Source organism: Catonella massiliensis (assembly GCF_016651435.1).
GTDB classification, from domain to species: Bacteria; Bacillota; Clostridia; order Lachnospirales; family Lachnospiraceae; genus Catonella; species Catonella massiliensis.
The window spans coordinates 2,190,180-2,651,552 of sequence record NZ_JAEPRJ010000001.1 but is presented as its reverse complement, the minus strand read 5'-3'; the positions used below and the strand labels follow the sequence as shown (position 1 = coordinate 2,651,552).

Annotated in this window: 404 protein-coding genes, 2 tRNA genes, 2 pseudogenes and 1 other annotated feature (2 of these 409 running past the window's edge); of the genes and pseudogenes, 322 read left to right on the top strand and 86 right to left on the bottom strand. The window is 38.4% G+C overall.

Translation table 11 applies throughout. The annotated features are described in order from the left end of the window. The 16 genes from rpsG to JJN12_RS14525 all read left to right on the top strand — a co-directional run. Nucleotides 1–331, top strand: partial view of a 30S ribosomal protein S7 gene (gene rpsG, locus JJN12_RS11745; protein ID WP_208429864.1) — the 3' portion only. Its footprint begins 140 nt before the window's first position; the window shows 331 of its 471 coding nt (coding positions 141–471); its start codon lies beyond the left edge, outside the window; it ends in the stop codon at nucleotides 329–331. A 15-nt stretch (nucleotides 332–346) separates the two neighbouring features. Next, nucleotides 347–2,479 (top strand): elongation factor G, encoded by a 2,133-nt coding sequence (gene fusA, locus JJN12_RS11740; RefSeq protein ID WP_208429863.1) that lies wholly within the window; start codon nucleotides 347–349, stop codon nucleotides 2,477–2,479. A gap of 160 nt (nucleotides 2,480–2,639) precedes the next feature. Then, on the top strand, nucleotides 2,640–3,827 hold the full coding sequence (gene tuf / locus JJN12_RS11735) for an elongation factor Tu (protein ID WP_208429862.1): 1,188 nt from the start codon (nucleotides 2,640–2,642) through the stop codon (nucleotides 3,825–3,827). 295 nt (nucleotides 3,828–4,122) lie between these two features. Beyond that, the gene (gene ltrA / locus JJN12_RS11730; protein WP_208429861.1) at nucleotides 4,123–5,274 is read left to right on the top strand and encodes a group II intron reverse transcriptase/maturase; all 1,152 of its coding nucleotides are present in this window, start codon (nucleotides 4,123–4,125) and stop codon (nucleotides 5,272–5,274) included. A gap of 248 nt (nucleotides 5,275–5,522) precedes the next feature. Beyond that, nucleotides 5,523–6,335 carry a TIGR02452 family protein gene (locus JJN12_RS11725; protein WP_236013779.1) on the top strand — a complete coding sequence of 271 codons (813 nt, stop codon included), beginning with the start codon at nucleotides 5,523–5,525 and terminating at the stop codon, nucleotides 6,333–6,335. 147 nt (nucleotides 6,336–6,482) lie between these two features. Beyond that, complete coding sequence (locus tag JJN12_RS11720; RefSeq protein ID WP_208429860.1) at nucleotides 6,483–6,968, top strand: hypothetical protein; 486 nt, start codon at nucleotides 6,483–6,485, stop codon at nucleotides 6,966–6,968. Between the two features lie 59 nt (nucleotides 6,969–7,027). Beyond that, the gene (locus tag JJN12_RS11715; protein ID WP_208429859.1) at nucleotides 7,028–8,026 is read left to right on the top strand and encodes a helix-turn-helix transcriptional regulator; all 999 of its coding nucleotides are present in this window, start codon (nucleotides 7,028–7,030) and stop codon (nucleotides 8,024–8,026) included. 136 nt (nucleotides 8,027–8,162) lie between these two features. Then, nucleotides 8,163–9,014 (top strand): Nmad3 family putative nucleotide modification protein, encoded by an 852-nt coding sequence (locus tag JJN12_RS11710; protein ID WP_208429858.1) that lies wholly within the window; start codon nucleotides 8,163–8,165, stop codon nucleotides 9,012–9,014. A 115-nt stretch (nucleotides 9,015–9,129) separates the two neighbouring features. Further along, nucleotides 9,130–11,895: an exonuclease domain-containing protein gene (locus tag JJN12_RS11705; protein WP_208429857.1), complete on the top strand. Its 2,766-nt coding sequence runs from the start codon at nucleotides 9,130–9,132 to the stop codon at nucleotides 11,893–11,895. Nucleotides 11,896–12,758: 863 nt separating this feature from the next. After that, complete coding sequence (locus JJN12_RS11700; protein WP_208429856.1) at nucleotides 12,759–13,430, top strand: exodeoxyribonuclease X C-terminal domain-containing protein; 672 nt, start codon at nucleotides 12,759–12,761, stop codon at nucleotides 13,428–13,430. Between the two features lie 487 nt (nucleotides 13,431–13,917). After that, nucleotides 13,918–16,053 (top strand): Dam family site-specific DNA-(adenine-N6)-methyltransferase, encoded by a 2,136-nt coding sequence (locus tag JJN12_RS11695; RefSeq protein ID WP_208429855.1) that lies wholly within the window; start codon nucleotides 13,918–13,920, stop codon nucleotides 16,051–16,053. Nucleotides 16,054–16,069: 16 nt separating this feature from the next. After that, complete coding sequence (locus tag JJN12_RS11690; RefSeq protein WP_208429854.1) at nucleotides 16,070–16,666, top strand: AlwI family type II restriction endonuclease; 597 nt, start codon at nucleotides 16,070–16,072, stop codon at nucleotides 16,664–16,666. 95 nt (nucleotides 16,667–16,761) lie between these two features. Then, nucleotides 16,762–18,189, top strand: coding sequence for an IS110 family RNA-guided transposase (locus tag JJN12_RS11685; RefSeq protein ID WP_208428713.1), 1,428 nt, complete (start codon nucleotides 16,762–16,764; stop codon nucleotides 18,187–18,189). A 567-nt stretch (nucleotides 18,190–18,756) separates the two neighbouring features. After that, nucleotides 18,757–20,136, top strand: coding sequence for an AlwI family type II restriction endonuclease (locus tag JJN12_RS11680; RefSeq protein WP_236013778.1), 1,380 nt, complete (start codon nucleotides 18,757–18,759; stop codon nucleotides 20,134–20,136). 135 nt (nucleotides 20,137–20,271) lie between these two features. Beyond that, nucleotides 20,272–22,269 (top strand): ATP-binding protein, encoded by a 1,998-nt coding sequence (locus JJN12_RS11675; RefSeq protein ID WP_208429853.1) that lies wholly within the window; start codon nucleotides 20,272–20,274, stop codon nucleotides 22,267–22,269. A 264-nt stretch (nucleotides 22,270–22,533) separates the two neighbouring features. Further along, nucleotides 22,534–23,445, top strand: a complete 912-nt coding sequence (locus JJN12_RS14525) for an ATP-binding protein (RefSeq protein WP_208429852.1) — start codon at nucleotides 22,534–22,536, stop codon at nucleotides 23,443–23,445. A 274-nt stretch (nucleotides 23,446–23,719) separates the two neighbouring features. Here JJN12_RS14525 and JJN12_RS11665 read toward each other — a convergent pair whose 3' ends face one another. Next, nucleotides 23,720–25,099 (bottom strand): IS4 family transposase, encoded by a 1,380-nt coding sequence (locus JJN12_RS11665; RefSeq protein ID WP_208429851.1) that lies wholly within the window; start codon nucleotides 25,097–25,099, stop codon nucleotides 23,720–23,722. Nucleotides 25,100–25,377: 278 nt separating this feature from the next. Between JJN12_RS11665 and JJN12_RS11660 the strand changes: the two genes are divergently transcribed. The 20 genes from JJN12_RS11660 to JJN12_RS11565 all read left to right on the top strand — a co-directional run bounded on the left by JJN12_RS11660 (nucleotide 25,378) and on the right by JJN12_RS11565 (nucleotide 64,730). After that, entirely contained in the window at nucleotides 25,378–26,334 is a 957-nt protein-coding gene (locus JJN12_RS11660) for a hypothetical protein (RefSeq protein WP_208429850.1), read from the top strand. A gap of 226 nt (nucleotides 26,335–26,560) precedes the next feature. Beyond that, the gene (locus JJN12_RS11655) at nucleotides 26,561–27,613 is read left to right on the top strand and encodes a hypothetical protein (RefSeq protein WP_208429849.1); all 1,053 of its coding nucleotides are present in this window, start codon (nucleotides 26,561–26,563) and stop codon (nucleotides 27,611–27,613) included. Between the two features lie 220 nt (nucleotides 27,614–27,833). Next, nucleotides 27,834–28,664, top strand: coding sequence for a hypothetical protein (locus tag JJN12_RS11650; protein WP_208429848.1), 831 nt, complete (start codon nucleotides 27,834–27,836; stop codon nucleotides 28,662–28,664). 495 nt (nucleotides 28,665–29,159) lie between these two features. Next, nucleotides 29,160–30,677 carry an ABC transporter substrate-binding protein gene (locus JJN12_RS11645; RefSeq protein ID WP_208429847.1) on the top strand — a complete coding sequence of 506 codons (1,518 nt, stop codon included), beginning with the start codon at nucleotides 29,160–29,162 and terminating at the stop codon, nucleotides 30,675–30,677. 83 nt (nucleotides 30,678–30,760) lie between these two features. Beyond that, nucleotides 30,761–31,690 carry an ABC transporter permease gene (locus JJN12_RS11640; protein WP_208429846.1) on the top strand — a complete coding sequence of 310 codons (930 nt, stop codon included), beginning with the start codon at nucleotides 30,761–30,763 and terminating at the stop codon, nucleotides 31,688–31,690. Between the two features lie 9 nt (nucleotides 31,691–31,699). After that, nucleotides 31,700–32,578: a nickel transporter permease gene (nikC, locus tag JJN12_RS11635; protein ID WP_208429845.1), complete on the top strand. Its 879-nt coding sequence runs from the start codon at nucleotides 31,700–31,702 to the stop codon at nucleotides 32,576–32,578. A 13-nt stretch (nucleotides 32,579–32,591) separates the two neighbouring features. Further along, a complete protein-coding gene (locus JJN12_RS11630; RefSeq protein ID WP_208429844.1) occupies nucleotides 32,592–33,578 on the top strand; it encodes an ABC transporter ATP-binding protein in 987 nt (328 codons plus the stop codon). Then, nucleotides 33,571–34,536, top strand: a complete 966-nt coding sequence (locus tag JJN12_RS11625) for an ABC transporter ATP-binding protein (RefSeq protein WP_208429843.1) — start codon at nucleotides 33,571–33,573, stop codon at nucleotides 34,534–34,536. The genes JJN12_RS11630 and JJN12_RS11625 overlap by 8 nt, the downstream gene beginning before the upstream one ends. Before the next feature lie 818 nt (nucleotides 34,537–35,354). Continuing rightward, complete coding sequence (locus tag JJN12_RS11620; RefSeq protein ID WP_208429842.1) at nucleotides 35,355–53,831, top strand: Cna B-type domain-containing protein; 18,477 nt, start codon at nucleotides 35,355–35,357, stop codon at nucleotides 53,829–53,831. 265 nt (nucleotides 53,832–54,096) lie between these two features. Further along, nucleotides 54,097–55,008, top strand: a complete 912-nt coding sequence (locus JJN12_RS11615) for a hypothetical protein (RefSeq protein ID WP_208429841.1) — start codon at nucleotides 54,097–54,099, stop codon at nucleotides 55,006–55,008. Nucleotides 55,009–55,176: 168 nt separating this feature from the next. Continuing rightward, on the top strand, nucleotides 55,177–56,097 hold the full coding sequence (locus tag JJN12_RS11610; RefSeq protein ID WP_208429840.1) for a DUF3737 family protein: 921 nt from the start codon (nucleotides 55,177–55,179) through the stop codon (nucleotides 56,095–56,097). A 2-nt stretch (nucleotides 56,098–56,099) separates the two neighbouring features. Then, nucleotides 56,100–57,281, top strand: a complete 1,182-nt coding sequence (locus tag JJN12_RS11605) for a MalY/PatB family protein (protein ID WP_208429839.1) — start codon at nucleotides 56,100–56,102, stop codon at nucleotides 57,279–57,281. A 50-nt stretch (nucleotides 57,282–57,331) separates the two neighbouring features. Then, nucleotides 57,332–57,595: a type II toxin-antitoxin system prevent-host-death family antitoxin gene (locus JJN12_RS11600; protein WP_208429838.1), complete on the top strand. Its 264-nt coding sequence runs from the start codon at nucleotides 57,332–57,334 to the stop codon at nucleotides 57,593–57,595. After that, the gene (locus tag JJN12_RS11595; protein WP_208429837.1) at nucleotides 57,588–57,890 is read left to right on the top strand and encodes a type II toxin-antitoxin system RelE/ParE family toxin; all 303 of its coding nucleotides are present in this window, start codon (nucleotides 57,588–57,590) and stop codon (nucleotides 57,888–57,890) included. The genes JJN12_RS11600 and JJN12_RS11595 overlap by 8 nt, the downstream gene beginning before the upstream one ends. 127 nt (nucleotides 57,891–58,017) lie before the next feature. Further along, the gene (locus tag JJN12_RS11590) at nucleotides 58,018–58,293 is read left to right on the top strand and encodes a sigma factor (RefSeq protein WP_208429836.1); all 276 of its coding nucleotides are present in this window, start codon (nucleotides 58,018–58,020) and stop codon (nucleotides 58,291–58,293) included. A gap of 41 nt (nucleotides 58,294–58,334) precedes the next feature. Continuing rightward, nucleotides 58,335–58,679, top strand: a complete 345-nt coding sequence (locus tag JJN12_RS11585) for an anti sigma factor C-terminal domain-containing protein (RefSeq protein ID WP_208429835.1) — start codon at nucleotides 58,335–58,337, stop codon at nucleotides 58,677–58,679. A gap of 490 nt (nucleotides 58,680–59,169) precedes the next feature. Then, nucleotides 59,170–60,912 (top strand): ABC transporter ATP-binding protein, encoded by a 1,743-nt coding sequence (locus JJN12_RS11580; RefSeq protein ID WP_208429834.1) that lies wholly within the window; start codon nucleotides 59,170–59,172, stop codon nucleotides 60,910–60,912. Then, a complete protein-coding gene (locus JJN12_RS11575) occupies nucleotides 60,912–62,720 on the top strand; it encodes an ABC transporter ATP-binding protein (RefSeq protein ID WP_208429833.1) in 1,809 nt (602 codons plus the stop codon). Before JJN12_RS11580 ends, JJN12_RS11575 begins: the two co-directional genes overlap by 1 nt. A gap of 62 nt (nucleotides 62,721–62,782) precedes the next feature. Then, complete coding sequence (locus JJN12_RS11570; protein ID WP_208429832.1) at nucleotides 62,783–63,559, top strand: ABC transporter ATP-binding protein; 777 nt, start codon at nucleotides 62,783–62,785, stop codon at nucleotides 63,557–63,559. Continuing rightward, nucleotides 63,549–64,730 carry an ABC transporter permease gene (locus JJN12_RS11565; protein ID WP_208429831.1) on the top strand — a complete coding sequence of 394 codons (1,182 nt, stop codon included), beginning with the start codon at nucleotides 63,549–63,551 and terminating at the stop codon, nucleotides 64,728–64,730. Before JJN12_RS11570 ends, JJN12_RS11565 begins: the two co-directional genes overlap by 11 nt. 180 nt (nucleotides 64,731–64,910) lie before the next feature. Here the strand turns inward: JJN12_RS11565 and JJN12_RS11560 are convergent, their stop codons facing one another. Further along, nucleotides 64,911–65,696, bottom strand: coding sequence for a GTP pyrophosphokinase (locus tag JJN12_RS11560; RefSeq protein ID WP_236013777.1), 786 nt, complete (start codon nucleotides 65,694–65,696; stop codon nucleotides 64,911–64,913). 245 nt (nucleotides 65,697–65,941) lie between these two features. On the opposite strand from JJN12_RS11560, the gene JJN12_RS11555 reads away from it, so the two are divergent. Genes JJN12_RS11555 through JJN12_RS11545 form a run of 3 tightly spaced genes read left to right on the top strand, consistent with a single transcriptional unit; the run spans nucleotide 65,942 to nucleotide 71,182 of the window. Further along, nucleotides 65,942–67,021, top strand: a complete 1,080-nt coding sequence (locus JJN12_RS11555) for a GGDEF domain-containing protein (protein WP_208429830.1) — start codon at nucleotides 65,942–65,944, stop codon at nucleotides 67,019–67,021. A 12-nt stretch (nucleotides 67,022–67,033) separates the two neighbouring features. Continuing rightward, nucleotides 67,034–67,738, top strand: coding sequence for an ABC transporter ATP-binding protein (locus JJN12_RS11550; protein WP_208429829.1), 705 nt, complete (start codon nucleotides 67,034–67,036; stop codon nucleotides 67,736–67,738). 15 nt (nucleotides 67,739–67,753) lie between these two features. Further along, the gene (locus JJN12_RS11545) at nucleotides 67,754–71,182 is read left to right on the top strand and encodes an ABC transporter permease (protein WP_208429828.1); all 3,429 of its coding nucleotides are present in this window, start codon (nucleotides 67,754–67,756) and stop codon (nucleotides 71,180–71,182) included. 195 nt (nucleotides 71,183–71,377) lie between these two features. Here JJN12_RS11545 and JJN12_RS11540 read toward each other — a convergent pair whose 3' ends face one another. Together JJN12_RS11540 and JJN12_RS11535 are read right to left on the bottom strand one after the other, a co-directional pair. Further along, complete coding sequence (locus JJN12_RS11540; protein WP_208429827.1) at nucleotides 71,378–73,129, bottom strand: Na/Pi cotransporter family protein; 1,752 nt, start codon at nucleotides 73,127–73,129, stop codon at nucleotides 71,378–71,380. A gap of 121 nt (nucleotides 73,130–73,250) precedes the next feature. Continuing rightward, nucleotides 73,251–73,946, bottom strand: coding sequence for a class A sortase (locus JJN12_RS11535; RefSeq protein ID WP_208429826.1), 696 nt, complete (start codon nucleotides 73,944–73,946; stop codon nucleotides 73,251–73,253). Between the two features lie 113 nt (nucleotides 73,947–74,059). On the opposite strand from JJN12_RS11535, the gene JJN12_RS11530 reads away from it, so the two are divergent. From JJN12_RS11530 to JJN12_RS11520, 3 genes are all read left to right on the top strand, one after another. Then, entirely contained in the window at nucleotides 74,060–74,602 is a 543-nt protein-coding gene (locus JJN12_RS11530; RefSeq protein ID WP_208429825.1) for a hypothetical protein, read from the top strand. A gap of 54 nt (nucleotides 74,603–74,656) precedes the next feature. Next, entirely contained in the window at nucleotides 74,657–75,817 is a 1,161-nt protein-coding gene (locus JJN12_RS11525; RefSeq protein ID WP_208429824.1) for a class I SAM-dependent methyltransferase, read from the top strand. A 76-nt stretch (nucleotides 75,818–75,893) separates the two neighbouring features. After that, a complete protein-coding gene (locus JJN12_RS11520; RefSeq protein ID WP_268905577.1) occupies nucleotides 75,894–76,490 on the top strand; it encodes a DUF819 family protein in 597 nt (198 codons plus the stop codon). Between the two features lie 184 nt (nucleotides 76,491–76,674). Here JJN12_RS11520 and JJN12_RS11515 read toward each other — a convergent pair whose 3' ends face one another. Then, nucleotides 76,675–77,457 (bottom strand): M28 family metallopeptidase, encoded by a 783-nt coding sequence (locus tag JJN12_RS11515; RefSeq protein ID WP_208429823.1) that lies wholly within the window; start codon nucleotides 77,455–77,457, stop codon nucleotides 76,675–76,677. Nucleotides 77,458–77,645: 188 nt separating this feature from the next. On the opposite strand from JJN12_RS11515, the gene JJN12_RS11510 reads away from it, so the two are divergent. Further along, nucleotides 77,646–78,962 (top strand): IS1380 family transposase, encoded by a 1,317-nt coding sequence (locus tag JJN12_RS11510; RefSeq protein ID WP_208429014.1) that lies wholly within the window; start codon nucleotides 77,646–77,648, stop codon nucleotides 78,960–78,962. A 129-nt stretch (nucleotides 78,963–79,091) separates the two neighbouring features. Here the strand turns inward: JJN12_RS11510 and JJN12_RS11505 are convergent, their stop codons facing one another. Continuing rightward, nucleotides 79,092–79,490, bottom strand: a complete 399-nt coding sequence (locus JJN12_RS11505) for a zinc-binding metallopeptidase family protein (RefSeq protein WP_208429822.1) — start codon at nucleotides 79,488–79,490, stop codon at nucleotides 79,092–79,094. A gap of 382 nt (nucleotides 79,491–79,872) precedes the next feature. Between JJN12_RS11505 and JJN12_RS11500 the strand changes: the two genes are divergently transcribed. The 3 genes from JJN12_RS11500 to JJN12_RS11490 are packed head-to-tail and all read left to right on the top strand — an operon-like array spanning nucleotide 79,873 to nucleotide 80,827. After that, the gene (locus tag JJN12_RS11500) at nucleotides 79,873–80,091 is read left to right on the top strand and encodes a DUF3791 domain-containing protein (protein WP_208429821.1); all 219 of its coding nucleotides are present in this window, start codon (nucleotides 79,873–79,875) and stop codon (nucleotides 80,089–80,091) included. Continuing rightward, on the top strand, nucleotides 80,091–80,594 hold the full coding sequence (locus JJN12_RS11495; RefSeq protein ID WP_208429820.1) for a DUF3990 domain-containing protein: 504 nt from the start codon (nucleotides 80,091–80,093) through the stop codon (nucleotides 80,592–80,594). The genes JJN12_RS11500 and JJN12_RS11495 overlap by 1 nt, the downstream gene beginning before the upstream one ends. Before the next feature lie 2 nt (nucleotides 80,595–80,596). After that, a complete protein-coding gene (locus JJN12_RS11490; protein WP_208429819.1) occupies nucleotides 80,597–80,827 on the top strand; it encodes a hypothetical protein in 231 nt (76 codons plus the stop codon). Here JJN12_RS11490 and JJN12_RS11485 read toward each other — a convergent pair. Next, nucleotides 80,812–81,414: a hypothetical protein gene (locus tag JJN12_RS11485; protein ID WP_208429818.1), complete on the bottom strand. Its 603-nt coding sequence runs from the start codon at nucleotides 81,412–81,414 to the stop codon at nucleotides 80,812–80,814. The two genes, JJN12_RS11490 and JJN12_RS11485, sit on opposite strands and share 16 nt — an antisense overlap. A gap of 271 nt (nucleotides 81,415–81,685) precedes the next feature. Here JJN12_RS11485 and JJN12_RS11480 point away from each other — a divergent pair, with 271 nt between their 5' ends. The 6 genes from JJN12_RS11480 to JJN12_RS11455 all read left to right on the top strand — a co-directional run bounded on the left by JJN12_RS11480 (nucleotide 81,686) and on the right by JJN12_RS11455 (nucleotide 89,675). Next, nucleotides 81,686–82,015 (top strand): hypothetical protein, encoded by a 330-nt coding sequence (locus JJN12_RS11480; RefSeq protein WP_208429817.1) that lies wholly within the window; start codon nucleotides 81,686–81,688, stop codon nucleotides 82,013–82,015. 550 nt (nucleotides 82,016–82,565) lie between these two features. Continuing rightward, the gene (gene galT / locus JJN12_RS11475) at nucleotides 82,566–84,068 is read left to right on the top strand and encodes a UDP-glucose--hexose-1-phosphate uridylyltransferase (protein ID WP_208429816.1); all 1,503 of its coding nucleotides are present in this window, start codon (nucleotides 82,566–82,568) and stop codon (nucleotides 84,066–84,068) included. 18 nt (nucleotides 84,069–84,086) lie between these two features. Further along, a complete protein-coding gene (locus JJN12_RS11470) occupies nucleotides 84,087–84,659 on the top strand; it encodes a phosphatase PAP2 family protein (protein WP_208429815.1) in 573 nt (190 codons plus the stop codon). A 13-nt stretch (nucleotides 84,660–84,672) separates the two neighbouring features. After that, complete coding sequence (locus JJN12_RS11465; protein WP_208429814.1) at nucleotides 84,673–85,530, top strand: DMT family transporter; 858 nt, start codon at nucleotides 84,673–84,675, stop codon at nucleotides 85,528–85,530. Between the two features lie 137 nt (nucleotides 85,531–85,667). Then, entirely contained in the window at nucleotides 85,668–87,461 is a 1,794-nt protein-coding gene (locus tag JJN12_RS11460) for a heme NO-binding domain-containing protein (protein ID WP_208429813.1), read from the top strand. Nucleotides 87,462–87,686: 225 nt separating this feature from the next. Then, entirely contained in the window at nucleotides 87,687–89,675 is a 1,989-nt protein-coding gene (locus JJN12_RS11455) for a methyl-accepting chemotaxis protein (RefSeq protein ID WP_208429812.1), read from the top strand. A gap of 767 nt (nucleotides 89,676–90,442) precedes the next feature. Here the strand turns inward: JJN12_RS11455 and JJN12_RS11450 are convergent. Further along, nucleotides 90,443–91,690: an IS110 family RNA-guided transposase gene (locus tag JJN12_RS11450; protein ID WP_208429811.1), complete on the bottom strand. Its 1,248-nt coding sequence runs from the start codon at nucleotides 91,688–91,690 to the stop codon at nucleotides 90,443–90,445. A 317-nt stretch (nucleotides 91,691–92,007) separates the two neighbouring features. Between JJN12_RS11450 and JJN12_RS11445 the strand changes: the two genes are divergently transcribed. Together JJN12_RS11445 and JJN12_RS11440 are read left to right on the top strand one after the other, a co-directional pair. Beyond that, nucleotides 92,008–93,348, top strand: coding sequence for a DUF4885 family protein (locus JJN12_RS11445; protein ID WP_208429810.1), 1,341 nt, complete (start codon nucleotides 92,008–92,010; stop codon nucleotides 93,346–93,348). Nucleotides 93,349–93,886: 538 nt separating this feature from the next. Further along, a complete protein-coding gene (locus tag JJN12_RS11440; RefSeq protein WP_208429809.1) occupies nucleotides 93,887–94,921 on the top strand; it encodes a M42 family metallopeptidase in 1,035 nt (344 codons plus the stop codon). A 197-nt stretch (nucleotides 94,922–95,118) separates the two neighbouring features. On the opposite strand, the gene JJN12_RS14650 is transcribed toward JJN12_RS11440, so the two are convergent. Both JJN12_RS14650 and JJN12_RS11430 read right to left on the bottom strand, forming a co-directional pair. Further along, nucleotides 95,119–95,844: a TVP38/TMEM64 family protein gene (locus JJN12_RS14650; protein ID WP_334298341.1), complete on the bottom strand. Its 726-nt coding sequence runs from the start codon at nucleotides 95,842–95,844 to the stop codon at nucleotides 95,119–95,121. Nucleotides 95,845–96,414: 570 nt separating this feature from the next. After that, nucleotides 96,415–97,200 carry a YdjY domain-containing protein gene (locus tag JJN12_RS11430; RefSeq protein ID WP_208429808.1) on the bottom strand — a complete coding sequence of 262 codons (786 nt, stop codon included), beginning with the start codon at nucleotides 97,198–97,200 and terminating at the stop codon, nucleotides 96,415–96,417. A 351-nt stretch (nucleotides 97,201–97,551) separates the two neighbouring features. Here JJN12_RS11430 and JJN12_RS11425 point away from each other — a divergent pair, with 351 nt between their 5' ends. The 28 genes and pseudogenes from JJN12_RS11425 to JJN12_RS11290 all read left to right on the top strand — a co-directional run bounded on the left by JJN12_RS11425 (nucleotide 97,552) and on the right by JJN12_RS11290 (nucleotide 126,276). Further along, nucleotides 97,552–98,283 (top strand): TVP38/TMEM64 family protein, encoded by a 732-nt coding sequence (locus JJN12_RS11425; protein WP_208429807.1) that lies wholly within the window; start codon nucleotides 97,552–97,554, stop codon nucleotides 98,281–98,283. Nucleotides 98,284–98,371: 88 nt separating this feature from the next. Then, on the top strand, nucleotides 98,372–99,349 hold the full coding sequence (locus tag JJN12_RS11420) for a (Fe-S)-binding protein (protein ID WP_208429806.1): 978 nt from the start codon (nucleotides 98,372–98,374) through the stop codon (nucleotides 99,347–99,349). Nucleotides 99,350–99,450: 101 nt separating this feature from the next. Then, on the top strand, nucleotides 99,451–100,788 hold the full coding sequence (locus JJN12_RS11415; protein WP_208429805.1) for a TIGR04283 family arsenosugar biosynthesis glycosyltransferase: 1,338 nt from the start codon (nucleotides 99,451–99,453) through the stop codon (nucleotides 100,786–100,788). A 1-nt stretch (nucleotide 100,789) separates the two neighbouring features. Continuing rightward, nucleotides 100,790–101,821 carry an aminoglycoside phosphotransferase family protein gene (locus tag JJN12_RS11410; protein WP_208429804.1) on the top strand — a complete coding sequence of 344 codons (1,032 nt, stop codon included), beginning with the start codon at nucleotides 100,790–100,792 and terminating at the stop codon, nucleotides 101,819–101,821. Between the two features lie 114 nt (nucleotides 101,822–101,935). After that, nucleotides 101,936–103,246 (top strand): ABC transporter substrate-binding protein, encoded by a 1,311-nt coding sequence (locus JJN12_RS11405; RefSeq protein ID WP_208429803.1) that lies wholly within the window; start codon nucleotides 101,936–101,938, stop codon nucleotides 103,244–103,246. After that, nucleotides 103,243–104,118, top strand: a complete 876-nt coding sequence (locus tag JJN12_RS11400) for an ABC transporter permease (RefSeq protein ID WP_208430393.1) — start codon at nucleotides 103,243–103,245, stop codon at nucleotides 104,116–104,118. Before JJN12_RS11405 ends, JJN12_RS11400 begins: the two co-directional genes overlap by 4 nt. Beyond that, on the top strand, nucleotides 104,105–104,914 hold the full coding sequence (locus tag JJN12_RS11395) for an ABC transporter permease (RefSeq protein ID WP_208429802.1): 810 nt from the start codon (nucleotides 104,105–104,107) through the stop codon (nucleotides 104,912–104,914). The genes JJN12_RS11400 and JJN12_RS11395 overlap by 14 nt, the downstream gene beginning before the upstream one ends. A gap of 7 nt (nucleotides 104,915–104,921) precedes the next feature. Next, nucleotides 104,922–105,959 (top strand): ABC transporter ATP-binding protein, encoded by a 1,038-nt coding sequence (locus JJN12_RS11390; RefSeq protein ID WP_208429801.1) that lies wholly within the window; start codon nucleotides 104,922–104,924, stop codon nucleotides 105,957–105,959. Beyond that, nucleotides 105,956–106,831: a nucleoside hydrolase gene (locus JJN12_RS11385; RefSeq protein ID WP_208429800.1), complete on the top strand. Its 876-nt coding sequence runs from the start codon at nucleotides 105,956–105,958 to the stop codon at nucleotides 106,829–106,831. The genes JJN12_RS11390 and JJN12_RS11385 overlap by 4 nt, the downstream gene beginning before the upstream one ends. Nucleotides 106,832–107,132: 301 nt before the next feature. Continuing rightward, nucleotides 107,133–107,345, top strand: a complete 213-nt coding sequence (locus JJN12_RS11380) for a hypothetical protein (RefSeq protein WP_208429799.1) — start codon at nucleotides 107,133–107,135, stop codon at nucleotides 107,343–107,345. 69 nt (nucleotides 107,346–107,414) lie between these two features. Next, complete coding sequence (locus JJN12_RS11375; RefSeq protein WP_208429798.1) at nucleotides 107,415–108,647, top strand: radical SAM protein; 1,233 nt, start codon at nucleotides 107,415–107,417, stop codon at nucleotides 108,645–108,647. Then, the gene (locus JJN12_RS11370; RefSeq protein ID WP_208429797.1) at nucleotides 108,640–109,623 is read left to right on the top strand and encodes a radical SAM/SPASM domain-containing protein; all 984 of its coding nucleotides are present in this window, start codon (nucleotides 108,640–108,642) and stop codon (nucleotides 109,621–109,623) included. The genes JJN12_RS11375 and JJN12_RS11370 overlap by 8 nt, the downstream gene beginning before the upstream one ends. Nucleotides 109,624–109,708: 85 nt before the next feature. Beyond that, nucleotides 109,709–111,535, top strand: a complete 1,827-nt coding sequence (locus tag JJN12_RS11365; RefSeq protein WP_208429796.1) for an ABC transporter permease — start codon at nucleotides 109,709–109,711, stop codon at nucleotides 111,533–111,535. Further along, complete coding sequence (locus tag JJN12_RS11360; RefSeq protein WP_208429795.1) at nucleotides 111,535–112,392, top strand: ABC transporter ATP-binding protein; 858 nt, start codon at nucleotides 111,535–111,537, stop codon at nucleotides 112,390–112,392. Before JJN12_RS11365 ends, JJN12_RS11360 begins: the two co-directional genes overlap by 1 nt. A gap of 159 nt (nucleotides 112,393–112,551) precedes the next feature. After that, the gene (locus tag JJN12_RS11355; RefSeq protein WP_208429794.1) at nucleotides 112,552–113,514 is read left to right on the top strand and encodes a S8/S53 family peptidase; all 963 of its coding nucleotides are present in this window, start codon (nucleotides 112,552–112,554) and stop codon (nucleotides 113,512–113,514) included. After that, nucleotides 113,507–115,267 carry an ABC transporter ATP-binding protein gene (locus tag JJN12_RS11350; protein ID WP_208429793.1) on the top strand — a complete coding sequence of 587 codons (1,761 nt, stop codon included), beginning with the start codon at nucleotides 113,507–113,509 and terminating at the stop codon, nucleotides 115,265–115,267. Before JJN12_RS11355 ends, JJN12_RS11350 begins: the two co-directional genes overlap by 8 nt. Before the next feature lie 61 nt (nucleotides 115,268–115,328). Next, nucleotides 115,329–115,598, top strand: a pseudogene (locus tag JJN12_RS14645) (ABC transporter permease); the annotation flags it as partial. A gap of 7 nt (nucleotides 115,599–115,605) precedes the next feature. Beyond that, nucleotides 115,606–116,637 (top strand): ABC transporter ATP-binding protein, encoded by a 1,032-nt coding sequence (locus JJN12_RS11340; RefSeq protein ID WP_208429791.1) that lies wholly within the window; start codon nucleotides 115,606–115,608, stop codon nucleotides 116,635–116,637. Nucleotides 116,638–116,639: 2 nt separating this feature from the next. Continuing rightward, a complete protein-coding gene (locus tag JJN12_RS11335) occupies nucleotides 116,640–117,515 on the top strand; it encodes a nucleoside hydrolase (protein ID WP_208429790.1) in 876 nt (291 codons plus the stop codon). Nucleotides 117,516–117,810: 295 nt separating this feature from the next. Continuing rightward, on the top strand, nucleotides 117,811–118,752 hold the full coding sequence (locus tag JJN12_RS14515; RefSeq protein ID WP_208429789.1) for a helix-turn-helix domain-containing protein: 942 nt from the start codon (nucleotides 117,811–117,813) through the stop codon (nucleotides 118,750–118,752). Nucleotides 118,753–118,877: 125 nt separating this feature from the next. Next, nucleotides 118,878–120,668, top strand: coding sequence for an ABC transporter ATP-binding protein (locus tag JJN12_RS11325; RefSeq protein WP_208429788.1), 1,791 nt, complete (start codon nucleotides 118,878–118,880; stop codon nucleotides 120,666–120,668). Nucleotides 120,669–120,673: 5 nt separating this feature from the next. Then, entirely contained in the window at nucleotides 120,674–122,389 is a 1,716-nt protein-coding gene (locus JJN12_RS11320; protein ID WP_456298509.1) for an ABC transporter ATP-binding protein, read from the top strand. Between the two features lie 18 nt (nucleotides 122,390–122,407). After that, nucleotides 122,408–123,001 carry an MptD family putative ECF transporter S component gene (locus JJN12_RS11315; protein WP_208429786.1) on the top strand — a complete coding sequence of 198 codons (594 nt, stop codon included), beginning with the start codon at nucleotides 122,408–122,410 and terminating at the stop codon, nucleotides 122,999–123,001. Further along, nucleotides 122,998–123,693 (top strand): energy-coupling factor transporter transmembrane component T family protein, encoded by a 696-nt coding sequence (locus JJN12_RS11310; RefSeq protein WP_208429785.1) that lies wholly within the window; start codon nucleotides 122,998–123,000, stop codon nucleotides 123,691–123,693. The genes JJN12_RS11315 and JJN12_RS11310 overlap by 4 nt, the downstream gene beginning before the upstream one ends. A gap of 6 nt (nucleotides 123,694–123,699) precedes the next feature. After that, nucleotides 123,700–125,220, top strand: coding sequence for an ABC transporter ATP-binding protein (locus JJN12_RS11305; RefSeq protein ID WP_208429784.1), 1,521 nt, complete (start codon nucleotides 123,700–123,702; stop codon nucleotides 125,218–125,220). A 113-nt stretch (nucleotides 125,221–125,333) separates the two neighbouring features. Beyond that, nucleotides 125,334–125,621 (top strand): transposase, encoded by a 288-nt coding sequence (locus JJN12_RS11300; RefSeq protein WP_236013775.1) that lies wholly within the window; start codon nucleotides 125,334–125,336, stop codon nucleotides 125,619–125,621. 4 nt (nucleotides 125,622–125,625) lie between these two features. Continuing rightward, nucleotides 125,626–125,832, top strand: a complete 207-nt coding sequence (locus tag JJN12_RS11295; RefSeq protein WP_208429783.1) for a nuclear transport factor 2-like protein — start codon at nucleotides 125,626–125,628, stop codon at nucleotides 125,830–125,832. Nucleotides 125,833–125,856: 24 nt separating this feature from the next. After that, nucleotides 125,857–126,276 (top strand): nuclear transport factor 2 family protein, encoded by a 420-nt coding sequence (locus tag JJN12_RS11290; protein ID WP_208429782.1) that lies wholly within the window; start codon nucleotides 125,857–125,859, stop codon nucleotides 126,274–126,276. Nucleotides 126,277–126,564: 288 nt separating this feature from the next. Here the strand turns inward: JJN12_RS11290 and JJN12_RS11285 are convergent, their stop codons facing one another. The 3 genes from JJN12_RS11285 to JJN12_RS11275 form a co-directional block, all read right to left on the bottom strand. Then, nucleotides 126,565–127,935: an MATE family efflux transporter gene (locus JJN12_RS11285; protein WP_236013774.1), complete on the bottom strand. Its 1,371-nt coding sequence runs from the start codon at nucleotides 127,933–127,935 to the stop codon at nucleotides 126,565–126,567. Nucleotides 127,936–128,235: 300 nt separating this feature from the next. Continuing rightward, on the bottom strand, nucleotides 128,236–129,189 hold the full coding sequence (locus tag JJN12_RS11280; RefSeq protein ID WP_208429781.1) for an alpha/beta hydrolase: 954 nt from the start codon (nucleotides 129,187–129,189) through the stop codon (nucleotides 128,236–128,238). Nucleotides 129,190–129,234: 45 nt separating this feature from the next. Then, nucleotides 129,235–129,615, bottom strand: a complete 381-nt coding sequence (locus JJN12_RS11275) for a winged helix-turn-helix transcriptional regulator (RefSeq protein ID WP_208429780.1) — start codon at nucleotides 129,613–129,615, stop codon at nucleotides 129,235–129,237. A gap of 532 nt (nucleotides 129,616–130,147) precedes the next feature. Here JJN12_RS11275 and JJN12_RS11270 point away from each other — a divergent pair. The 3 genes from JJN12_RS11270 to JJN12_RS11260 all read left to right on the top strand — a co-directional run bounded on the left by JJN12_RS11270 (nucleotide 130,148) and on the right by JJN12_RS11260 (nucleotide 132,368). After that, nucleotides 130,148–130,507, top strand: coding sequence for a hypothetical protein (locus JJN12_RS11270; protein WP_208429779.1), 360 nt, complete (start codon nucleotides 130,148–130,150; stop codon nucleotides 130,505–130,507). 165 nt (nucleotides 130,508–130,672) lie between these two features. Continuing rightward, on the top strand, nucleotides 130,673–131,629 hold the full coding sequence (locus JJN12_RS11265; RefSeq protein ID WP_208429778.1) for an HTH domain-containing protein: 957 nt from the start codon (nucleotides 130,673–130,675) through the stop codon (nucleotides 131,627–131,629). Beyond that, a complete protein-coding gene (locus JJN12_RS11260; RefSeq protein ID WP_208429777.1) occupies nucleotides 131,613–132,368 on the top strand; it encodes a hypothetical protein in 756 nt (251 codons plus the stop codon). The genes JJN12_RS11265 and JJN12_RS11260 overlap by 17 nt, the downstream gene beginning before the upstream one ends. A gap of 445 nt (nucleotides 132,369–132,813) precedes the next feature. Here the strand turns inward: JJN12_RS11260 and JJN12_RS11255 are convergent, their stop codons facing one another. Beyond that, nucleotides 132,814–134,052 carry a transglutaminase domain-containing protein gene (locus JJN12_RS11255; RefSeq protein WP_208429776.1) on the bottom strand — a complete coding sequence of 413 codons (1,239 nt, stop codon included), beginning with the start codon at nucleotides 134,050–134,052 and terminating at the stop codon, nucleotides 132,814–132,816. A gap of 203 nt (nucleotides 134,053–134,255) precedes the next feature. On the opposite strand from JJN12_RS11255, the gene JJN12_RS11250 reads away from it, so the two are divergent. The 9 genes from JJN12_RS11250 (at nucleotide 134,256) to JJN12_RS11210 (ending at nucleotide 146,299) form a co-directional block, all read left to right on the top strand. After that, nucleotides 134,256–134,552, top strand: a complete 297-nt coding sequence (locus tag JJN12_RS11250; protein ID WP_208429775.1) for a septum formation initiator family protein — start codon at nucleotides 134,256–134,258, stop codon at nucleotides 134,550–134,552. Between the two features lie 54 nt (nucleotides 134,553–134,606). After that, complete coding sequence (gene tilS / locus JJN12_RS11245; RefSeq protein ID WP_208429774.1) at nucleotides 134,607–136,001, top strand: tRNA lysidine(34) synthetase TilS; 1,395 nt, start codon at nucleotides 134,607–134,609, stop codon at nucleotides 135,999–136,001. 11 nt (nucleotides 136,002–136,012) lie between these two features. Continuing rightward, entirely contained in the window at nucleotides 136,013–136,540 is a 528-nt protein-coding gene (hpt, locus tag JJN12_RS11240; protein ID WP_208429773.1) for a hypoxanthine phosphoribosyltransferase, read from the top strand. A gap of 30 nt (nucleotides 136,541–136,570) precedes the next feature. Then, entirely contained in the window at nucleotides 136,571–138,406 is a 1,836-nt protein-coding gene (gene ftsH / locus JJN12_RS11235; RefSeq protein WP_208429772.1) for an ATP-dependent zinc metalloprotease FtsH, read from the top strand. 377 nt (nucleotides 138,407–138,783) lie between these two features. Then, a complete protein-coding gene (gene typA / locus JJN12_RS11230; RefSeq protein ID WP_208429771.1) occupies nucleotides 138,784–140,616 on the top strand; it encodes a translational GTPase TypA in 1,833 nt (610 codons plus the stop codon). 155 nt (nucleotides 140,617–140,771) lie between these two features. Further along, on the top strand, nucleotides 140,772–142,586 hold the full coding sequence (gene thrS / locus JJN12_RS11225; protein WP_208429770.1) for a threonine--tRNA ligase: 1,815 nt from the start codon (nucleotides 140,772–140,774) through the stop codon (nucleotides 142,584–142,586). Nucleotides 142,587–142,682: 96 nt separating this feature from the next. Next, a complete protein-coding gene (locus JJN12_RS11220; RefSeq protein ID WP_208429769.1) occupies nucleotides 142,683–144,911 on the top strand; it encodes a diguanylate cyclase in 2,229 nt (742 codons plus the stop codon). Between the two features lie 17 nt (nucleotides 144,912–144,928). After that, nucleotides 144,929–145,513, top strand: a complete 585-nt coding sequence (locus JJN12_RS11215) for an LptM family lipoprotein (protein WP_208429768.1) — start codon at nucleotides 144,929–144,931, stop codon at nucleotides 145,511–145,513. Between the two features lie 93 nt (nucleotides 145,514–145,606). Further along, the gene (locus JJN12_RS11210; RefSeq protein ID WP_208430391.1) at nucleotides 145,607–146,299 is read left to right on the top strand and encodes a 5'-methylthioadenosine/adenosylhomocysteine nucleosidase; all 693 of its coding nucleotides are present in this window, start codon (nucleotides 145,607–145,609) and stop codon (nucleotides 146,297–146,299) included. A gap of 102 nt (nucleotides 146,300–146,401) precedes the next feature. Here JJN12_RS11210 and JJN12_RS11205 read toward each other — a convergent pair whose 3' ends face one another. From JJN12_RS11205 to glgB, 6 genes are all read right to left on the bottom strand, one after another. Further along, entirely contained in the window at nucleotides 146,402–146,671 is a 270-nt protein-coding gene (locus tag JJN12_RS11205; RefSeq protein ID WP_208429767.1) for a hypothetical protein, read from the bottom strand. A gap of 6 nt (nucleotides 146,672–146,677) precedes the next feature. Next, nucleotides 146,678–149,173 carry a glycogen/starch/alpha-glucan phosphorylase gene (locus JJN12_RS11200; RefSeq protein ID WP_328706803.1) on the bottom strand — a complete coding sequence of 832 codons (2,496 nt, stop codon included), beginning with the start codon at nucleotides 149,171–149,173 and terminating at the stop codon, nucleotides 146,678–146,680. A 397-nt stretch (nucleotides 149,174–149,570) separates the two neighbouring features. Continuing rightward, complete coding sequence (locus tag JJN12_RS11195; protein WP_328706802.1) at nucleotides 149,571–151,619, bottom strand: glycogen synthase; 2,049 nt, start codon at nucleotides 151,617–151,619, stop codon at nucleotides 149,571–149,573. Nucleotides 151,620–151,683: 64 nt separating this feature from the next. Continuing rightward, nucleotides 151,684–152,802, bottom strand: a complete 1,119-nt coding sequence (gene glgD / locus JJN12_RS11190) for a glucose-1-phosphate adenylyltransferase subunit GlgD (protein WP_208429766.1) — start codon at nucleotides 152,800–152,802, stop codon at nucleotides 151,684–151,686. Nucleotides 152,803–152,823: 21 nt separating this feature from the next. Then, a complete protein-coding gene (locus JJN12_RS11185) occupies nucleotides 152,824–154,011 on the bottom strand; it encodes a glucose-1-phosphate adenylyltransferase (RefSeq protein WP_208429765.1) in 1,188 nt (395 codons plus the stop codon). 21 nt (nucleotides 154,012–154,032) lie between these two features. Continuing rightward, the gene (gene glgB / locus JJN12_RS11180) at nucleotides 154,033–155,916 is read right to left on the bottom strand and encodes a 1,4-alpha-glucan branching protein GlgB (RefSeq protein ID WP_208429764.1); all 1,884 of its coding nucleotides are present in this window, start codon (nucleotides 155,914–155,916) and stop codon (nucleotides 154,033–154,035) included. A gap of 471 nt (nucleotides 155,917–156,387) precedes the next feature. Between glgB and dnaX the strand changes: the two genes are divergently transcribed. Beyond that, on the top strand, nucleotides 156,388–157,959 hold the full coding sequence (dnaX, locus tag JJN12_RS11175; protein ID WP_208429763.1) for a DNA polymerase III subunit gamma/tau: 1,572 nt from the start codon (nucleotides 156,388–156,390) through the stop codon (nucleotides 157,957–157,959). Nucleotides 157,960–158,032: 73 nt separating this feature from the next. Further along, on the top strand, nucleotides 158,033–158,521 hold the full coding sequence (locus JJN12_RS11170; protein WP_208429762.1) for a hypothetical protein: 489 nt from the start codon (nucleotides 158,033–158,035) through the stop codon (nucleotides 158,519–158,521). Nucleotides 158,522–158,963: 442 nt separating this feature from the next. Here the strand turns inward: JJN12_RS11170 and JJN12_RS11165 are convergent, their stop codons facing one another. After that, nucleotides 158,964–160,211, bottom strand: a complete 1,248-nt coding sequence (locus tag JJN12_RS11165) for an IS110 family RNA-guided transposase (protein ID WP_208429761.1) — start codon at nucleotides 160,209–160,211, stop codon at nucleotides 158,964–158,966. 317 nt (nucleotides 160,212–160,528) lie between these two features. On the opposite strand from JJN12_RS11165, the gene JJN12_RS11160 reads away from it, so the two are divergent. From JJN12_RS11160 to JJN12_RS11110, 11 genes are all read left to right on the top strand, one after another. Next, the gene (locus JJN12_RS11160; protein WP_208429760.1) at nucleotides 160,529–161,872 is read left to right on the top strand and encodes a DUF4885 family protein; all 1,344 of its coding nucleotides are present in this window, start codon (nucleotides 160,529–160,531) and stop codon (nucleotides 161,870–161,872) included. A 190-nt stretch (nucleotides 161,873–162,062) separates the two neighbouring features. Then, a complete protein-coding gene (locus JJN12_RS11155) occupies nucleotides 162,063–162,419 on the top strand; it encodes a YbaB/EbfC family nucleoid-associated protein (protein ID WP_208429759.1) in 357 nt (118 codons plus the stop codon). Further along, nucleotides 162,420–163,019: a recombination mediator RecR gene (gene recR / locus JJN12_RS11150; RefSeq protein ID WP_208429758.1), complete on the top strand. Its 600-nt coding sequence runs from the start codon at nucleotides 162,420–162,422 to the stop codon at nucleotides 163,017–163,019. A gap of 349 nt (nucleotides 163,020–163,368) precedes the next feature. Beyond that, nucleotides 163,369–164,472 (top strand): hypothetical protein, encoded by a 1,104-nt coding sequence (locus JJN12_RS11145; RefSeq protein ID WP_208429757.1) that lies wholly within the window; start codon nucleotides 163,369–163,371, stop codon nucleotides 164,470–164,472. Nucleotides 164,473–164,485: 13 nt separating this feature from the next. Further along, a complete protein-coding gene (locus JJN12_RS11140) occupies nucleotides 164,486–165,841 on the top strand; it encodes a DUF5711 family protein (RefSeq protein ID WP_208429756.1) in 1,356 nt (451 codons plus the stop codon). A gap of 12 nt (nucleotides 165,842–165,853) precedes the next feature. Next, nucleotides 165,854–166,633, top strand: a complete 780-nt coding sequence (locus JJN12_RS11135) for a CvpA family protein (RefSeq protein ID WP_208429755.1) — start codon at nucleotides 165,854–165,856, stop codon at nucleotides 166,631–166,633. An 8-nt stretch (nucleotides 166,634–166,641) separates the two neighbouring features. Beyond that, nucleotides 166,642–167,235, top strand: coding sequence for a 5'-deoxynucleotidase (yfbR, locus tag JJN12_RS11130; protein ID WP_208429754.1), 594 nt, complete (start codon nucleotides 166,642–166,644; stop codon nucleotides 167,233–167,235). A 9-nt stretch (nucleotides 167,236–167,244) separates the two neighbouring features. Further along, the gene (locus JJN12_RS11125; protein ID WP_236013771.1) at nucleotides 167,245–167,688 is read left to right on the top strand and encodes a GNAT family N-acetyltransferase; all 444 of its coding nucleotides are present in this window, start codon (nucleotides 167,245–167,247) and stop codon (nucleotides 167,686–167,688) included. Nucleotides 167,689–167,783: 95 nt separating this feature from the next. Further along, on the top strand, nucleotides 167,784–168,191 hold the full coding sequence (locus JJN12_RS14735) for a DUF1648 domain-containing protein (protein ID WP_208429753.1): 408 nt from the start codon (nucleotides 167,784–167,786) through the stop codon (nucleotides 168,189–168,191). A gap of 404 nt (nucleotides 168,192–168,595) precedes the next feature. Further along, complete coding sequence (locus JJN12_RS11115; RefSeq protein ID WP_208429752.1) at nucleotides 168,596–169,795, top strand: ATP-binding protein; 1,200 nt, start codon at nucleotides 168,596–168,598, stop codon at nucleotides 169,793–169,795. 153 nt (nucleotides 169,796–169,948) lie between these two features. Then, a complete protein-coding gene (locus tag JJN12_RS11110; RefSeq protein ID WP_208429751.1) occupies nucleotides 169,949–170,530 on the top strand; it encodes a hypothetical protein in 582 nt (193 codons plus the stop codon). 73 nt (nucleotides 170,531–170,603) lie between these two features. On the opposite strand, the gene JJN12_RS11105 is transcribed toward JJN12_RS11110, so the two are convergent. After that, on the bottom strand, nucleotides 170,604–171,521 hold the full coding sequence (locus JJN12_RS11105; protein ID WP_208429750.1) for a helix-turn-helix domain-containing protein: 918 nt from the start codon (nucleotides 171,519–171,521) through the stop codon (nucleotides 170,604–170,606). 1,073 nt (nucleotides 171,522–172,594) lie between these two features. Between JJN12_RS11105 and JJN12_RS11100 the strand changes: the two genes are divergently transcribed. Next, the gene (locus tag JJN12_RS11100; protein WP_208429749.1) at nucleotides 172,595–172,801 is read left to right on the top strand and encodes a hypothetical protein; all 207 of its coding nucleotides are present in this window, start codon (nucleotides 172,595–172,597) and stop codon (nucleotides 172,799–172,801) included. Between the two features lie 114 nt (nucleotides 172,802–172,915). Further along, the gene (locus tag JJN12_RS11095) at nucleotides 172,916–173,395 is read left to right on the top strand and encodes a hypothetical protein (protein WP_208429748.1); all 480 of its coding nucleotides are present in this window, start codon (nucleotides 172,916–172,918) and stop codon (nucleotides 173,393–173,395) included. 416 nt (nucleotides 173,396–173,811) lie between these two features. On the opposite strand, the gene JJN12_RS11090 is transcribed toward JJN12_RS11095, so the two are convergent. Together JJN12_RS11090 and JJN12_RS11085 are read right to left on the bottom strand one after the other, a co-directional pair. After that, complete coding sequence (locus JJN12_RS11090; protein ID WP_236013770.1) at nucleotides 173,812–174,201, bottom strand: putative toxin-antitoxin system toxin component, PIN family; 390 nt, start codon at nucleotides 174,199–174,201, stop codon at nucleotides 173,812–173,814. A 9-nt stretch (nucleotides 174,202–174,210) separates the two neighbouring features. After that, nucleotides 174,211–174,468 (bottom strand): AbrB/MazE/SpoVT family DNA-binding domain-containing protein, encoded by a 258-nt coding sequence (locus tag JJN12_RS11085; protein ID WP_208429746.1) that lies wholly within the window; start codon nucleotides 174,466–174,468, stop codon nucleotides 174,211–174,213. A gap of 252 nt (nucleotides 174,469–174,720) precedes the next feature. Between JJN12_RS11085 and JJN12_RS11080 the strand changes: the two genes are divergently transcribed. The 4 genes from JJN12_RS11080 to JJN12_RS11065 all read left to right on the top strand — a co-directional run bounded on the left by JJN12_RS11080 (nucleotide 174,721) and on the right by JJN12_RS11065 (nucleotide 178,634). After that, entirely contained in the window at nucleotides 174,721–175,236 is a 516-nt protein-coding gene (locus JJN12_RS11080) for a hypothetical protein (RefSeq protein ID WP_208429745.1), read from the top strand. A gap of 289 nt (nucleotides 175,237–175,525) precedes the next feature. Further along, nucleotides 175,526–175,876 carry an HTH domain-containing protein gene (locus tag JJN12_RS11075; protein ID WP_208429744.1) on the top strand — a complete coding sequence of 117 codons (351 nt, stop codon included), beginning with the start codon at nucleotides 175,526–175,528 and terminating at the stop codon, nucleotides 175,874–175,876. 128 nt (nucleotides 175,877–176,004) lie between these two features. Then, nucleotides 176,005–176,502 carry an RNA polymerase sigma factor gene (locus JJN12_RS11070; RefSeq protein WP_208429743.1) on the top strand — a complete coding sequence of 166 codons (498 nt, stop codon included), beginning with the start codon at nucleotides 176,005–176,007 and terminating at the stop codon, nucleotides 176,500–176,502. 17 nt (nucleotides 176,503–176,519) lie between these two features. After that, complete coding sequence (locus JJN12_RS11065) at nucleotides 176,520–178,634, top strand: beta-propeller domain-containing protein (protein WP_208429742.1); 2,115 nt, start codon at nucleotides 176,520–176,522, stop codon at nucleotides 178,632–178,634. A gap of 220 nt (nucleotides 178,635–178,854) precedes the next feature. Here JJN12_RS11065 and JJN12_RS11060 read toward each other — a convergent pair. The 5 genes from JJN12_RS11060 to JJN12_RS11040 all read right to left on the bottom strand — a co-directional run bounded on the left by JJN12_RS11060 (nucleotide 178,855) and on the right by JJN12_RS11040 (nucleotide 183,146). Continuing rightward, nucleotides 178,855–178,942 (bottom strand) — tRNA-Ser (locus tag JJN12_RS11060). 32 nt (nucleotides 178,943–178,974) lie between these two features. Further along, the gene (locus JJN12_RS11055) at nucleotides 178,975–180,534 is read right to left on the bottom strand and encodes a sensor histidine kinase (RefSeq protein ID WP_208429741.1); all 1,560 of its coding nucleotides are present in this window, start codon (nucleotides 180,532–180,534) and stop codon (nucleotides 178,975–178,977) included. 21 nt (nucleotides 180,535–180,555) lie between these two features. Beyond that, on the bottom strand, nucleotides 180,556–181,431 hold the full coding sequence (gene hflC / locus JJN12_RS11050) for a protease modulator HflC (protein ID WP_208429740.1): 876 nt from the start codon (nucleotides 181,429–181,431) through the stop codon (nucleotides 180,556–180,558). A gap of 11 nt (nucleotides 181,432–181,442) precedes the next feature. Next, nucleotides 181,443–182,426, bottom strand: coding sequence for an FtsH protease activity modulator HflK (gene hflK / locus JJN12_RS11045; RefSeq protein WP_208429739.1), 984 nt, complete (start codon nucleotides 182,424–182,426; stop codon nucleotides 181,443–181,445). A 15-nt stretch (nucleotides 182,427–182,441) separates the two neighbouring features. Further along, a complete protein-coding gene (locus tag JJN12_RS11040; protein WP_208429738.1) occupies nucleotides 182,442–183,146 on the bottom strand; it encodes a response regulator transcription factor in 705 nt (234 codons plus the stop codon). 164 nt (nucleotides 183,147–183,310) lie between these two features. On the opposite strand from JJN12_RS11040, the gene JJN12_RS11035 reads away from it, so the two are divergent. From JJN12_RS11035 to JJN12_RS14395, 3 genes are all read left to right on the top strand, one after another. Beyond that, nucleotides 183,311–183,952: an Ig-like domain-containing protein gene (locus tag JJN12_RS11035; protein WP_208429737.1), complete on the top strand. Its 642-nt coding sequence runs from the start codon at nucleotides 183,311–183,313 to the stop codon at nucleotides 183,950–183,952. A 199-nt stretch (nucleotides 183,953–184,151) separates the two neighbouring features. After that, a complete protein-coding gene (locus JJN12_RS11030) occupies nucleotides 184,152–188,861 on the top strand; it encodes an endo-beta-N-acetylglucosaminidase (protein ID WP_208429736.1) in 4,710 nt (1,569 codons plus the stop codon). A 53-nt stretch (nucleotides 188,862–188,914) separates the two neighbouring features. Continuing rightward, on the top strand, nucleotides 188,915–189,028 hold the full coding sequence (locus JJN12_RS14395; RefSeq protein WP_208429735.1) for an LPXTG cell wall anchor domain-containing protein: 114 nt from the start codon (nucleotides 188,915–188,917) through the stop codon (nucleotides 189,026–189,028). Nucleotides 189,029–189,101: 73 nt separating this feature from the next. Here JJN12_RS14395 and JJN12_RS11020 read toward each other — a convergent pair whose 3' ends face one another. From JJN12_RS11020 to JJN12_RS11005, 4 genes are all read right to left on the bottom strand, one after another. Then, nucleotides 189,102–189,398: a hypothetical protein gene (locus JJN12_RS11020; protein WP_208429734.1), complete on the bottom strand. Its 297-nt coding sequence runs from the start codon at nucleotides 189,396–189,398 to the stop codon at nucleotides 189,102–189,104. A 198-nt stretch (nucleotides 189,399–189,596) separates the two neighbouring features. After that, on the bottom strand, nucleotides 189,597–190,361 hold the full coding sequence (locus JJN12_RS11015; RefSeq protein WP_208429733.1) for an ABC-2 family transporter protein: 765 nt from the start codon (nucleotides 190,359–190,361) through the stop codon (nucleotides 189,597–189,599). 1 nt (nucleotide 190,362) lies between these two features. Beyond that, complete coding sequence (locus tag JJN12_RS11010) at nucleotides 190,363–191,154, bottom strand: ABC transporter permease (protein ID WP_208429732.1); 792 nt, start codon at nucleotides 191,152–191,154, stop codon at nucleotides 190,363–190,365. Further along, on the bottom strand, nucleotides 191,151–192,110 hold the full coding sequence (locus JJN12_RS11005; protein ID WP_208429731.1) for an ABC transporter ATP-binding protein: 960 nt from the start codon (nucleotides 192,108–192,110) through the stop codon (nucleotides 191,151–191,153). The genes JJN12_RS11010 and JJN12_RS11005 overlap by 4 nt, the downstream gene beginning before the upstream one ends. A gap of 548 nt (nucleotides 192,111–192,658) precedes the next feature. Here JJN12_RS11005 and JJN12_RS11000 point away from each other — a divergent pair. From JJN12_RS11000 to JJN12_RS10960, 9 genes are all read left to right on the top strand, one after another. Further along, nucleotides 192,659–194,032 (top strand): ATP-binding protein, encoded by a 1,374-nt coding sequence (locus JJN12_RS11000; RefSeq protein ID WP_208429730.1) that lies wholly within the window; start codon nucleotides 192,659–192,661, stop codon nucleotides 194,030–194,032. Nucleotides 194,033–194,348: 316 nt separating this feature from the next. Further along, a complete protein-coding gene (locus tag JJN12_RS10995) occupies nucleotides 194,349–196,175 on the top strand; it encodes a helix-turn-helix domain-containing protein (protein WP_208429729.1) in 1,827 nt (608 codons plus the stop codon). A 368-nt stretch (nucleotides 196,176–196,543) separates the two neighbouring features. Beyond that, on the top strand, nucleotides 196,544–196,711 hold the full coding sequence (locus JJN12_RS10990; RefSeq protein ID WP_208429728.1) for a hypothetical protein: 168 nt from the start codon (nucleotides 196,544–196,546) through the stop codon (nucleotides 196,709–196,711). Between the two features lie 62 nt (nucleotides 196,712–196,773). Further along, nucleotides 196,774–199,494, top strand: a complete 2,721-nt coding sequence (locus JJN12_RS10985) for a thiopeptide-type bacteriocin biosynthesis protein (protein ID WP_208429727.1) — start codon at nucleotides 196,774–196,776, stop codon at nucleotides 199,492–199,494. After that, nucleotides 199,469–200,329, top strand: a complete 861-nt coding sequence (locus tag JJN12_RS10980; RefSeq protein ID WP_208429726.1) for a hypothetical protein — start codon at nucleotides 199,469–199,471, stop codon at nucleotides 200,327–200,329. The genes JJN12_RS10985 and JJN12_RS10980 overlap by 26 nt, the downstream gene beginning before the upstream one ends. Then, nucleotides 200,305–201,069 (top strand): hypothetical protein, encoded by a 765-nt coding sequence (locus tag JJN12_RS10975; RefSeq protein ID WP_208429725.1) that lies wholly within the window; start codon nucleotides 200,305–200,307, stop codon nucleotides 201,067–201,069. Before JJN12_RS10980 ends, JJN12_RS10975 begins: the two co-directional genes overlap by 25 nt. After that, the gene (locus JJN12_RS10970) at nucleotides 201,062–202,216 is read left to right on the top strand and encodes a YcaO-like family protein (RefSeq protein WP_208429724.1); all 1,155 of its coding nucleotides are present in this window, start codon (nucleotides 201,062–201,064) and stop codon (nucleotides 202,214–202,216) included. Before JJN12_RS10975 ends, JJN12_RS10970 begins: the two co-directional genes overlap by 8 nt. Before the next feature lie 17 nt (nucleotides 202,217–202,233). Continuing rightward, a complete protein-coding gene (locus JJN12_RS10965) occupies nucleotides 202,234–203,340 on the top strand; it encodes a hypothetical protein (protein ID WP_208429723.1) in 1,107 nt (368 codons plus the stop codon). Nucleotides 203,341–203,449: 109 nt separating this feature from the next. After that, nucleotides 203,450–205,021, top strand: a complete 1,572-nt coding sequence (locus JJN12_RS10960; RefSeq protein ID WP_208429722.1) for an ATP-binding cassette domain-containing protein — start codon at nucleotides 203,450–203,452, stop codon at nucleotides 205,019–205,021. A 215-nt stretch (nucleotides 205,022–205,236) separates the two neighbouring features. Here the strand turns inward: JJN12_RS10960 and nox are convergent, their stop codons facing one another. The 3 genes from nox to udk form a co-directional block, all read right to left on the bottom strand. Continuing rightward, nucleotides 205,237–206,565: a H2O-forming NADH oxidase gene (nox, locus tag JJN12_RS10955; RefSeq protein WP_208429721.1), complete on the bottom strand. Its 1,329-nt coding sequence runs from the start codon at nucleotides 206,563–206,565 to the stop codon at nucleotides 205,237–205,239. A 176-nt stretch (nucleotides 206,566–206,741) separates the two neighbouring features. Beyond that, entirely contained in the window at nucleotides 206,742–208,082 is a 1,341-nt protein-coding gene (locus tag JJN12_RS10950; RefSeq protein ID WP_208429720.1) for an aminotransferase class I/II-fold pyridoxal phosphate-dependent enzyme, read from the bottom strand. Nucleotides 208,083–208,195: 113 nt separating this feature from the next. Continuing rightward, entirely contained in the window at nucleotides 208,196–208,813 is a 618-nt protein-coding gene (gene udk / locus JJN12_RS10945; protein ID WP_208429719.1) for a uridine kinase, read from the bottom strand. A gap of 308 nt (nucleotides 208,814–209,121) precedes the next feature. Here udk and JJN12_RS10940 point away from each other — a divergent pair, with 308 nt between their 5' ends. Together JJN12_RS10940 and JJN12_RS10935 are read left to right on the top strand one after the other, a co-directional pair. Beyond that, nucleotides 209,122–210,339 carry an iron-containing alcohol dehydrogenase gene (locus JJN12_RS10940; RefSeq protein WP_208429718.1) on the top strand — a complete coding sequence of 406 codons (1,218 nt, stop codon included), beginning with the start codon at nucleotides 209,122–209,124 and terminating at the stop codon, nucleotides 210,337–210,339. 233 nt (nucleotides 210,340–210,572) lie between these two features. Further along, nucleotides 210,573–210,911: a hypothetical protein gene (locus tag JJN12_RS10935; RefSeq protein WP_208429717.1), complete on the top strand. Its 339-nt coding sequence runs from the start codon at nucleotides 210,573–210,575 to the stop codon at nucleotides 210,909–210,911. A 118-nt stretch (nucleotides 210,912–211,029) separates the two neighbouring features. Here JJN12_RS10935 and JJN12_RS10930 read toward each other — a convergent pair whose 3' ends face one another. Beyond that, nucleotides 211,030–211,542 (bottom strand): hypothetical protein, encoded by a 513-nt coding sequence (locus JJN12_RS10930; RefSeq protein WP_208429716.1) that lies wholly within the window; start codon nucleotides 211,540–211,542, stop codon nucleotides 211,030–211,032. 331 nt (nucleotides 211,543–211,873) lie between these two features. After that, nucleotides 211,874–212,035, bottom strand: coding sequence for an antitoxin VbhA family protein (locus tag JJN12_RS10925; RefSeq protein WP_208429715.1), 162 nt, complete (start codon nucleotides 212,033–212,035; stop codon nucleotides 211,874–211,876). Between the two features lie 204 nt (nucleotides 212,036–212,239). Here JJN12_RS10925 and JJN12_RS10920 point away from each other — a divergent pair, with 204 nt between their 5' ends. The 3 genes from JJN12_RS10920 to JJN12_RS10910 all read left to right on the top strand — a co-directional run bounded on the left by JJN12_RS10920 (nucleotide 212,240) and on the right by JJN12_RS10910 (nucleotide 214,182). Beyond that, nucleotides 212,240–213,289 (top strand): macro domain-containing protein, encoded by a 1,050-nt coding sequence (locus JJN12_RS10920; protein WP_208429714.1) that lies wholly within the window; start codon nucleotides 212,240–212,242, stop codon nucleotides 213,287–213,289. Nucleotides 213,290–213,467: 178 nt separating this feature from the next. Beyond that, nucleotides 213,468–213,674: a hypothetical protein gene (locus JJN12_RS10915; RefSeq protein ID WP_208429713.1), complete on the top strand. Its 207-nt coding sequence runs from the start codon at nucleotides 213,468–213,470 to the stop codon at nucleotides 213,672–213,674. Continuing rightward, entirely contained in the window at nucleotides 213,655–214,182 is a 528-nt protein-coding gene (locus JJN12_RS10910; protein WP_208429712.1) for a zeta toxin family protein, read from the top strand. Before JJN12_RS10915 ends, JJN12_RS10910 begins: the two co-directional genes overlap by 20 nt. A 159-nt stretch (nucleotides 214,183–214,341) precedes the next feature. Here JJN12_RS10910 and JJN12_RS10905 read toward each other — a convergent pair whose 3' ends face one another. Next, nucleotides 214,342–215,721 carry an IS4 family transposase gene (locus JJN12_RS10905; protein WP_208428079.1) on the bottom strand — a complete coding sequence of 460 codons (1,380 nt, stop codon included), beginning with the start codon at nucleotides 215,719–215,721 and terminating at the stop codon, nucleotides 214,342–214,344. A 224-nt stretch (nucleotides 215,722–215,945) separates the two neighbouring features. Between JJN12_RS10905 and JJN12_RS10900 the strand changes: the two genes are divergently transcribed. From JJN12_RS10900 to JJN12_RS10805, 21 genes and pseudogenes are all read left to right on the top strand, one after another. Then, the gene (locus JJN12_RS10900; protein WP_208429711.1) at nucleotides 215,946–216,149 is read left to right on the top strand and encodes a hypothetical protein; all 204 of its coding nucleotides are present in this window, start codon (nucleotides 215,946–215,948) and stop codon (nucleotides 216,147–216,149) included. 438 nt (nucleotides 216,150–216,587) lie between these two features. Continuing rightward, nucleotides 216,588–217,967 carry an IS4 family transposase gene (locus JJN12_RS10895; protein WP_208429710.1) on the top strand — a complete coding sequence of 460 codons (1,380 nt, stop codon included), beginning with the start codon at nucleotides 216,588–216,590 and terminating at the stop codon, nucleotides 217,965–217,967. Between the two features lie 287 nt (nucleotides 217,968–218,254). Continuing rightward, nucleotides 218,255–218,950 carry a vWA domain-containing protein gene (locus tag JJN12_RS10890; protein WP_208429709.1) on the top strand — a complete coding sequence of 232 codons (696 nt, stop codon included), beginning with the start codon at nucleotides 218,255–218,257 and terminating at the stop codon, nucleotides 218,948–218,950. 91 nt (nucleotides 218,951–219,041) lie between these two features. After that, on the top strand, nucleotides 219,042–219,818 hold the full coding sequence (locus JJN12_RS10885; protein WP_208429708.1) for a hypothetical protein: 777 nt from the start codon (nucleotides 219,042–219,044) through the stop codon (nucleotides 219,816–219,818). Between the two features lie 52 nt (nucleotides 219,819–219,870). Then, nucleotides 219,871–220,100, top strand: a binding site (T-box leader). 159 nt (nucleotides 220,101–220,259) lie between these two features. Beyond that, the gene (locus JJN12_RS10880) at nucleotides 220,260–221,354 is read left to right on the top strand and encodes an ABC transporter substrate-binding protein (protein ID WP_208429707.1); all 1,095 of its coding nucleotides are present in this window, start codon (nucleotides 220,260–220,262) and stop codon (nucleotides 221,352–221,354) included. Nucleotides 221,355–221,556: 202 nt separating this feature from the next. Continuing rightward, nucleotides 221,557–222,438 carry an ABC transporter permease gene (locus tag JJN12_RS10875; protein WP_208429706.1) on the top strand — a complete coding sequence of 294 codons (882 nt, stop codon included), beginning with the start codon at nucleotides 221,557–221,559 and terminating at the stop codon, nucleotides 222,436–222,438. Next, on the top strand, nucleotides 222,435–223,208 hold the full coding sequence (locus tag JJN12_RS10870) for an ABC transporter ATP-binding protein (RefSeq protein WP_208429705.1): 774 nt from the start codon (nucleotides 222,435–222,437) through the stop codon (nucleotides 223,206–223,208). The genes JJN12_RS10875 and JJN12_RS10870 overlap by 4 nt, the downstream gene beginning before the upstream one ends. A gap of 238 nt (nucleotides 223,209–223,446) precedes the next feature. Then, nucleotides 223,447–224,028, top strand: coding sequence for a rhomboid family intramembrane serine protease (locus JJN12_RS10865; RefSeq protein ID WP_208429704.1), 582 nt, complete (start codon nucleotides 223,447–223,449; stop codon nucleotides 224,026–224,028). A 185-nt stretch (nucleotides 224,029–224,213) separates the two neighbouring features. Continuing rightward, nucleotides 224,214–225,248 (top strand): threonine aldolase family protein, encoded by a 1,035-nt coding sequence (locus JJN12_RS10860; RefSeq protein WP_208429703.1) that lies wholly within the window; start codon nucleotides 224,214–224,216, stop codon nucleotides 225,246–225,248. Between the two features lie 119 nt (nucleotides 225,249–225,367). After that, nucleotides 225,368–226,213 (top strand): MerR family transcriptional regulator, encoded by an 846-nt coding sequence (locus tag JJN12_RS10855; RefSeq protein ID WP_208429702.1) that lies wholly within the window; start codon nucleotides 225,368–225,370, stop codon nucleotides 226,211–226,213. A 134-nt stretch (nucleotides 226,214–226,347) separates the two neighbouring features. Next, nucleotides 226,348–226,611 carry a type II toxin-antitoxin system RelB/DinJ family antitoxin gene (locus JJN12_RS10850; protein WP_208429701.1) on the top strand — a complete coding sequence of 88 codons (264 nt, stop codon included), beginning with the start codon at nucleotides 226,348–226,350 and terminating at the stop codon, nucleotides 226,609–226,611. Then, entirely contained in the window at nucleotides 226,612–226,872 is a 261-nt protein-coding gene (locus JJN12_RS10845; protein WP_208429700.1) for a Txe/YoeB family addiction module toxin, read from the top strand. Between the two features lie 90 nt (nucleotides 226,873–226,962). Further along, complete coding sequence (locus tag JJN12_RS10840; RefSeq protein WP_208429699.1) at nucleotides 226,963–227,403, top strand: Rrf2 family transcriptional regulator; 441 nt, start codon at nucleotides 226,963–226,965, stop codon at nucleotides 227,401–227,403. Between the two features lie 51 nt (nucleotides 227,404–227,454). Continuing rightward, a pseudogene (locus tag JJN12_RS14640) lies at nucleotides 227,455–227,628 on the top strand (macro domain-containing protein); the annotation flags it as partial. A gap of 447 nt (nucleotides 227,629–228,075) precedes the next feature. Further along, nucleotides 228,076–228,573: a nitroreductase family protein gene (locus JJN12_RS10835; RefSeq protein ID WP_208429698.1), complete on the top strand. Its 498-nt coding sequence runs from the start codon at nucleotides 228,076–228,078 to the stop codon at nucleotides 228,571–228,573. Between the two features lie 242 nt (nucleotides 228,574–228,815). Further along, nucleotides 228,816–229,661: an amidohydrolase family protein gene (locus tag JJN12_RS10830; RefSeq protein ID WP_208429697.1), complete on the top strand. Its 846-nt coding sequence runs from the start codon at nucleotides 228,816–228,818 to the stop codon at nucleotides 229,659–229,661. 504 nt (nucleotides 229,662–230,165) lie between these two features. Continuing rightward, nucleotides 230,166–231,092: an SIR2 family NAD-dependent protein deacylase gene (locus JJN12_RS10825; protein ID WP_208429696.1), complete on the top strand. Its 927-nt coding sequence runs from the start codon at nucleotides 230,166–230,168 to the stop codon at nucleotides 231,090–231,092. 18 nt (nucleotides 231,093–231,110) lie between these two features. Continuing rightward, the gene (locus JJN12_RS10820; RefSeq protein ID WP_208429695.1) at nucleotides 231,111–231,593 is read left to right on the top strand and encodes a DUF3990 domain-containing protein; all 483 of its coding nucleotides are present in this window, start codon (nucleotides 231,111–231,113) and stop codon (nucleotides 231,591–231,593) included. Further along, entirely contained in the window at nucleotides 231,590–231,829 is a 240-nt protein-coding gene (locus tag JJN12_RS10815) for a hypothetical protein (protein WP_208429694.1), read from the top strand. The genes JJN12_RS10820 and JJN12_RS10815 overlap by 4 nt, the downstream gene beginning before the upstream one ends. A 1-nt stretch (nucleotide 231,830) precedes the next feature. Continuing rightward, complete coding sequence (locus tag JJN12_RS10810; RefSeq protein ID WP_208429693.1) at nucleotides 231,831–232,037, top strand: DUF3791 domain-containing protein; 207 nt, start codon at nucleotides 231,831–231,833, stop codon at nucleotides 232,035–232,037. 87 nt (nucleotides 232,038–232,124) lie between these two features. Continuing rightward, nucleotides 232,125–232,535, top strand: coding sequence for a hypothetical protein (locus JJN12_RS10805; protein WP_208429692.1), 411 nt, complete (start codon nucleotides 232,125–232,127; stop codon nucleotides 232,533–232,535). Nucleotides 232,536–232,584: 49 nt separating this feature from the next. Here the strand turns inward: JJN12_RS10805 and JJN12_RS10800 are convergent, their stop codons facing one another. Next, entirely contained in the window at nucleotides 232,585–233,016 is a 432-nt protein-coding gene (locus JJN12_RS10800) for a Dps family protein (RefSeq protein WP_208429691.1), read from the bottom strand. Between the two features lie 324 nt (nucleotides 233,017–233,340). Between JJN12_RS10800 and JJN12_RS10795 the strand changes: the two genes are divergently transcribed. The 9 genes from JJN12_RS10795 to JJN12_RS10755 all read left to right on the top strand — a co-directional run bounded on the left by JJN12_RS10795 (nucleotide 233,341) and on the right by JJN12_RS10755 (nucleotide 239,240). Continuing rightward, on the top strand, nucleotides 233,341–234,261 hold the full coding sequence (locus JJN12_RS10795) for an AraC family transcriptional regulator (RefSeq protein WP_208429690.1): 921 nt from the start codon (nucleotides 233,341–233,343) through the stop codon (nucleotides 234,259–234,261). Between the two features lie 90 nt (nucleotides 234,262–234,351). After that, complete coding sequence (locus JJN12_RS10790; RefSeq protein ID WP_208429689.1) at nucleotides 234,352–234,720, top strand: GntR family transcriptional regulator; 369 nt, start codon at nucleotides 234,352–234,354, stop codon at nucleotides 234,718–234,720. After that, the gene (locus JJN12_RS10785) at nucleotides 234,720–236,057 is read left to right on the top strand and encodes a hypothetical protein (RefSeq protein ID WP_208429688.1); all 1,338 of its coding nucleotides are present in this window, start codon (nucleotides 234,720–234,722) and stop codon (nucleotides 236,055–236,057) included. Before JJN12_RS10790 ends, JJN12_RS10785 begins: the two co-directional genes overlap by 1 nt. A 231-nt stretch (nucleotides 236,058–236,288) precedes the next feature. Then, nucleotides 236,289–236,492, top strand: a complete 204-nt coding sequence (locus JJN12_RS10780; protein ID WP_208429687.1) for a helix-turn-helix transcriptional regulator — start codon at nucleotides 236,289–236,291, stop codon at nucleotides 236,490–236,492. Continuing rightward, nucleotides 236,485–236,949: a DUF6773 family protein gene (locus tag JJN12_RS10775; RefSeq protein WP_208429686.1), complete on the top strand. Its 465-nt coding sequence runs from the start codon at nucleotides 236,485–236,487 to the stop codon at nucleotides 236,947–236,949. The genes JJN12_RS10780 and JJN12_RS10775 overlap by 8 nt, the downstream gene beginning before the upstream one ends. 139 nt (nucleotides 236,950–237,088) lie before the next feature. Then, nucleotides 237,089–237,313, top strand: coding sequence for a DUF3791 domain-containing protein (locus JJN12_RS10770; RefSeq protein ID WP_208429685.1), 225 nt, complete (start codon nucleotides 237,089–237,091; stop codon nucleotides 237,311–237,313). After that, nucleotides 237,306–237,875: a DUF3990 domain-containing protein gene (locus JJN12_RS10765; RefSeq protein WP_208429684.1), complete on the top strand. Its 570-nt coding sequence runs from the start codon at nucleotides 237,306–237,308 to the stop codon at nucleotides 237,873–237,875. Before JJN12_RS10770 ends, JJN12_RS10765 begins: the two co-directional genes overlap by 8 nt. Then, nucleotides 237,860–238,099, top strand: coding sequence for a hypothetical protein (locus JJN12_RS10760; RefSeq protein WP_208429683.1), 240 nt, complete (start codon nucleotides 237,860–237,862; stop codon nucleotides 238,097–238,099). Before JJN12_RS10765 ends, JJN12_RS10760 begins: the two co-directional genes overlap by 16 nt. Before the next feature lie 88 nt (nucleotides 238,100–238,187). After that, on the top strand, nucleotides 238,188–239,240 hold the full coding sequence (locus JJN12_RS10755) for a lysylphosphatidylglycerol synthase transmembrane domain-containing protein (RefSeq protein ID WP_208429682.1): 1,053 nt from the start codon (nucleotides 238,188–238,190) through the stop codon (nucleotides 239,238–239,240). Here the strand turns inward: JJN12_RS10755 and JJN12_RS10750 are convergent. The 4 genes from JJN12_RS10750 to JJN12_RS10735 all read right to left on the bottom strand — a co-directional run bounded on the left by JJN12_RS10750 (nucleotide 239,237) and on the right by JJN12_RS10735 (nucleotide 243,196). Further along, complete coding sequence (locus JJN12_RS10750; protein ID WP_208429681.1) at nucleotides 239,237–239,797, bottom strand: PepSY domain-containing protein; 561 nt, start codon at nucleotides 239,795–239,797, stop codon at nucleotides 239,237–239,239. The genes JJN12_RS10755 and JJN12_RS10750 overlap by 4 nt on opposite strands. Nucleotides 239,798–239,975: 178 nt before the next feature. Then, complete coding sequence (locus tag JJN12_RS10745; protein WP_208429680.1) at nucleotides 239,976–241,094, bottom strand: PepSY domain-containing protein; 1,119 nt, start codon at nucleotides 241,092–241,094, stop codon at nucleotides 239,976–239,978. 15 nt (nucleotides 241,095–241,109) lie between these two features. Beyond that, the gene (locus JJN12_RS10740; protein ID WP_208429679.1) at nucleotides 241,110–242,522 is read right to left on the bottom strand and encodes a sensor histidine kinase; all 1,413 of its coding nucleotides are present in this window, start codon (nucleotides 242,520–242,522) and stop codon (nucleotides 241,110–241,112) included. Continuing rightward, nucleotides 242,519–243,196 (bottom strand): response regulator, encoded by a 678-nt coding sequence (locus JJN12_RS10735; protein WP_208429678.1) that lies wholly within the window; start codon nucleotides 243,194–243,196, stop codon nucleotides 242,519–242,521. Before JJN12_RS10735 ends, JJN12_RS10740 begins: the two co-directional genes overlap by 4 nt. A gap of 260 nt (nucleotides 243,197–243,456) precedes the next feature. Here JJN12_RS10735 and JJN12_RS14390 point away from each other — a divergent pair, with 260 nt between their 5' ends. After that, on the top strand, nucleotides 243,457–243,582 hold the full coding sequence (locus tag JJN12_RS14390; protein WP_268905576.1) for a hypothetical protein: 126 nt from the start codon (nucleotides 243,457–243,459) through the stop codon (nucleotides 243,580–243,582). Nucleotides 243,583–243,592: 10 nt separating this feature from the next. Continuing rightward, nucleotides 243,593–244,255, top strand: coding sequence for a DUF4230 domain-containing protein (locus JJN12_RS10730; RefSeq protein WP_208429677.1), 663 nt, complete (start codon nucleotides 243,593–243,595; stop codon nucleotides 244,253–244,255). 54 nt (nucleotides 244,256–244,309) lie between these two features. Here the strand turns inward: JJN12_RS10730 and JJN12_RS10725 are convergent, their stop codons facing one another. Further along, nucleotides 244,310–246,178 (bottom strand): DUF4838 domain-containing protein, encoded by a 1,869-nt coding sequence (locus JJN12_RS10725; RefSeq protein ID WP_208429676.1) that lies wholly within the window; start codon nucleotides 246,176–246,178, stop codon nucleotides 244,310–244,312. 297 nt (nucleotides 246,179–246,475) lie between these two features. On the opposite strand from JJN12_RS10725, the gene JJN12_RS10720 reads away from it, so the two are divergent. The 19 genes from JJN12_RS10720 to JJN12_RS10630 all read left to right on the top strand — a co-directional run bounded on the left by JJN12_RS10720 (nucleotide 246,476) and on the right by JJN12_RS10630 (nucleotide 274,436). After that, nucleotides 246,476–247,426, top strand: a complete 951-nt coding sequence (locus JJN12_RS10720) for a permease (RefSeq protein WP_208430387.1) — start codon at nucleotides 246,476–246,478, stop codon at nucleotides 247,424–247,426. A 22-nt stretch (nucleotides 247,427–247,448) separates the two neighbouring features. Further along, nucleotides 247,449–248,378, top strand: a complete 930-nt coding sequence (locus JJN12_RS10715; RefSeq protein WP_208429675.1) for a CobW family GTP-binding protein — start codon at nucleotides 247,449–247,451, stop codon at nucleotides 248,376–248,378. A 7-nt stretch (nucleotides 248,379–248,385) separates the two neighbouring features. Beyond that, a complete protein-coding gene (locus JJN12_RS10710) occupies nucleotides 248,386–248,619 on the top strand; it encodes a thioredoxin family protein (RefSeq protein WP_208429674.1) in 234 nt (77 codons plus the stop codon). A gap of 222 nt (nucleotides 248,620–248,841) precedes the next feature. Beyond that, nucleotides 248,842–250,362, top strand: a complete 1,521-nt coding sequence (locus JJN12_RS10705; protein WP_208429673.1) for an SMI1/KNR4 family protein — start codon at nucleotides 248,842–248,844, stop codon at nucleotides 250,360–250,362. Nucleotides 250,363–250,791: 429 nt separating this feature from the next. Further along, entirely contained in the window at nucleotides 250,792–253,776 is a 2,985-nt protein-coding gene (locus tag JJN12_RS10700; RefSeq protein ID WP_208429672.1) for an Ig-like domain-containing protein, read from the top strand. Between the two features lie 12 nt (nucleotides 253,777–253,788). Beyond that, on the top strand, nucleotides 253,789–256,311 hold the full coding sequence (locus JJN12_RS10695; RefSeq protein WP_208429671.1) for a leucine-rich repeat domain-containing protein: 2,523 nt from the start codon (nucleotides 253,789–253,791) through the stop codon (nucleotides 256,309–256,311). Between the two features lie 14 nt (nucleotides 256,312–256,325). Further along, the gene (locus JJN12_RS10690; protein ID WP_208429670.1) at nucleotides 256,326–260,366 is read left to right on the top strand and encodes a S8 family serine peptidase; all 4,041 of its coding nucleotides are present in this window, start codon (nucleotides 256,326–256,328) and stop codon (nucleotides 260,364–260,366) included. A 212-nt stretch (nucleotides 260,367–260,578) separates the two neighbouring features. After that, nucleotides 260,579–261,178 (top strand): type IV toxin-antitoxin system AbiEi family antitoxin domain-containing protein, encoded by a 600-nt coding sequence (locus JJN12_RS10685; protein WP_208429669.1) that lies wholly within the window; start codon nucleotides 260,579–260,581, stop codon nucleotides 261,176–261,178. Beyond that, entirely contained in the window at nucleotides 261,175–262,029 is an 855-nt protein-coding gene (locus JJN12_RS10680) for a nucleotidyl transferase AbiEii/AbiGii toxin family protein (RefSeq protein ID WP_208429668.1), read from the top strand. The genes JJN12_RS10685 and JJN12_RS10680 overlap by 4 nt, the downstream gene beginning before the upstream one ends. Nucleotides 262,030–262,261: 232 nt before the next feature. Continuing rightward, nucleotides 262,262–262,870, top strand: a complete 609-nt coding sequence (locus JJN12_RS10675) for a hypothetical protein (RefSeq protein ID WP_208429667.1) — start codon at nucleotides 262,262–262,264, stop codon at nucleotides 262,868–262,870. A gap of 402 nt (nucleotides 262,871–263,272) precedes the next feature. Continuing rightward, complete coding sequence (locus JJN12_RS10670; protein WP_208429666.1) at nucleotides 263,273–263,998, top strand: hypothetical protein; 726 nt, start codon at nucleotides 263,273–263,275, stop codon at nucleotides 263,996–263,998. A gap of 465 nt (nucleotides 263,999–264,463) precedes the next feature. Next, complete coding sequence (locus tag JJN12_RS10665) at nucleotides 264,464–265,249, top strand: hypothetical protein (protein ID WP_208429665.1); 786 nt, start codon at nucleotides 264,464–264,466, stop codon at nucleotides 265,247–265,249. 203 nt (nucleotides 265,250–265,452) lie between these two features. Continuing rightward, nucleotides 265,453–265,824, top strand: a complete 372-nt coding sequence (locus JJN12_RS10660; RefSeq protein WP_208429664.1) for a hypothetical protein — start codon at nucleotides 265,453–265,455, stop codon at nucleotides 265,822–265,824. Between the two features lie 10 nt (nucleotides 265,825–265,834). Then, nucleotides 265,835–266,524 (top strand): ABC transporter ATP-binding protein, encoded by a 690-nt coding sequence (locus JJN12_RS10655; RefSeq protein ID WP_208429663.1) that lies wholly within the window; start codon nucleotides 265,835–265,837, stop codon nucleotides 266,522–266,524. After that, entirely contained in the window at nucleotides 266,514–268,889 is a 2,376-nt protein-coding gene (locus JJN12_RS10650) for an FtsX-like permease family protein (RefSeq protein ID WP_208429662.1), read from the top strand. Before JJN12_RS10655 ends, JJN12_RS10650 begins: the two co-directional genes overlap by 11 nt. Before the next feature lie 178 nt (nucleotides 268,890–269,067). Beyond that, entirely contained in the window at nucleotides 269,068–269,667 is a 600-nt protein-coding gene (locus JJN12_RS10645; protein WP_208429661.1) for a TetR/AcrR family transcriptional regulator, read from the top strand. Between the two features lie 22 nt (nucleotides 269,668–269,689). Continuing rightward, a complete protein-coding gene (locus tag JJN12_RS10640) occupies nucleotides 269,690–272,149 on the top strand; it encodes a PEP/pyruvate-binding domain-containing protein (RefSeq protein ID WP_208429660.1) in 2,460 nt (819 codons plus the stop codon). 191 nt (nucleotides 272,150–272,340) lie between these two features. Further along, nucleotides 272,341–273,729, top strand: a complete 1,389-nt coding sequence (locus tag JJN12_RS10635; protein ID WP_208429659.1) for an MATE family efflux transporter — start codon at nucleotides 272,341–272,343, stop codon at nucleotides 273,727–273,729. Between the two features lie 50 nt (nucleotides 273,730–273,779). After that, nucleotides 273,780–274,436 carry a hypothetical protein gene (locus JJN12_RS10630; RefSeq protein ID WP_208429658.1) on the top strand — a complete coding sequence of 219 codons (657 nt, stop codon included), beginning with the start codon at nucleotides 273,780–273,782 and terminating at the stop codon, nucleotides 274,434–274,436. A gap of 148 nt (nucleotides 274,437–274,584) precedes the next feature. Here JJN12_RS10630 and JJN12_RS10625 read toward each other — a convergent pair whose 3' ends face one another. Further along, entirely contained in the window at nucleotides 274,585–275,700 is a 1,116-nt protein-coding gene (locus JJN12_RS10625) for a tetratricopeptide repeat protein (protein ID WP_208429657.1), read from the bottom strand. A gap of 586 nt (nucleotides 275,701–276,286) precedes the next feature. Beyond that, on the bottom strand, nucleotides 276,287–276,613 hold the full coding sequence (locus JJN12_RS10620; RefSeq protein ID WP_236013768.1) for a DUF4143 domain-containing protein: 327 nt from the start codon (nucleotides 276,611–276,613) through the stop codon (nucleotides 276,287–276,289). A gap of 318 nt (nucleotides 276,614–276,931) precedes the next feature. Here JJN12_RS10620 and JJN12_RS10615 point away from each other — a divergent pair, with 318 nt between their 5' ends. The 20 genes from JJN12_RS10615 to JJN12_RS10520 all read left to right on the top strand — a co-directional run bounded on the left by JJN12_RS10615 (nucleotide 276,932) and on the right by JJN12_RS10520 (nucleotide 296,467). Continuing rightward, the gene (locus JJN12_RS10615) at nucleotides 276,932–278,809 is read left to right on the top strand and encodes a WG repeat-containing protein (protein WP_208429656.1); all 1,878 of its coding nucleotides are present in this window, start codon (nucleotides 276,932–276,934) and stop codon (nucleotides 278,807–278,809) included. Between the two features lie 21 nt (nucleotides 278,810–278,830). Then, nucleotides 278,831–280,609, top strand: a complete 1,779-nt coding sequence (locus JJN12_RS10610) for an ABC transporter ATP-binding protein (RefSeq protein ID WP_208429655.1) — start codon at nucleotides 278,831–278,833, stop codon at nucleotides 280,607–280,609. 33 nt (nucleotides 280,610–280,642) lie between these two features. Beyond that, nucleotides 280,643–281,374, top strand: coding sequence for a Fic family protein (locus JJN12_RS10605; RefSeq protein WP_236013767.1), 732 nt, complete (start codon nucleotides 280,643–280,645; stop codon nucleotides 281,372–281,374). Nucleotides 281,375–281,448: 74 nt separating this feature from the next. After that, on the top strand, nucleotides 281,449–282,522 hold the full coding sequence (locus tag JJN12_RS10600; RefSeq protein WP_208429653.1) for an AAA family ATPase: 1,074 nt from the start codon (nucleotides 281,449–281,451) through the stop codon (nucleotides 282,520–282,522). Then, entirely contained in the window at nucleotides 282,509–283,039 is a 531-nt protein-coding gene (locus JJN12_RS10595; RefSeq protein ID WP_208429652.1) for a hypothetical protein, read from the top strand. Before JJN12_RS10600 ends, JJN12_RS10595 begins: the two co-directional genes overlap by 14 nt. 88 nt (nucleotides 283,040–283,127) lie before the next feature. Beyond that, nucleotides 283,128–283,970, top strand: a complete 843-nt coding sequence (locus tag JJN12_RS10590; protein WP_208429651.1) for an AraC family transcriptional regulator — start codon at nucleotides 283,128–283,130, stop codon at nucleotides 283,968–283,970. 112 nt (nucleotides 283,971–284,082) lie between these two features. Beyond that, nucleotides 284,083–284,367 carry a type II toxin-antitoxin system Phd/YefM family antitoxin gene (locus JJN12_RS10585; RefSeq protein WP_208429650.1) on the top strand — a complete coding sequence of 95 codons (285 nt, stop codon included), beginning with the start codon at nucleotides 284,083–284,085 and terminating at the stop codon, nucleotides 284,365–284,367. Further along, complete coding sequence (locus tag JJN12_RS10580) at nucleotides 284,364–284,675, top strand: type II toxin-antitoxin system RelE/ParE family toxin (protein ID WP_208429649.1); 312 nt, start codon at nucleotides 284,364–284,366, stop codon at nucleotides 284,673–284,675. Before JJN12_RS10585 ends, JJN12_RS10580 begins: the two co-directional genes overlap by 4 nt. A 31-nt stretch (nucleotides 284,676–284,706) precedes the next feature. Further along, nucleotides 284,707–285,426 (top strand): 16S rRNA (guanine(527)-N(7))-methyltransferase RsmG, encoded by a 720-nt coding sequence (rsmG, locus tag JJN12_RS10575; protein ID WP_208429648.1) that lies wholly within the window; start codon nucleotides 284,707–284,709, stop codon nucleotides 285,424–285,426. A 521-nt stretch (nucleotides 285,427–285,947) separates the two neighbouring features. Then, entirely contained in the window at nucleotides 285,948–286,448 is a 501-nt protein-coding gene (locus JJN12_RS10570) for an NUDIX hydrolase (RefSeq protein WP_208429647.1), read from the top strand. A 21-nt stretch (nucleotides 286,449–286,469) separates the two neighbouring features. Continuing rightward, nucleotides 286,470–287,714 carry a Y-family DNA polymerase gene (locus tag JJN12_RS10565; protein WP_208429646.1) on the top strand — a complete coding sequence of 415 codons (1,245 nt, stop codon included), beginning with the start codon at nucleotides 286,470–286,472 and terminating at the stop codon, nucleotides 287,712–287,714. A 2-nt stretch (nucleotides 287,715–287,716) separates the two neighbouring features. Then, on the top strand, nucleotides 287,717–288,499 hold the full coding sequence (locus JJN12_RS10560) for a Maf family protein (RefSeq protein ID WP_208429645.1): 783 nt from the start codon (nucleotides 287,717–287,719) through the stop codon (nucleotides 288,497–288,499). After that, entirely contained in the window at nucleotides 288,469–288,972 is a 504-nt protein-coding gene (gene greA / locus JJN12_RS10555; protein ID WP_208429644.1) for a transcription elongation factor GreA, read from the top strand. The genes JJN12_RS10560 and greA overlap by 31 nt, the downstream gene beginning before the upstream one ends. A gap of 8 nt (nucleotides 288,973–288,980) precedes the next feature. After that, nucleotides 288,981–290,777: a serine hydrolase domain-containing protein gene (locus tag JJN12_RS10550; protein WP_208429643.1), complete on the top strand. Its 1,797-nt coding sequence runs from the start codon at nucleotides 288,981–288,983 to the stop codon at nucleotides 290,775–290,777. After that, a complete protein-coding gene (locus JJN12_RS10545) occupies nucleotides 290,777–292,300 on the top strand; it encodes a 4Fe-4S dicluster domain-containing protein (protein WP_208429642.1) in 1,524 nt (507 codons plus the stop codon). Before JJN12_RS10550 ends, JJN12_RS10545 begins: the two co-directional genes overlap by 1 nt. Before the next feature lie 252 nt (nucleotides 292,301–292,552). Then, the gene (locus tag JJN12_RS10540) at nucleotides 292,553–293,281 is read left to right on the top strand and encodes a hypothetical protein (protein WP_208429641.1); all 729 of its coding nucleotides are present in this window, start codon (nucleotides 292,553–292,555) and stop codon (nucleotides 293,279–293,281) included. Between the two features lie 27 nt (nucleotides 293,282–293,308). Beyond that, nucleotides 293,309–294,013, top strand: a complete 705-nt coding sequence (locus JJN12_RS10535; protein ID WP_208429640.1) for a hypothetical protein — start codon at nucleotides 293,309–293,311, stop codon at nucleotides 294,011–294,013. Beyond that, entirely contained in the window at nucleotides 294,010–294,444 is a 435-nt protein-coding gene (locus JJN12_RS10530) for an RrF2 family transcriptional regulator (RefSeq protein ID WP_208429639.1), read from the top strand. The genes JJN12_RS10535 and JJN12_RS10530 overlap by 4 nt, the downstream gene beginning before the upstream one ends. A 147-nt stretch (nucleotides 294,445–294,591) precedes the next feature. After that, nucleotides 294,592–295,626 (top strand): M42 family metallopeptidase, encoded by a 1,035-nt coding sequence (locus tag JJN12_RS10525; protein ID WP_208429638.1) that lies wholly within the window; start codon nucleotides 294,592–294,594, stop codon nucleotides 295,624–295,626. A 1-nt stretch (nucleotide 295,627) separates the two neighbouring features. Next, the gene (locus JJN12_RS10520) at nucleotides 295,628–296,467 is read left to right on the top strand and encodes an aldo/keto reductase (RefSeq protein WP_208429637.1); all 840 of its coding nucleotides are present in this window, start codon (nucleotides 295,628–295,630) and stop codon (nucleotides 296,465–296,467) included. Between the two features lies 1 nt (nucleotide 296,468). On the opposite strand, the gene JJN12_RS10515 is transcribed toward JJN12_RS10520, so the two are convergent. Both JJN12_RS10515 and JJN12_RS10510 read right to left on the bottom strand, forming a co-directional pair. Next, nucleotides 296,469–297,215 carry a spermidine synthase gene (locus JJN12_RS10515; protein WP_208429636.1) on the bottom strand — a complete coding sequence of 249 codons (747 nt, stop codon included), beginning with the start codon at nucleotides 297,213–297,215 and terminating at the stop codon, nucleotides 296,469–296,471. Then, nucleotides 297,208–297,951, bottom strand: a complete 744-nt coding sequence (locus JJN12_RS10510; protein ID WP_208429635.1) for a DUF975 family protein — start codon at nucleotides 297,949–297,951, stop codon at nucleotides 297,208–297,210. Before JJN12_RS10510 ends, JJN12_RS10515 begins: the two co-directional genes overlap by 8 nt. 304 nt (nucleotides 297,952–298,255) lie before the next feature. On the opposite strand from JJN12_RS10510, the gene JJN12_RS10505 reads away from it, so the two are divergent. From JJN12_RS10505 to nth, 9 genes are all read left to right on the top strand, one after another. After that, nucleotides 298,256–301,783, top strand: coding sequence for a hypothetical protein (locus tag JJN12_RS10505; protein WP_208429634.1), 3,528 nt, complete (start codon nucleotides 298,256–298,258; stop codon nucleotides 301,781–301,783). Nucleotides 301,784–302,207: 424 nt separating this feature from the next. Further along, nucleotides 302,208–303,587 carry an IS4 family transposase gene (locus tag JJN12_RS10500; protein ID WP_208428079.1) on the top strand — a complete coding sequence of 460 codons (1,380 nt, stop codon included), beginning with the start codon at nucleotides 302,208–302,210 and terminating at the stop codon, nucleotides 303,585–303,587. Nucleotides 303,588–303,661: 74 nt separating this feature from the next. Continuing rightward, nucleotides 303,662–304,306 (top strand): response regulator transcription factor, encoded by a 645-nt coding sequence (locus JJN12_RS14510; protein WP_328706821.1) that lies wholly within the window; start codon nucleotides 303,662–303,664, stop codon nucleotides 304,304–304,306. Beyond that, complete coding sequence (locus JJN12_RS10490; RefSeq protein ID WP_208429632.1) at nucleotides 304,291–305,343, top strand: sensor histidine kinase; 1,053 nt, start codon at nucleotides 304,291–304,293, stop codon at nucleotides 305,341–305,343. Before JJN12_RS14510 ends, JJN12_RS10490 begins: the two co-directional genes overlap by 16 nt. Beyond that, nucleotides 305,336–305,584, top strand: coding sequence for a hypothetical protein (locus tag JJN12_RS10485; protein WP_208429631.1), 249 nt, complete (start codon nucleotides 305,336–305,338; stop codon nucleotides 305,582–305,584). The genes JJN12_RS10490 and JJN12_RS10485 overlap by 8 nt, the downstream gene beginning before the upstream one ends. Beyond that, the gene (locus JJN12_RS10480; protein ID WP_208429630.1) at nucleotides 305,577–305,861 is read left to right on the top strand and encodes a hypothetical protein; all 285 of its coding nucleotides are present in this window, start codon (nucleotides 305,577–305,579) and stop codon (nucleotides 305,859–305,861) included. Before JJN12_RS10485 ends, JJN12_RS10480 begins: the two co-directional genes overlap by 8 nt. Before the next feature lie 552 nt (nucleotides 305,862–306,413). Next, complete coding sequence (locus JJN12_RS10475; RefSeq protein WP_208429629.1) at nucleotides 306,414–306,755, top strand: hypothetical protein; 342 nt, start codon at nucleotides 306,414–306,416, stop codon at nucleotides 306,753–306,755. Nucleotides 306,756–307,126: 371 nt separating this feature from the next. Next, entirely contained in the window at nucleotides 307,127–307,480 is a 354-nt protein-coding gene (locus JJN12_RS10470; protein WP_208429628.1) for a hypothetical protein, read from the top strand. Nucleotides 307,481–307,540: 60 nt separating this feature from the next. Next, a complete protein-coding gene (nth, locus tag JJN12_RS10465) occupies nucleotides 307,541–308,185 on the top strand; it encodes an endonuclease III (protein WP_208429627.1) in 645 nt (214 codons plus the stop codon). A 130-nt stretch (nucleotides 308,186–308,315) separates the two neighbouring features. Here the strand turns inward: nth and JJN12_RS10460 are convergent, their stop codons facing one another. Then, a complete protein-coding gene (locus tag JJN12_RS10460) occupies nucleotides 308,316–308,963 on the bottom strand; it encodes a hypothetical protein (RefSeq protein ID WP_208429626.1) in 648 nt (215 codons plus the stop codon). Between the two features lie 263 nt (nucleotides 308,964–309,226). On the opposite strand from JJN12_RS10460, the gene JJN12_RS10455 reads away from it, so the two are divergent. The 13 genes from JJN12_RS10455 (at nucleotide 309,227) to JJN12_RS10400 (ending at nucleotide 319,422) form a co-directional block, all read left to right on the top strand. Further along, entirely contained in the window at nucleotides 309,227–310,747 is a 1,521-nt protein-coding gene (locus JJN12_RS10455) for a VanW family protein (RefSeq protein WP_208429625.1), read from the top strand. Continuing rightward, nucleotides 310,744–311,721: a hypothetical protein gene (locus tag JJN12_RS10450; RefSeq protein ID WP_208429624.1), complete on the top strand. Its 978-nt coding sequence runs from the start codon at nucleotides 310,744–310,746 to the stop codon at nucleotides 311,719–311,721. Before JJN12_RS10455 ends, JJN12_RS10450 begins: the two co-directional genes overlap by 4 nt. Nucleotides 311,722–311,832: 111 nt before the next feature. Then, on the top strand, nucleotides 311,833–312,318 hold the full coding sequence (locus JJN12_RS10445; protein WP_208430386.1) for an Lrp/AsnC family transcriptional regulator: 486 nt from the start codon (nucleotides 311,833–311,835) through the stop codon (nucleotides 312,316–312,318). Further along, complete coding sequence (locus JJN12_RS10440) at nucleotides 312,315–313,493, top strand: pyridoxal phosphate-dependent aminotransferase (RefSeq protein WP_208429623.1); 1,179 nt, start codon at nucleotides 312,315–312,317, stop codon at nucleotides 313,491–313,493. Before JJN12_RS10445 ends, JJN12_RS10440 begins: the two co-directional genes overlap by 4 nt. A 19-nt stretch (nucleotides 313,494–313,512) precedes the next feature. Beyond that, entirely contained in the window at nucleotides 313,513–313,986 is a 474-nt protein-coding gene (locus JJN12_RS10435; RefSeq protein WP_208429622.1) for a chemotaxis protein CheX, read from the top strand. Nucleotide 313,987: 1 nt separating this feature from the next. Continuing rightward, nucleotides 313,988–314,485, top strand: coding sequence for a tRNA (cytidine(34)-2'-O)-methyltransferase (locus tag JJN12_RS10430; RefSeq protein WP_208429621.1), 498 nt, complete (start codon nucleotides 313,988–313,990; stop codon nucleotides 314,483–314,485). A gap of 61 nt (nucleotides 314,486–314,546) precedes the next feature. Continuing rightward, on the top strand, nucleotides 314,547–314,789 hold the full coding sequence (locus JJN12_RS10425) for a DUF6465 family protein (protein ID WP_208429620.1): 243 nt from the start codon (nucleotides 314,547–314,549) through the stop codon (nucleotides 314,787–314,789). A gap of 164 nt (nucleotides 314,790–314,953) precedes the next feature. Continuing rightward, nucleotides 314,954–317,338, top strand: a complete 2,385-nt coding sequence (locus tag JJN12_RS10420) for an endonuclease MutS2 (RefSeq protein WP_208429619.1) — start codon at nucleotides 314,954–314,956, stop codon at nucleotides 317,336–317,338. Nucleotides 317,339–317,383: 45 nt separating this feature from the next. After that, entirely contained in the window at nucleotides 317,384–317,872 is a 489-nt protein-coding gene (locus JJN12_RS10415) for a DUF262 domain-containing protein (protein WP_208429618.1), read from the top strand. Between the two features lie 137 nt (nucleotides 317,873–318,009). After that, nucleotides 318,010–318,192 (top strand): cytochrome C, encoded by a 183-nt coding sequence (locus JJN12_RS10410; RefSeq protein ID WP_208429617.1) that lies wholly within the window; start codon nucleotides 318,010–318,012, stop codon nucleotides 318,190–318,192. 17 nt (nucleotides 318,193–318,209) lie between these two features. After that, nucleotides 318,210–318,734 (top strand): DUF1016 N-terminal domain-containing protein, encoded by a 525-nt coding sequence (locus tag JJN12_RS14580; RefSeq protein ID WP_331466929.1) that lies wholly within the window; start codon nucleotides 318,210–318,212, stop codon nucleotides 318,732–318,734. A 44-nt stretch (nucleotides 318,735–318,778) separates the two neighbouring features. After that, nucleotides 318,779–319,222 carry a PDDEXK nuclease domain-containing protein gene (locus JJN12_RS14575; protein ID WP_331466928.1) on the top strand — a complete coding sequence of 148 codons (444 nt, stop codon included), beginning with the start codon at nucleotides 318,779–318,781 and terminating at the stop codon, nucleotides 319,220–319,222. 2 nt (nucleotides 319,223–319,224) lie between these two features. Next, a complete protein-coding gene (locus JJN12_RS10400) occupies nucleotides 319,225–319,422 on the top strand; it encodes an aldehyde dehydrogenase family protein (RefSeq protein WP_331466927.1) in 198 nt (65 codons plus the stop codon). Nucleotides 319,423–319,961: 539 nt separating this feature from the next. Here the strand turns inward: JJN12_RS10400 and trmB are convergent. Next, nucleotides 319,962–320,600: a tRNA (guanosine(46)-N7)-methyltransferase TrmB gene (trmB, locus tag JJN12_RS10395; protein ID WP_208429616.1), complete on the bottom strand. Its 639-nt coding sequence runs from the start codon at nucleotides 320,598–320,600 to the stop codon at nucleotides 319,962–319,964. Between the two features lie 166 nt (nucleotides 320,601–320,766). Between trmB and JJN12_RS10390 the strand changes: the two genes are divergently transcribed. From JJN12_RS10390 to JJN12_RS10365, 6 genes are all read left to right on the top strand, one after another. Next, on the top strand, nucleotides 320,767–322,155 hold the full coding sequence (locus tag JJN12_RS10390; RefSeq protein WP_208429615.1) for a D-alanyl-D-alanine carboxypeptidase family protein: 1,389 nt from the start codon (nucleotides 320,767–320,769) through the stop codon (nucleotides 322,153–322,155). 108 nt (nucleotides 322,156–322,263) lie between these two features. Continuing rightward, nucleotides 322,264–323,007, top strand: coding sequence for an ABC transporter ATP-binding protein (locus JJN12_RS10385; RefSeq protein WP_208429614.1), 744 nt, complete (start codon nucleotides 322,264–322,266; stop codon nucleotides 323,005–323,007). Continuing rightward, nucleotides 322,988–323,707, top strand: coding sequence for a hypothetical protein (locus JJN12_RS10380; protein ID WP_208429613.1), 720 nt, complete (start codon nucleotides 322,988–322,990; stop codon nucleotides 323,705–323,707). Before JJN12_RS10385 ends, JJN12_RS10380 begins: the two co-directional genes overlap by 20 nt. A 15-nt stretch (nucleotides 323,708–323,722) precedes the next feature. Further along, a complete protein-coding gene (locus JJN12_RS10375) occupies nucleotides 323,723–324,490 on the top strand; it encodes a hypothetical protein (protein ID WP_208429612.1) in 768 nt (255 codons plus the stop codon). A 9-nt stretch (nucleotides 324,491–324,499) separates the two neighbouring features. Continuing rightward, nucleotides 324,500–325,180: a response regulator transcription factor gene (locus JJN12_RS10370; RefSeq protein WP_208429611.1), complete on the top strand. Its 681-nt coding sequence runs from the start codon at nucleotides 324,500–324,502 to the stop codon at nucleotides 325,178–325,180. Then, nucleotides 325,170–326,228 (top strand): sensor histidine kinase, encoded by a 1,059-nt coding sequence (locus JJN12_RS10365; protein ID WP_208429610.1) that lies wholly within the window; start codon nucleotides 325,170–325,172, stop codon nucleotides 326,226–326,228. Before JJN12_RS10370 ends, JJN12_RS10365 begins: the two co-directional genes overlap by 11 nt. 82 nt (nucleotides 326,229–326,310) lie before the next feature. Here the strand turns inward: JJN12_RS10365 and JJN12_RS10360 are convergent, their stop codons facing one another. Together JJN12_RS10360 and JJN12_RS10355 are read right to left on the bottom strand one after the other, a co-directional pair. Beyond that, on the bottom strand, nucleotides 326,311–327,252 hold the full coding sequence (locus JJN12_RS10360) for a 3'-5' exonuclease (protein ID WP_208429609.1): 942 nt from the start codon (nucleotides 327,250–327,252) through the stop codon (nucleotides 326,311–326,313). A 16-nt stretch (nucleotides 327,253–327,268) separates the two neighbouring features. Then, nucleotides 327,269–328,966: a hypothetical protein gene (locus JJN12_RS10355; RefSeq protein ID WP_208429608.1), complete on the bottom strand. Its 1,698-nt coding sequence runs from the start codon at nucleotides 328,964–328,966 to the stop codon at nucleotides 327,269–327,271. Between the two features lie 332 nt (nucleotides 328,967–329,298). Between JJN12_RS10355 and JJN12_RS10350 the strand changes: the two genes are divergently transcribed. Further along, on the top strand, nucleotides 329,299–329,685 hold the full coding sequence (locus JJN12_RS10350) for a response regulator (RefSeq protein ID WP_208429607.1): 387 nt from the start codon (nucleotides 329,299–329,301) through the stop codon (nucleotides 329,683–329,685). A 121-nt stretch (nucleotides 329,686–329,806) separates the two neighbouring features. Here the strand turns inward: JJN12_RS10350 and JJN12_RS10345 are convergent, their stop codons facing one another. The 6 genes from JJN12_RS10345 to JJN12_RS10320 all read right to left on the bottom strand — a co-directional run bounded on the left by JJN12_RS10345 (nucleotide 329,807) and on the right by JJN12_RS10320 (nucleotide 336,120). Further along, the gene (locus JJN12_RS10345; protein ID WP_208429606.1) at nucleotides 329,807–330,859 is read right to left on the bottom strand and encodes a Gfo/Idh/MocA family protein; all 1,053 of its coding nucleotides are present in this window, start codon (nucleotides 330,857–330,859) and stop codon (nucleotides 329,807–329,809) included. A 48-nt stretch (nucleotides 330,860–330,907) separates the two neighbouring features. Then, nucleotides 330,908–331,726 (bottom strand): sugar phosphate isomerase/epimerase family protein, encoded by an 819-nt coding sequence (locus JJN12_RS10340; RefSeq protein WP_208429605.1) that lies wholly within the window; start codon nucleotides 331,724–331,726, stop codon nucleotides 330,908–330,910. Between the two features lie 71 nt (nucleotides 331,727–331,797). Next, nucleotides 331,798–332,622, bottom strand: a complete 825-nt coding sequence (locus JJN12_RS10335) for a carbohydrate ABC transporter permease (RefSeq protein ID WP_208429604.1) — start codon at nucleotides 332,620–332,622, stop codon at nucleotides 331,798–331,800. Then, nucleotides 332,622–333,500 (bottom strand): carbohydrate ABC transporter permease, encoded by an 879-nt coding sequence (locus tag JJN12_RS10330; protein WP_208429603.1) that lies wholly within the window; start codon nucleotides 333,498–333,500, stop codon nucleotides 332,622–332,624. The genes JJN12_RS10335 and JJN12_RS10330 overlap by 1 nt, the downstream gene beginning before the upstream one ends. Nucleotides 333,501–333,613: 113 nt before the next feature. Beyond that, nucleotides 333,614–334,948, bottom strand: coding sequence for an ABC transporter substrate-binding protein (locus JJN12_RS10325; protein WP_208429602.1), 1,335 nt, complete (start codon nucleotides 334,946–334,948; stop codon nucleotides 333,614–333,616). A 158-nt stretch (nucleotides 334,949–335,106) separates the two neighbouring features. Beyond that, nucleotides 335,107–336,120, bottom strand: coding sequence for a Gfo/Idh/MocA family oxidoreductase (locus JJN12_RS10320; protein ID WP_208429601.1), 1,014 nt, complete (start codon nucleotides 336,118–336,120; stop codon nucleotides 335,107–335,109). A gap of 401 nt (nucleotides 336,121–336,521) precedes the next feature. On the opposite strand from JJN12_RS10320, the gene JJN12_RS10315 reads away from it, so the two are divergent. The 11 genes from JJN12_RS10315 to JJN12_RS10265 all read left to right on the top strand — a co-directional run bounded on the left by JJN12_RS10315 (nucleotide 336,522) and on the right by JJN12_RS10265 (nucleotide 351,011). Then, nucleotides 336,522–337,400 carry a hypothetical protein gene (locus tag JJN12_RS10315; RefSeq protein WP_208429600.1) on the top strand — a complete coding sequence of 293 codons (879 nt, stop codon included), beginning with the start codon at nucleotides 336,522–336,524 and terminating at the stop codon, nucleotides 337,398–337,400. Continuing rightward, nucleotides 337,400–338,470: an adenine nucleotide alpha hydrolase family protein gene (locus JJN12_RS10310; RefSeq protein ID WP_208429599.1), complete on the top strand. Its 1,071-nt coding sequence runs from the start codon at nucleotides 337,400–337,402 to the stop codon at nucleotides 338,468–338,470. The genes JJN12_RS10315 and JJN12_RS10310 overlap by 1 nt, the downstream gene beginning before the upstream one ends. Continuing rightward, a complete protein-coding gene (locus JJN12_RS10305) occupies nucleotides 338,461–338,964 on the top strand; it encodes a hypothetical protein (RefSeq protein ID WP_208429598.1) in 504 nt (167 codons plus the stop codon). The genes JJN12_RS10310 and JJN12_RS10305 overlap by 10 nt, the downstream gene beginning before the upstream one ends. After that, entirely contained in the window at nucleotides 338,954–341,497 is a 2,544-nt protein-coding gene (locus JJN12_RS10300; RefSeq protein WP_208429597.1) for a PEP/pyruvate-binding domain-containing protein, read from the top strand. Before JJN12_RS10305 ends, JJN12_RS10300 begins: the two co-directional genes overlap by 11 nt. Then, nucleotides 341,472–342,560, top strand: a complete 1,089-nt coding sequence (locus JJN12_RS10295; protein WP_208429596.1) for a DUF3419 family protein — start codon at nucleotides 341,472–341,474, stop codon at nucleotides 342,558–342,560. Before JJN12_RS10300 ends, JJN12_RS10295 begins: the two co-directional genes overlap by 26 nt. A 1-nt stretch (nucleotide 342,561) precedes the next feature. Next, a complete protein-coding gene (locus tag JJN12_RS10290) occupies nucleotides 342,562–344,034 on the top strand; it encodes a class I adenylate-forming enzyme family protein (RefSeq protein ID WP_208429595.1) in 1,473 nt (490 codons plus the stop codon). 247 nt (nucleotides 344,035–344,281) lie between these two features. Next, nucleotides 344,282–345,709 carry an AMP-binding protein gene (locus tag JJN12_RS10285; protein WP_208429594.1) on the top strand — a complete coding sequence of 476 codons (1,428 nt, stop codon included), beginning with the start codon at nucleotides 344,282–344,284 and terminating at the stop codon, nucleotides 345,707–345,709. Nucleotides 345,710–345,798: 89 nt separating this feature from the next. Further along, the gene (locus JJN12_RS10280) at nucleotides 345,799–347,076 is read left to right on the top strand and encodes an AAA family ATPase (RefSeq protein ID WP_208429593.1); all 1,278 of its coding nucleotides are present in this window, start codon (nucleotides 345,799–345,801) and stop codon (nucleotides 347,074–347,076) included. A gap of 98 nt (nucleotides 347,077–347,174) precedes the next feature. Beyond that, the gene (locus JJN12_RS10275; protein ID WP_208429592.1) at nucleotides 347,175–347,477 is read left to right on the top strand and encodes a hypothetical protein; all 303 of its coding nucleotides are present in this window, start codon (nucleotides 347,175–347,177) and stop codon (nucleotides 347,475–347,477) included. 62 nt (nucleotides 347,478–347,539) lie between these two features. Further along, nucleotides 347,540–349,405 carry an excinuclease ABC subunit UvrC gene (gene uvrC, locus JJN12_RS10270; RefSeq protein ID WP_208429591.1) on the top strand — a complete coding sequence of 622 codons (1,866 nt, stop codon included), beginning with the start codon at nucleotides 347,540–347,542 and terminating at the stop codon, nucleotides 349,403–349,405. A gap of 214 nt (nucleotides 349,406–349,619) precedes the next feature. After that, nucleotides 349,620–351,011: an ATP-binding protein gene (locus JJN12_RS10265; RefSeq protein WP_208429590.1), complete on the top strand. Its 1,392-nt coding sequence runs from the start codon at nucleotides 349,620–349,622 to the stop codon at nucleotides 351,009–351,011. A gap of 151 nt (nucleotides 351,012–351,162) precedes the next feature. Here JJN12_RS10265 and JJN12_RS10260 read toward each other — a convergent pair whose 3' ends face one another. Together JJN12_RS10260 and JJN12_RS10255 are read right to left on the bottom strand one after the other, a co-directional pair. Next, nucleotides 351,163–351,435, bottom strand: a complete 273-nt coding sequence (locus JJN12_RS10260; protein ID WP_208429589.1) for a type II toxin-antitoxin system YafQ family toxin — start codon at nucleotides 351,433–351,435, stop codon at nucleotides 351,163–351,165. Nucleotides 351,436–351,439: 4 nt separating this feature from the next. Further along, nucleotides 351,440–351,682: a hypothetical protein gene (locus JJN12_RS10255; RefSeq protein ID WP_208429588.1), complete on the bottom strand. Its 243-nt coding sequence runs from the start codon at nucleotides 351,680–351,682 to the stop codon at nucleotides 351,440–351,442. A gap of 378 nt (nucleotides 351,683–352,060) precedes the next feature. Here JJN12_RS10255 and vapB point away from each other — a divergent pair, with 378 nt between their 5' ends. Genes vapB through JJN12_RS10240 form a run of 3 tightly spaced genes read left to right on the top strand, consistent with a single transcriptional unit; the run spans nucleotide 352,061 to nucleotide 353,243 of the window. Next, nucleotides 352,061–352,291: a type II toxin-antitoxin system antitoxin VapB gene (vapB, locus tag JJN12_RS10250; RefSeq protein ID WP_208429587.1), complete on the top strand. Its 231-nt coding sequence runs from the start codon at nucleotides 352,061–352,063 to the stop codon at nucleotides 352,289–352,291. Beyond that, nucleotides 352,288–352,692, top strand: coding sequence for a type II toxin-antitoxin system tRNA(fMet)-specific endonuclease VapC (vapC, locus tag JJN12_RS10245; RefSeq protein WP_208429586.1), 405 nt, complete (start codon nucleotides 352,288–352,290; stop codon nucleotides 352,690–352,692). Before vapB ends, vapC begins: the two co-directional genes overlap by 4 nt. Nucleotides 352,693–352,745: 53 nt before the next feature. After that, nucleotides 352,746–353,243: a dihydrofolate reductase gene (locus tag JJN12_RS10240; protein ID WP_208429585.1), complete on the top strand. Its 498-nt coding sequence runs from the start codon at nucleotides 352,746–352,748 to the stop codon at nucleotides 353,241–353,243. A 214-nt stretch (nucleotides 353,244–353,457) separates the two neighbouring features. Here the strand turns inward: JJN12_RS10240 and JJN12_RS10235 are convergent, their stop codons facing one another. Continuing rightward, a complete protein-coding gene (locus tag JJN12_RS10235; RefSeq protein ID WP_208429584.1) occupies nucleotides 353,458–353,700 on the bottom strand; it encodes a hypothetical protein in 243 nt (80 codons plus the stop codon). Between the two features lie 145 nt (nucleotides 353,701–353,845). On the opposite strand from JJN12_RS10235, the gene JJN12_RS10230 reads away from it, so the two are divergent. Together JJN12_RS10230 and JJN12_RS10225 are read left to right on the top strand one after the other, a co-directional pair. Continuing rightward, entirely contained in the window at nucleotides 353,846–353,986 is a 141-nt protein-coding gene (locus JJN12_RS10230; RefSeq protein WP_208429583.1) for a hypothetical protein, read from the top strand. 74 nt (nucleotides 353,987–354,060) lie between these two features. Then, nucleotides 354,061–354,627: a hypothetical protein gene (locus JJN12_RS10225; RefSeq protein WP_208429582.1), complete on the top strand. Its 567-nt coding sequence runs from the start codon at nucleotides 354,061–354,063 to the stop codon at nucleotides 354,625–354,627. A 225-nt stretch (nucleotides 354,628–354,852) separates the two neighbouring features. Here the strand turns inward: JJN12_RS10225 and JJN12_RS10220 are convergent, their stop codons facing one another. The 8 genes from JJN12_RS10220 to JJN12_RS10185 all read right to left on the bottom strand — a co-directional run bounded on the left by JJN12_RS10220 (nucleotide 354,853) and on the right by JJN12_RS10185 (nucleotide 363,197). Then, nucleotides 354,853–355,920: an N-acetylglucosamine kinase gene (locus tag JJN12_RS10220; RefSeq protein ID WP_208429581.1), complete on the bottom strand. Its 1,068-nt coding sequence runs from the start codon at nucleotides 355,918–355,920 to the stop codon at nucleotides 354,853–354,855. After that, entirely contained in the window at nucleotides 355,820–357,013 is a 1,194-nt protein-coding gene (locus JJN12_RS10215) for an anhydro-N-acetylmuramic acid kinase (protein ID WP_208429580.1), read from the bottom strand. The genes JJN12_RS10220 and JJN12_RS10215 overlap by 101 nt, the downstream gene beginning before the upstream one ends. A gap of 4 nt (nucleotides 357,014–357,017) precedes the next feature. Then, entirely contained in the window at nucleotides 357,018–357,491 is a 474-nt protein-coding gene (locus tag JJN12_RS10210; protein WP_208429579.1) for a GNAT family N-acetyltransferase, read from the bottom strand. Nucleotides 357,492–357,584: 93 nt separating this feature from the next. Then, nucleotides 357,585–358,727 (bottom strand): exo-beta-N-acetylmuramidase NamZ family protein, encoded by a 1,143-nt coding sequence (locus tag JJN12_RS10205; protein WP_208429578.1) that lies wholly within the window; start codon nucleotides 358,725–358,727, stop codon nucleotides 357,585–357,587. Continuing rightward, on the bottom strand, nucleotides 358,728–359,636 hold the full coding sequence (murQ, locus tag JJN12_RS10200) for an N-acetylmuramic acid 6-phosphate etherase (protein ID WP_331466925.1): 909 nt from the start codon (nucleotides 359,634–359,636) through the stop codon (nucleotides 358,728–358,730). It lies immediately after the preceding gene. 5 nt (nucleotides 359,637–359,641) lie between these two features. Then, entirely contained in the window at nucleotides 359,642–360,538 is an 897-nt protein-coding gene (locus JJN12_RS10195) for a carbohydrate ABC transporter permease (protein WP_236013766.1), read from the bottom strand. A gap of 12 nt (nucleotides 360,539–360,550) precedes the next feature. Then, nucleotides 360,551–361,483, bottom strand: coding sequence for an ABC transporter permease (locus JJN12_RS10190; RefSeq protein ID WP_208429576.1), 933 nt, complete (start codon nucleotides 361,481–361,483; stop codon nucleotides 360,551–360,553). Nucleotides 361,484–361,550: 67 nt separating this feature from the next. Then, on the bottom strand, nucleotides 361,551–363,197 hold the full coding sequence (locus JJN12_RS10185) for an extracellular solute-binding protein (protein WP_236013764.1): 1,647 nt from the start codon (nucleotides 363,195–363,197) through the stop codon (nucleotides 361,551–361,553). 370 nt (nucleotides 363,198–363,567) lie between these two features. On the opposite strand from JJN12_RS10185, the gene JJN12_RS10180 reads away from it, so the two are divergent. From JJN12_RS10180 to yihA, 5 genes are all read left to right on the top strand, one after another. After that, nucleotides 363,568–365,091, top strand: coding sequence for a glycoside hydrolase family 3 protein (locus JJN12_RS10180; RefSeq protein WP_208429575.1), 1,524 nt, complete (start codon nucleotides 363,568–363,570; stop codon nucleotides 365,089–365,091). Continuing rightward, on the top strand, nucleotides 365,084–365,977 hold the full coding sequence (locus JJN12_RS10175) for a MurR/RpiR family transcriptional regulator (protein ID WP_208429574.1): 894 nt from the start codon (nucleotides 365,084–365,086) through the stop codon (nucleotides 365,975–365,977). The genes JJN12_RS10180 and JJN12_RS10175 overlap by 8 nt, the downstream gene beginning before the upstream one ends. A gap of 203 nt (nucleotides 365,978–366,180) precedes the next feature. Beyond that, the gene (locus JJN12_RS10170; RefSeq protein ID WP_208429573.1) at nucleotides 366,181–366,504 is read left to right on the top strand and encodes a DUF6145 family protein; all 324 of its coding nucleotides are present in this window, start codon (nucleotides 366,181–366,183) and stop codon (nucleotides 366,502–366,504) included. Then, on the top strand, nucleotides 366,501–367,496 hold the full coding sequence (gene dusB / locus JJN12_RS10165) for a tRNA dihydrouridine synthase DusB (RefSeq protein ID WP_208429572.1): 996 nt from the start codon (nucleotides 366,501–366,503) through the stop codon (nucleotides 367,494–367,496). The genes JJN12_RS10170 and dusB overlap by 4 nt, the downstream gene beginning before the upstream one ends. A gap of 3 nt (nucleotides 367,497–367,499) precedes the next feature. After that, a complete protein-coding gene (gene yihA / locus JJN12_RS10160) occupies nucleotides 367,500–368,096 on the top strand; it encodes a ribosome biogenesis GTP-binding protein YihA/YsxC (RefSeq protein ID WP_208429571.1) in 597 nt (198 codons plus the stop codon). Here yihA and JJN12_RS10155 read toward each other — a convergent pair. Beyond that, entirely contained in the window at nucleotides 368,062–368,595 is a 534-nt protein-coding gene (locus tag JJN12_RS10155) for a DUF4364 family protein (RefSeq protein WP_208429570.1), read from the bottom strand. The two genes, yihA and JJN12_RS10155, sit on opposite strands and share 35 nt — an antisense overlap. A 177-nt stretch (nucleotides 368,596–368,772) precedes the next feature. On the opposite strand from JJN12_RS10155, the gene rho reads away from it, so the two are divergent. The 6 genes from rho (at nucleotide 368,773) to JJN12_RS10125 (ending at nucleotide 374,900) form a co-directional block, all read left to right on the top strand. Next, nucleotides 368,773–370,674 carry a transcription termination factor Rho gene (gene rho, locus JJN12_RS10150; protein ID WP_236013763.1) on the top strand — a complete coding sequence of 634 codons (1,902 nt, stop codon included), beginning with the start codon at nucleotides 368,773–368,775 and terminating at the stop codon, nucleotides 370,672–370,674. Between the two features lie 16 nt (nucleotides 370,675–370,690). Then, entirely contained in the window at nucleotides 370,691–371,530 is an 840-nt protein-coding gene (locus JJN12_RS10145) for a TrmH family RNA methyltransferase (protein ID WP_236013762.1), read from the top strand. A gap of 172 nt (nucleotides 371,531–371,702) precedes the next feature. Beyond that, the gene (locus JJN12_RS10140; protein ID WP_208429569.1) at nucleotides 371,703–373,193 is read left to right on the top strand and encodes a Cna B-type domain-containing protein; all 1,491 of its coding nucleotides are present in this window, start codon (nucleotides 371,703–371,705) and stop codon (nucleotides 373,191–373,193) included. A 339-nt stretch (nucleotides 373,194–373,532) separates the two neighbouring features. Further along, nucleotides 373,533–373,883, top strand: coding sequence for a type II toxin-antitoxin system RelE/ParE family toxin (locus JJN12_RS10135; RefSeq protein WP_208429568.1), 351 nt, complete (start codon nucleotides 373,533–373,535; stop codon nucleotides 373,881–373,883). A 1-nt stretch (nucleotide 373,884) separates the two neighbouring features. Beyond that, nucleotides 373,885–374,175, top strand: a complete 291-nt coding sequence (locus tag JJN12_RS10130) for a helix-turn-helix domain-containing protein (protein ID WP_208429567.1) — start codon at nucleotides 373,885–373,887, stop codon at nucleotides 374,173–374,175. A 173-nt stretch (nucleotides 374,176–374,348) separates the two neighbouring features. Then, a complete protein-coding gene (locus JJN12_RS10125) occupies nucleotides 374,349–374,900 on the top strand; it encodes a Uma2 family endonuclease (RefSeq protein ID WP_208429566.1) in 552 nt (183 codons plus the stop codon). A 68-nt stretch (nucleotides 374,901–374,968) separates the two neighbouring features. Here JJN12_RS10125 and JJN12_RS10120 read toward each other — a convergent pair whose 3' ends face one another. The 9 genes from JJN12_RS10120 to JJN12_RS10080 form a co-directional block, all read right to left on the bottom strand. Next, nucleotides 374,969–375,652, bottom strand: coding sequence for a V-type ATP synthase subunit D (locus JJN12_RS10120; protein WP_208429565.1), 684 nt, complete (start codon nucleotides 375,650–375,652; stop codon nucleotides 374,969–374,971). 175 nt (nucleotides 375,653–375,827) lie between these two features. Then, nucleotides 375,828–377,201 carry a V-type ATP synthase subunit B gene (locus tag JJN12_RS10115; RefSeq protein WP_208429564.1) on the bottom strand — a complete coding sequence of 458 codons (1,374 nt, stop codon included), beginning with the start codon at nucleotides 377,199–377,201 and terminating at the stop codon, nucleotides 375,828–375,830. Continuing rightward, entirely contained in the window at nucleotides 377,201–378,970 is a 1,770-nt protein-coding gene (locus tag JJN12_RS10110; RefSeq protein ID WP_208429563.1) for a V-type ATP synthase subunit A, read from the bottom strand. Before JJN12_RS10110 ends, JJN12_RS10115 begins: the two co-directional genes overlap by 1 nt. An 11-nt stretch (nucleotides 378,971–378,981) precedes the next feature. After that, nucleotides 378,982–379,299 (bottom strand): V-type ATP synthase subunit F, encoded by a 318-nt coding sequence (locus tag JJN12_RS10105; RefSeq protein WP_208429562.1) that lies wholly within the window; start codon nucleotides 379,297–379,299, stop codon nucleotides 378,982–378,984. Further along, a complete protein-coding gene (locus JJN12_RS10100) occupies nucleotides 379,292–380,263 on the bottom strand; it encodes a V-type ATPase subunit (RefSeq protein WP_208429561.1) in 972 nt (323 codons plus the stop codon). The genes JJN12_RS10105 and JJN12_RS10100 overlap by 8 nt, the downstream gene beginning before the upstream one ends. 23 nt (nucleotides 380,264–380,286) lie before the next feature. Then, entirely contained in the window at nucleotides 380,287–380,877 is a 591-nt protein-coding gene (locus JJN12_RS10095) for a V-type ATP synthase subunit E (protein ID WP_208429560.1), read from the bottom strand. 132 nt (nucleotides 380,878–381,009) lie between these two features. Beyond that, a complete protein-coding gene (locus JJN12_RS10090) occupies nucleotides 381,010–381,501 on the bottom strand; it encodes a V-type ATP synthase subunit K (protein ID WP_328706820.1) in 492 nt (163 codons plus the stop codon). 27 nt (nucleotides 381,502–381,528) lie between these two features. Beyond that, complete coding sequence (locus tag JJN12_RS10085; RefSeq protein WP_236013761.1) at nucleotides 381,529–383,568, bottom strand: V-type ATP synthase subunit I; 2,040 nt, start codon at nucleotides 383,566–383,568, stop codon at nucleotides 381,529–381,531. Between the two features lie 62 nt (nucleotides 383,569–383,630). Beyond that, nucleotides 383,631–383,939, bottom strand: coding sequence for a hypothetical protein (locus JJN12_RS10080; RefSeq protein ID WP_208429558.1), 309 nt, complete (start codon nucleotides 383,937–383,939; stop codon nucleotides 383,631–383,633). 454 nt (nucleotides 383,940–384,393) lie between these two features. On the opposite strand from JJN12_RS10080, the gene JJN12_RS10075 reads away from it, so the two are divergent. Beyond that, complete coding sequence (locus JJN12_RS10075; protein ID WP_208429557.1) at nucleotides 384,394–384,696, top strand: Dabb family protein; 303 nt, start codon at nucleotides 384,394–384,396, stop codon at nucleotides 384,694–384,696. Between the two features lie 116 nt (nucleotides 384,697–384,812). Beyond that, complete coding sequence (locus JJN12_RS10070; protein WP_208429556.1) at nucleotides 384,813–386,186, top strand: sodium-dependent transporter; 1,374 nt, start codon at nucleotides 384,813–384,815, stop codon at nucleotides 386,184–386,186. A gap of 81 nt (nucleotides 386,187–386,267) precedes the next feature. Here the strand turns inward: JJN12_RS10070 and JJN12_RS10065 are convergent, their stop codons facing one another. The 3 genes from JJN12_RS10065 to JJN12_RS10055 all read right to left on the bottom strand — a co-directional run bounded on the left by JJN12_RS10065 (nucleotide 386,268) and on the right by JJN12_RS10055 (nucleotide 386,986). Further along, on the bottom strand, nucleotides 386,268–386,510 hold the full coding sequence (locus tag JJN12_RS10065; protein WP_208429555.1) for a DUF2442 domain-containing protein: 243 nt from the start codon (nucleotides 386,508–386,510) through the stop codon (nucleotides 386,268–386,270). An 11-nt stretch (nucleotides 386,511–386,521) separates the two neighbouring features. Then, nucleotides 386,522–386,788, bottom strand: coding sequence for a DUF4160 domain-containing protein (locus JJN12_RS10060; protein WP_208429554.1), 267 nt, complete (start codon nucleotides 386,786–386,788; stop codon nucleotides 386,522–386,524). Nucleotides 386,789–386,915: 127 nt separating this feature from the next. Continuing rightward, nucleotides 386,916–386,986, bottom strand: a tRNA-Trp gene (locus tag JJN12_RS10055). Between the two features lie 306 nt (nucleotides 386,987–387,292). Here JJN12_RS10055 and JJN12_RS10050 point away from each other — a divergent pair. The 12 genes from JJN12_RS10050 (at nucleotide 387,293) to JJN12_RS09995 (ending at nucleotide 401,445) form a co-directional block, all read left to right on the top strand. Further along, nucleotides 387,293–388,471 (top strand): tetratricopeptide repeat protein, encoded by a 1,179-nt coding sequence (locus JJN12_RS10050; RefSeq protein ID WP_208429553.1) that lies wholly within the window; start codon nucleotides 387,293–387,295, stop codon nucleotides 388,469–388,471. A gap of 8 nt (nucleotides 388,472–388,479) precedes the next feature. Continuing rightward, nucleotides 388,480–389,721 carry a GTPase HflX gene (gene hflX / locus JJN12_RS10045; RefSeq protein ID WP_208429552.1) on the top strand — a complete coding sequence of 414 codons (1,242 nt, stop codon included), beginning with the start codon at nucleotides 388,480–388,482 and terminating at the stop codon, nucleotides 389,719–389,721. Between the two features lie 276 nt (nucleotides 389,722–389,997). Beyond that, nucleotides 389,998–391,023: a branched-chain amino acid aminotransferase gene (locus JJN12_RS10040; RefSeq protein WP_208429551.1), complete on the top strand. Its 1,026-nt coding sequence runs from the start codon at nucleotides 389,998–390,000 to the stop codon at nucleotides 391,021–391,023. A gap of 442 nt (nucleotides 391,024–391,465) precedes the next feature. Then, nucleotides 391,466–392,422, top strand: coding sequence for a 3-hydroxyacyl-CoA dehydrogenase (locus JJN12_RS10035; RefSeq protein WP_208429550.1), 957 nt, complete (start codon nucleotides 391,466–391,468; stop codon nucleotides 392,420–392,422). 353 nt (nucleotides 392,423–392,775) lie between these two features. Continuing rightward, nucleotides 392,776–393,747, top strand: coding sequence for a LacI family DNA-binding transcriptional regulator (locus tag JJN12_RS10030; protein ID WP_208429549.1), 972 nt, complete (start codon nucleotides 392,776–392,778; stop codon nucleotides 393,745–393,747). 236 nt (nucleotides 393,748–393,983) lie between these two features. After that, nucleotides 393,984–394,958 carry an ABC transporter permease gene (locus JJN12_RS10025; protein ID WP_208429548.1) on the top strand — a complete coding sequence of 325 codons (975 nt, stop codon included), beginning with the start codon at nucleotides 393,984–393,986 and terminating at the stop codon, nucleotides 394,956–394,958. A 15-nt stretch (nucleotides 394,959–394,973) separates the two neighbouring features. Continuing rightward, nucleotides 394,974–395,873 carry a carbohydrate ABC transporter permease gene (locus JJN12_RS10020; RefSeq protein WP_208429547.1) on the top strand — a complete coding sequence of 300 codons (900 nt, stop codon included), beginning with the start codon at nucleotides 394,974–394,976 and terminating at the stop codon, nucleotides 395,871–395,873. A 74-nt stretch (nucleotides 395,874–395,947) separates the two neighbouring features. After that, nucleotides 395,948–397,750: an extracellular solute-binding protein gene (locus JJN12_RS10015; RefSeq protein ID WP_208429546.1), complete on the top strand. Its 1,803-nt coding sequence runs from the start codon at nucleotides 395,948–395,950 to the stop codon at nucleotides 397,748–397,750. A 91-nt stretch (nucleotides 397,751–397,841) separates the two neighbouring features. Continuing rightward, nucleotides 397,842–399,224 carry a glycoside hydrolase family 32 protein gene (locus JJN12_RS10010; protein ID WP_208429545.1) on the top strand — a complete coding sequence of 461 codons (1,383 nt, stop codon included), beginning with the start codon at nucleotides 397,842–397,844 and terminating at the stop codon, nucleotides 399,222–399,224. A 349-nt stretch (nucleotides 399,225–399,573) separates the two neighbouring features. Further along, a complete protein-coding gene (locus tag JJN12_RS10005) occupies nucleotides 399,574–399,933 on the top strand; it encodes a GntR family transcriptional regulator (RefSeq protein ID WP_208429544.1) in 360 nt (119 codons plus the stop codon). Between the two features lie 16 nt (nucleotides 399,934–399,949). After that, complete coding sequence (locus JJN12_RS10000) at nucleotides 399,950–400,648, top strand: ABC transporter ATP-binding protein (RefSeq protein ID WP_208429543.1); 699 nt, start codon at nucleotides 399,950–399,952, stop codon at nucleotides 400,646–400,648. Continuing rightward, a complete protein-coding gene (locus tag JJN12_RS09995; RefSeq protein WP_208429542.1) occupies nucleotides 400,642–401,445 on the top strand; it encodes a hypothetical protein in 804 nt (267 codons plus the stop codon). Before JJN12_RS10000 ends, JJN12_RS09995 begins: the two co-directional genes overlap by 7 nt. Nucleotides 401,446–401,523: 78 nt before the next feature. On the opposite strand, the gene JJN12_RS09990 is transcribed toward JJN12_RS09995, so the two are convergent. Continuing rightward, on the bottom strand, nucleotides 401,524–402,939 hold the full coding sequence (locus JJN12_RS09990) for a phosphohexomutase domain-containing protein (protein WP_208429541.1): 1,416 nt from the start codon (nucleotides 402,937–402,939) through the stop codon (nucleotides 401,524–401,526). 186 nt (nucleotides 402,940–403,125) lie between these two features. Here JJN12_RS09990 and JJN12_RS09985 point away from each other — a divergent pair, with 186 nt between their 5' ends. The 13 genes from JJN12_RS09985 to JJN12_RS09930 all read left to right on the top strand — a co-directional run bounded on the left by JJN12_RS09985 (nucleotide 403,126) and on the right by JJN12_RS09930 (nucleotide 415,593). Continuing rightward, nucleotides 403,126–404,163: an ABC transporter substrate-binding protein gene (locus JJN12_RS09985; protein ID WP_208429540.1), complete on the top strand. Its 1,038-nt coding sequence runs from the start codon at nucleotides 403,126–403,128 to the stop codon at nucleotides 404,161–404,163. A gap of 94 nt (nucleotides 404,164–404,257) precedes the next feature. Next, nucleotides 404,258–405,322 carry an ABC transporter ATP-binding protein gene (locus JJN12_RS09980; protein ID WP_208429539.1) on the top strand — a complete coding sequence of 355 codons (1,065 nt, stop codon included), beginning with the start codon at nucleotides 404,258–404,260 and terminating at the stop codon, nucleotides 405,320–405,322. Continuing rightward, nucleotides 405,315–406,961: an ABC transporter permease gene (locus JJN12_RS09975; RefSeq protein ID WP_208429538.1), complete on the top strand. Its 1,647-nt coding sequence runs from the start codon at nucleotides 405,315–405,317 to the stop codon at nucleotides 406,959–406,961. Before JJN12_RS09980 ends, JJN12_RS09975 begins: the two co-directional genes overlap by 8 nt. A gap of 8 nt (nucleotides 406,962–406,969) precedes the next feature. Further along, nucleotides 406,970–408,670, top strand: coding sequence for a cache domain-containing sensor histidine kinase (locus JJN12_RS09970; protein WP_208429537.1), 1,701 nt, complete (start codon nucleotides 406,970–406,972; stop codon nucleotides 408,668–408,670). Beyond that, a complete protein-coding gene (locus tag JJN12_RS09965; RefSeq protein ID WP_208429536.1) occupies nucleotides 408,663–409,442 on the top strand; it encodes a response regulator transcription factor in 780 nt (259 codons plus the stop codon). Before JJN12_RS09970 ends, JJN12_RS09965 begins: the two co-directional genes overlap by 8 nt. After that, nucleotides 409,442–410,047 (top strand): HAD family hydrolase, encoded by a 606-nt coding sequence (locus tag JJN12_RS09960; RefSeq protein ID WP_208429535.1) that lies wholly within the window; start codon nucleotides 409,442–409,444, stop codon nucleotides 410,045–410,047. Before JJN12_RS09965 ends, JJN12_RS09960 begins: the two co-directional genes overlap by 1 nt. Before the next feature lie 66 nt (nucleotides 410,048–410,113). Next, nucleotides 410,114–410,194: a DUF6219 family protein gene (locus JJN12_RS14730; protein WP_408610927.1), complete on the top strand. Its 81-nt coding sequence runs from the start codon at nucleotides 410,114–410,116 to the stop codon at nucleotides 410,192–410,194. A gap of 235 nt (nucleotides 410,195–410,429) precedes the next feature. Further along, nucleotides 410,430–411,266: a PRD domain-containing protein gene (locus JJN12_RS14505; RefSeq protein ID WP_208429534.1), complete on the top strand. Its 837-nt coding sequence runs from the start codon at nucleotides 410,430–410,432 to the stop codon at nucleotides 411,264–411,266. Between the two features lie 44 nt (nucleotides 411,267–411,310). Continuing rightward, nucleotides 411,311–411,781: a PTS sugar transporter subunit IIA gene (locus JJN12_RS09950; RefSeq protein WP_208429533.1), complete on the top strand. Its 471-nt coding sequence runs from the start codon at nucleotides 411,311–411,313 to the stop codon at nucleotides 411,779–411,781. A 12-nt stretch (nucleotides 411,782–411,793) separates the two neighbouring features. Beyond that, nucleotides 411,794–413,416, top strand: coding sequence for a phosphoenolpyruvate--protein phosphotransferase (gene ptsP, locus JJN12_RS09945; RefSeq protein WP_208429532.1), 1,623 nt, complete (start codon nucleotides 411,794–411,796; stop codon nucleotides 413,414–413,416). Nucleotides 413,417–413,430: 14 nt separating this feature from the next. Next, on the top strand, nucleotides 413,431–413,694 hold the full coding sequence (locus JJN12_RS09940) for an HPr family phosphocarrier protein (protein WP_208429531.1): 264 nt from the start codon (nucleotides 413,431–413,433) through the stop codon (nucleotides 413,692–413,694). 43 nt (nucleotides 413,695–413,737) lie between these two features. Then, complete coding sequence (gene nagE / locus JJN12_RS09935) at nucleotides 413,738–415,186, top strand: N-acetylglucosamine-specific PTS transporter subunit IIBC (protein ID WP_208429530.1); 1,449 nt, start codon at nucleotides 413,738–413,740, stop codon at nucleotides 415,184–415,186. Nucleotides 415,187–415,293: 107 nt separating this feature from the next. Continuing rightward, entirely contained in the window at nucleotides 415,294–415,593 is a 300-nt protein-coding gene (locus JJN12_RS09930) for a hypothetical protein (RefSeq protein ID WP_328706801.1), read from the top strand. Between the two features lie 111 nt (nucleotides 415,594–415,704). Here the strand turns inward: JJN12_RS09930 and JJN12_RS09925 are convergent, their stop codons facing one another. Continuing rightward, complete coding sequence (locus JJN12_RS09925; RefSeq protein ID WP_208429529.1) at nucleotides 415,705–417,066, bottom strand: citrate/2-methylcitrate synthase; 1,362 nt, start codon at nucleotides 417,064–417,066, stop codon at nucleotides 415,705–415,707. A gap of 337 nt (nucleotides 417,067–417,403) precedes the next feature. Here JJN12_RS09925 and JJN12_RS09920 point away from each other — a divergent pair, with 337 nt between their 5' ends. The 14 genes from JJN12_RS09920 (at nucleotide 417,404) to JJN12_RS09855 (ending at nucleotide 433,426) form a co-directional block, all read left to right on the top strand. After that, the gene (locus JJN12_RS09920) at nucleotides 417,404–418,237 is read left to right on the top strand and encodes a MetQ/NlpA family ABC transporter substrate-binding protein (protein ID WP_208429528.1); all 834 of its coding nucleotides are present in this window, start codon (nucleotides 417,404–417,406) and stop codon (nucleotides 418,235–418,237) included. Between the two features lie 234 nt (nucleotides 418,238–418,471). After that, entirely contained in the window at nucleotides 418,472–419,437 is a 966-nt protein-coding gene (locus tag JJN12_RS09915) for a methionine ABC transporter ATP-binding protein (protein ID WP_208429527.1), read from the top strand. Beyond that, a complete protein-coding gene (locus tag JJN12_RS09910; protein WP_208429526.1) occupies nucleotides 419,437–420,072 on the top strand; it encodes a methionine ABC transporter permease in 636 nt (211 codons plus the stop codon). Before JJN12_RS09915 ends, JJN12_RS09910 begins: the two co-directional genes overlap by 1 nt. Nucleotides 420,073–420,203: 131 nt before the next feature. Beyond that, complete coding sequence (locus JJN12_RS09905) at nucleotides 420,204–421,232, top strand: 3-deoxy-7-phosphoheptulonate synthase (protein ID WP_208430378.1); 1,029 nt, start codon at nucleotides 420,204–420,206, stop codon at nucleotides 421,230–421,232. Nucleotides 421,233–421,440: 208 nt separating this feature from the next. Further along, on the top strand, nucleotides 421,441–422,550 hold the full coding sequence (locus JJN12_RS09900) for an FAD:protein FMN transferase (protein ID WP_208429525.1): 1,110 nt from the start codon (nucleotides 421,441–421,443) through the stop codon (nucleotides 422,548–422,550). 157 nt (nucleotides 422,551–422,707) lie between these two features. Then, the gene (locus tag JJN12_RS14500) at nucleotides 422,708–424,417 is read left to right on the top strand and encodes a GGDEF domain-containing protein (protein WP_208429524.1); all 1,710 of its coding nucleotides are present in this window, start codon (nucleotides 422,708–422,710) and stop codon (nucleotides 424,415–424,417) included. Beyond that, nucleotides 424,417–426,687, top strand: a complete 2,271-nt coding sequence (locus tag JJN12_RS09890; protein WP_208429523.1) for a glycogen/starch/alpha-glucan phosphorylase — start codon at nucleotides 424,417–424,419, stop codon at nucleotides 426,685–426,687. Before JJN12_RS14500 ends, JJN12_RS09890 begins: the two co-directional genes overlap by 1 nt. A gap of 120 nt (nucleotides 426,688–426,807) precedes the next feature. After that, nucleotides 426,808–428,337, top strand: a complete 1,530-nt coding sequence (gene malQ, locus JJN12_RS09885; protein WP_208429522.1) for a 4-alpha-glucanotransferase — start codon at nucleotides 426,808–426,810, stop codon at nucleotides 428,335–428,337. A gap of 9 nt (nucleotides 428,338–428,346) precedes the next feature. After that, on the top strand, nucleotides 428,347–428,568 hold the full coding sequence (locus JJN12_RS09880; RefSeq protein ID WP_208429521.1) for a hypothetical protein: 222 nt from the start codon (nucleotides 428,347–428,349) through the stop codon (nucleotides 428,566–428,568). 354 nt (nucleotides 428,569–428,922) lie between these two features. Continuing rightward, complete coding sequence (locus JJN12_RS09875; RefSeq protein ID WP_208429520.1) at nucleotides 428,923–429,204, top strand: RpnC/YadD family protein; 282 nt, start codon at nucleotides 428,923–428,925, stop codon at nucleotides 429,202–429,204. 72 nt (nucleotides 429,205–429,276) lie between these two features. Then, complete coding sequence (locus JJN12_RS09870) at nucleotides 429,277–429,579, top strand: DUF1292 domain-containing protein (protein WP_208429519.1); 303 nt, start codon at nucleotides 429,277–429,279, stop codon at nucleotides 429,577–429,579. A 48-nt stretch (nucleotides 429,580–429,627) separates the two neighbouring features. Then, nucleotides 429,628–431,091: a glutamate--tRNA ligase gene (gene gltX, locus JJN12_RS09865; RefSeq protein ID WP_208429518.1), complete on the top strand. Its 1,464-nt coding sequence runs from the start codon at nucleotides 429,628–429,630 to the stop codon at nucleotides 431,089–431,091. Between the two features lie 13 nt (nucleotides 431,092–431,104). After that, complete coding sequence (locus JJN12_RS14495; protein ID WP_208429517.1) at nucleotides 431,105–432,961, top strand: ATP-dependent helicase; 1,857 nt, start codon at nucleotides 431,105–431,107, stop codon at nucleotides 432,959–432,961. Nucleotides 432,962–433,111: 150 nt separating this feature from the next. Beyond that, complete coding sequence (locus tag JJN12_RS09855; protein ID WP_208429516.1) at nucleotides 433,112–433,426, top strand: helix-turn-helix domain-containing protein; 315 nt, start codon at nucleotides 433,112–433,114, stop codon at nucleotides 433,424–433,426. 10 nt (nucleotides 433,427–433,436) lie between these two features. On the opposite strand, the gene JJN12_RS09850 is transcribed toward JJN12_RS09855, so the two are convergent. After that, a complete protein-coding gene (locus JJN12_RS09850; protein ID WP_236013760.1) occupies nucleotides 433,437–434,219 on the bottom strand; it encodes a ZIP family metal transporter in 783 nt (260 codons plus the stop codon). 522 nt (nucleotides 434,220–434,741) lie between these two features. On the opposite strand from JJN12_RS09850, the gene JJN12_RS09845 reads away from it, so the two are divergent. From JJN12_RS09845 to pfkA, 24 genes are all read left to right on the top strand, one after another. Continuing rightward, nucleotides 434,742–435,695 (top strand): helix-turn-helix transcriptional regulator, encoded by a 954-nt coding sequence (locus JJN12_RS09845; protein WP_208429515.1) that lies wholly within the window; start codon nucleotides 434,742–434,744, stop codon nucleotides 435,693–435,695. A gap of 9 nt (nucleotides 435,696–435,704) precedes the next feature. After that, entirely contained in the window at nucleotides 435,705–435,938 is a 234-nt protein-coding gene (locus JJN12_RS09840) for a hypothetical protein (RefSeq protein WP_208429514.1), read from the top strand. Nucleotides 435,939–436,283: 345 nt separating this feature from the next. Next, entirely contained in the window at nucleotides 436,284–438,560 is a 2,277-nt protein-coding gene (locus JJN12_RS09835) for a hypothetical protein (RefSeq protein WP_208429513.1), read from the top strand. Between the two features lies 1 nt (nucleotide 438,561). Beyond that, the gene (locus JJN12_RS09830) at nucleotides 438,562–439,602 is read left to right on the top strand and encodes a TRAFAC clade GTPase domain-containing protein (RefSeq protein WP_208429512.1); all 1,041 of its coding nucleotides are present in this window, start codon (nucleotides 438,562–438,564) and stop codon (nucleotides 439,600–439,602) included. Between the two features lie 20 nt (nucleotides 439,603–439,622). Further along, nucleotides 439,623–440,330, top strand: a complete 708-nt coding sequence (locus tag JJN12_RS09825; protein WP_208429511.1) for a hypothetical protein — start codon at nucleotides 439,623–439,625, stop codon at nucleotides 440,328–440,330. A gap of 146 nt (nucleotides 440,331–440,476) precedes the next feature. Next, nucleotides 440,477–442,144: a nuclease-related domain-containing DEAD/DEAH box helicase gene (locus JJN12_RS09820; protein ID WP_208429510.1), complete on the top strand. Its 1,668-nt coding sequence runs from the start codon at nucleotides 440,477–440,479 to the stop codon at nucleotides 442,142–442,144. A 10-nt stretch (nucleotides 442,145–442,154) separates the two neighbouring features. Continuing rightward, nucleotides 442,155–442,343 (top strand): hypothetical protein, encoded by a 189-nt coding sequence (locus JJN12_RS09815; protein WP_208429509.1) that lies wholly within the window; start codon nucleotides 442,155–442,157, stop codon nucleotides 442,341–442,343. Nucleotides 442,344–442,484: 141 nt separating this feature from the next. Continuing rightward, nucleotides 442,485–442,721 carry a DUF3791 domain-containing protein gene (locus tag JJN12_RS09810; protein WP_208429508.1) on the top strand — a complete coding sequence of 79 codons (237 nt, stop codon included), beginning with the start codon at nucleotides 442,485–442,487 and terminating at the stop codon, nucleotides 442,719–442,721. After that, complete coding sequence (locus tag JJN12_RS09805) at nucleotides 442,718–443,191, top strand: DUF3990 domain-containing protein (protein WP_208429507.1); 474 nt, start codon at nucleotides 442,718–442,720, stop codon at nucleotides 443,189–443,191. Before JJN12_RS09810 ends, JJN12_RS09805 begins: the two co-directional genes overlap by 4 nt. Next, a complete protein-coding gene (locus JJN12_RS09800) occupies nucleotides 443,185–443,415 on the top strand; it encodes a DUF3791 domain-containing protein (RefSeq protein ID WP_208429506.1) in 231 nt (76 codons plus the stop codon). The genes JJN12_RS09805 and JJN12_RS09800 overlap by 7 nt, the downstream gene beginning before the upstream one ends. A 5-nt stretch (nucleotides 443,416–443,420) precedes the next feature. After that, nucleotides 443,421–445,118, top strand: coding sequence for an AMP-binding protein (locus JJN12_RS09795; RefSeq protein WP_208429505.1), 1,698 nt, complete (start codon nucleotides 443,421–443,423; stop codon nucleotides 445,116–445,118). A gap of 91 nt (nucleotides 445,119–445,209) precedes the next feature. Beyond that, nucleotides 445,210–445,437, top strand: coding sequence for a phosphopantetheine-binding protein (locus JJN12_RS09790; RefSeq protein WP_208429504.1), 228 nt, complete (start codon nucleotides 445,210–445,212; stop codon nucleotides 445,435–445,437). 2 nt (nucleotides 445,438–445,439) lie between these two features. After that, complete coding sequence (locus tag JJN12_RS09785; protein ID WP_208429503.1) at nucleotides 445,440–447,011, top strand: MBOAT family O-acyltransferase; 1,572 nt, start codon at nucleotides 445,440–445,442, stop codon at nucleotides 447,009–447,011. 8 nt (nucleotides 447,012–447,019) lie between these two features. Next, the gene (locus tag JJN12_RS09780; RefSeq protein WP_208429502.1) at nucleotides 447,020–447,946 is read left to right on the top strand and encodes an SGNH/GDSL hydrolase family protein; all 927 of its coding nucleotides are present in this window, start codon (nucleotides 447,020–447,022) and stop codon (nucleotides 447,944–447,946) included. Nucleotides 447,947–447,967: 21 nt separating this feature from the next. Next, complete coding sequence (locus tag JJN12_RS09775) at nucleotides 447,968–450,025, top strand: RecQ family ATP-dependent DNA helicase (protein WP_208429501.1); 2,058 nt, start codon at nucleotides 447,968–447,970, stop codon at nucleotides 450,023–450,025. 1 nt (nucleotide 450,026) lies between these two features. Then, on the top strand, nucleotides 450,027–451,058 hold the full coding sequence (locus JJN12_RS09770) for a DNA-processing protein DprA (protein WP_208429500.1): 1,032 nt from the start codon (nucleotides 450,027–450,029) through the stop codon (nucleotides 451,056–451,058). A 116-nt stretch (nucleotides 451,059–451,174) separates the two neighbouring features. Next, on the top strand, nucleotides 451,175–452,107 hold the full coding sequence (gene hprK / locus JJN12_RS09765; protein WP_208430376.1) for an HPr(Ser) kinase/phosphatase: 933 nt from the start codon (nucleotides 451,175–451,177) through the stop codon (nucleotides 452,105–452,107). Between the two features lie 109 nt (nucleotides 452,108–452,216). Next, nucleotides 452,217–453,161: an ROK family glucokinase gene (locus JJN12_RS09760; RefSeq protein ID WP_208429499.1), complete on the top strand. Its 945-nt coding sequence runs from the start codon at nucleotides 452,217–452,219 to the stop codon at nucleotides 453,159–453,161. Then, nucleotides 453,151–454,053: a UDP-N-acetylmuramate dehydrogenase gene (gene murB, locus JJN12_RS09755; RefSeq protein WP_208429498.1), complete on the top strand. Its 903-nt coding sequence runs from the start codon at nucleotides 453,151–453,153 to the stop codon at nucleotides 454,051–454,053. The genes JJN12_RS09760 and murB overlap by 11 nt, the downstream gene beginning before the upstream one ends. Beyond that, nucleotides 454,050–454,898 carry an RNase adapter RapZ gene (rapZ, locus tag JJN12_RS09750; RefSeq protein WP_208429497.1) on the top strand — a complete coding sequence of 283 codons (849 nt, stop codon included), beginning with the start codon at nucleotides 454,050–454,052 and terminating at the stop codon, nucleotides 454,896–454,898. The genes murB and rapZ overlap by 4 nt, the downstream gene beginning before the upstream one ends. Before the next feature lies 1 nt (nucleotide 454,899). After that, on the top strand, nucleotides 454,900–455,838 hold the full coding sequence (whiA, locus tag JJN12_RS09745) for a DNA-binding protein WhiA (protein ID WP_208429496.1): 939 nt from the start codon (nucleotides 454,900–454,902) through the stop codon (nucleotides 455,836–455,838). Nucleotides 455,839–455,866: 28 nt separating this feature from the next. Next, the gene (locus JJN12_RS09740; RefSeq protein ID WP_208429495.1) at nucleotides 455,867–459,349 is read left to right on the top strand and encodes a DNA polymerase III subunit alpha; all 3,483 of its coding nucleotides are present in this window, start codon (nucleotides 455,867–455,869) and stop codon (nucleotides 459,347–459,349) included. 142 nt (nucleotides 459,350–459,491) lie between these two features. Next, complete coding sequence (locus JJN12_RS09735) at nucleotides 459,492–460,940, top strand: ISLre2 family transposase (RefSeq protein WP_208428032.1); 1,449 nt, start codon at nucleotides 459,492–459,494, stop codon at nucleotides 460,938–460,940. A gap of 232 nt (nucleotides 460,941–461,172) precedes the next feature. Continuing rightward, nucleotides 461,173–461,373, top strand: the 5' portion of a protein-coding gene (gene pfkA, locus JJN12_RS09730; protein WP_208429494.1) for a 6-phosphofructokinase. 774 nt of this gene lie beyond the right edge of the window; only the first 201 of its 975 coding nucleotides appear in the window; it begins with the start codon at nucleotides 461,173–461,175; the stop codon falls past the right edge of the window.

Genomic DNA, 461,373 nt, shown 5'->3' with positions numbered 1-461,373 from the left:
TGCTCGTGTTGAAGAGAAGAGCGGCAAAAAAGCAGTAGATGCTTTTGAAGAGGCTATGAATAACATCATGCCTGTACTTGAAGTAAAGGCTCGCCGTATCGGCGGTGCTACCTATCAGGTGCCTGTTGAGGTTAGACCTGAAAGAAGACAGGCGTTAGCACTTAGATGGCTTACCACATTTTCTCGCGCAAGAAGTGAGAAGACACAGGAAGAAAGACTTGCTAACGAAATACTGGATGCTATCAATAACACCGGAGCGGCAGTTAAGAGGAAAGAGGATATGCATAAGATGGCTGATGCTAACAAGGCATTCGCTCATTATCGCTGGTAATTGGAGGAAAAATCGTTGGCTAAGAGAGAATATCCACTTGAAAGAACCAGAAATATCGGTATTATGGCTCATATCGATGCAGGTAAGACTACTCTTACAGAGCGTATCTTATTCTACACTGGTGTAAACTATAAGATTGGTGATACCCACGAAGGTACTGCTACCATGGACTGGATGGCTCAGGAGCAGGAAAGAGGTATAACCATCACATCCGCAGCGACAACCTGCCATTGGACTCTTGAAAAAGAGGGTAAGCCAATGCCGGGCGCATTAGCACATCGTATCAACATCATTGATACACCTGGACACGTTGACTTCACAGTTGAGGTTGAGCGTTCACTCCGTGTACTTGATGGTGCTGTAGGTGTATTCTGTGCTAAGGGCGGTGTTGAGCCTCAGTCTGAAAACGTATGGAGACAGGCTGATCAGTATAACGTACCTCGTATGGCTTATGTAAATAAGATGGACATACTTGGTGCTAACTTCTACGGAGCAGTAGATCAGATTAAGACAAAGCTCGGCAAGAACCCAGTGCTTCTTCAGCTTCCAATCGGAAAAGAAGATACATTTGTAGGTATTGTTGACTTGTTTGAGATGAAGGCTTACATCTTCGAAGGAGATAAGGGAGAGAATATCAAGGTTACTGATATCCCTGATGATTTAAAAGATGATGCGGCAATCTATCATGACGAACTCGTTGAAAAGTGCTGTGAGCTTGATGACGAGCTTATGATGGAGTACCTTGACGGCAATATTCCTGAAGTTCCAGCTCTTAAGGCTGCTCTTCGTAAGGGAACAATTGAGTGTAAGGCTATTCCTGTTTGCTGCGGTACAGCATATAGAAATAAAGGTATTCAGAAGCTTCTTGATGCAGTTATCGAGTTCATGCCTGCACCTACAGATATCCCTGATATCACAGGTGTTGATCCTGATGGTAATGAGGTGGTTAGACACTCATCTGATGAGGAGCCATTCTCAGCACTTGCATTCAAGATTATGACTGACCCATTCGTAGGAAAGCTTGCTTTCTTCAGAGTTTACTCAGGTATCCTTAAGTCAGGCTCTTATGTGCTTAATGCTACAAAGGGCAAGAAGGAAAGAGTGGGCCGTATCCTCCAGATGCACGCTAACAAGCGTACTGAGATTGAGGAGGTATTCTCAGGAGATATAGCTGCTGCTGTAGGTCTTAAGATTACAGCAACAGGTGATACCATCTGTGATGAGCAGCATCCTGTTATCCTTGAGTCAATGGAATTCCCAGAGCCTGTTATCGAGCTCGCTATCGAGCCTAAGACAAAGGCAGGACAGGGTAAGCTTGGTGAGGCTCTTGCTAAGCTTGCTGAAGAGGACCCTACATTCAAGGCACATACCGATACAGAGACAGGACAGACAATTATCGCAGGTATGGGTGAGCTTCACCTTGAGATTATTGTTGACCGTCTCCTTCGTGAGTTCAATGTAGAAGCTAACGTTGGCGCACCTCAGGTTGCATACAGAGAAGCTCTTACAAAGCCTTGCGAAGTTGAAGCTAAGTACATCAGACAGTCCGGTGGACGTGGTCAGTATGGTCACTGTAAGGTTAAGTTTGCACCACTTGATGTTAACTCAGAAGAGACATTTAAGTGCGAGTCTACCGTTGTCGGCGGTGCTATTCCTAAGGAATACATCCAGCCTATTTTTGATGGTATCGAAGAGGCTACAAGAGCAGGTATCCTTGGCGGATTCCCTGTTATCGGTGTACACGCAAACGTATACGATGGTTCTTACCACGAAGTTGACTCCTCAGAAATGGCATTCCATGTAGCAGGATCTATGGCTATGAAGGACGCTATGAATAAGGGTGGTTCAGTTCTGGTTGAGCCTATCATGAAGGTTGAAGTAACAATGCCTGAAGAGTACATGGGTGATGTAATTGGTGATATCAATTCACGCCGTGGACGTATTGAGGGTATGGAAGACATCGGTGGTGGTAAGATGGTTAAAGGCTTTGTACCACTTGCAGAGATGTTCGGATATGCGACAGACCTTCGTTCAAGAACTCAGGGACGTGGTAACTACTCAATGTTCTTTGATCATTACGAGCAGGTACCAAAGAATGTTCAGGAAAAAGTTCTTTCAGCAAGAAGCCAGGAAAGGGCTGGCAAGTAATTATAATAATTATGCTTGCAAATAGACAGTTTTTAGAATATAATAGGACTTAATATGGTTGGCTTTAGTACATTTTAACAAAGTTGTAAAGTCAACCTGATAATTAGAAAAGTGATGAAGTAATCACAATATTTTCCATAATTAAGGAGGAAGATTCAAAATGGCAAAGGCTAAATTTGAGAGAAGTAAAGTACATTGTAATATTGGTACCATTGGTCACGTAGATCATGGTAAAACAACACTTACAGCTGCTATAACAAAGGTTCTTTCTGAGAGAGTACAGGGAAACAATGCTGTAGATTTCGCAAACATTGATAAGGCTCCGGAAGAGAGAGAAAGAGGTATTACTATCTCTACAGCTCACGTAGAGTACTCAACAGAGAAGAGACACTATGCACACGTTGACTGCCCTGGACATGCTGACTACGTTAAGAACATGATCACAGGTGCTGCTCAGATGGACGGTGCTATCCTCGTTGTTGCTGCTACAGACGGTGTTATGGCTCAGACAAGAGAGCACATCCTTCTTAGCCGTCAGGTAGGTGTTCCTTACATCGTAGTATTCCTTAACAAGTGTGATATGGTTGATGATGAGGAGCTTATCGATCTCGTAGAGATGGAAGTTACAGAGCAGCTTGAAGAGTATGGCTTCAAGGGATGCCCAATCGTTAGAGGTTCAGCTCTTAAGGCTCTTGAGGATCCACACGGTCCTTGGGGAGATAAGATTATGGAGCTTATGGATACTGTAGATTCTTATATCCCAGATCCAGAGCGTGATGTAGATAAGCCATTCCTTATGCCTGTAGAGGATGTATTTACAATTACAGGTCGTGGTACCGTTGCTACAGGTAGAGTAGAGCGTGGTACACTTAAACTTAACGACGAGCTTGAGATCGTTGGTGGACGTGAGGAGAATAGAAAGACAACAGTTACAGGTATCGAGATGTTCCGTAAGCTTCTTGATACAGCTGAGGCTGGTGATAATATCGGTGCTCTTCTCCGTGGTGTTAACCGTGATGAGATTGAAAGAGGACAGGTTCTTTGTAAACCAGGCAGTGTAACTTGCCACAAGAAGTTTACAGCTCAGGTATACGTTCTTTCAAAGGAAGAGGGTGGACGTCATACTCCATTCTTCAACAACTATCGTCCACAGTTCTACTTCAGAACAACTGACGTTACAGGTGTAGTTACACTTAATGGCGATGCAGAGATGTGTATGCCTGGTGATAACGCAGAGATTACTGTTGAGCTTATTCATCCAGTTGCAATGGAAGCTGGTCTTGGTTTCGCTATCCGTGAGGGTGGTAGAACAGTTGGATCAGGTAAGGTTGCTACTATCATCGAGTAATTGTAACTGATTGATTATCAATTAAGTAAATTTGAGCCCTCCAGGGTATAACCTTGGGGGGCTTTTTTAAGGGTGTGCCTTGCGGCGCACGTTTCTAAAGGGTGAAAGTCCCTAATCCGCCCTAGTAGTGGGAAGGATGCGCCGAAGACAAGGGTGTCCATCGTGAGGTGGAATCTGAAGGAAGTCGGATGGCAAATCTCCGGTCTGACGAATAGAAATCACATCAGGCTATGGCTAAGGATAAGGTTGCATAGCAAACTGAAGTCCAATAACTACTCGGAATTAGCTATGGTAAATGTGGCAGATAGGTGGGGAGAAAGAAACGTGTGGTACCGAGGGAGGTCTTGCCAGTGGTGGAAACAGAGTAAGAAGCCATAGTAACAACGAATGGCAAGAAGTCAGCAAAAGTCATAGTACCATTACGGTTGTTGACAGAGTTTTTCAGCAGGCAATAGCACAGGTGCTAACTCCTATTTACGAGAAACAGTTTTCAGAAGACAGCTACGGATTTCGTCCAAACAGAAGGGCACACGATGCACTAAAGAGGTGTCAGACAAACGTAAATGATGGATATGTATATGTGGTAGATATGGATTTAGAGAAGTTCTTTGACACAGTATGCCAAAGTAAGCTTATTGAAGTACTATCACGAACCATCAGAGACGGAAGGGTTATATCTCTTATTCACAAGTATCTCAATGCAGGAGTGATAAGCAGAGGAGTATTTGAAAGAACCGAGGTAGGAGTACCGCAAGGTGGTCCACTTAGCCTGTTGCTTAGCAACATAATGCTAAATGAGCTAGATAAGGAATTGGTGCGAAGAGGACACAGATACGTCAGATATGCAGATGACTGTATGATATTTTGTAGAAGCAGAAAGAGTGCAGAGAGAACCTTACGCAATATCACGCCATATATAGAAGGTAAACTGTTTCTTAAAGTAAACAAGGAGAAAACCTGCGTGGAGCATATAAGCAAGGTCAAATACCTAGGGTACAGCTTTTATAGGTACAAGGGGGAATGCAGACTGAGGATACACCCAAAGTCAGTAGCTAAGATGAAAGACAGAATAAGGGAACTGACAAAAAGAAGTAACGGATGGAGTAATTCATACAGGGCAATGAAACTTACGCTTTATATACGTGGATTTGTCAATTACTTTGGGCTTGCAGATATAAAGAGTATCCTTCTTAGAACTGACGAATGGCTGAGACATAAAATAAGGACAATCTACTGGAAACAATGGAAGAAAGTAAAGACTAAATTCAAAGAACTAAAGAAGTTAGGTGTAGATGAAGAGAAAGCGTGGATATGCGCAAATATGCGAAATGGAAACTGGTATTGTGGTGGATACTTCGTATTACAGACTGCATTTAACAATAAGAAACTCCGTGAACTCGGCTATCCGACATTCACAGAGTACTACATGAAAATATGTGAAAACTAAAGAACCGCCGTGTACCGAACGGTACGCACGGTGGTGTGGGAGGTCGGTAGATAAAATAATTATCTACCTCCTACCCGATTGCGTCTTGTGTCAATCACATTTAAATTTTGCATATTTTGATGGAAGAAGAATTTGAGAAGAAAAAGATAAATCTTTTGCGTACAAAATAATGAACATATAACTATGATATACTCACATTGTGGAGAATCCCATAATTTATTCGTAATACACGAGAGGATGTGATAAAAATGAGAAGATTGGATTTAATTGCAATGGCAAAAGAAACAATTCAGTTTACAGAAGATTTTATTAAAGAGACTGGTTGTAATGAATGTGAAGATGTTGAAGTGTATTCACCTGAACATTTGCAGGATATTGAGAATAGTGTAGATGAGTTCTTTGAACACTCTTTCTGTGTAACAGAAGGTGCATCTTTTTTTGTTGTAAATGCAGATTCTTTTGAAGCAGCAAGTGGATTGGAAAGAACGCTTGTGATGAATTTTGCAAATGCCCATAGACCTGGAGGTGGATATTTGAATGGTGCAAGAGCCCAAGAGGAATCATTATGTAGATGCAGTACGCTATATAAGTCAATCTCAAGTGATAAAGCGCGCGAAATGTATGATTATAACAACATTCACAGGAAACCGTGCGATTCAGATTATATGTTGTTAAGTCCAAGTGTGTATGTATACAGAAGTTTTACTGGGGAGTTATTGGATTATCCGTTTTGGACTTCTGTAATTACTGTACCTGCACCGAATAAATGTGGATCGGCTTCAAGGATATCTCAAGAAGTTTTGGATAATGTAATGGTCAAAAGATTAAGAAAGATGTTGTTTCTGGCTGCCAGAAAGGGATATAGAAATCTTGTTTTGGGAGCATGGGGATGTGGAGCGTTTGGCAATGATACGAGAAGAGTAGCTACTTATTTTTATCAGTTGTTTTTCGGAGATGATGGATTGAGTCAATTCTTTGAAAATGTTGTGTTTGCCATCTTAGAGGATGAAAATAAAATTGAGGATTTCAAGGAGGTGTTTAAGGACAAAATCCTTGTCTGATATCCGAATGATTTTCTGATTGATACAGATGAAGATGAAGAGTCTGAGGGGTATTATACAAAAGAGTCTGAGGGGTATTATACGAGCAATTATGATTATACGGTTTGCAATAATACAGACGGAGTAACTGAGAAAAATCTTGTATTTGTGAAAGGAATTATTGCTGGTGGAGTACCATTTGAAGCAGAGCTATTTGAAAAAGATGAAAACTTGACAATGGCAGTGATAATCCCTACAATTTATAATTATGCATGTAAGGATAAAGAAAATGATGAATTATCTGATAAGAATACAAATATAATTGTTATGCATTATGAAGCAGAATCAGCTGATTATTCTGTACTTGATATTGGAATGGTTGACGATGCAATGGAAGAAAGTACAGATGTAGTTCGGAATTATGTGGATTTTTTGGCAAATAACGATATAGTAACATTTGCATTTAATTTACTTAATGGGGCAGTTCTATATCGCAGAGATGTATTGGGAAATGAGTTGGCTAAAGTTCTAATTACACTGCGTGAAGGCGAGGATCTTTGGGCATATACGAATTTGAACTTTACTGAATTTCCTAAGAAATACAAACGTTATGACAGGCAAAAATTTAAGGTTATTCAAAGAGAAGAAAAATAGGAGAGAAGCTTGATGAATATACAGCACACTTTATATACAGTCTTCGGAGAGGAATAGGTATGTACGCTACAGGAAATAAAAAAATGCTTAATATGTTGATTTTGGAAATCTTGAAAGAGTATTCGGATCAAGAGCATAGATTGACCCAGCAGGAGATTATAAGATTGCTGAAATCTAATTATGATATGGTTTGTGATCGTAGATCTGTAAAGAATAATGTAGTGTGTTTGAGAGAATTGGGCTATGAAATTTCCATGGAAGACGGATATTATCTTTTAGAGAGAGAGTTTGACGATGTAGAATTGCGTATGCTTATAGATAGTGTCTTATTTGCAAAATTTTTGACGCAAAAGCAGGCGAAGACATTGATTGAAAAACTTAAAAGCATCGGTAACAAATATTTTTCTGCAAAAGTAAATCATATTATTAATTTGCCAGAACTGCGCCATGGGTATAATAAGCAGCTTATGTATGTTCTAGATACAATAAATGAGGCTATTTCGCAGCATAAGAAAATCAGTTTTGTTTACAACCAATATGGTTCTGATTTTAAACTGCATCCTAAACGAGAGGAAAAATATATAGTTAATCCATATCAAATGGTAGCTAATAATGGATTTTACTACTTAATTGGAAATTATGATAAGTACGATGATATTTCCCATTACCGGCTAGATAAAATGACCTGCGTAGAAATGCTGACAGAAAAAGTAAAACAGCAGAATCAAGTGATGGGTCTGGAACAGGGGTTGAATCTTCCGAAACACATGGCAGAGCATATTTATATGTTTAGTGGAGGCAGTGTTACAATTAATATGCTTGTTGATGAAACGATTATAGGTGAACTTGTAGACTGGTTTGGAAATGATTTTTATGTTATTAAGAAAAGGCAAAACAACCAGGTCTTGGTTAGATTGAGGTGCAATGAGCAGGCTTTCTTTTATTGGACATTACAATACGGACCATATGTTGAAGTTCTAGAACCTGTTTCTTTGCGTCGTAAAATTGCAGAAGCAGTAAGTGAAATGAATGAAAAATATAATAGAAATGGGGAATGAAAATGTTTAATTTTGATTGGAAAAGTAATGAAATTACAGTAGTAAGTGATATTTTACACTGTTAATGGTTTAAAAACAGTAGATGTATAAAGGAAGAACAAATTAAGAGATTTTATTTTGATATGGAGAAGAATAAATGAAAGTAATACTTAGCAGAAAAGGTTTTGATAGTACAAATGGTGGAATACTAAGTCCGATTATAGACAATCGTATTATGCTTTCGTTACCTATACCGAGTAAAGACAAGAAGAAAGATAATATAAAGTATGAAGAATTGACTTGTGCTGAAGTAGGACTTGATAAGATATTACTTGATTTGGGATATGATTTAAACAAGCAACCGGATTGTTGTCATTTAGATCCTGATTTAGTTGCAAGCAGGAGAAAAAATCCGGTTAAGAATTGGTGTCCGGCATTTGGACAAATAAATCAAGCAGCAGGATACTTAAGAAATTGTTGCGTGAAAGAGGGAGATTTATTTCTTTTTTTTGGTAATTTCAGGCATGTAGTTAGAAATAAGGCTGGAGCCTATCAGTATGTTAGAAAAGGCAAGAATAATAAGGATGTTTATTTTGGTATGCCTATTCAGGCGATATGGGGTTATATGCAAGTGGGGAAAGTGGTTCATAAAGCAGAAGAAATAAGGAAATTTTATTGGCATCCGCATTCATGTGTCGAGAGAAATAGGGAATCAAATAATACAATTTACCTCGCAACAGAAAAGTTGACGTTTGCACCAGAAATGCCAGGGTGTGGTACCTTTGATTATGACCCAAAACGTGTTCTTACAATGGAGGGAAAAACTAAAGCTACTTGGAAATACGAAAATGCATATAATCACGATAATTTAGTAAAAACAAAGAGGAAGAATTCGGCAAAAAATGGTGGAGGCATTTATTATGCCGGAATTTGGCAAGAGATAGTTCTTGATGATAACTCAATAACCGAGAGCTGGGCAAAAAAAATTGTTTTGATATGTAAAAAATAATGTACATACATTTATGGTATGCTTACATCATAGCAATAGAGATGTATATATTGATGACCGTTCTGAAAAAACTTGGATAGAGTTGCTTCAGAGAACATATTAGTGAGGTGTTTTTATGGAACGAGTAGAATTACATTGTCATAGTAAATATAGTGAGATGGATGGTCTGGCTAGTCCATATGATATAGTCAAATTGGTACAGAAAGAAGGAATGCCGGCAGTTGCAATCACTGACACTGGGAACATACTGATGTTTCCGGAACTTGAATGGGCAACTTCATTTGATGATTGTAATGTTAAGCCTATTTTTGGAATGGAAGCTTATGTAGTAGATGACTATGAGAAAGCAGTATATAACTATAATGGGCAGGATATTTCTGTGTTTATTGCAGTAGATGTTGAAACAACAGGGTTTTCCGCAAAAAAGAATGATATAATTGAAATAGGTGCAGTAAAGGTGTGTAATGGAGAAGTGGTTGATAGATTTAGTATTTTAGTGAATCCGGGTAAAAATATATCAAAGTTTATCGAAAAAATTACAGGCATTTCAAATGAGATGGTTTCTGATGCTCCCGATATTAAGGTGGCATTAAGAGAATTCTGTAAGTTTGCGGGAGATAACATACTTGTGGCGTATAATGCTAACTTTGATATTAGATTTCTAAAAGTAGCTGCGAATAAAGCAGGAGTGGATTACTGTCCGACATATATTGATACATTAATGTTGTGCAGATATGTATATCCTGAATTTCAAATATATAAACTCGACAGTGTATGTGAGGAATTAGGTATTAATATCCAACATTGTCATCGGGCTGTAGATGATGCAACTGCCTGTGGAATGATATTTAGCAAGATCACTGAAAGATTGAAGATTAAAAATGTTGCTATTGAATATGTTAATGATAATATAGAGCATTGCTCAAAAACTTTTGAAAAATCTGCAATCTATCATTGTACAGTTTTGTTGAAAAACTCTAAAGGGAAAAAGATAATCTATAATATGATTTCGCAAGAGGAGAAAAGTAAGGCGACAAAAGGAAGAGTTATTTTTTCATTGCGTGAATTATGCAATAACAGGGGTAATTTACTATTGGGAAGTGGATGCAAAGCTGGGTTGCTATATAAAGCTATTATCAATGATAAAAGTGAAGAGGAGATAGAGGAAATAGCAAAACGCTTTGATTTTATTGAAGTCCAGCCACATATGAATAATAAGTTTCTGCTGGAACAAGAAATATATTCTTATATTCAGACTGAGCAGGATCTTATTGATATAAATCAACGACTGATTTCTTTAGGAGAACGGTTGGGTATTCCGGTTGTAGCAACATCAGACGCTCATTATTTGCACAAAGAAGATTTATTGAGCAGAAAGATACTAAGAGCATATCGTGGGTTTGATGAAGATGATGATACGGACTTGCATTTTAGAACAACAAAAGAGATGTTGGAAGAATTTTTCTATTTACCAGATGAAAAGGCAAGAAAAATTGTAATCACTAATACAAATAAAATAGCCAATATGTGTGAAGTGATAGATTTTCTACCGGAAGGAAAGCATTATCCATATAATGAGAACGATTCCATAGAAATAAGAAGGTTGTGTGAGAGCAAATTATGGAAATTATATAAGGATAATGTGCCTGAAGAAATAGAAGAACGATTGAATTGGGAACTCGAGGCGATACATAATACAAACACAGAATTTGCATTTATTTATTTGCATCGCTTAATAGAGAATCTTAATGTAAGACCATTTGAGATAAACACTCGAGGTTGTGCTGGAAATACCTTGGTGTGTTTTTTGCTTGGAATATCTGATATAAACCCTATTCAATATAATCTTTCTCCATATTTTGTGTTTGGTTTTAACAAGATAAAAGAAGCTGATATTGACCTAAATTTCTCGACAAATATGAGGAAAAAAGCTATTGCAATTTATAGAAATTGTGATGGAATCAGTTCAACTGTTTTAGCATCAACAGAAATTTGTGTATCTGAAGAGATGGCTTATGTAGCAGTAGAAGACTATCAGAAAAATAATAATGTTATTTTTTCAGAAGATAAAGTAAAAAAAATTGTAATTGATTTACAAAATGTATATGAGGATAAAAGGGTTAATCCAAGTGGAATTGTTCTTATACCCCAAGGTGACGAGGTGCAAGATTATACTCCTCTTGCTTTTACAAAAGATAAGCGGGCAATTACATATTTTAATTATTACTATAGGTTGGATAATTGCCTGTTTAAGCAGGACATATTATCTCATTTCTGCTTTGACATGTTAGAAAAGCTTGAAGAAATCACGGGAGATATGCCAGATGAACTGACTTATTGCGAACCAGAAATCATGGAACTGTTTTTTGACTTCAATGGTGTGATGGGTTGCGAGGAACTTCCAGACTTTATGGTTCAAGGCTTGATAGAAATTTTAAAGAAGGCAATGCCTAAGAACTTTGATGAACTGGTTAAAGTCTTTGCATTATGTTATGGAACAGATGTGTGGAGTGATAATGCGGAATTATTATTGGAACAAGGAAAGGCAGATTTGTCTGAAATTATTTCTAGTAGGGATGATATGTATGATTTTATGATAAATAAAGGTATAGATGAAGCGACAGCATATTTAATTACAGAGCAAGTTAGAAAAGGGGAATGGGCGTATGATCACAGCAACAGGTATTCGGAATATATAGGAATACTGCAAGATGCAGCAGTTCCTGAATGGTTTATATGGTCATGTTGCAAAATACGTTACTTATTTCCTCGTGCACAAGCAATATCGTATGTAAAGTCAAATTGGCGCTTGGGATGGTATAAAATACATTATTCAGAACAGTACACAAAGATAGTTGAAGATTTCATAAGCATAAGTTAATGGTATAAATGAGGAGTGTGTTCAGGCTCTCTTGGTAAGAGAGAAACCGAACTAATCTTGAATACATTCTCTACTAGAAGATTAAAATATGCAGTTTGCTACTGGCCCTATTCTGACTATAAAAATGTTCCAAAAACAAATTACAAACGCGAAAATAGCGATATAAGCTACAAAAACACCCTAAACCACCTCGATTCTACAACAGTAGAAGCATGAGTGTGGTAGAACAGCCCGTTCAGGTAAGGTTGCTACTATCGCACTATAATATCAGCTGATTGGCTATAAATACAGTATAATGAAGCCTCACAAGGGATAACCTTGGGGGGCTTTTTATAGAAATAGAATTATAAATTGTGTATCAAACCAAGGCTTTAGAATAGATTAAAACCAAACTTCTCATAGTCCTGCCTTACTGACATTTAGACCTAACAAAAGCAATCACTTCCTCATTTACTTCCATTATTCTCTCATCTTTTTCCATATCTTCAAGAGACATCCATGTAAAGCTATATTCACCAATTGTAAAAGTATCGTCCGGTATATTTTCAGTCAGGCAATCTGTTAGTAGTTTATTTAAAGTTAATATAGGTATAAATTGAAAGTTTTATGATTTCGTGATATCATTTATTAGTCAAATTGTGCAATGGGAGATATAAAGATGGCAACTAATTATGATAAGTTATTTTAATATTGATAGTGAGAAAAATAAAAGAATCTAAGCTTGCTAATGAAGCAGGATTGAGTGCTGATATAATTATAAAAATTCATAGAAATTAGTATGTTTTTCTTGAATGCATAGGTGCTATTTGCAGAATACTTAATTGTAAGCTTGGTGATATCATATATTTTTTTGGAGGATAACGATGCGAGAGATATTGAGTAAGAAATTAGGTAATGATGATGAAAGTGGCTTTAATTTTTCAAAGGAATTACTTGGAGACAATGTAACAGCAGCTGTAAATTTTGACAGGTTACAAAAGCATCCACAGCATGGTTATATTATTTTTGAATATCTACTATGTGAAGAGACACAGAATGTTACACCATATACTAGCCATCCTAGAAGATATTGGAACAAAAATAAGAATAAGTTTTTATCATTGTGGAGAGCAAAATTAGATTTTGAAGCAAAGCTTTACCTTGTAAATTATGCAAAAAAAGGTACCAGAGCTGATGGGGAGGTGCTTCTAATTGAAGTTTTTGACATGGATGAAAATGGAATTACGCAAGAATTACAGATAAAACACACAAGAGATTCATTTGCAAAATGGTTTGTTAAGCTAAACAATGAATGCTTGGATAATACGGATTCAATGATTTACGATATATACTCACATAAGTCTACCTCTGAAATTGCTGATTATGTAATTGACTTTGGGAAATATAATGGAGAGACTATAGCATCAATTTATCAGAAAGACCAAAAATATCTTAATTGGATAATTGAAAATAAAGCAAAGCATTATTCAATAGTCCAATGCTATATTGAAAAATTAAACAAGAATAGTTGCGGTAGCATTAAATATATAAAATAGAAGATATACAGGGTATAAATATAAACTATTAAATTCTGTTGAAGAAACTATAAATGTGTATTGTCACGATATAAAACTTTATTATAGCTATATTTGTAGAAATTGGAATTATTGCATACAATTTTATTGATAAAATACATGTGGAGACTAGGTTCTATTCTCTTAATGGCTTAAGGGTAAAGTGATTTTACAGAAACATCAATTTATGAATAATATAGTCACTATTTGATAAGTGTATTACTTTCATAGTAGTCATCCTTTATCCTACTAATAGAAAAAGGAATAGTATGACCGGAAGTAAAGTCCTAGTGAAAAACGAAAATTTAGATATGAGAAGATAAACTAGAAGTTACTTCTGTATTTTTTAGCATCCATTTTATAAGAAATTATTCAATATTTGGATTGAAAAACTGGTGAATAATGGTATAATAGAAAGAAAAGTGTCCAATAAATGATAAAATTTGTTGCATAAGATGGAGATGAAAACATGAATTATTCCGCAACGCAGTTAGCAAAAAAATTAGATATTTCTAGGTCATATTTATACTACCTAAAAGATAATGGTGTGATAGAAGTTGAAGTAAATAATAATGGAAGAACAGTTTGGAATGAGGAAGTTTACTGTAAGCTTAAGGAATATATAAAAAAGAATAGAACTGATAATTCTACTAAAGCAGAAGAGATAGTGAGAGAATATAAAATTACTAAAATAAACAATAGGAGATATTTAGGAAACAAATATAAACTGCTTCCATTTATTAAAAGGGTGGTTGAAAATGAGTGCAAAAACATCAACACAGTTGCAGATATCTTTGCAGGTACTGGGGCTGTAGCCTCTGCATTTACTGACAAGAAACTTATTACCAATGATATTATGTATAGTAATTATATATGTCATGTTGCCTGGTTTAGTAATGAAAAATATTCAGAAGATAGAATAATTAACCTCATTACTGGATATAATAATTTGCATGTGGCAGAAGATAATTACATGAGCAATAATTTTTCGAATACATATTTTTCGTTGGATGATTGCAGAAAAATAGGATATATTAGACAAGACATAGAGGATAAGTATAATGCTGATGAAATCAACGGTAGAGAAAGGGCATTACTTATAACATCATTACTGTATGCTATGGATAAGATAGCTAATACATGTGGACACTATGATGCATATAGACAAGGAATACGGTTTGAAAAGCATCTAGAATTATATGTACCTGAGCCTGAATCTGATCTAAACGAGAATAATGTTTGTTATAATATGGACACAAATAAGCTTGTACCGGAAATAGAAGCTGATTTAGTTTATATTGATCCTCCGTATAATTCAAGGCAGTACTGTGATGCATATCATTTACTGGAGAATGTAGCTAGATGGAATAAGCCAAAAGTATTTGGAGTTGCAAAAAAGATGGACAGAACTGACTTAAAAAGTGATTATTGTACTACGAAGGCAACTGCAAGCTTTGAAGATCTAATTAATTCCATACATGCAAAGTATATTTTGTTGTCTTACAATAATATGGCAAATAAAGGTAATGACCGTTCTAATGCCAAGATGAGCGATGACGACATTATGAGAATTTTGAGGAAGAAAGGTGAAGTGAAAATTTTTGCAGAGGATTACAAAGCATTCTCTACAGGAAAGTCGGATATAAAGACAAATCAAGAACGATTATTTTTGTGTATATGTAGCAATGAGGAGAAAGAAGTTATTCCATCAGCATTAAATTATACAGGTGGTAAATACAAATTACTTTCACAGATACTGCCGTTATTTCCTAAGGATATTGACAAAATGGTTGATTTATTCTGTGGTGGATGTAATGTTGGAATAAATGTTGAATGTAATAAAGTACTGTTTAATGACAACAATAAATACCTTGTTGGTTTATTAGATATATTTAGAAAGCTGCCTAAGACTGAAATAATCAAATGGGTATATAGTGCTATAGATAAGTATGGACTATCTCTTGTTAGTGAAAATGGATATGATTTTTATAATAGTGAAAGTTCGAAGGGGCTGGGGGATTATAATAAGCTAGGCTATAATAAGTTAAGAGAAGATTTTAACAAAAAATCAGAGAAAGATGATGAATATTACTTAATGTTATATTTATTAATTGTATACTCTTTTAATAATCAGTTGCGTTTTAATCGAAAAGAAGAATTTAACTTACCTGTAGGTAAGAGGGACTTTAATTCTAAAATGCAAGGAAAGTTAGAAGCATTTATTGATAGGATTAAAAGCAGTGATTACAGGTTTACTATAGATGACTTCAGAAATGTAAGCATAGAAGGATATACGGACAGAAGCTTTTTTTATGCTGATCCACCATATTTAATTACTTGTGCAACATATAATGAACAATCTGGGTGGACAGAGCAAGATGAAAGTGACTTGCTAAGATATCTGGAAGAGCTTGACAAGAAAGGAATTCGTTTTGCGTTATCTAATGTGCTTGAAAGCAAGGGGAAGAGAAATACTATATTATGTGAATGGATAAATAAAAATGAAAAATATAGGGTAATTCCATTAAATTATGATTATTCTAATTCAAATTATCATACAAAGAAAGATGGAGTAACAAAAGAAGTGCTGATTGTAAATTACTGATTAGAGGGGATGTTTTATGGATAAAGGGATTGGGTTTAAAAGTTACTGCTGGTCTATTGGCACGACAAGCTATCGTACAGATAATTTCAACTTGAGCATAGAAAAACAGTTGCAGTTATTAAAACAGTTTAGAGAACTGAAAGAAAATAAAAACAAGGAATGGAATGGTAATAATGAGTTTCAGGCAGAATACTACAATTTCTTAAAAGAAAATGGATTTTTAAAAGGTGAGGCAGCACGTCCAGATAAGGATGCAAGAGAAAAAACTTCAGGATTAAGAGATATAGGCCTTCTTGATGATGAACGAAATATAACGGAATCAGGGTTAGAATTGCTGAAAATTGCTTCATTGAATGACTTTTCTTCTGATAATTTTTTGGAGATTTCAAAAGACAGTTACCTGTATTTCAAGCAGATGTTAAAAACATCTAATTTTATTGAAGGTAAGGAGGTAAGACCGTTTGTTGTCTTTTTATATTTAATAAATGAATTAGAATATCTTACAAATGATGAATTTACATACCTATTGCCGCTATGTATAGATGAACATACAACAAAAGATATCATTAGTAGTATAAAAAGGCATAGAAAGCTTCCTGTATACTATAAATAGGTCAAGAGATTGACATAAAAAAATACCTCAAGTAAATTTAGATTATTACTGACCTGCCAGTTGGTAAAATCTAAAAAACACAAGAGGTATCTAAAATGAATATTAAAGGCACAAAGAAAAAAAATCAAGTAGTAACAGCAAATATTTTTGAACAGCAGGAGCTTTTGAAAAAATCGGAGGTGATTAAGGAAAATCTCGCAGCTTCAACCTGGCGTGAGTTGGAAACCAATGGTAAGTTCGATAAAAATAAAAAACTCTCTTTTATCAGCGATGACATGCTTATCTTGGGATGTGATGTAGGCAGCGAAACGCACTATATGAGAGCAATTGATACCAGAGGACGGGAACTCAGTAAGTCCGCACATTCTTTCAACAATAATCAAGAGGGCTTCCGGAGTGCAAAGGAATGGGCAGTGAGGATAGCCGCTGAACATGATAAGAGTCAGATAGTGCTTGGCTTAGAGCCGACCGGTCACTACTGGTTCTGCCTTGCTACATGGATGATTACAAATGGAATCAGTGTTGTTCAGGTAAACCCTTATGCTGTTAAGCAGACAAAGGAGGTTGAAGATAACAGCCAGCTCAAGGATGACAGGAAGGATCCAAAACTGATAGCAAATCTTGTCAAGGATGGCAACTTTGGTATGCCATATCTTCCAGAAAAAATCTATGCGGAGCTTCGTAGGTTATCCATGTTCAGAGACCAACTGAATGAAGACAGAATTCGAACAATCAACCGGATGCACAGGGAGATGAAGATATATTTCCCGGAGTATAAGGAAGCATTGGGAAAAGTCGATGGAGCATTTAGCCTTGAACTGCTGAAAGAGGCACCATTTCCGGATGAACTGACCGCACTTGGAGAAGAAGGGATAAGACAGATTTGGCATGCTGCTAAACTTAGAGGACGCGGGTACAGCAGAGCCAGAGAAATCTTACAGTACGCAAAAGCAAGTGTTGGGATTAAGGATGGATCTATTGCAAGCAAGGCAGCTGTAAAGTGGTTCGTGCAGAAAATCATGGAACTGGATGTTGAACTTGCTGTTATAGAGAACCAGATCAACCAGAAATGTCAGGAGATACCGCATACAGGTAACGTTCTGGAGATATCTGGGATTGGAGAAAATACACTTTCCGGTATTCTTGCAGAGATGGGAGATATTTCAAGATTTGATGATGTTAAGGAAATACAGAAATTAAGCGGATTAGGCCTTGTGGCATGCAGTTCAGGAAAGCATAAGGGAGAAACCAAAATCAGTCATAGAGGACGCAAACGACTCAGATATTGGTTATTCCAGGCAGCAAAGTCAGCAGTGGCCCATGCAGAGGAATTCAAAGAACTCCATATGTATTATACGACACGAGCCGATAATCCGTTGAAAAAGATGCAGTCATTGATTGTGATAGCCTGCAAGCTTCTGAGGATTATCTATACGATTCTGAATACTGGTACGAAATATGCTCCGAAGAAGATGTTGATGGACATCAGACGTCCGGAAAATAAGGAAGCTATTGTAGCGTAAAACAGTCGACAGCAAAATTTATTCCAGAGCCTTGCCGGGTGTCGGATTCTTCCGAGATCGGGCAGGGTTCTGGAAGGGAACCCGATAACGATGGAGCGCTACAGGTGCTGCATCATCACAATGACCAGCAAAACGAGTCAGGGTAAGCATCCACGGAATATCCGTACCCTGTGGAGTATGCAGGTCAGTAAAATCAAAAAACAAACAAGAGCTGTAGCTTGCAGTAGTTCTCTCCGTAGGGCATGACCCTGTTAGAAAGCTTAGCAGGCACTCGGTGTATGGACAGGTGGGACGAAGGAAGTTGGGACACGATCCCTTTAGACACGGAAGGTTCACCATCATAGTTAGCAGAGGATTTATAGCCTTTATAAAGCAAAACAATGGGATGCTTTATAAACTACACCCTCTTTTAGCTGTTCAGTATAAAATACAATGACTGTCATACATTTTTTGCTCTGTTTTATGAGGTAAATATTTAAAGAAAAGCCTGAAATTAAATGATTTAGGGCTTGACATTATAGGAAGGTTGAACAGAAACAATTTGATGACATTATTTTATCAGTTCTAATGGAAAAGGATAATTATAAGCAAGCATTGAATTTACTAAAAACAGAACAGATATCGGAAGAATTGATATGTAATGTTGGAATCAATAGAAAGAGTGCAATGTATGATAAACCATATTATAAATTATATACAATACTAAAGAAGATAGTGTTTTCGAAAGATAATCTTGCATTGGAACTTTATGAAGCCACGAAGAAATTGACTAACAGTAAGGTTGGTGGGGCTTGGAGAAAGCATTTCTTTAATAGTAATGCGAGAAGTGTAATAGCTAGGGAAGGTTTATCGGTATTAAATACAGTTCCAATATTTCATGCAACATCAGAAAAAACTTTTAATGAAGAGTTTTTTAAGATAATGCATATTTTTAAGGCAAAGGCAACGTTATCAGACTACTTTGACCTAAACAGGAGATACTTTAAGATTACAGATATAGTTTTATTTGAGGACAATAAGGTAAAGCTTGATGTATTGCCCAAATGTTATATTGATATGATATCTGACCATTTACTAGATATTGCTTTCTGCAAGACAAAATTATTGTCAAAGAATGTCCCATTAAAAGATATTGGCACATTCTTTGAAATTGATATAGATGACTTATATGAAAAATTAGGACAGGCTCTTGGTACAAGCGTATCTAACAAAAAAATGGCTAAAAAGGTTATTAAGAATGAGAGATACGCAAGATTTAATAAGCTTATAGATGATAAGTTTGATAAAGAGACTCTTATTAGACTATTTAGTGCTTTTGAGAGTAGAAATGATGATGAAATAAGGAATCTGGTTACAGATAATGCTGATATACCTACGATATTTGAATATGTGCTCGGTATCTCTTGGTATATAGTCAGTGAACGAAAAGGAGATGTTCTTGAATACATGAATTTATCCTTAGAAGCCGATCTATTACCTAAAACCCATGCCGGTGGAGGTGAAGCAGATATAGTATGGAAGTATGATAAGACAGATGCTTATCCTAAACATACTTTGCTGATAGAGGCAACTCTTGCAGACGGTTCAAATCAGCGTAGGATGGAAATGGAGCCTGTTTCAAGACATTTAGGAGATTATTGCTTAGCACACCCTAAAGATGAAGCTTACTGTGTATTTATAACAACATACCTAAATAATAATGTGATATCCGATTTTAGAGCCAGAAAATATATGGAGTATTATAACAATGCGGGAGAGTATATTAAAGGAATGAAGATACTTCCAATAGAAACTAAAGAACTAAAGACTCTATTGAAATTTGATGTGAAATACCCACAGATATATAAAATGTTTGATGTTGCTTATCATAGTGATGGAGCCCCTAAAGAATGGTATGAAAAAAATATTGTGAAAGAGGCTGGAATATATAATGGGGAGAATGTGTGATTTTAGTTCATATAAAGGGTAAGCATATGTAGAATTACAATATAATGAATTTAAGTAAGTGTATACGATGTGGTTTGTTAAATATAAATTGTATTACAACTCAGTCATAGAGTTTTAGATGAAAGAGGGAAAACTATGGTAGGCTTTACAATTGACTTAGCTGGAAGAGTAAAAAATTTTGATTTACCCAAAAATCAGCCATTGATACCATTATATGAAGCTGTTGTAAATTCTATATTTGCCATACAAGAAAGGCAACAAAAGGAAGCATTTAACGGCAAAGTAGAAATAGAAATTATTAGAGATCAACAGGAAATAGCTAAACTTGAGGGAATTGATAGAAGTATAAATGAAATAACTGGTTTCAAAATTATTGATAATGGGATTGGATTAGATGAGAATAATATGAAATCTTTTTTACAATCCGATTCAACATATCGTGCGGATAAAGGCGGTAAAGGTGTTGGTAGATTTTCTTGGTTAAAGGCATTTTCAAAAACGTGTATTGAAAGCATATTTAAGGATTATAGCGATAATGTATTGGTCAAAAGAAACTTTGAATTTTCTTTAGATAAGGCGGAGATTGATGATGATCTTATTGAAGAGAAGTATATTAAAGAAAATAGAACCTGTGTATCGCTTGTTGATTATTTACCGACTTATAGAAAACATGTAAATAAAAATGCTGAAACAATAGCTATGAAATTGATGCAGCATTGTATGATATATTTAATGTTTCCTAAGTGTCCACAGATATATGTTATAGATGATAAGAAATATAATCTTAATAGTATGTTTGAAAAGAAAATGTATAGAGAACCCCAAAATGAAGTTATTGACATAAAGGGAGAAAGCTTTGAATTATTACATACACAGTTACAAGATGCAACACTTGGAGGAAGCAAACTGTTTTTATTTGCAAATAATAGAATGGTTAAAGGTATAGATTTAAATAAAGAAATAGTTGATTTAGATAAAAATATATTTGATGATAAGGGTTATTATTATGTTGGAATTCTATCTGGGAAATTTTTAGATGATAATGTTGATATGAATAGAACTTCATTTGACATTTCAGAAAATAAGGAAGATGAAGAAATTTCAATGGAAGACATAGTGCAAACAGCAAAAACAAAAGTAGAAGGCTATTTATCAGAATATTTAGATGATGTACGCAAAAATAAAAAAGAATATATTAGGAAATATATACGTGATAAAGCACCACAATTTGGACATCTATTGACATATATGCCAGACTCAATAGATGAAATTAAGCCAGGCTTATCAGATAACAAACTTGATGAAGAACTATATAAGATTAAGAGAAAATTTGATTCTGAACTAAAGAAGACAAATGAGGAAATATTAAGAAAAATAGATGTAGGAGTGGTGAACTTAGCAGAGTATAAAGAGAAATTTGAAATACAATTTCAAAAAATAAGTGAGGCTAACAAAGCAGCGTTAGCAGAATATGTTGCACACAGAAAAGTTGTGTTAGAATTACTTAAGAAGGGAATTAATCTTAAGGAAGATGGAAAATTTAATAAGGAAGCATATATACATAACCTAATATATCCTATGCGAAGGACATCGGAAGAAATTGAATATTTGTCACATAATTTATGGCTTATAGATGAACGGCTTGCTTATAGTGAATATATATCATCAGACATACCATTTGATAATAATCCGAAAGAGGAGAGAACGGATGTGATGATATTAGATAATCCAGTTGCGGTATCAGATGAAGACAATTGTGGAAGAGAATATGAAACTATAGTAATTATAGAACTAAAGAAACCTATGAGGGATGATTATACAGATTCTAATAATCCGCTGATTCAGATGTTAGGGTATGTCGAAAAATTATCGACAAATAAAGTTGCAGATAAGAACGGACGGATAATTAAGGTTGGTAAAAACACGCAATTTTACTTGTATGCAGTATGTGATATAACACCCAGCCTTAAAAAGATTATGAGTAGAAGTGATTTAAAAGAAACACCAGATAAGATGGGGTTATATAAATATCATGAAAATTGTCATGCTTATATAGAAATTTTATCGTTTGATAAGATAATAAATGATGCAGAAAAAAGAAATAGAGTTCTGTTTGATAAACTAGGTGTATAGCCATTAAGAGAATATGCTACATTCTGGCTCTATCATGGCTCTAAAAATTTCCCTAAAACAAATTACTACCAGGAAAGTAGCGATAAATGATACAAAATATACCTAAAACAACCCTCAACTACCCAATTTATCACATCGTAGAACTGTGAGGGTGGTAGAACAGTTGGATCAGGTAAGGTTGCTACTATCGTTGAGTAATCATAACTGATTTACTTTAATAAAGTATAATGAAGCCCTCCAGGGGATAACATTGGGAGGCTTTTTGTGGAGAAAAATAAATATTTTGATCGCAAATCAGCAAAAATAAAGCCTAGCGATATAGCTGATTTGATATCCGCCTTTGCTAATGCTGAAGGAGGAACAATTGTTTTAGGCATAAGTGATAGGAAAATTCGTTTTGTTAGATATGATGGGAATGCTGAACAAGTAGGGGTAGATATTAACATCATCAAAGATGTGAACATAGAATACCCAATTTTACGCATTATTGATAAGACAAAAGAATTTATTATAACTCAGCTTCGCGAGTTCACTTCATTGGATTTGAATACAGGGAGGTTTCAGAATGTACCTGAGTATCCGGAGTTTTCTTGGTTAGAGGGAATTGTAAATGCAGTTACGCATCGCGAATATGGTATGGCAGGAAGCTATATTAAAATTACTATGTTTGATGATAGATTGGAGATACAGAGTCCGGGTAAGCTTCCTAATATTGTAAGTGTTGAAAATATCCAAACTACGAGGTATTCTAGAAATCCGAGAATCGCGCGAGTTCTTACCGAGTTCGGATGGGTACGTGAGCTAAATGAGGGAGTTAAAAGAATTTTTTCAGATATGAAGGATTTTTATCTGAGTCCACCTGAATATTCTGAACCTGAACAAACAGTAAAACTTATACTAAAAAATAACATTGCAATGAGGTCAATCAGGCAGAAAGAAAAAATTGCAGATAGTATAGGAGAAGCTGCATGGGATGATTTAGATGATATGGAACGAAAGATACTGGTATATATGGCAAGCCATAAGCTGGTGACTACATCAGAACTTGCAGCTCTTGTTGAAAGATCAGGCAGAACTGTTGGAATTAGACTGAAGCACTTGATGGACTTGAATATTATTAAAAGAAATGGAGCCTTGACTGACCCTAAGCAGACATATGAAATGATTTCGAAGTAACTTCGAAGTTCTTCTAAGTAAGACTTGCTTTTATTGTGGTAAATTTTACTATAGCCACAATATATGGGGATGTAAAAAGAAGCTACAAATAAATGTAGACTTGCTACTTTGAAATTTAGCTTCGAAGTAATTTCAAAGTTACTTCGAAGTAGAATATACGTTTGTATATTTTCTCTTTAGCTGATTGCTTATCAATTAAGTAACTAAGACTTCCCATACCTAAAATGGGATCCGTACCTTGAAAATTCAATACTTCAGCTACTAAAATAACGATTTATGCCACTACAGCCTCCGGATGGAGCGCATTACGCAGATATTCAGGTAGTCTTGCTTCAAAATCAGCAGTAAAAGCAGTCAATTGCTCATCACTGAGCTTTAAGATTACCTGAAGGCTTGCCATCAAGGCATCCATCAGGATGCCAAGTGATCTGCTGAAAGTAATGTCTGCCATTTCATCGACAAGGAAGAAGAACAACTCACCAAGGGTTCTCTGATCTTCATTTTGACGTTGCTCCATTGCAATTAACATATATCTGGTAAGCACAATTGCTACGTGGGCTGTTAGTGCATCATAGGATAAGCTATGGCATTCTCCAATAAGATTCAGCATAGATTTGCAGGTTTTGAAAAAAACCTCAATTTGCCAGCGTTTTCCATAAATACGGATAATCTCTTCTTCGGAAAGGGTAGTATCTGTGCAGATAAAAGCAAGCCAGTCCTTGCGATTAGCTTTGTTCCTTACACAAACAATCTTTGCCGGAATTGGATTCTCCTTTCCTACCATAACACAGACAGAAAGCAGATACTTTGATTTGCCACGGCGCTTTTTGTTCCGGGAATAGATCTCTTTGATATTCAGTTGCTCACCACAGTGTGAATACTTGATTCGACTGCTTTTCTTAATCATAGCAATTACGTCCATACCGTTTGAATGGATAGCTGTGATTTGAGCGGGGTTTGAAAACCAGGAATCAAAAAGGACATAATCAGCTTTCAGCCCTGCACTGAGAGCAGTATCCAACAGTGTCATCATTGCTTCAGGAGCTTTTGTCTGAGCAAGTTTACGCCTTTTACCTGCAAGGGTTCTGTTATCAAAGTGTTTTACAGGACCGATGATATTTGTATCTTTTGCAGATGCTAACAGGCAGCTGTTCACCGGGATAAGTGTATTTCCATCGCTCCAGCTTAAGGTAAGCATACGAAATCCTTTTTTGAAATGCATATCCGTGTGATCGAAAACCTTTGACCCCAGCTCAGTTTTCTTGCAGCTGGTGCGATTGAAAAGACTGTCATCAATGATGAAAACATTTTTCCTTTTATCATCTGTTAGGTTTTTGAGATCATTATTTACGATGTCAGCAGCAAGAAGAGAAGTAAAACGAAGCCAGTTTGTTTTTACCGAATTAAGGAAACGATAAAAAGTGTTCTTTGAAAAATCTTCCTTAAAAGAACCGGTACGTTGTTGCATATACATACTTCTTCCAACGAAAATGTTGCTGAGTTTGTAACGAAGCAAAGAAACAGGTGAAACACCTTTTTCTTTCATCCCATTACATCTGGCAATAAGCCTGCCAACATGATGTCTGGAAAAAAATCTTCGAACACAGTCAATTAAGTTATTCTCATCGAAATGATTTTGTGTTATACTGGACATGGCATAAATCTCCTTTGTACAATGGTTTCTTGTCAATTCCATTATACCAAACTGGGTAGGTTTATGCCATTCTTTATTGGCTGAAATATTGAATTTTCAAGGTTCAACACACCGTATTGGTGTGGGAAGTCTTAGTAAGTAAATTTTAGTCCTCCAGGGATTTACTTGGAGGGCTTTTTTTAGGTTGACATGACGACACACAAGAACTATAATTCTATGCAAATATCGTAATAATGTATCAACTAAAGTACTATCAACTAAAAACGGAGGAAATGTATATGAGGATTAGTAAGCAGATAATCGCATTATGTTTAGCTGGAATTACGATACTTTCAGGGCTTTTTCTTTCTCCCGATAAGGTAAAGGCGGATGTAAAGACTGAGCAAGCTATAGACGGCTCAAAAGTTATTGAAAGCCAAGGGTATGGAGAGCATTTATTTGGTGCGTCCTCTGATGGGAAGAATATATATTATAGTATCAACTCTGGAAGCTTTAAGAAGTCAAAGCACAACACAATAAAGAGAAATATTACAACCGGGAAAGAAACGGGAGTACTAAAAGGCAAAAAATACGGCTATTATGGATTTGATAGTCTTAAACTCTATAAAAATTATTTTCTGGGAGTGAGAACCAATGGCTCCAACCCTGTATGGCGCTCCATATACAAAGTCACAAAAGATGGGAAAGTTGAGGAACTTGCAATTGGGCGTTCTCCAGTGGTATCAGGTAATTCAATATACTATATAGCTGAAAAAGTGCAGAAGTATGGTGACAGTAAAACTCTAGGCATTTATAAAATGGATATGGAAGGAGGACATAAAAAACCGGTTAAAAAGGGAGAGTATTACACTCTTGGACTATCAGGAGAAAATATGTACTACTCCAGAGCAAAGTATGTAGAAGAGAAGCTAGATACCAAATGGTTTGACTTTAAGACAGGAAAAGAAGAGAAAAATGTCGTACTTTCACAGTTATATGATGCTTCTACTAAAACAAAACTTGTATTTAGTAATAAGGAGCTAAGAGCAGGCACCTATAAAGATGGGAAATGGGAATACAAAACAATATTAAAGGTCAAAAAAGTAGATGACAATTATCTCGGAATTGTTCAGGTAAGATTATGCGGAAGTAAAGCCCTTGTGCAAATAAATGGTGAAGCAGTTTCTAAAATATACATGCTAGATTTAGGTGGTAAGAATAAAAAGCTGTTAAAGGAGTTCATATTAGTTGGATAGTACAAGTTATAATGGTGGTACTTAGATAGGATAACAACATAGAATATGTGGATTAAGACTAAAAACAATTGTTAAATATAGCTTGAAAAAGGATGATTATAGGGGTATCATAGTATTGTTAACTGGCATTCAAAGCTGTCGATGTGTGTCGGTGCAATGAACCTTATGATATTGTCATAAGCTTTGAATGAACGAATAAAACAATATAAGGAGAGGTAAGAAGAGCATGAGTAATTTTAAGAGAAAAAGTGCGTTGATGCTAGCTATGATGTTAGTCTTTGTAACGGTTTTTGGTGTGCTGAAGCCTTACGAAGCAAAGGCATGGACTAACCTAACCATAGCGCAGTTTGATACGATTTACGAGCACAATGGTTCTAAAGAGGTAACCTATAAGCTTACACTACCTTCTTCAGGTAAGCTTACACAGATTACCTCAGTGACCGGGGAGTATGTTAACTTCTATATCTATGATGCTTCTGAAAAAGAGGTACAAAGCTTATACGGAAATGCTACTAATACCTACACCTACGATATGAATCTGATTGGTGGAGATTATTATATCAAGGTTACATCAAACTGGGACAAGACAGCGGCTAACTTCAAGTGGGTATTTACTCCTTCAGAAGAATCATTTAATGAGACTCAGGATGACCGCAATAATGACCTTTCAAGCAAGTTTCAGGTAGCTGTAGGACAGACTGTAAAGGGACAGCTGGCACTTAATGATAATGTTGATTACTATGGCTTTTCAGTAAATAAAACAGGAGCTCTTAATCTTAAGCTGACTGCTAAGATGGAAGGCATGGAGCTAAGCCTCTTAAATGATGAGGGAAGCTTTAATTACAAGGTTTCAGACATAATCAAGGGAACCAAGACATTAACCTTCCAGATACCAAAGGGAAGCTATTCCTTAATGTGTTCAGGAAATAAAACAGGGAACTATCAGTTTACTACTTCTTTTGTAAGTGGACCTTCCAAGGTAAAGCTTGCTTCAGTAAGGAATATCAAGTCAGGTAAATTAAAAGCAACCTGGAAGAAGGTAAAGTCAGTTAAGGGCTATGAAGTTCAGATATCTACAACAGGTGACTTTAGCAGTGATGTGACTACAAAGCTCGTCAAAGGTGCGAAGAAGACATCATTTACATTTAAGGGGCTTAACATAAGCAATTCTTGGAGAACATATACCTATTATTGCCGTGTAAGAGCCTATAAAGAGAAGAACAAGATTAAGGCGTACTCAGACTGGAGTAATGAAAAAGAGGTTACTATTAAGAGATAAGTCTTTCTGATATAATACATAGACCGCAAGTAGACTGTAATAGTTTATTTGCGGTTTTTTATAATTTTGTAAAAAAATTGTAAATATCGTGACACCATTACAACTAAATCACATGGTATATTTCTTTCATCAGGCACCTAAGTGAGGGATACACTGAGAAAGCAAATGCTCGAGAGACTATGTAATATATGCGAAATGCAGCACTAAAGGGAGGTTCAAGATGAGAATTAAAAATTTATCATTATTGTTGATTGGTTCGCTTGTTATATCAGGTGTTACTGCAGTAAATAAAGAAAAGGCAGTGGCTGGGGAAGCTTTAAGTACTAATAAGGTGGTAAGCACTAGGTGGACCGCAGATTCAGGGCTTAATCGTGTTATTGCTGCCAAAGGATATACTGCTGATGAGATACGCGCTCTGTCAGAGAAGTATTTTTTAAAGAACAGCAATAAAAACGGAGCAATTGTCGATGTGGATAGTGTAGATGGGGACAAGGTAACAATCCATATATATGAATATTATGATGATATTAAAGGTGAAGGGCATACCGTAACATATAACTGGTACTATATTTCAAAGAAGACTGGCCAGGGTGAGGACTTCTTTGGAAATAAGATAAATCTGGTAGAGAAATCAGGGAAAAAGACTGAAAAGATGCATTCTGCAGCCAAAGTTACCATTGGCGATATAACCTATGAGCTAACTGCTAAAAAACAAGGTAATTCTGAAAAAGTGAAGGTTAGGGACATAGTACAGACTTCTAAGTCGACAGGAAAGAAAGTGAGCCTTGTAAAGAAGGTTACCTCAGAGAAGGTTGTTACAAACGGTAAACAGCTGTATTACTCTAAAAATGTGAGTAACAAGGGTGTGATATATAAGCTTGATATCAAGACCAAGAAATCCTATAAGATAATTTCAGGCAAGGGCTATGTCCTGCTTGGGGGCACAGATAAGGAACTCTACATAGGGGTATCAAGCGCCAAGAATAAGAGTGGGTATGATAAATATACCTATAACTTGAAAGCTAAGAAGCTAATAACAGTATATGATTGATGAGTTAGAGGTTGTGTAGAGAATTAGCCGTAGAAAAGATCTTCCGTAAATCGGAGGGTCTTTTTATTTTTAAATAAAGCATATTGAAAGCATAAAGATAATTTTCTTAATCAGCAACTGTAGCGATATAAAATAATAACATATAAATAAGAAATTTAACAGTTTAAAGTGGCAAAATGATGATTAAAATTAATCGTATAAGATATTTGATATCATAAATAGCAAAATAATAAAAAATAATAGAAATTAATTGTACAAATATTACAAATAAGGATTGACTTAGATATAAAAAGGTGTTACATTGAAGAAGAAAAGAAGAGAGCATAAAAAACACAAAAAAGAAAATGAAATTTTAATTCTAATGAATGTAATAGGGGGGATAAGGAAAAAAGAGGATAGGGAGTGACTTAACACAATAATTAGCATCAGTGGGTGTCGCATATATCAGGCATCCAAATCAAAAACAAATTAAGATTAAGAAGGAGAGGGAACTTTATGAGAAAGAATTTAAGAAGTTTGGCGCTGTTGTTAATCGTATGTCTTTTAGTTGGTTGTAAAGGTGCAAGCGGGGGCGGAGATACTCTTACAATCGCACTTTCGGGTGATTCAATTTCTCTTGATCCGGTACTAACTAATGACAACCAGTCAAGTAATGCTATGGCTCAGATTTACGAAGGACTTGTAAAGATTGACGACAAAACAGGTGAGATTTCACCATGTCTTGCTGAAAGTTACGAGCATCCTGATGATTTAACCTACATATTTAAGCTTAAAAAAGGCATTAAGTTTCACAATGGAGAAGAAATGAAGGCATCAGATGTGGTTTTCAGCTTAAAGAGAGCTGCTGAAGCTCCTAATGTTAAGCATCTTTTTGCTTCCATTGATCCTTCTACTATTAAGGCAACAGACGATTATACAGTAGAGTTCAAGCAGACTAAACCTTTTGCAGGTATAATTGCAGCACTTTGCCATACTGGTGGCTCAATCGTCAATGAAAAGGCAGTAACTGAAGCAGGTGACAATTACGCTCGTAATCCTATAGGCACAAATGCACTTAAATTTGTAAGCTGGTCAAAGGCAGACAATATGGTATTAGAGCGTTTTGAGGATTATCACGGAGAAAAAACTGATTTTCAGACATTGAAGTTTAGAATAATCCCAGAGCCAAGTAACCGTGTTATCGAGCTTGAGTCCGGTGGAGTTGATATTGCACTTGATATAGTAGCAAACGATCTTGATAAGGTATCAGGAAATCCTGATTTACAGCTTGTTAAGTCACTTGACTACGGTCTTACTTATCTTGGATTTAACTGTTCAAAGGCTCCATTTACAGATCCAAAAGTTAGAGAGGCCATCTCTTACGCACTTGATACTGATTCCATTGTGAAAGCAGTATTCCATAATCTTGGTAAGACGGCTACAGGTATATTGCCTCCAACTCTTGAGTTCTCAATCTCTGATCAGCTAAAGCTTAAAGGAAGGGATGTTGAAAAGGCGAAAGCTTTATTAAAAGAAGCAGGTCAGTCAAACCTTAAGCTCACCATTTCTACAAATGAAAATAAAGACCGTGTAGACATGGCCACAGCAATGAAAGAACAGCTTGCAGAGGTAGGTATTGAGGCATCTATCAACGTGCTTGAGTGGTCAGCATTTAATGACTTAATTAAAAAAGGAAATCATGACTTGTACATGATAGCTTGGACAGCAGATTCTCCTGATCCGGATACATTTATGTATCCTTGTTTTCATTCGTCCGCTAAGGGTGAGGGAGGTAATTACGCATTCTTAGAGGATTCGAAGCTGGATAAATTGCTGGATGACGCCAGATACGAGGGCGATAAGAGTAAACGAGGAGAACTTTACAAAGAGGCTCAGGAATATATTATGGGAATAAATGCGTGGGTACCTCTTCATAACAAGGAGATTACAGCAGGAGCAAAGAAGGATATTGAGAATTTACAACTGTCTCCATTTGGATGGCACCATTTCACACAAATCAAACGTGCCAAATAAATGAGTTTGAAAATATAGTTAATATAATGTGGGGGCTGTGGATGTATTTCCCCAGTCCCCTTTGCAAAGGGAAGGTGTAACACATGATTAAATACATTATAAAGCGAATACTTTACCTTATACCGGTTATTATCGGCGTAAGCTTCATAGTATTTGGGCTTTTATACCTGACTCCCGGGGATCCTGCCCGCAATGCGCTCGGACCTTCGGCGCCAGAGTCCGCTGTTAAGGAGCTGCGTGAAGAAATGGGACTAAATGATCCCTTCCTTGTGCAGTATGGCAGATATATCAAGAATATAGTTTTTCACTTTGATTTGGGGAATTCATATATTACCAAAAGCTCAGTGACGAGGGAAATATTATCACGAGCAGGCGCAACAGTCCGCCTGGCGTTTACAGCAATATTATTTGCAGTCTTACTGGGGGTACCTATAGGAATTGTCTGTGCAAGGCGGCAATATTCTATCTTTGACAACATTGCTATGATATTTGCCCTTATAGGTATATCAATGCCGGTATTCTGGCTTGGTCTCCTACTTATTATGCTATTCTCTGTTAAATTAAGGTTACTTCCATCATCAGGTTTTGAGACATTCCCGCAAATGATACTTCCGACTATAGCACTTGGCTCCCAGTCAGTATCTGTAATTGCCAGAATGACGAGATCTGCAATGCTTGAGGTTATACGAAAAGATTATATACAGACCGCTAAAGCAAAAGGACAAAAAGAAAATGTAGTTATATGGAAGCATGCACTTAAGAATGCCCTAATTCCTATAATCACAATTATAGGAACACAGTTTGGACAACTCCTCGGAGGAGCTCTTATGACTGAGGTTATATTCTCTATTCCGGGCATAGGAAGACTAATGGTTGACTCAATAAAAATGCGAGATGCTCCTCTTGTTTTAGGCTCGGTATTGTTTGTTGCGGTGACATTCAGTATTGTGAATTTGATTGTGGATATATTGTACACCTATGTGGATCCGCGTATCAAAACGCAGTATATATAGGAGGGCATTATGGGGAAAGACAGTAAAAAGCAAAGCAGTCACGGTCGCTTGAGAAATCTTAGAGATATTTGGATTCGTATGAAACGAAACAAATTGGCGATGGTAGGACTGGTAATTATAATTTTTCTTGTATTGGTTGCCATATTTGCAGACCAGATTGCTCCCTACAGTTATGCGCAGCAGGATCTGAAAAATCAGTTCCAGCTTCCAAATTCTAAGCACTGGTTTGGCACAGATGACCTTGGAAGGGATATATTCAGTAGAGTTGTTTACGGTTCAAGAGTATCACTTAAAGTCGGCTTTATATCGGTAAGTATTTCTCTTATTATAGGAGTAACCCTTGGAGCGTTAACAGGATATTACGGCGGAAAAGTAGATATCCTTCTTATGAGATTTATTGATATCTTACAGGCTGTTCCTGATACTCTGCTTGCAATCGCAATCATGGCGGCACTAGGTCCCGGACTTACCAATCTTATGATGGCAGTCGGTATAGCCTCAATCCCGAGTTATGCGAGGCTTGTAAGGTCATCGGTATTGTCAATTAGAGACATGGAATTTATAGAAGCAGCTAAGGCTAATGGTTCAAGTGACTTTAGAATAATATTTAAGCACATTATTCCTAACTGTATGGCTCCAATAATTGTGCAGGCTACATTGGGTGTTGCTTATGCAATCATCAATGCAGCGGGACTTAGCTTCATCGGCTTGGGACTCGAACCACCTACACCTGAGTGGGGTGCAATGCTCTCCGGTGGACGTGCATATATTCGTGACTATGTGCATATGACACTGTTTCCGGGACTTGCAATTGTTACCACTATCTTTGCATTAAATGTACTTGGTGACGGACTTCGAGATGCCCTTGATCCAAAGCTAAAACGATAGAGGAGGAGAAAAGGTGGCAGATTTATTAGATATACGCAATCTATCGGTTGCATTTGACACAGATTCCGGCAAGGTCTATGCAGTTAACAATCTAAGTCTCAAGATAGGAAGAAAAGAAACCTTAGGTCTTGTTGGAGAGACAGGTGCAGGTAAGACAACTACTGCACTTGCGGTTATGAAACTGATACAGTCGCCTCCGGGGAAAATAACTTCAGGTGAAATTATACTTGAAGGTCAGGATCTTATGAGGGTACCTGAAAAGGATATGTTTAATATTCGTGGAAATAAAATATCTATGATTTTTCAGGACCCGATGACGTCTTTGAACCCTGTAATGACTGTAGGTGAGCAGATAAGCGAAGTAATTGAGCTACATCAGAAATTATCAAAGGATGAACTTCGCAAAAAAACAGAAGAGATGTTAGAGGTAGTTGGTATCCGCAAGGAAAGAATCAACGATTATCCTCATCAGTTTTCAGGCGGTATGAAGCAAAGAGTAGTTATAGCCATGGCCCTTGCCTGCAATCCTGAACTCATCATAGCAGATGAGCCTACTACGGCACTTGATGTAACCATTCAGGCACAGGTGCTTGAGCTTATGAAGAATCTCAAAGAAAAATACGATACTTCTATGATTCTTATTACACATGATTTGGGGGTTGTAGCTGAAATCTGTGACTATGTATCGGTTATTTATGCAGGCTCAATAGTTGAATACGCTTCGGTAAAGGACATGTATGAAACACCCGGACATCCTTACACAAAGGGATTGTTTAATTCGATTCCAAGTTTGGATGAAGATGTCGAGTCTCTCACTACAATCAAAGGCAATCCGCCAGATCCTTCAGCACTTCCGAGTGGTTGCCGTTTTCATCCTCGTTGTGATAAGTGTATGGAGATTTGTAAGCATACAAATCCTGAGTTCCAAGAGGTTAGTCCCGGACATTTTATAGCCTGTCATTTGTTCAAAAAGGGAGAGGGGGAATCTGAAAATGGCTAATGAGAGAGAGACTTTAGTGCAGGTAAAAAACCTGAAAAAGTATTTTCAGACTAAAAGAGGCCAGCTCCATGCAGTGGACAATGTTAGCTTTAACATCAAAAAAGGTGAGACCTTAGGGCTTGTAGGGGAATCAGGCTGTGGCAAATCTACTGTAGGACGAGCTATTATACGTTTACACGAGCCGACATCAGGAGAGGTACTTTTAGAGGATAAAAATATATTACAATATAAAACTAAGCAGGAAATGCGTACACTGAGAAGGGATATGCAGATAGTATTTCAGGATCCTTATTCATCACTCAATCCTCGTATGAATACCTTTGACTTAATTGCAGAGCCATTAAGGGTGAATAAATCATACAACGGACATAGTGAGCTTGAGAGCCGTGTTATGGAAATGATGTCAACGGTAGGCCTTGAGGAGAGGCTTGCCAATTCCTTCCCTCACGAGCTGGACGGAGGAAGGCGCCAGCGCATAGGTATAGCAAGAGCACTTATAGTAAGACCTAAGTTTATAGTGCTTGACGAGCCTGTGTCAGCACTTGATGTATCTATTCAGGCTCAGGTGCTTAACCTGATGGATAAGTTACAGCAGGAGTTTGGGCTTACCTATCTCTTCATTTCACATGACCTTTCAGTAGTACGACACATATCGGATAGGATTGCAGTTATGTATCTGGGACAGATTGTGGAACTTGCGGACTACGACCAATTGTTTAGAAATCCACTTCATCCATATACAAAAGCGTTGTTATCAGCCATACCTATACCTAAGTATGGCTTGAACCGCCAGAGAATCTTCCTTGAAGGTGATGTACCAAGTCCTGTAAATCCACCTGCGGGCTGTAGGTTCTCAGGTCGTTGCAAAGAATGTATGGAACATTGCAAAGAAACTCCAGTTGAACTTATAGAGATGGAGCCAAATCATTTTGTCGCCTGTCATTTATACAGGAGGTAAAGATGATGTAATAAGCGTTAAATTTAGATGCAATTGCAATTCAGACAATAATACAGGTGAATAAAACTAAAATATAAACAAGAGGACGGGTAATAATATCTGTTCCTCTTGTTTTTATATCGTTGAAATTTGAACTCGGTAAAAATATATATGATTATTGTAATCATACAAAAAATATAACTAGCAGAAAAGATTGAATACGAGTACAATTTTAAAATGGGTAAATAATAGGATTAAATCTAGTCATAATCATTAAAATTAATAATAATTATTGACATAAAATTGTATATAAATACCAGAACTATGTGTAAGAGCCTGAATGTGTCAGTATAGAAAAGATCTTCCGTAAATCGGAGGGTCTTTTTTGTCTCTAAATAGGAATTTTGTTAAAACATTAAAATGCATAACACTAATAATGTAACCATTTGTTTTATTCAGGGTTACATTTTGCTTTTTTTAGATTCACATTTTTATGGTAAAAAGACTGGTTTTGTTACTAAAGATTTGAGGGTGATTTTTTGATAAGCTAAAAAATATAATAAAATAGATTAAAGATATACTTAATATTTTATTTAAAACGTATAACACATACTAAATAGATATGTATTATATCGTGCGAAATCTAATTAATTCCAAAATAATTATAGCCAACCTTAATGAACTTGCGAAATGTAACTAAAATGTAACCAATTGATGATAGAATGTGTTTAATATTGAAAGTGTATTCTGTTCAAAACCAAAAATTCGGTTACAAAATATACTTTTCGAGACAAAAACATTCATTTTTAGAAATCAAAAAAGCAAGAAAAGGAGAAGCTATGAAAAACGTGAGAAGCAAGTCAGTACAATCTCGCTACTTCATACTGTCAGTGGTGCTGATACTCTGTATGCTGATCGGCATGATCAACGGAGTACCGTTCTTATCACAGGCATCAGGACATGAAGAGCAATTAGCCAGCAAGAATGTCATGGCTAAGATTACGCTTGACGGGAAGAATCCTCCGGCAGGCAAATTCCAGTTTGAGTTAGTAGACTCAAATGGCAGTGTTGTCGACAGAACCACTAATGACGCAGGTGGCAATATTATTTTTAAAGGCCACGAGTTAGAGGTTAAAGAGGCAAAATATACTATCAGATTGGTAGATGGCGATAAGAACATTAATTATGGCGAAACTACCAAGAATGTTAATGTATACCTCAAAGACGGCGAAGAAATCGTTGATCCTTATGATGATGCGGTAAGTTTTAGGGCTAGAGAAGTTAAAACGGGAGGATACGATCAAAAGATATTCGTAGACTATACCATTAACGGAAAGAGCCGTAGCACTCAGGCATTCTGTATTAATACAGATGTGGCATTAGCTGCCGGCACTAACATGATTCCTATAAAGGATCCGGACGATGCTACACTTGCTAAATATATTGTTCCTAGGATTTATGACTGGCAGGCAATATATGCTGAGGCACACAAAAAAGACAAACTTAACGTAATATCTCTCCCTGGCTTTGTAAAGGTTACATTACAGAGAGCAAGATATAACTTTTCTCGTTATGCGTATGGTACTGCTACAAACAGTATTGCTAGTGAGATAAGACACACTTTTGGTACAAACAGCATTTCTGATTTATTGCGTAAGACTCTGTACTATACAACAGAGAACAACTTTAGCTTAGACGGTATTCAGGTTGATCGTATTAGCGGTGCCAGAAAAATCGCTGCTGATAATTATATCAATAACGCAAAAACAGGTAAGTATAATGATTTTGACTATACATACCACTTAAAGCAGGCTATGGTTTGGGCTGTAACAGGTGGTATCTGGGGAACCAGACGTGCTCACTACCGTTTTGATCTTGAGCGCGCAAACGGCACCATAGAAGAGATGTTCCCTAATGAGCAGGATGCTGTAATACCTGCAAACTTCAAGTCTCACATGCAGAAGATAGCTAGACAGAATTTCAATATTCCTGATAACTATCATATAATGATTTTTACAACTCCAGGCAACACTTCTCAGCCTCTTGCATTTGGTTATTTCAACGATGGCCAGACAAAGAGAAGGGTTAAGAAGACTTGGCTTAATGTACCTAATTTTGAATGCAAATCTCAGAAGAGTGTAGAAGTAACAAAGAATTGGATTGGAAATATAAAGGCTGATTCTGTAAACGTTACCCTTAAGACAACTGACGGTAATGTTGTTGAATCAAAGAGAATCACAAGAGAAGACGGCTGGAAGGCTACATTTGGTCCTTATGATAAGTATGACGCTTCCGGAAAAGAAGTAAAGTACAATATTGATGAGACAAAGGTAGACGGATATAACTCAACTATCACTGGTGATGATAACAATGGTTTTGTTATTACCAATACAGAAACAACCAAGATTAAAGTTGTTAAGAAATGGTTTGGTAAGATTGCTGACTCTATAACTCTTGTGCTTAAGGATGCTAAGACAAACAAGGTTATTGAAGAAAGAACAATTAATAAAGCAGACCTTCCTAACGGCAACAGCGATACCTGGGAAATCGTTTTTGAAGCGCCTAAGTATGACTCTTCAAAGAATGAAATCAAGTATACTGTTGACGAAGCTAAAATGAATGGCTATACAATAAAGGCTCTTTGTGATGATACCAATGGTCACACAATCATCAATATTGAGCGTAAAGAACTAAAGGTTATTAAGAAGTGGATTGGACCTGTTGGTTCTGAAATTTATATAAATGTAAGAAATTCAGCTAACAATGCACTTATTAAGAAAGTAAAAGTAGACGAGAACTATAAAGGTCTTCAGAAGCTTATTGACAAGAAGAATAACATTACTACTTGGATAATTCCTATAGAAGTAGATAAGTACACTGATACTGGTGCTGAGATATCTTATGAAGTTGAAGAAGTTAAGATGCCTAACTATGTCGGTACAGTAGAGAAAGATACCGATGATCAGTTTACTATCGTAAATGTTCCATCTGTTAGCTTCAGCGGTAAGAAGAACTGGGTAAACAGAGAAGGAAAGCCTGGTCAGGTAGGTAATAGAATCATTGTTCACTTGATGAAGGAAGGTTCTACACAGCCTGTTGAGACTAAGGTATTAAATAAGTCTGAATATGTAGGTAAAACTACATGGGATTTTACATTTAAGCCTGTTCCTTTATATGATGATAACGGTAGGGAAATCAAGTACTACGTAGAAGAGGAAGCTGTACAGGGTTATGAGAAGGCTGTAATTACAAAAGATTCAGCTGGAAACTTTGTTATCAATAACAAGGAAGAGCATAAGAACGAAAAGATAAACATCAAGGTTACAAAGAAATGGTTGAATAACAATGGTGAAGCAGGAATCCCTGCCGGTCCTATTGAAATCGCTCTTAAGAACGGCTCAAAGGTAGTTCAGAAGCAGACCATCAATCTTGGTGCTGATAAGTCAGTTTGGGAATTTACCTTTAACGACGTTGATAAGTATGATGATAAAAATCAGCCTATTAAGTATTCTGTAACAGAAACTGCTTTAGACGGTTATGAAACAGAAATCACAGGTAATCAGGATAGTGGCTTCGTTATTACAAACAAGAAATTACCTGAACCAAAAGAGAAAATCAAGATTATTAAGAAGTGGATTGGAAGAGTCGGTGACTCTATTACAATCACAATTAAGAATGCGAATACTAAAGAGGTTCTCGACAAGGTAACAGTTACCAGAAATACTAAGGGCTTTGTTGAGAGGAAAGATCCTTCACAGCCAAACGTTACAATATGGGAAGTTCCATATGAAGTTAATAAGTTTGATGCTTCACGCACACCTATAGAGTACAGTGCTGAGGAGACAGCTTTAGAAGGCTATAACACAACTGTTTCAAAAGACAGCAACACTCAGTTTACTATAACCAACACTGAAAAGGTTAAGGTTAAGGTATACAAGACCTGGGTTGGAGAGACAGCTACGAATGCAACAATTCAGTTGTTAAACGGCACTCTTCCTTATGCTACAAAAACCATAGATGAGTCTTTTGCTAAAAGACCAAATACATGGGAAGTAACTTTTGAAGCTCCTAAGTACGACACTCAGGGCAGAAAGATTGATTACACTGTAACAGAAACAGCTATATCCGGTTACATTGCAAAGGTTATCAAAGCCAATGATGGAAGCTTCACAATTGTCAACACAAAGACAAAAAAAGAGAAGTACAAGATTGTAAAGAACTGGATAGGTAAAGAGGGCGATCAGATTACTGTTCGTTTTAAGGATAAAGCTACAGGAAAAGAGCTTTTTGTTAAAACAATACACAGAAATGACCCTGATCTTAAGAGAACTACATATGATGCAACACCTGGTTATGTTACCTGGGAAGTATTTGTTGACCTTGACAAATACGGTGTTAATGGCGACAGCATAACCTACACAGTGGATGAAGATCCAATACCTGGCTACAACACATATATTTACAAACCGGGTGTAGAAACCGATAAGTATGGCTATATATGTGATAGGTATATCATTGAAAACAGAGAGACAGTTGCTTACAAGGTTACCAAGAAATGGTTTGGTAAGATAGGCAATGATATTACAGTAGTTCTTAAAAAAGGTGAAGAGGTTATAGAGACTAAGACTATGTCTAAGGCAGACCTCAAAGCCGGTACAAACAATGAGTGGGAAGTTACTTTTGCCCCTGTTGAAAAGTATGACAGATGGGGCAATGCATTTAGGTATTCAGTTGAAGAGATTACTTCTCCTGGCTCTGGATACACCAATAAGGTAATTGACCATAAAGATGGCAACATTACTATTATAAACACCGAAAACACTGAAATTATCGTTAACAAGAGATGGATTCGTAAGGTAGGTTACGAAGTTAAGCTTAAGTTAATGAATGGTGAAAAGGTTGTTGAAGAGCAGACATTATCAGCACCTCCTGTGAAGAATGCAAAGGGTTGGGAAACTAGATTTATAGTTCCTAAGTATGATGATAATGGCAATTTAATTCATTATACAGTAACCGAGGTGGCTATCAGAGGCTATAAGGCTGAGATAACCGGAGATGCAAAGAACGGATTTACAATTACCAATACCAATGATGAAAAGGTTAAGGTTAAGGTAAATAAGAAGTGGCTTGGCAAGATTGGTGACAAGGTAACTCTTTCCTTGATGGAAGGTACAAGAGTTGTAGAAACCAAGACAATTGATGCTTCATCAGCAAAAGAAGGCGACCAAAGTACTTGGGAAGTTTCATTCGAAGCACCTATGTACAGCTTAAACGGCTCTAGAGCTCTTTATACTGTAACAGAGGCTGCAATCGAAGGATACAAGGCTGATATAAGTGGAACTAAGTCAGAAGGATTTACAATTACCAATATAAGTACAGAAAAGATCAAGATAAAGGTAGATAAGAAGTGGCTTGGTAAGGTAGGCTCACAGATTACCCTTAAATTGATGGATGGTACAGATGTTGTTGATACAAAGACAGTAGATGCATCAGCAGCTAAGGACGGAGATCCAAATACCTGGGAAGTAGAATTTGAAGCACGTAAGTTTGACGACACAGGTAGAGAAATAGTTTATACAGTTAAGGAAGAAACAGTACCTGGTTATGAGACTAAGGTAAGCGGAAATCAGAAGGATGGCTTCACTATTGCCAACAGAGACACAGAAAAGATCAAGATTAAAGTTGATAAGAAGTGGCTTGGCAAGGCAGCATCTGAGATTAGCATTTCCTTAATGGATGGTTCTAAGGTTGTTAGCACTAAGAGAGTAAATGACACATTTGCTAAGGCAGGAGCTGTTAATACTTGGGCAGTAACCTTTGAAGCAGATAAGTATGATGAAAACGGTAAAGAAATTGCTTATACAGTAACAGAGTCAGCAATTGCAGGCTATGATGCTAAGGTAAGCGGAAACAAGAAAGACGGATTTACAATTACCAACACAAACACTGAAAAAGTTAAGATTAAAGTTGATAAGAAGTGGCTTGGTAAGGTAGGTTCACAGATTACAGTAGCACTTTTAGATGGCACCAAGGTTGTTGATAGGAAGACAGTAGATACATCAGCAGCTAAGGACGGCGACGCTAAGACTTGGGAAGTTTCATTTGAAGCACCTAAGTATAGTGAAGACGGAAGAGAAGTAGTATATGCAGTAACAGAGTCTGCAATTGCAGGCTATAAGGCTGAAGTAAGAGGAGATCAGGCTACAGGATTTACCATTCTCAATAAAGACACTGAAAAGGTTAAGATCAATGTTAACAAGAAGTGGCTTGGTAAGGTAGGTTCACAGATCACCGTTAAACTTATGAACGGCACTAAGGTTGTTGATACAAAGACAGTAGATGCATCGGCAGCTAAGGACGGCGATGGCAAGACTTGGGAGCTTTCATTTGATGCTGATAAGTATGATGAAGCAGGTAATGAGATTACTTATACAGTAGCAGAGGAAGCAGTACCAGGTTATGAAACAAAGGTAAGCGGCAATCAGAAGGATGGCTTTACAATTACCAATAAAGACACAGAAAAGGTCAAGATTAAGGTAGACAAGAAGTGGCTTGGTAAGGTAGCTAATGAGATTACCGTATCCCTTATGAACGGTACTAAGGTTGTAGGTACAAAGACAGTAAATTCAACATTTGCTAAATCAGGTGATGCAAAGACCTGGGAAGTTATTTTTGAAGCAGACAAGTATGACAATACAGGTAAGGAAATAGCTTATACAGTAACAGAGTCTGCAATTGCAGGATATAAGGCAAGTGTAAGCGGAAATCAGAGTGCAGGATTTACTATTACCAATAAAGACACCGAAAAGGTTAAGATTAAGGTTGACAAGAAGTGGCTTGGTAAGGTAGGTTCACAGATTACCGTTAAGCTTATGAACGGCACTAAGGTTGTTGATACAAAGACAGTTGATGCTGCGTCAGCTAAGGATGGCGATGGCAAGACTTGGGAGCTTTCATTTGATGCTGATAAGTATGACGAAGCAGGTAATGAGATTACTTATACAGTAACAGAGGAAGCAGTAGCAGGTTATGAGACAAAGGTAAGCGGAAATCAGATATCAGGATTTATCATTACCAATAAAGACACTGAAAAGGTTAAGATAAAGGTTGACAAGAAGTGGCTTGGTAAGGTAGGTTCACAGATTACCGTTAAGCTTATGAATGGCACTAAGGTTGCTGGTGAGAAGACAGTTAACGCATCAGCAGCTAAGTCAGGAGATGCTAAGACTTGGGAAGTTTCTTTCGAAGCTGACAAGTATGATGAAGCAGGAAAAGAAATAGCTTATACAGTAACAGAGTCTGCAATTGCAGGTTATGAAGCAAGTGTAAGCGGAACCGCAAAGACAGGATTTACAATTATCAACAAGGATACTGAAAAGGTTAAGATTAAGGTTGATAAGAAGTGGCTTGGCGGAGTTGCAGATCAGGTAACTATTTCATTAATGAATGGTACAATACCTTATGCAACAAAGACAATAGACGCATCAGCAGCTAAGTCAGGTGATGCTAAGACTTGGGAAGTAACATTTGAAGCTCCTAAGTACAATGCACTTGGCGAAGAGATTGCTTATACAGTAACCGAGGCAGCTGTATCCGGATATAAGGCAGCGGTAAGCGGAGACCAGAAGAATGGTTTCACAATTACCAATACTCAGACCGGAACAGAGAAGTTCAAGGTTATCAAGAGATGGATTGGTGCAGAAGGTGACAAGATTACTGTACGCATCAAGGATGCAGATACAGGAGCTGAACTCCTTGTTAGAACCATCAATAAGACAGATGCTGACCTTAAGAGAATAACAGATCCTTCAAACCCTAACATAACAATTTGGGAAGTACCTGTTGAGCTTGATAAGTTTGATTCTGTAGGTAGAAAGATTACATACAGCGTTGACGAAGAGAAATTACCTAACTACGGTAAGACAGTTGTTAAGAGCAGTGATGGATTTACCATTACCAACACAGAAGAGGTTTCCTTCAAGGTAACTAAGAAGTGGCTTGGTCAGGTAGGTAATGAGATTACATTAACTCTTAAGAGCGGAGATAAGATTCTTGAAACCAAGAAGGTTACAAGTGCTGATCTTAAGGCTGGTACAAACGATACATGGGAAGTTACATTTAAGGCTGTTCCAAAGTATGATAGCTTAGGACACATGATCAACTACACAGTTGATGAGCAGGATGTAGCTAACTATGAAAAGAATGTAGTAAACAATAACAACGGAAGCTTCACCATTACTAACACTGAAAAGACTGTAATTAGAGTTGATAAGAAGTGGCTTGGTAAGGTAGCTAATGAAGTAACCGTTAAGTTAATGAATGGTACAGAAGTTGTTGGTGAGAAGACAATTAACGCATCAGCAGCCAAGTCCGGAGATGCAACTACTTGGGAAGTTTCATTTGAAGCACCTAAGTATGGCAAGGATGGAAAAGAAATAGCTTATACTGTAACAGAGTCAGCAATCGCAGGCTATGAGGCAAGTGTAAGCGGCAATAAGAACGAAGGCTTCACCATTACCAATAAAGACACTGAAAAAGTTAAGATTAAGGTTGACAAGAAGTGGCTTGGTAAGGTAGGCGAGAAAGTTACACTTTCCTTATTGAATGGTAGTGAAGTTGTTGATACAAAGACAGTAGATGCAGCATCAGCTAAGGCTGGAGAAGCTAACACTTGGGAAGTTTCATTTGAAGCACCTAAGTACGGCAAGGATGGCAAAGAAGTTACATATACTGTTACAGAGTCAGCAATAGCAGGCTATAAGGCAGAGGTAAGTGGCAACCAGGCAGCAGGATTTACTGTTACTAATGCAAGCACTGATAAGGTTAAGATTAAAGTTGACAAGAAGTGGCTTGGCAAGGTAGCAGACAGTGTAACTGTTAAGTTAATGAACGGTACACAGGTTGTTGAAGAAAAAACAGTTGCTAAGACTGGCGAAGAAAAGACTTGGGAGTTATCATTTGAGGCACCTAAGTATGATACAGCCGGTAGAGAAATAGCTTATACAGTAACAGAGTCAGCAATCGCAGGTTATAAGGCAGAAGTAAGCGGAAGCCAGTCTGCAGGATTCGTAATTACCAATAGAGACACTGAAAAGGTTAAGATTAATGTTAACAAGAAGTGGCTTGGTAAGGTAGCAGACAGTGTAACTGTTAAGTTAATGAACGGTGCACAGGTTGTTGAAGAGAAGACAGTAGCTAAATCAGGCGATTCAAAGAATTGGGAGTTATCATTTGAAGCACCTAAGTATGATGAAGCAGGCAATGAGATAGCTTATACAGTAACAGAGTCAGCAATCGCAGGATATAAGGCAGAAGTAAGCGGAAGCCAGTCTGCAGGATTCGTAATTACCAACAGAGACACTGAAAAGGTTAAGATTAAGGTTGACAAGAAGTGGCTTGGTAAGGTAGCAGACAGTGTAACTGTTAAGTTAATGAACGGTACACAGGTTGTTGAAGAGAAGACAGTAGCTAAATCAGGCGATTCAAAGATTTGGGAGTTATCATTTGAAGCACCTAAGTATGATGAAGCAGGCAATGAGATAGCTTATACAGTAACAGAGTCAGCAATCGCAGGATATAAGGCAGAAGTAAGCGGAAGCCAGTCTGCAGGATTCGTAATTACCAATAAGGACACTGAAAAGGTTAAGATTAATGTTAGCAAGAAGTGGCTTGGTAAGGTAGGCGACAGGATTACACTTAAGTTAATGAACGGTAGTCAGGTTGTTGAAGAGAAAACAGTAGACGCCACATCAGCTAAGGCTAATGATGCAAAGACTTGGGAAGTTTCTTTTGAAGCAGACAAGTACGATGCAGAAGGCAATGAGATAACTTATACAGTAGTTGAGTCAGCGGTAGCAGGCTATGACACAAGTGTAAGCGGAAATCAGAAGACAGGATTTACAATTATCAACAAGGATACTGAAAAGGTTAAGATTAAGGTTGATAAGAAGTGGCTTGGCGGGGTTGCAGATCAGGTAACTATTTCATTATTAAATGGTACAATACCTTATGCAACAAAGACAATAGACGCATCAGCAGCTAAGTCAGGCGATGCAAAGACTTGGGAAGTTACATTTGAAGCACCTAAGTACAACGCACTTGGCGAAGAGATTGCTTATACAGTAACTGAGGCAGCTGTATCCGGATATAAGGCAGCGGTAAGCGGAGACCAGAAGAATGGCTTCACAATTACCAATACTCAGACCGGAAAAGAGAAGTTCAAGGTTATCAAGAGATGGGTTGGTGCAGAAGGTGATAAGATTACCGTACGCATCAAGGATGCTGATACAGGAGCAGAACTCCTTGTTAGAACCATCAATAAGACTGATGCTGATCTTGTAAGAATTACAGATCCATCAAACCCTAATGTAACAATTTGGGAAGTACCTGTTGAGCTCGACAAGTTCGATTCTGTAGGTAGAAAGATTACTTACAGTGTTGATGAAGAAAACGTACCTAACTACGGTAAGACTATTGTAAATAGCGAAAATAACTTCGTTATTACAAACACTGAGGAAGTTTCCTTCAAGGTAACTAAGAAGTGGCTTGGTAAGGTAGGCAACGAGGTAACTGTTTCACTTAAGAGCGGAGATAAGGTTCTTGAAACTAAGAAGCTTACAAGCGCTGATCTCAAGGCCGGAACAAACAACACATGGGAAGCTACATTCAAGGCTGTTCCAAAGTATGATAGCTTAGGACATATAATTAACTACACAGTTGATGAGCAGAATGTAGATGGCTATGTAAAAGAAATAACCAATAACAACGACGGAAGCTTCACCATTATCAACAATGAAAAGACTAAGATTATAGTAGACAAGAAGTGGATTGGTAAGGTAGCAGGCAGCGTAACCATTAAGTTAATGAATGGTACAGAAGTTGTTGAAGAGAAGACAGTAGCTAAGTCTGGCGATGCTAAGACCTGGGAAGTTTCATTTGAAGCACCTAAGTATGGCAAAGACGGCAATGCTATAGCTTACACAGTAACAGAAGCAGCAATCGCAGGCTATAAGGCTGAGGTTAGCGGAAATCAGAATGATGGATTTGTCATTACCAATACAGACACTGAAAAGGTTAAGATTAGAGTTGACAAGAAGTGGCTTGGTAAGGTAGGTTCAGAGATTACCGTTAAGCTTATGAACGGTACTGAGGTTGTTGAGACCAAGACAGTAGATGCATCATCAGCTAAGATCGGAAATGCTAAGACTTGGGAAGTTTCATTTGAAGCACCTAAGTATGGCAAGGATGGTAATGAAGTTGTTTATACAGTAACAGAGTCAGCAATTGAAGGCTATAAGGCTGAGGTAAGCGGAAATCAGGATGCAGGCTTTACAATTACCAATAAGGACACTGAAAAGGTTAAGATTAAAGTTGACAAGAAGTGGCTTGGTAAGGTAGCAAACCAGATAACCATTTCCTTAATGAATGGCACAGAAGTTGTTGAAGAGAAGACAGTAGATGCAACATCCGCTAAACAGGGCGATGAGAAGACTTGGGAAGTTACATTTGAAGCACCTAAGTACGACGCTAATGGCGAAGAGATTGCTTATACAGTTAAAGAGTCAGCAATAGCCGGTTACGAGTCAAATGTAAGCGGAAATCAGAAGGATGGCTTCACCATCACCAATAGAGACACTGAAAAGGTTAAGATTAAGGTTGACAAGAAGTGGCTTGGTAAGGTAGCTAACCATATAACCGTATCTCTTATGAACGGTAACAGAGTTGTTGAGTCTAAGACAGTTAACGCATCAGCAGCTAAGGCAAACGATGCAAGTACTTGGGAAGTATCATTTGATGCTGCTAAGTACGATGAAGCAGGAAAAGAAATAGCTTATACAGTAACAGAGTCAGCAATTGCAGGCTATGAAGCTAAGGTAAGCGGAAATCAGGCAGAAGGCTTCACCATTACCAATAAAGACACTGAAAAGGTTAAGGTTAAGGTTGACAAGAAGTGGCTTGGTAAGGCAGCAAACCAGATAACCGTATCCTTAATGAATGGTACTGAAGTTGTTGCAACTAAGACAGTAGATGCGGCGTCTGCTAAGAACGGCGATGCTAAGACTTGGGAAGTAGAATTTGAAGCACCTAAGTATGGCAATGACGGTAAGGAAGCAGCTTACACAGTAACAGAGGCAGCAATCGCAGGCTATACAGCAGAGGTAAGCGGAAATCAGGCTACAGGCTTTACAATTGTCAACAGAGACAACGAAAAGGTTAAGATTAAAGTTGACAAGAAGTGGCTTGGTAAGGCAGCTAACGAGATAACCGTATCACTTATGAATGGCACTAACGTTGTTGAAGCTAAGACAGTAAATGCATCAGCAGCTAAGTCAGGCGAACCAAAGACCTGGGAAGTTTCATTTGAAGCACCTAAGTATGATGCAGCAGGTAATGAGATAGCTTACACAGTAACAGAGTCAGCAATCGCAGGCTATGAAGCTAAGGTAAGCGGAAATCAGGCTACAGGATTTACTATTGTCAACAAGGATACCGAAAAGGTTAAGATAAAGGTTGATAAGAAGTGGCTTGGTGGAGTAGCAGATCAGGTAACTATCTCCTTAATGAGCGGCAATATACCTTATGCAACAAAGACAATTGACGCATCAGCAGCAAAGAGCGGCGATGCTAAGACTTGGGAAGTTACATTTGAGGCACCTAAGTACAATGCACTTGGCGAAGAAATCGCTTATACAGTAACAGAGTCAGCAGTAACCGGATATAAGGCAGCGGTAAGCGGTAACCAGAATAACGGTTTCACAATTACCAATACTCAGACCGGTACAGAGAAGTTCAAGGTTATTAAGAAGTGGATCGGCGCTGAAGGCGAGAAGATTACAGTTCGCATCAAAGACGCTGATACAGGAGCTGAACTCCTTGTAAGAACCATCAATAAGACAGATGCTGATCTTGTAAGAATTACAGATCCTGCTAACCCTAACGTTACAATTTGGGAAGTACCTGTTGAACTTGATAAGTTCGATTCAGTAGGTAGAAAGATAACCTACAGTGTTGATGAAGAGAATGTTCCTAACTACGGTAAGACCATCGTAAGCAGTGAAAATAACTTCGTTATCACAAACACTGAGGAAGTTTCCTTCAAGGTAGATAAGAAGTGGGTTGGACAGGTAGGCAGTGAGATTACAGTTGTACTTAAGAGTGGAGAGAGAGTTCTTGAAACTAAGAAGGTAACAAGTGCAGATCTTAAGGCTGGAACAAACGATACTTGGGAAGTTACATTCAAGCCTGTTCCAAAGTATGATGCTTTCGGACACCTTATTAACTACACAGTTGATGAGCAGAATGCAGCTAACTATGTAAAAGAAGTAACAAACAACAACGACGGAAGCTTCACTATTACTAACACCGAAAAGACAGTAATTAGAGTTGATAAGAAGTGGCTTGGTAAAGTAGCTTCAGGTGTAGCCATTAAGTTAATGAATGGTTCACAGGTTGTTGATGAGAAGACAGTTAATGCATCAGCAGCTAAGTCAGGCGATGCTAGTACTTGGGAAGTTTCATTCGAAGCACCTAAGTATGGCAAGGATGGCAAGGCAATTGTTTACACAGTAACAGAGGCAGCAATCGCAGGCTATGAAGCAGAGGTAAGCGGAAATCAGGCTGAAGGCTTCACCATTACCAATAAAGACACTGAAAAGGTTAAGATTAAGGTTGACAAGAAGTGGCTTGGTAAGGCAGCTAACCAGATAACCGTAGCCTTAATGAATGGCACAGAGATTGTTGAGTCAAAGACAGTAGATGCTACAGCGGTTAAGGCCGGAGAAGCTAACACCTGGGAAGTTTCATTTGAGGCACCTAAGTATGGCAAGGATGGCAAGGCAGTTGCTTATACAGTAACAGAGTCAGCAATCGCAGGCTATGAAGCAGCAGTAAGCGGAAATCAGGAAGCAGGCTTTACAATTACCAATACCAATACTGAAAAGGTAAAGGTTAAGGTAGATAAGAAGTGGCTTGGTAAGGTAGCTAACCAGATAACCGTATCTCTTATGAATGGCACAAACGTTGTTGAATCTAAGACAGTAGATGCTACATCAGCTAAGAACGGCGATGCTAAGACTTGGGAGTTGGCATTTGAAGCACCTAAGTATGATGCAGCAGGTAATGAAATAGCTTACACAGTAACAGAGTCAGCAATTGCAGGCTATGAAGCAGCAGTAAGCGGAAACCAGAATAATGGCTTCACAATTACCAATAAGGATACTGAAAAGGTTAAGATTAAGGTAGATAAGAAGTGGCTCGGAGGAGTTGCTGATCAGGTAACTATTTCCTTAATGAACGGTTCTATACCTTATGCAACCAAGACAGTTGACGCATCAGCAGCTAAGTCAGGTGATGATAAGACTTGGGAAGTTACATTTGAAGCACCTAAGTACAATGCACTTGGCGAAGAAATCGTTTATACAGTAACAGAGTCAGCTATATCCGGATATAAGGCAGCGGTAAGCGGAGATCAGACTAATGGCTTCACAATTACCAACACCCAGACCGGAACAGAGAAGTTCAAGGTTATTAAGAGATGGATCGGTGCTGAAGGCGACAAGATCACAGTTCGCATTAAGGACGCTGATACAGGAGCTGAACTCCTTGTAAGAACTATCACTAAGACTGATGCTGACCTTGTAAGAATTACAGATCCAGCTAACCCTAACGTAACAGTTTGGGAAGTACCTGTTGAGCTTGATAAGTTTGACTCAGTAGGAAGAAAGATAACCTACAGTGTTGATGAAGAGAACGTTCCTAACTACGGTAAGACTATCGTAAGCAGCGAAAATAACTTCGTTATTACAAATACTGAGGAAGTTTCCTACAAGGCAATTAAGAAGTGGATTGGTCAGGTAGGCAGTGAGATTACAGTTGTACTTAAGAGTGGAGACAAGATTGTTGAAACTAAGAAGGCAACAAGTGCAGATCTCAAGGCTAATACAAATGACACTTGGGAAGTTACATTCAAGCCGGTTCCAAAGTATGATGCTTTCGGACACCTTATTAACTATACTGTTGATGAGGAGAATGTAGCTAACTATAACAAAGAAATTACCGATAATCACGACGGAAGCTTTACTATTACTAATACCGAAAAGGTAAAGGTTAATGTAGACAAGAAGTGGATTGGTAAGGTAGGTAACCAGATAACCGTTTCCTTAATGGATGGTACAAATGTTGTTGAAACAAAGACTGTAGATGCAGCGTCAGCTAAGTCAGACGATGCTAATACCTGGGAAGTTTCATTTGAAGCACCTAAGTATGGCAAGGATGGCAGAGTGGTAGCTTATACAGTAACAGAGTCAGCAATTGCAGGCTATACTGCAGAGGTTAGCGGAAGTCAGGATACAGGCTTTACAATTACCAATACAAGTGATGAAAAGGTTAAGATTAAGGTAGATAAGAAGTGGCTTGGTAAGGTAGGTAACCAGATAACACTTTCCTTAATGAATGGCGAGACAGTTGTTGATACAAAGACAGTAGATGCTACATCAGCTAAGCAGGGCGATGCTAAGACTTGGGAAGTTTCATTTGAAGCACCTAAGTATGGCAAGGATGGCAAGGCAGTGGTTTATACAGTAACTGAGTCAGCAATCGAAGGCTATACAGCAGAGGTTAGCGGAAATCAGGATGCAGGCTTTACAGTAACTAACACAAGCAACGAAAAGGTTAAGATTAAGGTAGACAAGAAGTGGCTTGGTAAGGTAGCTGAAAAGGTAACCCTTTCACTTATGAATGGCGCTAATGTTGTTGATACAAAGACAGTAGATGCAGCTTCAGCAAAGGCTAACGATGCTAAGACTTGGGAAGTTTCATTTGAAGCACCTAAGTACGATGCAGCAGGCAATGAGATTGCATACACCGTAACAGAGTCAGCAATAGCAGGCTATGAGGCAAGTGTAAGTGGAAATCAGAATGATGGCTTCACCGTTATCAATAAGGACACTGAAAAAGTTAAGATTAAGGTAGATAAGAAGTGGCTTGGTAAAGTTGCTAATGAAATCACTCTTACCTTAATGAATGGCGACATACCTTATGCAACAAAGACAGTTAATGCATCAGCAGCAAAGGCTAACGAGGCAAATACTTGGGAAGCAACATTTGAAGCACCTAAGTACAATGCAGCTGGTGAGGAGATTGTTTATACCGTAACAGAGTCAGCAATCGCTGGCTATACAGCAAAGGTAAGCGGAAACCAGAAAGATGGCTTCACAATTACCAATACAGAGAGCGGCAAGAAGATCTTCAAGATCACTAAGAAATGGATTGGTGCTGAAGGCGATAAGATTACTGTTCGCATTAAAGACGCTAATTCAGGAGCAGAGCTCTATGTAAGAACTATTTATAAGACAGATGCTGACCTCAAGAGAATTACAGACCCAGCAAATCCTAACGTAACAGTTTGGGAAGTACCTGTTGAACTTGATGCATTTGATTCTGAAGGTAGAGTAATCACCTACAGTGTTGATGAAGAAAACGTACCTAACTACGGCAAGTCAATAGTAGATACTGAGTCTGGCGTAACAATTACCAATACAGAGCTTGTATCTTACAAGGTTCTTAAGAAATGGATTGGTAAGGTAGGCGATGAGATTACAGTTTCATTCAAGCTTGGTGATACAGTTCTTGAAACCAAGACAATAACTGGAGCAGCTCTCGTAGCCGGAACAGAAGACACTTGGGAAGTATCATTTAGTCCGGTTCCTAAGTACGATGAATTTGGACACGAAATTAAGTATACCGTGGATGAGCAGGATGTAGCGGGCTACGAGAAGCAGATAATCAATAACAACGACGGAAGCTTCACAATTATCAACAGAGAGAACCCAACTCCTAATGACGAGAAGGTAGTAATTAAAGTCAACAAGCAGTGGGTTGGTAAGGTAAGCGATGAGATAACTGTATTCTTAATGAATGGCACAGATATTGTTCAGGCACAGACAGTAAATGCATCCGCTGCAAAGGACGGCGACCAGAATAACTGGGAGTTCTCTTTTGAAGCACCTAAGTACGATGCTGAAGGTAAGGAAATAGTTTACACTGTTATGGAGAAGGCATTAGACGGATACCTAACAGAGATAACTGGAAATCAGAAAGATGGTTTCGTAATTACCAACACAGAGAACCCAACACCACACGACGAAAAGATAACCATTAAGGTTGACAAGAAGTGGCTTGGTAAGGTAGCAGATGAGATAACTGTTTACTTAATGAACGGCGCAAGCGTTGTTGAAGAAAAGACAGTAAATGCATCAGCGGCTAAGGATGGAGATGAGAATACTTGGGAGTTAACATTTGAAGCACCTAAGTACGACAAAGATGGTAATGAAATAACTTACACAGTTGCAGAGGCTGCATTAGCAGGTTATACAACTGAAATAGTTGGAAATCAGAATGATGGTTTCGTAATTACCAACAAAGAGAATCCAACACCTAATGATGAAAAAGTAACAATTAAGGTGGACAAGAAGTGGCTTGGTAAGGTAGGCGATAAGATTACCGTTTCCTTAATGAATGGCACACAGATTGTTCAGGTTAAGACAGTAGATGCATCAGCGGCAGTAAACGGAGATCAGAATACTTGGGAGTTGACATTTGAAGCACCTAAGTATGACGCAGACCATAATGAAATAACTTACACAGTTGCAGAGGCTGAGTTAGAAGGCTACACAACTGAGATAAGTGGAAATCAGAAAGATGGTTTCGTAATTACCAATACTGAAAAGCCAAACGACGAAAAGATTAAGATCAGAGTAGACAAGAGATGGCTTGGTAAGGTTGCAGGCGAGATAACAGTTTCCGTACTCAAAGGCGACATCCCTTATGCAACAAAGACAGTAACTGCTTCCGCAATTAAGAACGGCGATCTTAATACTTGGGAAACGACATTTGATGACTTACCTAAGTATGATACAGCCGGCAATGAGATTGCTTATACAGTAACAGAGTCTGCAATATCCGGATATAGCACTACAGTAGAGGGAGATCAGAACCTTGGTTTCACAATTACCAATACTGAGACCGGATGCGAGCACTTCAAGGTTATTAAGAAGTGGGTTGGTGCAGAAGGCGATAAGATTACAATCCGCATTAAAGATGCAGAGACCGGAAAAGAACTCTATGTTAGAACTGTTTATAAGACAGACGCTGACATTACCAGAAAGTATCTCTTTGATAACCAGAACATAATTGTATGGGAAATACCTGTTGATCTTGACAGATTCGACTCTAAGGGTAGAAAGATTACCTATAGTGTTGATGAAGAGAACATACCTAACTATGGCAAGACAATAGGCGATGTTGAGTGTGGTGGTGTAACAATTACCAACACAGAGATGGTATCATACAAGGTAACAAAGAAGTGGTATGGTAAGGTAGGCGATGAGATTACTGTTTCACTCAAGCGTGGTGACGCAGTTCTTGAAACAAAGACAGTGACAGCATCAGCTCTTAAGGCCGGCACAACTAACACCTGGGAAGTTGCATTTGGCACATATCCTAAGTATGACGGACTCGGCCACGAGATTAAGTATACAGTGGATGAGCAGGATGTAGCTAACTATACAAAGCAGGTAATTGACAACAATGATGGCAACATCACAATTACCAACTCAGAGAATGGAATTGTTAAGGTAACAAAGAAGTGGGATGGAGCTGTAGGAGCTTTCATTACTCTTAACATCAAGGATGGCGATAAGGTTGTTGCAACCAGAGTTGTAACAAAGGCAGCAGTAGCTTCAGGAGATGCTACTACCTGGACTACAGAGTTCGCACTTCCTAAGTATGATGAAACAGGTAAGGTAATAGATTACAGTGTAGATGAAGAAGACATAAGCGGATACACTAAGACAATAACAGGAAATACTCAGGATGGATTCGTGGTTCTCAATAAAGAGAAGCCATATACACCTGACATCCCTGTAATACCACCTACACCAGTATACCCTGATCCTCAGATTCCTCAGGTTCCACAGGATCCACAGAATCCTGACCCATTTGAACCACAGGTACCTGTTAATCCTGACCCAACACCACAGGGAGTTCCAACTCGTCCGGCTGTAAGTACACCGGATCCAAAGAAACCTAATAACCCTGGAGACGTTGTTACAATAGATGACGGCGATACACCAAAGGGTTCAGTGGTAAAGGGCAAGAAGCCAAAGGGCAAGAATACCAACATTGAGGTTGGAGATGATAATCCACCTAAGGGCCTTCCTAAGACAGGAAGTACTGATGATATGGTATTTTATGCAAATGGTTGCGTACTGCTTCTCTTAGCAGGCTTGATGATGTTTAAGAAGAAAGAGAACGAATAATTCTAAACAGAGAGCAAACAAACGCAGCCGGATGGAAATTGTTGTGTAGATATTTTCCACATACACATAGGGAAGGACCTTTGCGGAAACGCAAAGGTCCTTCCTGTTTTAAAAATAAAAAAATATCGTTAAGTATCAAAAAAGAACAAAAAGCCGGATAATAAGCTTAATGTATTAAACCTTCATCAGGTAATGACAAGTTGATAAATTTATGAAATTGGATATAATTATATGTGTAATAAAATTTAACAAGCGGAGGAAACTTATGAAAAATCTATCAAAAAACTTGTTGCTTTTCCTTTTGGTATTTGTACTTGCAGGGACTACAGTATCACCTATTATTGCAAGTGCAGCAAGAACAGGAAGAGTTCAGACGGTGGTTATGTATGTTGGTGAAGCCTATGAGTCAACTGACTTCACACAGGTTAAAAGCATTAAAAATACTAACCAGTCCGTAGTCAAGACATCAAAGGACAAAAAAAATAATAAGAAGGTTGTTTTTGAAGCCAAAAAAGCAGGAAAAGCTAAGATAACCTACGTAACAAAGACCGGTACAGTAGTAATCAATGTAACTGTTAAGAAGTCAAAATTTGAATACAAATTTTATAGGATTGGCAAGGGAGAAATCCTTGTAGAAGTTACCAATAAGACAGGGGCTATATTTCAGGATGGTAAATTCAAGTACTCTCTAAAGGGTACAGATGGTACTGAGTATTTGTCAGAAGTAACCTCTGTGTACTCACTTATGCCAAATAAAAAGAGTTATGCAAAGATAGTATTTAATGCAAGTGCATTTGACCCTGATGTTACAAAGACAAGCATGAAGATGGTAAGGATATCAAGGTCGCCAGCTTATACTTATACCAACGCAGAGAAGAAATTTAAGGTCAAGGATAGTATCAAGTCACAGACAGAGGAACAGGTAGTTGTTTCAGTTAATTCAAAGAACACAGGTAAGCTTCCTGTGAGCGGAAATATGTTCATTGTATTTTACGATGCACAAGGAGCACCAATCAACTATGTGAGCAGAAGTATTTACCTAAAAGCCGGCTTAACAGACACCACAGATGCTACCTGCTATCTTGATATGATTAACTTTGAAACAAAAGAGAGAAAAGTATTTGGCAAGTATAAGGTATATAAGAATGTCTATACAAGCGTATATACAGACAAATAAACCAACAAGGGCCTTTCAGGGATTACACCTGAGAGGCTTTTTTGCAAAAAGGGAATTCACAGGTGACAGACATGTGGATAAAAATTCTTTCAGCCTATTTACTTATTCAAAATTTTATTGCATACTATTTAAATAGGTATAAATGTTAATTTTAAGAAAGGTGGACATATGGAGAAGATAAGTAATGAGGTTCTCACGGGAGAACGTGCACTATTCCATGGTAAAGATCTTGATATAGACAGTACAATATTCGCAGATGGAGAATCTCCACTAAAACATGGTGAAAATATAAACGCTGTAAACACAATGTTTAAGTGGAAATATCCGCTTTGGTATGCTAAGGATGTGAAGGTGAAGGACTCCACATTTTTTGAGATGGCGAGGTCCGGAATCTGGTATGGTGAGAACATCAATATAGAGGATACTATGATTGAAGCACCAAAGGAATTCCGTAGATGTGATGGTGTAAACTTAAAGAATGTATCCATTCCGAATGCGAATGAAACCTTTTGGATGTGTAAGAACATAAGACTTGAAAATGTAGTAGCAAAGGGTGCTTATTTTGGTTTAAACAGTGAAAATGTCTACCTTGACGGGCTGAATCTATACGGTAATTACTGCTTTGACGGTGGTAAGAACATAGAGGTACATAATTGCAGACTGCTCTCAAAGGACAGCTTCTGGAATACTGAAGATGTGGTAATCTATGATTCATTTATAGTTGGAGAGTATTTCGGCTGGAATTCTAAAAATATAACGCTAATTAACTGTACAGTAGAGAGTTTACAGGGATTCTGTTATATAGAAAACCTTGTCATGAAGAACTGTAAGCTTGTCAATACAGCTCTTGCCTTTGAGTATTCCACTGTAGATGTAGAAATCACAGGGAAGATTGACAGCGTCTTCAATCCAAAAGGAGGAACTATAAAGGCTAAGGAGATAGGAACTCTGATTATGGATGGTGACAATATAAATCCTGATGATACCAAGATAATAGTTGAAGGAGAGGCTCCAAAGCCTGTAACTCTTGCAGAGGTTGAGCTTATTTCAGGCGAAGGAAGGGAGACCGAGCTTAGAAGAAGGGGTTAAATATGCATATTGAAAAGTCATTTAATTTTGATAAAGAGATAAACAGAAGAAATACCAATGCAGAGAAGTGGAAGGTGGAAGAAAACGAACTCCCTATGTGGGTCGCAGATATGGACTTTGAGGCCGCACCTTCTATAAGAAAGGCTCTTGAGGCTAGGGTTAAGCATGGAGTTTTTGGCTATTCAGGCATAACTGATGAATGGTATGAGGCCTACATTGGCTGGTGGAAGAGCAGGCATAATTTCACCATGGAAAAGGACTGGTTAATTTTTACTACAGGAGTAGTCCCTGCTATATCAAGCCTTGTTAGAAAGCTAACAACTCCTGCTGAGAAGGTGCTAATCCAGACTCCTGTTTACAATATATTTTTTAACTCCATACTAAACAACGGAAGAGTTGCTCTTGAAAGTCCCTTGGTGCTTAAGGATAACCGCTATGAGATGGACTTTAGGCAGCTTGAAAAAGACCTTTCAGACACCCAGACTACTCTTATGATACTCTGCAATCCACAGAATCCGGGTGGAAGGATATGGACTAAGGATGAGCTTATAAGGGTGGCAGAGCTGTGTAAGAAACACGGTGTAACTGTAATATCTGATGAGGTTCATTGTGACCTTACAGTAAACAAAAAGAAATATGTACCATTTGCAAGTGTGTCTGAGACTGCAAGAGAGATAAGCGTAACCTGCCTAAGTCCCGGTAAAGCCTTTAATATAGCAGGCCTTCATACAGCAGCTGTATCTGTGCCAAATGAGATTCTTAGAAACAAGGTAAACAGAGGGCTTAATACGGATGAGGTGGCTGAGCCTAATGCCTTTGCTATAGATGCTGCTATTGCAGCCTATACGGGTGGAGGAGAATGGCTTGACAGCCTTAATGAATACCTCGATGACAGCAGGAAGATGGTACTAGACTTTATAGCTAAGGAAATCCCTGAAATAAAGGTAGTGGAAAAGGAAGCAACTTATTTATTCTGGCTGGATGTAAGAGGACTTAAAAACGAAGGTAAGGGCTTTGCAAAGGAGCTTAGGCTTACTACGGGGCTTTATCTTACAGATGGCAGGGAATACGGCAAATCCGGTCAGGGCTTTGTTAGGATGAATATAGCCTGCACCAAAAAGAACCTCATAGATGGGCTTAACAGGCTAAAGACAGGAGTGAGGCTGTGGGAGGATAGTCATTGACATTTTGTACATAATTATGCTATAATAGTATACAAAAAAAGGAGAGAGCTATGCCGCAAATAAGACCAATAACAGATTTGAGAGATACCACAGCAATCTCAGAAATTTGTCATAAAAAAAATGAGCCTGTTTTTATAACCAAGAATGGATATGGTGATTTGGTGGTTATGAGTATTGAAACATATGATGCAATGCTTGAAACATCACAGGCAGACAATGCGATAAGTGAAGCTGAGAAAGAATTTGCTGAAGGTGGAGTGCTAATTGATGCAAGAGAAGCTCTAAGTTCATTAAGGAGAAAATATTTTGAATAAATACTCTGTTAAAATCTATTCGAGAGCATATCAGGATTTGGAGCTGATTTACAAATATATTGCTGAAGAACTTTTGGAACCATCAACAGCAATGGAAATAGTTGAGGGATTGGAGAAGTCTATTTTTAGTTTAGAAGAGCAGCCGGAACGTGGTGCAATAAGGCGTATTGGAGCCTACGCAAATCAAGGATATCGGCAGATTTTTTATAAGAACTACACTATTATTTATCGCGTTGTTAAAATGAAAAATGAAGTTCACATTATTACAGTAAGGTATACACCAAGTAATTTTTAAGTAGAAGGACAGTCATAGGGCTGTCTTTTTTTATGGAAAAATCAAAAAATATGTAACATTTTTATCTTACAGGTGTTATATAATAAAGAAGAGTTAAAATTATAAAAATAAAGAAAGGGGGCGGGTTATGGAAAATGATGTCTTAGCAGCAGTTTATAGGACATACAGCAGGGAAATATATTTATACCTCTATGGACTGAGCCATAACAGACAGCTCTCTGAGGATTTGATGCAGGAAACCTTTGCAAAGGCCTTAATTACCGTAGTGACTGCGGATACGGGAATAAGAGCCTGGCTATATAAGGTGGCAAGAAATCTATATTTCAATACTTACAGAAGAGATAAAAGACTTATTATAGGACTTGAAAATGCTGAAAATAAAGCGGAAATAAGAGAAGAATAGGAATTGTAAATGATGTAAATGGTAACAATGATATTTTGGGCATGAATACCGGTATATGGGCAACCAGAGGGAACAGCCTGCCTAAGTATCCATATATCCTAGGCTATGAAGGAACGGGAGAGGGAGTCACTTTCAAAGAATTAAAAGATGAAGAAAATGCAAAAAAACATTATTTAAGCCTTATAAACTACCTTAAAGATAATGTGGCATTCACAGATATGATGGATAATTATATGGATAGAAAGACAGAGCTTTATAGGGCATTAAGTTATGTAAATGAAAATGGCTTAAAAGTCTATGGAATGGCTGTAAAAGCAGAGAAGAAAGACCTTGTTAAGCTAATAGAAGATGAAAGAGTATTTGGGATTGGGATAGAAGAGGAATAATCACTATTTTTACATCCTTATCACATAAGTTGAAGTAGTTAATTTTACATCTTGAAAAAAAGCATTGAATAGTGTAAAATGTATCTAAGAACTCTGAGAAATACTTGCACCAAAAAGAACCCCTAAGGTCTGCCAACCTTAGGGGCTTTTCGTGCTTATAGGCTATCGTTGTCACCGCTATTCTTCTCTAGCCATTTGTAAATGAAGTAACTTGCCACATTTACTGTGAGAAGAAATAAGAACTCTGAAACTATCTTCACTTCTTGCACCTCCCCTCCGTTGCCGGTGTAGGTGTGACAACAAGATAATTTTATTCTATAGAATAATAATAGTCAATTAATTTGAATGATTTCTGACATAAAAATAAAAAAATATAAGATAATCTAATAAGATAAACAAAAAAATAATCGTGACAAATCCAAAAATAATGGTGTACAATGATTTAAAACTTTTTGAGAGTAAACTAAACCCTTAACCTGGAGGAAATGAAATGATTAAATTATTTAGGTATCTAAGGAAGAAGGATTGGCTCTTTGTCTGTATCAGCCTTTGCTTCATCGTATTTCAGGTATGGCTTGACCTTAGGCTTCCAGACTATATGGCAGAGATAACAAGGCTTATACAGACACCGGACAGTGCACTTAGCTCTGTTGTGTGGGCAGGCATGAAGATGCTTGCCTGTGCCATCTTAAGTATGGCAGCTATGTTTGTAGTAGGCTACTTTGTGGCACAGGTGGCAGCGGGGCTGTCAAAAAGGCTTAGAGAAGCGGTATATGACAAGGTTATCTCATTTTCAATGGAGGAAATGGGTAAATTCTCTACAGCCAGCCTCATTACCCGCTCCACCAATGACATATCACAGGTACAGATGGTAATAGCCATAGGCTTGCAGGCAAGTGTGAGAGCACCTATAATGGCTGTTTGGGCTATAACCAAGATTATAAATAAAAACTTAATGTGGTCCGCTGCAACGGGCGTGGCTGTCGCATTTTTACTTGTGCTTATAGCGGTTATTTTCGTCCTTGTGGTTCCGGGCTTTCAGAAGATGCAGACTCTTACAGACAATATAAACAGGGTAGCCAGAGAGAACTTAAGCGGTGTAAGGGTGGTTCGTGCATACAATGCAGAGAAGTACCAGGAAGACAAGTTTGAAGAGGCAAATGAAGAGCTTACATCTGTGAACCTCTTTAACCAGAAAATAATGGCATTAATGTCACCGGTAATGACTCTTATAAGCTCAGGACTCACCCTCTCTATATACTGGATAGGAGTTTATCTCATAGATAAGGCCGCCCTTCAGGATAAAATAACCCTGTTTTCAGATATGATTGTGTTCTCCTCCTATGCTATGCAGGTGATCATGTCGTTTATGATGCTTACCTTTACCTTCATAATCTTGCCTAGAGCCATCGTTTCAAGTAAAAGAATAAATGAAGTTCTTGATACAAAGAATAGGATAATGGACGGAGAAGGCTGTGAGAATACCTCAGAGACAGGCACTGTAGAATTTAGAAATGTATCCTTCCACTACCCTGATGCCGCAGATGATATAATAAGTGATATAAACTTCAAGGCAAATAAGGGAGAAATGGTTGCCTTCATAGGTGCTACAGGAAGTGGCAAGACCACCCTAATTAACCTTATTCCAAGATTTTATGATGTTACAGGTGGAGAGGTCCTTGTAGATGGGGTAAATGTAAAGAAGTACAAGCTCTCCGAACTTAGGAAAAAGATAGGATATGCCCCTCAGAAGGCCCTGCTCTTTAGTGGAACTGTAGAAGAAAATGTCTGCTATGGGGCTGATACTCCTGATAGTGAAAGACTAAACGAAGCCCTCGAGATCTCACAGGCAAAGGAATTTGTGGAGAAGCTTACTGATAATGTGAAGTCTAAGATTTCACAGGGAGCTGTCAATGTATCAGGGGGACAAAAGCAAAGACTTTCCATAGCAAGGAGCCTATACAATAAGCCTGAAATCCTGATATTTGACGATTCTTTCTCTGCCCTTGATTACCGCACCGATAAGATACTAAGAAAGGAACTAAGGGAGAGAAGCAAGGGAAGTACCAGCCTCATAGTTGCACAGAGGATAGGTACGATTATGGAAGCTGACCTTATTATTGTGTTAGAGGAAGGACGGATTGTAGGACAGGGAAAACATAAAGAACTGCTTAAGTCATGCCCTATATACAAGGAAATCGCTATGTCACAGCTTTCAGAGGAGGAATTGTAATGGCAGAGAGAAAGAATAGAGGAATGGGACCGGGACCAGGGCCTGGGATGATGCCCGGAGAAAAGGCAAAAGACTTTAAAAAGGCAGTTAAAGACCTTTTTAACTATATAAAACGATATATGCCTGCCATCATAACAGCCATCATTTTCTCGACAGCAGGCACAATATTAAATGTAATAGGGCCGGATAAAATGAAGAAAATCACCAACCTTATTACAGAAGGAGTGATGACAGGGATAGATAAAGGGGCTGTGTTTAAGATAGCTCTAACCCTTGCCATTATGTACGGCGCAGGAGCCATACTTAACTTACTTCAGGGTATAATAATGGCTGATGTGACTCAAAAGACTTCAAAGAGCCTTAGAAGTGACATATCAAAGAAGATAAACAGACTTCCACTCTCCTATTTTGACAAAACCAGCATAGGAGATATACTTTCAAGAATCACCAATGATGTAGACACCATAGGACAGACCATGAACCAGAGCATGGCAAGCCTTGTAGGCGCTATAACGATGTTCTTTGGAAGTCTTTTTATGATGTTTATAACCAACTGGATAATGACGGTGGTGGGGATACTTTCAAGTATCATAGGCTTTGTCTTTATGATGATAATTATGGGCAAATCCCAGAAGTACTTTGCCATGCAGCAGGAGGAGCTGGGACTTGTAAATGGCCAGGTAGAGGAAACCTACACAGGACACCTCATTGTAAAGGCTTTTAACAAGGAGGCAAAGACCAAGAGAGAATTTGATAAAATGAATGAGAAGCTATATACATCAGCCTGGAAGAGCCAGTTTCTATCAGGCATGATGATGCCTCTTATGGGCTTTGTAGGAAATCTTGGCTACGTGGCTGTTTGTGTGGCAGGAGCGATACTTACTATGAAGAACATGGCTGAAATAGGAGATATAGTGGCATTTATGCTCTATATCAGGCTCTTTACCCAGCCTCTCTCGCAGTTTGCCCAAGCAGGAACCAGCCTTCAGTCTACAGCTGCTGCCAGTGAGAGAGTATTCGGCTTCCTCTTAGAGGCTGAAATGGACTCTGAGGAGGGCAAAAAAGACCATATCGATGATATAAAGGGAAATGTAAGCTTTAAGAATGTTAAGTTTGGCTACAATCCTGACAAAATAATAATAAAGAACTTTTCTGCAGATGTGAAATCAGGTGAAAAGATAGCTATAGTAGGGCCTACAGGAGCGGGCAAGACCACACTTATCAACCTCCTTATGAAGTTTTACGAGCTTAACGAGGGTGAAATCATCATAGACGGCACCCCTATAAGCGGACTTAAGAGGTCGGGAGTGCACGAGGCCTTCTGTATGGTGCTTCAGGATACCTGGCTCTTTGAGGGCAGCATTAAGGACAATATAAAATATGCCAAGACAGAGGCGGCGGATGAGGAAGTGAGGGAGGCGGCAAAGGCGGTAGGACTCCACCGCTATGTGAAAACCCTGCCCGAAGGCTACGACACCGTACTTAATGAAAATGTGAGTCTCTCGGCAGGACAGAAGCAGCTGCTTACAATAGCAAGAGCAATGGTTGAAAATGCTCCTATGCTCATCCTTGATGAGGCTACAAGCTCTGTGGATACAAGAACAGAAGAAGAGATACAAAGAGCTATGGATAGGCTTATGGTGGGCAGAACCTCATTTATTATTGCTCACAGGCTTTCCACTATCAAGAATGCCGACCTTATCCTTGTGATGAAGGACGGAGACATTATAGAGAGTGGAAATCACGCTGAACTCATGGAAAAGGGAGGCTTCTATGCAGACCTTTACAACAGCCAGTTTGAGAATTAGGGGTTGAAATTTTCTGGGTTTATGTGGTAAAATTTGGCGTTATCAGAAAGGAGAAGCCGGTAATGGAAGAAATAATCAAGATTATCAACCTGAGAAAGACCTTCAAGCTCTCTGCCAAACAAAAAAAGATTGAAAAGACTAAGAAAAATGTCAAGGTGGCAGTAGATGATATTTCATTTTCAGTAAATAAAGGTGAAATATTTGGGCTTTTGGGGCCAAATGGAGCAGGAAAGACCACAACACTGAGGATGCTTGCAACCCTGATTAAGCCAGATTCGGGAGATGCAATCCTAAATGGTGAAAGCATAGTAAAGAACCCCTTTGGAGTAAGAGAGACTATAGGCTTTCTTACAAGTGAGTTAAAGATAGAGGACTTCTTTACACCTAACTATCTCTTTGACTTTTTCTCTGATTTACACGGAGTTGAAACAAAGGAGAGAGAGGAGAGAAAGGCTAAGCTTTTTAGTAAATTTGGGATAGACAAGTTTGCAGAAGTAAAGGTGGGAGACCTCTCACAGGGTATGAAGCAGAAGCTCTCCCTTGTTATATCAATAGTCCACAATCCTGAAATCATCATCTTTGACGAGCCTACCAACGGACTTGATGTAATCACAGCTAAGACAGTGGTTGACTACCTTGTAGAGCTTAAAGAGGAAGGAAAGACCATAGTTATATCCTCACATATATTCAGCCTCATAGAGAAGATATGCGACAGGGCAGCCATCATCATAGAAGGAAGGCTTACTGCCTGTGGCAGCATCGAGGAGATAAAGGGAGGTAAGAGCTTAGAGGACAGATTCTTTGACATTTATAAGGAGGTGGTAGGAAGTGAAGAATAATATTTATACAATATTCAGAAAAGAAATGGCAAGATTTTTTAAGGATAAAAGACTTGTCCTTACCACCATCATCCTTCCGGGACTTATGATATTTATAATGTATACCTTCATGGGAAACATGATGAGAAATCAGTTTGGAGTGGATGCAGACTATGTGGCTAAGGTTTATGTAAAGAACCTGCCTGAGTCAATTAGTCCAAGGCTTGAGCGCAGTCAGTTTGAGGTAAAAAAGGTTGAGGGAGATATTGGCGAGAGTAAAAAGCTGGTTGCTGACAAAGACATCGACCTGGCTATAAATTTCCCTGAAAACTTTGACAAGGAAGTAGCAGAGTATAAGACAGGAGAGGGAGAAGCACCTCAGGTTGAGATTTACTATAACTCAGCCAACGAGGAGTCACAGGCTTCCTACAAAAAGGTTTACGATATCCTTGATGCCTATGAGACCGAGCTTAGCAACAAGTTTGATGTAAATGCAAACGAGAAGACAAGCTACGACCTTGCTAATAAAGAGGACATGACAGGAAAGCTTTTTGGAAGCCTGCTTCCTATGATCCTTATCATCTTCGTATGGTCGGGCTGTATGTCGGTTGCACCTGAGTCCATAGCAGGAGAAAAGGAAAGAGGAACCATAGCCACCCTTCTTGTAACACCTATGAGCAGGCAGGCACTTGCCCTTGGCAAAATACTTGCTCTTAGTATAATCGCCTTTTTATCCAGTGTTTCAAGCTCTGTAGGTACATTTGCATCCCTTCCTGCCATGTATCAGGGCATGGAATCTGGCGTAAATACAGCATTTTATGGGGCTAAGGACTTTGCGTACCTTTTCATCATCATCATATCAACCACCATTCTTATGGTTGCAGTGATATCAGTGCTCTCAGCATTTGCAAAGAGCGTGAAGGAGGCTACTACACTCATATCCCCGCTTATGGTGGTAATTATGGTAATGACATTCTTGCCTATGTTTAGCAAGGGAGACAGTGAAACTCCGATAACTCTGTTCTTACTACCGATATACAACAGCATTCTCTGCATGAACAAGATATTTACATTTTCGTATTCAAACGCAGATGTACTTATAGCAGTGGCTGCCAATATCGTGTACACAGGAGTCTTAGTATTGGTGCTTACCAAGATGTTTGACTCTGAAAAGATAATGTTCTCAAAGTAAGAAGAAGGTAGTAAAGATTGTAAGTTAAAATATAGAATAAAGATAAATAAGGCTGCCGCACAAGATAAAACCTCACAGAGTATAGATGTCATCTATGAAAAACATCTATAACGGATATTGGTTGTCTTGAAGCGGCAGCCTTGTACTTACCTAGAGAATTGGTTGCAAGATTGAACCTTTTTAGGCTCTTCTTGGAAGACTCTTACCGAGGAAGGTATTCTTTACATTCTGCATCCTAAAGTCAAGCTCTGCACTTTCAGTTGCACATTCGCTAAGCTCTCTTGAAAGCTCAGCAAGCATCTCTGGGGCTATCTTTTTGTTGTATCTAAGCTTATGCTCAAGCGAAGCCCAGAAGTCCATGGCTATGGTACGAAGCTGAACCTCCACCTTTACTGACTTCTTCTCATTTTCAAGGAAGATAGGAACTGCCACAATAAGGTGAAGGCTCCTATAGCCCGAAGGCTTAGGGTTCTTGATATAGTCCTTCATCTTGATAAGGGTAATATCATCCTGTCTCATGAAGCAGTCTGCAAGCTTATAGATATCATCAACAAAGGAACAGATAACCCTCACACCGGCAATATCATCAAGGTTCTCCTCAAGAGCATCAAGGTCAAAGGGAAGCTCACGCCTTATTACCTTTCTTAAGATACTCTCATTGCTCTTTATCCTGGACTTGATGGTCTCAATAGGGTTACCGTCATACATCAGAGAAAATTCCTCATTGAGCACCTTAAACTTAGTTTCAACCTCCATGATGGCGCAGCGGTAATTGGCAAAAAACCTCTCGGCAGGCAGAGTATTTTCCCTTAGAAGTTCAATTATTTTCTCCTTAGCCTCTATGGAAATATCGTTAAAATCAAAGTTGCTAAGCTTATTTATAGCCTTTTCAATCCTTGACTTATCTTTCTTACTAAAGACGTCCATTAACTCATTGCCTTCATTTGTATCAAATTCATTGTTCATAATCGCCCTCACAAAATCTTTAATATTGAAATTAGCCTTTTAGCTTTAAAATCATGCATAATCATCCGATAAATTTATATATGCTTATTGTAAACCATAATAGTGAACAATTAGTGAAAAATTATAAAATAAAAAATTAAGAAATAGATTTTCTTGCTATTTTACAGCCTTAAAACCTACAATACATATTGTTAAAAGGGTAATTTTGATGTAAAATGAAGGTAATGAAATTGGGTGAGGTTCATATGAAGATAAATGGAGATGTTTTAAGGCAAGGAGTGCAAAAGGCACTTATGATTGTACTTATCATTTTGATTTTATTCATGCTTTTTTACATAGAGAGATTTTCAAAGGTTGGAAGGCTCATCAATTACTCAGGCTATGCAAGAGGAGCCACACAGAGGATTGTTAAGCTTGAACTTGTTGGGCGAAGTGACCCTGAGCTTCTCGATAGAATCAACAAAATAATTGATGGCATGTGGAATGGAAGCGAAGAGCTTAACATACCAAAGATAGATGAGAAAAATTTTAGGGATAAGCTTTCTATACAGACACAGTACTGGGAAAATCTATCCAAAGATATTCTAGACTTAAAGCAGGCAAAAGGGGAAGACAAGAAAAAGCTGACAGATGAGGTTATCAAAGAAAGTGAAGAGTATTTTGATATGGCTAATGCCACAGTATATGCGGCAGAGGACTATTCAGAAAGCCTCGCTGCTCAAATGGGCATACTTGAGATAATACTGGCGTTAGTGGCTGTAGGCATCACAGGTCTTGTTATCTTAGACTTCTCAGATAAGCAAAACCTTTTGAATCTGACAAAGAACCTGGGCAAAAAAGCCTACATTGATGCGCATACAGGGCTTCCTAATAAGAGCCGTTGCGAAGAGGTGTTTAACGGCACAGAGATTGTCGGAGACAATGTGTGCTGTGTTATGTTTGACTTAAACGGCCTAAAAAAGGTGAATGATACATTGGGACACGTTACCGGAGATATGCTGATCAAGGGCTTTGCCGACATCTTAAAGAGGTCGGTAAGAGGCAATGACTTCATCGGAAGGTATGGCGGAGACGAGTTTGCAGCCGTAATCTACGATGCAGGTGATAATAACCTGTGCAGGATATTTGACCGAATCAAAGGCAATGTGAATAAATTTAATGAAGCAAATCCGGGAATGAACCTAAGCTTTGCTTACGGCTATTCATCTGCCTGTGGAAGAGAGGGATGTACTATGTTACAGCTCCTTAAAGAAGCAGATGCCAATATGTACTGCAACAAATCAGATATGAAGAAAAACGGCGGTCAGTGTTATTGCAGAAAGTAGAAAGGAGATACCATGTCCGGTTATATTTCCCTTAAAGATGTAGTAAAGACATATAAAGTAGGGGATAGTACGATAAATGCCTGTGACGGAGTTACTCTTGACATTGATAAGGGGCAGTTTGTGATTATAGTAGGACCTTCCGGTGCAGGGAAAACTACAGTTCTTAACATCCTCGGCGGGATGGATACACTTACCTCAGGCTCCATCACCGTAGATGGCACAGATATAAGCAGACTCCGTCCCAGAGCGCTCATTTCTTACAGGCGCGAGGATGTGGGCTTTGTATTTCAGTTTTATAACCTTATGGCAAACCTCACAGCCCTTGAAAATGTAGAGCTGGCACTACAGATATGTAAAGAGCCTATGGACGCTAAGGTAGTGCTTGAGGAGGTAGGCCTCATCAATAGGATGAACAATTTCCCTGCCGAGCTCTCCGGTGGAGAACAGCAGAGAGTGGCTATAGCAAGGGCTTTGGCAAAGAATCCCAAGCTCCTTCTTTGCGACGAGCCGACAGGAGCACTCGACTATGTGACAGGTAAAGAAATACTTAAGCTCTTGCAGGATACCTGTAGGGAAAGGGGTATGACTGTAGTCGTAATTACCCATAACACAGCCCTTACACCTATGGCAGACAAGGTAATTCACATAAAAAACGGCAGGGTCAGCTCATCAGAGATTAATACGAAGCCTGTTTCGGTAAACGACATAGAGTGGTAAGACTGCGAGGCAGATATGAAAAATAAACTAATAGTGGATTTTTTTAGGGAAATAGCGAAAGGATTCGGCCGCTTTATTTCCATTTTTTTTATAGTAATGCTTGGAACAGCCTTTTTTGCAGGGCTGCGCTCTTCCGGGAGTGACATGAGGATATCAGCAGATAGGTACTATGATGACACTGCGCTTATGGACTTTAAGGTACTTAGCACACTGGGACTTACAGATGATGACCTTGCCGATGTAAGGAAGATAAAGGGAGTAGAGTCTGTAACAGGAGCACATACAAAGGATGTGGTTCTAAGTGCCAAAAAGGCAGAGGCTGTACTTAAGCTGATAGGTATCACAAAAGAAGTAAATAAGCCTTATATAACCGAAGGAAGATTGCCAAATAAGAGTGATGAATGCCTTGTAGATACGGAGATATCTTGGTTTTCCGACTACAAGATAGGAGATAAGATAAATGTTTCGTCAGATGATGATTCTGACTTGTCTAAGGACTTAAAAAACACCACATTTACCATAACGGGATTTGGCCATCTGCCTTATTATCTTGAAAGAGGCAGGGGAACAAGCTCTGTGGGAGATGGCTCTGTTGACGCATTTTTACTTATACCTGATGAGAACTTCAAGTCAGATATATACACGGAGGCCTATGTAAGGGCTAAGGGAACCACCGGGCTTATGACCTATTCAAAGACCTACGAGGATAAGGTAAAAGTCATAAAAGATGAGATAAAGAGTCTTGAAGATAAGATAAACAGTAGGAGATATGAGGAAGTTAAGCTTGAGGCGGAGGATAAGCTAAAAGAGGCCGAAGTAAAACTCCTTGACGGAGAGAAAAAGCTAAGTGATGCTAAAAAGAAGATAGATGATGCTAAAGATAAGCTAAAGACAGGTGAGGAGAAGCTCGCCAAGGAAGAAAAGAAGCTAAAAGATGCTGGAGTAAGACTTCTTGACAGTAGAAATAAGCTCATAAAGGCAAAGAATAAGATAAAAGACGGCGAAGACAAGATAGCCTCTTCTAAAAAGCTGATAGCAGATAAGGAAAAAGAGCTTAAAGCAGGGGAAAGCGACTATAATGAAGGCGTTGCAAAACTTTCCAAAGCTAAATCCGAGCTAGAAGCAGGAGAAAAGGAATCTCAGGCAGGCTTAAAGAAGTATAATGAAGGTAAGGCAGAGTATGAAAAGAACCTAAAAGCCTATGAAGAAGGGTTAAAGACATATACAGAAGCAAAGGCGAAACTTGAAATGGCGGAGCAGGCAGGGCTTGCCACTCCTGAAGCAAAGGCTAAACTGGAAGAAGAAGGTGGAAAGCTTGAAGGGGCTAAGGTAAGCCTGGACACTGCAAAGACCACACTTGATGAAACAAAAAAAGCCTTAGAGACCAGTAAGGCTAAGCTTGATGCAGGTAAGGACGGGTTAGCAAAGTCTGAAAAGGAGCTTGATAAAGCCAGAGCTAGGCTTGAAAGCGGTAAGAAGGAGATAGACAAAGGAAAGGCTAAGATTAGTGAGAAAAGTGCTGAGCTAGAGTCAGGGAAAAAAGAAATCAGAGAGTCTGAGAGAAAGCTTACTGACTCTGAAAAGAAATACTCAGAGGGCAGGGCAAAGCTTGAAGAAGCAAGAGGGAAGCTTGATGATAATAAAAAAAAGGTAGAAAAAGCGGAGAAGAAGTACGAAAAGGAGCTTCCTGCAGCCACTAAGAAGCTTCAAAAGGGAAAAAAGAAGCTTGCCAAGGCAAAGAGGGATGTGGCAGACATCAAAGAGCCTGACTTTTATGTGCTTGATAGAGATATGATGGAGAGCTATGTAAGCTTCAAGCAGAATGCAGAGAGAATGGACAGCCTCGGCAATGTATTTCCTGTGATTTTCTTTCTTGTTGCAGCCCTTGTGAGTCTTACAGCTATGACTAGAATGGTGGATGAAAATCGTATGAGTATGGGCATACTCAAGGCTCTGGGCTTTAGGAGCTCTGCAATAGCGGGGAAATATATAGCCTATGCACTGCTTGCTACAGTGAGTGGAGGCCTTATAGGAGTAGCGCTTGGTGAGAGGTTCTTGCCTCTGCTTATCATCAAGTCCTACGGTACGTTGTTTAGAGGCCTGCCTTATTGCTTTACACCGATAAACTATGAGCAGGCGTTCTTAGCCCTAATAGCTGCGATAATAAGTACAGTGGCTGCCACCCTGATATCCGCACTTTCACAGCTCTTTGAAAATCCGTCCTCCCTTATGCGTCCTCTGCCACCGAGCTCAGGCAGGAGGGTGTTTCTAGAGAGAATAGGATTCATTTGGAAGAGGCTTAGCTTTACAGGTAAGGCGACAGTTAGAAACCTTGCCAGATACAAGAAAAGGCTTATAATGACAGTGGTCGGCATAGGCGGCTGCATGGGGCTTTTACTTGTGGGCTTTGGACTAAAGGACTCCATCAACGAGATAGCAAAGAAGCAATACATCAAGATATTTACTTATGACGCAAGTATTACACTTAACTCCAAGGCTTCTGAGGCAGAAAAGGAAGAGGTGGCTAAAGCAGCCGCCTCATATAAGGGAGTATCTGAGGAGATTAAGATAGAGTTTTTTGCAGTAGACCTCACTCACGGAGACAAGGTGAGAAATACCTATCTCTTTGTACCTGAGGATACGAAGAAGATAAAGGACTTTCTCACTCTTAAAGATAGGACTACAGGAGTAGAATATAGCTTCCCAAGTGGAGACGGGGCATATATTTCCGAGAAAACAGCCAAGATGCTTGGCGTAAAGGTGGGAGACAGTGTAGATATCGTAAGGGATGAGAAAAAGAAGGTATCTGTAAAGATTGAGAAAATAGTTGAAAACTACGTATTTCATTATCTTTTCATGTCACCAGAACTTTATAAAAAATTATATAAAGAAGAGCCGGATTACAATACCTTAAACATAAAGTTTGACAGGTCTAAGGTAGATGAAGGAGACCTTGGAAGCAGGCTTCTCTCGTACTCAGGATGTTCGGGAGTAAGCTTTGTGGATGAGCTTGAAGAAAATATAGACCGTATGCTTAAAGTTCTTGACCTGATTACCTTTGTACTAATTGCGGCAGCAGGTCTCCTTGCCTTTGTGGTTCTCTACAACCTTAACAGTATAAATGTACTGGAGAGAAAGAGGGAAATAGCTACGCTCAAGGTACTTGGCTTCTATGATGGCGAGGTGGCTGCCTATGTATACAGGGAGAATATCATCCTGACCATCTTTGGTATAATAGCGGGAGTTGTATTTGGCACCATCCTCCACCAATACGTGATAGTCACTGTGGAGGTAGACCTTATGATGTTTGGCAGGAATATAGGACTTCACAGCTACCTTTTAAGCAGCCTTATAACCATAGGTTTCTCTGTACTGGTAAATATCGTGATGTACTTTATGCTAAAGAAAATAGATATGACAACCTCTTTAAAGAGTGTTGAATAAAAGAAGGAAAAAAAGGATAATAGCCTCTCTTTAAGGCAAGAGGCAAATGAGTTAACAATAGAGCTGCCGGATTTTGAGAGTTGTACCATAAATAAAAAGGGGTTGTCTTATGTGACATCCCCTTTTACTCATAATAATGTATTTTTTACAGCTAATCTGCAATATAAATTTCTCCGTGTTAACTTGCCGGATACTTTATTCAGGAAGGGCAAATCTCTCCTTGTAGATGTTTCTATTCTTCTCGTACTCAGCCTTTTCAGTCTCGCTAAGGTCTCTAAGATAATCATGCTCGCTGAATATGATGTTGCCGGACTGGATTACGTTGATAGCGATGTTGGAACAATGCCCCGCAACCCTGTCACAGTAATTGATATAGTCGGTAAGCACTACGCCAAGCTCACCTGAACATTCGCCTGTACGAAGCCTTGCCACGTGTCTGTTTCTCATATTAAGGATTAGCTTGTCTATTATACTCTTAAGTGGCTCCACAGTAGAAGCAAGTTTTGTGTTCTCTCCCGTGTAACACTCCACAGCATTAACAAGAATTTCAGAAACGGCTCTATTAAGCACGTCTATGTCTCTCTTTGCGCCTTCTGAAAAGCTGACCTTTGTCTTATCCATATTCTCAGCAAGAAGTATCATACTCATGGCGTAGTCACTGATTCTCTCTATATCGACAATACTGTGAAGCATGCCATTTATCTTCTTACCGTCTGTATCGCTGACATCAGTACCCGATATCTTTATCAGATAAGCGTTTAGCTCATCTTCAAGCTCATCTAACTCATTTTCCACCGCTTTAATCTCGTCCTTATCCTCTTCTGTATATTTGTCAAAGACGGATATCGACTGCAGAAACGCTTTGCTGGCTTGATTTGCCATATAGACAGTCTTAATCTTGCACTGGCCTATAGCTATACTTGGGGACACAAGGAGACGCTCATCAAGAAGTACGTGCTTTTCTTCTGTGCTGCCTTCTTTGATTACAAAGTTGGCAAGAGCCACAAGTCTCTTAGAAAATGGTAAAAGGACTATAGTAGTAGCTATGTTAAATACTGAGTGAAAACCAGCTACTGCAAAGGAGTTGATAGCATTATCAAAACCGCCTATTTTGATTAAGTCTTTGAAAATGAAGTACACAATAAGACCGAGGATAGTTCCGATAAGGTTGAAGCTTATATGTATAACTGATACCTTTTTAGCATTTTTATTAACACCGATAGAGGATAAAAGCGCAGTCACACAGGTACCTATATTCTGTCCCATGATGATAGGGATAGCCATACCGTAGGTAATAGAGCCTGTAAGAGAGAGTGCCTGAAGTACACCGACTGAGGCCGCGGATGACTGGATTATACCTGTAAATACAGTACCGATAAGAACACCAAGTATAGGGTTGTTAAAGGCTGTAAGGATACTGGTAAACTCGGGCATATTGGCAAGGGGAGCAACAGAGTCGCTCATAAGGTCCATACCGAACATAAGCACCGAAAAGCCTACCATGATGGTACCTACATCACGCTTTTTCGCACTCTTTGCACCCATTATCATAATAACGCCTATGAGAGCGATAATAGGAGAAAAGTTCTCCGGCTTAAGCATGGACAGGAAGAAGTTATCAGTCTTAAGGCCATTTAAGCCAAGAATCCAGGCTGTAAGTGTGGTACCCACATTGGAGCCCATGATTACTCCTACAGTCTGTGACAAGTCCATAATTCCTGAGTTAACAAGACCTACGAGCATTACGGTAAGGGCAGATGATGACTGGATGGCAATTGTAATTACCGCTCCTAGTACAAGGCTCTTTCCTGGATTGGAGGTAAGTGTCTTAAGTATTCCCTCCAGTTTACCGCCTGCGACTTTCTCAAGACTGCCCGACATTACGTGCATTCCGAAAAGGAAGAAGGCAAGTCCTCCGCAAAGCGTAATTATTGAGTAGATATCCATAAATCTCTCCTTGGTATTGATTGAGTGCGACGACTAGATTATACCATATTATAGGCGCAAGTAAAAGATGGAAAATGGCTGTCTCCAAGCTGATTTATCGCGTGAGAGACAGCCCTCTAACTTATTCTTTTGATTCCATCTTTTCCCTGTCGTATTTGTACTTCTTTACGTATTTTCCAATTACAAAGAAGCGGTTGCTGGTCCAGGTTCCCTTGTCACAGGTCATAAGAGAGATAATCGGCTTTCCGACTGTATCAGCCTCGGCATTTTCAATCAGCTCTAAGGAGGTGTTAGGAACTATCTTAGTTTCAATTACCTTGTACTCGTAGATGGTGGTCTTGTCCGTAATGCGGATGATGGCTCCTTTTTTTATATCAAGAAGCGAGCCAAAAAGCAGGCTCTTATCGCCGTTATTATGCCCCGCAAGGGTGTAGTTTCCCTCCCCCATCTTGTCATCAGGCTTCATCGTGCCTACACCTCTTAGCAGGTTGTAGTTGGTAGTCCCCTTAAATATACCGAGGTTCATATCTAGTGAAGGGATTACAATCTGTCCGATAAGCAGGGATTTATCAAGCGGCTGGTTGTCAAGCAAGGTTCCGGTAGGAGAGATTTCCTCTACCTGTGAAAAGTCAAATATTTCCTTAGGCTGCTCCTTCTCGTTATTTTGTTTAAGCACCTCAGGAGTGGCCTCTTCCACTACCTCGACTATGTTTTTGGCATCTTCCTTAATCCTTATTTTACTGTACATAGGAAGGAAGATTAGGGCAAGTCCTGACACCATGAGTATGAGTACAATTAATTTTCTTAAAATTTTCATATCTATTTCGTCCTTTATCATGTTATAATCGTTCTATTATAGCATGCTTTTTTTGTTTTGTCGCCATGAAAATTAACCGTAGTTAGAAAGATTATGAAGAAAGATGGTAATATATGATGATAATAGAAGATAGCGGAATTTATTCTACAGCAGTAGGAGAAGTAGGGGGGCTTAAAATAATTATGAATCTCCCCAAGGAAGCCTATGAGGAGTATGGTGAGCTAAAAGAGAATGAGGCAGAGGAAAATAAGCTGGATGAGCACAAGCCAGAGGAAGATGTGCTAGGGAGGACTGTGGCTTTCGAGGCCTTAAAATATACTCCTCTGCGACTGTTTAGTGAAATGTTAGACCTTGCAGGTAAAGGAGAATTTGATATCTACGAGGGAAATGTATTTGTTAGCAGAAAGATAGGAGAAGAAAATAAGAGCAAAGAGCTCTGCGGGGGCATCCTTGTAAAGCCTCTTATATCAGGTAAGCATGATGACAGTTTACAGTTCATCCCCCTATACAAGGAGGAAATCAGCTTTGCAGAAAGGTTGGGCTCACGAAAGCTTAGAAATATGTTCAAGCATTTTGCTCCTGAGGAGATAAACGAGGCAAGGCCTGACCGCTACAACATTATTACCGACATAGACGGAAGAAGAAATTGTTTCTGATAGAATATGCGGGTGCAGGCTGCACTTAGGAAAGAAGATATCGAAGGGAGATTTATGAAGAACCGGGATATGACTGTGGAAGAAGCCTTAAGAAAGATAGCAGAGCTTTCTCCTGTTAAGATAGTCTTAAGCAATGTGGCAGATAAAGAGCAGAGAATACAAAAGGTACAGATAGAGAAAAAGGAAAAGTACTTTCAGATAGCAGAATATACCGATAAACAGGTATTTCATAAAAATGTAGATGAGGAGGAGCTAATCTCCTTTTGCATAGAGGAGCTCGGTGTGAACTTTCTCCAGCTAAATGCCTGGATGCTTGGCGGAGAAGCCTCAGTTAAGCTCACTAAAAAAGGGAAGCTGCTGTTTAGCCTTAAAAAGTCGGATAACTCAGCGCTTGCAGATGAGGTAAGGGACAATAACAGGAAGAAGAACTACATACTTGAAGAGGGCAGGGTAATAGAGCCTCTTGTTGACATGGGGATATTTACCAAAGAGGGCAAGATAGTAAGCTCGATGTATGATAAGTTCAAGCAGATAAACCGCTTTATAGAGATAATTGATGATGAGCTTAAAAAGAAGATTATCACTCATTTAAATATCATAGACTTTGGCTGCGGCAAGTCCTATCTCACCTTCATAGTATATTATTACTTGACTGAAATCAAAAAAATAAAGGTAAATATGATAGGGCTTGACCTAAAGGAAGATGTGATTAAAAAGTGCAATAATGCAGCTAAAAAGTACGGCTATGAATACCTCTCCTTCGAGCTTGGAGATATCAACGGCTACAGTGCGCCTTTTAAGGTAGACATGGTTATTACCTTGCATGCCTGCGATATGGCTACTGACTTTGCCTTGTACAATGCGATTAATTGGGGTGCGGGCTATATATTCTCAGTACCTTGCTGCCAGCACGAGCTAAATGCCGAGATAAAGAGCGAAACCTTCTCTCTTATGACAAGGTATGGAATCATAAAAGAGAGGTTCTCAGCCCTTGTAACAGACGCAATCCGTGGGAATCTTTTGGAATACATGGGCTACAATGTAAACCTCCTTGAATTTGTAGACCTAAGCCACACACCTAAAAACATACTCATAAGGGCAGTAAAGAATCCTAACAAGGCTGAAAATGTAAAGCTTAGGGCTATGGATGAGGTAAAGAGGATGATGGAGGAGTTTGGGCTTAGTCAAGCACTTTATAGGATGATAGAGGGGTGATAAAACACACAAAAAGCGGTTTAACGCCTTAAAGTGCTAAAATGTAAATTATACTAAATAAAATAAATAATCGCGCTTGGAGAACCGACAAATCAGCAATAAAATATCAAAAATTTCCCTTAAGGACATAGCTTTTGCAGTTGCTATAGCATTTACAATAGTTACAGTATCCACAAAGCTCGCAGGAGTTATAAGTGGTGCATTTAGTGGAGAGGATTTTGTAAGTAAATTCATAGGCGGTTTCTTTGGTAATAAATATCTTCTTATGACTACATTTACAATGCTTATCGCCTCAGCTTTCCCTAAGCAGATGTCATCCGTAAAGGGTGCACAGGAGATAGGAACCTTCCTCATCTACATATTCTTTGCGGTTATCGGAGCACCTGCTTCCATACCAATGATAGTAAAGGAGTCTCCACTTCTTCTCGTATTTGCACTCATTATAGTTGCAGTAAATATGATTGTCTCACTCATCTTTGGTAAGATATTCAATTTCTCCATTGAAGAGATAATAATAGCCTCCAATGCCAACATCGGCGGACCTACCACAGCGGCAGCCATGGCTGTATCAAAGGGCTGGGGAGCTCTCATAGTTCCGGGACTCCTTGTTGGTACCTTAGGCTATGTGCTTGGTAACTATTTAGGAATACTGGTTGGTTTTGCGCTTCACTGATGGATGTATGATATCATAATTTGATAACAGGTAATGTACAAAATACAAGGCTTCCTATTCGCATTAATCGTAGGAAGCCTTGTATATACAATTATAAGTTTAATTTTCTTACCAAGCTTTGAGGTCTCTAAGTAAAGTTTCTCGACCTAGTTTCATTCTTTCTTCCTTGTTTTCCTTAAAGTTCTTATTGTAGTATTCTTTCAAAGGATAGAGGGTGGTTGCCTTTAACTTCATTTCCTATTTTAGCGGCCATATCATCTGTTAATTCAGAGCAGGTAAAATCATTAATAATATCAGGATTCTTTCTAGTAGCAGACTTATCTACTGTTGATACCTTGTTGGATTCTGACTGGCTTGTATTAAGCAAATACGCATACGTTGTTATAAATGCCGTATCATAAACAAGAGTATCCATATCTACTAAGGAAGCATCCTTTTCCTTAACATAGTCTTTCATCGTTATCTTTACATCTTTTGGAGATGCGAAGATGTCGTAGGTAAAGTAGCACAGTGTAGGAATTTTCTCCAATGTAAATGTTGTTGCATCTGTCCCAGCACTTTCATAATTTACAATACCAGGAAAATACTTCTCACACTGCTTTTTAAGCTCGCTCTTATCTTTTTTAGATGCAAAGAACATCTGCTTTCTCTGCTTCTTATTGCCTATGGAATTGATATTAACTACACCGTATATATTATCCTTTTCCTCTTTTGACAGGCTTGCTACAAAGTGTCTTGAGCCTCTCCTTAGGTGTTCTGAATCAAAGAAAACAAATTCAGGGTTGTATGAAAGCTCTTTATCAGAAAGAACCCTTGCCATCTCCATAAGAGCTGCCACTCCACCGGCATTGTCAAGTGCACCTATACTGCCCTTATATGAATCATATCTTGCTGAAAATATAACAGTCTTAAGTTTTGGATTAGCATCTTTCCTTTTAACAATAATATTTCTACCCTTAAATAGCACCTTTTCTTTCTTTTGATTCTTATCCTGAATTATTCACAGCAGTGCCGTGAAAGTGGCTGAAAGCCACATAGTTACTGTATTTAAGCCGCTTATTGCATTTCATCTAATAAGTGAATAGAAAAAGAGACCCAATATGTGGTAAAATTTAGGTGCCGAATCCAAATAAATACCACAGAAAGGGTCTCTCTATGGATATTTTAAACACCATCACACTGAAAAGCAATAGACAGATTAAAATAAATTTTAACGGAGGCGATTTATCCTCCGATGCAGGACTTCTCCTGATAAAAGAATTCGTTGCCAAGATTGGCTTCACCAAGCTGATCAAAAAGAAATTTAAAACCAATGATACATCAGTCCGTTTCCACAAAGACGATGAAAACCTGATGCAGATGATTTATCAGATCATCTCTGCATATTTCGAAGATGACTGTGCGGATGAATTGACCATCGATCCTGTTTTCAATGCCATTCTTGAAAAGAACAGTCTGGCTTCACAGCCAACACTATCAAGATTTTTTAACCGTATGGATGAAGATACACTCCTGCAGTTTGATGACATTGATAAAAGCTTTAGGGATATCATCTATTCCATAAAGTGTCCGGAGCATATGCTTCTGGATCTGGACAGTACTTTATTTGGCACCTACGGCAATCAGGAAGGGGAAGGCTTCAACTTCCATTATCAGGCACACGGATACCATCCTTTGCTCTGCTATGATGGTCTGACCGGGGATCTGCTGAAGGCTGAACTCCGTGATGGAACACTCCACTGCAGCAATGATGCAGATAAATTTATGGAACCCCTTTTTCAGGAATATCTGGAAAGAGGCATCAAAACATACCTTCGTGGTGACAGTGGATTCTCATCTCCCAAACTTTATAAAACCTGTGAGATGAATGGCTGTTCCTATGCCATCCGCTTAAAACAGAATTCTTCACTCATGGCTCTTGCTTCGAATAAAGATGAAGATTTATACAAAGCAACCAAAGAGGACCAGATTAGCTATGCTGTAACTTATGGTGAATTTATGTATCAGGCCGGCTCCTGGGATTATCCAAGGCGCGTGGTTTTCAAGATTGAAAAACCATACGGTCAGCTGACGCATATGTACACCTTTATTGTTACAAACATGGATATGGAACCTTATCAGGTCATCCAGTTTTACTGTGGGCGTGGCAAGATGGAGAATTTCATAAAAGAGGGCAAAGGTGGATTTGACTTTGCTGCTGTCAGCAGTCATTCCAAAGTAGTAAATGCCAACCGCATGAGACTTCATATGCTTGCCTACAACTTATTCAATTGGTTTAGGCGACTGGTACTCCCTGCAAATATGCGAAAACAACAGGTGGATACCATTCGTTTAAAGCTGATAAAGATTGCTGCAAGAGCAGTCCGTTCAGCAAGATATATAACATTCAAACTATGCAGTAGCTGTCCTTATAAAGAGGAGTTCTACAGGACGCTGAAGAATATCCGGCAGCTGACTGTACAGTTGGAATAGCAACTATTAACGTACCTTGACAGTTCAAAATGACTCAATCGGATTTCAAGGGGATAGTCTACCCATTTTTGTGGATAAATCGATTGATTTCAAGGGAACTGGTTCAAGGATTTGTAATATCGAGCAATTTTATATGCTCATGAATAATTCAGGCTTATTAATATTGCCATTTAAGTCAATTAGTTTCTCATCATAGCCGTTAAAGTTCTGAAATTTTACATCATAGCCATAGCCCTTAACAGTATCAGATATATACTTTCCCGCCTCCTTGTTTTCTTTGGTTCCCCTAACTCTCTGTGTCTTAGTAAGTTTTTCAAAGTTATTCTTTATGTCGCTTTTACTTATCAGGCTCTCAACCTCCTTATAAGCCTTGTCAGCTTCCTTTGAGAGCTTAATCTCTGAGTTTTTCACCGCAGCCTCTGTGGCATATCGGTTAAAATGCCCTACATTTCCAGAAAACAACCCAAGCGACATTGCAAATACAACCCCAAAACCTACCAATCTTTGAAACGTTTTCCTGTTACTCATAAGTTTTACCTCCAATTCTGATTTACTTGCTGTTCTAAAGTTAATTGTAGCACTTATTATGACAAGGTCAATATATTATTTTATTATTTTAGCAGCACCCGAATATTTTACATTCAATACTAAAGTTATATTTAGCTAGATTTCAAGGCAAGTGCAAGATTACTTTCAAAGTAAGGGCAACGATATTTTTCAATGTAAATGCAACAGGGGTATCTGTCAAAGTAGGTGCTACACCATGTTGCATTTAAGTTGAAAAACTGCATATATTTGTACATTGAAAACTATAGATAATAAATGATTGGATTATAGTATTAAGTTTGATATAATTGGAATATGGATAAAAATATTTACAGCAGACAAATGTAAGTGGGGATATAAATAAATGAGTGAGTTGAAAAAGAAAATTAATTATACTGTAGTTTGTGTAAATGAGTTCGCAAATAAACTTAATATTGCTGAAAAAGAGGCTTTCGATTATCTGTATAAATATAAGGGAATTGCATTTATTAAAGAACATTATGACATAGAGCATACATTAAGCATGGATGATGCAATAGATGATATTATAATGATTTGTAGAAATAATGGGGGTAATTTATAATGATATTGTACCATGGAAGCAACACAGACATTAGAACGATTAATCTTGCTTTATGTCGTCCTTTTAAGGATTTTGGCAGAGGGTTTTATCTGACTGTTATTAAAGAACAAGCAGAAAAGATGGCGAATAGAGTTGCCAAAATTTATGGTGGCAACCCAGTGGTAAATGCATATAATATTGATGAAAATTTTATAGCTATGAGAGAGCTGAATATAAAGAATTTTGGTACAAAGACATCTGAAGAGTGGGCTAGATTCGTAAGAAATAATCGCAATAAGAAAAATGAAAATTATTCAGATATTGAATGTAATCTTGATAATAAATATGATATAGTCATAGGTCCCATTGCAGATGATGATATGGCGCTTTTATTCAGACAATATGAGAATGGAATGATAACATTTGATACGATGTTAAATGGAATGATTTATAAAGAAACTACAAACCAGTATTCTTTTCATACAGAAAGAGCAATAAGCTTGCTCAAGAAGGAGAGGAATTAATTATGGATAAGAAAAAACAGATGATAGAGTATATGATTCAGGATTTAGTAGAAATGATTTCTGAAGAGCAAAATTTGGACTATGATTTTGCAATGCGATTATTGTATGATTCAGAACTGTATAACAAGTTATCAGATACCGAAACAGAACTTTACAGGGAAAGCCCTGCCTACGTATATGGATTGTTTCAAGATGAACTTAACTTCGGACATATAGTTCAGGCGGAAGTATGAAAAAATATAGTAAAGATAGTATAGGCTATAAAATTCCCCAAGGTCTTATACCTGATATTAAGTTCACTTTCATTGTTCTTGGCTATATGGTAAAGTGACTGTCCTTTTTTTATGCGTGGCGAGACTATACTGTTTATCCTTGTTATGACGTAAAGAGTAAGGTCAAAACCATTTTGTGATTGTACAAGGGTATCACAGTAAGCTAAATGAGCCTTTTTAGCATCATAGATATGTTTTTCCAGACGGCAGTATCCTCTTTTTGCACATCTGTTGCATATCTTTATAGAGGAGCCGTTCCAGTGTTCGCAGCTTCTTTTGTTATAATATTCACAGTATTTTTTGGCAAGGTGGCATGAGCGGCATTTTTTATTAAACTCTTTGGAACCGCATACATGCTTAACATTACATCCATTATAGTCATTGCAGTCACAGGTATTAGGTATTTTGACAAGTGAATGCTTTTGTATTTCTCTTAAAATGGTAGAAGGGGATTTTTCGAGGAAATCAGCAATACTTCTTGCAACAATATCTTTCAATGTAAATGCAACAGAGGCACCTGTCAAAGTAGGTGCAACACCATGTTGCATTTAAGTTGAAAAACTACAACAAATAACAATTTTCAATTTAGCACAGTACTATCTTGCCATTTTTCTTTCATTACATTATAATTAGTACAAACTTTAATTGAATGAATTGTAAGCTTGAAACTAAAAAAGCATGTATTTTTACCTTAACAAGCATAATTTTAACTAATGGCATGTTTGCGGGTACATCAAATACACTTGCTTTAGCAAATATCAGAAACACAACCTCAATAGCAAATGCTATCAGAGAAATTTTAGAATGGAGATTATTTTAATGATTAAAGTTAAAGAAAGCGATTATGACTTAACACTTAAAAAACTGTATGAAGAGCATAAATTATTGGTTTCTTCCTTATTTGAAATATTTGGAGATGAAATTAAATCAGCTAGTCTCTTTTGCCTTGAAAACGGTATAAGCATTAGAGAAAGAGATAAAATAATTTTATTACTTATTAAATTTTCTGCTAATCACAGTATATATGAATTGGATTTTTGGAAGGATACATTAATAACAGGAATCCCGATATTATCTGAATTGGATGACAAAGAATTTCAAAAGATGCTTATCCTTTTTAGTGATTATTATCTAGCTTATAAAAAGTGACGGCATTTCTGCTGGCACTTTTTTTCTATCAGAAAAAATACTATAATCAGCCTTGCAAGTGTAGATTTCTTTTGTTTACCACATAGTAAACAGGAGCAACGGATACATTCCGAATTTGGAATAATTAAAATCCATACTAATGAGGACTTTCATTCTTCAAATAACAACATGAAGGTGTTAGTTTTAAAAATGTTGTGTTGGTGCTTGTTTTTGCTTATAATTATACAAAAAAGGCGAATGTAGCCATTGTAGGCTTATGTCGTCACAAAAGGAGATCATTGCATATCTTATGATGATTATATTAAGCTTGATAATAAGCATTATCCTTGACAGATTTAAGAGAAATATTGGGAATTTTAGAAACAAAGGTCGCACAACTTAACATACGCTTATGGAGAACAGCTTAGCCGCTGTTCTCTTTCGCTTAGTTGTGAATAAACTTAAACATTATATTTACATAGAGTTAACAACTACCTACTTGACCTTGGCTGAGATTTGTAGATAATAGAAGGTGTTAAACACCAACATTTTTGAGACTAAGGGGAACATTATGATTTATAAAGCAATTGACAGATTGATTGGATATGGACTTAAAAAAGGATTACTTGAGAAGGAAGACATTGATTACACTAGAAATAAGCTTCTCTACACCCTTTGCCTGCCTTCCTACGAAGGAAATGGGGAGATAGGAGAGTGTAAGGAAGAGCTTTGTGATATTCTTACAGACATCATAAGCTATGCAAAGGATAAGGGCTTAGTAAGCGACTCCATTACCGAGCAGGATTTATTTGACACAAAGGTTATGGACTGTCTCCTTAGCAGGCCTTCCGAGATAGTTAGAAAATTCAATGAACTGCTTAAGAAAAGCCCTAAAGAGGCTACAGACTGGTACTATGACTTTAGCAAGGCTACCAATTATATCAGAGAAGACAGGATAGTTAAGGATGTGAAGTGGCAGGCTGACTCTCCTTATGGAAAGCTTGATATAACCATCAACCTCTCAAAGCCTGAGAAAGACCCTAAGGCCATAGCGGCAGCCAAGAAGCTTGTGCAGACAGGCTACCCTAAGTGCCTGCTTTGTAGGGAAAATGAGGGCTTTGCAGGAGATATGAACAAGCCTGCAAGGGAGAATCACAGGCTTATACCACTTACGCTGTCGGGGGAGAATTATTTCTTACAGTATTCCCCTTATGTGTATTACAATGAGCACTGCATTATCTTAAATGAGGGGCATGTTCCTATGAAGATAGACAGGGCGGTCTTTTTAAAGCTCCTTGAATTTACGGAGAAATTCCCTCATTATATGGCAGGCTCCAATGCTGACCTCCCTATAGTTGGCGGCTCCATCCTTACACACGACCATTTCCAGGGAGGAAACTATGAATTTCCTATGGCAAGGGCAGGGCTTAGAGAAGAGGTATGGTTTAAGGGCTATGAGGATATTAAGGCAGGAGTTGTAGACTGGCCTATGTCTGTTATCAGGCTCACAGGAAAAGATTATAAGAAAATATCTGAACTTGCAGATAAGATACTTGGCATATGGAGAGGCTACTCGGATGAGGCTGTAGATGTGCTTGCTGAGAGTGACGGAGAGCCACACAACACTATCACTCCTATAGCAAGGAGGAGAGGAGAAGACTTTGAGATAGACCTGGTACTTAGAAACAACAGGACTACAAAGGAATATCCTCTTGGTATCTTCCATCCTCACGATAAGCTCCACCATATCAAGAAGGAAAATATCGGTCTCATTGAAGTTATGGGACTGGCAGTGCTTCCCGGCAGGCTTAAGTCTGAGATGGACAGCCTAAGGACTGCGCTCCTTGAAGGCAAGGACATAAGGGAGGATGAGGTGCTTGGTAAGCATGCTGACTGGGTGGATGAATTTATGGCTAAACATAAGGACTTTAATAAGGATAATGCAGAAGAGATAATAAGACAGGAAATAGGACTTGTATTCTCTGAAGTTCTCACGGATGCCGGTGTTTATAAGGACGACGAAAAAGGAAGAAAGGGAATACTTAGATTTATAGAGAGGGTAAACTCTCTGTAGTTAAGTTACGGGTAATGAATGATAGAAAGTTTATTGAATTTTGAAGGCAGTATATTGCTGTTTTTGCAGGACAATGTGAGAAATCCCATACTTGATGCGATTCTAATACCATTTACCTTGTCAAACAATGCGGGCATATCCTGCATACTTTTAGTGCTTATTTTTCTCTACTTTAAGAAACTTAGGAAGGTAGGCATACTGATGCTTGCTTCGCTAGTCCTTGAGTTTATTATTGCAAACCTCGTGCTAAAGAACCTGACAGCAAGAATCAGGCCCTATGAGGTGATACAGGGGCTTGCCCTCCTAGTCGGACGGGCACCTGATTTTTCCTTCCCTTCGGGGCATACGGGAAGTGCCTTTGCAGTAGCTGTGGTTATCTTCCTTAAGATGCCTAAGAAATACGGAATCCTTGCGATTGCACTTGCCTCGCTGATGGGATTTTCAAGGCTTTATGTAGGTATCCACTATCCTAGCGATGTAATCGGAGGAGTGCTTTTAGGAATCATCACTTCACTGACTGCGATTAAGTGTCTGCCGGACTCTTCTCCTATTATGAAGAGGTTTGCAGGCGAAAGCATTGAAGCAGCTTAAAAGGAGCAAACTGATGAATATTTCATCCAAACAAAAAGGAATACTATTTATCCTTCTGGCAGGATTTGGCTTTGCCCTTATGGGACTCTTTGTCAATCTTGCAGGAAGTATCCCCACCCTGCAAAAAGCCTTTTTTAGAAACATTGTCCCTGTGTTTATCGCAGGGGCAGGGCTTAGGGGAATTAAAGGTAAATTACATATAGACAAAGGCGATTTGAAGTTTTTGATATTAAGGTCAGGCTTTGGCACACTTGGCATAGTCTGTAATTTTTATGCCTTAGACCACCTAAAGCTCTCAGATGCCAATATGCTAAATAAGCTCGCACCCTTCTTTGTTATTATCTTCTCATTTATACTGCTTAAAGAAAAGATAAGCATATTCCAGGGAATAGCCGTATTTGGCGCCTTTGTAGGAGCACTTTTTATAATAAAGCCAACAGGCAATGTATCCATGTTTCCTGCCCTCATAGGTGCACTTGGAGGGGTAGGAGCGGGAGCCGCCTATACCATGGTTCGTATCTTAGGCAAGAGAGGGGTAAATGGCAGCCTCATTGTATTCTTCTTCTCGGCATTTTCCTGTCTATTCTGCCTGCCTTTTGTAGCAATGAATTATGCCCCTATGAGCCTTTATCAGACTGCCATGCTTATTCTAAGTGGTGTGGCTGCGACCGTAGGACAGCTTGCAATCACGAAGGCTTATTACTACGCTCCTGCAAAAGAGATATCAATCTATGACTACAACCAGATAATAGTGTCAGCCATTCTTGGCTTCATCTTCTTAGGCCAGCTTCCTGATATGATGAGCTTTACAGGCTATGCCATCATCTTTGCGATGGGCTTATGGATGTATTTCTATAATAAATCAAAATAATCCTTCACATTTTGTGAAAAATGCGAACTAAGTTTTTTCTTAATATTAACCGATATAGTCATGGGGTGTGAAACTCCATGACTTTTACATTGTGAATTATGAAGTTATTATTAATTAAATATTAAGGAGAAAAGCTTATGAAAGGTACTGTTGTAGCCTCTTGGATGACCTCTGGAAGAAGACTTTTCGGAGACAAGGTAGTAAATGAAGCCTTTGAGAAATACGGATTGAAGCCGGATCACATTTTTTCCCCACTTGAAGACGTAGATGATAGTATGGCACTCGGAATGGTAGAGTACTTAGGACAGAAGACAGGAAACAGCCACGAGCAGATTTGGGAGATAATGGGAAGGGAGAATATAAGAACCTTCGCGAAATTCTATCCGGGATTTTTCAGACACGAGAATGCATATCATTTCTTAAAGTCAATGAATGATGTGCATGTTATAGTAATGAAGAGATTTAAGGGGGCAACTCCTCCTGCACTTGACATGACACCTATTGATTCTCATAGGGCACAGCTTGTGTACCGCTCTAAGAGACAGCTGGGGGATTATCTTAAAGGACTCTTAAAGGGTGTATTTGCACATTTTAATGAAAAGGTAGATGTAAAGATAATCAGCCAGAACGGACCTGAGCTTAAACTTGAGCTTACCTTTGAGAAGCCTATTTCTTATACGAAGAACTATAAGTTAAACAAGGCTCTTTCACTTGGCTTTATTAAAAATAATGTAGCAAAGACTTCACTCTTTACCATGCTTGGAGTGGGAGTGGCAAGCTTTGCCTCCTTTGGTTTTGGCTGGGAGCCGGCTGTTGTTACCTTGGTTTCAGGAATTGTACCTGCAGTTTTAGGTTCTCTCTTTGCAAGACCTGTAAGAGAGCTCCGTGAAGAGATTGAAGACTTAAAGAAGAGAAGATTTATCACCCATATGATACTTGAGAGTGGCGATGAATATGAAGAGCTTGCCGGAGAAATATCACAGGTAAAGGAAGTAGTACAGAAAGACTTTATCGACTTCAATGCTGTGGTTGATGAGATGTACGGCTTTAACCACTCACTCGGTGAGATTTCAGGCAACATGAGAAGCACCTCCGATAATATCAAGGGCATAATGGGCAAGATAACTGAAGATACAAGCAGACAGGCAAGTGAAACTGAGCGCCTTGTAAATGTCTTAAATGGAAGTGTACATAATATCACTGAGATATCTGAAGAAAGTCAGGATAATAGAGTAAAAATAGAAGATGCTATGAAGGGTATCGAGGAAAGCTTTGCAGGAGTTAAGAAAACTGCATCAGAGATAAACGGAGTTCTTGACGGGCTTGGAACAATTAGAGAAAGCGGTGCTGAGCTTCAAAATGATGCAGACAAGATGGTTCAGATTGTATCTATAGTTTCGGGTATAGCAAGCCAGATTAATCTTCTCGCACTCAATGCTTCCATAGAGGCAGCAAGAGCAGGAGAAGCAGGAAAAGGCTTTGCAGTAGTAGCAGAGGAAGTAAGAAAGCTTTCAGTAGAGACAGATAAGGCTGTTGAGGAAATCAACAACAACCTTACAGGCTTTGTATCTAACATGAAAGAAGTAGTATCAGGTATAGACAATCAGTATCAGGTACTTGCAGCAGAAAATGAGTCGCTTGATAAGGCTGTAGAAACATCACAGGTATCAAATGACAATCTTCAGGCAGTATCTGTGCTTATGATTGACAACTCTAAGAAGCTAAACGGTGAGGCAGAGTCCATCACAGAGCTTTTTGAGAATATACAGACACTTACCTCAATTGCTGACGAGAATTCATCAGCCGTAAGCGAGGTAAATGGCAGCGTTGGACTCTATGTAGAGCAGATTAAGGAGCTCTCACACCAGATTGGCGTATTCGACACTATGATTGAAGAGTTCAAGAACAGCTTAAGCAAGTATCATACCTGATTAACCACAAAAAGAACCGGAGCAGATATTGTATGAAAAATATCGTGGCAGACCTGAGGGAAAATATTGTAATAATTATTTTGTTTGTTACTATTTTAACAAACCTCATTTTTTAAGGGCTTGATACGGAAACAGCAAGATGTTTCATGAGTATTTATAATAAAGTGTTCTAAACGGCTTTATATTTTTAGAAAACAGAAAATAATATATTTCAGGAGGATTTTTATGAAGATTAAAACAAGGATGTTGCTTTTCATCGCATTGCCTATACTTATGGCTATTCTGCTTATTGCGGGAAGCTCATATGTATATTCAAGCAGAATGGTGGAGAATCTAAGCAAGAGTGAAATGTTGGAAACAGCTAAAAAATATGGCTCAAACTTGGAGACATTCATTGCTAAACAGATTGCAAATGTAGATATGCTTTCAGATAGTATTACTATGTCTGACTTATCTGATAAGGAACTTTATAATGAATTGATATATGTAACTGATAAGAATAGTGAAATCCTTGCGGCCTTTGCAGGATTTTCAGATAAGCGCTTCTTTAACGGAAGCCAGTTGCCTGTACCTGATGACTATGACCCCACAACCAGAGACTGGTACAAAGATTCCATGAAATCTGATCACCCTTATGTATCCATTCCTTACACTGACGCAGCAAGTGGAGATACTGTAATTACAGTTTCAACCCAGATTAAAAAAGATGGAAAGGCTATAGGTGTTCTTGGTTTAGATATAACCATGAAAACTGTAAATGAGCTTGTAAACGGTATTAAGCTCTACGATACAGGCTTTGCCTACATCATTGACAGTGAAGGATATATCGTATCCTATAAGGATTACGAGCCTTCTGAAGAGTTTGGTAAAATAGAAGATGGAAGTAAAGCTGACTTAGTAGACACCATTCTTGAAGGCGATGATGAGACATTTTACTCAGTAGAAGATGGTATAAAGAGAGTAAATTCTAAGTACGGGATAATAGGAACTGATTGGACTTTGGTTGTAAGTGTTCCTGAGTCAGAAGTTATGGGAGAAGTACATAATTTAAGCCTGTTTATGATAGGTATTGGCGCGTTCTTCTTCGTACTTATCTTAGGTCTTCTCCTTTGGATAATCAAGTCTATCACAAGTCCTATAGCAGCACTTGGAAAAGACATGGAGAAGCTTGCAGACTATGACTTTAGCGAGGAAGTTAAGGCAGGTATAAGCAAGAATTCAGGAAGAAAAGACGAAATTGGCTCTATATCAAGAGGTACTGAGAAGGTAGTTGAGAGGCTTAGAGACATCGTACTTAACATCAGAGAGGTGTCAGGTCATATTCACGACGTATCTAATGAGATTGCAGACAATGCAAAGAGTACTGCAAAGGCTTCTGATGAGCTTACCAAGGCAGTTGACGGCATTTCTATAGGAGCTATGCACCAGGCAGAAGATATGCAAAGAGGTACCAAGGCTATGCAGAGCATGGGCGAGGCGCTTAGGGCAAACGAAGAGTCTATGGTAGAGCTTAACCAATCTTCAGATGGTGTATATGATGCCAAGGAAAAGGGTATATCTGCTATTAAAGACCTTATAAACACTACCGCCAAGGTTGAAGAATCAGCCATGAAGGTGAGTGAAGTTATAGTAAGAACCGATGAAGGCGCTAAGAAGATAGATGAAGCAAGTACAATGATTAAGTCAATAGCAGGACAGACCAACCTCCTTGCACTAAACGCGGCCATTGAGGCTGCCAGGGCTGGAGAGGCAGGAAAGGGCTTTGCTGTGGTTGCTGATGAGATCAGGAAGCTTGCAGAACAGACAGATAAGTTTACTGAGGAAATCGTGGTGGTTGTCCGCAACCTCTCAGAGAGAACCAAGGAAGCTGTAGACATAATGGAAGAGGTAAAGACAGTCGTTGGCGAGCAGGTTACCTGTGTAGATGAGACAGAGAAACAGTTTGTATACATCTCCGATGAGATAGATGTAACCAAGACCATAATAGGCAAGTTAAATGACTCAGAGAAAGAGCTTGAAGATGCAAGAGGAGAGCTTTCCGAGATAGTTGAAGGGCTGGCGGCTGTATCTGAAGAAAATGCTGCTGCTACTGAGGAGTGTCTTGCATCTGTTGAAGAGCAGGCGGCGTCAACCTCCATTATCGAGAGCTCTGCTGAGAGACTTCCTGAGATGGCTAAGGGACTTGAAGAGGCAGTACAGAAGTTTAAGCTGTAATATGCTGCTTGATTCAATAGCAATAGTAATGCACATGTGTGCGAGCACACACTTTTTTATAAACTTATGCAGGATTGCGCTAAATTAGCTTTTAGTAATCCTTGGCAAAAATACAGGGCTATGGCAAAGTGAATTGCAAAAGTAACTTCCACACCTAAGTTTAAATTTTATATTTCAGCTACGGTGTGGAATTTACTTTTTCAAATAACAGTTTCAATATTTAGCGGAAGTTTTAGTTGATATAATCCTCCATTCAGGGTATAATCTTTGCGTGTTAATTTGGGTTTTTGCATAACTTAATTATACACCAGCAGCCAGACTTTTAGGAGTCTGGCTGCTGTTTTTTTAGGGAAAGGAGCTGGGAACTAGTTCTTTGAACTACCTTTTTAGGCAATAAACTTCGGCATAATTTACAATAAAAATTATATAACACACAAAAGTTAAGACGGTTTTTCGTTAACATTTAAAAATAGCGAACGAAATATTATAAATTTTTAATTAATCATCTTAATTTTTATAGAAAATATCCGATATAATGAATGATAGGTTAATTTATAAACAGATTTTATTTTAAGAAAGTGAGGGCTGTTTATGAAAGCAATTGTGACACTAAAGGAAGTAGACTATATTTATGATATAACTTCTGACTGGAATTTTAGGTAGGTAAGATTGAAAATGAAAAGTAGAGGGTATCCATTCCCTTAATCGCATGACAAACAAGCCATCTTTCGGTGGCTGCTTTAAAAATTGAATATTAAAAGTTAAGGCTATGCAGTTGCTGACTTGATTTTATAACCTTGATTTCTTGCGATGATAATTGCCTGTTCTACCGTGATTTCCCGGTCAACAGGAGGCAAATCGGATTTCCGATAAAGTTCCGCATTATAGGTTTCACCATTCTTCAGCATATGATATAATGCAGTCAGAAGCATTCTTGCAATGGCAATGATTGCTTTCTTGTGACCGCGACGCTTTTTGAGACGGAGATAGCGGTTGCGAATTTCCGGATGCTTTTTGCTGGTAACAACAGCATTTGCACACTGGACCAGTAAAGGTTTGATATAGCATCCGGCCTTGGAAACCCGGACAGATTTTTTCTTCCCTGCACTTTCATTGTTGGTCGGAGTAAGACCGGCCCATGAGCATAAGTGTTTCGCCGAAGGAAAAGCCTCCATGTTGGTACCGATTTCGGAAATGATTCCGATGGCAGTAAAGTCGCTACGGATACCGGGAGCGGTTTGGAGAATGGCAAGTTCCTGCTGATAGGGAGCGGCGAGCGCAAGAATGAGTTCTTCAAGCTCTGCTTTCCGGGATTCCAAGCTTTCATAATGAGCTTTGATTACCTTAAGTTTGCCGGCTTGTTCCGGAGTGATATAACCGTCAATAGCGTCACGGAGTTCAGGAAGTTTCTTTTTCAAACTTTTGTAAACAAGGGGTTCAAGGTCAAAAGAGGTATCTGCGGGATTTTCCAAAAGTTTATCCAGTATCGCCTGAGCAGATTTGCCGAAGGTGTCCGAAACAACGTTTCCCAACTGGATATTGGAAACCGTGAGACAGTTCTGCAAACGATTCTTTTCGCTTGATTGAAAGCAGGTCAGTTTGAAACGGTAACGCATAAGGTCACGGAGCTGACGGATGTCAGCGGGCGGCATAAAGCTACCGGCAACAAGATCATGCTTGAACAGGTCAGCAATCCATTTGGCATCTTTCTTGTCAGTTTTCTTTCCACGGATAGCCTTAACATATTTGGGATGAGCAAGGACAATCGAACAGTCATTTTCTAAGATATTATAAACAGGAATCCAATATTTACCGGTGGATTCCATACAGACATCCTTGCAATTCCGTTTGAGTAGCCATTGTAACAAAGTTTTCAGACCGCTCGTGTAGGTAGAAAACCGGTGGCTCTCATAAGAAGTGACACCTTTATCGTTCGTAGAAGCGATACAGGCAACTACAAAAGTTTTGTGGACATCAATACCACAACAGATTTTGTACACGATTTTTAAAGCCATAGGGACTCCTTTCAGAATCAGAAGATTCATTAGAGATTATAGGGAGAGACGGCATTGACTGAACGCCTAAGCCATAAACGAGATTGTTTATACAAAGATAAGATTACGTGTTCAACGACACACTTATTTGTGCTTGAAAAGGCGTACTACACATATAAATATGCGGTCATCCGGCAAGCCGGACAGCCCACTCACCTCCCCGTGATTTGTAGTATACCGAGTTCCCTACAAGAAGAATTATAAATAAAAAATAGGCTCAAGGAAACATTTTCATAACGTTTTGTGCCTTGAGCAAAGCGAAAGGAATGGAAATAAATATGGATATTACAAGGACTACTACGCCTAACGCTGGTAGTCCTTCCTACCAACTGGAAGGACGAACAGCTCAGAATTCATATAAGGGACCGTCAGTAGAGTTAAAAGACAAAATTGATAAAATGTATGAAGAAATCAATCGCAAAAACAAGTCTTTTGCTGATCCAGAAGATCATATACGTAGAAAATATTTCGACCCAACCTACTTACACTATCAGGTTTTAGATGGTAATCTTAGTTCAGGAAATCGTATGGATGCATATATTAACGAGATGAAAGTTTTAAAGGGCGGAAAACCTAATGTTTCTGTTATAGACTATGCTTACCGCGGCTATGAAGCACCTAGAATTCATGGAGAAATAGAGAGCTTTAGAAGAGCTATTCATGACAGGCTTAACATGGACTTTCAGGTATCTAAACTCTTTGAAGAAAATGGCATTCGTATTCCAAACGGAGTTTCCCTGACCTTTAGGAGCGATTTATATACTAAGAGGATAACTGTTTTAGGAAAGATAGATGATAATTTAAAACAAAAGATTGAAACTGTTTTAAACCAAGGAAAGAATGCTGATGTCTTATCATTGCATATTGTTCAGTCAGCTTCATCCCTTGGGAAGTCTGAGCAGTACAGCCTTGAAAAGAGCAGGCTTTGGAATTTAGCCAATAAAATTTACCGTTATACCGGCTATGATATGAGGGATTTGGAAGCAAGGGACGGCAGCTTTTTCACAAAGGATGGAGAGAATATTCTAGAAAAAGTCGCAGAGGGCGTTAAAAATGCAACCAAAGGCAATACTCCGACCGAACAGAGGGCAGCATTAGGCCTGTTAAGGTCAGATGTGAAATACTTTTCAGAAAAAGGTATTTATAAAGAAAATGCCTTTACTGATATTGAGTTTAAGGATGGTCACTTGCTTGATGTACGGCAAAAATATAAATACGGAGTAGGGCAAAATGGCTGGATACACGATATGGCAAAGGAAAAAGGAGTGGATGATTATGAGCTTTCTAAGGACGGAATCAAACTCCTATCTAAAGGAGAGCCTTTTACAGTACCTTCCGGAAAGATTGCAGCCTACCAAAAGACACAAAAAGAAGATGATTTACCGCTACATAGAGTTATAAAGAAGGCTCTTGATGAGTTTTTTGATAAAATTAAACTTGATATACCTATGGGTACAAACCTTAAGATTTTTTATGATAAAATGCCACATAAACTTTTTGTATATGGCATACACAGTAGTGTGATTTCTGATATGGTAAATTCATCTATCAATCAGAATAAAGAATTTCTGGATTTGTTTTCAAAGTTGTCTATGGTTAATTTTTCTAAAAAAATATAACCTGCCATAATCAGCCTTACAAGCATAGTTCTCTCTTTTTTACCGTATAGCAAACAGGAGCCGAGGATACATTCCAAAATTCGGAATAAGTAACTTCCGCCCCTCCCTTATTGTGGTATGAGAACTCATCTTGTAACCGGAAATACCGGTTTATCTCTTATTTTTTCTTGGACGCATTCTTACAGTACGTGGCATGTCAATGTTTCTGTCAGGGCATCCATTACATACATAAGATGGCTTAAGAAGCAGTTTGTATATAAAACCTTAACCTGATGAATCTAACCCAATATATTTTAATCATGGAATCAGTAAAGTCTATAGGTAAAAGTATGATGTATGGAATAAGTAAAGTCCATAGTTAAAGATGTGGTGTATAGAATAAGTAAAATCCAAACTAATGTGGAATTTACTTTTTCAAATAACAAGGGTTATGGCAAATATGTCATAGCCCTTGTTATTTATCCCCAAATGTGATAGATTATTTGTTGGAACATTGTATATTATTCACATAACAATCACATTTACGGAGGTTTACACTATGGAACTAAAGAAATATGAAGAGCTTCTTATAAGCAATATCAAGGCACTTATGAGTGTTGACAGTCCTTCGGGATTTACCCACAATGCTACAGAGCTTGTAAAGAAGATGGTAACTGACCTTGGCTATAAGTGTACTCAGAACAATCTGGGCAATGTAGTGGTTGAGGTTGAAGGAGAGGATGACAGTGAGCCACTTGGTATGTCTGCCCACCTCGATACCTTAGGGCTTATGGTCCGCTCCATTAAGGCTAACGGAGACCTTACCTTTACTGTAGTAGGCTCACCTGTCACACCTAGTCTTGACGGCGAATACTGCCGTATATACACAAGAGAAGGCAAGGTGTATGAGGGAACAGTTATATCTGAAACTCCAGCCAAGCACGTATTTAAGGATGCCAATACCCACCCAAGAGAAGCTGAAAATATGGTTATCCGTCTGGATGAGGTGGTTCGCTCCAAGGAAGATGTGGTGAAGCTTGGCATAGCCGCAGGAGACTTTGTCTGCTACGACCCTAAGACTACCTTTACTTCCTCAGGCTTCCTTAAGTCACGCTTTATAGATGATAAGGCCTGCGCAGGTATCTTCATTACTCTGCTTACCATATTTAAGGAGCTTGGCATTAAGCCAAAGCACAAGACCTATCTCTGCTTCTCAGTTCATGAGGAGATAGGCTACGGTGGTGCTACTCTTCCAAAGGACATGAAGGAGCTTTTGGTAGTGGATATGGGCTGTATAGGAGATGACCTTAACTGCAGGGAGACAGATGTATCCATCTGTGCAAAAGACAGCTCAGGTCCTTATGACTATGACATGACAACCAAGCTTGTAGAGCTTAGCAAAAAGCATAATCTCCCTTATGTTACCGACATCTATCCTATGTATTCCTCAGATGCCATCGCAGCCTGGAGGGCAGGACATGATGTGCGCTGCGCCCTTATAGGACCTGGTGTTGCAGCTTCTCATGGCATGGAGAGAACACACATACAGGGCCTTATGGCTACTGTAGAGCTGATTTTACATTATATTCAGTAAGACGGGATTTATAAGCCTAGACAAAGAAATAAAAGATGAGGGTGTCATATATTTTGATGCCCTCATTTTACAAGAAACTTTACATAGAAAGAAAAAACGGGCTGTCTACACCCCAGCAGACAGCCCGTTTGTATTGCAAATAACTTCTCTGATATTCTTATACACATCTAAAAGAGATATATTTATGGCATAAGTTTTTATTCTTCAGTAGGAAGCTCGATTCCTTTTTCCTTCTCTACCTTGTGCTTATCGTTATAGATTTTCTTGATTATACCGATTACGATTGAAAGTGCAAAGAGTGAAAGGAGGCCTACGAAAAGCTTCTGTGCTCCACCTGAAAGTGTACCGCCTACATAAGAATAAACGATGGTTGCAGGAAGCTGGCCTATACCTGTAGCAATAAAGAAAGACCAGAAGCCCATATTGGTAAGACCTGCGCCGTAGCTTACAAAGTCAAATGATACGAAAGGAAGGAGACGGCAGATTAAGATTGCATATTTTCCATATCTTTCAAAGAATACGTCTACGCTTTCCATAGCACCCTTGCTGGTAAGTTTCTCTACTACATCTCTACCAAGTGCTCTTGCAAGGAAGAAGCAGAGAGCTGCACCTACCATTGCTGAAGACCAGGAGAGAACCGCACCCCATACCCAGCCGAAGATGGCTGCATTTGAAAGGGTGATGAGGAAGGCAGGGATAGGAGCCGCTATTGACTGAAGTATCATAAGTATGAATGAAACTACAGCGGTAAGAGGACCAAATGACTTAAGATACTCTATAACTACAGTTGTATCAAGCTTTGATATGGTAGCAAAAGCAGTATTGAGATTATTTCTAAAGTCTGCAAAAGCAAAGTAAACGATGAAGAAGATTACAATGCCTGCAAGCGCAATATATCTAAGTTTCTTTCTCTTACTCTTGATTTCACGAATTTCTTCTTCGCTCTTTTCTTCTCTGAGGTCACTAAGCTTAGCCTCTTTTTCTTTGATTTCCTTAAGCTCTGCTTTGGTATATATCTTCTGATATTTACCGAGTGTAAGGGTTATGTAGATATTTATGATATTTACAACTACGACAAAGATGATGAAAGGCACCTTCATTGCGTTAACTGATACGTTTGGTGGTAAACTAAGCGCTTCTTTAGTTAAGTAAAGGATATTTGGTATCTTACCAAATATAAGTGCCATCACGATAAGAATACCTTCATAGATGAAGAAAAGGTATTTTGTTGTGATATTGTTGAATGCAATACCAAGCATGATGCCGAAGGCAACAGGTATGTACATAACCAAAGCAAGGTTAATCATCATCTGGTAGCTATTACTAAGTGAAAATAAGATACCGAGGATGTAAGCTATAGGTAAGCACATAGTAGCGTTGTAAAATATGGCTCTTAACTTTCTCACAATGTCCTCCTTTTAGGAAAGAAGCCACAGGCATGCAGTTTAGTGCAAAAGGCTAAATTGGCTCTGCCTGTGGCATTGGTTATTAAATTACTTCTCGAGTGTGTACTTAACAGCTACATAAGTTCCATCTTCAGGAAGAATATCAGCATTACCGGTAAAGCCAACCTCTCCTCTGGTCTCAACGGCGCCATATGTATAAGTAGTATTTGAAACGATACCTACAGGACAAGAATCAAGGCAGGATAAGCAGCCTGTGTTCTTAGCTTCTGCAGTCTTGCGGTTTCCGCCAAATCTCATCTCAATAGGCTTCTTGTTGCTGTCGATAATTACTTCGTTGTAGTCATAGTACTTACCTGCACCGTTCCAGGTAACTTCACACTTGATAGGATCTCCCTCAACGTGAGTGGTTTCCTTATTGTCTACAGTCATGTTGCCGCCTTCTTTTGCACCGATTGCAATGAGTGCATCATAGAAATCAAGGGCAGTGCCATAAGCTGTGAATATTGACTTTGTACCGTTACTGCCATCCTTAAATACGGATGCGTGTCTGGTTGGCTGTGTAAAGTACTGACCGTTTACACTACATAAAACGGTAACTGTCTTAGCTTCCTTGTCAATCTTAATTGGGTTAGCAAGAGATACGCCATCTACTTCATCAGCAGCGGCGTTAGAAGCTGTGCTTTTTGCAGCACTTGCTGTACTTGAAGCCTTGCTTGAAGCAGCAGTGCTTGTTGTAGAAGCAGCAGTGCTTGAAGCCTTAGCTGAAGCAGTAGTGCTTGAAGTCTTGTTTGCACTAGACTGTCCGCCACAACCTACAGTAAGTGCCATGGTTGCACAAAGAAGTGCAGCGATTAAAGTTCTTTTTGTTTTCATTTTCTTTCCTCCGTTCTTTTAGGTAAATAATGGCTTTATAATGACTACAAAGCCTACACATCTAGTGGATTATAACATACCTTAAGAGAAAATACAAAAAAAATCTTATTGTATTTTCTGATAAATGCATACAATTATAGAGAAAATCTATTTGAATAATAATATAGCTGCGTGTAAAATGAAAGGAATGTCTGTAGATATCTCTTATTATATACAAGATTACGAGATATTTTGGGCAAAAAACAGATAAGGAGAAAGAAAAGACGAGATACTATTACTTAAATGGGATAGTATATGTGATTGTTGGAATTTTGATTATTATAACCCTGATAGTGAATTTGAGAGGAAAAAATGAAACTAAATAAATCTACAAAAAAGATAATTATATTTGTACTTATTATTGCTGTAGTTGTGATAGCTAATCATTTCTTAGGGCTGTCTTCTTACCTTAAGATGGATAAGCTGATGGAGCTTAAGACAGTGGTTGCTGACAACTTTCTACTGGCGGCTGTTATCTATGTGGCCGCCACCGTTGCAGGCAGCGTTCTTCTTGCCCTTCCGGGGGTGAGCTTTGCGATAGCTGCAGGCATACTCTTTGACGCATTCTGGGGTACCTTGCTTTGTACCCTGGCAGCGAGCATTGGTGCAATAGTAGCATTTATAGCGGGAAGGTTCTTTCTTAGAGACCAGATTAAGCCTATGGCTATGAAGAATAAGTATCTTAAAAAGTATCTTTTTGATGATATGAAGAAGAACGGAGTCTTTGTACTTATGATAACAAGGCTTGTGCCACTCTTTCCTTTCAATCTTCAGAACTTTGCATACGGAATCACTGATATAAAGCTATCCACCTATTCTATATTTACTTTTATCTTCATCCTCCCGGGTACTGCTATGTATACGGTGGGAACAGCAGGCTTTGCTGACAGTAAGAACAGGGTATTATACATAGGGATAGCGATAGCTCTTGCAGTGGTGGTCTTCCTTACAGCCTACCTCTTTAGGAAGTTTGTGGTAGATAAGGAGATGCCGAAGGAAATTTCTGAAGAAAACAAGGAAAGCTCTGAGAAAAAGTCTGAATAAGATGAATCTATAGATGAATTAAGAGAATCGTCTGGAATTTCTAAACACATATAGATGAATAATAATTTGAGTTAAATTGGAGAATAATATGGGTAAAATCAAGCATACAGATGCAAGTAAATGTATAAACTGCCACCTTTGTACCAAGCACTGTTCATTCCTCACTAAGTATGGTATTACTATAGGGGATGTGGACAGGCTTAGAGAGTTAAAATACAGCTGCTTCCTCTGCGGCGAATGTACAAGAGTCTGTCCGAAGGACATAGATGGAAGGCAGATTATCCTTGATATGAGGACTGATGAAGTAAAAGAAGGTAAGTACGGTCTCAAGCAAAAGGGCTACGGGGCATTACTTTTTGAGAAGAAGAACTATATATTTAAGAATTATAGAAAAGGAAAGTCAAAGAGCCTTTTATTTCCGGGATGTAACTTCCCATCTTACTTTCCAAAGACTATAGCCTACCTCTCAAAGCTCTTAAAGGATGTGGCGGACATAGATACTGTCTATGACTGCTGTGGCAAGCCTATAGCGGAGCTTGGTCTTGTAAAGGAAGAGAATAAGATAATAGACAGGATAAATGACTATATTAAAAGACATGGTATAGAGGAACTTATTTTGCTCTGCCCTAACTGCTACTATCACTTTGGTGATAGGCTTAATGTGAAGATTACCGTAATCTATGAAAAGCTCGCTGAACTCGGGCTTGGCAACAAGATAGATGTAAATGCCGACATCTTCCTTCCTTGCCCGGACAGGGAAAACAAAAAATGGATGGAGTATCTAAAGCCTTTCTTAAGCGGTGACTTAGACTTTGTAAAGGGTGTACAGTGCTGTGGAATGGGTGGATGCGCCATGGTAAAGGAAAGGGAGCTTTCAGATGATATGCCTAAGAAGCTAAAGGAACAGGGACATGAAGGGCTTATAAGTTACTGCGGTACCTGTGCAGGTACTCTTTCAGGCAGAGGCTGTTCTATGGACCATTTCCTTCCTCTAATCCTTGGAACGGGAGAGAAGGCGGATTATAAGAATTCCTGGACGAACAGGGCAAAGACCAAGTTTAAGTAAAATTATGGCAATGGAATTGTAATGCAATATGGTTGTAATTTACTCTCACCCCATGTTAGAATAAGAAGCAGCAGATATTGATGTAGAAGGGGGGCAGATAGATGAAGGCTTTTATTGTATTTACAAGGATTCCGCTGGAACATAAGACAAAGACCCGCCTGCTTCCCTACTATACGCCAAAGCAGTGCGTGGGGCTTCATATTGCTATGCTTAAAGACCTGGCGCGGACTCTAAATGGCCTGGATGCCTCTGTAAAGACCTATATCTACTATCTTCCTGAGGGAGATGTAAGTATTATTAAAAACATATTCGGTGATGATAAAACTTATAGAGAACAGAGGGGAGAGGACCTTGGAGATAAGATGTATAATGCTATATCTGAGGTTCTAGCTGAAGGGGCGGAGGCAGTGAGTCTTAGTGGAACAGATATCCCTTTGCTCTTAGCAGAGGATATAGAAAGCTCCTTTACATTCTTAGAGAATAATGACATAGTCCTATCTCCTACCGAGGATGGAGGCTATTACCTCGTGGGGATGAAGAAGGCCAATAAGGAAATATTTGATATAGAGGGCTATGGCACAGGCAGCGTATTTGAGAATACAAAGCAGAAGATAGAGGATATGGGGCTAAGCCTTGGGACAGGCAGAAGACTTAGAGACATAGATACTAAAGAGGATATAAAGGCTTATTATGGGATAATCAGGACAGATTTGGATTTTAGAAAAACTCATACTGCAATCTTTCTTAAAGAGAATAAAAGTATAGCAATAATCATTCCAACATATAATGAAGAAGAGACTATCGTAAGCCTTATGAACCAGCTTAAAGGGATAAAGGATAGATGTGAGATAGTCTTTGTGGACGGCGGAAGCACAGACAATACGGCAAAGCTGATTGAAGAGAGCAAGTTCAGGCTGCTTCATTCTAAGAAAGGCCGCAACAACCAAATGAACCTTGGGGCACTTAGCGTAGAGGCAGACATTTTATTCTTCTTACACTGTGACAGCACTCTACCGCCTAACCCACTAAAAGAAATCCTTGACCTTATGGAGGTATACAGAGCAGGCTGCTTTGGTATAGCCTTTAAGAGCCTTTCACCACTGATGTTTATCTGCAGGTATATAAGCAACCACAGGGTGTTTGACAGGAAGGTAATGTTTGGCGACCAGGGCATAGTCATAGACAGGGATTTATTTATGGAAATAGGTATGTATCCTGACTTACCTATAATGGAGGACTACCAGCTATCCCTTACCCTCAAGGAAAAGGGCATAAAGCTTGGTATGGCAAGACATAGAATATACACCAGTACAAGACGTTTTAAGGGAGGCCCCATAAGGAAGCTAAGGCTTATGTGGAAGATGAACCGTCTTAGGGCGAAGTACCGCAGGGGAGTAAATATAGAAGAAATTTCAGCAATGTATAAGGATGTGAGGTAAGATGGATTATACTACACTTATAAAACCGCTTGTAAAAAGCAAGAAATACAGGGAGGGGCTTGGACTTCCCGAAACCATAGAAGAAAAGTATGAGATGCTTGCCGCAGGTGAGTACAATGTGAACCTTAAATTTACTCATCCGGTATCAGGTAAGAAGCTGGTCCTTAGGATAAATCAGGGCTCGCAGATGCATCTTGAGAAGCAGATTGAATACGAGGCAAATACCTTGAAGCTCCTTGAGAACTCAGGAAGGACTCCGAAGCTTTACTATGTTGATGGCAGTAAAAGATACCTTGATAGCGGCATTCTCGTGATGGAGTACCTGCCGGGAGTGGCACTTGACTATACAAAGGACCTAAGGAAGGCAGCAGACATTCTTGTAGACATACACAGGCAGGACTTACCTGTTGATAACGGGCTCATCAGGACAGGCACAGGCTTTAGCTTTGTGCTTGATGAATGTGAGGAGATGTTTAGACACTATACAAGGAGCAGCTATCTTGATAAAGACATTCATAAAAGGATAAGGCATCTTTTGGATCAGGGCTGGGCTATGTCAAGGTCGGGTGAAATAAACTTTGATGGAATGTATAGATGTCTTATAAATACTGAGCTTAACTCGACCAACTTCTTAATAGGGGAAGATGGTAAGAACTACCTCATAGACTGGGAAAAGGCAGTGTACGGATTCCCTGCCCAGGATATAGGGCATTTCTTAGCGCCAACAAGCACGTTTTGGAAGACCGATATCATACTCACTAAGAAAGAGATAGATAACTTTATAACAAGGTACCTTGAAAGAGCGGAAAACTACTTTGATACACAAGGAATAAGAGAAGCTATTCGTGCTTTTATTAAGATAAACTGTCTCAGAGGGCTGACTTGGTGCGCAATGGCGTATGTACAGTATAAGGAAGCTGACAAGGAGATAATGAATAAAAGTACAAGGGAGAAGTTGTCCCAGTATCTGGAGGATGGCTTTATTAGAGGAATAGAAGCCTTATTTAATGAAGGAGAGCTGGAAGATATATAGTAAATATACTATATGTGATGCATTTATTTGTTTTATCTATTTGACTTTGTATGGATTACTATGTAAGATAATTGCGTTTAACCTATCAAAAGGCTATGTAAAAAGGAGGAATTAATGAAAAAGAAATTATTGGCAGGTATTTTATCACTGGCTATGGTTGTTTCACTTACAGCCTGTGGAGCAAAGAATGAGACTGCATCAAGCAAGGCAGTATCATCAGCTAAGAGCAGTGCAAGCGTGGCTTCCACAAAGAGCTCTGCATCTGCTGCTTCCACAGCTTCATCTAAGACTGAGGGAAGCGATTTTAACAAGCTTGTAGAGGCTGCAAAAGGTACTGAGGTAAGCTTCTATGGCTGGGGCGGAGATGATAAGCTAAATGCCTGGCTTGACGAGTACTTTGCTAAGAGACTCAAAGATAAGTATGACATTACCTTAAAGAGAGTTCCTATGGATATCGACAAGATACTTAGCCAGCTCTCAGGTGAGCTTCAGGCTGGTAAGAAGGACGGCGATATCGATATGATATGGATAAATGGAGAGAACTTCAAGACTGCAAAAGAGAATAACATGCTCTTTGGACCATTTGCAGAGACTCTTCCTAACTTTGAGGCTTATATCAACAAGGATGACAAAGAGACCTACTATGACTTTGCATTCCCTATAGACGGCTATGAAGCTCCTTACGGCAAGGCTCAGCTCGTATTCTTTAACGACAGCAAGATTACACCTGAGACTCCTAAGAATACAGATGAGCTTCTTGAATTCGCTAAGAAGTACAAGGGAAAAGTTACCTATGCGGCTCTTCCTGATTTCACAGCATCAGCCTTTGTAAGAAATGTTATTTACGATATAGTTGGCTACGAGCAGTTTGCTGATATGAAGGCAGATAAGGCTACAGTTAAGGCTGCAATAGAGCCGGCTCTAGAGTACCTTAGAAAGCTTAACCCATATCTCTGGCAGGAAGGAAAGACCTTCCCATCTGATAACCCTGCAGTTACAAAGATGTTTGCAGATGGTGAGCTTGTTATGGGAATGAGCTATTCAGCATTTGGAGTAGCTACCAATATTGAAAATGGTACATTTACAGATACAACAAGAACCTTCCAGTTTGACAAGGGAACTATCGGTAATACCAACTACATAGCAATTGCTTCTAACTCAGGCAATAGCGCAGGTGCACAGGTGGCTATCAACGAAATGATGGATCCTGAGGTTCAGGCAGACAGGTATAAGGTTCTTAGAACAATCCCTGTTGTTCAGTATGAGAAGCTTAATGACGAACAGAAGAAGGCTTTTGACAGCGTAGACATCGGCAAGGGTGTAATCAGCCAGGCAGAGCTCCTTTCAAAGAGACTTCCTGAGATGCCTGCAGGCCTTGTTCCAATCATCGAGGAAATCTGGAATGAAGAAGTGGTAGGAAAATAATGAAAAAACTGACACCATATTTACTTTTGGTGCCTCAGCTTATACTTGGAACAGTATTTATAACAGGAATCGTAATCGGAATTACTCAGAGCCTTGGGGTAATTCCGATTTTTAAGTTATATACTCCGACACTTATGTACTATAAGGAAATACTGGGAAGAGAGGCAAGCATACAGGCATTTATCTATAGCTTTAAGATAGCGGGAGTATCGGCGGTTTTGTCCATCCTCATAGGGATATTTATGTGCTATGTGCTTATAAGTACGAAGCGAAACGGACTAATAAACGCCATAGTTAAGCTCCCTATAATAGTTCCACACACCATAGTTGCACTTATGATAGTAAATGTAATGTCGCAGAATGGTCTTCTTGCGAGGATGTTATTTCATTTAAACATCATAAGCGACCAGAGCCAGTTCCCCCTACTTATAAATGATGCGGGAGGAGTGGGTGTAATCCTTGCATATATATGGAAGGAGGCTCCCTTTGTCATTTACTTTGTCATAACTCTTATGGCGGCAATCAGCAGCAACCTCGGAGAGGCAGCTATAAACCTCGGTGCAAGCAGGCTTACAGCATTTATTAAGGTCAGCCTTCCGCTTTGTATTGGCAATATCCTAAGTGCCTTCCTCATCATATTCGTATATGCCCTTGGAGCCTATGAGCTTCCACAAATCTTAGGGGCTACACAGCCAAAGGCACTGCCAATACTTAGCTATATAGAGTTTCAAAAGCCTGACCTTAGGCTCCGCCCTTATGCAATGGCTTATAATGGCGTGCTTACCGTAATCTCAGTATTTGCTGCCATTGTTTACTTCAGACTGATGAAGAAGAGCAGTGAGAAGTTTGGAGGGGCAAATGAAAAGAAATAATATATTTGGAAAGATTATAGTAATAATATTTTCACTAGTAGTCATCCTCCCAATTCTTCCACTTTTTATGTGGGTATTTACGGAAAGATTTACCTGGCCTTCACTCTTTCCTCAGGCTTTTTCACTAAGAGCTATAAATAGTCTTATAAGGATGAATTCCGAGCTGATGAAGACCTTTGCTTTAAGCATAGTGCTATCTCTAACTGTGGCAGCGGTTTCCGTTGTTATAGGGCTTATGACTGCAAGGGCACTTAGCTTCTACGAATTCAGACTTAAGGGAGTGGTTAGCTTCTTGGTTATGTTTCCTTTTCTTGTACCCACCACGGTATTTGCAATGGGTATACAGGTAACCCTGCTTAGAGTTGGACTTGCAGGTAATGTATGGGGAGTAATTCTCTGCCATGTGATTTACTCAGCTCCCTACGCAACAAGGCTTATAGAAGAGGGCACAAGGGCATTGTCTCTTAAGCTTGAAGAACAGGCCAGGGTGCTTGGCTGCTCCCCTGTAAAGGCATTTTTTAAGGTAAGTCTTCCAAATCTCACTCCTGTCATCCTATCAGCCTTTACCATGGCATACCTCATTTCCTTTAGCCAGTACTTTTTAACTCTCCTAATAGGAGGTGGAAATGTCAATACCTTTGCGGTAATTATGGTGCCTTACATTCAGGGCGGGGAGAGAAACTTTGCCAGCATATACAGTCTGGTATTTATGATAGTGACGATAGTAATATTTGCGGGCTTTGACAGACTGGCAAAGCTCTTCCTTAAAAATGCGGAAATAGAGTATCACAGGTAGGTGAAATATGAGTTTAAGTGTAAAAGGATTGAATGTAAGTTATGGGAAAAACCACATACTTAAGGATATCAACCTTGAGATAGAAAGTGGTGAATTTGTCTCCATACTTGGAAAAAGCGGCTGTGGCAAGACCACCCTTATAAAGAGTATAGCAGGGCTTTTAGAAACTGATAACGGAGATATAGGCATCTTTGATAAGAATGTAGCAGGACTTCCACCTGAAAAAAGGCAGACGGTGATAGTATTTCAGGACTTAAGGCTCTTTCCTCATATGAATGTAGAGGATAATATTGCCTTTGCCATGAAGCTTAAGAAGATGGACAAGGCAGTAATCAAAGAAAAGGTAGAGAAGCTTTTAGACCAGGTTAGGCTCTCAGGATATGAGAAAAGAAAGGTGAGCAGGCTCTCTGGAGGACAGATGCAGAGAGTGGCACTTGCAAGGGCGCTTGGAGCCGAGCCTAAGCTCCTCCTCTTAGATGAGCCATTTGCAAGCCTTGATGAAGACCTCAGAAAGGAAATGGGAGAGCTTGTAAGGAGGCTTCACAGGGAAAATGGCATAACAACTGTGATGATAACCCATGACAAAGAAGAGGCTATGGCGCTATCTGACAGGCTTGCCCTTATGGAAGAAGGGAGAATACTTGCCTTTGACAGTCCTGAGAGGCTGTATAACAGTCCTAAAGATGAGAAAATTGCAGCTATGTTAGGCGATGTTAACCTCTTTTGCGGCAAGGTGGAAGGAAACACCTTTACATCTGATATAATTAGTTTTAAAACTGATAAAAAGCCGGGGAAATATAAACTCCTTCTTCGTCCAAGCGAATTAGATGTGGATAACAAGGGAGAATTGGGGATAAAGGTCAGCTTAAAGCAGATATCTTTTGGGGGAGAGATTACCGAGCTGATACTTGAGGCAGAAGAAAATGAATACAAGGTAAGGCTTCCTTACGGAGAATTTACCAAAGCAGAGATTAAAAACGGCGATGAACTAAGGCTTATAAGCAGGAAGAACAATGATTTTATACTTTTGGAGGAAGAGGGATGAAAAAAATAATATTTGACTGCGACAATACTATAGGTGTAGAAAACTGTGATGTGGATGATGGCTTAACTCTTCTTTATCTATTGGGATGCAAAGATGTTGAAATCTTAGGAATTACAAACTGCTTTGGCAATAACGAGACTGAAACGGTATATGCCAACACACTTAGCTTTCTTAAGGAGATAGGAAGAAGTGATATCAAGGTGTATAAGGGAGGACTGACGGCAGAGGACTATGAAAACGAAGCAACTGATTTTATAGTAGATACGCTTAATAAAGAAGAAGAGGTACATATACTTGCAACAGGCTCTCTTACTAATATTGCAGGAGCTCTTGTGAAGGATGAGGCGGCTTTTAACAAGGTAAAATCCATCACCCTTATGGGAGGAATAACCTCTCCTTTAGTCGTAGGTGGACTTACAATCAATGAGTTAAATTTCTCTGTGGATTATGAGGCTACATTCAAGGTATTAACTTCTGGAGTGCCTATCAGCATAGCTACAGGAAACAACTGCCTAAAGGTAATATTTGAGGTGGAAAAATTCAAGGAGAACCTGCTTTCTTTTGGTACTGAGACAGGCAAGTACATAGTTGATAAGACCAATTACTGGTTTGAGAGAAATGAAAAGAAATACGGTATTAAGGCCTTTTGTAACTGGGATGTAACTGCCGGTTCATACCTTGTGAGTCCCAACAATTTCACTGATGACATAGCTTATTACAAGCTCTCCAAAGAAGACCTTAAGACAGGCTTTCTTAGAAAGAGTGAAGAAGGAGACCATAACTCTGTGTTAAATCTTCCTCAGATAACTAATGAGGAAGGCTTTGTAAGAGAGGTGTACAGAGGATTTAAAGAGGCGGATATAAAGTTATAGAAGCCTGAATAGAATGTAAACAGCTTTTGATGCCCATATCATTTAATAAAGGATATATAAAAGCTCCCACAGTCAACTGATTGTGGGAGTTTAATGCATCTAATTGGGAAATTTTTATGGTTCTGCTGATATTTATTTGACTGGATTTCCAAGGTAAGTGCAACACAATGTTGCATTTAAGTTAAAAAACTACACACAAGTACTTGACACAAACTTAATAAATAGACAATTGAAATAATTTAAGAAAAGATGTACAATGATATTGCGTAAGAAATATACAAATTAGAGGAAAGGTGATAATATGAAGCAAATAAAAATTGATAGTAATTTTATAAAATATGACGAACAAGAAGTTGAAGCTCAAAGCTGTATGGATGATTGTGTAGAGGTAAAATATTCTAAGCAGGCATCTGGTAGAAAATCTGGTGTGGTTGGTGGCCCCGCAATAACTGCGTGTACATGTTCAGAAGTACAGCATACACAAAAAACTGCTAAGGGCAACCCGTTTTTCTAAATTAGTTTTAATAGAAGTGCAAGGGAATTTAATATTTCTTACGCGTTTATTTGCTTCTCAGACTACTATATGAAATATTGTGAAGATATACGAATTGTTTCGGAAAATGGATATGTTGTTTTAAATAATCCTCATAACGGATGTTGGATAAAACTAACAGAAGAGTGTTTTAACTATGTTAATAATTATATAAATACTGAAAGTGAACATGAGGATTTTATTAATCAGTTTGATTTGGATAGCAGAATTTATATTGAAGATATATTAAATAAATTGAAAAAGCTGGAATTGATAGATTATAATAATAAAAATGAGTTAGTAAGTGTAGATATTGCCATAACAGCTTTGTGTAATTTAAAATGTCTTCATTGTGCAAATTCAGTAATGGAATTTGCAGGAGAGCCATCAACCGAAGAATTAAAAAGTGTTTTTCAGATTTTGTCAAAAATAGGAGTTAAAACAATCTGCATAACAGGGGGAGAGCCACTCGTTAGAAAAGACTTTTTTGAATTGACTGAATTTGCAAGAGAAAGATTTGATAAATTATGCTTGATGAGTAATGCTACATTAATTAATGAGGATAATGCAATATTTTTGGCTGATAATTATGATGATATAAGCATAAGCATAGATGGTTATGATAAGAAAACCTGTGAAGCGATTAGAGGAGTGAATGTTTTTGATAAAATTGATAAAGCAATACGATTGTTGAAAAATGCAGGTATGGATAAAATATCGGTTTCATCAGTAATAACATCAATTAATAGAAATGGAGAATCTGCATTTTATGAACTAAATGAAAAGTGGGGGACTGTGCCAATACTTAGAAGATTTGCTCCAGTTGGAAGAGGGAGAGACAATGATGAGAAATTATTTAAAGAAATGTTTATAGAAGACCTTAATGGAAGGAGTATAAATTATAAAAAAACTGAAGTAAATTGGGGATTTTTACCTCAATATAGAACAACTATCTGTGATGCGTTTATGAGCAATATTTATATTGGTAGTGATTTATGTATATATCCGTGTGGAGCTTTGAATTTACAAGAGTTTAAAGGGGATAATATTTTAAAAATTGACAATTTCTATAATTATATGAGAAATAAAGGATACCGTGAAACGAGTGGATATAATAATTATAAATCAATAATGCCAGATAGAGCACCATATTGCAGTGGTTGTAAAGTATATATGTTTTGCAATACTTGTCCAGCGTATATGTATTTATATAATAAATATGGGTACTTGGAAGCTTACTGTAAATCTAGAAAAACAATATTGGAGAAAAAGATATATGGCTAAAATGTCTGTTTCATTGTGGGTTGCAGAAGATTGTAATATGAGATGTAGATATTGTTATGAAGGGGATAAAAATGCTGCATTTATGAAAGAAAGTACAGCTATAGAAGTTTACAAATTTCTTAGAAGTACATTTGCTATCAATGGAGTGCAGGAATGTTTGGTTAGGTTTCATGGAGGAGAACCTTTGCTGAATTATAAGGTGATTTCTTTATTAATTGATAAGTTTAATACAATTGAAGGGATAAGATTTACATATTCAATTACAACAAATGGAACACTATATGGGAGAAATATATTAAATCTATTAAGAAAAATAGATGATATCAGTATTAGTATAGATGGGAAACCATTAGTTCATAATTCAATGAGAATATTTAAAAATGGTATAGGTTCATATTCAACTGTTAGCTCAAATATAAAAAAAATGATTAAGGATGGATTAAAGATTACTGGGCGAGTTACTGTTTCATTAGATAGTGTATGCGTATTATTTGAAAATATTATGCATCTTTGGGATTTAGGATTTAAGCATATATTTTGTTATATTGATTATTGGAACTACTATTGGACAAAAGCTGATTTATCTATTTATTCGATACAAATAAAAAAATGTGAGGAATATATAAAGGACAAGAATGAATATTCTATTTGTAGTTCTATTTCTATAACAGACTCAGATAAAGGAGTATGTTTAGGTGGAATTTACAATAGGGTAATTGATTATGAAGGGAATATCTATCCTTGCATTGCGGTACATGGCAACAATAAGTTCATTATCGGTTCTATATTTACAGGTATTGACTTAGATTGGGAAAAGAGATTGGAAGAATTTAATCGAAATGTAAGTGAGGAGTGTATAGATTGTAAGAATAACTTAAGATGTATCGCAAGAAGGTGTGTATTTTTTAGATATGCCTTTGATAACAAGAAGTTAATTTATAATTTGTGCAATTTACAAAAATTTTTAGATGACTGATATTATGATTAAAAATTGGCAATGGTTAATTAGAAAAATTATACTTAAGATATGATGAATTTATATTAAATAAAAGAGGTGAGGTATGTTTTGGATTGAAATGAAGAAGAATACATTTTCAACCGCATTTTTGGTGGCTATAATTTTGATGTTAGGATTTACGTTTATATCGATTTCCCCTGAAGTGGAATATTATTACAGCAAGCCATTAAGTCCGGGAGAGTTTATTTATTTTAAATTAAAGGAAGATATAAGACATAGTAGCATGGTTGTTTATGGTGGGGAGGAAGGCAATGGAATCCCGGTTGATTTGAATATTACCGATGAAATAAGAGCAAATTTAAAAAAAATAATAATAGAAATAAACCCCATGTATGACGAGAAAGAAAAAATGTCTAATGTTAAAATAAAATTAACTGACAATAAAGTTTTAGAATTAATAAATAACTTCGAAAAAACAATAGGATACAGAACAAACTATCATTATGGGGAGAAATCAGGACTTTATAGTGTTTATAGACACAAAAGATTTGGGATAAATAGAACGCATGAGGATAATCGCAATACAATAGAAGAGGAAACGAATGATTTCAATTATTCATTAAGGATAGGCTTATCAGAAGGATATGCGAGGTATTTTATGAATTATTTAGGAATATTGGCTGGACTTATTTCAGCAGTCATATCAGCTACAATTTTCATAAAAGACAGGCAAAATCATGTTACAGAAATGTTATATGTTTCAAATAGTAAAAGCTCTAAAATTGTATTTACTAGAATTATTTCTGTAGTTATGCCTATTAGTTCTATTACATTACTTATCTCAATTGCTGGAGCTATATATTTTCATTATGAACTGGGAACATATGGTTACCACATTTCTTATATCCCATTCATAAAATATTGGCTTATTTGGATTGTACCTACAATACTGATTATGGTCGCATTATCAGTTTTTTTAGATATCTGGCTCAATAATGTATTTATTGTAATTGGAACGCAGTTTATTATATGGTTATTGTCAATAGCTACATTTATTGGAAATTATGAATTTTGGAGAGTTATAATAAGATTCAGTTCATTTGGGATAGACAATTATTATGACAGTGTAAAAAATGAAATATATATAAATCGGATTTTTATGTTGTTTTTATCGATTATAGTTATAATTATTTCTATAATTATATTTGACAGAAATAGAAGGGGGAGAACGCATGAGAAGAAGATGAATAAGATAAAAAATTTCCTTAATAGTAATTTAAATATAAACGAATCTAAGGATTTGCAATGTAAAAGTAGAAATTTTTTAGCTTATCAATTTAAATTCGCATTTCGTGGCAATATATTAATTAGTCTATTATTCTTGTTATTATTGCTTGTAAGGTTCATGAACAGAGATATGAACGAATACGATGTAAAAACAACTGGTGAAAACATAATTATATTTTTTTCTATGTTCATACTGTTACCAATGTGCAATATAGAAAATAAAAATAATGTTGCCGAGTTCACCTATACTTGTAAAATATCATACATTAGAATATTTTTTACAAGATTCATAATAGGAATTATGATTACGTTAAGTTTTATAATATTTTCGCTATATCTTATGTCTGCCATGAATAATATAAATTTTGGATGGTGGTTTTTGTCGATTTGTATAAGTTCTGTATATCTGGGATTATTTGGAGTGATATTTTCGGAGATATCTGGTAGGGATTTAGCGGGATACATTGCTTACTTGGGGTATTATTTGTTTTGTGCAATAGGGAAAAAAAATTTAGCGTTACTAAATGTATGCTGTTACACTAACGAACTTAGATATTCCGTAATAAGCTTGATAGCTGGCATTTATATAATGCTAGTGATACTGTTCTTTATAATAAAAGGAAAGGAGTTAGGTAAAGGATAATGGAAATAAAAGTAAAAGGACTTTGTAAGGGTTATGAAGATAAGATAGCTCTTAACGAACTCAGCTTTCATATAGAGGAAGGAATGTATGGGCTGCTAGGTGCCAATGGTGCTGGAAAAACAACACTTATAAGAATATTGGCTGGAATTCTTGAAAAAGATGCAGGAGAGATTTCATACGGAGGAGAAAAGATAAAGGATATTAATGAAATAAGACACAGAATAGGCTACATACCCCAAAAATTTTCGTTTTATCCCAATATGACTGTATTTGAGATTATGGATTATTTTTCAGAACTTAATGAAGTAAAAAAAAATAAAGAAAATATAATTAAAAATTTGCTTGAATTAGTTCATCTTGAAGAATGTAAAATGATGAAAACAAAAGCACTTTCAGGGGGGATGAAACAAAGGTTGGGAATAGCAGTTTCACTTATAGGCAACCCGGATTTACTCTTAGTAGATGAGCCGACAGTAGGCTTAGACCCTATGGAACGGATACATTTTAGCAATGTGCTTACTACATTTTCAAGAGATAGGACGATAATCATTTCATCACATATAGTTTCAGATATTGAATCTACCTGCAAAAGATTACTTATACTTGATAACGGAAGAAATGTATATGATGGAACTAAAGATGAGCTTATGAGGAGATGTAAAGGTAGTGTGTGGGAATTAAAAATAAGTGAGGATGACTCAATAAAGTTTGAGAAAGAGTATCTTGTATCAAAGAAAGATTTATTGGAAGATGGCGTGAGGCTAAGAGTTTTATCAAAAGAGAAGCCGATAGAATCAGCATATGAAGTTATGCCAACACTCAATGACTCGTATTTATTTTTGGTGAATAAAGAGTGAAAAATAAAGTATATTTTTGGACACACTTATATAAGGGGTCACAAGACCACAACATCATTCTGTGACTAAATAAACTTGGTTTACTACCAATGATAAGAAGACGAGCTCAATGCCCCGCTTGTTTGTACATTGAGCTAAGCGAAAGGAATGTTCATAATTATGAAGATTGCAATAATTGACAGTGGAATTGATAGTAGAATTGAATCTAATAGTATAATATCTAAGAGGAATTATACTAGTGAAACGATTAACGATAAGCTAGGACATGGTACAAATATGTATCGGATAATATCTGAGAGATGTAAAAGTGCAGATTATATAATATGTAAAGTATTAAATGATATTGGCACTTCTACAATAGATCAATGTTGTCATGCTTTATCAGATTTGATTGATGATGATGTCGACATTGTCTGTATGCCAGTTGCTATAAGAAATATAGTTTCATATGATAAAGTAAAAACAATAATAAAGTTATGTGATAAACTCGTAGAAAGAGGTAAAGTAATTATATGTTCATATAGTAATAGAGACTGTGAATCATATCCAGCAAAACTAGATAATGTGATAGGTATTTTTGGAGGTTTTTTTCAGACGGAAAATGAATTTTGGTATTATGTAGAAAAGAAAAATATAGTAGTTGACTTTAGCCCACAATGTGTAAGGAGTATAGGAGGAAGAAGAGAATTTTTTTCGGGTAATAGTAAGGCCTGTGCTGTGGCAACTGCAATGTTAAGTAATAATGTATCTGACATAAAAAAAATATATGAGTATTTAATGTATAATGCTTATAAAAAAGAATGGAATACAGAAGATATAAATAGAAATTTTAATACTATACTAGATGGGAATTATAACACAGAAATTAAAATTAAAATAAATAAAGCCGAATTCAAAACATTTTGCAAAAATAAATTATCAAAATATATTGATGATAATTTTTTTGAAAATAAAATCATGGTTGTTCCACATTATTATGACAGAATTTATCATTTGGAAGATATCCTGTCACTAATGGAGAATTACTACAGAATATCTATACACTCCGATATGGTGGATGCAAAGGACTTTATAAATTTTGAGCAATTATTTATAGCTATAAATAGGTGGTTAAATGATTAATAATATTATGAATTTTATAGGTAGCATATTATTTAGCTTTAAGACCTTGAAAAAGGTATCATTTATGTATTCATTTATAAAGAATATAAGCAATATATTATTGCCCATTATTGCAATATTTATGACATATTTAGTAAAGGACATTGTTGATAAACTTGCATCCAAAGACATAGGGGATTTAGCCTCGATAACAGTCTGTGTTTTAATATACTGTACACTTAAAATAATTATTGGATTCTTAAATGGATGTATAGAGTATTCGACAGAGATGGAAAGTAATAAATTAAGAAGGAATATGGGCGAAGACACAATAAAAAAATCCTTAGAGCTTGATATAGAATGGTATGATAATGCAACGTTGTATGATGAATTACAATATGTGCAGTATAATTATAATTCAATTGCAAATTTAACAAATGGAATTATTGAAATATTTTCTTCGATAATATCACTAGCAGTCATATGTATTATTGCACTTGATAAGTTATGGATTTATACAATAATTATGATAATTTCTTGTATACCATCTGGAATTGCGAAGTTTAGTTTTACAAAAAAAATCTATAAATTCAATATTGATAGACTATCAGAAGAAAGAAAAGTAGACTATATTGTTTCACTTGTTACAGACAAAAATTATGCACAAGATTTTAGACAATACCCAATTAAATCATTGCTATTATCAAAATATAGAATAATATGTGAATTAATGTTTGGGGAGAGAAGAAAAATACTATTTAAAAAACTAATTGTTTCTAGCATAAGCTTACTATTGCCAGAGATTGTTTTGCTAGGGATTATTTTGAGTGTAATTTTTAAAATATCAAGAAATGAAATGACAGTTGGAGATTTTTCATTATATGTGGGATTAATGTCGCAGCTTTGTGGCAATATGTCGAGGGTTGTATATAGCATTGATGGTATAATTGAAGACAGTAACAAAGTAAGTTTTTATAAACAATTTATAAATAAAAAAAATAATGTTAATGATGGATTTAGGCATATCAAAGATATTAAAACTATAGAGTTAAAGAAAATATCATTTAAATACCCATTTACAGAAAATTATATATTTAAGAATTTAAGTTTGCATATTAACAGTGGAGATAAGATTGCTATAGTAGGCGAAAACGGAGCTGGAAAATCAACAATGATAAAGTTGTTGCTGAGATTTTATGATGTTGACGAAGGTGAAATTGTAATTAATGGATTTAATATAAAAGATTATGTAGTTGAAGAATTGAGAAGTTGTATTGGTATATATTTTCAAAATAACAATAATTATGCATTCAAAATAATAGAAAATATAACATTAAGAGAAAGTACAGATATTAATTCGAGTAATGTAGTTGAAGCCCTGAAGTTAAGCGGACTTAATAAAGTTATAAAGAATAAAAAAATTAATTTATCTTCATATAATACTAAGTTATTTAATAAAGATGGAGTAGAATTATCAGGAGGAGAAAATCAAAAGTTATCACTGGCAAGAACAATATACATGAATAAGAAGTTATTGATTTTCGACGAACCATCGGCTTTTTTAGATGCAAAGTCTGAGTATGAATTTTTTAAGGATATAAGAAATAAATACAAAGATAGAACTTTAATTTATATTTCACATAGACTAACTAATATAGTAAAATCAGATCGGATTGTTGTTATTAAAAATGGAGAAGTTATAGAAGAGGGATTTTTTGACGAACTTATGAACAATAAAGGGGTATTCTATGAGTATTATAGATTATACAAGTAAATATTGTTTTTTATAAAATTACACTTCTAAGAAATAATGTTTGAAGGCATTTTTTTAGATAAGCCTTCCAAATCTCACTCCTGTCATCCTATCAGCCTTTACCATGGCATACCTCATTTCCTTCAGTCAGTACTTTTTAACTCTCCTAATCGGAGGAGGTAATGTTAATACCTTTGCGGTAATTATGGTGCCTTATATTCAGGGCGGTGAGAGAAACTTTGCGAGCATATACAGTCTGGTATTTATGATAGTGACGATAGTAATATTTGCGGGCTTTGACAGACTGGCAAAGCTCTTCCTAAAAAATGCGGAAATAGAGTATCACAGGTAGGTGAAATATGAGTTTAAGTGTAAAAGGATTGAATGTAAGCTATGGGAAAAACCACATACTTAAGGATATCAATCTTGAGATAGAAAGTGGTGAATTTGTCTCCATACTCGGGAAAAGCGGCTGTGGCAAGACCACCCTTATAAAGAGTATAGCAGGACTTTTAGAAACTGATAACGGAGATATAAACATCTTTGATAAGAATGTAGCAGGACTTCCACCTGAAAAAAGGCAGACTGTGATAGTGTTTCAGGACTTGAGGCTATTTCCGCATATGAATGTAGAGGATAACATCGCCTTTGCCATGAAGCTTAAGAAGATGGACAAGGCAGTAATCAAAGAAAAGGTCGATAAGCTGCTAACTCAGGTAAGGCTCTCAGGCTATGAGAAAAGAAAGGTGAGCAGGCTTTCGGGAGGACAGATGCAGAGAGTGGCACTTGCAAGGGCACTTGGAGCCGAGCCTAAGCTCCTCCTCCTTGATGAGCCATTTGCAAGCCTTGATGAAGACCTCAGAAAGGAAATGGGGGAGCTTGTAAGGAGGCTGCACAGGGAAAATGGCATAACCACTGTGATGATAACCCATGACAAAGAAGAGGCCATGGAGCTGTCTGACAGGCTTGCCCTTATGGAAGAGGGGAGAATCCTCGCCTTTGACAGTCCTGAGGGGCTTTATAACAGTCCAAAAGATGAGAAAATTGCAGCTATGTTAGGCGATGTGAACCTCTTTTGCGGCAAGGTGGAAGGAAACACCTTTACATCTGATATAATTAGCTTTAAAACTGATAAAAAGCCGGGGAAATATAAACTCCTTCTTCGTCCAAGCGAATTAGATGTGGATAACAAGGGAGAATTGGGGATAAAGGTCAGCTTAAAGCAGATATCTTTTGGGGGTGAGATTACCGAGCTGATACTTGAGGCAGAAGAAAATGAATACAAGGTAAGGCTTCCTTACGGAGAATTTACCAAAGCAGAGATTAAAAATGGCGATGAACTAAGGCTTATAAGCAGGAAGAACAATGATATTATACTTTTGGAGGAATAGGGATGAAAAAAATAATATTTGACTGCGACAATACTATAGGTGTAGAAGACTGTGATGTGGATGATGGCTTAACTCTTCTTTATCTATTAGGATGCAAAGATGTTGAAATCTTAGGAATTACAAACTGCTTCGGCAATAACGAGACTGAAACGGTATATGCCAACACACTTAGCTTTCTTAAGGAAATAGGAAGAAGTGATATCAAGGTGTATAAGGGAGGACTGACTCCCGGAGATTATGACAATGAAGCCACCAAGTTCATAATAGATACCCTTAATTCAGAGGATGAGGTACATATACTGGCAACAGGCTCTCTTACCAACCTTGCAGGTGCACTGGTAAAGGATGAGGCGGCTTTTAACAAGGTAAAATCCATCACCCTTATGGGAGGAATAACCTCCCCTTTAGTCGTAGGTGGACTTACAATCAATGAGTTAAATTTCTCTGTGGATTATGAGGCTACATTCAAGGTATTAACTTCTGGAGTGCCTATCAGCATAGCTACAGGAAACAACTGCCTAAAGGTAATATTTGAGGTGGAAAAATTCAAGGAAGAGCTTCTTTCAAGTGGCTCACAGATAGGTAAATACATAGTAGACAAGACTAATTACTGGTTTGAAAGAAATGAAAGAAAATATGGCATCAAGGCCTTTTGTAACTGGGATGTAACCGCCGGATCATACCTTGTGAGTCCTAATAATTTCACTGATGACAGAGCTTATTATAAGCTCTCCAAAGAAGACCTTAAGACAGGCTTTCTTAGAAAGAGTGAAGAAGGAGAGCATAACTCTGTGTTAAATCTTCCACAGATAACTGATGAGGAAGGCTTTGTAAAAGAGGTGTATAGAGGATTTAAAGAGGCGGATATAAAGTTATAGAAGCATGGATAGGATGTAAACTGATTTTGATGTCCACATCATTTGATAAAGAATATATAAACTCCCACAGTCAGCTGAAGTCCTAGCTGATTTTGGGAGTTTATTATATGTAATTGGAATTTCTATTGGGCTGCTTATATTTATTTGACTGGATTCCAAGGTAAGTGCAAAACTAAGTTGCTTTTAGTTGGAAAATACCACAAGTACTTGACACAAACTCCTTGAGGTTAGCTTTTGACAAAGGATAAAATATGTGGTAACTTTGGAGTTAGTCTATACTAATGAGGTGAGAAATGTGAAGAATAAAAAGTGGTACAGCAGTGAGACAAAAGTGATAGCAGAGCAGGTAAATTACATAAAACTTGATTATGGGTGTACTGGAAAGGGAGAATTGACAATATATGATATCTTTCAAGGAGTGTATTTATACTTTATGGATATGGATACTTCCGATATATTTCCAACCCAAAATTTCCCTGAGCAAATGATTAGCATTAGTCATTGTAGAAAAGGACAATATGAATGTCAGTTCCCAAATCAGACATTAGATTGTCTGTCGGAAGGGCAGTTTAGTATTAATGGAACAGAGTATTTACCAGTATGCTTTTCTTTTCCACTTAAAAAGTATGAAGGGCTGTCTATAGTATTAGATATGCAGGCAATACCACAGCAGGTGCAACAGTTGATGCAGGTGTTTGGAATTGACTTTGGACGATTAATGTGTCTGATGAATGGAGAAAAACACTGGTATGTCAGCCCGCCGTCAAAAGAACTTGCTGATATATTTGAAGCAGTATATCAGGGAAAAAGAGAAGAAAGTACGGATTATTTTAGAATTAAAGTAATGGAGGTACTTTACCATATAGAAAAGACTCAGATTGAAAATCGTTTCGATGGCAGATATTTTAATAGAGAACAGGTACAGATAACAAAGGGGGTAAAAGAGTACTTGATTTCTCATATTGATGAAAATATATCTGTGGAGAAATTAGTAGTTTCATCAGGAATTAATATAAATATTTTTTATCAAATATTTATGGAAATATATGGAGAAACTCCCTATGCATACTTAAAAAGATATCGTATGAATGTGGCTGCAGTCCAACTGCTGACGGGAGAACGACGGATTGGTGATATTGCAATGGAATTAGGATATTCCAATGCAAGCAAATTCGCTAAGGCTTTTTATTCGGTATATGGAGAATTGCCGAGAGAGTACAGGAAAAAAAGAAGATAAAAACGGGCTATTTTCTATAAAACAAAAAAGAATGGAGTAGAATTATAGACTTCTTTTGCGTATAATTGTGCTAGTGATTAGATTAAACTAACTCTCGCATTTTTGTTAAAAAAGGAGGATATGTTATGAAGAAAAAAGATGATCTAATCCAGAGGCTCTTGGCATTCGCAGGGAAAAAACGCTGGTTATTAACGGTATCTCATATACTATCTGGAATAAGTGCATTGTTCATTTTAATTCCATATGTATGTGTGTATTTTGCCGCAAAAGAGATGGTAGCAGTATTTACTGGGAGTCCGCTGAATGTGAATGCATTAATGTGCTGGGGAGGTTATGCACTGGCAGCAGAATTAATAGGATTGATAATTTATTTTGCATGCTTACTGTGTTCTCATACAGCAGCATTCCAAATGGAGAAAAATCTGAAAATGGCAGCGTTGCAGCATCTTGCTAAAATGCCGATGGGCTATTTTGATGCAAATCCAAGTGGAAAATTAAGAAAAATTATTGATGAAAATAGCACACAGGCGGAAAGTTATGTAGGTCATCAGCTTCCAGATTTAGTAGGTGCATATGTAACAATGATTGCAAGCTTAGTCCTGATGCTGTGCTTTGACTGGCACATTGGACTTCCATTGCTGTTATTGTTTGGAATTGGTTTTATGCTTCAGTTTATGTTAATGGGAAAAGACAGCATGAAATTTATGCAGAACTATCAGGATTCATTAGAGACAATGAATCATGAAGCAGTGGAGTACATACGAGGCATATCAGTTGTGAAAGTATTTGGACAGACAGTGCAGTCTTTCACAAAGTTTAATAGAGCCATTAAGGATTATAGTGATAATGCGATGGCATTTACAATGGCATGTCGTACAGGTGTGGTGGCGTTTACGGCAGTAATTAACTCACCATTTCTGGTATTAATACCGGCGGCAGTTCTGTCAGGTGTTTTTTCAGATAATATGGTTCATTTTACGGAAAATTTTCTGTTTTATCTGATTTTCACGCCGGCATGTGGTGTTATGTTAAATAAAATTATGTATATGAGCAACTATAAGATGCAGGCACAGGAATCTATGCGCAGAATCGATATGATTTTAAATGCAGAGCAGCAGAGTGAAGCAGAGAATCCGAAGCAGAAAACGGGTAATGATATTGTTTTTGAGAATGTAACCTTTTCTTATGAAAATGCTCTGAATCCAGCAGTTAAAAATCTTGGTTTTGTGGTAAAGGAAGGTACAACAACAGCATTGGTGGGACCTTCAGGTTGTGGAAAAAGTACAACTGCCAGCCTGATACCACGTTTTTATGATGTGACAGAAGGAGAGATAAAAATTGGTGGTGTTGATGTTAGAGAATTGTCTCAGGCAGATTTGATGAAAAACGTTGCCTTTGTGTTCCAGAATCCGAAGCTCTTTAAAGAGTCTTTATTAGACAACATCTGTGCAGGGCGGCGGGATGCCAACAGAGAAGAAGCATTACATGCCGCGCATCTGGCACAATGTGATGATATTTTGGCAAATTTCCCAGACGGAATTGATGCGGTGGTAGGAAGCAAAGGAGTGTATCTTTCTGGTGGAGAAGTGCAGAGAATTGCAATTGCAAGAGCAATTTTAAAGGATGCTCCGATTATTGTATTAGATGAGGCGACAGCATTTGCTGACCCGGAGAATGAAGTACAGATTCAGAAAGCACTGACCGAATTGACAGAAGGAAAGACGGTGATTATGATTGCGCATCGATTGTCGGCGATTCAGGGGGTAGACCAGATTCTTGTAATGAAGGATGGAGAACTTGCAGAGCAGGGAAACCATACAGCGTTACTGGAGAAAGACGGAATTTACGCACATATGTGGAAAGATTATATTAAGACAACAAAATGGCATGTTGGAAACGAGGTGATGACTTGTTAAAAAAGATGTTTGCTTTAAGCGATAAGGGTGCAAAAAGCTTGAAAGGCGGTATTATAGCAGCGGCGTTTTATAATCTATGTCTAATGATTCCGGTAGGATTGTTAATGAAGTTGGTACAGGATATGCTTTTTTCTATCGAGAGTGGAGAGCCTGTAATACAGAAGAATATCGTGTTCTATCTGATTGGAGCGGTAGTGTTGTTTACACTGATTTTTGCGGCACAATGGGTTCAGTATAACAAGACCTATACGACTGCTTATGAAGAAAGTGCAAACCGTAGAATTGTTTTGGCAGAAAAAATGAGAAAACTACCTTTATCCTTTTTTGGAAAGAAAGATATTGCGGATCTGACTACAACAATTATGGGAGATTGTACTGCGCTAGAGAGAACATTTTCCAATGCAATGCCAATGCTGTTTGGAACAATTGTGACCTTTATTTTAATATCAATTGGATTAATTGTGACCGATTATCGTATGGGACTATGCATTCTATTACCTGTTCCGTTGGCAACCCTGGTGCTTTTTCTTGCCAGAAAAGCACAGCAGAAGGCAGAGGTGGAGAATGTGCAGGCAAGAAGAAGTGCTTATGATGGTGTGCAGGAATATTTGGATACAATTCAGGAATTAAAATCTGCATCAAGGGAAGACGAATACTTAAAAGGGTTGGAAGGAAAATTGGCTCAGGTAGTTAAGTGTTCTTTCAGAAACGAACTTATCCCGGGTTCAGCTCTTGCAGCAGCCCAGTTTGTGGTACGTTTTGGTCTGGTTGCAGTGCTTTTTGCAGGTGGATATTTTGTTGCAGAGGGGACATTAACGATTCCTATGTTTCTCTTTTTTCTGATTGTAGCAGGAAGAATATATGATCCGTTTTCCAGCTGTTTTATGCTTTTGTCGGAAATTTTTTCTGCATTAGTTAGTGTGGAACGTATGAAAGAGATGGAAGCAACATCGATTCAGACAGGAAAAAGCGTGTGTGCGAATCAAGGATATGAGATTGAGTTTCGGGATGTTGTATTTTCTTATAAGAAAGAAGAGGATGCAGAAGAAGTATTATCAGGAATTTCCTTCGTAGCAAAACAGGGAGAAGTGACAGCGTTAGTTGGTCCTTCCGGAAGTGGAAAGTCTACAGTCTCCAAGCTGGCAGCACGTTTTTGGGATATTGACAGTGGAAAAATAACATTAGGTGGAGTGGATATTTCCGAAGTGGAGCCTGAGACGTTACTTAAAAATTTTGCAATTGTTTTTCAGGATGTTTTGCTTTTTGATGAATCAGTAATGGAGAATATTCGACTGGGAAGAAAAGATGCAACGGATGAAGAGGTGAGAGCGGCTGCTCAAGCAGCACAGTGTGAAGAATTTATTGAACGATTGCCAGAAGGATATGATACAAACATTGGTGAAAACGGAAGCTTTCTTTCAGGTGGAGAACGTCAACGTATCTCGATAGCAAGAGCCTTACTTAAAAATGCACCAGTGGTACTTTTAGATGAAGCGACAGCATCTATGGATGCAGAAAGTGAGACATTAGTACAGGAAGCTCTTTCTACGCTGTTGGCAGGAAAGACAGTGTTAGTAATTGCACATCGTATGCGTACAGTTGCAAATGCAGATAAGATAGTTGTTTTGGATGGAGGGAAAGTAGCAGAACAGGGAACTCCAGAGGAATTATTGCGTAATCAGGGAGTGTTTTCACGCCTTTATGTAGCACAGGGACTATAAAAAAGGAGATTATTGAAAATGGAAAAATTAAAAAAATTATCAGCAAAGGATTTAATTAACACAGGTATTTTTACAGCAATTTATTTTGTTGTTATGTTCGTATTTACTGCCGTAATATCTTTTGCACCAATTACTTATGTTTTATTACCAGCATTTATTGCAATTCTTTGTGCACCTATTTATATGCTTTTCATTACAAAAGTAAAAACCTTTGGAATGATTACGATCATGGGTGTATTAATTGGTATTTTAATGGTATTTACTACCGGTAATTCGTGGATTATGTTTGTATTTTGTTCATTATTAGGTCTTATCAGTGACTTGATTACAAAAGCGGGTGGATATACAAGCAAGAAGATGAGTCTGATTGGATATTATGTATTTTCCATCTGGCCTGTTGGTTCATTTTTCCCAATCTGGCTTATGAGAGATGCTTATTTTGATGGTGTTGTAGCATCTATGGGAGAAGCATATGCAGAAGGATTAAAAGCAATGACACCTAACTGGATTATCCCGGTTATGATTGCTTACACAATTGCTGCTGGTGTTGTGGGCGGATTAGTTGCCGGAAAAATGAATAAGAAACATTTTGAAAAGGCAGGAATTGCATGAGAAATTTAAATCCAATAACAAAGATACTATGCATCCTCGCAATCAATATCACTATTACATTTGGTGTAAATGTGATAATGGAGCTTGTGCTATTAGCTTGTGTAAGTGGGTTATTCATGGCAAATGGTAAGTGGAAAAAATGCATTCATTATGACCTGATATTTGCGTTTTTGCTGTTTGGAGATAAGTGCATTTTGCCGGCAATAACTGTTCCATGGTTATCTACATTGGCGTGTCTTGTGTTTATTGCATTTCGCAAATTTTTCTTTTGTATTATGTCGGCTGATTTCTTTGTTTCAACCACAGAAATCAATGTCATGATTGCTTCGCTGGAAAAAATAAGAGTTCCGCAAGTAATTATTATACCTTTGGCTGTGCTGGTGCGATTCTTTCCTACTGTCAAGGAGGAATGGAATCACATACGCGCAGCTATGCGTATGAGAAACATTGGAACAGGAGCGGGGCAGATTTTGCTGCATCCGATAAAGGCTATGGAATATATGATTGTTCCACTATTATTTTCAACAGTAAAGATTGGAGAAGAATTAGCAGCAGCGGCATTAGCAAGAGGACTTGGCCTGCACAACAAAAGAACAAATTTGTGTCGTGTCTCATTGAAAATGGCAGACTATCTTGTGATGGTATTCTCCGTGACTATTGTGGTTTTTTCGAAGTTATGTGGAGGATATTAAAAATTTATGGAGGCAGTTCGTTTAGAAAATGTGTCATTTCAGTATACTGGTGTGAATCGGAAAAATGGCATAAAAAATATATCAATGAGTGTAAAAGAAGGGGAGTGTGTTCTGTTAACAGGAATCAGTGGATGTGGGAAATCCACGATTCTTCGTGTGATAAATGGACTTGCGCCCTATTTTTACGAAGGAGAAATAACAGGAAAAATTGAATTAATGGGAAAGCAGACGGATGAAATTCCCTTTGCAGAGATATCTAAAATTTGCGGAAGTGTATTTCAGAATCCAAGATCTCAATTTTTTTATATGAATACCTCTAGTGAGATTGCTTTCGGTTGTGAAAATCAGGGGATTCCTACAGAGGAAATTGAAGCACGGGTAGCAGATTGTGTAGAACAGTTTCAACTGGAGGATTTGCAGAATCGCAATATTATGCAGTTGTCTGGTGGCGAAAAACAAAAAATTGCATTTGCAAGTATTTATGCGGGAAGACCGGATATTTATGTGCTGGATGAGCCTTCTGCAAATTTGGATTTTGATGCGATAAAGGACATTGAAAGAATATTAAAGACCTTAAAAAAGCAGGGTAAGACCATTATTATTGCAGAACACAGACTTTATTACCTGATGGAACTTGCAGACCGTGTCTGCTATATAAAAGACGGAGAAATTGCGCAAGAGTATACGATAGAAGCATTTAAAAAACTCTCCGGGCAGGAATTAAGAGAAAAAGGACTTCGTTCACTTGATTACCGTATATTGCATGAGGAAGAACTGGGGCAAGAAAAAATAGACAGAGATATTAGTGAAAAAAGTAAAAGGGAATCTTGGAATGCGGCACAACATATCTACATGAAAGAGGTTGCCTGTAGGTACAAAGGGAGAGAAGAGCCGGTATTAAAGATTAAGGAGTGTAGGCTGCCGCTACATGAAAAAATAGCAGTAATTGGTCATAATGGTGCTGGTAAATCCACCTTTATGGATGGTTTATGTGGGATGAATAAATCGGTAAAAGGAATCTATTGTAAGGAAAATGATATTCTTACAATAAAGAGAAGAGCAAAAGAAAGCTTTGAAGTATTTCAGGAAATAAACCACCAGCTGTTTACAAATAGTGTGGAGGAAGAAATATCATTAGGCAGTGAAAATAAGAACGTAGAGGAAAGAAATGGACTGATGTCTATGCTGGACTTAACAAATTATGCAGATACTCACCCGATGGCATTGTCAGGCGGGCAGAAGCAGAGAGTTGCAATGGCATCTGCACTTTATAGTGATAGAAAACTGATTTGTTTAGATGAGCCAACGAGTGGGCTTGATTATCATCAGATGGAACGGGTGGCAAAACTGCTGGAACAGGTACAGCCTAAGCTTGATTTGTTGCTGATAATTACACATGATCTGGAATTTATTTTGAAGACCTGCACATATATTGTGCATATTGAAAATGGGGAAGTATTGGAACAATATTCATTGGATGAGGAAGGAAAAGAGAAGTTATTTCGGTTTTTTAATTATGAAAAATAAATTATATTTTGAAAAAATTGAGAATATAATGGTTCCGTAAAACAGACACTTTTTAAGACAGTTTTTAATGAATCTGATATGCTTAGAACAACCAACATGGAGGATTCAAAAAAATGTCTCGTACAAGAAGAAACTTTAGTGCCAAGTTTAAATTCGACCTCGTCCTCGAGGTTCTGAAGGGAGAAAAGGAACTGAATGTCATTGCTACCGAAAATGGCATTCAGTCTAACCTCCTTCGAAACTGGAAGAAGGAGTTCCTTGAGAAAGCGTCTGTGGTCTTTGACGACACGCGGGAGGAGAACCTTAAGGGAAAGCTCTCCGAGGAGCGCAAAGAGAAAGAAGCTTACGCAAAGAAGGTCGGCCAGCTCACCATGCAGGTGGACTGGTTGAAAAAAATCTGAGGAGATGCTTGGACCTGACATAGAAGAAATAGGAGATTTAATTATTACAGTAACTAGGGTATTTGGTACGGATAGTTCTATTTCCGCCCATGCAACTTCTTTTCTTAGGATAGAAGATGGTAAAATTGTTTCGATAGACGAATACTGGGGTGATGATGGAGAAGTTCCGAAGTGGCGACTGGATATGAAAATTGGAATGAAAATCAGATGATTTGAGATTGAAAAAGGTGATAAAATGAAAGAGCGAGAAAGAATTATTAGATTATGGTTTGATATGTGGCTCAAACAACAAGATTTAGGAATAGATGATATATTTGCGGAAGATGTTGTTTATACTGAAAGTTGGTGTCCTAAATATGAAAATCGAACAACTGTGAGGCATTGGTTTAATGAATGGAACAGTCGTGGAAAGGTTATTTGTTGGGAGATTAAGCAGTTTTTTCACAGTGAACATCAAACAGTTGTGGAGTGGTACTTCAAAAACAAGATGAATGATGGGAGAATAGATGAATTTGATGGTATATCGTTGATTGAGTGGACAAAAGAGAATAAAATCAAGAAACTAAAAGAATTCGGTTGCAACATCAATCATTATAATCCCTATGAAAATAGTGAGGAACCTCAATTTAGAGATAATAAAGTTGCTTGGTTTTAGAACTAATTTAAAAACATTTACAAGAGCGATTAGAAAAGTAAAAATTTAATCGCTTTTTTATTTAATAAGAAATTCCTCAATTTTCAGTGACATAAAGGCATTTAAAACAGTAATGCCCGCCAGTATGCGGGCATAGAAAACAAGACGGTGAGAGGTTAAAAGATATAGAATCCTTTGTCATGCAGCTTGTATGTAACAGGAATTACCAAAATGCTGCTTATATTCATTATCACAGGGCCTATCCTGTCTTGTAGGGGTGCTTGTATAGAATGTAAGCCACAGTTTTAATTACTCACCCTGCATAGATTCAATAGGGCGGATTGTACTATTATACACCTTCTTAAAAAAGTAGATTGAGGTGATGAATGAAATGATTTCCGCTATGAAAAATGACCACCATACATTGTTTACATTTCCTGTCTGTGCAAGCAGCCAGGCAGCAGGTATGAGGACTACCAGCTGTCTCATTACCGAAATAATTAAAGAATATATACTTTGTGCAAAGGCCTGAAAGACCGAGCTAAGCACTATTCCGATGGCAGCCAGTGGGAAATGGATGGCTATGGTGCGGAGTGCAATTATTCCCATGCTTTTCATATCATCAGCCGCATTGAACATGTCAAGCAGGACACCTGGAACAGCCTCAAGCAGAAGGGTTCCTGCAAGCATTATGCCAAAGGCAAGAGCCAGTGAAAAGCGTAGTGCCTCGTCTATCCTCTTCTTATTCATAGCCCCATAGTTGTAGGAAAGTACAGGTATGAGTCCGTTATTAAGGCCAAATACCGGCAGGAAGAAGAAAGACTGAAGCTTAAAGTATACACCAAAGACTGCGGTTGCAGTAGTTGAAAAGGCAATGAGGATAATGTTCATTGCATATGTCATAACAGAGCCTATGGATACCATAAGGATACTAGGTATAGCAATAAAGTATATTGGCTTTATTATCCTCATGCGAGGGTGTAGAATTTGCTTTATGGATAGGTGGATTTCTTTGTTGTATTTTACATTTAAGAAGAGTCCTACAGCAGAGGCTATGAACTGACCTATTACTGTAGCGTAGGCGGCTCCTGCTACTCCCATCTTAGGAAAACCAAGGAGGCCGAATATCATAATAGGGTCAAGGATGATATTTGCCACGGCACCAACTATCTGGGATATCATACTTAGCATGGTACGGCCTGTAGCCTGAAGCAAACGCTCCCCTGTAATCTGTAAGAATGAGCCTGTAGAGAGGAAGCTGATTATCTGAAGGTAGATAATGGCGTCAGCCTGGATGGCGGCATCGTTTGTCTGGCTTGTGATAAATGGTACTGCTCCAAAGAGGCCTATAAGCACAAAGATAATGGTATTTATAAGTACAAGGAAGACACCTGCATTTGCCGCAGAATCTGATTTTTCATAGTTCTTTTCTCCGAGGCCTTGAGATAGAAGTACATTAAAGCCTACTCCCGTACCCGTAGCAAGGGCTATAATAAAGTTTTGCATAGGGAAGACCAGAGTTACCGCAGTCAGCGCTTCCTCTGAAAGCCTGGCTACGAAGATGCTGTCTACTACGTTGTAGAGCGCCTGCACCATCATAGATATTATCATAGGAAGTGACATGTTAAGAATGAGCCTCTTCACCGGCATGGTTCCCATTTTATTTTCTTTTGTTTCCATATTCCCTCCTCTTTTTTAACAGTGCTAAAGATTATAGCATAATTTAAGTGCTTATGTAAGGGAGAAATTGAACAAAAATTTTCGGTGATTACCCTTTGTTGGCATTATAGTTATTATTTGTATAAATTTAAGGTGCCAGCTCCGAATGATAAATTCTAAGCTCTCGCTTAGGCGAAGCGAAGCGGATGCCGGAGCGAGTCTGAAATGTTATCATTCGGAGCGTCAACTTAGTCCGATGTATTTAGACATGCAACTTAAATTTGTAACTCCATATCCGCCCCTTCAAATTACTAATAAATATCAATCACTCAAAAAGTTTTTAATCTCCTTACTTATTCTTCTATACTCGTAATCATGCACATAATGTGGACAATCCAATTCTACATACCTTCCAGACTTCACTTCTTTGATGTATTCTTCAGTTATCCTTCTCCATATTTCTTTATCAAAACCAGTTCCACCAGTGCCATTAGAAATAAATAACAACATATCAACCTGTGGCACTCCATTTTGCTCTACAATCCTTGCATTATCCTTAATACTCTTTGCTTCATTTATCATTGTTACAGTTGCAGTCCTGTTATAAAAAATTGCTCTATACACATTCTTTTCATAATCAGTCAATGTTCCATGCTTTATGGCATCACTTTCTGAAAGTGCAGGAATTAGTCTGGTAATTCCTAGAGCAGATGCATATTGTCCGAGTTTCATCAGTGAAAGATTTATTTTTATATTCTTGTAACATTCCGGTACAGACATATCTAAGCCTATGATTGCTTCGATTTCATCTGGGTATTCCTGAGCCCAATAAAGTGCTTCAATTCCAGACATAGAATGCGGGCATAAAATATACGGACCATCAATTCCTGCTTTATGCAAAGCTAATCTTGTTTCAGATAATATAGTCTGTATATTTCTATCTTCATCGACAATATCACTATATCCATATCCAAACTTTTCAACAACAGCGATACGATACTTGTTACTTAACAATGAGTATAGCGACTTAAAGTCCAGAATGGGAGAGCAGGTTCCAGCCCCCGATAAAAATACAAGTGTTTTTGAACCACTCCCTTCCACATATATGCTCATATTTTTCCCATTTATATCAATGAGCTGTCCTAATGGCTTTCTTAGTTTTTCCTCTACAGTAAGCCTATACCTATGATAAACAAAGCAAATCAAAATTAAGAAAACAATAATTGCTATTATCCATAATAATAGCCTTAGCATTGTTTTTGCTATTTTTTTCATTGTCTTTACTTGTCCTTCCTGAAATAAAAATGGCAAATTGCTCCTTTATTTTACAATCCATGACCCCATTTTCTTCGAGCCAATTCGTTCAATTACTCCTTCAGCAATAAGTTCTTTCATCCACATTTGTATTGCTCTCCTAGATTTATTCATCATTTCTGATATCTCAACTTGTGTTAATGAAGGATTTTCTTTAAGAAGAAGTAATATATGTTCGCGATTAGTTATCTGGTTATTTTGCGCTTTATTTTGCGCTTTATTTTGCGCTTTATTTTGCGCTTTATTATATTCATAATTCAGATTCCAAAGAGTCAGGAAAAAATTATATCCGTCCGTATAAAACACAGGCTTTAATTCTTCCTTGTATCGTTCCTGAGCCTCATAAACATCAAGAATCGTCTTGAATCCGCTACCTCTTCGCTCCATTTATAAGGATATCGCTTTTGCGCTTTAAATTCAATTCTAAAGCGCATTTTTTATATCTATGCGCTATACAAATTTTAATTTGTAGGGCTAATGTGTTTGTTTTTTGACTAAGTCACGCCTTCGCTGATAAATGTCCAGACTCGCTCCGGTTTTTCTGCAAGGTGCTATTTTTAAGTTTTTACATGATGACGAAAAACCTAACGCGCTCGCTTAGGCATTATCAGCTCCGGCTGTTTAATTGATGAATAATTGAAAACAAACACATCAGCCACATGCGGGCAGGTGGGAGTAGCCGTCTTTAATTTGGTATTCGGGTTGTTATTTGTATAAATTTAAGGTATCAGCTCCGAATGATAAATTCTAAGCGAGCGCATTAGGCGTAGCGAAGCGGATGCCGGAGCGAGTCTGAAATGTTATCATTCGGAGCGTCACTTAGTTTAGATCATATAACTCGACAAATTAGAAGTTGTATAGGTAATGCACAGCCGTTAATTTCACAGAAGATACGCTTATTCACCGTTAAAATATTTTCATGAAGCTTTCAGGTATCAAGCTTACCATTCCTAAAACAATCAAGGGATACGATAAAATAAGCTACCAGGCCATTAAAGAAGACAAGTTCATTCAGGTATATTATAGAAAGGATGATAACAACTACATTGTAGTGAGAAAGGCTGTATCAAAGAAGAATATAAGTGGTGATTATACCAAGTATAAAAACACCAAGAAGGTAACAGTTAAGGGTAACAAGGTAAAGCTTCAGGGTAATGGCAAGACCTATTCACTTGCAACCTGGACAAAGGGCAAGTATTCATTTTCAGTAGGCATCTACAATGACGGTAAGGGTATGAGCCTTAAGGAGATCAAGAACATAATAGGTCAGGTAAAATAAAATAATAAATTGACCAAGTTTTTAACGAGAGGTGTTAAAGCCTCTCGTTTTATTAATGTAAAAAAGAGTGTATAGGGGAAAGTATTCCATAACATAAAAAATTTGCATCTTAACATATTTTATGTTAAGATATAAAAAATAATGTTTAGATTTGAGGTAAAATAGATGGAGGAGATATTAAAAGAGATATTACATATCCCTGTTAAAGAAAAGGCTTTTGATGGGGAAAATAAACTTCCGTTGCTATTACTTGGGCTTTATGACATTAAAGTATTTATGATAGGCAAAAAAAGTGTGTATATGATTCAACCAAAAGAACATGTATCTCTTCCACAATTAAAAAAACACTTCGCCAAGCTTAAAATGCTACTGGGTGAAGACTGTATTTTATATGCTGACAAGTACACACAGTATGGGATTTTTAGATTAATTGAACTTAATATTCCGTTTATATTTGGCAATAACAATATTTATCTTCCCAATCTAGGCATACGGATTCATGATAAACCAAAGGCGAAATTGCCTGATGTAAAGCAGTTTTCTCCATTCACACAGAAGCTTGTATTGATGGCCTTATACTGTGGATGGAAGACTATTTCAGGGAAAGAAATCGCGGAATTCCTTAAAGTCTCAAGAATGACTGTAAATAGGGCCTTAATTGAACTGGAAGCCCTTTCTTTACCACTTACGGAAATTAAAGGAAAAACTAAATATTTTAAAAATGATTTTTCTAAGAAAGAATTATTTGGAGTATGTGAAGAGTACCTGGTAAGCCCTGTAAAAAAGACTGTGAAATTAAAGCATATTCCTGATTATACATTTGTAAAAAGTGGGGGTTCTGCTATTGCTGAATACTCTTTGCTTGGAGAAAGTGCCTATCCGGTTTTTGCTATAGATAGGGAAGGATATAGTAAACTTGAGATAAAACAGGAAGAAATAGTAGCAAAGGGAGAAGAACCTGCCTGTATTATCCAGATTCATAGATATTTAATTGATAAAAATGGCGTAGTTGATCCAATTAGCGCAATACTATCTATGTCTAGTAGTGAATTGGAAGATGCCAGAGTTGAGCAGGCAATTGAGGAGACTAAGGAAGGAGTTTTCAATGGTAGGTGGACTTAATAAATTTAAGGATTACTTCTCGGAATATAAAGAACAATATGTTTTAATCGGAGGAGCAGCCTGTGACATTGTTATGGAGGACTTCGATAGTTCTTTTCGTGCAACAAAAGATTTGGATATTGTATTGATTGTTGAGGCTTTAACGCCAGAATTTGGCAGGGCTTTCTGGAAATTTGTTAATGATGGGAAATATAGAAACAAGAGCATTAGTACAGAACATCCGCATTTTTACCGTTTTGATAAGCCTGAGGAACATGGATTTCCATATATGTTAGAAATATTTTCAAAAAGCGGATTTGAAATTAATTATCATAACGCTAATCTAATTCCTTTACATTTTGATGACAGTGTTTCAAGCTTGTCAGCTATACTTTTAAATGACGCGTATTATGATATTCTTCTTGGCGGAAGAATGGAGATAGATGGAGTTCGTGTACTTGCACCTGAGTACATTATTCCCTTTAAGGCAAAAGCGTGGTTGGACTTATGTGATAAGCGGGATAGTGGATACCCTGTAGATGAAAAGGATATAAAGAAACATAAAAATGATGTAGCTAGACTTACTACAATTCTAAGTGAAGCCAATGTTATACAATTGCCTAAAGAAGTTGTCCTTGATATGCAGGAGTTTATTCGGGAATTTGAGCAAGTTCCTGTTGATATTAGGGCCCTAAAGATTAAAGGTATTACGAGCCAACAGATTGTAAATAGATTAAAGAAGATATATCTAAGAAGTTAAAAGCAAGAGAATATTAGGTTTTAGGAAAAAATATACGTTTTTTAAAACAAAAATTTTTAATTTCCCTGCAACAATTTATGCCCCTCATTTGTGTATATAGTGAAAAGGCAAATGAGCCAAAAAAAAACCAATACGGAGGAAATTAATAATTCTATCCCTTGAAATTGATCCTATAAAACGATAAACTCATATTCAGACCAACCCATAGTACTTGATTTGGTCTGAATTATGGGCAGCCACATTGGACTTATACCTGCATAGATGAAGCTTTTAGGTGATAAAAGTTAAAGGAATGAGAATACGGTTATTCACGCAAACTGTAAAAAAGAAAATGAAATCATGTAATTAGTACAATTACCATACCAAAACCTGATATTTTAAAACAGGTTTTGGTATGGTGGTTTGGATAATATAAGGGTATAATTGCATTATTATAAACTATGCATTATTTAGCATCAGCCTTTAATGCATAATCCTTATTTGCCACAGGATACTTGTGGGCATCCCACTCGTGGTGGCCTTTTTTCATAGAGAGATCGCCTTTTAGGTAATAGTCTCTGGTATTATAATACTGGTACTCGTTCATCCAGCTTTTTTGACCACGGTTCCAGGTAGCATCCACATGATACCATTTGCCGTCTACTCGTACCATGTTCCAAGCGTGTAAGGTAGTCTTGTTTACATAACCTGTTATGTAGATTGTATCAAGTCCGGCCTCGGTTGCAAGCCTGTAAAAGAGCTTAGCCTTGGCATCACAGACGCCGCCCTTCTTATAAAGCAGGGCAAAAGAGCTATACACGGAGTATTTGCCTAACTTTTCATCTTTTACGCTTTTGCCTCTTGTGAGGTAGTTTCTGTTGTCACCAAAGGTATACCTGTACTGGGATACGATGTAGTCATTGATTGCCCTGACCTTTTCCTCATCGCTCATACTGTCCTTGATATGCTTATCTACCCAGTTCTCTACAAAGTCTTCCAGATGATTTACCTCTTTTTTGGTAATCTCATAATCAGTCTTTATTATCCACTTATAATAACCGTTGTAAGTGCTTTTTATGGAATTAAAATTCTTGTAATACCTGCTGATATCGTTAAATTCAGGTATTGCATAGAGCTTTTCCCAAAAAGCTGTGTACTTCTTTGTGTTATTTAAATCAAGGGCATTTTTATCCAGATTAATATGGAAATCTCTGTCCAGATTCTTTGCGTGAAGTAACATAAGGTCGGTAAGCTCTTTTTCTGTCTTTATTATAGGCTGTACATCATCAAGTATCTTCTTAGCCTCTGCCTTTGTTATATCATAGCTTACTCTTACCTGCCAGGTGAAGTATCCGTTATAATCATAGGTCAAAGTACGGTCTATATTGGCATGCTCTATTATGTCGTTGTACTGAGGATATTTGGTAAGTTCCTCCCAGAAATCCTCAAAAGCCTTTGGCTCATTCTTAAGTGCCTGATTACTGATAACCAGGGTAAAATCCCTGTCCAGATCGGTTATGTGCTTAATAAAAGCATTTACTAGCTGCTTTCTTGTTAGTATGGCATTTTGGTTAAGTGCTACGCTTCCTTCTATAGGTAAATTCTCTACAGTACCTGCATATACAGGCACATTTCCTGAAAATGTAAAAGTCGTACTTAAGTATAATAACGCCAAACCAACCAGCTTATGGTTTGTCTTTTTCATGTTTACCTCTTTATTGTTCTATTATTTTTAACGATATTATCTATATCGGCAGTAACACAAAAAAAGTAACATAGTTTCAATTAATATTTTAAAAAGCAATATAATGTTTAATTTGTTACCTGGAGGTCAATATCTAGTGGCTTGTAAAATGTTAGTAAATAGGCTAAAATAGAAACATATTTAAAGTGGATGGAGAGACGGTTATGGCAGGGAGAAGAAGAAGACGTACCGGCAAGCTCGGGAAAGTGCTTTGCGCGGTGTTTGCTTGTTTGTTCCTAACTATCATCAGCATCAATAAGTTTATGCTGGAGGACAGGTTAGTACAGGCAAAGGTTAAGAATGAGGCTATGAAGGCCTATTTAGAGAGCGAAAAAGACAGGGCAGAGGAGCTTGAAGGTCTTAAGGCTGAGATGAAGACAAGGAAATTTGTTGAGGAAACCGCCAGAGATAAATTTGGTTTAGCCTACGAAAATGAAATAGTATTTGAACCGGGAAAATAAAAGGTCTGACAACCGCCAGGTAGTCAGGCCTTTGATTGTCGCTAAGGGGATGAAATGGACAGTATAGATAAAATCAAGGCAGTTATTAAAGACAATGAACTTATTAAAGAGGGCGAGAGAGTGGTAGTAGGCGTATCCGGAGGAGCAGATTCGGTATGCCTCCTTCTTGTACTTAAGGAGATAATGCCCCTAGAGTGTATAACCGCTGTACATATAAATCACGGAATCAGAGGGGATGAGGCCGCAAGGGATGAGGATTTTGTTTTACAGCTTTGCAAAAGACAGGATATCAGGCTTGAAATCAGACGGCTGGATGTTCCGCTCTTTGCAAGAGATAATAAAGTCTCAGAGGAAGAGGCAGGACGCATCCTTAGATACAGAGTATTTGAGGAAATCAGGCTCCTATACAAAGCTGATAAGATAGCTGTTGCCCACAACTTAAATGATGTGGCGGAGACCTTTCTTATGAATCTCTCAAGAGGAAGTGGAATAACAGGGCTTACAGGTATAAAGCTAAGAAGTGGTGTACTAATCAGGCCTCTTATTAAGACAAGCAGGACAGAGATTGAGGAAATAGTTACATACTTAGGAGAGGGCTTTATCACGGACAGCACCAATAACAGCCTCATTTATACCAGAAACAGGATAAGAAAGAGGGTAATTCCTGAGCTTGAAGAAGTGAATGAAAGGGCTGTAAGCCACATTAACGATGCCTGTGAGAGACTTGAAAAGATTGAGGGCTACATTATAAAAGAAGCTGCGAATGCGTATAAGAGTTATGTGACCAAGGGTAAAGATATATTTATTAGCAATGAAATATTGACACTTGATGAGGTAATAATAGAAGAAGTACTTCATAAAGCACTGTCAGAAGCGGCAGGAAGGGCAAGAGATATAGGAGGTGTACACATTTCGTACCTTCTTGAGCTTTTTAGCAAGCAGGTAGGCCGTGAGATTGACCTCCCATACCAGGTAAGAGCGTTTAGAGAGTATAAAGGAATAAGGCTTAAAGGGAGCGCCAACAAGTCTGAGTCGGGAGAAAGCACACAGGTGCTGCCTGAGCTTTTGCTTCATACTGAGGATGTAGAAGGCATTTCTACGGTTGCATCAGAGGAAGATAATATAAGGCTCACATTTGAAGACGGAAGTGTAAAAAATCTTAGTCAAAACAGTTGTATCAGATGGTTTGATTATGATAAAATAGCTGAGAATGTAATGGTGCGCTTCAAGGAAGAGGGTGACTTCCTCGTTATTTCACCTGAGGGAGATAAGAAGAAGCTAAAAAAATATTTTGCAGACAGCAAGATTCCTTCGGATAAAAGAGGCGAAATCCCGCTTGTGGCTTCAGGAAATGAAGTCCTTTGGGTAGTAGGCTATAGAACAGGTGAAGGCGCAAGGATTACACAGAGTACGAAAAAGTTGTTAAAAATGGAAATAAAAAGGAAGTAGTGGAGGAGAAAATGGAAGATAAGATTACTACATTATTAAGTGAACAGCAGGTTTCATACCGCATAAAGGAGCTTGCAGAAGAGATTAACAGAGACTATGAGGGAAAGGCAGTACATTTAATCTGCATTCTTAAGGGCAGTGTATTTTTCACTACAGAGCTTGCCAAGCACATAACAGTGCCTTTAACTATGGACTTTATGTCTGTATCAAGCTATGGCAATGCTACAGAGAGTAGCGGCAGGGTAAGAATAGTAAAGGACCTTGACGAGGGTATAGAAGGAAAAGATGTACTTCTTATCGAGGACATCATTGACTCTGGCAACACCCTATCCTTCCTTCAGGATATGCTTAGGACAAAGAAGCCTAACTCGCTTAAGCTTTGCACCCTCCTTGACAAGCCTGAACGAAGGGTGGTAGAAGGAATCACCGTGGACTACGTGGGCTTTGAGATTCCTGATGAGTTTGTAGTGGGCTACGGTCTTGATTATGCTCAAAAATATAGAAATCTTCCATACATCGGCGTAGTGCATTTGGACTAAGGATTATTTTAAGCGAAACAGGAGAATAAGGTGAGAAAACAAACCAGAGGAATAGGAACGTACTTTATAATACTGGCTATAGTTGTGATTGCTATGTTTTTATCTGACAATCTGTATAACATAAACCGCAACAACTATAACTATGAGAATTTTAAGACAGATCTTGGCAAAAAGATTGTGGATTCTGTGGATATTTTCCAAAATCAGGCAACCCCAACAGGTGAAGTAGAAGTAATCATAGGTAAAGATAAGAATCAAAGAAATGAAAGCTTTTATGTTCCTGACGTAAATGAAGTAGTCAATCTGTTAAGGCAGGAGGGCTTTACCTCGTATGTAATGCACGATATAACCAAGCAGAGCTGGCTGGTCACCCTTATGCCTTATATGCTCATTTTTGTTATGTTTTTTATAATGATGATGATGATGAGCGCCGGCCCTGCTATGGGCGGAGGCGGCGGTGCAGGCAATGCCAAGATGGTGAATTTTGGTAAAAGCAGGGCAAGGATGTCGTCTGACAAAGATAAAAAGGTTACCTTTAATGATGTGGCAGGACTAAAGGAAGAAAAGGATGAGCTTGAAGAGATAGTGGATTTCCTTAAGAACCCTGCAAAGTACAACAGTATAGGTGCAAGGATACCAAAGGGTGTCATCCTTACAGGCCCTCCGGGAACAGGTAAGACCCTTCTTGCCAAGGCAGTTGCGGGAGAAGCGGGAGTGCCATTCTTCTCAATCTCAGGTTCGGACTTCGTAGAGATGTTTGTCGGTGTAGGTGCTTCAAGAGTCCGCGATTTGTTTAGCGATGCCAAGAAAAATGCTCCTTGTATAGTATTTATAGACGAGATAGATGCTGTGGCAAGAAGAAGGGGTACAGGACTTGGCGGAGGACATGATGAGAGAGAACAGACACTTAACCAGATGCTTGTAGAGATGGATGGATTTGGTGTAAATGAGGGTATCATAGTGATGGCGGCTACCAACAGGGTAGACATCCTTGACCCTGCTATCCTTCGCCCTGGCAGATTTGACAGAAAGGTAGCGGTAGGCTATCCGGATGTAAGAGGAAGGGAAGAGATACTAAAGGTACATTCAAAGGGCAAGCCTCTTGGAGATGATGTAAACCTTGAAGAGGTCGCACGTACTACCGCAGGCTTTACAGGTGCTGATCTTGAGAATCTCTTAAACGAGGCTGCCATAAGAGCTGCTTCCGAGAATAGAAAATACATAGTTTCAGAAGATATCAAAAAATCATTTATTAAAGTAGGAATAGGAACTGAGAAAAAGAGCCATATTATATCAGAAAAGGAAAAGAGAATCACTGCTTATCACGAATCGGGACACGCTATACTCTTCCATGTACTTCCTGACGTAGGACCTGTGTATACCATTTCTGTTATACCTACAGGAAATGGTGCAGCGGGCTACACCATGCCTCTTCCTGAGAAGGATGAAATGTTCAACACAAGAGGCAGGATGAAGCAGGATATCATAGTAACCCTTGGAGGCCGTGTGGCTGAGGAGCTCATCCTTGACGATATCACCACAGGGGCTTCAGGTGACATCAAGCACGCAACCAAGGTTGCAAGAGCCATGGTTACCCGCTTTGGTTTCACCAACGAAATAGGCCTTATCAACTATGAAAATGATGATGACGAGGTATTTATAGGTAGAGACCTTGCACATACGAGGGCTTACAGTGAGGAGACTGCGGGCAGGATAGACGAAGAAGTTAAGAAGATAATAGACGAGTGTCACGTGGAAGCAAAGCGCATAATATCTGAGCATATGGACGTGCTCCACGCCAGTGCAAAGCTTCTTATGGAAAAGGAAAGGATAACCAGGGAAGAGTTCGAAGCCTTATTTAGCTAAAAGTACTTAGAAACCACGCTTATTAATGTTAATAAGGAAAAAGAGACATTTATAGTTTAAAATGACAGATGATTTTTTATGGTCTCTTTAAATACAAGGTAATTATTAATAGAAAAATTGCCAGAAAAAATTTAAAGTTTGTGCAGACTTATTGCGTTTTTTCTGCTATACTAATAAGCGTAAACCCCAATACATTATATAGTTTTTGCTACACCCCATAAGTAACAAAAATACCTTCTCCGAAGAGGTCGGCTCCCCCAAGCCGGCCTCTTTACTTTTAAAATGTCCGGGGATTAAATATTTTTGACACCTGTAACCTATTGTGATAAAATCTTAAGGTTAACAAACAATCAGCATTTGGAATGAGGTAAAAAACGATGGCTTTAGCTAAAAGAAATGATATCAGAAACGTTGCAATCATAGCCCATGTAGACCACGGCAAGACTACACTTGTAGATGAGCTCTTAAAACAGAGCGGTGTGTTCAGAGCGAATCAGGAAGTTGCAGAGCGTGTTATGGATTCAAATGACATAGAGCGTGAAAGAGGAATTACCATACTAGCCAAGAATACGGCAGTTACATACGGAGATGTAAAGATAAACATAATTGATACACCGGGACATGCAGATTTTGGTGGTGAGGTGGAGCGAGTTCTTAAGATGGTAGACGGGGTTATCCTTGTGGTAGATGCCTTTGAAGGTGCCATGCCACAGACCAGATTTGTGCTTACCAAGGCACTTGCACTTGACCTCCCTGTTATCTGCTGTGTAAACAAGGTAGACAGGCCTGAGGCCCGCCCTCACGAGGTTGTGGATGAGGTGCTTGAGCTTCTCCTTGAACTTGATGCCAGTGAAGAACAGCTTGACTGTCCATTTATCTTTGCATCTGCCAAGGCAGGCTATGCTTCCCTTGATCCGGATGTGAAGGGTACGGATATGAAGCCGCTCTTTGAGACAATCCTGTCACACGTGCCTGCACCGGAGGGAGACAGCGAGGCTCCTCTTCAGGTTCTTATAAGTACAATAGATTATAACGAATATGTAGGCCGTATCGGTATCGGTAAGGTAAGTAACGGTACCATCAGGGTAAATGGCGAGGTTATGCTTGTTAACCACCACGATGAGTCAAAGAAGCAGAGGGTTAAGGTAACAAAGCTCTATGAATTTGACGGGCTTAACAAGGTAGAAGTTGAATCTGCTACCATAGGAGCTATTGTTGCAATCTCAGGAATTGCCGATATACATATTGGAGATACTCTTTGCGATGTAAACAATCCGGAGGCCATTCCTTTCCAGAAGATATCAGAGCCTACCCTTGCTATGAATTTTATAGTAAATGACAGTCCTTTTGCAGGAACTGAGGGTAAGTTTGTCACCTCAAGGCACCTTAGGGACAGGCTCTACAGAGAGCTTAATACAGACGTGAGCCTTAGGGTAGAGGATACTAATACCACAGAGGCGTTTAAGGTATCAGGAAGAGGCGAGCTTCACCTTTCCGTACTTATTGAAAACATGCGCCGTGAGGGCTTTGAGTTTGCGGTAAGTAAGCCTGAGGTACTATACAAAGAGGATGAAAAGGGTGGAACTCTTGAACCTGTTGAACAGGCAATTATAGATGTACCAGATGAATTCTCGGGAGCAGTTATATCTAAGCTTTCAGAGCGTAAGGGCGAGCTTAGAAATATGACCACCAACGCAAGCGGAACCACAAGGCTTGAGTTCATCATCCCATCCAGAGGACTTATAGGATACAGAGGTGAATTCCTCACAGATACCAAGGGAAACGGTGTCATCAATACTATATTTGAAGGCTATGTGCCTTATAAGGGAGAGATTAGCTACCGTGGACAGGGCTCACTTATTGCTTATGAGACAGGTGTGAGCGTGACCTATGGACTCTTCAATGCGCAGGAAAGAGGAACCCTCTTTATCTCACCTGGTGAGAAGGTCTACAGCGGTATGATAATAGGACAGAATGGAAAGGCTGAGGATGTAGAGGTGAATGTATGTAAGACCAAGCACCTTTCCAATACCCGTTCATCAGGCTCTGATGACGCACTAAAGCTTTCTCCTCCAAGGATACTTAGTCTTGAGCAGGCTATTGACTTCATAGAGACAGATGAGTTGCTTGAGATTACTCCTAAGACACTCAGAATAAGAAAGAAGATCCTTGATCCTCTTGCAAGAAAGAGGGCAGCAAGAAGAAATTAAAAAGGCTTATATACACCTGTTATTAAACCAGGCTTGGGCTGGATTTATGGGATTTTCAGATTTGTATTTATGATAAAAAAGGTGTATAATAAATCAGATAGGCATTTTATGATTATATTAGTTTTGCTTTAGGCGAAATTACAAGGAGATTTAAGATGGAAAGAGAAGAATTTTTACAGGTTTACCGCCATTCTTTAGCACATGTGCTTGCAAAGGCAGTGTTTGAGATATTTGGTGACAGCGTTCAGATTGCTATAGGACCACAGATAGAAGATGGTTTTTACTATGACTTTGTACTTCCAAGGGCAGTGACAGAGGACGACTACAAGGTTATTGAAGATAAAATGCGCGAAATCCTTAAGCGTAAAGAGACTTGGACAAGAAAAGAGCTTACCAAGGAAGAGGCCCTTGAGAAGTTCAAGGACCAGAAGTTTAAGGTTGAGATAATCAATGACCTTCCTGAGGATGCCATCATCTCTACCTACAACACAGGAGATGATTTCTGCGACCTTTGCCGCGGGCCTCATATTGATAACTCAGCAGAGCTTCTAAATGTAGCCTTTCAGGTGAAGTCCGCTTCAGGTGCTTACTGGAGAGGTGACGAGAAGAGAGACAGGCTTCAGAGAATATATGTCTATGCCTTCCCCACAAAGGATGAGCTTAAGGCACATCTTAACCTCATTAAGGAGGCTCTTGAGAGAGACCATAAGAAGCTTGGACCAAAGCTTGACCTTTTTATGTTCAATGAGACTGCACCGGGTATGCCTTACTGGCTCCCAAGAGGCTGGAGGCTGTATCAGGAGCTTATCAAGTTCTGGAGGAAGATACACGTTAAGCACGGTTATCAGGAAATATCAGCTCCTGTCATCAACAACCGTAAGCTATGGCTCATAAGCGGCCACTGGGCTCATTATGTAAACAATATGTTCATCGTACCGGGCTTTGATGATGACCTTACACAGAGAACCTTACAGAATATAGAGCTTGATTCAGATTCTACCTATGCAGCAAAGCCTATGAACTGTCCTAATGCGATGCTTACCTACAAGAGAACAGTTCATTCCTACAAGGAGCTTCCTATCAGATATAACGAGATAGACGTTATTCACAGAAAAGAGAAGTCAGGCCAGCTTAATGGACTTTTCAGAGTTCAGGAGTTCAGACAGGATGATGACCATACCTTCGTAATGGAATCTCAGATAGAAGAAGAGATTGCTGACGTAATGGAGGTTGCAGACCAGATATATAACACCTTTGGCATCACATACAGGGCTGAGCTTTCAACCCGTCCTGATGACTTTATGGGAGATATAGAAGTATGGAACCGTGCTGAGGCAGCGCTTAAGAAGATACTTGACAAGAAGTACGGCGAGGGCGGTTACGAGGTAAATGAAGGAGACGGAGCCTTCTACGGCCCTAAGATTGACCTTCAGATTAAGGATGCTCTCGGAAGAGAATGGCAGTGTGGTACTATCCAGCTTGACTTCCAGCTTCCACACAATTTTGAGCTTTCATATCAGGACAGCGATGGAACCATCAAGCAGCCTGTGGTTATACATAGAGCTATCTTTGGTTCATTTGAAAGATTCATCGGTATACTTATAGAAAACTACAAGGGAGATTTCCCATTCTGGATATCCCCTTATCAGGTGGCTATCGTACCTATCAGAACAGAGCATAATGAATATGCTAAGGAGATTGAGGATGCCCTCTTTGAGATGGGCATAAGGGTAGAAGCCAACTATGACGATAAGAACATGAATGAAAAGATTAAGGGCTTCAAGCTAATGAAGGATCCTTACATCATTGTAGTAGGAGACAAAGAGAAAGAAGAAAGGACAGTATCCATTACAGTCCGCGGACAGAAGCAGCAGATGCATGGCGTGCCTCTTGATACCTTCTACAAGATGGTTAAGAAACTTCAAGATACCAAGGCGGGCGAGCTTATTAAGGACATATCTGAAATCTAAAGGCAATATAGGCAGTAATGCGATGAGTGTTGCTGCCTAATGTTTAAGTTTGGATATTTGGTTTATAGCTCTTGTGACAGGCGTTAGGGGAATAATATGAATATAGATAATTATATTTCATTAAAGGCAGAGAATATTCACAAACAGCTTATATCAGACATCTTGTTAAATGCAGAAGGGGCAAATGAGCTACTTGACAGACTTACGGAAACCATCAGATATAAGGAAGACTATGTCTGGCGTGCGAGCGTGGAAACAGCAAAGGTTTATCTGTTCATACGACGAGGGAATCCGTCAGAGGTTATTAAAAAAGGAAGCGGGCTTGTGGAAATAGCGGCCTTGCTTCAGGAATGGGAACTGCTTTCGTTTGACTATAATATGATAGGAAGTGCCTACTTTATGCTTGGTATGTATGAAAAGGCTATGGAATACTATTATAGCGCGATAAATAATGAAAGGGAACATGGATTAAGGAATATATTACCTGCGGCATATGGCAATATCGGAAGGATATTTCTGAATTTAGGAATATATGAAAAGGCCGTCGAGCATCTAAGGCCTGCTCTGATATACTTTGCTGACGCAGACAAAGATTACTTTAGGCTTGGCGAAAAAATAGTGCACATCTTGTCGGATATCATGTCATCAGTAACAATGCTTGAGAACCCTAATGTGGATGAGATTCAGGATATCTTAGAGCAGCTTGAGGCCATAGATGGTGAGAAACTTAGTGCAGAAGTTGCCTATGTGTACTATCTTGGCCTTATGGCTTACTTTTTTTGGATAGAGGACTACATCAGGGCAAAAGAGGAATTCTCCAAAGCTTTGGCAAGAGCTAAAGAGAGGAGAATATATAAAATAGCCGTACTATATTCATTTGTGGAGGGCTGCCATGTACATGGCTTAGATCTTGATTTCTTTGCTGAGGTGCTTTTAGAGATTGAAGAGATGGCAACAGATGAAGAACCAATAAGTGAGCCGATGATTTATGACTATTTAAGGCATTATTATATAAAGCAGGGAGATACCTATAAGGCCGATAAAATACAGCGTAATTATAAAACTTTTCTTGAAAATAAATTTGAATTAAACAGGCAGAAAAAGGCTGAGTCACTTGAGATATTTGAGAGCTTGCTTAAGCTTGGAGAAAGCCTTCGCTTTAATGTTGACAAAAATAAAGAGTTTGAGCTGGTTGCAAAGGAAGCAATACGTAATAAAAACGAGCTTCAGAGAACCTATGACAGATTCAAAATGATTCACGAAATAGGAATCAAGCTTACTTCCTCGACCAATCTAAACGAGGTGGTCAATCTCATCTACAAGAACATGCGTGAAAATATACCTGTAGACGCTTTTATAATCATGTCAGCAGAACCGGAGAATAATCAGTTGCGCTCCTTACTCTGCTACAATATGGGTAAGGAAAATGCTGAGTTCACAGTAAGTCTTGACAGTAAGGAAAGCGCCTTTGTAAGGTGCTGTATGACCAATAGCATAATAACCTCGGAGGATGAAGGGTTTACGCCTCATTTCGATTATGAAACATACAGTATTTATGAGATTGCCAAGGGGACAATGAAATCAGCTCTCTTTATTCCACTTACGATAGGGGATAAAGTTATAGGTGCTTATTCAGTTCAGAGTAGATTTGAAAATGCATACAGGCCTGAAACTATCGACTTTTTAAGGGAGCTAAAGCCTTATCTTGTGATAGCTCTTAACAATGCTGTTCATGCAAAAAAGCTTGAAACTGAGATAGAAAGAAATAAGGAGATTCAGGAAAAGCTAAGAGAAGCTAACAGTAGGCTTAGCAAGATGGCAGGAATAGATGCCCTTACACAGATAAGTAACAGAAGGGAGTTTACTGAGAAGTTCTATCAGCTTCGTATTGAGGCGGATAAGGCAGACAAGCCTGTCAGTGTCTTTATGTTTGACATAGATGACTTTAAGAAATTCAACGATACCTATGGCCATTTTGAGGGAGATGAGGCCCTTAAGAAGGTTGCGGGTGTTATAAACAATAATATTATCAAAAACGACGGAATCGCAGCCCGCTTTGGCGGTGAGGAGTTTATCAGTGCCTGTATGGGGCTATCTGAGGAAGAAAACCTTGCCCTGGGTGAAAAGATAAGGAATGAGGTGCTTGAACTGGGTATCAATAACATAGATACGAGGCTGGGTACATTAAGTATAAGCGTCGGAATAGCCATATCCAATCCGGGGAGAATAGTGGTCAAGTCAGAGATTATGAGCCTTGCAGATGAGATGCTGTATGAGGCCAAGAAGTCCGGAAAGAATAAGGTTGTGATGAAGGTAGTGGAGTAATACGAAAAGGATGGCGTATGAAAAAATTATTAGTTTTAATTTGCTTAAGCCTGTCAATCAGCACCCTATGTGCTTGTGGCAGTAAAGGAATGCGTGGAGGAAAAAACGCAGAATTATCTAGTGAATTCACCCTTGAAGCAGGAAGTGTTGAAGGTGGCATAAAGCTGGATAATGTATTGTTTGCAAAAGAAGTGACCAAGGCAAAGGTTAGCTCTCTTTCTGCTGATAAAAACGGAGTGGCTCTTGGATTTTCACTGGACGAAGAAGAGACCGAAAAGCTTATTAACCTTTTTCAGGAGGCGGATATCTCAGGAGTTGAGGCTGACCAAAGCGAGTATAACTCAGCTGCCATGAGAGATAGTTATGGATATACGATTGACTTTGTAGACGGTACTGACAGGTTCTATATGGGTGTATCCAGGCTTACCTGCTTTACTACTGCCAAGGAGAACTATCTGGCTATAAGAGAGGAAGACGGAGGTACAAAGTTATACAGGATTGGGCTTTCAGATGATATAGTATCATTCTTAAATGATGTGGCTGCAAAGAACTACGACCCTTCTAAGGGAAGAACAGGCTGGTTTGACAAGGTGTTTAAATGATACAGGGATTGTATCATATAAAGCCCTGGGAGGTCATTCCCCGATGATGTGTAAATAGCAATCAAGTTATTTTGATAATAAGGAGACAAGATGATTACAGGTATAATAGGTGCTATGGAAGAAGAGGTAGCTAAGCTTAAGACTGAGATGACCAGGGTCATAGAGAGCAAGAAGGCAGGCATGAACTTCTTAAAGGGTAAGCTCTTTGACAAGGATGTGGTTGTAGTTAGAAGCGGTATAGGTAAGGTAAATGCAGCTATCTGTACCCAGATACTTGTAGATGACTTTAAGATAGACAGGGTAATCAACACCGGAGTTGCAGGAGGTCTCTACAATGAGCTTGAGGTTGGAGATATTGTAATATCAAGCGATGCCCTCTACCACGATTTTGATGTGACGGGCTTTGGCTACAAGGAAGGTGTGATACCTAGGATGGAGACATCTACCTTTACAGCGGATATGGAGCTTGCTGCCAAGGCTAAGGACATCTGTAACAAGGTAAATCCTGATATCAAATGCTTCATAGGCAGGGTAGTAAGCGGAGATGAATTTGTAAGCACTAATGAAAAGAAAACCTGGCTGGTAGATACATTTAACGGCTATTGTACAGAGATGGAAGGCTGTGGAATAGCTCATGCTGCATATCTTAACCACATACCTTTCATCATTGTGAGAGCAATCTCAGATAAGGCAGATGGCAGCGCCAAGGTAGACTATAGCGAATTTGAAATGAAGGCTATTGAGCATACAGTGAAGCTTATGAAGGAGCTTGTAAGGGAGATTTAATAGGAAATGTCATCAAAAACTTCTAATTAAACAAATAATAAAGAATCCTTTTATGCGCCACCACATATGGTGAATCCCGCAAAAAGGATTCTTTATTTTATCTTAGTCCTCTTCAATTACTTCAATCTCAAGGTAGTCAAAGTCAATTTCGTCTACAAAGTTATCCTTTGTGAATCTGGTTTTGCTGCTTTTCTTAAATTCACTAATATTTTTGTCCAGCCAAAGAGGCTTGCTAAGGTCATAGGCATAGCAAGCCTCATCTATTGCATGAAAGATTTTTTTAGTTCTGTTCAGGGAAGAATCACTGTTTTCAATTGTCATATTTTTAACTATCTTCCCTGCATCTATTATTTTTGCCCAAAGTCTAAACATTGTTACCTACTTTATAGGCTTGATTCCCCAGATTTCATCAGCATATTTCTTAATAGCTGTATCAGCTGCAAATCTACCCGCAGAGGCGATATTTACAAGGGATTTCTTAGCCCATTCTCTCTGATTCTTATAGTCGTTCAACATTTCATACCTTGCCCTGCAGTAGTCACCAAAATCAGCCAGACACATGTATGGGTCTGCAATTCCGTGGTCTCCTACCAGGAGGTAGCGGTGGATATCAGAGAAGTCGTTGCCGTTGATACCCTGTTTTAGGTAATCTACGGCTCTCTTAAGACGGTGGTTCTCCTCATAGTACTTATAAGGGTTGTAACCGTCACGCCACCTGTCCTCCACCTCTTTGTCTGTCATGCCGAAGATATATATATTATCCTTACCTACAGCCTCTGATATCTCCACATTTGCTCCGTCAAGAGTACCCAAGGTAATGGCACCATTTATCATAAGCTTCATATTACCGGTGCCGGAAGCCTCTTTACCTGCAAGGGATATCTGCTCAGATATATCACTGGCAGGCATAATCTGCTCGGCCATAGTTACCCTGTAGTTCTCAAGGAAAACCACCTGAAGTTTCTTGCTGATTACAGGATCCTTAGCTATCTCTTCTCCAAGGTCAACGATGAGCCTTATGATGGACTTAGCCCTGTCATAGCCCGGAGCAGCCTTTGCAGCAAAAAGATAGGTCTGTGGGACTATATCCAGGTTAGGATTGTCCTTTAAGTCAAGGTAAAGGGCGATAATCTGAAGTGCATTAAGAAGCTGTCTCTTATACTCATGCAAGCGCTTAACCTGAACATCAAATACCGAGTCAGGATTTAATTTAATGCCTGAATCGTGATATAAAAGCTCGGCAAAATCCTTTTTATTAGCAGCCTTAATCTCTGTAAGCTTGTCAAGGATAGCATTGTCATTGCTAAATGCAAGCAGCTTTATAAGTTCAGGACCATTCTTCTTATATGAACCGCCGATTGTCTTATCAAGAAGGGCAGCAAGTCTTGGATTTGACTGGCAGAGCCATCTTCTGTGGGCGATGCCGTTGGTAACATTGGTAAACTTCTCAGGGGTGTCATCATAAAAATCCTTAAATACAGACTTCTTAAGTATTTCAGAATGCAGCTCAGACACACCGTTTACACTATGTGAGCCTATGATGGAAAGATTAGCCATATGAACCAAGCCGCCTGATATAAGAGCCATATGGGCACACTTATTCCAGTCACCCGAGAATTTGTCAAAGATTCTCTTGCAATGCCTCTCATTAAGCTCGTGGATAATCTGATATATTCTAGGAAGGAGCCTCATCATCATATCCTCAGGCCATTTCTCAAGAGCCTCTGCAAGTACGGTATGATTGGTATAAGCAAGGGTCTTGGTTATGATGGCAAAAGCATCATCCCAGGAATAGTGATGCTCATCCATAAATATACGCATAAGCTCAGGAACTATCATGGCAGGATGGGTATCATTGATATGGATAGCCACCTTGTCCGCAAAATTATCAAGGGTTGGATAGTATTTCATATGGTCCGCAATTATATTCTGTGCAGAAGCAGACACAAGGAAATACTGCTGCTTCAAACGAAGCTCCTTGCCCTCATAGTGGCTGTCTCTAGGGTAGAGCACCTTGGATATAAGCTCAGCCTTGTTGTTGCCGAGGGTAGCCCTGGCATAATCACCCCTTGAGAAGGAATTCATATCAAAGGTATCTATATCACGGCTGCGCCATACTCTAAGCACACTTACGCCCTTGCTGTCAGCTCCTGATATCATCATATCATAAGGAACGGCTTCAACCTCTTCACAGTCCACCTGCTCGGTAACAAGTCCCTCATCCGTCCAGGTTTCATTGATCCGTCCGCCGAACTTTACTACGAAAGTCTTGTCTGTACGAGGCGAGAGCCATACTTCACCGCCCGGAAGCCATACATCAGGAAGCTCTATCTGCCAGCCTTCAACTATCTTCTGACGGAAGAGTCCATACTCGTAAAGAATGGAGAATCCGGTGGCAGGGTAGTTAAGAGAAGCAAGAGAGTCCATAAAGCAGGCAGCAAGCCTTCCAAGACCACCGTTGCCAAGTCCCGCATCAGGCTCCATCTCATAAAGCTCCTCTAAGTCGTAGCCGTGCTTTGCAAGTATCTTCTTGTATACATCAGTCAGACCTAAGTTGTAGAGATTGTTCTTAAGTGAACGCCCAACAAGAAACTCCATACAGAGATAATATACCCTCTTACCGCCGGACTTGTTGTTAGCCTGCTTAAATTCACGCTTTTTGGCAAGTAAGATATCCTTAACAGTAATTGCGGTTGCCTTATACACCTGATCCTTTGTAGCCTCATCAAATGAAGCTCCAAAATGTCTGGATAACTTATCTACAATCGCCTCTTCCACTTTTATGGCATTTGCAGAGGAAGCTGCCTTGGCTTTTGTCACAGGAGTAGCAACTTCTTTTTTAGTAGTACGTTTTTTATTGGTTTTATTAGACACAGTGACCTCATTTCTTAGGGACTATCCCTATGTATATTAATTCATAATACGCTAACCTTAATTATCACATAGATTTGGGATAAAAGCAAGTTTTTATGAAAAATCGTCACTTTTACCTGTCTTTAATATATTGGTATAAGTGTCAAAAGCATAATAATTCGATTGGGCTTGTTTGTAAGAGAATTTGTTATCTTTTGACACTTGTATCATGCAGTGTATACGGATAATATAAGCCTTATCAGAGGTGGTATGGCAAGCAAAACACCTCATCATACAGCTTACACTATATGAATAAGGTGTTTTGAAAGGAAGGCCTAAGCCTTTATACATCAAATTTTAATTGATCGGATATTTCCATAAATCGCTAAAAGGATATCCGCTCACCGGCATTAGCTTCTTATCTTCCTAAAAGCCAGCTATACATCTCATCATACTTATCAGCAGACTTAGCCCAGCTAAAGTCAATGGTAGAAATGTACTTACGAAGCTTGTCCCAGCCCTCAGGATTGTTGTAGTAGAGGTCGATTGCACGGTAGATAGCATTTGCCATGTCATCAGGATTGTAGTCAGCAAATGTGAAGCCGTTGCCTTCACCGTAGCTGCAGTCAACTATCGAATCCCTAAGACCGCCGGTTTCCCTTACGATAGGCACTGTACCGTAGCGGCAGGCTATCATCTGTGACAGGCCACAAGGCTCAGCCTTGCTAGGCATAAGGAACATATCAGCACCGGCATATACTTTTCTTGAAAGGTCTTTGTTGTATGTAATCATTGCTGATACCTTGCCGTTATACTGATTCTGCAGCCAGATGAAGTAGTCCTCATACTTTCTGTCGCCCTTACCGAGCACAACAAGCTGCACCTCGCAGTTTCTTACGATATTTTCCATAGCCTTGGTAATGAGGTCAAGTCCCTTATGTGCAACAAGCCTTGATATGATGGCTATTACAGGCACTCCTGCATCTTCCCTAAGCCCTGCAAGCCTCTGAAGTTCAAGCTTGTCCTGAACCTTACCGGAGAAATCAGTAGAAGTAAAGTTGTGGGCAATAGCTGTATCTGTAGCAGGATCATAGCCCTCTGCATCTATACCGTTAAGTATTCCTCTGGTCTTCCAGTTATTTTTCTTTATCATATCCTGAAGTCCGTGTGCAAAGGCAGGGTCTTCAAGCTCCTTAGCATAGGACTCGCTGACTGTTGTCACACAGTCACTTGTCTCAATCGCACCCTTTACAAGGTTTATACAGCCTTCATACTCTACATAAGCACCTGCTTCAGGTGGAAGGTCAAATACGGTAGGAAGTATCTTTAAGTCATACTGTCCCTGATATTCGATATTGTGTATGGTAAATATCAGCTTAATGTCATAGTGGTATTTACTGTTGTTGTATATAGGTATGAGGGCAGTCTGCCAGTCATTTGCATGAATGATGTCAGGCATAAAGTCTATGAAGTAGAAGCTGTCCATTACAGCCTTACAGAAGAAGGCGTATCTCTCACCATCATCGTAGAAGCCATAAAGTCCGTCACGGTGGAAGTAGTATTCGTTGTCGATGAAGTAGTAGGTCACGTTATCCTGCTTCAACTCAAAAAGCCCGCAGTAGAGATTTCTCCAGGAAAGGCCTACATTGTAGTTGCAGAGATACTTAGCAGAGTTCCTATACTGTTCACCGATATCACTGTAATAAGGCATCATAACTCTTACGTCATAGTCGCCTCTTGCAGCAAGTGCCTTTGGAAGACTTCCAAGAACTTCTCCGAGGCCGCCTGTGGCAGCAAATGGAAGAACCTCAGAGCCCACAAAAAGTATCTTCTTCTTTTCAGGAGCAGCCTTCTTTGACTTTTTAACTTCTTTGGTGATTTCTTTATTAATCATAGCAGCCACCTGTTCCACGTTATCCTTTGTTTCTTTTACCTCAGCTTTCTTACGGCCTCTCTTAGCAGGCTCTTTTGCTTCAGCCTTTTTACGGCCTCTTTTAGCAGGCTCTTTTACCTCTGTTTTAGAAGCAGTCTTAGCAGTTTTTCTGGTCTTTTTCTCTGCCTTAACTTCCGTGTCTTTGGCTTCTTTTTTAGCAGTCTTTTTATCAGCTTTCTTTGGTTCCTCTGTTTCTTTATCTTCAGCCTTTTTACGGCCTCTCTTAGCAGGCTTAGCGGTCTCCTCAGCCTTGTTGCGGCCTCTCCTTACAGGCTTATCGGTTTCCTCAGCTTTTTTGCGTCCTCTCTTTACAGGCTTAACATCTTCCAAAGCCTTGCTCTCTTTTACATCGGAAGCATTAACTTCTGCCACAGGCTTGGCATCCTTTACCGGAGCCTTTGTCTCCACCACCTTTAGTTCTGCCTTTTTCTCAGGCAATACCATTACCTCGGATTTCTCCTTAACCGCTTCCTTTACGGCAGCCTCAGCAGCCTTCTTGTCTGCTTCTTTATTCTTAAGCTTCTTTCCAGCCATATTGACCTCCCTTTATATATGGTTACAGAGCCCGAGAGAAAAACTATCGGACTCTTTAAGTTATTTAGAGTACGGAGTTCTTATCAATAAAGAACGGATGTCCCTCGCAGCCGCTTAAGTATCTTCCGCCACGAACCACTACACGCTTGTCCATAACAAGGTAGTCGATGGCTGAGTTTCTTTCGAGAACACAGTCCTGCATAACTATACTGTTGCGGATAACTGCACCCTGAGCTACACTTACATCTCTAAAAAGTATGGAATTCTCAACTATACCATCTATACGGCAGCCGTCTGCTATGATGGAATTCTTAACTCTCGCATTTGGACCGTACTTGGTAGGAGCGGAGTCCTTAACCTTGGTATACACAGGGTAGCTTGCACTGTGGAAGAGCTGCTGACGGGCGTCCCTGTCAAGAAGAGCCATATTAGCCTCAAAGTAACCGGCAAGTGTATCTATACAGGTAAGATGTCCTGTATATTCATAGCCCATTACCTTAAATTTCTCAAGACGAGGTGCAATTATATCCCTTGAAAGGCTTACTGTACCGTAAATAATAGAGTCACGCACAAGGTCCTTAAGCAGCTGACTGTTAAATACCCATACATTGAGGGAGAAATTCTTCTTGCCGCTTATGGATTTCTGAACCTTAAGGTCGGTGATTCTTCCCTCTGCATCTATTTCAAATATGCTGCTAGGACGCTCTATATTCCTTGTTGACTTGTTCTCTGCATATACGCCGGTTATATCCGCACCTGAACTCTTGTGGAATTCAAGAATCTTGTCAAAAGGAAGGTTACACACTATGTCACAGTCCGACATTATAAAGTAGTCCTCATCACAATGCTCTATGAAGGTAACTGAATTCTGAAGAGCCTCAAGCCTGTTGGTATAAAGCGGTCCACTGCTTGCCTCACCAAAAGGAGAAAGGATGATGACACCTTCATTCTTTCTTGCAAGATCCCAGTCCTTACCTGAGCCCACGTGTTTCATAAGACTCTGGTAGTTAGACTTGGTGATAACGCCTACCTTGGTTATGCCGGCATTTACCATATTGGAAAGTACAAAGTCAATCAGTCTGTATCTTCCACCAAACGGAACAGAAGCCATTGTACGGCCACTGGTCAGTTGTGAAACATTTTTATCATGAATATTTGAAAAAACTAAACCCGCTGTTGCCATATTAACCTCATTTCTTATCTTTTATTTAATATCTTCCTCAACCATAACTCCGGCTTCAACCTGTTTTCCTTCGCCAATCGTTATGTCCGCACCTACTACGGTAATATCCTTATCAGGGTCATTTTCACCTATAACTGCGTTATCACAGATATTGCAGTCTGCATCAAGTATGCTGTGGTTAATCTCCGCATTTTCTCCGATAACCACATTTGGCATAATCACGCTGTTTCTAATTACAGTGCCCTTTCCTACCTTGATACCTGAGAAAAGAACGGAGTTAATTACAGTACCTTCTATATCGCAACCCTCAGCTATGATGGAGTCAGATATCTTAGCATCATTACCGATGTACTGAGGATTGAGAGGGTTGTGGCGGTAAGATATCTTCCAGTCCGGATCAGAGAGGTCAAGCTCAGGTGCTTCACCGAGGAGGTCCATATTTGCCTCCCAGAGGGAGCGGATAGTACCTACATCCTTCCAGTAGCCCTTAAATGGATAAGCATAGAGCCCACGCCCATCTTCAATCATAGTAGGAATGATATTCTTACCGAAGTCGTTTGAGGACTTAGGATCCTCTTCATCGGCCTTAAGATAATTCACAAGGATGTCCTTGTTAAATATATATATACCCATGGAAGCCTTGGTACTCTTTGGTTTAGCAGGCTTCTCTGCAAATTCCACTATCTTGTCATTGTCATCTGTGGAAAGAATACCAAAACGCTTAGCCTCTTCAAGAGTTACCTCAAGTACGGCAATGGTTACGTCTGCACCTTTTGCTTTGTGGAACTCAAGCATCTTGTTGTAGTCCATCTTGTAGATATGGTCACCTGAAAGGATGATAACGTATTCAGGGTCATATCTCTCTATGAAGTTTATATTCTGATATATAGCATTTGCAGTTCCCTTATACCAGTCAGCTCCCCTGCTCTTCTGGTATGGTGGAAGGATGTGTACGCCGCCGTAGTTGCGGTCAAGATCCCATGGAGAACCGTTTCCTATATAGTCATTTAATTCCAAAGGCTGATACTGTGTAAGTACACCGACTGTGTCGATGTCCGAATTGATACAATTTGATAGTGGGAAGTCTATAATCCTATACTTACTTCCAAAATACACCGCCGGCTTGGCAACTTTTTTGGTAAGAGTATAAAGCCTGCTTCCCTGACCGCCTGCAAGCAGCATAGCAAGGCACTCTTTTTTTCTTAACATAGAAAAACCTCCTATTTATTATTATACGATTACAACCGCAGCTAAAGGTGGAACGGTAATGGAAATATAATTCTCTTTTCCATTTACCTCGCCCTTTTTGGCAGTCAGCTTACCTTCATTTAAGATACCGCTTCCGCCGTATTTAGCATCATCTGTATTAAAGACCTCTTTATAAGGCTTTTTCTTATCGACACCGATATAGTAGTTCTCTCTGGTTACAGGAGAGAAGTTGATTACAAATATGATTTCTCTGCCTGATTTAGCCCTTCTCTTGTAGGAAATGATATTGTGGTCTGCATCATCAGGATTAATCCACTCAAAGCCTGACCAGTCATCTTCGATTTCCCATAGAGCTTTGTGTTCGAGGTAGAAATGATTCGCATCCCTTACAAAGTCGTGAAGCTTGCGGTGGGATTCAAAGTCTAAGAGATTCCAGTCGAGCTCTTTAGTAAAGTTCCATTCATCAAACTCACCAAGCTCGCAGCCCATAAAGGTAAGCTTCTTTCCCGGATGACTAAGCATATACATAAGGAATCCCCTTAGGCCTGCAAACTTCTGGTTATAGTCCCCCGGCATCTTGTTTAGCAGGGAACCCTTTCCGTATACCACCTCATCATGTGAAATAGGAAGTATATAATTCTCGGAATAAGCATATATCATAGGGAAGGTCAGCTTCTGGTGCTCATATTTTCTGAAATAAGGGTCTGTTTTAATGTATGAGAGACTGTCATTCATCCAGCCCATATTCCACTTGTAGTGGAAGCCAAGACCTCCGCTTTCTGTAGGACGGGTAACAAGAGGCCAGGCAGTAGATTCCTCTGCTATCATGATAGTGCCTTCGCTCTTTGTAGCAATAGCGTGGTTTAATTTCTGTAAAAATGCTATGGCCTGAATATTCTCGTGTCCTCCGTTTTCGTTAGGGCACCACTGTCCGTCAGGTCTGTCATAATCCAGGTAGAGCATAGCAGCTACAGCGTCTACACGTATTCCGTCTATGTGGTACATCTTAGCAAACATCATTGCGCTTGATACGAGGAAGGACTGTACCTCAGCCTTGCCAAAATCAAATATAAGTGTGCCCCAGGCTTTGTGCTCACCCCTTAATGGATTAGGGTCTTCGTAAAGTGGAGTGCCGTCAAATCTTGCAAGGGCAAAATCGTCTTTTGGAAAATGTGCAGGCACCCAGTCGATAAGGACTCCAAGTCCTGCTTTATGTGCCTTATTTACAAAGTACATAAAGTCAGCAGGAACGCCGTATCTGGAGGTCACTGAAAAATATCCAGTTACCTGATATCCCCAGGAGGCAGGGAAAGGATATTCTGTGATAGGCATAAGCTCAAGATGTGTATATCCCATATCTTTTACATAAGGGATAAGTTCATCCGCCAAATCACGGTAATTAAGAGGATTGCCGTCTTCGTGCACCTTCCAGGAGCCTACGTGGACCTCGTATATATTCATAGGAGCAGGCTTAAATATATCTGCTCTTTTTTTAAGCCACACAGCATCAGACCACTTAAAACAGTCATCCATAAAATATACCTTGGAAGCAGTTTTGCCGTCAGTTTCACTGTGGAATGCATAAGGGTCTGCTTTGTAATGTGTTGAATAGTCCTGATGGGTGATTGCGTATTTGTATGCGCTGTATTCAGGCACATCAGGGATAAAGGCTTCCCATACTCCCTCAGCAATATGCTCACAAGGGGAAGCGGATTCGTTCCAGCCGTTAAAATCACCGACTACTGATACATTTCTGGCATTTGGAGCCCATACCCTAAAAACTACCCCATCTTTTTTTCTCTTGGTAGTTTTGTGGGCACCAAAATATTCATAGGCAAAGTAATTCTCGCCCTGCTTAAAAAGCTGTAGTTCTTTTGGAATTCTTTTGACTTTTGATTTGACCATACTTTGACCTTCCTTAGTTAATCTCAAACTATTCACCTTAGCGCCAGGCAGCGGTTAGAGAATGTATATAGATGTCACGGATGAAGTAGTTTGGAAGCTTTTTTAACAACCTATAAATCTATTAATAATGGTTGCAAAAAAGTGAATATACCTTTATAGTTATTATACTTATAAATTGGATTATTTACAAGGTTTTTATGCGTTTTATATAAAAAAATATAAACAAATTTTAAACTTTGTGTATAATAATTACAAGAATAAGGACAATATTAGAGTTTATACAAAATGGTTTGATGAATTATCGCGGTCAAATGCTGTATTTTAGGGTATTGTATTTTAAAATACAAGAATTATGGACAATAATCCTACGGCATTTTGCCTGTGAGAGAATTGATTGTTTTGATGAAGAAATTTTTAAAATAAAGGTTATAGAATATAAAAATAATTTTAGAGTTTAGACAGGAGGAAGAGATGTCGTACACTGCTTTATATAGAAAGTTCAGACCAAAGGGATTTGATGAGGTAAAGGGACAGGACCAGGTGGTGACTGTACTTAAAAACCAGATTAAGCACGACAAAATCGGGCATGCTTATATGTTCTCGGGAACCAGGGGAACGGGTAAGACCAGTGTGGCTAAGATATTTGCCAAGGCTGTAAACTGTGAAAATACAGTAGACGGAAGCCCTTGTGGAGTCTGTGATACCTGTAAGAAGATAGGAGAGGGAAGGACTCTTGATGTAATAGAGATAGATGCCGCTACCAACAACGGTGTAGACAACATGCGTGAAGTCATAGAAGAGGTGAAATATTCCCCTACAGATACAAAGTACAAGGTTTATATCATAGATGAGGTACATATGCTATCAAGCGGAGCCTTTAACGCCCTGCTTAAAACCCTTGAAGAACCGCCTGAATACGCTATCTTTATATTGGCGACAACCGAGCCTCACAAGGTACTTCCAACCATCAAGTCAAGATGCCAGAAGTATGACTTTAGGAGGATATCGGTAGAAACAATATCTGAGAGGCTTAAGGAGCTGATGGATAAAGAGGGGAATACCTATGAAGAGGAGGCACTGAAGTTTATCGCAAGGAAGGGAGACGGCTCTATGCGTGATTCCCTCAGTCTCCTTGACCAGTGCCTTTCATTTTCATTTGATGAGACTCTCACCTATGACAAGGTCTTAGAGGTGCTTGGCTCAGTTGATACCGACCTTTTTAACAAGCTCTACATTGCCATAGTAAGGGGAGATGTGCCTACCTGTATGGATGTGGCAGAGGAAATATCTATGAGCGGTCTTGATATAGGCCAGTTTGCCCTTGATTTTACCTGGTATTTTAGGAATCTGCTCTTACTAAGGGTGTCAAAGTCGGCAGCGGGGAGGATAGAGATAAGCTCTGATAAGCTTGCAGAGCTTAAAGAGGTAGCAAAGATAGGTGAGGAAAATGATTTGTACAGGTACATAAGGATATTTTCCAAGCTATCCGCAGATATTAAGTACTCTACCTCAAAGAGGGCTGAGCTTGAAATCGCCCTTATCAAGCTGTGCAGACCGGAGATGGAGGAAGACAGGGAGAGCCTTATTGCAAGGATAAATAAGCTTGAAACCATAATTGAAAATGGAGATTTCACTGCACTAAAGAAGGTAGAGCTACCATCAGAAGCAGAGGAAGTTGTTGAAAATGAGCCTGAGGAGGCAGCAAAGGCACTTCCTGATGACATAAAGAAGATAGCGGCTTCATTTGGCAGCATTAGCAATGCAAAAGAGGTGGTTCAGCCGTTAAAGACTGTACTAAACAACGCAAGGCCTTATTATCAAGAAAGTGGCAACCTTCTTGTGCTTGCGGTAAATGAGCCATTTGACAAGGAATGGCTTGACAAAGAGGAAAACCTTGAGCTGATAAAGAAGCTGATTGCTGAAAAGCTTCATGTATCCGTGGAGATTAAGTGCAAATTCGAAAAAGAAGCCAAGCAGGTCGGCGATGTAAGGATGACAGGATTTGACAAGGTTGCCCCGGGATTATTGACATATGAGGATTAAGGGAGAGGTATTTCTTCTCTTAATACATTGAGAAATAACCTAACATTCTTTGCATCTGGAATAAGGAAATGTAATGGAAGATAGTGTAACTATAAATAGATTTGATAGCTTTGATGAAATGAAACAGAAATTAGGAGAAAAACCGCTTATTTTTTGCGAAGAAGAACAGAGTAGATACGCAATAATAAGTATAGGTGATTCTTTTGAATTTGGTATAGCTTATAATGTTTATGGTATAGATTTAATGTTTGAATTTGATGATATAAATAATGTCTGCTATATAGGAGCAGGGCAGAACCTATTGCTGATTGATATAGAAAACAAGGAGATATTATTTAATAAACTGCTATTTTCGCCTATACTGGATGTAATAGACATTGAGAATACTATTTATATAATATGTGATTTGGAATTAATTTGTTATAGTGATAAGAAAGAAAAATGGAAACTTGGATTTAGAGAATTGATTACAAATTATAAACTACTCGAAGATGATAGATTATGGCTTGATTGTGAAGGAGACGAATGGATTATAAATCTATCGGATGGAACTGTGGAGTAATATGGTCTTGGTGGTTATAACGTAAAACCGGCACTAATGTAGACTCTTCCTTTTTAGATAATAGACTTAGTCATAATACACAACAAATAATATATAACCCACAAAAGTTAAGGCGGTTTTTTATTAACATTTAAAAATAGCGAATGTGAAATTATAAATTTTTAATTAATTATCTTAATTTTTATAGAAAATATCCGATATAATGAATGATAGGTTAATTTGACCTATAAACAAAATTTATTTTAAGAAAGTGAGGGCTATTTATGAAAGCAATTATGTCACTAAAGAAAGTAGACTACACTTATGATATAACTTCTGACTGGAATTTTAGGTAGGTGAAAAGATTGAAAATGAAAAGTAGAGGGTATCCATTCCCTTAATCGCATGACAAACAAGCCATCTTTCGGTGGCTGCTTTAAAAATTGAATATTAAAAGTTAAGGCTATGCAGTTGCTGACTTGATTTTATAACCTTGATTTCTTGCGATGATAATTGCCTGTTCTACCGTGATTTCCCGGTCAACAGGAGGCAAATCGGATTGTCGATAAAGTTCCGCATTATAGGTTTCACCATTCTTCAGCATATGATATAATGCAGTCAGAAGCATTCTTGCAATGGCAATGATTGCTTTCTTGTGACCGCGACGCTTTTTGAGACGGAGATAGCGGTTGCGAATTTCCGGATGCTTTTTGCTGGTAACAACAGCATTTGCACACTGGACCAGTAAAGGTTTGATATAGCATCCGGCCTTGGAAACCCGGACAGATTTTTTCTTCCCTGCACTTTCATTGTTGGTCGGAGTAAGACCGGCCCATGAGCATAAGTGTTTCGCCGAAGGAAAAGCCTCCATGTTGGTACCGATTTCGGAAATGATTCCGATGGCAGTAAAGTCGCTACGGATACCGGGAGCGGTTTGGAGAATGGCAAGTTCCTGCTGATAGGGAGCGGCGAGCGCAAGAATGAGTTCTTCAAGCTCTGCTTTCCGGGATTCCAAGCTTTCATAATGAGCTTTGATTACCTTAAGTTTGCCGGCTTGTTCCGGAGTGATATAACCGTCAATAGCGTCACGGAGTTCAGGAAGTTTCTTTTTCAAACTTTTGTAAACAAGGGGTTCAAGGTCAAAAGAGGTATCTGCGGGATTTTCCAAAAGTTTATCCAGTATCGCCTGAGCAGATTTGCCGAAGGTGTCCGAAACAACGTTTCCCAACTGGATATTGGAAACCGTGAGACAGTTCTGCAAACGATTCTTTTCGTTTGATTGAAAGCAGGTCAGTTTGAAACGGTAACGCATAAGGTCACGGAGCTGACGGATGTCAGCGGGCGGCATAAAGCTACCGGCAACAAGATCATGCTTGAACAGGTCAGCAATCCATTTGGCATCTTTCTTGTCAGTTTTCTTTCCACGGATAGCCTTAACATATTTGGGATGAGCAAGGACAATCGAACAGTCATTTTCTAAGATATTATAAACAGGAATCCAATATTTACCGGTGGATTCCATACAGACATCCTTGCAATTCCGTTTGAGTAGCCATTGTAACAAAGTTTTCAGACCGCTCGTGTAGGTAGAAAACCGGTGGCTCTCATAAGAAGTGACACCTTTATCGTTCGTAGAAGCGATACAGGCAACTACAAAAGTTTTGTGGACATCAATACCACAACAGATTTTGTACACGATTTTTAAAGCCATAGGGACTCCTTTCAGAATCAGAAGATTCATTAGAGATTATAGGGAGAGACGGCATTGACTGAACGCCTAAGCCATAAACGAGATTGTTTATACAAAGATAAGATTACGTGTTCAACGACACACTTATTTGTGCTTGAAAAGGCGTACTACACATATAAATATGCGGTCATCCGGCAAGCCGGACAGCCCACTCACCTCCCCGTGATTTGTAGTATACCGAGTTCCCTACAAGAAGAATTATAAATAAAAAATAGGCTCAAGGAAACATTTTCATAACGTTTTGTGCCTTGAGCAAAGCGAAAGGAATGGAAATAAATATGGATATTACAAGGACTACTATGCCTAATGCTGGTAGTCCTTCCTATCAATTGGAAGGGCGAACAGCTAAAAATTTATATAAGGGACCGTCAGGAGAATTAGCTGATAAAATTGATAAGGTTTACGAAAGAGAAAATCGTATAAATAAGTCATTTGCTAACCCAAAAGAACATATAGAAAGAAAATACTTTGACCCAACCTATTCTCATTATAAGGTTTTAGATGGAGATCTTCTTTCAGCAAATCGTATGGATGCATATGATAATGAGATGAGAGTTTTGAATGGAGGTAGACCTTATGTTTATTCTGTTATAGACTATGCATACCGTGGCTATGAAGCGCCTAGTATTAATGGAGAGATAGAGAGCTTTAGGAGTGTCATTCATGACAGGCTTAATATGGACTTTCAGGTATCTAAACTCTTCGAAGAAAATGACATTAACATACCGAGTGGGGCTTCTCTTACTTTTAGAAGTGATTTATATACAAATAGAATTTCTGTTTTAGGCGAGATAGACGACAACTTAAAACAAAGGATAGAGAATGTTTTGAATCAAGGCAATAATGCTGATAAATTATCAACACATATTGGTTATTCGGCTTCATCCCTTGGAAAGTCTGAACAGTATAGTCTTGAAAAGAGCAGACTTTGGAATTTAGCCGGTAAAATTTACAAATATACCGGATATGATATGCGGGATTTGGAAGCAAGAGACGGCAGCTTTTTTACAAAGGAAGGAGAAGATGTTTTAGAAAAGGTTGAAGATGGTGTGAGAAATGCAACAACAGACAATACCCCTACCGAGCAGAGAGCAGCATTAGGTATGTTGCGTTCAAACATAAAATATTTTTCAGAAAAGGGCATTTATAAAGAAAATGCTTTTACCGATATTGAGTTTAAGGATGGTCATCTCCTTGATGTACGCCAGAAATATAAATACGGAGTAGGGCAAAACGGCTGGATACACGATATGGCAAAAGAAAAAGGGGTGGATGATTATGAGCTTTCTAAGGATGGAATCAAGCTCCTCTCTAAAGGAGAGCCTTTTATTGTACCTTCTAGGAAAATTGCAGCCTACCAAAAGACACGCAAAGAAGATGATTTACCTCTACACAGAGTTATAAAGAAGGCTCTTGATGAGTTTTTTGATAAAATTAAGCTTGATATACCTACGGGTACAAACCTTAAGATTTTTTATGATAAAATGCCACATAAACTATTTGTATATGGCATACAAAGTGGGGTGATTTCTGATATGGTAAATTCATCTATCAATCAGAATAAAGAATTGCTGGATTTGTTTTCACAGTTGTCTATGGTTAATTTTTCTAAAAAAATATAACCTGCCATAATAAGGAAAGCCCGAAGAGATTCGTGGCTTTCCTTTTCTAAATACCTAGAAAATTTACTTCCCCCGGGATTATTGACATATGAGGATTAAATGAGATAAACTATAGTATATGCCTAACTGGGCTTAAAGGGAAATATCTTCCCTTAATAAGAAGAATAGTGATAAGAAAGGAATAAACAAAATGGGAAAAAAAGGTGGATTTCCGGGTGGTGGAATACCGGGAGGAATGGGAAATATAATGAAGCAGGCTCAGCGCATGCAGAGACAGATGGAAGAAAAGCAGAAAGAAATGGAGACTAAGGAGTTCGAGGGAACTGCAGGCGGAGGTGTCGTTACAGTGAGATTAAACGGCAAGAGAGAAGTACTTGGAGTTACGCTTGCAGAGGAAGTTGTTGACCCTGATGATATCGAAACCTTAGAAGACCTTGTTGCGGCAGCAGTAGGAGAAGCTCTCCGCAAGGTTGAGGAGGCAAGCAGTGCTTCTATGGATCAGATTACAGGTGGACTTGGCGGCTTCGGCGGAGGATTTCCTTTCTAAATGGAATACTATGGAAAACAGGTTAATAAGTTAGTTGAAGAACTTGCAAAACTCCCCGGGATAGGGCCAAAGACAGCAGGAAGGCTTGCATTTCATATCATAGGCCTGCCAAAAGAAAATGTAGAGGCCTTGGCGGGAGCAATAAGCACAGCCAGAGAAAATGTCTGCTATTGTAAGGAATGCCTTACGCTGTCAGACTCTCCTATCTGCCCTATCTGTGCAGATAAAGAGAGGAACCACAATATGATAATGGTGGTTGAAAATGTAAGGGACTTGGCTGCTTATGAAAAAACAAAAAAATATGACGGAGTTTACCATGTCTTACATGGTGTGATTTCTCCGCTCTTAGGTATAGGTCCTGCTGATATCAAGTTAAAGGAACTTATGGTAAGGCTTCAAAACAATGACGTGGAAGAAGTAATAATCGCTACCGGCTCAAGCCTTGAAGGTGAGACTACCGCTATGTATATAAGCAAATTGATTAAACCAACGGGAATCAAGGTGACTAGGATAGCAAGCGGTGTGCCGGTAGGGGGAGACCTTGAAAATGTTGATGAAGTAACCCTGCTTCGTGCATTTGTCGGCAGAACAGAACTTTAAAAATAGCAGAGCTGCTGTACAAGTACAGCAGCTCTGCATTTAAATGAGAGGGGGAAGATGAAGTATTTCTTTGGGGAAAGTTTTCTTCATCTACAAGACAAAGTATATAGGTTAAATGTGTTTACTTTGTGTTCAAATTATTAAAAAAATAAGAAGTTTAATTAATATATATTTGACAAAGCCGTAAAAAAGAAAAAAAATCTTAAAAACCTTGTCTTTAAAAGACTGAGGTAGTGCCTTTATACAATTAATCTGATATACTTATGTATGTAAATCACGGCAAGAAGATCTATAACAGGGTGACATATACTTATGGCATCCACATCATATTATTATAAGGAGAAATGGTATGGCTAACAACATTCTTAATGAGGGCAGAGATACTCTGCTAAAAATTTTCGATGAAGTAAAAGACCTTAACCAGAATGAACTTAGGGAAAAAGAATTGGTTGCGGCAGAGGACAGCACAGAAAGGGCGCTTGCCGATAAAGAAAAGGCTATAGCGAGGGAAATAGCTGATACAACCAAGAAAAGACGTGATGAGATAATAAAAACCTTTGATACCGAAGAAGATAAACTTAACAGCTTATTAAAGAGAACCAGCCAAAAGCGTGAAAAATACAGAGACGGTAAGGTGTCAGAGCGAATAAGTGCGGAAACAGCCGAATTCTACGAAGCAAATGAGCAGATTAAGGCAGAGACAAAAAAGCTGTATAAGCAGAACAAGACACCGGGTTTCTTTAACTCAGGGATATTTTATACCTTGTTTACGCCGGGGAGCCTTGGAGACTTTTTGTGCTGTCTTCTTACCTTCGTATTTTTCTTTGCAGTTATACCCGCTCTTATCTGGTATTTCCTTCCAAAGCCTGTAACCACGGCTACCATAGGACTTATCTATGTGGCTTGTATACTGGTATTCGGCGGTATATATATGATTATCTTTAGGACTGCAGGCACAAAATACAGAGAAACAATCGCTGCAGGCAAGAATGCAAGACACAAAATAAGAAACAACCTAAAGGTAATTGCCAAAATAAATAAAAGCATAAGAAAAGATAAGGATGATACCCAGTACGGTCTTGAAGACTACAATGCACAGATTGACGATATAAAGCTTCAGCTTGACGACCTTGCCGCAAAGAGAGTAGAGGCACTCAAGGTATTTGATGAGAGCACTAAGCAGGCTGTAACCGATGAAATAAAAAATACACACCAGGCTGAGATAGATGCATATAAGAGCAGGCTTTCAGGTGTTATAACCGATTTGTCGGGAATAAGAGACTACATAAAGCAAAGAAGACTCTACATTGCAGAAAACTATGAAGTATTCTTAGGCAAGGAATATGTAGATGCCGATAAGCTTAAGAACCTTGTTGATATAAGTGAGAAGAATCCTAACGCTACCATAGCGGAGGTAATTGAGCTAAGTAAGCAGCCGGTATCCGAGAATTGAAAGGCAGTGAATAATGTCCGATTATAAAGAGAATGAAAATGATTTAACTAATGACAGGGATTTGAATGAAAATAACATGACCATATTTTTGTCATCTCCTGAGGATGAGGACTTTGAGCCTGACGAGGAGCAGACATCATCAGGCGGTAAAATAAGGATAGCCATATTAATCTTAATTCTTGTGGCAGTTGCAGGCTTTGCCGCAAAGAGTCTGTTCTTTAGCAAAAAATTATATAAGAGTTATGAGGTTTCTGCCCAGTCAGCAAAAACTCTGCCTGAGGATGCGGGCTATGCCACTGATTATGGCAAACTGCTCTCTTACAATAGCGAAGGGATATCCATTTATAATGAAAAAGCTGAAATAGAGTGGAATGCTGCCTTAAATATGACAAATCCAAAGATTACAGTTAACAGTGGTTATGCTGTGGTTGCCGACATTGGCGGAAGAAATATCCTTGTAGTTAATCATAAGTCTGTGCCTGCGGCTCAGGTAAGTCTTACTATGCTTAATGACATACTTCTTACCGACATATCGGAGCAGGGAGAGATTGCGGTGCTTATGCAGGATGAAAAGGGTTATGACATCCAGTTAATCAATCCCTTTGATAAGAATAACAGTCTTAAAGCTGAGATAAAGACCTATTCAAAGGATGATGGATATGCGCTTTCCCTTGCTATGTCAAAGGATGGCTCTAAGCTGGTAACTGAATATGTAAAAACCGAGAACAATGAAATAAAGTCTACCCTCACCTTTTATAACTTTGACAAGGTCGGTGAAAATTCGAATGCGGACAGAATAGTGGGAGTCTTTCCTTTTGAAGATACCATCTTTCCTAAGCTAAAATTTGCTGACAACAATACAGTCTGCGCTTATGGCGACAACAAGATAGTGTGTTTTGCAGCCAAAAAAGAACCTGAAATCCTTTGGGAGAAGAAGGTGGCAGGGAAGATTGAAAGGATAGCGGAGGATAAGAACGGATTTGCCATTCTGGTAGATGAAAGTGCTCTTTTACAGGCAAATACAGGCGGAGTGGCAAGTGATTCTGCTATAGAAGATGACTACATAGACAGTGATTATCTTACGGGAGAAGCAGATAGCAATAGTAAAATAGTACTGTATTCAATGCATTACAGCGGAGGAAGAGTTTATAGTAATGAAGTGGATATCAATCCAAAGGGAATGAGCTATAATGACGGTGAGATAGTGATCTACTCTGATACTAACTGCATAATCTTTGACAGTAACGGAAATATAAAATTTAAGAACAAGTTTAATGACGGAATAACAAGCTTTACTCAGGCAGGCGTCAGAACCAGGTATTATGCCATTGTAGGGAAGAAGCTTAAGGTTATGAGACTTAGTGAATAGGATGGAGGATGAATGTCTAATTTTGTACTGATAATGGTGATTGCCATATTTGCCGGCTGCTTTTACTTAGGCAGCAGGAGAGGCCTGGTGAGGACGGTCTTCGGGCTGTTCTCCTCTGTAGTTGTTCTCCTTGCAGGCACTGTGATTTCGCCTGTTATAAGCAATCAGCTAAGAAACAATGAGAAGTTTTTTAATGCCATTTCTACAAGGATAGAAAAGTCCCTTGAGAATTATGGTAAGAGCGAGGAAAAGAAAGAAATACAGGAAAAGCCTGAAAAAAAGGTTCAGACAAAGAAAAAGGATAAAAGCATAAAAAAAGGTGAGAGTGGTATAAGTATGGATGAAATATATCTTCCTTACAAGATGCTTACCGAGAACAAGGCTGTAGAAGAGATTGTTTCAGATGTACTTAAAAACGAACATATAAAGAAGGCAAAGGAAGACATACAAAAAGAGGTCAACCACAGAGTTGCCATCTACCTTACAGGGATAGTGATTAACTCAGGAACTTTTATTGCGGTGTACTTTCTTTTAAGCGTAGGCCTCTTTGTGCTTGGCAGGGTACTTAATATAATAAGCAAGCTCCCTGTCCTAAATGAGCTAAACCGCATGGGAGGAGGAATTGTCGGTATCTTCCAGGGCTTAGTTATAGTATGGCTGATATTTACCCTTATGATGGTATTTATAGACAAGCCTTTCGTTCAGGAGGCAATGGAGCAGATAGAAAATAACTTCTTTTTAAATCTTCTGTACGAATCAAATATAATTGCCAAGTTCATCGGACTTAAGTAGGAGGGAAAATGAAAGAAGATTATTCTTTTTTTGCTATGATGTCAAGGCTAAAGTACATCAATCGCTGGGCTTTGATGAGAAACTCCAGAGAAGAAAACCTAAGCGAGCATTCACTTGAAGTAGCCCTGCTCTCTCACGCCCTTTGTACCATAGGAAACAAGAGGCTTGGCAAGGTGTTAAATGCTGACAGGGCAGCACTCATAGGGCTTTACCACGATGCAACAGAGATAATTACAGGAGATATGCCTACTCCTGTGAAGTATTTTAACAGTGATATAAAGAGCATTTACAAGGAAATTGAGCATACCGCCTGTGAGAAGCTTCTCTCCATCCTGCCTGAGGACTTAAGGGATGAATACGAGGAGATATTAGAGCCATCAGATGAGTATAGCTATGAAAAGGCTCTGGTTAAGGCTGCAGACAAGCTTTCAGCCTATATCAAATGCCTTGATGAAAAACAGGCTGGGAATAACGAGTTCTTACAGGCTGAAAAGGCTACATTCAAGGCGGTTAAGGAGCTTAACTTAGAAGAGGTGGAGATATTTTTAAGAGAATTTATGCCGGCTTATTCAAGGACCTTGGATGAAGCCTGCCTGCTATAGGAGGTTGTTTTGTTAATAAGAGATTTTAGGGCTTGTGACAGGGAAGAAATATTTAAGATGATGAGAGTGTTCTATGATTCTGATGCTGTGCTGCATACAGCCTCAGATGAGATTCTCTATAGGGACATAGATGACTGTCTTTCAGACCTGCCGTATATAGAGGGCTATGTAATCGAAGAAAATGGAGAGATTGCAGGCTATTCTATGGTTGCAAAGAGTTACACCACGGAGTACGGAGGCCTCCTCATTTTCATAGAGGATTTGTATATCAAAGAGGACTTTAGGGGGCTTGGTATAGGTAGCAGCTTCTTTTGCTTCATAGAAGAAAAGTACAAAGGACAGGCTGTGAGATACAAGCTTGAAGTCGAAGAAGAGAATGAAAATGCCATCTCCGTATATGAGAAACGCGGCTATAAAAAACTTGGATATTTTACAATGAGCAAGGAAGTGTAGGTTTCCTTGCTCTAAGTTTTTAAAGTCCGTTGATTTTTGAACAGTTTTAATATATGATATGACTATAAACCACCAGAGTAAGGAGGTATTATAGAATGGTTAATCCTTGTAGCCAAATATCAACGTCTGACATAGAAAGGAAGTCAGAAAGTAATAGTAAAATAATCATACATCGGTTAATATGTATCATAACAATTCTTCCTCTTGTAGTCACTGTATGCTTGTTGCCATTCACCAGTAGTAAAGTCCCTTTACATTATGATGCATTAGGAAATATTAATCGATGGGGTAGCAAATATGAACTATTACTATTTCCCATTGTTATAATTGCCTTTGGTTATTTTATACGTACAATGATAAATTTGAGTTATAGATACTTAGGAAAAACAAAAGTTGAGAAAATTTTACGCACTATTATTATCACAATTTCAATTCTAGCGATTATATTAGTAGACTATAATTGTCTTAGATTCTTGTATAAAGTATTTAGCATGGGAAACTAAAATTTATGCTGTTTACAAACATATGCAAATAAGAATCTTCTATGTTAATAAAGGATGGAAATCTCCAAGAGGGAATTCCATCCTTTTGCTGTGTGCCTTGCGGCGCACGTTTCTAAAGGGTGAAAGTCCCTAATCCGCCCTAGTAGTGGGAAGGATGCGCCGAAGGCAAGGGTGCCTATGTTGACTTCGAATCTGAAGGGAGCGTGATATGAAGAATATAACACTTGTTATAAGGAGAGCAGAAAGCAATGCATTGGTATACGACATAACTCCCATTAATTTTTATAGAATAAGTATGAAAATGTTATGATATTCAATAAGTTTTTACGGATTTAAAGTAAAAACTATAGATATTTTTGAGTTTTTTCGGTATAATATGAGTAAAGGTGAAGGAGGTAAGCGACATGATTATCCGGTCAAACTATATGAATACGCTAAGAACTTATCGGGATGCTCCAATTGTGAAAATATTAGCAGGAATCAGGCGCTGTGGCAAATCTACAATTCTAGATATGCTGCGGGATGATTTGCTTGAAAGTGGGGTTGCCTCAGACCATATTATTAGTATGCGTTATACATCTGAGGATTTTGACGATGGTATGACAGACAAAGATATGTATAACGGTATAAAGGTAAAAATGACCGATAAAGGGCGGTACTACCTTTTGCTGGATGAAGTACAGGAAGTTGAAGGTTGGGAAAAAGCGGTCAATAGTCTGCTTGAAAATGCCAACACCGATATTTATGTAACCGGCTCTAATTCAAAGCTGATGGCAGGAGAAATATCCACTTACCTGACGGGGCGCTACATTTCCATTCCGGTTTATACATTATCCTTTGCTGAGTATTTGGAATTCAAAAAATCAGATTCCCGCTCTCCTAAGGAATTGTTAAACGAATATCTGAGATTGGGCGGTTTCCCCATTGTGGCACTAGGCAGCTTTGACGAACGTTCCTCCTATCAGATTGTAGAGGGCATCTATAACTCTGTTGTCACGAACGATATTACAAAACGGCACAACATTACGAACTTTGATTTATTTAACCGTTGTGTAAAGTATATCGTGGAAAATGTTGGCAAGACCTTTTCTGCAAATGCCATTGTTAAGTTTCTAAAAAGCGAGGGGCGTTCCCTGTCGGTGGAGGCGGTATATAACTATCTGAGCTGGTTAGAAAAGGCGTTTGTGGTCTATCGCTGTCAGCGGTATGATTTGCAAGGGAAATCTGTACTGAAGACCCAGGAAAAATTTTATCTGGCAGATGCATCCCTAAAATATTGCATCATGGGATTTAATCCGAAGTCAATCGCAGCTATGTTGGAGAATGTAGTATATTTTGAGCTGTGTCGTCGAGGTTATAAGGTATATATAGGGAAAAAAGAAACGAAAGAAATTGACTTTGTAGCATTGCAGCGTGACGAGCGTATCTACGTTCAGGTATGCCGTAAGCTGCCCGAAGAATCTGACCGGGAAATAGCCAATCTCCTTGCTATCAAGGATCACTACTCTAAGTATGTTGTGACATTGGACGAATTGGCCACTGGAAATGTAAACGGTGTAAAAATCGTACACTTAGTGGATTTTTTGCTGAGTCAAGACTACTAAATGACAAATATTCACCCCTTTTTCATAATGCAGAATTCAACGCATGATGAGAAAGGACTTATATTACATAAACCTAAGCGTTATGTAAGCCAAAAGAACAAATGATTGGAGGAACATTTGGTTCATTTTTAGGGAAAGAGGGAGGAAAAGCAATTGTTAATCAAATCAGCAGATAATAAATTAGATATTTTTGAATGTATATATTTTGGGAAAAATGCGGATGATTCTGAGTTTACGCTGTATTTGAATACTCAAAGTACCAGCTTAGTTGACGAATATAAATTATGGTTAGATATTCAAAGGGATATTTTATTAAGCATTATTCAGGATTATTATGTAATAGTACATTTGGACAAATCAATAGATAAATTAATGTCATTAAATCAGTTAGACAAAAAAATCGACAAACTATATTTTGTCACTCAAAATGAGATAGGAGATTATTTTATTGAAATCCCACCAAATGATATACGACTCTTAACTGAACTAGTAAATGACAGCTTGGTATGGGAATGTGGGAATCTCCTTAAAATCGTTGCATTTAAGGATAGACCGATACTTCAAAATAAAACTTATAATTTTGAGAAAGCTGAAGTTGTCCTGCACTCATTTGAAGATAACCTAGGTTTTAATATTAAAATTTGTGATATGAAGAATAATGAAGTTGTATTTTATAATAGAGTAGAGTATATGCTTAATAAATATCACATTATAGAGGGAGGTTACTATGGCTAATATAATTAAAAAAATATTTACGAGAAATTTATTACTAAAAATGTAGGTTTAATACGAAAAATGCTGTCACATTCTATTTGAAGGTGACAGCAATTTTTAAGACATTCTTGCAATTATATATTATCTTCTCTTGTAGCTCTGTTTGCCCAAATACTTTGCACAGGGTTAAAGCTGTATTAATAGAATGTTTGTACTCTTCATCACCTAACTTACATTCAGCAAAGGCTTTACCGTAATACAGCACAGCCAAAGTATCGGAAAACATATTTTTTTTGCAGGAATTAATTCCTTTGTAGGTATAGTCAAGAGCTCTGATAAACTCTTCATTATACCTGTAAATAGCTGCAAGATTATGACATATTCTCGGGTATATTTCACTATCTTCACCACACAGTTCAAAACAAAACGCCAATATATCTTTATATCTTTCGTGTTGTTCCAGTTTATCAAATACTAGGGCTACATCCATAAGTATCCTTATTTCCATTGATGAGAATTCATATTCTCTGTAATTATCCAAGGTGAAGCCACTTAAAGTCTGCCTTATGGCGCTTGTATAAGCTTCTAGTGCATTTGTATACTCTTTATTTTTATAATACTTGATACCGTAAAGAAATAATCTGAATCGGGTAATAATCATCCTGTAATACTCATTTTCAATCTCATCGCTCATCTCTTCAAGTATTTTTAATTCATTATCAAAATTCAAAGTTTCTTCATTTATTAGTTTAAGATCTACACCCCTCTGCATTTTCAATAATATAGAATAGTCATTTATGCGGCTCTCTATGATGGCTGAAACCAAGTCAGTCTTGTAGATAACTGACAGAGCCTCAAGTGTTTCTAATTTAGGTATGACTTGCCCCTGCTCTGTTCTTCTTAAGGTTCTTTCATCCACATAAGCCATATCCGCTGCCTGTTTTTGTGTTAGATGCAGTTTTTCTCTTATATTTCTAAGTTTTTCTCCAAATGAAGCTAAATTATAGTACAAAATTGCCTATCCTCCTTATATAAACTTGTACAATATATCCAAATCGGACTTTGAAGTCTGTTGATATTTGAACGGTTTTAATATATTATATGATTATAAACCATTGGAGTAAAGGGGTATTAAAAATGACAAGAAGATACAAAGTATTAATGTTGCTATCTTTATGTACACTTTGTGTTGTAGCTTTTGGCTCGTCCTGCAATACTTTATCAGGAAGGGAGAGATAGAACTACTAAGTATTTTGGCACCGTTGTTTTGATTATTGAAAGGAGGGCAGCTATGAAAATAATGAATGCAACGAGGTATAAGAATGGGGACAACAAGGAATGACATATATAGATTGTATGAGTTCTATAATTCCTTTTAGGAATAGGAGTGTGAGGTAGATGAAAAAAAATAAATATAAAATTCTAAGTTGTTGGGCTAATGTGTTGTTAACTTACTAAGTCACGCCTTCACTAATAAATGTCCAGACTCGCTACGGTTTTTCTGTAAGATGCTATTGTAATATGGCTTTGCTGACGAAAAACCTGATGCGCTCGCTTAGGCATTATTAGTTCCGGCTGTTTGATTGATAAGTCGTCACAAACAAACACATCAGCCACATGGGGGCAGGTGGTTGTGGCTGCCTTTAATTTGGTATTCGGGTTGTTATTTTCACAAATTTAAGGTATCAGCTACGAATGATAAATTCTAAGCGAGCGCATTAGGCGTAGCGAAGCGGATACCGGAGCGAGTCTGAAATGTTATCATTCGGAGCGTCACTTAGTTTAGATTATATAACTCGACAAATTAGAATTTGTGACACCAATAGTGACATAAATTACTAAACTGAAACTTATTGTCGTTAGTGTAAAATTTATTCAGAATATAATTATAATATAACAGAAAGATGGTTATTATGGAAATAAAAGACTTAATCGGAGAAGCAACCTAATATGACAAGAAGCAGCATCTTGAGGTAAAAAAGCCAAAAGCTGTTGTAAAAACATAATGCTAAAATTATGTGGAGAAAAACTGCAATTTAAATGGAGAAATGCCAGATGGATCTGTAATACAAGGGGGTATTATACTTGAAAAACGAAGTTAGACAATTTAAAATTGCTGTGATTTTATCTGTATTTGCAGTAATAATTTTATGTGGTCTTTTTGTGTATTCATGGTTTTTGGGATATTCCGCAGGGAAGTTCTCCTCCGCATTATTAGTGGCTGGAGGGATTGTGATTTTAATTAAAAACTATGTACTTTACTATAAAGCAAAGAAGAGGAAAGATAGTTGATATGATGTTTATAAAGGGATTGGTTTATGTAAAAATAATGTGGTTGCAACAAGGCTAAATGGCTTTATGACGATCAAATTAGGTTCATTATAGAAAATAGGGGGTAAAAGTATTATGAAGAAAATCAATTACAAAGTTGCTGATGCTGTTTTTTTAATCATAGTGTTTGTGGGTTTGAAAGTATTTGATAAATATATATTTGAAACACCTAAATATAATAAAGATTCAATTTTTATGGCTATAAGCGTTTCGTTAGTATTTTTAGGCATATACATAAATAGGTATTTTTTTAGACCATCGCATAAAGAAATAACACAGTTGAAACGAAGAGGGTGGAAAATTACAGGATATTATTCAAGCCTTTCGCTCAGCAATGAAGATATATATAATAAATCCTATGATTTGTGGATTAAATATAGTTGCATATTACTTTTAATTGAGTTGTTTGGACTGCTGGTTTTATATGTGCTGAATGGATGTTTTTTAACAAGCAGTATGTTTTTTGCTCATATTGCAATGGCTTGTATATCACAATTTGCTGCCTGGATTATTACATTGAGGAGAGAGAAGAAGTATAGTAAAATTAAGCAATGAATTAGTGGTTTGTATTTTGCAAGATTGATTCAGCTTGTGGACATTCAAACTGGTTGTTGAATGAATAATAATAGTAAATTCTAATTTGTCTTGTTATTATAATTTTATCAGCAGTAATAATTTGTAAATTTGTTGGAACAAGAAAAACTGCAAAGTATACATATGAGCAGTTAAATGCTTTATCTGCGAAGGAACTGTATAAAGTATTCATTGATAACGGACTAAAAGTAGACGAGGAACTAAAGACTTATATGTCAGATGAGCAAATAGCTGATATCGTGCTGAAAGGTCAGTTTGATATGATGATTCACGGAAACACTTCTTGCTCGCATTATATGTACAAAAGATTTGCAGAAGAAGTAGAAAGAGTTTATAAATTACTTGTTGGGGAACAATAGGTAATTCTAGCTCGATTTTTATAAGAAGTTTTCCATAAACTGAGATGGTGACATTATTTCAGGTTTATGTATATTAATATCAGAGAAATCCTTGTCTCCTGTTATTAGGATATCTATATCTTCAATGATAGCAGTATATAATACAGGATAATCTTTTATGTCTCTGATATAAAACAAATCATTTTCTAACTCGTTTGGAGTATAAACATATTCAAAGCTCATTAACATAAGTAATTTGTTGATGGCTTTTTCTTTTGATGGAAATTTTCTTTTAATTACTTGTTTTAATTCATCTACCACATATGAAGACAAGATAAGCTGATGATGCGTAAATATGTAGTTCATAATTGAGTTCATTTTAGTGTTTGGGAAAAGAAGAGCAGAAAGTAAGACATTGGTATCCAACATAACTCTCATTTACTTTGCCCAACTTTCTTCTCTAAGTTCTTTTATCATCTTCATTATGTCATCATCATCTTTTAGACCCACTCTTTCTGCTTCACCGAAAAATTCTTTTTGAGCTTCGCGTAAAGCATCCATTGAGGAATTGAGCATATATATTCTTCCCGCTTCCTCTACAAATAGGATTTTATCTCCATTTTTAACTCCTAGTTTTTTGCGTATCTCAATTGGAATTGTGACTTGACCTTTCGAAGTAACTTTTGCTAATTCCATATCATTTCTCCTTTACAGTACATTGTATTCCTTACTTTCCTTACCTATATTATAATGAAATTCTGCCAATTTATCAAGCTAAAACTACGCTTACTACATTATTACATTTGAAATGCGGGAATGGACAAAACTTTCTCCTCCTTTCGTATGTCTTTGTGAAATATATCCAAATAGGACTTTAAAGTCCGTTGATATTTGAATGGTTTTAATATATTATATGATTATAAACCACTAGAGTAAAGGGGGATAAAAATGACAAGAAGATACAAAATATTAATGCTGCTTGTTATTCTTTTAGGATTTACAATAGCAGTTTTTCTATTTATTCCTAAAGAGGTGGATATACCAACAGGAAAGAAAGTGGTATTTGTTGCATTTAGTAAATCATATCTGAAATTTGATGAAGATAATTTAAAGCCTGCTATTGATAGCGAGATTTATGAGCTACCAGAATATTATGAAGAAATGGATGATATCCTAAAAGGAATTAAGCTATATCCAACTATTAAAGGGTTATTTCAGAAAGGCGATTATAGCTTCGAGAATAATTGTGATGTAGTAACTATTTATATAATTGATGTTTCATCAGGAAATAGCAAAGAAGCTCTTACAGAGCTGGCTTTTGGTTCAGAAGGATATGCGGTATATGATAGTAATGGCAAGAGTTATTTGCAAAGCTTTGGATTTGATAAAAAAGAAAAGGCGGATAAACTAAAGCAAGAAATAAAAGAACTGATAAAAGCAAAAGGAATAAAGAAGCAATCGTAATATGTATTTTTATGTGCTGGGTTTGAACAAATCAGCTACACTAAGGCTATGAAAAAAGTATGTAAATAACAATCTTCTATGATAATAAAGGATGAGAATCTCCTAGATGGGATTTCATCCTTTTAAGTTTTTCTCCAAATAAGAATAGATAAGATAGAGGCATAGGGTAATGTTTGCTAGGTTTCTTAGGCTAGTGAAATATTAGCGTTTATCCTCAAACTAATTTTGCTTAAACATAACTATACCATTTTGGGATGAATAATGGTAGAATATAGGTATATTTGGAAGAATGGATTTAATGGAGAGAAGAGGGAGTGGTCTTAGAAAGATTTTAGAGAGCTACGAGCATGAACATAAATATAAAAAGGAGCTAAAGCCTGAATTTATATCAACACAGAGTTCATTTGTAGTAATTTTAAAAAATTTAAATTATGATTTAGGAAATGAGCCTCAAAAAAATTCAAAACAAGATAAGTTTGAAAAACTTAAAGAGATTATTGTATATGAGCCTCATGTCACTATGGCTAAAATCTCAAAAATGCTAGGTGTTTCTGAAGCAACCATAAAGCGCGATATTTCTCAGTTGAGAAAAATGGGTGAGATTGAATATGTAGGTAGTTCAAGGATGGGAATCTCCTAGATGGGATTTTCATCCTTTTACTTAATGACTATTTAAAAAAATTTATTTTCCTTGCAACATTTCCACAAAAAACATACACTTATTAAGTGAAACTAGTTTATTGCCGATTGGCGGATAGAGGTTAACCGATGATTAGAGATGCTGAGGTATTTACGAGGCTGTATTCTGAGGTGGCAAAGGACCTGTACAGACTCGCACTGTATTTTCTAAAGAATAAAGAAGACGCGGAAGATATAGTGAGCGAAACTGTACTAGATGCCTACCGACAGATAGAAAGCCTTAGAGATGACAGCCTGTTTAGGAATTGGATAGTAAAAATTCTAACCAATAAATGCAGGATGAAGCTTAAGGAATATGCTCTCTCTAAGGAGGAGGTCAGCGATAATGTAACTGAGCTTTCGGATGAGAGGACAAAGAGAGAAGCTTATAATGCAGAGTTTAACAGCCTTGAGCTAAAAGAAATGCTTATGGAACTTGAAAATGAAGAGAGATTCATCATCTGCCTGTCGGTATTTGAGGGGTACAAGGGGGATGAGATAGCAAGGATACTAGGGCTAAATCCTGCTACGGTCAGGTCAAAAAAGCAAAGAGCACTAGCGAAGCTTAAAGTGTTAATAAAAGAGTAAGGAGGCATGAAACCGATATGGATAGAGAAGATGAGATTCTTGAAATGCTTAAAGGTTTGGCAGACGAAGACATTGAAATACCGGATTCTTTGCAGCCTGAGAGAATAAAAGAGAAACTTCTTAAAGAAGATGCAAGCAGGGAAATAAAAAGGAGAAAAACTATGAAACATTGGATGGTTGGCTCTATGGCAGCAGTAGGCGCAGTTGCAGCAACCTTTGCTGTTATGATAAATACAGGATTTATAAACCCTTCAGATATGGCAGGTACAGTTCTTAACGGGCTTCCAAATGTGGTGGCAGGCAAGCAGGCAAAGGCTAAAAAAGCGAAAAAAGCTACTAAGCCTGTAGAAGGAATCAAGCAGTTTAAGAGCTATAAGGAGATGTATACATTTATGGCAAAAGCTGCAAAAACAAGAAATACCTATGACTACTTATTAGATAGCAAAAAATCATTTACTACAGCCGAAGCTACAGATGCGGCACCTCAGGCGAAAGAAGAGAGTGGTGCAGAGAATGAGGCTTCCAAAACAGAAAATGATTACTCAAAAACAAACACCAGAACCGAGGGAGTGGACGAGGCTGACATAGTAAAGACAGACGGTAAGTACATCTACGTGCTTAAGAATGACAATGACGGAGCGTCTGAGGTCAGGATAATAAAGACGGATAACGGCAGGATGAATGCCATAACTTCAAGGATTTCCCTTGATAGGGAAAAGAGAGGAACAGGCTACTACTACAACGATATGATGGTTGATGGGACTACACTTGTAGTCTTTGCGGACACATACAGGGTAGAGTCAAGAGCCGGCTACCTATATGGATATGGGTCGAATGTCAACACTGCGGAAGTCCTATTTTATGACATTACCAATCCTGAGAAGCCTGTATTTAAGACAAAGCACACTCAAGAGGGCTCTATAGGCAGTACAAGGATGAAGGATGGCATCATCTATACATTTTCACATACCTATAATTATAATTATTATTACCTTATGGATGACAAGGAAAAGGTTGATTACACTAAGCTGGTTCCAAAGGTAGACGGTAAGAAGATTGATATCGGAAGAATCTACGTGCCTGAGTATTCTGATGGAGAAAGCTACACAGTTGTAACCTCAGTTGATGTTAAGAACCCTGAGAAGATAATCGATAAAAAGCTGATTATGGATTCAGGTTATAATGTATATGTGAGCAGTGAAAATATTTACTTTTGGCATACGGACTATATTATAACCGGAAATAAGACTGAGATATCAAAGTATTCTTACAAAAATGGTATAATCACGCCTCAGGCAAGCACTTCCGTTATGGGAACCTTCAATGATGATTTCTCCCTTGATGAATACAAGGGAAACCTTAGAGTCGTGGTTACAAAAGAAAAGAGCAGCTTTAGGATAATTCCTTTTGATGTGGCAGATAATGATGAAGAGGAAGATACCACAGAAAATTCACTCTACATCTTCGATAAGGACTTAAAGGTAAAAGGAAAGATTGAAGGGCTTGCAAAGGGAGAGTATATCAAGTCAGCAAGATTTATGGGAGATATGGCTTACTTTGTAACCTTTAGGCAGACTGACCCGCTCTTTAGCGTAGATGTAAGCAATCCATCTGCGCCTAAGGTGCTTGGCTACCTTAAGATACCGGGATTTTCAGAGTACCTCCATCCATTTGGAAGTGGCCTCCTCTTTGGACTTGGACAGGATGCGGATGAAAAAGAGGGTGGCGTAAAGGGACTTAAGCTGTCTATGTTTGACATTTCCAATCCTTATGATGTAAGAGAAATTGCTAAAACCATATATAGTGAGGATAAGTATTCATCCTCAACTGCAGAATATGACAGAAAGGCAATAACCATAGATGCAGGCAAGAACCTCATAGGCTTAGCGGTCGCAACCTACGATGAAAGCAAGGGGAAAAGCCTTGAAAAGTATGTGGTATACGGCTTTGACAGGGAAAAAGGCTTCTATGAAAAGTTTAGCGTGGACAATCTTGAGGGAGAGAACTACTTCAGAAGCGATTGCAGAGGACTCTATATAGGAGACTACTTCTACATAGTGCCTGCCAATGTCAATAAGGTATATTCATTTGACCTAAAGACTGGACAGGTTGTGGAGAAGATTGAATACTAGACTTTACATAAGTAATTTAAAAGTGCTGTCGTGTTTATAAAATGTTGTTGGTGCCAAAAGCATTTGACACCCATTGATACAGGATTGTTACAGCTAAGCTTTAGCAATCCTTGCAAAAAGACTCGTAATTCGCTCATTTTTTGCAAAATGGCTACTTACGAGTCTTTTTTACATGTTAAAAGATAATAAATTCTCTTATATGCGGGTAGATATAAAAAAACGGAGTGGGTGGGATTCGAACCCACGAGCCTCGTTAGAGACTACCTGATTTCGAGTCAGGGCCGTTATAACCACTTCGATACCACTCCGTAACGAATCTATTTTACTAGCAATTTATCAATTATTCAAGTGTCAATTCATTAAATTCGAATTTAAACTTAGTTCCCTCACCCTTTTTGCTTTCTACCTCAGTAGAGCCGTCATGCTTTAGGGCTATCTGCCTTGCTATGGCAAGACCAAGACCTGAGCCTTTGGCATTTTGCCTAAGCTTAGACTTGTAGAATTTCTCAAAGATATGAGGCAGCTCAGACTCGGATATACCCACGCCGTTGTCTCTGATGCTTACAAAGAGCTTGTAACCGGAATTGATATAGGTATCACCCGAAAGGGTAGTTCTGAACTCTGAGTCTATTCCGCTTGCACAGTACTTATTGATGGTGATATCGATATCCCCGTTGTCGTTTGAGAACTTAATGGCATTATCCACTATGACCATGAACATCTGGCGTATCCTGTCATAGTCTCCGTACATAAGCAGGACTTCGTCTGCAGTCGTAAAATTGATTTTGACATTTTTCTCTCTTGCAAGAGCTGAGCCTCCACGCAGTATGTCGGAGAATACCTGTACAAGGTTTATAGGCTCTTTTTCAAGGACAAAGTCAGGGTTTTGCATCTTTGAGAGCACAAGGAGGTCACCCACCAGTCTTTCCATGGACTTACATTCTGTGAGCATCTTGTCATAATACTCAGCCTTAGTAGCCTCATCCTCTATAATGCCGTCAAGCAAAGTCTCTGAGTAGGCGCGGACAACAGTTATAGGGGTACGAAGCTCGTGAGATACATTGGCAAAGAAATCAAGCCTCATTTGCTCCAGGTTCTTTCTTTCGTTGTCGGCCTCTTTAAGCCTGTCAGAGAGAGAATCTATGGCTGCGGCAAGCTCACCTAGTTCGCCACCCTCTGTTATATTGGTATGTGCTTCGTAGTCCTCATCTGCAAGCCTTAAGGCGGTCTTTCTCATTATAGAGATTGGGTGCGAGAGCTTTCTTGCCAGGAAAACCGCAAAGATAAGGGAGAACAGTAGGGCTATAAGTGTACTTATGACAATGATAGTAAAGCTCCTGTTTATAATTATGTTTTGTGACTCAGATATCTGGTTTACAAATACAGCACCCATGATTTTATTTGATTTCGTACTGATGATTGGTACGGAAGTAAATATATAGTTAGCCCCATAGGTGTCGGAATGTATATCTACTGCTCCGGATTCGCCTGCAAATGCAGAATCAAACAGAGAGGCAATCTCGGGCTGGTTTTCCTTGGTCACATCTATGTTGGTGTATTTCTTAGGCATGGGTGACTTAGGGTTGGCAATTATCCATACATCGATATTCTTAAGCTCCTCAAGCACCTCAAGGAAGGAAGGATAGGTAATATAATCCTCATCATCCACAAAGACACTTACTCTCTTTGCTATAGACTCTGCCTGCTTGATGAGGAGGTCTTTATTAGCCTCGATGGCAGACCTTGAGTAGAGCTGGACAAAGATTAAGCCCGTAAGTATGGCAAAAGCCACCACGACCATGGCATAATTTCTAAACATTATAAAGAAAAGACTATGAATTATCTGCTTCAAAGTCCTTTTCTTTACCATGGCGTGTTTAACTGTAGAATCATTTTTCATTAAACTACCACCTATATATATTTACTCGATTTTACCGTAAAGTATCTTGGCAAGCTCGCTGTCTCTGCCAAGCATGAGCTTCTTTTCACCCTTACCGCTAAGCGATACCTTTAAGGCATCAAGGCTTCTGATGTAGTTATAAAAGTCTGCCTTGTCCTTATCATTATAGGCCTGCTGCAAGGTCTCCATGTACTTTGCCTCGCCCTCAGCCTTTAACTTTGCAGACTTCTTCTCAGCCTGAGCCTTAAGTATGGCTACCTGCTTGTCGGTTTCATTTTGTATCTTCTTAGCCTTGCTCTCGCCCTCTGCAGTGTAGGAGGCGGCTATGTTATTTCTTTCAGATATCATACGCTCATACACAGCCTGCTTGTTGTCATCAGGCAGGTCAAGGGATTTGAGCTGAGCCTGAACTATCTCTATACCATACTTTTGTATGTCAGGATTGGCATCGGCGGTAATGGTCTGGGTGAGCTTCTCGCCTCTTGCCTCTATGATTTCATCCTGTGTCATTGAGGAAATTACCGACTTTACGGAATTGTATACGGTAATCCCGGTCCTGTCCTTTGCATTATTGACATTTGCATTCAAGGTCTGATAATAAACTGTAGGGTCGCTTACCCTCCAAAGTATGTACATATCAGCTATCATTGACTTCTTATCAGAGGTCATTACATCACTTGGACGTATGTCATAGAGCTGTATGGACTTAGGCACCTTTCTTACATTCTGCATAAAAGGTATCTTATAATAAAGTCCCGCCTGGTCATCTATGGCAACAATCTTATTAAATTGCAGCTTTATGCCATATTCATTTTCCTTAAGTGAATAGGTGGAATTAAAGCCTAAGAAAAGGGCGATTAATACCACTATAAAAAGTAAAAATCTCTTGTTCTTCATAAGCTTCCTCCCTAATTATTGAACTTGTCTACCGGGTAGATTGACTGAGTCTTTCCATCCGTTATGATTACATCCAGACTAGGAAGGACTTCTTCAAGAGTCTCATAGAACATACGCTTCTTGGTTATGAGAGGATACTTCTTGTACTCCTTATAGGTATCGCTAAATCTTGCTACCTGTCCCTCTGCCTCTGCAATACGGTTTTCCTTATAAGCCTCAGCTTCTTTTATTATCTTATCCGCATCAGCATTGGCTGACGGAAGCTTTTCGCTCTGATATTTATTTGCATTATTTATAGCCGTTTCTGCACCCTGCTTCGCAGTCTCAACTGCCTTAAATGCCTGTACTACCTCTGCTGTAGGAGGCTCTGCATCCTGTATGGATACATTTACCACCTCTATACCGAGGTTAACCTTTTGCATCTCAGCAATCAGCCTGTCCTTAACCTCAGCCTGTATCTTGCTTTTGGCAGTTGTCATCACCTCATCTACAAGATATTTGGATATGGTTGAACGGATAGATGCCTTGGTGAGATTCCTTAAGGTATCAAGCGGTTCATCGGTATTAAACAAGTACACCTCCGGATTAACCACCTTGTATTCAAGATAAAAATCTATGTTTACAAAGTTAAAATCCTTGGTAATCATCATACTATCGCCGTAGTCCGACAAATCCTCATTGGGATCATTGGTACCTGACTCTTCATAGCCTATAGGCATACCCTGGGTAGTCGTATTTACTCTTGTGCTTTCCTGTATAAAAGGGACCTTAAAATGAAGCCCGGCACCTTCAACTCCGACTACCTTGCCAAACTGCGTGATTACAGCCTGTTCCTGCTCTGACACAGAGTATATGCTTGAAAATACAGTGAAAGCAATCACCACACCAAGCACAACAAAGCCGATTAGCTTCTTACCGGTATTGAAGTTTCTCTCAAAGCGCTCATCTATGATTTTATCTTCACTGCCTTTATCGTTATGTTTCTTAAACACCATTTATGTGACCTCCTGTTAACCCTTGGACTCAATATCAAACTTATAGCCCACACCCCAGATGGTCTTTATGCACCAGTTTGGATGCTCGACTTCATCAAGCTTTGCCCTAAGTCTCTTGATATGTGAGTCAACAGTACGGCTGTCTCCAAAGTAGTCAAAGCCCCAGAGGCTGTCTAAGAGGTTGTCCCTTGTAAATACCTTGTTAGGATTCTCAGCAAGGGTCCACATAGTTTCTATTTCCTTCTTGGTAAGGGAGAGCTTCTTGCCTCCAATGCTTAGAGAATACTCGTCAAGGTTAATCTCAAGGTTGTCAATCTTTATATAATTCTCGCTGGTTACATTGGCTGAGGTCTCAGGGGTAACCATCCTTCTAAGTACAGCCCTAAGCCTTGCCATAACCTCGCTAGGACTAAATGGCTTAACTATATAGTCATCTGCACCTATGTCAAGTCCCATTATTTTCTCAAAGCCCTCTCCTCTGGCTGTAACAAGGATGATAGGTACATTTGATTTTTCACGAATCTTACGGCAGACCTCATAGCCGTCAATCTTAGGCATCATTACGTCAAGAAGTACAGCTGAAGGGCTGGTTTCATCAAACAGCCTTAGAGCCTCTTCTCCGTCTGCTGCAATGATAGGGTTGTATCCCTCTTTGGTAGTATAGGCAGCAAGTACCTGTGTGATATCAGCATTATCATCTGCGATCAAAATATTATGCATAGTCTATACACTCCTTCCGGTCGTTATAATACAACCTCAATTATAGTGCTTTTCAGTCATAGTTGCAAGTTAAACAAAGGTTACAAAAATATATATAAAATGACACGATTATGACAAAATTTGATTGTATTATGCTAATGTCATAGGACAGACGGAGGTTAAAGATGAAAAATCTTATTAAAAAAGTCGCTCTGTCAGTCGTGGTTATGCTATGTTTGATTTTGTCCCTTAGCAATGACAGAATAAAACTGTATGCCGGGGAGGTACTGACAAAGGAGAACGTTGTAGAACCGAAGCTTAATGTTACAGAGGTTTCTCTTGTAACAGAGAGCCAGTTCAATTTGAAAGTCTACAATTTGACAGAGAATCAGAAGGCGTATTTTAAGTCAAGTGACGACAGCATTGTGAGTGTTTCTAAGTCAGGTAAACTTTCTGCACTTAAAGTGGGTGAGGCCACAGTTACTGTTACCCTTAAGGATAAGACAGCGAAAGAAGACACTGTATTTAAGTGTAATGTATATGTAGGTCCCCCTGCTATAAGTATAAGGCTCACTTTGAGCGAGGTTACGCTTGAGGTTGGCAAAAGAAAGACGCTACAGGCTATACTTAAGCCAAATACAACAGCGGAAACAGGAATATTCACAAGTCTTGACCCTGATATCGTTGCGGTAAGCTCCAGCGGTAAGGTGCTTGCTAAAAAGACAGGCAAGACTCATATCATTTCAAAAATTGCTAATGGCAAATATGATATCTGTACTATCAATGTAGTAGAAGCTACTGACAAAGCTACTGAAAAGAGTGAATAAGCAAAAAGAAGTCCCTTCCAGGGGCTTCTTTTTTACATGTCGCCATTGTTTAAATAGCACAAAAATCTAAGGTAAAATTCGCTAAAATCAACAAAATTATCTTTATAATGCTAAACATGATTGAAATAGTTTATGCAATGAGGTATATTTAAGTTTGGGGTATTTTTATTAATCAACATATTCAATAAAAGGAGGCATTATGAGGAAACTAAAGAAGATACAGATTGCTAAGATTTGTATCATGAGTATGGCGGTATCCGCTTTTGCGGGTGTATCAATGGGGGATGTGGCTTACGCTGACACCTGGCCGGATATAGGCGAGGCAAAAATCAAGTCAGCTCAACCACATTTTAGCGGTTATACTGTTAGAAATATCGAAGCTTGGGATAAGGAGACAGATCCTTACTCAGACCTTATGAGGGCAAGAGTTCCACTGCAGAAGAGGAATGAGGCTTTTAGTGCAACACAGGCCAATCCGGGGCTTAATGACAAGACAGAAGTCATGCTTATGCAGGGTGACTATGGCAACTCATTTTTTAACAGTACCATAGCGAATAATTCCTATGGCAATGTGGCTTTTAATTTCTGGCAGTACACTGATTATTTCTGCCCTTGGCATGGTGCGGCTACCATAGGCGTACCTGATGTTCTCTACAACCCTGTAACCAGTGACTGGAGGGCAAGAGGCTTTGAGTTTGGTATAGTCAACATCCCAAATCAGGCATATATCAATGCGGCGCATAAAAACGGAGTAAAGGCTATAGCCTGCGTATACTTCGACCCGCATTTCCGACCGGGACAGACAATCAATGAGATGTTTGTAAGAGATACAGACGGGAAATTTAAGGTGGCAAAGAAGCTTGTTGCACTTGCAGATGAGTATGGAATAGATGGATATTTCCTTAACAACGAAGAGAGATCTGATGAACGCTTCAAAGAGTTTATGGCATATCTCTCAGAGCAGGGCCTATATACCCAGTTTTATAACACGGACTCAAGCTTTGGGGCAGCCAAGTCACAGTGGCTTAAAAATGATGAGTATAAAAAGATACATGACTCCGTTTTTGTAAACTACGGCTGGAGAGGAGTAAACAGCTTTGTAGAACACGCAAAGGAGATAGGAGTAGATCCATACAAGGCAGTATTCCTCGGTATAGAGGCTAATCAGGGAAGATTTGTAGCGAACAACAATCTTGTTAAGAACTCCTATACATCTGAAACAGACAAGAATCCGCTCTGCAGTATAGCCCTCTTTACACCTAGTGATATGTATCAGAGAGGAATAGACGGACTTGAGGAGAGGCTTGGCTTAAAGAACTCTCTACCTGTACACCAGAGGCCTGAATATCAGTGGATGGTAGCCGAGAGAGAGCGTATGTATTTCTCAGGAGTTACCTGTGATCCTAAGGATACAGGCAGCCACAAGGGCTACAAGAGAGAAGATGTAGATGTAAATGATGCCTCTTATTGGCCTGGAGTAGCTGACTTTAAGGCTGAGAGTTCAGTAGTAAGAGGAAATAAATTCTACACCGAATTCAACATCGGTAAGGGTATGCAGTACTTTGTTGGTGGCAAGGCTGTAAACGATGAGGCTTGGACCAACCTTAATGATCAGGACATCCTGCCTAGCTGGCAGTGGTGGTTTGAATCAGAGGGAAGCAAGTTAAAGGCTGACTTTGATTTTGGTGAAAAAGAAGTAAGAAATGACACAAGCGGTCATAAGAGAGAGTTACCTTTTACCCAGATTGGCGCTTACAATGGCGGAAGCTCTCTTGTTGTATACGGACCTCTTGCAGCAAAGAATACTCTAAGGCTTTACAAGACTGCTCTTGATGTAACAGATACAACCAAGGCAAGACTTGTATACAGAAAGACCTCCTCTGATGAGGCAAAGATGAAGCTTGGTCTTATATTTGAGGATGAGCCTGCTAAAATAACTGAAGTTGAAGTAGCAGGAACAGAGGCAAAGAGCGATGAGTATAAGAGTGCTGAGGTAGACCTTGCTGCATACAAGGGCAGAAAGATAGCTGCTATCTGCCTTGTATTTGACGGTGCTTCAGAGAACTATCAGATGAATATAGGTAGAATTTCGGTTTCTGATACCGATGATAATATTTCTGCACCGGAAAACTTCAAGATAGATCGCATATATGATGATAAACAGATGGTATTTTCATGGAAAATAGACAGCTATGACAATGTAGATAAATACCGTGTTTATGCTGAAAGCGAAGGAAAGAAGCATTTCCTTGGTGGAATATATGACGAGAAGCTTTATGTAAAGGATTATTTCTTTGATAAGGGCAAGACAATTACATTCAGCCTTGTCAAAGTAGGAAAAGACGGTAAAGAAAGTGCGGCTGCCACGAAGACTGTAGATTTCTCAAAGCTTCCTACAGACATCAAGGTATCTGAAATCACACCAGATGTGCAGATAAACGGCAATGAAGTAAGACTGCCTGCTGAGTCGGCCGAAGCAGAGAAGATATCATTTAGCTTCAAGAAGGGTGATTCCGCAAGTAAGTATGAGGCTGTTGTAAACCCTATCAAAGAGTACACAGATGATGAGACAGCTGTAGAATACAAAGCAGAAACTGAAGCTGAGGACGGAGTTGTATCTGTTCCGGGAGTAACAGACGGATACGCTTATGACCTTACTATCAGACCACTAAACAGTGAATATGGTATAAGCTACAGGGGAAGGCTTCATGATGGCTTTGCTAAGCCTATGACTGAGGATGATGTGCTTTGGGCAGGGGCAAACAAGGTTTCACTCCGCTCCCCTCTTACAAGAGACTGGTATGAAGTAAAGATTAGCTTCAAGCAGGACGGAGAGGAAGTGGCTAAAGAAATCGGCACATACAAGAGAGGTGTCACTCCTAACTACCACAGCCCTCTCACACTTCCTGCAAGCAAGGGAGAGATAAGCCTTGAGCTTAAGGACTATAGAGGCAATGTAAGCGAAGTTAAGATAAAATATGATGAGTCTTACAAGGAAGAGCTTATAAAGCTTAAAGCTGAATATTCTAAGATTGCTTACAACAGAGCTAATGCAAGAATCTTGTACGACAACGAAGACCTTGACAATATCCTGGATGAACTTAAGGACAAGCTCACCCAGAGCGAACTTGTTATCAATACATTAAAGAGAAATGAAGAGAAGGTAACAAGCCTTGTAAAGGAATTAAAGGACATCTATGCGAAGCTTCATAAGAACGAGAAAGTCGTAAATTATAACTTTAAGCTGATAATGGATGAATATGCATATATCAACTTCGTGCTTAAGGATGAGAAAGGCACTGTATTAGCACCTTCTTCGAAAGAAAACCAGACATATAGCTACACTCTTGAAAAGGGAAAGAAGTATGACTATGAGATAAGCAATTCATCATCTTGGGGCAGTCAGATTATACCTAAGAAGGGAAGCGCCTATGTAAATGAAGAGGGTACGACAGAGATAAGGATTGACTTAGCGGCACTTGGACTTAGGGTTGTTCCTAAAGCAGGTAATACCGTAAAAAGACTTGCAAAGCTTAATAAGGCTGACTATGAAGTAAAAGTGAAATATTCATACTGGGGAGACGAAACAACAATATCTCTTGCAGACGAGAGATTTAGTGTTGAAGAACCTGATACATCAGCAATTGGCGAAAAGGAAGTAAAGGTAAGCGGTCTTACCAAGGAAGCTACATTTAAGATAATGGTTATCCCTAACGATGAAGACCCTAAGGAAATTGGCGAGCTATGGGATGAAATCTCATCTGCAAGAGGACTTAAAGAAAAGTCTGAATACAGATATGCAACCGAAGATAAGAAGGAAGCCTTTGATAAGGCACTTGAGGCAGCAGAAGCAGTTTTAACTGAAAGTGAAATAGATGTTGAGGAGGCTAAAGCAAAGCTAAAGCAGTTAAAAGAGGCAGTAAATGCACTTGACGGACTTCTTAATGTGCCATTGTTAGCCGAACCTTCTGCCAACAAATCAACTTATAGACCTTTTAAGATAGGAAACATCGTTGATGGAAAAGAGGATACCTTTGCTTGGTTTTCATCAGCACAGCAGGTGGGAAGCTGGATAAAGCTTACTTACACTAAGCCTGTAAAGGTAAAGAAAGTGACGATAGTTTATCCTGAGGATGTGGAAGACGATTTCATAGGTAAGGCTGATATTGAAGTAAAAGACGGAGAAAACTGGACAAAGATAGGCGAGATTGAAGGAACTGACAAGACTGTTGTAGAAGTAGAGGCGGGTAAAGAGCCTGTAACCACAGAGGTACAGATTAAGATAACTAAGGAAAGAAGCAACTGGTACAAGCTTGCAGAGTTTGTGGTTGAATATGAAGAGGCAAAGGCTCCAGAGCCAAAGCCGGAGCCAAAGCCGGAGCCAAAGCCAGCAGTGCCTGATACCTCTAATTCAGGTATTCCTGTTATACCTGTAGCTCCTGTTATACCTAAGGAGCCGGTAGAAGAGATAAAGTATGAGGTTGGACCTTCTATTGTAACAGAAGTCACAGAGGCTGAGATACCTAAGGGAAGTGCCACAGATAAGCAGATTCTTACACTTCCTTCTGCAAAGAAGATAATAGGTGGAGGTACTCTTAAAGGGCTTGCTAAGTCTCAGTATAAGAGCGTAATTCTCCCACAGAATAAGACAAAGATAAGTGCGGTAATTACCTCTAAGGCTTTTTCTGAGCTTGAATTAAAGAAGGTAAGCTCATTTGAAATCAGAGGTAAGGAATTTAGTGTATTCTTAAATGCTAAGAACATCAAGGCACTTAACAAGCTGGTTAAGACCAAGGCTGCATTTAAGGCGGCAAAGCTTAAAAACGGTAAAATCAAACTTGAAGTCTTAGTAAATGGCAAGAAGCTTAGTGCTAAGCAGCTTGCAAAACTTAAAATCAAGGTGAAATAACCTGTAAACCAAACGAAGCATTAACATGACGGTTTAGAATTTATACGCGGGATGTGCATATTAGGGTTGAAAAGCTTCCTAAAACAGGCGGTACAAGCAGCGAATACCTTGTAGTATTAGGCCTTGGACTTATAGGCTTAGGCTATGCATTTAAGAAAAGAAGATAGTATATAAATACTTAAGACAGTAACAAACCCCTCGCAGGTAGCGAGGGGTTTAGTTAAGATAAGTCCACTGCTTTTAGCGTTTATTCTGTTTTATCCTACGAATTCTTTTCACAACTCTTTTGATTGCAAGCGTAACAGCAATGCAGATAGGAAAGAAGGGGGTAAAAGGGCCTGCCCAAAAAGCAAGACAGACTGTAGCCATTGTTAAACTCCAAGGATAGTGGAAGATGGCATATATAAGGTATCCACCCCAAACAGGGGAATAAATGACGAGTACAACAGCGAAAAACAGTACAAGAGTTTTCAGGTCTTTTAATTCCTTCCATATAGAGAGGAAAAATATTTTAAATCTTTCTATTATAGTTTTCATTAGCCTCCTATCAGGTAAAATTATTATTTAGATTGAGTGATATTGTAAGCTAAAATCAGACCTTATGTCAAGATAATTCTGAGCATATGATAGGAAAACAATAACAGCCAATGTGATTTCGTTATTTGCAGTAATGGTGGTTGAAGAGCCAGTTGAATATTAGTCATGGTGCTTTGCTTTACAAGATTATTAACTAAATTATGATCCGGTGCTCTCATATAGCCTGAATGCCTTCTCAAACAGATATACACAAACAAGCAGAAGCATAGCTGAAATCACTACGCTCAACATAAATATCCAGGCTATATTTTCCATCTGTATTATTCCCCAATAACTCACTAACCCTATTGGAATAACTGTCATAAACAGAATCTTTATCACAGGATTATAAATGCTTAAAGGATACTTACACATATCAACCAGTGCAAATAAGAACTTGATAGGCATCAAAGTTTCTTTGTACCTGAAGCCTAATATATTAATTAAAAGGCAGAGTGAAAATACAATAAGCACTCCTGCAAAGGACTCTAAAAATAGCATTATTGAGACAGATATAGGTAAGTTAAGCCTTATTATCGACAAGATGAAAATCCCCAGATTCACCATTACATTTGGAAATTCCTTTATATCTATATTCTCAAAAACTATATAGACCAGCTTATTTACGGGTTTTAGAAGTACCATGTCAAGTTCTGCATCCCTAATATAAATTCCCGTAAAGCTTATTATTCCAGGCAAAACCATAGACGATACAGCCTGAATGAAAGTAATAAAAAAGTATAGAAAAGCTACTTTTTCACCTTCCATTCCACCTACAATTTCAAAATTATCCAAAATAAAATCAATTAAAAATATGCTTATTAAAGCCTTAATAATGCAAGAAATAAGCCCCAAGTAAAAATCTTTCTTGTACATTTTAAGCATAGAAAGCTTGGCAAAAAATAGTTTTATATAAATTCCCATCTCAGCCTCCAAAAATATCCAGCTTTGAAACAGCCTGTCTATATATACACTTAGTAAGTATGCTAAGTGTAACAAGCCATATAATCTGTATCAGCAACTCATACATATCTGCCTTTCCCGTAATCCAGATTGAAATCGGGAAATCCACTACATACCTGAACGGAAGTACTCTTATAAGTAAGACCAACCACTCAGGCATAAAGCGTATCGGAAGCAAGGCTCCTGACAAAAACAAATTTACAAGGTCAAAGGTTAAGAATATGCCCCATATATTCGTGTTAATAAAGCTTATTAGACCTACAAGATAAAAAAGGTTAAAGGCTATGCCATAGCTTATAATCAGGCTAAATGCAAAAAGCATAACATTTCCACAAGGCAATAGCGAAGTGCCAAACCACGTAAAAACGATTATAGGAAGCCCCATAAAAATAAATGTTAATACCACATCTCCAAAAGCATAGAGAATAAAGTATGTTCTAAACCCAACTGGTCTTAGAAATACATTAATTATTTCACCTCTTTTTACTCCCCAGCCTATTTCCATAGTAATCCATCTTGGAATAAAGCTTTGTATGAAGAATGATATGACAAAATAAGTAAGTATGCCCTCTCCTGTAAATCCATTATACATAGCTTTGCCACTATATAATGTGCTCCACAAATAATAGCAGCTTATAAACTGGGTTATTCCTGTAAGTGCATAGAAAAACAGCTTAATTTTGTAAGCAGAACTTGCTTTTATGGATATTGCCATAACCGAAAGGTATTTTTTAAAATTCAGCGTTAGACTCATTGATATATTCCCCTTATTATATCCTCCAGACTATCACTATTTATCTCTATATCTGAAGGTCTGATTCCCTCGTTTTTCAGCATGTTCATAATATCAAAGAAATTAATTTTTGTTTCATTAAACGAAAATTTTATGGTGTTTTCTTCTCTATTAAAGTCCATAAAATCATTTTTCCATTTATCTTCACACCAAAAAACAAGCTTGTCTATATCGGCTCTTTCCGTAAGTGAAATCTTCACATTCTTCGTGCCGCCATATAACTTTTTAAATTCGTTCAGAGGCAAGTCATGAAGAATCTTCCCTTTTTCAAGTATGATAATTCTTTCGCAAACATCTTCGATGTCCTTCATGTCATGCGAAGTAAAAAGCAAAGTAGTATTAAACTGCCTGTTTACCTCGTTTAAGAGTTTTTTAATTTCATTTTTAACTATAATGTCTAAGCCAATAGTCGCCTCGTCCAAAAATAATATTTTGGGAGAATGTAAAAGAGATAGAGCTATATTACATTTCATCTTCTGGCCTAGGGAAAGCTGTAACACTCTTTTTTGCATAAGGTTATCGAGGTCTGTATATTCATTCAAGAAATCCAGCTTGTCCTTGTATTCCTTATCTGAAAGCTTATATAGGCTTTTATTAAATTGAAAAGAATCTTCAACTTTCAGATCCCAGAATAGCTGGTTTCTCTGTCCGAAGATTACGCCTATATATTCAACATACTTTTTTCTAAGACTAAACGGCTTAAATCCCAGTACATCAAGCTCACCGCCTGTTGGCTTTATAAGTCCCGTAAGCATTTTAATTGTAGTAGATTTTCCTGCTCCATTAAGCCCTGCATAACCTACCTTTTCACCTTCTTTTATACTTAGATTTATCCCCTTTATCACTTGTACAGGCTCTTTCCCAGCCGATATAAAGTATTCTTTGGTGAGGTTTTTCGCTGTCAAAATTTCTTTCATAAACTATCTCCTTTTGCCAAGTAATGCGCCTACGACTGCAAGGCAACTTGACGGAATGATTCTCTCGTAATGTAACAATGACGTTGCAATAATTTGTTCTATATTTACCGTTACCACCCATTTATCCATAAGTTGACACACTAATTATACACTTATAATAACCAATTAACCATACCAAAACATGTTTTTAATTCAGGGTTTGGTATGGTTAATCAGTATAAGAACTGTTAAACGCCGTATAAAATAAAGAGAGATGTTACGGCTTGTAAATTCTATAAAAACTTGTTGAACTTAGTACAATGTATTTAGAAGTATAAATGATGAAATTTATCAGTGAAGATATGACAAAATAACCGCAAACCGCTTGAAATAACACTAACATGATGATATCCTTAATACAAAAAAACCATAGATTTAAATGTAAAATTTTATTAAACTAAGCCTAGCCGTCGCGCAAGCGATTTGGTACAATACTAGATGATGCGACGAATTTAGAAGTTGATAATCTTACCAAAAGATAATTATAATATAACAGAAAGATGGTTATTATGGAAATAAAAGACTTAATTGGAGAGGCTACCGAATATGACAAGAAACAGAGGCTTGAGATAAAGAAACCTAAAAGCTGGTGTAAAAGCGTAAGTGCATTTGCAAATACTCTTGGTGGTTCATTGATTTTTGGCATTTCTGACAGCGGAGAAGCTTTAGGCTTAGATGATGCCGAAGGAGATGCCGAAAGGATTAGTGAAACTGTAAAAAGCAGGTTGGATCCAATTCCGGAGTTTAAACTGCAGTTTCATAATGAAAAGGGTAAAATGCTCATAGTCTTGGATATTTTAAGAGGAGAAGATACGCCATATTATTATTCAGGTGATGGCGTGCTTGAAGCCTATGTACGTATGGGAAATGAGAGTGTTAAAGCAACATCTACAGAGTTAAAACGCCTGGTTATGCGCGGGAAAAACACATCTTATGACTCGCAAATTTCAGCATATAGAGTTGAGGATTTTGCATTTTCAAAGCTTAGAGAAAGGTATAAAAAGTGGACAGGCAATAGCTTTGATGATAAAGACCTAGTTTCATTTGGATTGGCTGATGAGCGAGGGTATCTTACTAATGCAGGTGCTTTGATAGCAGATGAAAGCCCTATACGTTGTTCCAGACTGTTTTGCACAAGATGGAATGGGTTAAATAAAAGTGGTGGCACAATTGATGCCCTAGATGATGCAGAGTATGATGGAAGCATCATTTCTCTTATTGAAAATGGTGAGAATTTTATAAGGCGTAATGCTAAAATGATGTGGAGAAAAACCGCAAATTCAAGGGAAGAAATGCCTGATTTTGTGGAGAGAAGTTACCACGAGGCTTTGATTAATGGGCTCGGGCATAGGGACTATTTGATAAACGGAAGCGAAGTACATATTGATATTTATGATGACCGGATGGAGATTTATTCACCCGGAGGAATGCCGGATGGCTCTGTAATTCAGGACAGGGATCCGCTTACAGTGCCATCAACCAGAAGAACCCCTGTACTTGCTGATGTACTTAACAGACTTGGCTATATGGAGCGTAAGGGAAGTGGATTTGGTAAAATAATAAGCGGATATGAATTTCAGAAAAATTATACAGAGAGTAAGAAGCCGACATTTCGCTCAGACAGGTATCAATTCACCGTGATAATGCCTAATCTGAATTATGTCCCTCAAGGTGTCCCTCAAGGTGTCCCTCAAGATGTCCCTCAAGATAATTTGGATGGACAGATTTTAAATTTAATGCGCGAAAATAACAAAATTAGTACAGATAGTATAGCCATGTTACTTGGCGTGAGCTCTAAAACTATAAAACGCCGCATAAAAGGTATGGATAATGTTTGTTATATTGGAAGTGGATACAGTGGACATTGGGAGATTATAGATTAAATCTGAATACGCGAAGTTAATTCTTTTTAAGTACAGGTTAATTAGTCCTTTGTTAATTTTTCTGAGAGCATTTTGCTTTGACAGATTTATTAACTGAATAAGACTCTCGGTTAATGTGATATCGTTGCACATTTACTTTACTGCCTGTAAATTCGATAAAAACTTTTAGAACTTTGTACAACGTATTTAGAAATATAAATGATGAAATTTATCAGTGAAGATATGACAAAATAACCGCAAATCGCTTGAAATTACAGTAACATGATGATATCCTTAATACATAAAAATCATAGATTTAAATGTATGTGAGGTTATAATGAAAGAACTTACAATCGGAGATATAATAAAATACCAGATAAATAAAAAAAGTATTTCACCTGAAAAGCTGACCGAGGGGTTATGCACTACTACCTCACTTAAACGGCTTATAAATGGAGATACCAGACAGAGTTTCTTCTTGGTGGAGAGGATAATTCAAAGGCTTGGAATATCAGTAAACAAGGTTACACTTTTGCACAATGAAAGTGATGACACTCTACTTATTATGAGGGAAATGATATGCAAACTGCTAGTGGAAAAGACTTACACGAAGGCCGAATATATTCTTAGCGAATATGAGATGGTAGCTGACTTAAACAACCCACTTCATTTGCAGTATGTCCTTGAAACAAGGGGGGTTATACTCTCAGAGGGATATGGAAAGCATGAAGAGGCCTTGGAACTTTATCACAAGGCTTTTAAGGCTGTGCTTGACAGATTTGAGGTAGATAAGCTAAGTGATTTCTTGCTTGGAGAAGAGGAAATGATACTCCTGATGCTTATGTTAAAAGAAGAAATGAAAGTTAAGAATACTAATATAAGCTTATATGCAAGACAGCTCCTTGACTATGTAGAGAAACAATACAAGGATGAAGAAGTAAGGACGAATATATATAGCAAACTTGCCTGGCTGCTGGGTGAAAGTGCGATAAAGAATAATAATTACGAAGAAGCCTTAGAGCTTACCCTAGGTGGAATCGATGCATTGACGGACAATGGCTTGCTGCTGCATCTGCCACAGTTCTTAGATAGACTCTTATTCCTTACCAAGGACAGATCTAAGGATGTATACAGTTCTTGGAAGAAAAAGCGGGATGCACTAAAGGAGCTGTATGTAGAGTATAATGAACCTTGGGAGACAGAGGATATAAGGCTGTGGGAAAGCTACAGACAGAACAATATTTACCTTATCTCAGAGCTATTAAGAGATGAAAGAGACTTGTCAGGGTATTCTCAAGAGGAGCTTGCAGAAGCGATAGGAATAGATGTAAAGACCATATCCAGGATAGAAAATGGTAAGTCAACCCCTAAAAAAGCTACATTTGCATCCATAAAAGAGCATTTTGACATTGAGGGGGATAGTTTTCAGACAAGGCTTGCTGTGGATAGTCCCTTTTTGCTTGAAATGGAAAGAGATATATCAAGGCTTACTTCAAAACATCAATATAAAGAGGCGGAAATATTATTTAAGTCGTTAAAGAAACAGCTGTCTATGGAAAGTAAGGTGAACAGGCAGTACGTGGCATTTACGGAAGCATTATTTGATAATATGCTAAAAAGAAAGCCTGTGGAAGAAGTGCTGGCTGATTTGGAAGATGCATTTTTAATAACAAGAAAAGATAAGCACCTTGAAAATCTGGGGAAATTCGTAACTACTGACTTAGAGGCTAAGATAATAAATATGATGGCTGTATGTTATAAACAGACTGGGCATATAAACAAAAGTCTAGATTTACTTGAAAATCTAAAAAAAGGATATGAGAGAAGCAAGGTAACAGATAGAAATCATAGAAGACCAATAGGGTTATTATATACCAATCTATGTACTTATTATGAGGAAATGAACAGGTTTGATGACGCTATTAGCTTAGCCGATAAAGCTATAAAGTATTATATCAAATGTAACAGAGGAGATAAGCTGGGATATTTGGTTGAAGAAAAGACATACACCAATTATAGAATGACCGGGGATAATACAACTAATAAAGAAAAGTATAGACAAAGTTATAGAATAATGGAGTTAATGAAGGCTGGAGAAAAAGAAAAAGCCCCATTAAGAGAGGCTTATAAAGAATGGTATGGTGAAACTATAGACAAAGATTAGTACTCGTCTATAGGAATTGGAGCATTGGGTACAGCAAAAGGAGATATATATTCTTTTGTATTAGTCGAAGAGATACTAGGTTTTAGGCGGGGACAGACAGTATTGCAGACTAAAACTGTTAAAACTAATGTTAATGCAACTTTTCTACACTTTTTTCTCATAATGAAAAACCTCCATAAATTTGATGATGCAATCTTATTATGGATATAGCACAATTACCATACTAAAACCTGATATTTTTAAAACAGGTTTTGGTATGGTGATTTGTTTATCATAAGAGTAAGATTGTGGTATCAGCTGATGAATAAAATTGCTTACATAATTACTGGTTGTAGGCACAAAACAAAAGAAAAAAGGAGATAAAGATTATGATTAACGAAAAAAACATCACTAACAATGACGTGAAGGACATGACAGATGAATTAAAAGAACTTGGCTTAGAGGCGTATGAGACAACTACCGAAACTATGCTTGAAGAAATGGGAGCTAGCATTGGATTTAAAGGTTGTTGTTCAATGGTACTAAGTCAGTCCTGAAACTGCCTGATGCTACTATCCCACTATTTAGGATAGTAGCAATTTTTTTAAGGAGATAGTGTATGATATTTAGAATCCCTAATATTGAGATAAAGTATGCTGATGAAATATTTACTTCAAATAATCTAACAGAATCTGTTAGTAATATACTTGGAGATGAGTACATTAGGAGAATATTGTATTTTAATAATGAACAGATTATGCAAAGGTGGGAAACAGATAAATCAACAGAAATGGCGGAAACCATTGCAAAATACATAATCAGAATTGCAAGTAGAACTACGATAAACCAACTATTTGGAGTTATTGTTGCTGATGAGGTAAAGAAAACTGAAGAATATTTGTTATCTAGGGAATATACTAGAGAGTTTATAATAAATAAAATATCTAAGAGTTATGATAACAATATTATTCGTTATAAACTGGGAAATTTAGTAAAAAAAGAAATGGACAGATATTGTATTTATACATATATGGCTACAACCAGAAAATTCCTTGTAATCCCCCAAAATACTATAGTCGGTAAGCTTCTTTCGATTATTGATGATAAGGAAGTTTCAGGTGATAAAATTTATGATTATATGAAGTCTAATAATATAAGTGAGTGCATGGCACAAAACATAGTCAAAGACCTTATTATAAACAGAATTATTGTAAGTAATTTTGATTTAGAAGATAATATATTTGAGAAAAGCCTATTGTCAGGCAAAATAGCAAGACTGCTTAATGATAATGAAATAAAGGAGATTATAGGACTAGAAAATAGAATAAACAATCTAGGTAATATGAAACTCGATGAATATGCTAAAAATTTAGAAACCATAAATAGCATTGCTGAGAAGCTGTTAGGTAAAAAAAATAAGTATAGACCTGTGATTGGTTATAGCAGGAAAAAAATAGACGTCCCTTCTGATAAAGCTTTTAATATGGGTAAAAGGATGAAGTCATTTTTTACAGCTTTGGGTAGTTTAGAAGCATCACACATAAAATTAAAAAAATTTGAAAGTATATTTCAAGAAAAGTATGGGCTTTTTCAGGGTGTTTCTTTTCAAGAGTCATTGGATTTATACAGGGGCATTAATAATATCGAGGATAAAGATAAAAGAAGCGAAGAAATACTTGTATGGTTTGAAAGTAAAGTAAACGAAGCTAATGAATTTAACGCGAAAGAAGTTGTTTTAACAGATAATGATTTGGATAAAATTATTGAAATATGTGGAAATATAAAAAGAAGTAAGGAGGTAGTTTTTGATTTTAAGTATCAGAGGTCTGGAAAAGAAATAATTGCTACAGATATTAGTTTTACTTTCCATAATGCGTTATTTGAAGCTTACTTGAATGAAGATGAACTAATGGATAATGATTGTGGAATTGATTATATATACTATTGCCCTAGATATTTGTCAGATATAGGCTGGATTAGAAGAAAAGTAAAAAGAAAAATCAGAATAGATAGTACAGGAGAATTAGAAACAGATATATGTGATATATTATTGGTGGCAGATTATACCGGTATACACATGATAGATAAAAAAAGTGGAGATGAGCTTTTTCCTATAAATCCAACTATGAAAGGGTTTGATTACCAAATAGAGAGTGATGCAGTAGAATTCCTAGATGCATTTGGCAAGTATAAAAGTAAATTGCCATCAACAAGAATACCGATTGAGTTTAATAAACATAGTATTATTCCCAGAATAAGATATAAAAATGTTGTTGTGTCACCCAAAAAATGGATAATCAGAACTGACAAGTTTACTTCATTAACTATAGATGAAGTATTTGAAAAATATAATATAGACAGATATGTGTATTGGCTTAACGAAAACGGTGAGAAAAAATATTTAGATTTAACTTCATTTTTATCAAAAAAATGGTTGAAATCTTACTCTAAAACCCATGACTATATTATATTAACCGAAATATGGAAAGACACTAAATTTACAGAATGTATAATTGATATAAAGTTTGAAAAAGAAATAGAAAAAGAGTTTTGTAAATTTTATAAAAAGGCTCAGAAACAGAATTCTAAAACTCAATACTTGTCTTGGCATATTTTTTATAATACAGAGCAGCTTGAAATTATAAAACCTAAGCTTTATGAGTATCTGACAAGTAATAACTTTAGATTTTTTTTCATACATTACATTGAAGATGGAAGCAATGTGATAAGGCTTAGGATAAAAGAAGATGTATTTGAAAGTACATATCAATTATTGTATGAACTAAAGGAGAATAAGATTATAGCTAATTTTAAATTATGCACCTATGAGCCCGAAATAGTACGTTATGGAGGAATTTCGTATTTTAAGGAGGTTGAAAATCTATTTGAAATGGAGGCAGAGATAGCAATAAATCTTGCAACTAATTTAGATAAACAAGCAATTATTGCAAGACAGGTGGCTATAATATCAAACATGCTAGAAAATACTCTTGGACATAATAAATTAAGATTATTTATAAAAAGATATAGTAAGTATTCAGAAGAATCAAAGCTATTCTATAAAAAAAATAAAGCAAACCTGTTTCAGGAGATAAAGAGATATAACGAAAGTATAGGGATTGAAACCAGATATATTGATAATAAAATCAAAAGTATACTTGAAAAAATCAGCAAGGAGAGTGACGAAATATATATTTGGTACATTTTGTCATCTCTAATACATATGAGGCTAAATAGATTTACAGGAATATCGAAAGAAAATGAAAGGCTTAGTTTTGATATTTTACAATATTACTACAAGGAGATTAAACAAGATGAACTTTACACAAATAATATTTAACCAAAATATAGAATATTATAAGACTGAGATATTTGCACTCTTTGATCTTGAAAAATATATGTTCATAGACAGAGAATATGAAGGAGAGCACAGGTTCAGAATTAGAGGCATTTTAGGAAATGAAAAATTTATCTGCGATAATTTAGGGAAGAAAGACGGATTTGCTCTCAGTTCAGAGCCAAATGATTTCTTTGAAAATATAGAACAATTTATTTTATATTGTAGCATACATAATATGTTGGATAAAGTGTGGTGTAAACATTATTTCGCAAAAACTGCGAAACTTGAAGATGTAATAGGATTTTGTAAGAAAATGGCTGAAAATATTACAATACAAAGCGATGAAGGATATAACTCACATTTTTCACATTTTTGGGGATTCTTTCATACATTGACATCTTATCAGAAAACAAGTATTTTAAGTATTTTCCAAAAAAGATATAAGAATATAAAAAGTACAGAGTACCATTTTGCCTTAGATATTAGTACCCCATTGCACGCTATCGAGGAGATGATAAAGACAGATAAACTAAACTTTTTCTCACCTCAAAGTCTCGATAAAATCATTAAGAATGGGGTATTTGCTTCAAAAATGCATGAATATACAATAAGAAGTGCTGCTGAGTCAGAGTTTTATAAATCCAAGCATTATATTTTTAACAGATGGTATTTAAATGCACTATATGTTGCTTTTATGCTTATGAATATATCTGTTATTGATAAATATTTTATAAATTACGTTATAGCAATGGAAAAGTACCCGGTAGATGAAATATGCAAAATTTATTTGGAAACAGGAGAAGAAAAAATATGGAAAAGAGAAAGTATAGTATAAATGAAACTTTATTTATATCTGAAAGTGAAGAGTGGGTTTATATAACAGCAGACAATAAGACATATAAGGTAAAACTGACAGTAGATGAATTGAAAAAATTATATGACATAATCAAAAATATTAAAAATAAAATCAAAGTTGACAAAAATGACATAATATTTAAGTTTCTTGCTAAAATAAATGGGATTATAACGGAACGGGAAATTCCTAAAACACAAAAAGAAATTGTTGTAAGTTATGTAGAAAATATAGATGATATTGAAAGACTTAATCAATATTGCAGTGGAACAGGATTGATATTTGACGATAGTAAAAAAGGGCTAATACTTTATATTACAGAGAACGAAATAATTATATCGTCAAGGAAATTAAAAGGTGGGAATTTTGTTACACCTACAGGAAAACAGGAAGAATTGACTGTTCAGACAATTCTAAAAAATAAAGATGAAATTATTACAGCACTTATTGAAAATTATACGTTAGCTGTCCCTATCTTTAGTTATGTGAGCGGGGTTAGACTTCTAAAAGATAAGATAGGCATGAATGACGTGGATAGTGCTATCTGCTTTCAGCCTTGGTATATGGAGCAGAAGTTTGATTTTGAAAGCAGATATCCGGATGCTTATGTTAAGTGTAAAATAAACGGAATTATATTTGAAGCTAGAGGAACGACTATTGACCAGGCACTTTATTTTATAAATGACGAATTTATAACTATAGGAGAAAGTTGTTATGAATAAAAATTTTACTGAACCTATATGGATAAAGAGATATCTTATGAAGGAAGAAGACTGGCAGTTTCATGAAATAAGACATTTTAAAAGTGTAGGATTGATAAACAGAAAAAACAATAATATAGGAGGTTATCACTTTTCACTTGGCAAATTTGATGCGTGTAGTGAATTGAAGGCTATTTATGAATACATAGAAAGGTATACTTGTTCAGAGACAATATTTGACGATATAAAAGTATATGAAACGGATAAAATATCGTATCTTAATTTGAATGACCTTGGGTTTGACTGGACAAAGAAGGAATTTTTATGTCCAAAAGAGGCTGAATTTATAGAAGCTAAAAGCTTAAAAACAGATTCTTCATATTTGGTACCATCGGTATTTGCATATTATTTGAAAAATGATTTTAAAACTTGGGGAGATTTTTATGGTAATTCTAATGGAAATGCACTTGGATCAAGTTTAAATGATGCAATAGAAAGAGGGATATTAGAGTTTATAGAAAGAGATAAATTTATAAGATATTGGTATTTGTCTGATGGAAATATATTGAAAATAGATAACTTAGATGAACTGATGGGAAATAAATTGAAATATTTTGATGAAAACAATTATCAAGTTGATTGCTACTTGATAGATAATAAACCTAATGATATATTCTCGGTATGGTGCCTAATAAGAAGTAAAAGAAATGATGAAAAATTCTTCTCAGTAACAGGGCTTGGTTCGGGGATGACTTTAGAACAAGCTATCAACAGTGCGTTTATAGAGGCAGAAGGAATATATTTTTCACAGAGATACATTAGAAGAAACCATCAGGGATATAAAGAAATAGTTACAAAGGATATTCTGGATACAAATTTAGGAATATATCTTTCTTATGATATAGTGGCTGCACTTAACTCACTTGTTGATAATGCTAACAGCATTAAACCAGTATGGACTACGATAAAAAGGAGAGCAAGTATAAAAACAAAAGCACTAGAATATTATAAGGATATTATATATGTTCCTATTAACCATAAAATACTAGACGATTTGGGGTTGTATGCAGTGAAAGTATCTTGTCTTGGTGGTAAGAATATGTATTTCGACTGTGGAGACGATGTAGTTAAGAAGGCTAAATTAGGCAAGGTGAGCCCTCTTGCATAGAATGGAGGAATAAGGCGGTGTTATATTCAGAAAAGGATTTGCTGAGTGATGTATCATATTTTAATGGCAGTGATGATAAAATACAGGAACATATTGGCTATAATGAAATTGGAATAATAACGGATAAAGATATATATATTAGTGAATATGAGTCTCATATACTTGACTTAAACACAGTTTTAAGGGTTGATAGTTTTCTGAGAACACCATATAGCATCCATATGTCCTATCCATCAGCGAGGAGCTTGTACACATTAAGAATTTATTTTTCAAAAGATGGATATTTACTGACAAAGGACTTTTGGAAAAGAAAGAAAATTTTGAAAGTTAATTCATCAACTTATCTGGACAGTAATGTGAATACCGGTGATATTGTCATTGAACTTAAAGAGTTCAATGACAAACATTACCCCAGTATATTTAAGACATTACAAATACTTGAAGTAGGACATCTTTTGTATAATATATCACGCATAGCTGACATATATGGTTATGAGTACGAACTTAATAATGATGGGATAAACACACTTGCACTTAGGAATAAAAGAATAGGAGTTCATTACTTAGAAAATAGGGAAAAAATTAATGAATTTTGGAGAAAAGCAAAAAGTAGAAGTAGTGGAAAATATTATGGTGGTCTGATAAATTTTGATTTAGATCATGAAAAATATAGATATTTTCCTCAAGATTTTAGTAAAATTAAAAGCCTAAAATTTGATAAAACTGTTATTGATAGTGTAAAAACACTGGTATTTATAAATGACGGTAATTCTCTTTTAGATAATGAAAATGGCTTGGTTATTGATTATAGTTACATTATGAAAGAATACAATTATCTAAATGCGCGAACGATGTCCCAAATAACAGTTTTTCTTTACAAATGGGAAAATAAAGTAATGAACAATTATGCTGAAGTAATACAATATATAGGATACTTAGCTCAGGAAGTATGCTTAAATAATTCAGGTATAGGTATATATAATAGACCAATAAAACAAATGAATTTTAATTTTTGGTTACCAATATTAGAACAGAATAACTCTCTCAAAGATTATATCCCATTCTATGGAGTTCTTACAGGTAAAGAAACAGAATTAATCTCAAGGTCAAAAAAAATAATTTAATAAAACACCTTTTGGTATGTTGTTTATTATTTTTAATCTTTATAATAGCAATATGTGTTAAACCGACTGGTTATTTATAAAATATATAAGTTAAGGGAGGATATAATAAATGAAAAATGAACCAACCAAAACAGGAGCTGATATGAAGTTGTACAAGAAAGGCTCAAAATGGTGGAAAGCCATCATACTTACCGTTATTTCTGGACTTGAGACCCCGTTTAATACAGGAACCTATGCCTTATTTTTCTGGCTCATACAAGAACAGAAATTAGAGTGGATTCTTCCGTTTGTGGGAGCGTATATAGTTTCATACATCTTTCTGCTTTGGATAGGGAAAGAGGCGATAAAGGCAGTAAACAACTACAAGGCTCAGGTGATTACGGATATTAAGCTCGCCTGCGTGAAAAATGCAATAGCAGAGGGAGTTGATTCGGGTACAGCTATTTCATTTATAGACAATGACTTAAAGCTGGTTATGGCTAATTATTTTGATAATATTATTAAGATTACAAAGTGTTTTGCAATCGTAGTATTTACCCTTATACTTACATTTAGTAGTAACTGGATATTTGCTCTTATTTACCTTGTGATAGGATTACTTCCTATGGGACTTAGCGGTATCTTTGGAGGGAAAACAGTAGCCAAGACAAACGAGTATACTGACAGTATAGGCAAGACTACAATTCTTATAAAAGATGTGATTAAAAATAGTGCTACCATCATTAACTACAACAGAATCGCAGATACTGTTAAGAAACTTTTTGGTTCAATATCAAAAAGCGAGAAAGAATTTGCAGATAGAAACAACGCCATGGAATTTACAGGTCTGTATATGAATATTATTTATATAATTATGAATATCCTGCCTATAGCCATCGGTATTTATATGGGGATTAAGGGTTACATAACCATTCCTGCCTTTATTGCGGTTCAATATTCAAGCGGCTGGATAGTAGGTTCCCTTGGTCAGATAGCTGGACTCATGGCTGTACTTAAGTCTACCGAGTCAATAAGAGAAAAGATAGTAAACTTCAAGGATGTTGCTAATGTCCCTGAAAATGAGATAGAAGATGTAAGAAAGATAGAGTTTAAGGATGTAGACTTTGCTTACAATGAAGACAAGGAAATACTGAGGAAGTTCTCCCTTAAGGCTGAAAATGGTAACAAAATCCTTATTCAGGGTTCAAGCGGAAGTGGTAAGAGTACCATACTTAAGCTGATAAGTGGCGAGCTTATTCCAAATGCAGGTAAGGTGCTGTTAAATGATAAGGAATTACAACATAAAAAACTTGGCTTCATCTCACAAAATCCAGCAGTATTCAATGAAACTTTGAAATACAATATTACTCTCGGGAAAGATTTTACAGATGTAGAAATAAACAAGGCGGTTGAGCTGGCAGGGCTTGCTGATTTTGTGAAAGAAAATGGGCTTGATTACATCATTGAGGATGAGGGAGGCAACATTTCAGGCGGGCAGAAGCAGAGAATAGAAATAGCCAGAGCCTTACTTTACAACTGTTCAGTACTTCTTGTAGATGAGGGAACTTCAGCCCTTGATAAGAACACAGCAGCTAAGGTGCATGAAACTATTATGAACCTTGATAAGACAGTTGTAGAAGTGGCACATTATATTCCTGATGATGTAAAGGTTAAGTTTAATACTATAATTGAACTAGGATAGTTTTGTGGAAATTTATTGATTTGACATTTTCTCAAAGAATTTGCTTCACTTCCGGTAAATAAAAGGGTGTTTCAAACATTATATCGTGGATATGGAATAATATCCCGTGAAGACTAAGTGTATGATAAAATAGTGTCTTCATTATGACAAGTCGGTTGAGATTAAAAAATGTGCAGAACCCGGTAAACAGGCTCTGCACATTAGTAGTTTAAATCTTATTTAGCATTAAGTGCTGCCATAGTGATGTAGTTATATGGCTTATTAAAGTGTGGCAGGAAGAAGATATCAAGGAGCTTTAACTTATCTATGGTAACGCCTTCCTCTATAGCGAGTGAGAACATATGAATAGCCATTGATACATCTTCTTTTGAAGATAGCTGAGCACCAACTACTCTTCTGGTTGATTTCTCATATACTATTCTTATCTTAACATCTGCATTTTCCTTCATGAAAGCAGGACGCTGTGTATCTTCATAATCGGTATATTCTACATCTAAGCCCGCCTTCTTAGCGGCATTTAGTGAAAGTCCTGTAGAAGCAAGCTTTCTACCAAATACACAGATAGCGTTAGAGCCCTGTACACCTGCACCTTCAAGCTTGGTACCGCCTATGTTGTGGCCTGCAACTATACCTGTACGAACTGCATTTGAAGCGAGTGCAATATAGGTCTTGTCTCTAAGTGCATTAGAGTAGATAGTAGCACAGTCACCAACTGCATATACATCAGGGTCGCTGGTCTGCTGATATTTATCTACTGAGTAAGCACCATTCTTCCAGAGTTCAAGGTGGTCTTTACCAAGGGCGTTGTTAGGGATGAAGCCGATAGCATTGATAACAAGGTCAGCAGGATATTCACCACTCTCAGTTACGATTGAAGATACTCTGCCATTTCCCTTATATTCAAGTACTTTCTCTCCAAAATGAGTTTCAACACCTGCAGCAGATATAGCCTTGTCCATATCCTCTGTAAACCACTCATCATAGTAGCTTGCAAGTGAGCTTGGAGCAATATCAAAAAGCCTTACCTTCTTGCCGCGAAGTAGACAGGCCTCAGCAATCTCAACACCGATGTAGCCTGCACCTATTACAGCCACCTCTTTTACCTCAGGCTTGCTGATTTCTTTGTCCACTTCCTGGCCTTCCTGGAACAGCTTTAAGAACTTAAGTCCCTCTAAATCATGGCCTGCAAGGGCAGGTGAGATTGGGAGAGAACCTGTGGCAAGTACGAGCTTGTCATAATTCTCTTCGAACTTTTCACCGTTTTTCTTTGTGCCATATACAATCTTTTTATCGAAGTCGATGTGATCAACGGCTGTTTCAAGGCTAATCTTAGCCCCTTTCTTCTCAAAGGCTTCAGCGCTAGTGTAGAAAAGGCCTTCATAAGAGTCAATCTGTCTTCCTACCCAAAGTGCAGTACCACAGCCAAGGTAGCTGAGGTTGGTATTTCTATCAATCATTACAACTTCGTTTCCCGGATAATTGTCAAGCAGGGTGTTTGCCACTGCTATACCCGCATGATTAGTACCTATAATAAGAACTTTCATATCAGTTCCTCCCAAGTTTAAATTTACCATAGTCGGTAATATTACAATTATAGTAAAAAAAAATACAAAAAGCAAATGGATTTATGATGATAAATTTCAATCATTTATAGTAAAAACATCCAAAACTGTGTAGTAGGATGTAATAACCACAGATTTGGATGTTGAAATTTTGGTAGTTATTTTGTTGTTTTAGTTGATTTTGTGGTAGAAGCTGCTTCAGGAGTCTCCATCTTTTCAAGCAAATGCTCAACCGTCACAAGCTTGGTTGAAAGTGCAAGAAGCTCTGCAGCAGTCTTAAGGTCTGCAATAGGAGGGAAGGAAGGAGCAATCCTTATGTTGCTATCCTGGGGATCCTTACCGCCGGGGAAGGTTGCACCTGCAGGAGTCATGACCACACCGGCCTTAGCACAGCGTGAAACCACCTTCTTAGCACAGCCTGGCAGAGTATCATAAGAGATGAAATAGCCTCCCTTTGGAGAAGTCCAGGTAGCAATACCGGTACCGCCAAGCTCCTTCTCAAGTATTTCTTCAACCGCCTCAAACTTAGGACGGAGGATGTCTGCGTGCTTTCTCATATGCTCCACAAGCCCATGTATATCCTTAAAGAACCTTACGTGACGGAGCTGATTTACCTTATCATGGCCTATGGTCTGCATAGCCACCTGTCTCTGTATGTCCTCAAGGTTATTAAGACTGGTAGCAAGGGCTGCTATACCTGAGCCGGGAAAGCTTACCTTACTGGTTGAAGCAAATTTATAAACTAAGTCAGGATTACCGGCACGTTTACACTCTGCAAGAATCTCTATAAGGTGATCCTGGTCGTGGTCATAGAGGTGATGTACTGTGTAAGCATTGTCCCAGTATATTCTAAAATCTTTAGCAGCAGGCTTGAGCCTTGCAAATCTCCTAACTGTCTCATCTGAATAAGAGTTACCTGTAGGATTAGAATACTTAGGCACGCACCAAACACCCTTTATACTCTCGTCAGAAGCTACAAGCTTTTCTATCATGTCCATATCAGGACCTGTTTTCAACATAGGTACACATATGTTCTCTATTCCAAAATACTCTGTAATGGCAAAATGTCTGTCGTAGCCCGGAACTATGCATATCCATTTTACTTTATCAAGCTTACACCAAGGGGTGCTGCCCATTACACCGTGAGTCATGGAGCGTGAAACGGTGTCGTACATTACATTCAAGCTGGAGTTACCGTAGATAAGCAGATGGTCGTATGGCACTTCCATCATATCACCTATAAGCTCTTTTGCCTCAGGGATACCGTCAAGTACGCCGTAGTTACGGCAGTCTGTACCATCTTCGCAGAGAAGGTCTGAGGAGCTGTTTAGGGAATCCATCATACCCATTGAAAGGTCAAGCTGATCTACGCAAGGCTTACCACGGCTCATGTTTAGCTCTAAGCCTCTTGCCTGCATCTTCTTATAGTCTGCCTTAAGCACATCCCTAAGCTCCAGGAGTTCTTCCTTTGTCATATCGGTATATTTTTTCTTAGCCATAAAACCTCCATAAATGATTAAATGTATTCGTGTATGCAATGTATTTTAACATTAAAAATATGATTTAGCAAGAAATATATGAGGTTATATCCATTTTCGTTATAATGCTTACATTATCCTGCCAGCTTATGCTTAATATGCTCAGTAAGTATGGTTATGCCTGTAGAGTTCTCGCCACCCCTAGGGATGATGATATCCGCATACTTCTTAGAAGGCTCTACAAACTGCTCGTGCATAGGCTTTACCGTCTGCTGATATTGATTTATAATAGAATCAATAGTTCTTGCCCTCTCATTTACATCACGCTTAATCCTTCTTAAAAGCCTCTCATCTGCATCTGTATCCACAAAAACCATAATGTCCATAAGGTCACGAAGCTCCTTATTTGCAAGGATGAGAATGCCCTCCACGATAATCACATTTTTAGGAAATACATGTGTGGTGGAGTCGGTTCTGTTGTGAATTGAAAAATCATAAACAGGGATATCTGCCTCCTCTCCATTTGAAAGCTTTGCTATATCCCTAATCATCAAATCAGTGTCAAATGAATCAGGATGGTCGTAATTAAGCCTTGTTCTCTCATCATAGCTAAGGTCGTTGTGAGCCTTATAATAAGAGTCATGGCTGATAACAAGTATATCATCACCAAAGGAAGCCTTAAGCTTATTTACTATTGTTGTCTTACCTGAAGCACTTCCGCCTGCTATTCCTACTATACATGGTTTATTCATATCATCCTCCTGACAAAGAAATGTACTGTCGTTTAACCATAATTGAAGCAAAATATATACTTTTTATGGGGTTTACAAGCAAATGTCTATACTTGAAATGTACCCTAATACAGTGGTTATGTCAATAATGAATTCTAATGATAGTGAATATTATTATCAAAATTGTCTAAAAATTTGTTAATTAATTGTAAATTTTTGCAAAATCACTTTGCTTTTACTCCGAAAAAGTATATAATGAGATTGTTAAAAAATAGTCAATGATTGTCTGCAAACAGCAATCATCAGTTAACTTTTAGGAGGATAGTACAATGGCAAGATTTACATTACCAAGAGATCTTTATCACGGAAAAGGATCTTTAGAGAACCTTAAGAACCTCAAAGGAAAGAGGGCTATGGTCTGTGTCGGTGGAAGCGCAATGAAGAAGTTCGGCTTCCTTGAAAGAGCAGTAAACTACCTTAAAGAAGCAGGCATGGAGGTTGAGCTTTTTGAGGGAATCGAGTCTGATCCTTCTGTTGAGACAGTTATGCGTGGCGCAGAGGCTATGCTCAAATTTGAACCTGATTGGATAGTAGCAATGGGCGGTGGCTCACCTATCGATGCTGCTAAGGCTATGTGGATTAAGTATGAATATCCTGAATGTACATTTGAAGATATGTGCAAGGTATTCGGCATACCTGAGCTTAGAAAGAAAGCACATTTCTGTGCAATCCCATCAACATCAGGTACAGCTACAGAGGTAACTGCATTCTCCATCATTACTGATTATTCAAAGGGTATCAAATATCCTTTAGCTGACTTTGAAATCACTCCTGATATCGCAATCGTAGATCCTGACCTTGCAGAGACAATGCCTGATAAGCTTGTTGCACATACAGGTATGGATGCCCTTACACATGCTATTGAGGCTTATGTATCTACAGCTAACTGCGATTATACAGATCCGCTTGCTCTCCACGCTATGACAATGATTAAGGCTAACCTTATCGAGTCTTATAAGGGAGATAAGGAAGCAAGAGCAAATATGCACAATGCACAGTGTCTTGCAGGTATGGCATTTTCAAATGCTCTCCTTGGTATAGTTCACTCTATGGCACATAAGACAGGTGCTGTATTTGAAGACCAGGGTGCTCATATTATCCACGGTGCAGCAAATGCTATGTATCTTCCAAAGGTAATTGCTTACAATGCAAAGGATACTACAGCAGCTAAGAGATACGCGTATATTTCAGACTTCATGGGAATTGGCGGTGCTTCTGAAGGCGAGAAGATTGCTAACCTTATCAAGTTCTTAAGAGGCATGAATGACAGCCTTAGAATCCCTCACGGCATTGCTCACTATGGTGCAGACAGCTTCCCTACAGAGAAGGGCTTTGTACCTGAGAACATCTTCCTTGAGAGACTTCCTGAGATTGCTAAAAATGCGATTGCAGATGCTTGTACAGGCTCTAACCCAAGACAGCCTAAGCAGGAAGAGATGGAAAAACTTCTTAAGTGCTGCTACTATGACACAGAAGTTGATTTCTAATTTAGTAAGCGTGTTACTCCTTTTATTTATTTGTGTAGAGAGTCCGGGTTATACCGGGCTCTTTTTTTAGGGATAGGAAATTCTCCCAAATTCCCTATCATATAATAAACTTGGTTGCTTTAATTTTGCCGCTTGTATAATGGTTTAAAAATGCTCTGATTTGGAGTACAATGGCAATGTAATGCCGATTGGAAATCTTATAAATCACTTATGCCTTATTGGAGGACTTAAAAATGCGTGATGAAATTATTATATCAAAAGATGAATACGTACAGCTGGTTAATGCGTTAGAAAAAGTAATCTATGTCTTACACAGGAGTGAAAGCAGAGATAATCCGGATACAAGAGCTTATTCTTTGGCCCTTGGCTACGAAGAAATGAAGATATGGGATGACTTGATGGCGGTGAGAGATATCCTTTACAATGCCATTTCAGAAAAGGAATTTGATGAACTGGATGATAGCGGAAGTTTTGATTTTGATAGAATTTCCCTCACTGATGAAACAGATATTGAAATTTTAAGGGAAATGCTTAGGAAGCATATAATAGAGTGGAGAAAAGTGAAGTCGTAGGAGGCTTGTAAGCTGTTTTTGAGATTATGACACAAAAGTAAATGCTCCGAACAATAATGCTTAATACAGAAACTAAGCGTTATCATTCGGAGCTGTAGTTCAATGATTATTGTATGTGTTATCTCTCTCTGCACTCATCACAGCCGCAGCTGTCAATTGAACAGGAGTCCTCATCCTCATAATCGTCCTCTTCTTTGTGTTCCTCTTTGTCTTCTTTTTTGTCCTCTTCACTGCGAGAGCAACAACATTCAGACTTTGCATCGTTGTAGAATTCTACTTCGATGTCCTTGTCATCCTCTGCGTTTTCTTCGCCGTCTACTTCGCCTTTGGCTTTCTCTATTTCTGCCTCAAATTCATCAAGCTTTCTGCGGAGTTCGTCACGCTCTTCTTTTGTCATCTCGACAACAGCATCCATTGCTTTTTTAGCCTTGCTCTTTACTACAGTTTCCTTAAAATCTCTAGCTGCTTTTTTGCCTTCATGGATAATCTTGCTGCCTGTAGCAACCTTCTCACCCTTTTCGGAAAGTTTTTCAATCACTTCCCCAGCAGCCTCGGCAGCTACAGCAATAGCTCCTATACCGGTGTAGGCTATTTTCTTTGCAATGTCCTTAAATTCATTCTTATCACTCATAATAAACCTCCTAATATTTCGGCTTTTTATCGACCATACGATATTATATGGATTATAACATTGTTTTTTAAAAAAGGCAAATAAAATTATAAAAATTAAGAAAAAGTTCACATTTTTGTAAGCGTGGCTTTTAATTTGCTTCCCCAGGTATTATATAAAAAAGAGAAAACTATCCTCAATCAGCATATAATGGGCATTTTGGAAATCAGCTTACACTTTTCTAGGGGAATATTTAGAGATTCACCACACTTTTCTAGGGGAATATTTAGAGATTCACCACACTTTTCTAGGGGAATATTTTGTTCATTTTCCTTATAACTTATTCTCCGTCTTATTTAACTTGATATTTGTTATAAAGGATACGGCGTATATCATCGCCGGTTATTTCCCCTCTTTTTTCCTTTTCAACAAGCTCTAAAAATTCTTCAGACGGTTTTACTCCATCTATCTGGGCAAGACCAATTGCAAAATCCCAAGCCTTTTCATTTGTCATTATAATTACCTCCAATCTATGATAAATACACTATTTATTATAATATAAAGTACAGGTAGAATCAAATTATTCTATTGGATTCTGGTTGTAATATGTATATAATAGATATATTACAGGTTATGAAAATAAGGATATATTTTACAACCTATATGCAGCAATTAAACTATTTATTTCAGAAAAAACTTAAGCGACCAGGAGAATCCTATGCCTTTTAGAATAATCAGAGATGACATTACAAAAGTAAAAGCTGATGCCATAGTAAATCCGGCAAATCCTGAGCCTGTCATCGGTGGTGGAGTGGAGTCTGCCATCTACGAGGCGGCGGGCAAAGAGAAGCTCTTAGAAGCACGAAAAGAGTTAGGGAGACTGCAACCGGGAAAAGTTGGAGTTACCGAAGCCTTTAATCTAGCCGCAAAATACATAATACATGTAAGTGGACTCTATTGGAAAGGTGGTAATTCGTTTGAAGCCAGATGCCTTAAAGAATGTTATGAAAAAGCTCTAAAAGCTGCACTGGATAAGGGGTGTAAGAGCATAGCGTTTCCCCTTCTTGGGACTGGTACATACGGTTTTCCTAAGGATATCGGGTTAGATGTTGCAGTCAGTACATTTACGGAATTTTTAGAAGAATATGAGATGGAGATAACCCTTGTCGTATTTGATAATGAAGCTGTAAATGTAAGTGGCAAGCTTGCCTACGAGGTTAAAAGCTTCATAGATGATAAGTATGCCCACGAGGTTTTAGAAACTGAATACAAAAAAGATAGAAATATAGAACGTTACGCATTGCCTAACGAGAGATTTCATCTGCTCTTAAAAGAAGAGACTTATGATGTACCTGACAATACCTGTACTAAAGAGACTTTCTCTGCAGAGCCATCAGGCTCTTTAGAAGCTGCCCTAAAAAATATCTACAAGGAGTCCTTTGAGAAGCATTTGCAACAGCTAATCAATAAAAAAGGACTAAAGAATTCCGAGGTGTATGCAGCAGCCAACATATCCAAGCAGTATTTTTCAAAGCTCCTTAAAGGGCAGGTAAAGCCGTCAAAGGATAAGATGCTTGCACTTGCGGTAGGACTTAGGCTCAATATGGATGAGACAGCTGATTTTTTGCGGATAGGTGGTTACGCATTGTCGCCTATATCTCAGACGGATACAGTTGTAGAATATTTCATCAGGAAGCAGGAATATAATGTCTTAAAAATAAATATCGTACTGTTTGACTATGGTCTGGAACCGCTTTCAAATGGTTGATTTGAATCTTGCATCAAGTAAACTTAAAAGGTCGCCCTAGGGTTGACCTTTTTTATGCACTTTGAGGTATGATGATATCACAAAAAAAACAAAGAGGATGCTTTTTTGAACCGTTATTCTAATTTTGGAGAATCGGAATCAACAAATGACCACTGTTTATAGGAAGGAGGAAAAAACCATGGAATATACAACTGATGAAGCTGCTAAAAATATGCATGAAGCATATTTAAAATGTAAGACTGTTTTTGATCCAAAACACTTATTGGTAAATAATAGGGTAGATTTTGAAAGTGAGGATGAGGAATTTTTCTACAAAATCGTGGGTGATTTTTTCTTACAAAGAAAACAAATGGAGACTATAGAACATGAAAAATATGGAAAATAATAAAATTTATACCTTGTTTGCGGGAGTAAATGGTGCTGGGAAAACGACCATTTACCGCACAATGGGATTTGATGAAAATGAAAACAGAGTGAATGCAGATGAAATTCTTGCTGCAAGTGGTGGTGATTGGAGTAATCAGAATGACCAGATGAAGGCAGGCAGAGAAGCTTTAAGTAGACTGAATTCCTTTATTAAACAGGGTGTTTCATTTAATCAGGAATCAACCTTAACCGGGCAGACTATTCTAAGAATCATTGAGAAGGTAAAAGAAAACGGATTTTTAGTTAATTTATATTATATTGGATTAGATAGTCCGGAACTGGCAATAGAACGAGTTAAGCGTAGAGTTGCAAATGGTGGACATGGGATTCCTGAAGATGTCATAAGAAAGAGATACGAGGCATCTTTAGACATGTTAACAAGAGTAGTGCCATTGTGCGATTTTGTAGTAGTTTATGACAATTCCAAAGCATATAATAAAGTTGCGATATATAAAGATGACAACTGACATTGTATTATGAAGGATGCAGTTGGTTTAAGATATTAAATAATAGGGTTATAAATGCTCATGTTGGACTGTACAGTACAATAATTGACTAAGACTTCCCATACCTAAAATGGGATCCGTACCTTGAAAATTCAATACTTCAGCTACTAAAATAACGATTTATGCCACTACAGCCTCCGGATGGAGCGCACTACGCAGATATTCAGGTAGTCTTGCTTCAAAATCAGCAGTAAAAGCAGTCAACTGCTCATCACTGAGCTTTAAGATTACCTGAAGGCTTGCCATCAAGGCATCCATCAGGATGCCAAGTGATCTGCTGAAAGTAATGTCTGCCATTTCATCGACAAGGAAGAAGAACAACTCACCAAGGGTTCTCTGATCTTCATTTTGACGTTGCTCCATTGCAATTAACATATATCTGGTAAGCACAATTGCTACGTGGGCTGTTAGTGCATCATAAGATAAGCTATGGCATTCTCCAATAAGATTCAGCATAGATTTGCAGGTTTTGAAAAAAACCTCAATTTGCCAGCGTTTTCCATAAATACGGATAATCTCTTCTTCGGAAAGGGTAGTATCTGTGCAGATAAAAGCAAGCCAGTCCTTGCGATTAGCTTTGTTCCTTACACAAACAATCTTTGCCGGAATTGGATTCTCCTTTCCTACCATAACACAGACAGAAAGCAGATACTTTGATTTGCCACGGCGCTTTTTGTTCCGGGAATAGATCTCTTTGATATTCAGTTGCTCACCACAGTGTGAATACTTGATTCGACTGCTTTTCTTAATCATAGCAATTACGTCCATACCTTTTGAATGGATAGCTGTGATTTGAGCGGGGTTTGAAAACCAGGAATCAAAAAGGACATAATCAGCTTTCAGCCCTGCACTGAGAGCAGTATCCAACAGTGTCATCATTGCTTCAGGAGCTTTTGTCTGAGCAAGTTTACGCCTTTTACCTGCAAGGGTTCTGTTATCAAAGTGTTTTACAGGACCGATGATATTTGTATCTTTTGCAGATGCTAACAAGCAGCTGTTCACCGGGATAAGTGTATTTCCATCGCTCCAGCTTAAGGTAAGCATACGAAATCCTTTTTTGAAATGCATATCCGTGTGATCGAAAACCTTTGACCCCAGCTCAGTTTTCTTGCAGCTGGTGCGATTGAAAAGACTGTCATCAATGATGAAAACATTTTTCCTTTTATCATCTGTTAGGTTTTTGAGATCATTATTTACGATGTCAGCAGCAAGAAGAGAAGTAAAACGAAGCCAGTTTGTTTTTACCGAATTAAGGAAACGATAAAAAGTGTTCTTTGAAAAATCTTCCTTAAAAGAACCGGTACGTTGTTGCATATACATACTTCTTCCAACGAAAATGTTGCTGAGTTTGTAACGAAGCAAAGAAACAGGTGAAACACCTTTTTCTTTCATCCCATTACATCTGGCAATAAGCCTGCCAACATGATGTCTGGAAAAAAATCTTCGAACACAGTCAATTAAGTTATTCTCATCGAAATGATTTTGTGTTATACTGGACATGGCATAAATCTCCTTTGTACAATGGTTTCTTGTCAATTCCATTATACCAAACTGGGTAGGTTTATGCCATTCTTTATTGGCTGAAATATTGAATTTTCAAGGTTCAACACACCGTATTGGTGTGGGAAGTCTTAGTAATTGAATTAAAAAAAGATATCCCCACGGATATATTAAGCCAGCTTAAAGAAAATATTGAGTCTGCTTTTTCTAACAGGGCTGGTACCGTGAAAAACACTGGTACAGATCCGTATTACTTTGTATTTGCCGGTGGAGAAGATGAGTATGGGTGTCTTGACTTAGGTACGCTTGAACTTAAAAATGAGAAACTTTTTTTAAATAATGTACTGAAATGGGACTGGATAGAAGATAATCCGAGGGAATGTTGTGACCTTATTGAGGTTTTCTTAAAAAGAGGAACTAAGAATTGATGGTTTGAAAAAGTAATTACTTTTGATTTGGATAATGATGGTCTTAAAATATGCTATCATAAGCATCATTGTAGCTAAAGCCAAAACTTTTTCAAGGGACTTTTTGGATGAAGTATCAACTTTTTCAAGGGACTTTTTGAATGAAGTATCAACTTTTCCAAGGGACTTTTTAGACAAAGCATCAACTTTTTCAAGGGACTTTCTATGTCTTTGTAGCAGTCAAGAAAAGTAGACACAAAAAATGTTTTTCCTTTTTTTCTTTTTTCAAAAGTGGACACTGGCCACGCTTTTAACTATTATTTACTAAGACTTCCCACACCAATACGGTGTGTTGAACCTTGAAAATTCAATATTTCAGCCAATAAAGAATGGCATAAACCTACCCAGTTTGGTATAATGGAATTGACAAGAAACCATTGTACAAAGGAGATTTATGCCATGTCCAGTATAACACAAAATCATTTCGATGAGAATAACTTAATTGACTGTGTTCGAAGATTTTTTTCCAGACATCATGTTGGCAGGCTTATTGCCAGATGTAATGGGATGAAAGAAAAAGGTGTTTCACCTGTTTCTTTGCTTCGTTACAAACTCAGCAACATTTTCGTTGGAAGAAGTATGTATATGCAACAACGTACCGGTTCTTTTAAGGAAGATTTTTCAAAGAACACTTTTTATCGTTTCCTTAATTCGGTAAAAACAAACTGGCTTCGTTTTACTTCTCTTCTTGCTGCTGACATCGTAAATAATGATCTCAAAAACCTAACAGATGATAAAAGGAAAAATGTTTTCATCATTGATGACAGTCTTTTCAATCGCACCAGCTGCAAGAAAACTGAGCTGGGGTCAAAGGTTTTCGATCACACGGATATGCATTTCAAAAAAGGATTTCGTATGCTTACCTTAAGCTGGAGCGATGGAAATACACTTATCCCGGTGAACAGCTGCTTGTTAGCATCTGCAAAAGATACAAATATCATCGGTCCTGTAAAACACTTTGATAACAGAACCCTTGCAGGTAAAAGGCGTAAACTTGCTCAGACAAAAGCTCCTGAAGCAATGATGACACTGTTGGATACTGCTCTCAGTGCAGGGCTGAAAGCTGATTATGTCCTTTTTGATTCCTGGTTTTCAAACCCCGATCAAATCACAGCTATCCATTCAAAAGGTATGGACGTAATTGCTATGATTAAGAAAAGCAGTCGAATCAAGTATTCACACTGTGGTGAGCAACTGAATATCAAAGAGATCTATTCCCGGAACAAAAAGTGCCGTGGCAAATCAAAGTATCTGCTTTCTGTCTGTGTTATGGTAGGAAAGGAGAATCCAATTCCGGCAAAGATTGTTTGTGTAAGGAACAAAGCTAATCGCAAGGACTGGCTTGCTTTTATCTGCACAGATACTACCCTTTCCGAAGAAGAGATTATCCGTATTTATGGAAAACGCTGGCAAATTGAGGTTTTTTTCAAAACCTGCAAATCTATGCTGAATCTTATTGGAGAATGCCATAGCTTATCTTATGATGCACTAACAGCCCACGTAGCAATTGTGCTTACCAGATATATGTTAATTGCAATGGAGCAACGTCAAAATGAAGATCAGAGAACCCTTGGTGAGTTGTTCTTCTTCCTTGTCGATGAAATGGCAGACATTACTTTCAGCAGATCACTTGGCATCCTGATGGATGCCTTGATGGCAAGCCTTCAGGTAATCTTAAAGCTCAGTGATGAGCAGTTGACTGCTTTTACTGCTGATTTTGAAGCAAGACTACCTGAATATCTGCGTAGTGCGCTCCATCCGGAGGCTGTAGTGGCATAAATCGTTATTTTAGTAGCTGAAGTATTGAATTTTCAAGGTACGGATCCCATTTTAGGTATGGGAAGTCTTAGTTATTTATTTTCAAAAATAGACATACAGCATATTTTTTACTAATCCTCCTTTTCAAAAGTAGACACATCAAAGTAAAATCTGATTCCGGATAAAGAGGCTGATTTGAAGCTTGTATCATTTAAACTTAAAAGGTCGCCCTAGGGTTGACCTTTTTTCCTGCCTTTCGAGTTATGATGATATCACCAAATAAAAACAAAGAAAACGGAGGTATCATTATGAGTAAAGGTTACACAGAGATAGTTTACATTTTGGACAGAAGCGGATCTATGGCAGGGCTTGAAGCGGACACAATAGGTGGCTTCAACTCGATGATTGAACAGCAGAGAAAGACAGGGGAAAAGGCTTTGGTTTCGACTCTGCTTTTTGACACTGAACACGAGGTATTACATGACAGAGTGCAGATTGACAAGGTTAAGGCTATGACTGACAAAGAGTATTTTGTAAGAGGAGGTACGGCTCTCTTAGATGCAGTAGGCGGTGCGATTGACCACATCGGTAATGTTCATAAGTACGCAAGGACAGAAGACAGACCTGAGAAGACCATTTTTGTAATCGCTACTGATGGTATGGAGAATTCAAGTTTTATATATTCATACGATAAAGTACAAAAAATGGTTAAAAGGCAGCAAGATAAGTATGGCTGGGAATTTATTTTCATCGGAGCCAATATCGATGCCTATGCAGAAGCTGAGAGATTTGGCATACATAAGGATAGGGCAGTAAACTACGTATGTGATGGAGTTGGTACAGCTGGTATGTATCACGCAGTAGCAAAGGCTGTTAGTACAGTGATGACTGCGGACAGTGTAGCGGAGGTCAGTGCCTGCCTTGATAACAGTGGCTGGGATAAAGAAATAAAAGAGGATTATGAGAGAAGGGGAGGAAAGATGAGGACCGCACAGAAATATTAATGGATTAAATAAACTCTCAAATTTTCTGTAGCAAAATATTATTATTTATGATATAATATTGTTACACCATAAATATCCGGAGGATGAAACGATGAAGACATTGTTTAGCGAACAGAAAATAGTTATTGAGAATCCTAAATACACAATTTCTCTAAATGCGGAGGGACTTTCCTACAATACAGCAGATGGAAAAAAATCACTTGAGATTAAGTTTTCCGAGGTAGGTGCAATCTTGCCGATGAGATACTGCAATTCTAATCAAAGTTACAACCTTATATTTAGAGATAATCAGGGGAAAAATATCTGTGACATAGATACAGATACAAAGGCTAACAACGGGCACAACATTTTAGAAACCAAGCTTATTCTGGTCGCATTTGCTGCATATAAGCTTACACAGGCATTTCCTGACAATTTATTTACCCTTGACCTTACCCTTGGCTTTAACCTTAAAGAAAAGGAGATAAGGATTGCAAACGGAGTTATAAGTGGTGCAAAGCATAAGGTCGATATCAACAGGATATGCAGAGCAAAGTGTGTGACAAACGGCACTATAAGCAATCTGGCAATCTACACCAAGGAAAAGGGTGGCTTCTTTGACACTCCTGACATGACCCTGCCTGTAAATGAGATTACTCTGCCTATCATTGAAGCCGCTATGGTTAGAAACACAGGCAGGGGGATTGACTTTAGCAGGGGAGATGGATTCGGACAAAAAACTTCTGAATTTGTTATCATCCGATATATGGAACCAAACTTCTTTGTAGGAGAAGACGGAACCATAAAGGAGGAATGGCAGCAGAAGGCATACGAGAGCATCAGACAATACGGATACACTGTTGCAGAGCTTGTAGGCAGCAGATTATAAAAAATAATTTTCCCTATTGACATCTTTATCACAATCAGTTATCATATCAAACATCAAACCTGTGAGGGAGAGTAGTAGTTAAGGGTTACTCATACCAGAGAGCTGTGATGGTGGAAATCAGCATGAGGAAGCTTAGTGAATGGACTCCTGAGGGCTTATCCGAACCAAGTAGGGTAAGACGGAGTGATGACCGTTATATTCATTACCTGTGTGATGGCACGGGGTAAAGATGGTGCATTTGCATCAAATTGGGTGGCAACGCGGATAATATTCGTCCCAAGTAGAAGTTTTTCTTCTGCTTGGGGCTTTTTTTATTTGGCAGAGATAAATATTTCTGTAAAGTTAGATTTACTTATAGCCTACCTTATTTAGAGCTAAATGAACATCTGAATACTATAACTGTGTAGGTCCATTAGCTTACACCAAAAAGGAGAAATGGATATGAGAAAATCAAACAAAATGGTAGCATTAGGACTTGCACTTACACTTGCGGTATCAGCACTTACTGGCTGCGGAGCTAATAAGCAGACTTCTTCAAGCGCTTCTAAGTCAGGCAGCATAGCTAATACTTCTACACAGTCAGGCAGCACTTCTAAGTCAGGAAGCTCTAGCACCGCTTCATCGGGAAGCCAGGCGACAAGTGGAGACAAGGTAGTTGTAGGTATAGGACAGTTTGCAGAGCATGGCTCACTTGACAACTGCAGAGAGGGCTTTATTAAGGGTCTTGCAGAAGGAGGCTATAAAGAGGGAGAAAACCTTGAAATAATCTACGAGAATGCAGGAGCAGACAGTGGTATAGCAGCCCAGATAGCCAATAATTTTGCAGCTAAAAAAGTAAATCTAATCTGTGCAATCACAACACCAATGGCTCAGATAAGCTATAGCGCTGCAAAGGATACGGACATTCCTGTTGTCTACACAGCCATTACCAACCCTGTAGCAGCAGAGCTTGCAAAGGAGGATGGCAGTTCAGTGGGCAATATCACCGGTACAAGCGACAAGCTCCCTATCAAAAAGCAGCTTGAAATGATTAGGAAGATAATGCCTGAAGCAAAGAAAATCGGCATTCTCTACTGTACAAGTGAGGTAAACTCAGAAATGTCAGTTAAGGAGTACAAGGAAGCCGCTCCAGAATACGGCTTTGAAATAATAGAGCAGTCAGTAACAAGTTCCGCAGATGTGCCTCTTGCAACTGACAGTATACTAACAAAGGTTGACTGCTTAAACAACATATTAGACAACACAGTGGTAAACAGCCTTGACATAGTTCTTGATAAGGCTAAAAAGGCAGGCAAACCAGTATTTGGAAGCGAGATAGAGCAGGTTAAAAAGGGCTGTGTAGCCAGCATGGGACTTGATTATGTATATGTAGGAGAAGAGACAGGTAAGATGGCAGCAAAGGTGCTTAAGGGAGAGGCAAAAGCAAGTGATCTGAAGTTCCTTACCTTTGAAGAAGCTGACTTATACGGCAATGAAGAGGCTGCTAAGTCTTACGGACTTACACTTCCTGAAGGATATAAAGAAGTAGGAAAGTAAAAAGACTGAATATGGCTCGTTCAAAAATGGCTTGCCATAAAAAATAATTATTTACTCTTATTTAGCTGTGTCAAATATTGTAGGTGACACAGCTAAATAAGCAGTGACATTATATGGAATAGTAGCATTTCAAGGAGTTAAAGATAGATTTGACTCATAGCTAAATGCTTGTACTTTATTTTAATAGATGTGGGAGGCTAAAATGCAGATTATATTGGGAGTGCTTACGGAGGGGCTTGTGTATGCCATTCTCTCCTTGGGCGTGTACATTACTTATAAAATACTTGATTTTCCAGACCTTTCTGTGGACGGAACATTTCCACTCGGAGCGGCAGTAACTGTAGCTATGATTCTTCTTGGAGCACCGATTCCCCTTGCCATGCTTGTGGCAACAGCGGCAGGAGTCATCTTTGGAGTGGTTACGGGAATTATCAATGTAAAGCTTAAGATTCGTGACCTAATCTCAGGCATCATAGTAATGACAGCTCTTTACTCTGTAAATCTTAGAATAGCAGGAAAGGCCAATGTACCGCTTTTTAGCAAACAGACTTTGTTTGAAAACGATGTCCTTGCGAAAATATTTCCTGAGGGAATGAAGCAGTACAGCAACCTCATCATACTAGTAATCATTGTTTTGATTGCAAAAATCTTGCTTGATTTTTACCTTAAAACTAAGTCAGGCTTTTTACTTCGTGCAGTTGGTGACAATGATGTGCTTGTAACCAGCCTTGCAAAGGACAAGGGAAATGTGAAGATACTTGGACTTGCCATTGCAAATGGCCTTGCAGCCCTTGCCGGAAGCGTATATTGTCAGATGAACGGCTTCTTTGAGATATCTATAGGCACAGGAACCGTAGTTATTGGACTTGCAAATGTAATTATTGGAATCAGCCTTGTGAAGCATTTTAACTTTATAAAGCCTACTACAGCTGTAGTAATAGGTGCCATCATCTACAAGGCATGCGTATCCGTAGCTATCTCTATGGGACTTGCGCCATCCGACTTGAAGCTTATCACAGCAGCTCTGTTACTGATTATACTTGCGGCAGGCAATCTTAAAAAGAGGAAAGGAGGCAGGGCATGATTGAGCTTAAGAATATTTACAAGTACTACAATCCCGGCACCGTCAATGAAATGTGCCTCTTTGAAGATTTTAACCTGAATATAAAAAAGGGTGAGTTTGTATCAGTTATAGGAAGTAACGGCTCAGGCAAGACCTCTATGTTAAATCTCATATGTGGCAGTATCCCTCTTGATAAGGGAGACATAGTGATAGAGGGAAAGAGTATTGCAAGGCTTCCAGAATATGTGAGAAATAGGAGGATAGGCAGGGTGTATCAGAACCCTTCCCTTGGAACCTGTCCTGAGATGACGATACTTGAGAATCTCTCCCTTGCGGATAATAAGGGCAAGAAGTTCGGGCTTTCCTTTGGAATAAATAAGGCTAGGATTGATTATTATAAAGAAATATTATCGGGACTGGGTCTTGGACTTGAAGACAAACTAAATACAAAGGTGAAGTCTCTTTCAGGCGGTCAGAGACAGGCTCTAACCCTGCTTATGTCAACTCTCACTCCTATTGAGTTTCTGATTCTTGATGAGCATACTGCGGCTCTTGACCCCAAGACTGCTGACCTTATTATGGAGCTTACCGACAAGGTGGTAAAGGAGAAAAAGTTGACGGCCATTATGGTAACTCATAACCTAAGATATGCTGTGGAGTATGGGAATAGGCTGCTTATGATGCATCAGGGTAAGGCTGTTATAGATAAGGCTAAGGAAGAGAAGGCTAAGATAACAGTAGATGATATACTTGGGAAATTTACGGAAATTAGTATTGAGTGTGGGAACTGATATGTGGTATAATATTATATACTAAGTGACGCCCCTACCTCTGTAAGTACCAAAAAAGTTCAGAGTGCTTCGCACATTCACTTTTTTGGTAACTTACAGACGGGGCTGATTAAAGACTGGGTATGATATTATGCCACTTATTGCGTTGAGGAGATGTTTTGGTAACTTACAGACAGGCCTGATACATCTTGGCGTGATAACATACCACTTATTATGTTGTAAGAAGGAGAAGGATATAATGAACAAAGGTTTTAAGATTTCGATTAATTCACCTGTAGTACTGGGATTTTCAGCGATATGTCTGATTGCGCTGGCTCTTAATATATTTACTAAGGGGGCGACTAATAAGCTGTTTTTTATGACCTATCATTCTTCGCTTACCAATCCGATGACCTACCTCAGATTTTTCACCCATGTTTTCGGTCATAGCGGTGTGGATCATTTTATGGGAAATATTACCTATATCCTGCTCTTAGGTCCGCTGCTTGAGGAAAAGTACGGAAGTAAACTCCTCATACAGTCGATAGTAATTACTGCTCTTATTACAGGACTTGTGAATTATATACTATTTCCGAATGTAGCCCTTTGTGGAGCAAGTGGAGTGGTTTTTACCTTTATTTTACTTAGCTCATTTACAGGCTTCAAGGACAGAGAAATACCACTTACCTTTATATTGGTAGCTGTCATCTTTATAGGACAGCAGGTGTATGACGGTATTATGGTCAGGGACAATATTTCCAATCTCTCCCATGTACTTGGTGGTGTTGTAGGCTCGGTTATGGGATATTTGCTTAATAAGAACGGAATTAAGAGAGGGTGAGAAATAAAAAGCTTGCAAAATTTTTAATAATATAGTATGATGAGTCTGACCAATAAATTAAAGAATTAGCAAGACACAAAATAAACCCTAAGGAGCCGTCAACTTCCTTAGGGTTCTTTTCTTAACTGCGATAAATTATAGGTATAATATTTATAGTTTTTAGTAATTAAAAGAGAGGAGACAAAATGATTAGATTTAACAACGACTACAATAAGCCTGCGCACAGTGAGGTGCTTAAGGCGGTTATGGATATAAGTGATGTAAGTTACCCAGGATACGGGCTGGATGAGCTTTGTGAAAAAGCTAAGGCTGAGATAAAAAAATACATAAATAAGCCTGAGGCAGAGGTGCATTTTCTTGTAGGGGGCACACAGACTAACTTCATCGTGATAACTTCTGCGCTTAGGAGCTATCAGAGCGTAATCAGTGCAGATTCAGGTCATATTAGCGTACACGAAACCGGAGCGATAGAAAATACAGGGCATAAGGTTGAGACAGTAGCAGGAAAAGATGGCAAGCTTACTGCTGCACAGGTAAAAGAGGTGGCAGAAAATTATAGAATCAGCGGTGTAAAGGAGCATATCACAGAGCCCAAGATGGTTTATATTTCATTCCCTACAGAGTATGGAACTATCTACTCTAAGAAGGAAATTGAAGAAATAAGTGCGGTCTGCAAGGAGTATGACCTCTATTTTTTCATAGATGGAGCAAGGCTTAGCTATGGACTGGCAGCAGAGGGAAATGATGTAACTATGGAAGATTTGGCGAAGTTTGCGGATGTATTCTACTGTGGTGGTACGAAATGCGGAGCAATGTTTGGTGAGGCAGTTATCATTACCAACAAGTCTCTTATGTCAGGCTTTAGAAGCTATATGAAGCAAAACGGTGCCCTCCTTGCAAAGGGTTGGCTCCTTGGAGCGCAGTTTAATGCTCTTTTTGAAGATGGGCTTTATTTTAAAATGGCCAAATCTTCAGTAAAATATGCAATGAAGATAAAGAAAGCCTTTAAGGATAAGGGGATTAAAACCTACATAAAAAGCCCAACCAATCAGCAGTTTGTGATACTAAGCAGGGGGCAGATGGATAAACTTTCCCCAAAATACGCCTTTGAATATGAGGGGAGATATGACGAAGACTCCCATATAGTAAGGTTCTGTACAAGTTGGGCTAATACTGAGGCTGAGGTTGATGAGCTGGTAAAGGATATTGAGAGGTTATAAAAATTAAAAGTTAGAATAAAGGCAGTTTTAAGCCAAACTTTGGATTTTTACTAAAGATATTAATCCCCTTGACCTGTCCCTTAGGGACTGTACTACACTGTAGGCAGGAGGTGATGACTATGTTAAGAAATGAAATACAAAGATTGACCGGTCTTACGAGAAAGGCAATAGAGTATTATGAAGAAAGAGGGCTGATTTGCCCGAAAAAGTCTGAGAAAGGCTATAGAGACTATAGTGAGAAGGATATACAAATCTTAAACAAGATATCTCTTTATAGGAAGGTGGGACTAAGTATAACTGAGATTAAAAATGTATTGAACTATAATACCTTGTCATCTGCGCTTCGGAAGAAACAGCATGAATTAGAAGTAGAAGAAAAAAGAAAGGATATACTGGAGCTGCTTATAAAGGGAGAAAATGACAATGTAATTCAAGAAAGACTTGAACTTCTTGAAAATGGAGAGACTATTTATGAGAGACTTGAAAGAGCTTTTCCGGGATATTTTGGTATGATGATATTTAGCGCATATCAGCCTTTTTTAAGCGAGCCGTTAAAAGAATCAGAAACTTCAGCTTATAATGAGTATATAAACTATCTGGACAGCCTGCCAACATTTGAATTATCTGAAGAAGAAAGAGATTACATTGAAAAAAACACTGCTGGTTTAGGGATAAATGAATTAAAGGATGTAAACAATGCTAAGATTAAAGCTGTAGAAGACATCAAGCAGTGGTGGACTGAGAACAAGGATACAGTAACTAAATATGAGGAATTTAAAAACAGTGATGAATACGCAAGCAGTCTAATGAAGAAAATATATGATAAGCTTAAAAAATATATGGAGGATAATAATTACTATGAGACTGCAATTCCTCTTATCAGGCAATTTAGTAAAACCTATGATGATTATTACAAGAAGCTGCTTGAAGCAAATGATGAGTATATGAAACTGCGTAAGATATAAAATTTACAAAATAAATAAGTAAAATATGCTGCCCTGCCAGAATAGGTGGGGCTATTTTTGATAAAGTATTATTCTTTACTTTTTCTTTATAATAGCTTATACTATAATCAGTATAAAAAATGGAGGTAGTTATCATGGCACAGGTAGTTAATGTTAATTTCAAGTTAGATGCGGATATTAAGAAAAGCATGGAAGAGGCTTGCTCAGAAATGGGGATTTCTATGAGTGCGGCATTTAAGATATTTGCAAAAAAAGTAGGAAGAGAAAAAAGAATTCCATTTGAAGTATCTGCTGATCCGTTTTATTCGGAGAGTAATATGAAACATCTAAGAAGAGGTATTGCTGCTCTTAATGCGGGAAATGGTGTGGAACATGAAATGATAGAGGTGGCCGAATAAATGAAAAAGATATGGTTTGATGAGGCATGGGAAGATTATATTTATTGGCAGTCACAAGATAAAAAAACATTAAAACGGATTAATTCTCTATTAAGAGATATTGAAAGAGATAATTTTGATGGAATTGGAAAACCAGAGCCTTTGAAAGGTGAGCTTAGTGGATTTTGGAGCAGGAGAATTGATGATAGTAATAGATTTGTTTATAGAATAAAAAATGGCATATTGGAAATTCTGTCTTGTCGAGGTCACTATGATGATTAGAACTAATGTTGGATAGGTATTTTATAAATCTGGTTGTAAGCGTTGACATTACATTTAGTTGGATATAAAATATCTTCAGGAGGAAGATTAATGCAGATATCAAGTAGGTTTACAGTGGCACTACACATATTTACCTGTGTGGACACTTTTAAGGGAGAATACAAGATTACAAGTGACTTTTTAGCAAGCAGTATCAATACAAACCCTGTCATTATAAGGAATATACTAACCAAGCTTAAAAATGCAGGGCTTATCACTGTTGCCAGGGGAACAGGTGGGATTACACTTACAAGACCTTTGTCGGACATATCGTTTTACGATGTTTATCAGGCAATCGAGCCGGTTGAAAATGGAGAATTGTTTCATTTTCACGAAGCTCCAAATCCAAACTGTACTGTAGGAAAGAATATACATGGACTTCTTGACGGTAAGTTAAAGTCCATTCAGTCAGCTATGGAAAATGAAATGAAAAAATATACACTTTCAGACCTACATACCGGAATGCAGGAACTGCTTAAGAAAGAAGCGTAAAATGAATATTACAAATCTTCAAAGAGAGAGACTGGACTATCTGGCTAAAGAATTGCTTTTTGTTGCATTTCAACGGGAGTATTCTGCTTTCCCAATAGAAGGGCAGCAGAGATAGCCGTTAAGACTGTCAAAGAATGGCTGTCAGAGAATGAAGGACAGATTGACAGAGTTATTTTCAATGTGTTTAAGGATGAGGATAGGGAGATTTATGAAGCAATTGCATAATTCTAAGTTGTAGGGCTGATGGGTTTGTTTGTTGACTAAGTTACGCCTCCACTAATAAATGTCCAGACTCGCTCCGGTTTTTCTGTAAGATGCTACTTAAGAATAGTTCCGTTGACGAAAAACCTAATGCGCTCGCTTAGGCATTATTAGTTCCGGCTGTTTAATTGATAAATGATAACAAACAAATGCATCAGCCACAAGGGGCAGGTTGGGGTAGCTGTCTTTAATTTGGCATTCGAGTTATTATTTGTATAGATTTACGGTGCCAGCTCCGAATGATAAATTCTAAGCGAGCGCATTAGGCGGAGCGAAGCGGATGCCGGAGCGAGTCTGAAATGTTATCATTCGGAGCGTCAACTTAGTTTAGATTATATAACTCGACAAATTAGAATTTATGGAGACAGGCAATGCAATTAAATTCACTTATAAAATTACAGGAGGTTTAAGATGAATAGTATTTTTCACAGAGTTAGCGTTAGGAAATATGATGATTGTCCGGTTGAAGAGGATAAAATAATGACGGTCATAAAAGCGGGAATGCAGGCTCCAAGTGCAGGTAATCAGCAGCCTTGGGAGTTTTACGTTATTACAAATCGTGACAAAATTAGAGAACTCTCAAAGATAAGTCCTTATGCAGCCTGTGCGGCTAACGCACCTGTTGTCATTGTTCCGGTGTACAGGAAAGAAGGTCTTAGATTTCCTGAATATGCAGAGATTGATATGGCTATTTCACAGGAAAATATGTGGCTGGAGGCAGATTATCTAGGCCTTGGCGGTGTATGGCTCGGAGTAGCACCTGTAAGTGAGCGAATGGAGGCTGTAGCCAAAGTACTGAACCTCCCTGATGATAAAGTTGCATATTCCTTATTCCCTATGGGATATCCTGCGGAAGAGGGTAAGCAGCAGGATCGCTTTGATGAGGCAAGAATACACTATGTTTCCTGACAATGTCCTTAGTGCTTTCACACTTATTTCGGTCGCAAATTCGGTCGTAAAATTTTACGATTGAAATTGCAAATGAATTCGGTTAAATCATAAAAGGAAAGAACATAAATTTACGATAAATGTATATTCGGTTAATGTTAACATTAGAATAGTTATATTATATATAAGAGCTTGAAAATTTTGGATATTTCCAGCTTGATCATGCAAGAGATTAAGCTGGTATAAATATGGAGGTAGGGCTTTTGGTAAATTGGAAGGATATTCCTAAAATTGATGCACACATTCATCTGATGCCTGAAGATGTGATTCAAGCTAATTCGGGACATGGCTATGTATTTATAGACCATGGCAGTGTAGATGACTATAAAAAGATAATGGAGAAGTATAATATTGACTTGGCTTTTGTCATGCCATTTAATGATCCTTATATGCTCTCCATGGATTTTAAGGTTGAAACTGTTCATTCAAATATGCTTGCTATGGTACAGAAGATGCCTTTGAAACTGCGTTGTTTCGCGGATGTTGACATTAGAAAAAATATCAATGAAACAATAAATGAATTAGATAAGGTGATAGCTAGGGATGAATTCATAGGAATAAAACTTCATCCGAGTAATGCAGGATATCCCATAGATGGATGCTATTATGAAAAAATAATTGAATATGCAAGCAAAAAAGATATTTTAGTTGAAATTCATTCTTACCCTAAGGAACATTTACAGGATGATGTCTGTTCTCCAAGCCGGATTAAAAATGTATTAAAGAAATACCCTAATGTAAGGCTGTCAATTGCTCATTTGGGAGGATTTCAAGTGGAAGACTTGTATGGTCTTAATGCATATTTTAATTTCTCTGCAATACTGCCTGATTATGTAAATAGATTTGGAATAAAGAGGACAAATGAGATACTGCGCTTGATAGGTGTGGATAAACTGGTTTTTGCAACGGATTTCCCGGATAGCAGATGCTTAAAACCAAAGGAAATCTATGACAAATATTTTGAAATACTTAATGAAATGGACTTTTCTCTGGAAGAAGCTGAGAATATATGCAGAAACAATGCCTTGAAGATGATTGATAAAATATAAATATATGAACAGAAAGACTAAATTGGTGGCTAAGGCTGCTAATTCAGTCTCACTGAGTGATTTTGGGCTTACTATAGTAAAGTTTGCCTGGCTGTTCTGCGTACATAATGACTATATTTAGGCAGTCTTAAAGCAGTTGTTTGTGACAATGAAGTTTGTGAAAGTTGAAATGTATGGAATGCATTTATGTTAAATTTGTAAAAATAATAAATGCAGAGGTACGAAATATAAGCTATAACAATGTTGGATATTTACAGTTGGGAAATGGGGAGTGTTTGTACAATAGAACAGATTAGATTAAAGCCAACCGAAATTACAGTGCATACTGGGTTTTGGTTGGCTTTTTGATAACAATTATTTAGGTAGATGTAACTGTTGACATTACAACTAAAACATGCTATATTTTACATTGAAAGATGAAATGACTAAGATTACAACGGCTTTGTGAATTGATTAAGTTAACAATAATCAAACATAAATTATCCAATGAAGGGAGAATAGGCTATGAACTATTTTAGAGAGCGCATGTCAGAGGGAACAGGAACAAAGGAAGAACAGATTGCGAAGTTAAAAAAGGCACTTACTTCTGAAGAATCGATAGTTATAGGTGCGGGTGCAGGGCTTTCAACATCTGCGGGATTCACTTACAGTGGAGAGAGATTTAATAAATATTTCTTTGATTTTGCAGGGGAATACGGAATTAGTGATATGTACTCCGGTGGATTTTATCCTTTTCCTGATGCAGAAACAAGGTGGGGCTGGTGGGCTAGGCTTATTCACTTTAACCGCTATGTCGATGCACCTAAGCCTGTTTATAAGGAATTGTTATCTCTCGTAAAAGATAAGGATTATTTTGTTATTACTACAAATGTAGACCATCAGTTTCAAAAGGCCGGCTTTGATAAGAAAAAGTTATTTTATATTCAGGGAGATTATGGCTTATTTCAAAGTGTAAATCCTGAGATTAGAAAGACTTATAATAACGAAGAATGGGTGATGAAGGCTATAAAGGCGGAGGGCTTTGTAAAAGATGAAAACGGTATTTTTACGGCTCCAGAAGATGGAAAGATATCTATGGCAATTCCTACTGAATTGATTCCAACCTGTCCTGATGACGGCTCCGCTATGACGACTAACCTTAGAGTTGACTACAGCTTTGTAGAGGATGATGGCTGGCATAAGGCAAACGAGGCTTACAATGAATATATAAGAAGCCACAAAGATGCGAGGACATTGTACCTTGAGTTGGGGGTTGGTGCCAATACTCCTGTGATAATCAAATATCCTTTTTGGCAGTTTGTGAAAAGTAATGAAAATGCTGCATACGCCTGCATAAACTACGGAGAAGCATTCTGTCCGGAGGCTATTGAGGATAGAAGTATTTGTATTGATGGAGACATAGGAAATGTGGTAGAATTATTAAAAGGATAATGATGGGAGATGATGTAGATGATTTTATACCATGGAAGTAATATGTCAGTAGAGCATCCTAAGCTAATTAAACAGAACCGCCATTTAGATTTTGGCTTTGGCTTTTATACCACTTCAAATCGTGATCAGGCAGCAAATTTTGCAGGAAAGGTTGTGGAAAGAAGTAAAAATGGCAAGGCTACCTTGAATATCTATTCTTTTGATGAAGAAGTAGCTTTTAAGGAATGTAAGCTACTTAAGTTTGACGCTCCAGATGAAGAATGGTTGAACTTTGTGGCTGCCAATAGACAGGGAATTTATGATGGGGAACAGTATGATTTGGTCTATGGTGCTGTTGCCAATGATGATGTATATAGAACTATTACTTTATATATAACAGGTATACTCAATAAAGAGCAGACACTGACTGCACTTAAGGTGCGTAAATTATTTAACCAATTAGTATTTACGACAGAAAAAGCTTTAGAATACTTAAGCTTTGAAGGAAAGGAGCTTGTATGAATGAAGATCAATTTAGCGCCATGTTGACACTTATTGTTCCACCTATAATTGAACAAATAGCTAAGAATAGCAATTTGGAGGAAAACGAGATAATTCATATTTTCTACAAGTCAAAACTTTATGAAGAGTTGTCTGATGAGAAGTCAAAGCTATGGCACTATGGGCCAATGACCTTATATACTATGTATCAGGATGAATTACTGACAGGCTCATATTCTTATCCGGAGGAGGCATAAAATGAGCAAAGAAGCTAAATTTCTAGTTTATTGTGTGGAAAGGTACCGTCATTCCAAAGCACTGTCAGGTCAAGAAGTAGCTAAACTCTTTGAAAAGTACAGGGTTTATGATTATATAACAAAATATTTTGAATCCCTACACACAACGGGAGACATATGCATCATACAAGACATTGATGACTATATAGACAGTGTAAAGGAAGCTTAAATAATATTTTAAACAGACAGGTGAACCAATATTCCTACAATTTACAGCGAGTGGTTGGTAACAGAGTGAAAGGGGGGGGCTATGTATATGAAAGAGATTATGCTTAAAAGATTGAAACCTTTAATTATTCAATTGATTATTTTTGGAATAACATACTCCATATCCTTTGTGCTTAGAGACCGGTACTTTTTTGGTTGGCTCATACACAATAACTTTGCCCATATATGGGTTGTAATGATTATACTTACAATATTTGGCAAGTACTTATATTCATATGCAATAGCAATTGGAAATATAATTGGTATACTTTTGGGGCAGGTTTTGGGAGAATATATCCTAAAGCTATCTAAGGCAAAGATAGCCACTGAAACGAATGTTGATAAGATACGAGTTCTTGAAAATAGCTACTATCATGTATTTATTTGGCTTAGTTTTATTATCATTGTTATCGTACTTGTATTTATAAATAAGTTGATAAGTAAGAGGTTAAACAGATAAAAGAAAACTCATGGAGCCTTTTTAGCCCCATGAGCTTGTTACTCTGATATTATGCTAAAGTACTTCTTAACATCCAAAGAATCTTTGCGTAGTCCTCAAGGAAGCCATCCATCTTTGCGCTTACAAGCGTATCGTTTTCATCATCAGCCTTCTCCTTGAGAAGTCTGGCACTTGCGTGAAGTGTCTCAAAGTCAGCGAGAACATCGCTAAATACAGCGTGCATATCCTGAACGAAATCTCCGGCAGGATCTTTGATTGTAGCTAACTCAGCAAAGCCCTTCATTGTAGAAACAGGCTTTTTCCCATCCATAAGCATAAGCTCTGCAAGCTCATCTATCTGTCCGTTAACAAAATTATAATACTCCTCAAGTTTAGCGTGTGACTGAAAGAAAGTCTTTCCCTGCACATACCAATGATAACTCTGTAATTTGTGATAAAAATGTACAAGGTTTGATAAGTAAATATTCATTGTTCTTTCCATAATAAAACTCTCCCTTCGATTTGTTATTGTTTACTGCTTCATGCTAACACAGTCGTAATATTATTTAAAGACTGATGACGATTTAAAAATAGCAAAAAATAATAATAATTATTATCAATAATTTGTGCAAAATTTTTGACTCATATTTTATAGACCTATCGTATTAAAATTAAAATGATAATCATGCGATTTTGTGGTATACTTAATCTTTGTAAGGTTCGCATGAAACAAAGATTTAGAAGTCACATATCAAAGGTATTAAAAATTATTGAAAACCACAATAACTATAGAGTTTAGTCATATGTAAAAATGAGGAGACATTTAATGAGTCAGGAATACGAATTTGTCAGATACAGTCGTTTGCACCATATAAAGGTATTTTTAAATGAAATAAAATATAGAAATTATCACACGCATAATGCATTTGAACTCCTTTTTGTACTTGACGGAGAGGGTAGGCTATCTCTTCAAACAGGCTCTATAGAGCTAAGAAAAGGTTCGCTCGTACTTATAAATCCCTACGAGCCTCACGAAATACAGGCTGCTGAGGGAGCTGTGCTTGGACTGTTTTTGCAGGTTTCAAGGCATTTTTGCAGAGATTACTTTCCTTATTTTTCAAGTATGACCTTCGCAAATAAGCCATTTTCAAATGATGCAAAGCTAATAAAAGAAAAAATGCTGGAAATAGCACTCTGCTATCTTGAGGCCAAGCCACTTTTTGAAATGGAACTGGTTTCGTTTGTAAGCGGTTTTCTTTGCGGACTTACGAAGGAATTTGATTTTTGCATTATGGATGAACATAACCATTCAATCAGGGAAAAGCGGATACAAAGAATGAAAAGAATAACCGCCTATATAAATGACCATTACACCGAGCCTGTCAGACTTGCTGAAATAGCGGAGATGGAGCAGCTTACAACTACTCATATTTCACATTTATTCAAGGATTACTACGGCATTTCTTTTCAAGATTATCTGAACAATCTTCGCTTTGAAAAGGCAATGACCATGATACTTAATACAAGGCTTTCGCAGACTGAGATAGCCATTGCGGGAGGATTTTCAGATGCAAAATATCTCTCAGGGATTATCAGGAAAAGACTGGGCTGCAGCCTATCAGAGTATAGAAGCAAAATGGCGTCTAACGATGGTTTAATCAGTGAGAATGACGCTAAGAACCTGCTTGAATACAAGTACACTGATGAAGAGGGAATAAAAATGTTGAAGAAATTGGGCTTAATCTAGTCCAATTTTCTTCTTGACATTTTTGCATTATGTACTATAATACAATTAAGACATATAATTCACTAGTGAATAAGGTCGAAAGGAGGAGAAATGAGGCTAATATTTGATTTTGAAAGTAAAACCCCCATTTATCAGCAGCTAAGAGACCAAATCGTTGTAGGGATAGCTGAGGGGAGGCTTACTCCCGGTGAAAAGCTTCCTACAATCAGAGCTCTTGCAGATGAAAGCGGTATCAACATGATGACTGTAAGCAAGGCTTATCAACTGCTAAACAATGAAGGCTATATAGTAACTGACAGGAGGAAGGGAACGCTTATAAGTAACAAGATTAAGACCGACCCTGTGGGAGAGAAAAAGCTTAAAGAATTAAGAGTAATCATTTCAGAGCTCCAGCTTTCTGGGCTGTCTCTTAATGAAGTGCTTACCCTTTGTACAGAATACTATAAGGAGGGATTGTAATGTTATTTAACATACTTATGTGGGCAAGTATATTTTGGCTTGCACCGTTTTTAGGATATATAATGACCAATAATGCAAAGTTCAAGAAAAACATTGCTGTTGGCGTAACCTTTATAGAAGAGGGCAAACAGGATGCAGAGGTCATTGCAAGGCTTAATAGATATAAAAAGCAGATTAAAATGATTACGATAGTTTTATTGCTTGCAGTAGTTCCAGGGGTGTTTGTATCCAAATTTTGGATACTGCTTACCTATTACCTTGTGTGGACAGATGTAACCATATTCATATATGCCATACCATTTTACCTTTGCAACAAAGACTTAAAAGCGATTAAAAAGAGAAGGGGCTGGGTGCAGCACTCAGGAGAAAAAGTTGAGATAGATATGGAAAACATACCTAATTTCAAGGAGATATCACCTTTGCTTTTCATCATCCCTTGCATTGTAAGCCTCCTGCCTCTTATTTGGGATAGAACTTTTTATGTCCTTTATATAACCTCAGCGGCATCGGTACTTGTATTTTGGTTTTCATACCGCTATTTTTACAGGAACCGCTCAGAAAGAGTAAATGAAGAGAGGGATTTGACAAGAGTGCTGACTCAGATAAGGCATTATAACTGGTCTAAGATATGGATAGTCGCATCCTGGATGACTATACCACTTAGCTTTTCGGGACTATTATTTATAAGTCATCCGGCTTTAGCTTTGACACTCATATTCCTTGTCACAGCGGTAATTTGTGTGGAAGCTGTGGCCATTGAGGTTAAGCTTAGGAAGATGCAGGAGAGGCTTACAAGGGGAAGTGGTGTAGGAGCTATAGTAGATGAGGATGATAAGTGGATTGGAGGCATGATTTACTACAACCCCAATGACAGCAGGCTCATCGTAAATGAGAGAGTGGGCATGAATACTACTCTTAACTTAGCCCGTACCTCAGGCAAGGTAATTACACTGTTCTTTCTAATTCTATTATTGGCGTTGCCTTTTACAGGTCCTGCAATGAATGTATATTACAAACAGCCTATTAAGATAGAGGTAACAAAGGATGAAGTAGAGGCTAGCCAAGGCATTACCAACTACCGCATCAAACTCTCTGATATCAAGAATGTTGAGCTAATAGATGAGCTTTCGGATGACATGGTAAGGGTGAATGGAACTTCATTTGACGACTTATTAAAGGGAGATTTTAGAGATGGTAATGAGAATCTCGTACTCCTGCTCAGACCTGAAAGTAAGCCATTTATAAGGATAACCGACAAAAATGGAAAGATATTTGTATTTAGTTTTAGAGGGGATGTTAAGGGGAAATTTGAGGAGATAAGGAAATCCCTTAAGTAGACTCTAATTCCTTTGAAATGAACCATATTGATTAATAAAAAAGCTGAATAACCGCCACACTTACGGTATGTTCAGCTTTTTACATGGAGAAGAAGTTTTGGCTAAATTTGGCAGCTGTCCGTTTCGTGCCAAGGCATACGTCTTAAAGCTAAACAGCTCAAAAATAAAATGCAATATATACTTGACATTATGGCAATAATATATTATATTATGTAATATAGAGGTGAGTATATGAAGAATAAAAGAATGAAGATTGCACGAATCGAAAATGATATGAAACAGGAAGACCTGGCAAAGTCGGTTGGTGTCACAAGGCAGACAATAGGGCTTATTGAGGCAGGAGACTATAATCCGACATTGAATCTATGCATAGCCATTTGCAAGGTGCTTGGCAAAACACTTGACGAATTATTTTGGGAGGGGCAAAATGAATAATAATATTAATGATGAGCGCATTTTATCTGAAAGAAGAAGGATACAGAGCAGAGGCTATACATATATTATTTATGCTCTGGTGACATCTATTGTGATTAAAATGGTCTTTATGGATGCAGGCTTTGAAATGTATGCGTCTGAATTGATTATTTTAATTGGAAGCGGGCTCTATATGATTATTGCCAATTATTTAAAAGGCATCAATATATGGTCAATTAATCCAAATGACGGCACCAACAGATATACTAAAAACCTCATTATTGCAGGGGTAATATCTATTATACTAAATGATAATCTAAAAAAGTATATTGGGATTGGAATTACAGATTCAAAAATGACTGCAATAGTTTATTCAGTGAGCTGGATAACGATATTTTCTATAATATCGATAGTCATGTATTACTTGAATAAGAAAAAACAGGAAAAGATAGATAAGCAGTTAGATGATGAAGAGTAAAAGCATCGGAAGATAAATGATAAAACTTAAGATAAGCATTTATAGTTTGAAATAAAAAGATAATATGAAAAAAATATAAATAGTGTATAATAACTTATAAATGATAAACTGATAAATGATTTTAAGGAGCATCTTATAAATGAGCAAAAAATCAGAGATTATTTTTATGCAAACAAGATTGATTAGACTGGCTGCACAAGAATGGAAATTATCAATTGAGAAAGTTATTGATATATTTAAAAAAGCCGAAGTATTAGGATATATTGAAGATGGATATGGACTTTTTCACTGTGAAGGTGATGGGGCAGTTTTGGAAGATGTATCAGAATTTGTCAGGAGAAGGGGGATACAGGTAAATGCTTGATTTATCAGATGGATTACTTTTGTATCATGGTAGTTATTGCGAAGTAAAAGAGCCTGATATAACTAAATGTGCCAAAAACAAGGACTTTGGTCAGGGATTTTACCTCACATCATCTAAAGAACAGGCAGAAAGTTTCCTAAATATATCCATAATCAAGGCAATAGCTGAAGGGAGAATATTAAAAGAGCAAAACTTTGGTTATATTTCGACTTTTGAAGTAAGAATAGTTAATGATATAAAAGTTAATATTTTCAAAGAGGCAGACAAAAGTTGGTTGCATTGTGTAGCAGCACATAGAAAGAAAAACTCTTTTGTTGGAATTGAAAAAGAAATGGATAAGTATGATGTTATTATTGGGAAGATTGCAGATGATGCCACAAATGCAGTATTAACTGCATACATCGCAGGAGTTTTTGGAGAGATTGGCAGTAATGAAGCTGATGAATTTTGTATCAAACAATTACTACCAAATAAACTTAAGAACCAATATTGTTTTAAAACTGATAATGCATTGAAGTGCATAAAACATATAGGAAGTGAGAAAATATGTCTGAAACGATGATTAGTAGAGATAGACAGGAGTATACAATTGATTTACTTATTACTATGGTTGTAGAAGAAATCTCTGAAGATACGGGCCGTGACCCTAAAGAAATATTGCTTGATTTTCTATTGTCAAAGACTGGAAGGGCATTGTATGATAGCGATTCAAAACTTTGGTGTAATGGTCCGTCATATATTGCAGATGTGTATAAGGAAGAGATAAGCAATGAGGATATATCCTGATTTACACCAAAACTTAAGATAATCGTAAGAATTAAAAACCAAATTTATGCTATACTTTAGAGATAAACTCTAAGGAGAACTTTTATAGATGGAACAAAAAGGTAATAAAGACGTACTCAAGAATATAATGTGGTCGCTTGTCACCATAGTGATAGCCGTACTCACAATTACTGCAATAACTAGCCAGGCAAAGGGATTTTCCATAAATGATGCCTGGATTATGATTAGACATGGGAAAAAGGGTTTTATGGCTTTGGCCATGGTTTCCGTCATTCTCTATATCTACCTTGAAGGTGTGGCTATCAAATACATACTTAAGCATATCTCTGTAGATGTGAACCACCGTCAGGCGTTTTTGTACTCTGCGGCAGATATATATTTCTCTGCAATTACACCATCTGCCTCAGGTGGACAGCCTGCAAGCTTTTACTTTATGCGCAAAGACGGAGTCTCATTTTCAAAGGCCACCATGTGTCTTGTGCTTAACCTGCTTATGTACAGCTTTGCAATTGATTTCGTTGCAGTACTTAGCTTCGTTGTAAGACCTGATATTTTTAACAGCTTTAATGACTTTGGCAAGGTGCTTATAGTTATTGGTTTTGTCATTATGACTTCTCTGACTCTCTTCTTTTTTATGTTGCTCAAAGAGCCAAAGTGGATGGATAAACTTGGGCTTTGGGGAATAAGTATCCTGGGAAAGCTTAAGATAATCAGAAAACCTGAGAAGAAAAGGGTAAAATGGGAAGAGACAGTTAAAAAATACAGCACTGTATCCGACCTTGCTCTAGGCAAGGGGAAAATGCTGTTTGTGGCATTTCTTATTAACTTAGCACAGCGTGTTACTCAGATATCAATAACTGTTTTTGTCTACCTTGGACTAGGTGGCAAGTTCGGACACATGGGAGATATCTGGTTCTCACAGGCTTTTGCCTTCGTAGGATCAAATTGCGCTCCCATTCCGGGAGCGCAGGGTGTAGTTGACTATCTTATGATACAGGGCTTTTCCCAGTTCATGTCTGAGCCGGTTGCTGTTCACACCGAGCTTTTAAGCAGGGGAATGAGCTTCTATATCTGTATCTTTATCAGCCTTATTACCACTGTTATTGGATATATGATAAAAAGGAAGAGGGTTAACAATTAGTCTTCATCATCGTAGTCGATTGGCTCAACTGAGAACTCAACTACCTTGCCTGTTTTGGCATTTATTTCATACTCGTACTCGGTAGTTGCTGTACGGAACTCTATATCATAAACCTTAATACCGTCATCTGTGGTAAGCTTTGCCTTTGTAAATGTAACTCTGCCAGCATTTAAGCCTGCGTGGTTAAGTGCAATCTGCTTAGCTGACTGTGCGGTGATGTACTGTGCATAGTTCTTAACCGGCTTCTTAATCTTAAGTAACTTTCTTTTACTCTTAAGTACGCTGCCGTTGTTGGCATCGATATCATAAGAATACTTGTAACCGTTTGCCTTGAACTTTACCTCGTATACCTGACCGAAGTCATCATCATCTGCATCGTACTCAATCTCAATAGCTGTTGCCTGATTAAGTGATACTCCTGCTGCTGTAAGTGCAGCGTTCTTAGCACTTTCTCTTGAGATAAGTCTGCCTGCTGCTGAAACTGAGGTGGTAGCACCGCTTGTAAATACAAGACCAAAAAGTGCGAGTGTAGCGATTAACTTCTTTGAATTCTTCATAGTTTTTTCTCCTTTGTGTTTGGTTTGTTTTACCTTATGCTTTGTATTATAAAGGATGAAAATTAAAATTAGATTAGAGAATTATTTAAAAAAATCTTGTGAAAGACCAAAATCAGACCTTAGGATCTTATTACGGTATTCACAAGATGTTAGGAAATATCAGTACTTAGAGGTATTATTAATCATCATCATCGTCGTCATCGCCTTTGTCGTGCTTTTTCTCATAATCCTCTAAATCAGCATTTTTAGGGGTGTTAGAGCTGTTTTCTTTAACCTTTTCAGCCTTATCAGAAGGAGAAAGGGGGTCTACGTCCTTAGAAAGAATGGCTCCGGTGTAAGCATCTACTTCATATTCGTACTCGTATGCAGAAGTAAAAAACTCAATTTCATACATAACCTTTCCATCATCTTTCTTTAGCAGGGCTTTTTCAAATGTAACAAACGAAGGCCTAAATCCCGCATCTTTTAGGGTTATGGATTTTGCCATGTCCATGCTTATATAATGCCTGGAAGCTGCCACCTCGCTTACAGTAGAGGTTTTGCCCGTGGATGTATTATTAGTTTCATTATCCGTACTTATATGGTGTCTATTATTGTCCACCACATTTTTCTTCCTTTTCTTTTTACCTGAAGCTTTTTTACCTGAAGCCTTTTTACCATCTATATTGTCATTGGAGTTCTTTTTATCGGGCTTTTTATCATCCATATTATTGTTTGCATTTGTATTATCTGCTACATTCTTAACATCTGATTTACCTTTTGCGGGCTTGTCATTCTCAGCCACATCATTTACAGCCGTACTTCCCGTGGTTTGATTATCAGTTGCTTTATTATTAGGTTTATCTTTTGATTTAGCGTTAGAAATGACATTTTTGCCGGTTTTTTCTAAAGTGTTAGCTTTATTAGAGCTATTATTAGCGGCATTTTCTTCTACACTAGTAGTATCACTCGAAGAAGTATTGGTCTTCTTATTTTTAGCAATCCTCGCTGACTCGCTGCTAATAACTTCTCCGTTGTTTGCAGCTATGGTATATTTATATTTTGTATCATCAGAGGATATGACTACTTTATACACATATATCCCATCTTCCTTTAGAAGCTTTGCTTCATAAGAAGGCGCACTTTTAGGGGAAATCCCCGCATCAACATAAGCAAACTTAACCGCATCAGACTCAGTAAGTATATCATTTCTCTCAATTCTATCCTTGGCATAAAGGCTGCCAAGTGCTATGGTAAGCCCAAAGATTAATACCGTTGCAATGGTTAGAATGTATTTATTCTTTATTAGATTAGCCATAGGCTCTCCCTTCTTCTAATTTTTAAGGTCAAAGGAAATGGTAAATGTGGTTCCGCTTCCCTCTTCACTTGTTACTTCAATCACTCCCTTATGCATATCAACAATTTTCTTCACTATGGATAGCCCCAGCCCGGAACCTGTTATTCCTGACTTATTGCTCGCCCTAAAGAATCTGTCAAATATAAGGTTTAGCTGCTCCTTGTTTATTCCGATACCGTTATCCTCTACCAGAAGGTTAACATGGTTCTTGTCTTTCTTAAGCGTTACCTTTGTAGTGCCACCCTGTTTGCCGTACTTGTAGGCATTTTCAAGGAGGTTCTGCAGCATCCTGGCAAGAAGTTCCGGATTGCCGTTTAGCATGATATCCGGTTCGACATCATATTCAATAGTTATATCATTAACCATAAGCGGCATCATATCGCTGCAAAGGTCACTCACAAGGCGGGAGAAGTTTAGGCTTTCAAATGGATAATTATCTATCCTCTGCTCGAGTCTGGTATATGAAAGCATATTGCCAATCAGCTGGTGCATTCGTCTTCCCTGTCTCTTAATCACTTCAAGAGACTCGATGTAGTCTGCAGGCTCCCTTTCTTTCTCGAGGGAGAATTCTGTCTGTGCAAGAATTACTGAAACCGGTGTACGAAGCTCGTGTGAAGCATCTGAAGCAAAGCGCTTTTCCATTTCAAAGGAAGTCTCGAGCCTGTCTAACATCTTGTTGAAATTGGAAGAAAGGGCGGAAAGCTCGTCATTGCTGCCGGTATCAGGTATTCTAAGTGAAAGGTTATCCCCATCAGTGATGCTTGTGGTCGTCTTCTCTATTTTCTTTATCGGCTTCACTATTCCTCTGGCGGCAAGATAACCACACAAAAGAATAATGATGATGAGAAATGGGAGGAAGGCTGCCAGGTAGATGGCTATGTCAAAAAGCTGGGCTGAGGTATCCTTTAGCGGAGCAATTCCCCTTATCCAAAGCTCAGGAAAGCCCTCGCTTGCCAGTCTTCTATCATATATCAGGTAACTTCCGTTTGCTGTACTATATGAAATGATGTGGGAGTCTTTGAGAGGCAGGTCTATTATTTCCCTCATTACCGAGTTTTTCCCGTAGAGAAGGCTCCCATCAGCAGTATATAGCCCAAATTCCATAGAATTAAGTGTCATAAGGAAGTCGTCATCTATCTGTAGGTAGCCTGTTTTATAGTGGATGAAAATATCGTCAGCATCAAACTCGCTTGCGGTTTCATATTCGGCTTCAGACAGCATTTTCAGTTTGTCGGTATTTTCTTCCACAGCACTTATGAAGTAATTCTTGGTAGTTCTTCTCATTACACTGTTACTTATAAAGAACACGAGAGTAGCTGTAAGTGATAGTATAAAAAATGTAGAGAGCAGAAACCAAAGTATAATCCTAAGTCTTATCGATAGTTTCAATTATTTTCCTCCCTGATGACATAGCCTGCACCACGTACCGTATGTATGAGCTTGGTAGGAAAGCCGTCATCTATTTTCTTCCTGAGGTACCTTATATACACATCAATTACATTGGTGCCGCCCTCATAATCATAGTTCCATATATGATTCTCTATCTTTTCACGGCTTAACACCTTTTCTTTATTGTAGAGCAGGTACTCAAGAAGCTGATATTCCTTGCTTGTGAGGCTTATCTCAGTACCACCGCGTGTAACCGTATGAGAAGACAGATTGAGGCTTAAGTCCGCTATACTAAGTATGTTCTCGGTGAGATTGTGCTTTTCACGGGTAAGCACCCTTATTCTTGCAAGTAATTCCTCAAATGAGAAAGGCTTTACAAGGTAGTCATTGGCACCGCTGTCAAGTCCTGTCACCCTATCCTCTATGGAATCCCTTGCAGTAAGGAAAAGCACAGGTGTATTCTTCTTTAGCTTCCTAAGCTCTTTTAATACGGCAAAGCCATCAGCATGAGGCATCATGATGTCCAGTATGGCGGCATCGTATTCGGTAAACTGTACATTGTCAATTGCCTCCCTGCCATCGAAGCAGCTGTCCACGCTAAAGCCTTCTTCTGTAAGCTTCTTTGTAACTACTTTGTTAAGGTCTTCTTCGTCTTCTGCGTATAGTAAGCGCATATAGCCTCCTTATAAATGGGTATTTTACGGATATTTTGAGTACTGGAGAAGCAAAGTTAAAGTAACCTTTTATAATCAGTGAGTAAAACATCCCCTGTACCATTATAGTATATAAAGATTAAAATTACATTAGACAAAAATGGAAAAGTAGTGTAAGCTATACTGGTATGGAAGATAAGAATAAAAACTGAAATATTAAATAAGGAGGTTTGCTGATAATATGCAGGAGAAAGCTTCTAATAAAGAAGGGAGAGTTAACTATGTTTAAGAAAAATGATGACAAGGAAACTAAGGGGAAGATTGGATTTTTATCTGGAATAATAATGGGCATTGCCTTAGTTATTTTAGTTTTCTTCCTCTTTCTCTTAATCACTGCATGGATTTAGGAGGTGAAACTTGAGCAAAATAGGCGAGAAGATTGTTAAGATATTTCTTAACCTTTTGTCAGTAGTGGTGATTGCCTTAGCTATATTTGGCGCATGGAGCCTGTATCAGATGTTCCACGGGCCGGAGGCTGAGCTTGTGACAAACCCTGGGAAAAGGCTGTTTGGAACAACGGAGAAAAGGATAGTTACCAAGGCAGAAGTAGAAACCAAGATATACGAGATAGGTGAATTGTCCACATATTCAGGCGAATACAACATTAAAAAGACAGTTGATGAGTCGAGGTATATTTTTGATGATATAAAAATTCCGGGAACAAAGAATACCATTTCCCTTGAATGTACAGGTAAGGTAAAGATAGGCTACAACATGTCTGATATAGAGGTAAGCGTTAACGACTCAACCATACATGTAAAGATTCCAAAGGGAAATGTAATGAGCAATTACCTGATATGGGACAGCATAAAAAGCAGCGAAAAGAACAGTATATTCAATCCGATAAACTTTGAGCAGTATAGAAAGCTCATTAACGAGATTGAAGAGGAAGGCCTTAAAGAAGTGGAGGCAAAAGGTATATATACCAGAGCTGATGAGAATTTTAAGAGCATAATAAAAGTATTTCTAGCTGAATTTAAGGACTACGATATTGAATTTACCTTTGCTTATGATAAATAAGCTTAAATCGAAATAAAGTGACTAAGAACAGGTCTTAGTCACTTTGTTTTAGCTTTAAATACTCTTAAATCCGGTATAATTCGTTGAAATGTCTATTAACCTGTACACATCAAGATATGGCTGAAACTTCAATTCATTTTCCTGTATAAAAGTAGCGAAATCCGTAAAAAGTTCCTTTGCCCTGTTAAAATCCCCGCTGCTAAGCTTAATAAGCGCCTTAACAAGCCTGTTTAGGTAACTGTTGTGAAATGCAAGCAGCTCCCAGTGTACTGTAAAACCGCCAGATGATTTTACCTTGTCTAAGGTTGGGAGGAAGCCATTAAGTACCTCTAAAATGCATATAAAATCAGCATTTATAGGCTTTGATACCCTGTCTCCCTTGTTATTAAAGTAATCAGGATGGCTAAGTGAGGACAATTCCTTAAGGTAGGCCATAGCTTCCTCATAAAATGCCCCATAAAAGCCTCTGTAATAGTCAGTAACAAAGGTCTCAAAGTCATTGCATAAGCCTGACAGAGCGTATCCCATCACATAGTTAGGCAGGCTGTTAGGAGAGAAACAACGAAGCTCCTGGCAGCTGATGTATCCGTTTAGCCCTAAAGCCGGTAATTTCATAATATCGTTAAACAGGATTTTTGATATATGATAGTAGCCAAAATCGCCGTAATGTGCCCTGCCAAGAGGATAGTCATAAACAAAACTGTCTTCGTTAAACTTCTTCTGCCAGGCAAACAAGAAATTCAGGTTCTCTTCTATATTGACAGGAAGCGAGATATGATTCTTCTTAAATTCCGGGATTGCTTTATTCTCGGTATCCTCAGGGTAGCTCTCCTCAAAGGTTCTGCTAATAGGAGCAAACATAAGGGTGAAACGGTTAGGGTTCCTTAGTTTCTCTCTGATAGGAGGCCATAAAAGCTCTTGGTAGAGCAAAAATACTATATGAGTCGTCAAATCATTTTCACTAAGCTTCTCATCAATCCTATTAAGAATGGTTACATACTGGTCGGATAAGCTCTCGTTCTCGCAGTTTTCGCATTCGCAGATATTGTTGAATGCATCAGCCAGCCAAAAATGCACATAGTCAGCCTCCCTATTGTTGATAGCATAATCTAATACAAGGTCAGCCAGCTTATCTATAACCTTTTTATTGGAATAGCATAGGTTTGTATTGGTTGGAACTCCGTGGAACAGCTCTATTTTGCCATTTATCATTGCAAAAAAACTACTATCTGCCTCACCGTCTGTGCTCTGTGTATCCCAGCCGAGAGCTGGAAAGCCTGCTGCGTTTGCTGTCCAGCCATGTCCTACTGTGTGAAGGAGCATATCTCTTTTCTTTATTTCTTTAAATATCTTCTCGGTGTACTCCGCAGCAGTATCTAAACTAAATTCTTCAGGCTTAAGATGGGGATTATTTTGGTGCTTATACCAGCGTTCCATAAATGTAAATGGGAGTTTAAACTGACTGAAAAAGCAGTTGTATCCAAGCTTTGGCATCCATTCTACAGTGGCTAAAATATTCTCAAGAGATGAAGCACCTTCTATGCATATACCCCGATGCCTAAAAGGGTAAATGTGGCTCTCAGATAAAGTCAGCCTTTGCAAGGATGAAATCTCCGGTATTATTTCATCTTCCTTAACAGGGGTGAGGAATCTAAAACCGATTCTATATAAAAAGTGGTATACGGCAAGTAATGAACTTCTATCATTATTGCCGATTATCTCACCTTTTCCATTTGCTATATCTATCTTAAATGCATCATCTAAGAGCTCGTCTTTCACCTTGGTAATATTTTTGTCGGTCTTAATGCTAATATCTATCTTTTCAAGTTCTAAAGAAGGGATGGACAGGCTTGCCAGATAGGAAGAAAGCTCGATTTTGGCGTAGTTAAGGGTGGTTGAAAGGGTTTGAAGGGTTATTTGCATGTTTTTCTCCTTGGCTTTTAGAATATTGTTATTGTTATAAGTATACACAGAAATCGTAAATAGTACAGAAGGGAAATCTATTCTTTGCAATTGTCAAAACAACCAGTTTGGAGTACAATATAGCAAAGACTGGAAATGGATTAGTCCATTGTGTTAAGCGTAATCAGAGTCACTGCCAGAGGCTTGATTTATCGGTCTAAAATGGTTATGTTCACTTTAATAATGTGCTAAATTTGGAGGAGAGTATTGGATACAATTAAATCTGGGTGGGATTTCATTCAAAATCAAGTCTTAAAGATGGAATGGCTGGATGAGCTGATAGGAAAGGGCTTATCAGCAGTTGGAGTTGATATGGAGAGCAGAGTAGGAGGGAGTGTTCAGTTTTTCCTCTACGATGTAACGAAGATTACACTTTTACTCTGCGTGCTTATATTTACTATTTCCTTTATTCAGAGCTTCTTCCCGCCAGAGAGAACCAAGAAAATACTGGGGGAACATAGAGGAATATGGGCAAATGTATTAGCCGCCTTACTTGGTACTGTAACCCCTTTTTGCTCCTGCTCGTCCATTCCTTTATTCATTGGATTTACAAGTGCAGGCTTACCGATAGGAGTGACATTTTCCTTCCTCATATCCTCACCTATGGTTGACCTGGGTTCTTTAATTCTGCTTATGAGTGTATTTGGAGCAAAAACAGCCCTGCTTTATGTCATACTTGGACTGATTATAGCGGTGATAGGTGGACTTATTATCGATAAAATGAAGATGGAAGATTATATAGAAGAATATATCAAAAAAGTGGGAAATGTGAACTCTGTAAGCCCGGGGCTAAATGTAAAGGATAGACTCGATTTTGCAGGTGAACAGGTCTGTTCCACACTTAAGAAGGTATTTCCATACATATTGGCAGGAGTCGGTATAGGAGCTGTCATTCACAACTGGATACCGGAGTCCTTTATAGTAACTGTGCTTGGAAGTAAAAATGCTTTCTCTGTAATATTAGCTACTTTGGTTGGAATTCCAATGTATGCGGATATATTTGGAACCATACCAGTTGCAGAAGCACTATATACCAAAGGAGCAGAGCTCGGTACGGTATTGTCATTTATGATGGCAGTTACTACCTTATCGCTTCCATCGCTGATTATGCTTAGAAAAGCCATTAAACGCAGACTGCTAGCCTTGTTTGTAGGGATATGTACGGTAGGGATTATTATAACGGGATATCTATTTAATTATATTTTTTGACACAATTTTAACAGGAGGTAGTATGGAAAAGAAAGATTTATACGTGCTTACAGGCTTTCTTGGTGCAGGAAAGACCTCGTTTTTGCTGAATATTCTTGATAATGTTAAGGATAAAAAAATAGGAATTATTCAAAATGAATTTGGAAAAATAAATGTAGACGGAGAAATTATCAGGAGAAATGGGATAGAAATGACTGAAATAAGCCGAGGCTCCATCTTCTGCTCCTGCCTAAAGCTTTCCTTTGTTCAGGCACTCGCTGAAATGAGTACAAAGGACCTTGACTATGTCTTTGTAGAAAGTTCAGGACTTGCAGATCCTTCTAACATTGAGGAAATCCTCGGAGCTGTAGGGGTAATGGCGGGAGATAATTACATCTTTAAGGGGGTTATCTGCCTTGTTGACGGAGTGAATTTTAAGAATCAGATAAAGGATGTGGAAACTGTAGACAGGCAGCTTGCCCACTGCAATCTGGCAGTAATCAATAAAGTGGATAAGCTTGACTTATCAGAGCTTGAAGAGGTGAAGAAGCTGGTGCGCGAGGTTAATCCTGTATGTGATATAATCACAGCTTCCTTTGGTAAAACTGACCTCTCATTTATGAATGAAGATTTAACTGTGAGAAAATGGGCAGAGTCTGAAGATAGCCTAAATACAGTGGATAACAAGCCTAAGACTATATCTTTAGAAACCCTTGAAGTGGTGTCAAAGGAGATATTGGTGACATTTCTTAAAAAGGTGCTTCCATCTTGCTACAGGATTAAGGGATTTTTTAAGTTGGATGAAGGCTGGCAGCAGGTAGATGTGGTGGAAGAATTGATTGACTTCAAGCCTTCTGGCGAGCGTGAAAAATCAGAACTTGTATTTTTATCTAAAACAGGACCACAGGTTATCCGCACAATCGACAGTGCCTGGAAGGAAATTGTGGATAAACCTATGAAATTAAGGAATTGAGGTAAATATGGAGATTAAGGTAATTGGTGAAGGCTGCGAAAAATGTGACAAACTCTATGAAAACACCCTCTTAGCCATAGAGGAGTTAGGATTGGATGCAAAGATTGAAAAGGTAGAGGATTTGATGGATATAGTGAGGCTCGGCGTTATGACCACTCCTTCGGTTATGGTGGATGGGAAGCTGATTATAAGCGGAAGAGTACCAAAGGTGAAGGATATTGTGAAGTTATTAAATGCATAGGGACTGAAAATGGCCTATTGGTGGATTTGAGATATTATATCTTTCGGATTGAGAATGAAATAATGTGCTCAAAAAAATATTGTTATTTTAATTTAGAGGTATAAATTGAAATAAGCAAATAAAAAAATGTGACTTATTTCAATTTCGGTTGACAAATTGAAATAAGAATATAAAAACAACTGTAAACTGAATTATAATAACTAATTACTGAAAGGAAATCTTATGAAACCATTTGAAAACTTTGATTTTTCTCACTTTTGGGAGGATGATGAATATTCACTTGAGGAATATGTTGGCAAAGAGCCTACTGATGAGGAAATAAAGGAAGTTGAAAATGAACTTGGCTATAAGCTTCCGGCATCATATATAGAGCTTGTCAAAATACATAACGGAGGGACTCCTTATGCAACCTTGTTTAGCAATGGCAAGTATGCAGTGTATATCACAGGCATCTACGGCACTGATAAGGAGAAGATGAATTCTCTTTGTGGTGAGATGGGTAATGAGCTTTGGATTAATGAATGGGGTTATCCTAATATAGGTATTGCAGTGGCTGATACTATCTCAGGCGGCCATCACATGGTGTTCCTCGACTATAGGGAGTGTGGAAAAGAGGGAGAGCCTAAGGTAGTGCTTATTGACCAGGAGGATGATTTTAAGATACATCCACTTGCGGATAATTTTGAAGAATTTATAAAAGGACTGACTATTACCTCGCAAGAGATTACCAAGGAAGAATTTGCACAGTACAGTGATGAAATTAAAGAAAAGGTAATCTACAACTTAAGTGATGAGGGCGATACTGAGAGCGTTATAGAATTTCTTACTTTTACAGGAGTAGAGAACTTAAATACTACGCTAAAAGGACAACTAGCCAGAGCCTACAATAATAACGACCAGATAGAAGAGGCCATGAAGGTGCTTGATATGATTCCTGAAGAGGAAAGAGATGCTCTTTGGTATTACCGCTACGGCTGCTCTTATTCAGTCCTATCAGCAAACAATAATTACATGGTAGAGGAAGACATCTTAAATTCACTTGCCATGCTTGAGAAGGCTATGGGGCTTGCAAAGGATGATAAGGTTATTGAATATTGTATTGAAATTGTAGATTTTCATGGGTTTAAGGGAATACTTGAAGCTAATAAAGAGAAATTCCCGCTTGTTTACAAGCATTATAAAGAGCTTGAAGCTAAGCTTTTTGATTCAGAGTCCGGTAATTCAAGCAGTGGAAAGACCTACGCCAAAATCACTGTAGCGGATATAGAAAAAATGGATGAAATCTGGGGTGTCTTAGATCCGATTTACTGGACTGTTGATATATACGGAACACACGAAAACTATCTTAAGTCTGCTGAGGGCTTTACCTTGGAGCAGAGATACTTAAATGCAGTATCCTGGTACTTTATCGAGGTAAACAACGGAGGGCACCAGCAGTTTTTGGACAATTCTACAGGAATAGTCTGGGAAGATGCCATAAATGGGCTTAAGTCCTTTGATATGGGTATCTTTGCTGATAATTTTAAGAGGGTGATTGATGCCTTTGGAGGTAAGATTCCGTTTGACAGAGAAGAGCGCTGGAAGGCAATGGAGAGCCTTGAAGATGGCTTTGATGAGCTTCTGGAGGAGGCAGACAGCTTTGTATATGACACCTATGATTATGATAGTGAGTATGAGGTAAACTATGTAAAATCCCACCCTGATAAGTTTGTATATGAGGGGTATTATAATAAGATGGTGTAGTAAGTTGAAAAAAATATTAGGAAATATGATAAAGGTCGGACTTATGGAGTCTGACCTTTTTTTTGTAGGAAATTTCACTCAAATCTCCCTGCAATAAAAACTAGCTAGAAATTACGCTTAGGCGAATATTTAGATACCTCTTATGATACCCGCTACAGGCTTTAAATCCTGCCAAGAAGGATACTTTCTTGTGGGATTATTTACATTTATAGCAATTAACTATAAATACACATTAGGAATAGGCATTTTCAATTGGACTACATTAATACTGCACAATATACTATAACTATATGCATTTTAATATGTAAAACTTTGACAACGGTATAGGTGTCAAAAGTGAAAAAACGATTCAGGCTTACTTTGAAGAAATGAAGCTGAAGTAAGCCTGTATTAAATGGAGTCAAAAACTAAATCTGAACGGAGGTAGCAATGAAAAAGATTAGGGGCTTGGTACTAATTCTTATCGTCTTTAGTGTATTTCTCTCGACTTTCTCGACTGCTAGTGGAGCGAAGCTTACAAAGAAGACCGTAAGAAGGATGTCACAAACTGAGGGGAAGGTGGAGCTTACTTTATTTCAGCCGCAGGATGAGACTAGCAGCTATTTCAAAGTAATAGCAGTTGATAAGGCGGGCAAACGCTATTCTTTTAAGTCAGGTGAGGATTATATGGGTATGCCTCTAAGGTATACGAATCTTCCTTACGGTTCATATACCTTAGAGGCCGAGAATAAGGACATGTTCGTCTATGAGCCTGAGATTGAAGTTAATTCGGCTTTACTTAAAAAGGATCTCTATGCTTATGAAAGAGCATCGCTTAAGATTGTCTCTCACGGCTATGACAAGGGAGAACCGGAATATTCTATCTATGTATCTGAAACGGATTCTTCCTGGTCATATAAGAGGCTGTATTTTAAGCCTGAACTAATTCCAAGAATAAGCAGAGTGAAGGTAAGGCTTACTGACTATGATAAGGAAAACTATGTAGCAAAAGAGGTCGAAAAGACTGTAAATGTCAAGTCTAAGCAGGCAGTGGTTGGCTTTGATTTTGCAAAGAAACAAAATATAGTCAAGGTCTCTTCCTTTGATAAACAAAAGGTATCTGTGAAACTAAGCAAGGCAGAGGTAATCAAGAGACTTCCTGCAAAGGGAAAGCTAACACTGGAAGACGGAAGTGAAAGAGAAGTAAATATAACCTGGAATACAGCTGACTTTGCTGAGAATAAAGAGGGAGCTGTAAAGTTTAAGGGAAGCTATCCTGCTCAAAGTGACCTAAAAAATGTGATGGAATTTGAGATAGAGGTAGACCGCCTTGGAGAAAACAGCAGTGAGACCCTTATTGAATCAGTAGACAAAGTAGGGCAGATAGATGTAAAGTTTGGGACTACGAAGGAGGAGCTTGCTAGCCTTCTTCCTAAGACTATCCTAGTTAAGCTTAGTAATAAAAAAGAAAAGATAGAAGTGCCTGTTAAGTGGGAGCTATCTGCTTATGAAGCTGAAAAACCAGGCATCTATACCCTAAAAGGAAGCTATACCATCGAAGGCGTAGATGATTATCCGGAAGTAAAGGTAGATGTACGTGTAAAGGAAAAGGAAATTCCGCTTACTGAGGATGACTTTGTATTTATAAAGAAAGACGGAAGAGTCGTACTCAAAGACACAAAACCAAGTGGCAAAGATAAGGTTAAAAAATCAAAGAAGTTAGCCGTACCTACTACCTATAAAGGAGAACCTGTAGTAGAGATAGGCTCCGCAGCCTGCCAGTGGCTTGATTTTGAAGAGCTTGAAATACCAGATACAGTTGAAGTCATTGACTTCAAAGCCTTTGGCTATCACAGGCTTACTTCTTTGGTAATACCTGACTCTGTCCGTCAAATCGGTAAGTTTGCATTTTCTGCGAGACCTGATAAGAAGGAGCCAAGGATTAAAGAAGTAAAAATGTCTAAGAATATCGAGAAGATTGACGAAGGTGCCTTTGGATGGGCAGGATTTAGTGAAATCAAAGTCCCTGCTACCCTAAAGGAACTTCATAAGGAGGCATTTTACAAGACAAACGGACACCAGGATACAAAAAAAGTCCACGTCTATATCGATGGCTTCGTAAACCCTAACAACCTAAAAGACGGCATAACTCATATAATTAACCCTGCAAAGGTTAGCTTTGAGTACAGATATAAGGGGCAGATAGTTGGCACCACTAAGCCATCCTATCAGTATAAGGATAAGTATTATCATATAAATGAAGAGGCGAGAGTTTTACCGGAGGGTATTCCTTCAGGATATGAGCTTAATGCAACAGAGGTAAGCGTTGTACCGACTACCAAGGAATATGTGAAGGTTGTAGACCTGGTTAAACAGGGCGAGAGACTTGTAGCGAGGGAAGTCATACATCAGTTTAAGGATATTCAGGTTGCATATGGAACAGATAAAGAAGCTCTTAAACAGAAGCTTCCAGCAAAGGTTACAATAATTGACTCTTATAAAAATGAGCATATTGTGCCTGTAAGGTGGTACCTTGGCTCTTATGACGGCAAAAAGCCATCAGTTTATGAGCTAAGAGCGTCTTTTTCATTACCTGAGGGAGTTGCACAGAACCCTAAGTCGCCTGTTACCCTTGAGTACTGGATTAAGGTAACTGTAAAGGAAAAGGAACTGGAGAGGTCGATAAGCATAGAGTTTTCTTTCACAGGACATGTAGGCGTTCCTGAGCTGTATGCAGTTGATGACGCAGGAAAAGAGTATGTGCTAAAGCCTACAGGCAGCGAAGACTGGTTTAGTGTAAAGGTTCCAAAGGGGAAGTTTAGAGTACAGGTGGGGAATATAAATGAAGACTGGGTAGCGGTTCCTGCTTTCCTTGATGTAAATACCATAAAGCAAAATGCGACAGGAATTATGTCCGTAGAAAAGGGTGTGAGACTAAAGGTAAAAGCTGTGGATGAAAAGGGAAATACTGTGCCTGATGTTTCATTTAAGACAATGGTTCCTATCCTTGATGCACTGACCTATACCACGACTGAATATGAGTATGGAGAGCTCATACCATCATCACTTGAGGCAGCTGACAAGATTAAGGTTATGATTAAGGATGTGCCTGATGGATATAAGGTGATAGGTGACAAGGTGCAGATCATTCCATTCCCTAAGGCGTCTGACGAGATAGTATTTAAGCTCGGTAAGGTTGGCGACTTAGTTGAAGTGACAAATGAAGGGCGCTTTGTGCGTATTAGAATCCGCCAAAGTGGTAATGGAGGAAACTTCGTCATCAGAGATGCGGAAGGACAGCTGGTATATGTGGGCGTTCTTGAAGGAAAGGAGAGAAATATTTCTCTTCACCTAGAGGATGAAGAAGCAGGAGAATATTTCGTCTATGTAAATGTGGACGGAGTCGTGAAAAAGAAGTCAGTTAAGCTGCAGTAGGAGGAGGATACCATGAAAAAAATCTATTGGCTTTTACTGGCGGCATTTCTGCTCATACTAGTGATGACAGGGAAAGAGCCTGTGTATGCAGATACTGCCATCAATGTGAGCAAGCCGTCTCTAGAAAACCGGGCGATACAGAACCTTAAAGTAATAGTAAAGGACGACCAAAGTAGAAAACTTAGAGTGGACTTCATACTGGTAGATTATATGGAGCGCAATATCAATCTAACACGTATTGAAAAAAAGAGCAGTTCCAAGTACCCTGTAGAATTTGACGGCTATACCAAGATTGCAGAGCTTCCTTATGCTGTTAAAATCTGCGTTTGGGACATTGATACAGATAAGATAATAAAGGAAACCTCAGTGCCTATAAAGGGTGGCTACTACAAAGAAAAGGTGGAAAAGGTACAGGAGCTCAAGTTTGAGGTAAGGCAGTTTGAGAAATATACCCTGCCTAAGACGGCAAAAGCCGTATTAAACAATGGCAAGAGTGCCAAGGTAAACCTTGATTTTAAGGGGGCTTTGCTAGATACTTCAGTGGCTAAAGAAATTAAACTTCCTGTAAGAGTTTATTCTGATAAATACGAATATTCTGAGGAAATGGAAGCCGTGTTTACCATTATACCGATGAAGAAGATAAAGAGTATCCCTGAGATTACTGTAAGGCTTAAAAAGGGAGAAGATTATAAGCTGCCTGATACTGTAGAGGTTGTCTATGAAGATGAAACAAGAGACAGGCAGGCGGTAAAATGGAGCGGAACCTTTGATAAGGATACGGTGAAAGTCTATGAAATAAAGGGAAGTGTTCAGGGCACAGAGCTTAAGGCTAAGATTGTTATCACTGTTGAAGAGTTTAACCCGAATGCAAAGTATAGCTTTGTAGATAAGGCTGTTGGTGATGCGGCAGCTGATAAGTTAAATAAAAAGGTTACTGAGATTACTTATTCAGATTTGCTTACAATCAGGGATTTAAGCCTTACTTGGAGCTATAGTGAGATAAATCTAGCTGATATAAAGGAGATGAAGAATCTGGTTACACTTGATTTATCCTATAATCAGATTAGTGATATCACTCCGCTGTCAGGCTTAAAGAAGCTTAAAACACTGAACCTCTTTTCCAATAAAATCTCTTCAATTGATGCTCTAGCGGGGCTTACAGACCTAGAGGATGTAAATCTTGGAGAAAATTTATTTTCGGATATTTCTCCTCTTAAAGGACTTACAGGCTTAAAGAAGCTTAATCTCGTATGTAAAAATGTGGAAGATATCAGGGCTTTAAGATATACAGATGGGCTAAAAGAGCTGATGCTTGGCTCTAAGGTGCGTGACCTAACACCTATTGTAAAGTATAACAAAAACCTCGTAAAGCCTTTTGATATCAAGCTTTTGACTGTAGAGGATGGAAGCATACTACTCAATGCGCAGGTTGGTGAAAGCTTCTATCTGCCTTATGCAGTTAAAAAAGACGAAAACATAATCTTTGTAAACTGGGAAAAGATAAGCGGCGAAGTTGAAGAACATCTTGAAATAACAGGTCATTTTGACGGACAGACCATAATAGCAAGGTTTTCCGGGGAAAATGACAAGGACAATGAAATAGTAAGGTTTAAGGATAAGGTTTTTGAAGAAGTTATAAGATACAGTGTGGACAAGCCATACGGGGATATATTGTTTGAGGATGTAAAAAACCTACAGGTACTTGATCTTGCTTTTAAGGAAGTTAAGGATTTAAGCGGTCTTGAGTATCTGGTAGGGCTTAAAAAGCTTGGACTTTATGGAATCAAGGTTACAGACAAAGAGCTTAAAGTAATCAATACCATGCTAAGGCTCGAAGAACTTGATTTGGCAAACTGCGGAATAGGCTATGTAGGTGAGCATACCTTTGATAAATTAAAGAACCTAAGAGAGATAGTTTTAGACGAAAATCCCGGTATACAGATTGATAAAAATGCCTTTGCACAGAATACCTCTCTTGAAGACTTTATGGCAGAAGATTGTGGTATCTACAATCTGGACTGTTTAAGAAATGTAACCAGCATCAAAAGCGTGTTTGCACAGAATAACCATCTTCGTTCCCTTGATGCCCTCGCAAACCTCATCAAGATAAACTATCTTGCCCTAAATGAAAACCAGATTACAGATATTTCAGGGCTAAAGGGGAAGAGTCTGATTACTCATCTTATGATGAATAACAACCCGGTTTCAAATATATCAGCACTTGCAGATATGCCTCTTCTTAACACTTTTTATCTGAAAAAAGGAAGGCTTACAAGCGTAGATGCACTGAAAGACTTGAAGAAACTGGAGGTTGTATATCTGGATGATAATCAGATAGAGGATATATCGGCATTTAGAAATAGCCCTGTGCTTAGGCAGCTTACACTTGTAAATAACAGAGTGCGTGTAGTAGAGCCTCTTAAGGAGCTTAAGACACTGAAGGTACTTCATTTAAGGGGAAATCCGGTAGTAGATATCCTAGTGCTTAAGGATATATATGACGGACTTACAAACAAAGATTTCTATTTGCCATAAGGAAGGAGATATCTATGAAGAACAGGCTTTGGGTTAGCATCATATTATCCATTCTCCTGATATTTACTATTTCGGGCGTGCCCGTGGGGGCTGCAACCACTGATGGGGGCACACAGACGGAGAGGGTTTCAATTATCGTAAAGGGGAAAAAATCTGAATTTAAGCGTATAGAAGAGGTGGATTCCTCTGCCAAGCTTACAAGACAATTCTGGATAGTAGATGCTATTGTGGCTGAGGTAAAACGCTCAAAAATAGATGAATTAAAGGGAAAAGGGATTGATTTTGAGATTGAACAGGTCTTTACTCCACTTAAAGAGGAGAGGATGAAGACAGCTAATGAGGCTATTTTACAGGAGCTTAGAGAGATGGCAGAGGAGAAGGGCTTTGATGGAAGAGGGACTGTAATTGCAGTTTTAGACTCAGGCGTAGACATTAAGCATAAAGACCTATCTGCAGACATTGAATATCCTAAGCTAACAGCTGATAAGGTAAAGGAAAAGAAGCTAAAAGGAAAATATTACAATGCAAAGATTCCCTATGCTTACAACTATGCAGATGGAGACCACGACATCAAGGATACCAATGTAAAGTCGGCAGGCTATGGACATGGAATGCACGTAATAGGAATCATAGGTGCCAATGGACCTGCAAATGACAAGAGCAGGGTAAGAGGTGTAGCTCCACAGGCTCAGATCGCATCTATGAAGATATTTTACAACAATCCCAGAAAGGGTGAAGGAGCGCCTGAAGGTGCAGTTATCAGCGCCATCGAGGATGCGGTTTCATTAGATGTAGATGCAATGAACCTTTCCTTTGGAGTTCCTGCGGGCATCAAGGATAGCTCAGACCTTATGCAAAAAGCCATAAACGCAGCAAAGCAAAGGGGTATCCTGGTTGTATCTGCAGCAGGAAATGCTTATTATGCAGGCTATCCAAATGAGCCAACCATAGACAATTCCACCATTTCAGAGCCGGGAGTAGCAGAAGGTGCCATCTCTGTAGCCTCTTTTGAGAGTGAGCTGCAGAGAATCCACTCATTTACATTTAATGGCGAAACAATCAGATACACCAAGCTAAACGGCGACATCAAGAGTGCAAGCGGAGTGAAGCTCTCCGACTGTGGCAATGGAAAAGCAGAAGACATAAAGGAGAATCCCGGTATTGCCATTATCTACCGCTCAGGAGTACCATTCCTGGAAATGATTGAAAATGCCCATAAAAAGGGTGCCAAAGCAGTCATCATATACAATAAAGACGGTGACGATTCTTATGTAGAGAGCATAGGAGTGGTTGAGCAGGATATTCCTGTCATCTTCGTTTCAAATGCAGACGGTAAGAAACTTCTGTCAAATCTTAACATTTTACCTGATTTTACAGACAGGATGGGCGAAATCAAGAACCCTCTTAGCGGTATGAGTGCGTTTTCAGGCTATGGTCCTCTTAATGACCTTGAAATCAAGCCTGAAATAACCGGTATTGGTGGAACAGTTTATTCTACGGTGAATGACAATTCCTATGCGACTATGGGAGGAACATCAATGGCTTCTCCTTACGTGGCAGGTATAAGTCTTTGCTATATGAATTACCTGAAAGACAAAAACATCCTTTTTACTCCTGAAGATATCACATTTGCAATGATGAATACTGCAAGGATATTAAAGAATAAAGAAGGTCTTCCATTTGCTGTACGCAGGCAGGGTGCAGGAATGATAGACTTTGAAAATATGAAGAAGCAGGAGATAAGGTTAGGCTACGACGGAAAGCCAAAGGCATCTCTAGGTGAGATGGACAAAGAAAAGGAATTTTTAATAAAGGTTAAGAATACCACGTCTCATAAGGCAACCATAAATCTCTCCCACTCAGACATACTTACAATGGATGTTTCAAATGCTAAGGAGAAAGTCCTTGAAGGCGCTAAGATATCCTTTGAGCCACAGAAGCTTACACTTGAGGCAGGAGCAACTGCAGAGGTTAGGGTAAAGCTTAAAGTAGAGTCGGTAGCTGAAAACTATGTCGAGGGCTTTATAATAGCAAATACCGATAAAACTCAGGCTAACATCCCATTTTTAGCCTATTCGGGAGACTTTAAGAACCTTTCGGTATTCGACAGGAACTTTTATGAGCCAAAGTCAAAATACAAGGAACAGGGCTTGTACTCAGAATACCGTGTTGGAGGAAATAAGGTATTACTGGTTCCTGTAGGAGGTAAGAATCCAACTGCTGAAAACATGGGCATAAGCCCCGGAAACGGAGACGGTATGCTCACTGCCCTGCCTAAGCTGTCTTTCCTAAGAAATGCAAAAGATGTGAAGTTTTATATCGAGGATGACAGGCACAAGATGTTCACCTATATATATGCTACAGACTATCTAAGGAAGGAAGTTACAGCTACGCAGAAAGAAAAGTCTAAAATCTCAGAGCTGTGGAGATGGAGTGGAACTTATTATGATAAGAAAAAAGGACTTAAGATACCAGCGCCTGAAGGGCAGTATTACTATGTTGTAGAAGCCTTTCCTGTTGTGGAAGGTGCCAAAAAACAGGTGTTAAGATTCCCTGTCAAAATCGATAAGACTGCGCCTATAGTCAAATCAGGCACCTTTATAACAGATACCGATGTGTGTGAAGTCACGATGACAGGCGAGGATAGAGGGCTGTCACGTACAGATATATCACATTTTGTATTTGTAATAGATAAGGACGGATATAAAGAGGATGACAATACGGTATTTTACTTGGAAAAACAAAATGATGAATACCGCAAAATCCTGCATTTGGATGGCTTAGAAAATGGTATTCATAAGCTATATGTCGGTGCCATAGACTATGCAGGGAATATGGGAACCACAGACGGCACAATCATTTCCGTGAAAGATTCACCTGTTAAGCTTACAGCAGATAAAAAGGAGGCAGAGCTTAAGGAAAAGATTGAGCTTAAGTATGGTATGCCTGCTGCTGTAAGATACAGGATTTATCTAAATGATACAACCAAAGTCTTGGCAGAAACTAAGGAGACTGCCTATGAGTTTAGCGTACCTGAAGCAGGGAAGCAGACCTTGATAGTCGAGGCTGTAGATGAAGCGGGTAAAAGCCTTGGTGTAAATGCAGTCGAGATCCAGGTAAAGGAGCAGGAGGCTAAGCAGGATTTTGAAATAACATCTTCCCATAATATTGAAAACAATAAGGTAACTACTACTTGGGATATAATTAACAATTATGGGCAAAGAAAAAATGTAACTGTGATTACCTGTGTCTATGGCAAGAACAATAAGCTCTTAAATATGACTGCCAATACTGCTTATATCGAAGCACTTTCAAATGACAGGGTAACCAATGTACTTAAGATACCTAAGGACGCTGTTAAGATAAAGAATTATGTGTGGGATGACTTTGAGCAATTAAACACCATAATGAAGGAAGAAGTCATATCGCTACAAAAAGAAGATGAAGGCAGTGGAGGAAACAGCGAAGGTGGTGGTACTGGCGGTGCCGGTGGTAATAACGAGGGTGGTAACACAGGTGGCAGTGGTAATATAGGTGGCAATATCGGTGGAGGCGGTAATAATAGCATCCCTGTAATCCCTGTATTACCTGTAATTACTGAGAACTCTAACACAGATAATAACAAGCCTAACTCCGAGGTAAAAAAGCCTGATGAGACTGCAACTGTGACCGAAGGAGAAACCCCTTTATCTGACATTAATGACAGCACAAAGGGCAAGGGAAAGGCTAATGCCACCAAGAAAAAGTATGAGTTAACCATGATAAAGTCTAAGGCTGTCCTTGCAAAAATTGCAGCAAAGTACAAGAAACTCTTTACTAAGAATGTTTATAAGATAAAACTGCTTACCATAAAAGCAGGAAAGCAAACCAGGCAAAAGATAGAAATAAGGCTGCCTTATAAGGGAGTGGTAAAGGGATGCAAATTCTATGTAGTTGACATCAAGAGCGGAAAACGCTATGCTGCAAGGTATGACAAGAAGAAAAAGGAGCTTGTATTTAAGACAGATAAAGCAGGGAAGTATGCTTTGTTAAGGGTAAAAGTGAAGAAGAAATAGATACTAAGGATTTCAAGAAGTGGCTTGCAATGCAAGTCACTTTTTTTCAGGAGCACTTAGCGGAGCCTGTTTCTAAAGGGTTTAAGTTTTTATCTGTTCGGTTGCGACCTGTGGATAGGCAAAATGTTTCGCTACCACCTATACGACAATTTCAATATTGACTTTTATTCTTATAAATATTATAATTTAAGAACAAAAAGGTGGTGATATAAATGACGAAACGTGAACTTCTGCTAAAAAAAATAAAAGAAAATAATGGAATCATAACTACCAAAGAAGCCCTAAATATTGGGATTTATAAGGATATCCTGAAAGAATTAACTATAAAAGAAGAGCTTGAAAAAATAGCAAACGGACTCTACGCTCTTCCAGATGAGAGTATTGATGATTATCTTTATTTTTCATATAGAATTCCCAAAGGTATTTTTTCTCACGAAACATCAGCATATTTACAAGGATTATCTACACGAATGCCCCTTGCTTATGTGATGACTGTAAAAGTAGGAGACAATGTCAGTAGGGTTAAGTCTGTAAGAGATAATATTATTTTTAAGTATGTAAAAAAAGATTATTATGATATTGGGAAAATGGCTATAATTAGTCCTTTTGGCAGAGAAATATCAGTGTATGACAAAGAAAGAACCATACTTGATATTATCAAAGATAAGGACAGAATAGATTCGCAAGTATTTAGCGAAGCAATAAAATCTTACTTTGCAGATAAGGAGAAGAATTTATTAAAACTGTCGAAATATGCCATTAAGATGAATATGGAGGAAGATTTAAAACTATATACGGAGGTGCTTTTATGAAAACATCGGAACAGATTAAGGGAGCGATTAGGAATATATCTAAGAAAACGGGTGTTAATCCGAATTCTCTTCTCCAGATGTGCTTGTTTGAAGGAATACTCGAAAAACTCTCTAAATCAAAATATAGTGAAAATTTTATATTAAAAGGTGGACTTCTTATTTCGTCTCTTATAGGTGTTGATATGCGTAGTACGATGGATATGGATACTACGGTTAGAGGAATTCCACTAAACGAAGATTCTATATCCAATATTTTAAATGAAATTTTAGCGATTGAAATTGATGCTGATATTGAATATAAACTGATTAAATTATCGCCCATAAGACAGGAAGATGTGTATGAAGATTTTTGTGCGAGCATATCCTGCGTTTTTGGGAAAATAAATGCAACCTTAAATATAGATATAACAACAGGAGATGTTATTACACCAAGAGAAATGAACTATTCCTATTCAAAAATCATAGAAGGAGGAACAATACCTATTATGACATATACTATAGAAACTATACTCGCTGAAAAATTTGAAACTATTTCAAGTAGAAATATTACCACAACAAGAGCAAGGGATTTCTACGATTTATACATGATATACAGCATTTATAAAGATAAAATCAATAAAGACACATTAAGAAAAGCAATAGAAAGAACGAGCAAATACAGAGGTTCTTTGGAAATGGCTTTACAGTATAAAGAAATAGTTGAGTTGTTCAAGGAAAGTGAAGCCCCAAAAGAGCTGTGGGGAAAATATGTACAGAACAACTTATATGCTAAAGACGTTGATTTCTTAGATACTATATCAGTATATAAAGAAATAGGTGATGTATTAAATATTAATGATAATATTAAATAGTCATATGGTGTGGTTATTAGGATGTACGTTTTGTTATTTGAATAATCAAGTAAAAAAATATAATGAGATAAGAACTTCAAGAAATGACTTGCAAATACAAGTAATTTTTTTGCCGATTCTGCAAAAAAATGGGCGATTTCTGCAATGGATATTGTAATTAGAATAAAAGATGCTATACTACAATTAGAGAAAGCATGAGGAACGTAATAAAATTGGAAGGTAAACGATTATTATGAAAAAATCAATCGATTTATTACTCATACTCATTACAGTGGTTTTCGTAGTATCCTGTGGTCGTTCATCAGGAGGCAATGTTGTTACACTTACATTCCCGGTAGATGATTATGCAAAAACAGAGTTTAATACCAAGGTGTACGCTGAAGAACCATTTTCAGTCTCATTAACTCTTCCTAATGGCTGGAGTGTAAAAAAGCAGGAAGTAGTAGAAGATAAGTTTAAGCTATTGCCTGTATTCTCTAAATATAATATCTTAAATGAAGATAAAGTTTTGGTCGGAGTTGCAGGCCATAATAAATATGAGGTTTACGAGGGTGCAGAGAATGAACCGGCAGCTATTTATAATCAGATAGCTTTGGGAAATGATTATCATTTTGATGTTAGGGACACTTACAAAGTAATAAATGAAACCGAAACTGGAGTTACTGCTGTTACAGATGTGTATTATTCAGCAGCAGTAAATGATGGAAAAGAAAAGCACAATAAGGGAATTGTATCGTATAACAAGGATATGTTGGTTTATGTAGCCTTTGAGTTTGACCAAGGAAGGATTACTGATGAACAATTGGAAAGTGTGGCAAAGAGCATTGAAATCAAACGGTGAAAATAAATCTATTTTTCAATAATGCTGCCAGACTTAAAGAAGTGATTTGCAGGATGCAAGTCAATTCTTTGCAGATTTTCGCAAAATATGGCGATTTCTACAGTGGTTATCGCGGCTTTGTTATGTATATCAAAAATCTTAAAACAGGAGGCAAGAGAAGATGAAGAATAAGTTGTTTGCCATTATTCTAGTATGCGTCTTGATTGTTGCAGGATGCTCTACTTTGATTACTTCCAAAATGATAGCGAGGGGAATCACCGATGATGCATTGTACAATAAAACGCACGCCATATTGATTGTTTCAAGTGTTTTGACACTCATTGCGCTTATTTGTATTTTGATCCGAGCTATATTTCGTTTACAAGAGCACCTTAATAAATGAGACAAGCACACAAAAGGACGGTGGATAAATTGAAAACACATTTGTTAAAAGTATTTTTGCCGTTATTTATTGTATGTATTATTCTTGTTGCCTTTTTCAGACAAATAGGTTGTGGTAGTGACGGGGAATACGCTTTTCAAATAAGTGAATGGGGAGCAAAGCTTAAGAATATCTACGGAACAGATTTTATAAACAAAGAAATAATAGTCAGAGATAACGCTGTACGGGTTGATGGTATCCGGTGCTTATATGCGGTGAATCAGAATGAAGATGGACTTAGTATCTATTTATTACTGCCAGGAGGGGATTATCTCACCCATAATTATGTAGGTTCATCCTTTGTTAGATTTAGCAATAGCTCTGAATACATTAATATGGCCTATGGAGAAGGAAGCGTTGAAGTCTCAGATTCAACCTCAAACGGCGAAGTACAAAATACAGAAGAAAAAGAAGCTCGTGACAAGGTTGATGAAGCCATAAATAGTATGAGACATTTATTTGCTTCTGCTATCATGGTAAATTTGAGAGTAGTGGAATTATATAAAATACTAACAGTTTGTATGATTTTAATTGTTATTGCTATGACTATAGGATATTATTCATACTTAAAGCCTGAGACAGTATATGGGTTTTACTGTAAATTAAGAAGAAAAGAAAAATATCCATCGGATGTAAACTTGGTGAAAAGAATAGGCTTTTTGGTAATTATCTTACCGCCCTGTATGCTGTTTTTGCTAATTGTCTAAGATAAATAAAATATACACAACTTTACAACCTTATAAATAATGTGTCTGCTTACAAAACACTAATTTTAAGGCAATTATTACTGATGATAAAAGAAATATAATTCAACAACTACTTAAAGAGTGCGATGTATAAACTACTGAAGACATTTAGGATGCTCTTAAAGATCTGTTAGGTGGAAGCATTAAAGAGATGATTTTTTATTTATGCTATCTATTATTTTGTACGTGATAGCGGTGTAATAAGGAAGCTTGCGTCAATAGGTATTTTGCCGATTTCTGCAATAGGTATTGATATTATCTTAAAAGATGCTATACTGCAATTAGAGGTACATCAGCCTAAGCGTACAGTAAGCCAAAAGAAAAGACAACTGAAGGCAGATGATGAAAAGCTTAAGTCCACAGAGGTATAAGAACGGTGATATTTAATAGTAACATGATAAACTTTTTTAGAATCAGGAGGTTTGTATGAAAACAGATGAAAAAAAGAAACTGTATTTTTGTAAAAATAAAATTGCCTGGTGTCAAGTAGATAATGTCAGGGACAATATGTTTGAGATGGTGGAACATATGAAAAACGATGATAGTACTCTAGATATAGATATAACGAGTATACTGTGCACATTAAAAAAAGAGCAAAATAACAGTTTGAGAAAATGGATATCTGAAAGACGAAAATTTATTGGAGAGATACTTATTTTACTTACACTTATTTTTACATGTTATATATTAGTGCGTGGTATATTGCAGGATAATATGTCTGTATTTGCAATTTACACCTTGCCTGTTGTACTTACGGCAATGTATTATGTGATTTCAAAAGATATCAGATTCATACGCTTTTTTGAAATATCTAAGAAAGAAATATCAATTAGGAGATGTTTATTTATTATTGCTTTGATTGATGCTCTTGTGATTCAGGCGGCATTGTATGTTATCTTTCCTTGGTACATAAAAAATGTTTCAAGTACTACCATTTATGAGCTTGTATGGATTTATAATCTGGTAACTTTTGCAATAAATGCAGGATGTCTGTTATATTCAGTTTACAGATATAAAAGATACTGTGAAATAAGTCTTGGTGGTATTTGGGGTGTTGAATTTGGAGTTTTTGCAACTTGGTTTTTTTCGGCTTATGTACAAAGGAATGCATCCATGCTTGAAGGATCATATGTATTTGTATTAATGCCGTATTTAATTTCTGTAGTATTGTATATATGCATCGAAATATATAAAAGCAGGCAGAACAGATGATAATAAAGGCTTGAGGCAGTATTTGCCGAAGCAGACCGGCTAGAAACATCAATATATGCTTGCCATATATCTAATCAGTATGAAGAAAACTGAAGGTGTAGCATTAAAGAGCTTGAGTTTTTAAGCATTAAGATATTTGAGAATTTAAGTGATTTTGAGAATACTTAGCTGATATAAAGCTCAGAGCTTGGAGAGGTATAAAGATGGCAATAGAAATATCAATTATTTTAGTATATTTAGCCGGGATTTTTATTAAGAATTATCAGCTGGGATATTCTCCTTTTGGTGCTGTGTTTTTACTGATAGATTTCTCAATGCTTATTCAGGCAGCGGTATTGTCAGCAATATTTTTTGGGATAAAAAGTATAAGAGAAATGTACAAAAATGAAAGACTTAAAGCAAGGATATTATTTTTAATGGCAGCTATTCTTATTTCAGTTGTAAATGCAATGATATCTGTAGATGGGAAAGCAGATATATGGACGTACCTTTTGTTGTATTCATTGCCTATATTTTATTGTAGTCTAATAAGTATTGCTGCCACAATAATCATTAGAAGACATTCAAAAAAATGATACAAATAACTTGAGTTTAGAAAAGGCAAGCGGTATGGTAAAGGTAAAAAATATTGCAAAAAGTATTAAAAATGGACAGCATTCAATAGAGATATTAAAGAATATCAATTTAGAAATAAATACTGGCGAGATACTTTCTATTATGGGACCGAGTGGTTGTGGAAAGAGTACTCTGCTTGGAGTAATAGGAGGAATAGATAAGCCTGATAAGGGGAAGGTACTTATAGGGGATACTGATTTGTATGCTCTTAAGAATGAAGAACTTGATATATTTAGGAATGAAAATATTGGGATAGTTTTTCAGAATCACTGCCTTGTGGAAGAATTATCACTTATAGAAAATATAGAGCTCCCAAGCATATTTAGTGAGAAAAAAGAGAATTTTGAAAGCAAAATAGCAGAACTTATAGAATTATTGGGGCTGAAAGGAAAAGAGAAACTATATCCTTATCAGCTTTCAGGAGGAGAAAAACAAAGGACTGCAATAGCCAGAGCTTTGATAAATAACCCTAAAGTACTCATAGCAGATGAGCCGACGGGTGCTCTTGACAGTTCTAACAGTAATAATATTTTACGCTTATTTAGGGAACTGGTTAATAACTTTAGCATAAGCATTATAATATCTACTCATGATTGCCATGTATCAGAGGTTTCTGACAGACAGATAAAAATGCTTGACGGAGAATTATATGAAGCTTAGTAAATGTTATTCTTTATATTATAAATTGTTTGGCAGGAAAAATAACAAAAATATTATGATAATGTTTCTTCTGTCATTTGCTTTTAGTACTTTGGCGCTTCTTCTATTTATTACATCACTATCAGAAGATTTATATAAAGCCGGCTCAGGAAGTAATAATCTTACCATAAGTGTAATGGACACATATGGTAGAACTATAACAAGTCCTAAGCTTAATGCTTATATAAGAGAATTAAGCAAAGAGGTAGAAGTTTCTACAGAGAGGTTTCTGCCAATCAAAAACAATATAGGCAAAGAAGAAAAGCAGATTATCCTTAGGGTGTCAGATAAAGATTTGGAAGGAACTTGTATTTTAAGTATACAGGCGGCTGCTAAGCTTAAGGCAAAAGAGGGTGACAGGGTATATTTTGATGTTCTAAATAAATCGCTTATTGTTAAAAAAATTGAACCCTGCGATTCTAATTTCGAGGATATGGTTCTAGCAGGATATGTAATCGTAGGCAGAGAAAATATTAATGAATTAAAAAAGACCTTTAATGATGGTGAATTTGTTTCCAAATGTAATTTGGAAATTAACATTAAAGGGAAGGTTGATGAAAAATCTGTATATAATGATGTAAAAAACATTTTTAATGAATCAGGTAAAAAAGACTATATTATACAAATGTCTACCAAAGAAGCAGTACTTGACAATTTTAAGACTACATTAAAATCAGGAGAAAATATACTAAGAATTTTTATAAATATAAATGTAATAATAGTAGTGTTAGGCATAATGGCAATACTCTACTTAAAAGAAAACTCTGTTAAGCCAAAACTTATTATAGCCAGAATATATGGAGTGAATAAAAGTGTACTGAGGCTGTTTGCTGTCCTTGATGCAATCTTTATTACTCCTACTTCGTCTGCTCTTGCAACTGTAATAGGAGCATTATTATTCAGATATTATTGTAACACTTTTTTAGCAGTCAAAATATCTGTTTTGACTCTATTAAATGTTGGATTAGTTACATTTTTAAAAATCTTATTATTATCAGTTTCAATAGTTTTTTTATTTCATTTAGGGATGTATGAACTAATATATGAGTTAAAAATAGCGGATGAGCTAAGGGGCAGAAAAACTTTAGTAGTAAAAAAAATGATAAATAAATGGCAGGTGCTTAGTGTCATATCATACATTGTCATAAGTTTATTTATTTTTGGAGGAATAAATCCGCTAATATTTATAAGTCTCTTAATAATTTTTATATTCAACCTGATATTCAGGCTTGGATTTGTCTTAGTTTCCATGCTTGCAATTAAGAAAAAGAGCATGGTCAAGCTGGCTTTATTGCTTGTTAAAAGGAGGAAAAAACATAATGCAGTATTAGGGACAACAATAGTTGCTGTATGTATGTTGGTAATAGTGCTTTATAATGTATTACTTGGTGTAGAAACTTATTATGAAAATTTGTGGATAAGCACACAGGGATTTAATTTGTGTATTACTGAATCTGATGTAAATTCTAATAAGTTTGAAAAAGCAATTTCTGAAAAAAATATTAAATACTTTACATCATTTAATAAATCCTTTCAGCTAAAAGGAGGTGAAGGGAAATTTTATAGTATGGCAGTTTTTAAGGATGATGAGGGACTTAGCAGAAATAAGGTGCCACCTAAAGGAACATTTTATGCAAACAGGTACTTTTGCTATATTACAGGGATAAGCCGGAACGGTCAATATAAATTTTTTGACAGAGCACTTAGCTTAACCGGAAATGTAGATGATATGCCTAATACGCCGGCTGCATATACTGTTGCACTCAATTATGATGATGTAAAGGAGAATATCGATAATAGCTTTCAGAAAAATATTCTTATAAATGCAGATAAAACGGATAAAGAGAATATAGAACATCTGGCAGCGGAGACTGGGGCAGAAGTCGTGAGCGTGGACTCGTACATTAAGATGTACAAGGAAGGGTTTTATCAGTATATTGTATTCATATATATTACCTGTATTTTAATGTTTATAACTTTAATATGTATAATTGGTATATTGAGTTTTGTACTGTTTACCTCAAGGAAAAGAGAGTTTATGCTGTATAGAGTTATTGGAGCAAGGAGAAGAGACATAGAAAAAATAGTTATATTTGAAAACATAATTATTACTTCAGTGGCAACGCTAACTACTATGATTTTCCAGACTGCTATTTTAAATGGACTAAGTTTTATTATGTTTAAACATGCAGTTTATTTTCCACCAATTTATGTTTTTATAGCCATATTGGGAAGTATTATTGTGCTAGTTACTGGAATAACAATTTTATCATTCATAAGTATGAAAAAGAATGAGATGATAGAACTGTTAAGAATAGGAGACTAAGTGAAAACAGTAAGAACAGCCTTGAGTAAGAATTAGGTAAAAAAGAATGCTTAAGCAGCACATAGTAAAAAACAAAATCCAAGGTCAATGAATATCTTTAAAAATATTCATTGACTTTTTTCTTTTAAAGGTTTATCATGTCTATGAACATACAACAAAATATTCATAGAGGTAAGATATGGCGAAGGCATTTAATGAAGAAGAAAAACAGGAAATAAAGCAGAAGATGATGGATATAGCCCTTATGCTCTTTCACGAAAGCGGCACAAAGGGGCTTAGTATAAAGGAGCTTACAAGTAGAACGGGGATAGCTCAGGGAAGCTTTTACAACTTTTGGAAGGACAAGGATGCTCTCATTCTCGATGTGATGCAGTATAGGTCGGCTCAGAAGCTGGCTGTGGTTGAGAAATATTTTAATAAATCCTTAGACAATCCTGTAGGCTTTCTCGCAGACATTATCTATGAGTACTCAGTTGATTTTAAGGAAAAATGTGAGAAAAAGCCGATATATGCGGAGGCTTTGGCTATGCTTGCAAGGAAAAATGAGGGTAAGACCTATGAGATAAGTGAGATATATACAGCCTTTATCAGGAAGATAGCTGCTTACTGGAGGGAGAAGGGGGCAGTTAAAAGCATAGATGAAAGAGGCCTCCTAAATACATTTATAGGGAGCTTTGTATTATTATCAAATTACGGCAAGTTTGAAAAAGAGTATTTTAATGAGGCGTTGAGGACTTTCATCACGGCTATGGTAGAAAGGTACATTGAGGTGAGATAGTTACTAAGAAAGAAGGGGAATTATGGTACTTGATTTTAGTAAGATTAGAAAAGAAGATGTACTTACGGCAGGTGGCAAGGGAGCCAATCTTGGGGAAATGGTCTTGGCAGGAATAAATGTGCCAAAGGGTTTTGTAGTAACTGCAGATGCTTACAAAGAATTTCTTAAGATAAACTCCTTAGAGGAAGTCTTCAAAAAAGAACTTACTGGGAGTGTGCAAGATGAGGCGGAACTTTTTAAAACTGCAAAGAAGCTAAGGGAACTTATAAGCAAAGGGAAGCTGCCTGATACTGTAATAAATGAGGTAAAAAATGCCTATGAGGGGCTTGGAGAAAATGTCAGGGTAGCAGTGCGCTCATCTGCTACAGCGGAGGACTTGCCCGATGCAAGCTTTGCAGGACAGCAGGAGACTTATCTAAATGTAAGAGGTGTGGAGGAAGTCCTCCTTCGCATAGTCGACTGCTATGCATCCCTTTGGGGTAACAGGGCGGTAAGCTACAGGGCTAATCAGGGCTACAATCAGCTATCTGTTGCTATTGCAGTTGTTGTTCAGACCATGGTTGAAAGCGAAAAGGCAGGAGTCTTATTTACAGTCAACCCCGTCAATGAAAACCGGGAGGAGATGCAGATAAATGCAAGCTATGGCCTTGGGGAGAGCGTAGTAAGCGGAAGCGTAACAGCGGATAACTACATAGTGGACAAATCAGGCACGATTATAAGCCTCACCCTAGGTACAAAGGAAACTCAGATTATATATGCTGACAGGGAGACAAAAAAGGTAGAAGTAAGTGTGGAGCTTAGAGGAAAGCCTGCCCTAACGGAGGATGAGGTTAGGGCACTTGTACAGGCAGGAAATGCCATCGAGAAGCACTATGGTAAACCTATGGATGTAGAATGGGCTATAAGAGGTGGCGAGGTGTACATCCTACAGGCGAGAGAGATTACCACTCTTGGGGATAATCACGATGATGAGTTAGTTAAGGCTTATCTAAAAGGAGTGAGAGTTAAAGGATACACAAAAGAGAGGTACGCATTTATACTTGAAAAAATGCCATTTGCATACAGGGCACTAGACTATGATTATATGGTTGCTATAAATGACCAGACGGTCAGGTTGTTTGCCGAGGGTGGAATAAAGCTTGATACTAATCCCAGAATGGATGATGACGGGATAGAAACACTTCCAAATTCAAAAAATGGTGTAAATATACGCATATTCAATATATTTAAGCTTATTAAAATGATGAGAGACTACGACTACTGTGAGGGCAAATGCAGGGCATTTATGGAGGACTATGAAAAGGAAATAGAGGACCTTAAAAAGCTCGATTTTAGTAAAATGGATGTTAGGGAGTGCAGGGATTTTATTATTTACAGCTACGAGCTTACCAAAAGGCTCTGCTATGATAGGTTTAAGTATGCTCTGTTTCCATCAGTACTCGCAAAAGACTTGGAAAAGGCTGTGAAAAAGGTGGATGAAAGCTATACAGTCTACGACCTTTATAGAAACCTTGACAATAAGACAGCTGTAGTATCAAGAGATGTCGAACTGCTTGCAGCTGAAGCTAAGAAAAATGAAGAGCTTAAGAAAAGCCTGATATCAGGAGAGAGCTATGATAGTATTTGTAAGCAATATCCTGATTTTAAGCGCTTGGCAGAGGACTTTATTCGTAAAAACGGCTTCAAGTCAGACTATAACTGCTACTGTATAGATGCGAAGACCTTTGTGGAAGAGCCTGACAGACTAATTAACATAATGAAGCCACTTATACTGCAGGAGAACTTGGGAAAAGAAGAGACTGAAGACTTTGAGGAAATTTTGGCAAATATTGAAAAAGCCTATGGCAGTAAATTTCCTAAGATTAAGAGAAGGATAGAATCTTTCAGATATTTTCACATAGTCCGTGAAGAAAGCCAGTATCTCTGGGAAACTCTCTTCTACTATGTGAGACAGGCTGTAAAAAGAGCTAATTTACTACTGCTTGGAAATAAAGATTATAAGAGTGGTATTGCCAATCTGTTTTTTAAGGAGTTACTGGAAGCCCTTGAAAGAGGCTGTTTATCAGAAAGTGATAAGGGAAAAATTGACAGAAGAAATAAAAACCGTCCACTGGCAATAAAGGTTTGGGAGGCATCAAAAGGACTTGTCTTTGATACTGCGGGTGAGGTGCTAAAGGGAGTTAGCGGCAGCAGAGGAGTGGCTGTTGGAGAGGCCTGCCTGATAAAGGGACCTGAGGAATTCTACAAGATGAAAAAGGGAGGTATTTTAGTATGCCATCTCACCGATCCTGAGTGGACACCGCTTTTTAGCCTTGCAGGTGCTGTGGTAGCGGATACAGGCTCAGCTCTTAGCCACGCAGCCATAGTGGCAAGGGAATACGGTATCCCAGCCGTTTTGGGAGTGGGCTATGCTACTACTAAGTTTAAGGATGGCGACCAAGTCATGGTTGACGGCGATAAGGGAGTGGCAAGGAAGGCATGACTTGGTGGGATAGCTTGGTGTCAAATACTTTTGACACCCACATCATATATATGGAAAATTAGAGATAAAGACTTAATTTGAGAAGTTAGAGAAGCTGTAGAAGTAGGTGAGAATTATAACAGGATTATGAGAGTGGATATGCATAGCTTGGCAGAAAGACAGGATAATTAAATGGCGAGAGGAGGTAGAGTATGGACAGGGTAAATAACGAAGAAAACAGCAGAGCAACACAGCCTGAAAACAAAAAAGAGCTTCGAAGAGAATACATACTTACTGCCCCACTTCTTCCCCTCCTCATAAAAATGGCCGTTCCCACCATTATCGGTATGCTTGTGGCTATGATATACAATCTTACAGATACCTTTTTCATTGCAATGCTAGGCAATAAGTCAATGACAGCAGCGATAGGAATCACATTTAGTTATGTGAGCCTGATTCAGGCTCTAGGCTTTTGGTTTGGCTATGGCAGTGGAAATGCTATGTCAAGAAGCCTTGGAGCAGGGAAGAATGAAGAGACAGAAGTCTACTCTTCTACAGCTGTAGTAATGGCTTTGGCTACAGGGCTCGTTGTTTCTGCAGCCTCACTAATATTCATATCGCCCTTAACAGCTCTTATAGGCGGCTCTGCCTCTGAGAGCCTACAGAGCTTTGCGGGAGAATATCTGAGGGTAATTGCCATAAGCCTGCCCTTTGTACTATTTTCATTCACTGTTTACAATCAGCTTAGGCTATGTGGCAATGTAAAGGATGGTATGAAGGGCTTACTTGCCGGCATGCTTACCAACATCATCTTAGACCCTCTTTTTATATTTGGCCTTAAAATGGGCTTCATCGGAGCGGCCTATGCGACCTTAATCGGACAGGTTGTCGGTGCTTTGGTACTATTTATACTAGCAGGTAAGAATGGGAATATTGCTGTAAGCCTTACAAAAGCAAGGTTTACAAGGGAAAATGTTTATCACATCTTGGTAGGAGGGCTGCCGAATTTTGCAAGACAGGGAATCACAAGCCTTTCTTTAGTACTGCTCAATATGGTGGCAGCAGGCTTTGGAGAAGAGGTAATAGCGGCACTAACCGTTAGTTCAAGGGTGGCAGCAGTTGCGTACATGCTTGTAATAGGCTGGGGACAGGGATTTCAGCCAATATGTGCAATGAACTACGGTGCAGGGCAGTATGAGAGGGTGAGAAAGGCATTTAAGTACAATGTGAGAGTTGGCACGGTATTTATGAGCGTATCAGCAGTCGTTTTATATGTATTTGCAAGGGAATTTACAGAAGTTTTGTCAAGGAATAAGGATGTAATAAATATTGCTGTGGACATACTTAGAATCCAATGCCTTACCCTGCCTTTTATGGCTTATTTTGCTACAGGGAGCATGTATATGCAAAACATAGGCAGGTACTATACTGCCCTGATTATATCAATATCAAGGCAGGGAATATTTTATATACCTGCACTTTTTCTTCTAACACTCTCTTTAGGACAAAAGGGCTTGTATCTGGTTCAGCCTGTGGCAGATGTCTTGGCGTTCTTGCTTGCGGCAGTGGTTGTAAGGAAAAAGGGGTTGGAATATAAATAGATTTTAGATAAAATATTCTCAGAATAAATAGCTAAAAGGGAGAGGAAAATATGACTCATAAGGAGCAGCAGGCTGTAAGAGAATTGAAAAAAACTGTAGTTAAAACGCTTAAATCACTTGTTAAAGAGTTCGGATACAAGTTGCTGTCGGGCTGGATTTATAAGGTGGTAAATGATTATCTCTATCTGGTAAATATAGATGTTTATCCCGCAAGCCTTGGGAAATACATAAGCACAAAAATATCTGTTAAGCCGCTTATAATTGACAATATATTCTGGGAAGTGTATGAAATGGATGATTTGGGAACAACCTCAATTAACCCACATATTTCTGCGTCCGAAGGTCCTTATCCGCTGATAATAAAGGAGTATAATACTCCAGTCGGGTCACCTGATGAGGTAAACTATGCCTTGATAAGAGTCTTTGAAGAGGCAGACAGCATAATAAATGAATATAATAAACGCTTTACTGATATATCTTCTTTTAAGTCTGAATTAGAAGGTAGAGAAGATGAACATAGTGTGTTGGGTATAATCTTGTGTTATATTGCAGAAGGAAACTATAAAGAGGCCTTAAGTATCACAAAGGAAGAAATAAAAAAAGGAAACATAGGCTCTTTTGCTAAATATGACGAAAATGGAGTTACAGGCATAAATGAGTACTTAGAGAAATATCTTATGGCAAAACTTAGAGATGTCTACTCCTAAATTTTGTTACTTAGGCAAGTTCATTTTAAAGGACAAAACGAATAGATATTTTTACATTTGTAGGAATAAAAATGGACTTGCCACAAAAGCGTTTTTCGGCTAAAATGTAATCAGAGTACAGATTAGCCGAAAACAGTTTAAAATAATATTAGTCCATAAACTTATGTCTTAGACAGTCTATTAGAAAACACTCATACTCAGGGTAGAGGTTGAGAGTTATTTCAGGCTTTTTACAGCCATCTTCTATATCTTTTATCATAGCCCTATACTTTACTAAATCTTCTTTGTAGCTTTTGATATACTCTTCTTTTTCCTCAGAACTGCTATAATCCTCATCAATCTCAGCTTCTTTTATGTCTTCTTCAAGCCTTGAAATGGTGGAATTAACCAAGTTATAAAAATCATGCTTAAGGTTTTTAATCCACAGAGTATAATAATAATGCTTCCAGTCATCGGTATAATAATCGCATATCACGGCTTTGCAGTTTTCTAAAAATGTATCGTATTCGTCAAGCACATAGTAGGAGTCATAGACTTGATAATCAGAAATATCATCCGTACATAGTGAATAATTCTCATCCTGCCCGTCTTTTACCTGAGAAAGATAGAACTTTGCTTTTGCCTTATTCCCAAGAAAGAGCTCACAATAGGCCAGTGCCAGTATCAGCCTCATTCTACCGGGGTAGTCTATAAGTAAATCTTCAAAAATTGCTTTTGCCCTTTGATACTCCTTATTCTCATAAAGCCCCGCAGCATAATTAAAATGATTCACATAGTTGTTGGAGAGCTCCCTTGCTGATTCAAAATGTACTATGGCTTTTTCAAGGTATTTCTCACCATTATCTCTTTCATACTCGCTAAAATAATACAAGCCTAAACCTTCATAAGTTTCATAATATTGAGAATCTAATTCTTCTGCTTTAAGTAAATGCTTAGGATTAGAAGACTCAAAATCAATGTAATATCCGATGTTTGTGTATATTCTTGCTTTGTCACTGTCAGATAAGCAGTTTTCATTTTTATCAAGAAAATCAAGTAAAAGCTCTCCACAGGTATCATAACTGTCACGAAGCTCCATTCGGACAGAAGCAAGTAAACAAGCTACATCTACATTATTTTTATTCTCTTTTTGCATATCAAGCAAGAGCTCCTGCATTTTCTCAAAGTAAGGGAGAGACTTATCGTAATCCGTTAAAAACGGGGTATTGTATTTGGCTTCATAATCTGCTTTTGATTCCTGCCAGAATTCTTTTAACTTGTCCATATTAGACTCCTCACTAGTAAATTTTAATTTGTCGAGTTATATAATCTAAACTAAGTTGACGCTCCGAATGATAACATTTCAGACTCGCTCCGGCATCCGCTTCGCTCCGCCTTATGCGCTCGCTTAGAATTTATCATTCGAAGCTGGCAGCTTAAATTATTGAGTTATGTGAATAATTATGCTGCAAATTTAAGTTGCAAGTCTAAATACATCGGACTAAGTGACGCTCCGAATGATAACATTTCAGACTCGCTCCGGCATCCGCTTCGCTCCGCCTAATGCGCTCGCTTAGAATTTATCATTCGGAGCTGATACCTTTAATTTATACAAAAAATTACTAGAACACCAAATTAAAGACAGCCACCCCCGCCTGCCCCCATGTGGCTGATGTGTTTGTTTGTGACGACTTATCAATCAAACAGCCGGAACTAATAATGCCTAAGCGAGCGCATCAGGATTTTCGTTAACAAAGCCATATTACAACTGCATCTTACAGAAAAACCGTAGCGAGTCTGGACATTTATTAGTGGAGGCGTGACTTAGTAAGTTAACAACACATCAGCCCTACAAATTAGAATTTGCTGTACTAAATATATTCAATAGGGAGCGCTATTAGATTCCCCCTAAGATATGTTTTCCTATCAATTAGACAGAGAATAACCCCTACCCCTCTTTTCTTGTCAGGAATCTTGTCAAGTACTGGATTTGCCGCTCCCATGCTTGCCTTAGGGTTGCCGGACATTTTAACCTCTACAGGGTATAGGATGCCATTTTCCTCGATAATCAAATCAATTTCATTTTCTTCAGAAGCATTTTTATCCTTTCCACGGTAATAGAAAATGTTAAATCGATAATCCCTTCCCTCATTGGAATATGATTTTAATATCTCTGAAACTACAAAAGTCTCAAACATATTTCCTTCGCCTGCGGCCTCGTTAATTTGTCATCAAAATTTGTACGATTATACTTTGGAAATTCCTTTTTTATAAGTGTTGATTTGCCAACTTGTCTTGCACCAAGTACCGGTGTACATTTGCTGGTCTTCACTCTACGCTTTAGCACATCTGAAATAGCCCTTTTTATATATGTAATGCTCACCTCCGAGTAATCTAAAGCCTAATTTATTATAGTTGTTAAATGTATAAAGTCAATATAAAACTATATCATTTCTACGAAAAAAATGGTAAAATATAAGTACGCAAAAAAAATCTCTAATTTTAAGGAGGAACTTATGGGAAAATTGAAAAAACTTGTGGCAACAGCATGCTTTATTACTATGACAATAGGAGCAGTGGCTCCTGCAGAGGCTGCACTAAAAGAGAAAGATATAGTGTGGATAGGAAGCCGCGTGTATAATGCGGGAAACAGCTTTAAAGCATCCGAAATAGACATGGAAGGTATTTATTGGGAAACTGTGATTTATAGCTCACGAGATAATAGCAAGATGCAGCTATATTTCTGTAAGAACGGTAAAAGAACAGGTTTTGTATTTGAAGAGGTAGTGCCTCTTGCAGAAGGGAAGTTCTTCTTTGTGAGTGAAAATATGAATACATATGAGGGGTACATTTTAGATGATGAGGGTAATAAAGTTTGCACAAACTTAAAGGATGTTGCAGACCATATAGGTATTGACTCAAAAGGATATCATATCAGTAATAGTGGGGTAGAGCGAGACCGTTTTATTTGTGGAGAAACAAAGGATGGCCTTGTTATCCTTGACACTAAAAATAACTGTAAAGTATTAAAAACTCATAAAGGCTATGTTTTAGGTACTAACGATGAGATTTATAAAAAGAAAGTTAATAACACAAGATATATTCTTATCACAAATAAGAAGAAAACTAAGAGAGGTTTTATGTCACTTTCACAGAAATCAGGTGTTTCTATAATAATAGCAAACAATTTGAAACTGGAAGCAGACCTTCTTATAAATAATGAGGGAGAATATAGGATAGCAGTTCCTCAAAGATATGATTCTGAATTGAATTTATATAATACAAAAGGCAGGCTGATTTGGAGTGGTAAAAATAAAACTGTAAAAGGAGTGGGTGGAAATATCTTGGATACTCCGGGAGATCCATTTGCAGGGATACTTGACCCACCTAAAGGAGTTAACAAAAGGTATAAAGAGAATAAGATAATTTTCCTAGTACAAAGCAGAAACGACAAGTATGGTCTTGTGAGAGATGATGGCAAGCAGCTACTTAGCTATAAATATAATGAAATTAGAGAGGCTTACAAGGATAAGGCTATAGTTTTAGACAAAAAATATTTATTTTATATGGTGAATTACAAAGGGGGAAAGGCTGCTTCTAAGAAATATAATAAAATATACGGATTTTATGGTGGAATGTCTAAAGTGGATAATGATGATAAATATGGAGTTATTTCGGAGACTGGAAGAGAGCTTATAAAGCCTGAATACGATGAAATACTCAGACTTAAATCTGATGAAATGATATTAAAGAAAGGGCTTGACTATATTTATAGATATAAAAACGGAAAAGACAAGGTTTTTGCTAAACAATATGAAAATATTGAGAAACTTCCAAATACTCAATATCAAGGTAGGTCACTGTTTTTGGTGACCAATAATGGTAAATTCGGCATTATGTCGGCAGGTGGTAAGGAGCTACATAAGACTAAATATGATTATTTCAGAGTATTGGATAAGCAAAACGGTGTATTTTCTTTAATATGTAGAAAGAATGGCAAAACAGGAGGCTATTTGTCCGAAATAATTGTAGATAAAGAAGGTAAAAAAATTTTTGAGATAAACAACACCAAGTCTATAGAGAGGCTTGCTTCAGGAGAGTATATGGTAATGAAGGGTAAGTCAGATCATAAAGATAGTGGTATAGATGAGGTGATTATTTATAGTGCTGACTGGAAGAAAAAGTTAAGTATAAAGAATAGATGGGAAAGTATATTAGACTATGATGATGGACTCTTCATAGTAAGAAGTAAGGACGATTACTATGGAGTTGTAGATAGCACAGGTAAAATGGTATTACCAAACAAATATTCTTGGGTTGAATTTAATTTGAATTTAATAACGGTTAAACAAAAGTATGATGGTATTGAGGAAATTGGATTTTTAGTAAGATAATTATAGCCAAAGGATGGACTTATGAAAACAGCCTACAAAGAACCGGATTATGAAAGCATATTTAGGGAAAATGAAGGTAAACCGTTAAAAACGCTGATAGCCATTTATCAGGGGAAGTATGTCAAGCTTTTCTGGTCGGTAGTCTTTTTCCTTATAAAAGACTCGCCGTCCTGGATATCTCCCCTTGTAATGGCTGCGATGATTGATATAATCACGAAGCCTGATGAGGATGCTGTTAAAAAGATTATCCTAAACTCAGTCTTTATCATACTTTTGACGGTACAAAATGTTCCTACAAGTTACATTCATGTGTATTTCTACGCCAAGACCATCAGGCAGGTGGAAAAGGAGTTAAGATGCGCTCTGGTTAGAAAGCTCCAGCAGTTGTCCATCTCTTACCATACCCAGATGGAGTCAGGCAGGCTTCAGTCAAAGGTTATGAGGGATGTAGAGCAGATAGAAAACTTGAGTTCGCAGATATTTATAACTGTGCTTTATATAGTTGTAAATATCGTGGCTGCCCTTGTCATCGTTATAACCAAGAGTAAAATCGTCTTTGGATTCTTCCTTGCTGCTGTGCCTGTGGCGGTTCTTCTTATGCTTTATTTCAGGGAGAAGGTAAAGAACTACAACACAGCATTTCGTAAAGAGATGGAAGAGACGACAGTTTCAGTGGTTGAAATGATGGAGATGATACCTGTAGCAAAGGCACATGCCCTTGAAAGAAGAGAACTTAACAAGATGGAGAAAAGGCTTGTAAAGGTAGCAGACAAGGGCTTTAGGCTTGATATGATACAGACTTACTTCGGTGCATGGAGCTGGGTAGTATTTCAGGTGTTTAGAGTGTTCTGCCTTATATTTACTGCCTTTATGGCACTTAACAAGAAAATAAGCATAGGTGATGTGGCTATGTACCAGTCTTACTTTGGTACTGTAGTTGGCTGTATAGCAGGTATAGTAGGTCTTGTGCCTGTTGTAACCAAGGGACTAGAGTCGGTGACTTCGATTTCTGATATTATGCTTAGCAACGACATTGAGGGCAGTGATAAAAATAAGCTTAAGCCTGAGATTAAGGGCTTTGTAGAATTTGACAATGTAGGCTTCAAGTATGATGACAGCGATGAGCCTCTCTTTAGCGGTCTTAGCTTTAAGGCAAGTCCCGGTGAAACCATAGCCATAGTAGGAGCTTCGGGAGCCGGTAAGACCACTATTCTAAACCTTGTAATCGGCTTTATGAGGGCGACAGAGGGCAGGGTGCTTATAGACGGCTGTGATATCAAGGAGATGAACCTACATCATTACCGTAAGAAGCTGGCTGTAGTACCTCAGAATTCCATACTTTTTAGTGGTACACTCAGGGAAAATATTACATATGGACTTGATGATGTATCCGAGGAAGAACTTCAAAAGGTAATAGACGCAGCAAACTTAAGAGAACTTGTAGACAGCCTGCCAGACGGTCTTGAAACAGTCCTAAAGGAGCATGGAGGTAATTTCTCGGGAGGACAGAAACAGAGAATCTCCATAGCAAGGGCATTTATAAGGAATCCGCGAGTGCTGATTTTAGATGAGGCTACCTCTGCACTTGATACAGTTTCCGAAAGACAGATACAGGAGGCTGTGGCAAAGCTATCAAAAGACAGGACTACATTTGTAGTAGCGCACAGACTTTCAACCATCCGAAATGCAGATAAAATAGCAGTTATGGAAAAGGGAGGCATGAAGGAATTTGGCAATTATGAGGAGCTTATGGAGCTTAGGGGAAGCTTTTATGAATTGATGGAGATGCAGCAGATGTAGGGAGTGAGAATAAGATAAATAATGGAGGAAATGTTGCAAAACAGGAATAAATTACTGCTTGATATCTTACAGGAAGAAAAATCTTCGGGCTATGCTGGTGGGATATATCACAAAACCCAGATAGAGCTTACATATAATTCTAACCATATTGAAGGCAGCAGTCTCACTCACGAGCAGACTAGGTATATATTCGAAACCAATACTATAGATGTAGAAAATGGCAGTATCAATGTAGATGATGTGATTGAAACAGCAAATCATTTCCGCATAGTCAGCCTTATAATCGACAATGCAAAGTCTACGCTCACACAAGAATTTATAAAGGAGTTACATTTACTTCTTAAAAATGGAACCAGTGATTCAAGAAGAGATTGGTTTGTGGTTGGAGACTATAAGAAGCTTCCCAATGAAGTGGGTGGAATGCACACTACCCCTCCTGAAGAGGTGTCTGGCAAGATGAAAGAGCTGTTAGATGAGTATAATGCAAAAGAAGAAAAAAGCTTAGATGATGTTTTGGACTTTCATGCAAAATTTGAAAAAATTCATCCATTTCAGGACGGAAACGGTCGTGTCGGTAGACTGATTATGTTCAAGGAATGCCTGAAATACAACATTGTACCATTTATTATAGAAGATGATTTGAAAATGTTTTATTACCGTGGTCTTGCAGAATGGGAAACAGAAAAAGGCTATCTAAGAGATACCTGCTTAACTGCACAGGATAGGTATAAGGCTTATTTGGATTATTTTAGGATTGGGTATTAGCACTTGTAAACTCTATAAATAAATGATAAACTACTATTAGTTACAAATAACAGAACTAATATGCGAGGTTGTTTATGATAATAATGAATTTAGAACTGGATAATATATATGGCTTCAAGGATTTTAAGATGAATTTTGCTTATCCAAAGAAGATAGTTGGAAGCACCATTCCTAATGAACATCTGCCGGAAAGACCAAATTTTAGATATAAAAAAGTTAATATTATAATGGGTAGTAATGCCTCAGGAAAAACCACTTTAGGGAAGGCAATTAGGGATATTTTTTATAGTATTGCACTAAAACAGTTTGATGGCTTAGTAAATGCTATAAGTGATAAAAATAAAGTTGGAAAATTCAGTGCAGATATTGTTTTAGTCGAAAATGTTATGCACAGATTTATCGGAGAAATTTTTCCGGATAATAAGAAAGTTATTATACAGGTGCAGAAAGCATATATAGCAAAAAACGATTCATATGAAAAATGCTGTAAAAAATTAGAAGAAACAACTAAAGAAATAGGGAATGAAAGAATAACCAAGATAGGCTGGAATTTTGCCCTAAGTGAAGGCAGTGAATTCATTTTAATTAATAATACGGATGATGGATTAAAGCTGGCAGTACTTGAAAAAGTTTTGCAGGCACTTGATACCGATATAATCTCTGTAAAAAAATTAGATGTTAAAGACAGTTATGTAATAAAAAAAGAAAATCAGGAGATAATTATACAGGAAGGTGAGGTAATTAAGGAAAGTAAGTTATCAAGTGGAACCGTTGCTGGAATTAGGATTGCAGATTTGATAAGTTCAATTATTTTAAGAGAAAATGGTTTCTACTACTGTGACGAAAAATTCTCTTATGTGCATTCTGATTTGGAGCAGGCATTTTTAAGTGTGATGATTAATAAGCTTGGAGGCGGAGAGCAGCTATTTTTCACCTCGCACAATATGGACTTATTGGACATGAATCTTCCAAGACATAGTTTTTCTTTTTTAAGAAAACGAGAAAAAATAGAAGTAGTATATCCAAGTGAGTATATAAAGAAAAATGATATATCTCTTAGAAATGCAATGGAAAATGATGTATTTGATGTAGTTCCAAGCAGAGATAAAATATATGAACTGGAGGACTTAGAAGTTGAAAATAAATAAAAATCCGGTTCAGTACTATGTTGAAGGTGAGACTGAAAAAGTATTTATAGAACAAATAAAAAATAAATATGTGTTATCGGGAAAGATTGATGTATTAAATATTTTGCAGAATGAAATCAAAAACAGTAGGCTTATGAACATTAAACCAGACACAACAATAGTATTGATATTTGATACTGACGTTGAAGAAGAAGGTTTACTAAAGAAACTTGAGAATAATATTAAGATTTTGAGAGGTTCAAAGCGTGTTAAAGAAATAATTATTATTCCGCAGGTATTAAACTTTGAAGATGAGCTTGTTTATGCTACAAATATCAAATCTATAGAGAAATTTATTCCAAAATGTACTAAGAAAGAATTTAAGGGTAAGTTTATCAAACTTGGTTCCGGTATGGTTGCTATGCTGGAAAAGCAAGATTTTAATGCAGATAAACTTTGGTCACGGAGTGTAAATAATGGCAACATATTTTATATCATAAATAAAGATGAAATAATGTCAGCTAAAATAAAAATATAGTATTACCATCCTTGCAAATTTGTACCCAATTTCTAGGGTAAATTATCTTCCAAAACGCTAAAATGATAAGCGAAAGGAGGGAATTAAAGTGAATATCATAAAATTGTTTAATGATACTGTGAATTATATAGAAACAGTACTTGATGGTGAGATTGACGAGAAGAAGATTTCAAGCTTATCCGGTTACTCTTATCCGATGTTTAGCAGACTTTTCTCTATGCTTACAGAAACTACACTTTCTGAATACATAAGAAGTAGAAGGCTTACTGAGGCAGCGATAGACTTGCGGGACACAGACGAAAAAATAATTGATATAGCAATGAAATACGGCTACGAATCGCCTGACGCTTTTGGTGTTGCTTTCAAAAAATTCCATGGCTTTACTCCCTCTGAAGTAAAAGAAGGGAAGCCGTTTAAGCTGGTTTCCAGAATCAGGCTCGCACTTAGCGTAAAAGGAGGAAGAAGCATGGATATTAAGATTGAAAAGAAACAGGCATTTAAGGTGGCAGGGTATAATGAGCAGGATATAAACTCATCACTATGCCCGAACGTATGGGATAAGCTATATGAAAAGTACAGCCACGAAGAACTGGCAGGACTCGGTAAAGGAGAAAGAGTAGGAATTTGTCATGATGTTGAAAGTCCTGACAGGATAAACTATATGGCAGGATATATTACTACAGACGTAGAAAAGGCTAAAGATATGGGACTGGAAGTTTTAGAAGTTGACGAGGCAGAGTATGCAGTAGTTAAATTAACCGGAAAGGTACCGGAGTGCATACATGCCGGTTGGAAATACCTGATGGAGGTATTCTTCCCGGAACATGGTTATATCCATTCAGGAAAGCCTGATTTCGAGTATTATTTCAAAGGCGATATGCACAGCTCTGATTATAAAATGGAGCTTTGGGTACCTGTAGTGAAGGCTTAATATTGAGATTGTTCATGCTACATGGCAAATATAGATGACGCCAGTTAAGGTCAATTGATTTTATAGACATATTAAGATATAATATGTCTATATTTTTTTTTGAGGCAAGCCTATGTTTATCAAACAGGAAACAATCAGACCGTCAGTAGATCTGCGTAATCATTATAATGAAATATCCAGACAATGCAGGGAAGAGAAGGAAGCAGTTATAATTACCGTAAATGGACGGGGAGATACGGTTTCCATCGGATATGAGGAATATAAAAGAATGAAAGCCCGAATTGAGCTTTTAGAAATACTTGCAGAAGCTGATGAAGATGTTAAATATGAGAGAGTTGCTCCTATTAAGGATACTTTTGATGATTTGAGAGATATTCTTAAGGAGGAGAGGATTTGAAATATGGGATTATAAGAACTGATACAGCCGATGCTCTGATAAGGGAAAATATACTTTATATTGCTGAAAATTTTGGAAATAGCGTGGCTTTGAAGAAATTAAGTGAACTTGAAGAGGCTATATTATCTTTAGGGGACAATCCTTATATCGGAACTACACCAAAATACAATGTACTTAAAAGACAGGGCTATATGGTATTAATTCTTGAAAAAAATCTTGTCTTTTATAAAATAAAGGAAAAGATAGTTACTGTATATGCGGTGCTTGGGCAGATACAAAATTATTTGGATATCATACGGGGGCTATAGGTATGATTATATTCACGAAAGAGGATGACTGATGGAAGATAAATCACTTATTATAAAAAAACTGGAAAATGAAGAAATTACAATAACTTCAGAGCAATGTGACAAACTCTATAGATTCTACGAGATGGTAATAGAAAAAAACAAGGTAATGAACCTTACCGCTATCACAGACTACGAAGAATTTGTCATCAAGCACTTTGTAGACAGCCTTATGATAGCAAAGGTAATGGATATGACTACACCTATGACTGTGCTGGATATCGGTACAGGCGCAGGCTTTCCGGGAGTTCCTATCAAGATAGTATTCCCTGAAACTAAGGTGCTGCTCCTTGATTCCCTCAATAAAAGATTGAACTTCTTAAATGAGGTAATCGAGGAACTTGAGCTTAAAGACATAGTTACCATACACTCCAGAGCGGAGGAGCTGCAGACCAAGGGAGAATACAGAGAGAGCTTTGACCTATGCATATCAAGGGCTGTATCTGCTCTCCCAACCCTTAGCGAATATTGCCTCCCTTATGTTAAACCAGGCGGGAAATTCGTGGCTTATAAGGCAGTTGGAGCCGATGAAGAGATCGAGGCATCAAAGACAGCTATTAGGGTGCTTGGCGGAGAAATAAAGGATAAGGCACAGTTTACCATAAAGGATACTGACTATACCAGGGTGCTGATTTCTATAGAAAAAGTAAAAAATACTCCTAAAAAATATCCTCGTGCGGGTGGAAAACCAAGCAAAAATCCGCTATGCTAGAATGAGAAGGCAATGAGCTTACTTTTGATTTGACTTAGTGATGCCTTCACTGATGTTATGTTCGTTTGACTAAGTGACGCCTTCACTAATAAATGTCCAGACTCGCTCCGGTTTTTCTGTGAGAGGCGGTTTAAGAATAGCTCCTTTGACGAAAAACCTAATGCGCTCGCTTTTTGGCAGTGACTCGTACTTTGCAAGGTGCGAAGCAACGAAGCAAAGTGCGTTAGTCCTGCCTATATAATAGCTGTCCGCAACCTACGAGTGCGAAGCACGAAGTCAGAGCGGCAACAGCGAACTATGCGGCATTATTAGTTTAGGCTTAACTAGTAGAACAAAAGTAAGCACATTGGGAGAAGAAGGCGTAAGTAAGACAGACTTTCAGTTCACAGCCCGGAATGATAGAATTCTAAGCGAGCGTGTTAGGCGAAGCGAAGCGGATGCCGGAGCGAGTCTGAAATTCTATCATTCCGGGCGTCACACAGTATGAAATAGTATTATTATTCAGAAGTTTTGGAGGAATCATGGAAATTTGGGACGGTTATAATAGAGACGAAACCCTTGCAGGTGTTGACCTGGTTAGGGGAGAAAAGATACCTGATGGGCTTTATCATCTTGTATGCGAAGTACTGGTTCAGCATGAAGATGGCGACTTTCTACTTATGAAGCGAGACCTAAACAAGCCTACCAATCCCGGCAAATACGAAGCCACAGCAGGAGGAAGTGCACTAAAAGGCGAGGACAAGCTTACCTGTATAAAGAGGGAACTAAAAGAAGAGACCGGAATAGAAGCAGAAGACTTTGAACACATTGGCAGGACTATACACGGGAAATGCATATTTGAAGACTTTTATACAAGGACTGACTGCGCGAAGGACTGCGTAACCTTGCAGGAAAACGAGACCATTGGCTATAAATGGATAAGCGAAGCAGAATTTGCAGACTTTGTTAACTCAGATGACATCATAAGGAGTCAGAGAGAAAGATATAGAACATTCCTAGGCAAGAGAGGATATCTGAAGTAGATTCACTTTGGAGGTGAAGAAATGGACAAGCTGATATTCCATGTGGATGTAAACTCAGCCTTTCTTTCGTGGACAGCAGTTAAGATGCTTAAAGAAGAGCCGGGAAGCATTGACCTTAGAACCATACCCTCTGCCATAGGAGGGGATGTGTCAAAAAGACATGGAGTTATCACAGCCTGTTCGATTCCTGCCAAGAAGCAGGGAGTAAGGACAGGTGAACCTGTCATGAGGTCCCTTGAAAAATGCCCGAGTCTAAGACTTTTCCCTTCTGACTTTAAGACCTATAGAGAATACTCGGCGAAGTTTATAGATATACTTAAGAAATATGCCTTAGCAGTAGAACAGGTGTCTATTGATGAGGCATATCTTGATATGACAGGGACAGATGAACCTATAACTAAGGCAGAGAAAATCAAGGAAGAAATCTATGAAAGCCTTGGATTTACTGTTAATATCGGTATATCTACTATCAAGCTCCTTGCCAAGATGGCAAGTGATTTTGAAAAGCCTTACAAGGTACATACTCTTTTTCCGGAGGAAATAAAGGAGAAAATGTGGACTCTTCCCATAGAAAAGCTACATGGCTGTGGCTATAAGACTTCTGAAAAACTTAAGAATATAGGAGTTAAGACAATAGGAGATGCAGCTAAGCTCGATAAAGCCCTGCTTTGCTCTCTGCTAGGTGAAAAGTCAGGAGAATATATCTATGAGAGTGCTAACGGCAGGGGAAGCGATGTGGTATCGGGGGAGAGGGAGGCTGCTAAGAGCTATTCAAACGAGACCACCCTGCCCACAGACATCAGGGTGTCTACCTACGATAAAGAAATGCCCCCTGTCATACACTGGCTTTCAGAAAGTGTGGGGAAAAGGCTTACAAAAGATGAGGCAGCAGGCTATACTATAAGCGTTATTGCCAAAACAAGCAGCTTTAAGAGGAGGTCAAAGCAGACTACTCTGGTAGAACCAACCAATGATATCAAGGATATAGAAAGCATTTCCCTTATACTTATGAGAGAGCTTTGCTTTGGAGAGAGAGGCTTATTTAACGAAAATGATGGCATTAGGCTGGTTGGAGTAGGTGTATCGAATCTGGCTGAAAATGAATGCAAGCAGCTTGATATATTTTCCTATATGAAGGAGAAAAGTGCGCAGGATGAGATTAGACTAAATGAGTCAAAGAAAAAAGAAAAAACCGATAAGTTAGATACCATGCTTAAAAAAATAAATGAAAAATACGGCGAAGGTAAGATAAAAAAAGGAGGATGATTATGACAAAATACATATTGGCTTCGGCTTCACCACGCAGGGTTGAGATACTTGGAAAGCTTGGCTTTGAATTTACGACTGAGGTAAGTGAGGCTGAGGAGAAGTTAAAAAATGACTTTAATAAGCTTCACCCAAAGGAAAAGGTGGAGGAGCTTTCATTTATAAAGGCTGCTGATGTGGCTGAAAGCCTTATTCTAACTAAAGAAACAGAAGAAGGAGACGCCTACATAGTTATCGGCGCAGATACAGTTGTGTCTGTAGACGGCGAAATTCTTGAAAAGCCTAGAGATAAGGCTGATGCAGGCCGTATGATAGAGCTTATTCAGGGCAGAAGCCATGAGGTATACACAGGAGTTACCCTCATCTATATCCCTAAGGAAGTCCTTGAAAATAGGGGGGTAAAAGAGGGAAACAAATACCTTGAATTATTTAAAATTCTTGAAAATCAGATGAAAGAAGCCGATAATGATAATAATGAAGAGGCAACAGAGTTTGGCAACATAATTAAAACCATGCTAAGTGAAAATAAGCTGATTGTACGCACCTTCTCAGAAAAAACCGAAGTAAGCGTATATCCTATGAATGAGGCGGAGGTAGAGGGGTATATATCCACCTTAGAGCCATACGATAAGGCTGGCGGCTACGCTATTCAGGGAAGATTTCAAGCTTATATAGAAAAGATAAACGGAGATTATTCTACAGTGGTAGGCTTACCGGCAGGAAGGCTTTATCACGAAATCAAGGAGGTCTACAAATGTACGACAAGCTTACAAAAAACGATATAAGAAGGCTTGAAGAAGAGATTGAGCATAGAAAGCTGGTGGTAAGAAAGCAAGCAATAGCGGAGGTCAAAGAAGCAAGGGCACATGGCGACCTTTCAGAGAATTTTGAGTATTATGCAGCAAAAAGATTCAAAAATCAAAATGAAAGCAGGATACGCTACCTCGAGAAGATGGTTAAGACTGCAAGGATAATAGAGGATGATTCAAAAGAAGACGAGGTAGGACTTGATAATACTGTAACTGTATATTTTGTGGAAGATGATGAAGAAGAAATATATAAGCTTGTAACTTCAGTAAGAGGAGACTCAGTTAGCAATCTCATAACCATAGAATCCCCTCTGGGCAAGGCTTTGATGGGACACAAGGTGGGAGATACAGTCAGTGTAAAGGTAAATGAACAGGTAAGCTATGATGTAATCATAAGAAATATAGAAAATACCAGGGATGAGGGAAAAGAAGGTATCAGAGAGTTTTAGGAGGTAATATGGCCAATTTTGAAAAAGCTCTAGCCGCTATAATGTTTGATATACTTACAGGCAAGACAGGACATATAGGGAAGGCTACATTTAAGCCTGAAAAACCACGGTTTGACTGGGATAAGGCAGATGCCAAGCCACTGGAAAGAAGCACTCCTGAAGCAGAGGGGGTACCTACATCTTTTCTTTACAACCTCTTATTCGAACTTGGCTCTGCAAAGAGTGAACTTCATCATTTTCTGGTACTTAGACATGGTAAAGTCATCTGTGAGTCTTCTTTTTCGCCGTACAGAAGGGGAGAATGGCATACCACTTATTCTATGAGCAAGACATTTACAGGAATGGCTATTGGTCTGCTCTATGATGACGGGAAGCTAAAGCTTAATGACAAGGTTGTAGACTTCTTTGGCGACCTCACAAACCTATGGCAGATGGTGAAGTTTAGAGATATGACAGCCACGAACCTCCTCACTATGACCACCGGTGTTAACTTCAATGAGGGTGGCTCCATGGTTGGAGATGAGTGGATTAAGGGCTTTCTTTCAGCGTCCTTAAAGGAAAATGCAGGAAAGGTATTTGACTATAACAGTATGAATACTTACATGCTTTCGGCCATTGTATCAAAGCTTGCAGGAAAGCCTATGTATGAGTTCTTACAGGAGAGGATATTTAACAAGCTTGGAATCAACCAATGCTTTTGGGAGACCAGTCCTGAGGGCGTTACCAAGGGTGGCTGGGGTATGTTTATACGGCCTGAAGATGCAGCAAAGCTCGGACTTTTATACCTTAACAAGGGTAAATGGGAGGGCGAACAGCTTATTTCCGAGGAATATGTAACCATGGCTACCTCAAAACAGATAGAAAACGAACATTTTGGCTACGGCTACCAGCTTTGGATGGGCTGTAGGGCTGAGAGTTACCTCTTTGATGGTATGATGGGGCAGGATGTGAGAGTTTACCCTGACCTTGATATGATAATAGTGAATTTTGCAGGAGATCCTGTGGTTTTCCATAGTGGGGAGGTAGATGCTATCATTGAAAAATACATGGAAAATCCTGAAATTTCAGATAAAGCCCTCCCTCCTAATCCTATGGGGAATGTAAATCTTAGTAAACTTATATCAGAGCTTGAAAGCGGAGCATTTGGCACGAAGCCTGTTATGGCTGGAGGCTGGGAAAGAAAGGGAAACCTTCGAGCTCAGATATCAAGCCGCAACAAGCCTCATCCGCTTAAACATGATTTCTTTATGTGGCTTAACGGACGAAGCTACGAGCTTGAAGACAAGTGCCAGGGAGTATTTCCTCTCCTTTTACAGCTTACCCACAATAACTTTACCGAGGGTATAAGTGAAATTGGATTCTCCTATGAAAATCATACGCTTTTTATTAAGCTAAAAGAAGGGGATGAAGTCCACAAAATAAAGGTGGGCTTTCATAAGCCTGCGTATTCAACCATTAATCTAAATGGTGAGCCTTACAATGTAGCACTTAAGGGCGAATATACGGAAAATGAAGAGCACGAAAATGTTCTGAAATTGATACTTTGCTTTACAGAAGAGGCTGCAAGTAGGATAATGAAGATACATTTTAAGGCTAATGAGATTCTTCTTGAACTAGATGAAACACCGGGTAAGGAGTTCATTAGCATAGGTCTTAAGCTGTCCATGAGCCAAATAATGAACTCACACTTTATAGTGAAAAGGGCCTTGGGAAGTGGAGCAGATACTATTGTAAATGAAGCGGTAATGAGGAAAATAAGTCCGTCTACAAGGGGCAGGCTTATAGAAAATGCGGAGGAAAACTAATGAGAGGCATTGAAACAAGAATCAAGGAAATCAGACACCGTATATTTACTGAGGTTGCCAGGATGGCATACCACACAGAATGGCCAACTGACCAGAGAATCGAGGAATTGCCTTATAAGATAATTCCCGGTGAAGTAGGAAGCTTTCGTAGTGACGTATTCCTTGAGAGGGCTATAGTTGGTGAGAGACTTAGACTTGCTATGGGACTTCCCTGTAGAGATGCGAGTGAACACGCTAAGATATCCGACAATGTGGAGGCGGCTGACAGGCCAGAGACCTACTATACTCCCCCACTTGTCAATGTGATTAAGTTTGCCTGCAACGGCTGTACCGAGAAGAGGGTGTTCGTAACTGACGGCTGTCAGGGCTGTCTTGCCCACCCTTGCGTGGAAGTCTGTCCAAAGACCTGCGTTTCTCTTGACAGGACAAACGGCAGGTCGAAGATAGATCAGGATGTGTGTATCAAATGTGGTAAATGTGCGGATATCTGCCCTTATCACGCCATCATCAAGCAGGAAAGGCCTTGTGCGGCGGCCTGCGGTATGGACGCCATACATTCAGATGTACACGGGAAAGCAGACATAGACTATGAGAGATGTGTATCCTGCGGTCAGTGTCTTGTAAACTGTCCGTTTGGAGCAATTGCAGACAAATCTCAGATATTCCAGGTAATACGAGCAATCCAGTCGGGTGAGCATATCTATGCGGCCTTTGCCCCTGCCTTTGTAGGCCAGTTTGGCGCGAAGGTGACTCCGGGTAAGATACGTATGGCTATGAAGATGCTTGGTTTTACTGACGTTTTCGAGGTGGCTGTAGGTGCTGACCTCTGTGCTACCCAAGAAGCAAACGACTTCCTTGAAGAGGTGCCTGACAAGCTGCCATTTATGGGTACTTCCTGTTGTCCTGCGTGGGCATCTATGGCAAAGAAGCTCTTCCCTGAGATGAAGGACTGCATATCAATGGCGCTTACTCCTATGACTCTTACAGCAAGGCTTATAAAGCACTACAATCCAAAGGGTAAGGTTGTATTCATAGGACCTTGCTCAGCTAAGAAGCTTGAGGCTATGTGGGATGAGGTGCGCTCAGAGGTGGACTTTGTACTTACCTTTGAAGAGATGGCCGGGATATTTGCCTCAAAGCATATAGATATTGAGAATATTGAAGAAGATCCCGATGGTGTGAACGATGCTTCGACTGATGGCCGTAACTTTGCGGTTTCAGGCGGTGTTGCTACCTCTGTAGTAAATGTAATAAAGAACCTCCATCCTGATATGGAGGTGAAGACCGACAACGCAGAGGGACTTAGAGACTGCCGTAAGATGCTTATGGCTGCAAAGGCAGGTAAGTACAACGGATATCTTCTTGAGGGAATGGGCTGCCCTGGAGGCTGTGTGGCAGGTCCCGGAACCATGCAGGCCATAGTGAAGTCCACTGCTTCAGTTAAGAACTATGCCTCTAAGGCGAGCCACACCTGTAGCAACACAACAGAGCACGTAAAGGAGCTTGATAAGCTTACCTACTAGATATATGCAAGTATTTAGCAAAGCTGTAGAAGCCCCTGTATTATACGGTGCCAAATGCTTTTGATACTCACATCGTATAATGGAGGCGTAAATCAACATATTTATTGCTTATGGAGACATATTAAATGTCCATTTCTAAAATTAGAGATGGACTTTTTACTTGTCAAAACCTTTTAAACATAGTATGATGTAGGTGTATAACCATTTTTATCAGGCATTTATGCGTGAATGACCTGAATATTGGAGGTAAACTTGGTAAAGAATAAGATATTTAAGTCGATAATTATATTGAGCCTAATCTTGCTTTCTACAAGTGTAGTCGCAGCTTGTGGGAAAAAGGCAGATAAAGCCACAAGCAGTGCCGCAGGTGAACAGGGCTCTGCAAGCTCCGGTGCAGTAAGTGTGGAAGTACCGCCTATGAGCAGCAACGGGATAATGTATGGAGTTATTATAGAGGCTTCAGAAAAATACATGACGCTGCAGAGCGATATGGGTACTACTGTGAGATTTGGAATAAATAAGGATGTAGATGTCACAGGACTTAAGGACGGAATCGCCGCAGGTGAAGCCGTAAAGGTAGAGTACAAGGGTGAGCTTAAGGGAGATTCTGCTAGGAAAGTAAAGGTAAACAAGGTATCTGACTCTGAGAAGCTTCCACAGCTAAGCAAAGAAGCCCTTATTGCGGCAGGCTCTATTATACTTGCAGTGCGAAACAAAGACCAGAGCAGCCTTGCGAGGCTGTGTGAATATCCTCTGGTATTTGATACCGGCACTGATAGAAGGATAGGAAGTGTTCAGGAATTTATCTCACTTAAAAAGAGTGATGTATTTACCAAGAGGCTTGTAAGCTCAGTATCAAAGACCAACCTCTTTGTTACCAATTCCTACAGTGACGGATTTTTATTGGGGCTTTCTGAGCCTAATCTGGTTGTCAGCAGTACCAAGGACGGATATCTGATAACAGGCTTTCATTATAAATAAAGATTGACAGCTAAGAGAGGTGATGTGATGGACTTCACTTTAAGGGAACTGGATAAGAAAGAGACTTTGTCTTTGTATAAAAGATATCTGACCAAGTTTTTTGACGAGAAATTTGACGGCTTTCTTATATCAGAATCTGCCATAAGGTGGCTTATAGCAAGGAAGATATGTAGCTGTTATGGCCTTTTTGATGATGAAAAGCATCTCTTTTGCTTTGGGCTTTTTATTAATGATATAGAGCAAAGGGTAATGCTCCTTGATTATTTTGTGGTCTTAAAGAAATACAGAGGCTACAATTATTCTGAGATATTCTTCGATATGTTAAAAGAAGTTCTCATCCCTAAGGAAGAAGAGGGGGAGGAAAAAGAGAAGGAAGAAAACAAGGAAGAAAACAAGGAAGAAAATAAGGAAGAAAACAAGACAAGTGATAATAAGCTCCCGCTAGGCATATTTATAGAGCTGGAGGGAGTGGGTAAGACTGATGAGAAAGCTATTAAAAAGAGAGAAATAGAGCTTGATTTCTACAGAAAGATAGGAGCTTACATGACGGACATCCTGCCTGTGCTTTCTGATGAAGAATATAATGTCCTTTTTTTGCCGGTAAATGCGAGACCGTCAAGGTCGGAGCTAAAAGCTGAATTTCTTGGGATTTATAGGGAAATTCTTCCGTCATTTAAGGATAAGAAAAAGTATATTACAAGATTAACTGAGGAAGTGGATGGATTAGTATGAAGATTTCTACAAAAGGAAGATATGCACTAAGACTGATGGTAGATTTGGCTGAACATAAGGACAGCGGATTTATTGCACTAAAGGATGTAGCAAAGAGACAAAACATTTCTAAGAAATACCTGGAGCAGATAGTACCGGTGCTAAACGGCGCAGGACTTCTTACTACCAATAGAGGAAACCGAGGTGGGTACAAGCTCGCTAAGGAGCCAAAGGAATACACAGTTGGAGATATATTAAGAATCACGGAGGGAAGCATTGCACCTGTCAGCTGTTTGGAGTCAGAGGTTAATTCTTGTGAGAGAAAGAACTTTTGCCAGACCTTATATGTGTGGGAAGGACTCTACAAGGTGGTAAATGAGTATCTTGACAGTATTACAGTTCAGGACATAGTTGATAAAATCGGGAATACAACATTGGATTACATAATATGATGACACCCTAAAATATTCGTAATTAGTCATTATAAAAATGAGTGAATTACGAATATTTTTTGGAGTTACTTGTAAGGATTAAGGTATTTGGAGCCAAATGATTTTAAACACAGGTATGTATTAATCAATGGAAAGAGGATGAATAGTATGAAAAAGATGAATGAGGATGAGTTTTTAAGGGAATTTCAGGACTTACTTGCTATCGACTCTACTACAGGACAGTTTAGAGAAGTACACGATTATATGGTAAAAAAGATAAAAGGTCTTGGCTATGAGTGCATAGAGACCAGAAAGGGAGGAGTTCTTGCCTGCCTTGGCGGCGAGGGGGAACCTCTTGTAATCACAGCTCACCTTGATGACATAGGACTTATGGTCAGACACATTAAAAAAGACGGAAGTCTTATGGTATGCCCTGTGGGAGGACTTCACGCTGAGTCTGCTCTTCACGAGAATATAAGACTACACACCAGAGATGGCAAGGTCATTACAGGAACTGTCCAAAGAGACAGGGCTTCAGTTCATGTAACTCCCGATAAATATTTTGAAATAGCTCCTAACTACGAGGAAAATGTAGTAGTTATCCTTGATGAAGATGTAAAAAGCGATAAGGATACAGAAGCTCTTGGTGTACAGGTCGGAGATATGATAGCCTTAGAGCCAAGGTATATGTATTCAAACGGCTATATCAAGGCCCGCTTCATAGATGACAAGGCTCAGGCTGCCATCCTCATTGAGATAATGAAGGCTCTTAAAAATGAAGGACTTAAGCTAAACCGTAAGGTATATATGTATTTTGCGGCCTATGAGGAAATAGGACATGGTACCTCTTGGCTTCCTGAGGATGTAGTAGACGTGCTGGGTGTGGACATAGCCTGCGTAGGGCCTGAGCAGACTACAGATGAGAGAAAGGTGAGCATTTTCTGTAAGGACAGCCGCTTTCCGTATCATTATGAGTTGAATAATGAGCTTATAGAGGCGGCGAAGAAGGAAGGGGCAGACTATGTACTGGATATCTTTACCCCACATTACGGCTCTGATGGAGATACCTCAATAGTGGCAGGACATGACATCCGCCACGCCTGTGTAGGTCCTGGTACAAGAGCAACCCACGGCTACGAGCGCTCTCACATAGATGGAATGAACAATACATTTGCGCTTATTCTTACCTACATTACGGAGTAATATGATACTTAGAAATGGAATAGATATACCTGATATAGGCTTTGGAACCTGGAATATCCCCTACGGAGAGGTTTGTGAGAGGGCGGTATTTGAGGCAATAAGGGCAGGCTACAGGCATATAGACACAGCAGGAGCCTATGGAAATGAAAGAAGTGTGGGACTTGGAGTAAAGGCTGCCATTCGTGAAGGATTTATAAAAGACAGGTCTGATGTTTTTATCACAAGCAAGCTATGGAATACGAACCGCAGTTATAACAAGGCTTTTAGGGGCTTTGATAAGTCTATGAGGAATCTTGATTTGGACTACATTGACCTCTATCTCATACACTGGCCTGCCAACAAAATGAAGTATAAGAATCCTGATGAGGTAAATGCCACGACCTGGGAGGCCCTTGAAGAACTTTACACAGAGGGCAGGGTAAGGGCGATAGGAGTGAGCAATTTTCTGCCTCACCACATAGAGGAGCTTAAAAAGAGCGCAAAAGTACTACCTATGGTGAATCAGATAGAGCTTCATGTGGGATATATGCAGGAAGATGTTGTAGAATACAATAATAACAACGGAATAGTCACAGAGGGCTACAGCCCCTTAGGTACAGGGGCTCTGCTTGATAATGAGTTACTATGGGAGATGGCAAAAAAGTATCAGACTTCTGCCTCTAACATCTGTATTTCATTTCTTAGGAAAAGGGGTATAATCCCGCTTCCCAAAACCACTTCACCCGATAGGATGAGCGGAAATCTTAGGCTTATCAGGATTGAAGATGAGGATATGGATATTCTTTATAATTTTCCATATATAGGCGGACACGCACATAACCCTGATGAGGTAGACTTTTAACTTAAATGGGACTGTCTGAAGCGAAAATCAGACAGTTCTGTTTTTCGTTTGCAGGGATGTCATTACGGCATTTGCAAAATCTTGTATACTTAAATATCTGCTTAAGGTTGGCTAGGATAGAAAATAGAGGATAGGCAGATTCACCGGCCATTGCGGTTATCATATTTGCCACGTAGATGCCACCGGGGTTTAGCCTTTCTTTTATAAGGCTTATTGCCTCATAGCTCATAAGTCCTTCTGCCGGGGAGTCCGAGATGTAGGCATCATTAAAGATGACATCATAGGACTTAAGCATGGTTGAAAGGAATTTCAAGCCGTCCATCACGTAGATTTTAAGTCTCTCATTTTCGTAGAGGTCGTATTCGTCATAGAGTTCATCCAGATAAAAGTACTTAAAGGCTACATTTACCATCACTTCGTCTATCTCAACCACATCCAGGGTCTTCTCAGGGAAGCGGCTTATGAAGTACTTGGGATAGGAAAAGCCGGCACCGCCAAGAAGGAGACAGTCTTTTAAGTTCTTGTTTATCTCAAATACATCATTGAAGCCAATAGCATATCTAAATACAAGGTCATTTCTGTGAGTCTTATCAATGTATGTGGCTGATTCCCTTGCGCCATTTACAAGAAGAAGGCGGATAGCTTCGCCGTCTTCAGTCTTTTCCACAACTTCAAGGTCATTATTTCCATAACAGCTTGCGGTATGTATTACCTTTCCATTATCAAATAAATGCCTGAAACTAACCATAATAACCACCGCCGTTTTTAAAGTAATTGTCACTAAACATACCTTGGTCATTGTAAAAATCACCGGCCTTAATAGCCAGATACAGCTCTGCGTCTGTAGCATTTACGTAAGGGTATACATAGAAGATACCTACTATGTTAAAGGTAAAGGCTGCAAGAAAAACCCAAGGCAAAAAGCTTATATCCAGTACAAAGGTATTTAACTTCTCACCGTTCATCATCTCCATAGATAGTCTTATCGCTTCATCGGCATCCATATCAGGATTCTCAGCCAGTATAAAAGGAACCATGCGATAAGAATAGGTTTTGATGAGACCCGGCACTAAAAATAGCAGTGCCCAAAGACAGATATACACATCCTTTAGGAACATGGTCTTTACTATGTTGATATAATTTGTCTTAAATGCATAAAACATAGTGCCAACCCCCGGCTTGCCATAGTGGTTCTCTATGAAGAATCTTTGCACACCAACTACGATAGGATTGTATACAAGCACCCTAAAGACTATTACTATCACAGTTATGACTATGATTAGTCCAAGAACAAAAGAAGCAAGGTATTTTATCCTTTCGGGTAAGCCGCTGTTATACACATTGGAGGCACTATTGCCTCTAGATGAGGAAGGATCAAAGAAATTGGCTAAAATCATATAAATAAGCGAAACAGCAACAGCATTTATATAGTTTTTCTTAAATGCCATTCTTGCATTGTACTTAAGCATCGCCCTTGTCCACATAGTCGCCCTCCTGAGTAATTTTCTTAATAGAATAATAATATAACAAAGATGATAAATGTTCAAGGAATTGTTAGCAATATTTCTAAATATTTCCCGATAAATATTAACTATGTATTCAATTTGAGAAGAAAATAAGAATTTGTTATATACCTATTTATTTGTAGTTAATGAGAAAAATTATCATTAATGATAATTTATTGAACTTTTTACTTTCTATTGGTATTATAGAACGGCTCGTTATAATGAAGTTAATTTTCATTATTATTTGTATCTGATAACCATCATTTAACCATCAGGAGGAAAGATGAGAAGACTAAGTAAAAACATAGCCGCAGCACTTGTTATGACTATGATATTAAGCATGTTGCCGGCTCAGTTTCAGCCTGTAGAGGCGAGTGCAGCACAGACAAAGAAGGTTACGGTTAAAAAGACTGAGATTACCGTAAGCACAAACAAAGCCATAAAGAATGCATTAAAGAAGAAGGGTATTAAGAGAATAGTCTTAAAGGCCACTTCTGCAAAGAGATTAAGCGTACCAAGGGGAAACTATAAGACTAAAACTCTGGTAATTAACCTAGCTGAAAAATCCAAGATTCATATAGCTAAGGGTGCTAAGTTTAAGAAGATTATTTTAATCGGAACCGTCAGAAATGCGGGGCTTATCATAGATGAAAGCGGCAATAAGCTTGAGCTTTCTTCTAAAGCTAATTTAACAATAAATGGTAAGGCTTCATACGCTGAGCTTACACTTAAGCCCGGTGCAGAGCTTGCAAAGATTACTTCAAAGATAGAGCTTATAGCCATCAACAAGACTAAAAAGACTGTAAAGCTTGCGATTGCAGGAAGTACTATTGCTGTAAAGGCGGGAGATACCTATGCATCTTCTAACCTCAATATCGAAGAGGATGAGACTGCTCAGGGCGCTGCCAATATAGGAAAAACCGAGGAAGGCTCAAAGACTGGCGAAAACGGCAATACAGCAGGAGGAGAGACTACTCCAAGCGGCATCTTCTTTGGCGGTAATGCTTATGTGGTAGGCGGCGATGTATCTAACGCAGGAAATACTTCAAATAATGGAAGCTCATCAAATACAGGAAACAAAGCAGAAGCAGTTAAACTTGTCAATGAGGCAAGGACTAAGATTATAGATGCAACAAGTTTTCAGAGATTTGTAGTGGTAAACTTTGAAAAAGGCTATACAAAGGACAACACTACTGTATATGTAGACGGAGTGGACATTACATCTGAGCTTACCCCTGTAGATAAAGAGGGTACTATTGTAAAATGGGAGGTATCAAACCTCAATCCTGCTGAAGTTAAGGTTGTAAGTAAGGCAGACAACAAGCTAAGCCAGACTGTTAAGCTAAATAGAGATGCAGATGCGGGCAAGGTTGTAGCTCCTGTACTTACTACTGAGGCTAAATCTCCTAAGTATATCATAGGTTATGGCAAGGTTGCAGTTTGGGACTACTACCTTAGCAATTATGATGACGAGGGAAAGCTGCGTTACAAGCCTAAGACAACTACATTTGACTTAAATCTGGCAGCTACAAGAAAGGTAACTGAGAAGCCTTACTATACAGTGCCTGCTGTTGAAGAGGGCAATGTAGAAGTGCAGTTTAATTATACTGATGAGGCTGATAAGATCTGGTTTGACAGAATACCAGCCACAGGAGCGCTTCAGCTGGTTTCAGACAATGAAAATCAGACAACTCTTAATAAAGAGCTTGTATATACCAAGTCATTTAAGGAGCATCATGGAAAGACTGTAGCGGTTCTTAGCGTATCTACCATCCAGTCTAACTTTAGAAACAGAGGCTATTACAGGATAAGGATTAAGTCTGCTGATAGTAAGGCTATTCTGGTTCGTGTTAAGGTTGAGGGCAAAGAAACACCTGAGTTCCTCTTAAAAGAGCCATCTGTACAGTCAGGCAAGAATCTTCATTTTGCAGTTAAAAATGTAGTGGTTGGCCTGGAAAATCCGGTTGAGAAGGTAGAGCTCATACTTCCAACAGGTGAAATAAAGACACTTAGATATATAAGCGATTATTTTATGTTTAATGACCTCTTTGTGCTTTATAACGATGTTACAAGGGGTAAGGAAGAAGATGGAAGTAAGGGTGTAAACAACATTCCTTATAACGGAAATTATACATTAAGAGTTCATTTTAACAGCTATAAAACCGTAGATAAGGTATTTAAGGTAACTGACGGAAAAGATACCGACAAAAAGAACGATGAGACTACCCCTGACAATAAAGTTGTAGCACTTGGAAGCAAGGTGGGCCTTCTTTCTGTTGAGGGAATGAAATTTGATGCAGTAGCAGGAGCTTCTAAGATAAGCACCGGCTCAGACGGCAGCCCTTCTAGTGGCGGTAACTCTGTATCTGCCAATATCATTTTCAACACGGACCTCGTTGCCAATGCTGAGATTTTTGAAAAGCTCGGTATAGACAATGCTTATGCAAAGGGCATAGTTGACAGGTTTGAAAAGGATATGACCAATTACATAGCTGTCTATGATGAAGAGGGCAAGGTGTTCTATAATTGGGAGTATTATAATGACGCAGTAAATACAGCAAGGACAAAGGGCAAGTATTTGACATTCTCAGAGTATGTTAAGACACCTAATGTGAAGACTACCGGCAGACTTACAAGAGTAAAGGAAGTGCTTGAAGACAACCTCCTTGGCGAACTTGTAATGGATGGAAGCTACCTTGGAAAGAGTATTGAAGGCTTTACCTATCCTTCAGGAAGTGCGATTAGAGTGGATGAAGAACTTGTAGTATACGCAGATAAGACATATCTTTCAAAGATTATAGCTATGTATGCAGGTGAGAATAAGAACTATCACTATGGAACTAAGAATCAGGCTTATGCATTAAAGGATGATGATTATAAGATAGATGGCGACAAGCTTATCATAAAGGGCTCTGCGTTTATTACCAACAAGTATTATCCAAATTATGGAAAGAATACTATAACAGTATATGCAGACGGATACCAGCCACAGACAATAGAGGCTACAGTATCTAAAGCACAGGTGAAGCCTGTAGAGCCAAAGCAGCCTGAGACTCCTAATAAGCCTGAGACTCCTGATAAGGGTGGTCAGACTGAGAGCGGATTAAAGAGCCTTGTAAGGACTGGTAAAAAGCTTCACATGAGTGGTGATGACGGAGAACTAACCATAGGCACAGGTTTTGGCATTGAAAATGCGGGTGAGTGGCTCAATAGTATTACGGCAATTACTGTAGACGGCGTTAAGTACAGTAATGTAGGTGATCTTGGTTTCTTTAAGAAGGTAAAGGACAATCAGTATGGCTTTGCATGGGGGATGTTAAAGATACGCAGACCTAACAATAGCAAAAAAGAAGTTGCCCTGGTTATTGAGTCAAGCATTTACAAGAGCTATACAATCACCTTTAATAACAGCTCTCCTTACTCAGCAGACATTATCAGTATGGAGGAGACAAAGAAGGTTCAAAATACAGAGCCTGCCTTCACTGAGGCTAGGTATAACACAGCTTACGGAGTGCATGAAATAATCATAAACCCTAAGCGTGAAGACCTTCTTAAGTCAACAGCAGTTAAGATGTTTGTAAAGGGCAGAGACGGTATGTATAAGGAAGTTGTGAATGATTCGATAAAAGTTAAGACAGGTATTGTTGAGATAACAGATTATAATAACAAATATTATCCTACTGCCTTAGGAAATCTTATTGTTGAGGGCGAAAATGAAGTAAAATTTGAGTTTGATGGTGTTAGTGAACCTGTAAATGTAGTGCTTATAAGAACAGGAAAATATTATTTCAGTCTTTCATTAAAGAAATAATGGGAAATTTCTAAGAAAATATTGAGATGATTTAAGCAATCAGGCTTCGGTTATAAAAGTAACCGGAGCCTGAATTTTTGTGTTAATCTATTGAAATGCTATCAATTTATGCGATATACTATCGATTAATAATGATTGTGGATTAATTATGCAAATATGATGTGAAGTTGCCATACAAATAACGAGAACGAATGAATGGAGAACTATACTATTTCTTGATTTTTCTAGTATATTCTATTCAAAGGAATATAACTTGTGAAAAGGAGGAATGCTGTGAAAATATTAATAACTAAGACTTCCCACACCAATACGGTGTGTTGAACCTTGAAAATTCAATATTTCAGCCAATAAAGAATGGCATAAACCTACCCAGTTTGGTATAATGGAATTGACAAGAAACCATTGTACAAAGGAGATTTATGCCATGTCCAGTATAACACAAAATCATTTCGATGAGAATAACTTAATTGACTGTGTTCGAAGATTTTTTTCCAGACATCATGTTGGCAGGCTTATTGCCAGATGTAATGGGATGAAAGAAAAAGGTGTTTCACCTGTTTCTTTGCTTCGTTACAAACTCAGCAACATTTTCGTTGGAAGAAGTATGTATATGCAACAACGTACCGGTTCTTTTAAGGAAGATTTTTCAAAGAACACTTTTTATCGTTTCCTTAATTCGGTAAAAACAAACTGGCTTCGTTTTACTTCTCTTCTTGCTGCTGACATCGTAAATAATGATCTCAAAAACCTAACAGATGATAAAAGGAAAAATGTTTTCATCATTGATGACAGTCTTTTCAATCGCACCAGCTGCAAGAAAACTGAGCTGGGGTCAAAGGTTTTCGATCACACGGATATGCATTTCAAAAAAGGATTTCGTATGCTTACCTTAAGCTGGAGCGATGGAAATACACTTATCCCGGTGAACAGCTGCTTGTTAGCATCTGCAAAAGATACAAATATCATCGGTCCTGTAAAACACTTTGATAACAGAACCCTTGCAGGTAAAAGGCGTAAACTTGCTCAGACAAAAGCTCCTGAAGCAATGATGACACTGTTGGATACTGCTCTCAGTGCAGGGCTGAAAGCTGATTATGTCCTTTTTGATTCCTGGTTTTCAAACCCCGCTCAAATCACAGCTATCCATTCAAAAGGTATGGACGTAATTGCTATGATTAAGAAAAGCAGTCGAATCAAGTATTCACACTGTGGTGAGCAACTGAATATCAAAGAGATCTATTCCCGGAACAAAAAGCGCCGTGGCAAATCAAAGTATCTGCTTTCTGTCTGTGTTATGGTAGGAAAGGAGAATCCAATTCCGGCAAAGATTGTTTGTGTAAGGAACAAAGCTAATCGCAAGGACTGGCTTGCTTTTATCTGCACAGATACTACCCTTTCCGAAGAAGAGATTATCCGTATTTATGGAAAACGCTGGCAAATTGAGGTTTTTTTCAAAACCTGCAAATCTATGCTGAATCTTATTGGAGAATGCCATAGCTTATCTTATGATGCACTAACAGCCCACGTAGCAATTGTGCTTACCAGATATATGTTAATTGCAATGGAGCAACGTCAAAATGAAGATCAGAGAACCCTTGGTGAGTTGTTCTTCTTCCTTGTCGATGAAATGGCAGACATTACTTTCAGCAGATCACTTGGCATCCTGATGGATGCCTTGATGGCAAGCCTTCAGGTAATCTTAAAGCTCAGTGATGAGCAGTTGACTGCTTTTACTGCTGATTTTGAAGCAAGACTACCTGAATATCTGCGTAGTGCGCTCCATCCGGAGGCTGTAGTGGCATAAATCGTTATTTTAGTAGCTGAAGTATTGAATTTTCAAGGTACGGATCCCATTTTAGGTATGGGAAGTCTTAGTTAATAATAGAAGATGATAAAAGTTTAGTAGAGACGCTTAAGGAGATACTTGAACAAGAAAAATATTTTGTTGATTATTATTACAACCTTGATGACATTGAAGATTATGTAATACTAAACAAATATAATCTTATTATCCTTGATGTTATGCTCGGTGAGAGAAATGGATTTCAATTTTTACAAATTGTTAGAAACGAGGTAGATAGACCAATTATCTTGCTTACTGCAAAAGATACAAAAGAAGATATGCTGAAAGGATTTAATCTTGGAGCGGATGATTATATAACAAAGCCATTTGATGCAGATTTGCTGCTAGCAAGGATAAAAAGTCATTTGCGTGGCAAAAAGGATGAGGAGGTGAGATACGCAGATACCTTTTTTGATTTATCGACAGGAGTAATCAAAAAAGAAGGGAACCATGTTAGCCTTACTAATGCAGAACTAGAAATACTAAAGTTATTATATGGAAACAAAGGACAGATTTTTAGTAAAGAAAAGATAGTGAATAGGGTGTCTTCTAAATTTGATGTTACTGATAGAGTCGTAGTATGTCATATATACAATATACGGAAGAAATTATCCGAGATTGATGGAGATGATCCTATTGAAAATAGATGGGGAGTTGGATACCTATGGAAAGAACGGTAAAGCAAATTATAGTATTCATCATACTTGAAACTATGGCAAAAATATTTTTTTATTCGTTTATTATAATGATTTTTGTGAATCTTGCATTGGAGACGGAAATTTTAAGAATATGGCTAAAACCATTTTTAAAGTCAGGAAATGAAATTAGTTTAGGTTTAATAATACTGATAATTGTATATTTATCTTATGAGTTTTATAGAAAAATAGATGTGATGATATTAAAAGATATTGATGCATTAATGGAAAATATTAAGTATGATAACTATGTGCAGACGGCCGGTATATTTGAGTTTAAAATGATACAGGAGGCGCTTATAAGGAAAAATAAAGATATTAAGGAAAAGGATAAATTTGTATCAACAACCATTTCATATATCAGTCATGATATGAAAACTCCGGTAACTATAATAAATGCGAATATTGACTTGCTCCGAAAAAATAACGACATTGTTACAGACAAAGGTATTGATAGAATTTCAAGAATTGAAAACGAAAGTGAAAAAATCTCAGAATATATATCAAAACTTATGGATGTTACTACAAGCCTAACACGAAAGAAGAATCTGGAAAAAATAACCATAAAAGAGTGTTTTAGAAAAATGCAAAATAGCGTGTTGATTTATTCTGATTCTATCGAAGAAGAGATTGAAGTTGACTGGAATGTAAAGTCACTGGACGATTCATATATAGTGTGTGATTTTAAAAATTTAGATAAATGTATTGTACACTTACTAAATAATGCTTTTGAACACAGAAGGAGCTGCGTAAAGATAGAAGTATGCAAAGATAGTAAAAATATTATTTTTAAAGTCATTGATGATGGTATTGGTTTTAATCAAGATTCTTTAAATAAAGCAAAGACTATGTTTTATACTGACAACTTTGGAAGAACATCAGGTAAGGGATGTGGAATCGGATTGTATTTTGTAAACTCATACATGGAAACAGTTAATGGTGAGCTATTGCTTTGCAATAGGGAGAACTGTGGGGCAGAGCAGATAATAAAAATACCGTATTATGGAGGTGATAATGAATAGCATTTTTTTTGCGATATCGCTGGTATTTATGATATATGATGGGGTAAATATACTTAAAAAGAAAAGAACATTTTATATGTTCTACAGGCCATTTATGCTTAATATAATTGCGAATTTGATATTGGTTAATGTAAGTGTTGTCAATAAGTCAATAGTATTGCTGTATTTAGTTGTGGTTTTATGGGTGATAAACGATAGATTCGCTTTTATAGGTAAAGGAGGAGTGAATAAGCATGAGTAATCAGAGTTGGTTTGAAAAAATTGTATATATGGTGATAGGTATGGCATTTTTCGTATCATATTACTTTTTGATGACAGAGTTTTTTAAGGTAAATCCTTTTACAGGGGGCTATATACTTTTAAGCATTTATTTTGGTTTAGCAATAATCGCATTTCCGATTTCAGGGAAGATTTTATCGGATAAAATTGATATTATAGGCATAAACTCAAAGATTATACTACCTGTAGCTTATGTATTCGCACCGATTATTTTTGCTTTTTCATTAAAAAATAAATAAAATTACTGAATTGACTATTCCTTGATTTTGTTTGTGTAAAATGTAGATATAAACTAAATATGTTATTCGTTGTAAACAAAGCAAAGGAGGAATACTCAATGAGAAATTTCAAAAAAATCGATTCTGTAGATGCGGATCCAAACAGTGGGTATATAGAGTTATGGTAATATTTCTGACAAGTATTGTAGCATTAATATTTATACCTCTTTCCCCACTGGTAATTATGTCAAGTATATTATCAATAAAATCATATCGTGAATCTGACGTTAAATATTTATTATCCAAAGAAAAGATTCTTTCGAGTTTATTGATGACAATTACCATTACGGTTGTATGCGTTCTATTAGCGTATGCTTTGCCATATAACAGTTTTTATCCGATGATTTTCAGACGATTTTGTGAAATGGCTGGGGTGATAAATATATATTTTGCAATCAAGATTTTTATTACTAAAAACAGAACTAAGTAAGCTTGATGATAATTGATAATAACGGGGGAATTTCTCCTGTATCTACAGCAATCGAATAATTACATTTGGAGGATGTTAATAAAATGAAGATTTATTCGACAGGTACGTTGGGATTTTTGGCAACAATAACTGCACTCGTTGCAAACATTGAAATTAGTCAAAATTTTAACGTTGATTACCCGCTTATATTTTGGGGTGGACAGTTAATCTTGTGTATCATATTTATTGTGATGACCTCATATAGTATAACTCACTGGGATGATAAATTGTCAAAGTCAAAGTGGAAGTTACTTCGCTCTATAGTGGCGTGCCTGTTAATGTACTGCATTGCATATACTGGTTCAAAATATGCTTTTGTTTTAATTTTTGCGGTGGGATTAACCGAGATTTATTTTACCAGAAAGAAATTTGGACTGGTTAAATGAAGTAGCTTTACTTGATATGATACTGCTTAGGTAGTTTAAAGAGATGGTTAAAACCATCTCTTTTTTCAATGGTTCGTCTAGCTTCGCTTGTCAACTGCCCAAAGCACTGTATACAAGGATCGTACGTACAGTACTGTGAGAGAATGGCAGTTAGTCACTACATCCCATTCAACTATTAGGTCTTCTTTTTGATTCTCTATTGATATACTATCAACTGATAGAGTATACTATCAACTGATAATGGATTTAAGATTGATATTAGGGAGGTGGAAACCATTAAAATACCTATTCAATCGGACAAGAAAGTACTATGCTTGTCATTTCATTATGCAAAATATGATATGAAGTTCCCATACAAATAACGAGAATTAATGAAAGGAGATATGGTAATGAGCGAAAGCACCCTAATTAGAAAAATTCAAATGGATTGTCCGATATGTGATAAGATTCATGAGATTGAAGAAAGATCACGAATTGATAAGACCATAATCAAAGGCGAAGAAGTTGCTTATGAAGAAACCTATTACTTTTGCGTAAATAGTGATGAAGACGAGAGCGAATTCGTGACTGGAAAGATGCTAAATGATAATCTTTTAAATGCTCGCAATATGTATAGAAAGGCTCATAACCTGTTGACCTCTAATGATATTGTTACAATTAGAGAAAAGCATGGAGTATTCCAAGCGTATCCTGGTAAACTACTGGATAGGGTGAAACACCTCTAGACTACAATTTACTTTTGTGATATATTAGATTGTGTCAAATTAAATTTTATTGGAGCAAATATGAAGAAACTATCAAAAAAGGAAAAAGCAAGGATAGATGAGATAATACGAAGGCTTATAGAGCACTACGGGGGCGAGAGCCGTACCTATCTTCTGCACGAGAATGCCTGGCAGTTACTCTTTGCAACCATATTGAGTGCCCAGTGTACAGATGACAGAGTAAATATGGTTACAAGGGATTTGTTTAAGAAATACAAGACATTGGAAGATTTTGCGGGAGCAGACCTTAAGGAGATGGAAGATGACATTCATTCTACGGGATTTTATCATAATAAGGCAAAGAACATCATAGCCTGTGCAAGGATGCTTCTTAGTGAATACGAAGGAGTAGTGCCAAAGGAGCTTGAGAAGCTTATAGCGCTTCCCGGAGTAGGGCGAAAGACTGCCAATGTAGTCAGAGGGAATATATTTAATATTCCAAGCATAGTTGTCGATACACATGTGAAGAGAATATCAAAGAAACTTGGGATAACAACTACTGAAGATCCGGTTAAGGCAGAATTTGAGCTGATGGAGGTACTGCCTGAAAGCGCATGGATAATATGGAATCTCGATGTCATAGCCCTTGGCAGGGAAATCTGTACAGCCAGAGCCCCAAAATGTGACCGCTGCTTCCTCTCAGATGTCTGTCCATCCTGCAAGTGATTATATAGTGATGTGGATGTCAAAGGCACAGCAGTTGCAATCCTGTATCATATATAAAAAAACATCAAAAATAGAGCTTAAATTTAGCAAAAACTCCTATTGTATGAAAGGAGAGGTTGAGCTAAAATAGTTAAATAGAGGTTATTTGGTTAATGATATTTTCCCTCCTAAGCTCATCAAAACACTGGCAGGCTTCCACCAGGTCGCTGATGCCTAGCTCGTTGCCGTTATTACGGTAGATTTTAGCCAAGGTGATAAATACATCTTCTATGTCTGATTTGCAGGAAACAGCGTAAGTAAGGACTTTTTCAGCAGCGTCCTCTTCGCCGTTTTCATAAAGGAGTTTGCCCCATTTTGCAAGCAGCCTTGCGAGCTTAGAGGAATTTTCATCATACTGGATTAGGATTTGAAGGTTTGCAACCCCGTATTCCATCTTGATGTCGGTGTTGCTCATATGACCGAGATTTAAGATTTTCTTGTGACTGAGGGCTATTATCTTCTGCTCGCAGTCAAAGATTTCACTCTTTGTGAGTTCGCTTAAGCCCTCAGGGAGTGAATAAGAAGACTTTACCTCATCATAGCTTCCTGCAAAAGGGAGCTCATCTAGAGGAACAACTGTGTAGTCGAGGTCTGTGAGGTCAGCCTTTCTGGTAAAATTTGCCTGACGCTCCCTCTCGAGGAAGCCTTGGTTATCCTCGGTTTCGATTCTTGAATTCTTTTGGGTTTCGTATCTAACCCAAAGGACGAAAAGTATGATAAATATAAGAAAAATAGGCATGTTGACCTCCGTTTCTGAAAAATAATTTTTTTTCAGAATTTCATATTTTTGACACTAAATTATTATAGCATATACAGTGTTAATGGTCAAAAGGCTTGATATAAATGAAAATGAAGTTTGAAATATATTTGGAGGGGTAAAATGGATTTTAACAATAAAAAAAATCAAAAGCTGATTTCAAAGATTATCATCATAATAGTAATATTATCGATGTTAATCCCAATGGTAGCAAGCATGTTAGGTAATGTATAAGAGGAGTTAAAATGAAGAGGAAGAGTAAGTCAAAGAACAAAAGCAGGAGAAACAGCAGAAAGAAGCTAATTATTTCAATTTATGGTATATTGGCTGTACTTGTTATCACCACTGCAGGACTTGTGGTTACCGTATCCGCACTTGGCTCTAAGAAAGAAGGAATCATCTGTGAGGGCATAAGGGTAAACGGGATAGATGTCGGTGGCAAGACAGAAGAGCAGGCGGAGAAAATAATTGCTGATTATGCTGCTAAGGTTCAGAGTAAAGAACTTGTGGTGTCTGTTACAGAGAACGGCGAAGTACAGGGAACTGAGTCGGTTTCGCTTAAGAACTTGGGAGTAAAGGCAAAGAGCCATAACATAGTTGAAGAGATATCTAAGATTGGCGAAGAAGGCAACATCATAGAAAGATACAAGGAAATCAAGGAAGCAAAGGAGAATAAGCCTGAGTACAACCTTGAGTTTAGCTATGATTCTAAGAAAATAGACAGTTTTGTGAAGTCTGTTGCTAAAAAATATAACATAGCACCCGAAAATGCTACTCTTACAAGAACAAATGGACATTTTGTAGTAGGAGGCGGTAAAAACGGCAGAAGCCTCAATACAAAGGAAGCAGCATCCATAGCAAAAAAAGATGTAAAAGCTTATATAGAGTCGCTTCCGGAAGGGATTGACAACACTAAGAAGGCTGAGTTCACACTTGATACCAAGAAGCCTAAGTATGGCAGAGAAGAACTAAGCATGGTGACCGATTTGCTTGGTACTTACACTACCAGATTCAATCCTGCAGGCGGAAGAGGACAGAACGTAGCAAACGGCTGCAGGCTGATAAACGGCTCAGTTCTTATGCCGGGTGAAACACTTTCTGCTAATGCCAAGATGGCGCCATACACGCTTCAGAATGGCTACGGTATGGGTACAGCCTATGTAGAAGGCAAAATAGTTCCAGATATGGGAGGCGGTATCTGTCAGGTATCATCAACGCTTTACAATGCAGTTCTGTTCTCAGAGCTTGGAGTAGTCCAGAGACAAAATCATTCTATGAGTGTTGATTATGTGGACTTGGCAAGGGATGCAGCCATTGCAGGAACCTGGAAAGATTTAAAATTCAAGAATACGACAGAATATCCGATATATATAGAGGGAATGGCAAATGGCGGAATGATTACCTTCAACGTATACGGACATGAGACCAGAGATGTGGCACATAGAAAGGTCGAACTCGCCTCAGTAGTGCTTTCAAGAGAAAATGGAAGCAGGGCACAGCTTTATAAATATATCTACAAGGACGGAGTGCTTGTTGACAAGGTGCTTGTTAATACCAGCTCTTACAGGCCTCACGAGTATGAGATAGAAGCTGCCAAGAAGAAAGCTGAGGAAGAGAAGAAAAAGAAAGAGGAAGAAGAAAAGAAGAAGGAAGAGGAAAAAGAAAATAAATCTTCCGAGAATAACGAAAACAAAGACAAAAATACCAGTCCGAAAAAGCCGGCACCTAGTGACGGTGGTGATTCGGAAGAAGGAATCGAAGGATGATAGAACTTCCTGATTACATTTACGAAAGAAGTGTACTTAAGCAGTTATACTTAAAGGAGGAGAGTAGGCATTTGTTCCAAAAGGATGCCTACTCTGTCTCTATATCCGGGGGAAAGAAAGATGAAGGTTACTTTGCAGAAGCCTCTTGTACCCTGACATTTAAGGGGAATCCGATTCTAAGGGAGGAAGACCTTAATGACATCTTAAGGAGACTTATGTGTGCAGGAGGCAGCCTCGAGGAGATAAGGGCTGAAATAGTCTTTAAGGGAGGATTTGAGGAGAGTGAACTTAGGCAGTTTTCCTCCTCTCTAAAACAGGTTGCAGACAAGCTTGGAGCACAGATTTTAAGAGTTTCGGTAAGCTTATGTGATACAGGTGAAAGGGAGCAGACTGTATTTATCTTAGGAAGTGGGGCTATAAAAAGTGCTTCTGAAGCACCCTGGAAGAGAGGTAAGCTTTATCCCGGGCAGGATATCATACTTACGGGAAGCCTTGGAAAATACGGCATGGCAAAGCTTTGCAGTGAGAACCTTGAAGAGCTTAGAACCATTTATCCCGAGCCCTATATAGAAAAGCTTAAGAATAAGAGGGCAGACAGACTTCCGCTTATTGAAACCGAAACAGCAGCATTTTATAGGACTACTGTAATTGTGCCTCTGGGAGCGGGTGGACTGCTTTCGGGACTGTGGAGCTTAGGAGATAGAGAAAAGGCCGGGCTTAGAGTTTATGCAGATAGGCTTAGCTATGAACAGGAAACTATAGAACTTTGTAATCATTTTAACCTTAATCCTCTTATGCTTAACTCAAAAGGCTCCTACCTTCTTGCTGCCGATATGGACGAAGAACTTGTCTATGCACTAAGAAATGCAGGCTTACTTGCAGCCTGTATAGGCAGGGCTACAGAGGATAAGAAGAGGGTTATAGTATTTGATGACGAGGAGAGATTCGTTGAGTCTCCAAAATACAGTTATTAAATATCTGACTATTCCTGCTTGAAATGAATTTGCACTTGTTGAAATGGCAAAGTTATAGTATTATATTACTATATTTGTTTTTGTGAGGAAGGTTGCATGGAAAATAAGAAGTTGAGACTTGAGATATTAAGGGCTATCGAGAAAAACAGTAAATTATCAGCAGAAGACCTGGGAGCTATGCTTGGAGTATCTGCAGAGCTTGTAAGCAGCGAAATTAAGGCTCTCGAAGCAGAGAGAATAATATGCGGTTATCCTACATTTGTAGACTGGGAAAAAATAGATGATAATGAGACAGTGACTGCCCTCATAGAGGTAAAGGTTGCGCCTAAGAGGGATGAAGGCTTTGACTTTATGGCGAAGAGGATTTATCGTTTTGAAGAAGTATCCTATGTCTACCTTATGTCAGCAGACTATGACCTTATGGTTATAGTTGAAGGCAAGAGTATGAGAGATGTAGCTAAGTTCGTACATAGCAAGCTATCCCCACTCGAATCAGTCATCAGTACTGAGACGCATTTTGTGCTTAAGAAGTACAAAGAGCATGGTATGAGTTATGTGGAAGAAGAAAAAGATGAAAGAGAGTTAATTACACCTTGAGAGAAATATTAAACAATGCTATTCAGGAGATAAAGCCGTCAGGCATAAGAAAGTTCTTTGATATAGTAAGCGAGATGAAGGATGCTATTTCTCTTGGTGTGGGCGAGCCTGACTTTCAGACACCCTGGCATATAAGAGAAGAGGGTATATATTCACTTGAAAGAGGTAAGACGCATTATACCTCCAATACAGGCCTTAAAGAGCTTAAGGAAAATATCTCAGAATATATAAAGAGAAAATATAACCTTGACTATGAGACTAAAGATGAGATTATAGTTACCGTTGGCGGAAGTGAGGCTATAGACATAGCACTTAGGACCATGCTTGATAAGGATGATGAGGTGCTTATTCCGGAGCCTTGCTATGTATCATATCTGCCCTGTACTCATCTTGCAGGGGGGAAGCCGGTGTCTATACCGCTTAAGGCAGAGAATGAGTTTAAGCTTACAAGAGCAGAGCTTGAGGAGTACTATACAGACAAGACTAAGATTTTGATAATGCCATTTCCAAACAATCCCACAGGTGCCATTATGACAGAGGAAGAGCTTGCGCCTATTGTGGATTTTGTAATAGAGAAAGATATATTTGTAATTACCGATGAGATATATTCGGAGCTTACCTACAAGGGGAAACACGTATCTATAGCGTCTTTTCCCGGAATGAAGGAAAGAACTGTTTATATAAATGGATTTTCAAAGGCCTTTGCTATGACCGGCTGGCGTATGGGCTATGCTGCAGGCCCAAAGCGGGTTATAAGCCAGATGCTAAAGATTCACCAGTTTGCTATTATGTGCGCACCGACTACAAGTCAGTACGCGGCTATAGAGGCACTTAAAAATGGTGATACAGATGTAGAAAACATGCGGGAGGCGTACAATCAGCGCAGAAGATTTCTTATATCTGAACTTAAAAGGATAGGAATAGAGTGCTTTGAACCTTTTGGAGCCTTTTACATCTTCCCTTGCATCAAAGGATTTGGAATGACAAGCGAGGAGTTTGCGACTAAACTTCTTGAAGAGGAGAAACTTGCAGTAGTACCGGGGACAGCCTTTGGAGAATGTGGAGAGGGATTCATAAGGATATCCTATGCATATTCCATTGACAATTTAAGGATTGCAATGTCAAGAATAGAAAACTTTGCTAAGAGACATTTGAACAAATTCGGTACCAAATAAATAACATGGAGGTAGAAAAATGGCAGGACTCAGTGTTGAATACATCAATCCCTTCCTTGCAGCGGCCACAACCATACTTAAACAGACTTGTATGATTGAAGCAGCTATTGGCAAACCGGGTTTGAAGGATATGAAATTTTCACACGATTCACTGATAATTATTATAGGAATAACAGGTGACGTAAGAGGACAGGTAATTATAGAGTTTAACAATGCGGTAGCCTGTGATATAGCAGGAAAAATGATGATGCAGGGACCACTTCCGGAGCTTGGGGAAATTGGTTTTAGTGCTATCTGTGAGCTTGGTAATATGGTGCTTGGCAATGCGGCTACGCTATTTTCAAGCCAGGGCATAGGCATAGATATCACACCTCCTACAGTTGGAATGGGAGACATGAGCTTTAGCGCTTCATTTACCAAGAATCTATGCATTCCTCTTACCTATGACGGAGATAAATGCATCAACATGAATATTGCAATAACAAGTGACTGATATGAACATTGTTTTACATGAGCCGGAAATACCGGCAAACACAGGGAATATTGGAAGAACCTGTGTAGCTACGGGGACGAGCCTTCACCTTATTAAACCCCTGGGATTTGACATTTCGGATAAGGCTGTAAGAAGAGCAGGAATGGACTACTGGAAAGAATTAGACTTGCACGTGTATGAGGACTTTGAGGAATTCGTAGAAAAGAACCCCGGAGCAAGGATATACATGGCTACCACCAAGGCTAGAAAAGCCTATACTGAAGTAGAATACAAGGGAAATGACTTCATTATGTTTGGCAAAGAAAGCGCTGGCATACCGGAGGAGATTCTTGTAAAATACGAGGATACTTCAGTAAGAATACCTATGATAGGTGAGATAAGGTCGCTTAACTTATCAAACTCAGTATCCATCATTCTCTATGAAGCACTGCGCCAGCAGGACTTTGAGGGAATGAGGCTAAAAGGCAATCTACATAGGCTAAAGTGGAGCAGAAATTAGGTTGCAGGGCGAAAGCCTTTCGACATAAAGTAACTGTAGTTTATATTGTTAAGGAGGAAGTATGATTATTAACAGGGAAGCAAATAAGGAAGCAGCTGAGGGGATAGAGCTTGAGACTTACTTTGAATTTAACGGAATGCAGATTAGCTCTGATGAGATGGTTCAGAGAACCAGAGCGGCTTATTTAGCAGAGGGTAACAGCATTAATGATGTAAAGTCAGTTAAAATCTACATCAATGCAAATGAGCGTAGAGCTTATTATGTAATCAATGATAATGCAGAAAATAAATACATCGAGTTTTAAATGATTGCGTAATACCTAGGGGCTGCTTTTAGCAGCTCCATTTTTACGTAGCAGCATATCCGCACAGAAAGAGGAGGACCCAAGGCGTACTTCTTATTACAACGGGGACACTAATCATGGTTTTATAGATAGTTTGAAGTTACTTAATAAAAAAAGGGAAATATATGAATAAAAAAGTTTTACATACATTGGAGTTTGATAAGATACTAGATAGGCTCTCTGAGTTTGCTTCTTCACCAAAGGCTAAGGAGAGAGTGCATTCACTTGTGCCTATGACGGACATAGAGGATATAAACAAGGCGCAGAAAGAAACTGCTGACGCTCTTGCAAGAGTATATCAGTCGGGACATATATCATTTTCGGGACTTACGGAGATAGGGGACTCACTTGTAAGGCTTGAGGTGGGCTCAACCCTTGGTATGGGTGAGCTTATAAATATCAGCAAGACTCTTGATGTGGCTCTTCGCGTAAAGAATTTTGGCGCAAAGAGAGATAGTTCGCTTGAGGCAGACAGCCTGTCTGAAAGGCTTGAGATGCTTGCACCTCTTTCACCGTATAATAACGAAATCAAGCGTTGTATCATTTCCGAGGAGGAAATGGCTGATGATGCTAGTCCAGGTCTTAAAAATGTAAGAAGGAAGATAGAGTTTACCAACGCAAAAATAAGGGAACAGCTTGACAGCCTTGTAAACTCAGCTGCTGACAAGGGTTTCTTACAGAACAATAAGGTGACCATGAGGAATGGAAGATACTGTCTTCCTGTTAAAAATGAGCATAGAAGCAAGGTAGACGGACTCGTTCACGACCAGTCTTCAACTGGCTCAACCTTATTTGTAGAGCCTGCGGTAGTGGTTAAGTATAACAACGAACTCAGCGAGCTTATGATAGAGGAAGCAAAGGAGATAGAAAAGGTCCTTGCGGCGCTCTCCAATGAGGCTGCGGGCTATATAGACGAGCTTAGATATGATGTGGAGGTACTTCCTGTACTTGACTTTATATTTGCAAAGGCAGAGCTTGCAAAGGAGATGAGTGCCACTGAGCCGATATTTAATCTTGATAGAAGGATAAATATCAAAAAAGGCAGACATCCTCTCATTGACAAGAAAAAGGTAGTGCCGATTGATATAAACCTGGGAAAAGACTTTGAACTTCTTGTGATAACAGGACCGAATACAGGCGGTAAGACGGTTTCGCTTAAGACTGTAGGACTTATTACTCTTATGGGACAGGCAGGGCTTCATATCCCTGCATTTGACAAGTCGGAGCTTGGTATATTTAAGGAAATATACGCAGACATCGGAGATGAGCAGAGTATAGAACAGAGTCTGTCTACATTTTCATCTCATATGGTAAACATTGTAAGTATATTAAAGGAGGCTGACAGGGAAAGCCTGGTACTTTTTGACGAGCTAGGAGCAGGAACCGACCCTACAGAGGGTGCCGCCCTTGCTATGGCAATACTTGCGAACTTGCAGGCAAGGGATGCTAGGGTAATGGCGACTACCCACTATAGTGAGCTTAAGGTATATGCACTTAGCACTCCGGGAGTTGTAAATGCAAGTCTTGAGTTTAATATTGACACTCTTATGCCTACCTACCGCATCCTTATAGGAATACCGGGCAAGAGTAATGCCTTTGCCATATCCAAAAAGCTGGGGCTCTCTGATGAGATAATAGAAGATGCTGCAAACAGGATAGATACCAATGACAAGCGCTTTGAAGATGTGATAGCTGAACTTAACAGAAGCCGTCAGTTCATAGAAGAAGAAGAGGAAAGGATAAAGAAGAGAAGAGCCGAAATAGAGAAAGAAAAGCAGGCTCTTGAGACAGATGTAGAAAAGCTTGCAGAGAAGAAAGAAAGTCTGCTTGCAGATGCGAAGAGAGAGGCTTCTAAGATACTGTCAGAGGCTAAGGAAATGGCGGATGCTTCCATTAAGAAATACAATAAGTGGGGGCTTGGCGGCGCTACTGCAAGGGAAATGGAGGAGGAGAGAACCAAGCTTCGTGAGAAGATAGACGCTGTAACTAAGACAAACGGCATCAGGGCTAAGGAAAGCCAGAGGAACAGAGTAGGCAACAAGCAGCTCCATATAGGAGATATGGTGTTGGTGCTTACAATGGGAATAAAGGGAACTGTAAGTACCCTCCCTGATGCAAAGGGCAACCTCACCGTTACCATGGGTATAATGAAGTCTAATGTCAATGTAAAAGACCTTGCTTTTGTGGAGGAAGATAACTCTGTAAAGATGGTTAAGGACAAGTATTCATCAGGCAAGGGCAGCATAGGAATGAGCAAGAGCTTAAATGTAAGAGTTGAGAAGAACCTTGTGGGTATGAGATATGATGATGCGAGGGCAGAACTTATCAAATACATCGATGATGCCTATCTTGCCCACCTTCCGCAGGTAAGGATAATACATGGCCGTGGAACAGGTGCCCTTAAGGGCATGGTCTCCGACTACCTTAAGAAGTGTAAGTATGTAAAGAGCTTTAGGGAAGGCGAGTACAATGAGGGCGGTACCGGGGCCACTGTGGTTACGTTTAAGTAGTCCCGGTAAAAACAAAACCTAACCTTGATATGAGGAGATGTTCAAATGAAAGCAAATAGAATGTGGCTTTTTTCAGATGTTTTGGAGAAAAATAAACGAGTTTTTAAGGTACCCGTATATCAGAGAAATTATGATTGGACTAACATCCAATGTGAAAAACTGTACCAGGATATAATGAAGGCAAGCCAGAAGAATTGTCAGCATTTTACTGGAACCGTGGTATATATTGATGACAATAATGGTGGAAGTGGATTAAACGAAGTTTTAATTATAGACGGACAACAGCGTATTACAACTATGTATATTCTTCTTAAAGCACTTTATGATGCATCAAAAGATGTTTCTGTCAGAGTTGAAAGTGAAATAGAAGAAGTAATGTTTAACAGACACTGCGAAGAAAAATATAAGGTGAAATTGAAACCAGTCAAGACTGATAATGAGCAGCTGACACTTCTTATCAAAGATAAAATTGACAAGATGGACAGAAACTCTAATGTCTACAAGAACTATGAATTCTACTCAGAAGAGATATAGGGCAAAGCCAATAAATTATGCTGGTAAAGATGTTTATGTTTCGACACAGTTCTTTGATTCTGATAGAGATTCCGTTATTGAGTGGTATAAAAACCACTTGTCATAAAGGACTGAGTTAATTAAGGAGCGTGATAGATGTGAAGCAATTAACCAATAAGGAATATGAAGAATACCAAAAATACAAGGAAGATAAGCTGTACGGCAGATTGCTTACTTCTGATGGTCTGCGATTAATCTGTGCAGCAGAGAATTATGATCCAGAGGCTATTGGTAAGCGTATGCTTGAGGCACTTGCCAAGATTGAAAATAAACCTTACTGATATGTGGAGATTATAATATGGCAAAGAATGAAATTGTAATGGAGAATTATTTTGATGCTCTTGAGAAGGTAAAAAACAAAATAATTCAAACTCAAAATCAAGTTATGACAACTGCAAATGTCGAGAGAAATATTCTGTATTGGAATATCGGTAAAGTGATTATTGAGTATAGTTCTTGGGGAAACCGTTTTGTTGAAACGCTATCTAAAGACCTAAGAATGATATATCCAGGTGTTGAGGGATATTCTGTAAGAAATTTGAATTATATGAAACAGTTTGCAGGAAGGATTCCATCTGAAGAAATTTTGCACCAGGTGGGTGCAAAAATTAGCTGGAAAGCAATCAAAACATTAATTGATAAGACGGATACACTAGAAGAACATCTATGGTATACAAGTCAGTGTCTTGAAAATGGATGGTCAACTACTGTTTTGGCACATCAATTAGAAAGTAACCTATATGAGCGACAAGTTTTAGTAGATAAAACAACAAATTTCAAAACACAGTTAGCAGACCATTTAATGAACAGGTCGAGGAAATAATCAAAGATCCGTATATTTTTGATTTTATTCCAAATACAAGGAAAATGAAGGAAGTTGAATTAGAAGATGCGTTAGTTCAGCAGATTACAAAATTACTTCTTGAATTTGGAACTGGCTTTGCATTTATGGGAAGACAGTATCCGATTAAAGTTGGCAATAGAGATTTCTATATTGATTTGCTCTTTTACAATGTGAAATTGCATTGTTATTTTGTAGTAGAATTGAAAACTGTAGATTTTGAGCCAGAGTTTGCAGGAAAATTATCGTTTTATTTATCTGTGATTGATGGTGAATTAAAAGCACCCACTGATAATCCGACTATAGGGCTTTTGCTTTGTAAAGGAAAAGATAGAATGGTCGCAGAATATGCATTACAAGATGTAAATAAGCCTATGGGAGTTAGTGAGTATAAATTATCAAATCAGATTGCAAAGGAATTGCGGGATAAGATTCCTTCGATTGAAGATATAGAAAAGCGTTTGAATTAATTTTGCACCAAGCGGGTGCAAAATTACAAAAATGCATTTTATATGAGGGTGCAAGGGAAGAAATATTTGAACCTGTAGCCGTAATTATCAAGTTCAAAGATGCAGAAGATGTAATTAAGATGGCAAATGATTCAGAGTATGGACTTGGAGGAGGAATATTTACCAAGGATATAACTAAGGCAATATTTCCCCAATTCTGATTTTTTGGATAATCATAGAGTTTGGGTGTTCCATGTAGAGAGATTGTAAAATCGTCAGATGAGCGTATGATGTGAACATCTCCGGAAGGATGGAGTGAAGTCTGAATGTTATACATTTCAGAATAAATAGTTTTAATCTGTAATTCATCCTTATTTGAAGAACAAAGGAGAGATAATACAGAATCATTCATACTGAAATTTTCAAGTGCATCAGTATATTTTGCAATGAGATCGCTAATAGAAGAAATAGCATTCTCAGTAGTAAGGGAAGCCTCGCGGATTAGTCGGTCCTGTATTACACGATCTACAAGAATACTAGAAAAAAGTCCGATAAGGATACATGGAAGAACACTGACGATAATAAATGTGGTTATTAGTCGCTTGTAAAATTTCTGGTTTTTCAGTGTCTGCATGATGACAGTATCCTTTCTTGAGACTATGAAATAAGTCTATATTTTAAAATATGTTGTTATAATAAAAGGGAGGAACATCCTGACAAAGACTTTCATACTTATTTTACCTTGATACTGTACTTGTTTTTACCTTCTCACAAACACCACCCTCTTAATAGGGTTCCCCTTCGCAGAAAATCTCTCCTCATACTCAGTCATAACATTTCCTTCATTCCATTCGCTGTTATGAAGGTCGTAGGACACTTCAGTAGCCTTAAAATTGGTAGCTTCAACTTCTTCAAGTGAAAAGTCAAAAAGGGCAGAGTTATCTGTCTTAAACTGGATTTTCCCTTCAGGCTTTAGGAGCTTTTCGTATCTTGCAAAAAACTGCCTTGAAGTTAGCCTCCTCTTTGCATGTCTGTCCTTTGGCCAAGGATCGGAAAAATTAAGATAAATTCCATCCACTTCATTTTCAGCAAAAACATCATTTATATTCTCTGCATCCATACGGATAAACTTGAGATTAGGAAGTTCAAGCTCTGTCTGCTTTTCGATTGCTCTAACTAGGACACTTGAATATTTCTCGATGCCAATGTAGTTTATATCCGGATTGTTCTTAGCAAGAGTAGTTATGAACTGCCCCTTGCCCATACCTATTTCTATAAAGAGCGGCTGCTTAGATGGAAATAAGGATACAATCTCACCTCTGTGCTTTTCAGGGTTTTGTATCACGAACTCGCTATTAGCTATGTCTTCTCTGGAACCCGGTACATTTCTTAATCTCATGATGACCTCACATTTAACTTATTTTCTTATCGCTAAAGAGTTTTTACAACAAATATAGGGGATTGTCAAGTGATTTTCCCTCTTATAATTTACCCTTGAAATGGCGCCGTTTCTATGGTTAAATATAAGGTAATAGTTATTTTTGACGAATAGTTTGGAGAAATTCATGAAAAATTTATATATAAAAAGAAGTTTTGCGCTAATTTTAATAATTGTAAGCCTATTTTCAGGCTTACATATAAATACTGTGCTTGCAGAGAACAATTCATCCTGGCCTAAATGCCCCTCTATAAAAGCAAAAGAGGGTGTTGTTATGGACCTTGCTACAGGAACCATATTGTTTGGTAAGAACGAGAACAAGAAGTGGTATCCTGCAAGTACAACCAAGATAATGACAGCCTTACTGGCGATAGAGCATGCAAAGTCCCTTGATGAAAAGGTGGAGTTTACCAAAGAAGCAATAGCAGCCGCAAATAGGGGAAGCTCAAGTATAGGCATGACTCCGGGAGAGAAGCTGACTCTTAAAGAATGCCTCTATGGTCTTATGCTTGCATCAGCTAACGAGGTTGCCAATGCTCTTGCTATCCACACGGCAGGAAGCATCGAAGCTTTTGCAGATATGATGAACGAAAAGGCAAAGGAGCTTGGATGTACCCATACTCATTTTTGCAATCCAAGCGGACTATATGAAAAGGAGCACTACACAACCCCGGCAGACCTTGCAAGGATCGCCAGAGCAGCCATTAAAAACGATGCATTTAGGGAAATAGCAAGTACAAGAAAATACGTATTGCCTAAAACTAATCTGATGAAGGAAAAAAGACCTTTATCTAACACTCATCAGCTTTTTAACCCTATGCAGCATCCTGAGTATGCTTATGAATACTGCTATGCGGGAAAGACCGGCTATACTACCGAGGCCAAGTTTAACCTGGTTTCTTATGTAAAAAAAGGTACTATGGACATAGTCTGCGTGGTGATGAATGCTGAGAGTAAAGAGGTGGAGTACACCAATACCAAGAAGCTTGCAGACTATACATTTAAGCGCTTCAGGATGTTACAGGCAGACAAGATACCTCTTAAGTTAAATGAGAGCGGTGGGCAGGTATATGCGAGTGTGCTTGAAAATGACCCAACAGCGCAGTTTACGGTGTCAGGGGCTGCTACATTGGCTGTGCCTAAGAAATGCGATATAAACGGGGTTACTACACAGGTTAAGGAAGATGATATAAGCGGTATATCAGTAGGAGCTAACTGTATCGGTGGCATTGAATATATGTATGACGGCAAGTGCATAGGAAATGCAGAGCTTATATATACAAGCGCTAAGGCTTATTCTTTTAATAAGCCAGAGGCGGTAGATAACAGTGTGCAGACGGGCACGGACAATAAGAAGTCAAAGGTAATGGCAATAGCTATGATAGTATGCTCATTTCTCATCATTATGGTGCTTATGTGGTATCTGTTTATTTACAGGAGACCTACCCGTATAGCAAGGAGAAAATACAAAAAACATAAAACAGGCATAAATAAAAGAAACCGGCTTAAATGGTAAGCCGGATTTCTTCTTTTAAATTCTTATAATTATTAATTTATGATATTTTTATAGTTTTGTTATCTTTATCTTCTATAATTCATTTATTAAAATACAGGAGGTATTGATATGTCTGATATTATGCTTGAGATACAAAAGCTGAATAAGTCCTACAGGAGAAGGAAGATTATTGACAATTTGAACATGACCGTATACAAAGGGGATATTTATGGCTTTCTTGGCGCCAATGGTGAGGGTAAAACCACAACTATAAGAATGATAACTTCACTTATCAAGGCTGATTCGGGTGATATAATCATCAATGGAAAATCAATTAAAAACGGTAAAAATGAGGCTATAAAAAATATAGGTGCTATGGTTGAAGCCCCCAAATTCTATGAAAATATGAGTGGATATGAAAATTTAGAATTAATGGCAAAAATTATGCCTGGTGTAAGTGACCTAGACATTCAAAACGTGCTTGGCTTGGTTGGACTAAAAGACAGAGGAAGAGACAAGTTCAAAGAATATTCTATGGGAATGAAACAGAGACTGGGAATAGCTAATGCACTTCTTGGTGATCCTAAGCTGATTATTTTAGATGAACCTTCAAATGGCCTTGATCCATATGGAATGAAAGAAATAAATAACCTTGTAGTATCTTTAGCAAAAAGATGTGACAAAACATTTATAATCTCCTCTCATCTTCTTCATGAAATGGAAGGGATATGCAATAGAATAGGGATTTTACATTCAGGGAAACTATGTATAGAGGGCGAAGTACGTGCGTTAATAAACGATAATAAGGTAGAAAACCTTGAAGAACTATTTTTTAAGAAAGTAGGTGAAAAAAATGATAAATTTGGTGGCTAATGAAAATAAGAAAATCTTTAAGTCTAAGCTTATACCCGGATTTTTATTATCAGGTGCATTATTAATATGGTTAAACATCATTATGTATGATCCAAAACTATGCGACTGGAAAAGTGATAGCCTATGTACATTTCCAAAAAGTTTAGTAGAAATTTATATACAAATTTTAATGTTTTATATACCGATATTTGCTGGTTTTCTGATGACAAAAGATTTGGTTGACGGAACATTGAAGCTAAGCCTTATAAGAGAGCCCTCAAGGATTAAGAACTTAATATCAAAGCAGCTAAGCTTTATTATATTTTTAGCAATAGAAACATTAGCATTTATTTTAATGTGTTATATATTTGCATTTGTCTATTATAAAAACATGACAGGCTTACAGCTAGTTCAAGTAAATATACTGACGGATATAAGTAGTACACTTATACTTTATGGAATGACAATCCTACCATCTATCACTTATGGGTTATTTACCATGCTCATAGGAATAATATTTAAAAACGCGGTTATTGCGAATTTAGTTTCCGTAACAGGATTAATATTCCTTTTTAACACAGAAATAGGGATGAAATTTACTATGATAGAAAGCATTACTAAGAGTGAAAGTATAGGATTGAGCCTTATATCGTTGTTCTTAAGTCTTATGCTGGTAGTAATAAACAATATATACCTTGAAAAACAGGATATTATTTATTAGATGGGAGATGACAGTATGGCAGGATACTTGAGATATGAATTTTACAAACAGAAGAAAAATAAATACTATTATCTATTCTTTATTATTATTTTAGCATCTAATATTACCAAAGCTATTCCATTAATAAATACTGATATTAACTGGGCATCTTTTCCTTTACTGGCAGTGCCGGGGACAGTTTTGTTTTTGGTACTTTTTACGATATTTTTGGCAACAGACTTAGTAGCTTCAGAATATGAAAAGGGGATTCTAAAACTTCCTATTATGGTAAATGGGGAAAGAAAAAAACTGATAAAAGCTAAGTTGTTAAGTCTTATTATATGGATAATCTTACTTGTGGTTTTTGACATTGGATCGTCTTATATTGTGGGTAAGGTATTGTTAAAACAGGGGGCAACATTAGTTTTAGATGGACAAAATATATTGACTAAGGGAGTGGAAATCCAAGGGATAGAAGCAATCATTACTGTGATTATTAGTGAATTGTCTATTATCTTCCCTCTTATATCATTTGGCATTCTTATGGTATTTATATCCTTATTGGTGAGAAAAAGCTCACTTGTAATGGGGATTGGATTTTTGTATTATATTATTAGCATAATAAGTCCGGACAAAGCAAGATATTTATTTCTAATAAAATACATTTACAAATTGCCATCATTTATGATAATAGGTAGTGGTTCACTCGAACCTGTAATTTATATTTTGATATCATTGATAATCGCAGTTGTGCTGGTTATCGTTAATATTTTTTGCTTTCGGATGATGGAAATATTAAAATGAGGAGGTAAAATGAATAGGATTTTGATTGTAGAGGATGAGCCTGCTCTTGCAAATGTGGTAAAGGATTATCTAAAAAATGAGCTATTTGATGTAGAAATTTGTGCTGAAGGAGACAAGGTAACAGAGGTGTTTAATAAATATAGACCTTCATTACTTATACTTGATTTAATGCTGCCGGGGATGAATGGTTATGAAATATGTAAAAATGTTAGGATGACATCAGTAATACCGATATTGATTTTATCAGCTAAAACAGATGAATTTGATAAAGTTATGGGACTTAATTTAGGTGCTGATGATTATATGACAAAACCTTTTAGACCAAAAGAATTGGTCGCAAGGGTTAATGCCCTGATACGCAGAAGTCAGGTGTTTAACAAGGACAACTTGGAAGTGATAGATGTAGGGGATATAAGAATATTTATCAAAGAATATAAAGTAGAAAAAAATAACGTAAATATGGATTTAAGTAAAAAGGAATTTGAACTTTTATTATTTTTAGCGAAAAATCCCAAACAAGTATTTACGAGGGAACACTTATATGAGGGAGTATGGGGACTTGACAGCTTTGGCGATCTTGACACTGTAACTGTAACTATAAATAGACTCCGTCAGAAAATAGAGGAAAATCCGGCAACTCCAAAACACATTTTAACAGTATGGGGAGTAGGTTATAAATTTGAAAACTAAATCAATAAAGAAGAATTTAACAACATTTGTATTATCGATTTTAATAATTACAATAGCAGTATTATTGTTAACAGGCATACCTGAAAAAGAGCCTAATAGTGTAATATTGTCACTGACAGGACTGGCAATCTTAATTGGGTTACCTATTTTTATTGTCCTATTTATTTTCTTGGCATATGTAGATAAGGTTATCATTAAACCTATTCATGTACTTGTAGAAAGTGTTAAACAAGTAAGTGAAGGAAACTATGATGCATATATTGAAGTGGATAGAGAAGATGAAATTGGCGCTCTTGCCGACAATTTTAATCAAATGATTACTTCACTTAAAGAGTATAGAGAAAAGGAAATAATAGAGAAAGAAGAGAGGGATGATTTAATTGCATCTATAACACACGACTTATCTACCCCTCTATCTGTAATCCAATCACATATTGATGGAATAAGTGATGGGATTGCGAATACAAAAGAAAAGCAGAGCGAGTATATAGAAGTAATAAACGACAAGATAAGGCAATTGGATGAAAGAATAAAATCCTTAAAAAATTATAGTGTGTATAACAAAAATAATCACGATTTTAAGGAGAGTATTATATTAAAAGAGGCTTTCGATAAAATTGTTTATGATTTAATGAACTCAATTAAGCCGTCTACAGGCATATTTAATTATAATAACAGTATTACTAAAGAAATTAGGTTAAATTTAAGCTACAGAGAATTAGAGACTATAATTGAGAACATTTTTGCAAATGCTGTAAAGTACAACAATAAAACAATCTTGCAAATTGAAATCAATGTAACATGCTCTGATGATAGAGTAAAAATAGAATTTAAGGATAATGGAATGGGAATAGGTAAGGAGGATATAAGCAAGATTTTTATCCCATTATATAAGGCGGATAAATCAAGGACATCTAATAAAAATTCTCTGGGACTGGGACTTTCCATAGTCAAAAATATAATTGAAAGCGTGGAAGGATATATAGAAGTGGCTAGCAATCCGGGAGAGTTCACTCTATTTACAATTGACCTGCCTATATTGAAATAGGCGAATATAAAACTGAGGAGGTAGATAAAACGATTATCTACCTCTCACTCGATTTGTATGAAATTTCTGAAATATTTTTGTCTTATGGATTATTTTTTCTACTCTTGTAGTTATTAATCATAGTTACTGCCTGTTCTTTAGAAAGAGACCTAAGAGTTGATACTGCGAAATAATGATGGTCATCAGGATTTTTAATTAGTCTTTTGCCTTTCATATAGCCATGATACTTGCATTCTCCAACATAATAGTAGTTCTTTGAGTTGGGAGAATACCAGGGAACAAGCTGACGTAGACGGTTACCACAGATATGGCAGCAGTAAGGCTCTCTATCAGCTTCCCTTTTTAAGTCCTCCTTAGACTTATAGGCCATGCTGACACTCAGTCTGTGATCGGGATAGACGATGTCTACCTCTTGCTTTTTATTAAGAGGGAACTTATAGGTATCAACTGACGGATATAAAAATACATTTATACCACTGATAATCTGAAGGATTTCAGCAGTGTATTGTGCATCGGAAATGGCACTGTGAAAGGCCTTATCTTCTCTTATTCTAAGGTGCCTGATTGCATTTTCAAGTGAAATTGCACTCTCGTCATATTTTCCAATAAATATATTAAACAGGTATTGCACATTAAAATAGTACAAAGGTCTTGGGAACCCGTTATGTATATTGTAATACGCCATATTTCTCTGGAACTCAAGTAAATCAAGGGTTCCCCAGGTAGCAAAAAAGTAATTTCTGTCTCCTTTTCTACACCACCTTAAAAATTCTTTACAGGCAGTTACAAAATCAGTTCCCATTGAGAGCTCTCTCTCAGTTAGCGAAATAATCTCTCTTGTATACTTAAATAGAACAGGATATACAACCGGTTTTATTACTCTGTGAAAAGAGTCGATAATGTTAAAATTCTCGTCTAGCTTCACAGCACCAATCTCAATTACCTCAAAAGGAAGAGACCTGTTGGCTCCTTCCTTTGAGGGGTGTCCCTGATTCCATTCAAGGTCAAAAACTATATATCTCATTTTATCTCCAAAAAATTTATTGTCCTAGGGATGCAATCAAGGCTGCGATATCATCAGGACTCATTGGCTTATTAGGATCGTCTGAAGCAGGAGAAGGCTCGTGCTTTGAAAGGGCTTCAATCGCAGTCTTAGGCTTAGCAGCACTTGGCTCAGGCTCAAGCTCAAGGTTAGATGAGGCAAATAAAGCAGCTATATCTTCAGGGCTCATCTGCTTGTTAGGGTCATCTACCACAGGAGTGGCAGGCTCAGGAGTAGGCTCTATTTCAACAGCAGCCCCTGATTCAGTAGCGGCAATTAAAGCCTCTATTTCCTCAGGACTCATAGGTTTGTTAGGATCACTGTCAACCTGAGCAACAGGCTCAAGGGTTGACTCTATCTCAATTTCAGGTTCAGACTGAGCTTCAGCAGCAGCGATAAGAGCAGCGATATCCTCAGGGCTCATAGGCTTATTAGGGTCGCTGTCAACCGGAGCTGTAGGGGCAGGCTCAGGAGCGGCCTCGATTTCAGGTTCAGACTGAGCTTCTGTAGCAGCAATAAGAGCAGCGATATCCTCAGGGCTCATAGGCTTGTTAGGGTCGCTGTCAACCGGAGCTGTAGGGGCAGGCTCAGGAGCAACTTCGATTTCAGGTTCAGACTGAGCTTCTGTAGCAGCGATAAGAGCAGCGATATCCTCAGGGCTCATAGGTTTGTTAGGATCGCTGTCAATCGGAGCTGTAGGGGTAGGCTCAGGAGCAGCCTCGATTTCAGGTTCAGACTGAGCTTCAGCAGCAGCGATAAGAGCAGCGATTTCATCAGGGCTCATAGGCTTGTTAGGGTCGCTGTCAACAGGAGCTGTAGCAACAGGAGCAGGAGCAGGCTCAGGTTCAGGTGCAGATTCAGCCTCTGCCGCAGCAATAAGAGCAGCAATCTCATCAGGACTCATAGGCTTGTTAGGGTCGCTGTCAACCGGAGCTGTAGAAGGTTCAGAAACAGCATTGGCTCCAGCTACAGGTTCAGGCTCAAGCTCAGAAGCAAATTCAGGCTCGATTTCAGTAGCGCCAGGCTCCTCAGATGTTGTTTCGGCTGTTAAAGTATCTACAAACTCAGGCATATCTACGGCTTCGATAATCGGTTCTTCAACTGCTGTTTCTGCCTCTGTCATTATAGGCTCTACAGGTACTTCTTCATAATTAACCTGTTGAACAGGTGACTGAACTGTACTTGGTACAATCTGATTATTCTTTAATACAAGTATGAGCTCGTCTAGTTTAGCAAGAATATCTTCATAATCAGCAGCTGTAGAAGCTTCAGCAATAACCTCTGATAAATGATTGGTATTATCTCTTCCGTATTTGATGGAAGCCTTAATGGCATGTACTATTTCACCCTCGAGAGTACTAAGATTCTCCATGTTTTCCTCAGGAGAAAGAATTCTCTCATCTAAGAGATTGAGGATTCTCTTTTCAAGCACATACGTAGCCTTAGCAATCTTAGAAGCCTCTTCCCTCCGTGCGATAGTGTCCTCATCGGGCATAGAAGCTTTTTCCTTATTTTTGAGAAATGTGGTGACAACATTATCTATTTCCGTCAAAAGAAGATAAGCCGAGCCAATGAGGGTAAGCCCAACACATAGTGGGAAATAGTAAACATCGGAGTATTTAACTATGCAAAATAGCTCTAAAAACACAAGGGCAATAAACAACAGTGAAAATGGAATGAGTTTATTCTTTTTCATCTCGTACCTCTCTCAATCTATTCTTTACGGTCTTAATTTAAAATTAAGTAATCCCACTTATTATAAGGCAAAAATCGGATTATATCAAGCTTTCAGCAGATTTTTGTGTTAGCCTGAAGCTGTAATCCCAGTAGCCTATATATGGTATGGTTCAAATCTTTTTTATATAATAGATGACAATATTTAGTCTTGCAATTATAATGATACTGTAGCAGATTTTTGTGATACAGTAATGTTGGTGGAAAAAGTATCAGATACCTTATGATGTAGGATTGTAACAGTGTCGCATCATATGGTGTACAAAATATCGATTTATCTTGAAAGGAAATGAAATGAGAATATTGCATTTAGAAGATTCACCCGCAAAATATGCAGATATCAGAGCAGTTTTGCTCTCCTGTGGCATAAAACCTGATGATATAGTCTGGGTTAAAAACCTGACAGATGGGATATTTGAACTAAAAGAAGCTGAAAAAAGCGGCAATCATTTTGACCTTGCTATAACCGACATGTACTACCCTGTAGAGCCTGGAGGCTATGAGGAGCCTGATACCGGCTACAAATTCGTAGAATTTGTAAGGAATGAGAGACTAAAACTCCCAATTGTTATCTGCTCCTCAGTCAGAATAAATGACGGTAGTGTATTAGATTGCCTGTGGTATTCAGCCCTCAGCAACTGGGAGATGCAGCTAAGAGAGATTATATCGAGGTTTGATTAGTATAATCATACGGAATCTCTATTGCATTGAGGCAATTTGAATAGATAATAAAGTATGAAAGTAATTATAATCTGAAGACGAATAAAGGCTGTCAAACTATAAATAATTTGACAGCCCGAATTTAGTATTTGAACTTTGTAATTTTGATATCTTCGAAAGGTAATGTAATACGCTCGTGTCGTATGGATGATAGATAAATCCCTTTAATCATCTCAAGAGTTTTTCTTCCCTCAAGTCCGTCTACAGTTATGTCTTTATCATCACGTACGGCATCGTAGAACTCTTCTATTTGCATAATATGGGTTGTGCCCCAGTAATTCTTCCCTACTGCATTTCCTTTACTAATTTCCCTATATTCAGTATATTCATTACCGAACCAGGTGTAGCCTACATCCTGTATGAGACCGAACCGTCCTTTCTCACCACAAAATTCGATGTTGATAGGTGAATCAAAACCATAGTAATTGCAGGCGTATAGATTGTAAATACAGCCATTTTCGAAGCAAATAGCCGCCTCAGCAGTATCCTCTACATTCAGCTTAGGATGATAATGGTTATGGATAGAGCCTTCTATCCACTTGACGTCGCTTCCAAGTATGTAGCGTACCCTGTCTATACTATGAATGGCTTGGTCTATGAGAGTACCTCCGCCTTCATGCTCCCAAGTTCCCTTCCAGTTGCTGCCTTTATAATATTCATCAGGGCGATACCAAGACAGATATGATCTTGCAGCAGTAACCTTGCCAAATTTTCCGTCATCATACATCTGTTTCAGTCTCTGAACACTATCATTATAGCGTGTTTGGAATATGCATCCAAGCTTCACATTGTTTTTAGAAGCTGCTTTAATCATATCGTCTGCTTCCTGTAAAGTAAGGGCTATAGGCTTTTCGGTAAGCACATGTATGCCTCTTTCCATTAAACTTATCGCGATAGGAGCATGTAAGTCATGCGGCAGACACAGATGTGCTATATCAATACCTTTTTCAAATATATCTTCAAGTTTGTCAGTATAGTTACATCCAAAAGGTTCAGCAAATCGCTCTGCTTTTGCAAGGTCAATATCTACAGCATAACATAGTTCTGCCTTGTCTTTAAGTTTCAACAACGAATCGGCATAGCAGACAGATATACGGCCACAGCCGATGATAGCAATCTTTAACTTTTTATTCATAATTCTCCCATACACAAATTTCGTTAAATCATGATTTGAATACTTATTTTATATCAGTTGCTCAAGAATTTTCTTCGCTTCTAATATATCTCTTTTTTGCTCATCTCCGGTGATTTCCCTTTCTATGGTGATGTCTCCATTGTAGCCGATTTCCTTAAGCCTTTCAATAAAAAGAGGGAAGTTTACCTTACCTTGACCAAGAGCCACTTCATTACCAAGAGAATGTCCGTCTGTAGGATACAATCCGTCCTTGCCATGGATGCCCATTACATATTTTCCTATTACATCTAAAGCATCTACCGGATTGGCCTTTCCGTACAATATGAAATTTGCAGGATCTAAGTTTATTCCGAGATTTGTGGCGCCTATATCCTGTATGATCCTAAGAAGTGTTACAGGTGTTTCCTGCCCGGTTTCAAATAAGAAGTTTTGACCGTTTACTGCGCAGTGATCGGCAACTGTCTTAACCGCATGTACTATTCCAAAGTAATTGCTGTCATAAGGATTTTCAGGAATAAAGCCAACATGGGTAACAAAATCTGTAATGCCTAATTTAGCTGCAAAATCAGAGCCTTCAATCAGAGTCTGAATTCGCTCAAAACGATAGGAGGCAGGAACAAGACCAAGAGTCTCCTGACCTCCGTAGAAATCCCATATTTTAGGGCCTGGCCAGCCACACCAGAATGCAGTAATGTCAATGCCATGTTTATTTTTTGCTGCGGTTATCTTATCAGCGTTTTCATTTGTCATCAAATCTCTGTCCCAGCATACAAGCTGACAGCTTTCCATTCCCATTTCTTTTACTTCAGCAAATTGTGTCTCTATATCTTTTTTGCGGTCCATTCGTACCAATACACCTATTCTCATGTTTGTCTATCCTTTCTTAAAATGTTTGAACTAAAATATACTTAGAATGTGATTAACTACTTTACGTCATATTATCCTTTAACTGCACCAGCTGTGACTCCTGCAACTATATTTTTCTGCATAAATATGAAGAAAATAAGGCTTGGAATAATGGACATAACAATGCCCGGAAGTGCGTGTTCCCAGTCTGAATTGGTAGTCGAAAACTTCATATAAAGGGCGTTTTGGATGTTTATTGCATCTGTATTACTGCCTGCGATAAACAGATTGACTATAATATCATTCCAGGTTGCGAGCGCATCAAGAACAATAACTGTTGCTAAAATTGGTTTTAGAAGAGGCAGTATGATGGCAAAATAAGTTCTGACCGAGCCCGCGCCATCGATGTGTGCGCTTTCTTCCAAATCAATAGGTACATTTTTAATAAAACCATGAATCATATAGACAGCTAGAGGCATACACAAACCTGTACTTACAACAATCTGTCCCTGGCGTGTTCCTATAAGTCCCACATTAGAAACAAACTTTGTAAGGCTTATCATATAGGACTGAAAAGGTATCATCATAGGCAATATAATCAGGAGAAAACAAGCGACACTAAATTTACCTTTAACTCTAGCCAACTTATAAGCAGCCATAGGAGCCATAAGTACGATAAGCAATACTGTACTTACGGAATAAATTACGGTATTTCCAATAAGTTTCGGAAAATCAAATTTTACCCAGGTTTCAATATACATATCAAGTCCGAAGCTTTTAGGAAATGCAAGGAAGTGCTGCATCATATCATTATATGACTTAAAGGAGTTGAAAAAAATAAGAATCAACGGCATAAGCCAAAAAAAAGATAGCAATAATACAACAATGGTAGAAATTCTGATTCTATTTGATCTCATTATACCTCAACCTCCCTGCGCTTTGTTATTATAAGTTGAGCTGATGTTATAAGTAATACAAATGCAACAAATACAAGAGACTTAGCGGTTGCAAGCCCATAATTATTACTTGCAAAGGCCTCCTTGTATATGTCATAGGCTACAGTTACTGTAGAGTTTGCAGGACCGCCCTTTGTAAATACCATCACCACATCAAACAATTTGAAAGAAAATGTAAGAGAGGTCAGCAGACATATTGATATTGAAGGCATTATCAGAGGAAGAGTTATTTTAAAGAAGTTCTGCACCCTGTTTGCACCATCTATTCTTGCAGCCTCTGAAAGCTCTGTAGGAACTGAAATTATGCCTGCAATATAGTTTACCATGTAAAAACCAATATTTTGCCATACAGTCATCATTACCACAACATAGAAGGCAAGCTTAGGGGTGCCTACCCAGCTCCAATTAAAGAATTCCCACCCTGTAATGGAATAAAGTGCTTCAAACCCGGGACCAAAAATAAACTTCCATATCAAGCTTATAGCAGTTAAGCTTATGATATAAGGAATATAGTAAAATGCCCGCCCTACACTTGAAATCTTTGATTTTTTTGATAAAAACAAAGCAATAGTCAGAGAAATAACATTAACTATAATCACATAAAATACGGCAAACCTAAGTGTAAATAAAGCACCTTTCCAGAAAAGACCGCCTTTAGTGAATATGTGAATAAAATTATCCAATCCAACAAAGGTCATGCTTTTGCCTATTCCATTCCACTTGAAAAAGGAATAGTAGAGATTCATTAGAAAAGGGATATCTGTGGCAAATAACACAAATATAAGCGCAGGAAATACAAATAGCGCAAATATAGAAATTTCTTTAAGTCGTTTACTCATCCTCTTACCTCGCTGAAACTGTCATACCTGTACGGCGTACTGTCTATTAGGAATAAAGGCTCTCTTCTCAGAGAACAACCCAGATAGAGAGCCTTTTTCATTACTGTGTTTAATTAGTTGCCTGATGTCCAGAATTCCTGAATAGTTTCAGTCGCAGCATCAGCAGTTGTCTCGCCTAGCATATATGACTGAAGAACAGGTCCAACATTGTCATAATAATTGCTAGGGGCTATGGTATGTATCCATCCATTTGTCTTTTTTTCAGCTATATACCTAGCAGCATCATTAGCAAGCTTTCCTTTTATTTCCTTGTCGGTTTTTACTCCTGGAACCGCTCCTATGCCGTCACACATCCAGGTCTGTCCCTCATCGGATGTAAGAATATACTCAAGATATTCTTTGGCAAGATCAAGGTGCTTGGAGTCCTTATTTACAATATAAGTCCAGTTACACGTTGAAAGAAGAGTAGCATCCTTTTCACTTGAACCTACAGGAACCGGTAAGAATGCAATCCTTGCATCTTTATTGAATTTATCAAGGGTTGCCTGACACCAGTCGCCCATGTGAATTATAGCAACTTTACCATTCGCAATGAGATTCTCTGATGTTTCCCAGTCTATCTCAAGAGGCTTATCAGGACCATATTTTTTTGCAAGGTCAAGGAATCTGAACAGATTCTTCCAATGTGGCATGTCAGCAAATTTTAGTTTGCCTGACTTTACGGCCTCCACAGTTCCTACGGAATCAAGGGACTTATCCATCATAAAGTGTGTAGCCGCCTGTGACAGTACCCAGGATTCTTTAGCAGCCAAACCAAAAGGAGTAATTCCTGCTGCTTTTAACTTCTTACATGCATCTTCAAGCTCATCCATATTTGTAGGAAGGGTTTTTATTCCGGCCTTTTCAAAGGCATCTACATTGTAAAGAAGTCCCATGTTCTCGTAGGTCCAAGGCAAAGACATAACCTTTCCGTCAACAGTTCCAAGAGCAAGTGCGTCAGGTCTGAATTTAGATGTAATATCGGTATCGTTGGTCCAATCGTAGGCATAATCATAATAGTTTCTGGCGTTAGTACCTGCCTGTGCATCAAATACATCAGGAGCATCTCCTGAATTTATTCGTGACTGCAAAGTTGCGGTATAATCATTTGAAGAATGCTGAACATCAATCTTCACACCTGGATGAGATGCCTCAAATGCTTTTACCATTTTTGCGTACTCATCCAAACCATAAGCATGGGCATCAAATACTTTGAGAACTACTTCTTCTCCATTGCTGCCTGCAGTAGAAGTCTTGCTTTCAGTCTTTGAAGCACTGCTTGTTTTGGCAGTACTACTCGCTGTTGATGCTGATTTGGAAGCGGTGTTTGTATTAGAGCTGCTTCCACATCCGCTAAGCGAAGTAGCTATAACCCCAAACGTTAAGAATAGAGCAAGTGATTTTTTCATGTTGCCTCTCTTTCTGCCGTATCCCGGCTACGAAAATAATAGTGTGCACGTGAGCCAATACGGTTATTTATAACTCACAAATGCTGTGGATTTGAATACCATTGATGTAAATGGTATTACGCTGATAGGTGCCTATATATTAGCAGGTCTAGCCTGTTTCAGCCGTTTGCTTTAGCTTTCTCAAGCTCGCTTATGGCAGCAAGTACAGATTTAATGCCGTCGTGAAGAGTAGCTCTGGTATTTTCTTTTTCATTTAGCACACAGTCTATAAAATACTCATCTTCGAGATAATACGCACCCAAATCGGTTACATTTATGCCACTATCAGGATTGTCCATCTCTTTGGTGTCCAGCTCCGGTATAATTTTATCGCCTGAAGCAGTATAAATTGTAATTTTATCAGTAGCGGTACTGTTAAATCTTATGGTAGCATTATCAAAATCAGCTCTGTAGTTAGCTTCAAATGGCATCTTAGTAGCACTGTGCCATACTCCTTCTGCCATGGCAGCTATATTTCCAAACTTATAATTTGTTATCACCTGATTTATCATATCTGAATCAAACTTCGTAGTATGTACATCTGCATAATCCGGCTCACCAAGCATATAACGCAGAAAGTCAAGATCATGTATATGTAGATCAAGGATGACTGAACCTGAGCGGTTTTCATCATGAAACCAATCCTCAAATCCCCACTTTACATCCCCGCTTATTCTTTGCATAACAATGCTTCTAAGATTTCCATAGGTTTTCTTTTCATATACATCTTTCAGAAACAGATATTCAGGCATAGAACGAACTACCTGTCCGACCATCACCTTTACAGGTGTGACCTTATGTTGCTTAAGCAGAAGCTCACACTCTTCACGCTTCAAGCAAGCAGGCTTCTCAAGGAAGATATTCATGTTTTTTTTCATTGCAGCCAAAGCCATATCTGTATGCAGGTAACTTGGCACACAGATAAAAACAGTTTCAACATCTTCGTCCCTGATAAGATCAAGTCCGTCTGAATATCTTTTTGCATTTGGCCAGAATTTTGCGGCCTTATCCAGACATTCCTCTCTGGCATCTGCCAGAGCAGTTACTTCAATTGGATGAGATTCGGACAGAAGTTTCAGACATTTATAGTGCGTACTTCCCATACCCCCACAACCAATAAACCCTATTCTCATATACCGCCTCCGTTGTTAATTTGTAAATAGGTCAACTGCAAAATATTATAAATATGTATACAATTACTTGTCAATAGCAAGCAATCATTTATAATCATACACAATAAATACTAAATATTTATATTGATATGCAATAAGTCGATTAATTTATAAAATTTAATAATAAAGGCACAATATTATGTATATAGCCTTAGAAAATCGAGGGCATTTACAGGATGTTTGACATTATCCTTGCCTGCATTTAAAATGTATTTTAGAAAATAGCCTTGAAAGGAAGATAATGTTAACGCGAAATTGTGGCTCATTATAGAGAAAAACTGTTTTCTGCTTTGAATATAAGAATGAGTGAAGAGGAATATCAGAGGAAATAAAAAAATAACTGAAATAATCGGAGAAATAACATGGACATAGAAAAAGGCATTTTACAGCTTGCAGACTACTATGAAAAATTTGAGGCAGGTGCTTCCTCTGCCTACCTGATAATAAATGAAAAAATGAAGGACTATAAGGCTATGTTTGGCTTTGCAGAACTTGGAGAAGACATAGAAGAGTGGAAAGAGATATTTTCCAGGATGGAAGATAAGGCTAAGGAGATGGGATATTCTAGCCTTGTTGGGCCGCTTAATTACTGTACTTGGATGAGCTATCGCTGGGCTATAAGCAGGTTTGATATGAAACTCTTTCCAGACTGTACCAACCCGCCATTTTATCCTGAATACATAAAAGAGCTTGGCTACAGGGAGCTCTATACCTATAGAAGTGCTGAAATCACAATAAATAATCCACTAAATGAGGCAGGTAAGCAGGTTTATAGTGAAAAAAAGGAAGAGGGATACAGCTTTGTCACAGTCTGTGGTGAAGAGGCTTTTGCCTATGTGAAAGAGGTGTATGAGATATCAAAAAATGCCTTCTCAGATGCTTTATTGTACTCGGATATCCCATTTGAAGTCTTTGAAAAGCTCTATCTTTCCTGGGTAAAGGAAATAGATATTTCTTTGATTATTGCCTTCCATGGGAAAGAAGCCATAGGTTATGTATTTGGCTATGAAAACCGCTACGGGAAAGACTTTATATCAAAGACAAGTGCAGTAAAAAAGGAGTATCAAAAACAAAAGATTTATCTAGCCCTCCTTTACTTAGGGAGTGAGTTGGTCAAAAATAAAGGTTATGACACTATGCTTTATCATTTTCAGTGTGAGCAAAAGGAGACCTTCAGGAGGTTTGACGAGGACGTGGAAAACAATGAGAAGCGCTACGCTGTATTTGTAAAGGAGCTATAATGAGACAAAGATGCACACTTTGCCTAAATGACGAGACTGTTAGGAGCATTAGATTTAACAAAGAGGGACTATGTAACTTCTGTGAAGCCTACCTTCGTGACAGGGACAGGCTTACAGATTATGACAGGCTAAAATCACTTTTTGAAGAAAGAATTGACCTCGTTAGGGGGAAACACGCATACGATGCTGCTGTGGGGATATCAGGTGGGAAGGACAGTGTATTTGTCCTATATGAACTGACTCACCGCTACAAGCTGCATGTTAAAGCATTTACTATGAACAACGGTTTTCTTTCAGAAGAAGCGAAGAAGAACATAGACAGACTTGTAAAGGAATTTCAGGTGGAGCACGAGTATATTGAGTTTGATAGGGGCCTATTAAAGCGATTCTATGCCTATTCCATAAAGCAATGGCTGGTGCCCTGCGTAGCCTGTTCTTATATAGGCTACGCATCCATGATAAATCTGGCTTCAAGGATAGATGCAGGAATGATAGTCCACGGCAGGAGCCCTGAGCAGATGTTTCGTGCCTATGATGAGGATGTTTTTTCAGAACTTGTGAGAGCGGGACTATCCTCTGTGAAGGAACTGGACTTACAAAGTCTGTATACGGGGCTTCTTGGGAAAATAGATGAAAAGCTTGATAAGAACCTAAGGGATGAGGTGAACAAGGCCCTGTTTCAGGATGTTAAGGGGGATGACTTCAGGGAGTTTGTAGCCTACTTTTTATATCATCCTTATGATGAAAAGGAAATCGTCTCATTTTTAAGAAAGAACACTTCTTGGCTTGTGGGAGAGCAGTATAACCACTATGATTGCAGGATTCACCCTGCTACGAAGTACATATACCAGTGCGCTGAGGGAAGACCTCATATCCTGCCTGAAATCAGCTTCTTAGTAAGAGACGGCAAGCTTACAAGGGATGAGGCTAAGAAGATACTTGCCGGTGAAGTCCTGCACGAAAAGCCAAAGGAAGAGATGAAGGAGCTGTTTAACTACATAGCTAAAAGTGAGGTACCTACAAGGATAAAGGCAGAAATCTACAATAAAGTGGTGAGTAAATGGAAGTAATAAGATACTTTTTGTATAAGAAGAGATTGTTTATATACAGCTTGGCATCCCTTATATTGGCTCTCGTTTTCGTGAGTTTTACAGGTGAAATAAAAGAGCTTAGACTATTTTTTATTTTCTTTACTGAGCTGTTTTTTATCCGTTTTATGGATGACAGTGCGGACTATGAAAAGGATGCGAAGACAGGGAAAATGCAGCTAAGCAAGAAAGCACTTAGAATACTTATAATTTTAACTGCCCCATTGTTTTTGGTGCTCAATCTCTTGTATTTTGGCATTGGCGGGCTATGTAGCGTGGGAATTATTTTTCTAATCATTATTAAAGAAGCCTTACCTTTTATACCAGCGCTAATTGCACCTGTTAGTGGGATTTACTATATTTACTTTGTTGTTTCTGTGGAGAAATCAGGCATAAAAGAGGGAGTATTTTTAGCTGCTTTGATATGCTTTTCCATATGGTTTAGCCTGGGAAAGAGGAGAAAAGATGATTTTTGAAATGGGAGACCGAGCTGAGGCTTATAAGCTTGGAGGGAAGGCTTTTGAACTTGTAAAGCTTTACGAGGCAGGCTTTAAGGTGCCTCCTTTCCTGGTTTTGACAGGGGAGGACTTTTTTGAGTTCTTTGGTGAGGAGAGAGAAGAGCTTAGGAGTTTGCTTTCTGAATACAAGGATGAAAACAGGGAAGAAATCTGTGCAATCATCAGGAAAAGGGAGTTTAGTGAGGACTGGAAGGAGGAGGTCATCTCTAAGGTCAGTGAGTATTTTGGAGAAGACTGCCTCCTTGCTGTGCGCTCTAGTGCTATGGACGAGGACGGGGAGAAGTTTTCCTTTGCAGGGATGATGGAATCCTATCTGAATGTGAGGCAGGGAGAGGAGATTTTCACAGCAGTTAAACAATGCTATCTCTCCTGCTTTTCTGAGAGGGCGATGAGATATAGGAAAGAAAATGGACTAATAGATGAAAATATTGGGATGGCTGTCATTTTGCAGAAAATGGTGGAGGCCGATGCCTCGGGAGTGATGTTTACCAGCAACCCTCTTACCAACAATCCTGATGAAGTCCTAATCAGCGTGGTTACAGGACTTGGTGAGGCCTTGGTATCTGGAGAAAAGAACAGCTTTGATGCAGTCTATGACCGTTTTGGCAACAGAGTGGAAGCGGATGAGGCTATGCCGCTCTCTGAGAATATCTTACAGGAGCTTGTGAGGCTTGGGCTAAGGGTAGAGGATATTGATGTGAAAAAACGAGGGAGAGATATCGAATTCTCCGTTAAAGACGGGGTTGTATATCTCTTGCAAAACCGCCTTATTACAATTGTCAGCCACATTGAAAAGAATAGAGAAAGAACCATTCTTGATAATTCCAACATCATAGAAAGCTACTCAGGAGTTACTACACCGCTCACATTTAGCTTTGCAAGGGAGGTCTACGAGAAGATTTACCGCCAGACACTGGGGAACTTTTTCATTGAAAAAGAGGCAGTGGATAGCATTGCCTACGACCTTGAAAATATGATAGTTTTTTATGAAAATAAAATATACTACCGTCTGAACGGCTGGTATAAGATGACTGCACTTTATCCCGGCTACAACAAGAACAAACGCTATATGGAAAACATGATGGGAGTGAAGGTGGAGCTTAAGGAAACTAAGGGAGAAGCTAAGCTTCGTCTGTTTAAGATATATTTTTATTTTATCAAAAAACTTATTAACATGAAGAGGGCAACTACTGCATTTTCCAATAAGTTTGAAGCGGTGACAAAGGACTATAGAAATAATGATTTTGAAGGATTTGACAACAAAAGTCTGGTTAAGGTATATAAGGATATAGAGGCCTCCATTTTGAATGATTTTACTACACCTATAGTAAATGACATGGGTGCCATGGTCTTTATGGGAAAGGTAAATGAGGTCTTAAAAAAAGAGAAGATCGAAGATGCAGAGGGGCTTCTTGGGAAGATTCTAAGCAAGCAGGGAAATGTGGAAAGCGTGAAGCAAAGCCTTGCCCTTCTTCAGCTTGTAGATGAGATATGGGAAAATGAGGAGTTAGCCAAAGCGTTCCGTACAAAGTTGGTGGAAGAGCTTAAGCCGTATCTAAGTGATGATACTGAGTTTTCAGCTCATTTAAGAGACTATATTTTGCGCTTCGGAGCGAGGGTAATGGATGAATTAAAGCTTGAAAGCATTACCCTTAAAGAAAATCCTGACTTTCTCTTTAAGACGCTTAAAAACTACCTGCTTATGGAGGAAAGGCCATCTGTGTATAAGCCCCATAAGATAGATGAGGAAGAGCTTTACAGGCAGGTATCATTTCCTAAGAGATTCTTTCTTAAAAAGCTTGTGAAGATAACGAAGTACTTTGTAAGAAACAGGGAATATCTGAGGCTTTACAGGACTTATATCTATGATATTGTGAGGATGATATTTCTCCGCATAGGACATAATCTCGAAGAAGCCGGAATTATTGCTCATTTTCGGGATATCTTCTTTCTTACCAAGGAGGAGGTATTTAGGATAGCAGAGGGAAAAAGTCCTCAAATACCTTTACTTAGAGAGAAAATTAAGAAAAGAAAAAGGGAATTTGAAGAAAACAAAGATAAAGAAATATTTGAAAGAATGTATTTTTACGGTGAGGTAAGGGCTGAAAATATGATTCCTATATTCTCGAGGCAGGAAACAAAGTCCTTAGAAGCTGGTGTGTTAAAGGGAGTTGCAGGCGGTGGAAAGCCTGTCACAGGAAGGGTGAAATATGTAGAAAACCCACAGGATGCAGATGTGAAAGGCCTCATCCTTATGGCAAAGAGGACTGATCCCGGATGGACTGTGCTTTTCCCTATGGCAAGGGCGATTATCATAGAGCGTGGAAGCGTGCTTTCTCATTCGGCAGTTATAGCCAGAGAAATGGGGATTCCGCTTGTGGTAGGCATTAGAGGACTGACTGATATAATAAAGGATGGAATGTGGGTTCGTGTGGACGGTGTGAAGGGAACGGTGGAAAGGATAGATGAGAGGGATGAAGACAAGGGATAAATTTTCATTTATACGTTACTCAAATTGCTGGGAGGATAGTAATATTCTCCTAAAGGCCTTAGATATAAAAGAGGGAGAAACAGGGGTTTCCGTAGCCAGCGGAGGGGACAACACCTTTGCACTCTTACTGTCTAATCCTAAGGAAATCTATGCCTTTGATATCAATAAAACCCAGCTTTACCTGATGAAGCTTAAGATGGCTGCGATAGAGAGACTAAACTATGGTGAGATTTTGGCCTTCTTTGGGCTTAAGGAGAGTACAGACAGACTAAAGACATTTTTTTCTCTAAAGGAATATATGGACGAAGAGAGCTTCAGGTATTTTAACCGTAGAAGGGAGCTGATAGTACAGGGAATCATCCATATTGGAAAGTTCGAAAGATATTTTCAGATATTTAGAAAGTTCGTCTGCCCTTTATTTTGCAGAGAAGCAAGACTCCGACTGTTTTGCTCTCTATCTTTACTAAAAGAGCAGAGATTTTATTATAAAAGATACATAGATAACCTTAGGTTTCGTACGATATTTCGTATGTTCTTTGGGATAAAGGTAATGGGAAGCCTTGGCAGGGATAAGAGTTTTTATGAGTATGTGGCGGATAAGAGGGATGTCGCGGGAGACATCAAAAAACGCTTTGAGTATGGCATATTTAATAGCACAAACTTTGACAATCCGTATCTAAGCTATATACTGAGGGGCAACTTCACCAAAACTGCCATACCGCTTTATTTGAAGAAAGAGAATCTACCAATTATCAGGGAAAGACTGTCTAGGATTAAGCTGATACATGGCTCGTTTTTGGACATCCTTGAAAGTGAGAAGCTTGTTTTTTTCAATCTCTCAGATATTTTCGAGTATATGAGCGGGGAGGATTTTAAGAGAAATGTAGATAAGCTTAAAAAAATAAGCGGTAATGGCGCCAGGATTGCCGTTTGGAATATGCAAAACAGAAGATATTTACCAAAGAAGGAATTTACCCTTTTGAAAGAGGAGGGTAAGTCGCTTTTTAGGGTGAACCAATCGTATTTTTACAGGGACTTTTCGGTTTATACGAAGCAGGAGTGATATGAGCAGGATAGTTGATTGTTTTGATGATGCTTGTAAGAAGTATGGGGAGAGAACTGCCTTTATAGATATTAAGGGCAGGGAGATGAAGAAGATAAGCTTTAACAAGTTAAGTGCTGATGTTGACAGGGCTTGTGCTTCTCTTATGGCAAAAGGGATGAAGAAGGGGGAAAGGGTAGTACTTTTTGTAGCCCCATCATACGAGCTTTTGGTCTTTATGCTTGCCAGCCTCAGGCTTGGGATTTCCCTTATGATAATTGATATCTGGGCTGGGAAGAGGCTAATACGCCGGACTTTAGAGGAATACAGGGCTGACTACATAGCGGTATCGGGCAGGACAAAGCTTGTGAGGCTTGTATTTGGCGAGCTTAGAAGGATTAAGGATGTGATTCTTATAGAGAAGATAATTGCCGAAAATGGGTATGAAAAGGGTAATAAAATGCAGGAAAGACCTAGCTTCACAGAGGTCGAAGGTGATGAGGTGGCTGTGCTTACGATGACTACGGGTTCTATGGGAAGACCTAAGATAATTTTGCGAAGCCACGATGACCTTTACCGCCAGCTAGACCTTGTAAGGCGCAATATAAATGCGAGAAGTGAAGAAACAGTAGCCTTCAATACCTCATTTATGTATCATTTTGTAAATATTTTAAATGGTTACAGTGGGATAATAATGCCTACAAAAAAGCCAAAGATATTAAGGCTGTTTAATAGGGATAACCGCCTGCAAAAACTGTCTGCACAGGTGGTTATAACCACTCCGGATTTTTGTATGGAGACTGAGATTTTCTTTCAGGAGGTGGAGGAGGTATATATCGGCGGTGCAGTACTAAACCTCTATGAGGCAGAGCTAATCAGAAATAAATTTCAAAATGCAAAAATAACCTACATCTACGGCGCAACTGAATGTAACCTTATATGTAAGACTGATTTGGATGAATATATAAATAACCTGAAAAAGGGGCAGACTGTCCTTGGTGAGGCGGTTTCGGGAGTATGTATCAAGACTGATGAGAATAATGAAATCATGGTACACTCTGATGTGGTTCTTACAGCCTATCTAAACCCTGAAAACAAGCGTGGAGTAGTGGATGAAAATGGGCTGTACTGGCATAAAACAGGTGATTTGGGAAGGATAGTGGATGGGAAACTATTCTACTTGGGTAGAAAAGATGTATTTGTAAGAGGAAAAAAGGGAGATATTTTCTCAAATAACTTGGAACAGGAGACCATAAGAAGGTTTTCAGGTATAAGAAAAGCTGCAGTTTTTTATCACGAGGGGAAGAACTTTCTCTTTGTGGAGGGAAGCTGTGAGGAAGAGGCTTTGCGATACCTTGTGAAAGAATGGGATATAGGAGAAGATACAGTTATTACCTTTCTATCTAAAATCCCTTGCGACGCTAAGCATCATAGTAAAATCAATTATAACAAGCTAAAACGAATGGTTGAAAAAAGATATTATAGAAATAAATAAAGAAAGGCAAAGCCGAGATAAAAAGCCGAGATAAAAAGTCAAGATACAAAGCCAAGATACAAAGCCGAGATAAAAAGCCGAGATAAAAAGCCAAGATAAAAAGCCGAGATACAAAGCCAAGATACAAAGCCAAGTTACAAAGCCAAGTTACAAAGCCAAGATATAAAGCCAAGATATAAAGCAAAAATAATAAATAAAAGTAAAAGCGAAAATTAAAGACAAGAAGAGAAGATATAAGGAAAAGACAATGGGAAATAAAGTTGCAGAGATTTTGATTAAAAACCATGAGAAATGGAAGGAACATCAATATATTTTTGAAAAAGTGGAGGGCGAATTTGTCCCTCACACCTATGGAGATTTCTATGAGGATGTGCTAAGAGCAGCCTCCTATCTTAAAGAAGAGGGGCTTACAGGAAAGAGGATAGCGATATTTGGAGCAAATTCCTACGCCTTTATGGTGGCAGATATAGCTGTGATGGCATATACGGGCTGTTCTGTGATGTTTGCAGCTCAGTGGACTAAGAAAGAGCTTTTACACATAATGAAAACGGTGGATGTGGATGCCGTACTCTATGATTCATCAAAAGAGGAGGTCTTCTTGGATTTTGATGCCACGAATAGGGAAATAAAGCTTATTTCATTTACAAAACTTCTTGAAAATGAGAAGAAAAGCAGGCCTGCTCCTTATCCGGTGAATGATGGAGTCTGCTCACGAATCGTATTTTCTTCGGGAACTACAGGGGTACCCAAGGCGGTCATGCTCTCTCAGAAGAATATGTTTGTGAACCTGGAAAATCTCTTAAAAAGGGCGTTGATGACAAAGGAGGACTCTGCCTACCTTTTTTTGCCGCTTAGCAATACCTACGGAGGACTTTGCAATTTCATTTATTCCCTATATACAGGTATGAAGATTTATCTTTGCAGTGATAAGAATAAAATAGTGGAGGAACTTCTTGAAGTGAAACCTACCATACTTAGCACAGTACCAATCTTCCTCGAGAAAATCTACCTTGCAAAAAGGGAAAAGGGGATTTCTGCTAAGACCTTGCTAGGAGGCAGGGCAAGGATAGTATTTTGCGGTGGTGCGATTCTAGAGCCTCATATTCGTGAAATGATGGCAGAGGAGGGAATAATCCTGCTAAATGCCTACGGTCTTTCTGAAACAGCCTCACTTATCAGCGTGGAATATCCGGGGGAACAGGAGGTAGGCTCTGTGGGGACGGTATTTGAAAATCAAAATGTAAGAATAGATGAGGATGATGAAAACGGAGTCGGTGAAATCCTTGTAAAAGGTGAAAATATTTTCATTGGTTATTATGGGAGAGAGGACTATTACAGGAAGTTTTTTACTAAAGACGGATACTTTAGAACGGGGGATATGGGGTATCTAAGAGGAAATAAGCTGTTCTTTACAGGAAGGAAAAAGAGGGTCATCATAGGGAAGAATGCGAGAAACATCTACCCTGAGGAGATTGAGGCTGTTATATTAGAGGTGACTAAGGCTGAGAACTGCAAGGTATTTGAAAGGGATGAGAAGATATGTGCTGCTATATATACCAACATAGAGGCTGATGCTAAAGCTTTGCTAACAGTTATCAATGAAAACCTGCCAAAGTACTGCCACTTGGCTGAATGCGAGATAGTAAGGAATCATTTGGATAGGAAGTGGAAGTAGTTATTTTTAATGGAAAATAATTGCATAAAAAATAAAATATGATATAATACTCTTATCGAAGTCAAATAACCTGTTTGAAGGGAGACACTATGATTATAGAGGTAAGAGCAGAAAACTGCTATGCGTTCAGAGATGAAATTACATTTTCAATGAAGGCAGACATGAGAAGCAAGAAGTTTAGCTCAAATGTTCATAAAGAAAATAAATTCAACATACTTAAAACAGTTGGAATATATGGACCTAACAATGCAGGTAAAACTTGCCTTATAAAGTGTATTAGAGCCATTAGAGGCATACTTTTAGATGAACAGAATGAACTGATGACCAATATATTTACTGGTAATAGCGTATGTGAACTGGGGATGACATTTATGTCAACAGGCAGAAAGTTTGCATACGACTTTAAGTATGATGTACAGAACAAAGAATATATATATGAAAAGTTCTCTGAGATTAAAAAAGATGAATATGATAATGAAAAAGAAGTTTGCTGGCTAAAAAAAGATAGCCTAAGCGGTGAGTATAAGTGCATCGATGAAAATTTACAAGGGATGTTTTCTGTTATTTCAAAGAATAATTTATTATACAACTTAATTGATGTAAGTAAATTCGAGAAAATGGCTGAAATGAAATCTCATTTAATTGGATTGGCAAAAAAAATCGAAGTTGTAAATATGAATAATATCCCTATGAAACACACGATTGAGTTGATGAAAAATAAGAATAGTCTACAAAACAAAATCGTGGCTTTTATAAAGAATGCAGACTTATATTTAGATAACTTTGAGTACGTAGAAATGGATAACATTGAGACAGAATTTGAGGGAAGTAACGACAAGCCTGAAGAGGAAGTCCTTGATGTCGTTGAGAATTTAATGGATCAGATAAGGCTGGTGTCTACATACAAGGGAGTTAGGGTGCCAAGTTTATTATTTGATTCTACAGGTACAAAGAAAATCGCTGCTCTTGCGAGCTATGTGATTGAAGCTCTTGAGCAAGGTAAGATTTTAGTTATAGATGAACTGGACAGCAGCATTCATTTTAAGCTTACAAGGGCTATTGTAGCAATGTTTAATAATGAATTGAATGAGAGTGCCCAGATGATATTTACAGTTCATGATATTAATCTAATGGATTGCAAAAGAATGTTTCGTAAAGAGCAGATTTGGTTCGTACATAAAGATGAAGAGGGGGTATATGTATACTCGCTAGCCGATTTTACAGCAGAGGATGGAATAAGAGATACAACTGATATCATAGAAAAATACAAAAAGGGTGTGCTAGGTGCACTACCTGATCCGGAACTGATTAATTCACTACTGAGTATTAAGGGTAATGTAAAGGTGGGTGATTTCGATGTCAAATAGACGCCCCGGCCTATACAATAAACATAGAGTATGTATCATTTGCGAGGGAAATTGATGGAATTGCAAATGAAATAATTATATTTGGTAATCCCTGTACAATGCAAATAATACTGAAACATTGGACTGATGAAATGCTTACATCTCAGGCAAAACAAGTCAATGCACCTATAATAGAGGAGCATACAAAAGTAAAAGGATATAAAGGAAAGGAAAACCAGATTAAAGAGATTATGAACTGCATTACTCCTAAAAACTACAGTGCTATGCGTGAGAGGGTAAAGCTACTGAACCAAAATGATTCAATTATTGGCAATAGCAATTTTAGCAAGATTATCGAATGGTTTGAAAGCGAAAATTGTGAATGGATTGATAAGATAAATGAAATGTTAGAAAATGAATAGTGTTATGAGGTATAGATAAAGAAAGCTACAAATATAAATAACCTCAAGAAGAGAGGTATCAGATGTTTAACATAGAGGAAGAACTTAAGAAGCTGCCCACAAAGCCCGGAGTCTACATTATGCACAATGAGCTCGATGAAATCATCTATGTGGGCAAGGCGATAAGCCTTAAAAATAGAGTCCGTCAGTATTTTCAGAGCATTAACAGACATTCTCCCAAGATAAAGAGGATGGTTGAAAATATAGACCATTTTGAATACATAATAACTGATTCTGAGCTTGAAGCCCTGGTACTGGAGTGTAACCTGATTAAGGAGCACCGCCCTAAGTACAATACCATGATGAAGGATGATAAGAGCTACCCTTATATCAAGGTGACAGTGGATGAGGAGTATCCAAGGGTTATGTTTACCAGAAAGAGGGGGAAGGATAAGGCTAAGTATTTTGGCCCATATCCTGCCCATATTAGCGAGACTTTGGAGCTCATTCACAAGATATATAAGATAAGAACCTGCAGGAGAAATCTGCCCAAAGACATAGGAAAGGAGCGCCCTTGCCTCAACTATCAGATAGGCAGGTGTGACGGAGTCTGTCAGGGCTATGTGGAGCCAAGCGAGTACAGAAAGAGGATAGATGAGGTAATCAAGTTCTTAAATGGGGATTACGAGCCTATCTTGAAAATGATTACCGACAAGATGATGGAAGCCTCTGAAAAGCTTGAATTTGAAGAAGCTGCCAACTACAGGGATATGCTAACCCATGTAAAGAGATTTAGCGACAGGCAGAAGATAAACTCCAATGAAAATGTAGACGACAGAGATGTGCTGGCTCTTGCAAAGTCCGGGAAAGAAGCCGTGATGCAGGTGTTTTTCATAAGGGGAGGCAGGCTTATAGGCCGCGAACATTTCTCCTTAGATGAGGTTGGAGATGATGAAAAGGGGGCCATTTATACAGACTTTATAAAGCAGTATTACACCGGAACTCCTTTCATACCCAAGGACATTATGCTTGCGGATGAGCCGGAGGAGAAGGAGCTTTTGTCAGAATGGCTAGCGACCAAAAGGGGAAGCAAGGTAAATATACTGGTGCCTAAAAGAGGTGAAAAGGCAGGGCTTACGGAGCTTGCTTACAAAAATGCTGCCATGGTACTTAATCAGGACAGCGAGAGGAATAAGAGGGAGCAGGCAAGGACTCTTGGCGCAGTAAAGGAGCTTCGCGACCTGCTTGGCATCTCAAATGATATAAAGAGGATAGAATCCTACGATATATCCAACACCAGTGGCTATGAAAATGTTGGCTCTATGGTAGTATTTGAAGACGGCAAGCCTAAGAAGAATGACTATAGGAAGTTTAAAATCAAGGGAGTAGTGGGCCCTAATGACTATGCCTCTATGGAAGAAGTCCTTACAAGGAGATTTGAGCATGGCTTAAAGGAAAAGGAAGAGCTTAAAATCCTTGAGAAGGCAGGAAGCAGGAAAGAGGGCAAATTCTCAAACTTCCCTGACATTATCCTTATGGATGGTGGAAGGGGGCAGATAAATATTTGCCTAAAGGTGCTTGAAAAGCTGGGCATAGACATAGCCGTAGCAGGTCTTGTAAAGGACGACAGGCATAGAACAAGGGGAATATATTATAACAATGTAGAGCAGCCTATAGACACACATGGGGAACTATTCAAGCTCATTACAAGGATACAGGATGAAACTCATAGATTTGCGATAGAGTATCACAAGCTATTAAGAGGAAAGAATCAGGTTCATTCCGTGCTGGATGACATAAAGGGCATAGGCAAGGTAAGAAGAAAGGCTCTTATGAAGCATTTTGCCTCTCTGGATGATATAAAGAAGGCGACTGAGGAAGAACTAGCCGCTGTGGAAGGCATGAATGAAGGGGCAGCTAGGGCAGTGTGGGAGTTTTTTAGGAATTAGGGAAGCCGTTCCATACGTTATGAGTTGTTGAAGAAGTAAATCGTTAAGAGAATAAAAATAAAAAGATATTCTACAGGTTAATTGCTTGTAGAGTGTCTTTTTTTACGTTAAAAGGTCCAAGACTCTTTAGTTGACAAATCCGTAGTATTGTATATAATAAACTCATAATACACCAACTCGTAACTCAGCAATCTGCATAAGTAAGGAGGTCACTATGTTTTATTGTAGGGAAGAAGAACTCCGCACCATGAACAACCGCTATAAAAAGGGCCGGTTTGAGTGTGTTGTCATTTATGGGAGGCGACGCGTAGGTAAAACCGCCCTGATCAACGAATTTTGCAAAGGAAAACCTACCGTCTATTTTTCCGCCCTAAACGCATCCTCTCAGGAAAATCTAGAAGCGCTCTCCAAGGCGATTTATACCTGTCAGAACTCGGACAGCACCAGTGCTCCTACCTATCGGAGCTATGAGGACGCACTGGAGGCTATTACCGGGATGGCGATGGAGAAACGGTTGGTATTTGTCATTGATGAATACCCATATCTTGCGAAAGCGGAAAAGTCGATTTCCTCCAGGCTCCAGCATATCATTGATCATAGCTGGCAGGACAGCAGGATTTATCTCATACTGTGTGGCTCCTCTATGAGCTTTATGGAATACCAGGTGCTGGGGTATGAAAGCCCTCTGTATGGGCGGCGCACGGCGCAGTTTAAGATTCAGGCGCTGACCTACCGGGAGATTACTGAGTTTCATCGCGAACTGAAAGCCGCCGACCAGGCGCTTTTATATGGCGTGACTGGCGGCATTCCGCACTATATCAATAAACTGGATGTGGAAAGCAATTTGGACGAAGCTCTTTTGGATAACCTGTTCAGCACCTCCAGTTACCTGTTTGAGGAGCCGGAAAATTTGTTAAAGCAGGAACTGCGAGAGCCGGCCATCTACAACTCTGTCATTTCAGCGATTGCCGCAGGAGCCAGCCACTCCAACGAGATTTCCACAAAGGTCGGATTGGAATCCGGAGTATGTGCGAAGTACTTGAAGGTATTGCTGGATTTAGGAATTTTGAAAAAAGAAACGCCGATTACGGAGAAGTCTGGCAAGAAAACGATCTATGTCATTGACGATAACTTTTTCCGTTTTTGGTATCGTTTCGTTCCCCGGAATATGTCTGTAATCAGCGCCGGGCGGATGCGTCTTGTCTATGAACAGGCGGTGAAACACTTTTACCCTGATTATATGGGACTGGTATTTGAAAAAATGTGCCAGGAATATTTGCTTCGCTATGCGAAAGACCTACCGATTCTGCTGAGTAATGTGGGACAGTGGTGGGGAACGGATTCCAAGACCCGTAAGGAGGTACAGATTGACATTGTGGGGGTGCCGGTAGATGGAAACGAGTATCTGATTGGTTCCTGTAAATATCGGAATGAGAAGATTGGAATTGAGGAATTGGAACTGCTACGCAGATATGCGGCAGTATTTCGCCAGAACGGAATCTTCCACTATTATATTTTTTCCAAGGGGGGCTTTACGCCGGCACTGTTGGAGGCAGAAATGCAGGGAGAAGTTACACTGCTGACACTTGAGGACCTCTATAGGTAAGTGATATATTTTCAAGGAGGTTATGGCCCATATCCACAATCACATAATCTGGCACACTGTCAAAAAGTAAGTTCCACTCTTAGCCTAGATATAAATATTGAGGCCAAGATGTGGAACTTACTTTTTCAATTCACCCCTTGAAAATCCAGCACTAAATTCCAAACAAATCAGAATGTGTTCCGATACGAACAAGATACAACTCATCATCATTAATACGATATATTAGGAGCCAATCCGGTAAAATGTGACATTCCCTACATCCTTCATAGTTCCCACTTAGCTTATGGTCTTTATATTTTTTTTCAAGAAATTCAGGTATTCGCAAAATATCAATCACTATCTGCAGTAATTGTAGATTATATCCTCTTTTATTACATACTTTATAATCTCGTTTAAATTTAGTAGATACATTAAGTTTTAGCATACTCTTACTCCCCTAAAATTCCATTCAAAAATTCTGTTGTACTCCCTTCAAAATGCTCTCCTACTCCTTCTTTTATCATATTATCTACTTCTTCAATAGCTTCTAAGGTTTCTTTATTTGGCTCATAATTTGGATAAAGACTAATCCCATACATTTCACCTAAATTTTCCAAAATATTTATGACATAAATCATCTTATCAGACGGTAATTTATCAATCATATCTTTAGCAATTTCCTGATAACTCATTTTGTACTCTCCCTTCATATACCAATATTTTTTATCAAAACTTAAATCAAATATCAAACAAACTATAATTATTATACACTATTTAATGTAAATGGGGAAGTTTTTTAGATATAAAAATGCTGCCTCGCAGTGTTATTTGAAAAAGTAACTTCCGTACCGTAGCTAAAATAAAAAATTTAAACTTAGGCGTGGAAGTTACTTTTGCAATTCACCATCTTTTTACATTTTAAATGAAAGTCTTGACTTATTTAATTATTAAGTAAGCGAAAAAATAAGAACTGATATGGGATAGAGAGTTAAGCTTCTTATTGGTTAAAAATAAGCATTGACTTTAGTATATACTTTAATATATATTTAATAAAAAGGAGGTTGATGGATATGATGACAGCCAAAATATTTGAAAATGGTGGAAGTCAGGCAGTTAGGCTGCCAAAGGAATATAGATTTGATGCCAATGAAGTATCAATCAATAAAATCGGGAATATAGTTTTGCTTTCTCCCAAGTCAGATAAGTGGGAGTCTGTATTGCAGGCCATTGATATGTTTTCGGAAGATTATATGGCTGAAGGCAGGGCAGATCAGAGAGCTCATGAGAGGGAAGAGTTATGAGATATATGCTTGATACCAACATTTGCATATATGCCATAAAGCATAAGCCAAGAGAAGTTATTGAAAGACTGAAAGAGCATAATCCAAGTGAAATATGCATATCTTCAGTAACTTACGCTGAGCTTATACATGGAGTAGAAAAAAGTAAAGCAGTTGACAAAAACCGTATCGCTCTTACATTGTTGCTTACAGATATAGAAATATTGCCCTTTGATATCAGTGCGGCAGAAGGGTATGGAGAGATACGTGCGGAATTAGAGAGAAAAGGTACACCTATAGGCCCATTGGATATGATGATAGCAGGGCATGCCAGGTCTCTTGGCTATACTGTTGTCACTAATAATATTAAAGAATTTGAGAGGATAGATGGGCTAAGATTAGAGAACTGGGTGGATAGCTAGTAATAAGGTAGTATAAATATTCCCATAGTATTACACAGACAAAGGAAAAAACTATGAAAATCAAACTAATAGCAGCAGTAGATCAAAACTTCGCCATTGGCAACTCAGGGAACCTCCTGTTTAAAATCCCTGAAGACCTAAAGCTTTTTAAAAGACTAACCACAGGGCACATTGTCCTCATGGGTAGAAAAACCTTTGAATCCCTTGGCTGTAAACCCCTGCCTGACAGGGTGAATATCGTAATTTCCACAACCAAGAAGTATGAAAATGACGGGGTGATTACCTTCGAGAGTCTTACGACAGCTGTAGAATATTCTAAGCAAAAATTCCCTGATAAAGACCTATACGTCGTAGGTGGGGGACGGGTCTATGAGGAGAGCCTAAAATATGCGGATGAGGTTATTTTAACCAGGTATGACAGGTCGTATGAGGATGTTGACACCTATTTTCCGGCAGTTCCTGAGACTGAATTTAGGGAAGAAAAGACATTGCTTGAAGGGAGTTTTGAAGACTGTAAATATAGAACCATTGTTTTACATAGAGTTATATAATAGATAAAAAGCTTAGAACTGGAATTGAAGTAAGCCCTAATTTTATGCTCCCTTTTCTACCCGTATTCTAACCATAATGTTAACAAAATTGGTCAGAATAGTTAGAATATGAGTAGAATACAAAAGGGTGAGTTGAATGGAGTTTAGAGAGAATGAAGCTATTGAGTTGAAAGCTATTTTAAATTTAGTAGATACATTAAGTTTTAGCATACTCTTACTCCCCTAAAATTCCATTCAAAAAATCTGTTGTACTCCCTTCAAAATGCTCTCCTACTCCTTCTTTTATCATATTATCTACTTCTTCAATAGCTTCTAAGGTTTCTTTATTCGGCTCATAATTTGGATAAAGACTAATCCCATACATTTCACCTAAATTTTCCAAAATATTTATGACATAAATCATCTTATCAGCTGGTAATTTATCAATCATATCTTTAGCAATTTCCTGATAACTCATTTTGTACTCTCCCTTCACATACCAATATTTTTTATCAAAATTTATATTAAATATTAAACAAACTATAATTATTATACACTATTTAAAGTAAACGGGAAAGGTTTATAGACAGTGTGCGGGGCTTACAGATGAGGTTATTTTAACTGTGTATGGCAAAGTGTATGAGGAAGCTGATACCTATTTTCCGGATGAAATTAAGAAGGAATTTAGGGAAACTGAGACTATCCTAGCGGACAGCTTTGATGGCGCAGGATTTAAGACCTGTGTTTATACAAAAATCATATAATGAGAATACCTAAATAATATCCCCGCAAATCCGATATATGAATTAAGACAATATCGTATGATGGGAGGTGTGATATGAAGATACAAGGGAATTTGATTAATAACTACAGCTATAGAAAGTCGGATAAATCCAAAAAACCGCTAAAAAGCGAAGAGAATAAAATTATTTCTGAAGGTGAAAGCACTAAGGAAGATGAAAAGGCAGAGGCAGCAAGGATAAAAAAGGAAGAACTTGCGGCTGCGGCAGAAGAATTAAAAAAGGCCGCAGAAGAGGCTAAAGAGCAGGCAGACGCAAAGGGCAAGGAAGCAAGGAGATTTGGAGCTGTCTTAGAGATATTTAGAAGGATATCAAGGGGAGATAAGGTTTCGCCAAAAGACGAGAGTGCCCTTATGGAATACGACATGAAGCTCTATCTTTCCGCAAAGAACGCTGCACAGCTTGCTGCAAGTAAGAAGACTAAAAAATATAAGAAATCTCTCATTGAGGAGCTTGAAAAAGCAGATAAAGAAAAGGAACTTAAGAAGGCAGAAGATACTGAAAAAGATAAGACTTCGGGAGAAGATTCTAAGGTAGAAGGTACTGAAAAATCAAATTCAGGAACAAAAGAGCGCTTAGGCGTAAGTATTGATGTAAGTGTATAATGACATAAGTGTAAAGTATTTCTTCTCCTAATCATGTAATAATGTGGGTATCAAAAGTATTTGACAGCAATTGATACAGGATTGCTACAGCGTAGCTTTAGTAAGCCTTGCAGTTTGGATGAGCAAATTGTTGTATATAATAGCTTTATAAATAAACATCGTTGTAAACCATTGATATAGTGGATTACAACGATGTTTGTGTTCTAACAAGTGTTCTTTGACTGATTACTGTAATGTAGCCAATATCATCTCAGCCCCAATGAGTACAGCTCCGGTTTCTGCGCTGTGTTCAGGCTCGCTAATCTTTACATTTTCATTTCTTGACTTAAAAGCCTTTATAAATCTCTCCCTAACAGGGAGGAGTTTGGTTAAGATGCTACCGCTTAGCATAAGCTCAGGGTGCTTGCGTTCTAAGCCCTTTATAACGGCCTCGGCTAAGGAGCAAAGCTCAGAGACTGCCTTGTCGCAGATGTCCATAGATGCCTTATCGCCCTTTGCCATTCCCTCTGCAATGAGTGGTGCAAGGGCTGCAATGTCATTCTTACCTGTGTTTTCGGAGTAGACATAGGCAATAAGCTCGGGGATTGAAGATATATTAAGCCTTTCATACACTAGTTCAGTAAGTACGCTTTTCTCACTTCGTCCGTCATTTTCCCTAACTACCTGGCTAAGTATGTCACGGCCTATGGCATAGCCTGAGCCGACATCATCTATGAGATAGCCCCAGCCGCCACTTCTTAGGCTGTGCCCTTTTTGGTCTATGCCGTTACATATAGAGCCTGTGCCTGATATGAGTACAGCACCTGCTCTTCCGGAAAGACCGCCCTTAAGTGCCGTTATATCATCTCCAACTATGACAAGCTTTCCACTGTAACCGTTCCCACTAAATGCTTTTCTTATGTTTTCTACTATTTCGGGATTGCTTGTACCTGCTGTTCCCACTACTATCATTTCGCAAGGCTTAAGTCCGCTTTCAAGCCCTTCTAAGAAGTTTAACATACTAATAACGGCTTCATTAAGGCTGCCTGAGGCTATGTTTTTTACATTTAAGGGACCTGTTTTAAAGGTCCTTTTTTCTTTGTTAAGTATATCACAAGGAGAATCAAGGCTGTCAAAGAACCTTACCTCAAGGTTTGTCTTGCTGCCTCCTCCATCTATTCCGACTATGTATCTGATAATCTGGGCCCCCTTTCTATCTTGTAATCTTACCCATAATGACAGGGTGGATGGCTCCTGTTGCCCTTGGTGCGTTGTTACAGCATCCGTATAGGCAGTCATTTGCAAGGAGGGCAAAGGCTACAGCCTCTTTCGCATCTCCGCTAAGCCCCAAGTCCTCATTGGTTATAACCTCGGTGTCAGGGAGGTATTTTCTTATATAATTCATCAGAGTGTGGTTGTTGGCACCCCCTCCACCTACTATCAGCCTATCGGGTGTCAGTTTGCAATGATTCTTTATAGAATAATATATGGTAAAAGCCGTATAATCAGTGATTGTAGCAAGCAGGTCTTTATCTGCCACCGAAAGCCTTTCACCCTCTTTTATTAACCTATCCAAAAACTTTGAGCCATATCTCTCACGCCCGCTGTTCTTTGGAGGGTGTGCCCTTATATAGTCATCATTTTCTATAATAAAGTCAAGTAATTCCTTGTTGGACTCGCCTTTTTCCGCAAGTTTCCCGCCCTCATCATACTTTAGCCCTCCGCCTGTGATACGACTTATACAGCCATCTATTAACATATTTCCGGGGCCTGTATCAAAGGCAAAGACTTCGTCAAGGCTGCCTCCTTTTTTAAGTATAGTGATATTGCCGATTCCGCCTATATTTTGGAGGGCTACATTCCTTTTACTGTCGCTATAGAGGACAAATTCGGTATAAGGCACAAGAGGTGCACCGGTTCCGCCTGCAGCCACATCCCTCACCCTAAAATCGCTTACAACCACAGTATCAAGCCTTTCAGCTATGGGAGAGGCATCCCCTATCTGTAAGGTAGAATTGAAGTGCTTACCTAGAAAATCAACCTTTACAGGCTCATGCCAGACAGTCTGGCCATGACTTCCTACAAAGGCTATTTCTTTTTTATCTATTCCGGCTTTTTTGATGACTTCCTCGCAGGCATCAGCGCTAAGCTTGCCGATTAACATATTCATCCTGCAGACCTCTTCCATATTTGTCTGCTTTCCATCTGCAAGGGAGAGGATATGAGCTCTAACTTCTTCGCTAAAGGGAAGAGTGATAAAGCTTACAAGGCTTACCTTGGTGCTAAGGCCTGCACCGCTTATTTTTACAAGGGCAGCGTCTATGCCGTCTACGCTGGTGCCGCTCATAAGCCCGATGGCATATTTAGTTTCATCTGCATTTTTAATGTCAAATATCGTATTTTCCATTGAGCTAGCCCCTTAAGAAATCCTTGTAAATGCCTGGAGTTGAATCCTCTATTAGGGTTGCCCCGCACACATTTTTATAAAAGTCAGCTGGCCCTACAGAGCCAATGATGGCATAGCCGTAGCCCTCTTCCCTAAGAGACTCAAGTGACCTAAGAAGAAGTGCGGCACCTATGCCTTTTCCCTGCTCGCTATCAAGTACACGGGTAGGGCCGAAGAAGTCCTTGGCAGTGGCGTTGTAGCAGGCATAGCCCACTATTTCACTGCCTCTTGTTGCTATGAAACAGGAGACAGGGCTTTTCCCAAAGCAACTTTCACATTCCCCTGCGGCATAGTCGCTTGAATATTCGCTAACCCATTTTACTATCCGTCTTAAGTCAGGAGTCATTGCCCTCCTTATTTCCACCCCTGCTTCCTTACATCTCTTGTAGATAGGCGCAGAATCAGGTAAATCATAGAGCTTTACAAGCATATCAGACATATTGTTCCTCCTTGTGTAATATATAGCTTTTAAAAGATAATAATTCTCTCGTGGAAAAGCCACATTCAATTTTGTATACTTCCCACACTTGTATCATAAAATATACTCTTTGCAAGTGCTTAAAAATGTTTCACTATCTTTCCTAAATATCTCCATCAGTTCTTCTATATCGGTGTTTTCTTTGGTAAAAAGCTCAGTTCCCGTAAGCAAAGTGAAGAAGCTGTGAGTGTTTCCCTTTTCCTTTGGCAGGAGCTTAAAGTCATCTCCGTATAGCCGCCTTATAGTATATAGTATCCTAAATCCTGTTTCTACAGGCCTAAACTCGTGATAGTCAGTGATATGAAGCAAAACTCCCTCACATAGTTCACCCTTGTATTTTGAAAATGTAGGGGTGAAAAATGCAGGAGTAAAGATGACTGAAGGGAGTTTCAGGCAGTTTAATTCCTTTACCAGCTCCTCTGCCTTTATGAAAGGAGAGCCAAACTGTAGGAAAGGCAGGGTAGTTCCCCGTCCTTCCGAGATGTTGGTTCCTTCAAGCAGGCAAAGCCCCGCATAAGCTAGTGTAGTATCAAAGTTTGGTATATTCGGGCTTGGAGGCATGAAGGTAAGACCTGTCTCGGGAAAGAGCATATTTCTGTTCCAGTTTAATACCTCCAAGATATGTAGATTGTCTTTAAGCCCTATTTCGCTATCAAACAGCCTTGCAACCTCGCCCACAGTCAGTCCGTATCTTTGTGGGAGGGAGAAACAGCCTACATAGCTAAAGTACTCCTCCTTTAGGATATTTCCTTCCACCTTGCCTGATAGAGGATTTACCCTGTCCAAAATGAGTAGGGGAAGACCTGCTTTTTTACAGTCATTCATCACATTTTTAAGTAGTGATATATAGGTGTAAAACCTGCTTCCAACATCCTGAATGTCATAGACAATGATATCAAGCCTCTCTATTACTTCTTTAGGAAGATTTTTCCTATCTTTCTTGTAGAGACTGGTTATAGGCAGCCCGGTAAGCCTGTCTGTGCCATCGCTTACAACCTCGCCTGCAGGGATATTTCCCCAGATTCCGTGTTCCGGTGCAAGGAGTGTCTCTATATGGTAGCCTAGCCTCTTAAATACAGAGGTATCATGCTCTAAGTTTACAGTTACACCGGCAGAGCTTGTTATAAGCCCTATTCTCTTACCTTTTAGTAGTTTATGAGCATCTTCAAGGTGGTCTATTCCATTTAATACTCTCATTTACTCTTTCCTCAGTATATCAGAAATTCGTCCGTAATTAGAGTTTAGAAGCTTCTCAGCCTCGCCCGCATCCACAGCGCAGAGTATCATAACTATAGCAGTCTTTGCGGAAAAACCACATTTTTCAAGGCAGTTAAGAGCATTCTCTCTATCGGTGCCCGTAGCAGCCATAACTATCCTTATGCATCTTTCCACAAGCTTGTTATTTGTGGCTTTGACGTCCACCATGAGGTTGCCGTAGACCTTGCCTAGCTTAATCATGGTTGCGGTGGAGAGCATGTTTAATATCATCTTCTGAGCAGTACCGCTCTTTAGCCTTGTTGAGCCCGTCACAACCTCTCCTCCAAGCTTAGGAGCAATGCCTATGTCGGATAGTTTATCTATCTCGCTGTCCTTAGCGCAGGTTACTGATATTACCTTGGCGCCAAGAGATTTGGCATACTCCATAGCCCCTATGACATAAGGAGTTCTTCCGCTTGCGGCTATTCCACAGAGTATGTCCTTAGCTGTAAAATGTCTCTCCTTTAAGTCTTTGACAGCCAGTTCCCTGCTGTCCTCGGCGTGTTCGACAGCCTTAAACAGAGCATCATTTCCACCCGCCATAAACGCATCTATGACTGTAGAATCTGCACTAAAGGTAGGGAGACATTCCACTGCGTCAAGTATACCCAGTCTTCCTGAAGTACCGCAGCCACAGTATATGAGTCGTCCACCGCCTCTGATAGCCTCTGTGATGAGGTCTACAGCCTTTACGATGTTTGGAATTTCCTTCTCCACAGCAAGAGCAACCTTGGCATCCTCGCCGTTCATAAGCCTTATAATCCCCTCTGTGCTTTCCTCATCAATGTGCATTGTAAGCGGATTTCTTTGTTCTGTATAGATTTCGTCCAAATTTATATTATCTTTCATATTCATTATCCCTTCACAGCCCCTACAGTCAATCCCTTTACAAAGTATTTCTGTAAAAACGGATATATTATAATTATTGGTAAAGTTGAAGTTATAATTACGGCAGTCTTTATAGCTATACCAATGGTGCTCTTGTCCGCAGAGCCTGCTCCGTCACCCACCATAAGGGTTCCGTTTACTATATTTCTAAGTAAGAGCATTACAGGATACTGGTCGCTCTTTAGGTATATGAGGGAGTTAAACCAGTCATTCCAGAAAAATACCGCATAGTAGAGGGCTATGGTTGCAACAACAGGCTTTGAAAGCGGAATGACTACTCTCCTTAGTATCCCCCAGTAGCCCAGTCCGTCTATAAGTGCGGCCTCTTCAAGCTCGTGCGGAAATGACTGAAATGAATTAACCATAATTATAAGGTTGAACTGGTTGATGGCAAAAGGAAGCAGCATGGCAAACCTTGTGCCGGCAAGGTGAAGTGAGCTTACAAGGAGGTAGTTAGGTATCATACCGCCAGTAAAGAACATTGAAAATACCACAAGCTTTATGAAAAACTTATGTCCTCTAAGGTCAACCTTTGAGAGTGGATAAGCAAACATAATGGTCATAAACATAGATATGGAAGTACCAAGGATGGTGTAAAAAAATGTATTTCCATAAGCCCTGAAGAAGTTAGGATATTCAAATATCTGCCTGTAGGCATCTACATTGAAGTCTACAGGGAGCAAATAAACCTGATTATTAAGTATTGCCTTGGTGCCGGAAAGTGACAGGGCAAGCATATATATGAAAGGTATCACGCAGATAATAACCACCAAGACCATTATTACATAGATGGCAAAGTTAAATACCTTACTGGTAAAGCTTTGAGGCTTTTTTGATTTTACGATTTCTTTTTCTTTCATCATCTTTTTTCTCTCTTAATATAAAGAATTTCCGGTAATCTTGCTGCTAAGCTTATTGGCGCCTGACACCAGTACAAGACCGATAATACCGCCAAAAAGACCTATGGCTGTCGCGAGGGAGTAGTTCTGGTTCATAAGACCGGTTCTGTAAACAAGGGTGTCTATGATGTCGCTCACACCTGAGTTGGATGGGGTGTACATAAGAAGAATCTTCTCATAGCCAAGGCTTAGAAGTCTTCCTATGTTAAGGATTAGCATAACCATGATGGTTGGAAGAATGGAATGAATAGTTATATACCATATCTTCTGAAGCTTACCCGCACCGTCTATCTCCGCAGCCTCATAGAGGTCACTGCTTATGCCTGTAATGGCAGAGAGGTAGATAATGGCTGTCCAGCCGGTATACTGCCAAGCCTCTGAAATTATATAAAGAGGTCTAAAGAATGCAGGTTCATTCATAAAATAAATCGGCTCCATACCTTGTGATTTAAGTATCTCATTTAATATACCTGAGCTTGGAGAAAGTATTTCATTCATTATAGCTATTACTACAACTGTAGAAATAAATCTTGGCATGTAAGAAACTGTCTGTACAAATTTCTTAAAGGTCTTATTAGTAATTTCATTAGCCAGTATTGCGAAAATAATTGGCAATGGAAAGTTAATTACTAAGTTTGTAAGAGAGATGACAAGGGTATTCTTAAATGCCTGCCAAAAGCTTGGATCTTTTAAGAATCTCTGAAAATACCTTAGAGTCCAGGTAGTTCCAAACATACCCTTACCCGGCTGATATCTTCTAAAGGCAAGTACATTGCCCGCCATAGGTACATACTTAAATACAATGAAGTAGATGAGGGGGATAAGGAGCATAAGATACAATGCGCCATATCTCTTCAAATATCTTTTTAACGGTGTTTTCCTAATTTCAGCTGATTTATTTTCTTTCATACCTGTTATCCTTTTAAAATTGTGGCTGCTTTTTTAAGCAGCCACATAAAATGTAAAATATCCCAAATTATTTTTTAAGGTTGTCGTTATACATCTTGCAGTATTCTTCGATTCCGAGATCCTTCATTTCTTTTACATAAGCATCCCAGTCGCTATCTACGCTCTTTTTGCCTGTGATAAATGCATCTGCCCATACCTCAAACTTGTCAGCAAGAGGGGTGGAGAGTGAAGCGGCATCCTCTGCAGTCACATCATCAAAAGCAGGAGCAGGTGGTACGGACTGAATTGCATCAGGCATTGCAGCAACTTCCTCGTTTATCTTTTTGAAGTTGTCATCATACTTTGTAAGCTCTAAGTCAAGGAGCCATACCTGTTGGGTTCCGTTTGCACCACAACCGTAATCAACCTGCATCTGCTTGAAGATGCCGTTAGGAGCCTTCTGTATTTCTTCGTTATAAACTATCTTGTCGCCTTCCATCTTGTAGGTAACGCCTTCAACACCTAAGCACCATACTTTAGCGTTTTCCTCTGAATAGAACATTTCATCAATCTTTCTTACAACCTGCTCGAAGTCAGCTCTCTTGGTTGTGCTGGTTGGGAACATGATTCCGCCCACTGTTCTTGAACGAGGCTGTGTGTGAGCACCGCTTGGTCCTTCAAGAGGAGCGTACATCTGGAGCTTGAAGCCTTTGATATTGGATGCTGCGGCAACTCCGCCTATCTGGTCATAATATGCCCAAGAAGCTATTGAAGTTCCGTCTGCGAGGCATTTTGCCCACTTGTCACCATCGATAGGATCTGCCATTTCAGGATCTAAGAGACCTTCTTTATATAGCTTTGCAAAGAAAGCAAAGTACTCTTTGCACTTGTCATCTATAGCACCTGTGAAGTATTCTTTCTTGTCATAGTCATAGCTTAAGGTATATGAGCCTGAAGAGCTGTTCTTGCCTACGCTTATGCCAAATGAAGGCATGGTAAATCTGTAAAGAACTCTAGGTCCTGCAAGTATGGTAAGAGGATATGACTTAGGATTCTCTTCCTTGTATGCTTTTAAGATCTTGTAGAGGTCATCAAAGGTCTTAGGTGCGGAAAATCCCTTTTTCTCAAGGAAGTCTTCTCTAAGAAGAAGTCCACCGTCATAGAAAGGCTTATCATAAAGAGCAGGCATATAGTAGAGCTTGCCGTCTTTGAGCTTAAGTCGTTCTATATCATCTTTTAATCCTAACTTCTCAACCCAAGCATTATAGTTAGGTGTCCACTCTGAGTAATCACTGATTGGAACTATGGCACCGTTTAATGCCAAAGAGGCATTCTCACCAACGCTTGACTGATAAAGGATAACATCAGGTGCATTGTCTGCTGTGTTAAGTGCAAGTGAAACCTTGGTCTGATAGTCGGCGATTGGAATAGCCTCTACATTAAGCTTAACATTGGTGTTCTTCTGAACTGTCTCAAAGGTAAGCCAGTCCTGCTTATAAGGCAGGGTTGCGTTGTCGGGCATATACATGCTGATCTCGATAGGCTTGTCATCTGCCTTTGTTTGCGAAGCAGCGCTTGAAGCCTTTGATGCGGTGCTTGTAGTGGAAGCTGTAGAAGCCTTACCTGCTGAGCCGCTGTCTGTACCTGTCTTGCTGCCACCGCAGGCAGTAAGCATTGTAACCGCTGATGCTAAAGCTATAAAGCCTGCCATCAATCTCTGCGATTTCTTTTTCATAATTTTCCTCCTCCGAAAAAATATTTTTTGATTTACAGAGTTTAGTGAAATAATATTTCACAAGTTGCCAACATGGTATCATCAATCTTGGTAGATGTCAACTATTATCTTTGAGAAATTAGGAGTAATTTTAGTGAAATTTTTAGATTAGTCGTGCTGTAATTGAATTGGAGTATAGCTTTTATTTTCTGATATTTGGATAAAAATACCGTAAAATATTGTATTGAATTCCTTTGAGTTTCATCTCTTGTAATAATATTTCGGATAAAATTAATTTTGATGAAATTTTACTTTATTATTTTACCTGTTTCCTGTATAATGATGTAGATGATAAGTATTTTATCTGCTATTTATAAAGGAGAGCCAAGTAATGGATATGAACGATAAGAACTTCCTTGCCGGACAGGTGATGATGGTAGGATTTACAGGAGTTGATGAAATCTCAGAGGATTTTATAAGTTTTATAGAAGAATATAAGGTAGGCAATGTCATTCTTTTTAGCGAAAATATATACAGTAAAGAACAGCTAAAGAGGCTTTGTGGCAAGATTCAAGAGGTTGTAAAGAAGGCTACGGGCTATCCTGCGCTCATTTCCATAGACCAGGAGGGTGGTATGGTGTCAAGACTTTCTCCTGACTTGCCTTCTGCACCAGGAGCAATGGCGATTGGAAGAACGGGAGAGCCCCACTACGCCTATGAGGCAGGGCTTATAACTGCAAAAGAACTAAGGATGTGCGGGGTGAATTTTGACCTTGCACCATCTTGTGATATCAATAACAACAAGCTAAACCCTGTGATAGGTGTCCGCTCTTATGGGGATGATGCAGCTACTGTATACGCTTTTGCTAAGAAGATGGCAAGTGGACTAAAAGACGGAGGAGTTATTCCCTGCATCAAGCATTTTCCAGGGCATGGCGATACTGACAGCGATTCACATCTGATACTGCCTTCAATCAGTAAAAGCCTTGAAGAGCTTGAAAGAGAGGAGATTTTACCTTTTGCAAGAATGATAGAGGATGGTATTGATTGCGTCATGACCTCCCACATTATATTTAAGGCACTTGATAAGGACTATCCCTGCACTATGTCAAAGGCGGTTCTAACAGGCCTTCTTAGGGAAAAGCTTGGCTTTAGAGGAATAATAGCTACAGACTGTCTTGAAATGGGGGCAATCAAGGAAAACTACGGCTCGGTAGAGGGAGGACTTAAGACTCTTATGGCAGGGGCTGACCTGCTTACAGTATCTCACGACTATACTGTGGCAAGGGATATACTTGATGCAGTTATCGAAAACGTCGATGTGGACAGGCTTAAGGCATCTGCTAAGAAGATAATTTGCTTAAAAGAAAAGTATGGAATCGGCAGTGAGGCGGACATAGAAGAGGAAGAAATATCAAGATTTAGGACTGTATTTAATGAGCTTCGTTTTAAGTGTATAGATGTCCGTAATAAAGCAGAGGGCAAAAGCCTAACGGTAAATGATGAGACCATAATCCTGGGCTGTCCGTCTTACAGAGTTACTCTTGTGTCAGGCAAGCCTCTTGAACTCGACTTTGCTGAGTACCTGGGTAAGAAGTTAAATCTGCCTTTCATAAAGGTTCCTCTTGAGCCTACAAAAGAGGAGTGTGAGGAGATACTATCAAAGCTTGATAAATACTTGGATGTGATTATGGGAAGCTACAATGCACATCTTTTTGCTGCTCAGGCTGACTTTGTAAAAGCACTTGAAGAGAAGGTTTGCGGTAGGAATGGAGTACTCACCCTTGCAGCTCTTCGCAACCCTTACGACCTGGAGCTAGTAAGTGATAGGTCAAACAAGGTTGCCCTGTATGAGTACAGCGTGGACATGTTTGATGCATTGGCAAGTTTCCTGAAAGGCGGCGAGAATGAATAGTGACAGCAATCCGTTGTTGAAAATAAAGGCAATATTTAATGACTTTACGCCTGTTGAGCAAAAGGTCGCAGAGTTCATCCTTGAGAATCCTTCCAAGGTACCGGCAATGTCTATAAAAGAACTGGCTGTGGCAAGTAAGTCAAGTGATGCGTCTGTGATGAGATTTTGTAAAGCTCTCGGATTCTCAGGCTATAGAAGCTTTATAGTAGGCCTCACACTTGCAATCGCTGACAATGAAGAGGACACCGGCCTTTATACCGATATAAGGCCTGGAGATTCAGTTAAGAGCGTTGTAAGAAATATATTTAGAAATGAAAGACAGGCACTTACAGATACTGAGAATATACTTAAGACTACAGAAGTAGAAAAGGCTGTTGCCATTCTTGGCTCCAGTGAGGCTGTGCATTTCTTTGGGATAGGAGCCTCAGGTCTTGTCTGCCTTGACGCGGTTCAGAAGTTTAGAAGAATTGGGGTAAGCTCTTATGCTCATACTGACTTTCACGACCAGCTTACGAGCGCCGCCCTGCTTGGAAGTAAGGATGCCTGCGTCCTCTTTACCTACTCAGGTAAGACAAAGGAGATTCAGCTAATACTTAAGCTCTTAAAGGCTCAGAACTGTAAAATCATAGCTGTAACCCAGCTAAGAAAGACCAATCTCTTAAAGGGTGCAGATGTATACCTAAATGTCTTAACAAGAGAGGTGACTATGAGAAGTGGGGCAACCAGCTCACGTATAGCCATGCTTAGTATTGTAGACATCCTGCTCTCCTGCGTACTTAGTACGGATTATGATAAATACGAAAAGAAGCTGCTTAAGACATACGAGGCCTTACATACAGGGGATACAATCATGTCTGAAAATGAGATTATGAAACTAAACAGTTAAAGCTAAGAATAATTGACTAAGCTCCACAGTTTGTGCTAACATACATTGAAATCTCTGTGAGGGATTGCGCTGCGGCAGATATGAGATGAAGCCTGTGCAGCCTGCTACAGGAGCCAAATCCTGCAAAGTAAGGCTATTCCTGTGTAATAGGAGATTTTTTGGCACGACTTGATATAGGCAATTTACCATAAGGGGATGTATAAATGGACGAAAAACAAATTCTTTGCGTTAGCAATGCGTATTTACATAAATATTATCTGGGAAGCTCATTTGCAAAGCTTCCTACAGCAATCAAAGAAGAGCTTCAGGTAGCCTGTGTGCTCTTTACGGAAAAGGCAGGAGGAATACTCACACTTTCCTTTGATGATGATAAGAACCTCTACATTCACACTGCAAGCAATGATGATGACTATTCTTATGATGAGATTCACAGCGGTATGCTTCTTAGCAGGTTTCAAAAGGAAAAAGAAGAGTTGCTTACAGGCATTGAAAGGTATTATAATGAGCTTGTTAAAGGAGAAGTATGAAAGGCTTTAAGATAGGAGATGTTGAACTAAACGGAAGACTGGTGCTAGGTCCTATGGCGGGGGTGACAGACCTCCCCTTTAGAGTGCTTTGCAAGGAAAACGGAGTAGCACTTACTTATACAGAGATGGTTAGCGCCAAGGGCTTCAAGTATAAGAATAAGAATACAGAAGAGCTTATAACGGTAGATGAGAGAGAACGGCCTACAAGTCTTCAGATATTTGGCTCAGATGCAGATATTATGGGCGAGATGGCGGCTGCAATTAACGACAGAAACTTCGATATCCTGGATGTAAATATGGGCTGTCCCGTACCCAAGGTGGTAAATAACGGCGAAGGCTCGGCACTTATGGAAACTCCTGAAAAGATAGCTGAGATTATTAAAAGTCTAAAGAAAAATTCTAAAAAACCAGTCACAATAAAGATAAGGGCAGGCTTTACGGTAGCCAATAAAAATGCTGTCGAGGTAGCAAAGATAGCAGAAGCGGCAGGAGTGGATGCAATAGCTGTACATGGCCGCACCAGGTCACAGTACTACAGCGGTAAGGCTGACTGGGAGATAATCAGGGCAGTGAAAGAGGCTGTAAGCATACCGATTATAGGAAATGGTGATGTGGTTACAGAGCTTGATGCAAAAAGGATGCTTGAAGAAACCGGTTGTGACGGCATTATGATAGCAAGGGGAGCAAGGGGCAATCCTTGGATATTTAACAGAATAAATGCTTATCTTGAAAGAGGAGAAATTCTCCCACCTCCTACGGCAGATGAATTCCTTTCTATGATACTCAGGCAGGCAACCTGGATGATAGAGTATAAGGGGCTCTACACGGGAGTAAGAGAGATGAGAAAGCATATAGCCTGGTTTACGGCAGGCTACCCTAATTCCACCAAGCTTAGAGGAGAGGTAAACAAGCTTGAAACCTATGAGGACTTACAGAGACTTATGGAAAATTATGTAGACAGTATTCGCACTTCACGAGCGTTTGAAAGGTAAAATATGGTAATCAAAAAAGTAGAACTTGAGAAAGTAATCGGTGTAACGAGTAAAATCCCTGATATGCCTTATCCCGAGTTTGCATTTGCTGGGAAATCAAATGTAGGCAAATCATCTTTAATCAACGCACTTATGAACAGAAAAGCCCTTGCCAGGGTGTCTGCTCAGCCGGGAAAAACACAGACGATAAATTATTATAATGTAAATGATAAAATATATCTTGTAGATTTGCCCGGATACGGTTATACTAAGGTAGCGGTAGAAGTTAAAGCTAAATGGGGTAAGATGGTTGAGAAGTACTTGAGACAGTCTAAAATGCTAAAACATGTTTTTTTATTAATTGATAGTAGACATAAGCCATCTGATAACGATATAATGATGTATGAATGGATTGTTAGTCAGGGGGTGACCCCCATTATAGTTGCGACTAAGACAGATAAGCTTAAAAGAAGTCAGATAAAAGGGCAGATGGAGCTCATTATGAAAACCCTTAACCTGACATCTAAAGAGCAGCTGCTTCCGTTTTCGTCTGAAACTAAGGTTGGAGTAAATGAACTCTGGGAAATCATTGAAGGGATTTATCCAGAACAAGAGAGTTGAAAAGGAGTGCATATACATCATCACTCTTTTTGCTCCACTCAGCACAAATTTTCTCAGCAATATTTTCAGCAGGTACCGACATACTAAGGCTTAGCAGATTAGTACGGTACTCATTTATGTTAAGATTTACAATGTAGTCACCGTTTCCAGCTGACTTATAGTTGGCGGTTGCGGAAATGTCGCTTTTGATTGTTTTAAAATTATCACTTAAGTAGGATTTAATTTCGTTTTTAATGGAATGATTTATATCATTACTAAGCAATTCAAGTGTACGCTTGCCTTCTTCAGTAGACTTAAAAAAAGAGCTGTTCATGGTATTTTCTGATACAATTAGCCCCGTCTCAGAAAGCTCTGAAAGTGCAGTCTGAAGGTTGAAATAAGTCGCATAACCCTTTTGTAGCATAAATTCTGATATTCTTGCATTTGTAAGAGGGTAGTTAGATGAATTCAGCATATACAGAATCATAAGTTTATATAGAGTCATAGCATTGCTTGCCATATAATTAAACCTCCTAAGTGTTATTTAAAATAAGTGTAGTCTGAACATTTTACCTGATAAGCATAGACTTCTCAAGGTCATTAAAGCTGCTAAAAACATGATAACAGTGGTTCGGGCTTTTGTCCAGTTCCTTAAATCCCCCACAATCAACAATATTTATTTTAAAGGAGAATTTAAATGGATTATTCAAAAATGAAAATCTTAGAACTTCGTGAATTAGCTAAAAGTAAAGGTGTAAAAAGTACAACAACGCTTAACAAGGCAGGACTTGTAGCGGCACTTGAAGCACTAGAGAGTGCAGGCACGCAGCCTGTAACGAGGGAGCCTCAAAGAGTGTCTGAGGTAAAAACCCTTTACACCGACAGAAGTACAACTAATACCGGAGTACAGTATGCTAACCGTCCTCAGATGAGGCAGCCAGAGCATATTCAGCGTAACAACTTCCAGAGCAGACCTAATTATACACAGAATAACAATCAGTATTCTAATCAGTCACAGAATCAGGGACAGTATAATAATCAGGGACAGTATAACAATCAGGCGCAGTATAATAATCAGGGACAGTATAATAATCAGGGACAGTATAACAACCAGAGCCAGTATAACAACCAGAACCAGTATAATAACCAGGGGCAGTATAGTAACCAGAACCAGTATAATAATCAGTATAACAATCAGGGACAGTATAACAACCAGAGTCAGTATAGCAGTCAGGGGCAGAATAATAACCAGTACAATAATCAGTATAACAATCAGGGACAATCTAACAATCAGAGCCATCAGCCTACCCGCCCTGTTCGTTCCCTCACAAGTGAGGAAGTAAAGCAGAATATGATAGCTGCGGTACATGCAATAACCAGCAATAAGGAGATGGCAGCAAGCATCCAGCATCAGTTCCTGGCACTCGGAACCAACGGTGACATCGCAGGGCTTGATTCAGGTGAGACAAAGACAGGTATCTTAGAGATAATGCCTGAAGGCTTTGGATTTATAAGATGTGACAACTATCTTCCCGGCGAAAATGACGTATATGTATCTCCCGCTCAGATAAGGAGATTTAACCTTAAGACAGGTGATATCATAGTTGGAAATACCAGGGTGAAGAATAACTCAGAGAAATTTGCAGCCCTTTTCTATATTAGGACTGTTAATGGCAAGTACATCAAGGAATCACTTGAGCGCCCTAAGTTCGAGGATCTTGTGCCTATCTTCCCTAACAGAAGAATCCGCCTTGAAACTCCGAATGACAATGTGATATCTATGCGTATGGTAGACCTTATTGCACCTATAGGCAAGGGACAAAGAGGTATGATAGTATCCCAGCCAAAGGCGGGTAAGACTACCCTTCTTAAGCAGATAGCAAAAGCGGTAACCGAGAACAATCCTGAGATGCACGTTATCATCCTCCTTATCGATGAGCGTCCTGAGGAAGTAACTGACATGAAGGATTCGATATCAGGGGACAAGGTTGAGATTATCTACTCTACCTTTGATGAGGCTCCTGAGAACCATAAGCGTGTGGCTGAAATGGTTATAGAGCGTGCTAAACGTCTTGTAGAGTATAAGAAGGATGTAATAATACTTCTTGATAGTATCACAAGACTGGCAAGGGCTTACAACCTTATAGTATCACCTAGTGGTAGAACACTTTCAGGTGGTCTTGACCCTGCTGCACTTCACATGCCTAAGCGTTTCTTTGGTGCTGCAAGAAATATGCGTGAGGGAGGAAGCCTTACCATACTTGCTACAGCCCTTGTAGATACAGGAAGCAGGATGGATGACGTGGTATTTGAGGAATTTAAGGGTACAGGTAATATGGAGCTCGTGCTAGATAGAGGACTATCCGAGAAGAGAATCTTCCCTGCTATCGACCTTGCTAAGTCAAGTACCAGAAGAGATGACTTACTATTTAACCGTAAGGAAGCAGAGGCAAACCATATAATTAAGCGTACTCTATCGTCAAAGACAGTTGAAGATGGTACCGAGAATATACTCAAGATATTTAAGAAGTTTAATACCAATGAAGAGGCGGTAAACTTCATCAATAGGCAGTTTGGAGATATTAAGCTGATTAAATAAAGGACAGCGTGACTTTATGGAGATTATTAGCAGTAAAGATAATAAAAGGATTAAGTACATACGAAGTCTTTTAGAAAAGGGCGGCATAAGGAAGAAGAACCATAGCTTTGTGGTAGAGGGAATAAAGTTAGTGGATGAGGCCTTGGAGTATGGGAATGTTCTTGATATCATCGTCTCTGAATCCCTCTATCACGAGATAGTTTCGGGTGATTTAGCAAGGAATGGCTTGCTTAGTGACAATGGTAAACATATAATAAAGCAGGTAAAGCAAGGGACTTCGCTTACAGTTGTTTCAGATGCTGTATTTAAGTCAGTGTCTGAAACAATAACTCCTCAGGGTGTTATTGCTGTGGTAGATATGCCTGAGTCTGGGCTTTTGGAAGGAGACTACCTTAAAAAAGCCTATGAAAAATCCGGTAAGATAAAGCTCCTGGTTCTTGAAGACACAGCAGACCCTGGGAATATGGGGACCATTATGCGTACAGCAGAGGCAGCGGGAGTGACTGGAGTAATTATGGGAAAGGGAACGGTAGACGTCTTTAACCCTAAGGTAGTACGTTCGACTATGGGCAGCATCTTTAGGCTGCCTTTTGCCTATGTGGATGACTTAAAAGCCGTTATCCTCGGGCTTAAGAGAGATGGAATAAGCTTCTATGCAACTCACCTAAAGGGCAAGGAGAGCTACAGGGATATCTCATACAGTGATAAAGCAGGGATTCTTATAGGCAATGAGGCGAGAGGGCTAAGTGATAAGATAGCCAATCTCGCTGACACATATGTAATCATACCTATGCAGGGCAAGGTAGAGTCATTAAATGCAGCAGTGGCAGCGGCCCTTATGATGTATGAGGTGTGAAATTAATAAAATGTTAAGATTTGTCGGGATGTAACCGAAATGTAACCGAAATGTAACCTTTGTGTGATATAATGCTTCTGTATACTGGTGTGTTTTAGACTGCCTTTCAGAATGGAATGTGGTGGTAAAATATACTTTGGTAATAATAATTCAAATGAAGAAGAGGTTGAGTATGAAGAACAAGAAAAAGAACGTGTTCCTAGCCGGACTTATGGTCTTAATGATGATTGTAAGCTTGTTAAGTGGAATGAATCTAAGTGTTGCAAAGGCTGCTGCTGTGCCAAATCCTGGGCAGTGGTTAAAATTTACACTGATTAAGGAGTGGGAAGTTGAACCAGGAGATGATGCTAAGGCAGAATTTTTGCTGCTTGCAAAACAGGAAGGTGACGAAGTTGGTAAAACGTTAATTAATCTTTCGCTTAAAGATAAAGCTAATAATTATTACCAAATTGATGAATCTGCTGATAAAAGAACTTGGACGGTTGAAGTTTTTACAAATAAAACTTTTAAGAATAAAGAAAAACCTGTAGATTTTACTATTGAAGAGGTGGCTTCAAAGTATTACAACTCGGCACCAGCAGGTCCACAGAAAGTTACAGATGGTGCGGAAATTAAATTCACTAACACCAGAATCAGGAAGAAGTTAACTATAGAGAAGAAATGGAATGAAGGTGCTGAAAAAACCGGAACCAAACCAACACTTACCGCTAATGGAAAAGATGCTGGAGAAGTCTTATTGTATAAGGGCAATGACTGGACACATGGGATAATGGTTCCTGTATACGATTTTGCCGGCAAACCTATAGAATATGTAGTAACTGAGAGCAAAATTGGTGATAAGAATACTAAAAATAGTCAGACCGTTACATTAGTTGATGAAAAAAATGAAGCTGTTGATAAAACAGTTACCCTTACTGATGACAATGTTAACAAGGGAGATATCCAGGTAACTAAGACTTGGGTAGGCGCAGTAGGTGAGTCTAAGTTTGGACTTTTCAAAAAAGGTGGCACAGACAAGCTAAATTATACAGTAAATGTTGAGAATGCAGGAACTCCTGATAAATCTACAGTAAAGGTTGAGAATGTACCTCTTGCTGATGAATTGGGCAATGCTGTTCAGTATGAAATTAATGAGCTTGATGCTAATAATAAAATAGTTGCAAGTGGAGATGCAGTAACCTTAAACAACAGAAATTACAGAGTGTCATACGATGAGAAGGGTAACATTACCAACACTGAGATTATAAATGGTGGGAATGTAGTACCTGTTATACCTTCTACTCCTGTAGTGCCTGAAACAACACCTTTAGTACCTGTTACAACTCCAACAGTACCAGAGACAACTCCTGTTGTGACAGTACCTGACGATACAATTCCACAGGGTGATGTTAATACCTCTAACGAAAATAAGAAGACAACTCCATCAGATGAAAACACTGATGACAATGATGGCGTAGTTGATGTAGATGAAGATAAGGTTCCTGAAGGAGCTGCTAAGGTTAAAAAGGACACTTCAAAAGAAGTTCCTGTAAATGTTGATGAGGATTCTACCCCTAAAGGAACTGCTAACCTCCCTAAGACAGGTGGAACAGTAGGTGGGCTCTTATCAATCCTTGGTATGGGACTCGTAGCCTTAGGACTTGCAATTAGAAAAAGAAAGTAATAGTTTAAATACTTACTAGTTGCTTTGTAAAAACGTGATATCCGCTGTACATTTTAGTGTGTACAGCGGGTATTTTTTCGTCTATATAACTTAATTTAAAATTCAAGTTCTATTCGATAATTGAATATTTAAATCAATATAAATCTGATAAAATTAAATTGAATAATTAGCTTAGATGAAATGAAAAAGTAGGTTACACACTAAGGTTTAAATATTTAATTTAAGCCCAAAATCCATATTAAAATGGACTTTATTTTTTAAATAACAATAATTGTATCCGAATAATGACATAGTTGACATTATAGGATAAATCATATAAAATATTGTTAGAGGTGATATATGAAATTTGAAGTTAATTTTTATGAAAAAGATAATGGCGAACAACCCGCGAGGGAATTTATTCTGTCATTAGATAAAAAAATGATTGCGAAAATGCTTGATACGATTAAATTATTACAAGATAATGGATATCAACTTAGAGAACCATATTCAAAGCACATTGATGATGGAATATTTGAGCTGAGGGCTAAAGTTGGATCAAATATTTCAAGAGTTCTCTATTTTTTCTATGTTGGGGAAAATATTATTTTAACAAATGGCTTTATAAAGAAAACACAAAAAACTCCAAGGAGTGAGATAGAAAAAGCTAAGAAATATCGTTTAGATTATATTCAGAGTAAGGAGAATTAGTATGAGTACAAGGTTTGATGATTTTTTGGATGAACAGCTTAAAGACCCTGAAATTCGTGTAGAATACGAAGCCCTGCAACCAGAGCATGCTATTATCCAGACTATGATTGATGCGAGGCATAAGTCTGGGATCACTCAGAAGGAATTGTCAAAGCGTACGGGTATAGCACAGGGAGATATAAGTAAATTAGAAAATGGAAATGCAAATCCATCTATTAGGACTTTACAACGTCTTGCAAAAGGCATGGGAATGGTTTTAAAAATAGAATTTCTTTCAGAAAATGCGGTCTGAGCCTTTGAATTGCAATGGTTGTGGTATCATTGATAGTACATTCGCCATTATATTTTAGCAAAAATATAATTTTACCACCTAATTTTAAACCAAGCTATTTTCTGATTTTAAAGTTACATAGCTCTTTTAAAAATATTGAAGTGTGATATACCGGTTAAAAGGAGAATTAAGTGATGGAATTAGCAAAATCAAAGTTTTATACAGAGGAAGATTACTATAGTTTGCCTGAAAATATTCGTGCTGAGTTGATAGATGGTGAGCTGATTTATAATCAGGCTGCTCCATCCAGAAAACATCAGACTATACTTATGGAAGTTGCGGGTACAATCCGAGATTATATTAAGACCAAAGCAGGCTCTTGCCATGTATATCCTGCACCATTCGCTGTCAAGCTATGGGAAGATAGAAATACCATAGTTGAACCCGATATTAGTGTTATCTGTGATGAAGATAAACTTACAGATAGAGGCTGCACCAGTGCACCTGATTGGATTATAGAAATTGTATCCCCCGGTAATCCCGGTAATGACTATGTATTAAAGCTTAACCTATATGCAGATGCAGGAGTAAGAGAATATTGGATAGTAGATCCTGCCAAATCAAGTGTTTTTGTGTACTTCCTTGAAGAGTCAAATTTTAAGGCTGAAGCATACACTTTTAATGATAAAATTAAAGTAAATATTTATGAGGATTTATATATAGATTTTAAGGGATTTATAGACTAAAGCTAGGAAAAAGAAAAGGACTTCTGATTACAGTATATAATCAAAAGTCCTTTTTAAGTTTAATGGCTTTACTCTTCAGTTATCCTGTTAAAGAGTATTTCCTGTTTTTCTTTATAATGATGTGTCTCTTCAAGCATCATATCCTTAACCTTCATAAGTCTTATCTGAGTACTTCTTTCGTTCTCATCAAGCTTCATGGTTATCATCTTGATATTAGCCTGTAAGGTAGGTATCATAACGTATTCAAGAGCATTAACACGCCTTCTGGTCTTTTCAATTTCAGCAGCCATAAGCGAGCAGGATTTCTCAACCTCTGCGAGGGTGATAAGATCCTTCTGAATATTTGAAAGAGAGAGGACGGCAGTGTCAAGGTCGCTTGAGGTAAAGGCAAAACCGTATGAGTAGATATCTCCCTCGTCACTGGTTCTTGTCTTTGTTTCAAACTGAGGTATATTAACACTCATTACATTACGGGTGCTTACCTCAACTGTCAGCTCCTGCTTAGGTGCCATAAAGGCAACTCTTACAGTTTCATCTGACATAGTAGAGCGGGCTATAACAAAGTTCTTATTTGCATTCTTAAGGTCTTCTTCAACCTTTTCACGCAGAGCTTTGTTTTTTCTAACAAGGTCAAGGAACTCACGCATAAGCTCATCACGCTTGTCCTTTAGGAGCTTATGTCCTCTGGTAGCAGTAATGAGTTTACCTTTAAGCCTCGTAAGCTCCATTCTTGTTGCATTAACAGTTGCCAAATTTTCACCTCCCTTGATAATTGATTAGTTTAAGTGCTACGCATAAACGCACGCTACTCATAGCTTACACTGGCGTGTAAGCTATTTCGTATCGTTACCCATCATAACCTTGCGAATAAGTCTGTAAGCAAGCTTACACTTATTCGCAAGTGTTATGATGTCGTTTATGCGTTATCTACTTCTTATCGTAGTACTTATCAAGGTACTCGTCACGAATTCTCTTCAGCTCACTTCTAGGAAGGATACGAAGGAGATCCCAGCCGATGTTTAAGGTTTCTTCGATGCTTCTGTCTGTTCTAAAGCCCTGTGATACATAGGTAGCTTCAAATTCATCTGCAAACTTAGCATAGAGCTTGTCTATATCTGAAAGAGCTGCCTCACCGAGGATGACCATAAGCTCCTTAGCATCCTTACCACGAGCATAAGCTGAGAAGAGCTGGTTCATGGTATTTGCATGGTCTGCTCTGGTCTTGCCCTCACCGATACCCTTATCCTTAAGACGGGAAAGAGATGGGAGAACGTTGATAGGTGGCTCAATCTTCTTACGATAAAGATCACGGGAAAGAATAATCTGTCCCTCTGTAATATATCCTGTAAGGTCAGGAATTGGATGAGTCTTGTCATCCTCAGGCATGGTAAGAATAGGAATCATTGTGATAGATCCGTTCTTTCCATTCTGACGGCCTGCACGCTCATACATAGTAGCAAGGTCAGTATACATGTAACCAGGATATCCACGACGTCCTGGAACTTCCTTACGAGCTGCTGATATCTCACGAAGAGCATCCGCATAGTTGGTAATATCTGTAAGGATAACAAGTACGTGCATTCCCTTTTCAAAAGCAAGGAACTCAGCTGTGGTAAGTGCCATCTTAGGGGTAGCAATACGCTCTACAGCAGGGTCATTTGCAAGGTTCATAAAGAGAACAGCCCTGTCAATAGCTCCTGTTTCCTTGAATGACTCTACAAAGTAGTTAGACTCTTCAAAGGTGATACCCATAGCTGCAAATACAACCGCAAATGGCTCATCTGTTCCTACAACCTTTGCCTGACGTGCAATCTGTGCAGCAAGCTCAGCGTGTGGAAGACCTGAACCTGAGAATATAGGGAGCTTCTGTCCACGTACAAGTGTATTAAGTCCGTCAATAGCGGATACACCAGTCTGAATGAACTCTTCAGGGTAGCTTCTTGCAGCTGGGTTCATAGGAAGACCTGCTACGTCACGTCTTTCCTCAGGAAGGATTTCCGGACCGCCATCGATAGGACGTCCAAGACCGTCAAAGACACGAGAGAGCATATCCTCAGATACACCAATCTCCATGCTTCTTCCAAGGAAACGCACCTTAGAGCTCTCAAGGTTGATACCTGTTGAAGACTCGAAAAGCTGTACGAGAGCATTACCGTCGTCTATCTCAAGTACCCTGCACCTACGCCTGCTGCCATCAGCAAGCTCAATTTCACCGAGTTCATCGTATGCGACATCAGTTACGCCGCGTACGAGCATAAGAGGACCGGCAACCTCTTGTATTGTTCTATATTCTTTTGCCATTAGAAGTCTACCTCCTGTACTACATCATCTGCTTCTTTAGCAAGGGCTGCTTCGATTTCCTTAAATCTTTCATCCACCTTCTCCTCAGCAGTATATTTAAAACGACCGATAGGCTCACGAACTTCCATAGCTATAAGCTTATTGATATTTGCGCCCTTATCAAGAGCCTCAAGACAAATATCATAGAAAGTAAGTATAAGTTTCATAAGCATAAACTGTTTATGAAGAGAAGTATAGGTATCTTCCTCCATAAATGCGTTCTGCTGGAGTAAATCCTCTCTTACAGACCTTGCAACTTCCATCTTAAGACGGTCAGGAGCAGAGAGAGCATCTTCACCAACGAGCTGAACCATTTCCTTAAGAGCTGACTCGTCCTGAAGGATAGCCATTACTCTGTTCTTGCAAGGAACCCAGTCCTCACTGATATTTTTAGCAAACCAAGGGTCCATTGAGTTATAAAGAGAATAACTCTCAAGCCAGTTGATTGCAGGGAAGTGACGCTGATAAGCAAGGTTAGCATCAAGTCTCCAGAATACCTTTACGATACGTAAAGTTGCCTGAGTAACCGGCTCGGAAATATCACCACCGGCAGGGGAAACCGCACCGATAACAGAAAGACTTCCTTCTTTGTCCTCTTCACCAAGAACCTTTACTCTACCTGCACGCTCATAGAACTGTGCAAGACGGGAACCAAGGTAAGCTGGGTAACCCTCTTCACCAGGCATTTCTTCAAGACGTCCTGACATCTCACGAAGAGCCTCTGCCCAACGGGAAGTAGAGTCCGCCATAAGAGCTACTGAGTATCCCATATCTCTAAAGTACTCAGCTATGGTAATACCTGTATATACACTTGCCTCACGAGCCGCAACCGGCATATCTGAGGTATTTGCAATAAGAACTGTTCTCTCCATAAGAGAGTGGCCTGTCTTAGGATCGATAAGCTCAGGGAACTCGTTAAGAACGTCAGTCATCTCATTTCCACGCTCACCGCAACCGATATAAACCACGATGTCAGCCTCTGCCCACTTAGCAAGCTGATGCTGAACTACTGTCTTACCTGAACCAAAAGGTCCCGGAACTGCAGCAACACCACCCTTAGCGATAGGGAAGAGGGTATCAACTATTCTCTGTCCTGTGATAAGCGGCATATCAGGAGAAAGCTTCTGCTTGTAAGGACGCTCCTTACGTACAGGCCATTTCTGCATAAGGCCGACTTCTTTAGTCTCACCGTTTGCAGTCTTTACCTTGGCCACCATATCTGTAATCTTGTAGTCACCTTCATTTATCTCAGTGATTTCACCCTCTACGCCCTGTGGAACGAGAATTTTGTGAGATACTACCTGAGTTTCCTGAACTGTTCCGATTATATCACCGTGTGTAACCTTGTCGCCTACCTTTTTAGCAGGTACAAAATGCCACACCTTTTCACGCTTAAGTGCAGGAACTTCAACACCACGGCTGAGGAGGTTTCCTCCTGTTACCTTCATGATATCGTCAAGAGGGCGCTGAATTCCGTCGTAAATACTTCCGATAAGACCAGGTCCTAACTCAACGCTCATAGGGTGTCCTGTTGACTCAACAGGTGCTCCCGGAGCAAGACCGGAGGTCTCTTCGTAAACCTGTATAGAAGCTTCATCACCGTGCATTTCGATGATTTCTCCTATAAGACGCTGCTCACTTACACGAACAACGTCGAACATATTTGCTCCGCCCATACCTCTAGCTATAACAAGAGGTCCGGCGATTTTTTTGATTGTTCCTGTATTCATTATTATGCTCCTTAGTTATTAAAGATGATATCTGAACCAACTGCCTGTTCCACAGACTTCTTAACTAACTCTATTCCCTTTCCGGTATTGCCGGAAACTCCTGGAATGAGTATGATCGCAGGAAGCAGCTCTTCCCTATAATGATCAATCAAGTCGCTTAATTTCTCAGCAAGAGCCTCTGTCATGTAGATGATGGAGTAGTCCATATCTGCAAGCTCGCGAAGCTTCTTGGCTGCTTCAGCCTGGTCGGTAAAAGGGAAGGTGTCAAAACCAAGAGCACCGAAACCATAGATACTATCTATGTCTCCCATAACTGCTATTCTAGACATACGTTTCCCTTACCCTTTCCCTGAGAGAATCATCGGAGAGGTTATTAACCTTGCCTGAGAGTATAATTCTCACAGATTTTATTTCATTTTCCCTTGCAAGTATATAAGCAGCAAGAGGTCCGATTGAAAACGGATTATGACGCTGTGGACGAATTTTTGCAATTATCAGATTATCACACCACCGTTCAAATGCTGAAGGGGATTTCTTAATCTCAGGAACTGCATCCAAATAGGCTGTGTGAGAAAGATATTCGTAAATTGCATCAAGGCTTTCTGTAGCAGCTTTTGCAAGTCTGTCTACATTAAGAGAATCACATGGAGCAAGTGCCTTTTCAAGGAAAGAGATATCCTTACCTATCATGCAGGCTCTTATTGCAGTCTTAATGTCTGCAGCTGCCACTGTGAGTTCTCCGTACAATTCAAGTATTTCATTACCTGATTTTTTGCCGGACTCATATATTTTAGTAAGTGCAGCCTTGTCGATAATGATATCGCAAAGCCCACCATCGCCTGTGTGTAAAAGAGTATCAAGGGCTTCCGCAGCGACCTTCTGCATATCAGATGGAAGTGAGGAAAATTCCCTCTGTCCAAGCGCCTTACGGATGATTTCGGGATCTATAGAGCACTGATCCTTAGCAAAGTAAATGTCATCACGGTCTATCTGCTCAGCGGCAGACTTAACTGCAGCCTTAAGGTTGTGATAATCATTTGCGTAGAGAAATACATCGAAGACGTGTGGATCGGAAACAAGCTCAGAAATGAACTTCCAAGTCTTATCCCTCTCGTTCTTTAGTATGGTGGATAAAGACATCGATTCATCTATGTCCCAACCATGGTCTGATAACAGGCGAAGGCATTCATCATAGCTTTTAGCGGCGAGAAGAGATTCGAGAACCGAGCTGGTTAAAAGACGAAGCTCAGCACTGCGGATTCTCGCGACCGCATAAACATATTCTTCTGACATATTACCTCCAGGTTTTTTCATGGTTAAAACAAGAGTTTCTGAATTTTATCCTGTACTGACTCTATATGTGTCTCAAAAAGTGAGGTTATAGAGCAGTTCTGGTCTATACCTTCATAAAGAAGTACAAAACCGCCGTCTATAGGACGGGTTTCTTTAGATACAGTGAGCTTTCCGCCCTTAGCAACCGCAACCACGTTAAGCTTTGTCTCAAAGTCAGCAGGAAGTCTTGAAAGATCCTTTGCATTGAAGATGATTGTACCTTCAGCAGGGTTTACATTCTTTTCTGCTAATTTTAATATCTTTTCAAAATATACGTCATCAGGAAGAGCATAGATTAAATTCTTAGCTTCTTCTATTACTTCACCTATCAGTTTTTGCTTTTCCTCAAGAATCAGACGGCGCTTTCTAAGAGCAGCAGCTGATTCAGCAGTGGATTTGCTGGCAGACAGGCGAACAGAAACATCGTGATTTATTTTCGCGACAGCTTCTGCGGCTTCTTTTTCAGCACCGGCGAGTATGCCTGAAGCCTCAGCGTTTGCCTTATCAATGATAGCGGCTACGCTTTTATCAGCATCAGCTTTGATTTCGCTGGTGATTTTTTCTAATCCTGTCATGTTGCCTCCTTGTTATTATTTTTACGAAATGATGACATTACAAGCTGTATGTCATAGGATGTTCTTTCACATTTTACTTTGAAAGAACGGCTAAATTTCTAAATTCGTACTTAAGAAGATATTTAGCGGAAGTTAGAAATTCATTCCATTAACACCGATGAGTGCAAGGAAGGAAACAAGAAGTGCTAAGATCGCATAAGTCTCAACCATTGAAGGGAAGATCATTGACTTACCGAACTGGTCAGGGCGCTTTGCTGCAAGTGCGATAGAAGCAACAGCAGCCTTAGCCTGGAATACAGCAGATACATAGCCTGCAATAGCTATAGGCATACAAGCTGCAAAATAAGCAAGTCCCTTAACAAGTGAAATCTCCTGAACATTACCACCGATTACTCCAAGGTTAAGGAGTGCGATGAAGGCAATGAGAAGACCATAAATACCCTGTGTACCAGGAAGAAGCTGTAATACAAGAACACGACCGAACTGGCTAGGATCATCAGTAACAACACCTGCTGCAGCCTGACCTGCAATACCAACACCCTTAGCTGAACCGGCACCTGCAACACCTGCTGCTAGTGCAGCACCAAGAACTGCAAAGAAAAGACCTAAACCTGACATAAAAATTACCTCCAAATTTTAATTAGTTTGTTTTTATTTTTCTTTAACTACAAAATATTTTGTATTTTCGGTGAAAGGGACAAATTCCTTTCCGCCACCGTTATAGAACTTACCAAAGAACTCAACGTACTCAAGACGGTTGGTATGTACATAAGCACCAAGCGCATTGATTAGAATGTTAATGGTATGTCCTACGACAAATATTACTATGAAGAATATAAGTCCAAATAAGCTTCCGCCCGGCATAACTGCGATTGTGTTAAATACCTGAGAAATAACACCTGTAGCAAGACCGAGAGCAAGAAGTCTTGAGTAGGAGAGTACGTCACTTAAATATCCGCTTATGCCGTAAAGTGCATAAAGACCTTTAAGAAGCCTCTTAAGAGGATTGGTCGACTCTCTGCCTCCCATTACGAGTATTCCCAACGCTCCGACAATGGCACATACTGTGAAGAGTGTGACAACTGCCTGTGGGAAGTTAATGCTGAACTTGAACATATTTTGAATCATTTCTGTAGTAAGTAACAGCCCCAAAAGACCGCCAAAGAAAAGATACCAGCATATTACGTCAAATACAGCTTCAATTATCTTACCCTGTTTCAAATAGGTATAAAGTGCAATTCCGAGTCCAAAGAGAAGATGGACTATACCGATAATGAATGCTATACCAAGTAAGGTTACCGGATCCTTAATAGGATCGAGTAAATAAGGTAAGTTAACTTCTTTTCCTAAGAAAGTTCCTGTAAATTTAGGTATTGCATCTCCGAAGAAACTTCCGAAGATAAACCCCCAAATCGTTGTACCTATACCACAACCTAAGAACATCTGCATCATTCTCTTTGTACCTTCTTCAAGTCTGCCCTTGAATTTAGTCAGTACAAACAGAGTAGCAAATACCATTATCAGACCATAAGCGGCATCTGAAAGCATAAGGCCGTAAAGTCCATAATAGAATAAAGAAGCAATGAAGGTTGGATCAACCTCACCCTTTCCGGGAAGTGCATAACCTGCAACAACTCCCTCAATAGGGGAAGCATAAGCGTTGTTTGATAATTTAACAGGTACATCCTCATCGTCAGAAGGATTGCTGTATTCAACAACACAGTCAAACTTAGAAGTGATGGCACTATCAAGAGTTTTGACCTCTCTTTCCGGTATATAACCGGTGATGCAAAATACTCTCTTAGACTGGAAAAGTCCACCGATAACGCCGTATTTGTCGGCTCTCATTGTGAAGTAGTCGACCATGAAAGTAATTTCACTTCTTCTTGATGCAAGCTCTACAATCTTATTTGTAGAAGTCTTAATGATTTCTTCCTGTTTTGCCAGCTCCTTGGCAATACTCTTTTCCTGCTCCGCAGGAACCACACCGGGAAGAGCGGGTCTTGCAAAGCTTAAGGCACGCAGGGCATCCTCTGTTTCCTTTGCATCGGTGTTGTGACAGATAATGAGGACACAGGTTTGTTCCTCGTTACTGCTAATGATGGAGATATCTACTTTCTGTACATTTGGTGCCTTTTCGGCAAACGCAAGCTGCAAAGAGCTCTGGTCATAAGCAGCAGGAAATGTTCCGATGAATGCTCTGGTATGTTTAGTACCTTTGTAATCAAGCGGAAGCTCAAATCCAAGCCACGGAGCAAGAGTTTCTCTTTGATTTAGAAGCTTTGGTATCTCGGCTTCAGCTTCGGCCTTGCTTTTGTTAAGGCTGTTCAGGTCGTAGACCACATCCATAATCTCGTCACGCTTAGTTACAAGTGCCTCATAGTCAGAACAGCTCATCTTGTCTCTGCCTGCAAATGAATCCATCATTCCGGATTTTACAGGTGCTTCTCTGTCAAGGACTGATAATGCCTGAGTAGCAAGAATTGCATTTTTCTCAAATGTAGTCTTGGCAGAGGATGTATCAGTTTGCTTAAAGAAGGTGTCTGCTTCGCCGTCTTTGCCGGTAAAGATTTCTTTGCCTGCATCTGTATTTATCTGAATTACGCCAAGTCTTTGAAGGCTCTCGAGAATTCTCTTTCTATCCTTTTTTAGGGCAGCTATGAACACGCGTTTCATAGGTAGTACGGACATGTTTTAACTCCTCCTTTCTTGTTATTTTTTAATGCTTTTAGCAGAGATGTATACCGGAGAAATTAGAATAGCATCTCAGTAACATTTCCTGCCACTTCCCGTTTCTTGCTTTCTGCCTTGGCACGAAGTGCCTTAACTTCTTCAGAGCTTTCGCCCTCTGCCTTTTGCAGGTAGCTTTCATTAGCTTTGCTAAGTTCAGCAAGCTTAGCTTCTGCGTCGGCTTTAGCAGCAGAAATCTTTGCGGAAACAACTTCTTTTGCTTCAGAATGGGCTCTTGAAATAATTTCAGCAGCCTGTTCTTTTGCTTCACGTTCGCTTGTTTCGGCCTGTTTTTCGGCCTCGCGAATAACGCTGATTGAATCAGTTGACAATAATCATCACCGCCTCTCGGGTATTATAGTATAGGATTTTTCTATCAAAAACCTATCTTATATTTTATCGCAATACTTAGGTATAGTCAATCGAGATTAGTGATTTTGTTCAGATTTTCGCCAGAAAATATAAAAAAAAATAACAAAATCATCTTCAAATTAATTCTATTACTATTGCTATACGAAATATTGTGAAAAAAATATCATTTTAGAAACTTATTTTTTGTGACTGCGAAAGTTAAAATGCTATTTTTAGCTAACCGCAGGCACGTAAATTATATCGGCATAAATCACATAAATAATAATATTGTCAGAATAAATTCTTTTAAATCTGCTTGTATATATTATAAACTTGGGGTATCATTCCTAAGTGCCATAGTTAATATGACATATAAGAAAGTATGTGAAGCAAAATCTATGTTAAAATGGAAACAAAATAATCGAGGAGGGAAATATGGTAAAGCACATTGTTTTATGGAAACTGAAAGAAGAACTAAGTAAAGAAGAGAAAGACAAGGTAAAAAAGGAGATTAAAGAAGGTCTTTTAGGACTTAAAGGTAAGATTAAAGAGATAGTAGAAATCAAGGTAAATACCGAAGGAATGGAAGGCTCGACAGTTGATGTACTGCTTGATACGGTATTTGAAAATGAAGAGGCACTTAAAACCTATGCTGCTCATCCTGACCATGTAGCTGTAGGTATGGCGAAAATCAAGCCATTTATGGCTGAGAGAATCTGCTATGATTATGAGTTCTAAACATCGGATATAAGCATTATATATAGATAAGCCTGTTCTTAAAATGCGGGCACGTAAAGCCTCTGGATGACAGGGTTTAGATAATACTAACAATATGAGAGAGAGGAAATTTGTAAATGCCGGAAAAAAGTTCAAGAGAAAGACTTGAGAGCAGGCTTGGCTTTATACTTATAAGCGCAGGCTGTGCAATCGGTATCGGAAATGTTTGGAAGTTCCCTTATCTTGCCGGGCAGAACGGAGGAGGAATATTTGTACTGATTTACTTGTTCTTCCTTGCAGTTCTTGGCATCCCTGTTATGACAATGGAATTCTCTATGGGAAGGGCGAGTAGGAAGAGTCCTATTCATCTGTATAAGAGGATAGCACCTCGGGGCAGCAAATGGAACCTGCACGGCATTGTATGTATGGCAGGTAACTATATACTTATGATGTTCTATACCACAGTTGCAGGTTGGATGCTTAAGTATTTTGTGTCAATGGCAAGAGGCGATTTTGAAGGACTTGATAAAGACGGGGCCACGGGACTCTTTGGAGGCATGCTTAGCTCTCCTTCAATACAGGTAGGCTATATGGCTGTTGTAGTAATAGTCGGCTTCTTCATCAATTCCCTGGGGCTTCAAAAAGGACTTGAGAAGGTAAGTAAATGGATGATGTCAAGTCTTCTTATTATAATGGTAATCCTTGCTATAAACAGTGTCCTAATGAAGGGAAGTGCAGAAGGACTTAGCTTTTACCTATTACCCAATGTGGCTAAGGTAAGTGAAATAGGGTGGTCAAAGGTTATAGTATCAGCTATGAATCAGGCATTTTTCACCCTCAGTATAGGAATAGGCTCTATGGCTATATTTGGCAGCTACATAGGCAATGAGAGAAGCCTTATGGGAGAATCTGTTCACATTGCGGTACTGGATACCTTTGTGGCAATCGTATCCGGACTTATCATCTTCCCTGCCTGCTTCACCTACGGAGTACAGCCTGACAGCGGTCCAAGCCTCATCTTCATAACCCTTCCAAATATATTTAACAATATGCCTCTTGGCAGGGTTTGGGGCAGTCTTTTCTTTGTGTTTATGAGCTTTGCAGCCTTTTCTACAGTGCTTGCGGTATTTGAAACCATTCTTGCCTGCACTATGGACATTACAGGCTGGAGCAGGAAGAAGGCCAGTGTAGTAAACTGTATAGCGGTTTTCATGCTTTCTCTTCCTTGTGCCCTTGGGTTTAATGTACTTAGCTTTATAGAGCCGCTTGGCAAAGGAACAAGCTTCTTAGATCTTGAAGACTTCCTTGTAAGCAACCTTATCCTCCCTATTGGTTCATTTATATTTGTCATCTTTTGCATCAGTAAGAGAGGCTGGGGGTGGGACAACTTCGTTAAAGAGGCCAACAAAGGAAAGGGGCTTAAGGTTCAGTCCTGGATGAGAGGCTATATGACCTATGTCCTTCCTGTAATAGTTATGGCTCTTATTTTACTTGGATTATTTTATAAGTGATAAAAATAAAGCAGGCATCAATTGTAGGTGCCTGCTCTTTTTGAAAGATGAAGTTCTAACTAAAAATTAATGATCTTTAATCTAAACAATACTTATGGAATCTTCATAAAGTTCATGAGGAGAAATGTCCTGGCCACCATTCCATTCTACGGTGTGATTTGCAACTCTGACAGAATTAAAATTGTTTAAATCCTTCAATTCACCATACCATTCACCGGTAATATAAGGTTTAACATCAAATAGTTTTTGTTCTCCAGTTTCATACACAAGTAAAAGTCTATAGTTATCTTTTGGAGTAACGCTTATTAATTTAGGTTGTAACATATATACTCCTTTCATCTTAATGGGTCAATCATAAAACTTCTCTCGCCGTTACTAAGTAATTGCCAATTAGCATAAAGTTCATCATTATGTATTTCTAACCAAGCCAGAACAAGTTTTAATTTTTTGTTTGGTATTTGTCCTTCCAAAACATCTCCATTAAGACTTACAACAACTTCATCATTTTGATATTCAGCGTGAATATGTGGAAGATTATGTTTACCACCAATTTCTCTGTACATCCTGATGACTATACCGTAAAACATTGATATTGTTGGCATTATTTACCTCTTTCTTCTATATTTCTATTTTGATTATATCATCATCAGAAGTTCAATGCAATTATAAACTGTCTCAGGAAGAAATAATTAAAATAAAAAAAGGAAGCATTTCTGCTTCCTATTGGTACAGGGGATGAGGGAATCGAACCCCCGCTAAAGGTTTTGGAGACCCTTGTCATACCATTTGACCAATCCCCTAAGTCAACGTATCAATTATAAACACATATATAAGAAATGTCAAGAGGGAAAATTTTCCGCATAGACTAAGCCTGTGAAGGGGATTAGAGTCTGCTATCTGCTCATTTTCTATAGATTTATCGGATAACTACATTTGTTCATAGGCTACACTGCATATTATACGATATACAGGAAATATCACAATGTCTCCTGTAGTCTTATTACTATAGTCTAAGGATATTTCTTGAGTAATTGAGGATAACTTTGTTGACAACCCTGATGTTTTACAATACTATTGAAATGAACTTTATTCGGAGGTGATAAGTCATGATTTTGGATAAGATAAGAATAACTGCCCTGCTTTGCCTAACCTTGTTTTTAACATCCTGCGGTGGGAGCTCAGCCAATTCATATTATAAAACAGGCAATAAGCTGATGGAAAAACAGCAATATGAAGAAGCTCTTGAAGCCTACGAGGAGGCTATAGGAAAGAGCTCTGACAGGGCGGAATTCTATATAGCGGCAGGCTTTGCCGAAATAGGTCTTGAGGAGTACGAGGCAGCTATCAATTATTTTGACAAGGGCTATTCGCCAAAAGACAATCAGATAGTAAGAGAGAATAACAAATCCCTGTACAGGGGCAAGGGTATTGCCTATCTTAAGCTTGGAAAATATAACGAAGCCTTAGCTCAGTTTGCCAGTGCGGCTGCAATCAAAGAAGCTTCTTCACTTGATAATGACATCAAAAAATACATCGCGCTTACAGATATAAAGCTTGGTGAGTATCAGGCTGCTGCGGATATATATGAAGAGATGCTAAATGTGAAAAAGCCTGATGTAAGCCTGTATAGTCAGCTTGCAGAGGTTTATGCTGCAATGGGAGATGCTGTCAAGGCAGTGACAAACTATGATTATGCGATTGAGAGAGATGCATCTAACTTTAGCGCGTATTTTGGAAAATATGAAGTCCTTGTTGCAAAGGGCGAAAATGAGAAGGCTGCGGAAGTGCTTAACAGGGCAGCGGGTATTAAGATAACAGATGCTCTAAGTGGCTACAATGCGGGCATTTTAGAATATTTGAGGGGCAATAACGACAAGGCAAAAGAATATTTAAATACAGCCTATACAAAGGGAATACTCGAAAGCTCTTATTATCTGGCAAAAATTGCGATGGATGAGGGAGACTACCAAGGAGCAAGGGAGCTATTTGAAAAATATGCACAAGATAAGGGCAGGGTGACTCTTTCGGGCTGGTATGACGGCATGGCTGACTGTCTTATGAAAGAAGAGAAATATCAGGAAGCCTTAGCCTGTGTAGCAAAAGGCTTGGCTCTAGAGGATATATCAGCGATGAAGCAGCTTATGCAAAAGAAGGTAGTGCTTAATGAAAAACTGACTGATTATAACAAGGCTTATGAAGCAGCCTTAGAGTATGGCAAGCTATATCCTGAAGACAAGGAAATGGCACGTGAAATCACCTTCCTTTCAACAAGGAAGTCAAAGTAGGAGAATATATGATACAAACCTCAGAAATAAAAGAAAAATTCATCCTTGTAGGTGTAGAAACCGGTAAGGACAGAATGGAAGAAAGCCTTACAGAGCTTGAAGAACTGCTTGAAACAGCAGGTGGAGAGACAGTCGGCAGGGTGATACAGAATCTTGAGTCCATCAACAAGGCTACTTATGTAGGAAAGGGAAAGGTGGAAGAGATAAGGGAACTTGCAGAGGAGCTTGGCGCAGACGGGATAGTCTGCGATGATGAGCTCTCGCCTGCTCAGCTATCCAACCTAAAAGATGAACTGGATATAAAGGTGCTTGATAGAACTCTGGTTATCCTTGATATATTTGCGGCTCACGCTCAGACCAGTGAGGGTAAGCTTCAGGTAGAGCTTGCTCAGTTAAAGTACCGCTCCTCAAGGCTTACAGGACTAGGGAAGAACCTTTCAAGACTTGGAGGAGGTATAGGTACAAGAGGTCCCGGTGAATCAAAGCTTGAGTCTGACAGGAGAGCGATAAGAGAGAGGGTAAGCCAGCTAAGAAGTGAGATAGAAAAGGTTGAAAGCTCAAGAGAAACACTTAGAAAACACAGGATGTCTGACGGAATACCTGTGATAGCCATAGTGGGGTATACCAATGCAGGGAAATCAACCTTTCTTAACAAGATTACAGATGCAGGCATACTTGCGGAAGACAAGCTGTTTGCAACCCTTGACCCTACCACCAGAAGCCTCAAAATCCCTGATGGAGAGGAGGTATTATTTACCGATACCGTAGGCTTCATCAGTAAACTTCCTCACAATCTGGTAGATGCCTTTAAGAGCACACTGGAAGAGGCAAAGTACGCAGACCTGATTCTCCATGTGGCAGATGCTTCAAATCCTGAGGTGGACGAGCAGATGAAGGTAGTGTATAGGACTCTTGAAGAACTAAAAGTCACCGGAAAGCCTGTTGTTACATTCTTAAACAAGCAGGATAAGCTTGAAGAAGAAAGGATAATAAAGGATATCAAAGCGGATGCAGTTGTAAAGGGCTCAGCTAAGACAGGTGAAGGAATTGATGAACTTTTAAGTAAGATTACAGAGATACTTAGGGAGGGCAAGGTGCTTATTGATACAGTTCTTTCCTATGCAGATACCTCTAAAATATCTGTAATCAGAAAGAAAGGCCAGCTCTTAGCGGAGGAGTATGAGGGCGATGGCATCAAAGTAAAGGCTTACGTACCTAAGGCTGTGGCAGGTCAGCTAGGGCTATTATAGGAGACTTAGATAGTGGCTTAGCTGCCATTTAACCGCCACAGAACTTAGAAAAAGCATGGTTATTTTTCCAGGTTATATTAACTATAACAAATCGTAAGTTTTGTTGACAGTGGCAAGATGCGGTGCTAGACTGTGAAACAGATAAAATTCTATCCACAGCCATATCATTTTGCAGAAGACTATGCAGGGCTTACAGGCAAGTAAACTGCATAAGCAGGTAAACTGCAAAAACAGGACGGTTTCCTGTGTAAAATCAGATAATATTCGGAGGAAAATATGGAAAAGGCAAATTTAGACTGGGCCAATATCGGCTTTGGCTATATGAAAACAGATAAAAGATATGTATCAAACTATAAAAACGGTGCTTGGGATCAAGGAGAGCTTACTTCTGATGACCAGATAGTGATGAGTGAATGCGCAGGAGTGCTTCAGTATGCGCAGACCTGCTTTGAGGGGCTGAAAGCCTATACTACAGAGGATGGAAGGATAGTTACCTTCAGACCTGACTTAAATGGTGAAAGATTTGAGGCATCCTGCAGGAGGATGGAAATCCCTGTATTTACCAAGGATAGATTTGTAGATGCCGTGTTAAAGACAGTTAAGGCGAATGAAGCCTATGTACCTCCATATGGCCATGGTGCAACACTTTATGTAAGGCCCTATGCCTTTGGAATCAGTCCTGTCATTGGAGTAAAGCCTGCTGATGAGTATCAGTTTAGAGTATTTACTACACCTGTAGGTCCTTACTTTAAGGGCGGTACAAAGGGAATATCCATAAAGGTAAGTGATTTTGACAGAGCCGCTCCGAGGGGAACAGGTGACATCAAAGCAGGACTTAACTATGCAATGAGCCTTCATCCTATTGTAGTAGCACACAATGAAGGCTATGCAGAAAACATGTACCTTGATGCAGCAACCAGAACCAAGGTTGAGGAGACTGGAGGAGCTAACTTCCTCTTTGTAACAAAGGATGGAACTGTGGTTACGCCTAAGTCAAGCACAATTCTTCCTTCTATTACAAGGCGTTCCCTTATCCATGTTGCAGAGCATATGCTTGGACTAAAGGTAGAGGAAAGAGAAGTATATCTTAGTGAGGTAAAAGACTTTACAGAATGCGGTCTTTGTGGAACTGCAGCTGTAATAAGTCCTGTCGCAAGAGTGGTAGACCACGGCAAAGAGATAGCCTTTAAGTACGGTGCAGAAGAAATGGGGCCTGTTATTAAGAAGCTTTATGATACCCTTACAGGCATCCAGCTTGGAAGAATACCTGCTCCTGAGGGATGGATATATGAGATAAAATGATATACCGTTGATAGCCGGATATATAGTGAAGGCAATCTAAGACCTTGCCATGTTTATTAGCTAAGGTTAAATGTTACAAGTGTCAATGCCGCTTGTATCTGTATAATAATACTATAAGTAAATGAAGAGTTGATGAAACGTTAACGAAAAGATACCATGTCTATGATGTGGTATCTTTTTATTATACAGGCGTACTATAAGTTTCCGTCCTGGTTTTACTACTATACTTACATGTTCTGTTATTTCATAGTGATAGTTATATCGTAAAAGATCCTGATCTATTCTTTGATAATATTTTGACAATTATATAATTATTACAGCAAAATATGAAAAAGATTAATAAATTACACAATTGACAGCAAAATGCTTTAAGAGTATTATTATACCAAAGCATAGCTTTGAATTTGCGAAGCGATTACCAAAACGTGCAAGGAGGATGTATATGAGTATCAAAAATGTAGTAGTTGCAGGTGGCGGAGTACTTGGAAGCCAGATTGCTTTTCAGACAGCATACAGAGGCTTCAATGTAACCCTATGGCTTAGAAGTGCAGAGTCAATTGAAAGAACCAAGCCAAAGATTGAGCGTTTGCGTGGTATTTATCTAACTGAGCTTGAAGCTGCAAAGGCTAAAGCAGGCGTAAAAGGAGCGATGGTTTCAAGAGGGCTGATTCCTGATATTGAAAATGCTACCGCAGAGAGTATAGAAGAGTTAAAGAATAAGGTGGAAGAGGCTTATAAGAACCTGAAGTATGAAACTGACTTGGCAAAAGCAGTGAAGGATTGCGACTTAGTTATTGAATCGATGGCTGAAAATCCTGAGGCTAAGGTGGATTTCTATACCAAGTTAAATGCAGTACTTGAGGATAAAACGATTGTTGCTACCAACTCATCAACAATGATTCCAAGCCAGTTTAGGCACTGCTTTACCAAACCTGAAAAGTATCTTGCCATTCATTTTGCAAACAATATATGGAAGAGCAATACTGCGGAGATTATGGGACATGACGGAACCGATAAGGCAGCTTACGATGCGGTAGCTAAATTTGCAGAGGACATAGCAATGGTTCCACTTAAGCTTCAAAAAGAGCAGCCAGGGTATATACTTAACTCGATGCTGGTTCCTTTCCTTAAGTCAGGCGAGATGCTTTTAGCCAAGGAAGTAGCTGATCCTGCTACCATAGACCTCACCTGGAGACTCGGAACAGGTTCTCCTCTAGGACCTTTCCAGATATTAGACATTGTAGGACTTACTACTGCGTACAATATAAACATGATGGATCCGCTTGCTACTTCAGACCCTGATTCTATTCCTGCCAAGATAGGAGTTATCCTTAAGAAATACATAGATGAGGGTAAGACCGGTATAAATGCAGGAGAGGGCTTCTATAAGTATAAATAGTGTGTCAGTTTTTTAATCCATATCATAGTATGTCATTAAATGATTTTGACACCACATAATTTAATAACCAGATACCATGTCAATGATGATGTGGTATCTTTTTTGTAGAACAGTAATTAATTTTTGGCCTATTAAAGTACATTCGGCATATTTAACCTAAATACAAATACAATTTAATTTCAAAAACTAAAAACTTGAACTTTCTCTTGATTCAGAAGGATTCTAATTTGTTTTATAAATAAACATGTTAAAAATAAAAATTGCACAAAACTCTATTCAAAAACTGAATAATGTTGTATAATTCCATCTAAGAATATGAAAACATGTGGAACACAGGAAGGCAAAGGTAAGAAATGGCTAGCATTAGAGATGTGGCTGTCAGAGCCGGGGTAGGTATTGGCACTGTGTCTAGGACATTGAATAACAGCGGATATGTATCCGAGGAAACAAGGCTTAGGATAATGAAAGCTGTTGAAGAAATAGGGTATAAACCTAGTGCGATAGCAACCAATATGGTAAAGAAGCGTACCGGTATCATTGGAGTCATGGTTCCTAACCAGGAACATCCATTTTTTGCAAAAATAATGAAGCACATGGAAATTGAGCTTTATAAACAAGGCTATAAATGCCTTATATGCAATACCCTCGATATAGTAAACAGGCAGAAGTCATTCATTGATATGCTTGATAGCAGGGCGGTAGACGGTATTATTTCCTGTGTAGATGAATTGCCGGATTTTAGCAATCATTCAAGAGGCGCCATAGTTAGCTTTGATAGGAACTCAGAGGCCGGAGTTCCCATAGTTAGGTCAGAGCACGAAATGGGAGGAAGACTTGTGGCTGAGCTTTTCATAAAGAAAGGCTGCAAGAGAGTGTGCCAGTTCACAGCCGGTCTCGATAAAAAAAGAACAGCCAATATAAGGCATGAAGTAATGAAAGAGGTCTTGGAGGAAGCGGGGGTGGAGGTTATCTCCATTATAACAGCCTGGGATGCACTTAGCTATAGCTACAACAAAGACATGGTGCATAAATACTGGGATATTATCGAGAATGTTGACGGGATAATGACAACAGATATAGGAGCGCTTAGCTGTCTTTCTGTTGCGCAGCAAAAGGGACTTAGTATTCCTGATGATTTATGCATTGTGGCCTATGACGGGACTGAAATCACCGAACTGTCATATCCTGAGCTTACGGTTGTACAGCAGGATTGTGCAGAGATAGCTAGAAAATGTGTAGAGAACGTATTAAAGATGGTTGATGGGGAGAAAGTGCCTGAGCTCGAACTTATACCTGTCAAACTAATAGAACGCGGAACAACATAATCCGTTCCACGTATTTCCATATAAAGACAAGAGTCAACTCCTTGTCTTTTTTTATACACAAATAAATTGTATAAAATGATATAAAAATTAAAACAATGCACACAATTAATAGATGAACAATAAATATCATTAATGGATTAATGAAAAAATAATAAAAACATATTGACATTTTTGGGTATTTTGACTATGATAAAATTATGAAAAGGTTTCCACAACAAAAGAAAAGGAGAGAGGGAATGGAAAAAAGTCCAAAAGAAGAAGCTTCTAATTCTGTTAAAAAAAGACGTAAGACCTCAAAAGAGAGAGCAGCTGACTTCAAAAATGTACTGAAAGCATGGCAATTGTACATATTGCTGCTTCCTGCTCTAATATGGGCGGTAGTATTTGCCTATTATCCTATGTATGGACTTATTATTGCCTTTAAGGAATATAAGGGAAGACTGGGAATTGTTGGTAGCCCTTGGGCTAATCCGATTTTCAAATATTTTACACAGTTTTTTAGTACTTCAATAGCGGTGAACGCTATAAAGAACACAGTACTTATAAGTTTGGAAAGTCTTATTATTGCCTTTCCTATACCTATTATATTTGCACTTCTTTTAAACCAGATTCAGAGAGATAAGGTTAAAAAGACCATACAGACAATCAGCTACGCACCTTACTTTATGTCAAACGTAGTTATTGTAAGTATTATAACTGTATTCTTTTCTGCAAATGGAGTAGTAAATAATCTTATCAAGAGTGCAGGAGGTAAGGAAACTTTATTTACATCACTCCCTGAATGGTTCAGGACACTCTTTATAGGCTCAAATATATGGCAGACTATGGGCTTTAACGCAGTTATTTTTATTGCAGCACTTACTGCAATTAGTCCTGATTTTTACGAGGCTGCCAAGATAGATGGGGCATCAAGATTTCAAAGAATTCTTTTCATAGATATACCAATGATATTGCCTACAATTATCCTGATGTTAATACTTCAGGTTGGTAACATAATGAATGTAGGTTATGAAAAAGCTTTTCTTATGCAGAATGGTTCTAACACAATTGTGAGCGAACTTATTTCAACCTATGTGTATAAGGTCGGCTTGCAGACTGCACAGTACAGTTTTGCAACTGCGGTTGGTTTGTTTAACTCAGTTGTAAACTTTATCATTTTGGTTTTAGCTAATAAAATAGCTAAAAAGGTGAGCAGTATAAGTATATTCTAAGAGAGGAGAGCTAAAATGAGTACTGTTAAGACAAGAATGAAGATGTCTACAGGTGAGAGAGTGTTCGGAATAGTGAATGCTATTATTATGATTACAATCTGCCTGGTTATTATTTATCCTATTTACTATGTTGTAATTGCATCTATGACAGATCCGGTTATAGTAAACTCAGGAAAGCCTTTGTTATTCATTGAAAAGCTGTATCTAAAAGGTTATGAAACCACATTAAAGTATAAACCGCTTTGGACTGCATATGGAAATACAATTCTCTATACTGTTGTTGGCTCGATTACTTCGTTGATAACGACGATTCCTGCCGGATATGCATTGTCCAGAAAGGACTTACCGGGAAGAAGGGGACTTATCTTTGTATTTACATTTACAATGTTTTTTAGTGGTGGAATTATACCTCTATATCTTACCATAAAGAACCTTGGCATATACAACAGTATCTGGGCAATGGTGCTGCCTGTGGCGGTATCTGCTTATAACCTCATTGTATGCCGCTCATTCTTTGAAGCAGGTATACCTGGAGAACTTCTTGAAGCAGCAAAAGTAGATGGCTGCTCTGACTTTAGATTCTTTTTTGAAATAGCCATACCTATTTCCACAACTATAATTGCAGTTATGTGTCTCTTTTACGCTACTGCAATGTGGAATCAGTTCTTTAATGCACTGATGTACCTGCAGGATGATGACAAAATGCCACTTCAGGTCGTGCTTCGTAACCTAGTGCTCATGAATCAGGCAAATCAGATGGGTTCATCAGGTGATGCGATGGTTACCAAGCAAAAACTGGCGGAACAGCTTAAATACTGTATAGTAGTGGCTTCAGCAGTTCCACTGCTTGCAGCTTATCCTTTCTTACAGAAATACTTCGCAAAGGGTGTAACAATTGGTGCAGTAAAGGGTTAAGAAAACGCTGTATATTTAGCCCGTATCGGGTTCAAGTATAAAACTATATTTAGTAGAGTAAAAAGGAGAGAAGAATGAAAGGAAAAAAATTATTATCAATGTTAACCTGTATGACACTTGTAGTAAGCTTGTTATCAGGTTGTGGTGGCAACGCTGACAGTAAAAAGGACTCAGGAAGTGCCGCTAAGAGTGCTGCTTCGGGAAGTACAGCATCAGGAAGCACAGCGTCAGGTGAGCTTACAGCTGAAGAAAAGGAAGCTGTAGATGCAGGTATCATCAACTTGGATGGGACTCTGCCTATAATCAAGGATCCTAAGGCCTTTGAAGAAAAATATGGCAAGATATCTATGCTTCTTGTTAACTCTGCAGATAGAGTAGTTGCTCCGGGCGAGCTTGCGATGGTTAAAAAGTGGGCTGAGGATACAGGTGTAGAATTTGACTGGAAGCCTATTCCTGGTGAGGGAGCACAGGAGAAGATAAACCTTATGTTAGCTTCAGGTGATGACCTTCCGGATGTGTTCTGGAATTTTGGTGATGGTAAGTCCGGCAATATTGTAGTTCAGTATGCAGACCAGGATATTTTCATTCCTACTGAGAATCTTATAAACAACTATATGCCTAGTGTAAAGAAGATACTTGACGCTCATCCTACTTACTGGACAGAGATTAAGGCTCCTGATGGGCATACTTACGGGTTCCCTTATATAGAGGAAATGTATGGACTTGTACTTACAGGTGGACCTCTTCTTATTAACAAGAACTGGCTTGATAAGGTGGGTAAAAAGGTACCTACTACCGTTGATGAGTGGGTAGACTGCCTCAAGGCTTTTAGAGATGGTGGCGATCTTAATGGCAATGGTAAGGCTGATGAGATTCCTATGGCTACTTGGTTTGGTGCAAATGATACCTTCGGTTCTTACAACATGTTCTATCGTTTTACGGGTGCATTTGGTCAGGCAGACTCATACTGTGGTGGTAATGCTTATGCCGACCACTTAAGACTTATAGACGGTAAGGTTACATTTACTGCTATGGATCCTGCATTTAAGGATACAGCAGCCTTCTTCAATATGTTAAATAAGGAGAAGCTTATTTGGAATGGCTCTTTTGAATCAGATGCAAGTGCAGCTTATCAGTCATCTCTCATCAAGGAAGATGTAGCAAGGATAGGATGCTTTGGTACCTGGACAGATCAGGAAATAAGCAATCTTGACGTACATGATGAGTATGTGGCTGTTCCTAGACTTAAGGGAACAAAGGGCAGCACAGGCTTTGAAAATAATTATTCAGAGCTTCAGGACTCTTCTGATACAGCGATTACAACAAGTTGTAAATTCCCACACGTAGTTGCGAGATTTGTTGATTATATGGTAGGAGATCCTGCAATATCCATTCAGTCTAACTGGGGAGCAGAAGGCTACAACTACAAGAAAGATGATAAGGGAGTTCTTAGAACACCTCTTGATGATAAGGGAAGATATGTTGCTCAGACAGAGTATAAAAACTTCGGTGAGGCTCGTGTAAATTCAACACCTTGCCGTGGCTCTATGGTTGTTCTTAATGAGTACTATGATAAAGTAGCAGGATATGCTTATGATGCTGTTCAGCTCCTTGAGAATCAGAAGGTAAACGGTAAAGAGGAAATAATGAAGGAATACGAGACTATTCCAAGAGTACTGATGACTACCGAAGAGCTTTCGAGACTTGCACAGATTCAGCCTACTATCTCAGATATAGTTGACAGATATATCAACCAGTGGGTAACTGGCGGTGTTACTGATGATAATTGGAATTCATATCTTGAAGAACTTAAGGCTGCAGGTGTAGAAGAACTTGTAAGCATCTACCAGACAGCTGTAGACAGAACAAGCAAGTAGTGTCAGACTGATGTAAAATATCATTATTGTAATCATTAAGGGTTGTCAGGTAAAACTTGTCTGATAACCCTTTTTTAAGAAAGGAATATCTATGGGAAAGGATTTTAGACCGAAAGTTCATTTTACTGCACCAAAAAACTGGATTAATGATCCGAATGGAATGGTATATCTAAACGGTGAGTATCACCTCTTTTACCAACATTATCCTGATGCAGCCAACTGGGGACCTATGCACTGGGGGCATGCGGTGACGAGGGACTTGATACACTGGGAACATAAGCCCATAGCGCTATATCCTGATGAACTGGGCTATATTTTCTCTGGTTCCACAGTCTATGATAAGGAGAATATATCCGGCTTTGGAAAAGAGGGAAAGCCTCCTTTGGTTGCGGTTTATACAAATCACTCTCTTGAAGGAGAGGAGGTTCAGAGTATAGCATACAGCACAGACTACGAGCACTTTGAAAAATACTATGGGAATCCGGTCGTGGTAAATGATGAGAAAAATGATTTCAGAGACCCTAAGGTATTTTACAATCCTATAATGAAGGGATATAGCTTTGTGGTTGCAGGCGGAGAAGAAGTGGATTTTTACTTTAGCCGCAATCTGAAAGATTGGAGGAAAACAGGCTCCTTTAAGGCAGGAGTTAATGGCTTTGGCGGTATCTGTGAATGCCCTGATTGTTTTCCGATAGAGACGGAAGCAGGCACTAAGTGGGTGCTTATAGTCAGTATTATTGTTCCAAAAGATAAAAAGGGGAAACCATTGGCAGAAGGCGGGCACTTTATGAGCCACGTGACTCAGTATTATATCGGGGACTTTGATGGTTCTACATTTGTAGATACTGAAAAGTTTAAAGAGCCTTTGATGCTTGACTTTGGAACTGATAATTATGCGCCTGTAACCTTCCAGAATCTAGAAGAAAAGGTGACTATGGGGTGGGCTGATAACTGGGCCTATGCAAATGAAACTCCTAGCACTGAATTTAGGGGTAAGATGACATTAGCCAGAAAGGTAGAAATGGTTAAGACAACAGAAGGTTTGAGGCTTAGATCTATTCCTCAGGGTATTGACAGGTACAAAACTTCAAGGCGTGAGATAGGGAAAGACTTCAGACTTGGCACGGATTGCTTTGGTCTTTTGCTGGAAGGTAAAGGTAAAGCAAGGCTTTGTAATGAAAGTGGAGAAGAGATAATAGTTGAGATTGCTGATAACGAAATTATCCTTGATAGATCAAATGCAGGATTGAAAGAGTTTAATAGTGTTTTTGCTAGCGAAGAATACAGTATATTAAGGGCAAGAAGATTAGACTGTACGAATAATAAGACTGAAATAATATTTGATACAGCTTTCATTGAAGTCTTTGCTGACGGTGGTCTCATACCTATGTCAGCCTCTGTATATCCTAATAATCCTTATGAAAAGATAGTGATTGATGGTGATTTAAGGGCAGAGTTTTACGAGATTTGTTAATATTAATCCATATGCATTTCGATAATATTTGACGCTTGTATTATTAAATGAAAATTAAATAAGAGAAGGATTAAAAGATACCATGTCACTGATGATGTGGTATCTTTTTTGCGCTAACAATTTTAATTCATTTTTTTGTTAGAGAGTAGATTGTAAGTTTTATTATTTTTCTAAAATAGGTATTGAAGGCATAAAAACGGATGGATAGGTCTTTGTAGTGTGATATTTATAACGAATATAAAAAATATTTAAAAAACTTCTTGACAGAAACGTATCAATGTGATACTGTATTAAGTACATAATACAACAAGACAAAAATACAGCTGTAAAAATAGAAAGGAGGTTCCGGATGGCTTGGGTATTGGATGAAGGATTACCTATCTATCCTCAGCTTATGAACGAAATAAGGCGAAGGATAGTTACTGAGGTGTACAAGGCAGGAGATAGAATACCCTCAGTGCGAGAGCTTGCTGCAGAAGCTGAGGTAAATGCAAATACAATGCAGAAGGCACTAAGTGAACTTGAAAGGGAGGAACTCCTAGTTACTATGAGAAGTACAGGAAGAACAGTTACTGAAGATGTGGAGAAGATTAAGAGCACCAAAAAGGCTATGGCCGAGAGTGAGATATCAAGGTGTATGATCTATATGAAGGAACTTGGCTACAGCATGGAAGAGATACAAAGCTTAATAGCCGAATACAAGGCTTAAGAGAAAGGAATGTAAAATGGGAAATATAATAGAGTGTAAGTCACTTACAAAGAGATATGGAAGAAAGGTTGCTCTTAATGAAATCAACCTAAACTTTGAAGAGGGTAGGATAGTAGGCCTCTTAGGACCTAACGGAAGCGGCAAAACTACTTTAATTAAGCTTCTAAACGACCTCCTCACTCCTACCTCAGGAGAACTAAGAATAGATGGGGATTTACCGGGAATACACACAAAGTCAGTGGTTTCATATCTTCCTGATAAGGACTACCTTGGAGATGAAATGAGTTTTAATGAGTGTACAAAGCTTTTTGCAGATTTTTATGCTGACTTTGACAGGGAAAAAGCACTTTCAATGCTTGCAAGCTTAAACATAGACCCAAATCAGAAGTTTAAGTTCCTTTCAAAGGGAAATAGAGAAAAGGCACAGCTCATCCTCGTTATGAGCAGGGCTGCAAAGGTATATGTACTTGATGAGCCTATAGCAGGCGTGGATCCTGCCGCAAGAGACTATATCCTTAGAACAATACTAAATAACATCAATCCTGGTGCAACTGTAATTATAGCTACCCACCTTATATCTGAGATAGAGAAAATCCTTGATGATGTAGTATTTATCAAGGAGGGAAATATAGTACTAAGTGACAGTGCAGAGAATATAAGGGAAAAAGAAGGAAAATCCATAGACGGATTATTTAGGGAGGTATTCGCATGTTAGGCAAATTAATTAAAAATGAATTCAGAAATATAGGAAGATTACTTTTATTAATCAATATTATCATTCTTGGTATGCACCTGCTTTCAATAGTATTTGAGAGTGTTTACAATTCGGGAGTGTTGAGTGGAACTGTATTCCAGACGATGTTTGGAGCGTTTGGAGCAATATACATCTTTTCTATAATAGCGGTAAATATCATCATATTTATAATTTTTGCCGTAAGGTTTTACAGAAAAGTCTACTCTGTTGAAGGCTATCTCACTCATACTCTTCCTGTGAAGAAGTCGTCCATTTACATAGCAATCCTTACTTCTTCAAGTGTTGGTGCACTTATAACCGCAGTAGTAAGCCTAGTTTATCCTCTTACCAGAATTGGAAATGAGTTTATTCTTGCAAATAAGGTTGAGTTAAGTGATTTAGTTCATCTATTTACAATGAAGAACATAACAGGGTACACAGCCTTCCTTCTGGCAGTAGGAGCTATTCTTTCGGTAATTTCGGCCTTCGCCCTCATCTTTCTCTGTATATCCATCGGACAGAACTGGAAGGCTCATCCTATACTTGGCTCTATACTTGCATACTGGGGAATTACAACAGCATTGCAGATAGCCGGAGTGATAGTGCTTGTATCTCTTGCAAACTCAGAACTTGCACAAACAATATTTGGCGTAGACAGACTTCCGGGAGATGTGATAAACGCCCTGTCATACTGTGGAATAGCAGCAGAGGTTATCGGAATAGCAATTATGTCTGCTGGCAGTGTATTTGTAATGAAGAGAAAACTTGATTTACAGTAAATGCTTCTCACATAATAGCAAAAGCCCTCTATGCTGCTTTCGCATAGGGGGCTTTGAACTCTAATAAACTATTTTTATTTATATCTTTTCATCTTCCTTGATATCAAGCAAGTCTTCCATCATTTTTACATATTCGTCTGTCTTATCACGGCTGCCTGCTTCTGCAAATATTCTAAGAACAGGCTCTGTACCGGAGAATCGTGCTATAATCCAGGAACCATCCTTAAATAATACCTTAAGCCCATCTGCATAATAAGCTTTTTCTATATTTTCGTATGCAGGTATTTTTTCTTCTTCAAAAAGCATTTTAACTAAATTAGCCTTTTTTTCAGGAGTGAATCTGTAGTCATTTTCGCTAAAATAAAAGGTGCCAAACATTTCTTCAAGTTCTTTAGCCAAGGTATGAATGCTCTTCTTTGTCACACATATCATCTCAATGAGCAACGCAGCTGCATATATACCGTCTTTTCCACCTATATGTCCCTTTACGGTAAGTCCGCCACTTGATTCGCCACCTATTATGGCATCGTACTTTCTCATGTTTTCAGATATATACTTAAAGCCTACATTGGATTCTATACATTTTTCACCGTATTTTTCAGCGATTTTATCAAGCATATGTGTGGTGGCGATGTTTCTTACCACAGCACCCTTCCAATGCTTGAACTCCAGAAGATAGTAGTACAAGAGGCAAAGCAGGGTATTAGGATGAATGAAATTGCCTAGCTCATCAATTATTCCTATGCGGTCTGCATCGCCGTCTGTAGCTACTCCAAGATTGTACTGCTTTTGTAGTACAAGGTCCATAAGCCTGTGGAGGGAAGCTGAAGCAGGGCTTGGAAGCCTTCCGCCAAAGAGAGTGTCGTGCTGTCCGTTTATTATAGTGGTTTCACATCTTACGCTTGAAAGCAATGTTATAAGCGCACTTTCAGAAACTCCATACATAGGGTCTATAGCTATTCTTAAATGGGCATTTCTTATGGCATCCACATTTAACGAATTTAAGATGGAATCAATATAATCATTGAAAGGATGGATTTTTTCAAACAAATTACTGTGCTCGACTTCATAAAACTTCCTGGTATTATTTAGCTCTTCCTCTGAAACGTTGTTTGCAATTTCAGATAATCTGTCAGTTGTTTCTAAGGGAGCATCATTACCGTCTGAAGTAAATATCTTTATGCCATTGTAAATGGCAGGATTGTGGCTTGCAGTTATGGCAACTCCAAAATCGGCTCCCATTAGCTTGGTAGCAAACATAATGAGAGGGGTAGGTGAAGAGCCGTCAATGAATAAAGACTTAATATTGTGGCTTGCCAAAGCCTCTATGAACCAAAAGCAGGCTTCCTTAGACAAGAATCTTCTATCATAACCTATAACTACTTTTTTTACTTCCTTCATAGAACTTAAGGCATGCGCTACTCTATGTATATTTTCTCTTGTAAACTTATCACCTATTATTTCGCGCCAACCGCCTGTTCCAAACTGAATCATTTTCCATCCTCCTTGTATATTATTACTAAAGTTTTGATTTATGTATGTAATTAATTTATATCAGAAAGATATTGATTTTCAAGAGATTGCAGAATTTTAAACAAAAATGCAAATTTAAATACTTGTTAGATAAATAATATTCTGATAAGCTGAAAATATAAAAAATGCACAAACGGAGGAAGAAAAATGAAAAAAATTTTTACATCTTTAATGAGCCTTGCACTCGTTGCTTCGCTCACAGCTTGCTCAGGTGGATCTACAGCAAAGACTAGCCAGACAGCTTCAGGCAGTTCCGGCTCAGGTAACTCAATCACCGTTTATTCACCTCACCCTGCAGAAACCATCAACCTGTTAGTTCAGGAATTTGAAAACAAGACCGGAATTAAGGTGGATATAGTTGCAGCAGGTACAGGAGAACTCCTTAAAAGAGTTGAATCAGAAAAAGACAATCCTTTAGGTGATGTGCTCTGGGGCGGAGGAGCAGAGTCTTTACAGGCTTATGCGCAATACTTTGAGCCTTACAAGTCAAGCGAGTTAGAAAATATCGATCCTAAGTACTATGCAAAAGACAATACCTGGACAGGAGAGAGTCCTCTTCCGATGGTTCTTCTTTATAACACCAACCTTGTATCTGATGAGAATGCCATAACCTCTTGGAAGGATATACTTAAGCCTGAATTTAAGGGCAAGATAGCTATGGCAGATCCTGCAAAGAGTGGTTCAGCTTATACAATTCTTGTTACCATGCTTACAGCATACAAGGCAGAGAATGACGGCTGGGATTTTATCAAAAAATTCTATAGCAATCTTGACGGCAAGATTTTGTCAAGTTCATCAGGTGTATACAAGGGAGTTGCAGACGGAGAATACGCTGTAGGACTTACACTTGAAAAAGAGGCTATAAAGTATGTAAATGCAGGCTCACCGGTTAAGATGGTTTATCCAAGTGAAGGAACATCTGCAGTTCCTGATGGTGTAGCTATTATTAAGGGTTCAAAGAATATTGAAAATGCAAAGAAATTCGTAGACTTTGCCTTAAGCAAGGAAACACAGTCCATTATGAGCACTCAGCTTAGCAGAAGATCTATAAGAAATGACGTTGAAGCACCTAAGGGACTTGGACCTTTATCAGACATTAAGCTTGTTGACTACGACTTTGACTGGGCATCTGCCAACAAAGAAGACGTGCTTAATAAGTGGAAAGACGTACTTATTGGAAAGTAAATATAATTAGCTTTTTATTATATGAGATAATTTAAGCTGCTGTAGGATGTCTGACAAGATATTTTACGGCAGCAATTTTAAAGAGGAGAAATGCATGAGTACAACTGTTAAAATTGAAGACGTAACTAAAAAGTATGGAGATTTCACGGCCATTGATAAAATGAATTTTACCATAAAGGATGGTGAATTCTTTACACTTCTTGGGCCTTCAGGCTGCGGCAAGACCACCCTCCTTAGGATGATAGCGGGCTTTAATACCATAGAAGCGGGCAATATATATTTTAACGATAAGATTATCAATAAAACCCCTGCGAATAAACGTGATATAGGAATGGTATTTCAGAACTATGCTATTTTCCCTCATCTTAGCATTTATGAGAATGTTGAGTATGGACTTAAACTAAGAGGAATACCAAAGGCAGAGAGAGAAAAACAGATAGAAGAAGTTCTTAAAATAGTCCGCATAGAGAATCTTAAGGACAGAATGCCTGATAAGCTCTCAGGTGGTCAGCAGCAGAGAGTTGCTCTTGCAAGAGCTATTGTAATCAAACCTAAAATCCTACTTATGGATGAACCTCTGTCCAATCTGGATGCAAAGCTTCGTGTGGAGATGCGTACCGTAATTAAAAAAATACAGAGACAGCTTAATATTACAACTGTCTATGTAACACACGATCAGGAAGAGGCTCTTGCTATCAGCGACAGGATTGCGGTTATGAACAAGGGTTATATTATGCAGCTTGATACTCCAACCAGAATATATCAGAAGCCTGCCAATACCTTTGTTGCAGATTTTATTGGTATATCTAATATTCTAGAAGCAGAGGTAAAGGGCGAGAATGCACTTAGAATAGATGGTTATGAATTTAATGCAAACTTTAAGGCAGGTGACGGTAAGGTTAAGGTATCCGTTAGGCCTGAACATGTAAGAATCTCTGAAGATTTAAGCAGAGGAATAGTGGGAAATATAATTCTGTCTACATTTTTAGGCGATTATGTATACTACGAGATACAGCTTGATAACGGAGAGATTATAGAAGCCCATGAATATGCTGAGAACACACAGAATATAAGAGAAGAAGGAAGGGTAGCAGTTACCTTTGATACAGATAACATCTCTATATTTGACATAAGTGGGGAGGCAAGACTAAATGGATAAAGGGATAAAATTTGATTTTTGGTTTATATGCCGCATCGTTATCTTTGTGCTGTTTGCATTATTCCTTATGTACCCATTTATCACGCTTTTCTCAAAGAGTGTGATTGGCTCTGATGGGAATTTTACCTTAGAGAACTTTGCTACATTTTTTCAGTATGAATATTATTACAGTACCCTGATGAGGTCGCTTACTGTTTCTGTGCTTACTACAGTTTTTGCGGTATTTATCGGTGTGCCACTGGCTTATGCGTTTTCCAGATATAAGATATATGGCTCAAAGATAATAAATGTAATGATAATAATGTCACTTATGTCTCCACCTTTTATAGGTGCATATTCCTGGATTATGTTACTTGGTAGAAACGGAGTAATCACAAAGGGACTCAATGTACTGGGAATTAATTTTCCTTCTATCTATGGATTTTTGGGAATAATCCTGGTATTTACTTTGAAGCTCTACCCATATATCTTCCTCTATGTGGCAGGTGCACTTAACAGCATAGACTCATCACTTGAAGAAGCCAGTGAGAATCTGGGTGCAAGCAGGCTTAGAAGATTATTCACTGTGACATTTCCAGTGATAAAGCCTACCATCTTTGCAGGCGCAATCATGGTGTTTATGTCAAGTCTTGCGGACTTTGGTACTCCGATGCTTATAGGTGAGGGGTATAAGGTTCTTCCGGTTATGGTTTATGAAGAGTACATGAGTGAAACAGGTGGAAATGCTGGCATGGCGAGTGCACTCAGTATTATCATCGTGTTATGCTCTCTTACGGTTCTTTTAATACAGAAATTCATCGTAAGCCGTAAAAACTATACAATGAGCGCGCTAAGACCACCTTCAAAGAAGGATTTGCCTAAGCCTAAGAAAATTGCTTTGTCATTACTCTTGTTTGTCTTTGCGTTTATAACATTTTTACCACAGGTTGTAGTTATTGTGACCTCATTTATCAACACAAATGGACCTGTATTTACGGAAGGCTTTGGACTGGAGAGCTATAAGAGTATTTTCTTTAAGCTTGGACACAATATAGTAAATACTTTTACATTTTCAACTATTGCAATTTTTGTTATAATACTTTTAAGCGTACTTATTGCATTTTTAATAACAAAGAGACGTGGAAAGTCAGCAACAATAATGGACATACTTGTAATGTTCCCATATGTTATTCCGGGTGCGGTGCTTGGTATAAGCTTACTTATAACCTACAATAAAGGACCTATCCTCATAGCAGGAACACCTTTGATTTTGATAATAGCATACATAATAAGAAAGATGCCTTATACGGTAAGGTCTTCAAGTGCTATATTACAGCAGATAGACAGCAGTGTGGAAGAGGCTTCCATAAGCCTTGGAGAAACGCCTATGAAGTCTTTCTTTAAGGTGACTGTAAGGATAATGATGCCGGGTATAGTGAGTGGAGCAATTCTTAGCTGGATAAGCACCATCAATGAATTAAGCTCCAGTATTATGCTTTACACAGGGAAAACAGCTACCATATCAGTTGCCATATATACTGAGGTAGTAAGGGCGAGCTTTGGAACGGCGGCAGCACTTGCAAGTATACTCACAGTAGCGACTTTGCTTTCTTTCGTGCTTTTCAACATAATAAGTAAGGGTAAAGTATCAGTAGTATAGGAGCAAATATGTTTAGAGAAAAAATCCCAAATAAAAGTTTTAGGAGATATATAACGGTTTGGATATTAATCTTTGCCTTTATCATCATAATACTTTTTGGGATTTTTTCTCTTTTATATTCAGGCATTTCCAGTAAAATGTATGGAATGAAGCATATAGAGGAGATTCTCCACATAGCCGGAGCTTTGTTTGAAGACTCCTTAGCAGAGTCGAAAAGTTATCTTGACATGTTAGCTGATGACGAGGATGTGAAAAAGGCGGTTAATGGAGGGAATAGCGGCTCTAAAGTTTTAGGAGATAAAGTCTATGGTGGACTTGGGAATAAGTATAAATACATTGCAGTACATATACTAAGTATAGACGGTAAAAGAAAGTACTCCACTGATGAAATACCTGCAATGTATGATATAGAGAGTTTTGGAGAGTGGGGTGTGCTAAAGAGCGCAAGAGAAGGAAAAGACGATGTTATAATTCCAAATATGTATATGTGGGAAGACGGGAAAACCAATGCATTTTCACTTACCAGAAGAATATATGATAAAAATGAAATCGTAGGCTTCATCATCGTGGACTTTTCAAGAGAATATATTGAGGAGCTATTCAAGGGTTTGGATTCAAGCTACATAGGTATGTTAAAACTTGCGGTTTTCTCGGAAAATGATTCTGAGATATATAATGATACCTACTTTCAGGGGAAAAATGTGAGGATTAATTCTCTTTATTTTGAAAAATATAAAAAGGAAATAGAGAAGACCTATACCTATTCTACATATAAAACTAAAAATGTTATTTTAATGGGGTTTTTGGGAAATGAATATGTGAAGGCAGATACAAAGATGGTGTCTGCAACTGTACTTACAGCCCTTGTGACCACTCTGGCAATTGCCTTTGTGATTGTGAGCATACTTGCGGGAAAAATTGTTGAACCTATTAATATGCTTGCAAAAAAAGTGATGGATATGGATCACAAAACATCTATACCGACAGATGCAAGTAATGAAATAGAAGAAATACAGAATATAGAAAATGCCTTCTATAATTTACTAGGAAGAATAGACAAATACCACAAAGAGGATATTGAAAAAAGAGAGTTGCTTGAGAAAATCGAAGTTAAGGCATTGCAGTCTCAGATAAATCCACATTTTTTGTATAATACCCTAGACTCTATAAAGTGGGAAGCAAAGTTAAATAAGGTGGACAAGATAGCGAAGATAGTTACTGAGTTTGGCAATATACTTAAGGCAAATATGAATTTTAATGAAACTACAGTCTCTGTTGAGGATGAGCTGGGGCTGGTAAAAAGCTACCTTTATATTCAGATGGAGAGATATAAAGACAGATTTGAATTTAAGCTTAATGTGCCGGAAGATATGTATGACTATCATATTCCAAAGCTACTTCTTCAACCAATAGTTGAAAATGCTATTATACATGGAATGGAGCTTATCATAGAAAAAGGAGTTGTAGAAATAACAGGCCGCAAAGAAGGAGATAATCTTATATTCAATGTGAAGGATAACGGAAATAACTTTGTGGGAGACTTTGATAAAATAGTGAATGATATAGACAGCAACAGCATAGGACTTTATAATGTAAATAAAAGAATTAAACTCTATTACGGTGAGGAATATGGGCTTAGTCTTATAAGTGATGACTGTACCAATATTCAAATTAAGATAAAAAAGGATATAAGGGATAATAATGTATAGAATTGTGGTTGTTGAGGATGAGGAAATAGTTAGAAAAGGCCTGGTAATAACTACAGATTGGGAAAGCTATGATTGTCAGGTCATAGGAGAGGCAAAAAACGGTGGAGAAGGTCTTAGCCTTATAACCAAGCTGAAGCCGGACATAGTTATTACTGATATAAGGATGCCTGTAATGGACGGGTTACAAATGATTGAAAAGGTCTATGAGACTTACATGCCTGTTACAATCATGATAACGGCCTTTAATGAATTTGAGTATGCAAAAAGAGGAATAGATTTAAGCGTAAGCGACTACCTCTTAAAGCCTTTTGATGATGGCCAGTTAGATAAGGCACTTAAAAGAGCCATAGAAAAGGTAAATAATAATATTTTACTTTGCAGTGTAAATAAAGAGACGGACAAAGCTGCTCTGATGGAAGAGATAGATAAGAAACTGAGACTTACCGTCAACTCAAAGCATAGCAATATCATTAAAGCAATTGAGTATATCAAAGAAAACTATATGAAGGAGATAAACATACTATCTACCTCAGAGTATTTGAAGGTAAGTGAAAGCTATTTAAGTCATTTATTCAAAAAGGAGACAGGCTATACCTTTGTGGAAATACTTACTCTCACAAGGCTTAAAAAAGCCTGTAAGCTGCTTAAAGACCCACAGACCAGAGTGTCTGAAGTGGCTTATATGGTAGGATATAGAGACCAGAGGTATTTCGGCAATATATTTAAGAAACATTTTGGAGTCACACCCAATTATTATAAGGAGAGAATGTAATGTATAAAAATATGTTATTTGACATGGGAAACGTAATTATGGATTTTTCACCTGATTATATTCTGTCTATGTATACCAAGGATGTTAAGCTTATTAACTACTTGAAGTACAAAATCGTCTACACCCGTGCCTGGGCAGATGCGGATAAGGGAGTGCTAAGTGAGGAAGAGGTATACGAAGAAATCATAAAAGATTTGGAGGAAAAGTATCATCCGCTTGCAAAAGATGTACTTTCAACCTGGTATGTGCATAAGACGGAGAGCAAAGAGATGCTTGAACTTATGAAGGACCTTAAAAATAAGGGATATAAGCTATACCTTTGTTCAAATGCGGCTGAGTCTTTTCATAAATACGAAGATAAGATAGAAGCCTTTAAGATATTGGATGCAAAGATAGTGTCTGCCGATATCAAGGAAGTAAAGCCTGACAGGGCTTTTTTTGACTATGTACTAAACACCTATAACCTAAAGGCAGAGGAATGCTTTTTCATAGATGATTTGGCAAATAATGTAAAAGGTGCCTACGAATGTGGGATAGACGGCTATCAGTATAATGGTAATGCAGGACTTTTAAGGAAGTTTATGGAGAGGGTTGGAATATTGTAGTTGGCAAAACTACAGCTCTCTGCTATAATTAAGGGTGTAAAATCAACCACTAAAGGAGGAAGAGATATGAAAAGTCATAAGTTTTGGGCAATAGCAACCTGTATTTGTTTTATATTAACTATGTATACAGGATATAAACATAAATAAATTAAGCTAAATTTGTAGAAATATCTCAGAAAAAACCGTCAAAATATAAAATATTGACAAAGGTGCTAATCCGTAGTATACTCGCTTTATAAATATTGACGGATTGTTACCGAGAGGGCAAAACCAAATTTTACGGACAAATGATTGTTTGTCTGTGAGGTTTGGCTTTTTTATGTTATAAGGAATTTCTACAAAATCCCTATAACATAAAAAACTCATACAATGGAGAATCGATGTGATTATAGAAGGAATTATTAATAATAATGTTGTCAGCTCAAAAGATGATGAAGGTAAAGAAGTAGTTGTAATGGGTAAGGGGATCGGCTTTGGGAAGAAAAAAGGCGATACTCTAAACGAAGCTGACGCAGACAAAATATTTACTATAGAAGATGAGGAAGTCCTTAGGCGGTTTAAGGACTTGCTCACAGGAATTCCGCTTGAGTATCTTCAGGTATCAAACGAAATTATTTCTTATGCCAAAGAAAGGCTTGATACTGAGCTTCATCCTAATATTTACCTTACGCTTACTGACCACATAAGCTTTGCCATCAGGAGGATAGAAGAGGGACAAGTCTTTCCTATCCCTATGGAAAATGAGATAAGGCGTTTCTACCCTTTAGAATACAGCATTGGAACACAGGCGGTTTCACTTATTTATGAAAGACTTGGTTATAAGCTGCCTGTAGATGAGGCTGCGGCCTTAGCCATACATTTTGTAAATGCAGAATTCAATATCAAGGTAAGAGATACTTGGATAATCACCAAGATGATGGGAGATATCCTTAACCTGCTTCTAGCTGAGTTTGAGGGCTTAAGTAAGGAATGTGTTGAAGTAGACAGCTTTGTGACAGGGCTTAAGCTTCTTAGCTACAGGTTAGTCATGGCATATCCAATTAAGGAAAAGGGAGATGAAAAGCTCCTGAGATTTATAAAAGAAAACTATCCTAAAGAATGGAACATGGCAGTGAAGGTCAGTGATTTTGTTGCAATGGAGTACAAACGAAGATTTACAGAGGAAGAAAAGCTTTATTTTGCAATTCAGTTAAAGAGAATAAACGACTTGTTTAGTTAAATGGTAAAGGCAGGATAAGGTGTCCTGCACTGAAAGGAGAATTTATGTTTTTTAAGAAAAAAGAACTTGAGATTGTATCGCCTGTAAAGGGCAAACTTATAAGTATCAAGGATGTACCTGATATAACCTTTAGTGAGGAAATGGTAGGCAAGGGAGTGGCGGTTATACCTGAGGAGAACGAGCTTTACTCTCCTGTATGTGGGACCGTTACCACCGTATTCCCAACTTCACACGCTATAGGCCTTACCACAAAGGACGGCATAGACATACTTTTACATATAGGACTTGACACCGTAAACCTTAAAGGTGAGGGCTTTGATGTAAAGGTAAAAGAAGGAGATGAGGTTAAGGCTGGTGATTTGCTGGTGGTTGCAGATTTTGAAAAAATCAAGCTTGCTGGCTACAGACTTGAAACTCCTGTTATCATATGCAATCCGGAACAGTGTAAGAAGCTTACATACACTAAGCCTCAAGCTGTAAATAAGGGTGATGTAATCATCAAATACCTTAAATAATCGGAGGAGATTATGAGAGAGTTTAGCGGAAATGTGGTGTCTAACGGAGCTGTTTTTGGTAAGATAGCGGTCTTTGGCGGTGATGAGTACGTGCCTGAAGAGAAGGAGGTTGAGGATACAGACAAAGAACTGGCCAGGCTAAATGCAGCTCTTGATGAAGCAAAATCCGAGCTTGAAGGGCTATATGAAGAGGCTATAGATAAGGTTGGAGAAGAGAATGCACTCATTTTTGACATCCATAAAATGATGCTTGAGGACCTTGATTATACCGAAAATATCCAAAATCTTATAAATGAAGACAGGCTTTGCGCTGAGTATGCGGTCTTTGAGACAGGAAAGGTGTTTTCCAAAACCTTTGCAGACATGGATGATGACTATATGAAGGCAAGGTCAGTGGATGTACTTGATATATCAAACAGGGTCATAAGAAAGCTTACAGGCAAGGCTGAAGCCACGCTTGAAGGTGATGAGGCGGTCATCATTTTGGCTGAGGATCTGACTCCGGGAGAGACTATAAATATGGATAAATCAAAGGTATTGGCCTTTGTTACAAGGAAGGGCTCGTCGAGCTCACACACAGCCATACTTGCAAGAAGTCTCGGTATCCCTGCGCTTGTGAAGGTTGATTTTGGGAGTGTGGCTCTAACTGAACTTGAAGGCAGGGAGGCAGCAGTAGATGCTGTAAATGGCAAACTGTATATAGAGCCTGACTTCAAAGCTAAAGAGGCAATAGACAAGCTTATAAAGGAATTAAACCTTGAAAATGTCCTGCTTTCAGAGCTTAAGGGAAAGGAAAATGTAACTCGTGATGGCAGAAAGATAGAGATATTTGCCAATATCGGAAGTGAAAACGACGTAGACAGAGTTATAGAGAATGATGCAGGAGGAATAGGACTATTTAGAAGTGAATTCCTCTATCTTGGAAGAAGTGAAGCGCCTAGTGAAGAAGAACAGTTTGCAAGTTATAAGGAAGTTGTAGAGAGGCTTGACGGGAAGAAAGTCATTATCAGGACGCTTGATATAGGAGCCGACAAAAAAGCCAGCTATCTTGGGCTTAGCGAAGAAGATAATCCTGCGCTTGGATATAGGGCAATAAGAATCTGCCTTAATAAAAAGGACTTATTTAAGACCCAACTAAGGGCGATATTTAGGGCATCTGCATTAGGAAATGTTGGGATTATGTTTCCTATGATAACCTCGGTGGAAGAAGTAAAGAGGATAAAGATAATTGTTGACGAGGTGAAGGAGGAGCTGATTGCTCAGGGTGTAACTATTGGCAATCCCGAACTTGGTATAATGATAGAGACTCCTGCAGCAGCACTAATCAGCGATGAGCTGGCAAAAGAGGTTGATTTTTTCAGCGTGGGAACCAATGACCTTACCCAGTACACCCTTGCCATAGACAGGCAGAATGAGAATCTGGCAGAGTTTTATAATCCTCACCATAAAGCCATCCTTATGCTTATTAAGATGGCCTGTGACAATGCCCATAAAAACGGGATATGGGTAGGTATTTGTGGTGAACTGGCAGGTGACACAGCACTTACAAGGACTTTTGTGGATATGGGAATAGATGAGCTCTCTGTATCTCCTACAAAGGTGCTTTCGCTTAGAAAAGCAGTAAGAAATATATAAGGAAGGAGGAGAATATGAAGAAGATAAATTATACCGTAGTCGCAGAAGCCGGCATACATGCAAGGCCCGCGGGACTTTTGGTAAAGCAGGCAGCCTCATTTAAGAGTGATATCAAGCTTCTAAATGAGGAAAATGGCAAAGAAGCTGACCTTAAAAGGCTGATGGCGGTTATGGCTCTTGGGGTAAAACAGGGCAACAGAATTGTTGTAACTGTAGAGGGAGAGGATGAAGATGAGGCGTATACAGTACTTGAATCCTTCCTTAAGGAGAACTTTTAATTAAATATTTCTTTGGGTTAATAAAGAAAGGGGAACAAATATTATGATGAAGTATTTGCAAAAATTAGGCCGCTCGTTGATGTTACCTGTTGCCTGCCTTCCTGTAGCGGGAATTCTTATGGGTATAGGTTACGCACTTTCACCACATGTTATGCAGGGTGGTGATATCACAGGAACAGTTGAAATCTTAGGTTTCTTTTTAATCAAAGCAGGTGCAGCCCTCATTGACAATATGTCCTGGCTCTTTGCTATAGGTGTTGCAGTTGGTATGGCTGATGATAAGGACGGTACAGCAGGACTTGCGGGTCTTGTATCCTGGCTTATGATAACTACACTTCTTTCATCAGATGCAATCGCGATAATGACACAGGCCAAAGCAAATGTAGCTTTTGGTAAGATTCAGAATCAGTTCATAGGTATTTTAGCGGGTATTATAGGCTCAGTTTGCTACAACAAGTTTAAGAACACAAAACTTCCTGATGCGCTTGCATTTTTCTCAGGAAAGCGTTCAGTGGCAATAGTTACAGCCATGGTATCAGTAGTGGTATCAGGCATACTCTTCTTTATCTGGCCTGTAATTTACGGTGGGCTCATTGGCTTTGGTAAGTCAATAGTAAGCCTTGGTGCAGTAGGAGCAGGTATCTACGCATTCTTTAACCGTCTCCTCATTCCATTTGGACTTCACCACGCACTTAACTCAGTATTCTGGTTTGATGCGGCTGGTATCAACGACCTTGGTAACTTCTGGGGAAATACCGGTACAGCAGGAACTACAGGTATGTATATGTCAGGCTTCTTCCCTTGTATGATGTTTGGTCTTCCAGCGGCTGCTTTTGCGATGATTCGTTCAGCTAAGCCTGAGAAGAAGAAATATGCAGTGTCACTCTTAAGCGCAGCAGCTATATGTGCATTTATCTGCGGTGTTACAGAACCTTTCGAATTTGCATTTATGTTCCTGGCACCGGGTCTTTACTTAATCTACGCCATCCTTTACGGTGTATTTACGGTAATTACTGTGGCAGTTGGATTTAGAGCAGGCTTTTCATTCTCAGCAGGTCTTACCGACCTTGTATTTAGTTCACAGCTTCCACTTGCACAAAAGACCTGGCTCATCATTCCTTTGGGCATAGCAGCGGCTATCGTATTCTATGCGGTATTTAGATTTGCTATTGTTACATTTAACCTTAAGACACCGGGTAGAGAAGATGATGCTGACAATGCAGAAGAGATGAAGGCAGTTCTTGCAAATGGTGACTTTACAGAGGTTGCAAAGATAATCCTTGAAGGACTTGGTGGAAAGGAAAATGTAACTTCAGTTGATAACTGTATTACAAGACTTAGAATTGAAGTTAGGGACTATACCGCAGTTGATGAGAAGAAGATTAAATCAGCCGGTGTTGCAGGTATTATAAGGCCTAGTAAGACTTCCGTTCAGGTTGTAATCGGACCTAAGGTTCAGTTTGTAGCTGATGAGGTTAACAGACTTATGTAATTGACTTTAGCTATAAATAGTTGTATCATGTTAGACATTACTATAATACCTTTGGATGAACTTGCAGGTATTGTTAGGAAAGCTAATATTATACAAGGAGAAGAGAAATGGAATTATTGAAGGTTTATGATACTGTAAACAAAACTACAGTAGAGCTTGATGAACAGGGGCTTATCGACACTTTAATCGCAGGCAGACAGGTGGATGTATTTCTTAAAGCAGAAAAGACAGATCCTGACGGATATATGACCTGGAATGAAGAGCACTGGACATCAGTTTCTGACAAGAAGTTTGTACGTTATTACTCAATTAATGGACGTCTTTTAGGCGAATATACAGGCCATAATATCTATGACCTAAAGAATGAATTTAAGCCTTATGAGGCGGTTAAGGTAGAGCTTAGCTAAGCAATATATCAAAGCATAATAATAAAAAGAGGCTGTCAAGCAGAGGTTAGATTGACAGTCTCTTTCTTTGGGCTGTGCCCGGTATCTGTATGCCATTTACACAAGTGTGCTTCATGACCTGTCCTTCATTAGCACGTAAGGCTTAGTATCCTGAACACTTACATAGGCAGGTCTTATTATCTTGTCGGTGTTTATAAGCTCCTCAAGCCTGTGTGCACTCCAGCCGGTTATCCTTGCACAGGCAAAGATAGGGGTATAGAGCTCAGGAGGAAGACCAAGCATATGATATACAAGACCGCTGTAGAAGTCGATATTGGCGCTTACTCCCTTGTAGATATGTCTCTCCTCACCAATTATCTTAGGTGCAAGCCTTTCAACCATACTGTAAAGCGCATAGTCAGCATCATTTCCCTTAGATTTTGCAAGCCTTTCCACATAGCCCTTGAAGATATTTGCTCTCGGGTCAGAGATTGAATAAACCGCATGTCCCATACCATAAATAAGCCCCTTTTTATCAAAGGCCTCCTTGTGGAGAAGCTTTCTAAGGTATAAGCCGACCTCTTCTTCGTCTTTAAGGTCTTTCACATTTTTCTTTAGGTCTTCAAACATACCCATAACCTTGATATTTGCACCACCATGCTTAGGACCTTTAAGGGAGCCGAGAGCTGCGGCTATGGCTGAGTATGTATCCGTACCTGAGGATGTTACTACATGTGTAGTAAAGGTAGAGTTGTTACCACCGCCATGCTCCATGTGTAGTACAAGGGCGAGGTCGAGTACGGTAGCCTCTATAGAGGTATATTTTTTATCAGGACGGAGAAGCCTTAGTATATTCTCAGCCGTAGAAAGCGACTTCTCAGGATGATGGATGTACAGGCTCTTTCCATTGTTGTAGTGATTGTGGGCATGGTAGCCATATACCGAAAGCATTGGAAAGACAGCTATGAGGTTGAGGCATTGGCGCATTACATTTGAGAGTGAAATATCGTCAGCAAGAGAGTCATAGGAATAAAGAGTAAGCACACTTCTTGCCAAAGTATTCATCATGTCCTTGCTTGGAGCCTTCATAATGACATCCCTTACGAAATTGCGGGGGAGTGCCCTCTGATGTGCAAGCTCCTTTATAAAGTCAGTAAGCTCTACTTCTGTAGGAAGCTTACCGTAGAGCAGGAGATAGGTCATCTCTTCAAAGCCAAAGCGCTTCTCACCTATAAAGCCGTCAGTAAGCTCGTGTATATCTATACCACGGTAATACAGCTCGCCTTCACAGGGAGTTTTAACTCCGTCTACCATCTTAAAAGAGTTGATGGTTGATATCTTGGTAAGTCCTGCCCTGACCCCGGCACCGTTTATGTCACGGAGCCCGCGCTTAATGTCAAGCTCCTTGTATAAATCTGCATTGATTCTTGAGTTCTCAAGACAAACTTCGGTAAGTCTTTCTATTCCCGGTGTAATACTTAGTTTATAAGCCAATAGACTACCTCCTTTTCCCCAATTCTGTATAACATAATAGTAAATAGAACAGCAAAACGCTTGTAGCAAGTGTATGTGTGATGATAAATTTTCATCATTATACACGAAAACGCCAACTATGTATATGAAAATGAATTTGATATAACTAAAATCTATAACAAAGTATTGATTTAATGTATTTGTAATATCAAAACTTTTAGTATAGAATAAGTCACACAGAAAGCAAATGAAAAATAAAAAAGAGGTTTGTAAGGATTGAAAGAGTAAAGCTCTAACAATCCAGTATCTGTGAAAGCCGATTAAAGCGGCAAAACTTAAAGAAAAGAGGAGAAAATATATGAAGAAGAATGGTGTTAAAAAATTAGGTGCTTTAGTTCTTTCAGGAATTCTAGCAGTATCACTTGTAGGTTGTGGAGCAGCAGGTGGTGCCAAGAGTGATGATAAGGAAATATCTATCGGTGTAACCCCTGTTCCTCATCAGGAGATAGTTAAGGGTGCTGTAGTACCTATCCTTGAGAAAGAAGGATACAAGGTAAAGGTAGTAGAGTTTAACGACTATGTTCAGCCAAACACAGCTGTTCAGGAGGGCGAGCTTGATGCCAACTACTATCAGACAACCAGATATATGGAGAATGATAACAAGGAAAGAAAGCTCAATCTGGTATCAATAGCAGAGATTCACCTTGAGCCTATGGGACTTTACTCAAAGAAAATCAAGGATATCAAGGAGTTAAAGGATGGCGCAACTATAGCTATACCAAATGATGGTTCAAATGAGTCAAGAGCACTTGCTCTCTTAGCTGATAACGGGCTTATCAAGCTTAAGGAGACAGAAGACCTTTATAACCTTACAAGCATTGAAGAGAACTCTCATAACTTCAAGTTCTCAGAGGTTGAAGCAGCGAGCCTCCCTGTTACCTTAAGTGATGTGGATGCAGCCGTAATCAACGGTAACTATGCGCTTGGTGCAGGCCTTAATCCTAAGAGTGACTCCCTCATCCTTGAAAGCACAGACTCAGCATCTATCAAGCAGTACTTCAATGACTTAGTAGTAAAGAGCGGAAACGAGAACTTAGAGAAGATTCAGGCTCTTAAGAAGGCGTTTACTTCTGATGACGTAAAGAAGTTTATTGAAGAGAAGTATCAGGGTTCAGTAATCCCTGCATTCTAAAAATAAATAAAACCCATATCGGGTACATATGAAGATAGGTTATGCTTTCACCGTATACTATTCCTAATGGAAGGGGTAAGTAGGGAAGGTGTGACCTATCTATATGATTTTTTATTATGAATACTGTACAAGGGTTTTTAGAAGCAAAGAGATGTCAATCCTGTATCACGTATTGATACGAGATTTTGACGGCTTTGTCATATTGTTATGCTATATAAGAGAGATGGAGAGAAAATGATAACAGTTGAACATTTGGAGAAAAACTACGGGGAAGTGAAGGTGCTTAGTGATGTGAGCCTCAACATCGAAGATGGCACAGTCTACGGCATAATAGGGCATAGTGGAGCAGGTAAATCTACCCTTCTTCGCTGTCTTAACGGTCTTGAGAAATTCAGCTCGGGAAGCGTACAGGTTCTTGGCAGAAAAATAGAGGAGCTTGATACTGCAAAGATTAACAGCCTAAGAAAAGAAGTCAGCATGATATTTCAGAACTTCAACCTTCTTTCACGTAAAAATGTGTATGAAAATGTGGCTCTGCCTCTGGTATTTGAGGGGAAGAAGGAAAAATCTCCTGAGGTAAGGGAGAGAGTTACTAAGATGCTGGAGCTCGTGGGTCTCTCTGATAAAACCTATAAGAGGCCTTCAGAACTTTCAGGTGGACAGAAGCAGAGAGTAGCCATAGCAAGGGCACTAATCCTTAATCCCAAGGTACTTCTATGTGATGAGGCAACCTCAGCCCTAGACCCAATGACAACCAGGGAAATCCTTGATTTACTTAAGCATATAAATAAAGAGCTTGGAATTACCATCATAGTTGTAACTCATCAGATGGACGTAGTTAAGCAGATCTGTGAGAGAGTAGCCTTCCTTAAAGACGGTAAGATGGTGGCAGAGGGAAGGCCTGAGGATATTTTCATTAATCCTGACAAGAATGTGAAGGCATTTCTTGGAGAAAACCTTGATATGCTTCCAAGTGGCGGCATAAATATGCATATTTTCTTTGACAATGAAACTGCTGATAAGCCTGTGATTGCTATGATGGCAAAGGAACTTGGAGTGGAAGCCTCTATTATATGGGCTAGGCTTGACGATTTTAGGGGAACTGTGCTTGGAAGTCTTACTGTTCAGATAAAGGAAGAGGAGAAGGACAAGGTCTTTGCCTTCCTTAAAGAACAGGGTGTGAAATGGGAGGTAATCTGATGTTAGATATTATACTTAAAGCCTGTGGAGAGACACTTTACATGAGTTTCTTTGCCACATTGTTTGCTGTGATTTTAGGCTTCATACCGGCGGGCATCCTTACCTTAACTGCCAGCGATGGGCTTAAGCCCAATAAGGTAGTGTACGGTGTACTGGATTTTGTTGTAAATGTATTTAGAAGTTTTCCTTTCATCATACTTATGGTTATTCTGATACCCATAACAAGGTTTATAGCTGGGAAGGCGATAGGAACAACGGCTGCAATTGTACCTCTTACTATAGCCACCATACCTTTTGTAGCAAGAGTAATAGAAACAGCCATGAGAAGCGTAGATAAGGGAGTTATTGAGGCTGCAAAGAGTATGGGAGCGACTGATATGCAGATAGTGACCAAGGTAATCATAAAGGAAGCAATCCCAGGTATAATCTCTGGAATTATCTTAACATCCATATCAGTAGTAGGATACTCTGCTATGGGAGGAGCCCTTGGTGCCGGTGGACTTGGTGACGTGGCTATCCGCTATGGCTATCAGGCTTGGAATATAAATTATCTTGTTATTACAAGTTTGATTTTGGTTATATTCGTACAGATTATCCAGTTTGCAGGTAATAAGATATATAACAAACTTTCATAGCAGAAGATTTGCTTTAGCATAATAAAGCACTATACAATTCCTGTAAGTTATAGTAGAATAAATCTCAACCTGTTGTTGTATGAACAAAGGGTTGAGATATTTTTATGATATGGCAGGAAAATGATATGGAGATGAATATGAATTTTAAGAGGAAATTACCTGTACCAAAAGAACTTAAGGAAGAATATCCTATTACAGAGGAAATGGGAGAGATAGTTAAGAAGAGGGATAAGGCTGTAAGTGACATAATCACAGGAGAAGATGACAGGATGCTTCTTGTGATAGGACCTTGTTCAGCTGACCACGAAGATCCTGTTATAGACTATATATCAAGACTTGCCAAAGTTCAGGAAAAGGTAAAGGACAAGATATTTATCGTGCCAAGAATATATACCAACAAGCCTAGGACGGTCGGCACAGGCTATAAGGGCATGCTCCACCAGCCTGATCCTGAGAAGGGTGAAGATATGCTAAAAGGTGTAATAGCTATCAGAAATCTTCACATAAGGGCAATTCGGGATACGGGCTTTACCTGTGCAGATGAGATGCTTTATCCTGAAAATCACAGATATCTTTCGGATGTATTAAACTATGTTGCAATCGGTGCAAGGAGTGTGGAGAATCAGGGACACAGGCTTACAGCCTCAGGTATAGAAGGAGCAGTAGGAATGAAGAATCCTACCGGAGGCGATTTAACAGTCATGATGAACTCTGTGGTAGCTGCACATAGTGCACATACATTTCTGTATAGAGGCTGGGAGGTAGAGTCAACAGGCAATCCTCTTGCTCATACCATACTCCGTGGTGCGGTAGACAAGTATGGTAGAAACATACCTAACTATCACTATGAAGACCTTCAGGAAGTAATAAGGCTCTATGCAGAGCGTGACCTTGCAAACCCTGCAATAGTGGTAGATACCAATCATTCCAACTCTGGAAAGCAGTTTATGGAGCAGATTCGTATAAGCAAGGACGTACTTCACAGTAGAAATGTATCAGCGGACATAAGGAAGATAGTAAAGGGACTAATGATAGAGAGCTATATTGAAGATGGCAGCCAGAAAGAAAATGAACATGTCTACGGCAAGTCTATTACTGATCCTTGTTTAGGCTGGGAAAAAACCGAAAAACTTATTTATGAATTAGCAGATATGTGGTAGAATACACTACAAATGTAGAAAGCATGAAAATCTTTAAGAGCGGGAGCGTGGTGAGGTTTTCATGCTTTTTACACGCAAACAATATGAGAGCGTAGTCATTTTGCAAGGTAAGATGGGCATATAACTTTCACGTAAACCACATGAATGTGCAGGCAGCTACTTCGCAAAATGAGCATATACACAGAAAAAAGTGGAGTTTAAGTTTAATATGAATATTGTTCCAAGAAAAATTTCGCACTTATTACTTCTTATTACGGTCATGGTTTTAGCCTCCTGCGGTAAGCAGAAAGACAAAATAGAAGGGAACGGTATATTAGAGACTAAAAGCAAAGAGATGAGCAGCCAAAGTAAAGCTTCAGATTTAGAAAAAAGTGAAGCTTCAGAAAGTGAAATATTTGCGCTTGATACTGCTATAACTCTTAAGGTTTATGGAAGTAAAAGAGTGGAGGTACTAAAGAAGCTTGAGGATAAAATTAACGAACTTGATGATATGCTTAGTACAGGCAAAGAAACCAGTGAGGTATCAAGGCTTAACAGGAGTGGGGAGGCAGTGCTGTCTCCGACTATGGCTAATCTTATAAAGAGGTCTAAAGCTATCTATAATAAGACAGACGGACTCTTTGACATAACCATATACCCGCTTATGGAACTGTGGGGATTTTCTACCAAGAACTACAAAGTCCCATCAGGAAAAGAAATATCAGAGAAACTTAAGCTTGTTGGCTTCGATAAAATTGACTTTAACGAAGAAACAAGGAAAATATCATTTAAGAATAAAGGCATGGAGATAGACTTTGGTGGAATAGGTAAGGGATATATTACTGATGAACTGGTTAAAATATTGACCGATGAGAAGGTTGAATCAGCCATCATCAACTTAGGGGGCAATGTATTCGGATTTCGTAAAAAGCCTGATGGCTCACTTTGGAATATCGCAATAAGGGATCCTAATGAGCCTGATAAGTACATGGCAGCAATTAGGCTTGAAGATAGTGCTGTTATTACCTCAGGAGGCTATGAGAGATATTTTGAAGAAAATGGGATTATATATCACCACATCCTGGACCCGAGGACTGGCAAGCCAAGCGATAGCGGGCTAAAGTCAGTCAGCATAATAAGTAAAGACGGGACCTTGGCAGATGCACTTTCTACAAGCCTCTTTATAATGGGTGAGGAGAAGGCGATAGGATACTGGAAGGAAAACGGCAATGATTTTGACATTCTGCTTATGACAAAGGATAACAGGCTCCTTGTAAGTGAGGGAATTAAAGATAAGATTATATCAGACAATTACAAGATAGAGGTAATAAACAAATAAATTAGTTGAAAATAGTGTGAAATAGTCTGTAAATTTATAAAAATTTTTTGTGAAAAAATGCAGATTTTTAAGCTATTTACCAAAAACCTTGCTAAATATTTAAATTTAGGTTATAGTCTATACAGAGAAAGTGCTATTATAACTTTGGAGGATGAAAGTGAGTAAATACGAGAAGAGTGCTGTCTTTGATTTCATACTTGTCATAGTTTTGTTTATTTTTATGGGTGTTGTCGTATTTATGAAAGTAGACAACTCAATTTATAAGACTAGAGATGAAAGGAGTCTTGAGGATTTTTCAACCTCTTGGCATACAGATAAGGGCAAAGAAGTATCCTTAGAAGATGTAGGTGAAAAGGCCCAAAGGAACACTTTGGGTGAACTTGAGATCAATCTTTATCATACTTTCCCTGCATATTTAGTGAGTGATACAATACTTAACTTTAGAACAAAAAATATAAAATTTCAGGTTAGTATTGGCGATAAAATAATATATAATTTTATGCCTGATGACCAACAGGTTCTCTCCAGGGGTAATGGAAGTACTTTTCACAGAATTGATATAAAGACGGATGATGCCGGTAAAGAGATAGGGCTGAAGATTTTTCCTATCTATAAAGATAGAAGCAGCCGCATAACAAGCATGTATTTGGGAAGAACCTGGGACTACTTTGGGAAGGTACTGGATGAGAATTTTTGGAGTTTCCAGTTTAGTATAATAACAATTCTGATTGGAGTAATACTTGTAACTATTTCATTTCTATCAAAGCTTGATAGCGGACATAATGAAAGAAATAGGATGTTAGGTGTGTTTACGGTATGTATGGGATTGTGGGTGATGTGCGAGACACTGATGCCGCAGTTTATGTTTGGACATTCTTCTCAGTTTAATGAGATAAACCACTTGTTGCTTATTTTCATGCCTTATTTTTTCATAAGCTATGTCTATCAGGATTTGGAATACAGTAGAGATTATATTTTAAAGATTTCATTTGTATTAACTGTAATTGAGCTTATTTTGATTAGCGGACTAAGCATTATGGGAGTAATGGATTCACACGAGTCGCTGTTTATAGTTCATATCGGTATTGCGATTACGATTTTACTGATATTACTTGCGATTTATGACAACGTTACGTATTGTAAAAAGAATAAAATCAAGGGTCATACTGTAACCCTGGTTGTTACACTTGGAGTATTTTTAATAAGTATAATATGGGATATGATTAGTTATTACAAGAGTTACAGCATCAGAGATGGAGGCTCTCTAATGAGAACTGCTATTCTTATTGGTGTTGTGATACTTGCAGTAGATTCACTTTGCAAATTATTTGAAGGAATTAAAGAAACAGAGTTATCCAACAAGGTATTTGAAATCAAATACAAAGATTCACTTACAGGACTTGCCAATAGAAATGCGTATGAGTTAAAAGAAAAAGAAATACAGAAAAAACTTGATAAAGGCGAGATTGATGAGCTTCTTATATGCAAGTTCGATATGAATGACCTAAGGAAAATAAATGATAATTACGGACATTCTTATGGTGACCGCCACATCATAAAATGTGCCGAGATTATAAATCAATCATTTGGGAAAAGCGGATATACTTTCAGAGTAGACTGTGATGAGTTTGCGGTCTTTGTAATTGGAGATGGTGTTGAGTATATCTACGAGAGAGGGATTCTAAGACTAAAGGAACTTGAAAGAGAGTTCAATAGGACTCCGAATCTCCTTGCCCCACTTCATATCGGTTACGGTCATGTGATTTACAACAGTGATACATTTGGAACTGTTGAAAAAGCTGTGAGTGGAGCTGATAAGAAGATGTACGAATGTAAAGATATGATAAAGAAAGGAGCAATAGTCTAATGGAAATTAGGGATAGATTTGAAAAATTATCAGCCAAGCTTTATGGGAGGCCAATAAGACAGTGTACGGAGGCAGAGCTTTTTCATACATTGCTGGTACTTACAAAGGAGCTGATAGCTGATAAGAAGCAGATAACGGGAGAAAGGAAGCTCTACTACATTTCTGCGGAATTTCTTATAGGCAAACTGCTTAGCAACAATCTTATAAATTTAGGTGTATATGATGAAATAGACAGTATATTAAAGGAATCAGGCAAGAGCCTCTCTATGATAGAGAATATCGAGCCTGAGCCATCGCTTGGAAATGGTGGACTTGGAAGACTTGCTGCATGCTTTCTTGACTCGATTGCGAGTCTTGGACTGAATGGCTGCGGTGTTGGTCTTTTGTACCACTTTGGCTTATTTAAGCAGTCATTTCACGATCACCTTCAGTGCGCAAATAAAAATGAGTGGATTACCGACAAGTCATGGCTTACAAAGACTGATTTAAGCTTCGATGTTAAATTCGGTGACAGAACAGTTAGATCTACAATGTACGATATAGATGTAGTTGGATACGAGAATGGAATCGGAAAGCTTCATCTATTCGATGTGAATTCCGTGGATGAGAGCATTGTAGGAAATGGTATTGACTTTGACAAAAACAACATAGAGAAAAACCTAACCCTTTTCCTCTATCCTGATGATTCAGACGAGGCGGGACATCTTCTTCGTATCTATCAGCAGTACTTTATGGTAAGTAATGCCGCAAGACTCATTATAAAGGATATGAAGGATGCGGGACATGATTTACATGACCTTAATAAGTACGCTGTAGTTCAGATTAATGATACACATCCTACTATGGTTATCCCTGAACTTATCAGAATTCTTACTCAGGAAGAGTATTTTACAATGGATGATGCGATTGAAGTGGTAAGCAAGACCTGCGCTTATACCAACCATACCATCCTTGCTGAGGCACTTGAAAAATGGCCTCTAAGATACCTTGAAAAGGTAGTTCCTGTACTTGTGCCTATTATCAAGGAGCTTAACAACAGAATAAGAAAAGTAAATCCTGATCCTGTTATTCAGATAATAGATGATGAGAACAGGGTACACATGGCTCATATTGACATCCACTATGGTTTCTCAACCAATGGTGTTGCAGCCATCCACACAGATATTCTTAAGGATTCCGAGCTTAATCATTTCTACAAGCTCTATCCTGAGAGATTTAACAACAAGACCAATGGTATTACCTTTAGAAGATGGCTGCTTTCCTGTAACCATGGGCTTGCGAGGCTCTTAGATGAGACAATCGGCACAGGCTATAGAAAGGATGCCTCTGAACTTAAGAAGCTCTTAGAACATAAGGAAGACCAGAACTTCCTTGACAAGCTTGATGAAGTTAAGAAAGCCAACAAACAGGCGCTTGCAGACTATGTAAAGAAGATGGAGGGAGTGAATATTGATCCTAACTCTGTATTTGATGTGCAGGTAAAGCGTCTTCACGAGTATAAGCGTCAGCAGATGAATGCACTCTACATCATACACAAGTACCTTGAGATCAAGGCAGGTAAAAAGCCTGAGACTCCTGTTACCTGCATCTTCGGTGCAAAGGCAGCCCCTGCTTATGTGATAGCTAAGGACATCATCCACCTCATCCTTGTACTTGCTGAGATAATTAACAAGGATCCTGAGGTTAGCCCATATCTTAAGGTGGTTATGGTTTCAAACTACAATGTAAGCTATGCAGAGAAGATTATTCCTGCCTGCGATATATCTGAGCAGATTTCTCTCGCGTCCAAGGAGGCAAGTGGAACTTCTAACATGAAGTTTATGCTTAACGGTGCTATTACTCTTGGAACAGATGACGGTGCCAATGTAGAGATACACGACTTTGTAGGAGATGATAACATCTACATCTTTGGTGCGAAGTCTGATGAGGTAATTGAGCACTATAAGAAGGCTGATTATGTGTCTCGTGACATTTACAATAAGTCAAAGGTGGTAAAAGATGCAGTTGACTTCATCGTAAGTGATACGGTTACAAAGGTTGGTAACAAAGAGAACCTTGAAAGACTTTATAATGACCTTATAAATAAGGACTGGTTTATGGCTCTTCTTGACCTTGAGGCTTATATTGAGAAGAAGGACGAGATACTTAAGGATTATGCTGACAGAGAAAAATGGAAGAGAATGGTTGTTGTAAATATGGCAAATGCCGGTTTCTTCTCGTCTGACAGAACAATAGAAGAATATAATAGAGATATCTGGAAACTGAGATAGTTTCAGGTAGCATATAACCGGGTGCCAAAAGCTTGAAGACTGTTTTACCTTGTTAAAATGGATTTCAGATTTTGGCACCTGTCTTATAAACTATGCTAAATATAGGAGAAAGGATAATTTATGAGAAGTTGCGGAGTACTTTTACCGGTTAGTTCATTGCCTTCCGAATACGGTATTGGCTGTTTTTCAAAAGAGGCGTATGAATTTGTGGATAAGCTTTTTGAGGCAGGACAGGGCTACTGGCAGATACTGCCACTTGGACCAACAAGCTATGGAGACAGTCCATATCAGTCATTCTCTACCTATGCAGGCAATCCTTACTTTGTAGACCTTGTAGAACTTAAGAATTTGGGTCTTATCAAAGAAGCTGAGCTTAAGAAGCTTAACTTTGGGAAGAATGCTCACTATGTAGACTATGCGAAGGTATATAATTCAAGATTTAAGGCACTCAAGATAGCTTTTGAGAATGCCAAGAAGCTTCTTAAAGCTGGTAAACTTAAGATAGAAGGTGCGGAGAGCTTTGAAGCATTTAAGAAGGCGAACAGCCTTTGGCTGCCTGACTATTCGCTTTTTATGGCTATTAAGGACTCGCTTGGCGGTATAGCTTGGAATGAGTGGGAGGAAGGACTTAGACTTCGTGGGGCTGCTACACTTAAGAAGTACAAGGATAAGCTTGCTGATGAAGTTGAATTCTACGCATTTATACAGTGGATGTTTGACATACAATGGAAGAAGCTTAAAAAGTATGCAAATGAAAGGGGAATTAAGATAATAGGTGATGTGCCTATCTATGTTGCCTTTGACTCTGCCGATGCTTGGGCAAGTCCTGAACTTTTCCAGTTTGATGAGAATTTCATACCTACTGCGGTTGCAGGCTGCCCTCCTGATGCTTTCTCAGCGACAGGACAGCTCTGGGGCAATCCTCTTTATGACTGGGATTATCACAAGAAGACGGGCTACGAATGGTGGATGAAGCGTATGGCGAGGGCATTTGACCTTTACGATACTGTAAGAATAGACCATTTTAGAGGCTTTGATACCTATTATTCCATTCCTTATGGAAGAAAAGATGCAGTTGTGGGTAAATGGAAGAAGGGCGCGGGCTTTGCACTCTTTGCAAGGATGAAGGAAGTGCTTGGAGAGATGGATGTGATAGCTGAAGACCTTGGCTACCTCACACCTTCTGTAATAAAGCTTGTGAAGCGTACAGGGTATCCGGGAATGAAGGTCATCCACTTTGCGTTTTACGGTGGAGCTGAAACTACCTACCTCCCACATAACCATGTAGCAAATTCAGTTGTATATACAGGAACTCACGATAATGACACCACTCTTGGCTGGTACCGTTCTTTAACCAAGAAGGTAAGAGATTACACGAGAGAGTATCTTAATATCCGGACTGAGGATGAAAAGGAAATTGTATGGGATGTTATAAGAAGTGCTTATATGAGTGTGGGTAATCTTGCCATTATCCCTATGCAGGACTTCCTCTGCCTTGGAAGTGAAGCCAGAATCAATACTCCGTCTACGCTAGGTGGTAACTGGGAGTGGAGAATGGGCAAGAAGGACTTTACTGCAAAGCTTGCAAAGAGAATGAAAAAGCTTGCCATAACCTATGGCAGAGCAGCGGATGAGACTAAAGTTAAGTAAGGAGAATGAATGAATCCATTCACAATGTTAAAGTATAAATCACAGCTAGAGGGCAATCACCCAAAGGCTGCAGAATTTGTAAAAAGAGTTATATTGACCGGACTTCCCGAAGGCACTATAGTAGAGGTGTCCATAACCAAACCGGGTGAAGAAACCAAGACTACCAATGTTAAAGTGACCAGGGAAGACATCGAGCTTTTTGATGAAGCAAGGAAGAGTAAGGGAAAATAAAACTATTTAGCTCTACATTAAAGGGGAGAGAGACCTAAGTCTTTTTCCTCTTTTTCTTGTATTTTTTAATGAACTGTGATATTATTAATTTGTTATTTGATTCTGGTTTTTAATTGACTAATTCTTGGATTTCGTTTCAGAAATCAAAATTCACACAAGATTATGCAATGTCAGGGATATTTTCGTGGCTTATTTTTTGTACCCAAGATTCAGCACCTTCCTAAATATTTTTTATTTAGGGTAACTTATTGTTTAATGATTAAAAAAGAGGTAAAATGAAAGAGAAAGACATAACAGAAAAGAAATTATCGACCTCATGACTTGGATATAAAGCATCCTGAGGAAGTATTAGATTTGCTAGATGCGGTACTACATGATGACAGATTTAAAATAATGAAAAGTGAAATTGTCCGAATCAAAACAGAAGGGAGAGAGGTTGATATGTGTGAATTTTTAGATGAACTTGAGAAAAGAGGGATGGAAAAAGGAATAGAACAAGGAATAGAACAAGGAATGGAGAAAGGTGAAGAACAAGCTACATTCCGCATAGCAAAGAATTTTAAGGACAGTAAGGTAGATGTAGAGATTATAGTGAAGGCAACAGGACTTACAAAGGAGCAGGTAGAAGCACTGTAATAAGTGATTTTTATTTTCCAAATCAAATATTTGTGATATACTATTATGGCATCAAATTAAGTGGAGGTGTTTATGGCTATAGAGAAGGAAGAGAACTTACCTTACATGGTGATTCCCGTTGATATGGAAGACGGAACCCAGATAGAATGTGAAGTACTTGCTATCTTTCCGGTAGGGGGCAAGCAGTATATTGCCCTTATTGACAAAGACAATGACGACAGCGATATATGGCTGTATAGATTTGTCCCGGTTGGAGATGAAGAATTCAACATAGAAGATATCGAGGACGATAAGGAATTTGAGTTGGTAGAGGATGCCTTTAACAAGATGGTAGAGTCTGCGGAGATAGATGCAGTAATAGACGAAAAAGAATAAAATAGGCAATTCCCAGAGGGATTGCTAAGATAGACAGGAGATAAGAAAATGAAACAGGTAAGAACAAGGTACGCACCAAGTCCAACAGGAAGAATGCACGTAGGTAATTTAAGAACTGCTCTTTATGAGTTCCTCATAGCAAAGCATGCAGGAGGCTCATTTTTACTTAGAATAGAAGATACAGATAGGGAAAGATTTGTACCGGGAGCCCTTGATATCATTTACAAGACAATGAAGGAGACAGGTCTTAAGCATGATGAAGGTCCTGATATTGGCGGTGACTGTGGCCCTTATGTGCAGAGTGAGAGACAGGCTACGGGAATATATCTAAAGTATGCCAAAGAACTTATAGAAAAGGGAGAGGCTTATTACTGCTTCTGCGACAAGGAAAGGCTTGAAAGTCTCAAGCAGACTATAGACGGGAAAGAGGTCATGGTCTATGACAAGCACTGCCTTAACCTTCCTAAGGAAGAAATAGAGAGAAATCTTGCTGAGGGCAAGCCTTACGTCATCAGACAGAATATTCCAAGAGAGGGAACTACCACATTTAAGGATGAGGTTTATGGAGAGATAACAGCTCCAAACTCAGAGCTTGACGACCAGATTCTTATTAAGTCTGATGGCTATCCTACCTACAATTTCGCCAATGTAGTAGATGACCACCTTATGGGAATCACCCATGTAGTCCGTGGCAATGAGTATCTTTCATCTACACCTAAGTACAACAGGCTCTACGAAGCATTTGGCTGGGAAATCCCTACTTACATCCACTGCCCGCTTATTACCAATGAAGAACATCAGAAGCTCTCAAAGCGCAGTGGACACAGCTCCTATGAAGACCTTATTGAGCAGGGCTTTGTACCTGAGGCAGTTGTAAACTTCATAGCACTTCTTGGCTGGAGTGCTGAGAGCGGAACTGAGATATTTGACCTTGAAGGTCTTATCAGAGAGTTTGATTATACCAGAATTAATAAGTCGCCTGCTGTATTTGACATGGTTAAGCTTCGTTGGATGAATGGTGAGTACCTTAAGGCTATGGACTTTGACAAGTTCTTTGAAATGGCTCTTCCATACATCAAAGAGGTGATTACAAAAGACCTAGACCTTAAGAAAATAGCTGAGCTTGTGAAGACAAGAATCGAAGTATTGCCTGACCTTAAGGAGCATATTGACTTCTTTGAGGAACTTCCTGATTACGATATAGCTATGTACACTCACAAGAAAATGAAGACAACCTCTGAGAGCTCGCTTGTAGTTCTTCGTGACCTTCTCCCACTACTTGAGGCAAGTAATGATTATTCAAGAGAGGGAGTTGAGGCTGTACTTATGGGCTACATCCAGGATAAAGGCATCAAGAACGGACAGGGACTTTGGCCGATAAGAACCGCTGTTTCAGGCAAACAGATGACACCTGGCGGGGCTTACGAGATAATGGAGATTCTTGGCAAGGAAGAAAGCCTAAGAAGAGTTAGAATAGGTATAGAAAAGCTAAATAAGGCAGTAGAGGGCTAATTTAGGAGGAAGTGTGGAGTACAGTAAGCCACAGTTAGAAGCAGTAAGACACGTAGATGGCCCTATGATGGTGCTTGCAGGGCCGGGCTCAGGAAAAACAGCAGTAATTACTGGAAGGGTGCGCTACCTTTTGGAAGAGATGAAGATTGCCCCTCAGACCATCCTTGTTATAACCTTCACAAAGGCAGCTGCTACAGAGATGAGGGAGCGCTTTGTAAAACTAATGGGAGAGTCAAAGGGAGTACAGTTTGCCACCTTTCATTCGATATTTTTTATGATACTCAGGGTGTCCTACGGTTACGGAGTAGACCGGATAATTAGTGAGGAAATGACGAGGAATTTCCTAAAAGAAAAAATAAGGACACTGGACCTTGAAGAAGGGGATGAAAAGGATTTTATCAAAAATGTAATTGGAGAGATAAGCAGGGTAAAATCAGAGGGAGTGGATATAGAAAACTATTATTCCATAAGCTGCCCGGAGGAAGCATTTAGGGATATATTCAGGTCTTATGAGGCTTTTATGAAAGAGAGAGGGCTGATTGACTTTGATGATATGATGATACTCTGTGACAAGCTTTTTAGTGATTATCCTCATATCCTTGAGGCTTGGCAGAGCAAGTTTACATACATCCTCATAGATGAATTTCAGGATGTATCCAGGCTTCAGTTTGAGCTTGTAAGCAAGATGGCAAAGCCCCTTAACAACATTTTTATAGTGGGAGATGACGACCAGAGTATATACCGCTTCAGAGGCGCAAAGCCTGAGATTATGCTGGGCTTTGAGAAGATATATCCAAATTGCAAAAAGGTTATATTAAATGAAAACTACCGTTCTACAGAAGCCATTCTTAACTTCGCAGGGAGCGTAATACATAAAAATAAACAGCGTTTCGACAAGAAAATAGTGGCTGCAAAGGGAGAGTCGGGAAGCCTCCCTGTGATAAAGAGCTTTTCTGATAGAAGAACTGAGGATACTGCCATAGTAAAGGATATAATAAAGTCTCACGAGGCTGGAATACCATTTTCTGAAATGGCCATTGTATATAGGACAAATGTTGCGGCAAGGCCTGTAGTTACAAAGCTTATAGAGTATAATATTCCGTTCATCATGAAGGAGATGGCTCCAAGCATTTACAACCATTTTATAGCTAAAAATATAATGGACTACCTTGAAATAGCTAACGGAGACAGGTCAAGGAGCAGATTCTTAAATATAATGAACCGCCCAAACCGCTATCTGACAAGAGAAAGCCTTGCTGATGCAGTAACCCTAAACAGAGATAAGGTTGAATATGTGAGCTTTATCAGGTGGACTGATGCCTATAAGGGGAGGAACTGGATGGCTGAAAGAATCAATACACTTCAGTTTCATCTTGCAAAGCTAGCCGAACTTTCTCCCTTTGGCGCGATTCACTACATAAGAAAGGCTATTGGCTATGACAGGTTCTTGACGGAATACGCAGATGAAAGACATATAGATGCTGAAGAGCTCTTTGACATACTGGAGGAAATAGAGGAGGCTGCAAAGCCTTATTCCACCCTCAAAGAATGGAAGGAGAGCATAGAAGAGTTCAATAAGAAGCAAAAGGAAGAGTTTGAAAAGAATAAGAATTCCGACAGAGATGCCGTAGTAATCTCAACAATGCATGGCTGTAAGGGATTGGAGTTTGAGAAGGTATACATCCCTGAGGCTGTGGAAGGCATTATCCCATACAAAAAAGCCATCAGGCAGTCGGATATAGAAGAGGAGAGAAGGCTCTTCTATGTAGCTATTACCAGAGCCAAGAAGGAGCTTATGATTACCTATCCGAAGAGTCTCTATGGAAAGGACAAGGAGGTTTCACCGTTTTTAAGAGAGTATCTGAGGTAGAGGGTAGCTTGTCGGTTATAACTGACAGATTTTGAAATAAGACAAAAGTTTCGATTATAATCGATAGCATTGCAAGCGATGGATAAAGTAAATAAAAATTGACAAAATACCTCTTTATGTTTAATATTATTGACATAAGGAGGTTTTGTTATGGCTAAAAAATCAGTAGTGTTATTGCCTGAAACTGAAAATATACTTGCTCAGATGGGAGAGCAGATAAAATTAGCAAGACTGCGAAGAAGAATATCAGCTACGCTGGTTGCAGAAAGAGCAGGAATAAGCAGGGCAACCCTTGTCGCTATAGAAAAAGGAGCACCATCAGTAGCCATAGGCTGTTATGCGGCTGTACTCCACGCACTAAACTATATGGACAGGGACTTGTTGCTGGTAGCCAAAGATGATGAACTTGGAAGAAAACTACAGGACTTGGGACTTATGGTAAATAAGAGAGTGAGGAAGGGATAAGAGTTTTCTCTTATCCCAGCGATACATCAAGAATCATCATGGTCACAAAGCCCACCGCAAAAAGCACTGTGCCAATGTTGGAATGCTTTCCTTCTGACATCTCAGGAATCAGCTCTTCAACCACTACGTACATCATTGCCCCGGCTGCAAAGCTTAGGAAATATGGGAGCAAAGGCACGACCTGTGAAGCACAGAGAATAGTTAGGACTGAACCTATAGGCTCTACAAGTCCTGATAAAACTCCGTAAAGAAAGGTCTTCCACTTTGGCATGCCCTCAGCTCTAAGAGGCATAGATACAATGGCACCCTCAGGAAAATTCTGAATGGCAATACCTATTGCAAGAGCCAGGGCGCCAAAGTAAGTGATGGTACTGTTGCCATTAAGCCAGCCTGCATAGACTACACCTACTGCCATACCCTCAGGGATGTTGTGGAGTGTAACGGCAAGAACCAGCTTAAGAGAACGGCTGAGACGGCTTCCTTTAGGGCCCTCTTCTGTAAGGTCAAGGTGCATGTGAGGGGTAATTTCATCTAAAAGAAGTAAGAAACCAACGCCTATGAGAAAGCCTACGGCAGCAGGGATAAATGCAAACTTTCCAAAAGACTCCGACTGCTCAAGGGCAGGTACCAGCAGACTCCAAAAAGATGCTGCCACCATCACCCCTGCGGCAAACCCTGTCAGAGCCTTTTGTAGCTTTTCGCTCATATTTTCTTTTAGGACAAATACCATAGCAGCACCAAGGGATGTGCCGAGGAAGGGTATCAGTATTCCTATCACCGTGTTTATATACATATAATTTCTCCTTAGCTGAAAAGGGTTTGGTTTAATGCATTTATATTTTACACAATTTAATTGTAAAGGAAGTTTGAGGAAATTTCAAGATTAATTTTTAACTGATTGCAAAAGCTGATATTATCATTTCATTATTAAAACACTTATTTGGAATTATTCGAAACAGTTAATTTATCGCAGATTGTGTAATGAGAGATATTTTTTGTAAATTCTGATTGCAATATCCTGAAAATGTGGTAAAATATATATATTATATTTTGAGAGGTTTCAAGGGGATGAGAAGTGAAGTATTAATTGAAAGTAAATGGGACTCAGAGTTTCAATCATTACGCAATAGCAAAATAAAGAAAAAACACAAGCATTTGTTTTAAGCGCGCTTAAAATGGGTGCTTTTTGCGTTTAAAAGCTTCTTTAACACAAACAATGTTGTAACTAGAAATTTTAACTAGAAGTTTTTTAGAATGACATAAAGTGTCCATCTCAAATGATACAATGTAGATATCAAAGTGAGAGGGCAAGAAGATGGAAGAATATAAAGGTGATAAAGTAATGCGTACCTTACAGATGTACGCAAAGTTAATGGACGGGCATGTTATATACAAGGGAACAGAGGCTGCCTTTTATGGCGTAAATGAGAGGAGTATCCAAAGGGATATAGACGATATCAGAAACTTTCTGGATGTGGATTCTGAGAGAACAGGTATAGAAAACTCTATTGTTTATGACAGGATAGAAAAGGGCTATAAGCTAGAGACTTTATATAAGATTAGACTAAGCAATAGCGAAGTCTTGGCTCTTTGCAAGATACTGCTAGATAGTAGGGCATTTACTAAGGTTAAAATGGTAGAAATGCTAAACAAGCTGATTACCTGTTGTGTACCTGAAACCAATCAGAAGCTTGTGCAGGACTTGATCCGTAATGAAGAATTTCACTATGTAGAGCCTCGTCACAAGTCGGATTTCATGGATAGAATGTGGCTTCTAGGTCAGGCAATAAGGGAAAATAAATATATTGAGATTGATTATTGCCGGTCTAAGGATAAGAAGGTGGTTAAGCGGAAAGTAAAGCCAGTAGCTATAATGTTTTCGGAGTACTATTTTTACCTAACTGCATTTATAGAAGATGAAGAAGTGAGGAAGAACTTTGATGTAATCAATGACTCATTTCCAACAATATACCGCATAGACAGAATAAAAGATATGAAAGTTTGTGCTGAGAAATTCCATATCCCTTACAGTAGCAGATTTGAGGAGGGTGAGTTTAGAAAACGAATCCAATTTATGACTGGTGGCAGACTAACAAAGGTCAAGTTTAAGTACAAAGGAACTGATATAGATGCAATACTTGACAGATTGCCAACAGCTAAGGTGCTTGATGAGGATAATGGGGTTTATACAGTTCAGGCTGAGGTATTTGGAAAGGGAATTGAGATGTGGCTTAGGAGTCAGGGAGAGAATGTTGAGGTTGTGGAATAGGAGGAGATTATGAATAAGGTTTCATTAAAGTCAGATATTAAAGATAGCAAGAATAAGGTGACTATGAAAGTTTATGATTCAGTAGTAGCTGTTGACATTAACAAGGGGAAGAGTGTGAGAGAATTAAAGATGAGAAAAATTATGACAGGTATAACTTCTGTAATTATTAAGGTGCCAGAAAAGAACAAGCAATTATTTATTAAGAATATATCTACAAAAAGAGAAAACTGGAATAATTGTTAGAAGGGGTTTAAGCTCATAATTAGATTTGAGCATATATATATATGATGAATAGGAGGAGTATAGATATATGAGATGTTGTTATTTAGTATCGTGAAGTATTTTGTTGCAATGATACATAGTCTATATTACAAGTATGATATTTGTAATGTATATTAGTGAGAGGGCGGAATACAAATGAGAAGTAAACTGATTTTTAATGAAAAACGATTCTGGTATTTGTTTTGTTTTGGTAATGGAAAAGTTATGAAAGAAAAGTGCTTGCCTGATAGTTCTTAATGAAGGGGTTTAGCTAGATATAAGTAGATAATACATTTAATATTATTGATTGACAAAAGGAGGTTCGGAATGGATATACCTAGTAAGATAGAGGAACTAATTAAAGAGAGAGAAAGAAAATTGCCTTTAGTTTCTGAGATGAAGGGGAAAATAGCTCAAGCCAAGCAAGTTATTGAGAAACTTGAAACGATTTGTGAAGAAGCTGGGTTAGACCAATCAGACAAATTCAGGGATTTATTTGAACAAAACCCGGATATTGCTGAAGATTTAAGACTAATAAATACTAAACAATTTAATGGTGCGTATGATGAGGCGGTGTCTCTGCTTAACAAATTAGAAGATCGTTTTTCCCGTAAAGAAATACACATTAGCTTTGTAGGTCGTGCAAGACAAGGGAAAAGTCTTGTAATGCAAAGTATTAGCGGACTTTCGGGAGATATTATTCCTGCTTCAGACGGTGCAGATTGTACTGGTACAAAATCTGTAATAATAAATAAAGATGTAACCGAGGTTACTGCTGAGATAAATTTTTATAACCGAGCAGAGTATTTGGAAATTGTTAATAAATATATGAAAGATATCTTTGAAGACAAAAACAAACTTTTGTCAGTAGAAGAAATCTCAAAGTTACCCGTAGTGGACTTGCGTAATCAGATTGATACAACAAGTGCTAAAAAATTAGCTTTATTTGAACAGTTGGTAAAATATATTGAACATAGCGAGGAACTGATACCACTACTTGGAATGAAGAAGAATGTCCCGGCAATGGATATCGAGAAATATGTAGCGCAATACAGTTGTAAAGATAAAGCGCAAAAGTACTTTAGTTATTTGGCTGTTAAAGTAGCAAATATAATGTGTAAGTTTCCTTGTGAACAATCTGGGAAAATAATGCTTGTAGATACTATTGGCTTAGGTGATACTGCTATTGATATACGTGAACGAATGCTAGAGACTGTTGGAAAAGATAGCGATGCAATTATTTTAATGACACGACCAGACTCTAAAGGACAAAAATTAGAACAAGATGATATAGATATAGTACAGTCAATATCGGATAAAATGACTGCAGATTATACTAAACAGTTGTTGTTTTGGATTTTAAATAAGGTTAGTAGTGGTGTTGGAAAGAATGTTGATGGACTTGCAGAAATACAAAAAAGAATTAAGGGTATTACTGAAGACGATATAACCGCAGACTGCATGATAATTGATTGTTTTGATAGGAAAGATGTTGAAGAAAATATGCTAATCCCAATATTGAATAGACTTTCTACCGGACTGCCAATCACTGATGAGCTGATGATTAATGAGGCTGCTGATCAAATAAAAGTCTTATATCAAGAGTATCATAACATTGCAGACAAAGTTGGCAAGGCAGTTCTAGCAACGATTGATCTAGATACTAAAAGAGAATTTAGAAGTGAAATTAATAAGACTTACAACAGAATGACCAATAGTATAAGAAATCTATATCTTTCTGAGCCTTACGGCAAATTAAGGAAAAATGCTTGTGAAGTTTTGAAAAAAGCTGCGGAACAAAAGTTGCTAAATATATTCAAGAATATTCCTGAAAAGGAAGAAATACTAGATTATCTTAATAATGGAACCATTAATCAGCATAATGCATATGAAAGATTAACTGATAGGATTAGACTTAACATAATTAATGACTTTTTAGAATTAAATGTAGTTTTGCATGAGTTAGTTGTTCAAATGAAAAATAATATAATTCATTGTCTAGCAGATGAGAATGAAGGTGGGTTAAAGTATATAATTACAGAATCTGTTGAAAACGTTGATGAATGGTTACAAGAATTGATAAGCAAGTTTAATAGTGAGAATAAATATGAACTTATTAGTGAGGCTTTAGAGCAGCTTTTAAAATTTGATTTACGAATGGAGAGCTTTTTGATTTATAGGGTACGTGGGAATTTAGACACTATAGATATTAGTTTATCGGAACAGCCTCCTGAAATAAGAGGAAGTCTTGCTGAAAAGGATATAATAGCATCTGATATAGTTTCATGGTTAGAGCATAACCTTGAAACTGTATACAAAAATATTAAAGAGGATTTTAAAACACTTTATAATTATCCAAACACTGCTTTATGGGCAGTTGTTAAGGATTTTTATGATAGGATAGTGTATGCAAGCAAAGGTGATTTTACAGTTGAAAGAGCATGGGAGTACTTTTATGAAGATAATATATCTTTTATTTGGAAGGATAAATATGGTGAATATCAAGCAAAGAAATCTGTTAGTCAATATTGGGACGAATTAATTAATGAAATTCGCAAGTATGATAATAAAAAACAGTTTTGCTTTATGAGCAAGGAGGTATAAAATGGGTAGTGTTGAAGCTTTGAAAGTACAAGTTATGATGGTAGGTGGTCGTCGATGTGGTAAAACCAGTGTTTTGGCAGCGATGAAGGATAATTTTGAAACGCAGTTTGCAGATACAAATTTAACCATTGCAATTGATGATTTTGATACATTGGAAATTTTAACTGCAAAAATTAATGAAATTAATGACTATTTTTTGGGTGATAAAAGTAGAAATATAATACCAGATAGCAATCCTACGGATGATATGATGAAGTACACTTATTCTATAAGAATAGCTGGTAAAAAGGGAAAGATTCAGGTGGAGTTCATCGATTATCCTGGAGAATGGTTGACTGATAAAGTTCATCACGAAGAACTTAGGAATCTGATGACAGAAACTCAAGTGATTGTTGTGGTTATAGATACCCCGCATCTAATGGAAGAAGATGGACAATATAATGAATATCGTAATTTTTGCTACCAAACAACAGAAATGTTAAAAACGGCATTAGATGATGGTGAAGAAGGTGAAAAGCTAATATTGTTTGTACCTCTAAAATGTGAAAGATATTTAAATGATGGGAAAATGGATCAGGTTAGAAAAAGGACAGAGGAAGCTTATGCAAATTTAATAAATTATTTTAACCGAAATAAAAAGAAATATGAGGTTGCTGTAACACCTATATTTACATTGGGGAGTGTGATATTTAGCCATTTTGGAAGAGATAAGCAGACAAGAGAAATCAAAATTAATAATTATAAGACACCAGAGGAAGCGGTATATATTTTCTCTGATATAAATGTAAAAAAACCATCACCTAAATATTGTGAGCAACCAGTGGTATACTTGTTGGCTTATTTATTTAAAATGGCTGAGCAGAAAAAAAATAAGGATTTTTCTCAAGGAACATTCCTCGATAAAGTGGGGATTTTCATTTCAGAGAAATTTTTAAATTTTGCATCTGCTAGTGATTATGATGAACAAAAAAAATGTGTTTTAAAAAGACTTAAAAAAGAAGACGATGGATACCATATTATACAAAATACATTGAAGTTTTAAGATGGAGGTGATTAAGTATTATGATTACTTTATACTATTACTGCTCATATGATGGTTCACCAATAGGATTTAATCTAGGTAAAATAGAACTACAGGAACAAATTCCTGTAGTTCAGGAGTTATCAGACAAGAATATAGATACATTTATTAGAGGTTGCTTTGAAACTGGAATATTAAGAAGTGCATTTGGTAAAATAAATAATCTCAATTCAAATAATGAATATTTTTTGCTAAAGAGGAAATTGGTTTGTAAGAAGGATAATTGCAATTATTATATGAATATTGCAATTGTAACAGATGAGTGGAATCAGTTTTGCTCTTTTATGAAGGGTAGTGATGAGGACAATAGGCTTGCTGAAATTGTCTTGAATAGTATGGTTATTTCAAACAATAAAGAATTTGGTTACAGCATTAAGACAGATAAAATAATGGAACTTCTTTCAGTAGGCTATGAAAAAATATGTGAATGTAATATGCAAATGCTTAGGCGAGTTGAAAATGAAGATGCTTTTTTTGTTATATTATCAACTCAAAATCCGGATATTAGTCTTTTGAGGTCTAAACTATGTGTTGCACAGAATAGTGGTAGACAAATAATAGACATTACTGGACAATCGGGAAGGATAATTTCTTTCGGAAAAAAAAAGACAGCCAGCATACGGAATCATATAGTAATTATGCTGGCGGTGATAATTATGATTGTTCTAGGAATTGCAATTCTAAAATAAACGATGAATGTATACTAAAGAGAGCTATAAAAAAAATAATAGAATGATAAATGATGATGACTAAGAAAACTAATTTCTTATATCTACAAGTTATTTGAATCGATCATTATTATGAAGGAGCATAAATATAAGGAGAGGTTCTACATATGCCTACATTTATCCCACCCTACTTGGGTGAAGAAATAAAAAGCAATGCAGAAAAAAAGATGTATAATGTATTGCAAGAGCTAGACTTGAAATATGCTTATATATTACACTCGCTGGGGCTTCCAAAGCACAATCACAAAGCTTACGGAGAGATCGATTTTGTCATTGTTTGTGAATATGGAGTAGCCTGCCTTGAAATAAAGGGTGGCAGAGTAGAGTGTAGAGATGGGAACTGGTATTTTATAGATAGGTATGGAATAGAAAGAACAAAGCATGAAGGACCATTTGCACAAGTTGTGGGGAATATGTATAGTCTTGACAAGATATTAAAGGACAAATTCCATAATAGCAATAGACTTAGTAATATCGCAATGGCCTGCGGCGTTGTATTTCCTGACATTAGATTTGAGTATAACGGTCAGGAATGTATTCCAGAAATAACTTTTGACAAATCAACCTCAGATATTACCGAGTATATCAAAAATATTTTCGGATATTGGGAAAAGATAAAGTATAAAGACAAGGCCAAACTTTCGATACAAGATATCAAGAATATTGTTAATTTTCTTAGAGGAGATTTTGTATTTGTTCCTATGCTCTCAGACAGATTAAATGATGTGGAGAGAAAACTTGTAAGATTGACATATGAGCAGACACAGCTTGTGCAAGCATTATCTATGAATGCACATCTTATGATAGAGGGGAAGGCTGGAACTGGAAAGACTCTTTTGGCGACAGATTATGCGAAGAAAAGAGCTGAAGAAGGCAAAAAAGTACTATATTTGACATTTAACAAGAACCTTTCCAATAATGTAAACGCTCAGATTGGAGGAATTGAAAATCTTAAGGTGATAAACATTCATGCTCTTTTTGGCGAATATGTACAAGTGGATAATGAAAAATTAAACGCTAATCCCAATAAGTATTTTTCGGAAGAGTTGCCTGAAGAAGTTTTGGATTATTTATCAGTACTTTCTGATTCTGAGATTGATCAGCTTAATTATGATGTGCTTGTAATGGATGAAGGACAGGATATTCTAAAACCATCCTATTTATATCCTTTAGATACTGTTTTGAAGGGAGGCTTTGATAAAGGATACTGGGCTATATTTTACGATTCAGACCAAAACATTTACAATCCAGAATATGATGCTGGAATGGAGATAATTAATGGCTTTCACTCAGCTCATTTTAAGCTTAGGATTAATTGTAGAAATACAATTCAAATAGGGACATATAGTTCTTTGCTAAGTGGAATTAAGTTGGATGAATTCATTAGGGAGAATGGTGAGGAAGTTATAAAACTTAGTTATAAGACCGTTGAAGAATGCAAAAAAAAGATTGATGATATACTTGAAGAATTTAAAAAAGAAAATGTAAGTTTAAGAGATGTTGTCTTTCTCGCACCTCACAGGTATAAAAACTCTATTTTGTCAGAAATGGAAATAGAAGTAAATGAATTGGGAAAACCGGAAATTGATAAAAATATCCCGTACTTTTCAACTATTCAAGGCTTCAAAGGTCTAGATTCGAAAATTGTAATCTTGGTAGATATTGAAACTATTAAACCTGAGAATTATTCTAGGTTCATTTATATCGCAGGGACAAGGGCGAGGACTTTGCTTTATGTAGTGGCTTCTGATGAGTTTTGGAACATAAAAAAATAGGAGGATAAAGTTGAGACTTCTAAAATGGATTGATAAAATTACTAAAAACCATAAAAAAGAAAAAGGAGTAAAGAAACGTTTTACTTTAACTACGAAAGGATATAGAGAGTTTAAGGACTTGAAAGATGTGACAGGGATTGATTTAGACAATATGGAAATAATTGATTTGACTAAAGAAGATGTAGGTGAGAGTAAATAATTGGCGCTCTGCAAACTACTGATTCTAAAGATGCTATTATAGGACTGTAGCTGAAATCTCAGCCACAGTCCTTTTTCAATCTACGCAATTGACAACCCACCCCCTTCCCTTATACAATAGCCTTAGAAAAGAGGTAACCATATGCAAAACACCAACACCGACTATGGTCTTAATGAAGTAGAATTTGCCATATTTTGTATAGAAAATGTTGCAGCTGTGCTTAATAAGGATGCTGTCATGACTTATGATGCATTAAAGAATTCAGGGATTTTACACGAATACATCTTTGCTTGTTATGATGTGCTCCACACACAGGGGAAGGAGTATATTGTAAATGACATAATAGAGCTTATGAAGAGAAAAGGGGTAGAATTATGATTTTATATCATGGCTCATATCTTGAGGTATCTAAGCCGGACTTAGAGCATTCGAGGCTGAATGTTGACTTCGGAAAGGGCTTTTATACCACGCCAATTCTCGAACAAGCTGAGAATTGGTGTAAAAAGGTAAGAAGTGAAGGTAAGGAAGGAATTGTGTCGGTATATGAATTTAGCGAAGAGGCTTTTGAGAGCTTAAAGACCTTGAAATTTGATTCATATTCGGAAGAATGGCTGGATTTTGTAGTAAACTGCAGACTTAGTAAAGATAAGTCTGATTATGATATCGTTATTGGTGGTGTAGCCAATGATAAAGTATTCAATACCATTGAATTGTTTTTTGATGGACTTATTGAGAAAAAAGAGGCTATTAATCGTCTGCGTTATGAGAAACCGAACTTGCAGATTTGTTTTCGTTCGGAAGAATCGCTCAAATATCTCCATTTTGAAAGGAGTGAAATAATATGCTAGCACACCCAATCCTTTTACAGAAAAAATACGCAAGAATTGTAGTAGCCTATGCAAAAGAGCGTAATAAAACAGTTGAAGAAGCCTTAGATTATTTTTATCACTCTATAGTTTACACACTTATGAGCCAAGGAATCTCAGATATGCATTGTATGAGCGATGCCTACCTGGTCGAAGAACTTATTTTAAGGGAAACTGCCCCTCCCCACAATCTTAGAAAAGAATAAACATTATGAAACCAACTAATATACTCACTTACCTTGATGAAACTGCCACAAGCTACCCCGACAAGCCATCCTTTATAGGTGAAGCTTCCGCCTTGACCTTTTTGGAGCTTAAATCGAAAACCGAAGCTATAGGAAGTTTCATAGCTGATAAAAATATCTATAACGAGCCTATACTTGTCTTTATGGAGAAGTCCCCTGAGGAGGTTTCTGCCCTTTTGGGAGTAGTCCGCTCGGGGAATTTTTATGTGGCGCTAGACCTTGATATGCCTGAGACAAGGCTTGATGCCATCATAGATATAACTAAAGCAAAGCTTATGATAGTTGACGAACATACTAGGGAAAAGGCTAAAAACCTTGGATTTAGTGGAGATATTTGTAGCTTTGAGGAAGCTCTAAGCAGGCAAACTAATGCCATGTTATTGCTAGATATAAGCCATAAGGCAAAAGAGATAGACACTATTTACCTGGTATTTACCTCAGGTTCTACAGGGGTGCCAAAGGGAGTGGTGGCAAGCCATAGGAATGTGATTGACTATATAGAGGGGCTTGGCAAAGTCTTAGAGTGTGATGAGGATACTGTATTTGGCAATCAGGCGCCGCTCTATCTTGATGCAAGCCTAAAGGATGTCTATACCACGCTAAAATACGGGGCGACTACATATTTTATTCCTAAGAAGCTATTTATGTCTCCGGTTATGCTCATAGAATACCTTAATGAACATAAGATAAACACTATCTGCTTTGTATCCTCTGCCTTTACCATATTTACCAAGCTATCAGCCTTTGACATAGCAAAGCCTGAGTACCTAAAGGTTGTTGCCTTTGGCGGCGAAGTATTGCTGATTGGCCATTTGAAACAGTGGATGAAAGCCTGCCCTGGGGCAAGATTTATCAATCTGTACGGTGCAACTGAGTGTACAGGTATGAGCAGTTATTATGTGGTTTATGATGTGGAGAAACTGGAAAACGGTATACCTATCGGGAAACCGCTTCCCGATACGGAGATTTTTCTAATGGATGAGGAAGGTAACCCTATAGCAAATCCGCATCCTGGTGCGGGAATTTTTTCTAAGGATGAAGAAGACAGCCATATAGCAAAACCTGATGATACGGAGATTTTTGGGCATAGCAAAATAGATTTATCAATAGGAAAACGGCTTCCTAATGTTGAGACTTTTCTCATCGATAAAGAATACAGCCACATAGTAAAACAGTCTGCTGAAATGGAGAATTTAAGGCATAAAGGCAAAATCTGCATAGGTGGAACAGGGCTTTCTTCAGGCTACTACAAAGATGAGGAGAGGACAAAGGAGAAATTTGTGAACTACCAATTAACAGATGGTAGGTCTATACTCCTTTACAAGACAGGCGACATAGGCTACTTTGGAGAGGATGGAGAGCTTTATTTTGCAGGAAGAGGGGACAATCAGATAAAGCACAGAGGCTATAGGATTGAACTTGAAGAGATAGAAGCCTGTGGAGGTGCATTTGAGGGAGTTGACAGAGGATGCTGTATTTATAACCCTGAAAAGGAGGTTATAACATTTTTCTACGAGGGTAGAATAGAAGAAGCCAAGGTAAAGGAAAATTTTAGAAATAGACTTGCCTCCTATATGGTTCCTGGCAAGGTGGTTAAGCTTGATAAGCTTCCGCTTATGGCAGGTGGTAAGATAGACAGGAAGGCTTTATCAAAACTCATTTAAAAATATTCGCTAAAGTGTTATAGTTATATTTTAAAAGTAAATGGGGAAGCTATAGCAATCCCATATCACAGGTTATTTAAGGAGAGCCTTTATGAATAAGACTGAATTACTTGACATTTTGCAGGACATCCACCCGGAGGTTGATTATGAAAAGGAGAAAAGCCTCATAGATAGCGGGATATTTGACTCATTTGACATAGTGACTCTCATATCGGAAATCGCTGAAGAATTCGATATAAAGGTGCCTGCCAATGAGATTACACCCGACAACTTTAACTCACTTGAAGCGATTATTACACTTTTAGTGGAATTGGAGTAGAGATGCTATTCGTATCTTATGGATTTATAGCCTTTTTAATAGCTTTCATTATCTGCTATTATACTGTATTTAAGCGGTTTCAGTGGCAGTTTTTGCTCTTTGCAGGCCTTTCATTTTACTTCTATGCCGGCAAAGTCTATCTCATATATATGGCTCTGGTTACTGCCGGAGTCTGGTTTGCGAGCCTTAAAATAGACGATATCTATGTGAATATATCTAAAAGAAATTCAGAGGTAAAAGCGGAGGAAAAGCACCGATTCACTGCCTCAGGTAAGGGGGAAAAATGGCTCTACTTCGGTCTTATTTTCAGCCTTGGAACCCTCATAGTGGTAAAATATGCTGACTTTGTCATTGCCAATATTAACATAGTATCAAATGCACTTACAGGCGGTGGAGGATTTAAGTTTCTTAACCTCATTTTACCTATGGGAATTTCTTTCTACACCTTTAAGAGCATCGGCTATCTTGTGGATGTATACCGCAAGAAATACAGGGCTGAGAAAAATTTCTTTAAGTTCGCCCTTTACATATCATTTTTCCCGCAACTAATCCAAGGCCCTATAAGCAGGTTTGACCATATCTCTGAGTCACTTTTTACAAGGCATAGCTACAATCACAAAGACTTTATCAGAGGGCTTTACAGGCTGTTATGGGGTTATTTTAAGAAAATGGTAATCGCAGACCGCATCTTACCTGCAGTTCTTACCATTGTTTCTGACTCTGAGACCTATAACGGAGTCTTCGCCCTTATGGGAATCATGTTTTATGCACTGCAGATATATGCAGACTTTTCAGGCGGAATAGACATCACCATAGCCATAGCGGAAATGCTTGGAATCAAGGTGGAGGAGAACTTCATCAGACCGTATTTTTCAAAAAATGTTAAGGAATACTGGCGCCGTTGGCACATAACCATGGGGGCTTGGTTTAGGGACTATGTATTCTATCCACTTTCCGTATCGACTTTTATGCTGAAGCTGTCAAAGTTCTCCAGAAAGCACCTTGGGAAAAGCATAGGAAAGCGTGTGCCTGTCTACATTTCAGCACTTATGGTCTGGTTCCTCACAGGACTTTGGCATGGAGCAGGCTGGAACTTTGTAGTATGGGGGCTCCTAAATGGACTTTGCATACTGATATCTGACGAGCTTAAGCCTGTCTTTGCGGCTTTTCACAAACTTATTCCGATAAAGCAGCTACCTTTTAGAGCTTACGATGCATTTTCAGCCATCCGCACCGTATTTATAATGAGCAGTATCAGAATGCTTGATTGCTACGGCGATGTAGGAGTGACTTTTAAGGCATTTTTTAGTATATTTTGGGTAAATAACTGGGGAAAGGCGGTAGTTACCGACCTTGGAATAACTACAGCTGATTACCTCGTTTTAGCTGTGGGAGTAGTTATTTTATTTGTGGTAAGTCTTGCCTCAAGAACTACTGACATAAGAGACAGGATATTAGCTAAAGATGAGATTATCTGGTACCCTGTGCTTGCCCTGCTTTTTGTAACGATTCTGATTTTTGGAGTCTATGGTATAGGCTATGACAGCTCACAGTTCATATACAACAGGTTTTAGGAGGAGGAATGAAGAGGAAAATATATATAATTTCTACCATTTGCATCACCCTTGCCATTCTTTTTTTCGTTCAGAGACTGCTTATGCCTAAGTATGTGGAGGACAATCCTGAAGGTGCGCTTATCAGTGAGTATTATGACGTAGAGAAAGACCACGACCTGCTCTTTGTAGGAGACTGCGAAGTCTATGAAAGCTTTTCGCCAGAGGTTTTGAGGAAGGAATATGGCATCAAGTCCTATATAAGGGGAAGTGCCAACCAGCTTATATGGCAGTCTTACTATCTTCTTGAAGAAATGCTTAAGTATGAGAAGCCAAAGACCGTAGTTTACAATGTGCTTGCTATGAAGTACGCTAGGGCTCAAAAGGAGAGCTACAACCGCATGACTCTTGACGGTATGAGGTGGTCTGCTTCTAAGGTAGAGGCAGTCAAGGCTTCTATGCTTCCTGAGGAGAAATTTATCACCTATGTCTTTCCTCTGCTTCGTTTCCACTCACGCTGGAGTGAGCTTACGAGTCAGGACTTTAAGTACATTTTCACTAAGCCAAAGGTGTCTGAGGACGGCTACCTTGTGAATAAAGGGGTACATCCTGTGGATAAGATTCCTGTAGGGAAGCCTCTTTCCGACTACAGACTGCCTGACATATCTTACGAGTATCTTGACAAGATGGTGAAGCTATGTAAGGAAAACAATGTAGAGCTCATCCTTATGAAGGCACCAATTCTTTATCCTTACTGGTACAAAGAGTGGGATGAGCAGATTAGGAATTATGCAGGGGAAAATGACTTAAAGTACATCAATTTTCTTGATAAACAAGATGAGGTGGGGATTGATTATTCCAAGGATACCTATGACGGAGGGCTTCATCTAAATCTCTATGGGGCAGAGAAAATGAGCAGGTATTTTGGGAAGTTGTTGAGGGAGAATTTTAAGTAAATAATTAAGGGAGTTTAAGGTATGGATGAATTACTTAATGAATTAAAAGCTGCTTACGGTGAAGGAGCAGAATTTAGAGAAGGGCAAAGAGAGGCGATAGAATATGCTGTAAATGGAAAAAGAGTACTTGTAGTACAGAAAACCGGATGGGGAAAAAGTTTGGTATATTTTCTTGCTACAAAAATACTAAAGAAAAAGAAAAATGGAATAACGCTTATTATAAGCCCTTTGCTTGCATTAATGAACAATCAAATTGAGTCTGCTAAAAAGATTGGGGTACGAGTTAAAACAATCAATTCTGAAAATGTTGATTATTGGAATCAAATAATGTCTGATATAGAAAATGGCTCGGTTGATGCTTTAATTATATCGCCTGAAAGACTGTCCAATCAGCAATTTAAAGAGTTTATGCTGGAGAAGATGGCAAAGAAAATAATGCTTTTTGTTGTCGATGAAGCTCATTGTATTTCTGACTGGGGACATGATTTCAGGCCTGATTACAGGAGGATTGTAGATATTCTTAGTATTTTACCGGTTAATATTTCTGTTATAGCCACAACTGCAACTGCTAATAACAGAGTGGTAAATGATATAAAAGAGCAGCTTGGTGACAGCTTACAAATAAGTCGTGGCAGTCTTATGAGGGAATCCCTATCTTTACAGGTTGTAAAACTGCCATCAAAAGAAGCAAGGATGGTGTGGATACTGCAGAATATTAATGATATCCCGGGAACAGGTGTTATATATTGTCTTACTGTAAATGACTGCAAGCTGCTTGACAATTGGTTGAAGAAAAATGGAGTAAAAAGTGAAAGCTACTATGCCGCCTTGGATATAGAGAAAAAACACGAGATTATAGAATCATTTATGAATAATCAAATAAAGGTTATGATAGCAACAGTAGCCTTTGGAATGGGCTTTGATAAACCGGATATTAGCTTTGTTATACATTTTCAAAAACCTGGTAATATAGTGGCATATTATCAGCAGATAGGACGTGCAGGAAGAGGAATTGACAATGCCTATGCAATATTGCTATGTGGTGGTGAAGATGATGAAATAAATAATTATTTCATTAACTCTGCATTTCCAACTGAAAAGCTTATGACAGCAGTTGTTGAAACAGTTAAGAATAATCCGGGGATTAAAATCAGGGAGATGGAAACCCATATAAATATGAAAAGGGGTAAAATCGAAGCCTGCGTTAAATACCTGTTAGTAAATGGAGATATTTATGTTGAAAAAGGTAAATATTATAAGTCTGCAAGAGAATGGAAGCCTAATCTGGAAAAGAGTGAACGAATAACGGAAATAAGAAAAAATGAGCTTTTGAAGATGGAAGAGTTCTTGAGACAGAATAACTGTTATATGGAATTTATAGCAAAAGAATTAGACGATATCACAGCAAAGAAATGCGGGAAATGCTCTAACTGTAAGGGACATATGCTTATAGAAACTGAATTATCTAAAGATTTGATATTGGAAGCTCAGAAATTTATTAAGGATGACTTTAATGTTATCGAAGCAAGAAAAAAGTGGCCTGATGGAATCAGGGTTAATGGTGTAAATAAGATATCTGACGAATATAGGTGTGAAGAAGGCTTGGTATTAAGCAATTATGGGGATTCGGGCTGGGGCATATCAGTCTCTGAAGGTAAATATAAAAATGATTATTTTGATGACAGCCTTGTAGAAGCCTCTGTAGCATTACTTGAAAAATTTGCTAAAAATAATAACATACAATGGGTAACAAGTGTACCTTCTTTAAGGCACCCTGAATTAGTAAAGTCTTTTGCAAAGAGGCTTTCAGAGCGGCTGGAGCTTTCATACTATGAGGTGATAGAGAAGATAACAAATAATGTATGTCAGAAAGAGTTAAATACAAGCTATCTTCAATATAACAATGCCAATAGCTCATTTGAAGTAAGAAAGTGTCCTGATGGAAATATTCTACTGGTTGACGATATGGTTGACTCAAGGTGGACTTTTACAGTATGCGGGTATAAACTAAGGGAAAAGGGCAGTGGAAAGGTATTTCCTTTTGCATTGGCAAATAGTGCAGGCAAAGAGGAGGGATGAAATGCAATTCTCAGATAATGAAATGACTGCAATACTGTTATGCAGTTACATAGGTATAAACAAAAATGATGATGTAAAGCCTTTTTCTACGGGTGAGTGGAATACATTTTTAGATAGAATAATTGATATGAAGTTAGAACCCGGGTTAATTCTAAATGAAGAAAATGAACTGTTAAACCAGCTCGGGTACGAAGCTAATGAGAGAGAACGTATTAAGAAGCTTGTATCAAGAGGAGGAGCGGTAGCCCTAGAGCTTGATTCTTTGATGAATAAAGGGATACAAGTAGTAACTTTATTCAATAAAAACTATCCGATATTATTAAAACAAAAATTGGAGAGAAAAACGCCGCAAGTACTGTTTTATTCGGGTGATATAGAACTTGCTAAGAAAATGGGAATTGCAGTTGTAGGCTCTCGTAATGTAGATGAAGCAGGAATAGATTTTGCTAAAAAACTTGTTGCCAAAGCAACTGTGGAAAAACTTATAATATATTCAGGCGGTGCGAGAGGCGTTGATTCGATATCTGAGAACACTGCGATAGAAAATAATGGGGGAGTAGTATCATTTATTGCAGATTCATTAAGTACGAAGATAAAGAAGAAAGACGTGGTTACGAACCTTATAAATAAAAGACTGCTGCTCATTTCTGATGTAAAACCGGAAATGGGATTCAGTGTTGCCAGAGCTATGAATAGGAATAAATATATTTATATTTCTGCTTATTGTGGTGCTTTTGTTGTATCCTCAGATTATAACAAAGGTGGCACTTGGGCAGGGGCGATAGAGAATTTAAGACATAACTGGACAAAAACCTTTGTTTGGAATCATAAGGAATATATGGGTAATTCAGGTCTTATTGAAAAGGGAGGAATTCCCTATGAGATAAGTGAAAAAAAGATAAGCGATTTAATGAAGAGCACGGGAAATACTATCAGCAGAGAAATTAAAAGAGAAGACAGTTATGAGCAGATGGATATTTTTAGACTGGATACAATGGCGGTTGGAGAAAGCGCCAATAACACATATAGATAAATGTAGTAAATAAACAGTCACATCACAGTTTTCCTTTTTTATTGAATAACCCCCCGCTTCATGTTATACTGAAATCACCAATATTTCTTACAAAAAGGAGCAAAAGCATGGAAGGTATGTACAGTGTACCATTGTCGGAACTCATCGAGAAAATGAACCTTGATAATCTGACACCGGGAATAGATACAGAGAACATTTTGATTAAACATATAGACGTAAACCGTCCGGCACTTCAGCTCGCAGGTTTCTTTGATTACTTTGATTCAGAGCGTATCCAGGTAATTGGAAATGTAGAGCATGCCTACCTTAAGAGGATGGACGAGGATGAAGGAGTTAGGGTTCTGGCCAAGCTTATGGACTACAAGATTCCCTGCCTCATCTTCTGTAGGGGAATAGAAGTCCCTGAGAAGCTTCTTGAGGTGGCAGTAGAAAAGGGAGTTCCTGTACTTTGGACAGATAAGGCAACCTCTGCTTTCATGGCTGAGGCCATCCGTTATATGCGCCATCAGCTTGCTCCAAGGATATCTATCCATGGTGTATTTGTAGATATCTATGGCGAGGGAGTCCTCATTATGGGAGAGAGCGGCATAGGTAAGAGCGAGGCGGCTCTTGAGCTTATCAAGCGTGGACACCGCCTTGTATCCGATGATGTAGTGGAGATTAAAAAGATAAGTGAGGATACCCTTGTAGGTACCGCCCCTGAGATAACCAAGCATCTTATAGAGCTTAGAGGTATAGGAATCATTGATGTTAGAACCCTTTTCGGTTTTGCAAGTGTCAAGAACTTCCAGAATATCGACCTTATAGTAAAGCTTATGGAGTGGAATAAGGACTATGAGTTTGACAGACTTGGACTTGAGGAGCAGTATACAGAGATTCTCGGAGTCAACCTCATAAGCCACAGCATACCTATACGTCCGGGTAGAAACCTTGCCATCATCTGTGAGGCAGCGGCAGTTAACAACCGTCAGAAGAAGATGGGTTACAATGCGGCTAAGGAGTTCTATGACAGGGTAACATCTAATATAATGAAAAACAGAGATATTTAGACGATTAAATGATAACATACTGCCATATACCAAAAGAGGCTTCTAATAAGCAAAGCAAAGTCTAATCGTATGGGCAGTTAAATCAGACAGATATTTGAAGGAGAAAACTATGGGTAAATTTTGTTTTGGAGTAGACATTGGCGGTACCTCAGTTAAACTTGGTATGTTTACCATGAAGGGGGATCTAATCAACAAATGGGAAATACCTACCCTGCCTGAGAGCGTGCTTTCAGACGTGGCAAGATCGATAGAAGACCGCTTTAGCGATGAATATACAAAAGAGGACTGTGAGGGTATAGGTATAGATGTGCCCGGACCTGTAACAGAGGATGGCTTCGTTTCACAGTGTGTGAATATGCATTGGGGCAGAACTGATGTAAAGGGAGAGATTGAAAAGCTTACAGGGCTTAGGGCTATGGTAGCTAACGATGCCAATGCTGCAGCTCTTGGGGAGAAGTGGCAGGGAGGCGGTAAGGGACACGAAAGCCTTACCATGGTCACCCTTGGAACAGGAGTAGGCGGTGGTGTTATTATAGGTGGCAAGATAATTGCAGGCTCCAATGGGGCAGCAGGAGAGATAGGCCATATCTGCGTGAATCCAAATGAGGAAGCGTCCTGTAACTGTGGTAAGAAGGGCTGTCTTGAGCAGTATGCATCAGCAACAGGAATAGTCCGCCTTGCCAAGATGGAGATGATAGAAGGCAAGAGCTCTACCATCTTAGCCGATATAGACGGTTTCTCAGCCAAGGACGTACTAGATGCAGCCAAAAAGGGAGATGCCATAGGAGTTGACGTACTTGACAAGCTTGGCTGGTATCTTGCATTTGCCTGTGCAGGCATCGCGCAGATAGTAGACCCTGAAGTATTTGTAATCGGTGGAGGAGTATCCAAGGCCGGTGACATCATCATCAAGGCCATTACAAAGTACTATAATGGATTTGCTATGGATGCTGTTAAAAATAAAGAATTCAGACTTGCAACTCTTGGAAATGACGCAGGCATATACGGCTGTGCAGCTATGATAGCGGGAAAGAAGATTGGATATGAAAAGTAGATTTGTAGAAAGGCTTCAAAACATTTTATGTGGCGAAGCCATATTTTTAAATGAGGACCTGAAAGCCCACACCAGCTTCAAAATCGGCGGGCCTGCGGAAGTTTTTCTTGAAATAACTGACATCAGTGATCTCTTAAAGGTAACCAACCTCTGCAAGGAAGAGGGAGTAGGATTCTTTGTGATAGGAAATGGAAGCAATCTCTTGGTAAATGATGAAGGGGTGGAGGGGGTTATTATCCACCTTACCGGCAAGCTTGCAGGAGCAAGGATAGAAGGAGATGTCATAAGGGCTGGTGCAGGCCTTAGCCTCTCTGCACTTGCGGCCTTTACCGTGGAGGAAGAATATACAGGTCTTGAGTTTGCATCAGGTATACCAGGCTCAGTTGGCGGGGCTGTATATATGAATGCAGGTGCCTATGGCGGCGAAATGAAGGATGTGGTAGCAGGAGTCTATATAATCATAGATGGAGAGCTTAAGTACTTCACCAATGATGAAATGGAATTCTCCTACCGCCACAGTAAGGTATCTAAGCTTAATAATGCAGTCATTGTGGCTGTGGATTTTAAGCTAACCAAGGGCAAGAAAGAAGAGATTCAGGCTAAGATAGACGACTTAAACTCCAGAAGAAGTGAGAAACAGCCCCTGGAATATCCTAGTGCAGGCTCTACTTTTAAGAGACCTGAGACAGGCTATGCTTCACAGCTTATAGAGGAAGCGGGGCTTAAGGGAACCAGAGTAGGAGGAGCAGAGGTCTCAAAGAAACATAGCGGGTTTATTATCAATGTTGATAATGCCACGGCTAGGGATGTAAAAGAGTTAATAGCTTATGTACAGAAGGTAGTAGAAGAAAAAAGCGGTGTGAAGCTCTATCCGGAGGTAAAAATGCTATGATATCGTCAAAACTTGTAATCATCACCGGTATGTCGGGGGCAGGTAAAACTACAGCAATCAAGAGTCTTGAAGATGCAGGATATCTTTGTGTGGACAATCTTCCTGTAGACTTTTTGGTGGACTTTGCAAAGCTTACAAAGGCCAAGGGAGAACACATAGGGACCGCAGTAGGGATAGACATAAGAAGTGGCTCAGGTCTTGATAAGCTTGCGGATATCCTGCCTGAGGTAAAGAATGAGGGGGCTGAAATCCTCTTTATGGAAGCCTCTGATGAGAGCCTTATCAGGCGTTACAAGGAAACAAGGCGTACCCACCCTCTTTCGGGCACAGGAAGGCTTGAGGTGGGCATACAAAGAGAGAGGGAAAGGCTTGATTTCCTAAAGAAGAATGCTGACTACATCATAGATACAAGCAGGCTTCTTACAAGGGAGTTAAGAGCCGAGCTCTATAAAATATTTATAAATGAGGAAAAGTATAATGGTTTTGTGACTACTATACTTTCTTTTGGTTATAAATACGGGATACCGTCAGATGCTGATTTGGTATTTGATGTGAGATTCCTGCCCAATCCTTTTTACATACCTGAACTTAAGGAAAAGACGGGTAATGATAAAGAGGTATATGAATATGTCATGTCAAGTGAGGCTGCAAGGCAGTTCCTCTCCAAGCTTACTGATATGGTGGACTTTTTGCTTCCAAACTACATAGCGGAGGGAAAGAACCAGCTTGTCATTGCCATTGGCTGTACGGGAGGCAAGCACAGGTCTGTAACCCTTGCCAATGCTTTACTTGAGTGGTTTGGAGGAACAAATTATAAGGCCAGGATAGAACATAGGGAGATTTGATATGTCCTTTTCATCAGATGTAAAAGAAGAACTTACGGAGTATATGCCAAAAGCAAGACACTGCCAGATAGCTGAGATTGCAGCTGTTATTGTACTTTGTGGAAGGATAAGAATAACCGAAACAGGTGGTTACAGACTGCTTATTCACACTGAAAATATATATACAGTCAGGAAATTTTATGAGCTTTTAAGAGAGGCCTTTGATATAAGGGGAGAGGTATCAATCAGAAAGAATATCTCTAAGAATTCAATGATGTATACCATACTCGTAAAGGATGAGGCTGCGAAAGAAGTACTTGAGGCTATAAAGCTCCTAAGTAAAGAAGGAAGCTTTAGAGATGATTATTCTCTTGTGTCAAATATGATTGTGCAGAGTATCTGCTGTAAAAAGGCCTTTCTAAGAGGGGCTTTTTTGGCATCGGGTTCAGCCAGTGATCCGGAAAAAAGCTATCATTTTGAAATAGTTGTAGACAGCGAAAGTAAGGCTTTGGAGCTAACAGGGATATTTTCAGAAGTAGGTATAAAGGCAAAGCTTATTAAGAGAAAGAACCATTATCCCGTATATATCAAGGAAAGCTATGAAATCTCAGAGTTTCTTGGGATTACCGAGGCGCACAAGGCTTTGATGAATTTTGAAAACATAAGAATATACAAGGATGTCAAAAACAAGGTAAACCGCAAGGTAAACTGCGAGACTGCCAACATAAGGAAAACCGCTTCGGCAGCGGGAAAGCAGCTTGACGACATCTATTATCTTAAAAATATAAATAAGCTTGAAGACCTGCCTGACGGACTTAGGGAGCTAGCAAAGCTAAGGATGGAATATCCGGATGCCACCCTTAAGGAGTTGGGAGAACTTCTTGATACACCTCTTGGCAAGTCGGGGGTGAATCACAGGCTTAACAAGATCAGCCGTATAGCTGAAGAGAACAGGGTATAGTTATAGTAACAATAGAAAGAAGGGTAAAATGAGCTTCACTCATTTACATTTACATACAGGATATAGTCTTCTTGACGGCTCAAGCAAGATACCTGAGCTAGTTAGAAGAGTCAAGGAACTTGGCATGGATGCCTGTGCCATCACAGACCATGGAGTTATGTACGGAGTTATAGAATTTTACAAGGCCTGCAAGGCTGAGGGTATCAAGCCCATTATCGGCTGTGAGGTATATGTGGCTCCAGGCTCCAGATTTGAAAAGGGGAAGGAAAAGTCAGCCGAGCGGTACAACCATTTGATACTGCTTGCTGAAAATGATACAGGACATAAGAACCTCATGAAGCTTGTATCAAGGGGCTTTACAGAGGGATTTTATTATAAGCCGAGGGTGGATTACGAGCTTTTAAGCGAGTATCACGAGGGCATAATTGCTTCATCCGCCTGTCTTGCCGGCATAGTGCCTACCAAGCTAAGAAATGGGGACTATGAGGGGGCAAAGGAAGAAGCAATGAGGCTTCAGCAAATATTTGGAGAAAACAACTTCTTCCTGGAGCTTCAAGACCATGGACTTTCAGAGCAGAAATTTGTCAATCAGGGACTGATGAGAATATCGTCTGAGACAGGTATTCCTCTTGTAGCCACCAATGACTGCCATTATCTCTATAAAGAGGATGCCGAGGCTCATGACGTACTTATATGTATCCAGACTCAGAAAAATGTATATGATGAAGACAGGATGAAGTATGAGGGTGGACAGTTCTATGTGAAGTCTCCTGAGGAAATGGAAGAGGTATTTCACTACATTCCCGAAGCCATTCACAATACTGAAGAGATAGCAAGACGATGCAATGTAGAGATAGAGTTTGGCAAATACCACCTGCCACTCTATCCTGTGCCTGAGGGCTATACCTCACTTTCATATCTTAATAAACTCTGCGAAGACGGATTTAAGAAGAGGTATGAGGGGGTGGATGCAGATACTGAGGCCTCTCTTCGTGAAAGGCTTAAATACGAGACTGATACCATTGCTAATATGGGCTTTGTGGATTACTTCCTCATAGTGTGGGATTATATCAACTTTGCAAAGGAGAACCACATAGCGGTAGGTCCCGGAAGAGGCTCGGCAGCTGGAAGCATAGTAGCTTACTGTCTTGGCATTACGGGAGTAGACCCTATTAGATACAATCTCCTCTTTGAGCGTTTCTTAAACCCGGAGAGAGTAACCATGCCCGATATAGACGTTGACTTCTGCGTACTTAGAAGACAGGAGGTAATAGACTATGTTACCGAAAAGTACGGCAGGGAAAAGGTAGTACAGATAGTAACCTTTGGTACCATGGCTGCGAAAATGGTTATAAGGGATGTGGGAAGGGCTCTTGACCTGCCTTATAGCTTCTGTGATAAGGTAGCCAAGATGATACCCAATGAACTTAAAATGAATATTGAGAAGGCTTTGTTAATCAATCCTGACCTAAAGAGGCTATATGATGAGGATGAGGAGGCAAAGAAGCTTATAGACCTATCAAGGAGGCTTGAGGGACTTCCAAGGCATACCTCCATCCACGCGGCAGGAGTAGTTATAAGCAAGCGTGAAGTAGACTGCTATGTGCCTGTTTCCACAAGCAGTGACGGTGCTGTTACCACACAGTATACCATGGAAACCATTGAGCAGCTTGGACTCCTTAAGATGGACTTCCTAGGCCTTAGAAACCTTACAGTTATAGAAAAGGCGGTAGAGCTTGTTAACAGAAACAGAAAGAAAGAAGGAAGGGACGAGCTTGACATAGAAAAGATAGACATGGAGGATGAAAATATCTATCTTATGATTAGCGAGGGCAGGACAGAGGGAGTATTCCAGCTTGAAAGCCCCGGTATGACAAGCTTTATGAAGAAGCTTAGGCCTGACAACATAGAAGATATAATTGCGGGAATTTCCCTCTACAGACCAGGCCCTATGGAATTTATTGATGATTATATAAACGGCAAAAGGAATGCTGCCGCCATAGAGTATGACTGTGAAGAGCTGGTCCCAATCCTTAAGTCAACCTATGGCTGTATAGTGTATCAGGAGCAGGTTATGCAGATAGTGCGTGACCTTGCGGGCTACAGCTATGGGCAAAGTGATTTGCTCCGACGTGCTATGTCAAAGAAAAAGGACAGCGTGATGAAAGAGGAGAGAAAAAACTTTGTCTATGGTGATGAGTCTAAGGGAATACCCGGCTGTGTGGCAAATGGTGTGTCTGAGCAGGTTGCCAATAAGATATATGATAAGATGATTGACTTTGCTAAGTATGCCTTTAACCGTTCACACGCCGCCGCCTATGCTTTTATAACCTACCAGACTGCCTACCTCAAGTACTATTATCCTAAGGAATATATGGCGGCCCTTTTAACCAGCGTGATGTCAAATACAGGAAAGGTATCAGAGTACATCCTTTCGGGCAAGGAAATGGGAATAGCCATCCTTCCCCCTGATGTCAATGAGGGAGAGGGTAGTTTTACTGCGGCGAGTGGTGGTATCCGCTATGGCATGTCTGCCATAAAGGGGCTTGGAGAAAATGTAACAGATGCCATAGTAAGGGACAGAGAGGAAAGAGGGCCATATAAGAGCCTTACTGATCTGATAGAGAGGCTCGCCGGCTCGATAAACAAGAAAGGCCTTGAGGCGCTTATCAAGTCAGGTGCACTTGACGGTCTTTCCGGCAGCAGAAGGGAGAAAATGGCTGTATACGAGCAGGTACTAGACTCCATCTCGCACGAGAAGCACAGCAAGATGGCAGGACAGCTAAGTCTTTTTGACATAGCACCAAAGGATGATTTGTCAGCCCTTGAAGTAAAGATGCCTGAGCTTGGCGAGTTTGATGTGGAGACAAAGCTTGCATTTGAAAAAGAAATGCTGGGAGTCTATCTTAGCGGCCACCCTCTTGAGAGTTATCAGGATATGCTAAAGTCTGTATGCAATGCCAGCTCCTTGGACTTTGCGTACGATGAAGAGGAAGGGATGGTAAATGTAGCTCCGGGTAAAGACTACATACTTGGAGGAATCGCAAGTGTGGTAAATATCAAGCTTACAAGGAATAATCAGCGTATGGCTTTCATTACACTTGAGGACTTGGTGGGAAGCGTTGAAGTTATAGTATTTCCAAGAGATTTTGAAAAATACAGGGAACTTATAGAAGAGGGGAGAAAGTACATAATCTCAGGTAAAGCCTCGCTTGAAGAAAATGATGCTGCAAAGTTAATCGCAGGTAAGATTATTCCTTTTGAAGAAGTACCTAGAGAAGTATGGCTGCAGTTTGAGAATAAGGCTGAGCTTGAAAAGGTAGAAGATGAGTTAAACAAAATATTTGAAGGCAATAAAGGAAATGCAAGGGTTATGCTATACTGTAGGGAAGAAAGACAGGTAAAACGAGTAAATACAGTAAGGGGCATTTCTTATGCAGAGGCTGTGATAGATGAGCTAAAGCACAAGCTAGGCTGTGATAATGTAAAAATAGTCGTAAAAATACAGTAGACCTAGAGCTAAACTTTGGTTAATGTTAGTGTATAATTATAATTGGCAATAGCAAAAAAAGAAGGGGTTGCCCCCTTCCCAATCATACAGTTTTATTTTATTATTGATTTGAGAAAAAAATAACATAAAGGAAAAAAACTGTATGACTAATGCTATTGTAAAAGAAAAAAAGATTTCATTCAAGACCTTAGAGAAGAAAATTTTTGAAGAGGCCTGCAAGCTTGCCAGGGAACACACTAAAATCATACTTGAAAACTATGATGATATTCTTTCAAAAGAGAGGGATACTTCTAAATATAGGAATAAAGGAAAGAGAAAGACTTCGATAAGAACCGTATATGGAGATGTCGAGTATGAAAGAAGGGTGTACCAGACAAGGCTTAGAGATGGAACGAAAGCCCATGTTTATCTTCTTGATGAACAAATGGGTATGGAGAAGATAGGCTTAATATCTACTAATCTTGCAGAGAAGATCGCCAATTCAGTTACGGAACTCCCGTACAGGGCATCTGCTGAGATGTTAAGCTCTTCTACAGGACAGACCATAAGTGCGGGAGGCGTGTGGAATATAGCCCAGAAGCTTGGCCAGAGGATAACATCAGAGGAAGACCTTGATGTGAAGAAGATGAAGGCAGGCAGACCTGATGGGAAAAGGGAAATCGGAGTTCTTTTTGAGGAAATGGATGGAGTATGGCTTTCGATGCAGGGCAGAGGGCATAAACGCATGGGTAAAAAGGAGATGAAGGTCTTTACCATGTATGAAGGCTGGGATGCGGAGAAGGAAAAGGAAGGGCGCAGCACTCTAGTGGAGAAAGTGGTGTTTGCAGGCATGGATGGAAGCAGTGGATTCCACAATAAAAGAGAGGCCGTGATACAGAAGAAATATAACCCTGACGAAATAGGCAGGCGTATCTTAAATGGAGATGGTGGAAGCTGGATAAAAGAGCCTTATGATGACGAGGCGGTGTTTCAGCTTGACAGATACCACATTTATCAGGAAATTTTAAGGAAAATAAGCAGTAAAGCTGTACAAAAGGATATACGAAGGCTCTTTGATTCAGAGAAGATTGAAGAAATGTTTGATTATATACGTGAGTATATAAGAGTAAGTAAAAGCGAAGATGAAAGCGATAAAACCAGTAAAAAAGCCGAGGAGCTGTACGCCTACCTTCACAATAACAGAGAAGGGCTGCTACCGTACTACAAGCGGGGAATAAAACTCCCAGAACCTGTAGAAGGCATCATTTATAAAAACATGGGTATACAGGAAACACAAAACTGTACACTGATAACGCTGAGAATGAAGCACAGGCGCATGAGATGGTCAGAATCAGGAGCTGATAACCTTGCGAAGCTTCTGTGCAGGAAAGAAAACAAAGACCTGATAGAGACAGTCGAACGTTACTCTGGGGAATTGATATTTGATGAGAGCCAGAGCGAGATAAAAGAGCCTCTCAGCGCTTCAAAATCACCGTTACGAGACGGTAAAGGGCTTCCATATATGGAAGTAGGCAGAGGAAGTCTTCCACTAACCGGTACACCATTAACAGCAGGTAGAAAGGCATTAAGAAATTTTATACTTGGCAACTAAAGAAAAAATATCTGTTCAGTGCATAATCTGGGCTTGTTTGTGATACAAAAAAATAAAAAAACAATGATAAAAGAAAAAGGTAAGGAAATTTGCCAACGAGTACTTGACACAAACTTGGTTAATCTTTTTGTTGATTGTAAAACCATTTTGTATTAAAATATAGCCCATAGGGCTTTGGTTGTAATTTTTTGCGAAACTGCAGATTTTAATAAATTCATGGAGGTAGACTAAAATGGCAAAGGAAGTAAATACAATAGGAGTACTTACAAGCGGAGGAGATGCACCGGGTATGAATGCCTGCATTAGAGCGGTTGTTCGTGCAGCTCTTGCAGCAGGTAAGAAGGTTAAGGGTATAAGAAGAGGATATGCAGGACTAATTGACGAGGACATAGTTGAAATGGATTCAAAGAGCGTGTCTGATATCATCCAGCGT

Excerpts from the sequence above, each read along its gene's own strand:
- JJN12_RS10180 (WP_208429575.1), top strand. The coding sequence starts at position 363,568 with ATGGATATGAACGATAAGAACTTCCTTGCCGGACAGGTGATGATGGTA.
- dusB (WP_208429572.1), top strand. The coding sequence starts at position 366,501 with ATGAAAGGCTTTAAGATAGGAGATGTTGAACTAAACGGAAGACTGGTG.
- JJN12_RS09855 (WP_208429516.1), top strand. The coding sequence starts at position 433,112 with ATGGCTAAAAAATCAGTAGTGTTATTGCCTGAAACTGAAAATATACTT.
- JJN12_RS09800 (WP_208429506.1), top strand. The coding sequence starts at position 443,185 with ATGCTAGCACACCCAATCCTTTTACAGAAAAAATACGCAAGAATTGTA.
- greA (WP_208429644.1), top strand. The coding sequence starts at position 288,469 with ATGTACGACAAGCTTACAAAAAACGATATAAGAAGGCTTGAAGAAGAG.
- JJN12_RS11505 (WP_208429822.1), bottom strand. The coding sequence starts at position 79,490 with ATGAGTAACAGGAAAACGTTTCAAAGATTGGTAGGTTTTGGGGTTGTA.
- yfbR (WP_208429754.1), top strand. The coding sequence starts at position 166,642 with ATGAAAGAAGATTATTCTTTTTTTGCTATGATGTCAAGGCTAAAGTAC.
- JJN12_RS10385 (WP_208429614.1), top strand. The coding sequence starts at position 322,264 with ATGTCTGATATTATGCTTGAGATACAAAAGCTGAATAAGTCCTACAGG.
- JJN12_RS11365 (WP_208429796.1), top strand. The coding sequence starts at position 109,709 with ATGTTTTGGATTGAAATGAAGAAGAATACATTTTCAACCGCATTTTTG.
- JJN12_RS09850 (WP_236013760.1), bottom strand. The coding sequence starts at position 434,219 with ATGTATATAAACACGGTGATAGGAATACTGATACCCTTCCTCGGCACA.
- JJN12_RS09830 (WP_208429512.1), top strand. The coding sequence starts at position 438,562 with ATGGGTAGTGTTGAAGCTTTGAAAGTACAAGTTATGATGGTAGGTGGT.
- JJN12_RS09835 (WP_208429513.1), top strand. The coding sequence starts at position 436,284 with ATGGATATACCTAGTAAGATAGAGGAACTAATTAAAGAGAGAGAAAGA.
- JJN12_RS10915 (WP_208429713.1), top strand. The coding sequence starts at position 213,468 with ATGGAATATACAACTGATGAAGCTGCTAAAAATATGCATGAAGCATAT.
- JJN12_RS10560 (WP_208429645.1), top strand. The coding sequence starts at position 287,717 with ATGACAAAATACATATTGGCTTCGGCTTCACCACGCAGGGTTGAGATA.
- JJN12_RS10720 (WP_208430387.1), top strand. The coding sequence starts at position 246,476 with ATGGAATGGCTGGATGAGCTGATAGGAAAGGGCTTATCAGCAGTTGGA.
- malQ (WP_208429522.1), top strand. The coding sequence starts at position 426,808 with ATGAGAAGTTGCGGAGTACTTTTACCGGTTAGTTCATTGCCTTCCGAA.
- JJN12_RS10325 (WP_208429602.1), bottom strand. The coding sequence starts at position 334,948 with ATGAAAAAATCACTTGCTCTATTCTTAACGTTTGGGGTTATAGCTACT.
- JJN12_RS11675 (WP_208429853.1), top strand. The coding sequence starts at position 20,272 with ATGGTAGGCTTTACAATTGACTTAGCTGGAAGAGTAAAAAATTTTGAT.
- JJN12_RS10085 (WP_236013761.1), bottom strand. The coding sequence starts at position 383,568 with ATGTCCGTACTACCTATGAAACGCGTGTTCATAGCTGCCCTAAAAAAG.
- JJN12_RS10190 (WP_208429576.1), bottom strand. The coding sequence starts at position 361,483 with ATGAAAGAAAATAAATCAGCTGAAATTAGGAAAACACCGTTAAAAAGA.
- JJN12_RS11410 (WP_208429804.1), top strand. The coding sequence starts at position 100,790 with ATGGATTATACTACACTTATAAAACCGCTTGTAAAAAGCAAGAAATAC.
- JJN12_RS10025 (WP_208429548.1), top strand. The coding sequence starts at position 393,984 with ATGGAAAAAAGTCCAAAAGAAGAAGCTTCTAATTCTGTTAAAAAAAGA.
- JJN12_RS10065 (WP_208429555.1), bottom strand. The coding sequence starts at position 386,510 with ATGTTACAACCTAAATTAATAAGCGTTACTCCAAAAGATAACTATAGA.
- JJN12_RS11385 (WP_208429800.1), top strand. The coding sequence starts at position 105,956 with ATGAAAAAAATAATATTTGACTGCGACAATACTATAGGTGTAGAAAAC.
- JJN12_RS10600 (WP_208429653.1), top strand. The coding sequence starts at position 281,449 with ATGATAATAATGAATTTAGAACTGGATAATATATATGGCTTCAAGGAT.
- JJN12_RS09990 (WP_208429541.1), bottom strand. The coding sequence starts at position 402,939 with ATGATTCAGTTTGGAACAGGCGGTTGGCGCGAAATAATAGGTGATAAG.
- JJN12_RS10920 (WP_208429714.1), top strand. The coding sequence starts at position 212,240 with ATGCCTTTTAGAATAATCAGAGATGACATTACAAAAGTAAAAGCTGAT.
- JJN12_RS11685 (WP_208428713.1), top strand. The coding sequence starts at position 16,762 with ATGAATATTAAAGGCACAAAGAAAAAAAATCAAGTAGTAACAGCAAAT.
- JJN12_RS09880 (WP_208429521.1), top strand. The coding sequence starts at position 428,347 with ATGAATCCATTCACAATGTTAAAGTATAAATCACAGCTAGAGGGCAAT.
- JJN12_RS09890 (WP_208429523.1), top strand. The coding sequence starts at position 424,417 with ATGGAAATTAGGGATAGATTTGAAAAATTATCAGCCAAGCTTTATGGG.
- JJN12_RS10305 (WP_208429598.1), top strand. The coding sequence starts at position 338,461 with ATGGAAGTAATAAGATACTTTTTGTATAAGAAGAGATTGTTTATATAC.
- JJN12_RS11390 (WP_208429801.1), top strand. The coding sequence starts at position 104,922 with ATGAGTTTAAGTGTAAAAGGATTGAATGTAAGTTATGGGAAAAACCAC.
- hpt (WP_208429773.1), top strand. The coding sequence starts at position 136,013 with ATGGAAGATAAGATTACTACATTATTAAGTGAACAGCAGGTTTCATAC.
- JJN12_RS11030 (WP_208429736.1), top strand. The coding sequence starts at position 184,152 with ATGAGGAAACTAAAGAAGATACAGATTGCTAAGATTTGTATCATGAGT.
- JJN12_RS11340 (WP_208429791.1), top strand. The coding sequence starts at position 115,606 with ATGAGTTTAAGTGTAAAAGGATTGAATGTAAGCTATGGGAAAAACCAC.
- JJN12_RS10710 (WP_208429674.1), top strand. The coding sequence starts at position 248,386 with ATGGAGATTAAGGTAATTGGTGAAGGCTGCGAAAAATGTGACAAACTC.
- JJN12_RS10185 (WP_236013764.1), bottom strand. The coding sequence starts at position 363,197 with ATGAAAAAGAAATCGCAGAGATTGATGGCAGGCTTTATAGCTTTAGCA.
- JJN12_RS11490 (WP_208429819.1), top strand. The coding sequence starts at position 80,597 with ATGGATAAGAAAAAACAGATGATAGAGTATATGATTCAGGATTTAGTA.
- JJN12_RS11305 (WP_208429784.1), top strand. The coding sequence starts at position 123,700 with ATGGAGGCAGTTCGTTTAGAAAATGTGTCATTTCAGTATACTGGTGTG.
- JJN12_RS09785 (WP_208429503.1), top strand. The coding sequence starts at position 445,440 with ATGCTATTCGTATCTTATGGATTTATAGCCTTTTTAATAGCTTTCATT.
- JJN12_RS10510 (WP_208429635.1), bottom strand. The coding sequence starts at position 297,951 with ATGTGGACAAGGGCGATGCTTAAGTACAATGCAAGAATGGCATTTAAG.
- JJN12_RS10455 (WP_208429625.1), top strand. The coding sequence starts at position 309,227 with ATGAAGAGGAAGAGTAAGTCAAAGAACAAAAGCAGGAGAAACAGCAGA.
- JJN12_RS10310 (WP_208429599.1), top strand. The coding sequence starts at position 337,400 with ATGAGACAAAGATGCACACTTTGCCTAAATGACGAGACTGTTAGGAGC.
- JJN12_RS09845 (WP_208429515.1), top strand. The coding sequence starts at position 434,742 with ATGGAAGAATATAAAGGTGATAAAGTAATGCGTACCTTACAGATGTAC.
- JJN12_RS10845 (WP_208429700.1), top strand. The coding sequence starts at position 226,612 with ATGAAAAAGATATGGTTTGATGAGGCATGGGAAGATTATATTTATTGG.
- JJN12_RS10215 (WP_208429580.1), bottom strand. The coding sequence starts at position 357,013 with ATGGAAAATACGATATTTGACATTAAAAATGCAGATGAAACTAAATAT.
- yihA (WP_208429571.1), top strand. The coding sequence starts at position 367,500 with ATGGTAATCAAAAAAGTAGAACTTGAGAAAGTAATCGGTGTAACGAGT.
- JJN12_RS10435 (WP_208429622.1), top strand. The coding sequence starts at position 313,513 with ATGGCAGGACTCAGTGTTGAATACATCAATCCCTTCCTTGCAGCGGCC.
- JJN12_RS10140 (WP_208429569.1), top strand. The coding sequence starts at position 371,703 with ATGAAGAACAAGAAAAAGAACGTGTTCCTAGCCGGACTTATGGTCTTA.
- JJN12_RS11070 (WP_208429743.1), top strand. The coding sequence starts at position 176,005 with ATGATTAGAGATGCTGAGGTATTTACGAGGCTGTATTCTGAGGTGGCA.
- JJN12_RS10665 (WP_208429665.1), top strand. The coding sequence starts at position 264,464 with ATGAAAACAGATGAAAAAAAGAAACTGTATTTTTGTAAAAATAAAATT.
- JJN12_RS10010 (WP_208429545.1), top strand. The coding sequence starts at position 397,842 with ATGGGAAAGGATTTTAGACCGAAAGTTCATTTTACTGCACCAAAAAAC.
- JJN12_RS10805 (WP_208429692.1), top strand. The coding sequence starts at position 232,125 with ATGAAAGAGATTATGCTTAAAAGATTGAAACCTTTAATTATTCAATTG.
- JJN12_RS11280 (WP_208429781.1), bottom strand. The coding sequence starts at position 129,189 with ATGAAAAAAATAGCAAAAACAATGCTAAGGCTATTATTATGGATAATA.
- JJN12_RS10030 (WP_208429549.1), top strand. The coding sequence starts at position 392,776 with ATGGCTAGCATTAGAGATGTGGCTGTCAGAGCCGGGGTAGGTATTGGC.
- JJN12_RS10630 (WP_208429658.1), top strand. The coding sequence starts at position 273,780 with ATGACTCATAAGGAGCAGCAGGCTGTAAGAGAATTGAAAAAAACTGTA.
- hflK (WP_208429739.1), bottom strand. The coding sequence starts at position 182,426 with ATGGTGTTTAAGAAACATAACGATAAAGGCAGTGAAGATAAAATCATA.
- JJN12_RS10950 (WP_208429720.1), bottom strand. The coding sequence starts at position 208,082 with ATGGCTAAGAAAAAATATACCGATATGACAAAGGAAGAACTCCTGGAG.
- JJN12_RS10770 (WP_208429685.1), top strand. The coding sequence starts at position 237,089 with ATGAGCAAAAAATCAGAGATTATTTTTATGCAAACAAGATTGATTAGA.
- JJN12_RS11005 (WP_208429731.1), bottom strand. The coding sequence starts at position 192,110 with ATGAAAGAAATTTTGACAGCGAAAAACCTCACCAAAGAATACTTTATA.
- JJN12_RS11395 (WP_208429802.1), top strand. The coding sequence starts at position 104,105 with ATGAAAAGAAATAATATATTTGGAAAGATTATAGTAATAATATTTTCA.
- JJN12_RS10585 (WP_208429650.1), top strand. The coding sequence starts at position 284,083 with ATGTTTATCAAACAGGAAACAATCAGACCGTCAGTAGATCTGCGTAAT.
- JJN12_RS11450 (WP_208429811.1), bottom strand. The coding sequence starts at position 91,690 with ATGGCTTTAAAAATCGTGTACAAAATCTGTTGTGGTATTGATGTCCAC.
- JJN12_RS11165 (WP_208429761.1), bottom strand. The coding sequence starts at position 160,211 with ATGGCTTTAAAAATCGTGTACAAAATCTGTTGTGGTATTGATGTCCAC.
- JJN12_RS10695 (WP_208429671.1), top strand. The coding sequence starts at position 253,789 with ATGAAAAAAATCTATTGGCTTTTACTGGCGGCATTTCTGCTCATACTA.
- JJN12_RS10155 (WP_208429570.1), bottom strand. The coding sequence starts at position 368,595 with ATGGCAAGCAATGCTATGACTCTATATAAACTTATGATTCTGTATATG.
- JJN12_RS10925 (WP_208429715.1), bottom strand. The coding sequence starts at position 212,035 with ATGACAAATGAAAAGGCTTGGGATTTTGCAATTGGTCTTGCCCAGATA.
- JJN12_RS10850 (WP_208429701.1), top strand. The coding sequence starts at position 226,348 with ATGGCACAGGTAGTTAATGTTAATTTCAAGTTAGATGCGGATATTAAG.
- JJN12_RS11080 (WP_208429745.1), top strand. The coding sequence starts at position 174,721 with ATGACAAGAAGATACAAAATATTAATGCTGCTTGTTATTCTTTTAGGA.
- JJN12_RS10210 (WP_208429579.1), bottom strand. The coding sequence starts at position 357,491 with ATGTCTGATATGCTTGTAAAGCTCTATGATTTACCTGATTCTGCGCCT.
- JJN12_RS09840 (WP_208429514.1), top strand. The coding sequence starts at position 435,705 with ATGAATAAGGTTTCATTAAAGTCAGATATTAAAGATAGCAAGAATAAG.
- JJN12_RS09900 (WP_208429525.1), top strand. The coding sequence starts at position 421,441 with ATGAATATTGTTCCAAGAAAAATTTCGCACTTATTACTTCTTATTACG.
- JJN12_RS09975 (WP_208429538.1), top strand. The coding sequence starts at position 405,315 with ATGGATAAAGGGATAAAATTTGATTTTTGGTTTATATGCCGCATCGTT.
- JJN12_RS10905 (WP_208428079.1), bottom strand. The coding sequence starts at position 215,721 with ATGTCCAGTATAACACAAAATCATTTCGATGAGAATAACTTAATTGAC.
- hflC (WP_208429740.1), bottom strand. The coding sequence starts at position 181,431 with ATGAAGAACAAGAGATTTTTACTTTTTATAGTGGTATTAATCGCCCTT.
- JJN12_RS10985 (WP_208429727.1), top strand. The coding sequence starts at position 196,774 with ATGATATTTAGAATCCCTAATATTGAGATAAAGTATGCTGATGAAATA.
- JJN12_RS11285 (WP_236013774.1), bottom strand. The coding sequence starts at position 127,935 with ATGGAAACAAAAGAAAATAAAATGGGAACCATGCCGGTGAAGAGGCTC.
- murB (WP_208429498.1), top strand. The coding sequence starts at position 453,151 with ATGAAAAGTAGATTTGTAGAAAGGCTTCAAAACATTTTATGTGGCGAA.
- JJN12_RS10100 (WP_208429561.1), bottom strand. The coding sequence starts at position 380,263 with ATGTCAGAAGAATATGTTTATGCGGTCGCGAGAATCCGCAGTGCTGAG.
- JJN12_RS10130 (WP_208429567.1), top strand. The coding sequence starts at position 373,885 with ATGAGTACAAGGTTTGATGATTTTTTGGATGAACAGCTTAAAGACCCT.
- JJN12_RS10475 (WP_208429629.1), top strand. The coding sequence starts at position 306,414 with ATGAAGATTTATTCGACAGGTACGTTGGGATTTTTGGCAACAATAACT.
- JJN12_RS10205 (WP_208429578.1), bottom strand. The coding sequence starts at position 358,727 with ATGAGAGTATTAAATGGAATAGACCACCTTGAAGATGCTCATAAACTA.
- recR (WP_208429758.1), top strand. The coding sequence starts at position 162,420 with ATGGAATACTATGGAAAACAGGTTAATAAGTTAGTTGAAGAACTTGCA.
- JJN12_RS11185 (WP_208429765.1), bottom strand. The coding sequence starts at position 154,011 with ATGTTAAGAAAAAAAGAGTGCCTTGCTATGCTGCTTGCAGGCGGTCAG.
- JJN12_RS11510 (WP_208429014.1), top strand. The coding sequence starts at position 77,646 with ATGGATATTTTAAACACCATCACACTGAAAAGCAATAGACAGATTAAA.
- JJN12_RS10340 (WP_208429605.1), bottom strand. The coding sequence starts at position 331,726 with ATGAGAATAGGTGTATTGGTACGAATGGACCGCAAAAAAGATATAGAG.
- JJN12_RS09985 (WP_208429540.1), top strand. The coding sequence starts at position 403,126 with ATGAAAAAAATTTTTACATCTTTAATGAGCCTTGCACTCGTTGCTTCG.
- JJN12_RS11650 (WP_208429848.1), top strand. The coding sequence starts at position 27,834 with ATGAGAATTAAAAATTTATCATTATTGTTGATTGGTTCGCTTGTTATA.
- JJN12_RS11010 (WP_208429732.1), bottom strand. The coding sequence starts at position 191,154 with ATGAGTCTAACGCTGAATTTTAAAAAATACCTTTCGGTTATGGCAATA.
- JJN12_RS10625 (WP_208429657.1), bottom strand. The coding sequence starts at position 275,700 with ATGGACAAGTTAAAAGAATTCTGGCAGGAATCAAAAGCAGATTATGAA.
- JJN12_RS10000 (WP_208429543.1), top strand. The coding sequence starts at position 399,950 with ATGGGAAATATAATAGAGTGTAAGTCACTTACAAAGAGATATGGAAGA.
- JJN12_RS11700 (WP_208429856.1), top strand. The coding sequence starts at position 12,759 with ATGCGAGAGATATTGAGTAAGAAATTAGGTAATGATGATGAAAGTGGC.
- JJN12_RS10785 (WP_208429688.1), top strand. The coding sequence starts at position 234,720 with ATGTTATTTAACATACTTATGTGGGCAAGTATATTTTGGCTTGCACCG.
- JJN12_RS10880 (WP_208429707.1), top strand. The coding sequence starts at position 220,260 with ATGAGAAAATCAAACAAAATGGTAGCATTAGGACTTGCACTTACACTT.
- JJN12_RS09775 (WP_208429501.1), top strand. The coding sequence starts at position 447,968 with ATGGATGAATTACTTAATGAATTAAAAGCTGCTTACGGTGAAGGAGCA.
- JJN12_RS10690 (WP_208429670.1), top strand. The coding sequence starts at position 256,326 with ATGAAGAACAGGCTTTGGGTTAGCATCATATTATCCATTCTCCTGATA.
- galT (WP_208429816.1), top strand. The coding sequence starts at position 82,566 with ATGATTTATAAAGCAATTGACAGATTGATTGGATATGGACTTAAAAAA.
- JJN12_RS10450 (WP_208429624.1), top strand. The coding sequence starts at position 310,744 with ATGATAGAACTTCCTGATTACATTTACGAAAGAAGTGTACTTAAGCAG.
- JJN12_RS11290 (WP_208429782.1), top strand. The coding sequence starts at position 125,857 with ATGAAAGAGCGAGAAAGAATTATTAGATTATGGTTTGATATGTGGCTC.
- JJN12_RS09905 (WP_208430378.1), top strand. The coding sequence starts at position 420,204 with ATGAATATGAATTTTAAGAGGAAATTACCTGTACCAAAAGAACTTAAG.
- JJN12_RS11430 (WP_208429808.1), bottom strand. The coding sequence starts at position 97,200 with ATGAAAACAAAAAGAACTTTAATCGCTGCACTTCTTTGTGCAACCATG.
- JJN12_RS10360 (WP_208429609.1), bottom strand. The coding sequence starts at position 327,252 with ATGAGATATATAGTTTTTGACCTTGAATGGAATCAGGGACACCCCTCA.
- JJN12_RS11260 (WP_208429777.1), top strand. The coding sequence starts at position 131,613 with ATGGTAGGTGGACTTAATAAATTTAAGGATTACTTCTCGGAATATAAA.
- JJN12_RS10355 (WP_208429608.1), bottom strand. The coding sequence starts at position 328,966 with ATGAAAAAGAATAAACTCATTCCATTTTCACTGTTGTTTATTGCCCTT.
- JJN12_RS11485 (WP_208429818.1), bottom strand. The coding sequence starts at position 81,414 with ATGCAACATGGTGTTGCACCTACTTTGACAGGTGCCTCTGTTGCATTT.
- JJN12_RS11055 (WP_208429741.1), bottom strand. The coding sequence starts at position 180,534 with ATGAAAAATGATTCTACAGTTAAACACGCCATGGTAAAGAAAAGGACT.
- JJN12_RS10725 (WP_208429676.1), bottom strand. The coding sequence starts at position 246,178 with ATGCAAATAACCCTTCAAACCCTTTCAACCACCCTTAACTACGCCAAA.
- nikC (WP_208429845.1), top strand. The coding sequence starts at position 31,700 with ATGGGGAAAGACAGTAAAAAGCAAAGCAGTCACGGTCGCTTGAGAAAT.
- JJN12_RS11265 (WP_208429778.1), top strand. The coding sequence starts at position 130,673 with ATGGAGGAGATATTAAAAGAGATATTACATATCCCTGTTAAAGAAAAG.
- JJN12_RS11205 (WP_208429767.1), bottom strand. The coding sequence starts at position 146,671 with ATGTTTAGACTTTGGGCAAAAATAATAGATGCAGGGAAGATAGTTAAA.
- JJN12_RS10705 (WP_208429673.1), top strand. The coding sequence starts at position 248,842 with ATGAAACCATTTGAAAACTTTGATTTTTCTCACTTTTGGGAGGATGAT.
- JJN12_RS10020 (WP_208429547.1), top strand. The coding sequence starts at position 394,974 with ATGAGTACTGTTAAGACAAGAATGAAGATGTCTACAGGTGAGAGAGTG.
- JJN12_RS09805 (WP_208429507.1), top strand. The coding sequence starts at position 442,718 with ATGATTTTATATCATGGCTCATATCTTGAGGTATCTAAGCCGGACTTA.
- JJN12_RS11665 (WP_208429851.1), bottom strand. The coding sequence starts at position 25,099 with ATGTCCAGTATAACACAAAATCATTTCGATGAGAATAACTTAATTGAC.
- JJN12_RS14575 (WP_331466928.1), top strand. The coding sequence starts at position 318,779 with ATGAAGGAAGTTGAATTAGAAGATGCGTTAGTTCAGCAGATTACAAAA.
- JJN12_RS10240 (WP_208429585.1), top strand. The coding sequence starts at position 352,746 with ATGAAAATCAAACTAATAGCAGCAGTAGATCAAAACTTCGCCATTGGC.
- JJN12_RS10420 (WP_208429619.1), top strand. The coding sequence starts at position 314,954 with ATGAATAAAAAAGTTTTACATACATTGGAGTTTGATAAGATACTAGAT.
- JJN12_RS11460 (WP_208429813.1), top strand. The coding sequence starts at position 85,668 with ATGAAAGGTACTGTTGTAGCCTCTTGGATGACCTCTGGAAGAAGACTT.
- JJN12_RS11135 (WP_208429755.1), top strand. The coding sequence starts at position 165,854 with ATGTCTAATTTTGTACTGATAATGGTGATTGCCATATTTGCCGGCTGC.
- JJN12_RS10345 (WP_208429606.1), bottom strand. The coding sequence starts at position 330,859 with ATGAATAAAAAGTTAAAGATTGCTATCATCGGCTGTGGCCGTATATCT.
- JJN12_RS10370 (WP_208429611.1), top strand. The coding sequence starts at position 324,500 with ATGAATAGGATTTTGATTGTAGAGGATGAGCCTGCTCTTGCAAATGTG.
- JJN12_RS10780 (WP_208429687.1), top strand. The coding sequence starts at position 236,289 with ATGAAGAATAAAAGAATGAAGATTGCACGAATCGAAAATGATATGAAA.
- JJN12_RS09980 (WP_208429539.1), top strand. The coding sequence starts at position 404,258 with ATGAGTACAACTGTTAAAATTGAAGACGTAACTAAAAAGTATGGAGAT.
- JJN12_RS10110 (WP_208429563.1), bottom strand. The coding sequence starts at position 378,970 with ATGAATACAGGAACAATCAAAAAAATCGCCGGACCTCTTGTTATAGCT.
- JJN12_RS09950 (WP_208429533.1), top strand. The coding sequence starts at position 411,311 with ATGTTTTTTAAGAAAAAAGAACTTGAGATTGTATCGCCTGTAAAGGGC.
- JJN12_RS14730 (WP_408610927.1), top strand. The coding sequence starts at position 410,114 with ATGAAAAGTCATAAGTTTTGGGCAATAGCAACCTGTATTTGTTTTATA.
- JJN12_RS10970 (WP_208429724.1), top strand. The coding sequence starts at position 201,062 with ATGAATAAAAATTTTACTGAACCTATATGGATAAAGAGATATCTTATG.
- JJN12_RS09780 (WP_208429502.1), top strand. The coding sequence starts at position 447,020 with ATGAAGAGGAAAATATATATAATTTCTACCATTTGCATCACCCTTGCC.
- JJN12_RS11470 (WP_208429815.1), top strand. The coding sequence starts at position 84,087 with ATGATAGAAAGTTTATTGAATTTTGAAGGCAGTATATTGCTGTTTTTG.
- JJN12_RS11530 (WP_208429825.1), top strand. The coding sequence starts at position 74,060 with ATGATGATAATAGAAGATAGCGGAATTTATTCTACAGCAGTAGGAGAA.
- JJN12_RS11445 (WP_208429810.1), top strand. The coding sequence starts at position 92,008 with ATGGATATTACAAGGACTACTACGCCTAACGCTGGTAGTCCTTCCTAC.
- gltX (WP_208429518.1), top strand. The coding sequence starts at position 429,628 with ATGAAACAGGTAAGAACAAGGTACGCACCAAGTCCAACAGGAAGAATG.
- tilS (WP_208429774.1), top strand. The coding sequence starts at position 134,607 with ATGGACAGTATAGATAAAATCAAGGCAGTTATTAAAGACAATGAACTT.
- JJN12_RS10315 (WP_208429600.1), top strand. The coding sequence starts at position 336,522 with ATGGACATAGAAAAAGGCATTTTACAGCTTGCAGACTACTATGAAAAA.
- JJN12_RS11725 (WP_236013779.1), top strand. The coding sequence starts at position 5,523 with ATGAGAAGATTGGATTTAATTGCAATGGCAAAAGAAACAATTCAGTTT.
- JJN12_RS10755 (WP_208429682.1), top strand. The coding sequence starts at position 238,188 with ATGGAACAAAAAGGTAATAAAGACGTACTCAAGAATATAATGTGGTCG.
- JJN12_RS10060 (WP_208429554.1), bottom strand. The coding sequence starts at position 386,788 with ATGCCAACAATATCAATGTTTTACGGTATAGTCATCAGGATGTACAGA.
- JJN12_RS10860 (WP_208429703.1), top strand. The coding sequence starts at position 224,214 with ATGATTAGATTTAACAACGACTACAATAAGCCTGCGCACAGTGAGGTG.
- JJN12_RS10910 (WP_208429712.1), top strand. The coding sequence starts at position 213,655 with ATGAAAAATATGGAAAATAATAAAATTTATACCTTGTTTGCGGGAGTA.
- JJN12_RS10195 (WP_236013766.1), bottom strand. The coding sequence starts at position 360,538 with ATGATGAAAGAAAAAGAAATCGTAAAATCAAAAAAGCCTCAAAGCTTT.
- JJN12_RS10535 (WP_208429640.1), top strand. The coding sequence starts at position 293,309 with ATGGACTTCACTTTAAGGGAACTGGATAAGAAAGAGACTTTGTCTTTG.
- JJN12_RS11610 (WP_208429840.1), top strand. The coding sequence starts at position 55,177 with ATGGAGAAGATAAGTAATGAGGTTCTCACGGGAGAACGTGCACTATTC.
- dnaX (WP_208429763.1), top strand. The coding sequence starts at position 156,388 with ATGTCGTACACTGCTTTATATAGAAAGTTCAGACCAAAGGGATTTGAT.
- JJN12_RS10300 (WP_208429597.1), top strand. The coding sequence starts at position 338,954 with ATGATTTTTGAAATGGGAGACCGAGCTGAGGCTTATAAGCTTGGAGGG.
- JJN12_RS10890 (WP_208429709.1), top strand. The coding sequence starts at position 218,255 with ATGAGTAAAGGTTACACAGAGATAGTTTACATTTTGGACAGAAGCGGA.
- JJN12_RS11275 (WP_208429780.1), bottom strand. The coding sequence starts at position 129,615 with ATGGAGCGAAGAGGTAGCGGATTCAAGACGATTCTTGATGTTTATGAG.
- JJN12_RS10895 (WP_208429710.1), top strand. The coding sequence starts at position 216,588 with ATGTCCAGTATAACACAAAATCATTTCGATGAGAATAACTTAATTGAC.
- JJN12_RS09970 (WP_208429537.1), top strand. The coding sequence starts at position 406,970 with ATGTTTAGAGAAAAAATCCCAAATAAAAGTTTTAGGAGATATATAACG.
- JJN12_RS10335 (WP_208429604.1), bottom strand. The coding sequence starts at position 332,622 with ATGAGATCAAATAGAATCAGAATTTCTACCATTGTTGTATTATTGCTA.
- udk (WP_208429719.1), bottom strand. The coding sequence starts at position 208,813 with ATGAATAAACCATGTATAGTAGGAATAGCAGGCGGAAGTGCTTCAGGT.
- JJN12_RS10015 (WP_208429546.1), top strand. The coding sequence starts at position 395,948 with ATGAAAGGAAAAAAATTATTATCAATGTTAACCTGTATGACACTTGTA.
- JJN12_RS11415 (WP_208429805.1), top strand. The coding sequence starts at position 99,451 with ATGAAGGCTTTTATTGTATTTACAAGGATTCCGCTGGAACATAAGACA.
- JJN12_RS10005 (WP_208429544.1), top strand. The coding sequence starts at position 399,574 with ATGGCTTGGGTATTGGATGAAGGATTACCTATCTATCCTCAGCTTATG.
- typA (WP_208429771.1), top strand. The coding sequence starts at position 138,784 with ATGGCTTTAGCTAAAAGAAATGATATCAGAAACGTTGCAATCATAGCC.
- JJN12_RS10865 (WP_208429704.1), top strand. The coding sequence starts at position 223,447 with ATGAACAAAGGTTTTAAGATTTCGATTAATTCACCTGTAGTACTGGGA.
- JJN12_RS10855 (WP_208429702.1), top strand. The coding sequence starts at position 225,368 with ATGTTAAGAAATGAAATACAAAGATTGACCGGTCTTACGAGAAAGGCA.
- JJN12_RS11355 (WP_208429794.1), top strand. The coding sequence starts at position 112,552 with ATGAAGATTGCAATAATTGACAGTGGAATTGATAGTAGAATTGAATCT.
- JJN12_RS10640 (WP_208429660.1), top strand. The coding sequence starts at position 269,690 with ATGGTACTTGATTTTAGTAAGATTAGAAAAGAAGATGTACTTACGGCA.
- JJN12_RS10820 (WP_208429695.1), top strand. The coding sequence starts at position 231,111 with ATGATTTTATACCATGGAAGTAATATGTCAGTAGAGCATCCTAAGCTA.
- JJN12_RS11040 (WP_208429738.1), bottom strand. The coding sequence starts at position 183,146 with ATGCATAATATTTTGATCGCAGATGATAATGCTGATATCACACAGGTA.
- JJN12_RS09965 (WP_208429536.1), top strand. The coding sequence starts at position 408,663 with ATGTATAGAATTGTGGTTGTTGAGGATGAGGAAATAGTTAGAAAAGGC.
- JJN12_RS11065 (WP_208429742.1), top strand. The coding sequence starts at position 176,520 with ATGGATAGAGAAGATGAGATTCTTGAAATGCTTAAAGGTTTGGCAGAC.
- hflX (WP_208429552.1), top strand. The coding sequence starts at position 388,480 with ATGATACAAACCTCAGAAATAAAAGAAAAATTCATCCTTGTAGGTGTA.
- JJN12_RS10675 (WP_208429667.1), top strand. The coding sequence starts at position 262,262 with ATGAAAAAATCAATCGATTTATTACTCATACTCATTACAGTGGTTTTC.
- JJN12_RS10635 (WP_208429659.1), top strand. The coding sequence starts at position 272,341 with ATGGACAGGGTAAATAACGAAGAAAACAGCAGAGCAACACAGCCTGAA.
- JJN12_RS10095 (WP_208429560.1), bottom strand. The coding sequence starts at position 380,877 with ATGACAGGATTAGAAAAAATCACCAGCGAAATCAAAGCTGATGCTGAT.
- JJN12_RS11250 (WP_208429775.1), top strand. The coding sequence starts at position 134,256 with ATGGCAGGGAGAAGAAGAAGACGTACCGGCAAGCTCGGGAAAGTGCTT.
- JJN12_RS11585 (WP_208429835.1), top strand. The coding sequence starts at position 58,335 with ATGAATACCGGTATATGGGCAACCAGAGGGAACAGCCTGCCTAAGTAT.
- JJN12_RS10485 (WP_208429631.1), top strand. The coding sequence starts at position 305,336 with ATGAATAGCATTTTTTTTGCGATATCGCTGGTATTTATGATATATGAT.
- JJN12_RS11660 (WP_208429850.1), top strand. The coding sequence starts at position 25,378 with ATGAGGATTAGTAAGCAGATAATCGCATTATGTTTAGCTGGAATTACG.
- JJN12_RS10105 (WP_208429562.1), bottom strand. The coding sequence starts at position 379,299 with ATGTCTAGAATAGCAGTTATGGGAGACATAGATAGTATCTATGGTTTC.
- JJN12_RS10960 (WP_208429722.1), top strand. The coding sequence starts at position 203,450 with ATGAAAAATGAACCAACCAAAACAGGAGCTGATATGAAGTTGTACAAG.
- JJN12_RS09740 (WP_208429495.1), top strand. The coding sequence starts at position 455,867 with ATGAGCTTCACTCATTTACATTTACATACAGGATATAGTCTTCTTGAC.
- JJN12_RS09770 (WP_208429500.1), top strand. The coding sequence starts at position 450,027 with ATGCAATTCTCAGATAATGAAATGACTGCAATACTGTTATGCAGTTAC.
- JJN12_RS11570 (WP_208429832.1), top strand. The coding sequence starts at position 62,783 with ATGGAAGAAATAATCAAGATTATCAACCTGAGAAAGACCTTCAAGCTC.
- JJN12_RS11560 (WP_236013777.1), bottom strand. The coding sequence starts at position 65,696 with ATGAACAATGAATTTGATACAAATGAAGGCAATGAGTTAATGGACGTC.
- JJN12_RS11535 (WP_208429826.1), bottom strand. The coding sequence starts at position 73,946 with ATGAAAATTTTAAGAAAATTAATTGTACTCATACTCATGGTGTCAGGA.
- trmB (WP_208429616.1), bottom strand. The coding sequence starts at position 320,600 with ATGAGATTAAGAAATGTACCGGGTTCCAGAGAAGACATAGCTAATAGC.
- JJN12_RS10550 (WP_208429643.1), top strand. The coding sequence starts at position 288,981 with ATGGCCAATTTTGAAAAAGCTCTAGCCGCTATAATGTTTGATATACTT.
- JJN12_RS11325 (WP_208429788.1), top strand. The coding sequence starts at position 118,878 with ATGAAGAAAAAAGATGATCTAATCCAGAGGCTCTTGGCATTCGCAGGG.
- JJN12_RS10145 (WP_236013762.1), top strand. The coding sequence starts at position 370,691 with ATGGAGATTATTAGCAGTAAAGATAATAAAAGGATTAAGTACATACGA.
- JJN12_RS10750 (WP_208429681.1), bottom strand. The coding sequence starts at position 239,797 with ATGAAGAATTCAAAGAAGTTAATCGCTACACTCGCACTTTTTGGTCTT.
- nox (WP_208429721.1), bottom strand. The coding sequence starts at position 206,565 with ATGAAAGTTCTTATTATAGGTACTAATCATGCGGGTATAGCAGTGGCA.
- JJN12_RS14390 (WP_268905576.1), top strand. The coding sequence starts at position 243,457 with ATGTTTAAGAAAAATGATGACAAGGAAACTAAGGGGAAGATTGGATTT.
- JJN12_RS10275 (WP_208429592.1), top strand. The coding sequence starts at position 347,175 with ATGCAAATAATACTGAAACATTGGACTGATGAAATGCTTACATCTCAG.
- JJN12_RS10175 (WP_208429574.1), top strand. The coding sequence starts at position 365,084 with ATGAATAGTGACAGCAATCCGTTGTTGAAAATAAAGGCAATATTTAAT.
- JJN12_RS11525 (WP_208429824.1), top strand. The coding sequence starts at position 74,657 with ATGAAGAACCGGGATATGACTGTGGAAGAAGCCTTAAGAAAGATAGCA.
- uvrC (WP_208429591.1), top strand. The coding sequence starts at position 347,540 with ATGTTTAACATAGAGGAAGAACTTAAGAAGCTGCCCACAAAGCCCGGA.
- JJN12_RS10225 (WP_208429582.1), top strand. The coding sequence starts at position 354,061 with ATGAAGATACAAGGGAATTTGATTAATAACTACAGCTATAGAAAGTCG.
- JJN12_RS10520 (WP_208429637.1), top strand. The coding sequence starts at position 295,628 with ATGATACTTAGAAATGGAATAGATATACCTGATATAGGCTTTGGAACC.
- JJN12_RS10460 (WP_208429626.1), bottom strand. The coding sequence starts at position 308,963 with ATGCCTATTTTTCTTATATTTATCATACTTTTCGTCCTTTGGGTTAGA.
- JJN12_RS09825 (WP_208429511.1), top strand. The coding sequence starts at position 439,623 with ATGATTACTTTATACTATTACTGCTCATATGATGGTTCACCAATAGGA.
- JJN12_RS11095 (WP_208429748.1), top strand. The coding sequence starts at position 172,916 with ATGAAGAAAATCAATTACAAAGTTGCTGATGCTGTTTTTTTAATCATA.
- vapC (WP_208429586.1), top strand. The coding sequence starts at position 352,288 with ATGAGATATATGCTTGATACCAACATTTGCATATATGCCATAAAGCAT.
- JJN12_RS11440 (WP_208429809.1), top strand. The coding sequence starts at position 93,887 with ATGGAACTAAAGAAATATGAAGAGCTTCTTATAAGCAATATCAAGGCA.
- JJN12_RS11545 (WP_208429828.1), top strand. The coding sequence starts at position 67,754 with ATGAAAAATAAACTAATAGTGGATTTTTTTAGGGAAATAGCGAAAGGA.
- JJN12_RS11625 (WP_208429843.1), top strand. The coding sequence starts at position 33,571 with ATGGCTAATGAGAGAGAGACTTTAGTGCAGGTAAAAAACCTGAAAAAG.
- JJN12_RS10975 (WP_208429725.1), top strand. The coding sequence starts at position 200,305 with ATGGAAAAGAGAAAGTATAGTATAAATGAAACTTTATTTATATCTGAA.
- JJN12_RS10980 (WP_208429726.1), top strand. The coding sequence starts at position 199,469 with ATGAACTTTACACAAATAATATTTAACCAAAATATAGAATATTATAAG.
- JJN12_RS10290 (WP_208429595.1), top strand. The coding sequence starts at position 342,562 with ATGAGCAGGATAGTTGATTGTTTTGATGATGCTTGTAAGAAGTATGGG.
- JJN12_RS10940 (WP_208429718.1), top strand. The coding sequence starts at position 209,122 with ATGGCAAGATTTACATTACCAAGAGATCTTTATCACGGAAAAGGATCT.
- JJN12_RS10480 (WP_208429630.1), top strand. The coding sequence starts at position 305,577 with ATGAGTAATCAGAGTTGGTTTGAAAAAATTGTATATATGGTGATAGGT.
- JJN12_RS11600 (WP_208429838.1), top strand. The coding sequence starts at position 57,332 with ATGCCGCAAATAAGACCAATAACAGATTTGAGAGATACCACAGCAATC.
- JJN12_RS11310 (WP_208429785.1), top strand. The coding sequence starts at position 122,998 with ATGAGAAATTTAAATCCAATAACAAAGATACTATGCATCCTCGCAATC.
- JJN12_RS10800 (WP_208429691.1), bottom strand. The coding sequence starts at position 233,016 with ATGGAAAGAACAATGAATATTTACTTATCAAACCTTGTACATTTTTAT.
- JJN12_RS11705 (WP_208429857.1), top strand. The coding sequence starts at position 9,130 with ATGGAACGAGTAGAATTACATTGTCATAGTAAATATAGTGAGATGGAT.
- JJN12_RS10565 (WP_208429646.1), top strand. The coding sequence starts at position 286,470 with ATGGACAAGCTGATATTCCATGTGGATGTAAACTCAGCCTTTCTTTCG.
- JJN12_RS11645 (WP_208429847.1), top strand. The coding sequence starts at position 29,160 with ATGAGAAAGAATTTAAGAAGTTTGGCGCTGTTGTTAATCGTATGTCTT.
- rho (WP_236013763.1), top strand. The coding sequence starts at position 368,773 with ATGGATTATTCAAAAATGAAAATCTTAGAACTTCGTGAATTAGCTAAA.
- thrS (WP_208429770.1), top strand. The coding sequence starts at position 140,772 with ATGGAAAGAGAAGAATTTTTACAGGTTTACCGCCATTCTTTAGCACAT.
- JJN12_RS10935 (WP_208429717.1), top strand. The coding sequence starts at position 210,573 with ATGCGTGATGAAATTATTATATCAAAAGATGAATACGTACAGCTGGTT.
- JJN12_RS11375 (WP_208429798.1), top strand. The coding sequence starts at position 107,415 with ATGAAATATTGTGAAGATATACGAATTGTTTCGGAAAATGGATATGTT.
- JJN12_RS10125 (WP_208429566.1), top strand. The coding sequence starts at position 374,349 with ATGGAATTAGCAAAATCAAAGTTTTATACAGAGGAAGATTACTATAGT.
- JJN12_RS11640 (WP_208429846.1), top strand. The coding sequence starts at position 30,761 with ATGATTAAATACATTATAAAGCGAATACTTTACCTTATACCGGTTATT.
- JJN12_RS09995 (WP_208429542.1), top strand. The coding sequence starts at position 400,642 with ATGTTAGGCAAATTAATTAAAAATGAATTCAGAAATATAGGAAGATTA.
- JJN12_RS09810 (WP_208429508.1), top strand. The coding sequence starts at position 442,485 with ATGCAAAACACCAACACCGACTATGGTCTTAATGAAGTAGAATTTGCC.
- JJN12_RS11380 (WP_208429799.1), top strand. The coding sequence starts at position 107,133 with ATGAAGCAAATAAAAATTGATAGTAATTTTATAAAATATGACGAACAA.
- JJN12_RS11115 (WP_208429752.1), top strand. The coding sequence starts at position 168,596 with ATGATTATCCGGTCAAACTATATGAATACGCTAAGAACTTATCGGGAT.
- JJN12_RS10685 (WP_208429669.1), top strand. The coding sequence starts at position 260,579 with ATGACGAAACGTGAACTTCTGCTAAAAAAAATAAAAGAAAATAATGGA.
- JJN12_RS11695 (WP_208429855.1), top strand. The coding sequence starts at position 13,918 with ATGAATTATTCCGCAACGCAGTTAGCAAAAAAATTAGATATTTCTAGG.
- JJN12_RS11480 (WP_208429817.1), top strand. The coding sequence starts at position 81,686 with ATGATTAAAGTTAAAGAAAGCGATTATGACTTAACACTTAAAAAACTG.
- ptsP (WP_208429532.1), top strand. The coding sequence starts at position 411,794 with ATGAGAGAGTTTAGCGGAAATGTGGTGTCTAACGGAGCTGTTTTTGGT.
- JJN12_RS10825 (WP_208429696.1), top strand. The coding sequence starts at position 230,166 with ATGAACTATTTTAGAGAGCGCATGTCAGAGGGAACAGGAACAAAGGAA.
- JJN12_RS09910 (WP_208429526.1), top strand. The coding sequence starts at position 419,437 with ATGTTAGATATTATACTTAAAGCCTGTGGAGAGACACTTTACATGAGT.
- JJN12_RS11315 (WP_208429786.1), top strand. The coding sequence starts at position 122,408 with ATGGAAAAATTAAAAAAATTATCAGCAAAGGATTTAATTAACACAGGT.
- JJN12_RS11090 (WP_236013770.1), bottom strand. The coding sequence starts at position 174,201 with ATGTTGGATACCAATGTCTTACTTTCTGCTCTTCTTTTCCCAAACACT.
- JJN12_RS10795 (WP_208429690.1), top strand. The coding sequence starts at position 233,341 with ATGAGTCAGGAATACGAATTTGTCAGATACAGTCGTTTGCACCATATA.
- JJN12_RS11085 (WP_208429746.1), bottom strand. The coding sequence starts at position 174,468 with ATGGAATTAGCAAAAGTTACTTCGAAAGGTCAAGTCACAATTCCAATT.
- murQ (WP_331466925.1), bottom strand. The coding sequence starts at position 359,636 with ATGAAAGATAATATAAATTTGGACGAAATCTATACAGAACAAAGAAAT.
- JJN12_RS14735 (WP_208429753.1), top strand. The coding sequence starts at position 167,784 with ATGGTTAATCCTTGTAGCCAAATATCAACGTCTGACATAGAAAGGAAG.
- JJN12_RS09820 (WP_208429510.1), top strand. The coding sequence starts at position 440,477 with ATGCCTACATTTATCCCACCCTACTTGGGTGAAGAAATAAAAAGCAAT.
- JJN12_RS10135 (WP_208429568.1), top strand. The coding sequence starts at position 373,533 with ATGAAATTTGAAGTTAATTTTTATGAAAAAGATAATGGCGAACAACCC.
- JJN12_RS11360 (WP_208429795.1), top strand. The coding sequence starts at position 111,535 with ATGGAAATAAAAGTAAAAGGACTTTGTAAGGGTTATGAAGATAAGATA.
- JJN12_RS11420 (WP_208429806.1), top strand. The coding sequence starts at position 98,372 with ATGGGTAAAATCAAGCATACAGATGCAAGTAAATGTATAAACTGCCAC.
- JJN12_RS11335 (WP_208429790.1), top strand. The coding sequence starts at position 116,640 with ATGAAAAAAATAATATTTGACTGCGACAATACTATAGGTGTAGAAGAC.
- rapZ (WP_208429497.1), top strand. The coding sequence starts at position 454,050 with ATGATATCGTCAAAACTTGTAATCATCACCGGTATGTCGGGGGCAGGT.
- JJN12_RS11540 (WP_208429827.1), bottom strand. The coding sequence starts at position 73,129 with ATGGATATCTACTCAATAATTACGCTTTGCGGAGGACTTGCCTTCTTC.
- JJN12_RS09870 (WP_208429519.1), top strand. The coding sequence starts at position 429,277 with ATGGCTATAGAGAAGGAAGAGAACTTACCTTACATGGTGATTCCCGTT.
- JJN12_RS10320 (WP_208429601.1), bottom strand. The coding sequence starts at position 336,120 with ATGAGAATAGGGTTTATTGGTTGTGGGGGTATGGGAAGTACGCACTAT.
- JJN12_RS10470 (WP_208429628.1), top strand. The coding sequence starts at position 307,127 with ATGAAAGGAGATATGGTAATGAGCGAAAGCACCCTAATTAGAAAAATT.
- JJN12_RS10815 (WP_208429694.1), top strand. The coding sequence starts at position 231,590 with ATGAATGAAGATCAATTTAGCGCCATGTTGACACTTATTGTTCCACCT.
- JJN12_RS11160 (WP_208429760.1), top strand. The coding sequence starts at position 160,529 with ATGGATATTACAAGGACTACTATGCCTAATGCTGGTAGTCCTTCCTAT.
- JJN12_RS10995 (WP_208429729.1), top strand. The coding sequence starts at position 194,349 with ATGAAAGAACTTACAATCGGAGATATAATAAAATACCAGATAAATAAA.
- JJN12_RS11300 (WP_236013775.1), top strand. The coding sequence starts at position 125,334 with ATGTCTCGTACAAGAAGAAACTTTAGTGCCAAGTTTAAATTCGACCTC.
- JJN12_RS10835 (WP_208429698.1), top strand. The coding sequence starts at position 228,076 with ATGAATAGTATTTTTCACAGAGTTAGCGTTAGGAAATATGATGATTGT.
- JJN12_RS10645 (WP_208429661.1), top strand. The coding sequence starts at position 269,068 with ATGGCGAAGGCATTTAATGAAGAAGAAAAACAGGAAATAAAGCAGAAG.
- JJN12_RS11270 (WP_208429779.1), top strand. The coding sequence starts at position 130,148 with ATGAAGCTTTCAGGTATCAAGCTTACCATTCCTAAAACAATCAAGGGA.
- JJN12_RS10115 (WP_208429564.1), bottom strand. The coding sequence starts at position 377,201 with ATGGCAAAAGAATATAGAACAATACAAGAGGTTGCCGGTCCTCTTATG.
- JJN12_RS10715 (WP_208429675.1), top strand. The coding sequence starts at position 247,449 with ATGGAAAAGAAAGATTTATACGTGCTTACAGGCTTTCTTGGTGCAGGA.
- JJN12_RS09920 (WP_208429528.1), top strand. The coding sequence starts at position 417,404 with ATGAAGAAGAATGGTGTTAAAAAATTAGGTGCTTTAGTTCTTTCAGGA.
- nth (WP_208429627.1), top strand. The coding sequence starts at position 307,541 with ATGAAGAAACTATCAAAAAAGGAAAAAGCAAGGATAGATGAGATAATA.
- JJN12_RS11320 (WP_456298509.1), top strand. The coding sequence starts at position 120,674 with ATGTTTGCTTTAAGCGATAAGGGTGCAAAAAGCTTGAAAGGCGGTATT.
- JJN12_RS10700 (WP_208429672.1), top strand. The coding sequence starts at position 250,792 with ATGAAAAAGATTAGGGGCTTGGTACTAATTCTTATCGTCTTTAGTGTA.
- JJN12_RS11710 (WP_208429858.1), top strand. The coding sequence starts at position 8,163 with ATGAAAGTAATACTTAGCAGAAAAGGTTTTGATAGTACAAATGGTGGA.
- JJN12_RS11715 (WP_208429859.1), top strand. The coding sequence starts at position 7,028 with ATGTACGCTACAGGAAATAAAAAAATGCTTAATATGTTGATTTTGGAA.
- JJN12_RS10735 (WP_208429678.1), bottom strand. The coding sequence starts at position 243,196 with ATGCGCTTACTATACGCAGAAGACGAAGAAGACCTTAACAAAGTAGTT.
- JJN12_RS10745 (WP_208429680.1), bottom strand. The coding sequence starts at position 241,094 with ATGGCTAATCTAATAAAGAATAAATACATTCTAACCATTGCAACGGTA.
- JJN12_RS11465 (WP_208429814.1), top strand. The coding sequence starts at position 84,673 with ATGAATATTTCATCCAAACAAAAAGGAATACTATTTATCCTTCTGGCA.
- JJN12_RS11370 (WP_208429797.1), top strand. The coding sequence starts at position 108,640 with ATGGCTAAAATGTCTGTTTCATTGTGGGTTGCAGAAGATTGTAATATG.
- JJN12_RS10280 (WP_208429593.1), top strand. The coding sequence starts at position 345,799 with ATGATTATAGAGGTAAGAGCAGAAAACTGCTATGCGTTCAGAGATGAA.
- JJN12_RS10525 (WP_208429638.1), top strand. The coding sequence starts at position 294,592 with ATGAAAAAGATGAATGAGGATGAGTTTTTAAGGGAATTTCAGGACTTA.
- JJN12_RS10490 (WP_208429632.1), top strand. The coding sequence starts at position 304,291 with ATGGAAAGAACGGTAAAGCAAATTATAGTATTCATCATACTTGAAACT.
- JJN12_RS11195 (WP_328706802.1), bottom strand. The coding sequence starts at position 151,619 with ATGGCTGGAAAGAAGCTTAAGAATAAAGAAGCAGACAAGAAGGCTGCT.
- JJN12_RS10650 (WP_208429662.1), top strand. The coding sequence starts at position 266,514 with ATGAAGCTTAGTAAATGTTATTCTTTATATTATAAATTGTTTGGCAGG.
- nagE (WP_208429530.1), top strand. The coding sequence starts at position 413,738 with ATGATGAAGTATTTGCAAAAATTAGGCCGCTCGTTGATGTTACCTGTT.
- JJN12_RS10505 (WP_208429634.1), top strand. The coding sequence starts at position 298,256 with ATGAGAAGACTAAGTAAAAACATAGCCGCAGCACTTGTTATGACTATG.
- JJN12_RS10265 (WP_208429590.1), top strand. The coding sequence starts at position 349,620 with ATGTTTTATTGTAGGGAAGAAGAACTCCGCACCATGAACAACCGCTAT.
- JJN12_RS11575 (WP_208429833.1), top strand. The coding sequence starts at position 60,912 with ATGGCAGAGAGAAAGAATAGAGGAATGGGACCGGGACCAGGGCCTGGG.
- glgD (WP_208429766.1), bottom strand. The coding sequence starts at position 152,802 with ATGGCAACAGCGGGTTTAGTTTTTTCAAATATTCATGATAAAAATGTT.
- JJN12_RS10380 (WP_208429613.1), top strand. The coding sequence starts at position 322,988 with ATGATAAATTTGGTGGCTAATGAAAATAAGAAAATCTTTAAGTCTAAG.
- JJN12_RS10615 (WP_208429656.1), top strand. The coding sequence starts at position 276,932 with ATGGGAAAATTGAAAAAACTTGTGGCAACAGCATGCTTTATTACTATG.
- JJN12_RS11495 (WP_208429820.1), top strand. The coding sequence starts at position 80,091 with ATGATATTGTACCATGGAAGCAACACAGACATTAGAACGATTAATCTT.
- JJN12_RS10500 (WP_208428079.1), top strand. The coding sequence starts at position 302,208 with ATGTCCAGTATAACACAAAATCATTTCGATGAGAATAACTTAATTGAC.
- JJN12_RS09940 (WP_208429531.1), top strand. The coding sequence starts at position 413,431 with ATGAAGAAGATAAATTATACCGTAGTCGCAGAAGCCGGCATACATGCA.
- JJN12_RS10875 (WP_208429706.1), top strand. The coding sequence starts at position 221,557 with ATGCAGATTATATTGGGAGTGCTTACGGAGGGGCTTGTGTATGCCATT.
- JJN12_RS11255 (WP_208429776.1), bottom strand. The coding sequence starts at position 134,052 with ATGAAAAAGACAAACCATAAGCTGGTTGGTTTGGCGTTATTATACTTA.
- JJN12_RS10930 (WP_208429716.1), bottom strand. The coding sequence starts at position 211,542 with ATGAGTGATAAGAATGAATTTAAGGACATTGCAAAGAAAATAGCCTAC.
- JJN12_RS11170 (WP_208429762.1), top strand. The coding sequence starts at position 158,033 with ATGGAAGATAGTGTAACTATAAATAGATTTGATAGCTTTGATGAAATG.
- JJN12_RS10680 (WP_208429668.1), top strand. The coding sequence starts at position 261,175 with ATGAAAACATCGGAACAGATTAAGGGAGCGATTAGGAATATATCTAAG.
- JJN12_RS11035 (WP_208429737.1), top strand. The coding sequence starts at position 183,311 with ATGAAAAATCTTATTAAAAAAGTCGCTCTGTCAGTCGTGGTTATGCTA.
- JJN12_RS10295 (WP_208429596.1), top strand. The coding sequence starts at position 341,472 with ATGAGAGGGATGAAGACAAGGGATAAATTTTCATTTATACGTTACTCA.
- JJN12_RS10990 (WP_208429728.1), top strand. The coding sequence starts at position 196,544 with ATGATTAACGAAAAAAACATCACTAACAATGACGTGAAGGACATGACA.
- JJN12_RS11215 (WP_208429768.1), top strand. The coding sequence starts at position 144,929 with ATGAAAAAATTATTAGTTTTAATTTGCTTAAGCCTGTCAATCAGCACC.
- JJN12_RS10545 (WP_208429642.1), top strand. The coding sequence starts at position 290,777 with ATGAGAGGCATTGAAACAAGAATCAAGGAAATCAGACACCGTATATTT.
- JJN12_RS10760 (WP_208429683.1), top strand. The coding sequence starts at position 237,860 with ATGTCTGAAACGATGATTAGTAGAGATAGACAGGAGTATACAATTGAT.
- rsmG (WP_208429648.1), top strand. The coding sequence starts at position 284,707 with ATGGAAGATAAATCACTTATTATAAAAAAACTGGAAAATGAAGAAATT.
- ltrA (WP_208429861.1), top strand. The coding sequence starts at position 4,123 with ATGTGGCAGATAGGTGGGGAGAAAGAAACGTGTGGTACCGAGGGAGGT.
- JJN12_RS11620 (WP_208429842.1), top strand. The coding sequence starts at position 35,355 with ATGAAAAACGTGAGAAGCAAGTCAGTACAATCTCGCTACTTCATACTG.
- JJN12_RS11500 (WP_208429821.1), top strand. The coding sequence starts at position 79,873 with ATGAGTGAGTTGAAAAAGAAAATTAATTATACTGTAGTTTGTGTAAAT.
- JJN12_RS11155 (WP_208429759.1), top strand. The coding sequence starts at position 162,063 with ATGGGAAAAAAAGGTGGATTTCCGGGTGGTGGAATACCGGGAGGAATG.
- JJN12_RS10885 (WP_208429708.1), top strand. The coding sequence starts at position 219,042 with ATGAAGACATTGTTTAGCGAACAGAAAATAGTTATTGAGAATCCTAAA.
- JJN12_RS11580 (WP_208429834.1), top strand. The coding sequence starts at position 59,170 with ATGATTAAATTATTTAGGTATCTAAGGAAGAAGGATTGGCTCTTTGTC.
- JJN12_RS11590 (WP_208429836.1), top strand. The coding sequence starts at position 58,018 with ATGGAAAATGATGTCTTAGCAGCAGTTTATAGGACATACAGCAGGGAA.
- JJN12_RS10790 (WP_208429689.1), top strand. The coding sequence starts at position 234,352 with ATGAGGCTAATATTTGATTTTGAAAGTAAAACCCCCATTTATCAGCAG.
- JJN12_RS09930 (WP_328706801.1), top strand. The coding sequence starts at position 415,294 with ATGGAATTATTGAAGGTTTATGATACTGTAAACAAAACTACAGTAGAG.
- JJN12_RS10285 (WP_208429594.1), top strand. The coding sequence starts at position 344,282 with ATGGGAAATAAAGTTGCAGAGATTTTGATTAAAAACCATGAGAAATGG.
- JJN12_RS11000 (WP_208429730.1), top strand. The coding sequence starts at position 192,659 with ATGGAAATAAAAGACTTAATTGGAGAGGCTACCGAATATGACAAGAAA.
- vapB (WP_208429587.1), top strand. The coding sequence starts at position 352,061 with ATGATGACAGCCAAAATATTTGAAAATGGTGGAAGTCAGGCAGTTAGG.
- JJN12_RS11295 (WP_208429783.1), top strand. The coding sequence starts at position 125,626 with ATGCTTGGACCTGACATAGAAGAAATAGGAGATTTAATTATTACAGTA.
- glgB (WP_208429764.1), bottom strand. The coding sequence starts at position 155,916 with ATGGTCAAATCAAAAGTCAAAAGAATTCCAAAAGAACTACAGCTTTTT.
- JJN12_RS10515 (WP_208429636.1), bottom strand. The coding sequence starts at position 297,215 with ATGGTTAGTTTCAGGCATTTATTTGATAATGGAAAGGTAATACATACC.
- JJN12_RS10070 (WP_208429556.1), top strand. The coding sequence starts at position 384,813 with ATGCCGGAAAAAAGTTCAAGAGAAAGACTTGAGAGCAGGCTTGGCTTT.
- JJN12_RS10390 (WP_208429615.1), top strand. The coding sequence starts at position 320,767 with ATGAAAAATTTATATATAAAAAGAAGTTTTGCGCTAATTTTAATAATT.
- JJN12_RS10235 (WP_208429584.1), bottom strand. The coding sequence starts at position 353,700 with ATGAGTTATCAGGAAATTGCTAAAGATATGATTGATAAATTACCAGCT.
- JJN12_RS10375 (WP_208429612.1), top strand. The coding sequence starts at position 323,723 with ATGGCAGGATACTTGAGATATGAATTTTACAAACAGAAGAAAAATAAA.
- JJN12_RS10350 (WP_208429607.1), top strand. The coding sequence starts at position 329,299 with ATGAGAATATTGCATTTAGAAGATTCACCCGCAAAATATGCAGATATC.
- JJN12_RS10035 (WP_208429550.1), top strand. The coding sequence starts at position 391,466 with ATGAGTATCAAAAATGTAGTAGTTGCAGGTGGCGGAGTACTTGGAAGC.
- JJN12_RS10050 (WP_208429553.1), top strand. The coding sequence starts at position 387,293 with ATGATTTTGGATAAGATAAGAATAACTGCCCTGCTTTGCCTAACCTTG.
- JJN12_RS11655 (WP_208429849.1), top strand. The coding sequence starts at position 26,561 with ATGAGTAATTTTAAGAGAAAAAGTGCGTTGATGCTAGCTATGATGTTA.
- JJN12_RS10840 (WP_208429699.1), top strand. The coding sequence starts at position 226,963 with ATGCAGATATCAAGTAGGTTTACAGTGGCACTACACATATTTACCTGT.
- JJN12_RS11405 (WP_208429803.1), top strand. The coding sequence starts at position 101,936 with ATGAAAAAGAAATTATTGGCAGGTATTTTATCACTGGCTATGGTTGTT.
- JJN12_RS10870 (WP_208429705.1), top strand. The coding sequence starts at position 222,435 with ATGATTGAGCTTAAGAATATTTACAAGTACTACAATCCCGGCACCGTC.
- JJN12_RS09915 (WP_208429527.1), top strand. The coding sequence starts at position 418,472 with ATGATAACAGTTGAACATTTGGAGAAAAACTACGGGGAAGTGAAGGTG.
- JJN12_RS10075 (WP_208429557.1), top strand. The coding sequence starts at position 384,394 with ATGGTAAAGCACATTGTTTTATGGAAACTGAAAGAAGAACTAAGTAAA.
- JJN12_RS09795 (WP_208429505.1), top strand. The coding sequence starts at position 443,421 with ATGAAACCAACTAATATACTCACTTACCTTGATGAAACTGCCACAAGC.
- JJN12_RS10040 (WP_208429551.1), top strand. The coding sequence starts at position 389,998 with ATGGAAAAGGCAAATTTAGACTGGGCCAATATCGGCTTTGGCTATATG.
- JJN12_RS10775 (WP_208429686.1), top strand. The coding sequence starts at position 236,485 with ATGAATAATAATATTAATGATGAGCGCATTTTATCTGAAAGAAGAAGG.
- JJN12_RS09735 (WP_208428032.1), top strand. The coding sequence starts at position 459,492 with ATGACTAATGCTATTGTAAAAGAAAAAAAGATTTCATTCAAGACCTTA.
- JJN12_RS11220 (WP_208429769.1), top strand. The coding sequence starts at position 142,683 with ATGAATATAGATAATTATATTTCATTAAAGGCAGAGAATATTCACAAA.
- JJN12_RS09790 (WP_208429504.1), top strand. The coding sequence starts at position 445,210 with ATGAATAAGACTGAATTACTTGACATTTTGCAGGACATCCACCCGGAG.
- JJN12_RS11550 (WP_208429829.1), top strand. The coding sequence starts at position 67,034 with ATGTCCGGTTATATTTCCCTTAAAGATGTAGTAAAGACATATAAAGTA.
- JJN12_RS10810 (WP_208429693.1), top strand. The coding sequence starts at position 231,831 with ATGAGCAAAGAAGCTAAATTTCTAGTTTATTGTGTGGAAAGGTACCGT.
- JJN12_RS10570 (WP_208429647.1), top strand. The coding sequence starts at position 285,948 with ATGGAAATTTGGGACGGTTATAATAGAGACGAAACCCTTGCAGGTGTT.
- JJN12_RS14580 (WP_331466929.1), top strand. The coding sequence starts at position 318,210 with ATGGCAAAGAATGAAATTGTAATGGAGAATTATTTTGATGCTCTTGAG.
- JJN12_RS11350 (WP_208429793.1), top strand. The coding sequence starts at position 113,507 with ATGATTAATAATATTATGAATTTTATAGGTAGCATATTATTTAGCTTT.
- JJN12_RS09960 (WP_208429535.1), top strand. The coding sequence starts at position 409,442 with ATGTATAAAAATATGTTATTTGACATGGGAAACGTAATTATGGATTTT.
- JJN12_RS10425 (WP_208429620.1), top strand. The coding sequence starts at position 314,547 with ATGATTATTAACAGGGAAGCAAATAAGGAAGCAGCTGAGGGGATAGAG.
- JJN12_RS10170 (WP_208429573.1), top strand. The coding sequence starts at position 366,181 with ATGGACGAAAAACAAATTCTTTGCGTTAGCAATGCGTATTTACATAAA.
- JJN12_RS10430 (WP_208429621.1), top strand. The coding sequence starts at position 313,988 with ATGAACATTGTTTTACATGAGCCGGAAATACCGGCAAACACAGGGAAT.
- JJN12_RS10330 (WP_208429603.1), bottom strand. The coding sequence starts at position 333,500 with ATGAGTAAACGACTTAAAGAAATTTCTATATTTGCGCTATTTGTATTT.
- JJN12_RS11690 (WP_208429854.1), top strand. The coding sequence starts at position 16,070 with ATGGATAAAGGGATTGGGTTTAAAAGTTACTGCTGGTCTATTGGCACG.
- JJN12_RS11145 (WP_208429757.1), top strand. The coding sequence starts at position 163,369 with ATGGCTAACAACATTCTTAATGAGGGCAGAGATACTCTGCTAAAAATT.
- JJN12_RS10415 (WP_208429618.1), top strand. The coding sequence starts at position 317,384 with ATGAAAGCAAATAGAATGTGGCTTTTTTCAGATGTTTTGGAGAAAAAT.
- JJN12_RS11015 (WP_208429733.1), bottom strand. The coding sequence starts at position 190,361 with ATGGGAATTTATATAAAACTATTTTTTGCCAAGCTTTCTATGCTTAAA.
- JJN12_RS10260 (WP_208429589.1), bottom strand. The coding sequence starts at position 351,435 with ATGCTAAAACTTAATGTATCTACTAAATTTAAACGAGATTATAAAGTA.
- JJN12_RS11455 (WP_208429812.1), top strand. The coding sequence starts at position 87,687 with ATGAAGATTAAAACAAGGATGTTGCTTTTCATCGCATTGCCTATACTT.
- JJN12_RS11615 (WP_208429841.1), top strand. The coding sequence starts at position 54,097 with ATGAAAAATCTATCAAAAAACTTGTTGCTTTTCCTTTTGGTATTTGTA.
- JJN12_RS11140 (WP_208429756.1), top strand. The coding sequence starts at position 164,486 with ATGTCCGATTATAAAGAGAATGAAAATGATTTAACTAATGACAGGGAT.
- JJN12_RS10610 (WP_208429655.1), top strand. The coding sequence starts at position 278,831 with ATGAAAACAGCCTACAAAGAACCGGATTATGAAAGCATATTTAGGGAA.
- JJN12_RS11605 (WP_208429839.1), top strand. The coding sequence starts at position 56,100 with ATGCATATTGAAAAGTCATTTAATTTTGATAAAGAGATAAACAGAAGA.
- JJN12_RS11075 (WP_208429744.1), top strand. The coding sequence starts at position 175,526 with ATGGATTTAATGGAGAGAAGAGGGAGTGGTCTTAGAAAGATTTTAGAG.
- JJN12_RS10620 (WP_236013768.1), bottom strand. The coding sequence starts at position 276,613 with ATGTTTGAGACTTTTGTAGTTTCAGAGATATTAAAATCATATTCCAAT.
- JJN12_RS10530 (WP_208429639.1), top strand. The coding sequence starts at position 294,010 with ATGAAGATTTCTACAAAAGGAAGATATGCACTAAGACTGATGGTAGAT.
- JJN12_RS11555 (WP_208429830.1), top strand. The coding sequence starts at position 65,942 with ATGAAGATAAATGGAGATGTTTTAAGGCAAGGAGTGCAAAAGGCACTT.
- JJN12_RS10660 (WP_208429664.1), top strand. The coding sequence starts at position 265,453 with ATGGCAATAGAAATATCAATTATTTTAGTATATTTAGCCGGGATTTTT.
- JJN12_RS09760 (WP_208429499.1), top strand. The coding sequence starts at position 452,217 with ATGGGTAAATTTTGTTTTGGAGTAGACATTGGCGGTACCTCAGTTAAA.
- JJN12_RS10765 (WP_208429684.1), top strand. The coding sequence starts at position 237,306 with ATGCTTGATTTATCAGATGGATTACTTTTGTATCATGGTAGTTATTGC.
- JJN12_RS11680 (WP_236013778.1), top strand. The coding sequence starts at position 18,757 with ATGGAAAAGGATAATTATAAGCAAGCATTGAATTTACTAAAAACAGAA.
- hprK (WP_208430376.1), top strand. The coding sequence starts at position 451,175 with ATGTACAGTGTACCATTGTCGGAACTCATCGAGAAAATGAACCTTGAT.
- tuf (WP_208429862.1), top strand. The coding sequence starts at position 2,640 with ATGGCAAAGGCTAAATTTGAGAGAAGTAAAGTACATTGTAATATTGGT.
- whiA (WP_208429496.1), top strand. The coding sequence starts at position 454,900 with ATGTCCTTTTCATCAGATGTAAAAGAAGAACTTACGGAGTATATGCCA.
- JJN12_RS10255 (WP_208429588.1), bottom strand. The coding sequence starts at position 351,682 with ATGAGTTATCAGGAAATTGCTAAAGATATGATTGATAAATTACCGTCT.
- JJN12_RS11020 (WP_208429734.1), bottom strand. The coding sequence starts at position 189,398 with ATGAAAACTATAATAGAAAGATTTAAAATATTTTTCCTCTCTATATGG.
- JJN12_RS11425 (WP_208429807.1), top strand. The coding sequence starts at position 97,552 with ATGAAACTAAATAAATCTACAAAAAAGATAATTATATTTGTACTTATT.